Origin of the sequence: Dyadobacter sp. CECT 9275, assembly GCF_907164905.1 — a bacterium.
GTDB lineage: Bacteria > Bacteroidota > Bacteroidia > Cytophagales > Spirosomataceae > Dyadobacter > Dyadobacter helix.
On the sequence record NZ_CAJRAF010000002.1, the window covers coordinates 57,672 to 519,044 of the forward strand.

General features: G+C 45.1%; 390 protein-coding genes and 4 tRNA genes (2 of these 394 running past the window's edge). 203 read left to right on the forward strand and 191 right to left on the reverse strand.

Annotated features, from left to right (window positions below):
- Positions 1-315, reverse strand: the 5' portion of a protein-coding gene (locus tag KOE27_RS08375) for a nuclear transport factor 2 family protein (protein ID WP_215238452.1). The gene continues 30 nt to the left of window position 1, outside the view; the window shows 315 of its 345 coding nt (coding positions 1-315); its start codon is at positions 313-315; its stop codon lies off the left edge, out of view.
- Positions 316-642: 327 nt separating this feature from the next.
- On the opposite strand from KOE27_RS08375, the gene KOE27_RS08380 reads away from it, so the two are divergent.
- From KOE27_RS08380 to KOE27_RS08400, 5 genes are all read left to right on the forward strand, one after another.
- Positions 643-1,410 (forward strand): metallophosphoesterase family protein, encoded by a 768-nt coding sequence (locus KOE27_RS08380; protein ID WP_215238453.1) that lies wholly within the window; start codon positions 643-645, stop codon positions 1,408-1,410.
- 23 nt (positions 1,411-1,433) lie between these two features.
- Complete coding sequence (locus tag KOE27_RS08385) at positions 1,434-2,645, forward strand: IS256 family transposase (protein WP_215238454.1); 1,212 nt, start codon at positions 1,434-1,436, stop codon at positions 2,643-2,645.
- A gap of 278 nt (positions 2,646-2,923) precedes the next feature.
- Entirely contained in the window at positions 2,924-4,738 is a 1,815-nt protein-coding gene (locus tag KOE27_RS08390) for an ATP-binding protein (RefSeq protein WP_215238455.1), read from the forward strand.
- Between the two features lie 396 nt (positions 4,739-5,134).
- Complete coding sequence (locus tag KOE27_RS08395; RefSeq protein ID WP_215238456.1) at positions 5,135-6,175, forward strand: NAD(P)-dependent alcohol dehydrogenase; 1,041 nt, start codon at positions 5,135-5,137, stop codon at positions 6,173-6,175.
- Between the two features lie 9 nt (positions 6,176-6,184).
- Positions 6,185-7,081, forward strand: coding sequence for a helix-turn-helix domain-containing protein (locus tag KOE27_RS08400; RefSeq protein WP_215238457.1), 897 nt, complete (start codon positions 6,185-6,187; stop codon positions 7,079-7,081).
- Between the two features lie 28 nt (positions 7,082-7,109).
- Here KOE27_RS08400 and KOE27_RS08405 read toward each other — a convergent pair whose 3' ends face one another.
- Both KOE27_RS08405 and KOE27_RS08410 read right to left on the reverse strand, forming a co-directional pair.
- Positions 7,110-7,805: an SDR family NAD(P)-dependent oxidoreductase gene (locus KOE27_RS08405; RefSeq protein ID WP_215238458.1), complete on the reverse strand. Its 696-nt coding sequence runs from the start codon at positions 7,803-7,805 to the stop codon at positions 7,110-7,112.
- Positions 7,806-7,831: 26 nt separating this feature from the next.
- Complete coding sequence (locus KOE27_RS08410) at positions 7,832-8,224, reverse strand: DoxX family protein (RefSeq protein ID WP_215238459.1); 393 nt, start codon at positions 8,222-8,224, stop codon at positions 7,832-7,834.
- Between the two features lie 137 nt (positions 8,225-8,361).
- Here KOE27_RS08410 and KOE27_RS08415 point away from each other — a divergent pair, with 137 nt between their 5' ends.
- The 7 genes from KOE27_RS08415 to istB all read left to right on the forward strand — a co-directional run bounded on the left by KOE27_RS08415 (position 8,362) and on the right by istB (position 14,316).
- Positions 8,362-8,706 carry a winged helix-turn-helix transcriptional regulator gene (locus KOE27_RS08415; RefSeq protein ID WP_215238460.1) on the forward strand — a complete coding sequence of 115 codons (345 nt, stop codon included), beginning with the start codon at positions 8,362-8,364 and terminating at the stop codon, positions 8,704-8,706.
- A 161-nt stretch (positions 8,707-8,867) separates the two neighbouring features.
- Entirely contained in the window at positions 8,868-9,890 is a 1,023-nt protein-coding gene (locus tag KOE27_RS08420) for a sensor histidine kinase (RefSeq protein WP_215238461.1), read from the forward strand.
- Positions 9,887-10,663, forward strand: coding sequence for a LytR/AlgR family response regulator transcription factor (locus tag KOE27_RS08425; protein ID WP_215238462.1), 777 nt, complete (start codon positions 9,887-9,889; stop codon positions 10,661-10,663). Before KOE27_RS08420 ends, KOE27_RS08425 begins: the two co-directional genes overlap by 4 nt.
- A gap of 139 nt (positions 10,664-10,802) precedes the next feature.
- A complete protein-coding gene (locus KOE27_RS08430) occupies positions 10,803-11,189 on the forward strand; it encodes a hypothetical protein (RefSeq protein WP_215238463.1) in 387 nt (128 codons plus the stop codon).
- Positions 11,190-11,235: 46 nt separating this feature from the next.
- Positions 11,236-11,877 (forward strand): alpha/beta hydrolase family protein, encoded by a 642-nt coding sequence (locus tag KOE27_RS08435; RefSeq protein WP_215238464.1) that lies wholly within the window; start codon positions 11,236-11,238, stop codon positions 11,875-11,877.
- A gap of 117 nt (positions 11,878-11,994) precedes the next feature.
- The gene (gene istA, locus KOE27_RS08440) at positions 11,995-13,545 is read left to right on the forward strand and encodes an IS21 family transposase (protein ID WP_215236846.1); all 1,551 of its coding nucleotides are present in this window, start codon (positions 11,995-11,997) and stop codon (positions 13,543-13,545) included.
- A 21-nt stretch (positions 13,546-13,566) separates the two neighbouring features.
- Entirely contained in the window at positions 13,567-14,316 is a 750-nt protein-coding gene (istB, locus tag KOE27_RS08445; protein WP_215236847.1) for an IS21-like element helper ATPase IstB, read from the forward strand.
- A gap of 492 nt (positions 14,317-14,808) precedes the next feature.
- On the opposite strand, the gene KOE27_RS08450 is transcribed toward istB, so the two are convergent.
- The 3 genes from KOE27_RS08450 to KOE27_RS08460 form a co-directional block, all read right to left on the reverse strand.
- On the reverse strand, positions 14,809-16,041 hold the full coding sequence (locus tag KOE27_RS08450; protein ID WP_215238465.1) for a site-specific integrase: 1,233 nt from the start codon (positions 16,039-16,041) through the stop codon (positions 14,809-14,811).
- Between the two features lie 253 nt (positions 16,042-16,294).
- Positions 16,295-16,367: transfer RNA gene (locus KOE27_RS08455), tRNA-Lys, on the reverse strand.
- 105 nt (positions 16,368-16,472) lie between these two features.
- Positions 16,473-16,545 (reverse strand) — tRNA-Lys (locus KOE27_RS08460).
- A 190-nt stretch (positions 16,546-16,735) separates the two neighbouring features.
- Between KOE27_RS08460 and KOE27_RS08465 the strand changes: the two genes are divergently transcribed.
- Both KOE27_RS08465 and KOE27_RS08470 read left to right on the forward strand, forming a co-directional pair.
- Complete coding sequence (locus KOE27_RS08465) at positions 16,736-17,350, forward strand: SH3 domain-containing protein (RefSeq protein ID WP_229252707.1); 615 nt, start codon at positions 16,736-16,738, stop codon at positions 17,348-17,350.
- Between the two features lie 79 nt (positions 17,351-17,429).
- Complete coding sequence (locus tag KOE27_RS08470; RefSeq protein WP_215238467.1) at positions 17,430-17,894, forward strand: CHRD domain-containing protein; 465 nt, start codon at positions 17,430-17,432, stop codon at positions 17,892-17,894.
- Positions 17,895-17,979: 85 nt separating this feature from the next.
- On the opposite strand, the gene KOE27_RS08475 is transcribed toward KOE27_RS08470, so the two are convergent.
- From KOE27_RS08475 to KOE27_RS08510, 8 genes are all read right to left on the reverse strand, one after another.
- Entirely contained in the window at positions 17,980-19,215 is a 1,236-nt protein-coding gene (locus KOE27_RS08475; RefSeq protein WP_215241549.1) for a DEAD/DEAH box helicase, read from the reverse strand.
- A 157-nt stretch (positions 19,216-19,372) separates the two neighbouring features.
- Positions 19,373-20,281, reverse strand: coding sequence for a bestrophin family protein (locus KOE27_RS08480; RefSeq protein WP_215238468.1), 909 nt, complete (start codon positions 20,279-20,281; stop codon positions 19,373-19,375).
- A gap of 44 nt (positions 20,282-20,325) precedes the next feature.
- Positions 20,326-20,787 carry a hypothetical protein gene (locus tag KOE27_RS08485; protein ID WP_215238469.1) on the reverse strand — a complete coding sequence of 154 codons (462 nt, stop codon included), beginning with the start codon at positions 20,785-20,787 and terminating at the stop codon, positions 20,326-20,328.
- A gap of 153 nt (positions 20,788-20,940) precedes the next feature.
- Positions 20,941-22,308, reverse strand: a complete 1,368-nt coding sequence (locus tag KOE27_RS08490) for a sensor histidine kinase (protein WP_215238470.1) — start codon at positions 22,306-22,308, stop codon at positions 20,941-20,943.
- Entirely contained in the window at positions 22,292-22,990 is a 699-nt protein-coding gene (locus KOE27_RS08495; protein ID WP_215238471.1) for a response regulator transcription factor, read from the reverse strand. Before KOE27_RS08495 ends, KOE27_RS08490 begins: the two co-directional genes overlap by 17 nt.
- Positions 22,991-23,008: 18 nt before the next feature.
- A complete protein-coding gene (locus tag KOE27_RS08500; RefSeq protein ID WP_215238472.1) occupies positions 23,009-23,314 on the reverse strand; it encodes a chaperone modulator CbpM in 306 nt (101 codons plus the stop codon).
- A gap of 14 nt (positions 23,315-23,328) precedes the next feature.
- Positions 23,329-24,198, reverse strand: coding sequence for a DnaJ C-terminal domain-containing protein (locus tag KOE27_RS08505; RefSeq protein ID WP_215238473.1), 870 nt, complete (start codon positions 24,196-24,198; stop codon positions 23,329-23,331).
- 75 nt (positions 24,199-24,273) lie between these two features.
- Entirely contained in the window at positions 24,274-24,504 is a 231-nt protein-coding gene (locus KOE27_RS08510) for a VF530 family protein (RefSeq protein WP_215238474.1), read from the reverse strand.
- A gap of 83 nt (positions 24,505-24,587) precedes the next feature.
- Here KOE27_RS08510 and KOE27_RS08515 point away from each other — a divergent pair, with 83 nt between their 5' ends.
- Positions 24,588-25,565, forward strand: a complete 978-nt coding sequence (locus tag KOE27_RS08515; protein WP_215238475.1) for a Gfo/Idh/MocA family protein — start codon at positions 24,588-24,590, stop codon at positions 25,563-25,565.
- Between the two features lie 284 nt (positions 25,566-25,849).
- Here the strand turns inward: KOE27_RS08515 and KOE27_RS08520 are convergent, their stop codons facing one another.
- A complete protein-coding gene (locus KOE27_RS08520) occupies positions 25,850-26,152 on the reverse strand; it encodes a cytochrome P450 (protein ID WP_215238476.1) in 303 nt (100 codons plus the stop codon).
- A 214-nt stretch (positions 26,153-26,366) separates the two neighbouring features.
- On the opposite strand from KOE27_RS08520, the gene KOE27_RS08525 reads away from it, so the two are divergent.
- The 4 genes from KOE27_RS08525 (at position 26,367) to KOE27_RS08540 (ending at position 30,352) form a co-directional block, all read left to right on the forward strand.
- On the forward strand, positions 26,367-27,272 hold the full coding sequence (locus KOE27_RS08525) for a PDDEXK family nuclease (protein WP_215238477.1): 906 nt from the start codon (positions 26,367-26,369) through the stop codon (positions 27,270-27,272).
- Between the two features lie 29 nt (positions 27,273-27,301).
- Complete coding sequence (miaA, locus tag KOE27_RS08530; protein ID WP_229252708.1) at positions 27,302-28,258, forward strand: tRNA (adenosine(37)-N6)-dimethylallyltransferase MiaA; 957 nt, start codon at positions 27,302-27,304, stop codon at positions 28,256-28,258.
- Positions 28,259-28,299: 41 nt separating this feature from the next.
- A complete protein-coding gene (locus tag KOE27_RS08535; protein ID WP_215238478.1) occupies positions 28,300-28,728 on the forward strand; it encodes a hypothetical protein in 429 nt (142 codons plus the stop codon).
- A 346-nt stretch (positions 28,729-29,074) separates the two neighbouring features.
- On the forward strand, positions 29,075-30,352 hold the full coding sequence (locus KOE27_RS08540) for a citrate synthase (RefSeq protein WP_215238479.1): 1,278 nt from the start codon (positions 29,075-29,077) through the stop codon (positions 30,350-30,352).
- Between the two features lie 109 nt (positions 30,353-30,461).
- On the opposite strand, the gene pdxH is transcribed toward KOE27_RS08540, so the two are convergent.
- Positions 30,462-31,103 (reverse strand): pyridoxamine 5'-phosphate oxidase, encoded by a 642-nt coding sequence (gene pdxH / locus KOE27_RS08545; RefSeq protein WP_215238480.1) that lies wholly within the window; start codon positions 31,101-31,103, stop codon positions 30,462-30,464.
- A gap of 104 nt (positions 31,104-31,207) precedes the next feature.
- Here pdxH and KOE27_RS08550 point away from each other — a divergent pair, with 104 nt between their 5' ends.
- Together KOE27_RS08550 and KOE27_RS08555 are read left to right on the forward strand one after the other, a co-directional pair.
- Entirely contained in the window at positions 31,208-33,115 is a 1,908-nt protein-coding gene (locus KOE27_RS08550; protein ID WP_229252709.1) for a DUF349 domain-containing protein, read from the forward strand.
- 112 nt (positions 33,116-33,227) lie between these two features.
- A tRNA-Thr gene (locus tag KOE27_RS08555) sits at positions 33,228-33,300 on the forward strand.
- A gap of 48 nt (positions 33,301-33,348) precedes the next feature.
- On the opposite strand, the gene KOE27_RS08560 is transcribed toward KOE27_RS08555, so the two are convergent.
- Positions 33,349-33,831 (reverse strand): YfaP family protein, encoded by a 483-nt coding sequence (locus KOE27_RS08560; protein WP_215238481.1) that lies wholly within the window; start codon positions 33,829-33,831, stop codon positions 33,349-33,351.
- A 362-nt stretch (positions 33,832-34,193) separates the two neighbouring features.
- Here KOE27_RS08560 and KOE27_RS08565 point away from each other — a divergent pair, with 362 nt between their 5' ends.
- Together KOE27_RS08565 and KOE27_RS08570 are read left to right on the forward strand one after the other, a co-directional pair.
- Positions 34,194-34,535: a cupin domain-containing protein gene (locus tag KOE27_RS08565; protein WP_215238482.1), complete on the forward strand. Its 342-nt coding sequence runs from the start codon at positions 34,194-34,196 to the stop codon at positions 34,533-34,535.
- Between the two features lie 252 nt (positions 34,536-34,787).
- Positions 34,788-37,028 (forward strand): bifunctional alpha,alpha-trehalose-phosphate synthase (UDP-forming)/trehalose-phosphatase, encoded by a 2,241-nt coding sequence (locus tag KOE27_RS08570; RefSeq protein ID WP_215238483.1) that lies wholly within the window; start codon positions 34,788-34,790, stop codon positions 37,026-37,028.
- Positions 37,029-37,035: 7 nt separating this feature from the next.
- Here the strand turns inward: KOE27_RS08570 and KOE27_RS08575 are convergent, their stop codons facing one another.
- From KOE27_RS08575 to KOE27_RS08595, 5 genes are all read right to left on the reverse strand, one after another.
- Entirely contained in the window at positions 37,036-37,266 is a 231-nt protein-coding gene (locus KOE27_RS08575) for a hypothetical protein (protein WP_215238484.1), read from the reverse strand.
- 133 nt (positions 37,267-37,399) lie between these two features.
- Positions 37,400-38,470 carry a dipeptidase gene (locus tag KOE27_RS08580; protein WP_215238485.1) on the reverse strand — a complete coding sequence of 357 codons (1,071 nt, stop codon included), beginning with the start codon at positions 38,468-38,470 and terminating at the stop codon, positions 37,400-37,402.
- Positions 38,471-38,531: 61 nt separating this feature from the next.
- Positions 38,532-39,641: a D-TA family PLP-dependent enzyme gene (locus KOE27_RS08585; protein ID WP_229252710.1), complete on the reverse strand. Its 1,110-nt coding sequence runs from the start codon at positions 39,639-39,641 to the stop codon at positions 38,532-38,534.
- 90 nt (positions 39,642-39,731) lie between these two features.
- Positions 39,732-40,208, reverse strand: coding sequence for a RidA family protein (locus KOE27_RS08590; RefSeq protein WP_215238486.1), 477 nt, complete (start codon positions 40,206-40,208; stop codon positions 39,732-39,734).
- Positions 40,209-40,266: 58 nt separating this feature from the next.
- On the reverse strand, positions 40,267-41,571 hold the full coding sequence (locus KOE27_RS08595) for a gluconate:H+ symporter (protein ID WP_215238487.1): 1,305 nt from the start codon (positions 41,569-41,571) through the stop codon (positions 40,267-40,269).
- Between the two features lie 279 nt (positions 41,572-41,850).
- Between KOE27_RS08595 and gyrA the strand changes: the two genes are divergently transcribed.
- From gyrA to KOE27_RS08615, 4 genes are all read left to right on the forward strand, one after another.
- Entirely contained in the window at positions 41,851-44,478 is a 2,628-nt protein-coding gene (gyrA, locus tag KOE27_RS08600) for a DNA gyrase subunit A (protein WP_215238488.1), read from the forward strand.
- A gap of 71 nt (positions 44,479-44,549) precedes the next feature.
- Positions 44,550-46,007, forward strand: coding sequence for a tetratricopeptide repeat protein (locus KOE27_RS08605; RefSeq protein WP_215238489.1), 1,458 nt, complete (start codon positions 44,550-44,552; stop codon positions 46,005-46,007).
- 98 nt (positions 46,008-46,105) lie between these two features.
- Positions 46,106-46,216 (forward strand): LuxR C-terminal-related transcriptional regulator, encoded by a 111-nt coding sequence (locus KOE27_RS08610; protein ID WP_255573721.1) that lies wholly within the window; start codon positions 46,106-46,108, stop codon positions 46,214-46,216.
- Between the two features lie 183 nt (positions 46,217-46,399).
- On the forward strand, positions 46,400-48,205 hold the full coding sequence (locus tag KOE27_RS08615) for a S41 family peptidase (protein ID WP_215238490.1): 1,806 nt from the start codon (positions 46,400-46,402) through the stop codon (positions 48,203-48,205).
- A 408-nt stretch (positions 48,206-48,613) separates the two neighbouring features.
- Here the strand turns inward: KOE27_RS08615 and KOE27_RS08625 are convergent, their stop codons facing one another.
- On the reverse strand, positions 48,614-49,366 hold the full coding sequence (locus tag KOE27_RS08625; protein WP_215238491.1) for an ABC transporter permease: 753 nt from the start codon (positions 49,364-49,366) through the stop codon (positions 48,614-48,616).
- On the reverse strand, positions 49,363-50,295 hold the full coding sequence (locus tag KOE27_RS08630; RefSeq protein WP_215238492.1) for an ABC transporter ATP-binding protein: 933 nt from the start codon (positions 50,293-50,295) through the stop codon (positions 49,363-49,365). The genes KOE27_RS08625 and KOE27_RS08630 overlap by 4 nt, the downstream gene beginning before the upstream one ends.
- A 203-nt stretch (positions 50,296-50,498) precedes the next feature.
- Between KOE27_RS08630 and KOE27_RS08635 the strand changes: the two genes are divergently transcribed.
- Complete coding sequence (locus KOE27_RS08635) at positions 50,499-51,539, forward strand: sensor histidine kinase (RefSeq protein WP_215238493.1); 1,041 nt, start codon at positions 50,499-50,501, stop codon at positions 51,537-51,539.
- On the forward strand, positions 51,536-52,255 hold the full coding sequence (locus tag KOE27_RS08640; protein ID WP_215238494.1) for a LytR/AlgR family response regulator transcription factor: 720 nt from the start codon (positions 51,536-51,538) through the stop codon (positions 52,253-52,255). Before KOE27_RS08635 ends, KOE27_RS08640 begins: the two co-directional genes overlap by 4 nt.
- 196 nt (positions 52,256-52,451) lie before the next feature.
- Here the strand turns inward: KOE27_RS08640 and KOE27_RS08645 are convergent, their stop codons facing one another.
- The 8 genes from KOE27_RS08645 to KOE27_RS08680 all read right to left on the reverse strand — a co-directional run bounded on the left by KOE27_RS08645 (position 52,452) and on the right by KOE27_RS08680 (position 67,393).
- The gene (locus tag KOE27_RS08645) at positions 52,452-53,336 is read right to left on the reverse strand and encodes a hydroxypyruvate isomerase family protein (RefSeq protein ID WP_215238495.1); all 885 of its coding nucleotides are present in this window, start codon (positions 53,334-53,336) and stop codon (positions 52,452-52,454) included.
- Positions 53,337-53,356: 20 nt separating this feature from the next.
- Positions 53,357-54,256, reverse strand: coding sequence for a hydroxypyruvate isomerase family protein (locus KOE27_RS08650; protein ID WP_215238496.1), 900 nt, complete (start codon positions 54,254-54,256; stop codon positions 53,357-53,359).
- A 33-nt stretch (positions 54,257-54,289) separates the two neighbouring features.
- Positions 54,290-55,189 (reverse strand): ThuA domain-containing protein, encoded by a 900-nt coding sequence (locus KOE27_RS08655; RefSeq protein ID WP_215238497.1) that lies wholly within the window; start codon positions 55,187-55,189, stop codon positions 54,290-54,292.
- Positions 55,190-55,263: 74 nt separating this feature from the next.
- Positions 55,264-57,960 carry a c-type cytochrome gene (locus KOE27_RS08660; protein WP_215238498.1) on the reverse strand — a complete coding sequence of 899 codons (2,697 nt, stop codon included), beginning with the start codon at positions 57,958-57,960 and terminating at the stop codon, positions 55,264-55,266.
- Between the two features lie 367 nt (positions 57,961-58,327).
- Complete coding sequence (locus tag KOE27_RS08665; protein WP_215238499.1) at positions 58,328-59,767, reverse strand: DUF1501 domain-containing protein; 1,440 nt, start codon at positions 59,765-59,767, stop codon at positions 58,328-58,330.
- Positions 59,768-59,999: 232 nt separating this feature from the next.
- The gene (locus tag KOE27_RS08670) at positions 60,000-62,300 is read right to left on the reverse strand and encodes a PSD1 and planctomycete cytochrome C domain-containing protein (protein ID WP_229252964.1); all 2,301 of its coding nucleotides are present in this window, start codon (positions 62,298-62,300) and stop codon (positions 60,000-60,002) included.
- A gap of 348 nt (positions 62,301-62,648) precedes the next feature.
- The gene (locus KOE27_RS08675) at positions 62,649-64,157 is read right to left on the reverse strand and encodes a RagB/SusD family nutrient uptake outer membrane protein (RefSeq protein ID WP_215238500.1); all 1,509 of its coding nucleotides are present in this window, start codon (positions 64,155-64,157) and stop codon (positions 62,649-62,651) included.
- An 11-nt stretch (positions 64,158-64,168) separates the two neighbouring features.
- A complete protein-coding gene (locus KOE27_RS08680; RefSeq protein ID WP_215238501.1) occupies positions 64,169-67,393 on the reverse strand; it encodes a SusC/RagA family TonB-linked outer membrane protein in 3,225 nt (1,074 codons plus the stop codon).
- A gap of 587 nt (positions 67,394-67,980) precedes the next feature.
- Here KOE27_RS08680 and KOE27_RS08685 point away from each other — a divergent pair.
- Positions 67,981-69,861, forward strand: a complete 1,881-nt coding sequence (locus KOE27_RS08685; RefSeq protein ID WP_215238502.1) for a gliding motility-associated C-terminal domain-containing protein — start codon at positions 67,981-67,983, stop codon at positions 69,859-69,861.
- Positions 69,862-69,878: 17 nt separating this feature from the next.
- Here the strand turns inward: KOE27_RS08685 and KOE27_RS08690 are convergent, their stop codons facing one another.
- On the reverse strand, positions 69,879-70,313 hold the full coding sequence (locus KOE27_RS08690; protein ID WP_215238503.1) for a helix-turn-helix transcriptional regulator: 435 nt from the start codon (positions 70,311-70,313) through the stop codon (positions 69,879-69,881).
- Between the two features lie 185 nt (positions 70,314-70,498).
- Positions 70,499-71,314, reverse strand: coding sequence for a 2,3,4,5-tetrahydropyridine-2,6-dicarboxylate N-succinyltransferase (locus tag KOE27_RS08695; RefSeq protein WP_215238504.1), 816 nt, complete (start codon positions 71,312-71,314; stop codon positions 70,499-70,501).
- A 334-nt stretch (positions 71,315-71,648) separates the two neighbouring features.
- Here KOE27_RS08695 and gap point away from each other — a divergent pair, with 334 nt between their 5' ends.
- Entirely contained in the window at positions 71,649-72,659 is a 1,011-nt protein-coding gene (gene gap / locus KOE27_RS08700; protein ID WP_215238505.1) for a type I glyceraldehyde-3-phosphate dehydrogenase, read from the forward strand.
- Between the two features lie 50 nt (positions 72,660-72,709).
- Here gap and trmB read toward each other — a convergent pair whose 3' ends face one another.
- The 7 genes from trmB to KOE27_RS08735 form a co-directional block, all read right to left on the reverse strand.
- Complete coding sequence (trmB, locus tag KOE27_RS08705; RefSeq protein ID WP_215238506.1) at positions 72,710-73,369, reverse strand: tRNA (guanosine(46)-N7)-methyltransferase TrmB; 660 nt, start codon at positions 73,367-73,369, stop codon at positions 72,710-72,712.
- 16 nt (positions 73,370-73,385) lie between these two features.
- Complete coding sequence (locus KOE27_RS08710; protein WP_215238507.1) at positions 73,386-74,687, reverse strand: bifunctional folylpolyglutamate synthase/dihydrofolate synthase; 1,302 nt, start codon at positions 74,685-74,687, stop codon at positions 73,386-73,388.
- A 3-nt stretch (positions 74,688-74,690) separates the two neighbouring features.
- Positions 74,691-75,617, reverse strand: a complete 927-nt coding sequence (locus KOE27_RS08715) for a hypothetical protein (RefSeq protein WP_215238508.1) — start codon at positions 75,615-75,617, stop codon at positions 74,691-74,693.
- A gap of 105 nt (positions 75,618-75,722) precedes the next feature.
- Positions 75,723-76,784, reverse strand: coding sequence for an HU domain-containing protein (locus KOE27_RS08720; RefSeq protein WP_215238509.1), 1,062 nt, complete (start codon positions 76,782-76,784; stop codon positions 75,723-75,725).
- Between the two features lie 29 nt (positions 76,785-76,813).
- Entirely contained in the window at positions 76,814-78,526 is a 1,713-nt protein-coding gene (locus KOE27_RS08725) for a TonB-dependent receptor (RefSeq protein ID WP_229252711.1), read from the reverse strand.
- A gap of 6 nt (positions 78,527-78,532) precedes the next feature.
- Positions 78,533-81,541: a tetratricopeptide repeat protein gene (locus KOE27_RS08730; protein WP_215238510.1), complete on the reverse strand. Its 3,009-nt coding sequence runs from the start codon at positions 81,539-81,541 to the stop codon at positions 78,533-78,535.
- 164 nt (positions 81,542-81,705) lie between these two features.
- On the reverse strand, positions 81,706-81,957 hold the full coding sequence (locus KOE27_RS08735; RefSeq protein WP_215238511.1) for a hypothetical protein: 252 nt from the start codon (positions 81,955-81,957) through the stop codon (positions 81,706-81,708).
- Positions 81,958-81,985: 28 nt separating this feature from the next.
- Here KOE27_RS08735 and KOE27_RS08740 point away from each other — a divergent pair, with 28 nt between their 5' ends.
- Positions 81,986-83,026, forward strand: coding sequence for a tetratricopeptide repeat protein (locus KOE27_RS08740; RefSeq protein WP_229252712.1), 1,041 nt, complete (start codon positions 81,986-81,988; stop codon positions 83,024-83,026).
- A 2-nt stretch (positions 83,027-83,028) separates the two neighbouring features.
- Here KOE27_RS08740 and menD read toward each other — a convergent pair whose 3' ends face one another.
- From menD to KOE27_RS08770, 6 genes are all read right to left on the reverse strand, one after another.
- Complete coding sequence (gene menD / locus KOE27_RS08745; protein ID WP_215238513.1) at positions 83,029-84,750, reverse strand: 2-succinyl-5-enolpyruvyl-6-hydroxy-3-cyclohexene-1-carboxylic-acid synthase; 1,722 nt, start codon at positions 84,748-84,750, stop codon at positions 83,029-83,031.
- A gap of 76 nt (positions 84,751-84,826) precedes the next feature.
- Positions 84,827-85,690, reverse strand: coding sequence for a sigma-70 family RNA polymerase sigma factor (locus tag KOE27_RS08750; protein ID WP_015810559.1), 864 nt, complete (start codon positions 85,688-85,690; stop codon positions 84,827-84,829).
- Between the two features lie 69 nt (positions 85,691-85,759).
- Positions 85,760-87,895, reverse strand: coding sequence for a polyribonucleotide nucleotidyltransferase (pnp, locus tag KOE27_RS08755; RefSeq protein WP_215238514.1), 2,136 nt, complete (start codon positions 87,893-87,895; stop codon positions 85,760-85,762).
- A 115-nt stretch (positions 87,896-88,010) separates the two neighbouring features.
- Positions 88,011-88,286 carry a 30S ribosomal protein S15 gene (gene rpsO, locus KOE27_RS08760; protein WP_215238515.1) on the reverse strand — a complete coding sequence of 92 codons (276 nt, stop codon included), beginning with the start codon at positions 88,284-88,286 and terminating at the stop codon, positions 88,011-88,013.
- A 103-nt stretch (positions 88,287-88,389) separates the two neighbouring features.
- Entirely contained in the window at positions 88,390-89,883 is a 1,494-nt protein-coding gene (locus KOE27_RS08765) for an LptF/LptG family permease (protein ID WP_215238516.1), read from the reverse strand.
- Positions 89,884-90,276 (reverse strand): START-like domain-containing protein, encoded by a 393-nt coding sequence (locus KOE27_RS08770; RefSeq protein WP_215238517.1) that lies wholly within the window; start codon positions 90,274-90,276, stop codon positions 89,884-89,886.
- Between the two features lie 196 nt (positions 90,277-90,472).
- On the opposite strand from KOE27_RS08770, the gene KOE27_RS08775 reads away from it, so the two are divergent.
- The 11 genes from KOE27_RS08775 (at position 90,473) to KOE27_RS08825 (ending at position 100,464) form a co-directional block, all read left to right on the forward strand.
- A tRNA-Met gene (locus tag KOE27_RS08775) sits at positions 90,473-90,546 on the forward strand.
- A 168-nt stretch (positions 90,547-90,714) separates the two neighbouring features.
- Entirely contained in the window at positions 90,715-91,821 is a 1,107-nt protein-coding gene (locus KOE27_RS08780; protein ID WP_215238518.1) for a helix-turn-helix domain-containing protein, read from the forward strand.
- A 99-nt stretch (positions 91,822-91,920) separates the two neighbouring features.
- Positions 91,921-93,198: an amidohydrolase family protein gene (locus KOE27_RS08785; protein WP_215238519.1), complete on the forward strand. Its 1,278-nt coding sequence runs from the start codon at positions 91,921-91,923 to the stop codon at positions 93,196-93,198.
- Between the two features lie 61 nt (positions 93,199-93,259).
- Positions 93,260-94,072, forward strand: coding sequence for a helix-turn-helix transcriptional regulator (locus KOE27_RS08790; RefSeq protein ID WP_215238520.1), 813 nt, complete (start codon positions 93,260-93,262; stop codon positions 94,070-94,072).
- A 34-nt stretch (positions 94,073-94,106) separates the two neighbouring features.
- The gene (locus KOE27_RS08795) at positions 94,107-94,481 is read left to right on the forward strand and encodes an AraC family ligand binding domain-containing protein (RefSeq protein WP_215238521.1); all 375 of its coding nucleotides are present in this window, start codon (positions 94,107-94,109) and stop codon (positions 94,479-94,481) included.
- Positions 94,482-94,487: 6 nt separating this feature from the next.
- A complete protein-coding gene (locus tag KOE27_RS08800) occupies positions 94,488-94,964 on the forward strand; it encodes a helix-turn-helix domain-containing protein (RefSeq protein WP_215238522.1) in 477 nt (158 codons plus the stop codon).
- Positions 94,965-95,039: 75 nt separating this feature from the next.
- Positions 95,040-96,167: an FAD-dependent monooxygenase gene (locus KOE27_RS08805; RefSeq protein ID WP_229252713.1), complete on the forward strand. Its 1,128-nt coding sequence runs from the start codon at positions 95,040-95,042 to the stop codon at positions 96,165-96,167.
- Positions 96,168-96,344: 177 nt separating this feature from the next.
- Positions 96,345-96,854 (forward strand): VOC family protein, encoded by a 510-nt coding sequence (locus KOE27_RS08810; RefSeq protein ID WP_215238523.1) that lies wholly within the window; start codon positions 96,345-96,347, stop codon positions 96,852-96,854.
- Between the two features lie 87 nt (positions 96,855-96,941).
- Positions 96,942-97,370, forward strand: coding sequence for a VOC family protein (locus tag KOE27_RS08815; protein WP_215238524.1), 429 nt, complete (start codon positions 96,942-96,944; stop codon positions 97,368-97,370).
- A gap of 97 nt (positions 97,371-97,467) precedes the next feature.
- Positions 97,468-98,592: an FAD-dependent oxidoreductase gene (locus tag KOE27_RS08820; protein WP_215238525.1), complete on the forward strand. Its 1,125-nt coding sequence runs from the start codon at positions 97,468-97,470 to the stop codon at positions 98,590-98,592.
- Between the two features lie 96 nt (positions 98,593-98,688).
- Entirely contained in the window at positions 98,689-100,464 is a 1,776-nt protein-coding gene (locus tag KOE27_RS08825; protein WP_215238526.1) for an ABC transporter ATP-binding protein, read from the forward strand.
- 55 nt (positions 100,465-100,519) lie between these two features.
- Here the strand turns inward: KOE27_RS08825 and KOE27_RS08830 are convergent, their stop codons facing one another.
- Genes KOE27_RS08830 through KOE27_RS08840 form a run of 3 tightly spaced genes read right to left on the reverse strand, consistent with a single transcriptional unit; the run spans position 100,520 to position 103,154 of the window.
- Complete coding sequence (locus KOE27_RS08830; RefSeq protein ID WP_215238527.1) at positions 100,520-101,422, reverse strand: DNA-3-methyladenine glycosylase family protein; 903 nt, start codon at positions 101,420-101,422, stop codon at positions 100,520-100,522.
- A 52-nt stretch (positions 101,423-101,474) separates the two neighbouring features.
- On the reverse strand, positions 101,475-102,494 hold the full coding sequence (gene holA / locus KOE27_RS08835; RefSeq protein WP_215238528.1) for a DNA polymerase III subunit delta: 1,020 nt from the start codon (positions 102,492-102,494) through the stop codon (positions 101,475-101,477).
- Positions 102,495-102,551: 57 nt separating this feature from the next.
- Positions 102,552-103,154 carry an acyl carrier protein phosphodiesterase gene (locus KOE27_RS08840; protein ID WP_215238529.1) on the reverse strand — a complete coding sequence of 201 codons (603 nt, stop codon included), beginning with the start codon at positions 103,152-103,154 and terminating at the stop codon, positions 102,552-102,554.
- A 98-nt stretch (positions 103,155-103,252) separates the two neighbouring features.
- On the opposite strand from KOE27_RS08840, the gene KOE27_RS08845 reads away from it, so the two are divergent.
- A complete protein-coding gene (locus tag KOE27_RS08845; RefSeq protein ID WP_215238530.1) occupies positions 103,253-103,768 on the forward strand; it encodes an FKBP-type peptidyl-prolyl cis-trans isomerase in 516 nt (171 codons plus the stop codon).
- Positions 103,769-103,855: 87 nt separating this feature from the next.
- Here KOE27_RS08845 and KOE27_RS08850 read toward each other — a convergent pair whose 3' ends face one another.
- Positions 103,856-104,341: a deoxycytidylate deaminase gene (locus KOE27_RS08850; RefSeq protein ID WP_215238531.1), complete on the reverse strand. Its 486-nt coding sequence runs from the start codon at positions 104,339-104,341 to the stop codon at positions 103,856-103,858.
- A 39-nt stretch (positions 104,342-104,380) separates the two neighbouring features.
- Here KOE27_RS08850 and KOE27_RS08855 point away from each other — a divergent pair, with 39 nt between their 5' ends.
- Positions 104,381-105,508 carry a hypothetical protein gene (locus KOE27_RS08855; protein ID WP_215238532.1) on the forward strand — a complete coding sequence of 376 codons (1,128 nt, stop codon included), beginning with the start codon at positions 104,381-104,383 and terminating at the stop codon, positions 105,506-105,508.
- Here the strand turns inward: KOE27_RS08855 and KOE27_RS08860 are convergent.
- Genes KOE27_RS08860 through KOE27_RS08875 form a run of 4 tightly spaced genes read right to left on the reverse strand, consistent with a single transcriptional unit; the run spans position 105,485 to position 109,776 of the window.
- Positions 105,485-105,829 (reverse strand): hypothetical protein, encoded by a 345-nt coding sequence (locus KOE27_RS08860; protein ID WP_215238533.1) that lies wholly within the window; start codon positions 105,827-105,829, stop codon positions 105,485-105,487. The genes KOE27_RS08855 and KOE27_RS08860 overlap by 24 nt on opposite strands.
- On the reverse strand, positions 105,798-107,543 hold the full coding sequence (locus KOE27_RS08865; protein WP_215238534.1) for a ComEC/Rec2 family competence protein: 1,746 nt from the start codon (positions 107,541-107,543) through the stop codon (positions 105,798-105,800). Before KOE27_RS08865 ends, KOE27_RS08860 begins: the two co-directional genes overlap by 32 nt.
- Before the next feature lie 6 nt (positions 107,544-107,549).
- Positions 107,550-108,848, reverse strand: coding sequence for a M43 family zinc metalloprotease (locus KOE27_RS08870; RefSeq protein WP_215238535.1), 1,299 nt, complete (start codon positions 108,846-108,848; stop codon positions 107,550-107,552).
- Positions 108,829-109,776, reverse strand: coding sequence for a PhoH family protein (locus KOE27_RS08875; RefSeq protein WP_215238536.1), 948 nt, complete (start codon positions 109,774-109,776; stop codon positions 108,829-108,831). The genes KOE27_RS08870 and KOE27_RS08875 overlap by 20 nt, the downstream gene beginning before the upstream one ends.
- Before the next feature lie 237 nt (positions 109,777-110,013).
- Between KOE27_RS08875 and dnaB the strand changes: the two genes are divergently transcribed.
- A complete protein-coding gene (gene dnaB, locus KOE27_RS08880) occupies positions 110,014-111,621 on the forward strand; it encodes a replicative DNA helicase (protein WP_215238537.1) in 1,608 nt (535 codons plus the stop codon).
- A 51-nt stretch (positions 111,622-111,672) separates the two neighbouring features.
- On the opposite strand, the gene rlmD is transcribed toward dnaB, so the two are convergent.
- A complete protein-coding gene (gene rlmD / locus KOE27_RS08885) occupies positions 111,673-113,076 on the reverse strand; it encodes a 23S rRNA (uracil(1939)-C(5))-methyltransferase RlmD (protein WP_215238538.1) in 1,404 nt (467 codons plus the stop codon).
- 60 nt (positions 113,077-113,136) lie between these two features.
- Here rlmD and KOE27_RS08890 point away from each other — a divergent pair, with 60 nt between their 5' ends.
- The 6 genes from KOE27_RS08890 to KOE27_RS08915 all read left to right on the forward strand — a co-directional run bounded on the left by KOE27_RS08890 (position 113,137) and on the right by KOE27_RS08915 (position 119,869).
- Positions 113,137-115,341, forward strand: coding sequence for a T9SS type B sorting domain-containing protein (locus KOE27_RS08890; protein ID WP_215238539.1), 2,205 nt, complete (start codon positions 113,137-113,139; stop codon positions 115,339-115,341).
- A gap of 101 nt (positions 115,342-115,442) precedes the next feature.
- On the forward strand, positions 115,443-115,844 hold the full coding sequence (locus KOE27_RS08895; protein WP_215238540.1) for a DoxX family membrane protein: 402 nt from the start codon (positions 115,443-115,445) through the stop codon (positions 115,842-115,844).
- A 340-nt stretch (positions 115,845-116,184) separates the two neighbouring features.
- Positions 116,185-116,595, forward strand: coding sequence for an Rrf2 family transcriptional regulator (locus KOE27_RS08900; protein WP_215238541.1), 411 nt, complete (start codon positions 116,185-116,187; stop codon positions 116,593-116,595).
- 62 nt (positions 116,596-116,657) lie between these two features.
- On the forward strand, positions 116,658-117,308 hold the full coding sequence (locus KOE27_RS08905; RefSeq protein WP_215238542.1) for an NAD(P)-dependent oxidoreductase: 651 nt from the start codon (positions 116,658-116,660) through the stop codon (positions 117,306-117,308).
- Between the two features lie 220 nt (positions 117,309-117,528).
- Positions 117,529-118,359, forward strand: coding sequence for a 4,5-DOPA-extradiol-dioxygenase (gene ygiD, locus KOE27_RS08910; protein WP_215238543.1), 831 nt, complete (start codon positions 117,529-117,531; stop codon positions 118,357-118,359).
- A 184-nt stretch (positions 118,360-118,543) separates the two neighbouring features.
- Positions 118,544-119,869, forward strand: a complete 1,326-nt coding sequence (locus KOE27_RS08915) for a porin (protein WP_229252714.1) — start codon at positions 118,544-118,546, stop codon at positions 119,867-119,869.
- Positions 119,870-119,894: 25 nt separating this feature from the next.
- Here the strand turns inward: KOE27_RS08915 and KOE27_RS08920 are convergent, their stop codons facing one another.
- The 3 genes from KOE27_RS08920 to KOE27_RS08930 all read right to left on the reverse strand — a co-directional run bounded on the left by KOE27_RS08920 (position 119,895) and on the right by KOE27_RS08930 (position 123,879).
- Positions 119,895-120,254 carry an SRPBCC family protein gene (locus KOE27_RS08920; protein WP_310590063.1) on the reverse strand — a complete coding sequence of 120 codons (360 nt, stop codon included), beginning with the start codon at positions 120,252-120,254 and terminating at the stop codon, positions 119,895-119,897.
- 177 nt (positions 120,255-120,431) lie between these two features.
- Entirely contained in the window at positions 120,432-122,552 is a 2,121-nt protein-coding gene (locus KOE27_RS08925; protein ID WP_215238545.1) for a Tex family protein, read from the reverse strand.
- Between the two features lie 103 nt (positions 122,553-122,655).
- A complete protein-coding gene (locus KOE27_RS08930) occupies positions 122,656-123,879 on the reverse strand; it encodes an RsmB/NOP family class I SAM-dependent RNA methyltransferase (protein WP_215238546.1) in 1,224 nt (407 codons plus the stop codon).
- 202 nt (positions 123,880-124,081) lie between these two features.
- On the opposite strand from KOE27_RS08930, the gene KOE27_RS08935 reads away from it, so the two are divergent.
- From KOE27_RS08935 to KOE27_RS08965, 7 genes are all read left to right on the forward strand, one after another.
- A complete protein-coding gene (locus KOE27_RS08935; RefSeq protein ID WP_215238547.1) occupies positions 124,082-124,528 on the forward strand; it encodes an SRPBCC family protein in 447 nt (148 codons plus the stop codon).
- A gap of 416 nt (positions 124,529-124,944) precedes the next feature.
- Positions 124,945-125,385 carry a DUF2147 domain-containing protein gene (locus KOE27_RS08940; protein WP_215238548.1) on the forward strand — a complete coding sequence of 147 codons (441 nt, stop codon included), beginning with the start codon at positions 124,945-124,947 and terminating at the stop codon, positions 125,383-125,385.
- Between the two features lie 101 nt (positions 125,386-125,486).
- Positions 125,487-126,500: an LLM class flavin-dependent oxidoreductase gene (locus KOE27_RS08945; RefSeq protein ID WP_215238549.1), complete on the forward strand. Its 1,014-nt coding sequence runs from the start codon at positions 125,487-125,489 to the stop codon at positions 126,498-126,500.
- A 36-nt stretch (positions 126,501-126,536) separates the two neighbouring features.
- Positions 126,537-127,481 (forward strand): helix-turn-helix transcriptional regulator, encoded by a 945-nt coding sequence (locus KOE27_RS08950; protein WP_215238550.1) that lies wholly within the window; start codon positions 126,537-126,539, stop codon positions 127,479-127,481.
- Between the two features lie 76 nt (positions 127,482-127,557).
- Positions 127,558-128,076 (forward strand): DinB family protein, encoded by a 519-nt coding sequence (locus KOE27_RS08955; protein ID WP_215238551.1) that lies wholly within the window; start codon positions 127,558-127,560, stop codon positions 128,074-128,076.
- 234 nt (positions 128,077-128,310) lie between these two features.
- Positions 128,311-128,859, forward strand: coding sequence for an NADPH-dependent FMN reductase (locus KOE27_RS08960; protein WP_215238552.1), 549 nt, complete (start codon positions 128,311-128,313; stop codon positions 128,857-128,859).
- A gap of 121 nt (positions 128,860-128,980) precedes the next feature.
- Positions 128,981-130,267: an O-acetylhomoserine aminocarboxypropyltransferase/cysteine synthase family protein gene (locus KOE27_RS08965; RefSeq protein ID WP_215238553.1), complete on the forward strand. Its 1,287-nt coding sequence runs from the start codon at positions 128,981-128,983 to the stop codon at positions 130,265-130,267.
- Positions 130,268-130,401: 134 nt separating this feature from the next.
- On the opposite strand, the gene KOE27_RS08970 is transcribed toward KOE27_RS08965, so the two are convergent.
- Complete coding sequence (locus KOE27_RS08970; protein WP_215238554.1) at positions 130,402-130,794, reverse strand: hypothetical protein; 393 nt, start codon at positions 130,792-130,794, stop codon at positions 130,402-130,404.
- Positions 130,795-130,947: 153 nt separating this feature from the next.
- Positions 130,948-133,092, reverse strand: coding sequence for a S9 family peptidase (locus KOE27_RS08975; protein WP_215238555.1), 2,145 nt, complete (start codon positions 133,090-133,092; stop codon positions 130,948-130,950).
- An 811-nt stretch (positions 133,093-133,903) separates the two neighbouring features.
- Between KOE27_RS08975 and polA the strand changes: the two genes are divergently transcribed.
- From polA to KOE27_RS09040, 13 genes are all read left to right on the forward strand, one after another.
- Complete coding sequence (polA, locus tag KOE27_RS08980; RefSeq protein WP_215238556.1) at positions 133,904-136,777, forward strand: DNA polymerase I; 2,874 nt, start codon at positions 133,904-133,906, stop codon at positions 136,775-136,777.
- 669 nt (positions 136,778-137,446) lie between these two features.
- Positions 137,447-140,785: a SusC/RagA family TonB-linked outer membrane protein gene (locus KOE27_RS08985; RefSeq protein ID WP_215238557.1), complete on the forward strand. Its 3,339-nt coding sequence runs from the start codon at positions 137,447-137,449 to the stop codon at positions 140,783-140,785.
- 18 nt (positions 140,786-140,803) lie between these two features.
- Positions 140,804-142,270, forward strand: a complete 1,467-nt coding sequence (locus KOE27_RS08990; RefSeq protein WP_215238558.1) for a SusD/RagB family nutrient-binding outer membrane lipoprotein — start codon at positions 140,804-140,806, stop codon at positions 142,268-142,270.
- Between the two features lie 224 nt (positions 142,271-142,494).
- Positions 142,495-144,222, forward strand: a complete 1,728-nt coding sequence (locus KOE27_RS08995) for a family 16 glycoside hydrolase (RefSeq protein WP_229252715.1) — start codon at positions 142,495-142,497, stop codon at positions 144,220-144,222.
- A 56-nt stretch (positions 144,223-144,278) separates the two neighbouring features.
- A complete protein-coding gene (locus tag KOE27_RS09000) occupies positions 144,279-146,267 on the forward strand; it encodes a plastocyanin/azurin family copper-binding protein (protein ID WP_215238559.1) in 1,989 nt (662 codons plus the stop codon).
- 165 nt (positions 146,268-146,432) lie between these two features.
- Positions 146,433-147,035: an RNA polymerase sigma factor gene (locus tag KOE27_RS09005; protein WP_215238560.1), complete on the forward strand. Its 603-nt coding sequence runs from the start codon at positions 146,433-146,435 to the stop codon at positions 147,033-147,035.
- A 285-nt stretch (positions 147,036-147,320) separates the two neighbouring features.
- Entirely contained in the window at positions 147,321-148,427 is a 1,107-nt protein-coding gene (locus KOE27_RS09010) for a FecR family protein (RefSeq protein ID WP_215238561.1), read from the forward strand.
- A gap of 268 nt (positions 148,428-148,695) precedes the next feature.
- Positions 148,696-152,115 (forward strand): SusC/RagA family TonB-linked outer membrane protein, encoded by a 3,420-nt coding sequence (locus KOE27_RS09015; RefSeq protein ID WP_215238562.1) that lies wholly within the window; start codon positions 148,696-148,698, stop codon positions 152,113-152,115.
- 16 nt (positions 152,116-152,131) lie between these two features.
- Positions 152,132-153,664, forward strand: a complete 1,533-nt coding sequence (locus KOE27_RS09020; protein ID WP_215238563.1) for a SusD/RagB family nutrient-binding outer membrane lipoprotein — start codon at positions 152,132-152,134, stop codon at positions 153,662-153,664.
- Positions 153,665-153,747: 83 nt separating this feature from the next.
- Positions 153,748-154,680 carry an RraA family protein gene (locus KOE27_RS09025; protein ID WP_215238564.1) on the forward strand — a complete coding sequence of 311 codons (933 nt, stop codon included), beginning with the start codon at positions 153,748-153,750 and terminating at the stop codon, positions 154,678-154,680.
- A 52-nt stretch (positions 154,681-154,732) separates the two neighbouring features.
- Positions 154,733-156,217, forward strand: a complete 1,485-nt coding sequence (locus KOE27_RS09030; protein WP_215238565.1) for a mandelate racemase/muconate lactonizing enzyme family protein — start codon at positions 154,733-154,735, stop codon at positions 156,215-156,217.
- Between the two features lie 279 nt (positions 156,218-156,496).
- Positions 156,497-158,767, forward strand: a complete 2,271-nt coding sequence (locus tag KOE27_RS09035; protein ID WP_215238566.1) for a cation:proton antiporter domain-containing protein — start codon at positions 156,497-156,499, stop codon at positions 158,765-158,767.
- Between the two features lie 96 nt (positions 158,768-158,863).
- On the forward strand, positions 158,864-162,088 hold the full coding sequence (locus KOE27_RS09040; RefSeq protein ID WP_215238567.1) for a cyclic nucleotide-binding domain-containing protein: 3,225 nt from the start codon (positions 158,864-158,866) through the stop codon (positions 162,086-162,088).
- Between the two features lie 12 nt (positions 162,089-162,100).
- Here the strand turns inward: KOE27_RS09040 and KOE27_RS09045 are convergent, their stop codons facing one another.
- From KOE27_RS09045 to KOE27_RS09060, 4 genes are all read right to left on the reverse strand, one after another.
- Positions 162,101-162,694, reverse strand: a complete 594-nt coding sequence (locus KOE27_RS09045; protein ID WP_215238568.1) for an HD domain-containing protein — start codon at positions 162,692-162,694, stop codon at positions 162,101-162,103.
- A 1-nt stretch (position 162,695) separates the two neighbouring features.
- Positions 162,696-163,742: an adenylate/guanylate cyclase domain-containing protein gene (locus KOE27_RS09050; protein WP_215238569.1), complete on the reverse strand. Its 1,047-nt coding sequence runs from the start codon at positions 163,740-163,742 to the stop codon at positions 162,696-162,698.
- A 57-nt stretch (positions 163,743-163,799) separates the two neighbouring features.
- Entirely contained in the window at positions 163,800-164,174 is a 375-nt protein-coding gene (locus KOE27_RS09055; RefSeq protein ID WP_215238570.1) for a response regulator, read from the reverse strand.
- Positions 164,175-164,308: 134 nt separating this feature from the next.
- Positions 164,309-165,670, reverse strand: a complete 1,362-nt coding sequence (locus KOE27_RS09060; RefSeq protein WP_215238571.1) for a sensor histidine kinase — start codon at positions 165,668-165,670, stop codon at positions 164,309-164,311.
- A 258-nt stretch (positions 165,671-165,928) separates the two neighbouring features.
- Between KOE27_RS09060 and KOE27_RS09065 the strand changes: the two genes are divergently transcribed.
- The 5 genes from KOE27_RS09065 (at position 165,929) to KOE27_RS09085 (ending at position 172,543) form a co-directional block, all read left to right on the forward strand.
- The gene (locus KOE27_RS09065) at positions 165,929-167,188 is read left to right on the forward strand and encodes a TolC family protein (protein ID WP_215238572.1); all 1,260 of its coding nucleotides are present in this window, start codon (positions 165,929-165,931) and stop codon (positions 167,186-167,188) included.
- A 2-nt stretch (positions 167,189-167,190) separates the two neighbouring features.
- Entirely contained in the window at positions 167,191-168,201 is a 1,011-nt protein-coding gene (locus KOE27_RS09070; protein WP_215238573.1) for an efflux RND transporter periplasmic adaptor subunit, read from the forward strand.
- Between the two features lie 53 nt (positions 168,202-168,254).
- Entirely contained in the window at positions 168,255-168,554 is a 300-nt protein-coding gene (locus tag KOE27_RS09075; RefSeq protein WP_215238574.1) for a DUF190 domain-containing protein, read from the forward strand.
- Between the two features lies 1 nt (position 168,555).
- Positions 168,556-171,702, forward strand: a complete 3,147-nt coding sequence (locus KOE27_RS09080; protein ID WP_215238575.1) for an efflux RND transporter permease subunit — start codon at positions 168,556-168,558, stop codon at positions 171,700-171,702.
- Between the two features lie 196 nt (positions 171,703-171,898).
- A complete protein-coding gene (locus KOE27_RS09085; protein WP_215238576.1) occupies positions 171,899-172,543 on the forward strand; it encodes a hypothetical protein in 645 nt (214 codons plus the stop codon).
- A 114-nt stretch (positions 172,544-172,657) separates the two neighbouring features.
- On the opposite strand, the gene KOE27_RS09090 is transcribed toward KOE27_RS09085, so the two are convergent.
- From KOE27_RS09090 to hisS, 15 genes are all read right to left on the reverse strand, one after another.
- The gene (locus tag KOE27_RS09090) at positions 172,658-173,284 is read right to left on the reverse strand and encodes a dTMP kinase (RefSeq protein ID WP_215238577.1); all 627 of its coding nucleotides are present in this window, start codon (positions 173,282-173,284) and stop codon (positions 172,658-172,660) included.
- A 1,073-nt stretch (positions 173,285-174,357) separates the two neighbouring features.
- A complete protein-coding gene (locus KOE27_RS09095) occupies positions 174,358-175,395 on the reverse strand; it encodes a phosphotransferase (RefSeq protein WP_215238578.1) in 1,038 nt (345 codons plus the stop codon).
- 40 nt (positions 175,396-175,435) lie between these two features.
- Complete coding sequence (locus tag KOE27_RS09100; RefSeq protein WP_229252716.1) at positions 175,436-175,765, reverse strand: MarR family winged helix-turn-helix transcriptional regulator; 330 nt, start codon at positions 175,763-175,765, stop codon at positions 175,436-175,438.
- A gap of 1,014 nt (positions 175,766-176,779) precedes the next feature.
- Positions 176,780-177,550 (reverse strand): hypothetical protein, encoded by a 771-nt coding sequence (locus KOE27_RS09105; protein WP_215238580.1) that lies wholly within the window; start codon positions 177,548-177,550, stop codon positions 176,780-176,782.
- Between the two features lie 102 nt (positions 177,551-177,652).
- Positions 177,653-179,572: a response regulator gene (locus KOE27_RS09110; RefSeq protein WP_215238581.1), complete on the reverse strand. Its 1,920-nt coding sequence runs from the start codon at positions 179,570-179,572 to the stop codon at positions 177,653-177,655.
- A gap of 85 nt (positions 179,573-179,657) precedes the next feature.
- Entirely contained in the window at positions 179,658-180,479 is an 822-nt protein-coding gene (locus KOE27_RS09115) for a CheR family methyltransferase (RefSeq protein ID WP_215238582.1), read from the reverse strand.
- A 5-nt stretch (positions 180,480-180,484) separates the two neighbouring features.
- Entirely contained in the window at positions 180,485-183,904 is a 3,420-nt protein-coding gene (locus KOE27_RS09120; protein ID WP_229252717.1) for a response regulator, read from the reverse strand.
- Positions 183,905-184,180: 276 nt separating this feature from the next.
- Positions 184,181-187,498, reverse strand: coding sequence for a UvrD-helicase domain-containing protein (locus KOE27_RS09125; protein ID WP_215238583.1), 3,318 nt, complete (start codon positions 187,496-187,498; stop codon positions 184,181-184,183).
- 99 nt (positions 187,499-187,597) lie between these two features.
- On the reverse strand, positions 187,598-188,119 hold the full coding sequence (locus tag KOE27_RS09130) for a hypothetical protein (RefSeq protein WP_215238584.1): 522 nt from the start codon (positions 188,117-188,119) through the stop codon (positions 187,598-187,600).
- Between the two features lie 47 nt (positions 188,120-188,166).
- Complete coding sequence (hisC, locus tag KOE27_RS09135; RefSeq protein ID WP_215238585.1) at positions 188,167-189,240, reverse strand: histidinol-phosphate transaminase; 1,074 nt, start codon at positions 189,238-189,240, stop codon at positions 188,167-188,169.
- A 39-nt stretch (positions 189,241-189,279) separates the two neighbouring features.
- Entirely contained in the window at positions 189,280-189,735 is a 456-nt protein-coding gene (locus KOE27_RS09140) for an RES family NAD+ phosphorylase (protein WP_215238586.1), read from the reverse strand.
- Complete coding sequence (locus tag KOE27_RS09145; protein WP_215238587.1) at positions 189,735-190,163, reverse strand: antitoxin Xre/MbcA/ParS toxin-binding domain-containing protein; 429 nt, start codon at positions 190,161-190,163, stop codon at positions 189,735-189,737. Before KOE27_RS09145 ends, KOE27_RS09140 begins: the two co-directional genes overlap by 1 nt.
- Before the next feature lie 63 nt (positions 190,164-190,226).
- A complete protein-coding gene (hisD, locus tag KOE27_RS09150; protein WP_215238588.1) occupies positions 190,227-191,495 on the reverse strand; it encodes a histidinol dehydrogenase in 1,269 nt (422 codons plus the stop codon).
- Between the two features lie 51 nt (positions 191,496-191,546).
- Entirely contained in the window at positions 191,547-192,407 is an 861-nt protein-coding gene (gene hisG, locus KOE27_RS09155; protein ID WP_215238589.1) for an ATP phosphoribosyltransferase, read from the reverse strand.
- Between the two features lie 72 nt (positions 192,408-192,479).
- Positions 192,480-193,838, reverse strand: coding sequence for a histidine--tRNA ligase (gene hisS / locus KOE27_RS09160; RefSeq protein ID WP_215238590.1), 1,359 nt, complete (start codon positions 193,836-193,838; stop codon positions 192,480-192,482).
- 239 nt (positions 193,839-194,077) lie between these two features.
- Here hisS and KOE27_RS09165 point away from each other — a divergent pair, with 239 nt between their 5' ends.
- A complete protein-coding gene (locus KOE27_RS09165) occupies positions 194,078-194,230 on the forward strand; it encodes a hypothetical protein (RefSeq protein ID WP_215238591.1) in 153 nt (50 codons plus the stop codon).
- 45 nt (positions 194,231-194,275) lie between these two features.
- Here KOE27_RS09165 and KOE27_RS09170 read toward each other — a convergent pair whose 3' ends face one another.
- On the reverse strand, positions 194,276-194,653 hold the full coding sequence (locus tag KOE27_RS09170) for a hypothetical protein (RefSeq protein WP_215238592.1): 378 nt from the start codon (positions 194,651-194,653) through the stop codon (positions 194,276-194,278).
- 60 nt (positions 194,654-194,713) lie between these two features.
- Here KOE27_RS09170 and KOE27_RS09175 point away from each other — a divergent pair, with 60 nt between their 5' ends.
- Positions 194,714-195,487, forward strand: a complete 774-nt coding sequence (locus KOE27_RS09175) for a class I SAM-dependent methyltransferase (protein ID WP_215238593.1) — start codon at positions 194,714-194,716, stop codon at positions 195,485-195,487.
- Between the two features lie 28 nt (positions 195,488-195,515).
- Here the strand turns inward: KOE27_RS09175 and KOE27_RS09180 are convergent, their stop codons facing one another.
- The 5 genes from KOE27_RS09180 to KOE27_RS09200 all read right to left on the reverse strand — a co-directional run bounded on the left by KOE27_RS09180 (position 195,516) and on the right by KOE27_RS09200 (position 203,254).
- Positions 195,516-196,526, reverse strand: coding sequence for a glycosyltransferase (locus KOE27_RS09180; protein ID WP_215238594.1), 1,011 nt, complete (start codon positions 196,524-196,526; stop codon positions 195,516-195,518).
- Positions 196,527-196,542: 16 nt separating this feature from the next.
- Positions 196,543-197,835 carry a glutamate-1-semialdehyde 2,1-aminomutase gene (gene hemL / locus KOE27_RS09185; protein WP_215238595.1) on the reverse strand — a complete coding sequence of 431 codons (1,293 nt, stop codon included), beginning with the start codon at positions 197,833-197,835 and terminating at the stop codon, positions 196,543-196,545.
- 24 nt (positions 197,836-197,859) lie between these two features.
- Positions 197,860-199,575, reverse strand: a complete 1,716-nt coding sequence (locus KOE27_RS09190) for an ABC transporter substrate-binding protein (RefSeq protein WP_215238596.1) — start codon at positions 199,573-199,575, stop codon at positions 197,860-197,862.
- Positions 199,576-199,687: 112 nt separating this feature from the next.
- A complete protein-coding gene (gene yidC / locus KOE27_RS09195) occupies positions 199,688-201,508 on the reverse strand; it encodes a membrane protein insertase YidC (protein WP_215238597.1) in 1,821 nt (606 codons plus the stop codon).
- Positions 201,509-201,607: 99 nt separating this feature from the next.
- Positions 201,608-203,254, reverse strand: coding sequence for a CTP synthase (locus tag KOE27_RS09200; RefSeq protein WP_215238598.1), 1,647 nt, complete (start codon positions 203,252-203,254; stop codon positions 201,608-201,610).
- 489 nt (positions 203,255-203,743) lie between these two features.
- On the opposite strand from KOE27_RS09200, the gene KOE27_RS09205 reads away from it, so the two are divergent.
- Positions 203,744-204,631 carry a PIG-L deacetylase family protein gene (locus KOE27_RS09205; RefSeq protein WP_215238599.1) on the forward strand — a complete coding sequence of 296 codons (888 nt, stop codon included), beginning with the start codon at positions 203,744-203,746 and terminating at the stop codon, positions 204,629-204,631.
- A 108-nt stretch (positions 204,632-204,739) separates the two neighbouring features.
- Here KOE27_RS09205 and nspC read toward each other — a convergent pair whose 3' ends face one another.
- A complete protein-coding gene (nspC, locus tag KOE27_RS09210) occupies positions 204,740-205,897 on the reverse strand; it encodes a carboxynorspermidine decarboxylase (RefSeq protein WP_215238600.1) in 1,158 nt (385 codons plus the stop codon).
- Positions 205,898-206,022: 125 nt separating this feature from the next.
- Between nspC and KOE27_RS09215 the strand changes: the two genes are divergently transcribed.
- From KOE27_RS09215 to KOE27_RS09245, 7 genes are all read left to right on the forward strand, one after another.
- On the forward strand, positions 206,023-206,610 hold the full coding sequence (locus KOE27_RS09215) for a 3'-5' exonuclease (RefSeq protein ID WP_215238601.1): 588 nt from the start codon (positions 206,023-206,025) through the stop codon (positions 206,608-206,610).
- Entirely contained in the window at positions 206,607-207,488 is an 882-nt protein-coding gene (locus tag KOE27_RS09220; protein WP_215238602.1) for a bestrophin family protein, read from the forward strand. The genes KOE27_RS09215 and KOE27_RS09220 overlap by 4 nt, the downstream gene beginning before the upstream one ends.
- 267 nt (positions 207,489-207,755) lie before the next feature.
- Complete coding sequence (locus tag KOE27_RS09225; RefSeq protein ID WP_215238603.1) at positions 207,756-208,172, forward strand: hypothetical protein; 417 nt, start codon at positions 207,756-207,758, stop codon at positions 208,170-208,172.
- Between the two features lie 378 nt (positions 208,173-208,550).
- The gene (locus tag KOE27_RS09230) at positions 208,551-209,465 is read left to right on the forward strand and encodes a helix-turn-helix domain-containing protein (RefSeq protein WP_215238604.1); all 915 of its coding nucleotides are present in this window, start codon (positions 208,551-208,553) and stop codon (positions 209,463-209,465) included.
- Between the two features lie 158 nt (positions 209,466-209,623).
- Entirely contained in the window at positions 209,624-211,009 is a 1,386-nt protein-coding gene (locus KOE27_RS09235; RefSeq protein WP_215238605.1) for a TolC family protein, read from the forward strand.
- A gap of 125 nt (positions 211,010-211,134) precedes the next feature.
- Positions 211,135-214,389 carry an efflux RND transporter permease subunit gene (locus KOE27_RS09240; RefSeq protein WP_215238606.1) on the forward strand — a complete coding sequence of 1,085 codons (3,255 nt, stop codon included), beginning with the start codon at positions 211,135-211,137 and terminating at the stop codon, positions 214,387-214,389.
- An 82-nt stretch (positions 214,390-214,471) separates the two neighbouring features.
- Complete coding sequence (locus tag KOE27_RS09245; protein ID WP_215238607.1) at positions 214,472-215,593, forward strand: efflux RND transporter periplasmic adaptor subunit; 1,122 nt, start codon at positions 214,472-214,474, stop codon at positions 215,591-215,593.
- Here KOE27_RS09245 and KOE27_RS09250 read toward each other — a convergent pair.
- The 3 genes from KOE27_RS09250 to KOE27_RS09260 form a co-directional block, all read right to left on the reverse strand.
- Positions 215,586-216,239, reverse strand: a complete 654-nt coding sequence (locus KOE27_RS09250; RefSeq protein ID WP_229252718.1) for a DUF6134 family protein — start codon at positions 216,237-216,239, stop codon at positions 215,586-215,588. The two genes, KOE27_RS09245 and KOE27_RS09250, sit on opposite strands and share 8 nt — an antisense overlap.
- A 167-nt stretch (positions 216,240-216,406) precedes the next feature.
- Positions 216,407-217,051, reverse strand: coding sequence for a hypothetical protein (locus tag KOE27_RS09255; RefSeq protein ID WP_215238608.1), 645 nt, complete (start codon positions 217,049-217,051; stop codon positions 216,407-216,409).
- Positions 217,052-217,122: 71 nt separating this feature from the next.
- Positions 217,123-218,634 (reverse strand): serine hydrolase domain-containing protein, encoded by a 1,512-nt coding sequence (locus tag KOE27_RS09260; RefSeq protein ID WP_215238609.1) that lies wholly within the window; start codon positions 218,632-218,634, stop codon positions 217,123-217,125.
- 363 nt (positions 218,635-218,997) lie between these two features.
- On the opposite strand from KOE27_RS09260, the gene KOE27_RS09265 reads away from it, so the two are divergent.
- Together KOE27_RS09265 and KOE27_RS09270 are read left to right on the forward strand one after the other, a co-directional pair.
- Entirely contained in the window at positions 218,998-220,161 is a 1,164-nt protein-coding gene (locus tag KOE27_RS09265) for an MFS transporter (protein ID WP_215238610.1), read from the forward strand.
- Between the two features lie 74 nt (positions 220,162-220,235).
- Positions 220,236-221,240 carry an alpha/beta fold hydrolase gene (locus KOE27_RS09270; protein WP_215238611.1) on the forward strand — a complete coding sequence of 335 codons (1,005 nt, stop codon included), beginning with the start codon at positions 220,236-220,238 and terminating at the stop codon, positions 221,238-221,240.
- Between the two features lie 32 nt (positions 221,241-221,272).
- Here the strand turns inward: KOE27_RS09270 and KOE27_RS09275 are convergent, their stop codons facing one another.
- A complete protein-coding gene (locus tag KOE27_RS09275; RefSeq protein WP_215238612.1) occupies positions 221,273-222,193 on the reverse strand; it encodes a sugar phosphate isomerase/epimerase family protein in 921 nt (306 codons plus the stop codon).
- A gap of 225 nt (positions 222,194-222,418) precedes the next feature.
- Here KOE27_RS09275 and KOE27_RS09280 point away from each other — a divergent pair, with 225 nt between their 5' ends.
- The 11 genes from KOE27_RS09280 (at position 222,419) to KOE27_RS09330 (ending at position 231,892) form a co-directional block, all read left to right on the forward strand.
- Complete coding sequence (locus KOE27_RS09280) at positions 222,419-223,105, forward strand: hypothetical protein (protein WP_215238613.1); 687 nt, start codon at positions 222,419-222,421, stop codon at positions 223,103-223,105.
- Positions 223,106-223,120: 15 nt separating this feature from the next.
- On the forward strand, positions 223,121-224,134 hold the full coding sequence (locus tag KOE27_RS09285) for a hypothetical protein (RefSeq protein ID WP_215238614.1): 1,014 nt from the start codon (positions 223,121-223,123) through the stop codon (positions 224,132-224,134).
- A gap of 47 nt (positions 224,135-224,181) precedes the next feature.
- Positions 224,182-225,186 (forward strand): hypothetical protein, encoded by a 1,005-nt coding sequence (locus KOE27_RS09290; protein ID WP_215238615.1) that lies wholly within the window; start codon positions 224,182-224,184, stop codon positions 225,184-225,186.
- 84 nt (positions 225,187-225,270) lie between these two features.
- Positions 225,271-225,771, forward strand: coding sequence for a hypothetical protein (locus KOE27_RS09295; protein WP_215238616.1), 501 nt, complete (start codon positions 225,271-225,273; stop codon positions 225,769-225,771).
- A 26-nt stretch (positions 225,772-225,797) separates the two neighbouring features.
- Positions 225,798-226,415, forward strand: a complete 618-nt coding sequence (locus KOE27_RS09300; protein ID WP_229252719.1) for a hypothetical protein — start codon at positions 225,798-225,800, stop codon at positions 226,413-226,415.
- Between the two features lie 184 nt (positions 226,416-226,599).
- Positions 226,600-228,090 (forward strand): HsdM family class I SAM-dependent methyltransferase, encoded by a 1,491-nt coding sequence (locus KOE27_RS09305; protein WP_215238618.1) that lies wholly within the window; start codon positions 226,600-226,602, stop codon positions 228,088-228,090.
- Positions 228,081-228,527, forward strand: a complete 447-nt coding sequence (locus KOE27_RS09310; RefSeq protein WP_215238619.1) for a DinB family protein — start codon at positions 228,081-228,083, stop codon at positions 228,525-228,527. Before KOE27_RS09305 ends, KOE27_RS09310 begins: the two co-directional genes overlap by 10 nt.
- A gap of 84 nt (positions 228,528-228,611) precedes the next feature.
- Entirely contained in the window at positions 228,612-229,199 is a 588-nt protein-coding gene (locus tag KOE27_RS09315) for a TetR/AcrR family transcriptional regulator (protein ID WP_215238620.1), read from the forward strand.
- A gap of 84 nt (positions 229,200-229,283) precedes the next feature.
- Positions 229,284-230,537: an MFS transporter gene (locus KOE27_RS09320; protein ID WP_215238621.1), complete on the forward strand. Its 1,254-nt coding sequence runs from the start codon at positions 229,284-229,286 to the stop codon at positions 230,535-230,537.
- A 290-nt stretch (positions 230,538-230,827) separates the two neighbouring features.
- Positions 230,828-231,592, forward strand: coding sequence for a ParA family protein (locus KOE27_RS09325; protein WP_215238622.1), 765 nt, complete (start codon positions 230,828-230,830; stop codon positions 231,590-231,592).
- Between the two features lie 3 nt (positions 231,593-231,595).
- Entirely contained in the window at positions 231,596-231,892 is a 297-nt protein-coding gene (locus KOE27_RS09330; protein ID WP_215238623.1) for a hypothetical protein, read from the forward strand.
- 155 nt (positions 231,893-232,047) lie between these two features.
- Here the strand turns inward: KOE27_RS09330 and KOE27_RS09335 are convergent, their stop codons facing one another.
- The 3 genes from KOE27_RS09335 to KOE27_RS09345 all read right to left on the reverse strand — a co-directional run bounded on the left by KOE27_RS09335 (position 232,048) and on the right by KOE27_RS09345 (position 233,921).
- Positions 232,048-232,617, reverse strand: coding sequence for a Crp/Fnr family transcriptional regulator (locus KOE27_RS09335; RefSeq protein WP_215238624.1), 570 nt, complete (start codon positions 232,615-232,617; stop codon positions 232,048-232,050).
- 35 nt (positions 232,618-232,652) lie between these two features.
- A complete protein-coding gene (locus KOE27_RS09340; RefSeq protein WP_215238625.1) occupies positions 232,653-232,877 on the reverse strand; it encodes a DUF2798 domain-containing protein in 225 nt (74 codons plus the stop codon).
- A gap of 123 nt (positions 232,878-233,000) precedes the next feature.
- Positions 233,001-233,921, reverse strand: coding sequence for a DMT family transporter (locus KOE27_RS09345; protein WP_215238626.1), 921 nt, complete (start codon positions 233,919-233,921; stop codon positions 233,001-233,003).
- A gap of 104 nt (positions 233,922-234,025) precedes the next feature.
- Here KOE27_RS09345 and KOE27_RS09350 point away from each other — a divergent pair, with 104 nt between their 5' ends.
- From KOE27_RS09350 to KOE27_RS09360, 3 genes are all read left to right on the forward strand, one after another.
- Positions 234,026-235,471, forward strand: coding sequence for an aminotransferase-like domain-containing protein (locus tag KOE27_RS09350; RefSeq protein ID WP_215238627.1), 1,446 nt, complete (start codon positions 234,026-234,028; stop codon positions 235,469-235,471).
- 247 nt (positions 235,472-235,718) lie between these two features.
- Positions 235,719-237,725, forward strand: coding sequence for a heavy metal translocating P-type ATPase (locus KOE27_RS09355; protein ID WP_215238628.1), 2,007 nt, complete (start codon positions 235,719-235,721; stop codon positions 237,723-237,725).
- 73 nt (positions 237,726-237,798) lie between these two features.
- The gene (locus tag KOE27_RS09360; protein ID WP_215238629.1) at positions 237,799-238,569 is read left to right on the forward strand and encodes a 5'-methylthioadenosine/adenosylhomocysteine nucleosidase; all 771 of its coding nucleotides are present in this window, start codon (positions 237,799-237,801) and stop codon (positions 238,567-238,569) included.
- 4 nt (positions 238,570-238,573) lie between these two features.
- Here the strand turns inward: KOE27_RS09360 and KOE27_RS09365 are convergent, their stop codons facing one another.
- From KOE27_RS09365 to KOE27_RS09375, 3 genes are read right to left on the reverse strand one after another with little or no spacing between them, the layout of a single operon-like run.
- A complete protein-coding gene (locus KOE27_RS09365; protein ID WP_215238630.1) occupies positions 238,574-239,824 on the reverse strand; it encodes an RNA polymerase sigma factor in 1,251 nt (416 codons plus the stop codon).
- Positions 239,821-240,168: a YciI family protein gene (locus KOE27_RS09370; RefSeq protein WP_215238631.1), complete on the reverse strand. Its 348-nt coding sequence runs from the start codon at positions 240,166-240,168 to the stop codon at positions 239,821-239,823. Before KOE27_RS09370 ends, KOE27_RS09365 begins: the two co-directional genes overlap by 4 nt.
- A gap of 53 nt (positions 240,169-240,221) precedes the next feature.
- Positions 240,222-240,671, reverse strand: coding sequence for a hypothetical protein (locus tag KOE27_RS09375; protein WP_215238632.1), 450 nt, complete (start codon positions 240,669-240,671; stop codon positions 240,222-240,224).
- Positions 240,672-240,845: 174 nt separating this feature from the next.
- On the opposite strand from KOE27_RS09375, the gene KOE27_RS09380 reads away from it, so the two are divergent.
- Both KOE27_RS09380 and KOE27_RS09385 read left to right on the forward strand, forming a co-directional pair.
- Positions 240,846-241,388, forward strand: a complete 543-nt coding sequence (locus KOE27_RS09380; RefSeq protein ID WP_215238633.1) for a pyridoxamine 5'-phosphate oxidase family protein — start codon at positions 240,846-240,848, stop codon at positions 241,386-241,388.
- A gap of 128 nt (positions 241,389-241,516) precedes the next feature.
- Entirely contained in the window at positions 241,517-242,209 is a 693-nt protein-coding gene (locus tag KOE27_RS09385) for a 3-keto-disaccharide hydrolase (protein ID WP_215238634.1), read from the forward strand.
- A gap of 224 nt (positions 242,210-242,433) precedes the next feature.
- Here KOE27_RS09385 and KOE27_RS09390 read toward each other — a convergent pair whose 3' ends face one another.
- Positions 242,434-243,351 carry a sugar phosphate isomerase/epimerase family protein gene (locus KOE27_RS09390; RefSeq protein WP_215238635.1) on the reverse strand — a complete coding sequence of 306 codons (918 nt, stop codon included), beginning with the start codon at positions 243,349-243,351 and terminating at the stop codon, positions 242,434-242,436.
- Between the two features lie 186 nt (positions 243,352-243,537).
- On the opposite strand from KOE27_RS09390, the gene KOE27_RS09395 reads away from it, so the two are divergent.
- Both KOE27_RS09395 and KOE27_RS09400 read left to right on the forward strand, forming a co-directional pair.
- Positions 243,538-244,263: an alpha/beta hydrolase gene (locus tag KOE27_RS09395; RefSeq protein WP_215238636.1), complete on the forward strand. Its 726-nt coding sequence runs from the start codon at positions 243,538-243,540 to the stop codon at positions 244,261-244,263.
- A gap of 135 nt (positions 244,264-244,398) precedes the next feature.
- Positions 244,399-244,845: a DUF2059 domain-containing protein gene (locus tag KOE27_RS09400; protein ID WP_215238637.1), complete on the forward strand. Its 447-nt coding sequence runs from the start codon at positions 244,399-244,401 to the stop codon at positions 244,843-244,845.
- A 62-nt stretch (positions 244,846-244,907) separates the two neighbouring features.
- On the opposite strand, the gene KOE27_RS09405 is transcribed toward KOE27_RS09400, so the two are convergent.
- A complete protein-coding gene (locus tag KOE27_RS09405; protein WP_215238638.1) occupies positions 244,908-245,636 on the reverse strand; it encodes a TlpA family protein disulfide reductase in 729 nt (242 codons plus the stop codon).
- Between the two features lie 116 nt (positions 245,637-245,752).
- On the opposite strand from KOE27_RS09405, the gene KOE27_RS09410 reads away from it, so the two are divergent.
- From KOE27_RS09410 to KOE27_RS09420, 3 genes are all read left to right on the forward strand, one after another.
- Positions 245,753-246,241 carry a GNAT family N-acetyltransferase gene (locus tag KOE27_RS09410; RefSeq protein WP_215238639.1) on the forward strand — a complete coding sequence of 163 codons (489 nt, stop codon included), beginning with the start codon at positions 245,753-245,755 and terminating at the stop codon, positions 246,239-246,241.
- A complete protein-coding gene (gene lspA / locus KOE27_RS09415; RefSeq protein WP_215238640.1) occupies positions 246,238-246,747 on the forward strand; it encodes a signal peptidase II in 510 nt (169 codons plus the stop codon). Before KOE27_RS09410 ends, lspA begins: the two co-directional genes overlap by 4 nt.
- A 157-nt stretch (positions 246,748-246,904) precedes the next feature.
- Entirely contained in the window at positions 246,905-247,783 is an 879-nt protein-coding gene (locus KOE27_RS09420) for a hypothetical protein (RefSeq protein ID WP_215238641.1), read from the forward strand.
- A gap of 85 nt (positions 247,784-247,868) precedes the next feature.
- Here KOE27_RS09420 and KOE27_RS09425 read toward each other — a convergent pair whose 3' ends face one another.
- Entirely contained in the window at positions 247,869-250,136 is a 2,268-nt protein-coding gene (locus tag KOE27_RS09425) for an aconitate hydratase (RefSeq protein ID WP_215238642.1), read from the reverse strand.
- 57 nt (positions 250,137-250,193) lie between these two features.
- The gene (locus KOE27_RS09430) at positions 250,194-252,965 is read right to left on the reverse strand and encodes a bifunctional aconitate hydratase 2/2-methylisocitrate dehydratase (protein ID WP_215238643.1); all 2,772 of its coding nucleotides are present in this window, start codon (positions 252,963-252,965) and stop codon (positions 250,194-250,196) included.
- A 426-nt stretch (positions 252,966-253,391) separates the two neighbouring features.
- Here KOE27_RS09430 and topA point away from each other — a divergent pair, with 426 nt between their 5' ends.
- The 3 genes from topA to KOE27_RS09445 all read left to right on the forward strand — a co-directional run bounded on the left by topA (position 253,392) and on the right by KOE27_RS09445 (position 257,546).
- Complete coding sequence (gene topA / locus KOE27_RS09435) at positions 253,392-255,797, forward strand: type I DNA topoisomerase (RefSeq protein ID WP_215238644.1); 2,406 nt, start codon at positions 253,392-253,394, stop codon at positions 255,795-255,797.
- Positions 255,798-255,865: 68 nt separating this feature from the next.
- Positions 255,866-256,555: an SIR2 family NAD-dependent protein deacylase gene (locus tag KOE27_RS09440; protein ID WP_215238645.1), complete on the forward strand. Its 690-nt coding sequence runs from the start codon at positions 255,866-255,868 to the stop codon at positions 256,553-256,555.
- Positions 256,556-256,664: 109 nt separating this feature from the next.
- A complete protein-coding gene (locus KOE27_RS09445; RefSeq protein ID WP_215238646.1) occupies positions 256,665-257,546 on the forward strand; it encodes a bifunctional 5,10-methylenetetrahydrofolate dehydrogenase/5,10-methenyltetrahydrofolate cyclohydrolase in 882 nt (293 codons plus the stop codon).
- 116 nt (positions 257,547-257,662) lie between these two features.
- Here the strand turns inward: KOE27_RS09445 and KOE27_RS09450 are convergent, their stop codons facing one another.
- Positions 257,663-258,235 carry a 2'-5' RNA ligase family protein gene (locus KOE27_RS09450; protein WP_215238647.1) on the reverse strand — a complete coding sequence of 191 codons (573 nt, stop codon included), beginning with the start codon at positions 258,233-258,235 and terminating at the stop codon, positions 257,663-257,665.
- Between the two features lie 98 nt (positions 258,236-258,333).
- Positions 258,334-259,740, reverse strand: coding sequence for an aldehyde dehydrogenase family protein (locus KOE27_RS09455; protein ID WP_215238648.1), 1,407 nt, complete (start codon positions 259,738-259,740; stop codon positions 258,334-258,336).
- A gap of 162 nt (positions 259,741-259,902) precedes the next feature.
- Between KOE27_RS09455 and KOE27_RS09460 the strand changes: the two genes are divergently transcribed.
- Positions 259,903-260,979: a helix-turn-helix domain-containing protein gene (locus KOE27_RS09460; protein WP_215238649.1), complete on the forward strand. Its 1,077-nt coding sequence runs from the start codon at positions 259,903-259,905 to the stop codon at positions 260,977-260,979.
- A gap of 20 nt (positions 260,980-260,999) precedes the next feature.
- Here KOE27_RS09460 and KOE27_RS09465 read toward each other — a convergent pair whose 3' ends face one another.
- A complete protein-coding gene (locus tag KOE27_RS09465) occupies positions 261,000-261,770 on the reverse strand; it encodes a hypothetical protein (RefSeq protein WP_215238650.1) in 771 nt (256 codons plus the stop codon).
- On the reverse strand, positions 261,763-262,830 hold the full coding sequence (locus tag KOE27_RS09470) for an AMP-binding protein (protein WP_215238651.1): 1,068 nt from the start codon (positions 262,828-262,830) through the stop codon (positions 261,763-261,765). Before KOE27_RS09470 ends, KOE27_RS09465 begins: the two co-directional genes overlap by 8 nt.
- Before the next feature lie 116 nt (positions 262,831-262,946).
- Between KOE27_RS09470 and menB the strand changes: the two genes are divergently transcribed.
- The 14 genes from menB (at position 262,947) to KOE27_RS09540 (ending at position 278,378) form a co-directional block, all read left to right on the forward strand.
- On the forward strand, positions 262,947-263,771 hold the full coding sequence (gene menB, locus KOE27_RS09475) for a 1,4-dihydroxy-2-naphthoyl-CoA synthase (protein WP_215238652.1): 825 nt from the start codon (positions 262,947-262,949) through the stop codon (positions 263,769-263,771).
- Positions 263,772-263,847: 76 nt separating this feature from the next.
- The gene (locus tag KOE27_RS09480) at positions 263,848-264,255 is read left to right on the forward strand and encodes an EVE domain-containing protein (RefSeq protein ID WP_215238653.1); all 408 of its coding nucleotides are present in this window, start codon (positions 263,848-263,850) and stop codon (positions 264,253-264,255) included.
- The gene (locus KOE27_RS09485) at positions 264,248-265,813 is read left to right on the forward strand and encodes a hypothetical protein (RefSeq protein WP_229252720.1); all 1,566 of its coding nucleotides are present in this window, start codon (positions 264,248-264,250) and stop codon (positions 265,811-265,813) included. Before KOE27_RS09480 ends, KOE27_RS09485 begins: the two co-directional genes overlap by 8 nt.
- A gap of 67 nt (positions 265,814-265,880) precedes the next feature.
- Complete coding sequence (locus tag KOE27_RS09490; protein ID WP_215238654.1) at positions 265,881-266,768, forward strand: class I SAM-dependent methyltransferase; 888 nt, start codon at positions 265,881-265,883, stop codon at positions 266,766-266,768.
- A 67-nt stretch (positions 266,769-266,835) separates the two neighbouring features.
- A complete protein-coding gene (locus tag KOE27_RS09495; RefSeq protein WP_215238655.1) occupies positions 266,836-268,041 on the forward strand; it encodes a tetratricopeptide repeat protein in 1,206 nt (401 codons plus the stop codon).
- A 117-nt stretch (positions 268,042-268,158) separates the two neighbouring features.
- Positions 268,159-270,099, forward strand: a complete 1,941-nt coding sequence (gene thrS / locus KOE27_RS09500; RefSeq protein WP_215238656.1) for a threonine--tRNA ligase — start codon at positions 268,159-268,161, stop codon at positions 270,097-270,099.
- A 110-nt stretch (positions 270,100-270,209) separates the two neighbouring features.
- Positions 270,210-270,761 (forward strand): translation initiation factor IF-3, encoded by a 552-nt coding sequence (infC, locus tag KOE27_RS09505; protein ID WP_215238657.1) that lies wholly within the window; start codon positions 270,210-270,212, stop codon positions 270,759-270,761.
- Positions 270,762-270,905: 144 nt separating this feature from the next.
- Positions 270,906-271,100, forward strand: a complete 195-nt coding sequence (rpmI, locus tag KOE27_RS09510) for a 50S ribosomal protein L35 (RefSeq protein WP_215238658.1) — start codon at positions 270,906-270,908, stop codon at positions 271,098-271,100.
- Between the two features lie 110 nt (positions 271,101-271,210).
- Positions 271,211-271,555: a 50S ribosomal protein L20 gene (rplT, locus tag KOE27_RS09515; RefSeq protein WP_215238659.1), complete on the forward strand. Its 345-nt coding sequence runs from the start codon at positions 271,211-271,213 to the stop codon at positions 271,553-271,555.
- Between the two features lie 105 nt (positions 271,556-271,660).
- Positions 271,661-272,266 (forward strand): DUF937 domain-containing protein, encoded by a 606-nt coding sequence (locus KOE27_RS09520; protein ID WP_215238660.1) that lies wholly within the window; start codon positions 271,661-271,663, stop codon positions 272,264-272,266.
- 210 nt (positions 272,267-272,476) lie between these two features.
- Entirely contained in the window at positions 272,477-275,020 is a 2,544-nt protein-coding gene (locus KOE27_RS09525; RefSeq protein ID WP_215238661.1) for a phosphocholine-specific phospholipase C, read from the forward strand.
- A 230-nt stretch (positions 275,021-275,250) separates the two neighbouring features.
- Entirely contained in the window at positions 275,251-277,158 is a 1,908-nt protein-coding gene (dnaK, locus tag KOE27_RS09530; RefSeq protein WP_215238662.1) for a molecular chaperone DnaK, read from the forward strand.
- A gap of 183 nt (positions 277,159-277,341) precedes the next feature.
- Complete coding sequence (locus tag KOE27_RS09535) at positions 277,342-277,557, forward strand: hypothetical protein (RefSeq protein WP_229252721.1); 216 nt, start codon at positions 277,342-277,344, stop codon at positions 277,555-277,557.
- Positions 277,554-278,378, forward strand: coding sequence for an SDR family oxidoreductase (locus KOE27_RS09540; protein ID WP_215238663.1), 825 nt, complete (start codon positions 277,554-277,556; stop codon positions 278,376-278,378). Before KOE27_RS09535 ends, KOE27_RS09540 begins: the two co-directional genes overlap by 4 nt.
- 87 nt (positions 278,379-278,465) lie before the next feature.
- Here the strand turns inward: KOE27_RS09540 and KOE27_RS09545 are convergent, their stop codons facing one another.
- Positions 278,466-280,928 carry a carboxylesterase family protein gene (locus KOE27_RS09545; protein ID WP_229252722.1) on the reverse strand — a complete coding sequence of 821 codons (2,463 nt, stop codon included), beginning with the start codon at positions 280,926-280,928 and terminating at the stop codon, positions 278,466-278,468.
- Between the two features lie 621 nt (positions 280,929-281,549).
- Here KOE27_RS09545 and KOE27_RS09550 point away from each other — a divergent pair.
- The gene (locus tag KOE27_RS09550) at positions 281,550-284,549 is read left to right on the forward strand and encodes a ligand-binding sensor domain-containing protein (RefSeq protein WP_215238664.1); all 3,000 of its coding nucleotides are present in this window, start codon (positions 281,550-281,552) and stop codon (positions 284,547-284,549) included.
- On the opposite strand, the gene KOE27_RS09555 is transcribed toward KOE27_RS09550, so the two are convergent.
- Positions 284,546-285,196 carry a response regulator gene (locus KOE27_RS09555; protein ID WP_215238665.1) on the reverse strand — a complete coding sequence of 217 codons (651 nt, stop codon included), beginning with the start codon at positions 285,194-285,196 and terminating at the stop codon, positions 284,546-284,548. The genes KOE27_RS09550 and KOE27_RS09555 overlap by 4 nt on opposite strands.
- A 161-nt stretch (positions 285,197-285,357) precedes the next feature.
- On the opposite strand from KOE27_RS09555, the gene KOE27_RS09560 reads away from it, so the two are divergent.
- Complete coding sequence (locus KOE27_RS09560) at positions 285,358-285,732, forward strand: VanZ family protein (RefSeq protein WP_215238666.1); 375 nt, start codon at positions 285,358-285,360, stop codon at positions 285,730-285,732.
- On the opposite strand, the gene pgi is transcribed toward KOE27_RS09560, so the two are convergent.
- The 4 genes from pgi to KOE27_RS09580 form a co-directional block, all read right to left on the reverse strand.
- Positions 285,711-287,360: a glucose-6-phosphate isomerase gene (gene pgi, locus KOE27_RS09565; protein ID WP_215238667.1), complete on the reverse strand. Its 1,650-nt coding sequence runs from the start codon at positions 287,358-287,360 to the stop codon at positions 285,711-285,713. The genes KOE27_RS09560 and pgi overlap by 22 nt on opposite strands.
- A gap of 110 nt (positions 287,361-287,470) precedes the next feature.
- Complete coding sequence (locus tag KOE27_RS09570) at positions 287,471-288,307, reverse strand: sugar phosphate isomerase/epimerase family protein (protein WP_215238668.1); 837 nt, start codon at positions 288,305-288,307, stop codon at positions 287,471-287,473.
- A gap of 113 nt (positions 288,308-288,420) precedes the next feature.
- Entirely contained in the window at positions 288,421-289,623 is a 1,203-nt protein-coding gene (locus KOE27_RS09575; RefSeq protein WP_215238669.1) for a DUF5009 domain-containing protein, read from the reverse strand.
- Between the two features lie 135 nt (positions 289,624-289,758).
- Positions 289,759-290,586, reverse strand: coding sequence for an alpha/beta hydrolase (locus KOE27_RS09580; protein ID WP_215238670.1), 828 nt, complete (start codon positions 290,584-290,586; stop codon positions 289,759-289,761).
- Positions 290,587-290,919: 333 nt separating this feature from the next.
- Here KOE27_RS09580 and KOE27_RS09585 point away from each other — a divergent pair, with 333 nt between their 5' ends.
- Complete coding sequence (locus KOE27_RS09585; RefSeq protein WP_215238671.1) at positions 290,920-292,734, forward strand: glycosyltransferase family protein; 1,815 nt, start codon at positions 290,920-290,922, stop codon at positions 292,732-292,734.
- Positions 292,735-292,795: 61 nt separating this feature from the next.
- Here the strand turns inward: KOE27_RS09585 and KOE27_RS09590 are convergent, their stop codons facing one another.
- From KOE27_RS09590 to KOE27_RS09700, 23 genes are all read right to left on the reverse strand, one after another.
- Positions 292,796-293,977, reverse strand: coding sequence for a PP2C family protein-serine/threonine phosphatase (locus KOE27_RS09590; RefSeq protein ID WP_215238672.1), 1,182 nt, complete (start codon positions 293,975-293,977; stop codon positions 292,796-292,798).
- Positions 293,978-294,013: 36 nt separating this feature from the next.
- A complete protein-coding gene (locus tag KOE27_RS09595) occupies positions 294,014-294,910 on the reverse strand; it encodes a sensor histidine kinase (RefSeq protein ID WP_215238673.1) in 897 nt (298 codons plus the stop codon).
- Positions 294,911-294,946: 36 nt separating this feature from the next.
- Positions 294,947-298,705 carry a sensor histidine kinase gene (locus KOE27_RS09600; RefSeq protein ID WP_215238674.1) on the reverse strand — a complete coding sequence of 1,253 codons (3,759 nt, stop codon included), beginning with the start codon at positions 298,703-298,705 and terminating at the stop codon, positions 294,947-294,949.
- A gap of 75 nt (positions 298,706-298,780) precedes the next feature.
- Positions 298,781-301,627 carry an MFS transporter gene (locus KOE27_RS09605; protein ID WP_215238675.1) on the reverse strand — a complete coding sequence of 949 codons (2,847 nt, stop codon included), beginning with the start codon at positions 301,625-301,627 and terminating at the stop codon, positions 298,781-298,783.
- A 7-nt stretch (positions 301,628-301,634) separates the two neighbouring features.
- Positions 301,635-302,228 (reverse strand): GNAT family N-acetyltransferase, encoded by a 594-nt coding sequence (locus KOE27_RS09610; RefSeq protein ID WP_215238676.1) that lies wholly within the window; start codon positions 302,226-302,228, stop codon positions 301,635-301,637.
- A gap of 13 nt (positions 302,229-302,241) precedes the next feature.
- Positions 302,242-304,884 (reverse strand): TonB-dependent receptor plug domain-containing protein, encoded by a 2,643-nt coding sequence (locus tag KOE27_RS09615; RefSeq protein ID WP_215238677.1) that lies wholly within the window; start codon positions 304,882-304,884, stop codon positions 302,242-302,244.
- Positions 304,881-308,039 carry an nSTAND1 domain-containing NTPase gene (locus KOE27_RS09620; RefSeq protein WP_215238678.1) on the reverse strand — a complete coding sequence of 1,053 codons (3,159 nt, stop codon included), beginning with the start codon at positions 308,037-308,039 and terminating at the stop codon, positions 304,881-304,883. The genes KOE27_RS09615 and KOE27_RS09620 overlap by 4 nt, the downstream gene beginning before the upstream one ends.
- 86 nt (positions 308,040-308,125) lie before the next feature.
- Entirely contained in the window at positions 308,126-308,545 is a 420-nt protein-coding gene (locus KOE27_RS09625) for an ATP-binding protein (RefSeq protein ID WP_215238679.1), read from the reverse strand.
- A gap of 11 nt (positions 308,546-308,556) precedes the next feature.
- Complete coding sequence (locus tag KOE27_RS09630) at positions 308,557-308,877, reverse strand: STAS domain-containing protein (RefSeq protein WP_215238680.1); 321 nt, start codon at positions 308,875-308,877, stop codon at positions 308,557-308,559.
- A 92-nt stretch (positions 308,878-308,969) separates the two neighbouring features.
- On the reverse strand, positions 308,970-311,090 hold the full coding sequence (gene glgX, locus KOE27_RS09635; RefSeq protein ID WP_215238681.1) for a glycogen debranching protein GlgX: 2,121 nt from the start codon (positions 311,088-311,090) through the stop codon (positions 308,970-308,972).
- A 3-nt stretch (positions 311,091-311,093) separates the two neighbouring features.
- Positions 311,094-311,432 (reverse strand): STAS domain-containing protein, encoded by a 339-nt coding sequence (locus KOE27_RS09640; protein ID WP_215238682.1) that lies wholly within the window; start codon positions 311,430-311,432, stop codon positions 311,094-311,096.
- A gap of 24 nt (positions 311,433-311,456) precedes the next feature.
- Entirely contained in the window at positions 311,457-313,280 is a 1,824-nt protein-coding gene (locus tag KOE27_RS09645) for an AGE family epimerase/isomerase (RefSeq protein WP_215238683.1), read from the reverse strand.
- A 74-nt stretch (positions 313,281-313,354) separates the two neighbouring features.
- Positions 313,355-313,777 (reverse strand): VOC family protein, encoded by a 423-nt coding sequence (locus tag KOE27_RS09650; protein ID WP_215238684.1) that lies wholly within the window; start codon positions 313,775-313,777, stop codon positions 313,355-313,357.
- A gap of 2 nt (positions 313,778-313,779) precedes the next feature.
- Positions 313,780-314,352, reverse strand: a complete 573-nt coding sequence (locus tag KOE27_RS09655; RefSeq protein WP_215238685.1) for a DJ-1/PfpI family protein — start codon at positions 314,350-314,352, stop codon at positions 313,780-313,782.
- A gap of 69 nt (positions 314,353-314,421) precedes the next feature.
- Positions 314,422-315,177: a DJ-1/PfpI family protein gene (locus KOE27_RS09660; RefSeq protein ID WP_215238686.1), complete on the reverse strand. Its 756-nt coding sequence runs from the start codon at positions 315,175-315,177 to the stop codon at positions 314,422-314,424.
- Between the two features lie 52 nt (positions 315,178-315,229).
- Positions 315,230-315,571 carry a hypothetical protein gene (locus tag KOE27_RS09665; protein WP_215238687.1) on the reverse strand — a complete coding sequence of 114 codons (342 nt, stop codon included), beginning with the start codon at positions 315,569-315,571 and terminating at the stop codon, positions 315,230-315,232.
- 10 nt (positions 315,572-315,581) lie between these two features.
- Positions 315,582-316,415: an FAD binding domain-containing protein gene (locus tag KOE27_RS09670; protein ID WP_215238688.1), complete on the reverse strand. Its 834-nt coding sequence runs from the start codon at positions 316,413-316,415 to the stop codon at positions 315,582-315,584.
- A 3-nt stretch (positions 316,416-316,418) separates the two neighbouring features.
- Entirely contained in the window at positions 316,419-319,298 is a 2,880-nt protein-coding gene (locus tag KOE27_RS09675; protein ID WP_215238689.1) for a molybdopterin-dependent oxidoreductase, read from the reverse strand.
- Between the two features lie 20 nt (positions 319,299-319,318).
- Positions 319,319-319,711 carry a nuclear transport factor 2 family protein gene (locus tag KOE27_RS09680; protein ID WP_215238690.1) on the reverse strand — a complete coding sequence of 131 codons (393 nt, stop codon included), beginning with the start codon at positions 319,709-319,711 and terminating at the stop codon, positions 319,319-319,321.
- 34 nt (positions 319,712-319,745) lie between these two features.
- Positions 319,746-320,591 carry an MBL fold metallo-hydrolase gene (locus KOE27_RS09685; RefSeq protein ID WP_215238691.1) on the reverse strand — a complete coding sequence of 282 codons (846 nt, stop codon included), beginning with the start codon at positions 320,589-320,591 and terminating at the stop codon, positions 319,746-319,748.
- A 75-nt stretch (positions 320,592-320,666) separates the two neighbouring features.
- Positions 320,667-321,092 carry a hypothetical protein gene (locus KOE27_RS09690; protein WP_215238692.1) on the reverse strand — a complete coding sequence of 142 codons (426 nt, stop codon included), beginning with the start codon at positions 321,090-321,092 and terminating at the stop codon, positions 320,667-320,669.
- Positions 321,093-321,172: 80 nt separating this feature from the next.
- A complete protein-coding gene (locus KOE27_RS09695; RefSeq protein WP_215238693.1) occupies positions 321,173-322,879 on the reverse strand; it encodes a thiamine pyrophosphate-binding protein in 1,707 nt (568 codons plus the stop codon).
- Complete coding sequence (locus KOE27_RS09700) at positions 322,869-323,696, reverse strand: type 1 glutamine amidotransferase domain-containing protein (RefSeq protein ID WP_215238694.1); 828 nt, start codon at positions 323,694-323,696, stop codon at positions 322,869-322,871. Before KOE27_RS09700 ends, KOE27_RS09695 begins: the two co-directional genes overlap by 11 nt.
- A gap of 544 nt (positions 323,697-324,240) precedes the next feature.
- Here KOE27_RS09700 and KOE27_RS09705 point away from each other — a divergent pair.
- The 7 genes from KOE27_RS09705 (at position 324,241) to KOE27_RS09735 (ending at position 331,472) form a co-directional block, all read left to right on the forward strand.
- A complete protein-coding gene (locus tag KOE27_RS09705; protein ID WP_215238695.1) occupies positions 324,241-325,206 on the forward strand; it encodes a GAF domain-containing protein in 966 nt (321 codons plus the stop codon).
- Positions 325,203-326,249 (forward strand): sensor histidine kinase, encoded by a 1,047-nt coding sequence (locus KOE27_RS09710; RefSeq protein WP_215238696.1) that lies wholly within the window; start codon positions 325,203-325,205, stop codon positions 326,247-326,249. The genes KOE27_RS09705 and KOE27_RS09710 overlap by 4 nt, the downstream gene beginning before the upstream one ends.
- Entirely contained in the window at positions 326,246-327,019 is a 774-nt protein-coding gene (locus KOE27_RS09715) for a LytR/AlgR family response regulator transcription factor (RefSeq protein ID WP_215238697.1), read from the forward strand. The genes KOE27_RS09710 and KOE27_RS09715 overlap by 4 nt, the downstream gene beginning before the upstream one ends.
- A 127-nt stretch (positions 327,020-327,146) precedes the next feature.
- The gene (locus tag KOE27_RS09720; protein WP_215238698.1) at positions 327,147-328,148 is read left to right on the forward strand and encodes a bestrophin family protein; all 1,002 of its coding nucleotides are present in this window, start codon (positions 327,147-327,149) and stop codon (positions 328,146-328,148) included.
- A gap of 82 nt (positions 328,149-328,230) precedes the next feature.
- Positions 328,231-328,950: a hypothetical protein gene (locus KOE27_RS09725; RefSeq protein ID WP_215238699.1), complete on the forward strand. Its 720-nt coding sequence runs from the start codon at positions 328,231-328,233 to the stop codon at positions 328,948-328,950.
- Between the two features lie 36 nt (positions 328,951-328,986).
- Positions 328,987-329,586, forward strand: a complete 600-nt coding sequence (locus KOE27_RS09730) for an NAD(P)H-dependent oxidoreductase (protein WP_215238700.1) — start codon at positions 328,987-328,989, stop codon at positions 329,584-329,586.
- Complete coding sequence (locus KOE27_RS09735; RefSeq protein WP_215238701.1) at positions 329,583-331,472, forward strand: monovalent cation:proton antiporter-2 (CPA2) family protein; 1,890 nt, start codon at positions 329,583-329,585, stop codon at positions 331,470-331,472. Before KOE27_RS09730 ends, KOE27_RS09735 begins: the two co-directional genes overlap by 4 nt.
- A gap of 226 nt (positions 331,473-331,698) precedes the next feature.
- On the opposite strand, the gene KOE27_RS09740 is transcribed toward KOE27_RS09735, so the two are convergent.
- Entirely contained in the window at positions 331,699-333,879 is a 2,181-nt protein-coding gene (locus tag KOE27_RS09740; RefSeq protein ID WP_215238702.1) for an alpha-galactosidase, read from the reverse strand.
- Positions 333,880-334,037: 158 nt separating this feature from the next.
- Positions 334,038-334,781 carry a 23S rRNA pseudouridine(2604) synthase RluF gene (gene rluF / locus KOE27_RS09745; protein ID WP_215238703.1) on the reverse strand — a complete coding sequence of 248 codons (744 nt, stop codon included), beginning with the start codon at positions 334,779-334,781 and terminating at the stop codon, positions 334,038-334,040.
- Positions 334,782-335,052: 271 nt separating this feature from the next.
- Here rluF and KOE27_RS09750 point away from each other — a divergent pair, with 271 nt between their 5' ends.
- Together KOE27_RS09750 and KOE27_RS09755 are read left to right on the forward strand one after the other, a co-directional pair.
- Complete coding sequence (locus tag KOE27_RS09750) at positions 335,053-336,348, forward strand: acetylxylan esterase (protein ID WP_215238704.1); 1,296 nt, start codon at positions 335,053-335,055, stop codon at positions 336,346-336,348.
- A 72-nt stretch (positions 336,349-336,420) separates the two neighbouring features.
- Complete coding sequence (locus KOE27_RS09755; RefSeq protein ID WP_215238705.1) at positions 336,421-337,728, forward strand: Gfo/Idh/MocA family protein; 1,308 nt, start codon at positions 336,421-336,423, stop codon at positions 337,726-337,728.
- 68 nt (positions 337,729-337,796) lie between these two features.
- Here KOE27_RS09755 and KOE27_RS09760 read toward each other — a convergent pair whose 3' ends face one another.
- Both KOE27_RS09760 and KOE27_RS09765 read right to left on the reverse strand, forming a co-directional pair.
- Positions 337,797-338,153 (reverse strand): hypothetical protein, encoded by a 357-nt coding sequence (locus KOE27_RS09760; RefSeq protein ID WP_215238706.1) that lies wholly within the window; start codon positions 338,151-338,153, stop codon positions 337,797-337,799.
- 174 nt (positions 338,154-338,327) lie between these two features.
- Positions 338,328-338,654, reverse strand: coding sequence for a tetratricopeptide repeat protein (locus tag KOE27_RS09765; protein ID WP_215238707.1), 327 nt, complete (start codon positions 338,652-338,654; stop codon positions 338,328-338,330).
- 95 nt (positions 338,655-338,749) lie between these two features.
- Between KOE27_RS09765 and KOE27_RS09770 the strand changes: the two genes are divergently transcribed.
- The 18 genes from KOE27_RS09770 to KOE27_RS09855 all read left to right on the forward strand — a co-directional run bounded on the left by KOE27_RS09770 (position 338,750) and on the right by KOE27_RS09855 (position 356,607).
- The gene (locus KOE27_RS09770) at positions 338,750-339,487 is read left to right on the forward strand and encodes an electron transfer flavoprotein subunit beta/FixA family protein (RefSeq protein ID WP_215238708.1); all 738 of its coding nucleotides are present in this window, start codon (positions 338,750-338,752) and stop codon (positions 339,485-339,487) included.
- Positions 339,488-339,537: 50 nt separating this feature from the next.
- Entirely contained in the window at positions 339,538-340,503 is a 966-nt protein-coding gene (locus tag KOE27_RS09775) for an electron transfer flavoprotein subunit alpha/FixB family protein (RefSeq protein ID WP_215238709.1), read from the forward strand.
- Positions 340,504-340,845: 342 nt separating this feature from the next.
- Positions 340,846-341,439 (forward strand): bifunctional nuclease family protein, encoded by a 594-nt coding sequence (locus tag KOE27_RS09780; RefSeq protein ID WP_215238710.1) that lies wholly within the window; start codon positions 340,846-340,848, stop codon positions 341,437-341,439.
- A gap of 129 nt (positions 341,440-341,568) precedes the next feature.
- Complete coding sequence (locus KOE27_RS09785) at positions 341,569-342,447, forward strand: cell division protein FtsX (RefSeq protein WP_215238711.1); 879 nt, start codon at positions 341,569-341,571, stop codon at positions 342,445-342,447.
- A gap of 49 nt (positions 342,448-342,496) precedes the next feature.
- Positions 342,497-342,712, forward strand: coding sequence for a DUF3098 domain-containing protein (locus KOE27_RS09790; RefSeq protein ID WP_215238712.1), 216 nt, complete (start codon positions 342,497-342,499; stop codon positions 342,710-342,712).
- Positions 342,709-343,488, forward strand: a complete 780-nt coding sequence (locus KOE27_RS09795) for an undecaprenyl-diphosphate phosphatase (RefSeq protein ID WP_215238713.1) — start codon at positions 342,709-342,711, stop codon at positions 343,486-343,488. Before KOE27_RS09790 ends, KOE27_RS09795 begins: the two co-directional genes overlap by 4 nt.
- Positions 343,489-343,526: 38 nt before the next feature.
- Positions 343,527-344,225, forward strand: a complete 699-nt coding sequence (truB, locus tag KOE27_RS09800) for a tRNA pseudouridine(55) synthase TruB (protein ID WP_229252723.1) — start codon at positions 343,527-343,529, stop codon at positions 344,223-344,225.
- The gene (locus KOE27_RS09805) at positions 344,225-345,169 is read left to right on the forward strand and encodes a bifunctional riboflavin kinase/FAD synthetase (protein WP_215238714.1); all 945 of its coding nucleotides are present in this window, start codon (positions 344,225-344,227) and stop codon (positions 345,167-345,169) included. The genes truB and KOE27_RS09805 overlap by 1 nt, the downstream gene beginning before the upstream one ends.
- A 108-nt stretch (positions 345,170-345,277) precedes the next feature.
- On the forward strand, positions 345,278-346,612 hold the full coding sequence (locus tag KOE27_RS09810) for an amidohydrolase family protein (RefSeq protein WP_215238715.1): 1,335 nt from the start codon (positions 345,278-345,280) through the stop codon (positions 346,610-346,612).
- Positions 346,613-346,775: 163 nt separating this feature from the next.
- Positions 346,776-347,141 (forward strand): VOC family protein, encoded by a 366-nt coding sequence (locus tag KOE27_RS09815; protein ID WP_215238716.1) that lies wholly within the window; start codon positions 346,776-346,778, stop codon positions 347,139-347,141.
- A 164-nt stretch (positions 347,142-347,305) separates the two neighbouring features.
- On the forward strand, positions 347,306-348,304 hold the full coding sequence (locus KOE27_RS09820; protein ID WP_215238717.1) for a hypothetical protein: 999 nt from the start codon (positions 347,306-347,308) through the stop codon (positions 348,302-348,304).
- Positions 348,304-349,437: a glycosyltransferase family 4 protein gene (locus tag KOE27_RS09825; RefSeq protein WP_215238718.1), complete on the forward strand. Its 1,134-nt coding sequence runs from the start codon at positions 348,304-348,306 to the stop codon at positions 349,435-349,437. The genes KOE27_RS09820 and KOE27_RS09825 overlap by 1 nt, the downstream gene beginning before the upstream one ends.
- Before the next feature lie 43 nt (positions 349,438-349,480).
- Positions 349,481-350,629, forward strand: a complete 1,149-nt coding sequence (locus tag KOE27_RS09830) for a glycosyltransferase (RefSeq protein ID WP_215241564.1) — start codon at positions 349,481-349,483, stop codon at positions 350,627-350,629.
- A 62-nt stretch (positions 350,630-350,691) separates the two neighbouring features.
- Complete coding sequence (locus tag KOE27_RS09835; RefSeq protein ID WP_215238719.1) at positions 350,692-351,621, forward strand: glycosyltransferase family 2 protein; 930 nt, start codon at positions 350,692-350,694, stop codon at positions 351,619-351,621.
- Positions 351,575-352,141 carry a WcaF family extracellular polysaccharide biosynthesis acetyltransferase gene (locus KOE27_RS09840; RefSeq protein WP_215238720.1) on the forward strand — a complete coding sequence of 189 codons (567 nt, stop codon included), beginning with the start codon at positions 351,575-351,577 and terminating at the stop codon, positions 352,139-352,141. Before KOE27_RS09835 ends, KOE27_RS09840 begins: the two co-directional genes overlap by 47 nt.
- Positions 352,138-352,881 (forward strand): glycosyltransferase family 2 protein, encoded by a 744-nt coding sequence (locus KOE27_RS09845; RefSeq protein WP_215238721.1) that lies wholly within the window; start codon positions 352,138-352,140, stop codon positions 352,879-352,881. The genes KOE27_RS09840 and KOE27_RS09845 overlap by 4 nt, the downstream gene beginning before the upstream one ends.
- 141 nt (positions 352,882-353,022) lie before the next feature.
- Positions 353,023-354,231 (forward strand): MraY family glycosyltransferase, encoded by a 1,209-nt coding sequence (locus KOE27_RS09850; protein ID WP_215238722.1) that lies wholly within the window; start codon positions 353,023-353,025, stop codon positions 354,229-354,231.
- 105 nt (positions 354,232-354,336) lie between these two features.
- A complete protein-coding gene (locus tag KOE27_RS09855; protein ID WP_215238723.1) occupies positions 354,337-356,607 on the forward strand; it encodes an NADP-dependent malic enzyme in 2,271 nt (756 codons plus the stop codon).
- A gap of 82 nt (positions 356,608-356,689) precedes the next feature.
- Here the strand turns inward: KOE27_RS09855 and KOE27_RS09860 are convergent, their stop codons facing one another.
- Positions 356,690-357,559: an AraC family transcriptional regulator gene (locus KOE27_RS09860; RefSeq protein ID WP_215238724.1), complete on the reverse strand. Its 870-nt coding sequence runs from the start codon at positions 357,557-357,559 to the stop codon at positions 356,690-356,692.
- 246 nt (positions 357,560-357,805) lie between these two features.
- On the opposite strand from KOE27_RS09860, the gene KOE27_RS09865 reads away from it, so the two are divergent.
- Positions 357,806-358,915: a T9SS type A sorting domain-containing protein gene (locus KOE27_RS09865; RefSeq protein ID WP_215238725.1), complete on the forward strand. Its 1,110-nt coding sequence runs from the start codon at positions 357,806-357,808 to the stop codon at positions 358,913-358,915.
- Between the two features lie 120 nt (positions 358,916-359,035).
- Here the strand turns inward: KOE27_RS09865 and KOE27_RS09870 are convergent, their stop codons facing one another.
- A complete protein-coding gene (locus KOE27_RS09870) occupies positions 359,036-359,935 on the reverse strand; it encodes an alpha/beta fold hydrolase (protein ID WP_215238726.1) in 900 nt (299 codons plus the stop codon).
- A gap of 195 nt (positions 359,936-360,130) precedes the next feature.
- Between KOE27_RS09870 and epsC the strand changes: the two genes are divergently transcribed.
- Entirely contained in the window at positions 360,131-360,958 is an 828-nt protein-coding gene (gene epsC, locus KOE27_RS09875) for a serine O-acetyltransferase EpsC (RefSeq protein WP_215238727.1), read from the forward strand.
- Between the two features lie 5 nt (positions 360,959-360,963).
- On the opposite strand, the gene KOE27_RS09880 is transcribed toward epsC, so the two are convergent.
- From KOE27_RS09880 to KOE27_RS09895, 4 genes are all read right to left on the reverse strand, one after another.
- A complete protein-coding gene (locus tag KOE27_RS09880; protein ID WP_215238728.1) occupies positions 360,964-361,557 on the reverse strand; it encodes a TetR/AcrR family transcriptional regulator in 594 nt (197 codons plus the stop codon).
- 268 nt (positions 361,558-361,825) lie between these two features.
- Entirely contained in the window at positions 361,826-363,919 is a 2,094-nt protein-coding gene (ppk1, locus tag KOE27_RS09885; protein WP_215238729.1) for a polyphosphate kinase 1, read from the reverse strand.
- Between the two features lie 299 nt (positions 363,920-364,218).
- Complete coding sequence (pyrE, locus tag KOE27_RS09890; protein WP_215238730.1) at positions 364,219-364,860, reverse strand: orotate phosphoribosyltransferase; 642 nt, start codon at positions 364,858-364,860, stop codon at positions 364,219-364,221.
- Between the two features lies 1 nt (position 364,861).
- Positions 364,862-366,163: a hemolysin family protein gene (locus KOE27_RS09895; RefSeq protein ID WP_215238731.1), complete on the reverse strand. Its 1,302-nt coding sequence runs from the start codon at positions 366,161-366,163 to the stop codon at positions 364,862-364,864.
- A 103-nt stretch (positions 366,164-366,266) separates the two neighbouring features.
- Between KOE27_RS09895 and KOE27_RS09900 the strand changes: the two genes are divergently transcribed.
- Together KOE27_RS09900 and KOE27_RS09905 are read left to right on the forward strand one after the other, a co-directional pair.
- Complete coding sequence (locus KOE27_RS09900; RefSeq protein WP_215238732.1) at positions 366,267-366,956, forward strand: NUDIX hydrolase; 690 nt, start codon at positions 366,267-366,269, stop codon at positions 366,954-366,956.
- 9 nt (positions 366,957-366,965) lie between these two features.
- On the forward strand, positions 366,966-367,376 hold the full coding sequence (locus KOE27_RS09905; RefSeq protein WP_215238733.1) for a DUF983 domain-containing protein: 411 nt from the start codon (positions 366,966-366,968) through the stop codon (positions 367,374-367,376).
- A 21-nt stretch (positions 367,377-367,397) separates the two neighbouring features.
- On the opposite strand, the gene coaD is transcribed toward KOE27_RS09905, so the two are convergent.
- The 4 genes from coaD to KOE27_RS09925 form a co-directional block, all read right to left on the reverse strand.
- The gene (gene coaD, locus KOE27_RS09910; RefSeq protein ID WP_215238734.1) at positions 367,398-367,880 is read right to left on the reverse strand and encodes a pantetheine-phosphate adenylyltransferase; all 483 of its coding nucleotides are present in this window, start codon (positions 367,878-367,880) and stop codon (positions 367,398-367,400) included.
- A 102-nt stretch (positions 367,881-367,982) separates the two neighbouring features.
- Complete coding sequence (locus KOE27_RS09915) at positions 367,983-368,888, reverse strand: DUF3822 family protein (protein WP_229252725.1); 906 nt, start codon at positions 368,886-368,888, stop codon at positions 367,983-367,985.
- A 48-nt stretch (positions 368,889-368,936) separates the two neighbouring features.
- Positions 368,937-369,449, reverse strand: coding sequence for an NUDIX domain-containing protein (locus KOE27_RS09920; RefSeq protein ID WP_229252726.1), 513 nt, complete (start codon positions 369,447-369,449; stop codon positions 368,937-368,939).
- A 44-nt stretch (positions 369,450-369,493) separates the two neighbouring features.
- Positions 369,494-369,931 carry a CBS domain-containing protein gene (locus tag KOE27_RS09925; protein ID WP_215238735.1) on the reverse strand — a complete coding sequence of 146 codons (438 nt, stop codon included), beginning with the start codon at positions 369,929-369,931 and terminating at the stop codon, positions 369,494-369,496.
- A 141-nt stretch (positions 369,932-370,072) separates the two neighbouring features.
- Here KOE27_RS09925 and KOE27_RS09930 point away from each other — a divergent pair, with 141 nt between their 5' ends.
- The gene (locus KOE27_RS09930) at positions 370,073-371,500 is read left to right on the forward strand and encodes an ATP-dependent DNA helicase (RefSeq protein ID WP_215238736.1); all 1,428 of its coding nucleotides are present in this window, start codon (positions 370,073-370,075) and stop codon (positions 371,498-371,500) included.
- Between the two features lie 6 nt (positions 371,501-371,506).
- On the opposite strand, the gene KOE27_RS09935 is transcribed toward KOE27_RS09930, so the two are convergent.
- Positions 371,507-372,460, reverse strand: a complete 954-nt coding sequence (locus KOE27_RS09935) for an L-threonylcarbamoyladenylate synthase (protein WP_215238737.1) — start codon at positions 372,458-372,460, stop codon at positions 371,507-371,509.
- Between the two features lie 243 nt (positions 372,461-372,703).
- On the opposite strand from KOE27_RS09935, the gene KOE27_RS09940 reads away from it, so the two are divergent.
- Positions 372,704-374,443, forward strand: coding sequence for a GMC oxidoreductase (locus KOE27_RS09940; protein ID WP_215238738.1), 1,740 nt, complete (start codon positions 372,704-372,706; stop codon positions 374,441-374,443).
- A gap of 27 nt (positions 374,444-374,470) precedes the next feature.
- Positions 374,471-375,106, forward strand: a complete 636-nt coding sequence (locus KOE27_RS09945; protein ID WP_215238739.1) for a gluconate 2-dehydrogenase subunit 3 family protein — start codon at positions 374,471-374,473, stop codon at positions 375,104-375,106.
- A 63-nt stretch (positions 375,107-375,169) separates the two neighbouring features.
- On the opposite strand, the gene KOE27_RS09950 is transcribed toward KOE27_RS09945, so the two are convergent.
- Positions 375,170-376,783: an ABC-F family ATP-binding cassette domain-containing protein gene (locus KOE27_RS09950; RefSeq protein ID WP_215238740.1), complete on the reverse strand. Its 1,614-nt coding sequence runs from the start codon at positions 376,781-376,783 to the stop codon at positions 375,170-375,172.
- 90 nt (positions 376,784-376,873) lie between these two features.
- On the opposite strand from KOE27_RS09950, the gene KOE27_RS09955 reads away from it, so the two are divergent.
- Positions 376,874-377,548, forward strand: coding sequence for a lysoplasmalogenase (locus KOE27_RS09955; protein ID WP_255573947.1), 675 nt, complete (start codon positions 376,874-376,876; stop codon positions 377,546-377,548).
- A gap of 98 nt (positions 377,549-377,646) precedes the next feature.
- A complete protein-coding gene (locus KOE27_RS09960) occupies positions 377,647-377,883 on the forward strand; it encodes a helix-turn-helix domain-containing protein (RefSeq protein ID WP_215238742.1) in 237 nt (78 codons plus the stop codon).
- Between the two features lie 75 nt (positions 377,884-377,958).
- Here KOE27_RS09960 and KOE27_RS09965 read toward each other — a convergent pair whose 3' ends face one another.
- The 4 genes from KOE27_RS09965 to folP form a co-directional block, all read right to left on the reverse strand.
- Positions 377,959-379,230: a beta-propeller fold lactonase family protein gene (locus KOE27_RS09965; RefSeq protein WP_215238743.1), complete on the reverse strand. Its 1,272-nt coding sequence runs from the start codon at positions 379,228-379,230 to the stop codon at positions 377,959-377,961.
- A 280-nt stretch (positions 379,231-379,510) separates the two neighbouring features.
- Complete coding sequence (rpsT, locus tag KOE27_RS09970; protein ID WP_031527289.1) at positions 379,511-379,774, reverse strand: 30S ribosomal protein S20; 264 nt, start codon at positions 379,772-379,774, stop codon at positions 379,511-379,513.
- 98 nt (positions 379,775-379,872) lie between these two features.
- Positions 379,873-380,676 carry a diadenylate cyclase CdaA gene (cdaA, locus tag KOE27_RS09975; protein WP_215238744.1) on the reverse strand — a complete coding sequence of 268 codons (804 nt, stop codon included), beginning with the start codon at positions 380,674-380,676 and terminating at the stop codon, positions 379,873-379,875.
- Positions 380,677-380,715: 39 nt separating this feature from the next.
- Entirely contained in the window at positions 380,716-381,495 is a 780-nt protein-coding gene (gene folP, locus KOE27_RS09980) for a dihydropteroate synthase (protein ID WP_310590064.1), read from the reverse strand.
- 97 nt (positions 381,496-381,592) lie between these two features.
- On the opposite strand from folP, the gene KOE27_RS09985 reads away from it, so the two are divergent.
- The 3 genes from KOE27_RS09985 (at position 381,593) to KOE27_RS09995 (ending at position 383,847) form a co-directional block, all read left to right on the forward strand.
- Entirely contained in the window at positions 381,593-382,138 is a 546-nt protein-coding gene (locus KOE27_RS09985; RefSeq protein ID WP_215238746.1) for a DUF1599 domain-containing protein, read from the forward strand.
- A gap of 93 nt (positions 382,139-382,231) precedes the next feature.
- Positions 382,232-383,323 (forward strand): BT_3928 family protein, encoded by a 1,092-nt coding sequence (locus KOE27_RS09990; protein WP_215238747.1) that lies wholly within the window; start codon positions 382,232-382,234, stop codon positions 383,321-383,323.
- Between the two features lie 20 nt (positions 383,324-383,343).
- The gene (locus KOE27_RS09995) at positions 383,344-383,847 is read left to right on the forward strand and encodes a shikimate kinase (RefSeq protein WP_215238748.1); all 504 of its coding nucleotides are present in this window, start codon (positions 383,344-383,346) and stop codon (positions 383,845-383,847) included.
- Positions 383,848-383,920: 73 nt separating this feature from the next.
- Here the strand turns inward: KOE27_RS09995 and KOE27_RS10000 are convergent, their stop codons facing one another.
- Positions 383,921-385,495, reverse strand: a complete 1,575-nt coding sequence (locus tag KOE27_RS10000; protein WP_215238749.1) for a hypothetical protein — start codon at positions 385,493-385,495, stop codon at positions 383,921-383,923.
- A 117-nt stretch (positions 385,496-385,612) separates the two neighbouring features.
- Positions 385,613-386,902 (reverse strand): hypothetical protein, encoded by a 1,290-nt coding sequence (locus tag KOE27_RS10005; protein ID WP_215238750.1) that lies wholly within the window; start codon positions 386,900-386,902, stop codon positions 385,613-385,615.
- 184 nt (positions 386,903-387,086) lie between these two features.
- On the opposite strand from KOE27_RS10005, the gene proS reads away from it, so the two are divergent.
- On the forward strand, positions 387,087-388,562 hold the full coding sequence (gene proS / locus KOE27_RS10010) for a proline--tRNA ligase (RefSeq protein WP_215238751.1): 1,476 nt from the start codon (positions 387,087-387,089) through the stop codon (positions 388,560-388,562).
- Between the two features lie 90 nt (positions 388,563-388,652).
- On the forward strand, positions 388,653-389,084 hold the full coding sequence (locus KOE27_RS10015; protein ID WP_215238752.1) for an FKBP-type peptidyl-prolyl cis-trans isomerase: 432 nt from the start codon (positions 388,653-388,655) through the stop codon (positions 389,082-389,084).
- A 76-nt stretch (positions 389,085-389,160) separates the two neighbouring features.
- On the opposite strand, the gene KOE27_RS10020 is transcribed toward KOE27_RS10015, so the two are convergent.
- Both KOE27_RS10020 and dprA read right to left on the reverse strand, forming a co-directional pair.
- On the reverse strand, positions 389,161-389,787 hold the full coding sequence (locus tag KOE27_RS10020) for an AlbA family DNA-binding domain-containing protein (RefSeq protein ID WP_215238753.1): 627 nt from the start codon (positions 389,785-389,787) through the stop codon (positions 389,161-389,163).
- Between the two features lie 4 nt (positions 389,788-389,791).
- Complete coding sequence (gene dprA / locus KOE27_RS10025) at positions 389,792-390,925, reverse strand: DNA-processing protein DprA (RefSeq protein ID WP_215238754.1); 1,134 nt, start codon at positions 390,923-390,925, stop codon at positions 389,792-389,794.
- A 147-nt stretch (positions 390,926-391,072) separates the two neighbouring features.
- Between dprA and KOE27_RS10030 the strand changes: the two genes are divergently transcribed.
- Positions 391,073-392,896: an alpha-amylase family glycosyl hydrolase gene (locus KOE27_RS10030; RefSeq protein ID WP_215238755.1), complete on the forward strand. Its 1,824-nt coding sequence runs from the start codon at positions 391,073-391,075 to the stop codon at positions 392,894-392,896.
- A 66-nt stretch (positions 392,897-392,962) separates the two neighbouring features.
- On the opposite strand, the gene lepB (KOE27_RS10035) is transcribed toward KOE27_RS10030, so the two are convergent.
- The 8 genes from lepB (KOE27_RS10035) to KOE27_RS10070 all read right to left on the reverse strand — a co-directional run bounded on the left by lepB (KOE27_RS10035) (position 392,963) and on the right by KOE27_RS10070 (position 400,365).
- Positions 392,963-394,135, reverse strand: coding sequence for a signal peptidase I (gene lepB / locus KOE27_RS10035; protein WP_215238756.1), 1,173 nt, complete (start codon positions 394,133-394,135; stop codon positions 392,963-392,965).
- A 147-nt stretch (positions 394,136-394,282) separates the two neighbouring features.
- Complete coding sequence (lepB, locus tag KOE27_RS10040; protein ID WP_215238757.1) at positions 394,283-395,392, reverse strand: signal peptidase I; 1,110 nt, start codon at positions 395,390-395,392, stop codon at positions 394,283-394,285.
- A 49-nt stretch (positions 395,393-395,441) separates the two neighbouring features.
- Positions 395,442-396,164 (reverse strand): 4-hydroxy-tetrahydrodipicolinate reductase, encoded by a 723-nt coding sequence (dapB, locus tag KOE27_RS10045; RefSeq protein WP_215238758.1) that lies wholly within the window; start codon positions 396,162-396,164, stop codon positions 395,442-395,444.
- A 30-nt stretch (positions 396,165-396,194) separates the two neighbouring features.
- Positions 396,195-396,854 (reverse strand): DUF5683 domain-containing protein, encoded by a 660-nt coding sequence (locus KOE27_RS10050; protein WP_215238759.1) that lies wholly within the window; start codon positions 396,852-396,854, stop codon positions 396,195-396,197.
- Between the two features lie 35 nt (positions 396,855-396,889).
- Positions 396,890-397,816 carry a ParB/RepB/Spo0J family partition protein gene (locus tag KOE27_RS10055; RefSeq protein WP_215238760.1) on the reverse strand — a complete coding sequence of 309 codons (927 nt, stop codon included), beginning with the start codon at positions 397,814-397,816 and terminating at the stop codon, positions 396,890-396,892.
- Positions 397,817-397,846: 30 nt separating this feature from the next.
- Entirely contained in the window at positions 397,847-398,644 is a 798-nt protein-coding gene (locus tag KOE27_RS10060) for a ParA family protein (RefSeq protein ID WP_215238761.1), read from the reverse strand.
- A gap of 162 nt (positions 398,645-398,806) precedes the next feature.
- Positions 398,807-399,829: a radical SAM protein gene (locus KOE27_RS10065; protein WP_215238762.1), complete on the reverse strand. Its 1,023-nt coding sequence runs from the start codon at positions 399,827-399,829 to the stop codon at positions 398,807-398,809.
- A 74-nt stretch (positions 399,830-399,903) separates the two neighbouring features.
- Positions 399,904-400,365 (reverse strand): Lrp/AsnC family transcriptional regulator, encoded by a 462-nt coding sequence (locus tag KOE27_RS10070; RefSeq protein ID WP_215238763.1) that lies wholly within the window; start codon positions 400,363-400,365, stop codon positions 399,904-399,906.
- A 180-nt stretch (positions 400,366-400,545) separates the two neighbouring features.
- On the opposite strand from KOE27_RS10070, the gene ald reads away from it, so the two are divergent.
- Positions 400,546-401,658 (forward strand): alanine dehydrogenase, encoded by a 1,113-nt coding sequence (gene ald / locus KOE27_RS10075; protein ID WP_215238764.1) that lies wholly within the window; start codon positions 400,546-400,548, stop codon positions 401,656-401,658.
- 60 nt (positions 401,659-401,718) lie between these two features.
- On the opposite strand, the gene KOE27_RS10080 is transcribed toward ald, so the two are convergent.
- Positions 401,719-402,276, reverse strand: a complete 558-nt coding sequence (locus KOE27_RS10080; protein ID WP_215238765.1) for an outer membrane beta-barrel protein — start codon at positions 402,274-402,276, stop codon at positions 401,719-401,721.
- A 551-nt stretch (positions 402,277-402,827) separates the two neighbouring features.
- On the opposite strand from KOE27_RS10080, the gene KOE27_RS10085 reads away from it, so the two are divergent.
- The 3 genes from KOE27_RS10085 to KOE27_RS10095 all read left to right on the forward strand — a co-directional run bounded on the left by KOE27_RS10085 (position 402,828) and on the right by KOE27_RS10095 (position 406,231).
- A complete protein-coding gene (locus KOE27_RS10085) occupies positions 402,828-404,579 on the forward strand; it encodes a DEAD/DEAH box helicase (RefSeq protein WP_215238766.1) in 1,752 nt (583 codons plus the stop codon).
- 98 nt (positions 404,580-404,677) lie between these two features.
- Positions 404,678-405,199, forward strand: a complete 522-nt coding sequence (locus KOE27_RS10090) for a DinB family protein (protein ID WP_215238767.1) — start codon at positions 404,678-404,680, stop codon at positions 405,197-405,199.
- 123 nt (positions 405,200-405,322) lie between these two features.
- Entirely contained in the window at positions 405,323-406,231 is a 909-nt protein-coding gene (locus tag KOE27_RS10095; protein WP_215238768.1) for a sugar phosphate isomerase/epimerase family protein, read from the forward strand.
- A gap of 9 nt (positions 406,232-406,240) precedes the next feature.
- Here KOE27_RS10095 and KOE27_RS10100 read toward each other — a convergent pair whose 3' ends face one another.
- Positions 406,241-407,221: a zinc dependent phospholipase C family protein gene (locus KOE27_RS10100; protein WP_215238769.1), complete on the reverse strand. Its 981-nt coding sequence runs from the start codon at positions 407,219-407,221 to the stop codon at positions 406,241-406,243.
- A gap of 394 nt (positions 407,222-407,615) precedes the next feature.
- Between KOE27_RS10100 and KOE27_RS10105 the strand changes: the two genes are divergently transcribed.
- Positions 407,616-408,020 (forward strand): Dabb family protein, encoded by a 405-nt coding sequence (locus tag KOE27_RS10105; protein WP_229252727.1) that lies wholly within the window; start codon positions 407,616-407,618, stop codon positions 408,018-408,020.
- A gap of 71 nt (positions 408,021-408,091) precedes the next feature.
- On the opposite strand, the gene ung is transcribed toward KOE27_RS10105, so the two are convergent.
- Positions 408,092-408,757, reverse strand: coding sequence for a uracil-DNA glycosylase (ung, locus tag KOE27_RS10110; protein ID WP_215238770.1), 666 nt, complete (start codon positions 408,755-408,757; stop codon positions 408,092-408,094).
- A gap of 136 nt (positions 408,758-408,893) precedes the next feature.
- On the opposite strand from ung, the gene apaG reads away from it, so the two are divergent.
- The 11 genes from apaG (at position 408,894) to KOE27_RS10165 (ending at position 420,002) form a co-directional block, all read left to right on the forward strand.
- Positions 408,894-409,280, forward strand: coding sequence for a Co2+/Mg2+ efflux protein ApaG (gene apaG / locus KOE27_RS10115; protein ID WP_215238771.1), 387 nt, complete (start codon positions 408,894-408,896; stop codon positions 409,278-409,280).
- A 93-nt stretch (positions 409,281-409,373) separates the two neighbouring features.
- A complete protein-coding gene (locus KOE27_RS10120; protein ID WP_215238772.1) occupies positions 409,374-410,150 on the forward strand; it encodes an O-methyltransferase in 777 nt (258 codons plus the stop codon).
- Positions 410,151-410,240: 90 nt separating this feature from the next.
- Complete coding sequence (locus KOE27_RS10125; RefSeq protein ID WP_215238773.1) at positions 410,241-411,221, forward strand: DUF2157 domain-containing protein; 981 nt, start codon at positions 410,241-410,243, stop codon at positions 411,219-411,221.
- The gene (locus KOE27_RS10130; RefSeq protein ID WP_215238774.1) at positions 411,205-412,350 is read left to right on the forward strand and encodes a hypothetical protein; all 1,146 of its coding nucleotides are present in this window, start codon (positions 411,205-411,207) and stop codon (positions 412,348-412,350) included. The genes KOE27_RS10125 and KOE27_RS10130 overlap by 17 nt, the downstream gene beginning before the upstream one ends.
- A gap of 351 nt (positions 412,351-412,701) precedes the next feature.
- Positions 412,702-414,873: a T9SS type A sorting domain-containing protein gene (locus KOE27_RS10135; protein WP_215238775.1), complete on the forward strand. Its 2,172-nt coding sequence runs from the start codon at positions 412,702-412,704 to the stop codon at positions 414,871-414,873.
- Between the two features lie 50 nt (positions 414,874-414,923).
- On the forward strand, positions 414,924-415,982 hold the full coding sequence (locus KOE27_RS10140; protein WP_215238776.1) for an endonuclease/exonuclease/phosphatase family protein: 1,059 nt from the start codon (positions 414,924-414,926) through the stop codon (positions 415,980-415,982).
- Between the two features lie 181 nt (positions 415,983-416,163).
- Positions 416,164-416,934, forward strand: a complete 771-nt coding sequence (locus KOE27_RS10145) for an EcsC family protein (RefSeq protein ID WP_215238777.1) — start codon at positions 416,164-416,166, stop codon at positions 416,932-416,934.
- A gap of 55 nt (positions 416,935-416,989) precedes the next feature.
- On the forward strand, positions 416,990-417,775 hold the full coding sequence (locus tag KOE27_RS10150; RefSeq protein ID WP_215238778.1) for an MlaE family ABC transporter permease: 786 nt from the start codon (positions 416,990-416,992) through the stop codon (positions 417,773-417,775).
- A 6-nt stretch (positions 417,776-417,781) separates the two neighbouring features.
- On the forward strand, positions 417,782-418,540 hold the full coding sequence (locus KOE27_RS10155) for an ABC transporter ATP-binding protein (protein WP_215238779.1): 759 nt from the start codon (positions 417,782-417,784) through the stop codon (positions 418,538-418,540).
- Positions 418,540-419,550, forward strand: a complete 1,011-nt coding sequence (locus tag KOE27_RS10160; protein ID WP_215238780.1) for an MlaD family protein — start codon at positions 418,540-418,542, stop codon at positions 419,548-419,550. The genes KOE27_RS10155 and KOE27_RS10160 overlap by 1 nt, the downstream gene beginning before the upstream one ends.
- An 83-nt stretch (positions 419,551-419,633) precedes the next feature.
- The gene (locus KOE27_RS10165) at positions 419,634-420,002 is read left to right on the forward strand and encodes an Hpt domain-containing protein (protein WP_215238781.1); all 369 of its coding nucleotides are present in this window, start codon (positions 419,634-419,636) and stop codon (positions 420,000-420,002) included.
- 14 nt (positions 420,003-420,016) lie between these two features.
- Here the strand turns inward: KOE27_RS10165 and KOE27_RS10170 are convergent, their stop codons facing one another.
- Both KOE27_RS10170 and KOE27_RS10175 read right to left on the reverse strand, forming a co-directional pair.
- A complete protein-coding gene (locus KOE27_RS10170; RefSeq protein WP_215238782.1) occupies positions 420,017-421,195 on the reverse strand; it encodes a glycosyltransferase family 2 protein in 1,179 nt (392 codons plus the stop codon).
- Positions 421,192-422,115: a glycosyltransferase family 2 protein gene (locus KOE27_RS10175; RefSeq protein ID WP_215238783.1), complete on the reverse strand. Its 924-nt coding sequence runs from the start codon at positions 422,113-422,115 to the stop codon at positions 421,192-421,194. Before KOE27_RS10175 ends, KOE27_RS10170 begins: the two co-directional genes overlap by 4 nt.
- Positions 422,116-422,271: 156 nt before the next feature.
- On the opposite strand from KOE27_RS10175, the gene KOE27_RS10180 reads away from it, so the two are divergent.
- The 4 genes from KOE27_RS10180 to KOE27_RS10195 all read left to right on the forward strand — a co-directional run bounded on the left by KOE27_RS10180 (position 422,272) and on the right by KOE27_RS10195 (position 424,926).
- Positions 422,272-422,790 (forward strand): hypothetical protein, encoded by a 519-nt coding sequence (locus KOE27_RS10180; RefSeq protein WP_215238784.1) that lies wholly within the window; start codon positions 422,272-422,274, stop codon positions 422,788-422,790.
- The gene (locus tag KOE27_RS10185; RefSeq protein WP_215238785.1) at positions 422,787-423,944 is read left to right on the forward strand and encodes a response regulator; all 1,158 of its coding nucleotides are present in this window, start codon (positions 422,787-422,789) and stop codon (positions 423,942-423,944) included. The genes KOE27_RS10180 and KOE27_RS10185 overlap by 4 nt, the downstream gene beginning before the upstream one ends.
- A gap of 3 nt (positions 423,945-423,947) precedes the next feature.
- A complete protein-coding gene (locus tag KOE27_RS10190; protein ID WP_215238786.1) occupies positions 423,948-424,286 on the forward strand; it encodes an STAS domain-containing protein in 339 nt (112 codons plus the stop codon).
- A gap of 88 nt (positions 424,287-424,374) precedes the next feature.
- A complete protein-coding gene (locus tag KOE27_RS10195) occupies positions 424,375-424,926 on the forward strand; it encodes an anti-sigma regulatory factor (RefSeq protein WP_215238787.1) in 552 nt (183 codons plus the stop codon).
- Between the two features lie 4 nt (positions 424,927-424,930).
- On the opposite strand, the gene KOE27_RS10200 is transcribed toward KOE27_RS10195, so the two are convergent.
- A complete protein-coding gene (locus tag KOE27_RS10200) occupies positions 424,931-426,160 on the reverse strand; it encodes a glycosyltransferase (RefSeq protein ID WP_215238788.1) in 1,230 nt (409 codons plus the stop codon).
- Between the two features lie 271 nt (positions 426,161-426,431).
- Here KOE27_RS10200 and KOE27_RS10205 point away from each other — a divergent pair, with 271 nt between their 5' ends.
- Positions 426,432-427,529: a glycosyltransferase family 4 protein gene (locus KOE27_RS10205; protein ID WP_229252728.1), complete on the forward strand. Its 1,098-nt coding sequence runs from the start codon at positions 426,432-426,434 to the stop codon at positions 427,527-427,529.
- Positions 427,530-427,532: 3 nt separating this feature from the next.
- Here KOE27_RS10205 and KOE27_RS10210 read toward each other — a convergent pair whose 3' ends face one another.
- Genes KOE27_RS10210 through KOE27_RS10220 form a run of 3 tightly spaced genes read right to left on the reverse strand, consistent with a single transcriptional unit; the run spans position 427,533 to position 430,682 of the window.
- Positions 427,533-428,351 carry an alpha-1,2-fucosyltransferase gene (locus KOE27_RS10210; protein ID WP_215238789.1) on the reverse strand — a complete coding sequence of 273 codons (819 nt, stop codon included), beginning with the start codon at positions 428,349-428,351 and terminating at the stop codon, positions 427,533-427,535.
- A gap of 18 nt (positions 428,352-428,369) precedes the next feature.
- Positions 428,370-429,731, reverse strand: a complete 1,362-nt coding sequence (locus tag KOE27_RS10215) for a flippase (RefSeq protein ID WP_215238790.1) — start codon at positions 429,729-429,731, stop codon at positions 428,370-428,372.
- A gap of 6 nt (positions 429,732-429,737) precedes the next feature.
- Complete coding sequence (locus tag KOE27_RS10220) at positions 429,738-430,682, reverse strand: hypothetical protein (protein ID WP_215238791.1); 945 nt, start codon at positions 430,680-430,682, stop codon at positions 429,738-429,740.
- 251 nt (positions 430,683-430,933) lie between these two features.
- On the opposite strand from KOE27_RS10220, the gene KOE27_RS10225 reads away from it, so the two are divergent.
- Genes KOE27_RS10225 through KOE27_RS10235 form a run of 3 tightly spaced genes read left to right on the forward strand, consistent with a single transcriptional unit; the run spans position 430,934 to position 433,517 of the window.
- Positions 430,934-431,797 (forward strand): glycosyltransferase family 2 protein, encoded by an 864-nt coding sequence (locus KOE27_RS10225; protein ID WP_215238792.1) that lies wholly within the window; start codon positions 430,934-430,936, stop codon positions 431,795-431,797.
- 55 nt (positions 431,798-431,852) lie between these two features.
- Complete coding sequence (locus KOE27_RS10230) at positions 431,853-432,752, forward strand: glycosyltransferase family 8 protein (protein ID WP_215238793.1); 900 nt, start codon at positions 431,853-431,855, stop codon at positions 432,750-432,752.
- A gap of 6 nt (positions 432,753-432,758) precedes the next feature.
- The gene (locus KOE27_RS10235; RefSeq protein ID WP_215238794.1) at positions 432,759-433,517 is read left to right on the forward strand and encodes a glycosyltransferase; all 759 of its coding nucleotides are present in this window, start codon (positions 432,759-432,761) and stop codon (positions 433,515-433,517) included.
- 105 nt (positions 433,518-433,622) lie between these two features.
- Here KOE27_RS10235 and KOE27_RS10240 read toward each other — a convergent pair whose 3' ends face one another.
- From KOE27_RS10240 to KOE27_RS10295, 12 genes are all read right to left on the reverse strand, one after another.
- Positions 433,623-435,095, reverse strand: a complete 1,473-nt coding sequence (locus KOE27_RS10240) for an O-antigen ligase family protein (RefSeq protein ID WP_215238795.1) — start codon at positions 435,093-435,095, stop codon at positions 433,623-433,625.
- A gap of 18 nt (positions 435,096-435,113) precedes the next feature.
- The gene (locus tag KOE27_RS10245) at positions 435,114-435,257 is read right to left on the reverse strand and encodes a hypothetical protein (RefSeq protein WP_215238796.1); all 144 of its coding nucleotides are present in this window, start codon (positions 435,255-435,257) and stop codon (positions 435,114-435,116) included.
- A 5-nt stretch (positions 435,258-435,262) separates the two neighbouring features.
- Positions 435,263-436,435 carry a glycosyltransferase gene (locus tag KOE27_RS10250; RefSeq protein WP_215238797.1) on the reverse strand — a complete coding sequence of 391 codons (1,173 nt, stop codon included), beginning with the start codon at positions 436,433-436,435 and terminating at the stop codon, positions 435,263-435,265.
- Positions 436,432-438,618, reverse strand: coding sequence for a GumC family protein (locus KOE27_RS10255; RefSeq protein WP_215238798.1), 2,187 nt, complete (start codon positions 438,616-438,618; stop codon positions 436,432-436,434). The genes KOE27_RS10250 and KOE27_RS10255 overlap by 4 nt, the downstream gene beginning before the upstream one ends.
- Positions 438,615-439,283, reverse strand: coding sequence for a TolC family protein (locus tag KOE27_RS10260; protein WP_229252729.1), 669 nt, complete (start codon positions 439,281-439,283; stop codon positions 438,615-438,617). The genes KOE27_RS10255 and KOE27_RS10260 overlap by 4 nt, the downstream gene beginning before the upstream one ends.
- A gap of 157 nt (positions 439,284-439,440) precedes the next feature.
- Positions 439,441-440,655 (reverse strand): sugar transferase, encoded by a 1,215-nt coding sequence (locus tag KOE27_RS10265; RefSeq protein ID WP_229252730.1) that lies wholly within the window; start codon positions 440,653-440,655, stop codon positions 439,441-439,443.
- Between the two features lie 12 nt (positions 440,656-440,667).
- Complete coding sequence (locus KOE27_RS10270; protein WP_215238800.1) at positions 440,668-441,057, reverse strand: response regulator transcription factor; 390 nt, start codon at positions 441,055-441,057, stop codon at positions 440,668-440,670.
- Between the two features lie 435 nt (positions 441,058-441,492).
- Positions 441,493-442,017 carry a hypothetical protein gene (locus tag KOE27_RS10275; RefSeq protein ID WP_215238801.1) on the reverse strand — a complete coding sequence of 175 codons (525 nt, stop codon included), beginning with the start codon at positions 442,015-442,017 and terminating at the stop codon, positions 441,493-441,495.
- A 6-nt stretch (positions 442,018-442,023) separates the two neighbouring features.
- Positions 442,024-442,296, reverse strand: a complete 273-nt coding sequence (locus KOE27_RS10280; protein WP_215238802.1) for a UBP-type zinc finger domain-containing protein — start codon at positions 442,294-442,296, stop codon at positions 442,024-442,026.
- 75 nt (positions 442,297-442,371) lie between these two features.
- Positions 442,372-444,030, reverse strand: coding sequence for an FAD-dependent oxidoreductase (locus KOE27_RS10285; protein WP_215238803.1), 1,659 nt, complete (start codon positions 444,028-444,030; stop codon positions 442,372-442,374).
- Positions 444,031-444,064: 34 nt separating this feature from the next.
- The gene (locus tag KOE27_RS10290; RefSeq protein ID WP_215238804.1) at positions 444,065-445,462 is read right to left on the reverse strand and encodes an ATP-binding protein; all 1,398 of its coding nucleotides are present in this window, start codon (positions 445,460-445,462) and stop codon (positions 444,065-444,067) included.
- Between the two features lie 227 nt (positions 445,463-445,689).
- Positions 445,690-446,049, reverse strand: a complete 360-nt coding sequence (locus KOE27_RS10295) for a winged helix-turn-helix domain-containing protein (protein WP_229252731.1) — start codon at positions 446,047-446,049, stop codon at positions 445,690-445,692.
- A gap of 164 nt (positions 446,050-446,213) precedes the next feature.
- On the opposite strand from KOE27_RS10295, the gene KOE27_RS10300 reads away from it, so the two are divergent.
- Complete coding sequence (locus KOE27_RS10300) at positions 446,214-449,180, forward strand: glycosyltransferase family 117 protein (protein WP_215238805.1); 2,967 nt, start codon at positions 446,214-446,216, stop codon at positions 449,178-449,180.
- Positions 449,181-449,259: 79 nt separating this feature from the next.
- On the opposite strand, the gene KOE27_RS10305 is transcribed toward KOE27_RS10300, so the two are convergent.
- Positions 449,260-449,532 (reverse strand): DUF983 domain-containing protein, encoded by a 273-nt coding sequence (locus KOE27_RS10305; RefSeq protein ID WP_229252732.1) that lies wholly within the window; start codon positions 449,530-449,532, stop codon positions 449,260-449,262.
- Positions 449,533-449,969: 437 nt separating this feature from the next.
- Here KOE27_RS10305 and KOE27_RS10310 point away from each other — a divergent pair, with 437 nt between their 5' ends.
- The gene (locus tag KOE27_RS10310; RefSeq protein ID WP_215238807.1) at positions 449,970-450,599 is read left to right on the forward strand and encodes a response regulator; all 630 of its coding nucleotides are present in this window, start codon (positions 449,970-449,972) and stop codon (positions 450,597-450,599) included.
- Here KOE27_RS10310 and KOE27_RS10315 read toward each other — a convergent pair.
- On the reverse strand, positions 450,592-453,696 hold the full coding sequence (locus KOE27_RS10315) for a ligand-binding sensor domain-containing protein (RefSeq protein ID WP_215238808.1): 3,105 nt from the start codon (positions 453,694-453,696) through the stop codon (positions 450,592-450,594). The two genes, KOE27_RS10310 and KOE27_RS10315, sit on opposite strands and share 8 nt — an antisense overlap.
- Before the next feature lie 378 nt (positions 453,697-454,074).
- On the opposite strand from KOE27_RS10315, the gene KOE27_RS10320 reads away from it, so the two are divergent.
- From KOE27_RS10320 to KOE27_RS10330, 3 genes are all read left to right on the forward strand, one after another.
- Positions 454,075-454,605, forward strand: coding sequence for a gluconate 2-dehydrogenase subunit 3 family protein (locus tag KOE27_RS10320; RefSeq protein WP_215238809.1), 531 nt, complete (start codon positions 454,075-454,077; stop codon positions 454,603-454,605).
- 92 nt (positions 454,606-454,697) lie between these two features.
- Positions 454,698-456,413 (forward strand): GMC oxidoreductase, encoded by a 1,716-nt coding sequence (locus KOE27_RS10325; protein ID WP_215238810.1) that lies wholly within the window; start codon positions 454,698-454,700, stop codon positions 456,411-456,413.
- A gap of 139 nt (positions 456,414-456,552) precedes the next feature.
- The gene (locus KOE27_RS10330; protein ID WP_215238811.1) at positions 456,553-457,710 is read left to right on the forward strand and encodes an MFS transporter; all 1,158 of its coding nucleotides are present in this window, start codon (positions 456,553-456,555) and stop codon (positions 457,708-457,710) included.
- Between the two features lie 4 nt (positions 457,711-457,714).
- On the opposite strand, the gene KOE27_RS10335 is transcribed toward KOE27_RS10330, so the two are convergent.
- The gene (locus KOE27_RS10335; RefSeq protein WP_229252733.1) at positions 457,715-458,767 is read right to left on the reverse strand and encodes a BamA/TamA family outer membrane protein; all 1,053 of its coding nucleotides are present in this window, start codon (positions 458,765-458,767) and stop codon (positions 457,715-457,717) included.
- 268 nt (positions 458,768-459,035) lie between these two features.
- On the opposite strand from KOE27_RS10335, the gene KOE27_RS10340 reads away from it, so the two are divergent.
- The gene (locus KOE27_RS10340; RefSeq protein ID WP_215238812.1) at positions 459,036-461,144 is read left to right on the forward strand and encodes an alpha-amylase family protein; all 2,109 of its coding nucleotides are present in this window, start codon (positions 459,036-459,038) and stop codon (positions 461,142-461,144) included.
- Positions 461,145-461,285: 141 nt separating this feature from the next.
- Here the strand turns inward: KOE27_RS10340 and KOE27_RS10345 are convergent, their stop codons facing one another.
- A protein-coding gene (locus KOE27_RS10345) for a YceI family protein (protein ID WP_215238813.1) crosses the window boundary here: on the reverse strand, positions 461,286-461,373 show its end. 482 nt of this gene lie beyond the right edge of the window; only the last 88 of its 570 coding nucleotides appear in the window; its start codon lies beyond the right edge, outside the window; the stop codon is at positions 461,286-461,288.

Sequence of the window (461,373 nt, forward strand, 5' to 3'; positions counted from 1 at the left end):
TTCGGCCATGCGGCCATCCTCAAACCGCCAAACGTCGCAATACGCATAATGGGCCAGCATTCCGTCCTGATCCTTCAAATCGATCGTGCCGATGGCGGTGACATAATCGCCTTCTGCCACCAGCGTATCTACCTGAAACCGGGGCGGTTCCAGGTAGGTTTCGACCATGTACTGCCGGACAGCCTCTTTTCCCGCGAGCGTTTGTTCCCCGACAAAATGCCATACAACGTTATCGGTACAATACACCAGAAACCCTTCGTTGTCCCCCGCCATCACCGCCGCATTGGCAGCCTGCAATACTTCCTTGTTTCCCATCTTTGTAATAGCTGGTTAAATGTTCATGGCTCCAAAAACATCGAGCCAGCAAGATAAGCAGGTGGCGCTGGATTACGATGGTTTGACCGTTTAATCAGTTTTTGGGTGGGGGTGGTTAGGTTGGGGAGTTGCGGGGCTTTTGATGGAAAAACTAGTAGCTTATTGAGGTCGGATTTGGACGAGTCGATATTGAAGGAGCTGATGGATCGCTTGGAGAAGTCGCTCGGCAACCTATTATTGACGAATAATAAATACGTTCTTACAACAATTACTAATGATACCTGGCCGTCTTGATATCTACTCGATTATAACCGAAAATCCGTCGAAATGAGAATTGTCCAACTTTCCGATATTCATCTCTCCTCAAACAATATTTACGACCTAGAAAATTACTATTTGGAGGCACTGGTAAAGGATTTATTGGCATTTCATCAACACAATTCAGTTGATCTAGTAATTTTTACAGGTGACTTGGTGGATAAAGGTGGCAATTCTCTTAAAGAATCACCATATGAGACTTTCAAAAAAGTAATCATTACACCTATCGTTTCAGCACTAAAAATCACTGATTCACAAGTGCTGATGATTCCCGGAAATCACGACATTGATCGCAATCAAATCGAGCTCAAAAGCGAATTCTATCTGGCTAATACTTTGACCAGAGATGGTGCAAATAAGTTAGTGAATGAAATGAAGATGTCATTCACAGAGGATAACAATCGAATCAAAAGATTCAAAGAATTCGAAAAAGAATTTCATAAAAATACACCAAATTATGTTTACAGCAATTCAGAATCTTCTGTTATCATTAACACCATAGAAGGCGACATCGGAATTTCACTAGTGAACGACTCGTGGAGATGTTCTAGCGATCTACAACGCCAAAATCATTTTATCGGAAGCAATCAGTTATTCAATACTGCTAAGATATTTTCCGAAGCAAAGACTCAACTTAACGTTGCTGTATTTCATCATCCTCTCGAAGCCATTAATGAGGATGAAAAGGAAGAGATTGAAAATATACTAAAATCAAAAAACTTCTCATTTTCACTTTTTGGACATAGCCAAAGAGACTGTAAAATGAACTCTGTCTAAAAGTTTTAACTTTAAGACAGAACATGGAAAAGACAGAATTCGAACAGATGCGCGACAAGGCGCTGGAACAGTTGATGAAAGGACAATCGTTGACTGGTAAAGACGGGGTCTTCGCTCCGCTACTTCAACAATTTTTGGAAAGTGCTCTTGAGTCAGAAATGAATGCTCATCTCAGTGAGCAGGAGCGGGAATCCGGTAACAAACGCAATGGCAAAGGCAGCAAACGCTTAAAGACTATGTCTGGTGAAATTACTCTGACTACGCCAGAAGACCGAAAGAGCAGCTTTTCCCCACAAATTGTCAAGAAACGCGAAACGGTCCTGGCTGATAACCTCGCTCCTCAAATTATTGGATTATACAGTAAGGGCATGAGTTTTCGCGATATATCTGATCACATTCAACAGATGTATGACGTTGAAATATCTCATGCAACACTCTCCGAAATCACAGAAAGAGTAATTCCGCAAGTCAAGGAATGGCAAAGTAGGCCACTAGAAAGCCTTTACACCATTGTTTGGTTGGATGCTATGCATTATAAGGTGCGAGATGGAGGCCGGGTCGTGACACGGGCTGTCTACAATGTGCTTGGTGTGAATCGACATGGCTATAAAGACTTGATTGGCATGTATGTCTCAGAAAGCGAGGGCGCTAACTTCTGGCTTTCAGTACTTACAGATCTGAAATCCAGGGGAGTGAAAGATATTTTGATAGCTTGTACCGATAATCTTACTGGCTTTTCCGAGGCAATATTGGCGTCATTCCCGGAATCGGAAATTCAAAGTTGCATCATTCATCAGATCAGAAATTCGCTTAAATACGTCGCTTCTAAGGATCAAAAAACTTTCATGCAAGACCTAAAAACGGTCTACCAGGCGCCCACGAAAGATAAAGCAGAGTTAGAGCTGGATAAACTCAACGATAAATGGGGCCCCAAATATCCGGTTGTGATCAAATCTTGGCAGAATAATTGGCATAAACTGTCAACCTATTTTGCTTATGATGAGCAAATTAGAAGACTTATTTACACGACCAATGCCGTAGAAGGCTTTCATAGGCAAGTCAGAAAAATTACAAAAACAAAAGGTGCCTTCCCTAATGATATGGCCCTGTTAAAATTGATCTATCTGGCGGTTGAGAATATAAGTCGGAAGTGGACCTCCCCTTTACAAAATTGGGCACTTACCGCCCAACAATTGCATATCAAATTTGGCGACAGAATGCGGATGGACCTTTAATTTTGCTTCCCAATATGAAACGCAAAAATAGCCTGCTATTGAATTTATCAAGGGTATATAAACGGCTTCGTGCCTCCGCCGCCCTTGACAAACCCAATAACAAGCAAAAAAGCATTTGAAATCGAAAAGAAAAATTAAATTTGAACCAACCTAGATAGCCAGACAGAGTTCAGATTACACTCCCTAGCCATAAGTACAAGTATCAAAACGTATTAAGTGCAATTGGTGGATATGTATCGATTAACGGAAGAGCTGCCTTAGATAATCCTTCTCAGGAGTTGGCAAACTATCAACCTGGCTACAATATTCTTGACATTAACCTCAATAATGGCACATTTGACCTCTACGCGCGTAAATTTGTGCGATCGAATGGGTTCAGCTTCCAGGCGGATGTTGATTCATTACCAGATGGTAAAACCTCCGGTAACATTCCTAAGACTGAGTACTATGAGTTGGCAAAGAATTCAACAAATAAAGATAGCGATCTTCCAAACGGATACACGGCAGATGTAGATAGAATTGTAACTCTATTGATAGGAAAATCTATTTATACAAATCCATATATTTTTGTTCGAGAGTTAATTCAAAATTCCGTTGATGCCTGCAACAGATTGAGAGAGATTCTTTTTAACGTTAACCCAAAGATTATCGTAAACATTAATTCTCTTGAAAACTTTATCGAATTCACCGATCATGGGGATGGCATGTCAAAATATATATTAAAAAATCATTTTTCTGTTATCGGCAAGAGTATTAGTCAGGAATTTAATGATCACACTGGACATTTCAATCTAATCTCTCAATTTGGAATTGGTTTTATAAGTACTTTCATAGTTGCTCAAAGAGTTTGTGTTACCACAAAAAGACTTGATGATATCCTTATTAATTTTGAAGTTACAAATGTGTTTAAGGGATTTGACTATTCAAGTAAAATCCACACCCATTTGGAAAGTGAGTCCGGCACTTCCATTAGAGTGTATTTAAAACAAGGAAACTATGCACAGAACTTACTATCTCACATATTAACATATTGTAGACATATAGACAATATGGAGGTCAACTTGGATGGGGCGAAAATTGAACTCTCTAACACCTGGAATACAGAAGGGTGCTTTCGTGTCATCGAAGACATTAATGATAGATTTGTAGCGAAAATTGGTATTGGACTGGATATAAGATCAATCTACACCTCAAATAGCGGATTCATAATTAACGCTCACGGAACCAATGCATTCCCTTTTAGATTTCCTGGGATAATTGGTGGTGAAGTTAACTTTAAGCCTAAGGCCATCGACTTTGATGTATCCAGGAACAACATAATCGACAACGAAAAATCTCTTGCATTTCGAAAGCATATCTCTTCGTCGGCCCGTAAACTATTTAGAGACGTAATAGAAAGCGGGAATATTGAACTGACTGAAAGGATAATGCAATATATTAGTTATTACATTGAATACTTTGAGGCTAATAATGCAAAGATGACAGCGTCGTACAACGACTTCTATTCCAAAAGAGAGTTGTTCGATATGTTTATTAAAAATTCCAGGTTTGTTTTTGGCCACCGATCGCAGAACCTGAACGATATATTTCTAGAGCTTAGTCGACTCGGCTTGAACAGAATTTATACAATAACTGGAAGGAAATTTGAAGAACACGAAGAGATAGTCATCGAGTATTTAAGAGATAATGGAAATTTCGTCGTTGACCCACCAAACTTCAATATTCAATTTCAGGACGGAGGTCACAATGTCAATATGCTAAATGTATTTCATGCAATTGGTGGCGAATATGGGTTTTCGATTACCGATGTATTGAGCATAAAGGAACATATTTTACATGATATGAAAAAAGATAAGGCACAATATGACACCAAGCTCGTTCAGCATTTGTCGGATATTGAAACGAAACATAGTATTTCGATAGACATTGCTGATTTTAAAAATAGTCTAAAACCATCGATTCGTTATGACACTCAATTTCTACTAAATGAAAGTCATGAATCATTCAAATCGCTATTGACTCACCTAGATACTTTTTTACCGGAAACAATAGATGTGTATTTGCTAGGCCTTTTAGGGTTGCAACTATCCTAGATTAAACACACCACAGTTTGTCGGTACTTAGATTAGGTCATGATTCCGAAACGACCAAAAGACCTTTCCTCGTCCCAATCAAACAATCCAAAACCCAAATATTCAGCAACTCAACAACCTTTACCGAATTTTCAGTGGCATAATCGTCAGGACAATTCAACCCAATCTCCGGGGGGAAATTGATGTCTGTCAGAACAATCCTTGGTGCATTGCAATTAAAACCAACCAAAAAAAACCGTTACCCTGGCATTTGCTCTTGGTCCCCTGCTGCTGGAATAGGCGATTCCGGCGATGATACTCCCCCCCCCAAAAAAAAACGGATACCTTCTACCCGGATTTGGATAATCGGCGCTCTGTGCGGCCTGCCTAAGTTTGTATCACTAAATTTTTCATTTTATGATACAAGCAAAAGGATATGCGGCGCAGACGGCGGAGAGTCCGTTGGCGCCCTGGCAGTTTGAAAGACGCGACCTCGGCGCGCATGATGTACAGATCGAGATTTTGTACTGCGGGGTTTGTCATACCGACATTCACCTGATCCGTAACGAATGGTTCCCAGGTGTTTTCCCCATGGTGCCCGGCCATGAGATCGTTGGCCGCATCAGCGCCGTGGGTGCGCATGCGCGGAAGTTTGGCATCGGTGACCTGGGCGGGGTCGGTGTGATGGTCGACTCCTGCCGCGAATGTGCGGACTGCAAAAACGGACAGGAGCAATTCTGCTCCGTCGCTCCGGTACAAACCTACAACAACCTGGGCCACGACGGGCTGCCGGTGTACGGTGGCTATTCCAACACCATCGTGGTGCACGAGGATTTTGTGCACCACATCTCCGAGAAGCTCGACCTGGCTGCCGTAGCGCCCCTGCTCTGCGCGGGCATCACGACCTACTCGCCGCTGAAACGCTGGAATGTCGGCAAGGGGCACAAGCTGGCGGTTGTCGGTCTGGGCGGACTGGGGCACATGGGGGTGAAATTCGGAAAGGCGCTGGGCGCGGAGGTGACCGTGCTGAGTACTTCTCCGGGCAAACAGGAAGCCGCCAGGCAGCTTGGCGCATCGCATTTTATCATTTCCAAAGACGAAGCGCAGATGCAGGCTGCCTTCAAAACCTTCGATTTTGTGCTGGACACCGTCTCGGGCAACAGCGATGTGAACCCGTATCTGTCCATCCTGAAAACCAACGGCATTTATGTCAACGTCGGCATGCCTGCCAAACCCTGGGAAGTAAGCTCATTCACACTCGCGACGGGCAACAAGGTCATCGCAGGTTCCGGCGCGGGCGGATTGCCTGAAACACAGCAGATGCTCGACTTCTGCGCCGAACACGGCATCGTCTCCGACATCGAACTGATCGACATCAGGGACATCCACACCGCTTACGACCGCATGCAAAAAGGGGACGTCAGGTACCGTTTTGTCATTGACATGAAAACCCTGTAACTTCAACAAGTGAACAAGCCATACCTCATCAATTCCATATCCGAGCAGCACCGCCTGCTCGGATTGCCCAAGCCGAAGCACCCGCTTGTCAGCGTGTTCAGGCATGAAGATGCCACCTACGCCAATCTGACTGAATTGCAGCATTTTACATTAAACTTCTATTGCATTTCAATCAAGAAGGATTACGACGGAAAGCTGCAATACGGGCACCGGCACTATGATTTCGATGAAGGCATGATGGCCTTTATCTCTCCCCATCAGCTGCTGATGAAACTCAGTCCGGGCTCGAAGCCGCCGGGCGGGATGACGCTCATGTTCCATCCGGATTTTATCGCCCATACGCCCCTGGCCGCCAAAATCCGCAACTTCCATTTCTTCTCCTACGAGCTCCACGAGGCACTGCATTTGTCGGGGCAGGAAGAGGCGACGATCGAGGCCCTATTTGCCAGCATCGAAAGCGAATACCAGACGGGCATCGACGCATTCAGCCGGGAGGTGATGATCGCGCAGATCGAGCTGCTGCTCCAATACAGCAGCCGTTTTTACGCCCGCCAGTTTATCACCCGCAAGGTGGCCAACGACGAGATACTCATCCGGCTCGAAGCGGTGCTGGACCAGTACTGGGCTCAGCAGAAGGGATTGCCCACCGTGCAGCAGGTTGCCAGAGAACTCAACCTGTCGCCCGACTATCTCAGCGACATGCTGCGTACTGTCTCCGGCCAGACGGCCCAGCAGCACATCCAGGCCAGAGTGATCGAAAAAGCCAAAGAGCTCCTGACGACCACCAGCTTACAGGTGAGTGAAATTGCCTACCAGATGGGATTTGAATATCCGCAATCGTTTCATAAGCTGTTTAAGAACAAGACCAATATGTCGCCCATGGAGTACCGGGCGAGTTTCAACTAACAACGCCCCGGCAAAACGAACGCGGGCTTTACTTCATGCCAATGATGATCTCGGCTACCTCCCGTTTGGTATGGAGATTCCAATGCGTTTCGGCCACTTCGCTGGCAGGAATGGTGGGCGTGTCCGCGGGGAAATCACCTTTTGAACCTACACCCTCCCCGACCACAATGGCGCCGATGGACACGATACCGACATAGATATTGTCCCTGGCCAGATCCTCATTCAGCAAACGCGCATAATTGAGCAAGGCCCCGGCCGCCACGCCAAAACTGGCCGTGGCGTAGTTAGGATGCTGCGCGGCCGACGCCGTGGTGAACAGGATACTGCCCGATTGGCGCCCTACCATTTGCGGTAACACAGCTCGTACGGCCGTGATGGCCGAGAGCACCTGAAAATCCAGATGATACTGCTCATTTTCCACATCAATATTTCGCGGGATCCGCAGGGTTTCCCAGGCAGGCGAAGGGCTGAATTCCAGTACATCGATGGCCCCAAATTCATCGATCACCTCATGGAGCGCCCGGGTGATGCTATCCCGGTCGAGTATGTCCGCTTTGAAAATATTTGCCGTAATGCCGCTGGCTTGCAGTTTGCTTTGGAGCCCGGCAAGCTTCTCCGTGTTTCTGGATATCAGGGCTACGTTGTAACCTTGCAGACCAAATTTTTCCGCGATTGCCAGCCCCACACCAGGGCCGGCACCGATCATTGCGATTGTTTGTGCCATCGTTTTAAGAAGATTTTGAGAAGTAATTACTGCGAAACCCGGCTGCTGAACTCAGACTGAAACCGTTGCTGCCAGGCCCAATACGAGACCCCCGCAGCGGTCAGAATCAACAGGGTGACACCCCATTTTTCAGGGCCGCTATCGGTGGCCATCAGGGTGTAGGTTGCGCCGATGAAATAAAAGATAAAGCCGAAATAGGCCGCTTGCTGGAAGCGCCGGAGCGCGGGGACCAGGATGGCAATGGCGCCGACAACTTTTACCACCCCGAAAAAGGGCATGAAATAAGTAGGTAGTCCCAGCGCCCGGGTGGTCTGTACCAGCTCTTCAACCATCAGGATGTTGGCGATGCCCGCCAGACCAACGAAGCCAAGAAACAGCGTGGATACCCAGTAGATGATTTTTACTTGTTTGGTATTCATAATAGATCGATGTTTTAGGAATGACAATGATTTGCCGACCGTTTGTTTTCTGTACAAAAGTACCTACATTTGATTACCAAAAGTTACCAGTTACCCGTAGGTAATCGGTTACCTTTGGGTAATCAAACAAGCAAGCTATGCCGAATTACACAGATTGTTTATCCGCGCTGCTGCCGATCAGAGACGCTTTGGAAGTAGTGAACGGAAAATGGAAACTGCTGATCCTGGTTTCCATCGGGGTCGGGAATCGCCGGTTTCGGGAGATACAGCGCAGCATTCCCGATCTGAGCACGAAGGTGCTGGCCAAGGAGTTGAAAGACCTGGAAGAAAACGGATTGATCAAACGGACGGTGGACGATGGTTACCCTGTCACGATCACCTATACCACCCTGCCTTATGCGGAAACCCTGGGGACCGTGATCGAGGCTTTGAAGAACTGGGGCGTCCAGCACCGCGAGCATATCATGGGCACGGAAGTGTAAAGTCTGCCAGCGCTGTCCGTATACAGGGCGCACCCTGCAATCGGGCCGGGTGCGAACGGTGATGGTTAACTGACAGGCAAACTGATCCATTTCACCCGTCTGTTTGGTTAACTGGCCACAGTGGGCGGTCCTGGAATTTGAATTTTTCGGTAAGTTTAGCCATGGATAAGAATGAGCGCCGGATTTGCGGGTACAGTTCCCTGCTGATTGCACTGATGGTAAACGCACCCAAGCTTTTGGCCCTGCGTGAAAACGGGCTTATGGCCCGGTACTGGCAATTTAATCCGTTCGAGCTGCTGTTCCAGTTTGCATTCACCCTGTTTTTTTGCGGTCTGCTTTTCAGTGTCAACCTGCGCAGGAACAGAGGGCTTTCCTTGTACCGTGAAAGTAAACAGCATGTTCGCTACGTGGTTTCCAACTTCCTTGTCTTTTGTGTGTTATTGATCCTCGGAACGGTATTGCAGCGTTTGCTTTTCCCGGATCGCCAGTTACCCCGACTGATCTTCTCGGGGGCATTCTTTCGTCTGGGGCTTAGCGCGTTGTTGACGGGCATCATCATCAAGATCATTCTGCTCATCCGTGATGCGGGCAGCATCGCCGCCGAAAACCAGCAATTGAAGAATGCCTATCTGGCATCGGAGCTGCAACTGCTCAAAGAGCAGATGAATCCGCATCTCCTGTTCAATTCCCTGAGCAGCCTTTCGGCCGTGGTGGGCGAGAATCCGCAGCAGGCACAGAAATACATCCGGGACATGTCGGCTGTGTTTCGGTATGCATTGGCAGGTTCCCACCAGGACCTGGTCACCCTGTCCGACGAACTGACGATGCTCAGGTCTTTTGCAAAACTGATCTCCATGCGCCTGGAGGATGCTTTTGAGCTCAAAATCGACATGGCCGATACGTATCTGCCCATCAAAATCCCGCATTTGTCGTTACAGCCGCTGCTTGAAAATGCGGTCAAGCATAACGCGGCAACCCCCGAAAGGCCGTTACGGGTAACGATCGTGGTACAGGACGATCAACTTATTTTCAGCAACAGCCTTTGGGAAATGCCCACGCCGGAGGCCAGCCATGGTATGGGGCTGGCCAACCTGAACGAACGGTTCAGAATCCTGCTGCACCGTGAGATCGACATCAGCCGTTCCGATACACACTTTATCGTCAAACTCCCTTTAAAGCAATGACAAATATCCGCATCGTGGTCGTGGAAGACGAAGCGGCAACGGCCCGCAGCCTGATCCAGATTTTAAATGAAGCAGATGACCAGGTCGCTGTCGTTAAAGCGCTCAGCTCCGTATCCGGCGCGGTTGCATGGTTCAATGACAACCCGGATGGGTATGACCTGATTTTTATGGATATCCGTCTGGCCGACGGCCTTTCGTTTGCTATTTTCAAGCAGGTGGCCATTTCCAGGCCGGTTATTTTTGTTACCGCCTTCAACGACTACGCCATTACGGCCTTCAAGAACAACGGCATCGACTACATCCTCAAACCCTTTGATCCCGATGAGATCGGCACGGCGCTGGATAAATACAAAACATGGACCGGCAACGCGGAAAAGCCAGGCGCGCCGGTGCTGTCCGAATTGCTGATGCAGCTGGGCAACCTGGGCAAATCCTACAAAAAGTCGTTCCTGGTGCATTACCGCGACAAGCTGATTCCGGTCGAGTCGGCTAAAATCGCGTGGTTTTATACGGCCAACGAGCTGGTCCATCTGCACACCCTGGACGACAAACAATACGTGGTGGACGCGACCATGGAGCAGCTGGAACAACAGCTGGACCCTGCGCTATTTCTCAGGGTGAGCCGCCAGTTTATTATCAATCGACAGGCTGTCGTTGAGGCGGAGTTTTATTTCAACGGGCGCTTGCTGGTGAAAGTAAAGCCGCAGCCCGCCGAGCAGATTGTGATCAGTAAAGCCAGGACCGCCGAGTTTAAAAAGTGGATGAACAGCTAGGTCAATTCACCCCCCGGTTTCTCCATTTCACCGGATTTGCAAGCCTTTGAGACTTTCGTTTGGGTCAATTTTGTACCAGTCCACCGGGCAGGTGCGCATAATGTGAAACATCCACACAATAAACAAACCCAATATGAAAATGAACAACACACTGAGGGCGATGGCATTAAGCCTTTCATTGACGCTGGCGGGCCCGCTGGTCATGGCGCAAAATGCTTCCGGTCTGCGCGACAGGACGCCGCAGGAAAGGGCGAAGTTGCAGACGGAAATGATGAAAAGTAAGCTGGGACTGGATTCGGTGCAGGTGAAGCAAGTGGAAGCCGTCAACCTGAAATATGCATTGAAAAATGAACCGGTCATGAAAAGCAGCGACGGCAGGTTGTCTAAATTCAGGCAGCTCAAGTCGTTCCAAAACCAGAAGGAAGCAGAGCTCAAAAAGATTTTCACCCCTGCCCAATTCAAACAATACGAGGCTTTGCAGGATGAAATGAAATCACAGCTGAAAGAAAGAAGGAAAAACCAGTAAACGGATCCCGGACATCAGGGTTTAATGCTTCAATCCAAACAAAAAAATGAAAACGATAACATTCGGGGTATGCCTGCTGGTGCTGATCCTTTCAGGCTGTTCAAAAAGTACGGATACCCCATCCACCGAGCCGGTCGATGATGATCTGGCAGGGCCGATTTCCCGCCCGGCTTCCGGGTACGGTGCCGACGGCAGCTATGCGGTATCGGAGATCGACTTTCCCAATACCGAATATCCGGGCACCAAAGTGACCATATTCTATCCGTCGGGTGCCACTTCCCCCAAACCGACCATCTTCTATTCGCACCCCTATGGCGGTGAGAGCAAGGAGTACAACCGGGGCCTGTTTGAGTTCATTACCAAAAAAGGTTATGTGGTCGTGTTTGTGCCCTACCCAACGAATGACATCAGCATCGACCACCGTTACCTGACTTTATGGACAGGGTTTACAAAGGCGGCGGCTGATTACCCCGGTATCATCGACACCCGAAAAGTGGGCTTTATGGGACACTCATTCGGCGGCGGCGCGTCCATTGGCCTGGCATACAGGGCTTTCACCGAAAAGGACTGGGGAGCCGACGGACGCTTCCTGTTCACGATGGCCCCCTGGTACAGTTACCTGGAAAATTCGGTGAAACTGACCACCCCAATTCGGTTTAAACTGACCACCTGTTCCGGGCGAAATTGACCACCCCATTTCGGATCAAACTGACCACCTGATTCCGGAGTAAACTGACCACCTGAGAGATTAGAAAATGCTGTAGAATCAACCATATTTTTGGCACGAACCAATCGTGTAAAAGGTATGGCCAATTCGACAATCAGCATGAGCAAAATAAGACAGATTTTACGGATGTACAGCCAGGGCCGCAGCAAGCTCTGGATAGCGGAACAGACAGGTGTTTCCCGCAATACCGCTAAGAAGTACATGACCACTTTTGATGCGAGCGGACTTACCTTTGAACAGATCAACAGCCTGAATGATAAAGAGCTGGATGACTTTTTCGGAACGGTTAAACAGCAGCCACCGCAAGACAGATTGTTGAATCTGCAACGTTGTTTTCCGCAAATAGACAAAGAATTAAAACGGACAGGTGTTACCCGTCATATGCTTTGGGAAGCCTATAAAAAGGAATTTCCGGAAGGATTTGCTTATACCCAGTTTTGCTTTCATCTGACCAAATGGAAGGCCCGCGTTAACCCTGTGATGCATCAGGACCATAAGGCCGGCGATAAGCTGTACATCGATTTTGCAGGTGTTAAATTAAGTATTGTAGATAAAGAGACTGGTGAATTAACTGAGGTTGAAGTGTTTGTGGCTATCCTGGGAGCGAGTCAACTCACTTACGTGGAAGCAGTCAGTAGCCAGCAAAAAGAAGATCTGATCGCAGCTTGCGAGAATGCACTTCATTATATCGGTGGTGTGCCGGCAGCAATTGTTCCGGATAACCTTAAAGCTGCTGTTATAAAAAGCAATAAATACGAACCTACGCTGAACGAGGCCTTTGCCGATTTTGCTGATCATTATGGGACTACGATATTACCTGCACGCGCTTACCGGCCAAGAGATAAGGCGTTGGTGGAAGGTGCTGTCAAAATCGTTTACAGCCGTATTTATGCGCCTTTAAGAAAGCAGGTTTACAACTCACTGACAGAGTTAAACGCAGCTATATTGATTGCTCTCGAGGCTCATAATAACCAACTGCTTCGGGGCCGTAATTACAGTCGCAGACTCCAGTTTGAAGAAATTGAGCGCAGTGCTCTGGCCCCGCTTCCGATCCTGCATTATGAGTTCAAAAAACAGCTACATGCCACTGTAATGAAGAACGGACATGTCTGCCTGAGCGTTGACAAGCACTATTATAGTGTCCCATACCGGTTTATCGGCAAGAAAGTCAAGTTGTTGTATTCCAATTCTGTGGTTGAAGCATATTATCATTACGAACGTATCGCCCTTCATAAAAGGCTTAAAAGTCCCTATAATTATTCTACCGATAAAGAACATCTGGCCAGTACACACCGCTTCGTAACAGACTGGACACCAGATCGATTCTTGGAGTGGGCTTCCTCGATCCATGAAGATGTCAGGTTGTATATTCTTAAAATCCTGGATCGCAAACAGCATCCCGAACAGGCCTACCGCTCCTGTATTGGTATCCTCTCTTTTGCGAAGAAAGCTGGTGAACAACGCCTGATCAGCGCGTGCCAAAGGGCTTTAAGCTATGGTATCTACAACTATAAAACAATCCAGACTATACTGGAAAAAAATATGGATCAATATGAAGACAGCCTGTTTGCAGACGAATTACCCATGCCCAAACACGATAATATCAGAGGCGAAGACTATTATCAATAATCCTTTAAACAATTAATAAAAATGAACACAAACACTTTGGAAAAGTTACGCAAGCTAAAATTTTACGGCATGTTCCATGCCTTTAAAAGTAGCCTGGAAAGTGGAAAGACTAATGATTACACGGCGGATGAGCTTTTAGCTCATCTAGTTGACGCTGAATGGGATGACAGAAATAACCGTCGGGTCGAACGCCAGATCTTGTACGCACGGTTCCGCTATAAGGCCATGGTCGAAAATATCCACTATCATGCTGATAGAAGTATTGACCGTAATCAGATCATGCGCCTAGCAGAATGCTCCTTTATTGGCCGAAATGAAAACCTACTGATCACAGGCAGTACCGGAATCGGTAAAAGCTATGTAGCATCTGCGATTGGTCATCAGGCATGTATACTTGGCTACCGCGTAATGTATGCCAGTACTCCCAAATTGTTTGCCAAACTCAAAATGGCCAAGGCGGATGGATCCTATATCAAAGAAATTACAAAAATAGAACGGCAACAACTTCTTATCCTGGACGACTTTGGTATCCAGCCGTTCGATGCCCAGAGCCGGGCAGCACTGATGGAAATCATAGAAGACAGGCACGGAAAAACATCCCTGATAATTACTTCTCAGTTGCCTGTTAGCAAATGGCATGAAGTAATAGGAGAAAAAACCATTGCTGATGCCATTTTAGATCGTATAGTACATGATGCACACCGGGTTGAATTAAAGGGGGAATCAATGAGAAGAAAACGAAAAACGGAGCTCGAAACCAGCTACGAATAATTATAACTTTTATTTACTAATTTTGAATCGCTTCTACTAGCATTTTCTACTACCGGCCGCCAGTTAATTAGGTGGTCAATTTGCCACGGAATCAGGTGGTCAACTTCTCCGAAATACCCACGATGCAATTAGATTCTTACGATAGGCAGTATGTAGCAGTAATAAATCAGCAAAAAGAAAGAGAGGTTTGGGTCAATTGCGAATGCAGGGGGAAGTATGACACAGATAGCTATAAATACAGATTGGTAGACGCGGATGACGGAGGAGATTGTTATTTTCGTGTCAAAGTAAATTTAGACAAGCATAAATATCATAGTTTGTCAGTGAATGGCGAGGCCTAAGAAGGATAGTTTAATTAGTGCTCTCTAATGATTTAACCTGATATTTCCTGGCGGGGCGGTATGGAACTATGATGCAAAACCGTTCTTTTCACCTTCTCTCTCGCGATCCCCTCTCACAAACAGGAGGGGTCGTGAGAGAGAAGGTGCAGCGCTAACCTTCCGTACCAGATTTTCTTGAAAGCCGCCCTTTCAAAGCCTGCATGTCTTCGCTAACCTTCGTATCCAGGATCTTCGCATAGATCTGTGTCGTACGAATATTAGTATGTCCAAGCATTTTAGAGACGCTTTCAATCGGCACGCCGTTTTGCAGGGTAATGGTCGTAGCAAACGTATGCCTCGCAACGTGTGAAGTGAGAAGCTTATCGATCCCGCAGATCACGGCAATTTCTTTCAGATAGTCATTCATCTTCTGATTACTCGGCACAGGTAAGACAAGCCCGCGCGATTCGCAAAGCTGATGATCTTTATATCGATCGAGAATTTGAAGTGCTTCTGGCAACAGCGGAATGTGCGATTTAACATTTGTTTTTGACCGCTGGCTGAAAATCCACTGTTCGCCGTCGATTCCTCGAGTTATCTGGCTTCGTTGGAGCCTCTGGATGTTAGAGTAGGCTAGGCCGGTGAAACAACAAAAGAGAAAAGTATCCCGCACCTGGGCGAGCCGATCGCTGACAAATTCTTTGCTCGCCATCAAGTCCAGTTCGGCTTTGGTCAGGATCGCCTTGTCGACCTTCTTAAACTTACCCTTGAAATTCAGATATGGATCAAGGTTCATCCATCCATTACCCAGGCAGATATTGACAATCTTCCGGAACATCTTCATATGCTTCACAACCGCGTTGTTGCCCATCTTGCGAACTGAACGGAGATAGAATTCATAGTCTGCGATGAAAGCGAAATCGATGCGGCTAATGTCAAAATCGCCGGTATTGAAGTGACCTTTCAAGAATGCCAATGTATGGCGTTCGAGCACCTTATAGCGGTTGAATGTGCCGATAGCATATTCTTGTCCCACCAAAGCCTTCATCCGCTCATTGTGATCGGCAATCACCTCCATCAATAGCCGCTGCGCAGGACCGACGCCCAGAAACTTGTTTTTGATTGTCTCTGCCGTTATCAAAGCATCGTCACGCACCAACGCAGCGTGTGCGTCCAGTAATTGCTGTTCCAAGTTGCCGAGGTAAGAATTAACCGACTTCACGGCCTCCTTCGCACCAAAAACTCGCCCTGCAACTGCATTCCACCGACTAGGCTCGCATTCACGCCCGGTCGTGAATTCCGCTCTTTTACTTTCAACCGTAATCCGCAAGTAAATCGGCACCGGACCTTTTTGATAATTCTTCGGCTTCTTCAAATAGAAAAGCAGACTGATCTTTGTTTTCATACCTTTTCAGGTTAAAAAGTTGAACAAAAGTAGTCTTGCAAGCCTAATCAGCACAAGATGTTTACGTGGTAAACAGGGTGTTACACAATGAGTTGTAGCGATTTTGGTGAGTAAAATTTGCAGATCATTGAACTCACCGAATTACTCACCAAAAATTTGTGGAAAATTGAATCTTTTGGCATATCCGGAAAAGAAAAAAGCCTGCTAATCGTTTGATTTGCAGGCTTTTGATGCTTTTTGCTACTTCTTCAAGTGATCCCGCTGGGATTCGAACCCAGGACCCATACATTAAAAGTGTATTGCTCTACCAGCTGAGCTACGGAATCGCTTACCGACTTGATTTGAAACTGTTCGATTCCAGTTTTGTACTTTATTGTTTTTGGCCTGAGTCCCTAAAAGCAGGCTGAATTTTAAATCTGTTTTCAGTCTTGTGATCCCGCTGGGATTCGAACCCAGGACCCATACATTAAAAGTGTATTGCTCTACCAGCTGAGCTACGGAATCGTACAATTTGTTGGATTAGCCGGGGCGTTTTCCGTAATTGCGATGCAAAAGTAGAATTCTTAAAAGTATAATGCAAGTGTTGATAAAGAAATACCTGTTTTTTTGTAGTTTAGTAGGTTTGCTTTTAGGCTCGAATCGGGGGTTTTCTGCTAACAAACAAGAGCTGAAATCTGCTGATTCTCTGTTTGCTATGGCCAGGTATACGGAGGCGGAGATCCTGTATAAAAAAAATTTTACTGAAGACGAAAAAAATAATCAGGCGCTGCTTTTAAAGCTGGCTTTTCTGTCGGAGAAGAGCAACAACTATACCGATTGCCTGTTTTACCTGAGCGAACTAGCGCTGGTAAACCCCTCCAGGAGGCTTTTTGAAAAAATGGATAAGATAGCCGCCGAACAGAACCTAAAGGGTTATGAGTTTGACGATTACAACTATTTTATAATTTTTTACAGGCGATATGGTGATTATATCCCCATATTGCTTCTAATTTTGGGGGCTTATATTGTTTTGATCATGGTATCAAAAACCCTCAAACGTGAGGGGATATTGACAATTCATAAGATTTCAATTGTTGTGTATCTGGGGGTGCTTTTAGGAATACTCAATATTCCGTCGTTATACAGGACTTGCGTGATTGTTAATCCGAACACGTTTCTGAGGGAAGAGCCTTCATCGGCGGCTGGCATTGTGGAAAGGGTAGGCAAGGGGCACAGAATCACCGTTATAGGCGCTGTTGATAACTGGAACCGGGTGATCTGGAATAACAGGATTGTTTATATCCGTAAAAATGATCTCAGAAATATCTGAGGGTTTTTAAACTGGTACCATTTTTGTAACCAGGTAAGTTTGTATATTTAGCTTTCTGTTTTATTAAATTAATTGATGTATGAAAAAGCCAATGAATCGTTTTTTACTATTTTTAACAGCATTACTTGTGACAGGCATGATGTCTTCCTGCAAGGAGGAGGGACCGCACAAGGATAACATAATCAAATTATCCGCCACTATTAATAGTCAACAAACTGTTCCGAGGGTTACTGCAACAGGGCAGGGAGTAGGTGTATTCGAATACAATAAGACAACCATGGAGTTGAAATACAATATTACCTTCCAGAATATCCAGCCCAAATTTGTTACCCTTAACCGTGCTGAACCAGCATGGGAAGCAGGGCCGGTTCTTTCCACACTTGCCACGAATCCTACCGGTACGCAGGTGCAAGGCACTTTTAAATTAAATGCAGAACAACAAACTGCCCTGGTGATTAAACAGCTTTATATCAATATCACTACAGAGGAAAATATATATGGTGCCATCAGAGGGCAGATCGTTCCTGACGGACAAACCTTCTGATACTCCTGACAATTTTAAGGATATTTTCATAAAGAGTACTGCCCGGAAAGTTAGCTTCCCGGGCAGTACTCTTTATCAATAGCCATTATTTCTTTTTCTTCTTCTTTTTACTGGCTTCGTAGTTTTCAACTTCTTTTAAAAGGGCATTCAGATCGTTGGAGGTATCACTCGTGAAATCCAGCGTTTCGGCATATTCGCCCTGGCTTAGCCTGACGACGTCTATCGGTTTACCCAGAAATTCCTCTATGGCCAGCAGCAAAGGTTTTTCCTCCGGACTGCAAAAGCTCACAGCCTGTCCTTTTTGCGTTCCCCGGCCGGTACGCCCCACCCGGTGTACATAGTTTTCGGTTTGTTCGGGGAGGTCATAATTCACCACAAAATCCACCTGTTCAATATCAATCCCTCTTGCCGAAACATCCGTGGCAATCAGTATCCTGACATCTCCGTTACGGAATTTATCCATAGCTTCAAACCTGACCTGCTGCTCTTTGTCCCCATGGATTGCCAGTGCCTGGATCCCCATTCTCTCCAATGCCGCCAGTACCCTCTCTGCCCTTACCTTAGTGCGTACAAAAACCAGTATCTTGCTGTCTTTGTGTTCATTCACAATCCTTTCCAGAAAAAACCTTTTATCATCCATATTTACAAAAGCGACGGCATGAGAAATATTACGGGCCACTTTGTCATTAGGTGAAATCTGGATGCGGATGGCTTTATGGACCAGCGAATATGCCAGCTTTTTTATTTTTTCATCAATGGTCGCTGAAAAAAATAAGGTCTGGTGATTTTTCGGTATGTACTTAATCACATCCTCAATATCCTTGATAAATCCAAGGTCCAGCATGTGATCCGCTTCGTCCAGTACCAGCGTGTGCACGCTGGTAAGTTTTATATGCCCTTGATTTACAAGGTCGAACATGCGGCCAGGTGTTGCCACGAGTATATCAATCCCTTTTTCGAGTTTTGCAATCTGCGGATCCTGCGCCACGCCACCCACGATGCCGTAAGTCTGGACCCTGGTATGTTTTCCTATTTTCTGAAAAACCTCGGTAATCTGGAAAGCCAGTTCGCGGGTAGGTACCATTACCAGGCATTTGATACCATCCGTACGCTTGGAAACCTTTTGTTTGTGAATAATATCGATGACAGGTATGGCAAATGCGGCTGTTTTACCGGTTCCGGTCTGGGCAATTGCCAATACGTCCTCACCTTTTAATATGGGTGGTATGGCCTTGAACTGTATGTCGGTAGGCTTTTTATAACCGGCTGTCTGCAGGTTCTGTTTGATCTCGTCGGCAATCCGGTAATCGTCAAATTTCATAATGTAAAGCGCGTCAGCAGGAAGATATCCCTGGTCCGTTATGGTTGTATCCTGCAAAGATAGCGGGCTGATCGGGTTATGTAAGATTATGGGCGATGTTATACAAAAAGAGATGGGCTGACCACCCATCTCTTTTAAATTCTGCAAAAAATAAGCATCAAAGAATATAAAATTTTGAATCCTCCATAACGATCGGCACATGTTTTTCCTTCATCATTTGTTTCAGGTCACGTTCAATGTTTCTGGATATGGAGATCATCGGTGTGTCCGTAGGTTTGTTTTCAAAGGGGTCCTGTAAATGAATCGCCATTTTTTCGATCAGGAAAAAGCAGGACGTAATCACAATCAGTACCGGTACCATCAGGAAGCCAAAGAGTTGCACCAGGCCGAATGGCAACAGCAAAATAAAGAAGTGCAGCGCCAGGTGAATATACAGGCTGTATGTAGAAGGGAAAACCGTGTTCTTTATCCGTTCACATTTTCCCATTGCATCGCATAACCGGGTGAGGGTACCATCAATTTCTACCTGCTGGTAAGGATTTACCCAGCCCTGTTTGAGCGCATTGTTAAGGTCTCTGCTATGCAACTGGAGCAGGGCAAGGTGTTTGGTATCAAAATCTCTGACGAAATTAAACTCTTCGTCGGAAACAAACTTTTGTATCAGCGGCCCGGGGTCCTCCTGTCTCAGGCCCTTGCCCAATGCGTAACACCAGGCTATTTGTCGGCGTATGAAACGATGTTTGAATGCATCGATACGGCCAGGTTCGTACGGATCGTCGATCAGAGATAGGATCTGACGGGCCAGGGTGCGTGAATCATTTACAATGGAGCCCCAGATGATCCTGGCCTCCCACCATCGGTCATAGGCCTGGTTGGAACGGAAAGCCAGCAGCAGGGATATGATGGTTCCGAGCACAGTGGGCACCGTCATGGGAATTGAAATGTTGGTAATATGAAAATTCTGATAAATGATTTCAATGGCGAAACCGTAAATCGTTACGAAGAGAATTTCATATTTTATTTTCCCGAAGACGTACCGGATCGGTATATTTTTTTTTAAAAGCATAAGTTGGTCTTGTCAAAGATGCCTAATGGGTCGTAACGGACCAGTCATTTTAAATTCTCTATTTCCAGATACTCCGGTTCCATTATTTCATCCACGTTGATCAGGGGCAGGCCTGCCTTTTTGATCACGGGTAAGGCGTCGATGCTGCTTTTTGAAATCAGCGGGATACCATAAGTTTCGGAGTAGGCTATTGCGTCTGCATCGTGGTAATCCAGGAAGTTTTTAAAGGCTGCCAGTTTGCTGCCATAAAAAAACTCAATCCGGATGGTAGATACCTGCGAAGTATACAGGTCTTTGATGGTTTTACATTCCTGCCAGAATTCTTCTGGGACAAAATCATACTCCTTTTTACGGTAACTTGAGAAGAGCAGATCCTGGATGTCGTCGGCTACGTGAAAAAGATGTGTGAACACAAAGCGTACCGGTTCATGAGATTCTTTGATTACAGCTTCGGCAATTCTGATGGAAGTTAAGGTGAAGTCGCTCGGGATTATAACAGTTTTCATATACTTATCTCTTTGGTTAACAGTGCATTTGATTTGTTAAATGATAATACAATGTTACATCCGGGATATTAGTACTGGCTAAAAGGGGCGTTATAATACGGTGAGAATATTATTAAAACGGGATTAGAATATTAGAATGAAATAAGGATGCCCTCAGTTTCCAAAAGGGAAGCGGGTGATAAAGCGGGTACCTATCCCCACTTCACTGTTCACGATAACCGTTCCCTGGTGCATTTTAATAATGTTATTGGCCAGCGGAAGTCCTATGCCATAGCCTTTGTATTTTTTGGTATTGCTGGCACGGAAAAACGGTACAAAAATCTGGGATATTTCTCGGTCCGGTATGCCGATTCCCTTGTCTGTAATTTCGACGGTCACATGATGTTTATCCGTACTGATCAGTATCTCCACCTTCTGGTTGTCTGAATACTTACAGCTGTTCAGTACGATATTGGTGAATGCAGCTTTTAGGAGCATGGCATTGCCATTTATAATGAGTAGCTGCTCATCGTCAGGTAGTTTATCAAAGTTAATTACTACCTGATTATCAGGGAAAATCTTGTCGACCGCTTCTTTTACCGATATAATCAGTTCATCCATCCGCAGCTTATCCCATTGTTCTTTCTTGCCTTCAAAACCCGTTTGCGCAAGATTGAGCATACTGTTTGCCAGGTGTTCGAGTTTTTCGGATTCCTGATAAATCGCCCGGAATGAATCCCGGGCGGTGTCGGGCAGCCCGGGAAGCGAAAGTCCGAGCTGCGCTTCTCCGCTGATTACAGTCAGCGGGGTCTTAAATTCGTGAGAGGCGTTACTGACAAAGTTATTCTGCATCTCGAAAGTTATTTCAAGCCTGTCGAGCATGTCATTGAATGTTTTGGAGAGATCCGCGATTTCATCTTTACTTCCGTCGATAGCCAGCCTTTGGTGTAGATTGTGGGCGCTGATCCCTTTTACGTTCCTGATAATTCTCCGTATAGGAAAGAATATCTGTGCAGAAAAAAGCTTGCCGAAAGTGAAGACAAAAACGAGGGAGATCAGAAAACCGGTAACCAACACGCTTTTAAGGTTTTCCATTTCTTCGAGGCCGTAAAAGTCAACGGCTGAAGATATGATAATAATGTTTTCGCCTGCCTGGCGGATATTCAGGCCCACATAGGAAGTATCGTTCTGGGAAAATCTTGCGGGTTCTTTGCGGACAATATTGTCATAAAAAGAAGGAGGTACCGGTAACTGCCGGCGGATGGCTTTGGCTTTTTCCAGTTCGCCGTTTTTGATAAATCTGTGTTGCTCAAAAGGAAGGTCCCTGAGGTGTTTCTCTTTGATATCGTAATAAATGGAAGTTTTGGATTTATTTTCATCCAGGGCCGCATGTCCCACAATGTCGGCACGTACTTCGAGCCTGTGGAAGAAACTTGCAGAGATACTGTCGGAAGCGAAAATATAAATAAATACACTGAGTGCCAGAATAATGCTGGCAGTTAAAATGGTGAAAATCAGGGCAATTTTATTTTGTATTTTCATATGCCTGGCGTATCACATAACCCATCCCGAAAACGGTATGGATAAGTTTGATCCGATGATTTTTGTCGATTTTCTTGCGTAAATAATTGATATAAACGTCCACAACGTTTGTGCCAAGGTTAAAATTGATATCCCAGACATTCTCAAGAATCTCCATTCTGTTAAGTACTTTGTTCTGATTGGATAGCAGGAATTCCAGTAAGCGGAACTCGGTTGCGGTGAGTTCAATCACCTGGGAGTCGCGCTTTACAATTTTGGTGATCTTATCCAGTACCAGATCGCCAATGATCAGGAAATCGGCGTTTTTTTCTTTTTCGGGCTCCTTTCCCCGGCGTGTCAGGGTCCTTAGCCTCGCCTCAAGTTCGGCCAGCTTAAAAGGTTTGGTCATATAATCGTCGGCACCGGCATCCAGTCCGGAAACGATGTTTTCAGTAGTTCCCAGGGCAGTAAGCATCAGAATAGGCGTTGAAAAACCCGACCGGCGTAGCTTTCTGCAGACCTCCATGCCGTTTATGACAGGTAGCATAAGATCCAGTATGATCACATCAAAGGTATATTGCATGGCCATTTGCAACCCTGACTCGCCGTCCAGCGCAACCGTTATTTCGTTGCCTGAAACGGAGAGGCCTCTCTGAATGAGGGATATCACATTGGGTTCATCTTCAACAAGCAAAAGCTTCATGCAGTAATGTTAAGGGTTTTAAATGAAATTGTCTGTTTCAAAAAAGCGTAGCCTGTTTCGGAGATAGATGATTTCCTTCTGCATATTTTCAATACGGCCCAGCAGATTCTGCACCGCCTCAATACCCTCCGGGTTGATCTGCAGATCGCTGTGGAGCCGGATCATCCTTTCTATCTTTGCCAGATGATCCATTTGAATAAAAATAGTATTTTGCTGAATTACAGTTTCAATCAGACCTATTTCTGAAAAAGATTCAATCAGTGAATATTCCACCTGGTAATATTCACAGAATTCGTCTGCCGAAATCAGTTGGTTATTTTCCATCGCTTTTCTGCCTTTTAAGATTTAGAAAGTTCTGTAAATAATTCTTTCTGGCGATCGGTAAGGTTGGTTGGTAATTTTACCTCAAAAGTGACATACAGATCACCAAAGGTACCTTCCTGTTTGTAAACCGGAAAACCTTTACCTTTTAACCGCATCACCGCGCCATTCTGGGTTTCCGGCCTGACGGGTACCTTCACTTTTCCATCCAGGGTCTCAATGATTTTTTCGCCACCCAGAACAGCCGTATAAAGGTCGAGTTCTTCCTTCACGTGCAGGTCATTTCCGGCCCTGCGGAAACGAGGGTCACTACTTATGTTAAAGGTAATGTAAAGATCTCCCTGCGGTCCGCCATTGGTACCAGGCCCGCCATGTCCGCTTATTTTGATCGTCTGTCCGTTTTCAATCCCAGCCGGGATCGTTATTCTGATGTTTTTACCATTAACGGTTAAGGTTTGCTTATGGGTTGTATAGGCCTCTTTAAGGTCCAGACTGACCTGCGCCTGATAATCCTGTCCCCGGTACCTGCCTTGGCGCCCAGAACCGAAGCCACCCCCAAACATGGATTCAAAAAAATCGGAAAAGCCTTCCTGTCCCATTCCCCCAGACCAGTTTCCTTGTCCCTGGGAGCGTGCCTGCCTGGCTTTTTCGTATTCCTCTCCATGCTCCCAGTTTTCGCCATACTGGTCATATTTTTTTCGTTTTTCCGGATCACTCAGTACCTGATTGGCTTCGTTGAGCTCCTGGAATTTTTTGTGTGCCTCCTCGTCATTCGGGTTGAGGTCAGGATGATATTTGCGTGCAAGTTTGCGGTAAGCATTTTTAATATCTTTTTCTGAGGCGGTTTTTTCAACACCCAGTATCTTGTAATAATCTACAAAGGGCATATTATTCAGTGATTGGTTATTGTTGCGTAAATGAGTAATTAAAGTATAAATATTGTACCGCTTTCGCAATGAGCGCTATCGGTTATTGACCATTTTGACGTATAAATCTTCTACTTTAGTTCGCGCCCATGGCGTTTTTCGCAGAAATTTTAGGCTGCTTTTGATAGAAGGATCCTGGTTAAAACAGTTTATGTTAACGTAATAGCCCATTTGTTCCCAGCCATAGTATTCCACAAGCTCGTTCAGGATTGCTTCCAGTGTTTTGCCGTGAAGCGGGTTATTGGGTTGGTTTTGCACTGTGGTCATTTCTTTTTGATAAATGTAAAAGTTAAAAGCATTAGATTAAATAATTATTACACTTAATGAATAGTTCAATTACAAAATAAGTTATGGATCAGATCAAATGGGGAATTATCGGCTGCGGTAATGTGACGGAAGTCAAAAGCGGGCCTGCGTTTAATTTAGTTGAAAATTCCAGTTTGGTTGCCGTCATGCGGCGCGACGGGGCGCTGGCGGCCGATTATGCGCAGCGTCATAATGTACCTCGCTGGTACGACAACGTGGACGATCTCATCAATGACCCAGAGGTTAACGCGATTTATATTGCAACACCACCTGATGTGCACGAGGATTATACCGAAAGGGCGTTTCGTGCCGGCAAACCGGTATATGTTGAAAAACCGATGGCCCGTAACGCTGCCGAATGCCGCAGAATGGTGGAAGCAGGAAAGGCGGCCAATCTGCCGTTGTATGTAGCCTATTACCGGAGGGCTCTGCCGTATTTTCTGAAAATCAAAGAGATCGTTGATTCGGGAGTACTGGGAGATATTCGGTTTGTGGATATCACACTTCAGTGGCAGCCGTACGACGAGGAGGTTGGCGAAAACCCTGTGCCGCGCTGGAGAGTGTATCCCGAGATATCCGGCGGCGGCCATTTTCATGATCTTGCTTCGCATCAGTTTGATATTCTGGAGTATATCCTTGGCCCTGTTAAGCAGGCGAGGGGGTATGCGCGGAACCAGGCGGGCTTGTATCCGGCAGATGATATCGTGGTGGCTAACTTTGAGTTCGAGTCGGGTGTACTGGGTAAAGGAAGCTGGTGTTACACCATCAACAAAGAGCAAAGGGAAGATGAAGGAAGAATTATTGGCTCCAAAGGAAGATTGATATTCTCGTATTTCGAAAAATATGATATTATTCTGGAGACTGAGAATGGAGTGGAGAAATTCCACATACCGTACCCTCCGCATGTACAGCAACCGCTGATTGACCTGATCGTGAAGGATCTACGAGGAGAAGGAGTGTGCCCTAGTACGGGAGAAACGGGCTTACGGGCCAATCTGATTATGGACTGGATTACGGCCTGATGCCAATGAAAAGTTTGTCTCGCGGCATTTCTTATTTTTTTTGATACTTTCGGGCGCAAAAAAGTGAGTGGTTCTGAATACCAAAGTTGTTACAGTTGCAGTTAAATAATCGTCTAACTTTTAAATCTTACTATAGTCATGGCAAAGGGTAAAAATCTTGACAAAGGAAGCGCTAAAAAGGAACCTGAGAAAAATCTTAAAGAAAAAAGAGCCGAGAAAAAGGCAAAGAAAGATAGCAGAAAGGATTATTAAAAAACTGGCCCCGCTTTTCCGGGGCCAGTTTTTTAATATCGCTCCCCGTTGGTTTTATACCTGGCCAAGCGTTTTTTTGCACGGCTGATCTTGGCATAGATCCGGTTTTTCTCTTCCGGAGAAAAGTATCCGTCTGCTTTGTATTTACGCATGGCCTCTTTAATAACTTCTTGTTCCCGCTTCAGTTTATAGTACTCGTTGTCGGAGAGCTTGTGGCTGCGGTGCGCTGCCTCGATCTGGCTGTTCAGTTTCTTAAGATCAGCACTGAAGTTATCCTGTGCGTTAACCGCTGTAGTGCATAACAGGCCAAGGAGCAGTATTTGAATTGTTTTCATAATGTTGGCTAACAGATAAATTTTATGAAGACATTTTTTATAAAATCAGTCCTCAGTTAGATATAGGGGCGAAATAAGTATATACCTCAGGTAATATCAAATGGTTATTACTGAACGTAAAAATTTGTTCCAGGTGCCAGATGCGATTGTCGTGGGCGGCATTTGCAGTTTTGTTCTTGCGAAGAAGGTACGTTCATCCTAACTTCGTTTGTTGATGGAGCTACGGAAAGATAACGGATGGAATGACTTCGCCGGGGAAGTCAAAAGCTGGTTGCATGAAACCACCGGATATTTTATCGCGTTAGAAGGTGGTGCGCAAGACGTGTTTCCCATACTCACCATTGCGCGCGAAGAGGGCAGGGTAATTATGGAAATCAAACTGATCATGCTCGAGAATTGGCAGAAATTTCCAGGTGCGCTATTGGAATGGCAATATTATCTGGAACGGCAGACAGAGCTCAGGCAGGCCGGTGTACACAGCGTTATGCTTTGGGAGGATATCTGGACGAGCCGGAAGCTTATTGTCAAATCCAGGCTGCTGGTGTTACTCGGTCTTTCGGATAAGATACCCGGAAGGCTTACCGTACCCAGGAGGATTAGTAAAGCTGCGGCCGCAGCTTTTTTGGAAGTCAACCATCTGCAGGGGGCAACGCTATCGAAATATCAATTCGGTATTTTTCTTCCACAGCGGTATTTCAGGGTATTACCTGTTGATTTTAAGGTAGATACCACAGAAGAAGAATGTCTTGTTGCCGTGGCTACGTTTAGCCATGCACGTATTTTTTATAAGAACGGCGAGCCGCATCGTTCCGTTGAACTGATCCGGTTTGCAAGTTTATTGAATCTGACAGTCGCAGGAGGTTTGGGGAAGCTCATCAGTGCTTTTGTAAAGGACGTTGCACCCGATGATATCATGACTTATGCCGATCTGGACTGGTCGGATGGGCATAACTATACCAAAATGGGTTTTCAGTTTGTGTCCGATAAAGATCCTATGAGAATCAAACTGGATTTGCCATCCTTGAAAAGAACTGGAGCTCGACCAGGCGCTGAAACTGGTCAGCCGTTTATTTGGATCATGAACGCTGGCAGCCGTAAATTTGTCAAAACAATCCGTTAAAGTTTTTAGCTTTCGCATAACCGCCCATCTTGAAAAACAATAAGGACATACCCGGCCAACCGCTTTTGGTCATCTTAGGGCCTACTGCCTCGGGCAAGACGCATCTCGCCGTACAACTGGCCGCCAGGCTGAAGGGCGAAATCATCAGCGCGGATTCGAGGCAGGTATACCGGGGAATGGATATCGGGACGGGTAAGGATCTTGACGAATATGATTTGGGAAACCAGAAAATCTCTTTTCATCTCATTAATATACGGGATGCCGGAGAAAAGTATAACCTGAATGAATTTGTGAATGATTTCAGCATAGTTTATGAAAAGGTTACCGGAAATAATAAAGTACCCATTGTTTGCGGAGGAACCGGATTGTATATCCACGCGCTGCTGCAGGGGTATGGTTTTGTTAAAATTCCGGTTGACGAGCATTTACGGATGCAGCTGGATGTGCTGGACACCGGGGAACTTTTGATAAAATGGGAAGAGTCAGGGAAGGATTTGGGTTTTCCCGCTGACATTTCCACACGAAAAAGACTAATAAGGAACATCGAAATCGCCCAATACCTGCAACGCTATCCCGAAGAGTGGATAGAACTTAACCGGCAACGGCAGTTTAAGGCTGTTGTGTTTGGGTTAATCCCGGATGTTGCTACCCGGCGGGTGCGTATATCAATGAGGCTGGAAACGCGGTTGCAGAATGGTTTGACAGAAGAAATAGAGCGGCTATTGTCAGCAGGGATCAAGCCCGAGCAACTGATTTATTACGGCCTTGAATATAAATACGTTACCCAATACATGTTGGGGATACTGGCTTTTGATGTCATGAAAGAAAAGCTGGAAACTGAAATCCACAGGTTTGCCAAACGTCAGATGACATTTTTTCGGAAAATGGAACGGGATGGCATAAAAATCCATTGGCTGGACGATACCATGACTGAAAACGAAAAGATAATATTCGTAAGTAAAACATATAAAGCAGCCGGGCAATAACTTTGCAGATAAAATAGTAAGGGCAATAATCTTACCTCCTCATGAACAAAAAGTTGAGCAGCCTGGTGCTTCTGGCTGTGCTGAGCGTTACAGACGCCTATTTGCTTGCACATCCTAACCTGATCGGAAAAATTGGGATATGGGTATACAAACACGATTATATCAAAACCTTCCCCAAGGCTTTATTGACAGTACTGCTTGTGGTAGGTACCTCTCTGGCGATTTGCGAGTTGCTCAGGAAGTTTGTAAAACCCCGTACCGCTTCGTGGATTTATCTGGGTATGGCCGTTATGGGTTTGCTCTGGTTTGTCTATGTATATCTTACTTTTTCGTCTTTTGCTTACAGGATCACCGGCAAAGCTTTTGTGTATGGTGCTCATCTTCTGCCGGTGGTCCTTACCGGATTATTTTCGCGTTATTTAATAAAGTCATGGCTGGGTTCAGGGAGAAACCAACCCGAAGGCGTCTGACAAGAATGACTCAAGCCGAATGTCATTTAAATCCTGACAGGTATTTAATTCTATTTGAATAGGGTTAACATCCGTACGGTGAAATAATATTATTAATACTTTAAATTGTGAAATTATATTGCCAAAGTCTTGATTTTTCACAAATAAAACACAGATAATAATAGAAAGTACAGAGTTTTTTAAGATATTGCGGCTTGTGTTTCTGAGCAAATTTGTTGGGCTAACAGGCGATTTAACACAATTTTAATTTGTAATTTCAAGTAAATCCGGTTCTTAACATCACTTTGGTCTGAGTAGCTCATCAACACACAGTTGTTCTTAACCTTTTAATTTTATTTTAGTTTATATGTCTCAAGTAGCTGAATTAACCCTTGACGGTAAATCTTACCAATTTCCAGTAATAGAAGGTAGTGAAAAAGAAAAAGCGATAGATATTGCCAAGTTACGTGATCAGACTGGTTACATTACTATTGATGCCGGTTATAAAAATACCGGAGCAACAAAGAGCGCTATAACGTTTTTGGACGGTGAGGAAGGGATACTGAATTACAGAGGATACTCCATAGAAGACCTGGCCGAAAAAGCTACTTTTTTGGAAGTTGCATATCTTCTGATCTATGGTGAATTACCCACTGAAAAACAATTTGCAGACTTTGAGTACGAGATCCGCACGCATACACTGGTGAACGAGGATATGCGCAAGATCTTTGAAGGTTTCCCGGTGAATGCACATCCGATGGGTGTACTGTCGTCACTTGTGAGCGCGATGAGCTCGTTTTATACTGAAAACCAGGATACTCCCGAAGTAACAGAACTGCACATCATCAGGCTTTTGTCTAAATTGCCGACCATTGCGACCTGGTCGTTCAAGAAGTCGCAGGGGCATCCCGTTAACTACCCTCAGAACGATCTGGATTATTGTTCTAACTTCCTTAATATGATGTTTGCCCTCCCGGTGGCAAAATATGAGGTGGATCCGGTGGTTTCGGCAGCACTTAACAAGTTACTGATTTTACACGCAGATCATGAACAAAATTGTTCTACATCAACGGTCCGGCTGGTAGGTTCTTCACAGGCTAATATTTATTCATCTATTTCAGCAGGGATCAGTGCGCTGTGGGGACCCCTTCACGGAGGTGCTAACCAGGAGGTAATTGAAATGCTGGAAGCGATCAAGAACGATGGCGGTGATACGCAGAAATATATCAATATGGCCAAAGATAAAAGTAGCGGCTTCCGTTTGTTTGGCTTTGGGCACCGGGTTTACAAAAACTTTGATCCACGCGCGCGTATCATTAAAAAAGCGGCGGATGATGTATTGCATAAGTTAGGTATCAATGACCCGGTTCTGGAGATCGCCCAAAAATTGGAAAAGGCGGCGCTTGAAGACGAATATTTCGTATCAAGAAAGCTTTATCCTAATGTTGATTTCTATTCAGGGATTATCTACAGAGCGCTCGGCATACCTACCAACATGTTCACCGTGATGTTCGCCATCGGCCGTCTGCCGGGTTGGATTGCGCAATGGAAAGAAATGCGGACGAATAAAGAACCAATTGGTCGTCCACGGCAGGTATATGTAGGTGCTCCCAAAAGAGATTTTGTGCCGATGAGCGAGCGATAAAATTTTCAAATCATTCTATAAAATAAAACTGCATCCGGCCTAATCCGGATGCAGTTTTATTTTAGGCCCATTCAGGTAGCTATCCGAACGGAGTTTTAACTAGCGATCATTATGGAGCAAGCCGCTCTATCTCCCAATTACCGTCCGCCGTCTTCTGATAGGCAAGCCTGTCGTGCAGGCGGCTTGGGCGGCCTTGCCAGAATTCGATGTAATCAGGTATGACCCTATAGCCCCCCCAATGCCCGGGCCTTGGTACCGGTTTACCCTCAAAGGCAGCTTCGAAATACGAAAGTTGGTTTTCCAGATGGTGCCTGTCTTTAATGGTATGGCTCTGGTCTGACACCCAGGCACCGAGCTGGCTTCCCCGTGGCCGGGACGCAAAGTAACTGTCAGACTCTTCTGTTGCTACTTTTTCTACTGATCCCTCAATGCGTACCTGTCGTTCAAGTTCTTTCCAGAAAAAGGTAAGGGACACCTGCGGGTTGGCCTCCATTTCCTGTCCTTTTTTGCTTTTATAGTTGGTAAAAAACACAAAACCAGTCGGATCCAGGTCTTTCAGTAACACAATACGGGCCGAGGGCCGTTTGTCGGAGACTGTACTCAGCAGCATGGCGTTTGGTTCGGTAAGGCCCGAGGCTATCACTTCATCAAACCATCTTGAGAACTGAGCCATCGGGTTGGCCTCCAGATCCTCTTCGGAGAGCCCCTTTAAAGTATAATCGTAACGGATATTGGCAATGTCTTTATTCATTAGTTTTCAATATGTTTCAATGTTAGAGGGCCAAAATTAGCCAATTCATAGGAAAGATTGTTAGATTTGTATTTCAGAAGAGACGTACTTACGAAACAGGAATCATGATAGCACAAGAACAAAACGAAGGGGTCGAAAGCAATGAGCAGGAAGACCTGACAAATAAAACGATTGATACCCTTGAAATTGATCTTAACAATGATTTGACTGAGGAACACGAAGAGGAAGCTCCGGACGTTGATTATAGTCAACTTTCTAAGGAACAGTTAATTAAATTGCTTGAAAATGATCTGGAGGCACTTCGTAAAGATGATGTGAAACCGGCACTTTTCAAGAAAGCTGATGCGGTTGTCAGAGAAATACGTGCAGTGGTGGATCAGTGGAAACAGCGTGACAGGGAAACGGCGCTGAAAGCATTTATCCAGGATACAGGAGGTGAGGAAGGATTTGAATTTAAGTATGATGCTGAAATCCAAAAGATTGATGCACTGGGCAGAGAGGTTCGAGGGCTGAAAAACGGATACTACCAGAAACAGGAAAAAGATAAGGAAAAGAATTTTACGGTTAAAACCAACCTGCTTCAGCGCCTCCGTTTGTTACTGGAAGCAGAAGAAGGCCGGGAAACTGATGCTTCCGGACTGAAAAGCAGCTGGGAAGAATTTAAGAAAATTCAGGATGAGTGGAAAAACGCCGGGAATATAGCTTCGCCGCATAACGGAACTTTGTGGGCTACCTATAATGCGCTTATTGACCGGTACTTCAGCAACCGGAACATATACTTTGAACTTAAGGAGCTGGACCGCCGCAGGAATGCGGATCTTAAGGCTGAACTTTGTGAAAAAGTTGAAGAACTGGGCAAATCGCTGGCATCGCGCCCGATGACCCGGGAAATTCTCAATGAGGCCAACCATATCTTCGAAGATTACAAACATATAGGTCCTGCACCGAAAGAAGATCAGGAAAAATTATGGCAAAGGTTCAAGCTGGCGCTGGATGTACTGTACGATGCGCAGCGCGGCCAGTTTGCTGAGCAGAAGAAGTCGATGCAGGAAAACTATGAGCAGAAACTGAAGATATATGAAGAAATAGTTCCCTTTACCAGCTTCAATTCGGGAAGTATTAAAGAATGGAATGCCAAGACAAAGGAAATCATGGCATTTCAGGACCAGTGGGTGGCTTTGAAAGGGATTATGCCACGTGAAGAGGGAAAAGACCTTAGCAAGAAGTTCTGGGGAGCGCTTAAGACTTTCTTTAACAATAAAGGAGAGTTCTTCCGGCAGCTGGAATCCAAAAGAGAACAGAACCTTGAACTGAAGAACCAGCTTTGCGCAGAAGCCGAAGCGATTCTGGAAAGTGGGGAAGATAATCCTTCCAATACCCAGAAAATTATTGAACTTCAGAAGAAATGGAAGGGGATAGGGCAGGTTCCGGAAAAGTTCAAAGATACGATATACGACCGTTTCAAACAGGCTTGTGATGCTTATTTTGATCAAAAGCGTTCTAAAAACAAGGAGGTAGAAAAGGAATTTGAAGACAATCTCAGGAAAAAGACTGATCTGATCGAAAGGATTGAGCTGGCGGCAAAAGACAAGGATGAGTCTACACTCAATTTACTGAGTGCATTTAAGAGTGAATGGTCGTCGATTGGCTTTGTGCCCAAGAAGGATATGCAGGCTATTCAGAAGCGATATATCGCAGCAATAAACACGTATGTCAGTGCCATTGGCCAGCTTTCGAGTAAAGAGAAGGAAGCAGCTGTACTGGAAAGTGAAGTGGAACTGGTACGTGACGGAGAGAACAGCCGGGGCTTATACCGTAAGGAAAGCGATATTCGCCGTAAACTTACACAGCTGGAAAACGATATTGCCCTATGGCAGAATAACATCGAATTCTTTGCGAAATCGAAAACTTCGGACCGGTTGAAAGCTGAATTTGATAGAAAGATCAATAATGCGCTGGCGCAGGTGGAAGACCTGAAACATCAACTCGCTATCATTCAGGAGGCTATCTGATTTTGTTAAAAAAAGTATAAAAAAATATCGCCTGGTGCTTGCGTTGAATGCTCTTTCCTTCTACTTTTGCACCACGATAACGGAATAACAAACGGTTGTCGAAATAAAAAAGGCCTCCATAGCTCAGCTGGTAGAGCAACTGACTTGTAATCAGTAGGTCGTTGGTTCGATCCCGACTGGGGGCTCTTAAAAGGACTTAACAAAATTGTTAAGTCCTTTTTTTTATACCTCATTTATCTCTTTTCATAAGTCCATACGGTGGACCGTCCGCTTGAAAGTGTACCTTCGTAGGTATTGACAACTTTCCTGTTGTTGGTAACTCTAACCGTAAAATCAGAAGAAGTGGAACCGCCGTTACTGCAGTCGCCATAATACTGTACCCAGAACTTATATACTCCTTTGGGGGCGGAGTCGTCCTCGGGCCAGAATATGTTCTCATTGGGGCCATTGGGGCATTCGTCGCAGAGGCAGTCTACGTCCAGCTCACCTCCGCTGTTTGAAGAGGTGTTACGGTAGCTGAGGGTTTCACCGGTGGGGTCCGTTACGTATAAATCCAGATCCACGTTATCCTCGTTGTCAAATTGAAGGTTAAACCGCGGATTTCCGGGGCTTCCCACGAGTACGGGTTCAGCATCCTTCTTCTTACAGCTGTCAAGACCAACCAGCGCGGTACAGGAAAGTAAAATAACGGCAATGCTTTTTAGGGGAGTTTTCATAAATGGAAGTTGTTATTAATTGGTAAATTTTCAGAGTTTAAGGTGATTACTAAGGATTGGATGTGTTTAGCCGGATCGAGGTGTGCTTACAAGGTAAAATACTGGTTTGATTTTGTCCTGCCCCAGGTAATTCGGTTATATATAGCCCAAGAGGAAAAAAGGTAACAGGATATGTCATATTTTTTTATTCATTTCTCCCGATTTCAGGCGGTGGCTAGCGGTGCCTGGGTTTAGGATAAAAAAACTGTTTTGGGTGGGGGTGGAATTTTCTAAAAAAGTTGAATCTTACAGGCAGAAACATAAAGTACCAGTTGCCTTAAATTGTTCCGGTTTATATAATCTTAAAACATTGCAGAGACATTATGCCATTTGTAGATTTTAATTCGAAGAAAAAGGTCAAGATATGGGAGGGGATTACGGGGGCGCTGGCTCATTCTGACCAGATGACTTTCGGTCATTTTCATATTGACAGCGGAACCGTCCTGCCCGAACACAAGCATTTTCACGAGCAGTGGAGCCATGTAATTGAAGGTGAATTGCTCTTTAACATTGCCGGTGAAGAGCTATTGCTCACAGCAGGTATGACTGCCTACATACCCTCGAATGTTCCTCATTCGGCAAAAGCACTGTCGGCATGTAAAGTAATCGACTGCTTTACACCGGTACGCCAGGATTTTGCTGAACTTGAAAGGGACAACGAATAAAGTATTCACCGAAATGGGGAATATCAGATACAAAAACAGGAATTTTACCAACACATTGAATCCCTGGCCGCGTGTTAATTTTTTTGCTGGCAAATTCCGACAGGGTTAGCGGCATGTCGTTTATTGGTTTATAAACAGTAGGTTAGCGTTTGGGAAATGGGCGTTACTTGTCGTTGTACCTATGTATACGCATGATTTTTTTAACGTATGTTCATGACAATCCAGGTTCGATTAAAAGGCCTGAAGCGTATTATGAAAAATTTAAATGAAATTGAAAAAACTGGGCGGTTGATCATTGTTGCCTATAGATTACCGTTCAAGATTGTAAGGGAGGACGAGCACATAACACTTTTTCAAAATTCAGGAGGGCTGGTTTCAGCAGTGTTATCACTGGTAGGGGATGGGGGCTATGCGTCGTTTTATGCACAGGATAAAATACAATGGATAGGTTACACCGACAATAACCCTGAAGAATTAGAGGGGCAGGCGCTTGAGAATGAAAGTTTCAGGGCGCATCCTGTTTTTATACCTGACGATATTAACGAGAATTATTACGAAGGATTCTGCAATGATCTGATTTGGCCGCTTTTTCATTATTTCCCCTCGCTGGCCCATTTTCACGACAGGTATTTTCAGGCCTATAAAGAAGCAAATGAATTGTTTTTTAACAAAGTGGCCGAGGTCATACGGCCTGGTGACGTCGTGTGGGTGCAGGACTACCAGCTCATGCTGCTTCCGGGAATGCTCCGTGACAAATTTCCTCATAACAAAATAGGTTTCTTTTTTCACATCCCTTTTCCGTCTTATGAATTATTCCGGTTGTTACCGGTAACCTGGCGCACAGCCCTTATTGAAGGTATCATTGGTGCAGATGTAGTCGGATTCCATACAAATGACTATGTTGAATACTTTTTAAAAGCAGTTCGGATGGTTTCCGGATATGGCAACAAACTTCATTATATCAATCTGAGCAACAGGATCGTGAAAGTGGATTCATTTCCGATCAGTATTGATTTTAAGAAATTTGATGGAGCCTATAACGAGCCGGAAATCAAGGAGGCCAGGGAATTGGCAAGGGATACCTTAAAGGAAAAAATCATTTTTTCGGTAGACCGGCTCGACTATTCCAAAGGCATATTACACCGTCTCTCCGGTTTCGAACGCTTTTTGCAGCAGCATCAGGAATGGCACGAAAGGGTCGTTTTTGTCATGGTGGTGGTACCCTCAAGGGATAGTATCGGGCAGTATCAGCAGATGAAGTCGGAGATAGACCAAACAGTTGGGCGGATCAACTCCAATTATGGCAGCATCAATTGGCAGCCTATACTTTATCAGTACCGGTCTATGTCATACGCGGAACTGTTAGGGATGTATACGGCCAGTGATGTGGCCCTTATAACACCCGTGCGGGATGGGATGAACCTGGTATGCAAGGAGTATGTTGCCAGCCGGAACGATAACGGTGGTGTACTCATTTTGAGTGAGATGGCTGGCGCAGCGGCCGAATTGGGTGAGGCCATCATCATTAATCCGCTGGACAATCAGGGTATCGCAGACGGAATTATAAAGGCTTTGGAAATGCCGCCCGAGGAGCAGCAGAAACGCATGGAGGCGATGCGGGAGAGAATAAAAGAATACGACGTTTTTGCCTGGACAAATGACTTTTTTACTCAAATGACAATGCTGGAACAGGAACATGATAAATTACGGCAGGTTTTTCTGACTGCCGTAGGGATTGATAAAATAAAAAGAGCTTATCAGGAAGCATCCAACAGAATCTTTTTCTTCGATTACGACGGGACGCTGGCACCTATAGTGGCGGATCCGTCCAAAGCCATCGTAGCGGAGGAGTTGAAACAGCTGATTTCCGAAATCGCCGGCACCGATACCGTTGTCATTATCAGTGGGAGAGACCGGCATTTTTTGGATCACCTGTTTGCAGGCTTGCCCGTATATATAGTTGCTGAACATGGCGCCCTGAGTAAAGCCAGGGGAAGTGCAGAGTGGAAATTAAACGAAAGTTATGAGGAGAACTGGAAGGACAGTATCAGGGTCATTCTGGATATGTATGCCAAACGTTGCCCAGGCGCTTTTGTAGAAGAAAAGGAAACTTCGTTGGCATGGCATTACCGGACAGCGGATGATGAAGAATATGCCACCAGAAGGGCGCAGGAACTACTGTGGCAGCTAAAAAATTATATACAGCCTGAGCTTAGCCTTCAGATTATCGATGGAAACAAGGTTGTTGAAGTTAAAAAAACAGCCTACAACAAAGGTACTGCGGCCAAAGAACTTGTAGAGGCTGGCGATTATGATTTCATTTTCGCGATTGGTGATGATACTACCGACGAGGATATGTTTTTGGCCCTGCCGCCTTCTTCATTCACGATCAAGATCGGTGATGATTTGTCCGCCGCCAAAAATCATATCCGTAACCAGGCGGAGGTTTATCATTTTCTGAATGAATTGGTTTCCGTAAGCCGGGAGGAGTAAGTTCGGTTCAAAGTCTCAGCTCTTCAACCTTGATAAACGAGCAGCTTAATCCGGTTGTATACAATGCTTTTTGTATTTGTGTAAAATCGGGGAAGTCGGACCGGAGCACCAATAACAGGCGCTGGATATCATAAGTCCAATGGCTGATATTTAATTTCTTAAGTGCGTCGTGTATGGTTTGGAAAGCTGTGCCGCCCTTTAAACTTGTGCGGAAAGATATCTGATAGATGGTACGCATGGTATAATATCGTTAGGTTGATTGTAAATCTACGTAAATATATTATTTGTAACGAATCTAAATAGATAAAATTCCCCTATTGATGAAAAAACTTCGGCCGAGGAGCCGAAGTTTTTTTGTGAGTGATATTCAGCTATTTCCAGGCGTCTTCCAGAAACCTGATCCAGTTACGCCACATGATGTTTTCTATGTCCTGCTGAGTATATCCTCTCGCTTTCAGAATGGCCGGTATGGTTTGCAGGTCAGCTATGGATTCGAGGTCAGCGGGGGATTGTTCTTTTCCGTAGGCACCGTCCAGGTCTGAGCCGATACCTACATGAAGGGTATTTCCGGCCAGCTGGCAAATATGGTCAATGTGGTTGGCCACATGTTCAATCTTCAGGCCGCTTTCCTCTGGTTTGGTTACTCCCCTTATCCAGCCAGGTATCATCATCCACGCGTCGAACGCCATACCGATTACCGCTTTTCTGCCAAGCAGTTCTTTGATCATTTCATCTGAAAATTGCCGGTTGTGAGGTACCAGCTCTCTCACCAGGTTATGACTTGCCCATACCGGCCCGTTGTAGATAGCCATGGCATCCCAAAAGGCGAGGTCACAGAGGTGTGTAGCGTCCAGGATGATATTCAGTTTTTCCATCTCACGAATGAGATCCTTTCCTTTCTGGGATAGTGGCTGGCTGGCATCTGTTCCATAGGCATATACACCCGGGCCGTAATGCGCGGGACCCACAGCTCGAAGCCCATAGGCATAAGCTCTGTGTAAATGATCCAGGCTCAGGAGGGAGTCGGCACCTTCCAGGCTCAGGATATAACCAATAGGAAGGTTTTCAGTTGATGCTGCCTGCTGCCACAGGTTCAGGTGCGCATGCAGCGCTTGGAGATCGGTTATCTGTACCAGCTCCCCGGCTTCTTCCATGGCCTTGTACCAGGCAACCTGCCCCTGGGTCTGCGCCCAGGCCTGTGCCTGGGAATTCCAGCCGGGAATGAGGCTGTCGGGCTTGACAAATCGGGCGATCTGCGTGGCAACACAGATACCGATATTACTTTTTCGCATTTCCGGGAAGGAAACAACCCCCTTGCCCCGATCCGGCTTATCGGTCATGTTTTTCTCCCTGTCGCGTATAACTGCCAGTTCCTGGGTGTAATCACGGTTCCATTCCAGGGCATTCATGGCTATGTCCAAATGGGCATCAATAAGAAACATTATTTTAAAATTTTAGGATTAGTAGATTAGGAATATCTGGCACTGCCAACAACTATGAAGGCTAAACGGTAATTCTGCGGTTGCGGGCGACTATTTTCCACTCCTCTGTTACCTCTCCATCTTCAATGACCGAGGCATAGTCGTGCAGGGCCACAGTCGGGCAAACATGGTACGGAACAGCGTAGAAGACGTCTCCGATCTGTACTTTGTTCCAGACTTCTTCACTCACCTGCAGTACGCCGTGTTCTTCACTCTGGCTGGCAAGGGTATACTCAGCGAGGTTCAGTATTTTGAAACGGTTTTCAATGGGATTTTCGGCAGAAACTGCCTTATGGCCAAGGTCAATGGTAACAATCCCTGTGGTAGGTTTAGAAATTACCCGGGTAATTACCAGGGCGGCCTGTAGAAATGGCTGGTCCTGAAAACGGTCGCCATATCCCCAGTCCCAAAGTACATTGGTGCCCGGACTGAGGTATACGCCTTCCCTTTGTGCATGTACGTTGAAAGTGGGAGAGCCGCCAACAATGATCATGATATCGTCACCCCCATCCTGTTTGGCAAGATCCAGCAGCGGATAAACCGTTTCATAAGCCAGTTCACTCACAACCTTTCGTTCAGCAAATCCGGCGTTCCGTATATGTCCGTCATAAATATGGATACCCGTCAGTTTAAGGTTGGGCAGTGTGTTGATATGCCGGTAAAGGGAAAGTAGATCGGTATCGGTTGCATGGCCCGAGCGGTTCATGCCATTGTTTACATCGATAAAAACGGAAGAAATGATGTTTTCCGCCAGCGAGTGCGCGTTCAGGTCGTCCGCTGAAAACTGGTTGTCGATGAGGGATGAAAAACTCACATCAGGATACAAATTCTTTAGTTGAAACAGCCTGCCGATATTGGGCCCCACCATCTGGTAGGCCAGCAATATCCACTTTCCACCTGCCGAAGCCACCATCTCTGCTTCGGCAATGGTAGCGCATTTAAACCGGGTTATATTTTTTTCAAGCTGAAAACCGATGAGCTCCTTCGTTTTATGGGTTTTAACATGAGGTACCAGCCGGTCTGCATGGCCGGCCATGTTGACCATACTGCTAATGTTACTCTGAATACGATCTTTATAAAACAGGAGTGAAGGAGAAATCACCTTTTCGGGATGCTTCAGTTGATACCACATGATCATAACGGTTTATATTGTAAAAAATCACGGTTGGCCGTTCCGCAAATAATAGCGGAACGGTCAACCGTCAGAATATGGGTCGGTTTATTATTTTTCTTCGAGTTCAAACATAGCCTCTATTTCCACAGGAATGTTGTCGGGCAGGGTACCCATTCCTACGGCACTGCGCACGCCGATTCCATTTTCTTCACCCCAGACTTTTGCAAACAATTCGCTGCATCCGTTGATGATAAAAGGATGTTTTTCAAAATCCGTTGTGCAGTTGACCATCCCGAGCACCTTTATTACCCGCTTTACGCGGTTGAGGCTACCCAGATTTGCCTTTAAGGTGGCCAGAATGGCCAACCCAACCTGACGGGCCGCCAGTTTTCCCTGGTCCGCATCCATATCCTTTCCGATCCGCCCTTTGATCAGTGTACCGTCTTCCTGAACTGTTCCGTGACCGGAAACATATACCCACCGCTTATCCACGATCAGTAACGGTTTGTAAACACCAACGGGCTTAGGGGCGGGAGGTAAGGTTAGTCCTAACTGTGCAAAATTGGATTCTGGAGTTGAATTCATGATTCTATCTTAAAATTAAACAATCAATTATGTGCTTTGGCATCGCTGATCTGTCGGATCAGACAAACAAATTTAGTACTAAAACTCCCAGTAAGCCCATAATGGAGACAATTGTTTCCATTACCGACCAGGTAAGCAGGGTATCTTTAATGCTGAGATTGAAATATTCCTTGAAAAGCCAGAAGCCTCCATCGTTAAGGTGCGAGAACATCAGGCTGCCTGAGCCAATGGCCAGAACGATGAGTTCGGAGGGTACTCCTGTGTTGCTGAGCAGCGGCGCAAGGATACCTACCGTGGTTAAACCAGCAACCGTTGCTGACCCCACGCAGATCCTGATGACCGCGGCAATTCCCCAGCATAGTACCAGAGGAGATATGTCCGCATCTTTCAGGCTTTCAGCAATGAAGGTACTCACACCGCTGGCCGTCATAATTTCTTTGAAAACGCCGGCCCCTGCAATAATCAGTAATATGACCGATACGCCTTTAAAGGCTTCTTCCATTGACTTACTGATAGCCTTCATATTCATTCCCCGCCGGAGGCCGAGCGTATAGGCTGCTACCAGAACAGATATGAGCATGCCAAAGTAAGGTTCGGCCATGAGTGCTGCCAGCTGGCTATGAGGAAAATATCCCTTTAGTGCAGACATTGTCGTCAGTAAAAATACAGGAAGGAGCGCTGTAAGTGCGCTGATTCCGAGACCCGGAAGTTCGCTGGCCGGACGTGGTTTTACGTTGAAAAGATCAGGGTCGGGCTTGGGCTGGAAGCGTTTAAGCGTACTTCCGAAAATAGGGCCTGCAACAGCTATGGCAGGTATAGACACGATCAGACCGTATAACAAGGTTTGGCCAAGGTCCGCATGCAGCTGGCTGGCGATGGCAGCAGGCGAGGGGTGCGGAGGAAGGTATCCGTGCGCAACCGAAAGTGCTGACAGCATGGGTACACCGATATACAACAACGGAAGCCTCGCGGTGGCGCTGATCATAAAAATGAGCGGTATGACAATGACAAAACCTGCGTTGTAAAAAAGCGGGATTCCAATGACAAAACCAGCCAGTGCCATGCCCCATTGAATATATTTTTTTCCAAATACTCCTATCAGGGCGTCCGTGATACGCTGGGCAGCACCACTGTCCGCCACCAGTTTTCCCAGCATGGCTCCAAAGCCAACGATCAGCACCAGATCTCCCAACGTACCGCCGACACCTTTCTGAATGGCTTTACTGACCGTTGCTACATCTAACCCGCTTGCGAGTCCCAGGCCCACAGACACCAGCAGAAAGGAGATGAAAGTGTCAATTTTTAGCCAGGCAATCAGCAGAATTAAAAATAATATCGCAACGAAGGTCAATAGTAAAGGCATGGGAAATACATTTAGAGTTAACTTTTAGTAATAATAAGAAGGACCGCGATCAAAATTAATACTTGACATTAAATAAGTTTTCCGAGACGTTTTTTGGTAACTGACCAATTATCACTTACATACATATAAAGGACATAATATAGGCTCCAATATAGTTTGCTAGACTGGACGAAAATGACGAAATTTGATCTTTTAGAACGAGTAAATTTGTATTATATCCGTGTAGCTTTGTACTTAACTTGGCTCACATTAAACTTTGTGATTCTTTTCTAATACTTTATGGCAGAATCTTCTGGTGAAAACATTATCCCGATTAATATTGAGGAGGAAATGCGGGGTGCGTACATCGACTACTCGATGTCGGTTATTATTTCACGAGCCTTACCCGATGTACGGGACGGTTTGAAACCTGTGCACAGGCGGGTACTTTACGGAATGTCCGATCTGGGCGTTAATTACAACAGGGCTCATAAAAAATCTGCGCGTATAGTAGGGGAGGTGTTGGGTAAGTATCACCCGCACGGTGACTCATCGGTTTATGGTACCATGGTGCGTATGGCGCAGCCGTGGTCTTTGAGATACCCGCTTGTGGACGGGCAGGGTAACTTCGGTTCGGTCGATGGTGACAATCCGGCGGCAATGCGGTATACTGAGGCAAGGCTGAAAAGGCTTGCAGAAGAGTTGCTGAGTGACCTTGGAAAAGATACCGTTGATTTTGTGCCCAACTTTGACGACTCTCTCTCCGAACCTTCCGTATTACCTTCCAAATTTCCGAATCTGCTGGTAAATGGTTCTTCGGGGATTGCGGTAGGGATGGCCACCAACATGGCGCCGCACAATCTGTCGGAAGTGATCGACGGAACGCTGGCATATATAGACAATAACGATATCACCATACCTGAATTGATCGAATATATAAAAGCTCCCGATTTTCCCACAGGAGGCACTATATATGGTTATCAGGGAGTGAAATCCGCTTTTGAAACCGGTCGTGGCAGCATCATCATGCGAGCCAAGGCTTATTTCGACGTAACAAAAACCGGCAAGGAACAAATTATTGTCACCGAAATCCCGTACATGACCAACAAAGCGGCCATGATAGAAAGGATTGCGGGCCTTATCAATGATAAAAAGCTGGACGGAATATCGGATATCCGGGATGAGTCAGACAGGGATGGTATGCGCGTGGTATTTGACCTGAAAAAGGACGCAATTCCCAACATCGTTCTGAACCATTTGTATAAGTACACCCCGTTGCAGTCATCTTTTGGTGTAAATAATGTGGCGCTTGTAAAAGGCAGGCCGGTGTTATTGAACCTGAAAGACCTTATTAAACATTACGTTGATCACCGGGTGGTGGTGGTTACCCGCCGTACGGAGTATGAATTACGGGAAGCCGAAAAGAGGGCACATATCCTTGAAGGGTTACTGATAGCGCTGGATAACCTGGACGCTGTGATTACCCTGATCAGGAATTCGAGAGATCCGGAAGCTGCTAAGATCGGGCTGATTGAGCAGTTCAGCCTTAGTGAAATTCAGGCGAAGGCCATTCTGGATATGCGTCTGCAGAGGCTTACGGGTCTCGAGCGTGACAAGATCGTGAAGGAATATGAAGAGATTATGCTCCTGATTACGGATCTGAAAGACATTCTGGCCAATGACTGGAGGAAATTTGAGATCATCAAAAATGAGTTGATCGAAATAAAAGAGCGCTACGGAGACGAGAGACGCACCAAAATAGAATTTGCGGCAGAGGAATTCAGTGATGAGGATATGATCCCCGATGAGGAGATGCTGATCACTATTTCTCATGAAGGATACATCAAACGTACTCCGCTGGCCGAATATCGTACGCAAACCAGGGGAGGGGTAGGGTCCCGTGGTGTTAAAACCAAGGATACCGATTTCACCGAGCATTTGTTCTCTGCTACGATGCTCAACTATCTGCTGATCTTTACCGAATATGGTAAGCTATTCTGGATGAAAGTTTACGAGGTACCTGAAGGCAGTAAAACTTCCAAAGGACGCCCGATCCAAAACCTGATCAGTCTGGAAAACGGAGATTCGATCCGGTCTGTTATCAATGTAAAAACGTTGTCTAACGAAGATTACATCAATAATAATTACCTGATCATGTGTACGGAGCAGGGTACCATCAAGAAGACCTTGCTGGAAGCCTACTCGCGTCCGCGTACCAACGGTATTATCGCCATCTCGATCAATGAAGGCGACCGTTTGCTGGATGTTGCCCTCACCAACGGGGATAATGATATCGTTATTGCTTCCAGTGCCGGAAGGGCTGTAAGGTTTAACGAAAAAGGCGTGAGGCCAATGGGACGAACTGCCGCCGGTGTACGTGGTATCAATCTCAACGATCCCGATAATAAAGTAATTGGTATGGTGTGTATCAGCCGCGAAGACGCTCAGCTGCTGGTAGTATCTGAAAATGGTTTTGGAAAACGTTCTGCCATAGATAGTTACCGTGTTACCAACCGTGGAGGAAAAGGTGTTTCCACCATGAATGCAACAGATAAGGTTGGGAAGCTGGTGGCGATCAGAGAAGTAACGGAACAGGACGATCTGATGATCATTACCCGCAACGGAATTGCGATCCGGATGAGTGTCCTGGATATTCGCCAGGCTGGCCGTAATACACAGGGGGTTAAGCTCATCAGGCTGAACAGTTCAGATGAAATTACTTCTGTAACCAGGATATTGAAGGATCCAGACGAAAAAGCTGAGATTGAACTGGACGAAAACGGAGATCCTATCGTTAACGAAGCGGTAATTGTTGCAAACCTTGAAGAAGGAGATAACATTGAAGGTACAGAAGAGGATGTGGAGGATACCCTGGATGAAGAGGATGAGGGCGCCGAAGGTGAGGATTCCGAAGACGACGAGGTATGATTTTTGTAAAAAATACAATAATAAATTTATATTTACGACAGGATAACAATTCACATCAAAAGTTGAGATTTATGAAAAGAATATTTTTTGTTTCGGCGCTGGGCCTATTTAGTTTAACCGCTTTTGGCCAGGACGCTGTAAATAAGTTGGCTCTGGATGCGTATCGTAAGGAAAAAGAAAAAAGTGATAAAAACCTGACAGACCCCAAAGCAAGTGCCAAGGCAGCCTACTGGCTTGAAAGGGCACAGCTATATGAGAACATAGCACTTCAGGGGTCGGAAATTGATTCAAGCGCAGCCAAAACTTCTTATGAAGCATACAAGAAAGTAGTTGAACTGGATGTAACCAAAAAAGGGGAGCCAGGTAAATCTTCCAAGGATGCCCAAAAGGTACTGAACGGAGAGGAGGGTACCTCTTTGTTTAATGCTTTTGTGAAGCAGGGAGCAGAGAAATACCAGGCTAAAAATCTGTCGGGTGCTTTGGAAATGTTCAAATTGGCACAAGAGGTTAATAAAAAGGATACCCTCGCCTCTCTTTATGGCGGGATAGCAGCCCAGTCCCTTGATAAGAAACCGGAAGCGATCTCGCAGTTTGAAAAGTATGCCGAAAATGGGGGTAAGGATCCAAGCGTGTTCTATGGGCTTGCTCAGCTTTATCGGGCCGAAAATAATTTCGACAAAGCAGTGAGTACCCTGAATAAGGGTCTGGAACGTTCACCAGGTAACAAGGATTTGAAATCCGAAGTAGTAAACATCTATCTGGCTTCTGGTAAGGAAGATCAGGCGATCACCGAGTTGACTAACCTGACCAAGAACGATCCGAATAACATTCAGAATGTGTTGAACCTGGCTATCCTGTATGATAACATGAATTCAAAGCTGAATCAGAAAATTGTTGAGGTTCAGAATAAGCTGGGTGCAGGTTCTTCAAAAGTGGACGCACTGAATAAGAGCATAGAGTCGGAAAAAGGTAAGATTGAAGTTTACGACGGCGAGGTAAAGAGAATTGGAGCACTTATTAAAAAGCAGCCTAAAAATGCAGATCTTAAACGTCAGCTGACAGATGTGACTGCAAAGAAAAAGGAAGCTACGGAGGCAATCGCTAAAATAGAAAAGGAGATAGCCGATGCAAAAAGTGCGTCTCAGGGTAACGATGTGGCCGCACTTGAAAAGGAATTGGCTGATCTGAAGGCCAAACAGGCAACAGCAGCTAAGGAGGCGGTATCAGGTTACAAAAGAGCCATTGAAATTGACGCGAACAATTATGATGCACTTTATAATCTGGGCGCCGTATACTTCAACGAAGCGGTACAGCTTAAAAAAGAAGTAGATAATATGAACATGACCGATTACCAGGCAAAAGGTAAAGAAATTGAAGGTCGTGTTTGCGGAAGATTCAAAAAAGCAAAGCCATTCTTTGAAAAAGCTGTTCAGGCAAAAGGTGAGTCTGAAGCGAAAGATGCACTTGAAAACGCCAATAATATCATTACCCAATTGGAAGGCAAAGGTATTCCATGTGTAGCGGATTAAGGTTGGAGAATATTTTTAAACAACAGAGGGACGGCAGATACCGTCCCTCTGTTGTTTAAAAATATCTATTTAACATAATATAAATTATACAACAAATAATGGAAATTTTTGGGCTACAGCAGCAAGGCCTGTCAATGAACAAAATTTCCAAGCAATTAGGAATCGCTTATGGAACCGTGTATAACTACGTGTCGAAACTAAAAACATAGCCGGTGGCCGCTGCGGTTATCTAACGCCGTTTGCAAAACTAGAACAAATTAAACATGCACTCTTCTGCTAACCGTTAAGATTGATGCAAATATCTTAATACCAGACACTTAATATAGTTTTTTAGCAGTATAACTACAATTATAGTCGAATTTATTTCCGAACTCAGTCATAGCAAAACCCTTATGAAAAAAGTCACAACACTTTTATTACTCTTTATCGCATTTGCCTTCAGCGTATCAGCACAAACTATCAACAGACCGAAGCTGGATACTCAGCTGAACATACTTACCAAGGAAAACAAGTCCGTGGGCAACCTGGATAAATACTTAGGCATTTACAGCAGTACACAATTGCAACTCAAAATAACCATCAGCAAAAATGATACGACGCTAATGGCCCAGGCAACCGGGCAGAACGCATTTCCGCTGGAAGCTTCTGCAAAAGATCGATTCATATTTCATAAGGCCGGTATTGAGTTGTTATTTGATATTTCCAGAAGTAAAATGACGCTGAACCAAGGCGGTGAGACTTATTGGTTTACCAGAGATGGCACAACACATCAGCAGGTAATTGCGCAACAACCTATAATCTACCAGCCTGAAGCCATGCAGGCGGATCTTACGAAATTTAGAAATACACTTATCAAAGCACATCCTGGGCTCTATACAAATCAGACTCACGACGAATTTGAAAATTTAATGAATTCGTTAATTGTAGAGACCGCAAAACCCCTAGAGGCAACAGCCTTCTATAAAGTTGTACTTAAAATGATTGCTAATATTCATGACGATCATACAGGTGCCCAAGCTTTTAACGAACTAGGCAGTATTATTGCCAATCAAAAATGGCTTCCGTTTCAAATTTTAGTTAAAGAAGAACGCATTTTCATAGTAAACAACCTGAGTAATCTTCAAATTCCGGACGGTTCTGAAATCCTGGCAATAGACGGTCATTTAAGCAATGAGATTTTATCTGCAATCTCAGTACATTTTTCTTCCGATGGAACTAGCCGCCTGGGGCTATTACATTCTTTGGGCACTTCTTACTTTAAGTTATTTGGTAAACTATACCCACAGATATTTGGAGAAAAATTGTCCTACAATCTTTCCTACCGGGATTATAGATCTAAACAAATTTTAACTGTACAGGTAGAACCAGTAGCTGGACAGAACTATATCGATATTAAAACTAAGCGATATCCATCTTCGATACCATCGACTGATGCCTTCAATTTTGAGATTAATAAGCAAGATAATTATGCAATTCTCAAGATCGATCGATTTTTTAAAGACAGTTTCCGTGAACCCGAAAACACGTTTCCCGATTATTACAAGCAATGTTTTAAAGAAATTTCTTCTAACAAAATTGGAAATTTAATCATCGACTTAAGAGATAATAGTGGTGGTAAGGCAGAAAATGCAGCTTATTTGCTTCAATACTTTATTGATAAACCAATAGTTCCAGCCAAAGAAATAGTTACACTGGGGGATGATGAATACTTTTTGAAAACAACCGGCGATAGACTTAAATTGGATGAAGAATTTGCCCCTGTAAGACAGAAGGACGGGACGTTTAGGGTCACAAAATTCGATAAAGTACGTGAATTGGCGAAATTTAACCCAATTGGAGACTATCATTTTAACGGTAAACTAGTGGTACTGATTAATGGCGGAATGGTTTCTGCAGCAGGTACAGCCGCAGGACTTTTAAAAGAATATACAAACGCTATTCTGGTCGGAACCGAAACTTCTGGATATACAGGAATTAGCAATGGGGTACAAAAAATAACTATACGGGGAGACCATACTGAAACCGCCATATCCATACCGCTTTTGCATGCAGTTTATGCAATAAACCCCGCTATTCAAAAAAGAGGAGCTATTCCTGATTATGAGGTCTCAAACTCTGTCCAGGACATGTTGGAAAACAGGGATGCAGTTTTAGAATTTGTATTTAAGAACTTATTGCAGATAAAGGCTAAGCGCTAAACAGTGCGACGGTCGCCGCTATTTTTCGTCCATTTGTAAGAAGAACCTCATCTATGAACAGAATCTCAAAGCAGCTGGGTATAGCATATGGTACAGTTTATAACTATTATGCCTCAAAGCTAAAAATATAGTGAATGCTGCGGTTTCCCAACACCATTTTGTGAAAAGTAAAAACAGGCTCTTTTTCGACTAAACCAGGCTAACAGATAAATTATGCACGTAGCTACCCTACCCTTGGCTTGCGCATCGTGCACCCGGAGCACCGCCCGTAGCAGTAGGTACTTTGGACGAGCTGTCAAAAGTACCTGCAAACCCAGCAATCAACAGAAATAATGTGTTGCGTGTTTTTGTGTTTCAAAATTGGATATGTGAGTAAAAAGATAAGTAGTTGATAAGAAAAGCCCGATATCAGGCACGGAATTTCTTTGTAAAATCATTATAACTTAGGGTGATCAATAACAATGTATATAGTACAGCAATCCAGAGAAATTTTGGTAGTATGATACTGTCTGTCAAAGGATAATTCCATACCTGAAATGGCATCCCATAAGGAAAGAAAATAATATAGGGACCGTTTTTAAACAGTAATCCCAATAGCAACCCTAATAATCCAAGTCCCAGAGAAGTGACAAGATTCTCCATCCTTATTGATATCCAGTACTGAATGATAACCATAGGAATGATCGAAACAAAAAAGTCCGTGATAAATTTTAATATATACCCACTGGGAACGCCAAATTCGGAGAATTTTAATTCTGTTTTTACTATTCCTAAGAAATGACCCATGGAAATAGCGAAAACGAAGTACAGAATGATGAATACAAGAATTGTTGTAAAAATGAATGTGAGTTTGACAAAATAGAGCTTTGCCCTGGATACCGGTAACGTAAAAAGATGTTTCCAACTATGGGCTTTATGCTCGACATTCAAAATGAGCCCGATGATTAATAATATAAAACCAGTGGAAAAAAGGCAGTTTCCATTGAAGGTTCTGAGCAGATATTCATGCCACGGATTTGTACCTGACGCGGGTACAAACTCCTTTGTGCTAATGAGATAGGCGGACAGTAATAAAACCGGCATAAACAGCGCACCCAGTATTGTGAGCCAAAGGGCAAATGTATTCTTGAGCTTCATTAACTCAGTATAAAACAATTTCATGACGGCTCACTTTGGTTTATAAATGATAAAAAGATTTGTTCCAGGCTGCTTTCAATTACCTGCATCCGATAAATGTCCAGACCAGCCTTTACTAATAAATGGGTTATAAACGACAGATCCCTAATACCCAGAAATTTTACTTCCAAATATTCTTTTCCTTGTCTGACGGAATAGTTGTTTTCCATTAGCAGACTTATGGCCTGTTTATTGAGATTTGTGTCTAGTTCAATGACAGCCTTTTCTTCTCTGATTTGCTGCAACTCCTTAAATGAACCCTGAAAAAGCAGTTTGCCGTGGTTTAGTATCCCAACATGAGAAACCAGTCTTTCTATTTCGGTAAGCAGATGGCTGGAGATTAAGAGTGTTACACCCTGCTCTTTGCTGAGTGAGGACAACAGTTCTCTGATTTCGATCATACCATTCGGATCTAAGCCATTGGTCGGCTCATCGAGGATTAGCAAGTCAGGTTCAGGAAGTAGTGCAATCGCCAGTCCTAACCGTTGTTTCATTCCAAGTGAATATTTTCTGACATGTCTCTCTCCGTCCGAACTAAGACCTACCGTTTTTAATACTTGAAGTACTCTGCTCCTTGGGATATTTCTGATGTTGGCGGTTATCAATAGGTTGTCCCTGCCCGTCAGGTGCTCATAAAGTGAAGGTGTTTCTATGAGCGCCCCTATTTTAGAAAATATACTATTGGAGCTGCGTGCTACCTGTTGACCAAAAAGCCTCACCGAGCCGGTTACGGGAGTTAATAAGTTCAGAATTAACCTGATCGAGGTTGTCTTACCTGCACCATTCGGTCCTAAAAAACCGTAAATGGCGCCTTCAGCGATTTTAAGGTTTACATCGCTGAGGATGTTTTGACCTTTTGAATAACCAAACGATAAATTGCTGGTTTCAATAATATACTCCTTTTTGTTTTGCATATCAGTAGGTAAATGATGATGCAATATTTGCTGTTTTTGAAGTATGTATAAAATTGTTGGGATACAATGAGGAATCTCCATGCCATAAACGGCATTTGGTATGTCTAAGCAATTGAGCATCCAATTTCTTGAAATGAGCCTTAGAAACTAGGTGTTGAGCATTAAAACTTTCGATTGTTTGGCGAAATATACATCTTTAAGTTATGGAACAATTAGAACGGTTGATTGCTAGGTTGATTTTATCCAGGGTCTGGATACATGTGTTATTTTGTGTGGTATTTGTTCTTGTATTCGCTGTTTCGGTCGTTTTAAGTGGTAATAAAGGTGTTGCCAGCGCAGCTATGCTTACCTGTCTGTTTGTATTATCTTGTACTTACGCCGGAAGATGGTGCGGAAAATACTGGTTAAAAACGGGCGTACACGCATCGTTTCTCCAAAAACTCCTTCTAAGTATTTTGATTTTTTCCTTAACTGGCGCAGCTGGAGGTAGTTATTTATATAGAGGCGAACTTTTTCAATATTTCGTGCAGTACTTCACCGTCAGCTTTCCTATGGTTATTCTGTTTATTTTCTTTGGAATAGCTATCGCCCTGGCAAGAAATAGTCTGTATAGACAGATCAATGAAGCACAGGTACTACAGAAGCAAAAAGAGAGTGAAATGCGGTTATTATTATCCCAACTCAGCCCTCACTTCCTTTTTAACACCTTGAATAACATTTACGGAATTTCACTTACCCAGCATCAAAGAGTACCATCTTTGCTGCTCAAACTTTCGGAGCTTCTCAGATATTCCGTGTATGAAACACGCGCGCAATTTATATCGCTTCAGGACGAACTGCTGTATATTAGAAATTATATTGATTTCGAAAAAATACAAACGGGAGATAGAGTTCATTTACACATTGATATACCGGAAGTTATCGATTTGAATTTGCGAATTGCTCCGATGCTCTTGATTGTTTTTGTAGAAAACGCCTTTAAATATTCGAAGATTACGAAAGATCCAAAAAGCTTTATCTCCATTAGGCTCAATGTAAAAGGCGATTGGATTTATTTTGAGGTGGAAAATTCATACGACCCGGCGTATAGGCAGGAAACAGAACCATCGGAGTCCTCAGGTATCGGCCTGCATCATACATTGAAAAGATTGAAATTGATTTATGGGAACGACTGCCTTTATAACAACTTTGCAGAAAATGGCAAGTACCGTATTGAACTTTGTTTAAAAGCCAGCAATAAATGATTAATTGCCTTATTGTCGATGATGCACCGGTTGCACGAGATATTCTTGTGGAGTACTGCAAGCTCCTTCCCATGCTTCATGTGTCTGCGACTTGTGCAGACGCCTTTGAAGCAAGAGAAAAACTGCAGCAAGTTCCGATCGATCTTCTTTTTTTGGATATCAACATGCCAATACTCACAGGTATAGAACTGGTGAAAACATTAAAGTATCCTGTTCAGGTAATTTTCACTACTGCTTACAAAGAATTTGCCACGGATGCTTTTGATTTAGGAGCATGTGATTATCTGGTTAAGCCATTTTCTCTGGAACGTTTTATTATTGCTATAGACCGAGCGGCTGAAAGGATAGGCAAACCAAGTAGCCCCACGGAATATACCTCAAATGTGCCTGTGCTTGGGAACAATCATTTACTTTTTCGAAGTGAAGGCATAATCAATAAGTTAGGTTATGATCAGATCCTTTATTTAGAAGCATCAAGAAACAATACAAAAGTTGTAACGTCAGAAGGAACGCTTGTAAGTACCACACCGCTGTCGTCTATTGAAAAACTTTTACCTCAGAACCTGTTTTCTCGTGTACATCGGTCATTTATTGTCAACAGATCAAAGGTTACCTCTTTGCATGGCAACCGGGTACTGCTTAATAAAATTGAAATTCCTGTAGGTAGTAATTATAAAAACATTTTTTTTGAAACGCTAGGTATCAAGACCAAATAATGCCGAAGAATGCCTTCAGATTTAGCTACGACAGGTAAATATGCGGGAGGTTTTGTTTTATTAAAACCTCAGAAGCTTAAAAATGGCGTTTTAGTGTAGTAAATAACTGAATCTTAACTCATTTTAACGCAAAATCCGCAGCCAAAAATTGGTCTGCGGATTTTTAAAATGGTGCCAAAATTGCCAGGAATTACCCTTATATGTCGCAAATCATCACCCCTTGCCGTAAAGAAGTCAGCGGATCGGCTTTGGGAATAAACTCCTGGGCTACAAAACCTTTAAAACCGGTGTCGAAAATGGCTTTCATGATCGCAGGATAGTTCAGTTCCTGCGTTTCATCAATTTCATTTCTTCCTGGTACACCACCCGTATGATAATGCCCGATATACTTGTGGTATTTCCGGATCGTGGCGATCACATCCCCCTCCATAATCTGCATGTGATAAATATCATAGAGTAACTTGAATTTTTCAGAACCAACCATTTCACACAAAGCAGCGCCCCAGGCTGTATGATCACACATATAATCTTTGTGATTTACCTTGCTGTTCAGCAATTCCATGATCAGTGTCACATTATATTTTTCAGCAGACGGTATAAGTCTTTTCAAACCGGCCGCGCAGTTTCGCAGACCGTCCATGTCGGACATGCCGCGGCGGTTTCCCGAAAAACAAATGACAGTGGTGTAACCCGCGGCATTTAATTTGGGGAAAAGTTCTTCATAGCTCTTCACCAGTTCGTCATGGTTGGCCGGATCATTAAAACCTTTTTCGATGCCCATGCCTGCACCATTTGGTAAGGCACAGGTTAAGCCATACTTTTTCAGAACCGGCCATTCCTCTGGGCCTAACAGTTCAATGGAGGTAAGCCCGATTTTTTTGGCTTCCGCGGCAAATGTCTCAAGCGGAATTTTACCATAACACCATTTGCACACCGAATGATTGATGTTTCCCTTGAGCATGGTGGCGTTCCACTCCGCTGGCAGAGTTCCGCTAATGGAAATGGTCGGAGATACGGAGGCGGCGGTCAAACCGGCCAGTACTTTTTTTAAGGAAGATCTTCTGGTAATTTTATTTTTCATTTGGACGAGGTTATGAGTTATCAGGCAATATCACAGATTGTTACACCCTGTTTTAGCGAGGCTATGTCATCCTTTCTGCTGGGGATAAACTCCTGGCCTACAAAACCTTTATAACCAGTTTCAACAATAGCTTTCATAATTGCAGGGTAATAAAGTTCCTGTGTATTGTCTATTTCGTTACGGCCCGGAACACCGCCGGTGTGATAATGAGCAATGTAACGGTGGTACTTGCGAATGGTTGCAATCACATCGCCCTCCATGATCTGCATGTGGTAGATATCGTACAGCAGCTTGAATTTTTCGGAACCTACCATTTCACAAAGGGCAGCCCCCCATTCGGTCCGGTCGCACATATAGTCCTTGTGGTCAACCTTGCTGTTCAGCAGTTCCATCACCAGTGTAACATTATGTTTTTCCGCAAGCGGCATGAGCCGTCGGAGTGCCTGGGCCGCATTACGCAACCCGTCGGTATCAGACATACCTCTCCTGTTTCCGGAAAAACAAATGACCTTGTCGTAACCTGCCGCCTTCACTTTAGGAATAATATCTTCAAATCCCCTGATGAGTTCTTCGTGATTGGTAGGATCATTAAATCCTTTGTCCAAACTTCGGGTAAGTCCTTCGCCCCATGGTAGAGCACAGGTGAGACCATACTTTTTAATAATAGGCCATTCTTCGGGACCCAGTAGTTCAATGGATTTAAGTCCTATTTTTTTTGCCTCCAAGGCAAGGGTTTCCAACGGGATTTTACTGTAGCACCACCGGCAGACAGAATGATTGATCTTACCGTTCAGCTCCATTCCCAATAATTCGCTGGAGGTACTGAATGCTTCTGATATGGGTATACTTACGAGGCCGGCTCCGGCTGCAAGATTTTTAAGGGTACTACGCCTTGTCTTTTTCGGGTGTAAGTCTGACACTTTTAATGTGAAGTTGAGTGTATGAAATAGAAACTATCTGCTGGTTCCCTGAGTAGCGGTTGGGAAATTCCGGGGTACGGCCTGTGTCACTTTTCCAGTTGCCACCCACTCAGCTCCTCTTTGTAAGGTAGTGATAAATCCGATACATTTTTGCGAGTAGGTCTCATGCCCCAGGGTAGTGTGGAAAATTCGGCCTTTGCCATAAGTGAGGGCCATAAGTATAGGTTCGTTCCTCCCCGACCCGTTTTGTTCAACCGGACTATAGGCAGTTGCCAGCACATCCACATTTTCGGCCGGGCCGCGGAGACGGTCGTAAAGCTCATCTTTCTGGTGTAACCACTCAATAGGCAAACCCTTCATGATCGGATGATTTTTGTTTCTTGTTTTAACAATAAATTCGTGCTGATGCCCATGGCTGCCGCCTACACCGGGCCTGGTATCTTTTACAAATTCCTTTTTCTGGTCGTCATAGTACAGGTACGGGCCACTTTTCTCATTTCGTCCCTCCCATCCGCCGATGCCAATCATCTTATTGTAAGCCACCCAATTCGGGAAAGCATTGTCAGCAGCGTGTACCACTACTACCCCACCCCCATTTTTGACGAATTTTTCAAAAGCTTCGTTGGTCTTATCGGGCCAGGAATCTCCGTTAAAATTGGAAAGTACCACGTCATATTTGCTGAAGTCTGGCTGGAAGCTACTCATATTCTCGCCTTTTTTCGGCGTGGTGGTAACGTCTACCGTGAAAAGGCCGGTCTCTTCCAAATAGCCCTTCATCATCTGTGTACCTTCGGCCATGTTCCGGTGATTGTTCTGCCCGTCAACGATGAGTACTTTATATGGCTTTTTAGGTATTGTTGCTGAAAATGAATGGTTTATAGTCCCGATTACAGAAAGAAACAGAACAATTAATGTAATTTTGAAGCGTCCCATAGGATAGTTGCCTGGATAAAATAAAAGGGTATTTCCACAATTGGAAATACCCTTACAAAAGCTAGCAACGTCCGTTACTTACCCGCCTTCTTACCTTTTGATTCGGAATATATTGGGTTATTTTTATTGCCTCCTGACATTAGATAAGCAACCAGATCCCTTAGCTCGTCGGGGTTTAATCCGTTGATCAGGCCCGGAAGCATCATTGAAACAGTTGAAATCTTTGTAGTGGCAACGGTTTTTTTCGGAATTTTACGAATGGTTTTGGTATCAAATGGATTTTGAGAGATGTAATAAAAATTCGCATCTTCATCCGTTTGGCGTCCCACAACGGATTCTCCGTCCTTTAACTGATAAGATACCGAAGCATATTGGTCGGAAATGGTTTTATCCGGAACAATGATTGCTTCAAGCATATCCTTAGTGGAAAAGCGCGTTCCTAGTTGCGTCAAGTCTGGGCCCACATCGGCACCCTCTCCCTGGATCATATGACAGCGGCTGCACAGTACTGCCGAGAAAATCATTTTACCCTTTTCAAAATCCCGGTTTTGTAAGCTGTCCTGCACCAATTGTACCGCTTCGTCCACTTTCCATCCCCTTCCCGGACCTTTGGGTGAATATGATTTAACAATATCATTTCCGCTTCCTGTTAAAAGTTCTGCTCCTGAAAGTTTATCATAATAGCCAAGTTTTTCCTTCGGAACATTTTTAAGAGCGAGCTGACGGGATTTGTCTATAAAACCGATGTAGCTCCGCCCGCCTTGATAGCTGAAAGCTTTTTTATACCACTTGAAATATTCGTCGCGAAGTTGTGGTGTCCAGCCGGTTTTAGCCCCGCTAAGAACGAAAGCATAAAAAGTTTGCTGTTTGGCAGGCATTTTTTCAAGCATACCAGCAATGTCTAACCCATATTGAGGGTTTCGTAGAATTAAATCCGAAGATGCTGTTGCGGTTTCGTTGTCCTTATCATCAAAAGCCTCATTTTTCAACAGCAGTTGCATGGTTTTGTCCACAGCTTTGGGAGCCTCAAGGAATACCAGCAATTTGCTAAATAACCTGTTGGCAAGAGGAGATACAGATGGATAGCTGGGGTCTAGGTAGTTGATGACCTGCGTTCTAGTAGTACCTTCCAGTGGTCCGTAGCGGAAAAAAGCAACTTCAAATGTCCGCAGAAGGTCTAGCTTGGGGGTTTCGGGTAATTTTTTATAGTCAATACTGATCAGTCCTTTGAGTAATGCATCTTTTGTGGAAGCATTTCCCTGACGAGCCAGCGCAAGCAATGCGTAAACCTTGGTTTGGGGATTGGTTTCAGCCAGGGCCTTAGCTTTCCACTGGTCCAGTGGCTGATGTTCAACCGCCAGGCGTGCCGCATATCTTACCGATCTGTCAGCATGTGACAGATATGGCCAGGCACTTTCTACTGCTTTGGGATCCACTCCTACGTGGAATTTTTCCAGGGAGGTACGCAGTTTATGCTCGGGGGTTAAATTGACAGCGGCAACGTTGGTGCCAGCCTTAAAAGTTTTATAATCCTTGTGGTAAACTCTGTAAAGGTCTGATTCCAGACGGCGTCCGCCGGTGAGGAAATAAAGCGCACCGTCGGGGCCAATGACTCCATCGGTTAAAGGCAATGGAGACCCTGACAAGAATTCTTCGTGATCCGCCGTGTAGGTTCCTCCGGAAGGTTTCAGATGAAGCCCATGCATGATACCAAAGCTCCAGTCAAATGCCAGTAAGGTATTTTTATACTTTTCGGGGAAAAGAGCATCTTTCAAATAAATAAGATTGGTGGGAGACCCCTGGCCGATATTCATTACAGCAGGCATGTTGTCCGGAAACGATGGAGCCCACTTGGCGTCACCGGTTCGCCAGCCGAATTCGCTGGCACTTGTAGCGTGGCACACACGGGTGGGGCGGTACCACGGCGTTCCAAAATCCCATTCCATATCAGAGTCATAGGTAAACATGTCGCCAGCCTCATTAAAGGCAATGTCGAAAGGGTTGCGATAACCTGCACTGATAAGTTCCCATTTCTTTCCTTCGGGATCGGTATGGGCAATCCATCCTCCTGGTGCCATTCTGTCATTGGCATGGCCACGGGGATCCTTAATGAATGGGAACAGATTGTCGTTGGTCCAGTTGTTGGGAAGCCGGTATATATCCATTTCGGGTAGGTCGGTATGATTTCCTGCTACCACATAGAGCGATTTCTTATCAGGCGAAATCTGTACACTATGCGGACCGTGCTCACCTTCACCGTGCATTGACTTGAGCAAAGTTATTTTATCGTACTGATCGTTGTTATTGGTATCCTGAAGACGGTAAAGGCCACTTCCCTTTGGAAAGCGTGCATTTCTGCCATTATTGATAACCACATATAAACTATTGAAAGCATAAAGCAGCCCGTGAGCGAAGCCCATGCCGATTTTTGCCGTATCCCCTTCAATCTTTAGAGTTTCAATGACGGGTTTGTCCGAAGAGCCAATGGGCGGTAATACAACCCGGTATAACGAACCGTATTGGTCGGAGGTAATCAGGCGTCCTTTATCATCGAAAGCCATGGATACCCAGGAGCCATCTGAAGCTTCGGATGGGCTGAACAGGTGTTCTGCCTTGAATCCTTCCGGTAATTTTAATTTATCAACTTTAGAGGAGCCTGGTGGCATGTGCCTAGCTGTTCTGTTACTCAGCATGATTCCGCTGAAAGCTGCAACAGCTACCACTGCGGCCAGGCTCATAGGAATTTTAAACCATTGTTTTTTTGTGTACATTTTTTAGTAAAGAGTTTAAATACTATAACTTTTAATCGTTTAGTTTCCGGACCCAATGCCAATGTTCGGGATTTACCGGATCGTTCAGTTCTGGGATCAGATTTTGATAAAGGCTTCGTGGTTAAATGGTTTAGTGAATAATTAATCCCAAAATAATAAAATAAATACTTCAAATTATTCTGATAAGCTGCAAGTTTATGATTTAAGTTTAAGCCGCCCATCCTGTGGTATAGGGTTAGGCGGGATTTGGGATGGTTCCTCGCCGACCAAGCCTGAGCAGATTGTTTTAGAATAGCTGTTAGACTTACTGCTAATAAACAGTAATAAAAGAAAAGAGCCGCTCCGTAAGGCTGAGCGGCTTTTCATTTCAGGCAATTTTTTCAGTCAGTAATTCCTTCACCACCTGCCCTTTTCCGTCCGGCGTGGTGTAGAAGGGGCGTTTTTCCACTTCGTACTGAGTCTCGGGCGGAATACCCAGGGCATGGTAAATAGTCTGGTGCACCTGGGCAATTTTTATAGGGTTTTCGATGGTTTTACAAGGCCTTTCATCCGCTGTTTTCCCATATACAAAACCCTTTTTAATACCCCCGCCAAACATGAGCATAGAACCTCCGTCGGTAAAATGGCGGTGCATACCATAGAATTTCGGTTCCGAAAGGATGTCTGGCTGAGGTACCTGTTCCTGTACTTTAATGTCGGGCTTACCTTCTACCATCATATCCCGGCTGAACTCACTTGCCAGCACGATAAGGGTACGGTCCAGGTGGCCCGTTTTGTCAAGATCCTTAATCAATTGCGCAATAGGCCCGTCAATCTGTCTTTTCATTTCCTCCAGGCGGGTGTGTCCGTTCTCGTGGGTATCCCACCCTTTGAAAGGTTCATATTCGGTAGTGACGCTGATAAACCTCGCTCCCTGCTCCGTGAGCCTTCGTGCCAGCAGACAGCCTAAACCAAACCTGCCGGTGTTATAGATATCATAACTTTCCTTTGGCTCCGTATGCAGGTCAAATGCTTTGGACTCCGGAGAATTTAGCAACGCATAAGCCTGTTCCATGGATCTTTTCAGGGATTCTCTCTGATAGTCAGAGCCAAACTCCCCTACCGGACTGTTGTTAATCAGTTCGTTATAAAGTTGGTTACGTCTTTCAAAACGTTTGGCATCCATTCCCACGGGTGGCCTCACACTTTCCAGACCCTGGCTTGGATCCGGAATGAAAAATGGCCCAAATTCATTTCCCAGAAAACCTGCTGTATGGAAAGCTTTCAGCTCTTCGGCCTCTCCTACTGTGAACCTTTGGCCGATGTCAATAAATGCAGGGATGACCGGATTTTTTGGACCGAGTTCCTTGGCGATCCAGGAGCCCATGTGCGGAGCGGCAACCGTCTGGGGTGGTTCGTAACAGGTATGCCAGTGATACTGGTGGCGCGAGTGCAAGATATGCCCCATGTCGGCAGCGACGTAAGAACGGATTAACGTACCTTTGTCCATCACCTTCCCGATAGACTGCAGCCCGTCTGAAAAATGGATACCATCCAGCACTGTCGGTACAGATTTGAAGGTACTCAGTACACGGTTTCCTTCCATATCTTTTTCGAAGGGCGTATACTTTTTAGGATCAAAAGTCTCGGTATGCGCCATGCCGCCAGCCATCCACAGGAGTATAACCGTATCGGCGGAGGAATTGGCACCGGCTTTTCCTTTACAGCTCGAAAGTATGCCGGACAGCGGAGCACCGGCTGCCAGGGCTGCCATGGTAGCTGCGCTGGCCCGCTGCAAAAATTCTCTTCTATTCCAGTTTGAGTTCATTTACTTTCTTATAAATATTTGATAATCAATTAACTGAGGTGATATACTTTTCGTATTAAATAAATGTATTAATTAATACTCAATTTTTAGAACTTATAAATTTCTATTATACTTTTTATATATTTCAATTGTATCGATAAGTATTGTTTTACAGTCGGGATTAGCGTTTTTGAAACCAGTAATTTGCTGCCAATCAGGGGAAACCCAACGGTACGCTGAAAGGTTTCTTTCACTAATAAATTAACTGAAACTCTGGTACCAGTGCCATGGCCCACACCAGATCTTCAATACCTTCTTCGCTCGGTTTCGGCCCCAGTATTTTCTTTGCTGTTGCCAGCTCCTTGGGCTGCGGATATCTGCCGAATGCTTTCCGGTAAAGTTCTGTAACCAGGGAGTCGGAGGTTGGATACCTTGCTTTCCATTGTTTTGCGCCCTGCTTAAGGGTTTGCGTGAATTTGTTTCCATTGGTAAGTTCCAGGGCTTGCAGCAGGTTGGCTTGCGAAGTTCTGTTGGTACTTACTGTCTCCCGGTTGGGCCTTCCCAGTGAGGTCAGGAAGGGGTCATTTTTTACGAAACCGGCTCTTGCAAAAGGAAGCTGGCTTTTTATATCTTCGGGTAGCAACTTCGCAACAATGGCGGAGTCGGCGTACATCGGGTTAAAGGCCATGCTGATGGCATCGGTAAATTGTTCGGCTGTCAGGCGCCTGCGCACCATACCTGTAAATTTGTAATCATTGGCCATGATATCCCCTGCTTCCTTGACCGAAGTTGACGGCAGCTGATAGGTTTTGGAGGTAACGATGGCAAAGATCAGTTTTTTAATATCATAACCGTTGGTAGCAAAGTCCGAAGCCATCCAGTCGAGCAGATCTTCGCTCCATGGTACGTTGTCCATCATATCCACTGGTTCGATGATCCCGCGGCCCAGCAGCTGCGCCCAAATCCGGTTCACCAACGTCCGGTACAGGCGTCCATCTTTGGGCTGTACCAAAAGATCGGCAAGTTGCCGGAGACGTTTTTCAGTACTGGCATCTACACTGATTTCGCCAAGTTCGGGGAAGAGAATTCGTGTACCTGCAATTTTCCCGGTAGGTTTGTCGCAGCGGTTAATTTCGAGCAGCGTATCCGCAAAAATATTAGCAAAGGCATAGGAGTCTGCCAGTTTCCAGTCGCTGATAAAGCTATCGTGGCAGGAGGCGCATTTAAGGTTAAGGCCAAGAAAAACCTGCGAAACATTCTGCGCCGCCTGCATTTCGGTACGCTGGCTGGAGTTGATCGTCCCCCTCCATTTGATGCCTTTTATGAATCCTTCGGATTCTTTGGTAGGACTGATCAGTTGTTTTACAAATTCGTTGTAAGGCTTGTTGCTCTGCAGGGAGGAATAAAGCCATTTGGTAATATCAAAGCGGCCTCCGGTGATATATCCTGTGCCGGAATAGTCGTTTCGCAGGGCGTCGTTCCAGAACGACATCCAGTGCTGGGCGTAATCATTATTTTTATTGAGCAGTTCCTGCGCAAGGATTTCTCTCTTGTCGGGGCGGTTATCTGCCAGGAAAGCATCTATTTTTTCAGGTGTGGGAAGCAGTCCGACAATGTCAAGGTATACCCGCCTGATGTAAATCCGATCGTCAACAACAGGTTTCCATTCAATCTTGTTTTTTTGGAAATAGGCGTTTACCAGTCTGTCTATCGGTTTTACGATATCTCCGCTCGGCGCAGGCAGTGCCGGGGTGCGCGGTTCAAGTGCTGCCACACGGTATATGCTCTTTTCCTTGCCATCAGGCCAGGGAGCGCCTTTTTCAATCCAGTAAGTCAAAACATTAATTTCCTTTTCGGTCAGCCGTTTGCCTTTGGTCGGCATTGCGTCCTTATCTCCTTTGGGAAGTGATATCCTCCTGATCAGTTCACTTTTATCAGGATGCTGGGGCACCACCACCACGCCGTGCTCGCCACCCTTCATGATCATATCCTTACTGTCCAGGCGAAGTTCTCCTTTTATCTTGGATTCAGAATGGCAGCTGTAACAGTTATGCGCCAGGATCGTTCTTACTTCCACGTTGAGATCCTGGATCTGCTGAGGAGTAAGCGCTTTGCCGTCGTTTACGAATTTGAAATCGGGTTGATCAACTCCATCTGCAAGTGGTTCTTCTTTTGAAAACGGCAACACACTGGAAATATAGTCGTCGCCATGGGTAAGCATGGCACCATAATGCCCTGCAAGAGATACTCCCACAACCGTAAGAATCAGCAGAGAGCGGTAAAGCGCAATTTTCCCCCGGGTCAATGCGAAGACGGTCATACAGGATAATACCATGGTAGCAATTCCTGCCCAACGGTGAATTTCCAGGCTGTCGCCGCCGTATTCTCCCTCACCTGCCAGCAGCCATCCGAATGCCACAGCCACTACGGCACTACCGGCTCCAATCCATAATAATAAATTAATCCCGGCCCTGAGCTTGTCTGAGTTATGTTTCCAGTCAATAAGCTCCAGTAATAAAGCCACACAAAGCAAGCCAACGGGGAAGTGCACCATCAGCGGGTGCAGCCTGCCGAAAAACTGCCATAGCCAAAAGGTTTCAATCGTTTCTAGTAACACTGGTAAAGAGAAATTAGTGGTTCAGGATAAATACAGAATGATGAATTAAAATACAATATTTTGATCAATGAGTATAAAATAATTAATACAAGTATAAACGGATTGTGAGAATCTACTGTCCTGTTGTGTCTGTTTCGCCAGGATCGTGAATGGATAAATAACGGCTTCTTATTTATATCATGTGGTGTGTGTAGTATTGTTTATATAACGAAATATTGTATAATTTTAAGATAAATAAAAGGAGAATTCGCAGCAAGCGCGAATCCTCCTTCTGTAATGGCAATTTTAATAACCCGGATTTTGTACCAGCTTGGCATTGATCAAAATCTGAGGTGCCGGTAAAGGCAGTACATATTCAAAATCACTGAATATGTAATCATTTGAATTAAAAGGTACATTCCCACGGTCCACTGTTGGTTTGGCCTTTTCCATTGCACCATGTGCATTCATGAAGGCAGCCCATTGGGCAGGTGTTTTGGTTCGTTTAAGGTCAAACCATCTGTGGTTTTCAAAGGCAAGTTCCAACCTTCTCTCTTTAAGTACCGCAGTTCTGAAATCATCCTTGCCAGCGGGGGCTGCATCGGGAAGGCCGGCACGTTTACGGATCTGGTTGAGGTACCCTAGTGCTTCGGCTGTGGGGCCAGTCTGCTCATTCATAGCTTCTGACAACATGAGCAGCACGTCCGCATATCTCAGTACGGGCCAGTTGGTATTGGTCCGCTGTACAATAGTGTGCGGATAGTTGTACTTGGATACGTAGGGAACCGGATATTCTTTTCCATCCAGTATAAAGCTGGTCTTTAAAGAGATATCTTTTCTAAGATCCCCTTTTTCGTAAGCAGCAATAATGTCATTGGTTGGTACATTCCTTCCCCCGTTTGTACCAGCCGCATATCCTGTTACTGCTCCTTTGGATACCCTTGGCGCAAATACATACTGGAAGCTGCTTTGCTCACCGAGGTCGTTGTCTCCCTGATACTGAATCTCAAAGATGGATTCGATACCATTCTTTTTGGCCGGGGAAGGATCAAAATTGTCGGCATAGTTGGCATTAAGAGCATATCCGAGTGCAGTTACTTCCTTGAGCGTGGTAATCGCTTCGGCATATTTTTTCTGGATGAGATACGTTTTACCGAGCAGGCTTAACGCAGCACCTTTGGTAGCACGTCCTTTGTCACCGGCAGCTGCATATTTTGCAGGCAGCAGGGCCGCGGCTTCTTTCAGATCTTTCTCCACCTGTGCCCATACTTCTGCCTGCGGCGACCTTACCAAATCAAAGGCCGGATCAGGTGTAGAAAGCGTTGAGGTAACAATTACCACGTCCCCGAAATATTGGACCAGATTGAAGTACATGTAACCTCTGAGAAATTTCAGTTGGCCTTCGATCTCTTTTTTGGAAGCGTCCGCTATTTCAGCAACAGCCAGTTTTTCAAGGGTAAGGTTGTTGTTGTAAAGCGCTGAATAATAGCCGTTCCACAGGTTGGCAATTTCACCGTTTCCCGAGTTGATAGTCGAAAAGTCGAATGCTTCCCATCCTCCCGCTCCACCACGGTCCGACGGGTTCAAATCAATGGTCGTATTGTCGGTCTGAAACTCACCAAACAGGTAGGCAGTGTTGTTAAGCGTCTGAACCTGTCCGTATACTCCGTTCAGGGCTTGTTTGGCCTGAGCTTCGTTTTTATAGAAAACGTCAACACCTACCTTGGTAGGGTCCGTCTCGTTAAGGAAATCTTCGCTGCACGATGTATGTAACAAAGTAAGGGCGATGATTCCTATTGCGGTTATATTTTTCATGTTCATCATGGTTAGAAATTTACTTTAAGACCTGCAGAAAACGTTCTTGGCACAGGGTACGACTCATCGTCGTTGTTCAGCTCAGTTCCGCCGCGTACACCTGCATCAGGGTTGTTTCCCGGGTATTTGGTAACCAGCAACAGGTTAGCTGCATTTACAAAGATCCGGGCATCGGACAAAATTCCGTTGATTTTGGGGAGTGTATAACCTATGGTTACGTTTTTGATCCACATGTGTGTTCCATCATAAACATAACGTTCACTACTTTCACGAGACCATTTGAAGTTATCGGTTCCGCCCTGCGAGTGCTTGTCATTGGGGTTCGGGCCAGGGTTGCTTGGCGACATCCACCGGTCTTTTGCCTTTTCCAACACGTTGAAAACACCGTCCATATTCATGGTTGATGCCTCGATATTCCGGTATACATCAAATTTATAAGCCCCCATCAGCAGGACACTCACGTCAAACCTTTTGTAATCGGCACCCACGGTCCATCCCCAGTTGAACTTAGGATTAGGATTTCCAATTTCGGTCATATCCTTCGTGTCGTATGAAACGATGCCATCAGGCCCGCCGTCCGGCGCGCCGTGCAAATCAGCAAATTTCATAGAGCCCGGTATGGCACCATCCTGGAATGGGGCGGCCTGGATCTCTTCTTTTGTGTTGAAAATGCCCAGTTTCCTGTATCCGAAGATCATCCCGATCGGGCGTCCCACTTTTTGGATGTTATAACCGCCGTATTGGCTCCCTTGCAGGATAAAGTCATTTTGTCCTTTGATCGCCAATATTTTGTTACGGTTGAAGGTAATGTTGGCATTGGTTCTTAAATTAACCTGACCCAATTTAAGCCTGTAGCTTACAGCTAGTTCCACCCCTTTATTCTGAACTTTTCCTAAGTTTTTCAAAGTGGAGGTAAAACCGGAAACCGCGGGTATGTTGTAGCCGAGCAGCATGTCATCTGTAATTTTCTTGTAGTATTCAACTGTGAAAACCAATTGGTTGTTGAATGTTGCAAGATCAAGGCCTATGTCCAGCTGGTTAGATTTTTCCCAGGTAAGTTCCGAATTGGCAAAACGGGTAACCGTTTTACCGGACGCCAGTGTATTGTTGAATACATAATTGTTCAAACCCAGGAATGCAAGGCTGGCATAGTTGCCGTCGTCACCGGCATTTTGTCCCACACCAAAGTTGTTGTTGGCTGTAACGTTGTAGGTGTTGTTACCAGTCATCCCCCAGCTTCCTCGTAGTTTCAGGTCGGTCAGCCATTGAGCTTTCGGGATAAAGGCTTCTTCTGAAAGGCGCCATCCGACAGAGGCCGCCGGGAAATTTCCAAATTTATGCCCCTCACTGAATCTTGAGCTTCCTTCGCGGCGCATGGATGCCGAGAAGAGGTACTTATCTTTAAAGGAATAGTTAACCCTGGCAATGTAAGCCAGCATGGTCCACCTTCTTTCCATGGAATTGGAAGAACGTATGGTGGCATTTCCCAGAAAGGGAGCAAGGTCGTCGGGGAAGGTATTACCACTTCCGTACAACCCTTTCACGGTTTCCTGTTGTGCGCTATATCCCAGCATTGCGTCAAAGTGATGGCTTTCTCCCAAATTTGGCATATAGGTAAGTACCTGATCAGCAGCATAGTTTTTTAACTCTTCCGAATCGTCCCTTTCGGTTGCAATTCGCGGAGGCGCACCGTTGGTACCCGTCTGAACCGGAAGTCCGATGGTCGATGGAATGTACTCTTTGTAGGTATTATAGTTAATCTTGGCGTTAACAGAAGATCTGAATTTAAGGCCTTTGGCGATGTTAAGTTCGATATACCCGTTTGCCAGGACATCAGCTATGTTCCGGTTTCTCTTGATATTTTTTAACATGAACAACGGGTTGGGAAAGCCGAATATATCTCCCACTCCATTGTAGTAGGGAATCAGGTCTCCGTTTGCGTCATAAGCCGGATACCGGGGATCACTGATGAGCGTGAGCCCTACCTGGGCATTACGTCCGTCCGTACTGGCCAGGCTCGACCTGGAATAACTTCCCACCACATTCATACCCATGGAGATAACCTTGTTTACGTCCCCTGAAAGGTTGGTCCGGACAGAAGCACGGTCGTAACCGGTATATTTCAGCGCACCGTCTTCTTTGTAATAACCTACTGACACAACCGATTTGATTGGGCCCTTGCCGGATGACAAGGTCACATTGATATCCTTGTAAGGGGCATTGTTGTGAAGGATCAGGTCAAACCAGTTGGTGGAGTATTTGGTAGCCGACGGATCGCGGAAATCAATGGGTATCTCTTCCTCCGTAGGTTGTTTGGAATTCTTAAGGACATACCGCCCGATAAACACCTCTCTTTTAAACTGAGCGAAATCTTTTCCGTTCAATACCTTTGTTTTTCTCGATTCCGGAACATTTTGAAAGCCATAATCAATGGAAACATTGAGGCTTGTCTTACCTTCCTTGGCGGATTTTGTGGTGATCAGTACCACACCGTTTGATCCTCTGGCACCATAGATGGCAGTGGAAGCGGCGTCTTTAAGAACAGATATGGTTTCAATGTCATTGGGATTCAAATTTTGCCCCACCGACGTCCCTACCGGAAAACCGTCTATTACATACAATGGATCACTGCCTGCTCCAAGCGAACTGATACCCCGTACTTTAATATCAAATGATTGCCCTGGCGTACCGCTCTTTTGCTTGATGATCACTCCAGGAGCCTGGCCCTGTAACATACGGGTAACGTTGGATTTGGGAACCTCACCAATATCTTCCATGCTGATTACCGACACAGCAGACGTAATATCACGCTTGCGCTGGGTACCATATCCTACAACCACCACTTCTTCAAGCGCCTTGTTGTCAACGGCTAACGTAACATCTAACGTTGTTTGATTTCCTAACGTCACTTCTTTAGGTAGATAACCTACGAAGGAAAATACGAGCACACGGTTGCCCGACTCAGGCACACTGAGGCTATAACCACCGGACTCATCCGTTACCGTTCCTGTGCCGGTACCTTTCAGAATAATGCTTACACCTGGGAGGCCAGCTCCTGAGTCGTCGGTTACTTTTCCCTTAATAGGCTGTTCGGCCGCTAGGGTACCTGCGGGTAGTACAGTCGCACTGGCTGCGCCAGCAAAAGGAGCTAATAAAATTCCTGCCAGCAAAGGATACAGGAACGCGCTCCTGAATATCCCCCGACCGACAGATTTGGAAAGTCGAAATTTATACATATGATTTTGTTATTTAGTTGAAAGAAATTCAAACAACTGGGTGAATAGTTACCAGAAGTACTCATACTCCGTGGCAAGCCTTTTTCTTCCGTTGGGAATAAAGGCCGGGGTCAGGAACGGTTCAGGCTGAATTTTATCATAGGCGGTTAGTTAGGTTTAAAATTGAACTGGTATTAATGGAATGAAACAGGTGTCAGGAACGATGTTAGAGAGAAGCTTTTATGATGAGATCCGCAATAAAAAATAGCTGAATGACGACGGTGTAGATAGTATAATCTGATTTTAGCATTGAATAATTATATTATCGACTGGTTTATATTGTTTATATTATATTTCTAATGAAAATAATTTTGTTTTTTACAATGCTAAATTTAATTGTTTGTATCACTGTCCTGCACTGTCTGGTATAGCGGGTACGGTAACGGAAAAGTTTGAACGCGGCCGAACCCCCGGAAGAAAGATATCGGCAAACGTTATAAGTATACGTTGGTTACCTGATAATAAATTTTACACTGAATGGAATATCATTTAATTTAATACAATAACTTTATGAGTTCCAGCTTGTTCTAAAGCGGTTTTATGAGACTATGTTCAAATATATATCCGGAATAGTTCTTGTTCTCTTCTGCCTCGTGCAGGCTTCTGCAAATCATATGGTTGGCGGGGAAATACAAATGCATCGTACAGGCTCTGCAAATTTCGAAATCAAGCTGATCCAGTTTTGGGAAAGGAAGAATCTGGTTAATCCAACGCCATCCACTGCTGGTAACCGTGATGTTACGGTAGATTTATATATATATCGTAAGAGAGATAACAAATTGATGGACAAGGTTGTAGCCAGGTACAGATCAACCAAAAGCATCGAATACCAGAATAAAGCCTGTGCCACTTATCGTTCCATGGAAACATTAATTGGTGTATACACGGGTATCGTATCGCTGCCATCCGCAAGGTATAACGATACAGACGGCTACTATATAGCCTGGGAACGATGCTGCCGGAATGACGATATTAATAATATTGTGGAACCGGGGGACAACGGAATGGTTTTTTATCTGGAGTTTCCGCCTGTGTCAACGATCAATTCGTCTCCCGATTTTCTTGCACCCAATGGTGAGTATATATGTGCCGGAAGAAATTTTTCCATGAATATGTCCGCCGAAGATGCCGACGGGGACAAGCTGAGATATAGCCTGGTGACCCCGATGAAAGGGCATACTAATCCGTCATTTACGATAGGCGATGACACAGAGAAGTCGGGATATCCATTGGTGAACTGGCAGCCAGGTATTTCGGTGTCCAATATGATACCCGGCCCGTCCCCTCTGACAATTGATGAAAATACCGGAGTAATTTCCGTTAGATCCAATCAATTAGGGCTTTATGTATTTACAGTGCAGTGCGAGGAATTTCGAAATGGAAGAAAGATTGGCCTGGTAAGACGCGATTTTCAGCTACTTGTGATAGACTGCAACAGCCAAACTCCGGAGCCTCCCATAGTCACAGTAAACGGAGAACTAACAACAGCTGTTAAGTTCTGCCCGCAGAAATTAGTCGAATTAAAGACGAGTGCGGGAACCGATTGGTCGTATCAATGGCAACTCAATGGCTTTAATATTCCAGGTGCTACGGGTGCAACACTGATGGTAAAAGATACCGGTCAGTACATGGTAGTAAAAAGTTTTAAAACCAAATGTACACGGGATACATCGTCAGTTACTGTTTACGCTACTTATGGTGATCCCGTTCCGGCTAAGATTGATTACGAAAAGTCGGTACTTTGCCCGCACGATTCCATTGTTTTGCTCGCCAATGCAATCCAAAGCTTTCAGAATACCATTTGGACTAAAAACGGAGAGGATCTTGCCAGGGGAACGGCCAGCACAACAATTACCTCTGCCGGGTTATATCATCTTACCATTCAGGACAGTCATACAGGTTGTTCGGGAACGGATTCTGTACGGATCTCGGAAGATGTTTTGACTGTTGATTTACCAGAGGCTGTCACCATTCAGCTCGGCAGAAGTGTTACCCTGGTGCCGGTTATCAAGCCACTTGCAGATCTTAGTCATCTGCAGTGGTCCCCTTCTGCAATCCTTTCAGAATCTCCGGTACTGGTTGTTTCCCCGGAGGTTCCCACAGTGTATACCGTCACGGTGACTTCGGTTAACAACTGTACATCAACCGCTTCCACCTCCGTAAATGTGGTAGACCAGTTTTATGTACCCAATATCTTTTCCCCGGACGGTGACGGTAAAAACGATACTTTTCAGATCAGTAATATAAAAGATCAGATACTGAGCATCAGCATTTATGATCGGTGGGGAATGCTGATATTTCACTCCAACGGATATGAAGTTCCATGGAACGGCGACTACAACGGGCAGAAAGTCCAGCCAGGAAGTTATCCCTACATTATCAGATCAAAAACAGCCAGTTACAAAGGCGAGATTATGGTGGTTCGTTAAACAAGCATCTTCCCGGTTTATTGTTTGAATTCCTGGTAAGTACCATCTGAATAAAAAAGCATAATTCTTTCTACTTTCTTTTCCGTTTTTATTGCTCCGGGAAGAGCATTCAGATTTTCATAGACCGGTGTTGGTTCAGAATCTAATCGCCTGTTTAATTCTGGGGCGGTCTGAACCATGTTTTTTTGGGGGGATTTAGGGGCGTATCTTTCTGATGAAGAACTTGTTATTTCATCAGATTCCAACATTAATTCTTCGTCGTCCAAAATCCAATTCAGGCCAAGATCCGGAAAGCGTTTGACTATTTTTTGTACTATATCCAGACTAGGCTTATTTCTTCCTGCCAATATATGGGATATACTGGGCCTCTGTACGCCAATTTCATCTGCGAAAATAGAAGGAGACAGATTCTTGATGGCTAATATCATTTTTATTTTATCAGTCAGATCCATGTTTATTAAATTAAATTGATGCACAAATTTAAGTATATTTAATTAAATAAACTAAGTTGATAAAAATAAATACGATTATTTAAATAGGTAAACTTGGAGTCAGATTAATTTATTTACAAAAGTAAATGCCGGAACATACTGATAGACAGTTTATTCCGGCATTTGGTATATTGCACTAATCAGTTCTAGACCGCTACCTGGTTATCTCTTAGCGCATCATTTAAGGATGTTTTCAGATCCGTGCTAGGCTTTCTTTTTCCTATGATCAGTGCGCAGGGTACGTGGTAGGTTCCTGCCGCAAATTCTTTAGGTAAAGTACCTGGGATCACCACAGAGTCGGCAGGTACATATCCCTTGTATTCAACCGGAGTTTCCCCGGTTACGTCTATAATTTTAGAGCTTCCGGTAATGGTAACACCGGCTCCAAGTACAGCTCTGGCGCCAATATGAGCACCTTCCACCACGATACAGCGTGAACCTATAAAGGCTCCATCTTCAATAATTACCGGAGAAGCCTGTACCGGTTCAAGGACTCCGCCAATGCCGACCCCACCGCTTAGGTGCACATTCTTACCAATCTGTGCACAGCTTCCGACGGTTGCCCATGTGTCTACCATAGTACCTTCGTCAATATATGCACCAATATTTACATAGGAAGGCATTAGGATAACCCCTTTGGAAATGTATGCACCGTAACGAGCGACAGCTGGCGGAACCACCCGAACACCCAGTGAGGCATAGCCGCGTTTTAGTTGCATTTTATCATGATATTCAAAAATACCGGCCTCACTTACCTCCATCTGCTGAATAGGAAAGTAAAGAATGATCGCTTTTTTAATAGCTTGGTTTACGGCCCATGTACCATCAGATTTAGGCTCTGCTACACGAATTCGTCCTTTGTCTACTTCTTCAATAATGCTACGGATTAATTCGATAGAAGCAGGCTCTTTTAATTTTTCCCTGTTTGACCAGATTTCTTCAATTTGTTGGGTAAACTCCATGTTAAACTACTTATTTATTATAAACTATATAATTAATTGATTTTCAGCAACTTATTTATTTTCAAAATACAAATATACTGTTTATTACTCAACTCCTTTCAGAGCAGTTAGAAATAAGATGAAAGCGAAAGTTTAAATATACGGCAAAACATCAGTATAAAACAATCAAGTAAGCTAAAGGAGGTAAGAAATAAAACGCTATTGAAATTAGTAAAACCTAAATCGCAAATTTGTGATTTTTACTAATTTCAATAGTATTATTTATTCTACCGATTCTTCCTTTTACCTCAGTTTTTTCGTATTTTTGCGTTTGGAAACAAAATCCTATTATAATATGTCAAATGTAAAAGTTGCAATCAACGGATTTGGACGCATCGGACGCCTTGTGTACCGCCAAATCTACAACATGGAAGGTATTGAAATTGTTGCTATCAACGATTTAACAAGCCCAAAAGTACTTGCCCATCTGCTAAAATATGACACTGCACAAGGACGTTTTGATGCAGAAGTAAAATCAACTGATAATTCAATCATCGTTAACGGTGAAGACATCGTAATATATGCTCAGCGTGACCCGGCACAAATTCCCTGGGGATCACACGATGTAGATGTAGTACTGGAATGCACCGGATTTTTCACCAGCAAAGAGTCTGCCGAAGCACATATCACCGCTGGTGCTAAAAAAGTAGTGATCTCCGCTCCTGCTACAGGCGACCTAAAAACAATTGTTTTCAATGTAAATCATAACATCCTGGATGGTACCGAAACCATCATTAGCGGTGCTTCCTGTACCACCAACTGCCTTGCGCCTATGGCTCAGGTACTTGAAGAGCAATTTGGTATTGTGAACGGTTTAATGACTACCATCCACGCTTATACCAACGACCAAAATACCCAGGATGCTCCACATCCAAAAGGAGATTTGAGAAGGGCTCGCGCAGCGGCACAAAACATTGTTCCCAATAGCACAGGAGCCGCCAAGGCCATTGGACTGGTACTTCCATCATTGAAAGGCAAACTGGACGGATCTGCTCAGCGGGTTCCAACCCTTACTGGTTCATTAACGGAATTAACCGTTATTCTGGGTAAACAAACTACCGTTGAAGAGATTAATGCTGCAATGAAAGCCGCTTCCAACGAAAGCTACGGCTATACGGAAGATGAAATAGTGAGCAGTGATATCATTGGTATCAGCTATGGTTCCCTTTTTGATGCTACCCAAACCCGGGTACAAAAAGTGGGCGATACACAATTGGTAAGAACAGTGAGCTGGTACGACAATGAAATGTCGTACGTATCTCAATTGGTACGTACAGTACATTATTTTGCCAAGCTGATCAAATAGAAATAGCATTAGTTGCTTAAAAATGACCCGTTTAACACGGGTCATTTTTTTTACAGCCTTATGCATTTAATGAATTTGATACTGTACCCTTTGCTGACGAAGATCTTTTCATAATGCGTTTTGACGCCATGATGGTATTGCAGCAGCGGAGACTGATATAGGTCATCGGTATAATCCATAATCCTGAAAGAAGGATTGTCACTGATCATTTCAAGACTGTATTCGTAAAGGAAAGAACTATCCGTTTTAAGGCAAAATTCGCCCCCAGGTTTAAGATAGGAAGCATATTTTTTCAAAAAATCAGGATTAGTCAGCCGTTTTGGCTCATCTCTGTCCCTGACCTGGGGATCCGGATGAATGAGCCATATCTCGTCCAATTCCCGGGCTTGGAAAAATTCTTCTGAATACTGAATTCCAGCCCTCAAAAAAGCTACATTAGATAGTCCTGAATCCAGCGCTGCCTGGCTTCCCCTGGCAATGCGGTCGCCTTTGATATCCATTCCTATAAAATTCTTATCAGGAAAAACACTTGCAAGCCCTACGGTATACTCACCCTTTCCGCAGGCAAGCTCTAATACGATGGGGTTATGATTCTCAAAATATAACTGGTTCCATTTTCCCTTCAGCTGGTGATAAAGCGGCTTTCCCGCCTCAATTACATTTGTCGCATTACTACAATAATCGTAATGCATTAATTTTCGTCTTGCCATTAATTAAAATCTCAATCTATAAATCTGTTAACTCTGCTACCACAAATGTGCTCCCTCCAACATAAATGCAGTCAGTGCTGATACTATCCGCTTTTGCCGCTGCCAGCGCCTGATTTACATCCTTATAAACCCTGCCCTGCAAACCGGATCGTAAGGCGGCCTGCTGCAAATTTTCTGATGGTAATGCGCGTAAATTACCCGGTTCGCAAAAGTAATAAACACCTGTCGAAGGAAAAAGGTCCAGAATTCCGGAAATATCCTTATCTGCTACAAACCCCAGAACATACCGGTGGGCGGTTGCTTCAATACTTTCAAACTGGGGGATGGTAGCGCCCAGACCAGCATAATTGTGCGCCGTATCGCAATAAACCAAAGGAGACTCTCCTATTCGCTGCCAGCGGCCTTTTAAACCCGTTAAACGGCTTACATTTGGCAGCGCGCTGCTGATGTGTTCATCCCCGATTTCAAATCCGGCAGTTCTGATGACATCCACGGCAGTTAATACCCCACAGATATTCTTGGCCTGGTAATTTCCGGTAAGGTCTAAACGTAAATGATCAAACCTGACTTCCTTCTTATCAATGCACTTTGCGGTAAGCGCCATAAAACCTTCTGAATGTTCTGTTTCCATCACCCTGTAAACCTGGGATCCGTAGTACAAAGGTGCCTCGTGCTGCCGTGCCGCAGCCTCAAAAACACTGGCCACTTCTTCATTCTGGTATTCACTGATCACCACAGGTACATTATCCTTTATTATCCCCGCCTTTTCAGCGGCAATTTTGGGCAAGGTATCTCCCAGAAACTGAACATGATCAAAACTTACATTGGTGATAACGGACACTACCGGCTTGATAATATTGGTAGAATCCAGCCTGCCTCCCATTCCCACTTCGATGATAGCTACGTCAACTTGCTGGTCTGAAAAATAGGAAAAAGCCATGGCGACCGTCAGCTCAAAGAAAGATGGTGACAGGTTATCGATGTAAGATTTATTTACAGTAACAAAAGTGGCTACATAAGACTCGTTGATCGGAATTCCGTTGACACGGATACGCTCTGTGAAAGACTTAAGATGAGGAGATGTGTATAATCCTACCTTGTAACCGGCTGTCTGAAGAATGGCTGCGAGCATGTGCGACGTACTGCCCTTCCCGTTAGTCCCCCCCACATGGATGGTTGGATAATTGTTTTGGGGATTGCCCAGTATGCCGCAAATCTCCCGTGTAGTTTCAAGGCCCGGCTTATAGGCACGGGCCCCTATATTTTGAAATACCGGCAATCGGCTAAACAGGTAATCGATTGCTTCCTGATAATCCATGAATTAACGTGATCGAATTTTGAAAGTGATGGTACCGGTAGACTCATCGGGTACATTAGAAGATTTAGGGATGAATGTAAGGTCCCTAACCGCACTTTTATACTTATTCACTACGGCGTAATCGGTAACCGTTGTATTTTGAGTAATAATACTTTTTATGCGGCCATTACGGTCAACGGTTATCTTGAAAGTGATATCGCCGGTAACATCCGACCTGTCGTCTACCACCGGTTGGCGGGACATCCCCCAACCTGACAAGCTCAAACCAACGGCTGTGCCGCCACCGCCACCTTCGCCCTTGTAGGTTTTGGCGAACAGGCTTCCACTTTTCGAGCCTTTATCACCAACTCCTTCAGCATCATCTCCATTGTTGTTACCACCAATTCCTGCTTTGGTGCCGTTTGTACCGTTACTGCCACTTTTACTGCCTGATGATTTGGTAAACAAGGCGTCTTTGTTAACAGTCTTTTCAGGTGCAGGCTTTGCCACTGGCGTTGAAGAATTGGCACTCCCATTCGCTTTTTTTACATCTGTCTTTTCAGGTGCTTCAACCGGGCTCTCTGCCTTGGATGTTATGACTGGCTTCTCTGCAACCACTTTGGTTGGCTTTTCCGACTCAATTTTAGGCGGTGTGGGAGGAGTTGGCTTGGGGGTTGATACAGACTTCACCTTTTTCACTTCGTCTGCGTCAGCCTTCATATTTTCGGCTATCTTGGAATTATTGGGTTTGTTGTATGTCTGAACATCTCCTTTTCCCACTTTGCTGGTTCCATAATTGACCTCTACAAACAATTCCAGCGGCTCTACCTTAGGCAATGAGCTATTTAACCGAATGAAGAAAAAAAGCGTCAGCACGGCGGCAGTGATTCCAACGGACAAAGCCCAGGAAAGTGCGATCCTCTGACGGTCTTCTGCTTGCAATACAACCATATTGAAAGTAATGAAAGGTTATTTTGTGAGTGGAACGTAAAACTATTCTATTTTAGTATAAAAGCAAAAAAGGGCCTTACCAGCCCTTTCATACCCTTTTTCAAACTATCTTTTGTGGTAAACCCATCCCTTTTCGCCGATCACCTCTTTCAGCTGGGCCGCGGCTGCGTGGGCATCGGCCTCCGTTTCAAAACCCTGAACTGCTACCTTAACCTTCTTGCTGAATTCATCGCCGGGAATCAGGATCGCCTGGTTGTATCCTTTTTTCTTCATCTCTTCGAGCAAGATACCTGCCTGTCTGTCCCCCTTGAAAGCACCAGCGATAAGGTAGTATTTAGCATCAACAGCAGTTTCCTCACTAAGCGCTGATACAGGAGCCTCAGCCACGATCTCTTTAACCTGCTCTGTTGCGACAGAATCAGTAACTACCGAATCCCATGCTGCTGTGGTGGTTTCTTCGATGAGTGGCTCTGCAATCTTCTCTTCTGCAACAGGTACTTCTTCAACACTATTTTTAACCTTCACCTCCTTTTTACTGAAAAAATAGGTGAACGGATTCAGGTTGCTTTTGTTCAATCCCTGATTTGAGGTAACCAGAAAAAAGCTAAAATAACATAGTACACCAGCCACCATTGCCGCAGCGGCCCATGTCAGCCAGCTTTGTTTTTTTACTTCATCAACCTCCTCGGCGACATACTCTATTTCCAGTGCTTTCTGATAAACCGTTTGTTTACCATCAACAGGCCTTTCGGCCATTTTAGCTTCTATCTCATGAAATCCGAACCAGTCGTCCTTAAAGTACTTTACCGAAGTAGGTTCAAAAACAAGCTTTCCTTCTTCATTGAATACAAATGACCCAATCCCAATAATATCCGCAGTCCCATGATTATGGAGGCCTGCTTTCAGACCTTCGGTATATAGCCTGATGTAGGTTAGCGCATCACTGTGGCTTATCTTTTCGTGGCGCGAAATATAATTGGCCAGCAAGCCATCATCCAGCTTAATAAACTCATTGAAAGCCAACCGCTTAGATGGTGGAGAAAATCTGCCGGTGGTCTTATCATAATAGGCAGCCACCTGCCTTGACAGCAGTGCTCCAAATCCTGGAATGACCACAAATTCGAATTCATTAACCAACCTTTGGATTACACTTTCAACAGGTATCATGCAAGATTTTTTGAGTTGCTGCTACGAAGTTAAAAAGAAAAAGACAATCCGCCAATAAAGTTTAAACCTTGCTGAGGGTAATACTGATACCGCTGATACTGCTTACCCAGCACATTATTGATGGCGACAAAGGCCGAAAAGTTCTTGGTTAACAGATAGTCTATCTTGAAATTCAGATCTGCGATAACAGGCAATTTTGTAGTGATTCCGCTCTGAAAATTTTTCGCTTTTATTCTTTTCAACAGGTAAAAATCGGAGGTAATAAATAACTTTTTACTGATCGTTAGCGCGTTAAACCAGTTTAACGTAAGGTCCGGCCGATGCCAGGCTTCTTCCAGCGATGCAAGCGAATAATCAAAGTAATTTACCTTCAACGAAGTTTTGAACAAATCGTTCAGGTTATATCCGCCCTGTACCGAAATGGTAAGTACTTTTGTTTTTCCAGGATCATAAATCACCGAGAAACGGGAGGTATCAGCCAGTGAATTATTAAAGTTGTAAAAATTCCGGTACTGGGCAAGCGAAATCTTACCTTCAAAATTAATACCCTGCTCGGTTTCTCCTTTAACACCGGCGTTAATGTCATAGGTTTTCTCAGTATTGACTATCAGAACGTTACGACCCAGCCATTGATTTTCGTTTAACATGCTCTTTAACGTGTTGCGCACGATATCACCGTTATAACCTGCAAAAACATGAATTCCGCTGATTGGGGTTACGTCAACATTAATGACCGGAAACGCCCTGGTTTTATTGATGTTTAGTTTACTATCCGTATCACTCACGGCGTTCAGCCCCGCCGAAAGAGAGAACAGATCGGTAACATATTTGAAGGTAGGCCGCACCCTGAACAGGTTCCTGTTATAGGTAAAATGATCAACGCGCTGCGAAACAAAAGCATCCACGTCAAGCAGTGCATAAAAAGAATCATTGATCGGTACGGAAGCGTTTAATTTGGTCCCCCAGTCCAGTTCCGAAGCACTGTAATTATCACGCAACGTATGCAGACTGGTTTTTACGGCGTAATCCACGAGTACGGAGGCATCCGTATTTTCAAAGCCCAGGTCTACGCCAAAACGGTTAATCTTTTGCCGGAGGCTGTCGCGGTCTACTGTTACTCCCTCTGGCTGGGGCTTGTATCCATAAAAATAGTAGCCCTTGTGATCAAAGTCCAGGGCAGCATCCACTTTGTACTTACTCCTGATGTACTTGCCATCTACTTTAAAACCTGTGGACGAATTAGCAGAATTTTTACCATCCACGGGGCCGTTAGCAGCCGATAGATGCTTGAGCTGCGCCGAGAAGGCGAGATCATCGGATGTTCTTGCTCCTACAAAAGCCTCCCCCAAAAACCTTCCATAATTACCGGCTCCCAGTTTGATGTAATTATTAAGCGTGGCAGGTGCCTGCTGCCTCTCTTTCTCGTCGGAGGATACTCCAACGGTCGGGGTAAGCTTTGGAGACGCAATATTAATGTTAGGATCAATGAGCTCATAGGAAACCTTCTTTGCTGACTGGTCGCCTTTTGCCGGCTGTACCTTGTCGAGCAGCCGGTTAGCCGGTGCAAATTCAATGCTCTTCTCTTTTACAATCTCATAGGTCTGGCTTTCGATTTCCCCTTTCTGGGCTACGGCAAAACCGGCGGAAAAGCCCAGAAACAATAAAACAATACCAGTACGCACAACGCCTGAATTCATATTTTTAATATTAAATTTCTTATTATTCTGATCAGCTGGTGTCATGATTGTCTATTTAATCTGGCTTAATTTGGTTTTTGCCAACTCAACGGCTTCCTTATCATCCGAGTTATCAATAATGGAGCTGAGCGTGGCTTTTGCCTGACTCACCTCATTCATTCCCAAATACACATCCGCCAGCAAAATGAACGAACGTACACGCCAGAAATCAAACCCTTCGAAATTTTTTCCCATATCAATAATGGCGGTTTCCGCTTCTTTATATTTTTTGTTTTTGTAAAGAATCATAGCCGACCAGTAACTTGCCTCGGCTCCGTATTCATCCTTGGATGTTGCCGCAATTTTCTTAAACTCTTCGCTTGCCTTGACTAGGTCTCCGCGGTCATACGGTACCTTTCCAAGATATAGCTGTGCCTTTCCGACACTGCCTGGAACGATATTGCCTGCATTGATCACCTCACGGGCATAATACATGGTAGAGTCATAACCTTTAAGTGTATAATAATTGTCCATCAGTCCCGTCCATGCCTGTACCTGCTCTTTCTTATTTTCAGCATTCCGAAGTAGTATCCGGTAATTGGAAACAGCATTATTATAGTTACCACGCCCTATTTCCAGTTCCGCGGAGCGCTGTGCCGCTGCAGAAACAAAAGTAGACCGGTTTTCCTGAACAACTTTGGCGAAATACTGAAGCGCCTCATTCACTTTTCCCGTTTTGTCGTAGGACGAGCCAATAAAATATTTGGCATCATATTGATGTTTGCTGGAAGGATATCCGTTTAAAAATTCCAGAAGCGACTTGATAGCCACATCATATTTTTCGGCATAATAAAGATTGCGAACATTATCAAATTCCACTTCTTCGAGTTTCTCATTACCCGGACTATTTTTCCTGACCACACCGAGCACCTGTGTAAATTCTTCCGGACGTCCGACAGCTGTATAACTCTCCTGTATACCTTCAAGCGCGCTGCTGGCGGAGGGAGAATCAGGGAATTCGGTCAGGATTTTACGAAAATCCACAATTGCCTGCTCATATACCTGCAGGTTGTAATACGACTGCGCTCTTCTGAGGAGGGCCGCCGGAATGAGGTAACTCTTTGGTTTCTCATTGATCATCCGGGTAAATCCTTTCACCGCAGCCGAATAGCTCTGGTTTTGGAAGTCGATATCTGCAAGCTGGAAATAGGCATCGTCCAGGTATCTGGAACCGGGAAACTGGCGGATCAATAGTTCAAACTGACGCCTTGCCTCCGCTTCACGATTCATATACACATAAGCCCTTGCCTTTTGATACATGGCATAATCCTTATCCGTTTTACCCTTGGCTGCTACCTGTTCATAAGTGCGGATAGCTTCATCGTAATTTTTAGCAGCCAGATAACAGTCCCCAAGGCGCGTATAGGCATCCTCGATCACCTGACTGTCTATCCCCTCCGTATTACTCACAAATTGCTTGAAATAGGGCAGCGCCTGGCTGTACTTTTTTTGATTATAATAAACATATCCGATCGCGTACAGACTTTTTCGGCCATAAATGCCGGCCTTTGGATTTTTGGATATCTGGTTAAACTGAGCAACCGCTTCGTCCATTTTTTTCAGACCGTAATTTGACTCAGCCTTATAGTACATTGCGGAAAGCTGAAGTTCTGGGTCAACCGGGAAACGAAGTGACTTTTCAAGGTATCCGATGGCAGATTCAAAACGCTCCTGATTAAAGTCCGATACGCCCTGATTGTATGTCAGCCGCTGGTAGGTACCATTAATTTTAGCACTGCGCTTTGACAAGCCTTCTATGTACCGGATCGCAGCAATATTATTATTGGCCCCGGCATGGCCTTCCGCTACGAGTTCTGTGGCTTCCTCGGTATGTTTGCTTTGAGGATATTGAGCCATGTATTCATTCAGTTCTTTTACCGCCTCGCTATTATTGCCTAATTCCAGCTGTACCTTGGCATGGTTATATGCCGCCTCTTCTTTAATTACTTCATGAAAACTGAGCTTAGCAGCATTATCAAAATATGTTAAAGCATTGCTTAAATTACGAGTCTTTAAATAACTGATTCCCAGTATATATGAAGAGTACTGCGAAACAGAATCTTTGCCAGAACCTATCGGTTTTAGAGCAGTAATGGCACCTTCATAATTATCATTTCTGAACAGAGCATGCCCGTAATGAAGGGATACTGTAGGGGGAACAGCACCAGGTTTCATTTTCTTATAACGTTCATAAGCAACCACCGCTTTGGAATAATCACCTTTTTCGTAGTAAACCTCTGCCACATACAAAGCCACATCATCCAGTTTAGTATTTCCCTTTTGCTGTGCTAAAAGCTTTTCCCCATACTGAACCAGCCTGTCATATTCTTTCAACTGGTACAGAGAGGATATGATCCAGTTAGGTGCTTCATCCTTGTAATACGGATGACTTTCCACCCGAAGGAAATCCTGATAGGCCTCTTCGAAATTGTTCTTCTGGTAATTAATTACTCCGGCGTAAAACGAAGCATCCCCAGCATTTTTAAATTCCGATACGGTTTTAACCTGATTAAAGAGCGGAAGCGCCGCATCCGGTTGCTTGGTATTGTAATAAGCCATGGCCAGCTGATAGGTACTTTCCACCTTTTTGCCAGTATTTCCCGGAGAATCGACCGATTTCTGGAGATACGTGATAGCCTTTTCATAATCCCCGGCATTATAATAGTAGCTTCCCAGGTCGGAATAGATCTGCTGGGCCTTCGGATGCTCCGCATGATTCTTGACGAAACGATCTACCTGAATTTCCGCTTCGGGGTAATTCAGATAAAGGCCGGTGACGGCAAAGTAATATTCCGCGGTAATTTTATTATAGTCACTGGTACTGAATAACTTATCCTGCGTATTGAGAAACTCTCCAAACTCCTGCCGGGCGGCTACGTAGTTGGATTTCTCGTAATACTCCAGACCGTTTCTAAAATGGGATTCAGGTTCCGTGATACTCAACGTGCTTTGGGCTAATAGCTGCGTAGATCCCGCGCAAAGTATAACACCCAGGGAACGGGCACTGCGTTTAAGAAGCATATAAGACTTTTTCGCTTGATTTTGGGGAATTTGGTTTGGTTTAATCATATATCAATATAAGACATTCTGGGGTGCACTTTACCACCGGATTCTGTTTGCTATTTAACGAAATGCAAATTAAAAGCGTATACGCACATATTTTAAAGCTTATCCATCCCGTCGGTTTAAAAAATTATTTCATTCCGGCGGAGCGTCAGCATAAAGTCGTTGTCCATGGCGTCGAACCTGGCCGTAATACAATTCATGAAATTTTCATCAAAAACTGATTCCAATTCCGCCACTGAAGCCACCTCATATTCCTCGATTTTGTAAGTTTGTTCGTATAAGCCAGATTCAATTTTAATGATGTATTTATTATTCCACTGATAAATACCAATCTTGTAACGCTGATCCGGAATATCTTTAATGTATCGCATACTAAAATTTACTAACACTATTAAACTGATGTTCAGACATAAACTAAAATTTATACCTGTATTACTAATTATCATATCCTGTCTGATCACCTCTTGCAGCAGCCAGGATAAAAAAGATGCTTCGGATTTTTTCCTGAAAGGCAATACTGCGTTTACACAAAACAATTATGCCGAGGCCGTCAGACTCTATGACGAAGCAATTGCCAAAAATGCAGAATTTTCAGATGCTTATCTCAATAAAGGGATTTCTTTAATGAAATTAAACCGCCCTGAGGATGCCTACGAGGTTTTATCGGAAGCGATCCGGATTGACCCCACCTTCGTACAGGCTATTCTGGCAAGAGCGGAAGTTGCCTTGGTGCTGGGTGATTTAACCGCTGCCGAGGCAGGTCTGAAGGAGATTCAAAAAAAGTATCAGGACTCTACGAGATATTATCTGATCCATGGAGATCTGATGGTGGAACGCGGGCAAAATTCGATAGCACTCGCCGATTATGACAAGGCCCTGCAGCTTTCTCCGACTAATACTGAAGCTTGGGTAAACCGTGGCGCCCTTTATTACAACCAGCACCAGTTTGGTCTGGCAAGAAACGATTTTTCCGAAGCCGTAAAACTAGACCCCTACCGTGCTGAAGCTATCAACAATCTGGGCCTGATTGCTACAAAAGAACGGAACTGGACGCAGGCATTGGCCTACTTTGACAGAGTACTTGGCCGGAACCCTTCGAACGCGCTGGCCTTGAACAATAAGGCCTTTGTGCTCCTTGAAAACCGTAAGGCGGCAGAAGCCCGTGAGCTGATCGAACGGTCACTGGAACTTTTGCCAGAAAACGGTTATGCACTGCGAAACCTTGGTTTATATTACATGCAGACGGGTAGTACCGAGAAAGCCATCCAATGCTATGAAAAGGCTATTGAGCTGGCACAACCGGTTGAAAACCTATATGGCTATACCGGACAGGCATATCTGAAAAACAGCCAGAAGCAGCAAGCCTGCGCCGTCTGGTCCAAAGGAAAACTCTTGTCAGACTCTCTCGCTATCATAAACTACCAGTCGGAATGCCTCTGAAATTATAATTTTTCTGACACAAAAGCTTTTAATCCCTTCCATACCCTTTTGTTTTCTGCCGGGTCGGAGAAAACTTCCAGCAAGGCGGTCGATGAAGTATTATTAAAAATATTGAGTACCTGGCTCATCTCCGAAAACTCTTTGATACTGAAATATGCAATACCAGCATCCTCGGCAGTGCGTTTGGCATTCATCCCATGTTTGGTCTCGAAAAATGTTTCCAGTTCCGGTACGCCGGAAGGTCCTTCGATCATACGGAAAATATTCCCTCCATCATTGTTTAATACAATTATTTTCAAATTGTCAGGCAGTGGTTTAACCAGTAAACCGTTGCGGTCATAAAGGAAGGAAACATCCCCGATGAGCAGATACACCGGTATCTCACTAACCAGCGCTGCTCCAATGGCAGTGCTCAAACAACCGTCTATTCCACTGGTACCCCGGTTGCATCTCACGGTGACATTTTCAAGATTCTCCCCCAGGGCATTGACGTACCGTATCGGCATACTATTGCCTATTTGTAACTGATAGCTTCCATTTATAAGCTTAATAAATGAATCTATCATCGAAAAATCATTTAACGTCGATAATTTTGCAGTATACGTCTCTTGCCCCTGCCCAGCCAGATACTCATGATGCAGCCAGGAAGTGAGGTATGCACTGTCATTGTCTGGTTCGGAATTTTCTACAAATAACTGGTAATCAATCTTTTCAAATAAATTATCAAAAAAATAGGCGGCAGAAACAGGTATAATTCTGGTCAATGACTGAAGTGGGTCTGCTAGAAGTGTTTCCTCACCGATATGCCAATGCATAACTGCCGGATTTCTCCTGAGAAATTGTTTCAATTCCTTTGAAATAAAAGATAATCCAGTGGTAATAAGTAAATCGGGGCGCAAATTTTCCGTCTTTTCGTGAGATAGAAACAGATCATGATGACGAATAATATTTACGTTGCCGGGCAGATTGGAAATACAATCTGCCACAACAGGAATATCCAGCTCCTCGGAAATTTTATATAATGATCGCCAGCTTTCCGGCTCATTCCGGCTTTGCCCAACGGCGATTAAAATACGCCGCGCACTATCCCATTCATCCAGTAGTTCGTGCCACGTCTCCGAAGACAATACGCTACTATGCCGGGCTTTGGTAATCTTACGTACCTTTTCTGATGGTTTCAGGATTTCTCCAGGTGTGGGATAAAACGGTTCCCGTATCGGAACATTCACGTGAACCGGCCCGGAGGGCTCCGTTGAAGCGATATGAATAGCTTCATTGATGAGTCTGTTGATTGCCCATACTGAGTCTTTGTGCTGATAATCCGCCGGGAGATCCGAAAACTTCTTTACATGTCTGCCAAAAATACCGGACTGATATATAGTCTGCCCGTCGTACTGGTGTATCCATTCGGGTGGCCGGTCAGCAGTCAGAACGATCAGCGGAACCTGCTGAAAATAGGCCTCAGCAATTGCCGGGGCAAGATTATATACAGCGCTTCCGGATGTGCAGATCAGTACAACCGGAATACGCGTTTCCTGTGCGATTCCCAGGCCTATGAAGCCTCCCGAGCGCTCATCAATGGCTACATGCATCTTAAAGCCTCCATGCCTTGCAAAAGCCAGCGTTAAAGCGGCACTGCGAGAGCCGGGAGATATTACCACATGCCGGATTCCGTGCAAAAAACAGAGTTCAGCGATATCCAGGATAGGTTGTAAAACAGCCATATATTATATCATTGTATAAAAAAAGCCTCTTACGAGGCTTTTAGTAATATTTCATTATCAGAGCAAACAACTTATTTTACCCTAAATATGTTTTCAAAGCTTTGCTTCTTGAAACATGACGTAATCTCCTGATGGCTTTTTCTTTAATCTGACGAACACGTTCTCTTGTCAGGTTAAACTTCTCGCCTATCTCTTCCAAAGTCATGGCATGCTCGCCGTTCAGTCCAAAATAAAGGGCTATTACATCTGCCTCTCTTTGTGTAAGGGTACAAAGCGCCCTCTGAACTTCTTTTCGCAACGATTCATTCACAAGGCCTGAATCAGGCTTATCTTCCAGATCATTTTCAAGAACATCCAGCAAACTATTTTCTTCTCCCTGTACAAACGGTGCATCCATTGATACATGCCGGCCAGAAATTTTCATTGTGTCAACAACTTCCGAAGACGATATTTCCAGTACCTCGGCCAACTCCTCGGGAGAAGGCTCACGCTCAAAACGTTGTTCCAGCTCCGAAAATGTTTTGGATATTTTATTCAGAGATCCAACCCGGTTCAAAGGAAGACGCACAATACGCGACTGCTCCGCCAGCGCCTGAAGAATAGACTGGCGAATCCACCAAACCGCATAAGATATAAATTTAAAACCCCGTGTTTCGTCAAAGCGCTGAGCAGCTTTAATCAGACCAAGGTTTCCTTCATTGATCAAATCTCCAAGAGAAAGACCTTGATTTTGGTACTGTTTTGCAACTGAAACAACAAAACGCAAGTTAGCCTTCGTCAGTCTTTCCAGCGCCAGCTGATCTCCGTCTCTGATTTTCTGAGCTAACGTCACTTCCTCATCCGGCGTTAACAAATCTACCTTACCGATTTCCTGTAAATATTTGTCTAACGACTGACTCTCACGGTTGGTAATTTGTTTACTGATCTTTAGCTGTCTCATCCTAAATTCTTATATTAATATGTTAATGTAACGACATTATAAAATGCCCTCCGTTTGAAAAACACCATTTTACGCGTTTTTGTTCTCAGGTTTAGGTAGTAATACCTTTCTGGACAAACGGTATTTTCCTGTCTTCTTGTCTATTTCTACTAATTTAACCTGAACTTCTTCTCCAACCTCCAGAACTCCGTCCATTTTCTCCAATCTTTCCCACTTGATTTCGGATATATGCAACAGACCGTCTTTGCCTGGAAGAAACTCCACAAACGCACCAAAAGGCATAATAGACTTCACCTTTCCTGAATAAATCTCGCCGATTTCGGGAACCAGGATGATTCCTTTTATTCTGCTAACCGCTTTCTCCATCGAAGTCTTATCTGCAGAAAATATACTTACAAATCCTGCACCATCTTTTTCTTCGATTGAAACGGTAGCGCCTGATTCCTTCTGAATATCCTGCACAACCTTACCTCCGGGCCCGATTACAGCACCAATCATTTCGCGGTCAATCTTGATTACGACGGCACGAGGGGTATGAGGTTTCAGATCCGGGCGACTTTCTTTAATCGTTTTATTCATTTCACCCAAAATATGAAGCCTGCCTGCTTTTGCCTGAAGCAATGCTTCGGTCAGTACCTCAAAGGAAAGGCCGTTTACTTTCATATCCATCTGGCAAGCCGTAATACCTTTTTCGGTACCGGTTACTTTAAAATCCATATCACCGAGGTGATCTTCGTCTCCCAGGATATCGGAAAGTACCGCATATTTTCCGGTCGCTTCGTCAGAAATAAGCCCCATAGCAATGCCGGATACCGGAGCCTTAATTTTAAGACCAGAATCCATCAGTGCAAGAGAACCCGCACATACTGTTGCCATGGACGAAGAACCGTTAGATTCCAGGATATCAGAAACAATCCGGATGGTATAAGGGTTGTCCTCTGCTACCGGCAACACCTTTTTCAACGCACGTAGAGCCAGGTTTCCGTGGCCTACTTCCCTTCTGCCAGGCCCGCGGTTGGGTTTCACTTCACCTGTTGAAAATCCGGGGAAATTATAATGAAGCATAAATTTGCTATACCCGTATTTAAGCGTGGTATCTACAATTTGCTCATCATTTTTTGTTCCCAGCGTAACTGTGGTCAATGACTGAGTTTCACCTCTGGTGAAAAGAGCAGAGCCGTGTGCATGAGGCAGATAGTCCACTTCGGAAGCAATCGGCCTCACCTGGTCAAGCTGACGGCCGTCGAGACGAATCCTTTCATCCAGCACCAGGCGGCGTGATGCCTCCCAAACAAGATCATTGAAATATCTTTTGGCAAGTACTTTGTTAACTTCTTCTTCCTCTGGAATGGATGCTACAAATTCTTCCCAAACCGCCTTGAATCCGTCTTTACGAACTTGCTTGTTGGTAGAGCCCAACTGTGTTACCTTGTATATTTTGTCGTACGCAAAAGCTCTCAGACGGGCTTCCAGCTCATCATCAGACTCGTCGCCCACGTATTCTCTTTTCTCTGTTTTACCAACAGCCGCTTCAAATTCTTTCAGAGCAAGACATTGGATTTTGATAGCTTCATGCGCTACTTTAAGTGCTTCGATAATCTCATCTTCTGAAACTTCATCCATTTCGCCTTCCACCATCGCGATGTCGTCATAGGTAGCACCTACCATCAGGTCCAGTGTTGCGCGAGACAATTCCTCACTTCCAGGATTAATTACATAAGCTCCATCGATTTTAGCGACTCTTACTTCCGACACCGGACCGTTAAACGGTATATCAGATGCAGCAAGTGCAGCAGAAGCGGCAAGTGCGGCAAGTGCATCAGGCAAAGCAGCCTGATCTGCGGAAATCAGAAATATATTAACCTGCGTTTCAGCATGATAATCGTCAGGAAAAAGAGGGCGTAATACGCGGTCAACCAGGCGGCTGATCAGTACCTCGTGGTCGGAAAGCTTACCCTCACGGCGCTGAAAACTTCCTGGTATACGTCCGGCAGAGGCAAATTTTTCCTGATAATCAACGGAAAGAGGTAAAAAATCAAGTCCTTCCTTAATTTCTTTATTGGATACAACCGTAGCAAGCAGCATGGTGTTACCCATTCTTACTACCACTGATCCATCAGCTTGTTTCGCTAGTTTTCCTGTTTCAATTGTGATTTCCCTGCCATCCGGTAAGGTTATAGTCTTGGTAACTATATTAAAGAGCATAGAATATTTGATATTTGTGTAGCTAAGAAACGCCGTCCTGACGTTCCTGAATTTCCGAATAATTTCCGCAAAAAATCAGGGAACTCATCTGAATGAAAGTTCCCTGATTTTATAATTACTTACGTATGTTCAATTCGGCAATAATCGCACGGTAACGATTAATGTCGTTTTTGTAAAGATAATCCAACAATCTTCTGCGCTTTCCTACCATTTTAAGAAGCCCTAGTCTGGTATCGTTGTCTTTCTTGTGCGTTTTAAGGTGCTCGTTCAAATAATTGATACGATACGTAAATAACGCAATTTGTGATTCGGCAGATCCTGTATCTGCACCTTCTTTTTTAAAACCTTTGGTTTCGAAGATTTCTCTCTTCTTTTCCGTAGTTAAATACATGATTGTAACAACAGATTAAATTATATGAATGTTTTACAGCCCCTTGCTGTAAATAAGGTTGCAAAAGTACTATTATTATTTTTATAATAAAAATATAATTTTATTATGATTGAATAAGCCGGGATTTACCAAATCTACTCGTCCATTTATCTTTTAATCTTTTGATTTGCATCTCATATACATCCTTTTCAAACAATCTGGAATCGCTCCTGGCCTTGGCAATAAAATATAATCCTGCTATGAGCAGGGTACTGTTGGCCATCCAGGCTCCTACCGGAACGCTCAACAGGCCGTCTTTCACCAACTTATCTCCCTGATTGGTAAGCACATATAATAAAATAAAGAAGATGATCGATACCAAAACAGGCACTCCGAAGCCTCCTTTTTTGATGATCGCGCCCAATGGCGCGCCTATCAGAAACATGATCAGGCAGGAAAGTGCCTGGGTAAATTTGTGATGCATTTCCAGCTCATATTTGCTGGCATCTTTGAGCCTTGCTCCCAGATACATGTCATTTGAGTCGGCAAAATTCAGCATACTGTTACTAGCACTTTTCGCATTGGCAAGTACTTCCTTTTTAAGGCTGTCTGTCAGCGGAACGGCCAGCAGGGAGTCAACCCACTTACCTGGTTTTAGCGTTTTATCGGTGCCCTGTTTATACTGATAGGAATAATACTGCTGGCTGTTTGGTAACAGACTTTTGGTCCCTTCGTCAAATGATTTCTTCAGCGAGTCTGCAGTATGGCTCAGGTCTGCTATATTTTTCATAAACTCGTGGTACTTGAACTGCTGTTCATCTGTTCGTTTCATACCAAAAGACGCCAGGCTTTCAACGAGCTTGTAATGTTTGAATCCATTGCGCTGAAAACTTGAATTGCGCTGAACTCCTGCCGAAGGAGAGGATATGTAAACCGGCCTGGAACCTGCGCTGTTCACCATGTCGTCGTACATGGTACCATGATAAAGCTCGATCACCAGGTAGCTGTTGTTGTTTATCGAGTACATCCTGCCCGAATCCGCCAGGATAATCTGCGTATTACCTACCTCATAAGAGCGGTTATCGTGTTTGTAGATCACCATCCCAATCATTCTCCCGTTTTCCAGTTTTTTATCCACCTTGATACTGTAACCGGGCAGATCATTATAGAAAATTCCCTCCTTGATTTTCAGGGTTGCTTTGGCTGTTTTGATATCGTATAATAAACTGTACCCTTTCAGGTTGGCCCAGGGAGATACTCTGTCGTTAAAAAAGAAAGAGAAAATACTCACAAAAACAGCTACAATGAACAACGGAAGCATGGCCCGGGTAACGGAGATCCCGGCACTTTTAATAGCTGTAAGCTCGAAAAACTCGCCGAGGTTCCCGAAGGCCATGAGAGATGAAAGCAACATTGCCAGGGGCAAGGCGGTAGGGACGGTTATCAGGCTAAAATAGAAGAATAACTGAGCGTAATCCGTGATCCCCAGATCCTTAGACACAAAATCGTCGATATAAAATATCATGATCCTCATTAAAAAAATGAAAACCACAACCGACATCGTAATCACAAAAGGCCCCCAGAAGGTCTTTAAAATAAGCTTATCCAGCTTTTTCATTTAACTGCCGACAATTTCCCGTAGATTATCAATAAAACCATTCCATAACGAGTTAAGCTCATCCTCATCCTTGTTGGCCGAGTAATCTATCACGCGTAAAAAGGTAGTCTGTGTTAAATCGCTTACCTCAAGTTTTAGTTCCACATGGTTATTGTCCAGATCGTCTTCACTCGTATTTTCAAAATCAAAACGTACAGACTTATTAATTCTTATACTTGTCTGCCTGGCAATGTGGCTGTCGCCGTCCCAATAAAAATCATAGCGATGATCTGGCAAAACCGTTACCTTTTCGGCAAACCACTGTTCAAGCCCCGAAGGAGTGGAAATATAGGGAAATAGTACTTTCGGGGAGGAACGCAGCTCAAATTCGGTAACAAATTTATATTTTTCCATATCAGCAAAATGTAAAAGGGAGCCCTTTCAATAATTGGTTTACCTAGTTGATTTTAAAAGTTGTAATATAGCATAATTCAATTATAAAAATCATTATTAACGTCATTCCTTTTTTCGGGCCAAGATATTTTGCAATTAAAATACCTGTTCAGGTTGCGTAATAAATTATTTTAACATACTTTTGCACCACAATTACGGCGGGGTAGCTCAGATGGTTAGAGCGTAGGATTCATAACCCTAAGGTCGGCAGTTCGATCCTGCTCCCCGCTACCTAACCCGGTTTACGATACGTAGAGCGGGTTTTTCTTTTACGGGCAACTTAGACATTGCTGTATGATCCCGTAAATGGCCCGAAACTTCAATTTCCCTTCGACCCAAATGTTATTTTCTAGTAGTGGAGAACTTTTGGGCAAATAGTTTCTTTAGACTGCCTTTCAGATGGATAACATACTTTTTGATTTCTGGGATGCTTTGCTCCTCTGCGGCATCATTCAGGGTTTAGTATTGGCTGCATTACTGATCATCAGAAAAAGCTGGCCTCCTTATGCTTCCTATTTTCTCGTTGCTACGCTACTGATTTTCGCCTTTCACAATATTCTGATTATCAGCCGCGACAGTAACTTGTCGGATGTATATCCAGTTATAGAGAACCTCCCGATTAATTTGATACTGGGATTAGGGCCCTGCATATATTTTTATGTTTTTTTTTCTCTTCACTCAAAGTATCCGAGACCACTCCTAATGGCTCACTTTATACCGGTGACTATTCAATTCTGCTACTATCTGGCTTTAACCATCAAAGCCGACTTTCATCCGGATTATCCGTACTGGAAGTTTATCAGTCAGTCGGAGCAGATAAGCACGCTGATTTCTGTATGCGTTTACACCTACATGTCTATTCAGATGCTTCAGGTGCACCGCCAGAGTAATCTGCCATTGGTGCCCAAGGCAAAGCCCGGTATGCTGAGCTGGCTTAAAAAACTTCTGGGAGCATATATACTTCTATGGATGGTATGGCTGGTCTATACGTTCCTGGACATCTTTTATTTTAATTACAGACTATCTCTGAGGGATTACTTTCCTCTTTACTTGTTAGTTTCCGTTTTGACATATGCCATAGGGATTATGGCTTATTTGCGCCCCAGCGTTTCTTTAGCTGAAACCGGTAATAAGTCATTCACCACAAAGGACGAAAACGATACCCAAAAACATCTCAAACTTCTGAAGGATATCATGGTAGAAGAAAAACTATACCTCCATCCCGACCTGAAATTAAAGCATGTTGCGGATAAAACCGGGATTCCGGTTAATCTCATTTCTTATGTCATCAACAACAAGCTTGGCCAATCGTTTAACGACTGGATAAATTGTTTCAGGATCGAAGAGGTTAAAAAGCAGATAACGAGTTCCCGTTTGAAAGAAGTAACGCTTTTGGGTATTGCGTTTGAATGCGGTTTTAATTCAAAAGCAACCTTCAACCGAGTATTTAAACATCAGACAGGGCTGACTCCACGCGAATTTCTTCTACAGGCCACGAATAAATAAGGTCTCAAAACGCGTTATAAGACCTTCCGCTTTGAAATAAACAATTCCTTTGAGCAAAGGCTTGCACATGTAGCAACTCAAAATTATAAATAGACTCAAATGAAAAGACTAACTGGTCCCGCACAGGTAATTCGCTTTTTCTTAATGGTGATTATCCATTTTACAGCTACCTATAAATCAAATGGACAGGCTCCGGCGGCTGAACCCAACAGGCTTACGGTAATCAAAGCAAAAGCACTGATTGATGTAAGAAACGGGAAATTAATAGAGCGAGCCGTTATATATGTACTGAACGGGAAAATAGAAAAGGTTGGGACTAATCTTGAAATCCCGGCCGATGCCACAGTGATTAACCTTACTGACAAGTATGTAATGCCCGGGTTAATAGATGCTCATACACATTTATGTCATGAGTATCAGTATGAACTGGAAAAGGTACCTGGCGCCAATATAGTTGTGGAAACCGCGATTGTGGACAATGCTAACCGAGCTTTGATCGGTGTGAGGAATGCCCGTGATATGATTAATTCCGGATATACCACTGTAAGGGACCTCGGCAATTCAGGGGTCAACGCCGATATCGCTATTCGCGATGCAATCAACAAGAACTGGATTCCGGGACCCAGAATATTTGCTTCCACCCGTGCCTTATCACCCATTGGCGGTCAATTCGCCAGGATGCCAGACGATGTGCGACGAGCACTGGTACCGAAGGAATATGTTGAAATCAGTGGAGTTGAAGAAGCCCGGCGAGCCGTAAAGCAAGCCATTTATGACGGTGCCGACTGCATTAAAATTATCGTCAATAATGACAGAATGTCCTTAAATCAAGAAGAACTCAACGCCATCGTCGAAGAGGCAAAAAAAGCCCATCTTAAGGTTGCAGCCCATGCGACCAATGGTGACGGGCCTTCTCTAATGGCCATTAAGGCCGGAGTGCATTCGATCGAACATGGCTATACCTTATCAAGCGATGTACTGATGATGATGGCAGATCAAGGCGTATATCTTGTTCCGACAGACCGAACGGGAGTAGAAAGGTACCAGCAAAGAATTAAACGGGCGTTGGCTGCAAATGTCAAGATTGCCTTTGGATCGGATATGTACTTTTTGGATGCAAAGCGAAATCGAGGTCAGGTGACGGTAAGCACATACCATTCCTATATTGCAGCAGGAATGAACAACGTCCAGATCTTACAATCGGCTACCATGCATCCGGGCGTGCTGATCGCTGGCGACGGCAAAGTCGGGCTCCTCGAAAAAGGATATTTCGCCGACATTATCGCCGTGGAAAAAAATCCCTTGTTGAACATTGAAGCAATCGAAAACGTAGTGTTCGTTATGAAGGAGGGCAAGGTCATTAAAACGGCAGATTAATTCAAAAAATATCCAGTATAATTTTCAATTATTCCTCCTGGCCAATGGCTTATATTGCGATATGAACCACCAAGAATTTGATCCTCCTGAAAACCTGCGGGATACCATAAAATGTTTTTGGTATGACAAAAAAGAATTTGGCGAAGAACAATCGCTTTTCGAAGTGGTTCCTGATGGCTTCGCCGAAATTATTTTTCATTTCGGAAGCGGTTGCAGCGTTGTGCGTGAGGGAATTTTGCAGCCTCTGCCCTCACCCTTTATGATGGGGATACTCAACAAGCCCGCTCAGTTTTATACAAAAAATTCATTGGAACTCGTCGGCGTGAGATGTTACCCCTGGACCGTATTCGATTTGCTTGAACTGCCCGCGGATAAACAGGAGCTGCGGACCTTCACGCACCCCATCAGCAGGCTTCAGGGTACCCTGGCGGAATTGATCAGAGAGGGTAAGGTGGAAGAAACAGTGGCCCGCCTGGAGGCGTATTCGCTGGAATTGCGGTCGCAGATTTCTACCGACAGTATGTTGTTCAAAGCGGGCATGGCTATGCGACAGGCCAGCGGCACGCTGCCGGTCGCCCAAGTTGCTGCTGCAGCCCATACCACGGTGCGTACCCTCGAAAGGAGATTCCGGGAGTCTTCCGGGCACACTGTGAAAGACGTATCCAGCCTCTTACGCTTTGAGCAGGCCCGCAACTACTTATGGCTCCACCCGAATACCAACCTAGCCGGTCTGGCCCATGAGCTTGGCTATTCGGACCAATCTCATCTCAGCAGGGAATTCAAGCGTTATAGCGGTACTACACCGGCTGTATTTGCCAAAAATGCTGACAAACTGGCTATGAACGATTTATTGGCAACATTTGTAAATTCATAAACAGGAAGGATACCGATTTCTGGCCCAACAGATCATGCTAAAAAAAGCCAAGTCCATTCCGGTCAATTACTTTGCCGACGCCTCTAATGCAGGCATTTCCATAGAAAAAATATTGGTTGAGGAGATGGTTACCTTTAAGGAAGCCAAACAGGCTCATCGGCACGACTGTCATTCCTTCTTCCTGCTTGAAAATGGGACCGTTACTATTGAAATTGACTTTAGGCAGTTCCAAATTCAGTCTCCTTCCATCATCTATATGCATCCCGACCAGGTACATCTTATACTGGCGTTTAAAAATGTAAAGGTATGTAGTCTGGCGATCAGCAATGAAAATCTGAACCCAGCGTATCTGCAGCTGCTTGAAAGTATCAGGCCTGTAACATTGCAAGCGTCTTTCAATATGGAATGATACAGCTTGCTTTTTTGGGCTGCGCATAATTTCAGGCAAAGGGAAGCTGCTTCGGAAAGGATCGAAAAATTTTCTGCGGTGAGCGGCAGCGGTATTACGGTGGCATTGGTGGTGTCACAATATTTGGAGCAATCAGCATCCTCGGGCACCCTTGCGCGTTTTGAGTCAATCACCAAAGCGTTCAGGAAAATATTGGAACGTGATTTTATAACAGTAAAAAAACCGGCCGAGTACGCGCAAGCCCTCAACATATCTACCGCATACCTGAACGAATGCGTTAAAAACACAACCGGCCATTCTGTTTCATATCATATCCAGGAACGTATCATTCTGGAAGCTAAACGCCTGCTTTATCATTCCAACCAATCGGTAAAGGAAATTGCCGCAGAACTGGGCTACGATGATTATCCTTATTTTTCCAGGCTGTTCAGTAAGGTTACCGGACATACTGCATTGTCTTTCCGGAAAAAAAACCGCGATTAGTCCAATACCTACTTTCAATCGCCGTTTTCTTCACCTCTGCCGCGATGTTCCTTTGTACAAAAAAAAGGAAACAAAATGGAATCATTAGAAAACACAAATACCGCGCGTCGGGTACTCATTTCAGGCGCAAGTATGGCCGGACTTTCCACAGCACACTGGATGAACCGCCTGGGTTACAAGGTAACTGTCGTTGAAATTGCCAGCGCACCCCGAACTTCCGGCGGTGCGGTTGACATAAAAGGGCCTGCCGCCGACGCTGCTAAACGTATGGAAATTGATGAGCAGTTGAAAGCGCAACGGCTAAGTGTTGAACGGATAGAGTTTAAAAATGCCAGGGATATTACGGAAGGATCGATATCCATGGATACCGGAATTTCAGATGATGAAATCGAAATTGAAAGGGATCAGTTTGTACATATTTTATTAAATAGCCTGAAAAATGAAGTTGACTTTCTTTTCAATAATAACATCACGGCACTGATTGAAACCGAAGATGAAATACAGGTTACTTTTAAGAATGGTCCCCAACAGTCATTTGACCTGGTGATAGGGTGCGACGGAATACATTCGGCCGTCAGAAAAATCTGGTTTGGTCCGGAAACCGAATACACTCATTTTCTGGGAGCTTATTTTTCTATTACGATTGTAAACAAATTACTGATCAAACCCAAAACGATGCAGATGTTTGGCGTGCCGGATAAGGCCGTAATGCTGAACGCCTACAACAACAAGACTGATATCATTTTTTGTTTCAATTCAGAAGAGGAAATTCCGTATGATTACAGGGATGAAGATCAACAAAGACAAATTGTGATAGAACAATTTGCGGGACTAGGCTGGAAAACGGCTGAGCTTCTTGAAGAAGTACAGCATTCGGGCAATTTCTATTTTGATAAATTCTGTCAGATAAAAATGCCATCCTGGACCAGGGGCAGAGTAGCACTGGTGGGTGACGCGGCCTACTGTGCTTCCCCGGCAGCCGGAATGGGTGCATCACTGGGCATGGCCGGAGCTGCTGCGTTGGCCGATGCCCTGCAGAAATATGACGGTGATTTTGAATTAGCTTTCAGGGACTACAACAAAAACCTGCGCCCGTTTATCGAGGAAGTCCAGGCTACCGCAGCATTCAATGTAAAAGAGAATTTTATTCCCAGAACTGAAGAAGCGATCCGCAAAAGAAACCTGGAAACAAAAGCATTTTAACCATCACCCGGGCAACCAATCTGCCAGCTTCTGAAACAGTTTACCTTTTGTCCTTGTCAACTGGTCAGGTAAGAAAAGTAGTCACAGGCGGCCCTTATAGTTGGCGCAAATCCCCCCGTCATAATAGTTCGGTCCGTTTTAACTTTGCTTCATCAATGGTTAAAACACCCAACAAACATGAGCGATATCAACCATATCATCGAAGGACTTGAATTTGCGCAAATTGGCTGGGTGGTGCCGGACATTCGCGCTGCCGTAAAATTTCTTTCACATACCCTGGCTATCCAAGGGTTTCCCGAGCCGGTACAGGTCAGGGCGCAAGATCTGGGGATGTGCTATTACGGTGAGGTAGTAGCGGGCGAATGGCTGACCACCCAGGCCTACAACGGCGGAACTTTCGTAGAACTTGTTCAGCCGCTATCAGGCCAGAGCATGTTTCATGATTATCTTTCCCGATACCCCTCAGGCGGAACGCAACACCTTGCGTTCCGCCTGCCTGTCAGCGACTTCCAGCGGGTTACCTCTACCCTGCTTAAACAGGGTTATACCCTCATCAGCGAAGTGGATCACCCCATCGCCAGAATGGCGTTCTTCGATACTTATCAAATACTGGGCGTTGCTACGGAGATCATGGGCATCACGCCGGAAGGATGGAAAGCTATTGAACAGATGAAACAGCCCGGGTAAACCTTTGTCGTTAATCACTTTTGATGGTAATTTCCTTCACATTATATCACCCAGATGCGGCTCACAAGCGCTTAACAGAAAACTCACATGGAAGAAAACCAAAACAAAGCAGACAATCCGGGCTCCCGCAAGGATGTGGTACCCAAGGTGACAGGAATAGGAGGTATATTCTTTCTTTCAGACAATACGGAACAAACCAGAGACTGGTACGTCAAAAATTTAGGCTTTGATGTCAATGAATGGGGCTCGGTGAGTTTTGAATACAGGGATCTGCACAAACCAGAGGAAATTATCCCGCTGCAATGGCTCCCTTTCAAAAGAGGAGATGCTTATTTCGCTCCGTCCCAAAAGGATTTTATGATTAATTACCGCGTTCAGAATATAGAAGGGCTGGTGAGCAAGCTCAAAGAAAACGGTGTAACCATAGTGGATGACATTGTAGCCTACGACTTTGGCAAGTTTGTTCACATAATGGATGCCGAAGGCAACAAGATTGAACTTTGGGAACCTGTATAATCGGCTGGGCCGCAGGTACCCGATTTTTGTCGCGTTTATACAAGACTCATAAAGCTGTGTACTCCAATTTTGCATCGTACTTCAACCATGCAAAATCATGTTACTACAGAATAAAAAAGTTGCTATCATCGGGGCAGGACCCGTCGGTTTGATGATGGCCAAATTGTTACAGCAGAAAGGTACAGACGTAACTGTTTACGAAAGAGACAAAAATCCGATGGCCCGCATTTCCGGCGGAACACTGGACCTGCACAAAGGGGCGGGCCTGGATGCCATGGAAAAAGCCGGGTTACTGGAGCAGTACTACGCTATGGCCATACCCATGGGAAGGACTGTTGCTGATGATCAGGGGAAGGTACTGTTTTCAAAAAATGCCTCACCTATGGAACAGTATGATAATCCCGAAATCAACAGAACTGATCTGAGGCTGCTGTTGCTGGAAAGTCTGAAAGCGGGTACAGTTGTTTGGGACCGAAAATTTACTGCGCTTGATGCGAATAACGGCCAATGGACCCTGCATTTTGAAAATGAGACGTCTGCAGCGGCCGACCTCGTGATCGGTGCGAACGGTGGAATGTCTGGCGCCAGGAAATATGTAACAGACGCAACAATAGAATATACAGGTACACTCATCGTACAAGGTGAGGTGCCTGAACCTGAAACCAGCTGTCCCGGCTTCTTTCAACTGTGTAACGATAACATACTCATGACCGCCAGTCAAAACCATTTGCTGGTGGCAAACCCTAAAAACGGGGACCTGCTCACCTACAACGTAATGTTTAACAAACCAGAAGAATGGGACATGGAAAACGGGTCAAAAGATAATGCCAGTATTGCGGGGTATCTTTCCGGTAAGTTAGCGTCGTGGGATGAACGCTACAGACAGTTATTCGGTGTAACGTCCTCTTTTATAGTTTGGCCTACCAGGAAAATATCATTGGATATACCCTGGAAACATCACCGGCCGTTACCGATCACGCTCATTGGCGATGCGGCACATATTATGCCGCCATTTGCAGGCCAGGGCGTGAATACGGGGCTACTGGATGCTATGATACTGTCAGAAAACCTGACCGACGGAAGGCATGCCAGCCTGGAAGCGGCAATCCGGGACTATGAGCAAAAAATGATCGCTTATGCCTCAGAAGCTCAGGCTGAAACCAGCAGTAACGAATGGGCCATGCTTCAGCCCGATTTTTCATTTCTAAAGTTTTACCAATAATAAATACCATCCTCTGCCGCCTCTTTGCCGAATTAAATTGCCTTAGTTTTAGTTTACCCTGAAGAGCACGAGGCTCAGAGGAACCACCACCATGAGATGAAATTATTATTACACTACCTCAGCCGCTATAAGGGGCTGATTTTTCTTGCGCTGCTCCTGGCAGCAGTCAACCAGGTATTTTCACTGCTTAACCCCTACATTCTGGGTAATTACCTGATCGATCCTTATGCTAACAAGGCGGATTATTTCAGGACCAACGGACTCGATGATGCATTTTTCAAAGGTGTACTGATCGGCCTGCTCTTAATCATCGGAACAGCCATGGTATCCCGTATTGCGAAGGCATTTCAGGACTATGTCGTAAACGTCGTTATCCAGCGTTTTGGAGCCAACTTGTATACAGATGGCCTCAGGCATGCCTTACGCTTGCCGTTCCAGGACTTCGAGGATCAGAGAAGCGGTGAAACGCTTTCGGTACTCCAGAAAGTCAGGGCCGATTGCGAAAAATTCATTACTAACTTTGTGAATGTACTCTTTGCTACACTGGTTGGTATTGTGTTTGTGGTCATCGTTGCATTTAAGCTCAGCCCGATGCTCCCCGTTATTTATCTTGTTGGATCAGTGGTACTGTCGCTATTGATGAGTGTACTGAGCCGGAAGATAAAGACCATACAAAAAAGCATTGTCAGTGAAACCACCGCTTTGGCCGGCTCTACTACCGAATCACTCCGGAACATCGAACTTGTTAAAAGCCTGGGGCTTACCCAGCAGGAAATTCAGCGTCTGAATACCACTACTTTTAAAATTCTTAAACTGGAACTTAAAAAAGTAAAGAGCATCCGTTCCATTAGTTTTATTCAGGGTACATTTGTTAATTTCCTTCAGCAATGTATCATGTTCGCTTTATTGTTTTTTGTCTTTCGGGAAAAGATAACCGTCGGACAAATGATGATGATGCAGTTTTATTCATTCTTTATTTTCGGACCTCTCCAGGAACTTGGAAACGTGATCCTTTCCTATCGCGAAGCAGAAGCATCCCTGATCAACCTGCAGACATTGCTCAACCGTCCTGTTGAACTTAAACCGGCGGATCCTGTTTCCATTGGCCGGGTGGAATCTCTCCGCTTCGAGAACGTACGCTTCCAGCATCAGTCGGCCACAAGGCCCGCACTGGAGCAGATATCCTTCGAAGTAAAACGTGGTGAAACCATCGCATTTGTGGGGCCTTCGGGCTCTGGTAAAACGACCCTCGTGAAGTTGCTTGTCGGGCTTTATCAGCCTAACTCCGGTGAAATATTCTACAACAATCATAGTGGAAAAAGTATTGATTTTGACGAGATCAGGCACAAAATAGGTTTTGTCACACAGGATACCCAGTTATTTTCAGGTACTATCAAGGAGAATCTTCTTTTTGTAAACCCTTCCGCTACGGATGAAATGATCACCAGCGTTTTACAAAAAGCTGCATCCTACAACTTACTGGCCAGAGCCGACAACGGAATAGATACTGTGATAGGAGAAGGCGGACTCAAGCTTTCAGGCGGCGAGCGCCAGCGTCTGTCCATTGCGCGCGCGCTGCTTCGGAACCCGAATCTGATGATTTTTGACGAAGCAACCTCCGCACTTGATTCACTGACCGAGGAAGAAATTTCCAATACCATCAGGAGTATCACAGAGCAGCGGCAGCACATCACTGTGATGATCGCCCATAGGTTGTCAACCATTATGCATGCCGACAGAATATATGTTCTGGAAAAAGGCAATATAATCGAAATGGGCAGCCATCGGGATCTTCTGGAAGAAAAAGGATTATACTATGCCATGTGGCGCCAGCAGATTGGCGAAAGGAAAACAGAGAAGGTAATGTCCTGACTACCGGCCTGACTTAGAGATAAAAGAGGATTTTGACCATTGGCAGAATCCTCTTTTATTTTGGGGCTAAACTGCGCCACAGATAAAAAACCAGGTAACTCTCCCACCCCTTAAAACGGCTTAACAAAACATTGATTTTAGTACTTTCTTTCCTGTCAGCAATGAAATTATGGTGTTGCAAGGCTTTCAACAGCCCCACGTCCCCATGTGGTATCCCTGCCGAATCCCGCAAAGACTTCATGAGAGCATAATTCGCTGTCCATACGCCGATACCCTTAAAAGAAGTCAGTTTCTTTTGACGTGCTTCAAAATCAGGCTCATTAACAATCATTTCTCTGCTTAGCATACCTGTTTTAAAAACATTGGCCATTCCAATAATGTATTCAGCCTTTTTAAGTGAAAACTGCATGACACGCAATTCTGCCAGATCTGCCCCTGCCAAAACCTCCGGATCCGGAAAGATAAAATGGACTTCCCCCGCATATTCAATCTTACGGCCGTACCTTTCCACCAGCCTTCTTTTAAGTTTATAAGCAAATGTGAGGTTGATCTGCTGGCCTATAATACTCCAGCATAATACTTCAAAAAGATCCTCGATGCCCATCAATCTGAGTCCCTTATAATCCGTAGCCATATATGCCAGCTTCGGATCAGTTTCCAGCAACTGATAAAAGGGAGTAATATCGCGTTCCAGATCAAACCAGAAAGTGACATAATCGACAAGCTGGTTTTTTAAAGCGGTATCCGGCGCTCCGGAAAGCACCTCAATCCTCAGAAAGGCACCCTCCTCCCGGACCTTGAAAAGCAGGTCGTTACTTCCGAAAGCAACAGCCTTGGTAACGGTTGCATCCCGGATGGTATGGAGGCAGTCGTCATAGTTCCGGTTAAGAAACCATATACATTCCTGAAAACTGAATAGCGCAGGCCTGGGTATGAGCATAAGGTGATTCTCTTGCATAGCCAAAACAAGGGATACTTAGAATTAGTGAAAACCCGTTTCCTGCTTTCTTTCAATGGATTATTTTGAACACCAGCTCTTTCAGCAATTCCCCTTCCGAGGTCGAGACACCGTCCAGGCCTTTTAACCTGCCGTCACTCTCACGCAGGTAATGAATCACACGTACCACCTTGGGAAGCGGGTAGTTGCGCAAGGCCGTCATATAATCCTTCACGAAGTATGGATTTACACCAAGTGAAGCGGCAAGCCCCTTCTCTGACTTATCGGCACTGGCGTGTGCCAGTAACACTTTGGAAAAGAAATTGTACAGAATAATCAGGATCGGAGCCAGCGGATTATCCTTTGCGTTGGCCGAAAAATAGGAGATGATCTGATTGGCCTTCATCACGTCGCGCATGATCAGGGCCTTCTGAAATTCAAACACATTGTATTCCTTACTGATACCCACAAAACGCTCAACCACCTCGGCATCTATTCCCTGATCCACCCTCAGGTTTACCATGATCTTTCGGATTTCGTTGGAAAGCCGTTTAAGGTCATTTCCAATGTTATCCACAAGCATTTGAATGGCCTTGGGACTAATTTTCACTCCTTCATTCTGGCAAAAGGAAGTTACCCACTCCGGAAGCTTGTTGTCGTACATTTTTTTCGACTGCACCACCACACCGTGCGTATTCATGGCTTTTACAAACACCTTGCGCTCGTCAGCGTTGGCATGAAAACAAAATACAAGGACAGTACTAGGCGGAGGATTATTGGCATATTCTTCCAGCCGGGTCTGGCTCTCTTTCTGGTCAATGCCACCAAGTTTATGGGCTTCCTTTACCAGTACCAGCTGCCGTTCGGCCATAAAGGGAAACCTGCGCGCATAGCTCAGTACTCCGGCAACGTCGGTATCTTTTCCGTAGAGTACAAACTGGTTAAAACCTCTTTCTGACTCGGGGACGATCCTTGATTCAAGTTCTTCCGCTATTAAATCAATATAAAAAGGCTCGTCTCCATGAAGGAAATATAACGGCTTATATCTTTTTGCCCTGATATCTTTGAGTACGGCATCCGGCGTTTGCGCCATGGTATAACGGGTTGAAGTAGGTTATTAACAAAGCCGAAATTAATACAGATTCCCGCTTTATGAATGTCCCGTACGGATAAAATTATCGGCAGCCAGTGAGAGTTGCGGATAAAACTGAAGGAAACATTTTTCGTAAAACAGCTCATTCTCCCTCAGTTCCAGACCTGCGTACCGGATCGGTTCCAGATAACTTGCCCTTCCCGACATACGTTGAAATGTAAGATCTATACCTTCAAAAGTGGCATAACCCGCAAGCCAGTCTTGCCTGATCATACTCCGCAACATAGGTTTCATTTCTGCCGGAAGAAAATTTTCATTCCTTTCGATGACCCCGTACATCTGCTGAGCATAAAAGGTCAGGTCCTGGCCCGAGATTTCAAAAAAATGTTTTGCAAGAAAATAATCAAAATAAATATCGATGATAATCCCTGACAGCTTTCCGAAAAGTCGGGATACCATTTTCTTGGCTTCCCTCACAGCCGGGTGCGCATCCGTAAAGGAATCAATATACCGGTGCAGCCTCAGGCCCAGCAGATAATCCTGATCCCAGTTAACGGTTCTTTCCACAGTTAAACGGCCTTTGATAAAATCGCCCGCATAATTCCCCAAAATAACCCTTTCGTTATCTCCGGATAGCAATAAATGGGCTAAAAAATTCATAGGAATGGCATTGTAACAAAATTGCCGTACGTTTGTCTTATTCTATCTTTGGAGGAATAATTCTTGTACAACAACCATTATTTTAATCAAACAAGCAAATGAAAGTTGAAAAAAATAACGTGATAGCGTTAGTATATACACTTCAGATTCCGGATAGTGACGGCGAAATGGATATTGTAGAAGTAGTAACGGAAGAAGATCCGATGTATTTCATTCAGGGCATCAGCGGTTTGCCGGAGGGCTTTGAAAACCAGATCGAAGGACTTGCCGTAGGCGACCATTTTGAATTCACTGTTTCGCCTGAAGCAGGTTATGGAGAGTTTGATCCCGAAGCAATTGTAGATCTGCCCAAGTCTGTATTCCAGATGCCGGATGTTGACCAGGAAGAATTGCTTCAGATTGGCAATATCATCCCTATGACCAACGAAGAGGGAGAGCGTATGCACGGCCAGGTTGTGGAAATAAAGGAAGATGTGGTGATCATGAATTTCAATCACCCGCTCGCTGGCAAAGAGATGCACTTCGAAGGAAAGATCCTCAGTATCAGACCGGCTACTCAGGAAGAGATCAGCCATGGCCATGTTCATGGTGAAGGCGGTGTACATCATCACTGAGCATGAACCTGTTTTCCAAAAATGAATAATGTACAGCATAATTATGCTTTACATTATTCATGGATACCCGCCGATTATTTCGCTACATTAAGAACCCTCGGCCGGGGCGTACTGTTCCACTTCCACTCCGAACCTCTTAAGGAACTCAACACCTTCTTCCACCGCAATTCCCTTATAAGCTGCATACGAATGAAGAAAAATCACCCTTTTGATTTTCATCGTATAAATAACCCGCGCACACGCAATACATGGCGCCAGCGTTACGTATAAAGTGGAACCCTCGATGTTGGACCCGTTTTTAACCGCAAAAAGAATTGCATTCTGTTCGGCATGCAGTGCCAGCGAACAACTTCCTTTTGCATCCCTCGGACAGCCTACTTCCGGGAATTCTTCATCACAATTGTGTGTCCCTGCCGGTGGACCGTTATAACCAATGGAAATTATTCGGGTATCTTTGGTTAGTACAGCGCCTACCTGCGCTTTAATACAGTGGGAGCGCTTGGCCAGGTTTTTTGCCAGATCCATAAAAATCTCGGCAAATTCAGGGCGGATATCGGCAGTTAATGGAGTCATTGGCAATGTACTGAAATGAGATGCAAACTTAGATAAACCATGGGTGCTATTCAACAAAGGATGATAAGAAAGCTGAAAAAGGTACTTTGTTTATTGCTGTTGATATGTTATGCCTCGTATGCCTATGCCCAGTATACACCCGTACTGCTCACTTTAAAAAGAGAATCTCCTGCTGTCAAATCATTCGATTTTTACGTTCTGGACGTTGAAGACAGCCGAAAAATACCTGGCGCCCGCATTGGGAACGTAATCTCCCTGGGAAAAGATTCACCGCTGCTCTTACCGTCCAAAGCGGAGAAAGAATTGTATCAGTACTGGAATGGCGCTGCACCGTATAAAAACGACAAACTGCTACCAGTATACATAACCATTAAACATTTAGAGGTATCAGAAAAAAGAATCGCTTCCAACGGGGTTGCCGGTCAGGCCAAACTTTCGGTTTCGTTCAGATGGTACCGAAATATGCAGCCAGTGGAGCTGACAGCCTTTGACGTCGGGGCATCTTATACCAGGCCGGAAACCAGTTTGGTGTATACCCAAATCATTCCTCAGCTACTGGATCAGGCATTGGCCAACTTCAACAAATGGATGAAACTTAACACCGGTAAAAATCCTGCCCTATCCCGAAATATTGTATTGGTATTCAAGGAGATAACGAATTCAAAAAACACAGATACCGTTTTTTATCACCCGGCAAGGCCATTGGTCTGGGATGATTTCCGTGCCAAAAATTTCAGGCCAGGAAGCAGATATGCAGCAGCAGTATTTTCCAGCTTCGCGTATGAAGGATATTCCTACACCAAAGGAGAAGATATGATACTGGAAATCGGTTTAAAGGTTTTTATGGTCAAGGATAATTCGTGGGCGAGGCCGGAATCCCGCGACGACAGTACATTACGCCATGAACAGCTGCATTTTGACCTGACCCGTATCGTGGCAGAACGGTTTAAGGACAGGCTTCGCAAGGCAGACCTTACCATTGAAGATCATGACAGCGAAATTCAGTACCAGTTCCTGGAAACCTTTCGTGAGATAAACGAGGAGCAGCAAAAGTATGATATAGGAACGGGGCACGGACTTCAGGCAGGTGCCCAGGCAGACTGGGACCGGAAAATTTCCGCTCAGATCAAGGAGATTTACCCTTCAAAAAGCCAGCCCGCCTTTTGACAGGTCATGAAAAGGCATTTGCCTGTCCTCAAAAACACTTAACAATTTTTTAACCTGATAACTTTTAATTTCACCACTCGGAACCAGTACCGTCTTGCCGGAAGCCCTCAGATACTTAACGTCCAACTCCCTGCTGATCAGCGCCAAATCTGCGTTCTGAACAGCACGAGTATACCCGCCCAGGTACACGAGCTGATCCTGCCAGCAAACCAATACTCCGTTTCTGGTCTTTCTGTATTTTAGTCCCTCCCGGCCATTTGTGATGTATGTCGTATCCAAAATCCCTTCATTAACCGCATAGTTTTTTAAGATGAAAATCATAAGCACTTTTGTCGCTGTAAAAATCCGGATCACTTAAAATATACAATCTATCCCCCATTTTAAAACTTGCTACCGAATGCCGCGGGACCGAATGAATATAGCCTTTGGGGGTATAAAAACGCTGGACTGAAACAGACAGGGAATAAAGAACAAAAACAAAGGTGATGACCGTACCCAGCTGAAAATAACGTACAGACCGGTAGTGATAACCCAGCCATACCACACCCAGTAACCCATATAACAACAGGATCTCGACGATATCAAGCCACAGATTTTCTACGAGATAAAAGGGAAGATTTTTGGGAATAGTAACAAAAAAGTTTGTAAGACTGGCGCACAGGTCCACCAGCCAGCTAACCGCGCTTTGCAGCCAGTCGATAGAAAAAATACTGGCTAGGAGTAAAACCAAGGCACCTTGCAAAAGCAGGTCGGTCAGGAGAATAACCGCAGGGTTGATCAGCCAGAAATAAAACGGGAACTGATGAAAATAAAATATGCTCAACGGAAAAGTGGCCAGTTGGGCGGCAAAAGACAAGGCGGTAATATCCCACAGATATTGAACGGCCTTCTTTCGGGGCGAAAAACAGTTTTGAATGGGTTTGAAAAAAAGAAAAATACCGAGCATGGCCAGGTAGGAAAGCTGGAAACCGATGTCGTAGAGGGCGCCAGGGTCAAAAAGCAATATCAGGAAGGCCGAAAGGGCAAGCGTGTTTACTGGTTCACTCTTTCGGCCGAATACCTCCGCCAGCAGAAAAACGATACTCATCAGCGTGGCCCGCTGGACGGAAGGAGGCAAGCCTGTAACAAGGGCATAAAAAGTAAGAATTGCCATCAGCAGAGCCAGATAAACATATTTCCCCCCTTTCAACTTTTTCAGCCAGCCCAGCAGTTTACCGAAAACAACGAACAGCACCATGACATGCAAACCCGAAACAGACAGAATATGCACAGTACCCGAAACGGTATAATCTTCCACCTGGCCGGACCGGAGATCATCCCTTCGGCCGAGTATCATGGCTTTTACAAGACCGTAGGATCGGTCGTCAGGCATATTTTCCCTGAAAACACCATCCGCCCATTCGGATACCCGAAGGTTGAGGTATCTCCAGTTGTCGTTGAAGGATCTGCTGCTTACCAGGCGATAACTGCTTCCATACCAGTAGTCTGCGAACACAAAACCTTTGTTCCACAAATAATCGTGATAGTCGAATTCGTAAGGATTCAACGCCGCACCCGGTATTTCCAGTTGCCCTTTGACCAAAACACGGTCCCCGGGCCTGGGGACAAATTCTGCATCCAAAGGAATACTGATCATCGCTCGGGCTCGGAGGAACGTCCACGTACCCTGCGTGCTAAAACTTTCTGTTTCCGCTTCCAGTCGAAGGGACCTGGCCCTTTTTTCCGGAAGTGATTTAATAATGACCACGTAGGCGTCATGCGTGGCTATCACCGGATTTTCCAACACCTCCCGAAGCAGGCTGTTACGATAGACCTCTGAAAAAATACCTGCTGTAACCAGAAAAGAATTTACCACAATACCCGCAGTTATCCTGTTTTGGAACCGGATGAACAGAAGGCACACCCAAAAAAATAGAATAACACCAACTACCTGCCAGAGTAACGGCCAGTTAGTCAAAACCGAGAAAGCCGCCCCCAACAGAAGGCCGGCCATGTAGCAGATTACAAAACCCGCGAACGGGGCTCTTGACAACATATCCTGTTACCGGATTAAAAAGCGCTTCGTTACGCTTTCATTGTCTGTAGTTACCCGAAGGAAATACAAACCCGAAGGATAGTCCATAACGTTTATTTGTGCCCAGTTGGTGATTCCACTCACCATTTTCACACCTCTTACATTGAATACATCAACACTGAAAGACTGAAAATCAGGCGTATAGATATCTGCACTTAACACTTTATCAACCGGATTCGGATAAATATTGACCAGAATATTTTTATCCGTCCGCCTGGTATTCTCTACGAGTTTTGCCCTTCTGGGGCTTAACACAAGTACAGCATGCATTCTGGCAGTCTGATCGGCAGTAAAAATGCTCATACACCTGTCAGGAGAGTAGTCCATGTAGTTTTCAGTCATGTTCCGGCTCAAGAAACCTTCACAACGGGAAAAAACAGGCCGACAGGCCAAATCGGTAGCTTTATTCCAGGACTGAGCCACCGGAGTATCGTCACAAAAATCAGAGGCACAATTGCCATCTCCCCAGATATGTTTTAATCCCAGCCAATGGCCCACTTCGTGGGTGGTAGTCCGGCCGATGTCATAGAGACTGTTGGTTACCGAAGCCGCGTTTCTTCCGAAATATCTGTAATCAATGATGACACCGTCGGTAAGGGCATTATCTCTTTCCTGCGAGGTACTTAATCCCTGTGTTTCAGGCGTTATTTCGGTTACCAGTGGAAACTGGGATGTTCCCAGGTACCCGGCAGAAAACTGGCAAGTCCAGATGTTCAGATACCGGTCTGTCGGCCAGGGCGGGGACGCAGCAGCTACTTTGGGCCCGTCTGTAAGCGCATTAAACTCAGCGATCGGGGTATAAGCCCTCACTACTTTAACCAGCCGGAAACGGATTTTGGTGTCAACGGCCAGGGAATCAGTGTAAAATCCCTTGTAGCCTGATGCGTTCGCGTAGTCTTCATTTAATACATCTATCTGGCTCTGTATCTGCTCCAGTGGAATATTAGGGTCGTTCGCCCGGCCAGTCCCCGCCTGGTCACCGGCATTTGGGGAATTATGCAGCACATGCACCACCACCGGTATGGTAACCTCCTCAATAGTCGCCGTCCTCAGGCCAGCACCCTTGCGGTGAAGATATTCTTGAATCATCTGCTCCGACCGGATGCCGAGTTGCCGCAGGGAAGGATTTCTGACCAATTTGATGGAGTCGGAATGGGCAGCGGCACACCTGATCACAGTTGCTGTGTCTGTTTGTGCCACTGCATTCACCGTGGTTACCGATAAACAGATTAAACCAAGGAGAATATTACGACTCAGATTTTTCATAAGCTGCCAGGATATCTCGTACAAGGCGGTGCCGCACCACATCACTTCCATCCAGTTCCACAAAACTAATTCCCTTAATTCCCTTCAGAACCGACAGCGAGTCTATCAAACCCGACTTAAGATTTTTGGGAAGATCAATTTGTGACTTATCCCCGGTAATGATTGCCTTACTGCTGGGGCCCATCCTGGTCAGGAACATTTTCATCTGCATGGGAGTCGTATTCTGTGCCTCATCCAGCAAAATAAAGGCATTATTCAGCGTTCTTCCGCGCATGTAGGCCAAAGGAGCTATCTCTATCACCCTGCTTTCCAAATACAATTTCAACTTTTCCGGGGCAATCATATCGTCCAGGGCGTCATAGATCGGCCTCAGGTACGGATCAATTTTTTCTTTAAGATCCCCGGGCAAAAATCCAAGGTTTTCCCCCGCTTCCACGGCCGGACGGGTAATAATGATCTTCCTTACTTCTTTGTTTTTCAGCGCTCTTACCGCAATTGCCACGGCTGTGTACGTTTTTCCCGTTCCCGCGGGCCCCACTGCAAACACCAGATCAAACTTTGAAGCTGCCTCTACCAGTGCTTTCTGATTTTTGGTTTTGGCCTTCACCACCAGCCCCTTGTTACCGTAAATAATCACGTCGTCATCATCATCCGCACTCTTCACCGGCGACTTATCTATTCCATTCAGGTAACCTTTAACATTTTCATTGGTAACCTTGCCGTACTTCTGGTAATGTGCTACGAGAGAATCCAGTAAATCGGTGATGCGGATAATTTCAGGAGCTGTCCCCTGAATCCTGATCTCATTTCCCCTTGAAATAATTTTACTCTGAGGAAAAGCGGCGGCCACTTCTTTGATGTTCGAATTGTGAATTCCCAGAAAGTCAACCATGGATACGTCTTCGAGCGTTATAATTTTTTCTAGCAAATGAATTGATGTTTAGTGTTTATTATTTCGTCTAAAATTTAGTAATAATAACCAAGATTCCGAGGATTCCAATTCATATAAATTGAATAATCCGGGAAATTTAACGCTGAAAAATAAAATTCAGATGATCAACTATTTCATTATCAGCACCAGACAAAACCCTGAAAATCCTGATTAAAAATGTTGTTCTCCATTCCCTTTTCTGCTTGAGTTGCAATGACTAATTTTGTAATAATCATGGAGAACCAAAACACCCCCAACTTCAATAAAACCGGTAACAGGCAAAATGCCGGCAGAAAGCCAATAGGTACCCGAACACCTGGTTTGGAACAGACTTTCAGCAAATTGCCTCCACAGGCAATCGATCTGGAAGAGGCTGTCCTGGGCGCCCTGATGATCGAAAAGGATGCCCTTACGGCTGTTGCTGATATTCTCAGACCTGAGAGTTTTTACAAAGAGGCTCATCAGCGTATTTACAAGGCGATCATTACACTCTTCGCTGATTCCGAACCGATTGATATGCTGACCGTAACTTCCAAATTACGAAGTACTGCGGAGCTTGAAATCATTGGCGGTGCGGCCTATATCATGGAACTCACGTCGCGTGTGAACTCTGCCGCGAACATTGAATTCCACGCACGGATCATATCCCAGGCTTCTATCAAGCGGGAGCTGATCAAGATCTCTTCTGAAATTCAGCGGGAAGCATTTGAGGATACCACTGATGTATTCCGGCTGCTGGATAAAACTGAGCAAGCCCTTTTTCAGATCTCGGAATCAAATATTAAAAAGAACTACTCTGATATGGGTGCGCTCATGCGCCAGGCGCTTGCCGAACTTGATCAGAAAAAAAATAATAAAGACGGTCTCACAGGGGTACCCTCGGGTTTCAGTGCGCTGGACAGGCTTACCTCTGGCTGGCAGAAGACCGAACTCATGATCCTTGCCGCACGTCCGGGTATGGGAAAAACGGCTTTTGTGGTTTCCTCGCTGAGAAATGCGGCTGTGGATTTTAATATGCCCGTTGCGATATTCTCCCTTGAGATGTCGTCCGTACAGCTGGTAAATCGTCTGATATCTGCCGAAGCTGAGATTGACAGTGAGAAGATCAGGAAGGGAAGCCTTGCCCCGCACGAATGGGAGCAGCTTCATCACCGTATTCACCGGCTCACAAACGCCCCTATATTCATTGACGATACCCCTGCCCTGTCCATCCTGGAACTACGGGCCAAATGCCGCCGTCTGAAAGCACAGCATGATATCCAGATGATCGTGATTGACTACCTTCAGCTGATGACCGGGGATACCGGCGGCAAAGGGGCAGGCAACAGGGAACAGGAAATTGCAATGATTTCAAGATCGTTGAAAAACCTGGCAAAAGAGCTGGACGTACCGGTGATCGCACTTTCCCAGCTGAGCCGTGCCGTGGAAACCCGTGGAGGTGAAAAGCGCCCCCAGCTTTCCGATTTACGGGAATCCGGGTCCATTGAGCAGGATGCCGACATGGTTATCTTTCTCTATCGTCCCGAATACTACGGTATTACTGAAGATGAATCCGGGAATTCCGTAGCCGGAATTGGTGAGGTAATCCTGGCCAAAAACCGTGCGGGTTCGCTGGATACCATTCAGCTCCGGTTTATTGGCAAGTATACTAAATTTGCTGATCTGGACAGTCAGTTCGCACCTGCACCCTACTCCATGGACAGGCCAATACAAACCTCAAATCCCATCGCGTCTTTTGAAAGTAATTCTCCCGCGGCCAATAACGGTGGTACGCTTCGCAGCCGCGCCAACGATCTCAGTAACTTCGATTACAAAGGTCCCGACAGCGAGCCTCCGTTTTAATATCATTTGAGGTAAAGGGGATGGGAAAGCCAAACCCTTTACCTGGGCTTCCTACGCTTGTTTTCTTACCAGCAGGGCTACATTCTCCACATGGTGGGTATTTGGGAACATATCGACCGGCTGAACGCGTGTTACCTCATAATCATCGGCCATCAGGGCCAGGTCCCGCGCCTGAGTTGCCGTATTGCAGCTTACATACACAATTTTATCGGGTGCAGCTTTGAGGATTGTTTCGGTTACCGGCACATCCATTCCGGCGCGTGGCGGATCGGTGATGATCACGTCGGGCCGGCCGTGTTTGGCCAGGAAATCTTCGTTCATGACGGCACGCATATCTCCCGCAAAAAAAGCGGTATTGGTTATACCGTTGATATCCGAATTGATACGCGCATCCTGTACCGCTGCTTCAACGTATTCCACCCCTATTACTTTTCTGGCCTGAGATGCTACAAAATTGGCAATGGTACCGGTACCTGTATATAAATCGTACACCAGCTCATTGCCGGTCAGTCCGGCATACTCCCTTGCCACTTTAAAAAGATTATAAGCCTGTTCCGAATTAGTCTGGTAAAATGATTTTGGGCCAACCAAAAAAGTGAGATGCTCCATGGTCTCCCTGATGGTGGTGGTACCGGCGTAATGAATCACCTCCTGGTCCTGGTAACTATCATTTCCCTTCAGATTAATGATATAATTCAGTGAGGTGATTTCTGGGTGATTCTGCAGCAGATACTGCATGGTTGCCTCTACTGCTTCCTCGTTATTTTCTCCGAACTGGACAATCACCATAACATCACCGGAATTGGCGGTACGGATAATCACATTCCGCAGTACACCCACATTAAAACGGACATCATAATAAGGTATCCCGCTGGCCTCCCCAAACCGGTGCAGTGAATTTCGTATAGCATTGGAAGGATCGGCCTGAAGATGGCAGTGATCTACAGTAAAAATCTTGTCAAATCTTTTTGGAACGTGAAAGCCCAGTGCCGTTTTTGTAAAACTTTCGCCCGACTCCATTTGCTCTTTAGTCAGCCAGCGCCAGTTTGAAAAAGTAAATTCCAGCTTATTACGGTAATACTCCGTTGCCGGAGCGCCGATAATAGGATTAATCGCCACATTTTTAATATGGCCTATCCGTTCAAAATGATCCACCACCTGCTGCCGTTTAAACCGGAGCTGGTGCTCGTAAGCAATATGCTGCCATTTACACCCTCCGCAAACCCCAAAATGATCACAATAGGGATCCACACGCAATGCTGACCTGGAATGAATTTTAGTGACAATTGCTTCCTTCAGTTTCTTTTTGGTTTTGACAACCTGCAGGTCCACTATGTCACCAGGTGCTACATTTCCTTCTACAAAAACTACTCCTTCATTAGATTTATAAATACATTTACCTTCTGCAGCGAAATCAGTAATTTCAACGTAGTCATATTTTAGATTCTTTGGCATATTTTTGTTTATTTCTCAAATCAAATCCTATCGGAAAATTCCTTTACTTTCCAGCTAGCCATGAAATACAGGTTTACCTTTCTTATACTCTTACTTTTAGCATTCTGTAAGGCACAAGCAACCCATATTGTAGGCGGTCAGCTTTTTATCAAAGCCAATTCAAACGCTGGTAACATCTATACACTCGGGCTGACCATGTATTTTGACGCCCTCAACGGAAACCCCGGTGCCGAAGATGCCTATGTAAATATTTACGTATTCCGGAAACGCGACAACGCGGCTGTCGGATACGTTCAGGCCCCAAAAATAGAACGAAAATCCGTCACCTACTCCAATCCGACCTGCGGAATTTCTACTTTGCAAACATACATGATCACCTATGCCATTGATGCAAGGCTTGAAATATCGGCATTTTCTGATCCGCAAGGTTATTATATGGTGTGGGACCGGTGCTGCCGAAACGGTACAATTACCAATATCCAGGCCCCTGGCGACGCCGGAAGTATTTTTTATCTGGAATTTCCGCCGATTGTAAAAAACAATACTGCTTACCTCAATTCTTCTCCTGTTTTCCCGGCCATTCAGGGCGATTATGCCTGTGTGAATACTCCATTCAATTTTGATTTCGGTGGTACCGATGCAGATGGCGACAGCCTCACTTACACGCTCGTCACGCCGCGACAAGGCTTTTCTAACAAGGACAACCCGAGCGCGCCAGCCATTGGCTCGTCCAGTTATCCCCGGCTCACGTGGGTCAGCGGAATTTCTGAGGCCAACATTATTCCCGGTCCACGGCCTCTGACCGTCAATCCACGAACAGGTATGCTGTCTGTTACACCAGGAAACGTCGGTCTCTATGTTTTCGCGGTTCAGGTAGATGAATACAGAAACGGTAGCAAAATTGGTACGCTTACCCGCGATTTTCAGTTAAAAGTAGTGGACTGCCCCAAATCCGATCCTCCCAAACTGATGCTCAGACCAAAAGGATCCAGTACTTTCTACACTGAAAATCAGATTTTAACGGTAAAAAGTACTGATCCCAACTGTTTTGAAGTGATGGTGACCGACCCTACCGCCAATCAGCTCATCAGTATCAGCGGAGAGACCATAAACGCTAACAAAAACTATTTTTCTATTCTTCCTGCCGAACTTAAAACTACGCTTGGGAACGATACCTTAAAATTTGAAGTATGTCTGGACGATTGTTTTATCACCTACGATAACCGTCCGCTCCGTATTCAGCTGGTTGCTGAGGATGAAAGTTGCCCTATCCCCCTGAGTGATACCCTAACCATTTTCATACGGCGCGAAAACAATGCAAATAATGCTCCTGCCATTACTACTTCTCTGACCAGCGACTATGTGCATGTGTCTGCTGGCAGTCCGGTCAGTTTCATTGTCTATGGAAAAGATACCGATCAGGATAACCTTACCTTGTCCGGGAAAGGCAGGGATTTCGCTCTCACCAGTTATGCCATGGACTTTAAAAACGCCACGGGAAAGGGCTCTGTGCAGCAGAATTTTAACTGGACTCCGCCCTGTAACGCTAAAAAGGGTGATACCCTTGCCGTCGATTTTTCGGTGAACGACATGCGCTGCGAAGGCAATCCGCTTACAAAATCCAAAACGGTTTATTTTATCGTAGACCAATCGCCTAACAATCCCCCGTCTATCACTACTTCCTTACCTGAAGTATCCGTGAGTTATGCCCTGGGAACCAGCGGAGAAATAAATTTCGACGTCATCGGCAGCGATATCGATACCAATACCATATCAGTAACAGCTCAGGGACGAGGTTTTGACATGCGCAGCCTCGGAATGACCTTTTCCGGCAAAAGCGGTACCAGTAAAGTAATTGCTCCCTATTCATGGAATCCCGATTGCGCACTTCTCGAAGGCAGTGATCAGAAAACATTCACTGTCGATTTTATGGTCTCGGATAAAAGCTGTACTTCATCCACAGACACCATCAGCGTAAATCTGACCATATCCGACAGCGAAAAACAAGAAATGCCCGAAATCCCTAACGTAATTACACCCAATGGAGACGGAAAAAATGATTGTCTGGTATTGGAAGATTTACCCGCCGACAACTGCGCAGAACAGTTTAAGGACGTCACGGTATTCAACAGATGGGGAAAACAGATTTATTACTCCAAAGTAAAACAAAACTGGTGCCCCACCAACCTCTCCGGCGGTTATTACTACTATGTGATCCGCTATACCAGCCAATCCGTAAAGGGAGGGCTGACACTTCTAAAATAAGTGTTACATAAGAGGTTCTCGAACGACTGGATCTGGAGAAACTCCTTAATTCAACGAAAGAAGTGTATGCTTAAGGATCATTCATGCAAGCCAAAACAACTATGAAACATTTCAGTATCTCATTTTTCCTAGCCAGAATCGCCATTGGCATGAGTATGTTTGGCCATGGACTGGTACGAATTCCCAAACTTACCCAGTTTGCGGCCGGTATGTCCGAAAAATTCCAGAAATCCATTCTCCCGGACTTTCTCGTGGCTCCATTCGGATATATTCTGCCGGTGGCCGAATTTATCATTGGTCTGCTGATATTACTGGGCTTATTCACCCGCTTATCCCTTATTGCAGGAGCGCTGGTAATGGTGACGCTGATCTTTGGAACATCCATGATCGAAGACTGGGGAGCTATCCCATCGCAACTGATCCATACGGCTTTTTTCTGCATACTTTTAGATCAAACAGAAAAGGCCAAAACATATTCGCTGGATTCTGCTTTTGAAAAGTAAAGTATTAACCTGCCATACGAAATGCAGTCATCTTATGGAAAGTATAAACAGTGAAACAATGGTATACTTTCCATAAGGAAAATACATCTTTAAAATCCTAAAAATAAATACCTTTTAATACTTTTAATATTAATTATACGTATAATAAAAACAAAAGTATACAAAACAAAAAGCTCATTGTGAGACATTTACGGTTTATTACCTGATGATGATACCAATAGGCACTTCACTCCTTATCATTTTTTAGCCCAAACAACTTCCTTTCGGTAGCAGTAAAAAAATCCTGAAACATTGAACTTTTCACTAAGCAGGATTGTACTGTAACAAATTAAGTTACAGAATGAACAACGGTCGCTTTGCTATTTCAGTGCATATATTAACGCTTCTGGCCACGGCGGATTCGGAATGGACATCCTCCGAATATCTCGCAGGAAGCATTAATATTAATCCTGTTTTAGTCCGCAAAGAACTTACCAACCTGCGAAACCATGGCTTGGTGATCAGCAAAGAAGGCAAAGCCGGAGGAAGCAAATTAAGTAAACCGGCAGATGCCATTTCTATGGCCGATGTTTACAAGATCGTACGGCAGCAGGATTTTCTGGGTAAAGCAGTAAACGTTCCAAATCCGGACTGCCCTATTGGCCGGAAGATTAATAACCACCTGGACAGCCTATATGCGGACGCGGAAAAAGTGCTTATACAAAGTCTGGGGAATACTTCTCTGGCGCAATTCACGGATAAATTCTCGTAATTTTTTTAACCAAAACTGTAACAAATTTTATTTCAGTATATAACCATAACAGATTTAACAAAATGAAAGTAGCACTTATTGGCGCAACAGGATTTGTAGGAGGCAGCGTTTTAACCGAGCTAACCAGCCGCGGACATGAAGTAACCGCCATAGCAAGGGACATTACTACCATCCCCGCTAATCCACTGATTACTCCAAAAACCGGTAATGCTTTGGATCCCGAACAAGTAGCAAGCCTTGTTGCAGGGCACGATGCAGTCATCAGCGCGTACAACGGCGGCTGGGCCAACCCCAATATTTATGCCGATCACCTGAATGGCTCCATTGCCATACAATCCGGCGTGAAAGCGGCCGGTGTGAAAAGGTTTATCACACTGGGTGGCGCCGGAAGCCTTGAAATAGCGCCAGGGCTGCAATTGATTGATACACCTGAGTTCCCGGCAGAGTATAAACCAGGGGCCAGCGCGGCGCGTGAATACCTTAATATCATAAAACAGGAAGATGAACTCGATTGGACTTTTCTAAGTCCTTCAATTGAAATGCATCCGGGTTTACCACACCAAAGGACAGGCCAATACAGGACCGGACTGGATAATCCGGTATTTGATGAGAAAGGCCGCAGTACCATTTCAGTGGAAGACCTTGCGGTAGCAATAGTGGACGAACTGGAGAAACCTCAGTTCATCAAGAAGCGTTTTACAGTAGCATACTAATCATAGTAAATGAATAGTATGAAATATTAGAATCATACTATTCATTTAATACTTTTACATGTATATAAAATGAATATAGCTTTTAATTATTATATAAATATATATTTTAATTAATACTTTCAATATATTATTAATTAAAAGTACGTATCACATATAATAATATGTATAAATAGTATTAAAAGTTAAAAATTAAAGTCCTTATTATCAGGTATACATAAAAATGAACATCAAAGATTTTAAACAGCTTACCGATGCATACAACAAAAGTGAACGTATGCCGGTGCTGTTTCTGGGGCACGGATCACCTATGAATGGGATCGAGTCCAATATCTTTACCCAGCAATGGGCGGAACTGGGGAAGGAGACTCCGGCTCCCGCTGCTGTGCTGGTCGTATCAGCCCATTGGCTAACACGCGGTACCAAGGTAACGGCTATGGAACATCCACGCACCATACATGATTTCGGTGGTTTTCCTAAAGCTTTGTTTGACGTACAATATCCGGCGCCCGGAAGCCACGACATAGCTGCCGAAACAGCCTCCATTGTTAAGAGTACAAACGTTGGACTTGATCATGACTGGGGGTTGGATCATGGTACATGGACCATTGTCAGACACATGTACCCAAATGCGAATATTCCAATATTACAACTGAGCATTGATTATTCCCGTCCTCCTCAGTACCACTATGATCTGGCCCGTGAATTATCGGTTTTGAGAGACAAAGGCGTGCTGATTATTGGCAGCGGAAATATGGTTCATAACCTGCGAATGGTGTCCTGGGACAAAAAGCCCGAAGAAGCGTACGGATATGATTGGGCACTGGAGATCAATCAGCAATTCAAACAACTGATTGTCGACGGTAACCATAAACCACTTATCCATTACAATGATCTTGGACCAGCCGCCCGGTATGCCATCCCAACACCGGATCATTATTATCCGCTTTTATACACTTTGGGTTTGCAAAAGTCAGGGGAGCAGGCTCAGATCTTTAACGACAGGGCTGTGATGGGCTCACTCACTATGACTTCGGTTAAAATCAATGCTTAATGCAATTAACTGTTAATCAGAAAAATAACTTAAAACAACCCCCTAATTTCCAAAAATAAATTTGACGGAACAAGCCGAATTTGAAACAGTATCCCTGTTCTTTGTATCCGATTTGGTGAAGCAGGTACACGCATAGTATTGCAGCGGCCAGATTCTGACACCGGAAACAAAACAAATTTATTGAATGAAAAAGTGGATCCTTGCACTCATGCTTGCCGCATTGGTAGCAATCCCTGAAAATACCATGGCCCAAAGGTTTTTAATGGACCTTGTGGATACAACCAACCAGATGGGTAAAGGAATGCTTTCCATCTACGAACGTTACAACCGCGTCCGGATCAGCGGATATATACAGCCTCAGTTTCAACTCATCACAAAAAAAGGTGCTGAGACCTATGCAGGGCCCAATTTTTCTACATTTTCCAACAACCGGTTTATGCTGAGACGCGGCCGGCTGAGGGTCGATTACGCCCATCTGAACGACCATGGGGAGCCCACTTCCTATTTTGTTTTTCAGTTTGACGGGACTGAAAGAGGTGTTGCCATACGGGACTTTTGGGGGCGCTTTTATGAAAACAAATACAAGCTCTTCGCCCTCACTACAGGCATGTTTGCCAGACCGTTTGGCCATGAAGTAAACTTGTCATCGGCCAACCGGGAAACACCTGAGAGAGGGAGAATGTCGCAGATACTGATGCGCACGGAAAGGGATATTGGCGCCATGCTGACCGTGACAACCAGAACGATAACCTCCTCGGCACTATCACACTTAAAGCTAGACCTTGGGGTATTTAATGGCCAGGGAATGACGGGGACAATGGACTACGACAGCCACAAGGATTTGATCGGCCGAATCAGCCTTAAGCCTACTCCCCTTTCCTGGCTTTCCAACGCTGTGGTGTCAGCCGCTGTTTCGGGTTACCGTGGAGGGATAATCAGCCAGTCGGACGTGACTTATGGAGCCCGGAAAAGCGGAGATACCTTTTTAATGCAACGGGATTCATCCACACATAATTACGGCAAAATCCGCCCGAGGAACTATGCCGGTGCTGATATTCAGCTAAAATTCCCCAACCTAAAATCAGCAACCGAGTTGCGGGCGGAGTATATCCGAGGCAAACAAACCGCAACTGCTCTAACCAGCGAAACGCCTGGTACTTACCCTGTTACCAACAACCTGAAAGATCCGCTGTATACCCGCAGTTTCGATGGAGCCTACTTTTACTTTTTACAAAACTTATGGGACGAAGACCATCAACTGGTGGCCAAGTATGACTGGTATGACCCGAACACTAAAGTATCCGGTAAAAATATCAGCCAGGATAAAGGTTTTACAAAGGGAGATATCAGGTATAACACCCTGGGATTAGGATATGTGCATCATGCCAACGAATCATTGAAATTCGTTTTTTATTACGAATTTGTGAGAAATGAGGAAACTTCTCTTCCGGATTTTACCAGCGATGTCCCGGATAATGTTTTTACCTGCCGGGTTCAGTATAACTTTTAGGTACCCGACAGGTAACTAAAGGAGATCAGGGCAGTGCACCAAACCGCTCCGTTAAAACTTTCATCCGATAGTCAAATATTCCCCTGACTTGCCTACCGACAAAAAGGGCATCAGCGAGCAAGCCTAATGGCCCGTACGGTATCTTGTAATGAAGTATATCTTCCATTAAAATACCACCGTCAACCTTTCTGAAATGATGCTGATGGTGCCAGAAAGCATAAGGACCAAAGCGCTGTTCATCAACGAAATAGCGCATATTTTCGACGTGCGTAATTTCAGTACACCATTTCAAAGGGACACCCAGTACGGGCCGGATGATGTAGGTGATGATCTGCCCCGGATACATCCGCTCTCCGTGGTGGCGGGATGTTACTACAAAATCCATATAAGCCGGTGTAATCTCTTTGAGGTTCGAGGGATTAGAAAAAAAATCCCATGCCTCATCGAGAGAAATGGGAAACTTTTGTTGGAAATACAGCTCCTGCATGGGTACAATATATCATTTAGCTAAAACAATACTTACGCAGCATTCGGCAAAAAAGACTTTCACGCATTCATTTTTCTACATCCCCTTCATACTGAGCGCAATCCTTTTGCGCGACAGATCCACCTCTGTTACCCTGACGGTAACCACCTGCTGAAGTTTGACGATTTCATTGGGGTCTTTGATAAATTTATCGGCCATTTGAGAAACATGCACCAGGCCGTCCTGTTTTACGCCCACGTCCACAAATGCACCAAAGGCGGTGATATTCGTCACAATCCCCGGCAACACCATGCCCTCCCGCAGATCCTCCGGCTTTCTGACGGATTTATCAAACTCAAATTTTTGAATTTGAGCCCTTGGGTCTCTGGATGGCTTTTCCAATTCCTTCAGGATATCCTGCAGTGTTGGAAGTCCCACTTCATCAGAAATATACCTGGAGGGGTTTACCTGCTTTCGCTTTTCCGGTTTTTGAATGAGGTCAATAACAGACGCCCCCACATCTTTTGCCATTTTCTCTACAATTTCGTAACGCTCCGGATGCACAGCACTGTTATCCAACGGGTTAATGCCATTTTCAATACGTAAGAAGCCAGCTGCCTGTTCATAAGCCTTGGCACCGAGGCGGGGCACTTTTAAAAGTTGCTGCCTTGATTTAAAATTACCGTTTTTAGCCCTGAAATCTACGATATTCTGCGCCAGAGCGGGTCCCAGCCCCGATACATAGCGTAACAAGTGCTTGCTTGCCGTGTTGAGATTTACGCCTACGGAGTTTACGCAGCTTTCTACGACTACATCCAAAGCATTTCGCAATGCGGTCTGGTCTACATCGTGCTGGTACTGTCCTACCCCAATAGATTTCGGGTCAATTTTCACGAGTTCTGCCAAAGGATCCATCAGGCGCCTGCCGATGGAAACAGACCCCCGCACGGTAACATCCTTGTCCGGGAATTCCTCCCGGGCAACATCCGAAGCCGAATAAATGGAAGCGCCTTGTTCACTCACCATAAATAATCCCACTTCCTCTGACTTACCCAGGCCGGTAAGTAACTTTTTTATAAACTCCTCCGTTTCCCTACCCGCCGTTCCGTTCCCCACAGCTATGGCCTCCACTTTCCATTTTTCAACCAACATTTTTAAAGTTTCTCCCGCCTCTGTGGCCTTTTCGAATGGATAGATCACCTTGTCGGCCATCAGATTCCCCCGCTGGTCAAGTACCACCACCTTACAGCCAGTGCGGTACCCGGGATCTACGGCAAGTACTGTTTTCTGCCCCAGAGGAGAAGCTAGCAGAAGCTGACGCAGATTATCCGTGAATATCTGGATGGCGTACTGATCTGCCTTCTCCTTGGAAATATTACTGAACTCCGTTTCAATACCCGGCTTTAAAAGCCGCTTGTAACTGTCGGAAACAGCAGCAATAATCTCATCCTTCCCGGCCGGTGAGCCCTTTACAAAAATCCTGTCCAGCGTTTCGAGGGCCATATCCTCATCAGGCGAAATATCAACGCTCAAAAACCCTTCCTCCTCGCCTCTGCGGAGGGCCAGCAACCTGTGAGAGGGAATTTTAGCCAAAGGCTCGGAAAACTCAAAATAATCACGATACTTGGCTCCATCTTCTTCCTTCTTCTTTTTTACTTTGGAAGTGATAACCGCCCCTTTCTTAAAGATATCCCTGATCTTTCCGCGGGCTTCCTGATTTTCATTGATCCACTCCGCCATAATATCCCTTGCTCCCTGCAGGGCCTCTTCCAAACTACCAACAGCATCGTTCAGGAATGACTGCGCTCTGCGCGACGGATCCTGCTCTTTTCCGCTGAAAATGCTCAGCGCCAAAGGTTCAAGCCCCTTTTCGATAGCAATTACAGCGCGTGTTTTCCTTTTTTGCTTATAAGGCAGATACAAATCTTCCAGCTCGACCAAAGAGAAAACAGCCTCAATTTGTTTTTTCAGTTCTGGGGTGAGTTTCCCTTGATCCGCAATACTTTTAAGGATAAATTCGCGGCGTTTTTCCACCTCAGTCTGACGCTGGTAAGCCTCCTTAATCGCCCCGATCTGGACTTCATCCAAACCGCCTGTTGCCTCTTTCCGATACCTTGAAATAAAAGGAAGCGTTGCTCCTTCATCAAAAAGCTGAATGGTATTCCTGACCTGCTTTTCGGAAACGGACGTCTGCTGTGCTATTAACTGGTAATTCATATATATTTGATATTGTAATCGGGGAAAGTAAAATCACTTTCGCCTGATAATGCTGTTAATCATTATAAACTAAAAAGGTATACGGTTGTTTTTCGCTCCGGACTCATTGTTTTTCCAGGAGTGCCATATAAAAACCATCGAATCCATCCCGGGCTACCGACGTTCTTTGCTCGCTAACCAAACGCCACTGGTGGCCCCGTTCCAAAACAAAACGTTTAACCTGTTCCTCCGACTCAGAAGGTAGGATACTACAGGTTGCATATACCATTTTTCCCCCGGGTTTTACCATAGCCGAATACCCCGTTAAAATTTGCCATTGGGTTTTTCTGATCGCATCCAGAAACGACGGCTTCAGCTTCCACTTTGAGTCGGGATTACGACGCAGTACCCCAAGGCCCGAGCATGGCACGTCCAGCAAAAGCCTGTCTGCTGTTTCCTTTAACGCCCGAATATCCTTTTCGGAATGTATGACATCGGTTTTTATACAGGTAACGCCGTTTCTTTTTGCACGTCTTTCCAGTTCATGCAACTTTCTGAGATCCAGGTCCATTGCCACAATTTTTCCCCTGTTCTCCAGCAACGACGCAATATGCAATGTTTTTCCCCCAGCCCCTGCACAGGCATCAATAACCGTTTGCCCGGGGTGTACATCCAGATATGGGGCAATTAATTGTGAACCAGCATCCTGCACTTCAAAATACCCCATTTTAAAACTGTCGCGACTAAATACATTTTGCCGTTTTTTCAAAACTACAGCATGAGGAACGCCCGGGATCAAACCGGTTTCATCCGGACCAAAGATGCTGGACACCGTGGCGATATCTGTCTTTAAAGTGTTCACCCTCAGTACCACCGGTGCCTGTTTGTTCAGAGCCATAAGTTCCGTATCCCAGTTATCACCCAGTTCCGACGCCCCCGTTTCATCCAGCCAGTCAGGAATGGATTCCGCTATACTTCTGGTTTCAAGCCCTTCCCGGTATCTTTTCAGTATATCCTCAAGATCCATTCCCTCAAATTCTGCCCATTGGGGTAAGTCTTGATTGTTTTCCAAAGAAAAATGTAACGGCTTAATGGTAAGCCAGGTAGCGAACAAAGTCCAGTAATCCGTACTATCCAAGGGTTCACTGATCCCTGCTGAAAAATTGATAAGCCGCCACCAGCGGCACATCTCATAAATATTTTCGGCGAGAAAGGCCCTGTCCCTTGCCCCCCACTTTTTGTTCGACTTAAGAAGTTGCTCAACAACTTTATCCGCCTGCTTGTTTAGTACGAATATCTCCTGTAAGCCTGTTAGAACAGCTTCTACCAATACCTTATGTAGTTTCAATCTGATTGCGTTAATATATTTGACCTTCTTCACCAGAGGTACTCCCCCTTTCTTAACCGGCCGGAAAGTTAACCAGAAGAAATTCCGAATTCAAAACCACATTCGCCGTACCTTGTCAAAATGAATACAAAAAGTCAAAAATCAGAGTAAAATACCGCATCTGCCGCGTTTAAACTGTTATGCTCGTGTAACAGCTATTGTGATGGAACTTGAAGTAATCACCGAAATCCCTATTTACAGGCCTGCACAGGAAGTTTTTGAAGCCCTATTCGACCAAGATAAAATGGCTGATTTCTTCACTTCGCTGCTCTCTTCACTCACCAGCGAAGGAAAAACTGCTGGCTCCCTTCAAGCGGATAGTGTACCTGGCATGGAGCTGGTGCATGTCATTCCGAACGAAATGATCCAATTCAACTGGACAGTAAGTATAGTACCCACAAGCGTGCTCTTAACCTTTACGCCCATTACCCACACCAGTACATTACTGAAAGTGGTGGAAGGACATTGGAGCAAAAACTCTGAAGGCCTTCGGTCCTATGCGCAGCAAATGCAAACCTGGACTTACTTTAATGTGCGCTTGAAACTCTTTCTGGAACATGGTCTACATCTGGATTCATTCCTGAATAATCCAAACGATAAAGCTTCCTGATGAGCAGATATCTGCTATAATCGCAAGGCAAATTTTCTTGGCCGCTCCGCCCTGTTTGTTTCCGAATAATGTTTTCAACCCGTCCTGATGCACCTCTCGAAAAGTCCGGGAGTAACATCCGACAGGCAATTTTATTGAACAATTACGTTACTCTTCCTTATTCGTTGACAATACAATAGTTACATCTGTATAAAATTATATCATTAGTCATTTTACATTCGATAGTACATCAACTTTAAATAATAAAAAACTATCAATGTTAGATAAAAAACCATCGATAGATATATACAAATGAAGTTAAAAAACTCACTTTTTTATTTTGATACAAAAAATAAGTACTATTTTAGCCAAATTGTTAAAATAGTACTTAACTAATATTGTAACAATAACAAAATACCTGAGCTACGCCATTTTAGATGAAGAAAATAGTATTTTTATTAGCTATCTCATTTTTCAGTTTTGTCTCTGAAACGCAACATTCCGGAGCAGATGCCATCGTAGGCGTATGGCTTTCCGAGGAGAAGGATGGAAAGATTGAAGTGTACAGGACAGGGAATAAGTATAACGGAAAAATTATATGGGGCAAGGAACTTATGGAAGCGGACGGCAAGACTTCCAGAAAGGATATTCACAATCCTGATAAAAAGTTAAGAGCCAGAAGTCTCGAGAACATGGTCATCCTGTCAGACTTTGAATATACCGGCAGCACCTGGGAAAATGGCACCATCTACGATCCGCATAGCGGCAAAACATACAGCTGCATTATTAAGCTGAAAGGTCAGACGTTAGAGATCCGGGGCTTTGTGGGTATCTCTCTGCTGGGCCGCACAACCTACTGGAAGCGAGACACCGAGTAACCGGCACATGACGGATACTTACCCGAAAGAAAGCCATTATATGGTTTCAATACGAATTCTAAATCTATATCCTTTGTTGACCTGAAAAAAGGTATTCAACAATGAGGAAAATAAAAATTGGCATACTGGATCAATCCGTTGTGAGGAAAAACAGTACTGCAAAAGAGGCTATCGAAGAAACCATTGCAACCGCCCGATTAGCTGAAGAACTGGGTTACAGCAGATTCTGGATTTCTGAACACCATAACTCGACTTTTATCGCAGGTTCCACACCGGAAGTACTGATGGTGAAACTTGCGGATGAAACGTCTCATATTAGGATTGGCTCAGGAGGAATAATGCTTCCTAACCACAGTGCATTGAAAGTGGCCGAAAACTTCCGGATGCTGGAGACCCTCTTCCCAGGCCGCATTGACCTGGGCATGGGCCGTGCTCCGGGTACCGACAGGCTGACCTCTTCCCTACTTAATCCTTCCAACGATTTTAGTGAAAGGAGCTATTTGAGGCAACTGGAACATCTTCAGCACTTTTTTGAAGATACCGCCGGAACAGATGATGGCTTTATCTATGCCGTGCCACAGGCTGCCACTACGCCTGGCCAATGGATATTGAGTTCAAGCGGAGGAAGCAGTAGTATTGCTGCAAAATTCGGGTTGGGTTTGGTTGTGGCCAAATTTATTAATGGCTTTGCCGGCCCCGAAGTAATAGACAGCTACCGCAGGGATTTCCGGCCTTCTGCGCACTACCCAAAGCCCGAAGCTATGCTTTCCATTTTCGTACTTTGCGGTGAAACAGAAGAAAAAGCACTGCAAATGAGAAAGATACAGGATTACATACTGCTTCAGTTCGAACGTGGAAACTTTGGCCCTTTCCCCAGTTATGCCGACATCAAAAATTATCAGTTTTCACCCGGCGAACTGGAAAGAATTAAATACAACAGCGGCAGGGTAATATCGGGAACGAAGGAGTCAGTAAAAGAGCAACTCACAGCTCTTGCCGATCGTTTTGATGTGGATGAAATCATCATTTCAACCATGGGCGAGGATGCACAAACGAGAAAAAAATCTTTTGAATTGATTTCGGAGGTATTTCATTTGAGAGAAGCGGTAGTTTAAACTATTTTTGCCGGCAACATTAGCCGCCACAAAAAAATGAACCGCTTCGATAGAATTACGGCCATACTGATCCAGCTCCAGTCACGTAAAATTGTGAGGGCGCAGGATCTGGCCGATCGCTTTGAAATAAGTCTTCGGACGGTTTATCGGGACATCAGCTCCCTGGCTGAGGCAGGAGTACCCATCGTATCGGAAGCAGGGGTGGGTTATTCCATCATGGATGGCTACCGCCTTCCACCGGTTATGTTCACCCGGGAAGAAGCGCGTACATTCATTACGGCTGAAAAATTAATGGAGAAATTCACGGATCTCACGGTGAAGTCGCACTACCAGTCGGCCATGTACAAGATCCGGGCTGTTTTAAAAAGCAGCGAAAAATCCATGGTCGAAAACCTGGAAAACCATATTGAAGTAAGGCAGCATTACAGTCCTTTTGCCACCACATCCGACAACTCCCTGGATCTCCTCCTGAAGAGTATTTCCGAAAAGAAGGCCGTGAATATTCTGTACACGGCCCTTGGCTATGATCAGGCCAGTATGCGGCTCATTGAACCCGTGGGAGTTTACCACGAAAATAATTATTGGTATACCGTTGCCTACTGCCATTTAAGAAAAAATTACCGCAACTTCCGGCTTGACAGGATCGTTAAAATCGAGCTTACCGATACTTCCTTTAATCTGCAGCATGCCCCTCTTAAAGACTTTCTTCAGAAACAGGTAAGCCATGACCAAAACCTGCACCTGATCATCATCAGGCTCCAAAAACGTATACGGCCGTACATCAACGAGCAAAAGTATTACTATGGATATGTTTCGGAGGTAATAGAAGACGACATCGTTGAAATGACATTCCTGAGCAGTTATCTGGAGGGATTTGCGAGGTGGTTCATGATGCTCGCACCCGACGCTTCGATAGTGCAGCCGCAAATCCTGAAAGATCGCCTGAAAAAGCTCATAGCCGAGATTTCCGAAAAATTGTAGCGCCCGCCAATTGCTACTGACATACGTCTGTCATAGGTACCGGTTTACTTTGCTATGAACCTAAAAACAAGAAACTATGATGACGATGCCAGCAACCGAAAAAGAGGTAAACAGCATGCTTTACCTGATCAATAACTTCACCCGGTACAACCTATGGGCCAACGCTACCCTGGTACACTGGCTGAAAACCAAATCTCCGGAGCTGCTGGATAAGGAAGTAACATCCAGTTTCCCAACGATCAGACTTACCTTACTTCATATTCTGAAAACTCAGGGGTACTGGCTTTCTGTTATTTCCGGGGAAGAGTACTCCGAAAACCAGGGAGCCGATCCGGAATCAGTGCTGAGCGAGGTGATTGACCAGTCTGCCCGGATCGTTGAATTTGTAGAGTCTATGCCGGCGGAATCGATTCAGGATGAAACGATGGTGATAAACCCCTGGTTCGAATGCAATTTCCCAAACTTTGAATACATTCTTCATCTGGTCAATCATACCACTTACCACCGCGGACAGATAATTACCGTGGGCCGACAATTAGGCCTTACCGATGCACCGATAACGGATTACAACTTCTTTAATGTAAGGGGAAAGTGAAATTGCAAAAACGAACAGCAGATTATCAAAACACATAACAGCACCATAAAAATCTATTATTCAATAAGTTAAAGCAACACAATTCATAAAACCTGCCGCCGTGATTTAATTATACATCCGCTATCCGGAAACTTACCCGCTCAGTAAAAACCTCGGCGGGTATTTCCGTTTAATAAATGGCACAAACCATTCCGGATTTTCCTGCGTTCTGCTATTTCATAAAAAGAACCAGTAATGTCATCTCCCCTAAAACCAAAAATGCTGGGTATATCCGGAAGCCTGCGTAAGGACTCTACCAATTCTCTGATTCTTCAGACCATACAACTTCATCAGTCCGGCATGGCCGACATGGAGATATATTCAGGCTTGGATCAGTTGCCACATTTTAATCCCGGCATTACGGAACCGGATATTGTTAAAGAATTTAAACAAAAACTGGCAGCCGCCGATGCACTTATCATCAGCACCCCTGAGTATGCGTTTGGCGTACCAGGAGTTTTGAAAAATGCGCTGGACTGGTTAGTATCCAGTGGCGAATTGAACGAAAAACCGGTGGCAGCCATCAGTGCATCACCATTATGGTCGGGTGGCGATAAAGCAATGGCTTCCCTCCTGCTCACATTACAGGCCCTGGGTACCCACACCAGCGAAAACACGACACTTTCTATTCCTCTGATCAAGACCAGGTTTAACAGTGATATGCAATTAACTGATCCCGAAATCCTGCATCAGTTGAAAAATCTGGTTAAAAATCTTTTATGTATCCTGAACCCGAAGACTTAGAATTTTCATTCATATTTGTAAAAGCATATTTATTATATCAATAGCAAAAGACTATTATTTCTATATGCTAAATAGAAATATAACTATCTTTGAAACGTTAACCTTAAATTGTGAAGACCTTATGAAATTCGAGACCTTACAGTTGCACGCAGGACAGACGCCGGATCCGGCTACAAATTCACGGGCGGTGCCACTTTATCAAACCACTTCTTATGTTTTCAACAATGCAGAACACGCGGCTAACCTGTTCGCTCTGAAAGAGTTCGGAAATATTTATACCCGGATCATGAATCCTACGACGGATGTTTTTGAAAAACGGGTGGCTGCTCTTGAAGGTGGCGTAGCGGCTCTCGCCACCGCCTCGGGACACTCGGCGCAGTTCCTGGCCATCAACAACATCACCACCGTCGGAGATAATTTTGTAACGACTTCCTTTTTATACGGAGGCACGTATAATCAGTTCAAGAACTCCTTCAAGGCAATTGGTGTGGAAGCTCGCTTTGCCGACGGCGACAACGTGGAAAGTTTCGAAAAGCTGATTGACGAAAAAACCAAGTTACTATACCTGGAAACAATTGGAAACCCAGGTTTCAACGTGCCAGATTTCGAAGCATTTGCCGCTTTGGCTGCCAAGTATGACCTTCCATTGATCGTCGACAATACCTTTGGTGCAGCCGGGGCCATTGCCCAGCCCATCAAACACGGTGCCCACGTAGTGGTACAGTCGGCCACCAAATGGATAGGCGGCCATGGAACCTCCATTGGCGGAGTTATTGTGGATGCAGGTACCTATAATTGGGGAAATGGAAAATTCGCACAATTCACTTCCCCTTCGCCGTCCTATCACGGCCTGATTTATAACGATGTGTTTGGTATTGGCGGGCCATTTGGAAACATTCAGTTCATTATCAGAGCCCGTGTGGAAGGCCTGCGCGACTGGGGACCTTCGTTATCACCTTTTAATTCCTTTTTATTCCTTCAGGGCCTGGAAACACTCTCGCTCCGTATTGAGCGTACCTGTGAAAATGCGCTGAAACTTGCGGAATGGCTGGAAGCACATGATGAAATAGAAAGTGTAAATTATCCAGGCCTGCCTTCCAACCAGTATCACGGCCTGGCCAAAAAATACCTTACCAGAGGGTTCGGAGGAGTACTATCCTTTGTGCTGAAAGGCGATAAGAAAAGAGCCGAAGCTTTTGTTGACAACCTTCAGCTGATCAGTAACCTGGCCAACGTAGGAGACTCCAAAACACTGGTTATCCACCCGGCGTCCACCACTCACTCTCAGCTATCGGAAGCCGAACAGCTCACAGCAGGTGTTCACCCTTCAGGTATACGCATTTCGTTAGGTATCGAACATATCGATGACATTATAGCGGACATCGAAGCAGCGATAAGCAAAATTTAGTAACTGATAGGATTGATTATTGAAATAAACTAAAGAGGACAGGATGGCTCATATTGGCCTGGCGGTCCTCTTTATTATTTCTTTGCAGCATATATCCCGTTTAACGGGGCAACCGTACAGTCGTAACCGGGCTTTCAGATAACCGCTTCCTTTCCTTTAAATTTTATCTCGTTTATCTCAATCGGCTGATTGCCAATCCATAACATGGTATTAATACCGTCAGGACGCCCACAGGATCGTTTCAAATTCCCCGTAATTATAAAATCAGGTTGTTGTACATCGCCGGTTATAGCCCATGAGCTATCTACCTCACAAGCTTCAACAATTTGGTAGGTATTCCCGTTTGTCCCCTTTTCCCTGATCCCAAAGATACCCCTTCCGTAATGGACCGCCTCCACCTTCTCCACTTTACGTATCACCACATCTCCGCATCCGCATGCCGGGGTTGCCTCCTTTTTCTGACACGAAAACATTGATAAAACCGATAAAGCCAGCAGGCCGTTTACATATTTTCCTATTCTCTTCATTTGTGTCAGGGATTAAGTATATTTCAGTAGACACATATATTTTTATATCCGTTGCTGGAAATCTGAAAAAAAAACGAAAAAATAATGGGCCGACCCGAAATCCCGGACGGCCCATTACAAGATGAAAAACCGAATTATATAACAACTTAATAATCAATCCATTATTCCTTCCAAAGCGAACAAAAAGGCGTACTGTAATGCCACTTCTTTCAGAAAATCAAAGCGCCCGGAAGCACCGCCATGTCCTGCTTCCATATTGGTTTTAAGCAACAGAATATTCTGATCCGTTTTATGCGTTCTCAAACGGGCCACCCATTTGGCAGGCTCAAAATACTGCACCTGACTGTCGTGTAATCCCGTGGTTACCAACATATTGGGATATGCCTTTTTAGCCACGTTGTCATAGGGAGAGTATGATTTCATATAAAAGTACGCTTCCTTCTCTTTTGGATTCCCCCACTCGTCAAACTCATTGGTAGTCAAGGGGATACTCTCATCCAGCATGGTTGTTACCACATCCACAAACGGAACATCCGCGATAACCCCATGCCATAGGTCCGGACGAAGGTTCACGACAGCACCCATCAGCAAGCCGCCTGCACTTCCACCTTCGGCATACAAATGTTGTTTTGAGGTATACTGCTGGCTGATGAGATACTCGGCACAGGCAATAAAATCGGTAAAAGTGTTTTTCTTCTTAAACAATTTACCATCCTCATACCACTGCCTGCCCATTTCCTGCCCTCCCCTGATGTGCGCAAGAGCAAAAATAAAGCCGCGGTTCAACAGGCTCAGCCTGCCGGAACTAAAACCTGCATCCATACTATTGCCGTAAGAGCCATATCCATACAGCAGCAGCGGCGCGTTCCCATCCTTCCTGGTCCCTTTTTTGTACACAAGCGAAATGGGTACCTTCACGCCATCCGCTGCGGTGGCATACAGTCGTTCCGTGACATACTCCTCCGGCGAATAGCCGCCCACAACTTCCTGACGCTTTTTAAGCTCCTTATCCCTTGTTTCCATGTTGTAATCGTACACAGAATTCGGCGTGGTAAGCGACGTATAAATATATCTCAGGTTAGCAGTATTGAACTCCGGATTGGAGCCAGCGTAGGCGGTATATGCGGGTTCTCCGAAATCCACATAATGTTCCGTCCCGTTCTTTTCATTCCTGATGCGCAGTTGCAGCAAGCCGTTTTTTCTTTCGGTAACAACCAGAAAATCCTTAAAAACATCGATTTCCTCCAGCAGTACATCAGGCCTGTGAGGGATCACTTCCTTCCAGTTTTCCACGCCCGTCCGAGACAAAGCCGTTTCCATCAACCTGAAATTCAAGGCATCCTTGTTCGTCACAATCAAAAACCTGTCATTCTGGTGATCCACGTCGTACAATACGTCCTTCAAACGGGGTTGAAACAGCTCAAAATTTCCTTCTGGCCGATCCGCATCCAATATACGTACCTCAGAAGACATGGTGGCCGAGGAACTGATCAGAATGTACTTTTCCGACTTCGTTTTGCCTACGCCAATGTAGTTGCTCTTGTCCTTTTCATGGTAAACAACCACATCTTTTTTCGCTTCCGTACCCAGCTTGTGTCTCTTTATTTTCTCGCTGAGCAGCGTTTTCGAATTTGTAGCAGTATAAAACAGTGTTTTATTATCATTTCCCCAAACCGAACCACCGCTGGTAGGGAAAATAGCGTCTGTGAGCAGTTCGCCCGTCGCCAGATTTTTAACATAAATCGTATACTGTCTTCTGGAAACCGTATCCACACCAAATGCGAGCAGGTTATTGTCAGGACTGATATTAAACCCGGCCACCGAATAGTAGGCATGCCCAATAGCGAGTTGATCTACATCCAGCAGAATTTCCTCCGGGGCTCCCAGCGAGCCCTTTTTACGACAATATTTATAATATTGCTCCCCTTCCTCACTTCTTGTATAGTAAAAATATCCATTATGAAACACCGGCACCGACTCATCTTTCTCCTTAATGCGCACCTTCATTTCATCGAAAAGTGACTTTTGGAAAGCATCGGTACCTGCCATCATGGCATCGGTATAGGCATTTTCCTCATTCAGGTACTTTACAACCTCCGCGCTGTCGGGCCCCTGCGTGAAAAAATCGGCCATCCAGTAATATTCGTCATTGCGTTTGTCGCCATGCATTCCTGTTTCATGATCCTTTTTTTCTGCTACGGGAGGAGTCAGCCCCGGCCATTGATACGTATCCTTCACTTTATTTTTTTGGTTACACGAAAAAACAATAACAGACAAAACCACCAAAATGATTCTCATGATTCTTAAATTCAATGATAAAGAAATAAATCCTATTTAATACAAACAAAAGAAAACAACGTTACAACCTCATTCACAGATTGGACATAAAACCTCAAAAACATAATTAAAGTACTTTACTTTTAATATTTCATTTAATTATCATATATATTTTACTTTTAATATTTTCTATATGTAACCATCTCATAAACAGATCATTAAAATCTGTCCTAATCATATTAAGTTTTAAAAGAATTATATAAATTAATACATTTTAAACTATTTAAAAGAAATAAACTATTAATACATATAATTAATTCACAAACTAGTAATTTGTGCTAATAGTCAGATACTTTTGAACTGTATAGCATGAATAAAAAGTACGATCCGAATAGTACGCATCATTCATACGCTATCTAATAAACATACAACACTTATTTATCATAATATACTTTAATTACATTATTTATATATTATATTAATAAATAAATTTTAAAAATATAATATATTCAATACTTTTAATATATACTAAATATATAAATCTTTAAAAAAGCTCAATTCTATAATACTTTTACCACGGGTGAAATGATTTTTACTTATCATTAGATTAATACTTTCCTACCTGATGAGACCACCAGGTACTTTTCATACTAAATTAGCTATTCATACTTTTAGTATACTGAATTAAAATTAATCTTTTAATACTTATATAACTTTTAATACTTTAACGAATATCATGTAGAGAAGACGCCGGTACCATACCAGAAATACTAGCGGGCATCAATTCATCTCCGTCAAAATCTTATATTTGAGTTTCGTTAAATACTGACTCATGGACAAACCCGTTCACAAGCTTTTTCTTCTCGACGCCATGGCGTTGATCTACCGCGCACACTTTGCATTCATCAAGGCACCGCGCATTACCTCCAAAGGCTTAAATACCAGCGCTGTTTTCGGCTTTACCAATACATTGCTCGAGGTTTTACAAAAAGAGAAACCGACCCATATCGGCGTCGCTTTTGATACTGCCGCTCCAACTTTCCGTCATATACAATTTGAGGCTTATAAAGCACAGCGCCAGGAACAACCCGAAGATATTACGGTGGCCATTCCGCTGGTCAAAAAACTGCTGGAAGCGATGTGTATCCCGGTGCTGGTACTGGACGGCTTCGAGGCCGACGATATCATTGGTACCATTGCCAAAGAAGCCTCCAAAGAGGGATTTGAGGTATACATGATGACACCCGACAAGGACTATGGCCAGCTGGTGGAACAATACGTGCACATTTACAAGCCCGCTTTTATGGGCAAAGGGGCGGAAATTCTCGGCGTTCAGGAAGTACTTGACCGCTGGCAGATCAAGCGCATTGACCAGGTAGTGGATATCCTTGGCTTAATGGGTGACGCCGTGGACAATATTCCCGGCATCCCCGGGGTGGGCGAAAAAACCGCACAAAAGCTCATAGAGGAATACGATACCATTGAAAACCTGATTGCGCATGCTGGGGAAATCAAAGGAAAACTGGGTGAAAAAATCAGAGAAAATTTCGACAAAGCGTTGCTTAGCAAACAGCTCGCTACGATTGATATCAAAGTTCCGGTACCGTTTGACGCCGAGGATCTCACCGTATGCAGCCCGGATACGGAGAAAATCATAGCGCTCTTTGACGAACTGGAATTTAAAACCTTACGCCAGCGCGTGCTGGGAACGGCCATGCCAGCAGCGGCCGCCCTTCTTCCTACACCAAAGCAAAAAACGGCAGATAAGAAAGGGCAGTTGGATCTTTTTGGCAACCCGACGGAAGAACTTGGGAGCCAGCCGGCCGTGATCAGTGAAAACTTTGCGGACCCGGACCAGCCTGATACCGGAGAAACACAGGCATTACTCCCCAAAAGGACTATCGACAATTCGTTTCACCGTTACCATACCGTTGATACCCCCGAGCTGATGCAAAGCCTGGCCTATTACCTGAGCCAGCAGGAGTCCTTTTGTTTTGACACCGAAACCAATTCGCTGGATGCCGTCAATGCAGAGCTGGTAGGTATGTCGTTTGCTTATCTGGCGGGTGAAGCCTTTTACATCCCGGTTCCTGCAAACCAGGCTGAAGCGCAGCAAATCGTAGATGTTTTCAAAGAAGTATTCGAAAATGAAAAGATTGGGAAGATAGGTCAGAATATCAAATACGACCTGCTGGTACTGAAGAATTATGGCGTTGACGTAAGAGGTAAGCTCAGCGATACCATGCTGGCCCATTACCTGCTCGAACCGGACAAACGGCACGGAATGGATCTGCTTTCAGAAAGTTACCTGAATTACACTCCGGTTTCGATCACCGAACTGATCGGTAAAAAAGGCGTCCGCCAGGGAAATATGCGGGACGTACCCATCCCCGAAATTACCCAGTACGCCGGTGAGGACGCCGATATTACGTTCCGGCTCAATACCATTTTTACAAAGGAACTGCCCAAGTATAACGCACAAAAGCTATTTGAAACAGTAGAAATGCCGCTCGTGCAGGTACTGTCGGACATGGAAAGCACGGGGGTGAGGATCGACAGCAACGCCCTTGCAGAAATGTCCAGATTACTGGAAAATGACATGCGGGTGACCGAATCTCAGATTTTTGAGGCGGCCGGTACTTCCTTCAATATCAGTTCTCCCAAGCAGCTTGGTGAAGTTCTGTTCGATAAAATGAAACTGATTGCCAAGCCCAAAAAGACCAAAACAGGACAATACGCGACGGGTGAAGATATTCTTTCGGAACTGGAAAACGACCATGAAATTGCACGTAAAATACTGGATTTTAGAGAATTACAAAAATTAAAATCAACCTATGTAGATGCCTTGCCAACCCTGGTAAGCCCCAGAACCGGACGTATACATACCTCGTACAACCAGGCAGTTGCGGCCACCGGGCGGCTGAGCTCTACCAATCCCAATCTACAGAATATCCCCATCCGCACACCGCGCGGGAAGGAAATCAGAAGGGCTTTTATTCCCTCTTCCGACGCATTCCAAATCCTTTCGGCGGATTATTCGCAGATTGAACTTCGGATCATGGCAGCATTCAGTGAAGATACGAGTATGATTGAGGCATTTAACCAGGGACGGGATATCCATGCCACCACTGCCAGTAAGGTGTTTAAGGTAGATCTGGACGCCGTTACCTCTGACATGCGGAGGAAGGCCAAAATGGTAAATTTTGGAATTATCTATGGCATATCGGCTTTCGGGCTGGCTCAGCGGCTGGCAATACCCCGTGGTGAAGCTGCCGAAATTATCAGAGCCTATTTCGAAGAATTTCCGGCTATCAAAGCTTATATGGACCGGGTGGTCAACGATGCGCGGGAGCATCATTTTGTGGAAACCATTCTGGGCCGCAGGAGGTACCTGGCAGACATCAATTCTCGCAACCAGACCAACCGGGGATATGCGGAACGAAATGCTATAAACGCACCGATCCAGGGATCCGCAGCGGATATGATTAAAGTGGCGATGATCAATATCCATGATTTTATGAAATCGGAAAACCTCCGGTCGCGTATGATCCTGCAGGTTCATGATGAACTCGTGTTTGAGGCGCATAAAGACGAAATTCCTTTACTCCGGGAAAAAGTAGATGAATTAATGCGCACCGCCATTTCACTACCCGTCAGGATGGAAACAGGGATCGGGATAGGCGCCAACTGGCTCGAAGCACACTGATATCAACAGCATTTTTTGTACAACCTCAGTTTCCCGGAAGCTGAGGTTTTTTCATTTTATAATCACAATTTAACAATTACTTTACAAGCAAAAATGGGCCATAGTAGCGGCGATGTGTGAAATTTGCAGCTGGATTAGTGATCCGGGACAAAAAAGTCATAAAAACCGGGCGGTTTAAAAACTATATTGTTTACAGATAAAAGTGCATTTTTAATCAAAAAATTGATTTTGAAGAATTTAATAATTAATTTTCAATACAGCAATCAGTTACTTACAATAGTCCAAATAAAGTACAGGTAAGTATTCACGTGTGAGCGCATTTAACATGGCGTTTTTGTTAAGTATATATTAACACTAAATTCAGGCTTTTTCACTCAACAGATGCTTATGATAAACTCCTACTTTTTAATAAATATCCGTTACCGTCCCACCAGTATTCCCGCTGACTTAGCCGTCCGGCCAGTCACAACATGGTGCCGGTATGTGTCGGCAAAAAACAGCAGCGTGTTTTTAATATAGTCTCAGTACCCACATCAATACCCGTCAGGACATATACAGTCTCATTACCTGTTTATATGCCCCGATGTCCTTGTTAGCAAAAATAGCAGTACCCCATTACCACTTTTATTACCAAGTTAATTTTTCTTTTGATCACCTAATTCAATTATCATGTCTGAAACTGTTTTACCCAGAAAAACCTTGCGGAAGTTTTCCCGCATTATTTTCTGCCACAGTATCCTAACCTGTGCAGCCGTGAGCCTGCCCGCCGTTCATGCGATGCCTGTGGTAGTAGCTTCCAAAATTGACAAAACCATTACCGGAAAAATTTCCGATGAGAACGGGGTGGGCCTGCCCGGTGTAAGTGTGATAATGAAGGGCAGCACAACAGGAACCATTTCTGACTCAGAAGGCAAGTATACCATTTCGCTGCCCAATAACGGTGCCATACTGATATACTCCTATGTAGGTTACCTTTCCAAAGAAATCAACGTAACCACGGCGTCCAACATTGATGTAGTGATGGAACCCGATGTACGCAACCTCAACGAGGTGGTAGTTACCGCTTTGGGTATCAAAAAGGAATCAAAAAGGCTGGGTTATGCCGTTCAGGAATTGAAAGGCGGGGACCTTGACAAGGCACGCGAAACCAACTTCGTGAGCGGATTGGCTGGGAAAGCGGCTGGTGTGCAGGTGATGAGCAGCCCAAGCGGCGTCGGTGGATCTGCCCGGGTGACCATACGTGGCGATAAATCGTTGGATATCAACAAAAACCAGCCACTATTTGTGATCGACGGGGTACCTATCACCAATGAACTGACAGGATCAAGCGGAAGATCTTACCAGGAAATTGATTATGGAAACGGTGCTTCGCAGATCAACCCGGATGATGTAGAATCCATGACCATTCTGAAAGGTGCCAATGCTGCGGCACTTTATGGTTCTAGAGCTGCCAACGGGGTGATTGTAATCACCACGAAATCGGGTAAAAACAGCAAAGGACTTGGTGTAAGTGTTAATGCAGGCCTCACATTTGAAAACCCGCTTGTATTACCTGAATTCCAAAAAGTATACGGCCAGGGTAACAACGGAGTATTCAGTTTTGTGGATGGAAACGGCGGTGGTATTGCTGATGGTGTGGACGAAAGCTGGGGACCCAAAATGGACGGTACGCTGATTGCACAGCATAACTCTCCTACTTCCAAAGGCTTCCGCGGCGGGGATATCTCGCTGGTTGACGATGGTAGCCTTGGAACCGCAACAGATATGAATGCACGCGGCACCATCACCCCAACACCCTTTCGGCCAGGCAATAACCTGAAAGAATTCTACGAAACAGGGATCACCAACAATACCAACGTATCGGTTACAGGTTCCAATGAAAAAGGAGATTTCCGGCTTTCCTATACCCTGCTCGACCAGAAAGGGATTATTCCTAATACCGATCTGAAAAGGAATACCTTCGCCATCAACGCGGGTTACAACCTTTCTCCCAAACTGACTGTACGGGTGGCAGGTAACTACATCAACAGTGTCAGTGATAACCGTCCCAGCCTTACCTACGGAACGGAAAGCATCATTTACCTGCTGCATTGCTGGATGGGCCAGCACGTGGACCTGAACAGCCTGAAACAATACTGGATGCCTGGTATGGAAGATCGCCAGCAATTCAACTTCAATTATAACTATCACGATAACCCTTACTTCAACCTTTACGAAAATACCAACAGCCAGTCGGCAAACCGTATTTTTGGAAATATCTCCGTTCGTTATACTTTCAACGACTGGCTGAGCCTGCAGGTACGCGGCGGAACCGATTTCAATAACGATCTCAGAAAACGGAAAAGAGCCTTCAGTACACAGCGTTTTCCTTTTGGTAGTTACCGTGAAGAAAGGGTTCGTAATGGTGAGTCCAACTTTGACTTCCTGTTTAGTGTAAACAAGGATATCAGCGAGAAATTCTCTTTCGGTGCCAACTTCGGGGGTAACCGCCAAAGCAGCAAAATGAACAATTTTGAGGTAACTGCTCCTCAGCTTCTGATCCCTGGCATTTACAGCTTTAACAATACCAAAGTTGCCCTGGTAAGTTCTATCTACGATGGCAACAAGGTAATCAACAGCTTGTATGGTTCCGTTCAGCTTGGTTACAACAATTACCTTTTTCTTGACGTAACGGCACGTAACGACTGGTCTACCGCGCTTACTTTACCCGCAGCGGTTGATACGCTTGGTAAAACGGTAAACTCCTATTTCTACCCTTCTGCGTCTTTAAGTGCCGTGGTATCTGATATGGTCCGGATGCCAGAATGGGTATCTTTTGGTAAAGTCCGCACCAGCGTTGCCCAGGTGGGTAATGATACCGATCCTTATCGTTTTACAGCTGGCTACGGCCGTTCTGATCCTTGGGGAGAATACCCTGTTTACTCTTCTTCGGCCTCTCTTGTTAACTATAACCTGAAACCGGAGATCAGTACCTCCTTTGAAATTGGAACCGAATGGCGTTTCCTGAAAAACCGCGCAGGCCTCGACTTCACTTTTTATAACATCAATACAAGAAACCAGATTTTGCCTTCGGTACCTGTTTCGATCACATCAGGATATAGCAACCGTATCGTAAACGCAGGTGAGATCAGGAACTACGGATATGAATTAATGCTGCACGGAACACCGGTAATCGTGGGAGATTTCAAATGGGATATCAATGTGAACTGGTCTGCCAACCGCAGCAAAGTGGTGAAGTTTGACGGTGACGTTGAAAATTACCAGATGGTGGAGCGGCACGGGGTATCTATCCAGGCACGTGTAGGAGAGAGAATGGGTGATATGTATGCGATAGACCTGAAAAAGGTAGAAGACAAAAACAGCCCATACTATGGTCAGCAGATTTTCAACGAGTCGGGCAGGTTTGTCGGAACAGACAACCTGGTGAAAGTGGGAAATTACAATGCCAACTGGATGGCAGGTATCCGTAACACATTTACCTACAAAAACTTTGCGTTGAGCGGGCTACTGGATATACGTCACGGCGGACAGGTTTTCTCTGAAACATTTGTAGTCGGACTGGAAGCAGGTCAGGTGATAGAAACGTTGGAAGGCCGTGCAAACGGATATGACATTAGCCAGCCAGGTAACGGGGTGATCGGAAAAGGTGTGATCCAGAACTCAGACGGATCTTACCGTGTGAACGACGTAAAACTTACGGCACGTGAGTATCACCAGTCGAGAACTGGTAACAGGGATTATGCCGGCGGTGGAATTTTTGACGCTTCCTATGCCAAATTGCGCGAAATGAGACTTTCCTATACCGTTCCGGGCAAGTTCCTTAACAAAGCCAAAATTAAAGGTCTGAACGTATCGATTGTAGGACGTAACCTCGCTGTATGGAGCAAAGTACCACACATTGATCCTGAAACCTCTTCCCTGAGCGGCGGAACAATTGTACCGGGTATCGAATCCGTAGGTATGCCTACTACCCGCAGCTGGGGCTTTAACGTTGGTTTTAATTTCTAATTTAAATTCGAATATCTTATGAAAAAGATAAATATATATATTGGAATTCTGGCTACCGGGCTGTTCTTCCTGCCCTCTTGTACCCAGGATTATGTAGAGAAAAATACCGATCCGAATGCGATCACCGATGTTACTGCCGACTTGTTACTACCGGGTATCATCCGAACTTCTGTAAATGAAATGGTAAACCAAAGCTGGGGAATCGGTAACATTGTTATCCAACATACTGCCAAGATCCAGTTCGTTTCGGAAGACCGGTATACCTGGGGTGACAGAGATGGTCTGTGGCAGAATATGTACAATAACTTGCGTAACGTGCAGCTGCTGCTTGACTTAAGCAACAAGAACAACGCCAATAACTACAAAGGTGTAACGCTTATCATGCGTGCCTGGATGTATTCCCTGCTGACAGATGCTTACGGAGATATCCCCTATTCAGAAGCTACAAGTGGTGTTTCGGGAATTCTGCAGCCAAAATATGATACCCAGGAGGCAGTGTATACGGGCATTCTGAACGACTTAAAAACGGCGAACGACTTGCTCGGAGCAGGAGAAACCGTGGTAGGTGACCTGATTTACGGTGGAGATGTGAGCAAATGGAAAAAGCTGGCCAATTCATTGCGCCTGCGTTATCTGATGCGTATCTCGGATAAAAAAGACGTAAAAGCGGAGATGCAGGCCATTATCAGCAATACTGCTGCGACACCGATTTTTACCAGCAATGACGACAACGGAACCATGGAGTACCTTACCGGCGCTCCTAACCAGTTTCCGATGTATACTTCGCGCTCAGGTTCCTTTGATGAGTTCAGGCTCAGCAAAAACCTTGGAGACAAACTTACCGGCTTCAATGACCCGCGTATAACCGCCTTCGCCCAGCCTACAGATGCATCGGTTACCGCAGGAAAGCCCGTTTATTCAGGTGTTCCCAACGGGCTTAACGAAGTGGCAGCACTAGCCTACAACGGCGGTGCAAGTAATATTTCCCGTGTAGGCGCCTTGTACTACAAAGGTTCTATCACAGAGCGCGGCTTAAAAGTAGCCAAAGGTTATATCATGGGTTATCCCGAGCTTCAGTTCATCCTGGCCGAGGCGTCCAAAAAAGGAATGATCACTTCGGCAAAAACAACGAAGGATTATTACGAAGAGGGTGTTAAAGCGGCATTTGGATTTGTGGATACTACCATTCCGGCCGATTATCTTACCCGCACCGGCATAGCCTACGACGAAGCCAATGCACTTACACTGATCGGGACACAAAAATGGATATCCTTGTTCTTCACTGGTCTGGAAGCCTGGTTTGACTGGCGCAGAACGAACATCCCGGTGATTACCCCTGGCCTTGACAATGTCAACAGTAACAGGGTACCTGTCCGCTTTGCCTATCCGCGCAGCGAGCAAACCCTGAACCCTGCTAGCCTTGCCAACGCAGTTTCGCGCCAGGGCGCTGATAACTACAATACCAAGGTTTGGTGGGATCTGTAAAAATCCCTGCCGATTTATTCCGGCAAGGTTAAGAAAAGCCCCGGCAGATTTACATCCGCCGGGGCTTTTGGCGTTTATCTGGTCCGATTTGTCCGGAGAATTCTGCCAGTCGTGCCATACCCGCTGCACTAATTTCAAAATAAATCATAATAATTCGCGATATATTAGTAGAAAAAATCACGTAATTAGCTTTTTAAATGTAAACATTACACTTAATAGACCCAATGCATTCCTTCTTTCAAAAATTCTCCTACGTTTTTCTGGCTTACCCGCTGATGGTCATGGGCCAGGACGATAGCCAAAGTTATTCCCGCCTGCCTCTTTCAGATTTTAGTTCGTTTGAAAAACCGGCGTCCAACTGGTCATTGCAAGGCGGTATTTCCATACTCCCAAAAACAGGCACCAAGGCCAAATTACAGTCGGGAACTGGCATTCTTGTCGGGAATGCCGGCGAAACACTCGTTACCAGGTTAAAAGCCAGGGATCTGCGGCTGTCAGTGGAGTTCATGGTATCTCCCGGTGCCGAGGGTGCAATCATTCTCCCTGGCGGATCAAAAGTCCTCATCTCCGATAGTTATAAGCAACTGGAACCTAATTCCGGTACTTCTGGCTTCATAGGACAGTTTCCTTCTCAGAATGCAGCAAAAGCACCCGGCCTGTGGCAGACCCTTGAACTGGCCTACGACGCCTCCGTTCCCGGCCTCGCCGGCACCGCCCGTTTGAACACACTTGCCCTAAATAAAGTGATTGTTCTGGAAGCTGTTTACCTGCCCGTAAAAAACCAGGATAAAGATGCCCAGAGCCTTTCATTTGAGGTAACAAAAGGCACCATCGCTTTCCGAAATCCAGGGTATCAGCTGCTGGAAAGCAGGAAGCCGCTTAGCTTGTCAAATCTGACGTACAAGGTTTACAGCGACAAATGGGATGCCAAGCAATATTCACAACTGGACCACGAAGGAAAGTCGGAGGTAATAACCCAGGAAGTTACCAATGGAATGCGGGAATTTCATTTGGTTTATGAAGGGAATTTCGAAGTCAGCGAAGCCGGAAACTATATTTTTACAAGTATCTATTCCGGTCCTGTCTTAACGCTGGATATAGACGGGAAAAGTGTTTTGGCCAGCGGAGAAAGTACCTCCCAGGAATCCCATACCGGCTCGGTCAACCTCAGCCAGGGTACACACAAGTTTAAAATTCATTATTCAAGATTTCCCTGGAGACCCTCTGCCTTAGGTTTAAGGGTCGAAAAAGCAGGTATCCGGGCTTACGACCTTCATGTGCTGTCGTCCCTTCCCGAGCCAGCTCCAAAGCCTAATATCACCGATACACCCGACAAAAAGCCCGACATGATCCGTTCCTTCATCCAGCTGGAGGGAGAAAAATACAAAAGGACTCATTGCATATCCGTTGGCAGCCCCACCGGATGGAACTATACCATGGACCTGAACCGCGGGGCTTTATTACAGGCGTGGCGGGGCCATTTTGCAAATGTAACCGAAATGTGGTACGAACGCGGAGAACCCCAGCTCTTGTTCCCAAACGGACTTACGGTTCCGGTTTCAGGGAAGAGCAGTTTTGCTGTTCTGTCAGCCCCCAACTCCGCATGGCCCGATTCCTCGGATATCAATTATCTGGGTTACAAAGTTGATGCCGCAGGATATCCTGCCTACCGTTATGCGATGGGCGCTGCAACGGTGACAGATCAGCTGGTTTCAGGCACTGGCGGGATCACCAGAACGTTTGGGATAGAAGGGGCGCTCAAAGGTCCGCTATATGCTTTATTGGGCGCTGGAAAGAAGATAACTGAGGTGGAGAAAGGTTTATACCAGGTTGACGACAATTACTATCTTCAACTTGACAAAAATGCAAAAGCAGTAGTGCGCCCATCAGCCGCAGGCCAGGAGCTGATACTTCCGGTAGCCGACAAAACCAGTTACACCTTGTTTTGGTGATCGCCCGGCATTTATCATCTCAAAACCCGTCAATCCAACAAAGAATTAATTCTAAAATGAAAAAAATATTAGCAACCACGCTTATTTCATTGGGATGCCTGGCCGCACAGGCACAATCAGGCCCCAAAAGCGAAGATGATTATTACCGCATCATAACGATCCCCGTTCCTGAAAATATCAAACTGGAAATCGGAGGCCTGGCAGTGCTGCCGGACGGCCGTCTGGCAGCGTCTACCCGTCGGGGCGAGGTATGGATGATCAGCAATCCTTATCTGAAGGGAGATGGCAAGCCCAGTTTTAACAGATTTGCTTCCGGCCTGCACGAACCCCTGGGCATTCTTTACAGAGGCAAAGATTTTCTTGTCACCCAGCGTGGTGAGGTAACCCGCCTGGCAGACACCGACAACGACGGCGTTGCGGATGTGTATGATTCCTTCGTCCGGTGGCCGCTATCAGGTAACTACCACCAATACTCTTACGGTCCGGTTGCCATGCCAAACGGCGAGATGCTGATTACATTAAACCTGGACTGGGTAGGCCGTGGTGCCAGCCAGTCTAAATGGAGAGGCTGGATGCTCAAACTTGGTGAGGACGGAAAACTGACCCCCTGGGCCACAGGTCTTCGCTCACCGTCGGGTTTCGGTTCATACCAGGGTGATATTTTCTATACCGAAAACCAGGGCGACTGGGTAGGTTCTGGAAGGATGACGCACCTGGCCAAAGGAGATTTTGCCGGGAACCCCGCCGGACTGAGATGGAGCAGCGAGCCGGATTCGCCGGTAAAACTGAAACCGGAAGATATCCCCGACACTGGGGAGCCGATCTACGATGCTTCTAAAAAGGTACCTGGCATTAAACCACCGGCTGTATGGTTTCCCCATACTATTGTAGGTATCTCTACATCGGATTTTAAAGAGGACGTTACTAAAGGAGCATTCGGACCGTTTGAAGGGCAGATGTTCGTCGGAGATCAGGGGCATAGTATTATTACCCGCGCCGACATGGAGAAGGTAAATGGTGTTTGGCAAGGTGCGGTTTTTCCATTCCGTGAAGGCTTCATGTCCGGGGTATTGCGGCTTGCATGGGGCCTGGACGGCTCTCTCTTTGTAGGCCAGACCAGCCGTGGCTGGGCTGCAACCGGCAAAGAAGAATTTGGTGTACAGCGCGTGGTATGGACTGGTAAAATGCCCTTTGAAATGAAAAATATGAGATCAAGGCCAGACGGATTTGAAATCACATTTACAATGCCGGTTGATAAGAAAACCGCCGCAGATCCTGCTTCTTACAAAATGAACAGCTTTACGTACAAATACCACCATACTTACGGCAGCCCCATAGTTAACACCAGCGAAGTACCCCTGAAAGGGATCGTAGTATCGGAAGACGGGCTGAAAGTAAGACTGGTGGTGGATCCCTCGTCTCTGAAAAAGGGTTACGTTCATGAGTTGAAAACCGAAGGTATCCGTACCCCGGAGGGAGCCTCCATTCTACATCCTACTGCCTATTATACTCTAAATGAAATTGCCGGAGGTGATATGGTTAACAGCAACCAATTTACTACCACCGTTAAAAGCTCCGCTATGAGCCACCAGGACCATGCTGCGGACGTACCGGTAACCACATCGGCTTCGGCAAAGAGGGTCGTAGAAATGCCCGCCAGCTGGACCAACGGACCCGACCAGGTGATCACAATTGGTACCGTTCCGGGATTAAAATTTGATATATCCGAAATTCAGGTAAAGGCCGGAAGCAGGATTAAACTGGTGTTCAACAACAATGATGACATGCTTCATAACCTAGTAATCACCAGACCAGGTACGGCAAATGCTGTGGGTGAAGCGGGCCTGAACCTGGGACTAAAAGGTTCGGAAATGAGCTACGTTCCCAAGTCTAACGACGTCCTTTTCCACAGTAACATCGTTGAACCGGAGAAATCCGAATCGATTTATTTTGTTGCTCCGAAAACAGCAGGTACTTACCAGTACGTCTGTACCTTTCCGGGCCACTATACCCTCATGCAAGGGAAACTGAAAGTCACAAAATAATGATTAAGAGCAGGTTGCCATGAATCCAGGCAGCCTGCTCTGCTATCTTCCCTGATTGAATCGCCCAAAAAAGTTTTATCAAAAATTGCTGAGGAGATAGCAGATCAGCCCTGCTTTGAGTATCACAATTCGCTGAATTATTAAAATTATAACAATAAGCGTAAATTGGAAAAGCTACACCAAACGTCCGACATCAACATTGAGCTCTGGCGGCAGTTTAAAGCCGGAGATGCCAATGCATTGGGAAAGCTAGCGCAGGTGCATTACCGTGCACTTTACAATTACGCTAGCAAATTTTCGAATGATCCTGATTTTATACGGGATTGTCTTCAGGAAATGTATCTCGAATTGTGGGAACGCCGGGCCTTCCTTTCCGAAACGGCGTTTGTAAAATCTTATCTTTTTAAAGCGCTACGTCACAAACTTATCAAAGAAAGCGCACGTCTCAAACGCTTTCAGGAACCACAGGAACTTGCCTTTCTAGACCACGATACTGACCTCTCCATCGAATCTCACATCATCGAGGACGAAATTCTGAACCACCAGAAAAACCGTCTTAACAACATTATATCCCATCTTTCCAAACGCCAGCAGGAGATCATTTACCTGAGATTCTATCAAAATCTTGAAAATGATGATATTTCCCAGATCATGAACCTGGGCAAACAAAGCGTGGCCAATCTGCTGTACAGAACCCTCAAAGAAATCAAGGGAATATGGATACCCGCAGAATTTTTCTGGGCTCTGGTCCTGTTTCCTTTCCTCTGATCCCCTCTTCTCCACCACCACTTTCCCGTTTCTTAGGAAGCTGTCTTTTGATTTACAATCGGCTAATTTTTAAATAATTACGCCGAATAATCATAATCATTCTCAAACCGCAATTAATTAATATAACTATTTCAAAAAAATATTTTCATTTTTTTGGTTATAACCTCCCGCAAATCCGACATACATATATAAAGGCCCCAGTCTGTGTGGCAGTACAACCTACCTTGCACCGGCAAACGCCCCTAAACCTTTAAATAACGGGCAAATCTATCCCGACCAGAAACAATGAATGATTATCAATTTTACACACTCGAAGAATTTACTGCCGATGAGGTATTCCGTGAATGGGTACTTGATCCCACCGGAAGACATGCCTCTTTCTGGGAAAATTGGCTTGCTCAACATCCGGAGAAAACCGATACCGTTAACCAGGCCAAAATACTGGTGCTTACCATCCACCAAAGGTATATCCACGTGATTGACGAAGCAGAAATAGACAATGAAATAGCTTCGCTCGTAATGGCCGCAGAAGAGCGCAGCCGAAGAGCATGGACAGGCCCGGGCGTTTGGCTGAGAAATCCGATGTTCCGCGTAGCCGCGTCTTTATTACTTCTCTCAGGTATAGGCTGGTATTATTATACCGACCAGACTCCGGTATCCGTTGCAAAAAGCCAGCATGCACTGACACTTCCGGAGGAACAGATGGTGGTAAAATGCAATACTGACTCAACAGACCTAACTATTTTTTTAAGTGACAACAGTGTGGCAACACTCAAAATGGGGAGTACGATCACCTATCCAAGAAAATTTACAGGCGATACACGTGTTGTAAATCTTTCAGGAGAAGCCTTCTTTGACATTACCAGAAATCCGGCCAAACCTTTCCTGGTGTTTGCTAACGGAACCGTCACCAAGGTATTAGGTACCAGTTTTCGGGTGAAAGCATTTGCGAAAGACAACACGGTAATGGTACTTGTGAAAACCGGGAAGGTGTCGGTGTATCCTCAAAAGGAATACGAAACCCTGGTCAACGATCAACACCATGAAGTAGCCGGTGTGATACTAAACCCCAACCAGCAGGCGGTTTTCAAAAGGAAAGAAAACAGGCTTGAAAAGGGAATCGTATCGGATCCTCAGCTGCTTACTGAATTGCCTGAAAGCCCGGAAATCGTGTTTGACGATAAACCGGTTGCAGATGTGCTGCATGCACTCGAGAAGGCTTACGGCATTGTCATCCTGTTCGACAGGGACATTCTGGCAAGCTGTGCAGTAAGCACCCAGTTCAGGGAAGAGAGCCTTAAGCAGCGGATGAACGCCATTTGCCAGGCCATCGGGGCCACTTATGAGGTGATTGACGGGCAGATTATCGTCAACAGCAAAGGTTGCAGCTAGCAGACCGGCGGCAGCCGGTAAACATTGTAAAATCTAAACAGAACCCAATTTAAATAATTAAAATTCAGCTTGCCTATGATATAATTTAACGATCTGCATACAACAACAAGGCCGGTGATGATTGCGCCATCACCGGCTCATGGTTTCCCTCAAACATCTTTGGCGAGATGCAAGGGAGCTGTTTGTCCAAATTTTTCCCAAAATACAGAACCAAACAATCAAAAGTATGAAAAAACACCGACAATTACCTCGGCTACTGTGTAGTGTTATGAAAATATCATTTTACCAATTAGTGATTGCCTTTCTGTTCGCTACAGTGTCATCTGCCGGCACGGTAGGTGCCCAGGATATCCTTAACCAAAAGGTAAGCCTCCAGGTGAACAACCAGGACATGAAAACCGTCCTTACAAAACTTAACAAGCTGACACAGATTAGATTTACTTACAGCTCCTCTCTTCTTAAAACTACCAAAAAGGTATCAATTAATGTAGCCGACCAGCCTTTAAGTGATCTCCTGAATGATTTATTCAAACCGGCTAATATATCCTATAAAATAGAAGGAAAACAGGTTATCCTTCTTAAAGCAAGTACTGTACAACCCAATGTGATCAATCAGGTAATCGAGCCCGGGGCGTCTTCTACTGACCGGAACATTACCGGGAAAATTACAGACGAAAACGGCCTCGGCTTACCCGGTGTAAGTGTAGTTCTTAAGGGAACCAAGGTAGGTACTTCCACCAACATCGACGGAAATTTCGAACTGAGCATTCCGGACGACAATGCAGTTTTAACTCTTTCGTATGTGGGCTATATGGCACAGGAAGTTACGGTTGGCAAACGCTCCGTACTGGAAGTTTCCATGAAACCTGATGTGCGAAATCTCGAAATGGTAGTCGTAACTGCATTAGGTATCAAACGTGACGCCAAAAAACTCGGTTATTCCACCGCAACAGTAAACACCGAAGAAATCACCACTACGCGTACTACCAACCTCGGCAATAGCCTGCAGGGCAAAGTTGCCGGACTTAATGTATCACCTCCGGCCAGCGGACCGGGTGGTTCAACCAAGATCCGGATACGTGGCCAGTCGTCCTTTGGTGGTAACAACTCCCCGCTGATCATTGTCAACGGCATACCTATTAACAATACCAGCATTTCTGCGGGAGGTTCGGCCGGGAACGGTACAGGAAACCCAACCGGCGGCTCGTCCGACTCAGGCGATGGGCTTCAGAGTATTAACCAGGACGACATTGAAACCATGACGGTTCTCAAGGGCGCCGCTGCTGCAGCGTTGTATGGCTTTCGTGCGAAAGACGGCGCCATTATCATTACAACCAAAAGCGGAAGTAAAACCACCGGAATCGGCGTGGAAATAAACTCCAACTTTCAGGCCCAGCAGGCACTGGACTATACCGACTTCCAATACGAATACGGACAGGGCGAATTCGGAAAAAGACCTACCAGCGTTGCTGAGGCTCAGAGTTCCGGGGTATTTGCATTTGGTGAAAAAATGGACGGCAAGCTGACACCACAGTTTGACGGCAGCATGCAGCCCTACTCACCACATAAGGACCGTATCAAGAAATTTTACAGAACCGGTACCAGCTTCACAAACTCCGTTGCGTTATCGGGCGGAAACGAAAAAGGCAATTTCCGCCTGTCATTTGCCAATACCGACGCTAACGCGATCATCCCTAATTCTGATTACCACAAAAAAATCATGAACCTGGGCTTAAATTATAAGTTTACGGACAAACTATCCGTGCAGCTTAACGCAAATTACTCAAACGAGTACAACCACAATCCGCCGCAGATCGGGCTTCAGGATATGAACGCCAACACCACGATTTATACCATGGCGACGAGTATCGACAGCGATTGGCTCAAAAACCGCAAAGATGCCAATGGAAACGAAATGCCTCTTTCGCGTTTCACAAACCGTAACAATCCCTACTGGGTGGCCTACGACCGTTTTGAAAACGTGCGCCGCGACCGGATTTTCGGGAATACCTCAGTTCGTTACGATTTCACCAAATGGCTTTTTGTACAGGGACGTGTGGGGCAAGACTATTACACCCGGCCTTACAACTACAACCGGCCCACAGGAACCCGGTCCATCGGTGCGGTCACAACGGGTTTCAACGGATATTACTATCAGGATATCGCGACATTCAGAGAGCGTAATCTTGACATCCTGATCGGTGCCAACAAAACCTTCGGGGATTTTGGTATCGACATCAACGTGGGCGGTAACCAAATGCTCCAGATTAACGACAACGTCAACACGGCCGTAACCAACTTTTATGTCCGTGATCTGTATACAATCGGAAACGGCCAGGTGAAAAATCCGGGCTACAGTTACAGCAAGAAGAAAGTGAATTCCATTTACGGTTCTGCTGAATTTTCTTTCAGGAATTTTCTTTTCGTAAACGTTACCGGCAGAAACGACTGGTTCTCCACCCTGAATCCGGAATCGAACAGCTACCTGTATCCTTCGGTGTCAGGAAGCTTCGTTTTTAGCCAGGCTTTTGCAAATGTTCCAAATTGGCTGAACTATGGAAAAATTCGTGCTGCGTATGCCGAGGTGGGTGGTGATACTGACCCATATTCCAACAACCTCTATTACGCCATCAACGCAAATCCTTTTAATGGCACAGCACTTGGAAACCTTCCATCGGCGGTTAGCCCGAACGCCAATCTGAGACCATTGAAAGTGAAGGAAGTAGAGGTAGGTTTGGAATTAAAAACATTCGATAGCCGCCTGAATCTGGATATGTCGCTCTACCGTAAAAATACCGTTGATGAAATCCTCAACGTAGACATATCCAACGCCTCAGGATTCAGCCAGACCAAAGTGAATGTGGGTAAGCTTCAGAACCGGGGTATTGAGTTTCTGTTTACCATTGTGCCGGTTAAAAACGAAAATATCACCTGGGAAACGGGTATCAACGGAAGTTACAACATCAGCAAGGTGCTTGAACTGGCGGCCGGACAACAAAGATTTGATGTAGGAACGGGCGAATTCTTCGGTATCGTTTCGCACGAAGTAAATATGCCGCTGGCCTCTCTGCGGGGATTTGATTACAAAAGGGATGCACAAGGAAGGATACTGACTGCGGGCGGTTTGCCACAGCAAGGTAATCTGAAGACTTTCGGCAGCGCGATTCCAAAGTGGGTAGGCGCATGGGTGAATACGATCAACGTAAAACGTATCAAAATTTCGACCCAGGTTGATTTCAAATCAGGTAATACGATCCTTTCCAACTCCAACCTGAACTTCCTTCGCGAAGGTCTTTCCAAACCATCCCTCGTTGGCCGCGAAGGCGGAGTACTACTGGACGGCGTTAATGCTGATGGCAGCCCGAACACCACCAAAGTTGAAGCTGAACAGTTTTACACTTCTTACAGAAGCACCGGGCTCGCAACGCCATTTGTTTACAACGGCAGCTTTATCCGCTGGAGAACCTTATCCGTCGGTTATGATTTCTCAAGATTCGTAAGAGACCGGACTTTCGTGAAAGGAATCACCCTGTCGGCGATGGTCTACAATGTGCTGCTGATCAAAAAACACATTGACAACCTGGATCCCGAAGCACAGGTATCAGCATCCGACAATTTACAGGGAATTGAAACCCACACGCTTCCGACAACCAGAAGCTTTGGTCTCAATTTGAACATTAAACTCTAACCGATTTTAAGCTAAGATGAAAAAAATATTCATATATATGACCATAGCGGGGCTTATTGCCGGAAGTACGTCCTGCGATAAAGGCTTCGAAGAAGTAAACGTGAACCCGGTACTGGCCACGAGTATCGACCCTGTCTACCTGTTTTCCAATGCTCAGTTTGGCAGTGCGATCGCAACACAAATGTACCAGATGCAGATCGTTCAGCAGATCAACTCGCCATATACTGGTGTGATGGAAGGCGGTAACCACAACGTTAATTACGATCCGAATTCCAATGCCAATTATAACTCCCTGTATCTCCAGAACGGCCCGGTAAACCTGCTGACGACCGTGATCGCACAAACAAAGGATCTTCCCGCACGCAGCAATCTTTACAATATGTCGCGGATATGGAAGGCATACGTATTCATGGTTCTCGTGGATACCTATGGAGACGTCCCATACTTCGAAGCCGGGAAAGCATATCTGTCCGGTATTAACCTGCCCAAGTATGACGATCAGAAACTGATTTATGAAGACATCCTGAAAGAACTGGAAGAAGGTACAAAAGCCCTGGATGCTTCCAAGTCCATCGAAAGTGGTGATCTTTTTTACAAGGGAAATATTGCCCAATGGAAAAAGCTGGGTAATTCGCTGCTGCTTCGTGCAGGTATGCGATACACCAAACTGGACGCCGCAAAAGCCAAAACTTATGTTGCAAAGGCCGCTGACCCAGCCAACGGTGGCTTACTGAGCGACAACAAAGACAATGCGCTGATCGCCTTCAACAGCACTTTCAATCACCCGCTTGCCAACTACTTTCAGGGAACTGAGCGCGGAAACGTTTATCTTGGTAAAGCACTTGTGGACTACCTCAAAACAACCGCAGACCCTCGTCTGAGGATGATTGCGGTGAAATACGCCGTTCCGGGTAACCCTATAGCTACCGCCGGTGCAGAAGACACAACACGTGCCAACCAGGACGGAATGCCATACGGTTATAACGAATCAACTGTGGTAAATGCGCCCGGGTTTCCGGGTAAAATCGGATCTGCTTTTAAATATTCGCAGATCAACCGTCGTACCGTTGGAAAGATTGACGCTCCGGAGTTCTTTATCACGTTTTCGCAAACCCAGCTCCTGCTTGCCGAAGCCGTTCAACGGGGTTTTATCACCGGTGACGCCAAAGCGCTTTACACCACTGGCGTAAAGGCACACCTGGCACAAATGGCGCAGTACGACGTCCTTGCCACAATCCCGGAAGCCGAGCAAGCCGCCTATCTCAACGCCAATCCGTTTATGCCTGCAAACGCACTGGAACAGATCAACACGCAGTACTGGTTGTCGTCCTTCCTGAACGGATCCGAAGCCTGGGCCAATTTTCGCCGCAGCGGGTTTCCGGCGCTGACACCAAATCCTTATCCTGGTAAAGATCCTTCTGTGAAAGACTTCATCCGCCGACTGGTATATCCCGTGAGAGAGAAGTCCGTAAACACTGTCAACTACAATGAGGCAGTACAACGCATGGGCGCAGATGACCTGGGTACCCCTATTTTCTGGGATAAATAATACAAGAAGACGCAAAACCGCTCCGGTAATATTCCATTCGGCTGGACGGTTTTGCGTTTTTCATTCACCTAAATCCGATTGATATGTTAAAAAAACCAATTCTTGCCTCGGCATTCCTGTTGCTGACCCTTGCCGTACAGGCTCAGTCAATTTCCCCTACCCCGGATCAGGTCAAGGCCCTCACCGCCGGCTGGAAAGGCGAACGCTTTCCGGATGGAAGGCCTAAAGTTCCCGACGCCATTCTGTCGCGTCTGAAAAACATTTCCATGGAAGAAGCCTGGGGTGTGCTCAGGAACAAGGGTTACCAAAACCAGTATGAAGGAGAATGGCGGCTTATCCATCAGGACAGCGTTATGACGGGCCGTGTCGTGACGGCTCAATATGTTCCGCTTCGCCCCGATTACCAGGACCTTGTCAAAGAAACAGGTAAAAAGGAAGGACGGGTGCAGGCAGGGGGTACCAATTCCTGGCCCATTGATGTACTGAAGGAAGGGGATGTTTATGTAGCCGATGGTTATGGAAAGATTGCAGACGGTACACTGATCGGCGATAACCTTGGCAATTCTATCTATGCCAAATCCAAAAGAGGGGTCATCTTTTATGGTTCGGTAAGGGATGAGGAGGGATTAAGCAAAATCGATGGATTTAATGCCTGGACAAAGGGACAGGATCCTTCTTACATCCAGCAGATGATGCTTTCCACGATCAATTATCCGATCAGAATCGGACGAGCCACAGTCTTACCCGGCGATGTGGTTCTGGCTAAAAAATATGGCACCATATTCATTCCCGCCCATCTGGTTGAGGAACTGGTTCTGACGTCGGAGGTAACTGCATTGCGGGATCAGTTTGGTCACCAGCGTCTGCGCGAGGGAAAGTATACTCCTGGTGAAATTGATACCAAATGGACACCGGCTATTTCCAAGGACTTTCTGCAATGGGTGAACTCCTACCCTGGGAAACTGCCGATGACAAAAAAAGAACTGGACGATTACCTGAAAGAAAGAAATTACTGAAAGGTACCTGGTACCAGCATTCATTTTTATTTATCATCCAAAATCAGCAAAAATGAAAAGTATTCTGAATCAAATCATAGCCTCCAACAAACAAGTAGAGCAAGCTGAGAAGCAGGCGCGTATTGCAGAGATTAATAACCCGGCTACCAAGGACAGTCGGCGTAATTTTCTCCGGAAATCGGCCATAGGAGGTATTGCGCTTGGAGGTTTCATGTCTATGTCCACGGAGGATACCATTGCCCAGGCCACCTCAAAGGTAAACCGTGCATCCAAACCCTCGGAGCTGAAAATTACGGATCTGCGCTATTGTATCGTTCAGAATGTAGGCCGTACCCCGATCATCCGGATAGATACCAATCAGGGAATATATGGGCTTGGAGAGGTGCGTGACGGCGCCGACGAGCGTTACGCTCTTTTCCTTAAAAGCCACCTTCTTGGCCAAAATCCATGCAATGTTGAACAGCTCTTTAAATCTATCAAACAATTTGGTATGCATGGCCGGCAAGCCGGGGGAGTCTGTGGTGTTGAAATGGCGCTCTGGGATCTTTGCGGAAAAGCGTACGGAGTACCTTGCTGGCAGCTATTGGGAGGCCGCTATCGCGACAAAGTGAGGCTTTATGCGGACACCCCAGAATCAAATGATATCAATGAATTTAAGGAAAAAATAAAATTCCGTACGCAGGACCAGGGATATACGTGGCTTAAAATGGATGTTTCCATCGGAATGCTCCGCAACAAAGAAGGCAGTGTGGTGAACAACAAATTCTGGGGCGGAGGCTTTTCCCAATGGGCCGGGGATTACCATTCGTACGCCAATACCAAACATCCCTTTACGGCCATTCAGATAACCCCGAAAGGACTGGATGAGATGGCCAAGGTAGTAGAGGATGTCCGCAGTGTGGTAGGTTACGAAATTCCCCTGTCAACCGATCATTATGGACATTTTGACCTGAACAATGGTATCAGGCTTGGCAAAGCACTGGACAAATACAGGCTCGCGTGGCTGGAAGATATCGTTCCCTGGGAATATACCGACCAGTGGAAAACAATCTCGGACGCACTTGAAACGCCTTGCCTGACCGGAGAGGATATTTATCTGAAAGAAGGATTCAAAGCGCTGATAGACAAAAGGGCGGTTGATATTGTACATCCGGACCTTGCGTCGTCGGGAGGGTTGCTGGAAACCAAGCGGATCGGAGATTATGCAGAAGACAATGGTATTGCCATGGCCATGCACTTTGCAGGTACTCCGGTAAGTTTCATGGCGAATGTACATTGTGCCGCTGCCACGCAAAACTTCCTGGCGCTGGAACATCACTCCGTGGATGTACCCTGGTGGGAAAGCCTGGTGAAAACCACAGACGGCCGCAAGCTGATCGACAAGGGATATGCCCCGGTTCCTCTGGAAGCACCGGGCCTGGGTATTGAACTTGTGGATGAGGAGGTTAAGAAGCATCTCAATCCAAAGGATAAATCTTACTTCGCCCCTACTCCTGACTGGAATGATAAACGTTCGCATGACCGTTTGTGGAGCTGACGAACCTGGAGATTAGACTTTCCAAGTATCAAAGACTTGGAAAGTCTAATCTATCCCACCCCTCCTCCTCAATCATGAGCCCCTCAATATTCCTTAAAACCCTGCTTTCCGCATGAAATTTGATAAATTCCTCATATCGGGGTAAAGTCTTGCACCGAGTAGAAGTTTTCAGAACCGGAAGCTCTTAAAAAGTTAAAACAGTTAACCAAAGCATAAAGCCCAAAAAGGGCTCACTCATGGTTTAATTTCGTATTTTGCATGCTTACCTCCATGCATATTATGAAAAACATCCGGAATATACTCTTTTATATCACTACCATAGGTGCATTCTCTGGCCTGCTCTACTGGTTTCTGAAACAAGGGCAAATGCTGGAAACTGCCGCAACAGCAGCCAGGCTTCCAAAGCTGAATTCCTCCTCCTTAGAACAATTCATTTCCACGATATTACACGACATTAGCAGCCCTCTGGCTATCTTACTCCTGCAGATTGTTACCATTATTATTGTTGCCAGAATTTTTGGATGGTTTTGCAAACTGATCGGCCAGCCAACGGTTATCGGAGAAATTGCTGCGGGTATTTTCCTGGGCCCTTCCGTAGTGGGTATATTCTTTCCAGAATTTTCTGCATTTCTTTTCCCCAAGGTTTCATTAAGCAACCTGCAATTCCTGAGCCAGATAGGACTCATACTCTTCATGTTTATCATCGGGATGGAGCTGGATCTGAAAGTACTTAAATCAAAAGCACAAGAGGCCATCGTGATCAGCCATGCAAGTATCATACTGCCCTTTGCGCTGGGTGTCGGGCTGGCGTTATACATCTACCAGCAGTTTGCCCCTGAGGGGATCAGCTTTTTGTCTTTTTCCCTTTTTATCGGTATTGCTCTGAGTATCACAGCATTTCCCGTATTGGCCCGTATTGTACAGGAACGAGGCCTTTCCAGAACAAAACTCGGAACAATGGTGATTACCTGCGCCGCTACCGACGACATCACCGCCTGGTGTATTCTTGCTGCCGTCATTGCCATCGTGAAAGCAGGTTCTTTCCTCAGTTCGATCTACACCATATTACTTGCGGCAGCCTATGTACTGATCATGCTCCGCGTGGTAAGACCGTTCCTCCAAAGGCTCGGCAATCACTACAGCTACAAGGAAGGGCTTACAAAACCCGTAGTAGCCGTTTTTTTTCTGGTACTCTTGATCTCCGCGTACAGTACCGAAATCATTGGAATACATGCACTTTTCGGAGCTTTTATGGCAGGTGTAATCATGCCGGCCAATCAAAATTTCCGTAATCTTTTTACTGAGAAGCTGGAGGATGTCTCTATGGTACTTTTGCTGCCTTTATTTTTCGTATTCACGGGCCTGCGCACACAGATCGGCCTTTTAAATGATCCCTATCTGTGGAAGGTCACCGGAATCATTATTGCGGCAGCCGTTACCGGGAAGTTCATTGGAAGTGCATTAGCCGCCCGTTTTGTAAAACAAAGCTGGCGCGACAGCCTCATTATCGGTTCCTTGATGAATACCCGCGGTTTGATGGAACTGGTGGTACTCAATATCGGATACGACATCGGCGTGCTTGCGCCCGAAATATTTGCTATGATGGTGATTATGGCACTTGCTACAACATGCATGACCGGCCCCGCACTGGATCTGATCGACAGGTTTATGCCCATCAAAAAAGAGGAATTTCACCAGTCCCAAACCTCAAAATCGCGTTTTTCAATTCTGGTGGCCTTTGCCAGCCCCTTGGGAGGACGCAAAATGATTCGCCTGGCGCATCATTTTATTGAACCGGCAGTCCCTCAAAACGTAACGGCACTTCATCTTTCCCCGAGCAGTTATCTGAACCAGGTGAATACCGAAGAATACCAGTACGAAACGTTCAGGCCCATCAACGAGGAAGCCGACAAGCTGAACATTCCCGTCAATATGCTCTTCAAGCCCTCGCAAAATATAGAACACGACATCATCGAAACAGCCAACGACGGCGAGTATGACCTGCTCATCATGGGCATTGGTCACAGTGTTTTTGAAGGAACACTTCTTGGTAAAGTACTGGGTATCACTAACAAAATAATCAGCCCCGTACGGCTGATCGATACCATCACAGGAAAAGGTAAATTATTTAACACCGATATTTTTGACGAGCGCACCAGCCATGTGATCCAATCGGTAACCATCCCGGTAGCTATCCTGATTGAAAAGAAACTGGATAAAATGGAAGAAGTTTTTATTCCGATTTTTTCGGAAAGCGATCAGTTTTTACTTGAATTCGCCAAAAAACTGATCCTTCATCAACCCACCAGGATAACGATCATGGATCCGTCAGGCCTTGCCGCGCAGTACCTGTCCATACAAAAGATGATCACTTCCCTCCAGGCTTCTGCTCCTGAGAGGGTAAACCAGCATAATGAAAAAGCGCTTGAGAAAGACTTCCTGCAAGAGCAGGACCTGATGCTGATCAGCAACGAAAGCTGGAAAAAAGCCGTAGAATCGCACAGTATCTGGCTGTCTTACTCTCCGTCGGTACTGATTATACGCGGGTGAAAATGATGGTATTTTACCCTTATTATGTTAAAGCCTGTTTTTTAAAGGAATAATAAGTGTTTATTTTACATATATGACGCTACCATTTCTATACCTATGATACCCGCGATCAGGCAGAACCGATTCATCAGCAACATCAATCCGCAGACACTTTTATTCTTCTTTCATAACTTTTTCATCAATGCAGGAACCACCCTGGTTTATGTGTCGGCCAATGTACTGCTGCTCGAAAACCACCCGGAATCCTCCCTTCCCATCGCTTACATCGCAGCCGCGGCAGGCGTAATGGCGGCAGGTAAAATCTACGAATACTTCGAGCATCACCTGCTCCTTGAAAAACTTAGTCTGGGCACCATGGCCTCGGCACTGTTCCTGGTTCTGGTGGTGATGGGCCTGCTATGGATTGGGCATGGTACTGCCACCGCCATTGCCATTATGGTGGGGTACCGGATCGTTTACCTGCTCATCAACCTGGAATTCTGGGGTTTATCTGCACTTGTATTTAATGTAAGGCAAAGCAAAAGGCTCTTTAGTGTGATTGGATCGGGTGATATGCCTGCCAAATCTCTGGGTGCTGTTTTAGCCGTGGTTATTCATTCCCCGTCGGTACTCATGATACTGCTGGTAATATCACTCGTTTTTTTTGCCCTGGCATTTTATACGCAGACTCTGACCTTTAAGTATACCGAAATCCCTAATCCGCACCATGCCCGTGGGCGCAAGGAGCAAACGGGCACATCCAGGCTGATACAGAAGTATTTCAGCGGCAATAAGCTGCTCACCTCACTTTGCCTGGGTATGGCGGCCATCGCGGCCACGGCCACCTGGATTGAGTACCATTTTTTTGTCAATGTCAAATACAAATTTCACAACCAGCATGATGTGATCGTATTTGTGGGTTCATTGCTGACGGCCACCTATGTCATTTCAACATTTGTAAAAATGCTGCTATCAGGCAGGACGGTAGAGAAATTTGGCATCCGACTTACCCTCTATCTGTTACCGGTTGTTACACTACTTACCTCGGTGGGATTGCTTACTTCTTCCTATTTCAGAAAGGACGAGCCCTCACTGCTGGTGTATTACTGCCTTTCCTATCTCCTGTTTGAGATCGTGAGACGTACCATTTTTGACCCTGTTTTCCTGGTTCTTTTTCAACCCCTTTCAACTAAAAACCGGCTCAAAGGACATACCCTTGCCAAGGGCCTCTACGAACCATTCGGTATGCTCCTGGCAGGTGTTTTGCTTTATGTCATCTACACGATGAAATGGTCGGATATTAGCCTGACCCTCGATTTATCTCTCCTCTTTGCCCTGCTTGCACTTTTAATTTTCAGAAAAGCCTACCGGCATTATGGTGAGGAGCTCAGGAATGCAATCAGCAAACGTTTTATCCGTGGGGGGGAAATCGCTTCCCCTGTAGAAGCGCTTCCTATTATTGTTCAGAATCTGAAAAGCGATAAAAAGGAAGAAGTAATTAATGCGATCGACTGGCTTGCGAGGTATAAAATAAGCCCCTTCCTGAAAAATCTGGACTTTTTACTAACCAGTAAAGATGTTCAGGTGCGGTTTAAAACCCTGGATACTTTCGGGAAAACAAAACCTAAGGATATCTCCCAATCATTTTATCAGTACATTGAAAATGAACCTGATACTACTTGCCAAACCCTGGCCGTAAAAATTGCCTGTGCCTCAGGCACAGTGCCCGACGCCAAAGTGAAGCAGTATCTTGCCCATCCGGATTCAGATATTGTCAGAGGTGCGCTTCTAGGAGGATATGATTCAGGCTTTTCAAGATTGACGATCAGGGAAACGATCCAGCATTTGTTAAGCGGAAACGATTCCAGACGTTTGCTTGCGCTGGATTGCATTGAGGCATTGCACCTGGAGGGATATTCTTCAAAAATAACGGAATGCCTGGCAAGTCAGAACGAGGCTGTTCTGAAAAAGGCGATTGCCGTGGCCGGAAAAGTACCTGATCCCGCTCTTGTGGCCCATTTGGTACCTATGCTGGCAGGTAAATTTTCAAAGCAGGTACTGGGTGCTTTAACCGAAGCGGGCAACCTGGCGGTACCGCTCCTTGAAGAGTGGATGGCCACAAAAGCTACGGAAAAGGAGCTGATCCTTTTTGCGAAAATCAACGAGAAAAGTACACGGCATTTAACCAGTAGTATCCTTTTAAAGCATTTAAAAAGTATTTACAACCCAATAAGTATAGATAGCGCCTTAAGCCAGGTAAGTATCGCTGTCCGCAACGCTGTGTTAAAATCACTCGCGAACAGCCAAATAGTGCATCCTGATCGTGAATGGGTAATGGAGCTTGTAAACAAGGAACTGATACTAGCCAACCATATTCTCCACGGCATTACTTCCGAAGAGGCAGACCCATGGAACCGTGCCATGGCCTACGAACTGGAATCCGTCAGCCAGCGGCTGTTTTATCTTTTCTCTATTTTGTATGATAAGGAAGCCGTTCAGAACGCATGGAAGGGTATCAAACATGCTTCCCGGGAAAAGAGGGCCAATTCCCTGGAAATGATTGAAAGTCTTTTACCCAGAAACCTTTATCCATCCCTGCACGCACTGTTTGAGGATATCCCGATCCAAAGAAAACAGGAAGTACTCCGGCAGTACCTGGGTACCAGCTCAGAGGTAGTTCCTATTGTGACATATATTGTCAGTCAAAAGGATTATACTTTCAGTGCCTGGACCCTTGCGCTGGCGTTGCATAAGCTTCCGGAAACCGATTCCGGCCTGGTGCGGCAATTTACCTCCCACACCGTTACGCTGGTACGGGAAGCTGCACTGGATATTTTAGAAAAACATAACAAAGCAAATCCTGATAACAATCCCATGAAAACTGATCATACTGCCTCACAGATTTCTGAAATGGAACGGGTAATTGTACTGCAGAACACCCGGCTGTTTTCCGAAACACCTGAAAATGTACTGAGCTCCATTGCTCCGATTATGAAAGAAATTTCTTACTCGGAGGGTCAGGAAATATTTGCCAAAGGAGATCCCGGAGACAGTATGTATGTTATCTATGCAGGCGAGGTAGGAATTTATGACGGGAACAAACAGCTTGCCAGTTTTGAGAAGGGAGAAATTTTCGGCGAACTTGCCTTGCTGGATGCTGAGCCCAGATCCGCCACAACGGTAGCCGAAACGGACATTCATCTTTTCAGGATTGACCAGGACGATTTCTTTGAGCTCATGGAAGAAAGAGACGAGATACTACGGAACGTTCTCAGGATTTTGTGCCAGCGGATCAGGGTACAGAATGAAAAAATGAGGATACTTTCTTCCTCACAGGCCTGAAAAAGCCAAAATTCAATCTTTGAAAGACTCCGCGAGCCTGATGAGTTTCCGCAATTGGAATTGCTTGCCGCTGTCTCTCAGGTTATGTGCAGACTGGGTCCAGTAATGATGCTGGTTCAGAAAATTGATCTGGATCTGATTCCAATCCTTTTTATCGGTTACCATAGACCTGGCCGCCATTTCGGCATATAACGAAGAGGCGATCGGTTCAAAATCTGCACGTCCCAGGTAATCCAGATCAGCGTCGCATAATATTTTTTCCAACAGGGTCGTGGGACTTTGAGGTATCCGGGTGGCCATGATCATCCCGCAGATCACCTGTATATCTTCGGGGCTGTAATCAAAAAAAGGAAGCACGGTTTCTGCAATCACACACCCCTGTTCCTCGTGACCGCTGTAGGTATGTAAAAAACCCGTATCATGATAAAAGGCTGCCGTTTCCAATAACTCAAGAGCATGCCGGTCCGTCAGATTCTCCTCTTTTGCCAGGACCCGTGCAGCATTGGCAACATCCTTCACGTGATGAAAGCCGTGATAATAAAGATCATGCGGGAGCAGCGCCACCAGCTTATCTTCAATAAATTTGAGTGCTCCTGATTTATCCATTTTACTCAATTACCTCGTAAATATGCACTGGATTGGTTTTATTCTTGAGATTTACCTCTCCCACCGGATTGCATTTGAACGCTTCCCTGATACGCTCGTAGCCCGCTTCCGATATTACGATCTGGCCGGGCCGGGCAATTGCCTGCAAACGCTGAGCCAGGTTTACGGCATCGCCGATGACCGTATAATCCAGCCGTTTCAAAGTAGCGGAGCCTATGTTCCCAGATACCATTTCTCCGCAATTTATCCCGATCGAAACCTTGGGTGAATAATCCGACTGATCCAATACCTCTTCCTGAAGGCTGTTAATCTGGTTTCGAACCGCCAGAGAGCTTTCGACAGCTCTGTCCAGATGATATTCGCCCCGGAACACCGCCATCACGGCATCTCCCATAAATTTATCCACATGTCCTCCCTGGGCAATGATTTCCTTCACCATGATATCGAAATACTTATTGATGAGCCTCACAACCCTGTCGGCAGGTTCTTTTTCAGATATGGAAGTAAATCCGCATACATCCATAAAAACAACCGTGGCCTCTATGTTTTCACTGGCTGTTAGCGACGCCTCGAAAGCTTCCCTGTTCATGAACTGGAGAACCGACGAATCCACATACATCCGCAAAATATCGTTTTCACGCACGGCTTTCAGTGTTTCCTTCAACTGATCCACATAACGGAGGGTTTTTTCCATGGTTACCTCCAGGTCTCTGAAATCAATCGGCTTCATCAGGAAATCGAAAGCGCCATGGTTCATGGCTGTTCTGATATTGGCCATGTCCCCATACGCCGAAACAATAACAGACTTCAGTAACGGGCTCACCTCCCCCAGCCTCACCAGCAAGGTAAGTCCGTCCATTTCAGGCATATTGATATCACTCAGTACCATGTCGATATCCGGTTGCCGCTGGAGAAGATCAAGTGCCTTCTGCCCGTTTTCGGCAAAGACAAATTCATATTTTTGCTCACGGATCTGCCTCCTGAATTTTTGCTTTATGAGCAGTTCCAGGTCGGCTTCGTCGTCAACAACCAGTATCTTGGCTTTCATATAATCGCAATATTTTTAATTTCCGCGTAACAAGAGTGATCACAAAAATAAGGAAGTTCAGTGGAGGGATAAGAGTTTTTCCTTTAACTGATTAAAATCCACCGGCTTGGTGAGGAAATCGTCGGCACCCAGCTCAATGGCCAGCACCTTTGTTTCGGAATCACCATAGGCAGTGATCATCATCACCTGCGGCGGCGCAGAAGGATGTTCCGTTCGGATGGTTTTGAGTAGCTCTATCCCGCTCATACCAGGCATATTTATATCCGACAAGATCATCACAACTTCGGAAGAATGCGCAGCGAGGTAATCAAGTGCCTCTTCTCCCGAAAAACTAAATGAAAATTCAAACAGGCCACTCCGGATCTCACGCCTGAATTTTTGTTCAAACAAAGACTGCACGTCCGTTTCGTCGTCAACAACAAGTATTTTCATAATATGAGTTTGATACATTTTGAACTAATCACTTACATTACCCGGTATGCAGCCATGCTTCATCCTTAAATAATTTGGAATCAAACCATTACGGTTGACTCCTGCTATTGGCCTGCCTGAACAATCCAACAACATCAAATGGGAAGAGAGATCTTAAACACCGTTTTTTCTCCCTGGACCGTCTCTACATCCAGAGTTCCTCCATGAAGCTTGGTGATGATATCGTAACTCATGGAAAGGCCCAGCCCGGTTCCCTGGCCGGTTGGTTTGGTTGTAAAAAAAGGCTGAAAGATTTTGGCTTTCACATGTTCAGGCATTCCGGTACCATTATCTTCTACCCTGATATCCAACCTGTTGTCAAACTTTTTGGTACTTATTTTAACTTCGGGTTTGTAAATCATATCCGTTCCGCTTTGCTCAGCGAGATTTCGCTTTTTTTCCGCCACTGCGTAAAATGCATTGGTAAATAAATTGAGAAAAACCCGGCCCAGGTCCTGCGGCATTACTCCAACCTTCCCAATGGCCGGATCAAAATCAGATATCAATGCTGCGTTGAATTCCTTGTTTTTAGCACGTAAACCATGGTAGGCAAGGCGCATGTATTCATCGGCCAGTGCATTAATATCCGTCAGTTCTTTCTCGCCAGACGAGGTCCTTGAATGCTGCAGCATTCCCTTTACAATGGAGTCGGCCCGCTTTCCATGGTGCATGATTTTTTGCTGATTCTGGCTCAGGTCTCCGATAATTCCCCTGATGTAATCCTTCTCCTCCGCTGCCAGTTCAATCCTCTCCAGTTCTTCTTCCAGTTCCTGGCATAACTCTACGGAGAGTTCCGAAAAATTATTCACAAAGTTCAGAGGGTTTTGGATTTCATGGGCAATTCCGGCGGTAAGTTCCCCCAGAGAGGCCATCTTTTCGCTCTGTACCAGCTGATCCTGAGTTGCTTTAAGCTCCTCAATTGTTTTTTGCAGTTCTTCTTTCTGAATGGTAAGTTCCTGCGTCCTTTCAGTAACCAGATATTCGAGTGATAATTTCTGAGCCCTGCTTTCTTCTTCTTCTCTGGCCCGCTCCTGGCGTTCTTTGATGAGCGCGCTGCGCTGCTTTTGTGTGTAAAACCAAATCACAAAACACAAGATCAGGGCAAATGCCACAGCTGTTGAAAAGTAACTGGCGTAGTTATTGTGAAATTTTGGAAAAAAGGTCAGCACAAATACATTGATAAAACCCACTGCTGCAAAAAGAACAATCGTTTGTGCCAGCCCCCTGATCTCCGTGAACTCATCTCTTTTGTATATGGTCCATAGCATTGCTACCATAAACACCTGCCACAGCCACCGGGCAACTTCCTCACTGGCCGTATAGTAAGCTCCGGCAAGTGCTATTGAAACATAACTCGCCATCACCAGCCTTTTATCCCAAACAGGGAGCTTTTCCTTGGTATCGAGTGCAACACGAATGTGCCTGATCAGAAAAAAAATGACGAGAAAATATTCCATGAAAGTAGCTCTGGCTGAATATTAGTATGAAAACCGGTGTATTCAATTGGATCACCAAAATAAGCAATTTCAGCATTAAATTTCATTCGTATACTCTTACGGTCTCCCTGGCGGTCCAACGGTGCCTCTTGCCTTCTGAGAGAGCCTCTAATTTTTTTCTAACCATTTTTTAACCACATTATAAAAGCGTTTTAACCCCGTTTTAAGCCCGGCAAATGAATATTTGCGCACATTAAAGGTCTAAACTACTCGAAGACAATGTCATTTAAAGAAATCATAGCCGGGACTTTCATTACGGCCCTGGCGCTTGGCAGACCGGTAACGGCGCAAACCACCTACACGCTCCAGCAGGCGCTGCAGATGGCCAAAACCAATAACCCGGTTCTAAAAAACGAACAGTTTAACAGTACCATCGTTCAGTCCGATATCATCACAGCGGGCCTCAGGCCCAATCCTGTAATCAACAACCAGTCGCTTCAGCTGGTGCAACCCGGCAAGTTTCCGGAAAATTCCTCCTGGTACAGCGGCTACAACCGGCAGATATGGTGGCAGGTTACCAAGCCCTTTCAGCTCCCGGTACAGCGTCAGAACAAGATCAATTTTGCAGAGCAAAACCTGAAGCTGACACAAAAGCAGTATGCCGAAACGGAACGCAACTTATACCAGGCCGTTGCTCAGAAATGGCTGGATGTATGGGCGGCCGGCAAACAGCTGGATATCCTGTCAAATGCCAAGAATAACATTGATTCTCTGGCTACCATTAACAGACTCCGGCTGAAGAATCAGGTGATCACGACAACTGATCTGGCGCGTACCGAATTACTTGCAAACCAGTATAAAATCCAGCAGAAGTCAGCTCAGCAGGTGTACTACAATGAACTGCAAAACCTCAAATTTCTCTTGGGTACCAAAGATTCCATCCGGGTGGATACTGCTGATCATTTCCTGTTTACCTTTCCGCCCCAGCTTACCGATATCATAACGGAAGCCACAGCCAACAGGAGTGATATCCAGGCCATACGGACCAATCTGGATGTGGCGGATGCGAACATCAAACTGCAAAAATCCAGCGCATTGCCTACCCCTGAACTTGGGCTGATTTACAATCCGCAGAACAAGGCGCATTACCTTGGATTTTACGGAACTCTTGAAATTCCCATTTTTTCAAAGAATCAGGGAGAGATCAGAAAATCGCAGGTGATACGCCAGCAGGCCGAACAACAGCTGCTCACTACCGAAGCTAAAATCCAGACCGAAATACAAACCGCATACCTGGCCTATCAGACTCAAAAGCATAATTTGCAGAATTTCAGTCAGTTACTCACACAATCTCAAGCAATACTTAGCAGTGTTAAATATTCTTACCTGCGTGGAGGTACCACTATTATTGATTTTCTGGAAGCACAACGCAGCTGGCTCGACACTCAGCAGCAGTATTATGACGTGTTACAGCAATATCGCCAAAGTTATATTGACCTACTTTATGCGTCCGGCCTAATCAATCAAATCGCTCAGTAAAAATGAAAAAATTAATCATATACAGCTGGCTGCTGACATCGTTTCTGGCAGCATGTACCAAGAAAGAAACCAGCCAGGCACCACCCGACAATACCACACCGGAAGTATCAGAGAACGGTCTTAAAATTATTTTTCCGATGAAACAATCAGCTGATTTTTTTGAAACCGAAAGAATCAAAAGTTCAGCACTGATTGCCGATATTACCGCTCCGGCCAAGGTATCCGCCACGGTGGTGAAGTCCAACGAAGGTGCCTCCGGCAATATCGTACTGTTTGATAACCCCGACCTCTCCGGTAATTACACGCAGCTGTTACAACATCTGACCATGATCAATCAGATACAGAATATCAACATCCGCCAGCGGAAAACGGAACTTGCCCGAATTCAGGACCTGCAGGAACACGGGGCGGCCACGGGGAAAGATTTACTTGAATCGCAGACGGCACTCTCTATGGAAGAAACCAATCTGATAAATGAACGGTCCGCCATCATTGAACACGAAACCAAGCTGAAAGCAGGTGGTTTTGAACCGTCAGTATTGCGCCGGGCGGCGGCCGGGACCGCTTATATCATTTGTGATATACCCGAGAGCGAGATCAGCAAAGTGAAGGAAGGCAGCAAATGTACATTGCAGTTTACGGCATTTCCTGGCCGGGATTTTAACGGTAAAATCGACGACGTTGCGGATATGGTCGATCAGACCACAAGGATGATCAAACTCCGTGTGACGATCAACAATGCCAACGGTGAACTGAAGGCAGGGATGTTCGGAACGGTAGCTTTTGGCATAAGCGAAGGAAAAAATACGAGCGTAGACAAAGACGCGCTTATTACGATCCAGGGCAAAAATTACGTGTTTATCAAATCCGGAAATACAGGTTTTGAAAGGAAGGAAGTAAACGTGGGAGATCAGATCGGCGAACGTATCATTGTCTATAGCGGCCTGAAAGACGGAGATCGCGTGGTGATTAAAGGGGCCATGCAACTCAAAGGACTTTCATTCGGGTACTGAGGCAAGTTATCCGCTGCGCTCGCCCACTTAAATTCACTGTAAACGTCACCAATATGCTCCAGGCACAAATATTCATCGGCACCGACCAATGGAAGGGCGACCAGCCCCTATACGAATACATTCTGAAGTTTCTGGTCAAACAGAAAGTACAGGGTGCAACGGTTCTGCGCGCCTTATCAGGCTTTGACGGTAAACATCTGAACCGCCCCAATGATCTCTTCAGCTTCGATGAAACCCCAATGGTTATCACATTTATAGACGAAGAAGATAAAGTAAAATCTGCCCTGACACAACTCCGGCACGAGGTCAAAAGCGGATTCATAATTACCAACCATGTAGACAAGTGGAATTGAAATGATCAAGAACCTGCTTTTTTTTAGCCTGCGCAACCGATGGATCGTCATTGCCATCAGCGTAGTTCTCATGGGCGTTGGGTACTGGTGTTTTACCCAGCTCAAGATTGAGGCATATCCCGACATAGCGGATACCAATGTAATTGTAGTGGCACAGTATCCAGGCCGGGCAGCCGAGGAAGTGGAGCAACAGGTAACTGTCCCTATTGAAAGGGCTCTCCAGAACACCCCGAATGTTTTGGACAGGAGAAGCCGGACGATTTTCGGGCTGGCCGTGGTGCAGCTTACTTTTAAAGACGGCACAGACGATTATTTTGCCCGCCAACAGGTTACCGAACGGCTGGCATCGGCAGAACTGCCAGACGGTGTTGCACCCGAACTGGCTCCCCTGTCTACCGCTGTGGGTGAAATATTGCGTTACGTCGTGGAAGCACCGTCAACCTACAGCCCCACCCAGCTGCGTGATTTACAGGATTGGGTGATCAAGCCTGCACTGCTGCAGGTACCCGGCATTGCCGATGTTACCACCTTTGGTGGTCCGCTGAAGCAGTTCCATATCCTTACCTCTCCCGAAAAACTGGTCAAATACGGCTTGTCTCTCCAGAATGTGATGGACGCGATCAACGTTAATAATCAGAATACAGGCGGCAATGTGATTTCAAGAGGTGGCCAGGGCTTTGCAATCCGGGGTTTGGGGGCCATCAAAAATGAACAGGATATTCAGAATATCGTACTCAAATCCGAAAACGGTGTTCCCGTTTTTGTAAGGGATGTTGCCACGGTAGAAATTACACCGCCGCCGCCAAGTGGCGTAATGGGCTACACCATCAACAAGGAAAAGGTGGATGTGAGCAGCGGCGTAGAAGGAATCATTCTGCTCCGTCGTTATGAAAACCCAAGCGAGGTATTAAAAGCACTGAAAGAAAAAATGGCCGACCTGCAGGCCAGCGAGTTACCCGACGGGGTTCAGTTGCGCCCGCTGTACGACAGAAGTTTTCTGATAGATCATTCACTTGAAACCGTTGCGCACACGCTCTTCGAAGGTATTTCAATTGTTATTATCCTATTGATTTTCTTCCTGGGAAGTATCCGCAGCGCACTCGTGGTGGCCTTAACAATACCCTTTTCCTTGCTGTTTGCCTTTATCCTGATGCGCCTGACGGGCATCCCGGCAAACCTGCTTTCCCTTGGAGCCATAGATTTCGGGATCATTGTTGATGGCGCCTGTGTGATGGCAGAGCACCTCATACGCAAATACCGTACGGCTTCTCCCGAAGAAAAACAACAGGGTATCGTCAAGATCACCTTACTTTCTGCACAGGAGGTTGGGCGTGAAATCTTCTTTTCCGTAACCATCATTATCCTGGCTTACATGCCCATACTGCTGATGACCCGTGTGGAGGGAAAACTATTTTCTCCCATGGCCTTAACATTGGCTTTTGCGGTGATCGGTTCCATGCTGGCTGCCCTTACGTTTATTCCGGTACTGATTTCATTTGCCTACAAAAAAGCGTTGTCTGATCCGGATAAACCGATGAAGGAGCATCGCAATTTTGCACTTGATTTCATGACAAGAGGATATATCAAAACGCTGCTCATCTTCTTAAAAAACTATAAGGCTACGGTACTCGCCGGCTTTGCCATGGTAACCGTTCTCATACTGTTCGGGCTAAAACTCGGTACCGAATTTTTGCCTACGCTTGACGAAGGATCCATCTTTCTGAGAGGTAATTTTCCGTCAGGTATCACCATACAGGAGAACGCCAGTTACGCACCCAAAATCAGGAAAATCATTTCCAAATATCCTCAGATATCTTTCGTGATCACACAGACCGGCCGCAACGATGATGGCACGGATCCTTTTCCCGCCAACAGAAATGAAATACTGGTGGGGTTGAAGGATTACGATCTCTGGAGCAAAACCATTACCAAAAAGGAACTTGTTCAAAAAATCAAAAATGATCTTCAGGCACAGTTACCGGCCGTTTCATTCTCATCCGGACAACCCATTATTGACCAGGTAATGGAAATCGTAACCGGAAGTGCGGCTGATCTTGCGGTATCTATCGTTGGGGACGACCTGCACCTGATGAGGCAAAAGGCCGAAGCAATTGCAAAAATTGTAAAGGCAACTCCCGGAGCCGATAATGTGAACATAGAGCAGGAAGGTCCCCAGGAACAGCTTGCGATCAACATAAACCGGGAAGCCGCAGCGCGTTTTGGCATTAATGTAGCGGATATCCAGAACATGATCGAAGCGGCTATTGGCGGCAAAACCATATCAACGCTCTACGACGGTACCAAACGTTATGATATTGTCATCAGGTTTCTGCCCAGTTACCGCAATTCAATCGACGCCATCAAAAATGTACAGGTACCTTCCCTCTCTGGAGCGCTGATACCCATGAGTCAGTTAGCTGATATTCACTTCATTGAAGGACAGACAAACATTTACAGATATGGCAGCAAACGGATGGTAACGGTGCGTACCAACATCCGTGGCCGCGATCAGGGCGGATTTGTCTCCGAATTACAGAAAAAACTGAACGCCCAGGTGCATGTCCCAAAAGGGTATAATATCATTTACGGCGGACAATACGAAAACCTGGAACGTGCGGGAAAACAACTTGCTTTTACCATACCGCTGACCATCGTGATGGTATTCCTGTTCCTTTTCATGCTGTTTAAAAATCTGCCGGACACGCTCATTACGATGAGTTGTATTCTGTTCGCATTGGGCGGAGGGATAGCAGCCCTGTTATTACGAGGCTATTATTTTAACGTTTCAGCCGGCGTAGGCTTTGTGAGTATATTCGGGATATCCGTTATGGCAGGTGTCTTACTTGTTTCCGCACTCAACAGGACCGGATCAGACGGGGCAGATAATCTCAGAGAGAACATCCTGGAAGCTTCCGGAGAACAGCTCAGAGCGCTTCTTTCTATTCTGATTGTTGCCATTATTGGCCTCGTTCCTGCTGCAATATCAAGTGGTATCGGCTCTGATGTACAACGTCCTCTCGCGACGGTCATCATTGGCGGGCTCACCAGCACGCTGCTTTTTGCGCCCGTTTTGCTCCCTCCGCTCTACTTTTGGGCGAAAAGAAACCGGAAAAAGGTCACAACCGGTGAGAGACTTTCGAGCTCCTGACGGCCGGTCTAGACTTTCCAAGTCTTCGAGACTTGGAAAGTCTAGACCGGACCATTTAGAAAGCTTCTACAATGATCAAGCCGTTAAATAAGAGTAACTTCCAAGGGCCGGAATTTTGTTTTAAATTGAGAGAGACTTCCCAAGTCACAAGGACTTAGGAAGTCTTAATCGTTACAAACTTCAAAATTCAAAGGAAATGGTATCTATTTACAAAATAGCGTTGCTGGCAATACATGGAACTACCCTGGCAATAAAAGGTTTCTCCCAGATCCCGACCGATTCCCTCGCAGGAGAGTATTATCTGCAAGGCGTCATGGAAACCGCAACAGCCATTTTACTGAAGCCCGACAGTACTTTTGAATACTTTTATTCCTACGGAGCGGTTGACAGGCAGGGACAAGGCCTCTGGAAAGTAATTGATAACCAATTAATTCTGAACAGCAGACGAAAGCCCAAAACTGACTACGCCATGCGGACCAAAGTAGTACCCGGCGATTTTATAACCATCAAAATAATATGCGGTAACCCACAGATACTATCCCTGTTCGATGTCACGCTGTATACCGATGAGGGCGAAAAGTATGGCAGTACGAATTCTGAAGGAATGTTAAAAATGAAAAGGTCGAAAGTAAACAGCATTGATCTATTCTTCACGCTTTGCCCCGAAAGGTATTCCTCTTTTCCAATAAATTCAGCAGATAACTACTTTGAATTTAAGGTTGAGCCATGGTTCGCCGAGATATTTCTGGACAACGTAAAACTCACCATTACAGACACCGGGCTTACCGGTGAGCATCCGTTACTGAAGGGATCCGATTTTAGCTTTATCAAGGCGAACTAAACCTTGGAAGGAAATCCCATCATTTCGTCCGTGACTCCCTTAGAACGAATAAATCACCGTTCCAAACGTCAAATTAAGGATATTATCCAAGCCAAAAAGTTCGACTTCCAGAAATTAGATATCCCTTTCTATCCGTTCCATTTCCTTTATAATCTGAGCGGTAACATACTCCACAGTTCCATTACAATCAATCCTGATCCACTTTTTTTCCTTCGTCAGGTTCCGATAAAAGTTAATGGTTGTTTCAAAAAAAGCTATATCATCTGTTTTGATCATATCCCCCCTGCCATCTTCCCGTTGTTTGTATCGTTTCTGAGCGACTTCTGGAGATATATCAAAAAAGAACGTCAAATCAGCATAAAGATCCCTGAATGCCAAGTGGTCGAATACATCCAGAATAGCGGGCTCTAACGTGGATAGCTCACCGAAAAATTTATGGTACGCAAAAAAAGTATCCCTCCACCTATCAGCCAGGATGTAGTCAAACCTGTTGTAATTTTCAATCACTTCCTGATATTGAACACAATGTAGCGCCTGAAATATGAATGTTTTAGCATTATCATTCGTGTATTGTAAAGTATTAAAAAATGCCTCCGTATTCCTCCGTCGGTCATCTTCAAAAGCCTTCGTTACGAAACACGATTTTCCCCGAGAATCCAAATAGTTCCTGACATTTTCTATTTGAGTGGATTTCCCTGCCCCGGCAACTCCTTCAAATGCTATAAATTTTATCTTGCCCATCTCAATAAGTGCTGATTTATGGTGATTGGAATCCGCGTAATCATTAAAAACCATGCGTAATTTACAGGAAGTAATAATTCCTTATTCCTGCAACGTGTAATTTATTCACTTTTACTTATAAAATGGCCATGGATCCCTCCAGGTCAATGGGTGATTATTCCCCACAAATAACCAATTGATGTTACTTTGATTTTATCTGTTTTCGTCCAAATCTTCGGTGGTCTCTGTTTACTAATAAACAGTCCTAGAAATATCCTTGTGTGAAAACAGATCACCGCTGGGGTACCGGCGCCTCGGTCAGATTTTCACCATTCTACCCAGAAAAGAAACATAAAAGCGTCAGGCGTTTTGAATCCCTCCTTCCCGGAAATATTCAATAATCCCCTTTTGTAAATGGCTTATCTATACCTTAATTCTTGGCGTAAAAACGGGTGAACTGGCATAAAAATGAGTCCGATCCTTCTATATCATCCCCAGAAAACAAGCCGCCTTCCAAGCCATTTTCGTTAACTGTTTTCCAGTATGATGATACATATAATAATTATGGTAAGTTCAGATCTTATCTTACAAATTATACTTATAATAATGTATTAAAAGTATATTACTTATTTAACTTAGTTTATTTATTGAATGTATTTAACAGTACTGTCGCCGTTAACTTTTAATAAATGGATACATATAAGATGTATCTTACTTTCAATACTTAAAAATAGTCTGATACATACAGAATGGCCATTACAGCGAATAAAAACTCAAATACAATTTGTTGATTATAAGACACATAAGCAAAATACATCATTGCAAACCTCGGAGATACTAGTATGGTGGAACAGCCACTCACCCAACCTCTCCTCCAATCATTTGCCTGATTTCATGTATACCTATTGTCCAGTACGCAACGGTTATTCGTTTCTCACAACCTTCTTGTGTCCAAATTGAAGGCAGCAACATTGATCAGTTTTGTCAATAATGATCGTACCTGAGTAGTTTACAATCCAAGTGACATACCAACGACGCACACAATCCTGCCAACGAGCGTTAATCATCCTCCGTGCCTCATGCAACCCGCAAGCCTACCGGCTGGCTATACTCTCAAGTGCAGATGAAAACTTGTCCGACTTGAAATTGATCAGGGCTTCGTTCAGGCATACCTTTCCATAATACAAACGTCCTTCGTAAGTATCCAGATCCAACTCACCTGACACTATCAGCCCCGTCACTTCACTTTGCCTTACGGTTTCAAAATCTGCATTGTCCGCATATCCCAACGGCTTACATGAAGCAGCAAATTTGAGCATCAGCAACCCTTGGTATAGATGGCATACCTGCTGCATCAGAAAAAACTTTGCGCGGTTTACAGGGGTGATTGGGCCGTCAAAATAATCACTGAGCAACCATTCCGTTTCCGCTTCGGTCAATGCGAACGACTGGCCCAGCAGAGCCAGGTCTGCGTATCTGTCGCCGGTAAAAGCACATTCCCAGTCTATCAGCAGCAGTTTGCGCTGAACAGTACATAAGAAATTAGTTGGATGCAGGTCATTATGGCAGGACACCCAGTCGTCCTCCGCAACCCTATAATTCGTCTGAATCAGGTGATAGTCTTTTAAAAGAGGATGGATAACCTCCTCATCAAACATTCCAAAAGATCTGAACTGTAAAATAAGCTGTCCCACAGCTTCAACAAAGTTGAATAATCCTGGAAAAGAGGGCAAAATGTGTACTTTTGCTACCAGATCAGCCAGTTTCCTTACCAGCAATCCGCGGTCAGTAAAACTTTCAAATAAAGGATGACTTTCAACCCATTCGCAGATCACAATTCCAGTTTCCGAATCTGAATAGATCGTTTGAGGAGCCACATCACCAGCCGATGCAATCCGAAGACTTTCAAAATGACGTCTGGTATCAGCTATTTCAGCATGGCGGGACGTTATCCGCAAGAAATATGTTTTGCCCTGGTGTGAGAGTTTATACAGCAGGGCTCTGGACGTTCCTTCACCTAACAATTCACTCTGTATGGCATCTCTATCAGTGAAAACGGCGATAAGAGTACGTTCCAAAGCCCGACGGATGGTGTCAGGTAACAGCTCAAAATGGTTTGCGGAAGTCTGCATCAGATTTACTTGTATGAAAAAAACATTTAGAAATTTTGCCCTAGCCAATTGTCCCGCCCAGCTCTGCCAGTGCTTTTGTTAATTCAGACAATCTTTTATTATTTACATTTGTCAATAGCTCTCCCGCTATCTCTTCTGCGATGATGCATGCCTCCGTTAAAACACGTCGCCCAGCAACCGACAGCTTCACATAGCTAACGCGCGCGTCCCGGCTATTGGCTTCTCTGCGGACCAAACCTATCTTTTCCAGAGGGGCTAATACCCTAGTGATACCGGAAGCGGTCAAACCAATTTTATCTGCCAGATCGGTACGCCTAAGCTTTTCGTCAGGAGCCTCTCCCAACTGATACAGGATCAGAAAGTCTGTCATGCTGATTCCTTGTATACTAAGACGAGAATCAAACTTTTTTACCATAAGAGTCTGAACAATATTCAGATTCATAAACATTTTTAAAGAGGCCGAAATCTCAGGCATATCGCGTTAATTTATTTGATTAATATTTGTGTATTAATTGACTTATCAAGTATTATGCAAATATAATAAACCGTATTATACTGACAAACAATATTTTAAAAAAGCTATCCTAGTACTGTAATTGAGGTGGAGAAGTTTGATGACTAATAAAAAATGAAAAAGTTGGCTATCACAAGACGGAGCTCATTGCCGGGAGCTGTATCTTCTAACAAAGGTCGGAGCCGATAGTTATGTTTACTTTTATAAATTCTATAATTAGTGAAAGAATTTATAAAAGTAAATCAACCTATATTATCTAACCCGCCTGTTCTCGCTTCCCCTACTGATCCCCGCCTGCGTTAGACTGCTAACTGAAATATTCCAGGTCTTCTAATGGATTTAACGGTACAGGGCTACTTAGGGCGGAGCCCCCTTTCCTGCATGGCTGGTATCGGATCGTCGACCGAGCCCTACTGACTCATACAGCATCAGAAAAGATGATTTAAAATATTAAATCATCTTAATTGACATTATTAAATAACCGATATTGTCTTAGCCTGAAATCTCTAAATGAAACAGTTCGTCTTCCCTTAGAATCGAAAAACGGAGCACTACTCCCCGGCTGAACCGCTGTAGTAAAATCTTAGCGCAACCATTTTCACCATATTGCGCTCATGCAGGACATTAACTTCCTGAGCGTGAAGCATCCTGCACCTGACCTGTTGGATGGAATTGGCCTTGGTACCTGGCTTGTTCAATTTTAATTTGCTTTAAAAACTGGGCCGTTACGGACCGACGCACTGGTAAACCTGCTGAAATTGAAATTCCCGAAGGGTGGTTACGGTGGAAGCTCAGCCACAAAAAAAGGCCTGCCAGATGAGCTGGCAAGCCTAACCTAATTTTCTACAAAAGTTGAACGATCCCGTTCTGCTAATTTACCACCTGTGCAAGCTGAACGTCCAGCCGGATATCAACCGGTCTGTCGTTGGCACCATATTGAGAGTTATATCCACTTCCCGTACCGATACCAACACCCATACCTCCACCCATGCCAATTCCTCCGCCGAGCCCGATGCCGATACGCGGCGAAATCCCTGATTGGGAAGACTGCCCTTCTACCTTAATGTTAATCCCAAGCATGGGCCTGTCTCCGATTTTAAGATCCATGTGGTTAAAAGGAATGATGATCTGCTCGGTCAGTTCATTGTTTTCATCCATGGAAATGCGGGATTTGATACTTCCTTCTCCCGCCACCAGGTTGATCGAATGCTGCCCGTCTCTATCTTTCCAGAGTGCCTCTTTGTTGTAGGAATCCAGCAGAAACTTCAGGCCAAGGCTGTTCGGCATATCGGTATCTATGCGGCGTAACGCCTTTCTGTCCTCCTTCATTACAACCGGAAACTGAAGATAATAGGCATCTTTCCTTTGTCCCTCAGGACTGAAAGAGATCCGCAGGCCGTTAGCCAGTATCTTGTCAATCGTACTGGGATCTTTGGTTTTCAGCGTGATGTATAAAAATTTATCATCGTTGATAATACCATAGGAAATCCGGGAACGTGCATCCTGCTTATCTGGCTTTACTTCATCTACATATGAAAAGGGAGCATTCCATCTTGATTCGTAGGTCATTCTTTTGGACGAACTGCAAGCGGTTACCACTGCCAGAGACAGCAGCAGTACTATTGAATTTTTTGTTTTCATTGGCGTTGTCAAATACACTTTATTGTACCTCGTAATAAACGAAAATCGCTTACAAATCATTACGATGGACAATCAAAAAACGTTGCAGTCCACTCCTTTTAACTATTCCTTATTCATCAGGATACCGATTTTTTCGTGAAGCTGCATGGGTTCAAAAGGCTTGGATAAGGTGTCATTCATCCCTGATAGGATGGCTTGCTCAATTTCTTCGGGAAGTATCGTTGCCGACAGCGACAAAATGGGAGTGTCCAGCCCTATTTCATTACGGGTATAGCGGGCAGCCTGGAAGCCATCCATTTCGGGCATACGCGTATCCATCACCACCATATCATAAGTGGTGGATTGCAGCTCTCTGATCGCTTCTTTGCCGTTCAGTACCAATACGGTATCAATTTGCCAGGCAGCCAGATATTTTTCCAGCAGCAGGCCATTAATACGGTTATCCTCTGCAATGAGGATTTTTTTGCCAGGAAACGGAGGCAACTGGTGAAAAGGTATATACTGAGATTTCTTGTTGATTTCCTCCTCCACATTTTCCAGTTCCAAAGTAAAGAAAAACTGGCTTCCGCTTCCCAGTTTGCTTTGTACCTTTAACTCGCCTCCCAGCAGATGAACCAGTTTCTGAGAAATGGTAAGCCCTAGTCCTGTACCGCCATACTGATGCGAAATTTCGTCGGAAGCCTGCCCGTATTCAGAGAATATGTTCGCAACATTGGCCTCGGATATACCAATACCACTGTCCTCCACCGAAAACCGAAGGAGATATTTGCCATTTTTGGACCCCTCGTTTTTAATAATCAGATTGACATAACCCTCTGTTGTGAATTTCAAAGCATTACCTACCAGATTCAGCAGTATCTGATTCAGCCTCATACCATCCACCATCACGCAGGCCGGTACGCTTTCGTCTACCGTAAGATTTATTTTCAAATCTTTTTCGTCGGCTTTAAAACGCATCAGGTCAACGATTCCTTTGCCGATATTCCTCAGGTCAGTAGCGCTTGGAATAATGGAAAACTTGCCCTCGTCTATTTTAGATATATCAAGAATATCATTCAAAATATTCAGCAATGAGGACGACGACTGTAACAGCATCTCAAGCAGTCCTTTCTGAGATTCATCCAAAGCTGTGGTTTCAAGCAAATTACCGAGCCCTATAATGCCATTCAGGGGCGTACGGATCTCATGGCTCATATTAGCCAGAAAGGATTCCTTGGCTCTGCGGGCCTTTTCTGCCTGATTTTGCGCCTTAATCAGTTCTCTTTCATGCGCTTTCCTTTTTTCAATATCATGCAGGTTGAGAAACAACACCCTGTTTCGATACATCAAATGAAGTTCAAGCCAGACATGCTGACGGAACGTACCAAAAAACTGATCTTCCAGTACAATGGTTTCTCCCGATACATAACTACGCTCAATCAGGATTTTCTGAAGGGGGGAACCTTCAGGTGATACAAGGAGGTCAATGATGGATGTGTTCAGTAAACTTTCCGGAGTATGCCCCAGGACGATTTCTACGGATGGGTTTACGGACAGGATTTTGCCCGATTCTGGTACTACCGTCGCAATGATATCCGGTGAATTGGTGACAATGGCGGCATAATTTTCAAGCATTCTATTTTTCTCCCGGATTTCTCTCTGGCTCCTGGCCAGCTTCACAAGCGCATCCACCTTGGCACTTGTAATATAGGGATCCAGCGGTTTATACAAATAATCTATTGCTCCGGTTTTCAGTCCTTTAACTGCATACCTTGTCTCCTTGGAAATTGCCGTAACAAAAACGATCAGAATCTCCTTGGTCTTGGGATTAGACGCCAGCGTTTCGGCAAATTCGAAACCGTCCATCCCAGGCATTTGAACGTCCACAAGTGCAACACTGATATCGTTTTCCCAGACAATCCGCAGGGCATCATTGGCTGATGTGGTGGCATAAATCTGAATATCATCCCGATTTAATATCGCACGCAGAGAGATCAGATTCTCCTCTCGATCATCCAACAATAGTATTTTCGTATTTTCCATTTTTCATGAGCGTTATTAAAACGTAAGTGGGTTATCTTCTGGATTAAAGCATTGACCATCAGTTACATTTTGACATTGGCCTTACCTAACTTATTTTCTGATAGATATTTAGCTTTGAATCGATTATTTTAAAGTGTTCTTCAATCCCTGAATTCTTAAAGCTCTCTCTTTTACCAATACATAGAAAACCGAAAATGGCCAGGCTCTTGTAAAGGTTCAAAAACACCTGCCGGCGTTGTTCAAGGGTGAAGTAAATTAATACATTGCGGCAAAATATAAGATGGAACTCATTAAAAACACCATCTCCTGTAAGATCATGGATTGAAAATACAATATTTTTTCTAAGTTCAGGTATCATCACTGCTTTACCATACAGAACCCTGTAATAATCGGAAAGGGAATGAGTGCCGCCCGAGAGGAGGTAATTTTCCGAAAAACCCCTCATTTTGTTCATATTGAAAATTCCCTCCCTGCCGGTATTCAGTACCCGGTTGCTTATATCGGTTGCATAAATAAAAGACCTGTCGTACAACCCCGCTTCCTTCAATAAGATACCCACAGAATATGGCTCTTCGCCGCTGGCACACCCGGCTGTCCAGATTCTTAGCGTTGGATAGGATTCCAGGTAAGGAAAAATGGTACCTCTCACCCTTAGGAAAAAATCTACGTCCCGGAACATCTCGGTGTAATTCACAGTGAGCTCCTGTATAAAATCATAAACCACGGAACCTCCCTCACTTAAGCCTCCCAACAATTCCGTAAAGTCTACAGCATGTTTTGTCATATAACGAGATACCCTCCGTAACAGCGAAGGACGGGAATATCCTGAAAAATCAAATCCTGAAATGTGACGGATATGGCTGATCAGTACCTCAAGATCATTGGTTTCAATACCTGTAACAGTCATTTTCACTAAGCTGAATGAAGCCAAACCTTGATTAAGGAAAGCAATTTATCGATATCAATAGGTTTCGAAATATAATCACTTGCGCCCGCAGCGATACATTGCTCCCTGTCGCCGTGCATCGCTTTTGCCGTTACAGCAATAATGGGTAGCCTGGCCCATTTGCTGTGTTGCCTGATCCGCCTGGTTGCTTCGATCCCGTCCATTTCCGGCATCATAACGTCCATCAGTACCAGTTCTATGCCTTCATTCTCCTCCAGTTTTGCAAGTGCTTCTACACCATTTGTAGCAATAACGAGTGAAAAACCGGACTCCTCAAGAATGGCACTAAGCGCGAAAATATTCCTCATATCATCATCTGCCACGAGTATCTTCTTGCCTACAAAGGCACGGTCAGCATTTACCACCGGGTTACTGAATGAACCCGAATGCGTTGCCAGACTTGGCAAGGGCTCAGGTTGAATGTTTCTTAAAAACAATTTTACCTCATCCAGCAACCGCTCATTAGACTTGCGGGTTTTCATGACAATAGGGTGCGCATATTTCATGATTCTGGCTAGGTCAGCCTGAGAAAGATCCTCGGCCGTATTAATGACAACCGGAATTTTACTTAATTCGGGATTTGCCTTTATTACATCAAGGAGCTCCAGACCGTTCATATCTGTCAGATGAATGTCCAGGATAATACCGTCCACGATATTATTATTGAGAATATCCATGGCCTCCTTCCCGGTATAGGCGTATAAAACGAAAATACCGTTTGCCACCAGAAACTCTCCCAGGTACTTGCTCTGAAAAGTATCATCTTCAATTAACAATATCCGTTGTCTGGAGAGATCCTTGCCTTTCAGTTTCAAAAGATCAAAAATCTTTTCGGCCGACTCCCTGTCCACCGGTTTTTGCATAAAACCGATGATACTATCCTTCAGGTCTAAGGCCTGCTCATTGTCCCCCGCCGAAACAATATGCACCGGAATCTGCCGGGTGAACGGATCGTTTTTGATATGGTTCAAAATTTCCTTGCCTGATATGTCGGGCAGATGCATATCCAGCGTAATTGCCGTTGGTTTAAAGGTTTTGACTAACCGCAGCGCTTCTTCACCCGTACTTGCTATCACCACCTCAAATCCACTTTTACGTGCCTTTGCAGCCATATCATTGGCAAAGACCGCATCATCTTCGATCAGCAGCAACCGGTGCCCCTCCAAACCTGTGTAAGCACTGCTTTCGATTACATCTGGCGAGGGATTTTTAACAGGTTCTGTAACCACCTCTCCGGGATTCGCCAGATAAGGGATCGTGAGTGTAAAAACAGAGCCTACGCCCGGCTCACTTTTAAGCCCGATGTTTCCGCCCATCAAAATGGAAAGCTCACGGCTGATGGAAAGTCCAAGCCCGGTTCCTCCGTACTTCCGGCTGGTAGAACCATCCGCCTGCTGGAAGGCTTCGAAAACCGTATTTTGCTTGTCGATCGGAATCCCGATACCGGTATCAGATATTTCAAACTGAATGGAATCGGAGCACTTCCTGATCTTAAATGAAACGGTACCCGGAGCAGACGTAAATTTAATGGCGTTGGAAAGCAAGTTTCGCACGACCTGAAGTACCCTGACCGGATCGATCCATAGTGAATCCGGACAATCGTCCGACTTATCCAGCACCAGACTGATGCCCTTGTTGTCAGCAACTTTCTGGAAGAGGTTACGCATATCGGTCAGCAACGATTCCGTTCTGACCTGCTCAAAGTTTAATTCCACCTTCCCCGCTTCCACTTTGGCCAAATCCAGGATATCGTTGATCAGCGTCAACAGATCATTACCCGAGTTATAAATCACAGAGGCATAGTGCTGTTCCTCGCTGCTAAGCCTGGTTCCCTTGTTCTCTTCCAAAATCCTGGAAAGAATCAGAATGCTGTTCAGGGGCGTTCGGAGTTCGTGACTCATATTGGCAAGAAATTCGCTTTTGAATTTTCCTGCCCTTTCAAGTTCGTCGGCTTTCAGCTGGATCTGATCGCGCGCCTCTTCTATCATATTCTTCTGTTCTTCCAGCATAAATGCCTTTTCCTCAAGTTCCGTATTGATCTGCTTGAGTTCTTCCTGCTGCACACGAAGTTCCTCCTCCGAAACCTGAAGCATGGATGTCTGGTTGGTCAGTTCTTCATTGATAACCCGCATTTCTTCCTGCTGGCTGGACAGCTCCTCCGCCTGAAGCTGAGTTTTTTCCAACAACTCCATTGTAATCTGCCTGGCTCTGGCGGCCACAATGGCAGCAGAAATACTAATGCCAGCCATATCAAGCGGCTTTAAAAAGCGCATTCCTGGGTCAGTCAAAAAGGCTATTTCAACCAATGCAACCACTTTGTCATCAAACGTGAACGACTTAATAAAAACAGATCCCGGGCTTGTGCTGCCTACGCCAGTCCTGACTTTGAGATAACCAGGGGATATGTCGATTTTCTTCATATCTACCTGATCTGCCAGCATCTGCCCTAATATTCCCTCACCGCTTTTAACAACTTTCGGGATATCAGCAGTATTGTCCACTCCGTACGTGGCGGCCAGGTCCAGGTAATCGCCCGATTGGCTGATCTGGTACATCACTGCCACCATAGCGTTACTGGTTTCGGATATCTTTGTAAGCAACCGGTTGGCTAGTTCCGTTTTGGTAGGTTCACCTCTCAAGGCCACACCTATTTCAATAGCAGCGTTTAATACCCAGTTTCTTTCCTGATCCTCAGCCGACAATATCTCAAGCCTCGAGTTGGCTTCATTGGTAGCCCTTTCCGAAGCCACCTGCGCCTGATAGGTATTCCGGATCAAATAAGTCATTATAAACACCACCATCAGAAATATTCCATTCCCGAAAATGATGAACCGCTCGGCAGTTTGGGAGCTGTCTACCACATTTCGCTCCCTAATGGCAAGTAATTGCTGTTCGGCACGCTGTATCTCCCGGAAATTCGCTGCAATCCTGTCTGACAAATACTTCCCCTTAAGTACATTTGCTTTTAACCACGTAAGGTCCTGGGTATCATGCTTGATTCTGTCCAGTTGGGCATTCATCTGTTCCAGTCTTACCTGGACCAGGTTTTCCAGCGAATCAAGCCTGGCCAACTGTTTCGGATTATCAGAAAATAGTTCTTTGAGTTTTTCATGGTTGATCCAAACCCGGTCAACCGCCTGCCTGTATGAGTTTTCGAACAGGACGTTTCTGGATAATCCAAATCCTCTGATGTTTGTTTCTGCTAAAAGTATCAGATTTTCAGCCTCATTGGTCGTATTGAGTACTTCGCGGGTATGGTTGAGCACTGCTGAATTCTCCTGCTGCAGCCGGAGGGCCTGGTAAGAAGTGGTACCGACAGTGATAACCAGGAGAATGGAAAAGATAATCCCAAGTAAAATCTGCTTCTGAAATGATAATCGCATCATAATATTTGGCAACGGAAATCTGACAGAAATTATGGATAGATGAACCGTACCGTAATATAGTTCGCTAATTTTAGCGCAATTTTACTACATCTTACTGGAATATATCTATAAAAGTTTCTACAAAGAGCACATTTTCAGGAGAAGTTGGAAGCCTAACGTTCACCCGAATGGGAATTATTCCATAAATTCATATTTTAATAGCTAAAAAACTGATTGTACACCATACAACTCCCCGATTAACGGCCCATCTGGCTGACATGATTACCGCAAATATTACTACCGAATCCATTCAATCTCATTGTTTTCCAAAGTTATAATAACCCCTCTGGAAGCTCGGCCGATACCATTAAATGTACATACCAGTTTCCTGATGTGCCTCCTTGGCTCTTCATTCCCTTTTCCCGCAACGATCCTCATCAGCACCAGGCTTCCGTCCGTCATTTGAACCGCTCTGTCCACATGCAGCATGCCTCCACCTGGAATGAGCATCTCCTTATTGATACTTACCAAATTCCGGTCATCGTAGAGCTCCCTGAGTGAAGGCTCAGCAAGAAGTACCTGCACAGAAGCCAATAGGAGCTCGGCCTCCTGCTTGGTTACAATGCCTTCCGAAATAATTCTCTGAACCGTTTTGGGTAATTCGGACACCATTCTTAATGTCGTAAGCAGATAGGCCGTTTTCTGAAGTTTGTCATGCTTTGGCTCAAAGGTATTGATATCAAATATTCTGTCGGCCATACGTCGCAATCTTAACGACTGGCTTCTGTCATTACTGAGTATTTCATGGACAATAAAAGGTTTCGCTTCCGATTTCGAATGGGTGTGAAAACAATTTCCGAAGCCCTGGCTGAGGACAAAAGTGGTTTCTTCATCCGACCAGGCCGGATGTGCGTCGGGCCGGGACAGAAAATCGTGCAGCCAGTGACTGACCCGCTGGCCGGAAGTCCAGCTTTTTTCCTTTTTGGCAAGAATATAAAGCTGCTGTACGGATCGTGTGAACGCTACATACAGTAGGTTCAGGTTCTCCACCAGCGTACGTGTTTGATGCTCAGTATATTGCCCGGCCAGCACCGAATTTTCAAGACCTTTCCCTACAGAAACCATTGAACTCAGAAGCCGTTTTTCAATACCGGTATCACTGAACAAACGGAGTTCTTCATATTGCGCATCGTCCAGATCAGCCCAAAGGCGGTCCAGAGGGCCGGGAGTAACCTTCCAGTCGGCATAGGGGATGATGACGACCGGATACTCAAGCCCTTTGGACTTATGAATGGTGGTAATCCTTAGCGCATCGGTGTCTGCGGGGATAGTAATGGAAGTTTTGTAACGAGCAGTATCCCAGAAAGTAAGAAAATCGCCGAGGTGATTGCTTTTTCGGTTACCGTAATCCAGCACCACATCCAGGAACCTGAACAGATACTCATTGTCTGAGCCATTTTCAAACAGTCCGAATCGCTGAATCAGCATCTCTGAAAGCTCAAAAACGGATATCTGCCGCATTCGGAAAGCGGTAAGTTCAATTCCCCATCTGGAAAAATAGGCTAGAAATGCATCCAATCCCAAAGAAGCGGCTAGGGAGCGAATGGCCTCATACTCCGAAGCACTAGGATTTTCCTTCAAGATCTCATGATGAAATAAGTACGCTGCCTCATATCGGGCCAGTTTATGGTCAGCACTGTGCAGCACCTTCATAAACGATACCACAAAATGTACCGAACGGGAATAGGCCAGCGTGAGCGCATCGTCCGAAATAAGGGGATATCCGTGCTGCCTGAGCTCGTTGGCCAGGGCGGCGGCATCCTTTTTTTTTCGACACAAAATGGCAATATCCCGCCAGTTGAAACCTTCTTCCCTCAGTTGAGCTATGAGTTCGGTGGTTCGGAGCAGGATGGCGTCTGGCTCATCTCCATTTTCCCCAAACTCTGCCTCGATAGGTTCATTTTTCAAAAATTCAACTTGCACGTGCCCGCCGTGTTTTACACCGGCAGGTATCTCCTGCTGGAAATTTTCATCAAAAACATCTTGTACCAGAGGGTATTGCTCACCAAGATTATCAGCAACAAAAGAAAAAAACTGGTTGTTAAAAGCAGTGATTTCATAATAGCTGCGTCTGTTGGTTTTCAGATGATCTACCGCCAGATTACTGCTCAATGCCATCAGGCGCTCAGAAACAAAATGATTATCACCCAGTTTGTCGGTCAGGCTCATGATCTGATCTTTGGAGAGATGTAATATCAGGTCCATGTCTCCACCCCGAAACCGGTATATCGACTGTTTTGCGTCTCCCACTACCAGATTGAAGTACCCCTCGCCCAATGCATTTTCGATCAGTGGAAGTAAATTGGCAAACTGGAGCTTAGAAGTATCCTGAAATTCGTCCAGCAGTATATGGTTATACTTTTCTCCCAGTCTTTCAAAAATAAAAGGAATGGGCTCAGACGACACGATTTCTAATATACGCCTGTTAAAATCCGAAATATGGACCTGCCCATTCAGCCGTAGCAGGATATCGAATTCCTTGCGGATTTCTCCCAACAGGGAAAGGCTATAGAGATGCCGGTCCAGCAGCTTGTATAGCGACATTTTGGGAGCATCTTCGCTGCGGATGGTTTCAATTTTCTCAAATGTTTCTGTTAAAACGGGCTTGATTTCATCAATCTTATCTTTGATAAGCGTGGGAGTTTTTCCACCGTACCACATATCCTCTCCAATCGTTTTACGGACATACGCGTTAGGTTCTTCCCAAAGTTTTTGCCCCTCCTTTCTGGACCTGAAATATCCGAATATACCTCTCGCTCCCTGATAGAAGTCTTTGTCTGCCAGAAAGGTAGCAGCAATGGTACCCATGGCGTCCTTTCCCAGATCCGCAATTTCATCATCCTTTTTCCTGATATAACGGCGAATCTGCTTGCGTATCGTGTTCCAGTCTTCCATACTAAAATCCGCAACCCGCTTCATTTTCAGGTATGCCTCTTCGTTGAGCAGCATTTCGGAGGTTTCCCGGATCCGGACGGGCAGGCTTCCCCAACTGCTTCCTTCTTCTGCCTTTTCGCGGTAATAATTCTCCACGATTTCCGTCAGTACCTCTTCTCCCTCCTGCCCTATGCGAGCCAGCAGCCTGTCCACGGCATCGCCGAGGAGATCGGCCTCCAGTTGTGTTTCAAAAACGAATGGCAAGCCCAGTTCGTCGGTAAAGCTGCTTACCAGGCGTTGCGTAAATTTGTCGATGGTCATCACCGAAAAATCAGAGTAGCGATGCAGTATCTGCGTAAAGACCAGTTTTGCCCTGGCTGCTATTACCCAACGGACTTCCTCAAAAAGCTGCTGGTCTTCCTGCGTTGCCGGATATAATTCGGTGATAATATCTCTGAGCATGGGAGGTATTTCACCGGTAACACTTTGAGGCTGAGAGAATATCCTTAACATCAGCAATATCCTTTCCTTCATTTCATTGGCCGCGGCATTTGTAAATGTTACGGCCAGGATATTCCTGAAGTAAGTTTCTGAAGCAGAATGCAGCGCAAGTTTTAAATACTCTTTAGTAAGCGTATAGGTTTTACCCGAACCCGCCGAAGAACTATATACCTTAAACACGATCTGATTTTTTAGATAGAAACCTCCAAACCAATATACACAAAAAAGCAGGCCTAAGCCTGCTCTCCCGAAAATACGTTGTTGCTGAAATTGATTTTTTTACAAATTAAATCTTACTCCTCCCGAAATATTGGGGCTTAGATAAAACGGCCTTGGAAGTAATTCCAAGTAAGTCCCCGCTTCAAGAAAGACCGAGATACGGTTATCGGTAATGTAATATTCCAATCCGCCCAGGGCCGAACCACCGAGGCTGATATTTTTTTCATACTCTCCGTTAAGCCTTTTTGGATAGGATCTGCGGCTGTTGACCTGAGCGCCAAGTCCATAATAAACATGGACCGACTCCGAATTAAAAAGTGGTGTATGCCATAAATAATGGACCTGTACCGAAAGCCCGGCATTTTTATAGCGGCCGTCGTCCCCTCTGTATTTCCTGTCATTGGACAATATCCCTCCGTAGGTACCTACAGTTACGTCTATTGCGTGGATATTATTAAAGTATTTTCTGAAGTTAACGCCGGTTGGCTCGCCGAGTTTAAAGCCAACTGCCCAATTATCATATTGGGCATGGACGATACTAAAACAAAGTGTGCATATAACGGTTAGTGCTAATTTCTTCATAATCAGGTCTAAAAGTATTTGTTGATTGTTCTGTCGGGGTATTTACTTTAAGCAACAACGTTTTTGGATTGAAATTTCTTTAGGGAAGTAACCAGTATTTCGTTTTCTTCTTTTGTACCCACCGTAATGCGCAGGCAACCGTCGCACAGATGTACCCGAGAGCGATCTCTGACAATAATCGTTTCGTTAATCAAATAAGACATAACCGCTTTGGCATCTTCAAATCTTACAAGCAGGAAATTGGCATCAGAAGGAAATACCTTTATCACCAACGATAAATTTTCCAACATCGTACGCAAATGAGCTCTTTCTTTAAGAATTTCTTCCACCATGGCATTTTTCTTCTCCTCCGATTCCAGCCCTTTCAATAAGGCCTGCTGTGCCGGAAGGCTGATATTGTAGGGAGGTTTGATCTTGTTCAGTATTTTGATCAGTTCAGGAGAGGCAAAACACATCCCCGCCCGAAGGCCCGCCAGTCCCCAGGCCTTTGAAAAGGTTTGTAATACTACCAGATTAGGGTACTCTTCCAGCCTTGCCGTCCAGGATGGTGTTTCTGTGAAATCGATATAGGCTTCATCTACAACCACAAGTCCGTTAAAATTTTTCAGAATGGTTTCTATTGCCCCCGTCTCCATGACATTACCCGATGGATTATTGGGAGTGCATATCCAGATTATCTTGGTTTCGGGTCTGATATTTTCCAGGACCGACGCCGTGTCTATCTGAAAATCAGATGTTAACGAAACCTTGTCAATGAACACGTTATGGATAGAGGCGCTTACTTCATACATCCCATAGGTCGGCGGCAAGATCATTACACGGTCACTGCCGGGTGTGCATGTAGCCCTTATGAGCAGATCAATGGGTTCGTCGCTGCCGTTGCCCAGGTAGATCCTGTCAATGGAAACCCCTTTAATGGGTGCTATCTTCTTTTTGATATCAGCCTGATAAGGATCCGGATATCGGTTGTAACTTTCGTCTGTAACTGATCCGTATGGATTTTCATTGGCATCCAGAAACACGCCTACATGCCCGGTGTATTCGTCACGTGCGGAGGAATAGGGCGCCAGGGAGAGTATGTGCGGCCGGAGAATTTTATTCAGGTCAAATACAGTATTCATTCTCAATCAGATAAGTGCTTCCAAATGGCAGCACGGTAATTATTTATTTATGTTAAAAAGCCGTCCATCAAAACTAAATGGCGCTACATCAATGATCTTCACCAGCTCGGCATCCGGGTGAAGCGGGTTAATCAGCATATTATTTTCATTGGGTACTACTGCCGAAGGAACGCGTAAAAGCAACGTTTTCTTTTCCTCCAAAAATGTATCTCCCTTTTCTCTGCTCCATTGCTGGTCCTGTTCCCAGGCAGAAATCAGATTTACACTCTCAGTTATTCCCACATGATCAGGAACATAGAGTACAACAACCACGAAATCAGGAGGAGGAGAAGGTTTTTGCCAATGAACCAGAATTTCCAGCATTGCCAGTGAGCGCCGCGTAGAGGTGTAAAGCATTGCAGAACCCGGGCTGTTCCACCGGCCCCCGTAATGATATGCACCTATTCCGCTGAGATCATCCTGGTAAGCCGCTTTTGTGATCCTGAACAATTCCATCAGGCAAAAATTCCGTGTTCCATTCTGCCGAGTTCTGTTTTAACCAGATCAATCCCGGCATGCGTTCTTAGGTAATGGATAGGCTTTTCGTTACCTAAAGCCAAAATTTCACGGTGAAGCCAATCCAGAAAATATTCATTTCCCAATACCCTGGTACCTACTGCAAAAAGATCAGCCAGGGCAATCAGATGATCAGAAACTACGTTGCTCAGCAAATCTGTCTCATCGTAGCGGAGCAAATTTCTGGGTGTGACAGGCAACAGTGCGATTATTTCGCGTGCATCAATCCCGGCAGAATCTGCCAGGTGCTGGATAGCAGCCTTGGGTATACCTTTTTCGGCGAGAAGAGCCAGGTCAAAACTGTTATTAACAGCATGCTTAAGTACCCCATATCCTCCCAGCCGCTCATTCACCATCCGTACTGTCATAACTACAATCGTTATCGTGAAAAATGTCCTCAAATTTAAGACATTTTTCTTCAATATCAAATATTATTCCAAACTCTTTAACCGGATACTTACGGCATTTCTATGCGCGTCAAGGGACTCTGCCTCTGCCATAGCTTCCACCACCGGCCCCAGGTTACGCAACCCCTGAACCGTAATGGACTGAACCGTAATTTTTTTAACGAAACTATCGACCGAAACGCCGCTGTAAGCCCTGGCATGGCCATTGGTAGGCAGCGTGTGGTTGGTTCCCGAAGCGTAATCCCCACAAGACTCGGGCGTGTAATTACCCAGGAAAATGGAACCGGCATTGATGATCTTTTCTGATATTTTTTCGGCATTCGCAACGCTCAGGATCAGATGCTCTGCCGCATACTCGTTCAGTAGGTCTATAACATCTGTTTCCGATTCCACCAAAATGGCCTTGCTGTTTTCAATCGCCCTGGCGGCGAGGTCCTTGCGGGGCAGCCTATCCATTTGCCCGACCAAAGCCAGGTTAACAGCGCTTAACAGCTTTTTACTGGTAGAAACCAGCAGTACCTGGCTGTCGGCACCATGTTCGGCCTGCGACAATAAGTCAGCCGCCACAAAAGAGGGAACTGCGGTATCATCCGCATAAACAGCCACTTCTGACGGGCCCGCTGGCATGTCTATCGCCACGCCTTCCTTGCTGACCAGCATTTTTGCCGACGTAACGTATTGATTACCAGGGCCAAATATTTTGTAAACTTTGGGAACCGTTTCTGTTCCATAGGCCATGGCAGCAATTGCCTGCGCTCCCCCAATACGAAATGCTTTAGTAACGCCAACCAGCTTAGCAGCGTAAAGAATAGCCGGATGGTCCGATGGCGTACATAGGATCACTTCTCTGCAGCCTGCAAGCTGCGCTGGGACACCCAGCATGAGAACTGTACTGAAAAGTGGAGCAGTACCACCCGGGATGTAAATTCCCACCTTCTCAATGCCGACGCTTTTACGCCAGCACGTTACACCAGGCATAGTCTCAATTTTTCCAACCGCCTGCAGCTGCTTGCTGTGGAAGGTCCGTATATTGCGGTAAGCCTGCTGTATAGCGTCTTTCAGGGTATCGTCAAGCAGGTCGGCGGCTCGCTCCATAGCCTCCGCAGGAAAAGCCAGAGAATCCAGGGTAACCTTATCAAACTTGAAAGCAAGTTCACGAATCGCCTGGTCTCCCTTGTTTTTTACGTCGGCCAATATCGGCGCCACTTTTTCCTCAATCTCCCTGGAATCCTGAACGGGTCTTGCCAGCAAATTTGCCCATTGGCCACGTTCTGGAAAAGCAATAATTTTCATTGGTATCTATGTCAAAAATAAACCAAACCGGACTATGCTCCCGGCTCGCTTCTACAAAATCATTTTTTCAATTGGGATCACCAGAATCCCCTCTGCTCCTGCCTGCCTTATTTTTTCTATATTCTCCCAAAAATCATTTTCATTGATAACCGAATGCAACGAGCACCACCCTTCCTGGGCAAGCGGTAAAATCGTTGGAGAACGCATACCCGGCAGGAATTTGATGATATTGTCAACAGCATCCTGAGGACAATTCAACAGGATATACTTGTTGTTTTTGGCCACCTGAACCGATTTAATCCTGAAAAGCAGCTGATCCATCAGTTCCTTCTGTCCTTCCGACAAATGTTTGCTGGCGATCAGCACAGCTTCGGATCTGAAAATTGTCTCTACTTCTTTCAGACCATTGCTCAAAAGTGTACTTCCAGAGCTCACAATATCACAGACCGCATCGGCAAGGCCAATACTGGGCGCAATTTCCACTGATCCGCTGATCTCGTGGATATTAGCATGCACGCTATTGGCTTTCAGATATTCTCCCAGCAGACGCGGATAAGTGGTGGCAATGCTTTTGCCTTCCAGGTCCTGCACACCTTTGTAGTCATGCTCTCTCAGTACGCCTATGGAGAGACGACATTTCGAAAAACCAAGTTTATGAACCGTATCAACATCGCGGTGCGTCTCTTCTGAAACATTTTCACCTACAATACCGATATGAGCAACACCATCTTCCACGTATCCGGGAATATCATCGTCGCGCAGGAACAATATCTCGGCCGGGAAATTGGTGGCTGAGGTTTTAAGTTTGCCTGCACCGTTGTCAAAACGGATACCGCACTCTTTGATGAGCTTCAGCGAGTCTTCACTCAACCTGCCCGACTTTTGAATTGCAATTCGTAATATAGTACTCATTTATTTAAGGGCTTGTGGCTCAGCAGCTGAGCATTAAGCATTTTGATTTTAATACCTGTTATGGGGCTGGTTCTAAGCAATTCTGGCAATGATATCGTCTACTGATAACTTTTCCTGATCACCTGTCTTCATGTTTTTCAAAGTGAGTAATCCCGAACCCATTTCATCCGAACCGATCAGCACTACATAGGGAATATTCTTACGATCTGCATAATCAAGCTGCTTTTTCAGTTTTACCGAATCGGGGTATAACTCAGCGTTGATACCCGCCAGCCTTAACTTTGGCAAAACCGATAATCCGTATTCAAAAGCCTGCCGGTCAAAATTGGATAACATGACCTTGGTACTCGTTGTCTGATTCTGCGGAAAAAGATTAAGTTCTTCCAAAACATCATAAATCCTGTCGACTCCGAGTGATATACCTACACCGGAAATGCCGGGCACTCCAAAAGTCCCTGTGAGATTATCATAACGTCCTCCTCCTGAAATACTTCCGATCTGAACGCCATTTGCCTTTACTTCAAAAATGGCGCCCGTATAATAGGAAAGCCCTCTTGCCAGTGTTACATCCAGCTCGATTTTAGGATTCTTAAGGCCCAGTTTATCCACCAGATTCCATACCTCCTCCAGCTCGGCAACTCCCTGCATACCCGTTTCGGAACTACCGAGCCAGTTTTTCAGGGCAAGGAACGGATCCTTAGCCGCCGACAAATCAAATACAGGTGCCAGCAATGTAATACTGTTTTCAGAGAAACCGCGGTCGGTCAGTTCTTCTTCAACCTTCTGTTTTCCTATTTTATCCAGTTTATCAATGGCCACACACAACGGGCCTTCCATTCCCTGCGCTCCTATAAGATCCGCAATACCGGTCAGTACTTTGCGGTTATTAATTTTTACCGTGAAATCAGTAATACCAAGCTCCGGGAGAATGTCGTGCAGAAGCAGCACTATTTCAGCTTCACAAAGCAGCGAATCCGTACCAACCACATCTGCGTCACACTGGTAAAACTCCCGGTAACGACCTTTCTGCGGGCGGTCTGCACGCCAGACAGGCTGTATCTGATACCTTTTAAAAGGCATAGCCAGCGTTCCCCGGTTCATCACAACGTGACGTGCAAAGGGAACCGTGAGATCATACCTTAAACCCTTTTCTGAAATTTTAGAGGTAAGGGGTTTGTAACCTTCATTCCAGTCCTTCTCTTCAAGTTTACTACTGAAATCTCCGGAATTCAGTATCTTAAAAAGAAGCTGATCTCCTTCCTCACCATATTTTCCCATTAAAACACTCAGATTTTCGAAAGCAGGTGTTTCTAGCGGAAGAAAGCCATATCGCTGAAAATAACGGCGTATTGTGTCAAAAATAAAATTACGTTTCGCCATTTGTTCCGGACCGAAATCACGGGTTCCCCTGGCAAGAGATGGTTTACTCATTATAAAACTATATGTAAATAACAGTTTATCAGCCTCAACCCGTTGAATACGCGTCAGAAGAACCGATCATTAAAACCTCATTTTCCTATTCAATATCCGTTTTTACGGGCCTAGTGATATTGAAATACCTCTAAAAGCCCCCAAAGTTAGGTAGCTTGTGTAATATTTATGACTATCTGCTACATTATTTCTATAATAATCCTTAATTTTGCGGCTCTTTCACAAAACAATAAATTAAAATGGGAGTTACGGAATTAAAACGTAAAGGTCGCAGAAATAAAGCAGTAGCAAATAATCGTACCGCTAAAATCAAGAACCTTTTGCGCAAACCAGAAGTTCGGAACGTGGATGTTGAGGCTATTAAAGCACAATTTGAAGCAAACAAACAGTAATCATCACTGTCCGCGCAACGATAAATGTTATCCAGCAAGTCCCTGTCAATCTGTTTTGGTGGGGCTTTTTGTTTTCTTGTCGGGTTTGGATTTTCTGCGGGGGGACTTTGAGACGAGTTTCTGATGAAGCTGGCGCATGCTTCGCCTCGCTTCCTTGCGGACATCCGTCAGGATACGGAAGCGCAGGGCTTCGCCGAACAAAAAAAGCCCGCCATTGATCAGAGCAAGGCTGTAAACGCCCAACAACCCCCAAACACGGGCTGGCTCGCCAATACGACGCTGGTGTGCGGCTTCGCTGAGAACGGTGAGGCCGAAACTGAAAATGATCAGCCCTACAGGGGCCAGGATCATCCATTTGGTTCGCGCGGACATTCTTTTGATCAGCTTTTTCCCTGGCGGCTTTGGATCAATGTTTGGGATCATTTATTTACTTTGTTTCCTCATTATGATCCTAAAATTATTAATTTTTAATCAAAAGGCTTCATGAAGGCTATCATTAGTTTAGTATTGCGTTTTATACCCCGTCCTTATCTGCAGCTGGTGGGACATTGGGCAGCTCGTTTTTTAAGTATATTCTATATGGGTAATAAGGTGGAATGCCCTGTATGCAACAGCCATTACCGCAAATTCCTGCCCTACGGACGTAATACTTCCAGCCGTGAAAATGCACTTTGCCCTGGCTGCCTTTCGCTCGAACGCCATCGCCTGATGGGTATTTACCTGAAACGCAAGACCAATTTTTTTACTGCTAATCTTAAGGTACTGCATGTGGCCCCTGAGTATTGCTTCATCGACCGGTTCGAGAAAATGAAAAACCTGGATTACATTACTGCGGACATAGAGTCTCCGCTGGCAAAAGTAAAAATGGATATCCACGACATACCCTTTGAAGCCAACACTTTTGATGTTGCTTTCTGTAATCACGTGATGGAACATGTAGACGACTATATCAGAGCCATGAGTGAGCTGCACAGAGTTCTGAAACCGGGCGGATGGGCCCTGATCCAGTCACCGCAGGATATGAAGTATGAAAAGACCTATGAAGACCCAACGATCACAGATCCGCGGGAAAGAGAGATACATTTCCTGCAAAACGATCACCTGAGGCTTTTTGGCAGAAACTATGGCCAGGAATTGGAAAAAGGTGGCTTCGTAGTTACCGAAGACCGGTTTGTGATGGATGAGCTTTCACAAGCGGAAGTTTTGCGCTATGCACTGCCCTCAGAGGAGATCGTTTATTTTTGTCAGAAAGCCTAACGCTGATAGATATTGCTTTTAAAGCCTCTCAAGAAGGATATTCGATCGTCGCGCCGGTTTCCCGGTGCGATTTTTTTTCCCATAAACGTTTCCATCCCTCCTGCAAAAAACCCGTTCCGTAACCAAAAAGCTGCACAAAAGCTGCAATGACACTGAGTGCGGCCACCTTCAAACGGCTGGTTTTCAGCAAGGCATCCGTAAAAAGCAAAAAGATATATAATCCTAGAAAGAGAAGCCCTGCAAAAAAGAATGGTTTGAAAATGAAAAACCAAAATGGAATGCTGCATACCCCCAGGGTAAATAGGACGGGGAAAGTATGCACTAGTTTGAGTTCCTCCGGATAATACCTTGCGATATTAATGCGGGCTCTTCCGAAAAATTTCAGCTGCCGGAAGAATTGTGAAAAACGTGTCCGGCGCTTGTGGTATATAAAAGCCTCCGGTATCAGGCCAGATTTAAATCCAAGCTTCATGGCTGAAATACTGAAGAGGATATCCTCCCCCATCCGGCTTGTAAGGAAACCTCCTGTTCTTTCCCAAACTTGTCTGGAAAGGCCCATATTGAAGCTACGGGGATGGAAAGTTCCGCCCATATTATTCTTTTTGCCTCTGATTCCGCCAGTCGTGAAAAGCGAAGTCATTGAATAACTGATCGCCTTCTGGATTGGTGAAAATGAAGGGTGATCCGTATCCGGGCCGCCATACAGGTCCAGATAGGTACTGTTTAGTTTGTCCTCAACAATTTGCAGGTAATGATCTTCAATGAGAGCATCAGAATCAAAAAGAATGAAATAATCACCACGGGCACGTTCAAAACCGTGATTTCTGGCAAATCCCTGTCCTCCGTTTTCTTTGAAGTAATACCGGATATCCAATCTTGCAGAAAACGACTGTACCACTTTATCAGCAAGAATTCGGGAGCCGTCCTCTACGACGACAACTTCAAAGTTCTTAAATGTTTGTCGGCATAAACATTCCAGCAAATCCTGCAATTCGTCGGGACGGTTGTAAACGGGTATAATGATGGAATATTTACGCATGACATTCACCTTGATTTTACCCGAGTGCTACTATGACAGACTCCTCGTTTGCTTGTATGATCTGTTCAATATGTGTATCTGTTAATGCCGTTGACAAAAACATGCTCTCGAACTGAGACGGTCCAAGATATATCCCTCTGTCCAGCATCGCATGGAAATATTTGCCAAATAACGGAAGATCCGACGTTTTTGCAGAAGGGAAATCCGTCACCGGCTGGTCGGTAAAGAACAGGGTGTACATGGAACCGATATGGTTGATCGTATAATTAAGTCCCAGCTTAGCCAGCGACCGGGAAAAACCGCTGATCAGTTTATTCCCTGAATTTTCCAGCTGTGTATATACCTCCGGATGTTCGTTCAGATAGGTCAGCATGGTGTACCCGGCAGCCATGGCAATAGGATTACCGGACAGCGTACCTGCCTGATAAACAGGCCCCAGTGGCGACACACAATTCATAATCTCAGCTTTCCCTCCGTATGCACCCACTGGCATACCTCCACCGATTATTTTCCCAAGCGTTGTCAGGTCGGGTGTGATGCCGAATCTTTCCTGTGCACCGCCTTTTGACAGACGGAAGCCAGTCATTACCTCATCAAAAATCAGTACAATACCTTCCTGATCACATATTTTACGCAAACCGGCCAGAAACCCTTCTGCCGGAAGCACACACCCCATATTTCCAACAACGGGTTCGAGGATCAGAGCAGCTATCTGATTTTTATTGGCATCCACCAGCTGCTGAACCGCATCAAGGTTATTAAAAGGGGCCGTTAAGGTATCGTTTGCTACTCCTTTGGTAACACCCGGACTGTCCGGCGTTCCGAAGGTTACAGCTCCGCTTCCGGCTGCGATCAGGAAACTATCACCATGCCCATGATAACAGCCTTCAAACTTAATGATCTTATCCCGTCCGGTATACCCTCTGGCAACCCTTATGGCCGACATCGTGGCTTCTGTTCCAGAGTTGACCATCCTGATTTTCTCTACGGACGGAACCATGGAAACAATCAGTTCCGCAATTTCAACCTCTCTGCGCGTGGGTGCTCCGAAAGAAAAAGAATTTTGGATGGCATCGGAAACTGCCTTTTGGATCAATTCGTGCCCATGGCCCAGGATCATAGGGCCCCAGGAATTGATCAGTTCGATGTATTCATTGCCATCTTCATCGTATACATGTGCACCCCTGGCCGACTTTATGAAAACTGGAGAGCCTCCTACCGCCCTAAAGGCCCTGACCGGAGAATTTACGCCTCCTGGAATATATTGCTGTGCCCTTTGGAACAGGCTTTCACTCACTGAGATATTCATACTCATTCAAAAATTTACTCAAGATTATTTAATCTGGACCCATTTGGACCCGTTGTATTTTAACAAAGGAGATATTTGATTTTCGCGGGAAGTGGTATAATCAAAACCACCCAGCAGGTAGTCGTCCTCCATTTCGCTGTCATATTTCCTGCTCTGGATGCCGCGTGCGAACTGGTCCTTATACTTACTGAGCATTCTGCCGAAAAACAGGAGCTGGTCATACCCCTGATACGAATATACCGACGGAAAGGTATTATTGGCATTCCAGAATGCCTTTTGAAATTCTCTTACCTTATCCTTTTCACGATCGATATAATCCGTTTCGATCAGATACAACCGTGCGCCCAGCTTCCCTGGCTGAGATTGCCGGAGATTGAAACTATTGGCTGTTGCCAGTACCGGAATGTTCGTTAGCTTTCTGCCATTCAGCGTGCTGATCAGATTCGTACCAGCCCCGGGGACGGAGGAGAAAAGCGCCACATGTGAAGGTTTCTGGGTATCGAAAGCAGGAATATTTGTTTCCATAGACTCCCGTTCACCCGTAATTTTAGCCATATTCAGCACCTTTCCGCCATGCTGGCGGACCTCATTTGCATACGCAAAGGCCATGGACGAATCCTTGGAAGTATTACCATAATAAATTGCCGCAGCGAAAGACGGGCCTGCCGATTTCATCCAGCGGGCCGCTTTCTGTACCTGGGAATTAATGGAAGGGTGTGCGAGGTAAACATTCGGTCCGGCTTTCGTAAGGCTTCCATCCGTAGAAAGTGGGTTCAGCATGATCATACTGGCATTGGAAACGTACTTAGCAGTAATGTCAAAAGTGGGTGCATAAAGCGGCCCGATCACCAGATCCGATTCCTGGAAGGCAGGATTTTCAACGATACTTTTCATCAGTTTTTCGTCGGTACTGATGTCATATACAGACAGGTTGACGGTTACGCCCTCTCCCTTAAGTACCTCCCTGGCCTGTAACAGTCCCAGGTAATAGTCGTAGGCAAACTGGTTGGTCCTGCGTTTGGAAGTATTAAACTCTTCGAGCCGGAAAGGTAATAGAACTGAAACATTGAAATAACCCTTCTCCCATTGGGAATCCCGTCTGGGCTTGTTTTTGTCTTTTCCGGTATCTTCATCCTTTTCGGCAGTCGTAATTTTAAATTTCTTCTGCAACTGCTCAGCATAGAAAAAATCGGTCTTGGTGGAAGCAGGAGACTTTTCAATAAACTGCACCACCTCCATGGCCACATCTCTGTCCTCCGGAAATTGCTTCTGGATATTAATCAAAGTAGCCAAGTCCTTAACATCCGAGAGGTAATATTGTTTCATCCCCTGGATATCTTTTAAAAAAGACGTGTCCTTAACTTTATCGAAATACTGAAACCCTTCTTTCCAAAGTCCGGAAGCCAGATGATCGGCCCCAAGCAGATAATAAACTTCGTTACGTTTGTTCCAGTCGGGGTAACGCCCCAGAAGCTGAAGCAACATCTGACGGCTCTCTTTATATCTTTTGGAATGATAGGCAGCCAGCGCATAGTAATAATGGGCATATTCGGAGTAAACCGAAGCAGCACTCAGATTCGTCAGCGGGGCAAGTTTGGTCATCACGGCAGGATATCTCCCGGCTTTGTAGTCTGTGATGGCACCATTGTAAATGCTGTTGTAATGGTCCTTTTTTTGAGCAAGAACAACGCTACCGCTGAAGACGGCAGCAACAACAATTATTACAAAAGAAAATCTCATCAGTAACAGGTTAATTTGGGCGGTCAAATTACGAAAAGGACTAAAACGGAAAGCAAACGGGCAATGTTTCTTTTGGAAACATTGCCCTATTTATACGATAATCCGGTATTTATTATTTCTTTTTAGAGCGTTTCTCTAATTCTGCCTGTTTTTTCTTTGCTTCATCAGCGGCCTGAAGCGACTTTTCCAGGTATTTCTGGAACTTGGTTTGTTTCTTTTCGCCGGAGGCATTTTTCTTACGGTTCTCTTCCAGAATATTTCTGATCTTATCCTCATTTACAAAGCGTTTGATCAGTAATTGCTGGGCAATGGTAACAACATTGGAAACGAAATAATAGAATGTCAAACCAGCAGGGAACGAATTAAGAACAAACATGAACATCACCGGCATTACATAACTCAGGAATTTCATGTTAACAGGCCCCGGTTGTGTCGGTGTCATCTGGTTGTTATAATAAGCATAACCGATACTTGAAACCGTCATCATGATGGTGAACAAACTCACGTGATCGCCGTAAAAAGGAACCTTAAAGGGCAGTTTAATGAACGAATCATAAGTTGATAAGTCTCCAGCCCACAAAAAGGATTGCTGCCTCAATTCGATGAGATTCGGAAAGAGGAAAAACAGCGAAAACAGAATAGGCATGGTTGCCAGAACCGGTACGCAGCCGCTTAACGGACTCACCCCTACCTGCTGGTACAGCTTCATCTGATCCTGCTGCTGCTTGGCCATATCGTCGCCGTTTTTCTGTTTGATTTCTTCCAGTTCAGGGGCAAGCAGCTTCATTTTAGCCATGCTGATGTATGACCTGTAGGTAAGTGGTGTCAGCAGGATTTTAACGATCAGTACCAGGCAAATGATCAGAATACCATAGTTGGAGATAAACTTTTCAAGAAAATTAAACAGCGGGACCAGGAAAAACTTGTTGATCGGCTTAAGGAAAGCATATCCCAGATATACGTTCTGGTCAAAATTCTCGGCCTTCACATTATCCAGGATATGGTAATCGTTAGGCCCGAGGAAGAATTGATAATCTGCCTCTCCTTTCTGAACGGCCAGCATAGGGATAGCTGCCTTTGCACGCATGGTCTTCACGATGACGCTGTCATTAGGATTCACATCTGCCTGTACATCCAGGCTCGTAAATGGATATTTTTCCGAAATAAGACCGGCCAGGAAGTACTTATGTTTTAAGGTAAACCATTTTACAGGTTCGGTTGTCTGCGCCTGTTCGTTGGCTGTTGCACTTGTTGCCAGGCTCTGAAGATCCTGGGTGTAGTAATTAAGCGTCACTACCTCCCGGTTTTTCTGCATGTCATTTTCAAGTTTCAGCAGATCGTTTGCCCAACTGAACTCCACCGATTTGGTATCCAGTCCCACACCGTTGGATTTAATACCGTAGTCGATCACATACCCGCTGCCGTGGACAACATAGGTTTGTTCAACATACTGATTATTTTTAAGGTTAACCCTGTAAGTAATTACAGCCGAATCCTTCTCCGCCAGCGTTTTATTCTCCGCATCCGTGGTAAACATCAGCTCTGTGAGGTTCACATCACCAGTCTTGGTAGGGAATTCAATTGAAAATTTATTGTGATCCTCGGTAATCAGATAAAGCGGTTTCTGGTCATAGGTCTTGTATTTTTTCAACATCAGCTCCTTGATCACCCCGCCCTGGTTTGAAAACACAACTTTTACATCCTGCGTTTCGATCACCACATCCTTTGCTGCAACCGTCTGCCGGGTACTGTCGCCCATTGCTTGTGAGGCTGCTGTTGTATCGGACTTTATGGTATTTTTCACATTTGCTGCGGAGGTGCTCTTCACAACTTGTTCCACCTTGGCTGGTTCTTCCGGTTGAGGAACCAAAATCTGGTAGCCTATCAGCATTAGCATGATTAATACCAAGCCGATTACAAAATTTTTATCCATTCTAAACTTTAATTATTGAAATAACAGACCCTTCATCGGGAGCGCAAAGGTAATAAGTTTTTCCCGATTAGGTCTTTAAACATGATGATTGGTCAGAAATCAGGACACAACTGCCCTCTTCTCCAGTGAATAGGTAAGCGCCGCTTTCACAAAATTGACAAAAAGCGGATGCGGATTCATGACGGTACTTTTCAGTTCGGGGTGAAACTGAACGCCGATGTAGAAAGGATGATTTGGCAATTCCATCATTTCAACCAGCTGATTGTCAGGATTAATACCTGTGGCCAGCAAACCTTTTTCTTCAAAATCCTTCAGATATTTGCTGTTGAACTCATAACGGTGACGGTGACGCTCACTGATATTTACTTTTCCATAGATTTTATGGGCGAGCGAATCCTTTTTCAGCTTGCACGGATAGGCGCCAAGACGCATGGTTCCCCCTTTATTGGAAATATCTTTCTGATCTTCCATCAGGTGAATCACGGGATACTCGGTCGTACGATCCATTTCAACAGAGTGTGCACCCTCCCAGCCAATCACGTTTCTGGCGTATTCAATCACGGCCATCTGCATACCCAGACAGATACCGAAAAACGGTATATTATTCTCACGAACGTATTGAATAGCAGCAATTTTACCGTCGGTACCTCTTTCGCCAAACCCTGGAGCTACCAGCACACCATCCAGGTCAACCAGTTTTTCAACCGCGTTTTCCGGGGTAAGCGTTTCGGAGTGTATCCACTCAATATTGACTTTGCATTCATTGGCGGCGCCCGCGTGTATGAAAGATTCAATAATGGATTTATAAGCATCGTGCAGCTCCACATATTTACCCACCAGGCCAATACGGATAGAATCTACCGGATTTTTCAATCTTGACAGAAACGTTTTCCAGGTATCCAGGTCTACGTCTTTATCATTATAGATATCAAGCATATAAAGCGCCCTCTGGTCAAGACGTTCTCTGAGCATCAGGAGCGGCACGGCGTAAATGGTATCTGCGTCCATGGCCTCTATAACGGAATTGACCTGAACGTTACAAAAAAGTGCAATTTTACGGCGAAGATCGTGCGGAAGCGGATGTTCAGAGCGGCACACCAAGATATCAGGCTGAATTCCCGACTCCTGAAGCATACGTACCGAATGCTGGGTTGGTTTGGTTTTGAGCTCACCAGCCGAGTTAAGATAAGGAATCAGCGTGAGGTGAATCACCAGCGTGTCCTTTTCCTCAAGTTCAAACTTGATCTGACGCACCGCTTCCAGAAAAGGCAATGATTCGATATCCCCTACACAGCCCCCGATTTCAGTAATCACGATATCATAGTCGCCGGTCTGGCCCAACAATAGCATGTTACGTTTGAGTTCGTCCGTAATATGCGGAACGACCTGCACTGTTTTACCAAGAAAATCTCCGCGTCGTTCTGCAGTGATCACATTATGGTAAATCCTGCCGGTTGTCACATTGTTAGCCTGTGATGTCCTGACGTTGAGAAAGCGCTCGTAATGCCCAAGATCCAGGTCGGTTTCTGCACCATCATCTGTTACGTAACACTCACCGTGCTCGTAAGGATTCATGGTACCCGGATCAATATTGAGGTAGGGATCGAATTTTTGGATCGTAACTGAAAGGCCTCTGGCCTGCAGCAATTTAGCTAGTGATGAGGCAATGATTCCTTTGCCGAGTGAAGATGTAACACCGCCCGTAACGAAAATGTACTTAGCGGTCTTTAGTGCTTTGGAAGCCATGAGACGTTGCTTTTTTTCTTGGATTACGGGATACAAAGGTACAGATTAATATGGTCTTTCCTTTCACTCCCGGCCCAAAAAATTTAGCCCGTGTTGCTAACCTGTTGCTATTCTTGCAGGTTATATCTGTAAAAAAACTTTGCAGCAACGACAACCTCATTTTCACGGGAAAAACACCCCGGCCGAATAAACTTTTGGCAAAAACAATATTATACCAATAAAAGCAACGGCTATAACCGGTTATCCTTTTTTATAAAGCCTAAATTGGTATTTTCGCAATCTTCCAAATCTTAAACGAATATTTTTCATAAATCCTGACCATGAAACAAAAGTCTCCTTCCAAAACGCCTCGCCGCCTGTTTTACGGAGTATCCCAGCTTACTTTTCAGGGGACCGAAAAACAGCAGCCCGGGGTAGTGCACCGTTAATCACCCAGGCTTAAACAATGCATTATTACTATTCAATTTTACAGCTAAATCAGTATAAGCAATGAGAAATTTACTGCTTTCCTTTTACTTTACAATACTAATTTTACCCCTTTGCGCAGGTACCCGGTGCAATGAAAATACGATCAGAGTAATTGTATTTGGCGCACATCCTGACGACTGCGACCTGGGTGCGGGAGGAATTGCCTACATGTATGCACAGCTTGGCCATCAGGTTAAATTTGTCTCCCTTACCAATGGTGATATGGGGCACCAGGACATGGGCGGCGGAGAACTTGCCAGGCGCCGTTACAACGAAGCGAAAGAGGCAGGCAGACGCTGGGGTATCCAATATGAGGTACTAGACAATCATGATGGGGAACTATTGCCAACGCTCGAAAACCGGATGAAGGTGATTAAGCTTATCAGAGAATGGCATGCGGATATTGTAATAGCACCACGGACAAATGACTACCACCCCGACCACCGTAATACAGGTGTGCTTGTACAGGATGCCGCTTACCTTGTGATTGTACCCAATATTCTTAGCAGTGTTCCTCCGCTCACAAAAAACCCTGTTTTTTTGTATTTCAGAGACCGTTTCCAGCGGCCCAATCCCTTTCGTCCGGATATAGCGATTGATATAACGGAGATACTTGCTAAAAAAGTGGATGGGCTTGATGCACACGTTTCCCAATTTTATGAGTGGCTTCCCTGGACCAGCCAGGATTTGCAAAATGTTCCTAAAGACCTGGCTGAAAGAAAAAAATGGCTGCTGACGGCAATGGAAAAACGATCCGCGGTAAATCCGGAAATCAAACTTTCCCTTGAAAAATGGTATGGAAAGCAAAGAGCCGAAACGGTGAAACAGGTGGAAGTCTTTGAGATTTGCGAGTACGGCAAACAGCCTTCGGAGCAGGATGTACGCAGGCTCTTTCCGATGATCCGCTGACGGCCATATAACCCCAATTCTTTTAAACAGAACAGAGGCCCGTTCCAGGTATCTTAACCACGGAAGGGCCTCTGTTTTAGGTCAACAGCTGAAAGGCCATCAGGTTAACTACGATAACCTGTCTTTGAAAGACTCGTAGCCGAAGCTCCGTATCAGCCTGAATTTTTGGTCCTTCGTCCACAATCCAATGGAAGGCAAATTAACGCCGTTAAAAGTAGTAGTCTTCACCATAGTATAGTGAATCATGTCCTCAAATATGATTTTATCACCCACCTCAAGAGGCTTATCGAAAGAATAATCCCCCATAAAGTCTCCTGCAAGACACGTCATCCCGCCCATACGGCAGGTATATTTTCCTTCAACAGGCTCCTGATAAGCACCCTTAATTACCGGCTTGTAAGGCATTTCCAGCGTGTCGGGCATGTGTGCAGCAAAAGAAGTATCCAGCACAGCAACCTCAATCCCCTGGCTGTCCATCACGTCCAGTACGGTGGTTACAAGTTCGCCTGTCCGCCAAGCGATGGCCGAACCTGGTTCAAGTATAACTTCCAGATTGTATTTCTCACGGATCGTGCTAACTAAATCAATTAGCTTCGATGTATCGTACCCTTCTCTGGTCATCAAGTGTCCTCCACCCATATTCAGCCATCTGGCCTGATGAAGCAAATCGCCAAAACGTTCTTCCACGGCAGCCAGCGTTCTTTCCAGGGTATAAGAATCATTCTCGCACAAAGTGTGAAAGTGAATCCCCTCAATACCCTCCGGAAGCAGGTCGGGAAGTTTATCGCGGGTTACCCCCAAACGGGAACCAGGTACACAAGGATTGTACATTTCAGTACTCACTTCCGAATATTGCGGGTTAACCCTTATCCCACAGGATAATTCCTGCAGAGGGTTGCTTTTCCTGTAAATTGCCACCCGATCCTTGAAACGCTCCCATTGGCTGAGGGTATTGAATGTAATATGGCTGCTTCTGCTGAGTACCTCCTCAAACTCATTCTCCAGGTATGCCGGGATGTAGGTATGCGCCTGATACCCCATAAAATCGTTGATCAGGCGGATCTCGTTCAGCGAACTGGCCGTGGCACCATGCAGATACTCCTTTACTATAGGAAAAGCACTGTACATGGAGAAACCTTTCAAAGCCAGGATGATCTTGCAGCCTGCCGCTTTTTGCACACTATCTATCAGTTCCAGGTTCTTCCGGAGTAATTCCTCTTCCAGAACAAAACACGGGGACGGTATATCTGAATAATCTATTGGCATTTTATACGTGAAATCAGAAATTGGTAAACAGTTAAAAAGTATTGTTTTCTATTTTTGCGTGCAAAAATAGGCGATTGAAAGTCCAAAAGCCTAGCACTACATTCATTTTCCTTACAACACCAGGTATGGCCTTTTTAGTTTTAGATATAGAAATGACCGGGCCGGAACCCGGCTGGAATGAAATCATACAGATCGGTGCAGAGCTATTTGATGACAACTGGCGCAGCCTGGGTACCTATTTACAAAATGTTTACCCCGAAAACGAAGAGGCCTTTTCGGTAAAATCCGAAGAAATACACGGACTTTCACTGGATGACCTGGAAGATGCACCCATGATTTATGATGTAATTCCGGAGTTTGAAAAATGGATGAAAAAGCTGAATGCGAACCGCCCTAATCTCTCGAACATTATTCTCTGTGGGCAAAGTGTAATTAACGACATCAATTTTCTGAGGTTTGCATACCGTAACGAGAAAATGAAATGGCCCTTTTCCAATAAGATGATCGACCTGCACACGATTTCCTACCTGTTTTTCCAGATCATGGAAAAAAATGGTAAACAAGTACCGCGTTCGCTGAGCCTGGGTTCAGTGGCACAATACTTCGGTTTTGAGAGAGAAAGCGAAACCCATAACGCCCTGGAAGATGCACAGCTAACTGCCAGATGTTTCAAGGAATTCTTCAAACTTATCGACAAGGTTACACTGGTATGATCGACTATAATCCCAAAGACTGGATCAAATATATCTTCTATTTTCAGAAAGGAGATACCGTCAGAAAACTGTCGCCGCTTATTGTAGCCATAGGTATTTATACGGCGGCACTTGCTTACCTGATACTGATTTACCTTCGCATCGGTGAAAACACCGATCTGAAAAATATTTCACTGATGCATTCGCTGCTCGGTTTTGTGATATCCATGTTGCTGGTGTTCCGTACCAATACTGCCTACGACCGCTGGTGGGAAGGCCGCAAGCAATGGGGTGCGCTGATGAATACAAGCCGTAATCTGGCTATTAAAATAAACGCGCTACTGGCGGGAGAATATGAAGAAGAACGCTATTTTTTTAAGAAAATGATTCCTAATTACGCCTATGCACTTAAGAATCATCTGAGAGGCAAATACGTAGCAGAAGAATTTGAAGATTCACCGCTCTTTAAGAAAAGCGCCCTGATACCTTCGGAACACATTCCCAATCAAATCGCCAGCGCCATATATCTGCGCGCCACTGAATTACAAAAAAGAGGAATCCTTCTTCCCGAGCATCTGTTGGTATTAAACAATGACCTGGCATCCTTTACCGACATCTGCGGTGCATGCGAACGCATCAAAAATACCCCTATCCCATTGTCTTACAGTTCATTCATCAAAAAATTCATCTTCATATACTGCCTCACCCTGCCCATTGGTTATGTGTTCAGCCTGCATTTTCTGGTGATCCCGTTTGTAATGTTTGTGTTTTACATCCTGGCAAGCCTTGAAGTCATTGCGGAAGAAATTGAGGATCCTTTCGGAGAAGATTCTAACGACTTACCTATCGAAAGAATCTGTGCGGGTATCCGTTCATCAGCCAAAACGCTGATCTTATAATTTTTTTTAAAAAAATACGGACACCTGCATTTCACCTCACTTTCTAAAAATGCTGAATTTATCATTTAATCAGGATACAAAATGAATCCTGATTTTTGAAAATTTTCATTTTTACGTCATGAAACATGTAAAATTTAACCATATTTTCAATAAAATCACCTTTTTTGGGCATTTTGTACGATTAGACATCTTAAAAAAATATTTGTTTATTGCATAGTACCCCTAGGTACGCAGGTTAATTTATTAACTGATAAACGATCTAAAATCATGCATAAACGAGCATTCATATCCGCTATTCTTCTTTCTGTTGGTCTGGCTATTTCTGCCTCCGCCCAGTCAAAAGTTGATCCCGGTATTTCTACCCACAATTATAAGCACCCGAACAAAGCTGCTCAGGCAAAAGCACAGGGTGAGGGTACAACCATACGAGTATCAAGCATCAGTACAGCAGAGCGTTACAGCAAACAGCAAAATAACAGGTACGTGAGTACAACGCCCAAATACGCTCCACGTCCTAGTACGCTTGTAGTTACAAAATCGTTTGAGCCGGAACCGTTCAATATTAACCCTTTGACTTCCGTACGTAATTACAAAACGTCTCATATAGCGGAGAAAAAAGGAAATTCCGAACTGGCCACTTACAGAAGTACCACGGATTCGACTACCTATCCGACAATTGACTAGATTGTAGATGAATTCAAAAAAGCCGGCACATTTTGTACCGGCTTTTTTGATGCACTGGCTTACCCAAAGTACCCACTTCAGAAGGATATTGTCATACTGGCACGGCTCCAAACCGCCAGGTACATCCGAACAGCAAACGAAAATCGCATCTAGCTGACAAGTTGTTATGCAGCACAGCTTAAACGTCCGAGCTGTACAGTCAGTGATTACTTATTGAAAAGCAAGCCAGTACCTTCCCGGTACTGGCTTTTGCATTTTCCAATGCAAAAAGATTATTAAAGACAGAACGAGACAAAAAAATCGGTTAGGACTGGTGATTTAACCAATTTTTAATTGGTTCTGCTTGTCGTCGATATTTGAATTTCATAATTTCATAAAATGATACCCAGTGAAACGATAGAAGACTTTTACCGAACCCATCCAGCGGCCAAAGGTTTGACCGTCCCCGAGCATCCTCATAAAGATCAGGGTCATTTCAATGTGTTTTCCAGAGTCTTCTGTAATCGATACAATTCCTACAGCCGACGCGACTTCTACAAGATTTCTCTCATTCTGGGAAAAGGTAAGCTTTTCTATGGGAACCAGGAAATAGATATCAACCAGAATGCGCTGATCTTCTTCAACAAGAATGTACCCTATTCCTGGGAATCGGTTTCTAAAAATCAGGATGGTTTTTTCTGCCTTTTTACCGATGAGTTCCTCAATGGAATGGCGCGCTCCAAAACGGTGACCGACTGCCCTATACTTCGGCCTGACACCATTCCTGTTTATTTCATTAATAAGGAACAGGAAACCCATTTGCTTTCCATTTTTGCAAAAATGCACCATGAGATCGAATCCAGTTACATCCATAAATATGACCTCATGCGCAACTATGTAAATGTGGTTGCCCACGAAGCTATGAAAATGCAGCCTTCGGTTCATTATGAATCCATGACCAACGGCTCGCTGCGGATATCCAACCTGTTTCTGGAACTTTTGGAAAGGCAGTTTCCCATTGATTCCCCAGAACATAAACTCCAGCTGAAAACGGCAAGGGATTATGCTACCAGACTAGGGATTCATGTAAATCACCTGAACCGTGCATTAAAAGAAGCTACCGGTAAAACAACCACCGAGCATATCATCGACAGGGTGATTGTGCAGGCTCAGGTGATGCTTCGCCACTCCAACTGGAGTGTGTCCGAAATTGCTTTTTGTCTGGGTTTTGAGTACTCGGCATACTTCAACAACCTTTTTAAGAAGCAACTTGGAGTTACTCCGAAGTACTTCAGGCATGCGGATAGGCAATGATTGTTTGAATTTTATAATTTATTGTTTGAAAACAATAGAGTTTCAAAAATAAACGGTGTTTAACTTTGTCCTGGATTAAAACCTTTGTAGTCCGCTCATTCATCATTTGGTATAAGGTACTATCCAATTATGAATGCTTTTAAAACCGAATCATCAGTATGTCAAAAAAAGGTACTCTCCGGCTGTTGCTATTCCTAGGAATACTGACCGGCGCAAACGGAGCATCCGCACAAATTCTTCCGCTGCGAGAAGCCATAGAAACGGCTCTTGCAAATTATGGCACCATAAAAGCTAAAAACAATCTGCTCAAATCCTCACAATCCATTGTCAATCACAGCCATAAGGAGTATCTGCCTAATTTTAACTTATCCTTGCAGCAGGATTACGGAACCGTTAATGGCCAGAATGGACCCTTATATGGGCTTGGCTTGTCCGTAGCGTCCTCAGGACTGCCCTTACCCAGTCAAAACTGGAATTCGGCGTTTGGTTCGCTCTATCTTACTAATGTCAACTGGGACTTTTTTGCGTTTGGCAGGGCCAGGGAACGCATTAAGGTAGCGCAGACCGCGGTTGCAAGGGATGAAAGTGATCTGGAACAGGAATTGTTTCAGCATAAAATACGGGTGGCAGGGGCCTATCTCAATCTGATAGCCGCTCAGCGGCTCACGCATTCGTGGGAAAAAAACCTGGAGCGAGCCACTTCTCTCCGGACTGTGGTGATTACAAGGGCGAAAAACGGGCTGATCCCGGGGGTGGATTCTTCCCTTGCCAATGCCGAAGTATCCAATGCCAGAATCGCGGTTACCAGGGCGCGGGATTTTGAGCAGGAACAAAGCAACCGGCTTTCAACACTCATGGGCATTGGCGACAAAGCTTTTCAACTGGATACTTCCTTCGTCACGAAGATTCCGGATGCAATAACCCCTGCAAAAACAGCTGTAGGGCATCCCCTTTTGAATTATTATACCAATCGGGTGCATGTGAGCGATCAGCAGGCAAGGTACTTCCAAACGCTGAGTTATCCCACGCTTTCACTTTTCGGGGTATTTCAGGGACGTGGTTCCGGATTCAGTTCCAATTATGCAGTAGACCAGTCGGCCTACAATCACTCCTATCTGGATGGTATCAATCCGGTAAGGGCCAATTATTTGCTGGGCATCGGAATGGTTTGGAACATGACCTCCGTATTACGGGTGAGGGAACAGGTGCGGTCGCAAAAGTATATTTCGGCTGCTCTGCAAAACGAGTATGACCTGCTCAGCCAGCAACTGAGCAACCAGTCGGCTCTTGCTGAAAAGAAGATAAAAAATGCGCTGGATAATTATAATGAAGTACCCACGCAGATGAAAGCCGCTTCGGACGCCTATCTGCAAAAGAGCGTTTTATATAAAAACGGCTTGAGTAACATCGTGGATATTACCCAAGCCCTGTATGCGCTCAACCGCGCTGAAACAGACCGGGATATCGCTTATAGCAACGTGTGGCAGGCGCTGTTATTAAAAGCAGCAGCGGAAGGAGACTTTGGATTATTTATGAATTTATAATGAGTGCCGGCTAGGGCCCTTCAAGCGCCCGATCCCGTAATAACAGGATACTCAACACTTTGTCAACCGGCTATCTGCCCCGGCCACAGCGTGTTCTGGTGTATCATTTAAAAAACCATCTGCACATGGATTTGATTCGTTTCGCCCTACGCAAACCCATTACCATCATGGTAATCGTAGCTGGCCTTTTGTTTTTTGGTATCAACGCCATCAGGAATATCAAGGTAGATATCTTCCCCAAGCTTGACCTACCCGTGATGTACATTGCACACCCTTTTGGAGGATATACTCCCACCCAGATGGAAACCTTTTTTGGCAAACAGTACATTAACATTCTGCTGTATGTAAATGGTATTAAAAATATTGAAACCAAAAATGTACAGGGGCTTACGTTGATGAAGATCAATTTCTACCCTGGCACCAACATGGCCCAGGCTTCTGCCGAGCTGAGCTCTTTCACCAACAGGATCCAGGCCGTGTTTCCGCCAGGCTCCAACCCACCGTTTATTATCCGTTTTGATGCGTCCACGCTACCCGTTGGCCAGTTGGTACTGACAAGTGATAAAAGAACAAATAACGAACTGCTGGACCTGGCTAATGTTTATGTCCGCTCTGGATTTACGGCCATTCCGGGGCTTGTGTCAGCCCCGCCGTTTGGAGGAAACGTCAGGACGGTGGTAGTGAAGGCAGACCCGGAATTACTCCGCTCACACAATATGACCCCCGACCAGCTGGTGGAGGCGCTGCGCCTGAACAACCAGACCGCCCCGTCAGGAAACGTCCGGATTGGCGAGAAAAATTACATCACACCCACTAACACCACCATCCGGAACATCAAGGATTTTGAAAATATCCCCCTGTTCAAAGGTGGCGTTCAGAACTTGTACCTCAGGGACGTTGCCACCGTTGAGGATGGTGCCGATGTAACAGCCGGTTATGCCCTCGTAAATGGGAAAAGGTCTGTTTACCTGAGCATCGCCAAGGGTGCCGATGCATCCACCTGGGAAGTAGTTCAAAACCTGAAAAAAGCTCTTCCTAAAATACAGAGCAACTTACCCGAGGACGTGAAAGTAAGCTATGAATTTGACCAGTCCACCTATGTAATGAATTCTGTCAAAAGCCTTCTGACAGAAGGTGCGATCGGGGCCATTCTTACGGGCCTTATGGTATTACTTTTTCTGGGTGATGCCCGTGGCGCACTGATTGTTATCCTGACGATTCCGACTTCGGTCATTGCCGGAGTTTTGTTCCTCAGTCTCTTCGGCCAAACAATCAATATCATGACGCTCAGCGGATTAGCATTGGCCATTGGTATACTTGTGGATGAAAGTACTGTTACAATCGAGAACATACACCAGCATTTTGATATGGGAAAACCCAAAGCGCTGGCCATCTGGGAAGCTTGTAAGGAAATTGCCTTTCCCAAATTACTAATCCTTTTTTGCATCCTGGCAGTGTTTGCGCCTGCATTCACAATGGGTGGCATCCCTGGTTCTCTTTTCCTTCCGCTGGCCTTATCCATTGGTTTCAGCATGATCGTTTCCTACTTCCTCGCACAGACATTTGTTCCTGTGCTGGCCAACTGGCTTATGAAGGTAAAACATCATAAAAAAACGGACGGAACTGACATGACAGACTCGGAGGAGTTTGCAAATGCGCACCTGAGTCCCAATAGCAGTGTACAAAAAGCAATGCTTGCGGAACGCATGGACAGTAACGGCGACGGGAAGATCAGTGTTTTTGAACGGATTCGTGCCCGGTTTAACCGCTTTATTGAAAGAACGATGCCTTTCAGAAAACCGATCGTCGTTCTTTATCTGGTGGTTACAACGCTGCTGGCAGGGTTTATGCTTAATAAAATTGGTAAAGATGTACTTCCGAAAGTGAATGGCGGGCAATTTCAGGTCCGGCTCAGAGCAGAAGAAGGTACCCGCATAGAAATCACGGAACAAAAAACCCTGAAAACCCTGGAGGTGATCAAACAGATCCTCGGAAAAGAGCATGTATCTGTCACCTCCGCTTATGTGGGACAGCATCCGGGCCTTTTCTCAATCAGCCCCATATACCTGTGGATGTCAGGTCCTCAGGAAGCCGTTATCCAGGTGGCTCTTACCGAGGGTTATCATATTAATATGGATGAACTGAAAGAAAAAATCCGCAAAAAAATAGGTGAAGAAATACCCGATCTTGCCTTATCCTTTGAACCGATTGAACTATCCGACAAAGTATTGAGCCAGGGATCACCCACGCCGATTGAGGTGCGGATGTCCGGCAGAAATAAAAAGCTGAATGAAGAATATGCCGCAAAGATTATAGCCAAACTCAAAGAGATTTCGTACCTCCGAGACGTACAACTGGGGCAGTCTAACAAGTATCCGGCCATCAAAATTGAAGTCGACCGGATCAGGGCTGCTCAATTGGGAGTGGATATGACAGATGTCACAAGGTCTCTGATTACCTCTACTTCCTCGTCCCGCTACACCGATAAAAACATTTGGGTGGATGAAAAAGCCGGATATAGCTACGGCGTGCAGGTACAGGTACCCGAAAACAAAATGACCAGTATCAATGACATCGGGGAAATACCGCTGCTGAAAAATGCTACCAGGCCGGTACTGAGGGATGTGGCAACCATAACACCGGATACTACCTATGGCGAAAATGATAACCTTGGAGCCCTGCCGGTTTTGTCTGTAACGGCCAATCTCAATAATATAGATCTGGGAACGGCCAAAGCCGAGGTACAACAGGCGATAGCTTCTCTGGGAGAGATACCCCGCGGATTAAACGTGGAGTTAATTGGCCTTAGCCAAACGCTCACGGATACGCTGGACAGTTTACAAAACGGCTTAATTGTGGCTATTGTAGTCATATTTTTAATGCTTGCTGCTAACTTTCAGTCGTTTAAAGTTTCGGCCATAGTGCTTGCTACAGTTCCCGCTGTAATACTGGGATCACTGTCCCTGCTCATGCTGACAGGCTCCACACTCAATCTTCAGTCCTATATGGGTATTATAATGTCTGTGGGGGTATCCATTTCCAACGCCGTTTTGTTGATCACCAATGCGGAGCAGCTTCGCGTTCTGAGCGGTAATGCGGTGGTAGCTGCAAAAGAATCAGCATCACTCAGACTGCGGCCCATCGTAATGACAGCTGTGGCTATGGTGGTGGGGATGGTACCCATGGCCAGCGGATTAGGCGAGGCAGGGGATCAGTCTTCTCCGCTTGGCCGTGCCGTAATTGGCGGATTAGTTGCATCCACTTTTGCAGCCTTGTTCATTCTTCCGCTCGTATTTGCATGGGGACAGGCTAAGGCCAGTACGCAGAGTATCTCTCTCGATCCTGAGGATAAAGAAAGCAGATTTTATGTTGAGATTTGAGTTCGGCTGAAGAACTCAGATCTTTGAATGATATATAAATTGATGCGAAAGCACAAACAGCCAACCATCTAATACCTTAAAGATGAACATTATAAAAACAATAGGATTTGTAGGCCTGGTCATCACGGTCAGTGTTACGCTGCAAAATTGCGGGTCCAGCAAGGCCGAGGAGGAGGAAAAGAAAAAACCGGAAGCCTCCGTTATGGAACTGGAGACCTATACCCTTAAAAAGGGAGAAATGACTTCCGAACTGAAGATTCCTGGCGAGCTGGTTGCTTTTCAACAGGTGGACCTGTACGCCAAAGTCAATAGTTTTGTACGGAAACTTTATGTCGACGTAGGTTCGGAAGTAAGCCAGGGCCAACTGCTGGCCTCGATGGAAGCTCCCGAGCTGAATGCCCAGCTTGCCGGTACTGAATCACGTCTGAAATCTCAGGAGGCTGTTTTCCTCGCCAGTAAAGCCAATTACGAGAGGTTACTCGAAACGAGTAAAACACCGGGGACCGTATCTCAGAACGATCTGGATATGGCTTATGCCAAGCAGCAGTCTGACCTTTCCATGCTCGAAGCGGCGAAATCTGCCCGGAAAGAAGTATCCGACAACAAGAACTATCTGGAAATAAGAGCTCCTTTCAGCGGGACCATCAGTGCCCGAAATGTAAGTACCGGTGCCTACGTTGGCCCTTCCGGCAAAGGCTCCGAACTTCCACTTTTTACTTTGGTTGAACAAAAAAAACTGCGTCTGGTGGTAAGTGTACCCGAGGCATATACCGGGTATCTCAAAAATAAAAGCCAGGTAAGTTTCTCCGTGAAGTCATATCCCGACCAGAAATTCAGTGCCAGCGTATCCAGGCTCTCCGGGGCGCTTGACAACCGTTTACGCTCTCAGCGCACGGAAATGGATATTTCCAATACCGATAAAAAATTACTACCCGGCATGATTGCCGAAGTTTCCATTTCACTTGACAATGGGACTGATAAGATTGCAGTACCTCGAAAAGCCGTACTGAATTCTACCAAAGGCGTTTTTATTATCAAGATAGTGAACGGAAAAGCACAGTGGGTACCAGTAAAAACAGGGCGGAGTACTGAAGAGCAAACTGAAATTTATGGCGATGTACAGGAAGGGGACGTTATCGTTAAAACATCTGCTGAGGAAATCCGCGACGGTTCTAATGTAAAAATAAAAGCACAGGCTAATTAGCCCGGTTTTCGTTCAGCACGATTCGTAGCTTGAAGCCGGCCAGATCGGCTTCAACTTCGGTGCAACGGCCACTGCGGTAAGAATAAAGGTTCTGTTTACCGTCAGGAAGCGTAACCTGATAACGTTGCTCCGATAACTTTTTAACGCTGCACATTTGTCCGAAACGCTCAGAATATACCTCCCTCATCTCTCCGGGTTCCTGATAAAAAAGTGTAGAAACGGTGTTGTGGATTGGATAATTAAGCCTTTTCGTTTGCGTTACATGATCTTTCTTTTCCGAAAACAATACTTCATAAACATGACCCGCCTTGATATCTGTACGCGTTTTTTCCTTTAAATCCCCGTTGACATAATGGGTGGATACCGATGAAACCAGCTTCCCTCCCTCAAACGAGCTCTGACTGCTGAATTTTCCTGAGTGGAACAGAAACTTAAATTCGGACTCAACACGCTGAACCCGGATATCATTTTTAGGCTGTATCCTGTATACCCTTAAGGAACCAACAGTTTTTCCAGCCACACTGACGTTGTAAACATCGGTCTGGGCAAATCCACAATGGATCGTGGCTGTCATTCCAACCCATAAAGCAAAAGTAAACCGGCTTAACTGCCTCAAGTCAGACTTCATGTCCCGTGATTTTTTCATAACAACAATAATCAACAGTTGCTATACTGCAATTATTGTTCCCATGAAGTTATGAATTCCCTTTCAATATTTATCAGACTCAGAAAATCCAACGGGATTGTTTTTTATCTATCGGTTAAAAAAAGCCAAAGAGGCAGCTAACGCCGGTTGAAAATCAACTTTGTATGTCAGAACGCCCCAAATTTGAGGGTAACATTGTACGAAATATTGCTGAGATCTGCGTCAGACAAACCGTTACCTTTTGCACCAAATGCCCGTCGATACGATACACCAGGGCTAAACCTCATCCATTTAAAAAGATTAAACTCCACCTGTGCTCCGGGTTCCATCAGGAAGAAAAACTTAGGATCCTCCTGGTCATCCCAGTCAAAATGATCCCAATCGTCCCAGTGTTCAACATCACGGCGGTCGTACTGCATTGTAAATCCTGAACCTGTGAGCAGATTCACAGTAAAATGTACCTTTTTGGTAGAGGCAATCACGTATTCGGTCATCAAACCAAACTGTCCGTACTGGTAGGTCATCTTAGCTTCCGGGAAATTAATTGCCTGATCGGGTACCGGAATGTAGTTGGTGGTGGCAGCCGCCCCAATTCCCAGCATAAATTTGCGGTTGATAAACCAGCCTCCGTAGATGCCGGGCATGTTGGCAAACTCGCCGTTAATGGTTGTAAACTTATTGGATATGGCGGCATAACCGCCGGAATGCTGTATTCCTTTATTCACAAACAAGGTTTGGTTCTCCTGTCCGTAAGATGTAAATGCCATCAAAAGGCCGCAGCCTAAAATGAGTTTGGATAATTTAGTTTTCATGATATCTGAGTTTTTTGGTGCTCTGACAATTCAAAAACGTATCCCCCCTATTGTTGCTATTATTTTTTAAATTATTTGACCTGATAAAAATCCAGTTGCTGTATCAAAGCCGGATTCTCAGGAGAGAGCGTGAAATAGACCTCCATTTTCCCCATTTTGCCCGTCATCAAAAAGGTACCCCGCAGATTGTTTTCCGCCGTCATTTCGGAAACATCGACGATCTCACCAATGGATGCAAAAATCTTATCCGTCACATTCTTCCTGTGCTGCAATGATTTATCCGGGAAAAAGTTTTCTGCAAATATTCCGCTGTTCTCTGCCCCACGCCAGGTTGGCAGTAATTTCACCAATTCATTTTTGCGCTGATTTAGGACTGTGGAAACTGCCACAGGCCTTGGTTCGAGCCCGGCCATTGCTATAAGTGTATCCAGTACCATATTATTAATAGAAGCCATACCCGCATAGGTACGATTGGCATGGGCAATCACCCCGATCCCGTATTCGGGTAATATCTGCCACTGGCTTCCGAAACCGGGCAATCCGCCGGTATGTCCAATAGAGACCCTGTCGCGGCAGTCCTTGCTCCATCTTAAACCATATCCGTAAGCTGATACCATGGGACATACCCGGCCATCGGGAAATTTATAGTTCAGATTAAGCGTATTGAAATTCCATGGATGCTGCATTTCCCGTACGTCTGCCCTTTTAACTGGGCCCTTTTCCGCGTCAGAACTTGGAGGCCATACAGACAGATGAAATGCTACATACTTACTATAATCTTCGATGGACGTGATCAGCCCCCCCATCGCTCCATAGGTTCCGTCATGCAACAGTTCCTCTTCCTTCCATACCTCGTCCTCAAACCGGTAACCATGCGCAAGCATCGAAACAGGTGCTTTGCTGTACTCCCAGATGGTATGTGTCATGCCAAGCGGCTTAAATATTTTCTCATTGATATAGTCCTGATAAGGCCTGCCCGAAAGCTGGGTAATGATCCTGCCCAAGAGCGCAAACCCAAGGTTACTGTATTCATAAGTTGTACCGGGGGCATTGGAAAACGATATACCCTTTTTGATCAGTGCAATCAGTTCGTCGTCATGAGAATCCAGCTGACGGTCACCCCAGGGATTATCTTCCGGAAAACCGGCAGCATGGGTCAGCAAATGCCGGATGGTAATGGCAGGTGCATCCATGGTAATGCCGGGCATATCTTTAAGCTCAGGTATGTAGAGGTAAGCCGGATCATCCAGTTTCAGTTTTCCTTCATTTCTAAGCGCCAGAATCCCCATGGCCGTCACGCTTTTGGACATCGATGCTATCCTGAAAAGGCTTTTACCCGTTGCCGGCACTGCCGTTTTCAATTCGGAATAACCATAACCACCCGAATACAACAGCACGCCGTCCACCACGATACCATAAGCCAGGCCTGGAAAATGATTTTTTACCGCATACTCGTTGTAAAGCTTTTCGATGACCGGCATAGCTGCCATTATCCTTTTATTCCGTTCCGAGCCAGAGAGAGTATGCTGCGCAGGAGCCCGAAGTGCGAGGAAAACAAGCAGTGTGAAGAAACAGTATTTCATAAGGAGCGAGAAAATTGTGTGTGTGAAGATAATAAAAGCAAAGGACTTGGCCGCTTGGCCGCAGGATATTTGACCATTTTCCAAAAGTATAGGAAGAGTACCCGAAAATCTGATCTAAACCATTCTACAAAAAATAACATTTCTTCATTTTGTACAACAAGTACATTTTAATATTATTTAAAAAGTACAACGAAATGAAATTATTTGATTTCAAAAAGCGTTAATTTTGCATCAGATTAAGATATAAGAAAAAGAAGAGTGCAAAAAGTAAAACACGCGACAAACTCGATTATTAAAATAGTCATAAAAATAAAATATGAATCACAAGTTTGGATTAACTCCCGGACATAAATTTCCACTCCTATGAATTACTCAATTTTAGCCCCATCTCAATCCAGAAAGTTCCTCCGCATGGCGGTGGCCGCTTTCTTCTTTGTACAAGGACTGAGCTTTGCGGCCTGGGCTAGTCGGATACCTGACATTAAAAATATGCTTCACCTTACCGAAGGCGGACTGGGTACTGTATTACTGGCTCTCCCGTTGGGTTTAATGGCCAGCTTACCTATTTCCGGCTGGATGGTAACCCATTACGGAAGCAGAAAAATGGTGCTGATCGGAGCGGTACTGTATGCTATCACCCTCACCTGCATCGGCTTTGTAAGCCGCACCGAACAACTTGTGATCGTACTCTTTGCATTCGGGCTTTGGGGTAACCTCACAAACATTGCAGTCAACACCCAGGCTGTTGCCGTTGAACAGGTTTATGGAAAGTCGATCATGGCTTCCTTCCACGGATTGTGGAGTCTTGCTGGTTTTGTGAGTGCGATGATCGGTTCCTTGTTCATCTCTATCAGCATTCCGCCGCAAATTCACTTCATTTTCATAGCAATTGCTGCATTGGCCGTTATTACAATGGCCTACAAACACACCATGCCCGATTCCAGTAAAAGCGAGGGAGAGGAACAACCGATGTTCGTAAAACCCGACCGTGACCTGCTTACCCTTGGACTTATCGGCTTTTGTGCTATGGTTTGTGAAGGTGCCATGTTCGACTGGAGCGGTGTGTATTTTCAGGAGGCAGTTCACGTTCCATCCAACATGACCACCCTTGGTTATGTAGCGTTTATGGCTACTATGACCGGCGGGCGTTTCACCGGTGACTGGCTTGCCAACCGCATCGGAAGAAGAAAAATGCTGCAACTGAGCGGGGTATTAATGGCAACAGGACTGGCCATAGCAGTTTTCTTTCCGTACCTGGTTAGTGCAACATTCGGTTTCTTACTGGTTGGTTTCGGAGTTTCCTCTGTGGTACCATTGGTGTACAGTGCTGCGGGACGATCTACCACCATGTCGGCCGGTATGGCACTTGCAGCAGTTTCATCCATCAGTTTCATAGGGTTCCTGATTGGCCCACCGCTGATCGGTATCGTTGCTCAATTTGCTGATCTGCGCTGGTCATTTGCGATCGTCGGCATACTGGCATCCATGACCGCCGTACTTTCCTCCAAAGCCAGGTTGATCCAATAATTTTTCTGGTAAAGATTTTAGGAGTAAAAGGATAGCCTCACCGCTATCCTTTTTTCATTTATAAATAAGCTCAAATGAAACGACTGATCATTTTATCCGGAATCCTGATTTCAATGGTGTCAGGTGTGCTGGCACAACAAGACACATTGCGACGCCTGGATATCAACCTGGAAAATTATCCCTATCCGTTTCCTGTTTCCTACCTGGATATCCAGTCCCAGGGGCAAAAAATCCGTATGGCCTACATGGATGTCCAGCCCGCTGCACCTAACGACCGGATCATTTTTTTACTGCATGGCAAAAACTTCAATGGAGCCTACTGGGAAGAGACCGCAAAATACCTTTCCAAATTAGGTTTCCGGGTCGTTATACCGGATCAAATCGGTTTCGGAAAATCTTCCAAACCGGCACATTACCAATATTCCTTTCATCTGCTGGCGTCCAATACAAAGCTCATTCTGGACCACCTGAATCTGAAATCAGTGATTGTGCTGGGTCACTCCATGGGAGGAATGGTTGCTGCCAGATTTACGCTGATGTACCCGGAAATGGTATCCAGGCTGATTCTTGAAAATCCGATCGGACTGGAAGATTATAAACTGAAGGTACCCTTCCAAAGCGTCGATAAATGGTATCAGACCGAATTAAAAGCTGATTTCAACTCCATCAAAAAATACCAGCTTACCAGTTACTACGACAATAAATGGAAGCCCGAATACGACCAATGGGTTAATTTGCTTGCCGGATGGACACTGAATAAAAAAGACTACCCCAGAATTGCCTGGAATTCCGCACTGACATACGACATGATTTACACGCAGCCTGTTTGTTATGAATTTGAAAAGATAAGAACCTCTACTCTTTTGATTATCGGCCAGAGAGACAGAAGTGCGGTAGGCAAAAATCTTGCTCCCGAATCGGTCCGGTCATCTTTGGGAGACTATCCCGCTTTGGGAAAACTGACCCAAAGCAAAATCAAAAACAGCGAGCTTGCAGAACTTGACAATATAGGACACCTGCCTCATATCGAGAACTTTGAGAAATTCATCGCCCCTCTGATAAAATTTCTGGAGAAATAAAAGACCGGGCAGGAGTTACTGCCCGATCTCACTTACAACACGAACTGTTTCAGATAATTACGACTGGTAAGAATAGCAGTGGTTACATCTGTTACATTACCCTCGTAAGCTTTGTCTTCTACTTCAATCACCACCGGTCCGCGGTATCTGACGTCGGTTAAAGCCGCAAAAAATCCCCGCCAGTTCACATCACCCAGGCCTGGCAATTTTGGCGAATGATATTCCAGCGGATTTGCCATGATCCCCACCCTGTCCAGCTTTTCCCTGTACAGTTTGGCATCCTTCAAGTGGATATGATGCAGACGGTCCTTGTAGGCATAAATAGGCTTAATTTCGTCCATCATCTGCCATATCATGTGCGAAGGATCATAATTAAGACCAAAAAGAGGACTGGGTATAATCTCGAACATCCGGTCCCAGACGGCAGGGCTGATCGCCAGATTTTTTCCTCCCGGCCATTCATCTTCGGTAAAAAACATCGGGCAGTTTTCGATACCTATTTTGATGTTACACTCCTCAGCAACCTTTATAACCGCCGGCCATGTATCTGCAAAACGGGCCAGATTCTCCTTGATACTTTTAAACTGGTCACGGCCAATGAAAGTGGTAACCACAGGTATCCCCAGCTTGGCGGCCGCCCGGATCACCTGTTTGATATGTTCCAGAAAAAATTCTGATCTATTGGGATCCGGATCCAGCGGATTGGGATAATACCCCAGCGCCGAGATGGAAATATTCGCTTGCTTGAGGTTATATTTAATCTCGGCAACCTTCCGGTCGGTAAGATTATGGACATCAATATGGCTGACACCGGCATACCTGCGACTATCCGAATTATCTGCCGGCCAGCACATCACCTCGATACAGGAAAAACCGTGGTTACCCGCAAACTGAATTACATGTTCCAGGCCAAAATCAGCCAGTATAGCACTTACAAATCCTAATTTGAGCATATTTTTAAAGTTATAGACCTTCGTATCCAAGCGGAATGCTTCCTTAACGATCCGTGAAAATAATAATATGAAGACAGGGTTAAAAATTTCATCAATTATTTACCGGACTTCATCCATCCCCGCAGCCATTTGTAACTAAACCACATCAGTTAATCCTTTGAATTTTAGTAATATTGATGCGTAATCACTACAAATAAGTACCAACGAACTTAATCAAAAACTTCCATGGCAGATTCAGAACAGGGTATTGGCAAGAAGATACTGGGTTTCTTTATCAAGGAAAATGCGGAAACCGAAACTTCTCCCAGCCCGGCCCCCGCGAAACCGGATGAGAAACAGAAAACCGTTTCCCTACCGGCTCCAACCATCATTAACAAGGCCGGAACAGCGCAGATCGACAGAAAATTTGCAGAGCATTTTGCAGAACTTCTTGAAAAATCCAACCTTCCCGGTCCTGATTATTTTGAATACAAGCAGGCATTAAGAAGTATGGAAGGACTGGACCTGAGCGAAGAAAAACAGTTTCAGGCGGCATGGGCCAGCTTCAAAGCCATGGGTGGTGTAACGGAAACGGCAGTGTTGAGAACTTCTGCGGATCAGTATCTAGGGGTTCTGGACAAAGACCGCACCGCTTTCCTGAAAGACGTAGAAAAGGCGCTCAACGAGCGTGTGGGGGCCCTGAATAACGAAGTAAAAAAACTTGAAGAGAACAATAAAGCATATTTGCAGCAAATTGCCGATCTTCAGAAAAAAATGGATGAAAATAACAATCGCCTTGGACAGATTTCCGGAGAAATAGCGGAACAAAGTGCCAGGATAACGGCCAACAGGGACAACTTTGAGATTACCTATAAAAGTGTGGTAGATCAGATCCTGGCAGACCTTACTAAAATTAACTCTTACTTAAAATAACCTATTCGCTCAATCATGGCAACACCAGATTTTTCACAAATCGGCGGTTCTCAGGAAGACAATTCAAAAAGATCCTACTGGAGTAAACCCGAAGGAATTACTTCACTACTTTTCATGGGAGGCCTGGGAGCGGCCGCGTTATATTATTGGAACAAGCTGGCCGGTTTCCTCATAGAAGTTACTCAGAACACCCTTTATCTGGGAGTATTGATGGCCCTGCTGGCCCTGATGATCTTCCTTTTTACAAGCAAGGACGTTAGAACAGCCGTTTTTTTCCTTTTCAAAACGCTGATGCGCAAAATCACCGGACTGGTGATCAAGCTGGATCCGATCGCGATCATGAAAATATACGTCGACGACCTGAAAGAAAAACGTGAGAAAATGCAGGGACAGATAGATACGCTGGCCGGGCAACTGGTGAAGCTCAATAAAAAAATCACGGAAAACAACGAGCAGATCAAGCAAAAGTTTGCTGAGGCGAATAAAGCCAGCCAGATGTCCGACAGGCCAGGCATGAAGGAAACCGCTTCACTGGCTACCATTGAAGGTGCGGGGCTGCAGGAAATGAACGAGAAGCTTTTTCCATTGCAACGGAACATTAAAACGGTGCTGGAGTTTATGGAAAAAGTAAACAAAAGCGCGGATTATATTATTAAAGAAACGGAGATTAAGGTTAAACTGAAAGAGGCAGAGTACCGGATTGTAAAAGAAAGCTCCAACGCCCTGCGTACAGCGGTAAGTATCTTTAAGGGAAATCCTGACAAAAAGTTTTATTTTGACGAGTCAATGGAATATATCCAGGACGATATGAGCCAGAAACTGGGTGAAATGAAGCGTGCTATGGATCTGTCACTTGACTTTATTAATGCGGTGGACGTGCAGAATGGCTTGCTTTCGGACAAGGGACAGGCCATGCTGGAAGCTTATAACCATGGAGAGTTTAAGCTTATCCAGCTTGATGCGCCCCAATCGCAAACCCGTAGTATTGACCCTCCGGCAGACTCGCGATACAAAGGCCTGCTGGATTAATATTCAGTTTTCAATTTCAATCAATTCATTTAGCCTAAATAATCACAATGAAAAGACTTACAGTAGCCGGAAGGCTTTTAATTACGGCCCTCATCATTGGAGCCATATTTGTTGGATACAAGTATTTCGGAGGCAAACAAGCCATCGACAAACTGGCAGAAAAACAGGCTCAGACCATCGAAGCAGATTCTGTGGAGGCCGAAAGCCCCGCATCTTCGACGGAAGATGTGGCTACGGATAACCAGGGAGCAACTTTCGCATACAGTGCGCCAGAGCCCGTAGATGGTAAGCTGAAGGGTGTTGTTGAACTTGGAGCCAGCGGATTTAACTCTTTCGTTATAAAGGTTGACAAAGAAAAACGCTGGAAGCTGGAAAAATCGGAATTCGGAAATAGCTTGGTAACCGAAAACATGGCCACCGAAGAAGATGTAAGAATAGGGCTGAAAAAGTACATAGGTACCATGCTGGATTATGGTGTGGGGAGTAAGGACATTCACTTTGTGGTGAGCTCAGGAGCTGCAAAGGCTGAGGTAACCCAGAAAATCACCAAGGTACTCAAGTCTCTTGGATACGTGGTAAACCAGGTTACGCCTGAACAGGAAGGGCAGCTGGCGCTGAAATCAGTACTTCCTACTAAGTATGCGGGTAAAGCATTTGTGGTAGATATCGGATCCGGCAATACCAAAATTTCATGGCTAGAAGGAGATAAGATCATAGCACTTGAATCATTTGGTGCCAAATATTTCCAGGATGGAACAGACGACTCCAAGGTATATGAGGAAGTAAGTGCAAAGGCCAAACAAATACCTGCAGAACTCAGAAAAACCTGCTTCATCATCGGCGGAGTACCTTTTGAAATGGCAAAGGAAGTACGCAAGGGCAAGGAGCGGTTCACCCAGCTAAGTCCACCGTTGGCATATTCCAAACTGACCAATGCCAAGTCCAAAGCCGGCGTCAATATTTATAAAGCCGTTGCAGACGGCACCGAATGCAACCAGTTCGTTTTTGACTGGGACGCAAATTTTACCATCGGCTTTCTATTAGGATTGTAAACCGGAAACATTTCAGTAAAGGGAGAACGGAGCAATCCGGTTCTCCCTTTACTCTTTTCACTGAATTTTTTAAATGCAAGCAGCATGACACTTTCGCAGCTTTTCTTATCGATTTCTGAAAATCCCTGGCCACTGGTACTTTATTTTGTTGCGATACCTCTGGCAGCCTGGCTGGTAGGAATTGTTGCAACCGGGAGCCGCGACGTCAGGTTCTGGAGTTACATATATGCTGTCCTGATTTATGCCATTTCTCTGCCTGGCGTGTTTGCAGTAACCCTGAACGTCTATCTTTTCCTGTTTGAAAGGCAGAGTATCTGGCAAGCCAATATAATTTTACAGTTTCTCCCCGTTGTTTCGATGGCCATCACTCTTATGCTTATCAAAAGTAAGATTCCTTTCTCTCTGATACCCGGTTTTGGCAAAATTTCGGGTTTTCTTACGCTGATTACCGCCCTCATCGGGATCATGTGGCTACTGGACAGAATCCACTTGGTATCATTTACTTACGTCCCGTTCTCAGCGATTTTGATCGGGTTTGTGCTTACTTTACTCGCAATCAGGTTTGCGTGGAGCAAATTATTTTGAATAGGGGCCGGTATATACAAATCTCCGTGAACGACGAACAGAAGCTTTTTGCCCGTCGGCTCGTCGAGCATTCACTTTTACACCACCACATTTTCAATATTTGGGACAAATCCGGTGTAGACCTGTCGCGAACCCGGATGTTCCGTTTTACCGGTACCCTGGGAGAAGTAGTCTTTGCCGACTGCTATCATTTGCCGCGCCCTACCCTATCTTTTGGCGCACAGGACGGACAGGACCTGGGCCAGGATTTTCGGATAACATCGCCAGGCCATACTTTTTCGCTGGATATCAAGTCCATGAAACGACGTCCCGGCACTTTATCAGGCAAGTATGTTTTAAACATACCCGCATCACAATTACAGAAGAAAAATTCCCGCACCACCCATTATTTCTGCATCTCATTCCATCAGGGCATTGAAGGCACGATAGCCTCCCTGCTGGGTTTTGTGGACAAGGAGGCACTCATCAATGGCAATACAGGCAGGCTCTACCGCGCTGGTACCCCCCGCCTACGCCACGACAACACATCCTTCACGTTCCTTGAAGATACCTATGAGGTTTTGTTTTCGGATATGGCCCCACCCATCGTAACGGAATACATCCGGGGTTTGAAAGGATTTAAAGAGTGCTATTTTAAAGATTGAGGTTATATGTGTAAGTTTAAACCTCAATCAGACTCGATAGAATGGCTTTGCTCGGAAGTCTGGCTATACCAGAGTCGGTTAAGCCCAAACTTAGTGCGCTGACTTTTTTAATCCACAGCGAACCGCTCCGTATCCCAAATGTACCCGGACCGCCAACTGTTAACTAAATACTGCTTACTTTACAATGGCCTCCCATACACGTACTTACAGTAAAAAAAAGTTACTGGGCCAGATATACACACCGGGTCACATTGTCGAAAAGATACTGGTAATTACCCAATTAAAAACGGATCAACCTCAGGGAATGAAAATCCTTGATCCTGCATGCGGCGACGGACGGTTTCTGGTACCCATTGCCGAACGGATTATCAGAGATTCGGATAAAGAGCATGTGGCTGAAAATCTGTTAACAATTTATGGCTGGGATATTGACCCTCTGGCTATTGAAGCTTGCCGAAAGAACCTGGATAAACTCCTGGTACCACTGGGTATTACGGTAGCCTGGAAACTTTATTCTCAGGATGCGCTACGCCAAAACGATATAAGCGACCGTTTTGACGTGATTATTGGAAATCCACCTTACATCCGCATTCAGCATTTGCCATTAGCCCAACGCAGATATATCCGGGAAACCTATTCATTTTGCAAATCCGGCTCGACCGATGCCTACATCGCTTTCTTCGAACTGGCCACCAAACTATTGACTAACAGCGGCATATGCGCCTTTATAACACCCAATTCCTATCTCAATTCGGAAACCGGACAACCGCTTCGCTCCTATTTTGAGCAGAATCAAAATCTGCTGCACATCACCAATTATGGTACCGTCCGTGTGTTTGGAAATACCGGAACCTATGCCGCTATTACGGCATTTGGCCCTGAACCGCATGAAACGTTTACTTTCGAAACCTGTGATTCCCTTTTCCATTATCAGCAGCGCCGTATCCCTTTCAACGAAATTAAAAGCGGAAGGCCCTGGGAACTTTCTGTCAAGACCCAGGAAAAAACGGATGGTATCAGGCTGGGGGAAGTCTGCAGGATTTCCGTAGGAATTACCACCTTGGCCGATCCATATTACCTGTTCCGGATCATTGAAAACCTGGATGACATACACGTGGTTACCAACAAAAAGGGGGAAGAAGTAAGGATAGAATCAGCGCTTTTAAAACCCATTGTAAAAGGCTCAAAATTAAAGACTTCCGCTGATCCGGTGGTAGAATATATCCTTTTCCCTTATGAAAAGGACGAAACAGGTAAGCACAAAATTATCCCCGAAGAGCGGCTGAAAAATACCTTCCCAAATGCTTACAACTATTTCATAAGCATTCGTCCGCATCTTGAGAAAAGGGATAACGGCAAACCAAACGCCGTCGCGTGGTATGCCTTTGGCCGGGCACAAGGGCTTGATTCTTCTTTTGGCAAGAAAATAATCTTCTCCCCCATGAACAATACCCCCAATTTTGTGTTATATGAAAATCCCGACTGCACGGTCTATTCGGGGTATTTCATCAAATACGATGGAGATGATCAGTTTTTGCTGTCGCAACTCAACTCTGAACGTATGGCCGAATTTATTTCCATCGCCGGAAGGGATTTTCAGGGAGGCTACAAAGGGTACAATAAGAAAATCATTGAAAATTTTGTCATAACAGACCTTCAGACAACATGCCAGTGACACCTTCCATCGAAAGATTAACATCTCTGCTAAGACTGGTACCGGACCTTCTGCAGGAAATAGCAGAAGAGGAATTAACTGCCAAACCGGCTTTCAATAAATGGAGTAAAAAAGAGATACTGGGCCATCTCATCGACAGTGCCACCAATAACCATCAAAGATTCATCCGGATACAGTCCGAAAACGAACCGGTTATCTTTTACGATCAGGATCAATGGAATAGCCTGACTGGCTATAACGACCTGGAAACCAAAGATTTAATCAACTTTTGGAAAGCTTACAATCTGCATATTATCTCAATCATCAAACGTGTTCCTCCCGAAAACTTTGGCCGCGCAGGTATTGGCAGGGACGGCCAGAAACATACATTGAAATGGTATTTTGATGACTACGTCGATCACATGGAATACCATCTGCGCCAGATCATTGCCTACTAACATGAACGATCTGTGCAGAGATATGAAAATTTTTATATCTTTTAAATATAAATAAACGAACGTTCATTTATATTTACGTTTAATATGAGAACAAGAGATATCCATAAGGAATTGCTCATCAGGGAGAAAGCGATCGAAATGATTGTAAAGCAGGGTTTTGACGGGCTCAGTATGCATAAGCTCGCCAAAGCTGCAGGGGTTTCGGCCGCCACCATCTATATCTATTTCAAAGACAGGGAAGATTTAATTCAAAAATTGTATACTGAGGAAACAAAAAAAATGGCTGAAGCCACCTTAAAAAATTTTGACCCCGGCAGCCATTTCGATGAAGGCCTTAAAATTCAATGGATCAACCGGATGAATTACTGCCTTGAAAATCCGTATAGCATGCAGTTCACCGAGCAGCTTCGCAACTCCCCGCTGGTTCACCGGTCTCAGATGGATATGCGGTTTCTGGAAGCCATGTCCACCTTTGTCCATAATGCCATCCAACGGAAAGAATTGATCCCTTTACCTGTGGAAATTTATTGGTCCGTGGCGTTTGCGCCGTTATACCAATTGGTTAAATTTCACGTTTCCAAAACCAGTATGCCCGGAAGGCCTCCGTTTATATTCGACGAAGAAAAGATTAACCTGACACTGCAACTGGTGATCAAGGCCTTAAAGCCCTGATAACGGAATGGGATAATTTTGCCGTCGGACAGTGTACAAGGATAGAGATACTCTGCGAAAATTAAAAGATTAAACCTTTCATATATGTCAACAGAAACACAAAAAACTTTCACCGGTTACCAGATCTTCATCATCAGCATTTTAGCCTTCCTGCAATTTACGGTAGTGCTGGATTTTATGGTACTGTCTCCCTTGGGCGCTATTCTGCTCAAAGAGCTTTCCATCTCCACAGTCCAGTTTGGGCTGGTAGTTTCCGCCTATGCATTCAGTGCCGGAGCCGCAGGGTTACTTGCTGCCGGATTTGCCGACAAATTCGACCGTAAAAAACTGCTGATCTTCTTCTATACCGGCTTTGTGTTCGGTACACTACTCTGCGCTCTGGCACCGGATTACAACTTTTTACTGATGGCCCGAATCGTTACGGGCATTTTCGGAGGGGTGATCGGCTCCATCAGTTATGCCATCGTGACGGATCTTTTCCCGATCGAAAAGCGGGGAAGAGTAATGGGATTTGTACAGATGGCGTTTGCATTAAGCCAGGTGATTGGCATACCCATAGGGCTGTACCTTGCCAATATCTGGGGCTGGCATTCTCCGTTCCAGATGATCGTTGGGCTAAGCACCATTGTAGGAATAATTATATTTTTCAAAATGAAGCCGATCACCGCGCACCTGCTGATACAGAAGGAAGGAAGTGCCTTTCAGCACCTCCGGGCAATTATCGCGACACCTGCGTATCTGCGAGGGTTTGCCGCTACTACCCTACTGGCAACGGGAGGTTTTATGCTTATGCCGTTCGGAAGCGCTTACGGTGTCCATAATCTCGGAATTCCGCTGGAGAAGCTCCCCCTTCTTTATATGATCACCGGGATTTGCATGCTGATATTCAGTCCGTTAATCGGATCACTGAGCGACAAAATCGGTAAATATAAAATGTTTATCGCCGGGTCAGCGGTTACCTGCCTCATGACGCTGATATACTGTAACCTCGGCATTACGCCTTTATGGATTATCATCATTCTTAATATTTTACTTTTTGTAGGCATTACAGGCCGAATGATCTCCGCATCGGCACTGATGACAGCTGTTCCGGACCCACGGGATCGGGGTGGATTTATGGGTGTAAACGCTTCGGTGCAGCAAATTGCAGGAGGAATTGCGTCCTTGATCGCAGGAATGATCGTAACGGAAACCGCCACAGGTTCACTTGACAATTATCCATTGCTGGGGAATGTAGTAGTTGGAGCTGTCGTCGTCACGGTTCTGCTGATGTATCAGATTCATCGGTATGTGGATGCAAAGACACGGGCTTCCAATCCTTCGGCGGCCTCGGTGTAAACTGCCCTTTTCGGATAAACCGTATTTAAATCGTCAAAAAGCGGGTTCTTTCCTCAGGAGCCCGCTTTTTATTTTAGAACCTAAAGTATTAACTATCAACCGGCTAAAAGAAAACAGCAAATTTTAAATTTAAATACTTTTATTTATTATTATATGTTCCTTACTTTTACACCTAACAAAAACTTTTGACACTTTTCATTTAAATAGATTAGTGATAAAAATATTTTACGTTTATTTACATATCAGACATGTGATAAACTATCAACTTTTTATACATATAATACTTTTACATGAAGATCTTAAGTATTGTTAACAACAAAGGAGGTGTTGGTAAAACCACTTCCGCGCAAAATATAGCAGCCGGTCTGACCAAATTTGCCAACGCACGCGTGCTGGTAATTGATCTGGATGCACAGGCGAGTTTAACCAAAAGTTTTGGAATTACGCATGCAGGTCTGAAAAAAGATAGCGGCTCATTTATCACAGGCGAATACGAATTTGATGAAATCGTACAGAAAGTAGGAGACATTGACATACTCCCGGGCTCTGCGGAAATGATTCACCGGGAAGACACGATCAAATCAGCACCTATTTTCCCGTTTAATCTTAAGATTGCGCTGGAGAAAGTAAAGGATCGTTATGATTTTGTTGTGATAGATTGCCCACCGGCTTTATACGGAAATACAAGGCTTGCGCTGGTATCCTGCCATCAGTATTATGTTCCTTTACAAGCAGAATTTTTGAGCTATGAAGGTTTAAGAAATTTCCTTGTTTACTCGGCTGAAATAAAAAAAATAAGCCCGAGTACAAACCTCGGAGGGGTATTTGCAACACGGTATAATCCAAAAATAAGAAAGAAGATAAGTCATGAATTGATCAGCGCAACACGCGAACAACTGAGCGACGTATTCATGGAGGCATACATCCGGGATAACATCGCGCTCTCTGAGGCGCAGGCAAGCGGGATGACTATTTTTGACTATGCTCCCAGCAGTAATGGGGCGGAAGACTATTACAAACTCACTAAAGAAATTTTAGAACGAATTAACAACTGACAAATGGCTAAAGAAAGGAAATTTGATTTTGCGCCTCTTCCCTTGGTAGTGGACACCAAAGATGAGTTGGAAACAAATGCGCCTGCAGAGGTATTGGATGGCCCACCCACTAAAGTAACGTTTGATTGCGAATTTATCCTGATGGAAAATATGAAGGATTATGGTTATTGGGAAGGCCTCACGCAAAAAGATATCATTCTGGAATCTTTAAGGCTATATTTTGAAGACAAAGAGATCAGGCCGAGACCTGACAAAATACGGCAGCGCCCGAAAGTAGGCCGCAAACCCAAAAATGCCTGATTACAACCCTATGGCAAACTTAATTCAATAAATGGAATGCATTTATCCGGTTCCATTTATTGAATTCCCCATTCAGTCTGCTCTTAACCAAATCCGAGAGCCTATTTCCATGCCGGTATAGGCTGCCTTCCTTTTTTGATAAAAGTTTCCTCCATCTACACCTTTGATTTCAACCTGCTTAGCGTTTCCTGCGAAACATTGAGATAGGAAGCAACCAGTTTGTTTGGCAAACGCCTCACTATAATCGGATTGTCAGCCAACAGCTGTCGGTATTTTTCTGTTGCATCCAGCGTAAGAAGAGACATCAGCCTTTTGGTATTGTTGACATACGCTTTCTCTAAGTAGTACCGGTAAAACTTTTCCCAGGGAGGGATTACGTCAAGTAAATGATAGAAATCCGTGTGAGTAATGGATAACAATTCGGTGGGCTCTGCCGCTTGTATAAACTCTTCGGAAGGCTCGTCTGTAATAAAACTGACCAGTGCAGTAGCGAACTGGTTTTCGAAAGCAAAATAACGGGTAGCCTCCTGCCCTTCTTCATTGATGAAAAATATCCGCAAACAACCTTTGCCAACGAAGAATGTCCGCTGGCTGGTTTGTCCGGAAGTAACCAAAAATTCATTTTTTCTAAGCTTCATCGGTTTAAAGTAAGAGAGGATAACTTTCAGCTCCTCCTCACTGACCTTCAACTGCTGGTTGATATAATGCGATAATTGTTGGTTCATAACGAATACTCTCCTATTGTTCTGCGGCCACAAAATTACGGTTTTGCCGAGACTCTTTCTGCCAGCTTCCGTGCGTTAGGTATGATGATAAAAGCTGCGGCATAGGCAACAGGCAACATCACACTCCAGGCTTTCAGGAACTTCAGAAACCAGTCTTCGCCAAAACCATAGTTACGCATCAGTCCGACAAAAGCCATAATCAAGGTCATTGGTAAAACAACAAACAGCGTGTTGACATACTTAAAATATTTCTTTTTCATTTTTGAAAGTTTTAAAAATTAATGATACTGCAAAGGTGCAGCTGTCACCTGCCTAAAACTTTGATGTAAGTCAAAAAAAGAAAAATATCTCAGCAGACCGATACACGAACGCTCCTCCAAGTGTCAGTCAGTTGCCAGGCGCAGCGCTTGTGCCTTTTTGAGCTTGTATCCCACATTCACCATGTATACCCCGCTCATTGTGATTATAAAAGATAACATCGTGAGCCAGGTGATTTTCTCATTCAGAATGATATAACCCAATACAATGGCTACCAGAGGGTTGATATAGGCATAGATGGAAACCAGACCGGCCGGAAGCCTGGACATGGCATAGAGATAAGAACAAAAGGCAAGGATAGATCCAAAAACGATCAGATAGAGCAGTGCGAACAGCGATGAAGTAGTGGGCACAGGCAATTGCCGCCAGTCTTCACTCAACCCACTTAATACCAGCAGGCCCAGTCCGCCTGCCAGCATTTGAACGCCCGCATTAAAAAAAGGGCCCGAGCCAGATTTGAATTTCTGCGTATACAATCCTCCCAAAGCCCAGAAGAGGCAGGAAACCATGGTCACCAGGATACCCAGTAAGGAATTGGTATTGCTGATAAAAGCGAGGTTATCTCTGAAAACCAGAAGCACACCACACATACCGAGCATAATTCCTGTCGCTATCTGCCAGTTAATACGTTCAGCTTTGTTAAAAAGAAGATTAACGATCATGGTAAAAATAGGGATCATGGAACAGATCAAAGCTGCAAGGCCGCTGGGAATGTACTTTACGGACCACCCCACAATGCCTATTCCAAAAGTGATCATACAGAGCCCTGGAATGATCTGTAATTTTATGTTATCCCAGCTCCATGTTTTCTCCTTTCGCAAAACAGCAAGCACAGTCAGCAGTAAGGTACCCGCTATCAGATTTCGGACAGACATAAACAGCAGTGCCGGAAAACCCGCCACTCCGATACGAACGGCGAGATAGGTTGTTCCCCATACCAAACATACCATCCCAAGTGCCACATAGGCTTTTGTTTTTGACTCCATATTGCTGCATCATTTGCTTTTGATCATGCAAAACTCCTAACTTTCGGAAAATCAAAACAGATTCACTTTTTTATTTTACAAGCATAACAGATTTGTTTTACCATATGCAGCCCGCCGAATTAATTTCAGAAGATGAATTTCTTTACTCCCGGATTGCCGAGCGTTTCGAAAAACAAATGCATGCCGGTATTCTGAAAGCAGGTGATAAGCTGATCTCCCTGCGAGCGCTTAGCAAAGAACAGGGAGTAAGTCTGAGTACCGCCTTTAAAGCCTATATCGAACTTGAAAATAAGGGATACATAGAGGCCCGGCCAAAATCCGGGTATTTTGTGAAATTCAGCAAAGGGCAGGCACCTATGGAGCCGGTAACGCCAAAGCTGGTATCCCGCGCCCAGAAAACCGATGTCGAAGAAATGATCAGCATCGTTTATAAAACACTCAAGGCCGAAGGTGTTGTAAGGCTTTCACTCGCCTCCCCCTCGGCGGAGCTTATCCCGGAAGCCAAACTTAACAAGGCCATGATGGAAGCGCTCCGGCAAGACATGGCCAGCTGTACACAGTATGAGGAAATACAAGGCAATGTAAAACTGCGGAAACAGATTGCTAAACATGCATTTAACTGGAACGGAAATATAACCGAGGACGAAGTGGTCACCACACAGGGATGCATGGAGGCGCTCGTTTTCTGCCTCAGGGCGGTAACAGAGCCGGGAGATACCGTTGCCATTGAAAGCCCGGCCTACTTCGGAATTTTTACCATCATGAAAAGCCTTGGCCTGAAGGTGATCGAGATCCCGGTGCACTCCACCAACGGTACCGACCTGGAATACCTGGAACAGGTGCTGCAGACCGAACCGGTTAAAGCTTGCCTTTTTGTACCCACCTTTTGCAATCCGGCAGGAGCACTTCTTTCGGATGAACGTAAAAAACAATTGGTGGAGTTACTTGCCGAAAAAAATATTCCGTTGATCGAGGATGATATCTATGGTGAAATGTATTTTGGAAAAAAACGCCCGCGTACCTGCAAAAGTTATGATAAAAAGGGCCTGGTGATGTTATGCTCTTCGGTTTCCAAAACCCTTGCACCCGGCTACCGGGTTGGCTGGTGTATTCCGGGCAGGTTCATTGAGAAAGTGATTCATTTAAAACTGAGTCACACTGTTTCAGCTGCAACACCCACCCAAGCTGCTATTGCCAATTTTTTTGAAACCGGAAGGTATGATCTGCACACGCGCAAACTGCGGAAAGCACTGCATACCCAGTCTCTGCGTTATATCCAGGCCATCTCCGAACATTTCCCGGAAGACACCAAAATAAGCCGCCCGCAGGGAGGTTATGTCTTGTGGATAGAACTGAACATGAAAGTCAATGCTTTCGAATTGTTTGAAAAAGCCATTCTAGAAAAAGTCACCTTTGCCCCTGGCCAGATTTTCAGTACTGACGGCCGTTTTTCCAACTATGCACGAATCAGCTTTGGCGCTCCTTTTACCAGTAAAATTGATGACAGTCTGAAAAAACTGGGCCGTCTGGTCAGAGAGATGTCGGTATAAGAACAGCGTACTTCTTCGCCACTAACAATCAGCAGTTTGCACAAACCGGGGCTTCGGTTTCCCATGGATAAAACCACCTTTTTACGGTCATATTTTCCTGCAACAATATTGCAACTCATTGATTTTCAAGACATGAAACCCTGTTGCACGCCTTAATGTCTTACATTTGCCACCAGCTCAGAAGCATGTTTTCTGAGATGTTTCAGATACAGGTAGGAAAGCCTTCCAGGCAATAAGTATAAAGATTATGAAAAATGAAATTCAAGAGGGGCATCACAAGGAGTGTTGCGCACATGACGAAGTTACCGCTCCTCCCGGCCATCAAACCAATCATTCGGGACACAGCCACGAAGGGCATGATCATGACGGACATCAACATGACGGACACGATCATGAAGGTGATGAAAGTCTGTTTCTCTCCCGCTGGCCCCTTTGGCTGAGCCTTGTCATATTAGCTATATTCCTGATTTTTAGTTTTTTACCGCATGTTAAAATTAACATTGCTGTTGAAATCGGTGCAATGGTTACCGCCTATTTGCTGGCTGGATATAAAACGATCGGTATTGCATGGAGAAGAATCAAGAGGGGTGATCTTTTTAATGAATTTACGCTGATGACGATTGCCACGCTTGGTGCATTTTACATTGGAGAGTTTAGCGAGGGCGTAGCCGTCATGATATTTTACGAAATTGGAGAGTTATTTCAGGACCTCGCCGTCAGTAAGTCCAAACGGTCTATCAAGGCACTGCTGGATATACGCCCAGAAAATGTAATCATTCTTAAGAACGCTCAACAGCTGCAGATGCTTCCCGACAAGGTGGCAGTCGGTGATGTGATGCTTGTAAAAGCAGGGGAACGTGTGGCATTGGACGGTGTGCTGCTCTCTCCTGCGGGCACGTTTAATACTTCTGCTCTTACAGGCGAGTCAAGACGCGACGTCAAAACTACGAATGAACCGGTACTGGCCGGAATGATTAATACCGACAAAACGGTGGAGATCGAGGTAAAAGCACTTTTCAAAGATTCCAAGCTTTCAAGGATACTGGAAATGGTACAGCAGGCTACTGCCCGCAAAGCACCTACACAGCTGCTTATCAGCCGATTGGCAAAAATATATACCCCCATTGTATTTGGCCTCGCCCTGCTGATCATAATAGTACCTTCTCTTTTCGTACCTGTCTATGATTTTAATCAGTGGTTATACAGAGGCATGGTGTTTCTTGTAATCGCCTGCCCTTGTGCGCTTACCATTTCTATTCCGCTTGGCTATTTTGGCGGCATTGGCCTTGCTTCCAGAAACGGCATACTGGTAAAGGGCGCCGGTTTCCTGGATGTTATTACTAAAATAAACACGCTGGTATCAGACAAAACGGGAACACTTACAAAGGGCGTTTTCAAAGTACAAGAGGTAAAAACCTTATTAAACCCGGATGAATTTATCCGGCTCACCGCCTCGCTGGAAAGCTATTCTACACACCCCGTTGCCAAAGCGGTTGTTGCCTATGCCAAAGAAGAAAACCTTACCGCACCAGTCGAGGTAGAGGAAATTTCGGGACATGGCTTAAAGGGCAAGGTAGGTAACAAGGAGGTGTTAGCAGGAAATCTGAAGCTCATGCAGAAATACGGGATCGACTATCCTTCGGAACTTGAGAACATAGCAGAAACGATCGTTGTCGTTGCTATTGACGCCATTTATCGGGGATACCTTACCATTGCTGACGAGGTGAAGGAGGATGCCGCAGGTACCGTCCGAGAGCTTAAAGCAATGGGTATTGAAACGATAATGCTGTCGGGAGACAAGCAGGCGGTGGTGAGTGCCGTTGCTGATCAGCTTGCTATCGCCAAAAGTTATGGCGATCTGCTTCCGGAAGGAAAGGTAAAACTGGTGGAAGAATTAAAAGAGCATGGCAAAAAAATCGCGTTTGTGGGTGATGGCATAAATGATGCCCCTGTCATTGCTTTGTCGGATGTGGGTATTGCCATGGGCGGGCTGGGCTCAGACGCTGCCATTGAAACGGCGGATATCGTCATACAGAATGATCAGCCATCAAAAATTGTATCCGCTATTAAAGTCGGCAGAATTACAAAAGGCATTGTTTTTCAGAACATATCGCTGGCTATGGGCGTCAAAATCCTGGTGATGATACTGGGCGCAGGAGGGATAGCTACCTTATGGGAAGCGGTTTTTGCGGATGTTGGTGTAGCTTTGCTGGCAATTTTAAACGCGTACCGAATTCAGGGCAGGAAAATATAAAGTAATCTGATCCTGTTACGATTCGGTCACCTTGCCTCAGAAGTACCTGAGGGCTGGATGTAAAATACTTTAGATGATGTCGGAAAAAATTATAGGGATTATGAGCGCCATGCAGGAGGAAATCCTGGGCCTGGAAATGCTCATGGATGATCTGGAAGAGGTGACACTGGGCATGCGGACCTATTTCAGCGGAAGGATCAGCGGTATACGGACGATACTTGTATTTTCGAGATGGGGGAAAGTAGCCGCTGCAACAACCGTAACCACGCTGATCCTGAAATTTGGCATTACCGACCTCATTTTCACAGGTGTAGCAGGCGGAATTAGCCCGGATTTAAGAATCGGAGATATTGTCCTGGGAACCCGGTTTATACAGCATGATATGGACGCCCGCCCGATCATTGCCCAGTATGAACTCCCCTTACATGGACTGACATATCTGGAAGCACCTGCCTACAAAATTGAAGAAGGAATATCTGCCATCCGTTCACTACTGGAAACCCGCCAGCTCCATGAGGCAATCAGCCAGGACGAACTACATCATTTTGGGATAGAACATCCCCGATTGTTTATGGGTGATATTGCCAGCGGAGATAAGTTTTTTTCCACGGAATATGATAAGCAGTCGTTGTCCCGAAACCTTCCGGCAATTTTATGCGTGGAAATGGAAGGAGCCGCGGTGGCACAGGTTTGCTATGAACATTTGATTCCCTACACCATCCTAAGAACAATTTCTGATACTGCCGACGAAAATTCCGTATCCGACTTCCCCGCCTTTATCAAAAATGTTTCCAGCAAATATTCTCTTGAAATAATTAAGAACTTCTATCGGCTGATGCTGTGATCCGTCAGCTCGAAATCAGCGCAATACGGGACAGTAATCTTTGGACATAATCCTTTTCCACCTGGAAGTCGGTTTGGCGGATGGTTTTCTCAAAATAATCTTTTGCCGCGGCCAGGTTGCCATCCATCAGGCTTATTTTCCCCAGGGTTGCATTCAACAGATAATATTGATTCAGGAAAGGCTGCTGCTTCAGGTCGTGCAGGATCCGGCGTGCTTTTCCCTTTTGTCCTGCATAATATAGCGAAATGGCATAACTCAGTTCCACAAACGGATTGGGGTACAATTGCAGCAACTGCTTGTAAATATCACTGATAGCCGACCAGTCCGTTGTCTGAAAATCCTTCGCTATGCAGTGCAAATAGGCAATCGTTGCCTCATACTGATATTGTGAAATCCTACCTCCCCGGGATTGGGCCATAAATTTTGCACCATACATGATCAGGTCGCGGTTCCAAAGTGACCGATCCTGCTCTTCCAGGTCCAGCAGTTCGCCCCTAGACCCGAACCTGGCTTTAAAACGGGCCGCATTAAACAACATCAGTGAATGAAGCGCCGCAGTTTCCTTGTTTCCAATGCCACTGTCCAGCAACGATTTGTTGAGTATCAGGGCTTCTTCACAAAGTTCTTCCCGCAAAATCTCCTTCCCCCACGACGACTTATATCCTTCATTAAAAAGGAGATATATCATTTTATGGACGATGGGCAAGCGCCCGGCTAGTGTGGAAGGGTCTGGTTCGGTGAGCAGTATTTTTTCATTTCTGATCTTTTGCCGGGCCCTCAGCAGCAGTTTGTCCACTCCGTCGATACTCATTCCCAGAATTTTTGAAATCGCTTCCACCTTCAGATTAACGACATACTTAAGCGTAATCACCACCTGCACTTTGGGCGCAAGTTCGTCATTGGCGCAGGCAAAAAGCATCTTCAGCTGCTGGTCCTCCAGTACCGATTCCGACAGTACCCTGGCCTCCGTTTCAAAATCTTCATGATCATAAAAGCCCCTGGTTCTCCGGCTGGCTTTAATCTTGTTGATCGCCTTGTTCCGGCATACGGTAAAAATCCAGCCTCCCGGATTCGTCGGGATACCGTCGTTCTGCCAGGCATAAAAGGCCGTAGCAAAGGAATCCTGTACCAGATCTTCGGCGGTTTCCAGGTCAATGTCTTTACTGAAATACATGAGAGAAGCGACCATCTTACCGAAACTGTGACGATAAAGATGATCCACTTCACGCTCAATGTTTTCAACTGCGTCGGTCATTCTCCTGTTTCCATAATTGGTCTTACCTCAATAAAACATTTGTTTGCAATGATCTGCGGACAACTCTGCGCTATGGACGCGGCCTGGTCCAGGTTTTCGGCCCTGATGATAAAATATCCGCTTATCGCTTCTTTTGCTTCAATAAATGGCCCGTCCGAGATAATGTTATCCCTGCTTACGTATCTTCCTTCCGTCATCAGTGGCTCAGCGGCAACATAGTTATCCGTTTGTGCGAGTTCTTCCACCCAAATGGTCATCACACGGATGCATTCATCAAACTCCTGCTGAGGCATCTGCTTCAGTTGCTCCATGTCTTCACGGATCAACAATAAAAACTTTTCCATAGTAAAAAAAATAGGTAACGGTTATATTAATAAAAATAAGCGCTTAGCCAGTATCAACCCTGCCGAACCATCAGTAATACTTCCTCAGGGCTCTTGTAGTATTCTACACAAATACCCACAGTTTTGCTTGCTTCCGGTGAGGCAAACAGCTGATCAAAGATAGCAGCGATACTCGCCTTTTTCTCCTGCCAATTCAGCAGCGAAACACAGAGATACTTTCCAGCGGGTATCACATCCATGGGTAGTCGAGTACTTTGCCCTTCTCCCGGGAAACGCTCTCCTGCACAGGCCTTATATACCATTTTGCCCTGCTCCATCTTTGCCATACCGTATACCTCGTATGCCTCCAGATGCTCCCTCCAGCCGTCTGCCGGGAGTGACATCTTTCCTGTCAGAACTTTCTCCAGCCCGCTGTAAGCATCTGCAATACCACCCGGAAACGAATCTGCCGAAACACACATTACCCGGATATCTTCGCGTATTTCAAACTCCTGTGTTTTCATTATTCCTTAATGTTAAACCACTACTTTCTTATAAAGGCAAGCGACATCGGGAAATCCGGACATCAAAGATATTTTTTTAATGTCAACAGCAATAAATCTTTTCCAATTGATTGACACGGCATCTTATGTTCAATCCATTAAATTTGTAATGAGTGAAATAAACAATCGCATGCCATGGGAAAAAGACTAGACCTCATTACTCCTGAATTAACCGCTTTTATTGAAAAACAAAAGATATACTTCGTTGCTACGGCCATGAGCCATGGTACTGTAAATCTGTCACCGAAAGGTATGGACAGTTTCCGTATCCTAACCCCCAACCGGGTGATGTGGCTTAATGTCACCGGCAGCGGAAACGAAACAGCCGCACATTTACTTGAAAACGAACGGATTACAATTATGTTCTGCGCCTTTGATGGGAAGCCTCTTATCCTTCGCTTATACGGGCGTGGCAAAGCATATCACCACTACGACCCGGAATGGGATACATACTTCCCATTATTTCAGCCCCTTCCCGGAGCAAGGCAGATTTTTGACATAGCGGTGGAGACAGTACAGACTTCCTGCGGAATGGCAGTACCGTTTATGGATTATAATCACGAAAGAGAAGAGCTTACGAGATGGGCCGAGAAGAAAGGCGATGAGGGTATCCAGCGCTATTGGGAAGAAAAAAATACCAGAAGTTTTGATGGCACAGAAACCAGGATACTTGGCTAAGGATATCGAAGTGAGTTTGCTCCGATAAGGTGGTGAAGTATATTGGTTTCCGGTAATCACCATGCATCTGAGTATAGGATAATGCCGTCTGCCTTTTCTATAAAAAACAACCTGGCTTTTTTAGGAATATGTTCAAAAAACAATTTTTACCTGTTTTATTAGCTGCATTATTGTTTTGCCAATCTGGCTTCGGACAAAAAACAATCTCTCTTTTTAACGGAAAAGACCTCAAAGGCTGGCATGCCGATGTTCCTGAAATGGATAAGAATCCGGATCTAAAAAGTCCGTTCCTGGTTAGAAATGGGTTGCTGGTAAGTATGGGAACACCTGGCGGCCATCTGATCACCGATAAACAGTATGAAAATTTCAGGCTTACTTTCCAGTACCGTTTTGCTGGCAAACCTGGGAATTGCGGCGTGCTGGTCTTTGCATCAACGCCGAGGGCGCTCTATGATATGTTCCCCAAATCCATCGAAGTACAGATGATGCATGAAAATGCAGGAGATTTCTGGTGTATACAGGAAGATATTACTGTGCCGGACATGGAAAAAAGGCGCGGCCCCAAAGAAAAATGGGGCGTAAACGGAGATAAACTACGACGAATTCCCAACCTGACCGACGGTACCGAGAAACCGCTGGGAGAGTGGAATACCTACCGTATTGAATGTATAAAAAATACGATCCGGGTTTGGCTTAACGGCGTGATGGTCAATTATGGCTATAACTGTACCGCCTCCAAAGGCCAAATAGCACTGCAAGCCGAAGGCTCCGAAGTAGAATTCAAAGATATTGCACTGACGCCTATTGGCGGTGGGCGGTAGGTGGTGGGCGGTGGAGTTAACAGTTTTTAGTAAGCAGTTCACAGCGTCGGCACAGCCCAGTATGAACTGCTTAGCTACTAGGCAAGAGCCATCAACACTGAATATCGCCCACTGCAAACTGCTTACTGCAAACTGCTTTCTTTGAACTGCTTACTTAAAATCGACTCTGTTTCAAAGCGCTACCAACTCGGTAAAACCGCCCCCTGTGAACTGCTTACTTGAAACTAAAAACTCTCTAAAGCTACCTTTTTCATTTTCTCCAAACCTGTTTTGGCAACAAGCAGGGGATCTTGCTCGTAATATCCTTTATTAAATACCTCAAACGAAAGTATGACCGGTCTTTCAGGATTTCTGAGTGTTTTCAGCAAGCCTGCCAACGGAGCAATTCCGTCTCCGGCATAAATACGATCCGCATCCGTAATGGTCTCGCGCCGAGGAGTTTCGGGATAATCGTTCATGTGGAAAATCTCAATAAGCGGCTTCCCTACCAGCTTAACGCTGTCCATTCCCGAACCACCCTTGTGAAGATGATAAACGTCCATCAAGAGACGTGCAGAGGGGTGTGAAGCCTCGGCTGCGACATACAGGATCTCCCCTACCCGACTAAGATTTTTGGAAAATCCCCACAGTTCAAGGTGGGGTACCACTCCCGTTTTATCCCCAAGTTCCAGAATTGTTCTATATCGCTCTGCCACCCTTTTCAAATCCAGCGAGGCACCTGTAGTTGCCCCCATGGGTGGAGCCGCTACCCTCGGACATCCTATGCCTGCCAATTGGTCCATTTCGCCTTTCAGTTGTTCCAGGGCTTTGCTTCGGGTGGTTTCATCATCTACAATCCAGGCTGCGAAACCAATGGCGTCTTCAATTTTAATCCCCAGATCATCGATCATCCTCTTTGTTTCCGACAACGAATGACCTTCCTTTAAATAGTCCTGCAGACTATTAATCCATATCTCCACTGATTTATACCCAGCCTTTGAAGCTACCTCCAGCTCCTTTCTAAATCCCAGCTTATGGCCTCTTAATGTACTCATATTGAGAGAGTAAATAAAAGGATCCATTTTTTTTGTTGTGACTTCTGGCAAAAAAGCGGTGGTTCCTGTTACAGCCAGGACCGAAGAAACTGCTTCGCGACGGTTCATTTAATATCAATGTTTATTGGTAATTACTGACCAAAGGCACTTCATCGGATTTTTTACCACCTAATCAGTACACCATTTTTTAAATGTTTATGTTCACGATACCGCCTATCTTTGCAAAAACCGGATTTGACTTCAAATACAAAAGATGTATTTTGTCACCAAAACGAATCCGTTTTTAAAATAGCCATGAAAAAACATATTCTAATCCGGTACCTGCGGTTTGCCTGGGTATCCGCTGGGCTGCTATTCATCTGCTGGCTTGTATACAGCATGCAAGTCCATGACGTTGACAGCAAGCTCCTGAATTCAGATTCGGGAATAAAGGTGGAACAGTCTAAAAACCTCCTATCTTTCAGCCCGAAAACCTCTTTTAAAAAAGTTTTTATTTTCTACCCGGGAGCCCTGGTCGATCCCTATGCCTACGTTCCGCTTTGCAGGAAAATAGCTGAGACAGGTATCCAGAGTATCATTGTTAAAATGCCCTTACGACTCGCAAACCGGGGTTATCTCTTGCCAAAAGAGCTCGGCCTCCTAGCCGACCCGGAGAAGGAATATATCTTGTCGGGACATTCGCAGGGAGCAAAAATGGCCGCCCGCTTTGTTTACGAAAATCCGGGAATGGTGGATAAACTGGTACTGATGGGCACTACCCATCCCAAAGAAACGGATATGTCCGCTATTGCTATTCCAGTGATGAAAATTTATGGCCTTAACGATGGTGTTGCCAGCCCGGAAGATGTAGTCACCAATAAAACGTTATTGCCGGCAACTACGCGTTATGTCCCTATTCCCGGAGCAAATCACTCACAATTTGGCTATTATGGGTTTCAGCTGGGTGACCATGCGGCTATGATCTCCAGAGACAAACAACAGCAGATCATTTTACAGAACATCCTGGATTTTATTCAATAAAGACCTAAATATACCAATATCTCAGGTGGTAAGCGCTCCCCAGCTTCTGCGAAGGACCAGAGGTGATAAATGGCTGACCTGATTTGCGTGAAACCCATTACTTTTGAAAATCAAGAAACTAAACAATTGTTCCTTATGCAAAAATTCATTGTCACCGTTCTTATTTGTTTATTAACAAGTTCAATCAGTTTCGGGCAGTCTGACCCGGCATATCAGAAAAAACTACAAAAAATGTTTGAAGTATCCGGTTCTGAACAAACTTACAAAGTTGCTATTCAACAAATGTTCCAGATGTTTAAACAGCAGAAAGCCAATGTCCCGGAAAACGTCTGGACCGAGTTTGAAGGGGAATTCCTGAAAACTTCTATAAAAGACCTTGTGACAATGCTGGAACCCGTGTATCAGAAACACCTGACTATAGATGAACTTCAGAAGATAATTGAGTTTTATGACACACCGACCGGTAAAAAGTTTGCAGAAAAAACTCCTTTCATCATGCAAGAGTCCATGCAGATAGGCCAGCAATGGGGTATGAAAATTGGGCAGGAATTTCAGGAAAAGATGAAGGCAAAAGGATATTAAGAACAGCTGCATAATTCAAGGTCAGCCGGAAAAGAAAATCATGACTTTTCCGGCTGGCCTTTTTATCTCAACAGCAGGTCCCCTATCAGGGAGAATTCGGTATGAGGTGCCATGGCCATCACGTTGCCCTGCTTGTCGAGCAGAATAAAAAAAGGAGTTTCCGCAATGTGATAGCGATGATTAAAACCAAAACTTTCAGGAATCGGTACAAACCCGCAGTTACGTTTTGGAATATTCACCAGGCACTCTTCCCGGGTATCCAGTGTGGTACCTAGCGATACGATTTCAATTCCCCGCCGACGGTGTGCGTCTACAAAAGCGGATATTACCTTTGTACTGGCCAGGGTATACAAAGGTTTTTCATATCGGATCCAGAAGCCAAGCAACACATAACTACCTTTCAGTTTCTCAGAGTCATAAGTGACGCCATCCAACCCCTGCATGACAAAAGGCGGCAACGGCTCACCCACTTCGGGCCTCAGGTCCTCATCGAAACCGATCACCTGAGGAGCCTCGGCCGATGTCCTTCTGGTGAGCATGAAGGAAGACGCCTTGCCATATTTATCGAAGACAGGTTCCAGCTTGTATTTCCCAGGAGCCGATTGAATGAGTTGTTCATAAGAACGATAACTGATCTGCTTTCGTGTGGAGCGGTCTATGATAACAGTACTGCTGTTCACTGTCAGCTGCTGGCTCACTTTCCCTTCATAACGCTTCACTTGGGCCATAGCGGCCTGAACAAGAAAAGCAGAAAAAACAAGAAAAAACATCCTGTTTTTGATAATTTTCATTCGAAATGAGTTGATAGTATTATATTTAGCAGAGCTTCCGGCGCCTTAAACGTCAGCCAATCGGAAAACCGATAGTATAACTCATTTCCAAGGATAATATTTTAATTGGCTCAACCGTGTTTATCAGAAAATTCACAAATCCAGATATTGATACCCTCATGACGTGGGTTGATAATCCTGAACTGCTGTTTCAGTTTGCCGGACTTTCCTGGACGTTTCCTCTCAAGAGACAGGATCTGGTTGACTATTTTGAATATTCGGATCGCCAGTCCTACATGGCCATTGGAGAAGATGGCCATCCGGTTGGTTTTGGGGAAATCATAAATGACAGCAACCCCTCGCCCCGGCTGGGCAGGCTCCTGATAGGCCCGGGAACAAACCGGGGCAAAGGCTTGGGCGTGCAGCTCATCAAATTGCTTGTTGCGGAATGTGAACAGGTTTATAATCCTGACACCGTTTATTTGTTCGTACTGGAAAATAATATGGCAGCCTTGCGTTGTTACTTTAAATCGGGTTTCAAGGTCAGCCGCGACGGCCATATCAAAATAGGCGGCCAACCTTTTTCGCCCACAGCCCTATTGATGTCTTTAACATTAAAACCATGACAACCGACCGGATTATCAGAAACATATTGATCGTATTCATTCTCATTGCCAATATCGGATGCGACCAGATCTCTAAAAGGATCGTGCGGGACGAAATCGGAGAATATGAAACGATCAGCCTGGTGAAAGATCATCTTACCCTGACCAAAGTAGAAAACACCGGAGCGTTTCTCAGCGTAGGAAGTACCCTGCCCGATTCCATTAAGTTTTTCCTGTTATCCATCGTGCCGCTGCTTGCACTGAGCTTCGGCATTGTCTACTTATTGCGCCGGAAAAATCTTACCTGGGTGAGTTCACTGGCACTAAGCTTTGCCATTGGCGGCGGGATCGGGAATATCTATGACCGTGTGGTGCACGGTTCGGTTACTGATTTTCTGCATATCAACCTTGGGCCTTTACAGACAGGCATCTTTAACATGGCAGACGTGTCCATCATGGTTGGTATGTTATTGTTTTTCGTTCAATCGCTGATCAACAAAAAAGTTATAACATCCCGGTTACGTTAAGCATATCCAGTTGGAAATTTTAAATCATTGGCACAATTTATTGACTTACAAAACCCTGACGTACAATACCATCCTGATTTCAGGATGGAGGTGATTTTCCGTACCGTTTGAAAATATGTTATCATCCTTCGCTATGATTTATTAAACCCGACGAACCATGACCTACATCAAAATCGTCCTGCTTGTAATCCTGATGATGATGGAGAAGTGCCACCTCATTTCCAGGACCACGGAGCCTCTTTACGTTGAGTCCAAGCCTATGGTGAAAGGAATGAATGGAACCTGGCAGCTTACGGGAGTCATTCAGGGTGATTCACTTGCGGATGACAATACAGTAAACAGTTTCATGAACATGGCTCTTGAAAACCAGGCAGCTCGCGGTTTACTATTATCCTTCTTTCCTGACAGCACATTTGCAGAATTTAAAAAAAACGGAGACTACCAAACCGGAAAATGGGAATACGATGATGTTTCTGACTCTCTTACTATATTTTATCCCGACAAAACTGAAAAGGTAAAAGTAGTATATGATTACGCCGGAAACGGAGCCAGACTCCTTACCCTGAAATTAACCGAAAACAATGCCGTATCCGTGATCGAAACAGGCAAAAACCTGCAAAACTATCAAGAGGATCCATTTTATGCCAGGAACAATTTATGGCGCAAAAAACCTTTGAAACCGGAGAATGAGCAGGAACGCCTCAACAGGCTTACCAACTACATCGCACATAATCTGTATGTATTAAAGTCAGCTGAAATCAGAAAACAGGAAACCATTTCATGGGAATTTTCTCAGGGAATAATCAAAATTTACAACAGTGGCATTGGGGTGGTAAAGCATGATGAAATCCCCCTGTCCTGGGCCAATACCTACTTTTCCCAGGAAGAAGCGCAGCAAACCCGTAAGCTATTTGAGGATTATCTGTTCACCAGGCCTTATAAAGGTAATGCCACAGGCAACTGGGTCAGAGATGATTATAATATCCTGAGTACCATTTACCAGGATGCGAGGAGCGGTAAACTGCTGCATTTGTGAAGGAACCGGCCCAATAAAAGCAATTATTAAAAAAGCCCCTGCGTTTGGGGCTTTTTTAATAACATAATGTATCAGTATCTATACCTCAGGCACCAACAGATTTTCGGATGATGTTCAAAGCAGAGCCTGCCTTAAACCATTCAATTTGCTGCGCATTGTAGGTATGGTTTACAGGAAATGTATCTGTTGTCCCGTCATTGTGATTCAGAACCACAGTGAGAGGTACCCCTTCTGTAAAAGTTTCCAGACCTGTGATATCGATGGAATCATCTTCCTGAATTTTATCGTAATCACCAGGATTAGAAAAGGTAAGTGCAAGCATGCCCTGCTTTTTCAAGTTCGTTTCGTGAATCCGGGCAAACGATTTCACCAGAATAGCCCGGACGCCCAGGAAACGTGGCTCCATTGCTGCATGCTCACGGGAAGAACCCTCACCGTAATTTTCATCTCCCACCACAATGGTTCCTATCCCATGCGCCTTATAGTCACGCTGCACCGCAGGAACTTCGGCATATTGATTTGTCAGCTGATTCTTTACTGAATTTGTTTTTTCATTATAGAAGTTCAGCGCCCCAATCAGCATGTTGTTAGAAATGTTGTCCAGATGGCCACGATATTTTAGCCAGGGACCCGCCATGGAAATATGGTCAGTTGTACACTTTCCTTTTGCTTTGATCAGTAATTTGAGGCCCTTCAGGTCAGTACCCTCCCACTCTGCAAACGGCTCAAGAAGCTGAAGACGGTCAGAGGTAGGACTTACCAGTACCTGCACCTTGCTTCCATCTTCCGCGGGAGCCTGATAACCCGCATCTTCCACAGCAAAACCTCTGGTCGGCAGTTCCATACCGGTTGGTTCATCCAGCATGACTTCTACGCCATCCGTATTAACCAGCTTGTCTACCCGGGGATCAAAAGTAAGGCGTCCGGCAATAGCAAGAGCCGTTACAATTTCGGGAGAGGCAACAAAGGAATGGGTATTGGGATTACCATCGGCCCGTTTGGAAAAGTTACGGTTGAAGGAGGTAATGATGGAGTTCTTCTCTCCTTTTTCCGCACCATGCCTTGCCCATTGACCAATACAGGGCCCACAGGCATTGGCAAGTACCACTCCGCCAATTTGGGCAAAAGTATCCAGGAACCCATCGCGCTCAACCGTATAACGTACCTGCTCAGAACCCGGCGTGATGGTATATTCCGATGTCACTTTTAATTTTTTATCAACCGCCTGTTTTGCCAGAGAAGCCGCACGGCTCACATCTTCGTAAGAGGAGTTCGTACAGGATCCAATCAGACCAACGGATAGTACTTCGGGCCATCCGTTTTCTTTCACTGCGGTAGCGAACTTGGACAGCGGCCATGCCAGATCCGGTGTAAAAGGACCGTTTACATGAGGTTCCAGCGTCGAAAGATCAAGTTCGATTACCTGGTCGTAATACGTAGACGGGTCAGCATAAACCTCATCATCCGCACGAAGATAACCTGCAACTGCATCTGCAGCATCTGCAACGTCTTTACGATCCGTCGCCCGCAGGTAAGCAGCACTTTTAGCATCATAAGCGAAGATGGAGGTTGTTGCCCCTATTTCAGCACCCATGTTGCAAATAGTACCTTTCCCGGTTGCGGATAGACTTTCAGCTCCTTCACCAAAATATTCAACTACATAACCGGTACCACCTTTAACGGTAAGCTGCCCAGCTACCCAGAGGATAACATCTTTTGCGGCTGTCCATCCGCTTAGTTTACCTGTAAGTTTTACACCGATCAAACGCGGCATTTTCAGCTCCCAGGCCAGGCCCGACATCACATCACTGGCGTCGGCTCCGCCTACACCAATCGCAATCATCCCCAAACCACCCGCATTGGGAGTATGGGAGTCGGTACCGATCATCATCCCACCCGGGAAGGCATAATTTTCCAGTACAACCTGATGAATGATCCCGGCTCCGGCTTTCCAGAAACCTAAACCATATTTATCGGATACGGAAGAAAGAAAATCATAAACCTCTTTATTCTTATCCTCTGCATTTTTCAAATCCTGAACCGCACCGACCTCCGCCTGGATCAAGTGATCGCAATGCACCGTGGAGGGAACTGCAACCTGAGGCCTTCCAGCCTGCATAAATTGCAGAAGGGCCATTTGTGCAGTTGCATCCTGCATCGCTACGCGGTCAGGAGCAAAATCCACATAAGACTTCCCACGCTCAAACACCTGGCTTGGGGTGCCTTCCCACAAATGGGAATACAGAATTTTTTCCGACAGGGTTAATGGGCGACCCACTACTTTACGGGCCACTTCCACTCGCTCTTGCATACGGGTATAAACACCCTTAATCATATCTAAGTCAAATGCCATATCGTCTAAATTATATGCTTATACATTCACACTTGTCAACAACAGAAACGCCAGTCACTATCTGCTTAACAATTTAACAGGAGGCGCGAACTTGGTCAGGTCGATACCTACCACCGCGGCTTTATATTCATCCATATCCGGAATCCGGCCAAGAATTGCCGACAGCACCACAACAGGTGTGGACGCCAGCAGTGATTCCCCTTTTTTACGTTCCGAATCTTCAACAACCCTTCCCTGGAAAAGACGTGTAGAAGTGGCCAGAACGGTATCACCCTTGGCAGCCTTTTCCTGATTACCCATACAAAGGTTACAACCCGGGCGTTCCAGGTACATCATATTTTCGTATTCGGTACGTGCTGCTACTTTCGGAGCCTTGTCATCGAACTCGAAACCGGAGTATTTCTGCAGTACATCCCAGTCTCCCTCTTTCTTGAGTTCTTCAATGATGTTGTAAGTAGGTGCAGCTACCACGAGCGGTGCCTGAAACTCTACCTTACCTTGCTGCTCTTCCAGATTTTTAAGCATCTGAGAAACAATTTTCAGGTCTCCCTTATGCACCATACAGGAACCCACAAAGCCAAGATCTACTTTTTTATCTCCTCCGTAATACGAGAGCGTCCGGATGGCGTCATGGGTATAACGCTTGGATACATCTTTGTTATTGACATCAGGATCGGCAATCATCGGTTCCACAATTGCGTCAAGGTCAATCACAACTTCCGCATAGTACTTCGCATTTGCATCCGGTACCAGTGCGGGTTTCTCTCCTGATTTGATTTCTGCAATTCTCTTATCTGCTTTGTTGATCAACCCCTGAAGAACCTGCTTGTGGTTATCCATGCCTTTGTCGATCATTATCTGGATTCTGCTTTTGGCTATTTCCAGTGATTTGATCAGCGTGTCATCTTCAGAGATACAGATGGAGGCCTTCGCCTTCATTTCTGCGGTCCAGTCTGTAAATGTGAAAGCCTGGTCAGCAGGGAGTGTACCTATGTGTACTTCAATAATCCTTCCCTGAAATACATTCTCACCGCCAAACTGCTGAAGCATCTGCGCCTGTGTGGCATGTACCACATCACGGAAATCCATGTGATCCTTCATATCTCCCTTGAAAGTTACCTTCACAGACTCAGGAATAGGCATGGAAGCCTCACCTGTGGCCAGTGCAAGCGCAACCGTTCCGGAATCCGCTCCGAAGGCAACCCCTTTGGACATTCTGGTATGGGAGTCTCCACCAATGATGATCGCCCACTCGTCCACCGTGATATCGTTCAGCACCTTATGAATAACGTCCGTCATGGAGTGATACTCGCCTTTGGGGTCACGCGCCGTGATCAGACCGAAATCGTTCATGAATTTCATGAGTTTCGGAATGTTTGCCTGGGCTTTTTTATCCCAAACCGACGCCGTATGACAGCCCGACTGGTAGGCGCCATCGACAATCGGTGAAATCACCGTAGCAGCCATTGATTCCAACTCCTGGGCTGTCATCAAACCCGTTGTATCCTGGGATCCTACAATATTGACTTCAACACGAACATCCGAGCCGGCGTGTAACACTTTACCGGGAGTAGTTCCCACAGCATTTCTGTTAAAAATTTTCTCGACCGCTGTGAGTCCTTGTCCCTCGTTGGAAATCTCCTTGGACGGTGCAAACACAGGCGTGGGTTCAATTCCTAAAATTTTTGCTGCAACAGTCTGTATTTTTTTACCGAATACGATCGCATACGATCCACCGGCTCTCATAAATTCCTTTTTCTGAGGGGTGAGCGCTTTTGAAATGTCTATCAGTTCCTGCTCACCATTATACAGCTTTTTTGTCTTTGTATTAATGGTAAGAACAGTACCTGTTGCCACAGAATATACTTCTTCAAGCACGGGATCACCATTTTCATTGCGGACGACGTTACCATCGGCGTCCACCTTCTTCACCCAGTTTTTCAGGTCAATACCAATACCACCCGTAACATCTACAGTGGTAAGGAAAATCGGAGAGATACCGTTCGTTCCACCTACAATCGGCGCGATGTTCACAAAGGGAACATACTGGCTGGCTGGCCTTCCTGTCCAAAGCGCCACATTATTTACCCCAGACATCCTTGATGATCCAACCCCCATGGTACCTTTTTCTGCAATGAGCATTACGCTTTTACCGGGGTGCTCCGCCTGCAACGCTTTGATCTGCTGCTGCGCCTGGGGAGTGATCATGCATTGCCCATGCAATTCGCGGTCTGAACGTGAGTGTGCCTGGTTTCCAGGAGACAATAGATCCGTAGATATGTCGCCCTCACCGGCAATGAATGTAACAATATCAATTTCTTCGGGTACCTCGGGTAACTTCGTGAAGAATTCGGCCCGTGCATAACTTTCAAGAATATCTCTGGCGATCGGGTTATTGCTTTTAAACGCCTCCCTCAGACGATCAATATCAGCATCATAGAGAAAAACCTGCGTTTTAAGTACCTCTGCTGCCTGCTCAGCAATGGAGCTATTCTCACCCAGGGCCAGATCAAGCAATACCTCAATGGAAGGCCCGCCTTTCATGTGCGACAACAGTTCAAGGGCATATACAGGTGTTATTTCTGCAACAACCGACTCGCCCAACACGATCTCTTTCAAAAACCTTGCTTTTACCCCCGCCGCACTGGTAGTACCCGGTAATGTATTGTAAATAAAGAATTTAAGAGAATCGTCCCGATGCTCATTGGCAGGATCTTTAATCTGCGCAATGATCTCACTTGTTAATTCAGCCCCATCAATGGGTTTTGGATGCAGTCCAAGGGCTTTTCTTTCTTCAATCTCCTGAAGGTAATCCTTATAAATATTCATAATAAAAATCTTTTCAATGTTAAAGGTTTGCCAACTACTTTACGAGCAACTTGCTCCTGCATGCGGGCACATACACCCCTAATCATGTCTAAGTCAAAAGCCATAGTAATTAATCAATATTGGGATTATCTGTTGTCATTAAACACGCGAAAGTACGAATTTACCCGATACCAAGGGAGTTCTTCCCTCATTTCGATGCTATTTAGCATCATTATATACTAATGTATCATTTTAACAACCATGCACCTTGTTTTTTTGTTCTTAAAAGGCGTTATAAATTGCTTTTTTATTGACAAAAGGTGATTAAAAAATGACCTTCACAAATACTTTTATCAAACTCCTTTTGACAAGTACTTTGATTTTTTGAACGTTTCTAACCTATATTTGAGCATCCAAAGTGCCACCCAGAATATTAAATTCAAAATTATGTCAAAAAATCTGGTGATCGTGGAGTCACCGGCGAAGGCCAAAACCATTGAAAATTATTTAGGAGATGACTTCACCGTCAAGTCGAGTTTCGGGCACGTACGTGACCTCCCCGAGCATGATATGGGTGTGGATGTTGAAAATGGTTTTCAGCCATCGTATGAAATTTCAGCAGATAAAGTAAAGGTCATCAGTGAGCTTAAAAAACTTGCCAAGGATGCAGAAGTGTGGCTGGCAACGGATGATGACCGCGAAGGAGAAGCCATTTCCTGGCATTTAAAAGAGGCTCTGGGCCTACCGGATGCGACCAAAAGGATCGTGTTCAGGGAGATTACCAAAACGGCACTTCAGAACGCTATCCAAAAGCCCCGTACCATTGATGTGGACCTCGTGGATGCCCAGCAAGCCAGGCGTATACTGGACCGGCTCGTTGGATACGAACTATCTCCGGTACTTTGGAAAAAGATAAGAATTGGAAAAACCAACCTTTCTGCAGGCAGGGTACAGTCGGTAGCGGTGCGGATTGTGGTGGAACGTGAGCGGGAAATTGAAGCTTTTAACAGTAAAGGAAGTTTCAAAGTAACCGCCCGTTTTGACTTGGGCAACGGAAAAGTTCTCAATGCTGAACTACCCAAAAACTTTGCGGCGGAAGCGGATGCATTAAAATTCCTGGAAAAATGCATTGGCGCGGCTTTTACTATTAAAAATCTTGAAACAAAACCTGCAAAAAAAACACCTGCCCCCCCTTTCACAACTTCTACTTTACAACAGGAGGCTTCCCGGAAATTGAGTTTTTCGGTAGCCCAGACTATGACCATTGCACAACGGTTGTATGAAGCCGGGAAAATTTCCTATATGCGTACCGACTCCACCAATCTGTCGGAAGAGGCACTGGAAAAAGCTCGTCAGCAGATCACCACGGAATATGGTCAGGAATATTTCAACAGAAGGGTTTTTAAGACCAAATCGGAATCTGCTCAGGAAGCACACGAAGCCATACGGCCCACCGATTTCTCCACAACCCAGGGAAGCAGCGACCGAAACGAGCAGCGTTTGTACGAGCTGATATGGAAAAGAGCCATTGCTTCTCAGATGTCAGATGCGCAGCTGGAAAGGACAACCGCAACGATTGGTATCTCCACGACTTCCGAAGAACTGGTGGCGCAGGGTGAGGTGATCAAATTTGAAGGTTTCCTGAAGGTATATCTCGAATCGAGCGACGATGAGGATGAGGAACAGAAAGGCATGCTTCCACCATTGAATATCAATCAGTTATTAAAACTTTCTGATTTAAAGGCAACTGAAAGATTTACAAGGTATCCGCCAAGATATACAGAGGCCAGCCTGGTCAAGAAACTGGAAGAAATGGGTATCGGCCGACCGTCGACCTATGCGCCAACGATCTCTACCATCATCAGAAGAGAATACGTGGTGAAAGAAGACCGGGCCGGAACCGAACGGGAATTTAAGGAAATGACCCTGGCCAATGACCAGATCCGAACTCGCGTTGCCAAGGAAACATACGGAACCGAAAAAGCCAAACTGTTCCCGACCAGCGCCGGGATGATCGTTAACGACTATCTGGTAAGTCATTTTGAGGATATTGTTGACTATTCCTTTACTGCAAGCGTAGAAAAAGACTTTGACCACATTGCCGAAGGGTCACTTCCCTGGCAGCAAATGATCAAAAACTTTTACACGCCTTTCCATAAAAAACTGAATGAGGTAAAGGAGGAAGCGATTGACCGGAGCCTTACGTCCAGAGACATCGGAGAGGATCCTGTGTCGGGCAAAAAAGTATCCGTCCGGATCGGGAAGTACGGTCCCTATGTGCAGATCGGAGATGCGGAAGATGAAGAGAAACCGAAATTCGCCAGCTTACTGAAAGGCCAGCTGATGGAAACGATCAAACTGGAAGAGGCCCTGGAACTATTCAAGCTGCCCCGAACGGTCGGTCTTTTTGAGGACAGTGAGCTGGTCGTGAACATAGGCAAATTCGGGCCCTACGTCAAACACGATGGAAAGTATTACTCTCTCGCCAAAACAGATGACCCCATGGCCGTTACCGAAGAGCGGCTGGCCGAGATCATCACTGAAAAACGCATCGCAGAAAGTAACCGTACCATCAAGGAATTCAGCGAAGATGCGGACGTCAAAGTGCTTAATGGGAGATATGGTCCTTACATCGCTTTTGGTAAGAAGAATGTGAAAATCCCGAAAGGAACCGATCCTGCAGGGCTTACCTACGAGGAGGTTGTAAAACTGGCTGCCGAAACCCCGGACAAACCTGCCGGAAGAGGATTTAAGAAGCCAGCAGCCAAAGCAGCGGCCGTAAAAAAAGAAACAGCGCCGAAAAAGGAAGCAGCGAAAAAACCGGCGGCGAAAAAGGCTTCCAAAAAGAGCTGAGCCATCAGAATTTTTTAAACGATATGACCTACATGCATAACTTCCACTGCTAACAGCCAATAGCCCAAATGAAAAAACTTGTTGTCCTTTCCGGAGCAGGAATAAGTGCCGAAAGCGGTGTAAGTACCTTTCGGGATAATGGTGGATTGTGGGATAATTATCGGATAGAAGATGTGGCAACTCCCGAAGCCTGGCGTAAAAATCAGGAACTGGTGCTTGACTTTTATAATCAGCGCAGGAAGCAGGCACTGAACGTATCTCCGAATGCAGCACATCTGGCGCTGGCGGAACTGGAAAAAGACTACGACGTCACTATCATTACCCAAAATGTAGATAATCTGCATGAACGCGCCGGCTCCTCCCGTGTGATACATCTGCATGGCGAGTTGTTTAAAGTAAGAAGTACTAAAAATGCGGACCTTGTGTATGACCTGGACGGCTGGGAACTGAAAACCGGTGACCTTTGTGAACTGGGCAGCCAGCTGCGTCCGCACATCGTGTGGTTTGGCGAAGGAGTACCTCTTATGGACGAGGCGATTGATATCACTGCCGGGGCCGACATCTTTCTGGTGATCGGAACATCACTTGCCGTGTATCCCGCAGCAGGACTTGTTCATTATGTCGACGCCGGAAAACCTATTTATATTGTGGATCCTGCCAGGCCGGATATTATTCTGAAACCAAATATGACTTTCATTCAGGAAAAAGCGACCATAGGGATAACACTCTTTACAAAGGAGCTGGAAAAACTGGAATAAATTCCCTTGCGCAGGAACAGAGATACCCTCCTGCCCCTGACCAGTTTCTGACTATTTCCCGGCCTTTAAGGCCTACGAAAATTCATCAAACTTTTAACAGAACATCACAATGCAGTTACTTGATGGGAAGGCGATATCCTCCCAGATAAAATCAGAGATCAAAACAGAGGTAGAAAACTGGGTTGCTTCAGGTGGAAAAAAACCCCATTTAGCAGCTATACTGGTGGGTGAAGATGGCGCCAGCCAAACTTACGTCGCTTCAAAAATAAGGAGCTGCGAGGAAATTGGTTTTACCTCTACCCTGCTCCGATTTGCATCTGATATTTCGGAACAAACGCTGCTCGATGCTGTGGCATCGTTGAACAATGATCCTGAGATCGACGGGTTCATCGTGCAGCTGCCACTTCCAAATCATATATCGGAAAATACGATCATGGAAGCTGTTGATCCCAAAAAAGATGTGGATGGCTTCCACCCGATCAACGTAGGAAGAATGTGCAAAGGGTTACCGGCCTACATTTCCGCAACACCGTTTGGGATTCTGGAAATGCTGATCCGAGCTGGAATTGAAACTGCGGGCAAACATTGTGTGGTGATCGGCCGCAGCCAGATCGTGGGCCTGCCTATGAGCATTCTTATGCAACGGAACGAATATCCTGGCAATTGTACCGTAACCATTACCCATAGCAAAACACGCAATCTAAAGGAGATCTGCCAGACAGCCGACATACTCATTGTAGCGCTGGGCCGTCCGGAATTTGTGACCGCCGATTACGTAAAAGAGGGAGCTGTGGTAATTGATGTGGGTATCAGCCGGGTGGAGGATGCAACCAAAAAGAGCGGCTTTGCCATCAAAGGAGATGTGAACTTTGCTGATGTAGCCCCAAAAAGTAGTTATATCACGCCTGTACCCGGTGGAGTGGGCCTTATGACAATCTGCGGTTTGCTAACCAACACCCTGAAAGCAGCAAGGAAAGAGATTTATTCGTAGAATATTATTGAAGCAATGATCTGGTATTGAAAGAAAAGACTATACCGATTATAGGTAACTCTAGGATACCAGATCAACTTTGATGTCCCTTATATCCGCATCGTTTGCCCGACCTGCTACAAACCAAAATCAACCGTCCCGATATTTACATAAGGTCCTTTTTCTTTATCCCTTTTTTTTAAAATAGCCACGCTCCGGCAGATACAGCTTTTAGGATAGATAATGTTGTGTTGGTTCATCAGATCAAAAAGCTCGCGATTGACATACCTTGCCAGAGTCAGGTGAAGGTTTAATTTTGTGATTTTACCCTGAACAGCTGTCATAAACTGCCGGTTAAATGCCAGAATAGGGTCAGGATTCCGGATACCCAGTTTAACCGTAACGCCACCTCTTCCAGGGAAGTATCCTACCTCCGAGAACGATACGGATAACGGTGATTGCTGCAACAGAAATTCAGTGATGGAAGCTGTCACTTTCAAGTCATTTTCAGGACAAATAATTCCGTCTATCGAAATATGCGGCATTTTCACCAGCTGGGAAGGTTTAAGTCCAAGTTGTGTTACCAAAACCTCGTTCAGCGCGTGAATTTCCCTAAGCGTTCCTTCATCGGGTATCAGTACGGGATAGTATTCACAACGCGCCGCAGTGCCACCAAATAAATCAATCTGCCCTTCTTGTATTGATGCCATATAAATAAAGTCAAATTCAAGTTCGTCCCCCATCCTCCTTTTCTCCCAATGCTCCCTCCTCCCCTTCCTCCCTCCTCCCAATATACCCTCCTCCCCCTTTACAAATACCTTAATCCCTTTTTCAGCCACCCCACAAGTTTCTCAGAATAAGGAGGGTACAGAAATTTCAGTGTACCGAAACGCCTTTTCATAATTCCCTTTGCATTGCTGAACTCACGAAAACCGTACACGCCGTTGGCCTTCCCCGATCCGCTGTTACCTACCCCACCAAAAGGCAGTTCGGGATTACCAAACTGCGTTAACAACTCGTTGACCAGTGCATTACCCGAACTGGTATTTTGCAGCACATAATCAGTATTTGCCCTATTCCGGGAATGTAAGTATAAAGCCAGAGGTTTTGGTTTGGAATTAATGCAGGTAATCGCCTCGTCCAACTTCCGGTACGACATCACTGGCAGTACCGGCCCGAATATCTCTTCCTGCATCACCTTCATCTGATCGGATACTCCGGTAAGTAAGGTGGGTGAAATAAAACGGCTTTCTTCGCTCCGGCTTCCACCCGACACGATTTGCGCACCCAGAGAAACCGCTTCGTCCAGGTATCCTGCAATCCTGTTAAAGTGTTTCAGGTTCACGATACGCGCATAGGATGATGACCGTTCCGTCCCCTGCCCGTCCGGATCATACATTTTTTGAATACTTGCTTTCATCGCTTTCATAAAATCCTCCCTGACAGATTCCTGCACCAGCACATAATCCGGCGCTATGCAGGTTTGCCCGTTGTTGAAAAACTTAGCCCAGACAATGCTTTCCGCAGTTTTGGCAACGTCTGCAGTTTCATCCACCACCGAAGGAGATTTTCCCCCAAGCTCCAGCGTTACGGATGTCAGATGCTCGGCGGCTGCTTTCATCACTTCCTTTGCAGTAGCAGGACTGCCCGTGAAAAATATATGATCAAAAGGCAGTTTTAATAGCTCCCGGGCTACCTCCGCATCTCCCTCCACCACCATTACTTCATCCGCAGGAAAAATACGCTCCACCATTTTTCTGACAAACCTTGCCGATTTTGGTGTCATTTCTGACGGCTTAACGATCGCCACACAGCCTGCTGCAATGGCAGATATCAAAGGTTTTACGGCCAGGCCTACCGGATAATTCCAAGGCGCCATAATTAAAACATTGCCTTTGGCCTCATACTGAATAAATGACGAAGTACCCATTGCAGCAAGCGGCGTCACCAGCCGCTGCGGTTTCATCCAGCGTTTCAGATTTTTGCAGGTATAACTTATTTCATTTACCAGGACCAACAGTTCCCCGATAACCGTTTCAGCCATGGGTTTACTAAAATCCTCCATGGTGGCTTCGCAAATTTCGTCGGTGTGAGTGAGCAGGTACTGCTTTAAACGAAGCAGTTTTTCCTTGCGCTGCTCGGTGGTGGACCTCGCAATAACCATTTTGTTAGCCTTTTGCTTCTGGAAAATCTGTACTAATTCAGATGGAGACATATCGAGGTTCGTTATTAATAAATGAATGCGGGTTCCGCTCTTTCCCGCCTAAACCCTGAAATCCATACGAATAATGATAAAAAAACTGAAATAATATTGCGCATCTTAATTTTTACTAAAAAATTTGCCTTTTAGTATTTATCTTTCCCAAAAGGTTTTCCCATGAGTATCGTAAGCAATAATATCAAATACCTCCGCAGGCTTAACGGCTTGACACAGGAGCAGTTTGCGAGAAAAATAGCCATTAAAAGGTCACTTTTAGGGGCTTATGAAGAAGCACGCGCCAATCCCAACCTTACTAATCTGAAGAATATGGCAGCTGCTTTTGGCATCAGCGTGGACAATTTACTAAAAAACGATCTTCGGAAATTAAGAGAAACGCCAGATCTTTCACTGCCTCTGAGTGCTTCCCGGCAAATGACTGTTTCGCACTCTGGGCAGACCCCTGCTGCTCCTCCGGTGCAACGGGTTCCGGCGATGTCCGAGCCACAGCCTTTGTCCAAAATAATCGACAAATTTCAGGCCATACCACCAGAGATCAGAACGGTTTCGCGGCAGGTAAACCTAAAACCAGTGAACGGAGGTACCTATCAGCCAGCAGAGCACCCTCGGACTGCAACACCTCAGCCGGTTCCTCAGGTACCTGCTGATAGTCGTCGCCCGGCGGCATCTCCCTCGGCTGAAAGTCATCAAATGAATCAGTTGCCGGTTTTTAATAACCAGTATACTGCTCATGAACAAGTACCAGCAAAGGAAAAAGAGCAGGAGTATCCTGTGATTCAATGGGTTGCCCGCAAGTACCAGAGTGAGTACTTAGCCAACTACCAAAATCCCGCTTACCTTACCCAGCTGCCTGCTTTTCAGTTACCGAATCTCCCTGCGGGCTATTACCGTGCTTTTGAAAGCGGTGAGGATTTCCCACTGCCGGGATCCTTACTGGTAGGTACCTTTGTAAGGAACTGGTTTGATATTCGGGATGGCATACAGTATATTTTTGTACTTCGCCATCACGGCTTTGTATTCCGCCGCGCCTACAACCAGGTGAAAGAGCGGGGTATCCTGTTATTATCATCTGAGAATCCAGCCATTGCCCCTTCCGAAATTCCGCTGCATGAGGTACTTGAGGTATGGGATATCAAGGCATTCGTAAGCATGCAACTGCCTGCACCTCAGCCGTCACTGGGCCGGATTTCGGAACTATTGGATGAAATGCAGAAAGAGATCGGTCAGCTTTATTAATACCTTCTACCCCCGTATTATCATTTGGCCAGGTTATTAAAAAGTGATTCAATTTTAGGCAGGTCTTTACTCTTTCCGGATACTTCCACCACAGCCACACCCAGCTGATACCACAGCCCGTCACCCGCGGAAATATACTTCCCGTCTTTTTTGGGCTTCGAAGTGGCTGCTTCATCTGGAATAAATTCCGCCTTGTAAACCGTATCAAGTATTTTCTGCAATTGCTGCCAATCCAGCTGAGCCGGCCTGCCGCTATTCTTAGAAATAACGAAGGATTTGTCTGCAAAAGACGCCTTAAGGTCCAGTTGTACAGGATTGTCACCAATCTGGAGGTAGGTCAGTTCAAAAGGCTTTTCTCTACCGGCAATTTCCAGTATTGCCTGCATAAATTCCTGGATAAAATACGCCCAGCGTTCTCTGTCTACCGGATAAACGGTGACCCGCTTTTCTTCTTCTTGCAGCTCAATTTCTACAAAATCCTCGTATTCCTTTTCTTCTCTCTGCCTGATGATTTTGGATGAAGTAAAAATCTTCTCAAATTCCTTAATCCAGATGGGAGAAAAAGCGCCCTTCCATTTAAAATCATCATCCATGGTGAAACCTTCATCCAGAATTTCTTCTTCAGTCAGCTCATCCCTATCCAGATATGAAATGGCAAAGTCCACATGCAGTTCCGTAGCAGAAGTGATATCCAGCTTCAGGGTATCGTAATGCGAAAACGGCGCCGGAATGGCCGGTGCTGTCTGGAAACGGATGATATAATATCCTGGAATGAGAATTTCTTTATTCATTTGGCAATTTCAGTATGGTTTGTGCTGTCCGGCGCTTATCGATTTTATCCGTTGCAGTTCTAAAAAACTGTTCTGCAAAGTAAACATGTTTTGGTGTTTCATAGGCTGAAACCTGCTTTCTTATTTCTACCAGCACCTGTTCCGAGGCCATTTGATCCGGTCGGGCTTCCACCATCAGTATGAGTTTCTGCCCCAAAAGATTGTCTTCTTCAAACCATGTAAAAAAAACATGTGTATAATTTAACCTGAAAAACACATCCGAAACGATTTCATCTATCCTGTCAAGCACAATTTTTACCCCTCCCGAATTAATGATATTGTCTGCCCGGCCAATCCATTTAAATGTATTTTTTGAAGTAATTTCTACCAGATCGTTTGTTTGAACTATCTGAGAATTTGTTACTGCTCCACTGATATACAAACATCCGCGTTCGTCCACCCCAAAACGTATACCTGGGAGAACATTATAATCGTCTTCTTTCATTGGCGACAGCTGTTTCAAAGCGACATGCGAAACGGTTTCCGTCATGCCATAGCTGTGGTATACCTGGTTTGTGAGTAATGAAATTTCATGCTGTAAAACCGGAGACACCGGTGCCCCGCCCAGCAATATTTTATCAAAACGTGTTACGGCCTCCCTGGTGGCGGTATCATGCAGACATGCCGCCAGTTGCATCGGAACCATGGATGTGAAATCAAAACGCAGCGCATGGTTCAGATGTAATAACGGATTAGCCGATGGTTCCGTAATGGTCAGCTCCCACCCCAGCTCCATGCCGCGGATGAGCATCATCATGCCGGCAATGTAATTCACATTCAGACAAACCAGCGCACGAGAGCCCGCGCTCAGTTTCAGAGCCTCCCCGGTCATGAGCGCGCTGCTTATCAACTGATTCCTGTAAAGATCTATCGGTTTGGGAGTTCCGGTCGAGCCGGAGGTAAACAGTGTAATTACTTCGGTTCCGTTGATCCACTCTTTCAGGAAATCATAACATTTCAGTTCATATGGATTTTCGGGAGGAGGCTGACTTAACAATGTTTCCCGGCTGGTTTGCCACATGTGATTTATGAATTAGTTGGACATTTGTTTTTGATGGTACGACAAACAATCTTTAATTTCGCAAATCTGATTAAGGAGTGCTTTTCATTCCGTTACTTAAAATTATAATTGCTTTTATGGCTGCTTCAGTTCAATGGGAAACCATTAAGGAATATCAGGATATACTTTTCCTTCTTCACGAAGGTATTGCTAAAATTAGTATCAATCGTCCGCACAAACATAATGCCTTTACACCTCAGACCGTCACTGAGATGATCGATGCAATGCATATTTGCCGCGAAGATCCTCGTATAGAGGTCATTATTCTTTCGGGCGAAGGCGGGAAAGCATTTTGCTCCGGCGGAGATCAGTCTGTAAGAGGACATGGCGGGTATGTAGGCGATGACCACGTTCCGCGTTTGAACGTCCTTGATCTTCAGCGGATGATCCGGTCCATCCCCAAGGTGGTGATTGCGATGGTTGCGGGCTGGGCTATCGGCGGAGGCCACGTGCTGCATGTGATATGTGATATGTCCATTGCAGCAGAAAATGCACGTTTCGGACAAACCGGCCCGAAGGTCGGCAGTTTTGATGGTGGTTTCGGGGCTTCTTACCTGGCACGTGTGGTGGGCCAGAAAAAGGCGAGGGAAATCTGGTTTCTCTGCGACCAGTATGACGCCGCAGAAGCGTTGAATATGGGCTTGGTCAACAAGGTGGTTCCGCTGGAAGACCTGGAAAGTACTACCATTGAATGGTGTAAGAAAATTCAGCAGAAGAGCCCGCTTTCCATCCGGATGCTCAAAAGTGCTTTCAATGCGGAATTGGACGGACAGGCAGGAATTCAAGAACTTGCGGGAAATGCAACCTTGCTTTATTATCTTAGTGATGAAGCAAAAGAAGGTTTTAATTCGTTCCTGGAAAAACGAACCCCTGATTTTAGTAAATTCCCCAAGTTTCCCTGATTCGGCATTTCATCCTTTGTTTTGGTGTCATGAACCGTCCACGGTAAGCTAACTGTATAATAAGAATTTTAGAAAAATGAATTACTGGCTGGTAAAATCCGAACCATTTAAATATTCCTGGGATCATTTTGTAGCGGAAGGGAAATCGATGTGGGATGGCGTCCGTAACTATCAGGCGCGTAATAACATGATGGCCATGAAAGCAGGCGACCTGGTGTTGTTCTATCACAGCAACGAAGGCAAAGAGGTAGTGGGCCTTGCAAAAGTGGCTAAAGAACATTATCCCGATCCTACCACGGACGATCCGCGCTGGGTAGTGGTGAACCTGGTACCGGTAGAAAAATTCCCCAAAACGGTAACGCTGGCTTATATGAAAAGTGATGAAAGGCTTAAAGATATGGCCCTGATCAAACAATCCAGGTTATCTGTAATTCCGTTAAAAGCAGAAGAATTCGACCTAATTGTTGCACTCGCACATGAATAAACAGAAGTGGTTTCCGTTGCTTATCACGCTATGCCTGATAGCCCGGTTAACGCATGCACAAGGGGTGAAGCGGATTGAACTGCCGCTTTCCGGTAGCGATGTGGCTTATCAGACCATCCTCCTCGGCGAAAAAGGAGTACTGCTGGTTTCAAAGCCAGACAGAGGATCCTTTAATGTCCAGAAGTTTGATACAAATCTCGAAAAACTTTGGTCGATTGATGGGCCGGTAGAATCAAACCTGGACTATATTGCTTCTTCCTACGACGGGCAGGCTGTATTTCTGCTTTTCAGTAAGTACCGGAGTTCGTTGTACCAGATCGTTAAGGTGAACGTTGGCCCCGGCTTCGTGGAAACTTTTACAATCAATACCATCGACCGTTTTGAAATTACTGATTTTAAAACGCTGGGGTATTCTGTTTATATGGCTGGTACTGTCCGGAATGAACCGGTCCTTATTCATACCGACCTGACGAGTTCACAGACAAAAATCCTTCCCTCAGCTATCAAAGGCTCCAATGCGATCCAGACCGTAGAGGTAGATACCCTGCATCGGCTGGTTAATGTGTGTTTTGCTGTAAAAAAAGGACGGCAGACCAAGATCGTGGCGCGGTCTTATCAGGAAAACGGAGAGTTGTACACCGAGGTGGGTGTCGAGCCTGAAGATGACTTCTCCCTGCTGAACGGCCGTCTTCAGATCCTGAACGATTCCGTAAGGCTCGTGATTGGTACCTATGGCTATCGCAACATGCAAAGCAGTACCAATGCCGCCTCGCAGGGTCTGTATATTTCCAAAATTGTCAACGACGAACTGGTTTTTACCCGTTATCACAGCTTCACCGATTTTGAAAACTTCTTCGATTACATGAGCGACCGCCAGCAGGAAAAAATGGAGCGGAAGATCAGGAAAAAGAAAGAAGCAGGTGACGATCTGAAACTTAATTACCGTTTGCTGGTACATGATCTTGTCCCTAAAAATGAAAATTTCCTTTTGGTAGCAGAAGTATTTTACCCCGAATACCGTTACCAGAATCCCGGCATGATGGGTGGTTTGGGATATGGCTATATGATGGGATACCCCTTCGGAATGGGGCTTTACAATCCCTATCTTTGGAATCCGATGTATGGAGGCCGCGGTTATAATCAACAAATTTTTGACGGATTTACGTATACCCATGCAATCGTTGCGGACATTGATCAGAATGGAAAACTGGTGTGGGACAACAGTATCAGTTTTGACAACGTGAAAAGTATGGAACTGCGGGAAAAAATAAGATTGCAACCCGAAGCCAACGGCAACACCAAGCTGATATACAGCCACAACGGGGCAATCCGAAGTAAAATCATCAAAGAAGGAAAGGTAGTCGATGCCGACCGTGTCATACCTAATGGAACAAATATTGAAGGTGATAAAGTCCGCAAAACCAGTACAGATGATATTGACTACTGGTATGGCAACTTTTACCTGGCCTGGGGCGAACAAAGGATCGTAAATGCAGCTGGCGACCCGCAGACGCGTGGCCGGCGAAACGTTTACTATCTGAACAAAATATCATTCTGAGCCATAACCAATCATTTGCAAAAAGAGCTGTCTGCCAGCAGCGCACCAACAATTTTAAACCAACTACATGCTTTTACTTTCACCTGAACAGCAAACCGATTACCAACTGATAGATACCGGAGGTTTTGAAAAACTGGAAAGATTCGGCCCGTATATCCTTTCACGCCCCGAACCGCAGGCCATCTGGGACAAATCCCTCTCCGATGCTGAATGGGAGCAAAGGAGTAACGCGGTTTTCAAGCGAGACAAAAATTCTCAGGAAAAAGGCCAATGGGTTGCTAAAGGTGATATGCCCGAAAGGTGGATTACCCAATACAGATCGGGCAGCCTTCATCTTAGGGCCAAACTGGCGCTTTCATCTTTCAAGCACGTAGGTATCTTCCCTGAACAAGCGACCAACTGGGATTTTATTTCGAAAAAGCTTTCAGGTATTAAATCTGAAAAGCCCTCTGTTCTGAATCTTTTCGCTTACACCGGACTGGCTTCGCTTGCGGCCAAGGCCGCCGGTGCAGACGTTACCCATGTGGATGCCGTAAAGCAGGTTATCAGCTGGTCGCGTGAGAACATGGAACTTAGCGGGCTTCAGAACATCCGCTGGGTGGTGGAAGATGCGCTGAAATTTGTACAAAGAGAAGTTCGCCGGGGAAACCAGTATAACGGTATCATATTGGATCCGCCGGCCTATGGCCGCGGGCCGGATGGCGAAAAATGGCTGCTGGAAGAAAACCTCAACGAGATACTGCGCCTGTGCGCGCTGCTGCTAAAAAAGGAAAACTATTTTTTCATTATCAATCTCTATTCGCTTGGCTTCTCCGCACTGATCGTCGATAACCTGATCAAGGCACATTTCGGACAGGATATCCATCATGAGTATGGCGAACTGTTCATAGCAGATACCTTCGGGAAAAGACTTCCGCTCGGTGTATTTTCCCGTTTTTCAGATATTGTTAATTAAAATACGGGAAGTTTGTACAACTTTGTCAAACGTTATACCTGCTGACAGGTACAACCGCCGCGAAGGTATGCCGAAAACGAATTTTCTATCCTGTGGTTCATTTCTTTTACCCGCCATTTTTATGGTGGTGGTGATGGCTTCGTGCCAGAACGACGCGCGGCATAATACCCGTATTCCCCCCGTGGTCAAAAAATCAAAAACCCAGTGGCAAAACGACGCCCTCGAATCACTTACCGACCTCATCAGCCGAAGTATTGATACCGACGTAAATTATTACAAAAGAGCAAGGATTTTTCTGGATCAGGAACAATATCAGGAGGCACTCAGTGATATTAATGAAGCTATTTATGAACAGGCTAATGCAGGGGAGTACTTTTTACTTCGGAGCAAAATCAATCTAGAGCTGGACCAGATAGACAATGCACTGGAAGATGCCGAACGTGCCGAGGCATTACAGCAAACCAGTCCAGAGCTCTATATACTCCTGGCGGACATATACCAGACCCGCAAGAGCTTTAACAAAGCGACGGCATATCTTAATCAGGCACAAAAAATGGCTCCCTATGATGGCTCTGTTTATTATGTGAAGGGTATGCTTCTGGCTCACCAAGGAGACAGCCTGGGAAGCCTGGCTAGTCTGAACGAGGCCATTAATATGAATCCGAGACTTTTAAGAGCATACGAACAAAGCACCATCATCCACGGCAAGCTCAACAACTATGGGCAGGCATTGGCTTACAATAACAGAGCCATTGCCCGTTTTCCTGCGCGGTCGGAGCTCTATTTTGAAAGGGCGGAGATTTACCGGTATTTATCCAAACCCGATACGGCCATCATTTTCTATAAAAAGGCTATTTCCATCAATCCAAAGTATACGGAGGCATTGAAACTTTTGGCCGAAACCGGCATTAGCATACAGGCTTATCATGAATCACTACCGGCCTTGGAACAGTTGCAGAGACTTTCCCCGGGTGACAAACGAACTATTACGATGCTCGGTTATTGTTTTGAAAAACTTGGAAACTTTGAAAAGGCCAAGGAGTATTACGGTATCATTCTTGCCAAAACACCCACCGATCAGGATGCCAGATATGGCATGTGGCGCATCAGGCAAAAGGAAAACGCCTATCTGACTGATTCCTACTTTCCTGCCGAAGACGACCAGTCGGGATATAAGGACCTGGATACAACCAGGGTAAAAATTAATTTGCTTCAGCCACGGGGAACCACAAATATAAAAGTAGATTCTTCGCGAAAGGCTAAAATTGAATAGATTTGTAAAGTAGTGGCTATCCGAAAAAGATTTAACTGAACGCAATCGATCGGAAATCATGTTACAAACATGCGGATCAGCCGTTAAAGTGAACGATTAAATAGAATCCCTTTTTTAATGAAAGACGAGTCCCAAGTAAAAATTACCCTGCCCGACGGAAGTGAACGTAACTATCCCAAAGGTGTAACCGCCCTGGCTATTGCACTGAGTATCAGTGAAGGCCTGGCCAGAAATGTAATTGCCGCCAAGGTAAATGACGAAGTGTGGGATCCCACGCGCGAGATCACTGAAGATGCTCACGTGAAACTTCTGACGTGGAATGACGAAGATGGGAAATCGACATTCTGGCACTCTTCTGCCCACTTGCTGGCAGAAGCACTGGAGGCTTTATATCCGGGTATTAAGTTTGGTACGGGGCCTTCTATTGAAAGAGGCTTTTACTACGACGTGGATTTGGGAGAAAATACCCTCTCACAGGACGACTTTCCCAAGATCGAAGCTAAAATGCTGGAGCTGGCCCGCCAGAAAAACGAATATGTCAGGATACCGGTGAGCAAGGCTGAAGCTTTGGATTTCTTTACAAAAAAAGGAGATCAGTATAAACTGGAACTCATAGACGGCCTGTCTGACGGTTCTATCACGCTCTATGAACAAGGCGGTTTCACTGACCTTTGCCGCGGGCCTCATATCCCGAATACCAGTTTTATAAAAGCCGTAAAACTTACCAATATTGCAGGTGCCTACTGGCGTAACAACCAGGAGAATAAAATGCTCACCCGCATTTATGGTATTACGTTTCCCAAACAAAAGGAGCTGGAGGAGTACGTGACCCTGATTGAGGAAGCAAAAAAACGGGACCACCGCCGTCTGGGAAAAGAACTGGAACTTTTTGCGTTTTCTGAAAAAGTAGGTCAGGGATTACCGCTGTGGTTGCCCAAGGGAGCCATGCTAAGGGAACGTCTGCAGGCTTTTCTAAGCAAGGCACAATCCAGGGCCGGCTATCTTCCGGTTGTGACACCACACATAGGAAGCAAGGACCTTTATGTTACCTCGGGGCACTGGGAGAAGTATGGCAAAGATTCATTTCAGCCTATCACAACCCCGAATCCCGGAGAAGAGTACCTCCTAAAACCAATGAACTGTCCGCATCACTGCGAGATCTATAAGACCTCTCCCCGTTCTTATAAGGATCTTCCATTGCGTTTTTCGGAATTCGGTACTGTATACCGTTATGAGCAAAGCGGAGAATTACATGGTTTGACCCGCGTACGTGGCTTTACGCAGGACGACGCACACATATTCTGCCGCCCCGACCAGGTGAAAGAGGAATTTGTCAGGGTTATAGAGCTGGTGCTTTATGTGTTCCGCTCACTCGGTTTCACAGATTACAGCGCTCAGGTATCTTTGCCCGATCCTGCCAATAAACAGAAATATCTTGGAAAAGATGAAGAGTGGGAAAAAGCTGGAAACGCAATCATAGAAGCCGCGGCTGAAACCGGACTTGAAACAGTAACGGAATTAGGTGAGGCCGCATTCTACGGCCCGAAACTGGATTTCATGGTGCGGGATGCCCTGGGCAGGAAATGGCAGCTAGGGACCATTCAGGTTGACTATCAGCTGCCGCAGCGTTTTAACCTTGAGTATACAGGATCCGACAACCAGAAACATACTCCGGTGATGATCCACCGTGCTCCGTTTGGCTCCATGGAAAGGTTTATTGCTATCCTGATTGAGAACTCTGCGGGCCAGTTTCCATTGTGGCTTTCGCCAGATCAGATTGCGATACTTCCAATATCAGAGAAATTTGCGGATTACGCCGAAGAAGTGTTCTTCCAGTTACAGGACAGCGACATCCGGGGTTTTGTGGATCATCGGGATGAAAAAATTGGCAGAAAGATCAGGGATGCGGAAGTAACCAAAGTACCATTTATGCTGATTGTGGGAGAGAAAGAAATGGCCGAAGGAAAAATTTCTGTCAGAAGGAAAGGTGAAGGTGATTTGGGTAGCATGACTGCTGAAGAATTTGCAAGTTTTTTCAAAAAAGAAGCTAAAATTTGATCTATTTAGAAATTCTTGCTATAAATCAGCTAATAAGGCACTATTTTTGTGTCGGTAATGTTAAAATTTTGATTTTCACTTAAACCAAAAATCACCCAATCCCAATACATATGGCATTAAGACCCCCTAGTGGCCGGTTCAGAGTTCCCGAAGAACCCTATAAAATTAATGAACGAATTACAGCTAAAGAAGTCCGTCTGGTCGGCGAAAATATAGAACCAGGTATTGTGGATATCAATACCGCAAGAGCGATGGCAAAAGCTCAAAGCCTTGATTTAGTTGAAATTGCGCCCACTGCAGTACCTCCGGTATGTAAAGTGGTGGATTATTCAAAATTCAAGTACGAGCAGAAAAAGAAGCAAAAGGAGATTAAGGCTAAAGCGCAAAAGGTCGTAATTAAAGAAATCAGATTTGGTCCTAATACGGATGATCATGATTTTGACTTTAAACTTAAGCACGCTATCAATTTCCTTAAGGAAGGATCAAAGGTAAAAGCCTATGTTCATTTTGTAGGCAGGACCATTGTATTTAAGGAAAGAGGTACCAATCTCTTGAAGAAGTTTTCCGAAGCACTCGCAGATTATGGCAAACTTGAAATGGAACCGAAACTGGAAGGGAAAAGGATGACGATCATTCTGGCTCCTGCCCCGGCGAAAAAATAAGAGTTTGCCTTCAATATATTACACTGCATTTCATAAAAAATCGGGTTGATGACGATCTGTTGTCAACCCGATTTTTTGTTTAAGAACAATTTTCTTAATTTTGCGCGCTGTTTTATATTTTATCAACTATTATTTAATTGTATTATGCCTAAAATGAAAACCATTTCTGGTGCCAAAAAGCGTTTTGCGCTTACCGGAACCGGGAAAATCAAACGCAAACATGCTTTTCACAGCCACATTTTGACAAAAAAATCCACGAAGCGCAAGCGCAACCTGGTGAAGTCAACTTTGATTGATGAAAGCAACCACAAGCAGGTGCTAGCTATGCTGGGAAAATAATCTCCCAATTGCCAGTACCCATTTCAAATACCATTTCGGTTTTTTGTTCAACCCGATAGAAGGCTTTAAAGACTCCATGTGAGCGCCGACCGTCAAAAACAGTTAAAATTATGCCACGTTCAGTGAACCACGTTGCGTCGCGTGCAAGACGTAAAAAAGTAATGAAATTAGCGAAAGGCTATTATGGCCGTCGCAAAAATGTTTGGACCGTAGCAAAAAATGCCGTAGATCGTGCATTGGCTTACGCTTACGAAGGTCGTAAACAAAAGAAACGTCACTTCCGTGCTCTGTGGATTCAGCGTATCAACGCGGGTGCACGTCTTCACGGACTTTCATATTCTGCTCTGATGGGCAAGCTTGGTGCAAAAGGCATCGAGCTCAACAGGAAAGTACTTGCCGACCTGGCAATGAATCATCCGGATGCATTTAAAGCAATCGTTGATCAGGTAAAATAAAACAGCATCCCGCCAAACGGCGGGATTTTTTTTGCCTTTTACTTAAACACTGTTACCTCCTGCGCTTCATCTCGTCTAAAGGCTCTAAAACTAAATAAAACTTCCATGTTAGAGCAAATACTAGGCCTCATTCAACAGAATTCTCAGGCAGCAATTGTCCAGAACCCCGCCATACCAAACGAAAATAATAATGATGTAATGCAAACACTGCTGGGCGCCATTACCGGAGGCCTGCAGGATCATGCGCAGAACGGAAATATGCAGGGGGTCATGGGGCTTTTGTCAGGCCATGGTTCTGGAAACGGTATGATGAACAACCCCATTGTTGCTTCCATTGCTGGCAATGCGATCAGTTCCATGATGCAGCGTTTCGGATTGAGCAACGATGCAGCTTCGGGTATTGTGGGTTCGGTACTTCCTGGGGTACTGAGCGGGCTGGTGAGCAAAGTCAGTAACCCCAATGATTCCAGCCTTGATTTTAATGATTTGTTGGGTGGGCTAACCGGCGGAAACTCCGCCCAGTCGCAAGGTTCTGGACTGGATTTCAACCAGATCGGCTATGCCCTTGCAGACGGGAAACTGGATATGAGTGATCTGATGCGGGTAGGCGGTAGTATGATGGGCGGAGGAAACAACACCTCACCTGCTCCTCAGCAAGGCGGAGGAATGGACTTGGGTGGGCTGTTGGGAGGTTTATTAGGAGGAAAGTAACAGGACATTACGTTTTTTTATAGTCCGCCGGTATCTGGGAAATCAGGTATCGGCGGATTTCTTTTTTATGAACTGTACCTTTCGTACAAATTGTAAACATTTACGATTTAGTAACACTTATTGAAAAACATCGTGTGAAAGACATGGTACTTTTGCAAAAAAATACGTAATTCATTTATGCAAATGATGCCGAACCCATATTAACTCACCATGGACTCAAGAAGAGAATTTATTAAAAAAGCAACCTTCCTATCGGGCGCAGCCGGTTTTCTGGGAGTTCTGCCCGACTCGATTCAGAAAGCGCTCGCGATTGACCCCGCTCCGGGGACTACCTATCTTGATGCCGAACATGTAGTGATCCTGATGCAGGAAAACCGTTCCTTCGATCACTCCTACGGAATGCTTCGCGGAGTGCGTGGTTTCAATGACCCCAGAGCTATAAAGCTACCCAACGACAATGTGGTCTGGCTGCAAACCAATGCTTTTGGAGAGACCTATGTTCCCTTCCGGCTGAACATGAAGGAGTCAAAAGCTACCTGGATGGGATCCCTTCCACATTCCTGGCCAAACCAGGTAGATGCGCGCAACAAAGGAATGTATGATAAATGGCTAATTGCGAAACAACCCGGCCATAAAGATTACCAGAAAATGCCGTTGACACAGGGATATTATAACAGGGACGATATTCCGTTCTATTATGCCCTTGCGGACGCATTCACCGTTTGCGACCAGAATTTCTGCTCTTCTCTGACAGGTACCACACCCAACCGACTGTACCTCTGGACCGGGACGGTAAGAGAAAAGCCTGAACCTGAGTCCTATGCCAACATTCGTAATGAAAACGTCACCGATGACAATGAAGCATCATGGACAACCTTCCCTGAGCGTCTGGAAGACCATGGGGTATCCTGGAAAATCTACCAGAATGAGCTAAGTATCAATACAGGATTTACCGGTGAAGAAGATTCATGGCTTGCCAACTTTACTGATAACCCCATTGAATGGTTTAAACAATACAACATCAGGTTTCATACCGGATATCAAAAATATCTTGCAAAAAAATTAGAAGCAATACCAAAAGAAGCCCGTGAGTTGCAGGCCAAATTGCGCAGCCTTCCGGCGGGTTCAGAGGAAATTAAGAATCTACAGAATCTGCTTGACGAAAAAGGATTGCTCTACGAATTTCTGAAAGCCGAACTAAAAGAATGGAGCCCTGAAAACTTCAGCAAGCTATCCCAACGCCAGAAAAACATCCATCAGAAAGCATATACCATCAATTCCAACGATCCCGATTACCGGTCGATCACAACAGTGAAATACCTGGATGGGGATATTGAACACGAAGCCAAAGCACCACAGGGAGATGTACTGCACCAGTTCAGGTCGGATGTAAAAGGTGGTCAGTTGCCCACTGTCTCCTGGCTTGTGGCCCCCGAGAACTTCTCAGATCACCCAGGTGCACCCTGGTTTGGAGCCTGGTACGTGTCTGAGGTACTGGATATATTAACGCAGAACCCGGAAGTATGGAAGAAAACGGTTTTCATTCTTTGCTATGACGAAAATGACGGTTATTTTGATCATGTCCCTCCTTTCGTAGTACCCCATCCCTACAAAGAAAATACAGGCAAGGTATCACAGGGAATAGATACTAAAGAAGAATTTGTGAAGCTGGAGCACGATATGATTAAAAAGGAGAGGAAGGAAAGCCGGGAAAGCCCCATTGGGCTGGGTTTCAGAGTTCCGCTGGTACTTGCTTCACCGTGGAACCGGGGAGGAAACGTTTGTTCAGAGGTTTTTGACCATACCTCCATTCTTCAGTTTCTCGAGAAATTTGTCAGCCATAAAACAGGCAAAGAAATTAAGGAAACGAACATCAGCGAATGGCGCAGAACAATATGCGGTGATCTTACCTCTACTTTCAAACCTTACGATGGCGGTACTTTCCCGCTTCCCAAGTTTCTGGAAAGAAAAGAGTTCATGGAAAGCATACATAACGCGCAGTACAGAAAACTGCCGTCAGGCTTTAAAGTGCTTTCCAAAGAAGAAATTGAGCAGGTGAACCGCAACCCTTTGCTTGCCCCGCTTATGCCCAAACAGGAAAAAGGAACGCGCCCTTCCCTTCCCCTGCCCTATGAACTGTACGCCGAAGGCAGCCTGAATACTGACAAAAAAGCATTTGAAATAAAATTCAATGCCGGAAATGACATATTTGGCAAACAGTCGGCAGGCTCGCCATTTGTAGTTTACAGTAACGGGAAATATGACGATGCCGATGTGCGTATCCGGAATTATGCGGTAAAAGCAGGTGATCAACTGGAAGACTCCTGGCCGTTAAACGACTTTGATAACCAGCAGTATCACCTGAAAGTATATGGGCCTAACGGCTTTTTCCGGGAATTTTCAGGAGATGGCAATACAACGGTACCGGTTATTTCCTGCAGATACCAGCTGGATAAAAACAAGAAACCAACCGGTAAAATAGAATTACATATTTCATTGCCCGCTGTGGCCGGCAAGGCTACCGTTACCATTAAAGACAATGCCTATAAAGCTAAAAATCAGAGCAGAACGATACAAGGCGGCACAGGCACATCCAATGGGGAAACGGTGATCCTTACCTTGGACAAGAGTCATAACTGGTACGACTTCACGGTGCGTATGGAAGGCAACACACGGTTTTTCCAGCGGTATGCCGGACACGTTGAAACCGGGCGGGAAAGCCAGAGCGATCCTTTGATGGGACAAGTGATCTGAAGTTTCTGATCGCTCTTATAAAAAGGTTTGAATACAGCGCTTTGAACTGTATTCAAACCTTTTTTTATTCCCCCATACCTGAAATTTAAACTGACACTTTGTCACCATCTCTGATAACGATACCTGCTGGTACGGGCTTTTTAGCAAGCTTGTTATTCGAATGAAAAAAGCCCGGTTTTCTGGGAAGCAAGAAAAGACTAAAATCAATATATAACTTATAATCAATAAAAATGGGAAAAATAATTGGCATAGACTTAGGAACTACTAACTCCTGTGTGGCTGTCATGGAAGGTAATGAGCCAGTCGTCATAGCAAATAGCGAAGGTGCTCGCACAACCCCGTCTGTGGTTGCATTCATGGATAATGGTGAGCGTAAGATCGGTGCGCCTGCCAAGCGTCAGGCAATCACTAATCCCAAACATACCGTTAGTTCGATCAAACGTTTCATGGGTAAAAAATATGACGATGTTGCCGGAGAGATAAAGACCGTCGCATACAGCGTTGATAAAGGCCCTAATAATACACCGCGCGTTCCTATCGGAGACAGGTTGTATACCCCGCAGGAAGTGTCGGCATTTATCCTTCAGAAAATGAAGCAAACTGCCGAGGATTATCTTGGACAGGAAGTTACTGAGGCAGTTATTACCGTCCCTGCTTATTTTAATGATGCAGAACGCCAGGCAACCAAAGAAGCCGGACAAATCGCAGGTCTTGATGTGAAACGTATCATCAATGAACCAACCGCTGCTGCTCTAGCTTATGGCCTTGACAAACAACATCATGACATGAGTATCGCGGTGTTTGACCTTGGTGGTGGTACTTTTGACGTATCTATCCTTGAGTTGGGTGGTGGTGTATTTGAAGTAAAATCAACTGACGGAGATACACACCTGGGTGGTGATGACTTTGACCAGGTGATCATCAACTGGCTTGCAGAAGAATTCCTTAAAGATGAAAACGTAGACCTGCGGAGAGATCCCATGGCGCTGCAACGTTTGAAGGAAGCAGCGGAGAAAGCGAAGGTTGAATTGTCAAGCTCTTCACAGACTGAAATCAATTTGCCTTACATATTCCCCGTTGACGGAATTCCAAAGCACCTTGTTCGTACGCTTACGAAAGCGAAGTTTGAGCAGCTTGCTGACTCATTATTCCAGAGAATGATGGAGCCTTGCAAAAGGGCGATGAAAAACGCTGGTTACACCAATAGTGACATCAATGAGGTAATTTTGGTGGGTGGTTCAACACGTATTCCTCGTGTTCAGGAAGAAGTGGAAAAGTTCTTTGGCAGAAAACCATCTAAAAATGTTAACCCCGACGAAGCTGTTGCCTTGGGCGCTGCTATTCAGGGTGGTGTGTTGAGTGGAGATGTAACGGATGTGCTTTTACTTGACGTAATTCCTCTTTCTTTGGGTATCGAAACATTGGGTGGAGTTTCAACCAGGCTGATCGAAGCAAACACGACCATACCGACCACAAAAACTGAAACTTTCTCAACTGCTGCTGACAACCAGCCATCTGTTGAAATCCATGTATTGCAGGGTGAGCGCCCCATGGCTGCTCAGAACCGGACACTTGGCCGCTTCCACCTGTCGGACATACCGCCAGCACAACGTGGTACGCCGCAGATAGCAGTAACGTTTGACGTTGACGCCAACGGTATTCTGAGCGTGTCGGCAAAAGATAAAGGAACAGGTAAAGAGCAGAAAATACGTATTGAAGCTTCCAGTGGATTAACTGATGCCGAAATTACCCGTATGCGTGAGGAAGCAAAAGCTAACGAGGCAGCTGATAAGGTAGAACGTGAGAAAGTGGATAAGATCAATGAAGCTGACAGCCTGATTTTCTCTACCGAAAAACAGCTGAAAGAATTTGGAGATAAGCTTTCTGCTGGTAACAAATCTGCGATTGATGGTGCTTTATCTGAACTGAAAACAGCGCACGGAAGCCAGAACATAGAAGGTATCAATGCCGCAATGGAAAAGTTGAATACTGCGTGGCAGGCTGCTTCTCAGGAAATGTATGCACAAAGCGGTGACCCCGGACAACCTGACGCCAGCGGCGCACAAGGTAACCCAGGTGCGGGTGCCAATGCAGGAACCGAAGATGTGACTGATGTTAATTTCGAAGAAGTTAAATAAGAATGACTTCCTCAAAAATCCCCATCCCACAGATGGGGATTTTTTTTACTCGATCTGAATCGAACTGTGTAATTTATGCGTATTTGAAATTAGAAAATTGTTACTAAATACTTTGGCATCGGATTTTAGAGACAACCGTACACTTTCATGATTCTCAAACCCAACAAAAACCAAGCGTCGATTATGGACACTACAATGGCACTACCAGAACTTATGTACCTCTCTCCCACCACAAGAGAAAAAGCCGTTATGATTGCTCAGGACTTATTGCGCGCCGGAAATATTTCTCCCAAAGAGGCCATTTCAAAAGCCGTACTGATTGCTAAAAACTGGGCTGTAAAAAATGTAAACCGGCGGGTTTGGAAGAAACTGAAATCAAATGATAAGGAATCGATATGAGCGATCGGAAATTTGAAGGTCAGGTTGCCATTGTCACCGGTTCCAGCTCCGGTATCGGACGTGCATGTGCCATTTATCTGGCAGGCCTGGGTGTGAGTGTGGTAGTCAATTACAGTTCTAACGAAGAAGAGGGCCGGAAAACACTGGACGAAATCCTGAGCAAGGGTGGAAAAGGCATACTGGTAAAAGCGGATGTCAGTAAGGAAGCCGATATCATCAGCATGTTTGATGAAACCATAGCAACCTATGGCAAACTGGATATTCTGGTGAGCAATGCTGGTCTGCAGAAAGATGCTTCATTTCTGGATATGTCCCTGGAGCAATGGCAGAGAGTCATTGATGTAAACCTTACGGGTCAGTTTCTGGCTTGCCGTCAGGCGGCCCGCCAGTTTGTGAAACAGCAGAGCCAGCAAGCCTCTGATAACAAAGAAGAAAGCCAGTATGCCATTGGTAAAATCATTCTGATGAGTTCCGTTCATGATATTATTCCATGGGCAGGGCATGTGAACTATGCTGCTTCCAAGGGCGGTATCATGATGTTCATGAAATCTATCTCCCAGGAATTGGCTCCTCATAAAATCCGTGTAAACTCTGTAAGCCCGGGCGCCATTAAAACCACCATCAATAAGGAAGTCTGGTCGGATCCTGATAAATATGAAAGCCTGCTGACATTGATCCCTTACCGGAGAATAGGAACACCTGAGGATGTTGCCAAAGCCGTTGCCTGGCTGGCATCTGACGAATCTGATTACGTAAATGGTGAAACACTGTATATCGACGGTGGGATGACCCTATATCCCGAATTTGCGGATAACGGGTAACGAGTACAATAGAAACTAAAATCCAATTATAAAAAATGCGTCGGGGTTATCCCAACGCATTTTTTATAATCTCCATATCAATACAAATCATTTATTGATTACAAATTCACCTTTTTCCAGTGACCAGTCGTTCCCGAAAAACCCGGCCATTTTGACTCCTTTAAAACCTTCCTGAAGCATATCCGCCGAAAATATCATCAGATCCGGAAATCCACTTCCCCCACTAAAATACTGATTGGCATTGGCAATCTGCATGCCCAGCATACCGGTCCCGCTGATAACGGCAACAGACGCCGTTTTACTGTCGTCTCGAGGCCACACAAAGTAAGCCGCCAGGTCATCTCCGGAAAATTCATTCTGTCCGGCAACAATCTTTCCTTTCAAAACCTTAACCGGACATTTTGCCAATAACTTATTCCAGGCTGTATTACCCGAAGCATTTCCATATAACACAATACCTCTGTCCTTAAAAGAAGCAGGGTCAAAATCTTTATCCGAAACAATATCAACAGAACCATTTCCCCTGTAATACCACGTTTCTGCATCGTAACGCGCTTTCTCAAAAGCCCAGATATTCTCCTCCTGGGTACCTTGGGTAGCATAAACAAGTACCATCCGGTTACGGAAAGGTTCTTTTAGCGTACCACTGCGGTTGGGGTTTTTCTGGGTTGCAACCGGCTCCGATGCGAGAGCCCAGCGGTCGGTTTTAGCCAGGAAAATAGTCTCGTTGGTATCTTTTACCGAATATTCCATTTCCGATAAACTGTCCAAAACGATCTTTACGGCGGCCCCTTTGGGAAAAGCATTCAGATTTAAAGACAGCAAGGCCACATTTTCAGTATTACCTGAGATGATGTTCTTTGATTTATCAAGATCCAAAATCATGCGACTGTATTTGAGCGGGACCAACTGCTGCTGAATAGTAGCCCACCGCATTTTTCCCGAAACACCAGGATTTGCCGTCGTGAAATCGATATGAGCCGTTGCCGTGTCTTTTGCAATACTGTGCCAGCTGAAAAAGTTGAAGATTGGAGGCCAGTCCACGCTGATATCACCATACCAGTGTCCGCCTCCAGGATATTCGTAATAGCTAAAATCGGTATGAAAACCAGACAGCAGCTTTTTCATTTGCCGGGCATATTCTACCGAAACCGTCTTATCCGCGTCTCCATGCGCGATATATACACCCACCGCCTTATAGTTTTGTGACAACGCTATTACATTACTTGGGTTACTTGCCCGCAACAGTATTGTCTCTATCGGTGAGCCTGCGCCATTAGGAATCATACCGTCATGCGAACCATAGGACGACAGTGTTGGATAACCGGCAGAAGGTGCAATGGCAGCCCATTTATCAGGATAAGTTGCACCGAGAAACCAGGTTCCGTGACCGCCCATAGAGTGGCCGGTAAGATAAATACGGCGTGGGTCAGGATTAAATTCTTTTTTAGCAATATCCAACACTTCCAGCGCATCCAGTCTTCCCCAATCTTCCCAGTTAAAACCACGTGGACGGCGGTTAGTAGGCGCTACCAGTACACCCCAATCTTTAGGCTTATAGGCACGAGCCTGGCTGATAGCTTGTACTTCCGCACCATGAACCGAGAAAAACAAAGCAGGAGCAACTCCCGGTTGCGGGTTGAGCTGCGGCGAAACGGCATAATACTGTATGCTTCCGTCAATTTCGCTCACAAAAGTTCTGCTGTATTGCTTATCCGCACCAACTGTTTCCAGCTCCACGGATTTTGTATCAACATTTTTATTATTCTGGATTAGCACCAGAGAAACGGTAGATTTTCCCGGAGTGACTGCCTTTTCACCATTGACCAGCACACCAACTTTTCTTGTACTTAACGCGGGGATAGATGGAACAGCAGTACTTACTGAATTTCCGTTTATTACAGACTTGAGACTAAGACCTGTCAGCGGTTTTGTAGAAGTATTCACGACTACCAAACCAAGCCACAGCGAATCATTTCTCAAACCTGGTACTGCATTAGGAGCAGTGAGATCATCCGTACTCAGATATACAGGCTTTTCGGGGAACACAAGTTTTGCAGCTATCCCACCAAATCGTCCAAAACGTGCCACACGTATATAAAATTCGTTTTTGCCCTTTTTCAAACGAACCGGCAAGTTCATCCATCCATACCGGTAAATATCTCCTCCACGTGGCGTACCGTTAACAAAAACCATATCATTGCCTGTTACATTCAGCAGAGCGGTTCGTTCCTTTTTACAGTCATAAGTGATATAAATATAACCGTTAGAAAAAGCGTCACCCCTGAAACGTCCGGAGGTATCTGCCTTCACGGCATTCCATCTGATATCGTTTCCCTTTGGGTCCTTTTTGATAACGGCTCCGGCCTGCGGGGAAACCATTTTTCCCTTGTATAACATCAAAGCAAGCTCATCTTTGTAGATTGCCTCCCTCCCATACTGATGGAAAGAGCCGGCCGCAAGCCCTTCCGAAAAGATATAAGTGGATTGCCCGACCGCAAAATAATGAACCACACAGGCCATCAGAATTGTAAGAACAAAATTCTTCATAATTCAAGTTTAGTAATAGAATCATTTACTTTCCCTCCGCAAAGTTTTCGGATAATTCCGAAATACGGCATAACCAGGAATACAACGAAAATAGCTTAAAACCCTCACTTTCAGAAATGACATTAATATTCCCACGATAACATACCTATATAAATTACTGTAAATCAATAACTTATATTTATAAAATATTTTAATATAAAGACCGATAATTTACATTTTATTAAAAAATACTCCGCTGTCTAAAATTCAGGTCATAGCTGCGACAACAACGCAATACTTTATTGGGATCAAAAACCGGAATTTATGGGTCGAAGGACGTAGCTGGTGCTATGTGCAGCCTGAAGTAACACCAGACCTGTGGCACTGAACACCCGGCCCCCTCATTTGAATATTTCACAAATAAGGGAGCGAGTGAGAGGAGGGTTGAAAAGGTTTTGCTTAGTATCTGAAGTGGGTGTGCATAATGTCGTTTCGTAGTGTGCTTTGGCACTTCAAAGTTCCGAAAATAAATTCTCCGAGCCAATCATGGAAAACCATGATATATGACTAAGGATAACCATGATTTTAGTGTAGAAATTTGGAAGAAAACAATCTGTCCGGGATATTTATACCAGACATACTATGTTTTACACACATTCCTGCCTCCTGGCAAGGGCACTTATGCAAATAACCTTCCTCTCCATATTGTCATTTATGATTCTGATCGCAACACCTGCGAGAAGCCAAAGTTCCTATTTGTTCAGGCATATCGGAGTAGAAGATGGTTTGTCCCAGGGATCGGTAAACCATATGTATCAGGATTCAAGAGGATTCATGTGGCTGGGGACGCAGGATGGTGTGAATCGTTTCGACGGAAAAAATATTATTACTTATCTGTCTGGTGCCACGGGCGAGTCTACCCATATCCAGGGAATTGCCGAAGACAACCAGGGAAATCTCTGGGCCGGTTCGCGCGAGGGCCTGTTTAAGTACAACAGGAAAACCAACAGGTTTATACGACCGGCTATTAAAATCCCGACTGGCACCAACGCATGTATTGAGAACGGATCAGTATATGCATTCAATTACCGAAAACAGATATACCTGCTGTCTGACAAAGGGTTATACACCATCGTGGATAATGAAGCACGGCTGATTACTCCGGAGCTCCGATACAATAATTTACTTAACAATAACTTCCTGGCCGAATCTCCGGAAGGGGACCTTTGGTTCATCCATGTTTCAGGAGGGCTCATCCGCTATTCGGTATCAGCCGGAAAGGTTTATCATTACTTTAGTAATGATAAAAATAATCTGTTCGGAAATCCCCGGAAATTTAAGTGCATCGCATTTGACCGCATCGGTTTCTTATGGCTTGGCGGCCCCGATGGCCTGACCAGATTTGACTATGAGCAAAAACGGAAAGATGATTTTAAAGGTAATTACAATTTCACCCGGCATAACCCGGTCGCGATTATCGAAGACCGTTATGCAAAGTTATGGCTCGCAACAGAAGGAAATGGTATCCTCATTTTTGATCGCATCAGAATGAAGTTCAGCCAGCAGATTCAACACCGGGACGATGTCCCTAACAGCCTTAAGTATGATGAGGTCGGGAATCTGTTCATAGACCAGAACAATGACGTTTTTGCGAATATCGGTACCCAGGGATTGGACATAATCTCGCCAGTTTCCAACGCGTTCAAATTTTATAGTTATGGCAAAAACCCGATGGATAATCTGGGTGATTACTCCGTTAGAGGGCTTGCAGAGGATGCGCAGGGAGACATCTGGATTGGAACGGAATTGGGAGGAATTAACCGGCTGACTCCTTCCAAAGGCTCCATTAAACATTATACCAGTGCTGATGGCCTGCCAGGCAATACCATCCGGCACATTCTGTACGACCGGCAAAACAATATCTGGGTCGGTACTTCCTCCGGTATTGCTCTTTTTATGCCGGTGCAGAATACCTTTCGGGCCATTCCGCTGCCTGTCAGTTGCGAAGTTCTGACGCTACTGCAAATTACGGATAACCTTGTTTTAATTACCACCAGCGCAGGCTTAATGGCGCTTGATACTAAAACAAAGTCGGTTGTTAGCTTCTCCAACCGGCAAATAGCGAGCGGTTATGCGAGTTATCAAGATACCCTGACGGAACAGATATATGTTGCAGAAAGATACCAGGGTGTCAGCATTTTCGGGCTTCGAGGCATTCATCTGGTTTTGAAAAGCCGGGTTTTAAAAGATTTCCATGTTTTACAGTTCTATCAGGAACCGGGTACCCCATTCCTCTGGATGTGTACCGACAGAGGCCTGGTAAAATGGAACATGGAGAAAAAGGAAATTGAAAAGAACTACCGGATCCGCGATGGTCTTCACCACGAATACTTATACGCGCTGCTGCCAGACGCCAAAGGGGACTTCTGGTTGAGTACCAACCGGGGCCTTACCCGCTTTGAGCCTGTGAACGAGAGATTTGAACTGGTAATAGAAATACCTCTGCGCGAGTATAATTCACGTGCTGCCCTGGTTACACGCAAGGGTATGCTCTATTTTGGCAGTACCACTGGCCTGGATCAGATTTCACCCGACCAGTTGACCAGCGAAAATCAGGAAATCGGGATCAGTTTAACCGAACTCTCCGTTGATACCAAAGGTCCGAAAGATACGGATACATACATAGGGGAAGTTTCATCTCTGGAATTGCCCTACGAGCAAAATACTATATCTCTGAAATTTACTGCTACCGACTACCGAAACCGGGGATTAAACCGTTTTCGGTATTTTCTGAAAAATTATGACACGGATACAATCTATGCCGGCACAATGGATCAGGTAAGATATGCCAATTTGCCGGCGGGGATCTATACATTCAATGTCCAGGCATCGGATCTGGGAGGTAACTGGATTTCGCCGGTTAAAAAGCTGAATATTCATATTTTACCTCCATTCTGGCTAACATGGTGGTTCATACTTTTAATTCTCACCTTGCTGGCTATACTGGTTTGGGGCGGCATCCGCTACCTTCTTCATTCCCGGCTCCTTAACCAAAAAACCAACGCCGACAAAAAGATTTCCATGGAGAAGGAAAGGTCACGTATTGCCAGGGATATGAACGACAGCCTTGGTTCCGAGCTTTTCGGGCTTAAATTATTGGGACAGGTAGCGCTGTCTAGGCCAAACCGGACGGACTCAGACACCTACCTGCAGAAGATCGTTGACACTTCCAGGAATATTTCCGAAAAGATCAGTGAGGTCATCTGGCTTACTGATGCAAGCCAGGATACGCTGGAAAGCTTATGGACTTACATACAAAAAAATGCGGCCATGCTGCTCAAACCGGCCAACATTCCCTACTGGTTTCAGACCCTGAACGGCCATTCGTCAGATCTTGTGTCAGGAGAAAGAAGACATGAAATACTTGATTTTCACAAGCTGCTCTTTATGAAAATGATTGCGGCCAGCAGCCAGGCGTATGTACTGGAGCTCAGGACATACCGGACAAATCTGTTAATCATCATTAAAAATCCCGGCCCCGACATACTGGACTGTGATTTATCTGCCTCGCTGAGTAAGCTGAACGGCAGCGTCAGTCAGCATGAAAGCGCCGCCATTCTGGAAATTCCGTTTGCGGATTAGTCCAGGAGCTCATTTCTGACGGCAAACAGCACCAATCCGACTACACTTTTTGCGCCTACCTTCTGCATGAGATTCCTCCTGTGCGTTTCCACAGTAGCCACACTGATACATAGCAACTCTGCTATTTCATTGGTAGAGAGCTCTTTCCCAACCAGTCGGAGGATTTCCAGCTCCCTCAAAGTAAGTTTGGCAAAGGTACCGGGCTTAGTGGTGACCGTCTCGTCCTTACCCACCGCCAGTTCTACCACCACTTCGTCACTAAAATACTTTCTTCCATCCAGTATAGTCCTGATAGCCAGCAGCAGTTCGTCTGCATCTGCCATTTTAAGAACATAACCATTCACGCCAATTTTCACCGCCGCTTTGATCTGCCTGGCATCTTCTACCATGGTCAGCATCAGCACTTTGATATCCGGAACAATTTTTCTGGCTTCTACACACAACTCCACCCCGTTCATTACCGGCATCCGCAGGTCAGTAACCATCAGATCCACCTCGTTGTTCTGCAGAAAGGTAACGGCGTCACCGCCATTGGTAAAAGTACCGGCAATTTCAATATGCTCAAATGATGACAGCAGTAATGACAGGCTGTCCAGCACGATCTGATGGTCATCAACTAATGCTATTCGTGCTTTGCTTAAATTCATAATCAGTGGGCAAACGGTTCAAAATCCTTATCTGGCAATATTAGATTATTTTCTGTATTCTCAATTCATTCAAAAATAAATTGATTTAACGGTTAGGAAAGTCAATTATCTCGTCACAGTTCTAACTTTGCAGCGAAAAAACAACTATTCATTACCTACCGATGCTCCCGACAATCCTTCGTTTCTTCACACAGTCCCCAATCGCATCCTGGTTCTGGACATTCCTGATTTTACTGGCCTGTACCTGGCCCGGAAAAGATATTCCTGCCGCACCTGTAGTTGGTTTTGACAAACTGGTACATGCCGGATTATTTATAGTGTGGATTAATTTATGGCTTTTACAAAGCAAAGGAAATGCCAACAGGCTCATCGTTATCGGGATGGGCTATGGCCTGGCTTTGGAATTTTACCAACAGCTCCTGCCTTTTGACCGCACCTTCGACTGGTGGGACGCCGTGGCAGACGCTGTTGGTGTACTTACAGGTTATCTCTTTTTTAAATTTATCATGAGCCCCTATCTCCAGCGCTTATACTGATTGATGAGCCCGTTGGTGGAACTGTCATGATTGTTAACCGGCCAGTCGCTTTGCAATTCGGGATATATTTTATTGGCAAGTTGTTTACCCAATTCTACACCCCATTGGTCAAAGCTGTAAATGTTCCAGATAATTCCCTGAACAAATATTTTGTGTTCGTACATGGCAATCAAACTGCCCAGTACCTTGGGGGTTATTTTCTTTACGAGTATTGAGTTGGTAGGCCGGTTGCCTGTAAAAGCCTTGTACGGCGCAAGCGCCGCTATCTCTTCCTGGTTCTTACCCGCAGCCACTAGTTCGGCCGCCGCTTCGTCGTAAGTTTTGCCATTCATTAATGCTTCTGTCTGGGCAAAAAAGTTGGAAAGCAGCATTTTGTGATGATCCCCAAGCGGATTATGGCTCACGGCCGGGGCAATAAAGTCGCAGGGGATCAGCTTGGTGCCCTGGTGAATGAGCTGATAAAAAGCATGCTGACCGTTTGTTCCGGGCTCTCCCCATATCACCGGCCCCGTCTGATAGTCAACAGGCTGGCCGTCTCTTCCCACATATTTGCCGTTGCTCTCCATATCACCCTGCTGAAAATACGCAGCAAAACGATGCATATACTGATCGTACGGCAAAATAGCCTGTGATTGGGCATCGAAAAAGTTATTGTACCAGATTCCCAAAAGCGCCAGAATTACCGGAATATTTTTATCAAACCTGGTATTTCTGAAATGGTTATCCATATCATGGGCTCCGGAAAGCAACTGTTCAAAATTCTGGAAACCGATAAAACATGCTATGGAAAGACCAATGGCAGACCACAACGAATAACGGCCTCCCACCCAATCCCAGAAACCAAACATATTGGCAGGATCAATACCGAATTTTTCAACCTCGCTCCGGTTTGTGGATATTGCTACGAAATGTTTTTTAACATGCTCCTGATCCGTTGCCGTCTCCAGAAACCAATCCCGCGCGCTGTGTGCGTTGGCCATGGTCTCCTGGGTGGTAAAGGTTTTGGAGGCAATCATGAAAAGGGTTGTTTCGGAGTTGAGCCCCCTGAGCGTCTCCGCAATATGCGTTCCATCAACATTAGACACAAAATGAACCTTGAGGCCCTTTTTGCCATAAGCTTTAAGCGCCTCGGTTACCATCACAGGACCCAGGTCGCTGCCGCCTATCCCAATGTTTACAATGTCCGTAATTTCCTTGTTAGTATACCCCTTCCAGGCACCTGACCTGACCTGCCCCGAAAATTCTTTCATTTTGGCCAGCACTTCGTTCACGTCTGGCATCACATCTTTCCCGTCCACCAAAACAGGAGTATTCGCCCGGTTTCTGAGTGCAATATGTAACACCGAGCGTCCCTCCGTGCTATTGATCTTTTCGCCGGTAAACATTTTTTCAATGGCATCTTTCAGCCCCGACTCCTCCGCCAGCTGGACCAGATATGCCCGTGTGCGGGTTGTAATCCGGTTTTTGGAATAATCGAGCAGGATATCTCCCAGTCGTATCGAAAATTTCCGGTGACGTTCGGGATCTTCCTCAAATAATTCCCTGAGATGTTTCTGGCTTATAGTCTTATGGTGAGTCTTCAGCTTTTTGTAAGCAGCAGTCTTATCAAACGGGGTAGATGCTAGCATAAGTGATATGGTGTTAAGTAAGGAAAATCAAACGAACAGCAAATTAAAAATGCAATTGCCGCTTCTATTATGCAAAAATAGAATTTTGGATCACTTAACACCATATTATCTTATTTACTTGCCTCACAAACTCCTCTGAAATACCCCACAGACTCTGCAATTCCGGCGAGCGGGTCTTTCATATCCTTCTCGTATTCAAGACTGCAGCTGCCTGAATACTTTACTTTACGCAGCATGTTCACAAAAGCGGGTATATCAATTATTCCCCGGCCCAGTTCGCAGGTTTTACCATCTTTGGTTGCCGCAGTCACGTTTTTGAGGTGTATATCAAAAATCCGTTTACCGTATTTTCCCAGATCTGCAACAGAATCCTGGTTGTCACGCCGGTTGTGTCCCATGTCAAAGCAAAGGCCTATTCTGCTATCAAGGTCTTTAATTTTTTCATATACCGAAGCGGCATTCGGGTATAATTTATCCTCGGGGCCATGGTTATGTATGGCATAGCGGATATCATACTCTTTTACCTTTGTTGCCAGATATTCCAAATCTTCATGGTTCGGTATACCCACAATCAGATTCACCCCTACCCTTTTGGCATAGTCAAAGGCATTGTCAATGTCCTCATGGGTTTTGGTATAAATTGGTCCCACGGCATAGCCAGTCACACCGGATTCCTTGAGCTTGGCATGAAAAGCAGCAATTTCCTCAGCAGTGCTTTTATAGGGAAGGTGGAAGTCCTTGATGCATAAATAATGAACGTCGGTCTTACGCATCATTGCCAGGGATTCATCCAGTTTGAAATTAACAAAACTGTAACCTGCAATCCCTAACTTGAAAGTATCCTCCCTGGGCGGCTGGGGTACTGCCACCGGTTGATCTTTAAAGGAAACGGTACCGAATGCCAGACTGGCTATTCCGCTTTTTACGAAATTTCTTCTTGAATTCATGATTGGAAATTTACATTTAGTATCATTGATTCTAACAAGACGATTTGTTTCAGATTTACCCTATTCCCATCCCGGTCCTCTGACGCTGATCACATAAACCAAGCCTGTGGATATCAAATTTTAAGCCTGATGCCCAGCCTGTTAACGAAGCCTGTAAGGACGATGATCAGTATGGAAAACAGCATGGATTTCACAAGACCCGTCATGCCGGTCCTCAAAAACAGCGGAAGTCCTATGCCCAGCAGCGCACCGGCTGCATACCAGAGGTAAGGTATCAGATAACAGGTGAGGGTGGCGGTGCCAGCGGGCCTGATGATAGCCGCCCACTGCTTTTTCTTTTGGATATCTACCAGCCAGAAGAAAAATGCAAAAGCCGCAAAGCTGATCCCGCTGCAGATTCCAACCCAGGCAGGTGTGGCGCGGATCTTGGAAATTCCCCAGAACGGCCGTGTACCAAAACCATAAACAAGAGATAAGAAACTCAGCAACAACAGAATGGCAACAAACCAGGATGCTTTGAAATTCCCTGAACGGCTCCTGTAAATTACCGAAGCTACCACGCCACCCATCGTAAACGCCGGCATAGATCCACCGCCCACAATCCAGACATATCGCCTGACATCATCCAAAAACGACAGTACTCCCGAAAACTGCGCCAGATTGAAAAGGACAAAGAACAACCAGACTCCAATGACACCTACCACGCGGTCGCCTGCTAAAAGATACCCAAGGGCACATAAAAGGTACGACCAGCCGATCAGCCCGAGTATCCCATACCAGTGCGTACCCATCCACGACGGATTGGACGCGTCGCCTCCTTTGTAGATCACCGCCAGGACGACCAGAATGGTGTAACCAAAGAGTTTTAAGATAATGTATAAGGTTTTTCCCGAATCTTTTTTGGGGTATACGTTCCAAATAAGCAGAAAGGCAATCACCATCAGAATTTCCCACACATATTTACTCACCACCATGCCCTCGCTTACTGCGTTTTCCAGATTTACGATGTAGATACCCATCAGCAACAAGGCAAACGTTCGTTCCAGTATATGCCACAGAATTGTTTTCAGGTGATCTCCTTTGGTTTTTCTGTTAGCAATGGCAAAGGGTATGGACAAACCAACTATAAAAAGAAACCCGGGAAAAACCACATCCGACAAACCCATGGCGTCGTCAGCAGCAGCGCTGTGTTTCAGCCATTCGGGTATCTGCTCTAGTGTCCAAAGGTCATTCACAAAAATCATCAGAAACATAGTAAACGCCCTGAAAATATCAATGGAATCAAGGCGTGAGGCGAGCGGAGAAGTATTTGTCATAGCTGAGGTTAAGGATTCTGTTCACAGTTGAAAGAGGTTTACCGTAACCTGTTTCAATAAATACAGGACAACAAAAGCATCATTAAACCCTCATGCACATACGTAGAGCAGTTGTTAAAGTTGATATCCAGCAAGTTACTTTCCTGTTCCCATTGCAATTCTATCGATAAAATTCATGAGCAGCGGATATCCGGGTATGGTCATATCGTGCCCGTATCCGTCCATTTCATAAAGTGTCGTTTGGGTATGTCCCGTTAGCTTCATCATACGCAGGAGGTATGCATTTTCTTCATACCTGCCCAGCATCTCCAATTCACGATCGCCGGTGATCAGCAGCAAAGGAGGCGCATCGGCCCTTGCCCAGAAAATTGGAGCAAATTCATCGATCACCGCCTGTGTCTTTGGTATCCCTCTTTCCTCCCTTACAGTCATGTGCGTGATGCCATGACCGCTGAAAGGAGCGAGGCCCGCAATTTTATTGGCGTCAATCTGGTGTTTTGAGAGCCATTTTTTATCCAGCCCAATCATACTGGCCAGGTACCCTCCGGCCGAATGTCCTGAAATAAATATAAGTGACGGATTACCTCCGTACTTTTTGATATTGTTAAATACCCAGGCGGTGGCAGCAGCGGCATCTTCAATATACGCAGGGCATTTTACTTTTGGATAAAACCTATAGTTGGCGGCAACCACCACATACTTCCCGTTTTTAAGTTGCTCCGGGATAAATTTCTCTCCGCCTGTTAAACCACCTCCATGAAACCAGATAATTACCGGCAGGTTACCTCCATTGGGAGGATAAAAAACATCCAGCACTCCCCTTTCCTTCTTGTAGGGGTCTGCCTTGTTTTCAGCATCGGAATAATAATGGATACTGGTTTCGGTTTTAAAATTCGCTGGCTGCCCATACACCGAAAACCGTAACATCAAAATGAATAAAAGTACTGATACTGACCTGTTCATACCTGACTTTTGATAAAATTTAGAAGTTGATCCTAAAAGTAAATAAATAAACGGGCCCTTCCGTGTAAAAATGATTTTACAATTTTTCTCCCTCCTCCTGGCACCTTCCCCTGGCATTCCGCCCGTTCGGAAGCGAGACCGAAAATGGTTAATAATTCAACCCGGTTTTAAGACGCTTCAAAGTTCATTTTTCCGGCTTAATGTAAAAATGGATGAAGCATAATTACCAGTGTAATTAATTTAAACATAAATATAACATTCTCAATATCAACTGAGGTGTTATAAGATGATCAACGATATGAAACTTTTCCTTTCCTCCCGTCACCCAGAACCTTGAAACCAGATACCATTCTGATTGAAATTGCATGGGAAGTTTGCAATCCAATCGGAGGAATTTTTACGTCATTGAAAACCAAGGCGCCCGAAATGGTGGATACCTGGGCGGATAATTATGTCCTGATAGGCCCTTACTTCCGCGAAATTTCTGCTTTACATTTCCGCCCTTCTGCGGAGCGGGACAATACACCGCTCAACGGAACAGTGGCTTATCTGCGAAGCCTGGGTTTTGAGGTAATGCAGGGTCACTGGCTCATGGAAGGTGCCCGCCCCAAAGTAATACTGATTAATCCCGTTTTATCCACTGATCACCTGAACGAAATTAAGGCCCGGTTATGGCAGCAGCGCGGCATATCTTGCCTCAATACGGATGAACTGACCGATCAGGTAATCGGTTTCGGCGAGTTGGTCAGAATATTTCTGACAGAATTTGCACACCGAATCCCAGCCGAAAAGGATATTGTCGGGCATTTCCATGAATGGATGTCCGCATCCGGTTTACCAGACGTTTCTTCTGACCAGACCAGGATCGCAACCGTTTTTTCAACCAATGCCACTATTCCTGGCCGGTACATGGCTTCCAATGAGGCCGATTACTATTCCGACTTTACACGTTATGACTGGGGCCAGCGTATCCGGCAGTACAATATAGAAGCTCCGGCAGGCATTGAACGCGCCGCTGCTCAAAAGGCGCAAGTGCTTACGACAAACAACGTCCAGACGGCACGGGAATGCGAGATTTTCTTCGAACGTTCACCGGATAACGTCATTCCCGGGTCTCTTAACCTCAGGACCCGCACGCATCATGAAACTTTTGAGCTCCATAAAAAAAACAAAACGGTAATTGATGCATTTATCAAAGGGCATTTTTCACCTTCCTATCAGCTTAATACCGACAGGACACTTTATCTCTTTACGGCCGGGCGCTATGAATATAAAAACAAGGGGTTTGATGTAACCCTGGAAGCAGCTGCCCGCCTGAACCAGCAGCTCCGGGAACGCAGACTTGACATTAACATCGTACTCTTTGTGATTTCCAAACGGCCGTTTCATTATATCAAACCGGAGGTACTGGAGGCAAAGGCACGTTTTCTGGAACTGCAAAAAATTTGTCAGAAGATCAGCAAAGGACTGGGTCCTCAGCTCTATACCAGCGTTGCCAGCCACAGAAATGGCCTCCTGCCCAACCTGAACGAAATGCTCGACGCAGAACTACTGCTCACCTGGCGCCAGGCACTTCTCAATTTCAGGACCCATAAACTTCCGGCAGTAACCACGCATGAACTGGTGTGGAACGATGAGATAACCGATTTTCTTCAACGAGAAGGACTGGACAACCGGGAGGATAATCCGGTAAAGGTTGTTTACCATCCTGATTTTTTGGAGCGCACCCGTTCTCCGCTGGGTATGGATTTTAAGGAATTTGTGGCCGGATGTCACCTGGGGATTTTCCCGGATCTTTATCAGCCCTGGGGATATACGCCCATGGAAACGGTGATGTCGGGCACGCCTGCCATACTTAGTGACGCTTCCGGGTTTGGCCATTTCATTAAAGAAACCATTAAAGAGCCCTGGAAACGTGAAGTTCATTTCATGCAAAGAAAACATACCAAACACGCACAGGCCGTGGATGAGCTGACGGAAAAACTGCTGGGATTTGTGATGCAGTATGCCCACGACCAGTTCGTTCCTCGTACCGACGTATCGTCGACCCTGCAGGGAAGTTTCAGCAGCCTGTTTATGAATAAACGTTATAACGACAGCTTTCGTCAGGCGCTCCTCCGGCGACAGCCCGAAACACACCTCTATTAAAAGCAAAATGCCATTCCCGTAAAGAAATGGCATTTTGCTTTTAATCCGATATTTCCCGTTATCAATTCGCCTTATATCTCAAAGACAACATGGTGATATCATCAAACTGGCTGGCTGCACCGATGAATGTGACCAGCGCATCGAGTGTTGCATCGTTCATTTCTTTGGCAGTTTCCTTTTTTGCCCCCTCGCCCGTTGTAAAGAAATCCTGAAGACCGTGCAGCCCGAAACGCTGTCCGGTGAGGTTGTCTGCATCAGTTACACCATCTGTATATAGTACAAATTTATCTCCCGGATTTAACTGCAGGGTATGTGATTCAAATTCGAAGGTAGCATCGAAGCACAATGCCATCCCTCCCTGCTTTTTGACCAGCTCCGTTTCTCCGTTGGCACGGATAATCAGCGGTGGTTCATGACCTGCATCCACGTACTCCACTTCCCCTGTTTTAACATTCAATATGCAGACAAAGGCCGTAACAAACATAAATGAAGAGTTATCTTCACTCAAAAATTCATTCACGATTTTGACCTTTTCCACTATACTATCTCCATTCCGGTTGGAAAACTGGCTTTTGAAAATCGCCTTAGTGATGGCCATGAAAAGCGACGCCGGGATACCTTTGTCCGAAACATCGCCGATCATAAAGAAAAGTCTTTCGGAGTCCATCATGAAATAATCATACAAATCACCTCCCACCATTTTGGCTGGTTTAATGAATGCATGCAAGTCTACACCCGCCTGACCTATGTTGGCAGGCACTATTTTTGGAAGCATGGAAAGCTGTATTTCCTTCGCCACACTCAGGTCGTTCTGGATCGCAATGAGCTGTTCTCTGCCTTTTTCCAGGTTGGCAAGCATTTCGATATGCTCAACCGTTTTGGAAATCGTAATTTCAAGATCCTCAAAATTTACTGGTTTTGTCACAAAATCAAATGCTCCCCGGTTCATAGCTGTACGGATGTTGTCCATATCACCGTAAGCCGACACCATAATCGCTTTCAGCAGAGGATTTTGCTTCTCATTAATTTTGGCAAGAAACGTCAGACCATCCATGCCCGGCATATTTATATCCGACAAAATAAGGGCAATGTCCTTGGTCTCCTCCAACTTTTCCAGCGCTTCGTTGCCATTATTCGCAAATACAAATTCATATTTTTTCTCGCGGATCTGTTTTCTGAATAGTTGTAGGATCAACATTTCCATATCCTGTTCATCGTCCACGCTTAATATCCTGATAGCCATTATTTTGAAGTTTTTACAAAAGTTTGAGTTTTCTGATTATTTATTAATTGCCGGGATCACAATCACAAATTCTGTGACCTCCCCTAATGTAGAGCTTACCTGAATAGTTCCTTTGTGGGTATCCACAATGCTGCTGTACGTAAGAGCCAGTCCAAGGCCAGTTCCCTTTCCCTGAGGTTTGGTGGTAAAAAAAGGTTCAAACAACTTGGATACCACCTCCTCCCGGATACCAATGCCATTGTCGCGTATCCGTATTTCGAAGCTGTCACCCACTTTTTTGCTGAATATCTCAATCAGCGGGTCATAACCGGCTATGTCCTGTTTTCTTTTTTCGTTCACTGCATAACAGGCGTTATTCACCAGGTTCAGAATCACACGACTAAATTCGCCACGGGACAAAACCACATCCTTTACCTCAGGATCCAAGTGGTAGCGCAGGCTCACGTTGAACTCCTTGTCGTCACCACGCACACCCTGGTATGCGAGCTTGCTGAATTCTTCCAGCATCTGGTTCAGGTCCGTTGGCTCAAAATAGGGTCCGTCATTCCGGGTTTGCGCCAGCATTCCCTGGATGATACGCTCAATTCTCTTTCCGTTATCGTTGATCTTTTTCAGATTTTCAGAGATCATTTTCACGAGATCCTTGCCGTCGGCCATGTCGTCCTCAGTGAGTTCTGCCGTTGGTTTTTCCATGATTTCCTCCAATTCTTCTATCAGCCCCTGCGACAGCCTAGAAAAATTATTGACAAAACTAACCGGGTTCTTAATTTCATGCAGAATTCCGGCACTCAACTGCCCTATGTCGGCAAGCTTGCTGAGGCCCTGTACTTTCTGCTGGTAGGCATCCAATTCATCGTGGAGCTGTTCCATACTCCTTTGGACGGGAACACCGTCGTCCTGGGCATCGGGTTGTGTATGTATTTCTAAATCCATGTGTTTATTAAGGTTCCGTTTGTTCGTGAGTTATATCTATTGACTAATAGTTGGCAGGAAAATCTCAATTTCGGTATATTCATTTTCCTTTGAATTAGCGGTCATCCTTCCTTTGTGATATTCAATTATATCCTTGCTCATAAAAAGCCCCAGGCCTGTCCCTTTGGAAGTTGGCTTGGTCGTAAAAAACGGATTGAACAATTGCTCAGTTTCTTTCAGAGGTATCCCCTTTCCGTTGTCGCGCACGGTTATTTTTATTCCACCGTCTACCATTTCCGTACCTATTTTTATTTCCGGTACGAAATCTTTTATTAATTTTTTCTTTTCAAGCACCGTGTAACAAGCGTTGCTGATCAGGTTGGTAATCACCTGAGAAAATTCGTAGGGCAGCAAATTTACCTTAACAGAATCGCCTATTTCAAACTTCAGCCGGATGGTTTCGGTGCTTTTATTTTCTGCCTGCACCTCTTGTAATGCCGACTTTACCTTGCTCTCCAGGAATGGATTCAGATCGGTCGCAAAAAATTCGGTCGATTTACCTTTCAGCAATTTCTGCATATCTTTTACGATACGCGTGGTACTGTTTCCATGTTCAAAAATCTTCTCAAGATTTTTCTTGAGCATACTCATCCCGCTTTCTACATCGTCCCGGTCGTCCTCACTGTATCCTTCTATATTCTTCTGGGTAACTTCGTCAATTTCGTCCACCAGCGATACCGACGACTGAGAGAAATTATTGATATAGTTCAGCGGATTAAGTATCCGGTCCACAATACCCTTGGTAAGCTGGCCCACGGAGGCCAGACGTTCCTGCCGGATGAGTTCTTCCTGTGTTGACTTAAGGTTAGTGAGTGTAAATTCCAGGTTTTCAAGAATGTTTGTCTTGATGTAAGCCCCGATGAGGTGCTCCTTAAGGTTTTTTACAATGTTAAAATCACGTTGCCCAAATGCATTTTCATGATCGGCATTTTCCAGTGTGATAAAACTTTTCACACTTCCTTCTACCCTGATCAGAATGGTTATCAGGGATTTGGGTGCAAAAAAATCATCGATCAGATTGTTTATGTTTTCATGCCTGAACTTGTTTTTCAGAAAGATATCTTCATACACCTCGCGGCCTCCATCCATATAACGCTGTTCGGCTTGTTCGTACGTGAAGCTTACATGTTCTACATCTTCAATACTAACACGGCCCGACAAAGCAATGAACTGATAATTATCCGTGGCCTTATTGTACGTCAGAGCAGAGGCACTGTCCACATTCTGAAACTGACATAACCGGTCCAGTACCAGCTGAAACAGTCGTTTGGTATTGACCTCGCTATTGATCGACTTCACAAATTCATCAATTCTCTCCAGCTGGTCGTTCGTGGAGGCAAGCTCCTCAGACTGCTTTTCAAGCTCCTCTTTCTGGCTCACCACCTCCTCCGTACGCTCCCGGATCATTCTTTCAAGGCCCTGTTTTTCTTTTAAGATCACACCCAGCCTCCACTTTACCGAATAATAAACGGCTAACGCCAACACCACGGCATAAAGCACATACATGTACCATTTCAGATACCAGGGCGTCAGGATCGTGAAGCTCAGGTTGGCCTCTTTGGAAAGTTGGTTGTAAACGTCTTTTGCCCTTACCCTGAAATTATAATTACCAGGTGGTAAGCCGCTGTAATCCCTTCTGGTAACACTGGACCAATCGGACCATTTTTTGTCATAATTCTCAAGATATACCTGATACTGAATTTCCTGATTCAGAAAAAAACTGGGTAGCGCATACACAACGGAAATACTGTTTTCATCGGGCCGGAGCATGATCTTCCCATAGCCATTAAACGTTGTGTCAGAAGCGGCACTGTTGGTTTCAGAAATTTTGCCGCTTGTAGTACTCACCTCTCGCAACAGAACTGGATATTGGCTCGAGATCTGGCTGCTAACCTTTAGGTCAATCCGGTAGAGCCCCTGCTCCCCCCCCACCCAGGTAACCTGATCATTTTCAGGAAGGATGGTTTCAAAGGAAAGCTGCGAAATGGGCATCAACGGCGTTTCAATTTTATCAAAACCATTTTTATCCGTACCATTTTTGCGGTAGAAAGTCAGCATTTTTTTATCCCCCCGCGTGGCCCATATATCCCCCCGGCTGTCGGGCATGATCCTGTCAAACCATACCTTCTCTTTCACCAGAAAGTTATAGGGCTCAAACCTGTCCTGCGCGCTCCGGTATGTAAACAATCCATCTTTGTTGGTTACCAGCAAATTACCATTATAAAAACTCAGTTTGTTATAGTAAGGATTGGCCAACCCCTCTTTCCTGCTATACTGGCGATAGGACGTGAAGCTTTTATCAACCCGCAAGATCCCGTTAGAAAATGTTTCCAGCCACACATATCCGTCCTCATTTTCCTCGATACCTACAATCGGTATCGGGCGCTCATCCGCTGGTTCAATGGTATGCAACTTGGAAATAGACCAGCCGCCGCCGTTTCTTTTGACAATGCCGAGGCCATCCTGCAAACCTACATAGATGGTACCCGGACTGATCCTGGATGATTTTATACTCAGTGCAAAGTCGGAAGTAATCTGCTGTGGACTGCCTTTTCCAGTCCAATAGAAAACCCCGCTGTTGGTTGCTGCCACAAGTGCGTCTCCGGAAGTATCAAGCCCGAGGCATCCTCCTACAAATTCCTTCACCTGTGTTACACGGTTGTTCTCCACGTAAAAAAGGCCGTAAAGGGTTCCTACGTAAAGTTTTCCCTGAAACCGCTCTATAGAAGTGACTTCACCCTTGAGGCCGTTTGCATTGTCATAACGGGAAATTGGTGACGGGATACTTATTTTTCCGATGCCGTCATTAAGCGCCATCCATAAATTTCCCTCCCGGTCGGTAAATAGAAAACTCGCCTGGCTGTCGCGGATTGCCCCACCTGACACTATAGGATACAGTAAATTCCCGGTGTTGGATATCACAATAATACCTCCGTCCGAGATACCTACTGCTATAGAGTTGTCCCTCAACGAAGTGGCGTAGGTAGCCTTTTGAGCCATGAATACCTGGCTTGCATTACCGCCGGCCCTGGTAATCCGCTCATTCTCGATCCAAAACAGTCCCTGAAAACTGGTTACGATCAGCGAGCGACTTTCATTCACCTTTACAACAGAAACCACATTCGTCAGGTCTGGAACGTCTGGCCCTCGCTGAACGGGCTTTGAAGTTTTGCCGTCCCAAAGCGTAACCGACTTTTCCCTCATTATCAGCAACTTATCTTTATAGGCAAATGCCGACTGCGTGGTTGATTTATTCCGGATCACTTTTACAGTTCGACCGTCCCAATGAAAATAGGCCGTATTGGAAATAAAATATACCCCTTGGCTGGTTTCAATGATCTGAATGATCGGACTTATCTCTTCCTTGATCTTCGCCGACAAGCTAATGAATTCCCTTGCTCCCAAGGTGTCTTTAAGATACCCGAATTCTCCGTTGGCCCCCACGAGAATACGTCCCTTTTTATCAAGCAGAAGAGAAGAAACGTACCTGATATTTTTGGTAGGTATGGTCTTCCAATCTACTCCGTCATACTCCAACACTCCTTTAAAATTGGCAAAATACATCAGCCCGGATTTGTCCTGGGCCACAGAAAAATTCTGTCCGTGCCCATGATATTCCGATGGTTCATACACGCGGGAAAGTGGGTGTCCAACTTCGGGGTAGGGATAAACGATAGCCTGTGACATGGCTGTCAGGCTTGGCAGCAACCACTGCAAAAGCATGAAGTACCCTATCCTTCGGCCGTACTTTTTCATTTCATTCATTGTATTTATACTATCAATCATCACAGCAGCTTTGCCATTCAATTACTTAAAAAGTCGACACCCTTCTTATTGCTGGCTCAGAACCAGTTCTTTTCCTGACATTTCGATGCCCAGGTCGTCAAGAATATAGGATTCAAGAATATAAAATTCAGTGTCCTGTATTACATTGGGTATCAGCACCACGCCCAGGCTCACATGCTCTGTCACATTCCAGATCTGCCCTTCATTTACCTCAATATTCTTAGAGAAAGCCAGTTTGCCATAGGTAACAAGCATCGACACATTTTCTCCCGAACAAGATTTTCTCAGATCAATGACATCATCCTGTTCCACTTTAAAGTACCTGGAGTTGAGCAAAATCCGCTGGAGGTCCTCATTGGACAAGTCTTGCAGCTGCGGCATGGTTCTCAACCTTCGTAATTTGCAGATCAACAAATCTTCTTCACTTGAGAGCCAGTCGAGCGGCTCCATTATTTTTTTGTGAAAAGTATCCTTCTGGTTCTCAATTACTTTATATAAAGAACTAAAGCGTTCATAGTTCACTATCCTGAGCACATAAAATGATGTTTCGGATATTACTTTGGACGACGACATTGCATTGGCAACCAGAATGGGAGTGGTGCTGGTAGCGTCATATTGCTTAAGTTCCTTAATAGCAACAGATTTGGTCCACCTGGATATCCGGGTGTAATCTTTGTTCACCACATCTTTCAGACGCTCCTCTACGGAAAGTGTATCCTGCGGATATATCTCCTGAAAACTTTCGAGCATCTCTCCTGGGTTATCACTTTCCAGAACGGGCAGAAGCTTGTTCTTCACATCCTCCGGCAGCATCAGGCCGCAGATCTCGATCAGATAGTCCCTTACATCATCCTCTTCATCATCATTCAGCAATGTGATGACTTTAAATTTAGGACTGAAAACGACTTCGAGAATGGTGAACGCTTTCAGCACGATCCTCTTTTTCTCCCTTTCTATGTTAATAATCAGCTGGCTATCGTAGTCATACTCCGCCGACAAATCCTCCTGAGCTGCCAACAGCCAGGCCAGGGTACGGAGGTGGTCGTCAAGCTCCTGTACCAGATAAGTCTGCTCCGATAGGGTACACATATAGCCAAGATTCCGCAAACTGTCGACCACTTTTTCACGGATAAAACGGTCGGGATTAAATATGTTTCTGCGCAGAAAGCGGATGGCCTCCTCTCCTCCGATCCCTTCAACAATGTTCAGCAGCCGTATCTGCCTGAGCTTACTTTCCGTACCACTCAGGAAAAATTTTTCGATCTGTTTGATGAGAGGTGCTCCTGATTTTTCCAATGCGCTGGCCGCTATTGACGAATACCTGTCAAAATCAAGCTGTTCAAAGAGATATGGCCACAATTCAGGCCGCTTCATTTCACCGGCAGCGTGGATGGCCGCTTCCCGCACCTGAGGTTTGGGATCCTGCATCAGCGGGATGAGATACCTGAAAGACAAAAACCTGAGTGAGCTGCCCAAGCCGGTAGCGGCTTCTAACCGATCCGAATCCTTTGACGACACAGCCAGCGCGATCAGCTCATCGTATGTTTTTACACTGGGCAAATACTTGGTAATACCCGACGTAATAGTCTTGTTTTTTTTATCCGGAAAAATCTTATCCCGGATCACCTGCCGGTACGATACCTGACCATTAAAAGCAATTACGGTCCACACCAGTGCCGTAAACAAAAATATCAGGGAGAGCCAGAGGACGTCCAGCTTCACCCAGTAGGTAAATATCATCAGAATGATTCCGGCCGCCAATCCACCTATGGATTTGGCACGGCCTTCTATCCTGCCCTGAATCTGCAGCCTGATGGAAGAATGAATGGGCTGATACAAAACCTGATACACCGGGTCACTGATGGCTTTCCGGATGGCACTCATGAAAAACCGCGACAGAGCTATACAGGCAAAGAATATGGCAGCGGTGTCATACGTTAGCCCATAAACAGCTGCCAGCCCAAAACCAAAGACCAGACTGACGGGGAGTATCAGGATACCAGCCGTAAGACCGTACTTCCGTACAATATAATTGTAAAGGAATGTCTTGATCAGTAGCTCGAAAATGGCACATATCCCAAAAAACAAACCAAGGAAACTGGCCAGTAACTGTTTGTCGGGAAAGATAAGCCTCGATTCCGTAAAGAAGATATATTCTACATAAAATAAGGCAAAAACCGGCAGCAGTGCTAGCAGAAATATATTCCGGTAATAGGAAGGATTGAGCTGCTGATCGGTTCTGATAGGCTTTATCTCTTCCACCTGAACTTCTTCATTTTCTCCTTTGACAATATACCGGTTATGTATCCTGCGGATAATGGCTCCGCATACCATCAGAAAACCAACGGTTACAACAAGCAATGCTTCCGTGCCGATCAGGTGAATGGCGATTGGAATGGCCAGGTAAGCTATCACCGAAGAAATTACGTCGCCGCTGTTGATAAGCCCCGAAAGCCTCTTAGACTGCTGCATATTGAACAACTTTGCAACAACCGCCCAGAAAGTCACCCCGTTTACCAGTACAAAAACACGGTTCCAGATAAAAAGCACATAAAATACCCAGATACTGCCCGTGAGGTGATACACCCCCAGCATCAGCAGAATGGTAATTACCAGGAAAGCCAGCATGTACTCAGCGAGGCGGTCGTAAGGAACCACTTTTTGCAATCTGCCCACGGACATCCCCAGTGCATACAGGAAAACCCCGCCGACTATGTATACGTTGGGGAGTACACTGCGATCAAAGCTGACCAGAAATGAGGAGGCAACCACTGTATAGAAAATAGCCGTTGCACCACCCATAAAAAACGAGTAGGCAATGAGCAGAAAAACGAGTTCCCGTTCTTCGTGCTTTACATTAAGCCATTTCCATATCTTTTCCAGCCTCTCCATGGGTCTATTACCTGAGTTCCATTATCATAAAATAAATTTGCCTGTCGGGCATCTGATACAATGGCCTGATTTTACCTATGTAACTGAAACCCAACTTTTCCAGTGGTTCGATACGGGAGGCGATGGGTTGCGCAATGATGACCTTGATACCACTTTCCTTCGCAAAAGCAATCCTGGCGTTGTCCAGTAAACCTGAAAACCCCTTACCTCTATGTTCAGGCGCTACCACCAGGCGGTTCAAAGATGCAAAAGGAGGCGTGTTGTGAGCGCCAAGCTCAGCTTCATCGAAAAGATCGGAGTGGGGTACCGTGGCATAACAATCATGGAAGCTCATGCGGGCAGCCGCCACAATCATTCCGTCCAGCGTAATAATCCAGTGATGCGCTCTCACATCGTCGTCGTCAATCCAGGTAGCATTTGCAAAGAACGATTTGCTGATACCGTTTTCTTCTTTCCAGGCCTGCACGCGCAAAGCGCCCATTTCATCAATCCTTTCAGGATGATCTAATTTTGTGAGTAAGAACTCCTGATTGTTAATAATAATACGTTGATCCATTTCTCCATTCTTGATTCCCGAAGGGTTTTTAAAAGTCTTGATCATAACTGATGTATGCCTAATTTGTATCGATGAGGATTCCGAAGGAAAAAACTCTTCTTTCCTGAGGATAACGGGAGGCAGAGGTAACCCCCTCGGCCGCCCTGATGCCGGGTACAAAATATTCCTTGTTCAGTAAGTTGGATACCTGAAGTTGCAGACTAAACTTGTTCCAGATGTTTTGATAGGTTATCGCCGAATTCAGAAGGTATACTGGTGCAAAACTGGTTATAGGATTGCTGCTGCCGGAAGTTCCCGCACCCGACTTTCTCTTGCTTATGTAATTATTGGTAACACTGATCGAAAGGTTTTTGACAACCTCGTAAATAGCACCAAGATTGGCAGAGTACCGGGCAATGTCACTCACCGGAACCTTTTCTCCTTCCACCTTACTGAGATCGCGCGGGTTGGAATAGGTAAAATTACCCCAAACATCCAGTTTTTTAATATTATATTTCCCCTCCGCCTGCAAACCGATAATCCGCTGTTTGCCAAGTGCCTGGAACTGTGTGGTGGTTACATTATTGGGCGTGACCGCAGTAGCAAGTCCTACCGCATTATTGTAATTGGCTATATACCCAGCAACGTTAAAAGACAAACTTTTTGAGAGCTTCACATATACGCTTCCCTCCAGGTTTTTCACGCGCTCAGGCTGTAAATTGGGATTATTGAGTAACCTCTCACGGGTGGTGGCATATTTCTGCAGGTAGGATGCATCCTTGAACGCCTCCGCATAAATACCTTTAAAAACAAACTTCCCTTTGGAATAAACAAGGCTGAGCCGGGGATTGAATACAAATCCATAACCTCCGTGCGTACGAATCTGGTTGTAATCGAGCCTCGACGCCAGTACCATTTTAAGGCTTTCCGTCCAGTTGTAAGTTCCCTGGCTGAAAATACCGAGGTCGAACACCCGGAAATTATCTCCGCCTGCGAGTGTTGAATCGGGACGGCCAAATTCATCTGCATCTTCTACCCCAGCCGTGATGTAATTGGCCTGGATAATACTGTTCCTGATCTCCACACCGCTGTTGATATCCATTTTAGGGAGCGGCGTCCACAGTACCCTGAATTCGTTGCGAAGCTGATTGGAAACCCTGTACCAGTAAGGTACCGAATAAGTTGGTTTTCGCTGGTTAAGCAGATCGATAATCCCATAGCTTCCGTTGTAATACCCCCGGTACGTGGGCAGATTGGTAGCACCTTTCAGCTCATGGAGGCGGTAGGATGTCAGATTCACGATCTGCACCTTTTCACCCAGAAATTTATTGTAGGTAAACGAGAAGGCCTTGTTATTGGCGACCCAGCGGGAAAGATCCTCGGTCACAATTCTTGACTTATTGGTATACCAGGGCGTGGCTCCCTCGTCGGTTTTCCAGTTCATGAGAGAAATCGTAAAATCCTTGAATTCTATCTTTACCCGAAACATGTTATTTTTGGACACATCATTATATCCCACCTTCTGGCCATTGATCTCAGCGTCAAAAAGATACTGGTTGTCCAGCTCCGCAGCCTTTTGTTTTCCGGCATCGGTGAGGCTGATACCTGTTGCGGCACCATTGGCATCGGTTTGGATCTGATACAGGCTGCTGTTGGGAAACAAGGTGGTAAGCTTGTTGGTGTTGATATAATTTTGCGCGTTGGTTGCCCCCGTAACGTTCTGCTGGTTGGGATAATCGGCCACGGTTCTCGAGTCAAAGTTCAGGGAGCTGTATTTTGAAAGATCCATTTCATCTGACTTAAACCAGCGGGTGGATAAGGTGACCGCCACGTCTTTAGACCGGACCGTCAGCGCGCCATCCAGGATTTTGGTATTCAGCGAACCGTATTTCAGCTGGCCCGTTCCAGAAACCGCTATCTTTTTACCCTCCGGCATATCCTTTTCCATATGCTTTTTAGTAATGACGTTAATAACCCCCATGAAGGCATTAGCACCATACATGGTGGAAGCCGGACCATAGATCACCTCCACACGGTCAATATCCGAAAGCGAGTACTGGCGGGAAATCGGGATGTTATCTGAGTTAAGGTCATTTTCTTCCACTCCGTCCACCAGCAGGATCGTCCTGTCGTTGGAAGTAGACCGGTATCCGCGCTGGTAAAAGGTAACATAGGAAGGTCCGTTTCCCCTGATCACGTCAAATCCCGGCAAGTCGCTCAGCATTTGGGTTAAATCCTTGTATCCTCTTTTAACGATGTCGCTATGGGTCAGAATGGTCACCGTTGCAGGAACCTGCAACAGGTTTTCAGCCTTTTTAGATACCGATGTGATTTGAATGATACGGTCCATGAGATCCTTTTGCTGCGCTACCAGATCTTTAAACTGAGGAAGAGTCGAAAATTCGGGTTCGTAATTCTGGTTGGCCGACAGCAGACTTCTTACCGCCTTTGCAGCCTGCGGAAGGGAATCCATGGCAAGGTAAGTCTGGGCAATAATTCGGTAAGCCTGCACCTGGTTATTCACCGAAAACCTTGTTTTAAGGCAAGGGGTGAGTATTTCGAATACCTCATCAAAATTACCTGACCGATACCTGCGGTCAGCCTCCGGTATGATTACCGCCGGATCACAATCGTTTTGGCTAAATGCCGGAACATAAAAAAAGGTAAGTAAAGAGCCTAATACGAAGAACATCCAGCCCCTGCTTTTTCCTGTATTTTTCATCGTACTGTTATTGATAATTTATCATGAGGAATATCCTTTCCTATGTATTTGTCCCACTCCTCGCTGGTCAGGTCACGATTCACTTTTTTAGAGATCTCATCAAACAATGCCCTGGAATTAATATCCCATATCCGCACTGTTTTATCCGCCCCGCAGGCAAACAATTTTTTTCCATCGTTACTGAACCGAACGTCCATGACCCAGTTATCAAAGTCGTTCAGTACCACAGGCTGCTGTTTGGAAAGGTCTTCCGTATTATTCCATATCCTGATCTTCCAGTCGTAACAAGAAGTGGCCATCCGGCTGCCATCGGGGGTAAAAGCGATTTTGGTGATACCCGATGTATGGCCTCCCTGAATCCCGGAAAGCCCGTTTATTACAATTTCGGAGTTATCCTTTATCCCCGTAAAATAGAGGGTACCAGAGCTTGTACCCATGTAAATCTTTTTGCCGTCCGGTGAGATAGCCAGCGCTGAAAGCCTTCCACGGAGCCGGTTGAAGTCATATTCTTTTGCTTTTCCTGTAAGTTTATCCAGTTCAAGGCCTACAATTTTCCCTGCTCCTGACCCCAGGTAGATAAATTTAAGATCGGGTGAAATCGCTGACGCCACCACATCAATTCCCAGATCAATGTTATGCAGCACCTGCATACGGTTGTCGGAAATATCCCAAATCCTGATCTGTCCCACAGAGCTTATGGATATCAGCCTCGGACCCGCCGGGTCCATTCTTACGTGCAGCCGCAGCACCATACCGTCATGCGCAATCAGCGTTTTGGTGGGCAAGCTTCCCATGGAAGGTTTATCCCAGCGAATAATCTGCCCATTGGAAGTACCTACAAACAACGTATTGTTATTGGGCATGAACGTCAGAGACCTGATACTCTTGAAGGTTTGTTTTGGGTATCGTAACGGAGTTGCCCTGGACCCCGGCACCAGATAATTCCATAAATTAACAACACCGTCGTCCCCTGCAGTAGCTAGAATATTGGCATTATCCTTTGTCTCGGTTATAATACGGACAATGTCATTGTGTCCGATGTAGGTAGACTTGGCACCCGCTGCTTTGGAAAGTGCGTTAAACACATCGGGATTCTCGGCTTCTCCCCCATTATTTACATTAAACTGATAAGCGCGTAACGCCAGCAGTGAGGCGAGTTCCTCGGTGGCAGGCATCTGAAACGACTGGATTGCGATAAAACGTGCTACCGCTTTTGCACGCTGCCTGAAAGCATCGTTTCGCGAAATTTCAGCCTCAGTACGTGCCTTGTTAGCCTCATTTTTTTGAACAATGGCGTCATTCCTGGCCGCAAGTGCAGATGCAGCCGCCTGGTTGGCCAGTATAGTTGCCGTGTCTGCCTTAAGTTTCTGCCTTTCCGCAATTCCTTTGGCAATGTCAGCCTGTGCTTTCTGAAGCAGCGCATCCTTTTCAGCCAGCTCTGCCTTTTCCCGTTGCCTGTCCGTTAGTACCCTCTGGAGCATAGCAATCACACCCTGCTGCTCCGCTATCTTCTGCTGAGAAATTGCTTCTTTAGTCTGGTCTTCCGCCCGTCCTCTTTGCTCAAGAGCCTGGTTGGCTTTTTCCTGGGCATTTTTTTCACTCTGCTGTGCCTGTGTCCGCAGCACCAGTGCCACAATCAGAAACAGCAGCGAAATTAAAGAACTGGCTCCCAGGATGGTAGCAAAGGTACGTGCTTTCCTGAGTTCTCTTTTCTGGCGGTCCTCCTTCTGCCTTACTTCTAGGTCGTATTGTTTTTTGCTATAGTCAAGGAAATTAAGTGCTCTTTCAAAATAAGGGTCATAACGTTGCGCCCACTCCAGGGTAGGTTCATTTTCCTTAAGCCATTTAAGGCCCATCTGAAGCTCGGGGTTGACCCATAAACCGGTACGGCCATCCTGATACAGAAAGGCCGAATAGCTTAATTGTTTGTAAAGTTTTGCCGATTCCAATTCCTGCTCAATCCACAAACGGCAACGGCTCCACAGCGTTAGTATCTTTTCAACAGATACATCAATGATGGATTCAGGTTCAATCTTAATGCCCGGCCTCGGTGTGAGAAAGGATACGCCGTTTTCACGGAAAACGAGTACCACGTCAATCAGCAAATAATCCGGGATACCGGTAATTTTTACAATTTCTCTTAATGTTGTCGGATGAAGCGCCGGGGTATCATTGGCCCCCAGAACAATTAATGTTTTGAATAATTTCTCGGCTCCCTGCCTTCTTTTTTCATCAAGCTTTTGTGTGAATATTTCCTCAGCATGTACTGTAATGGAGTTATCCATGGTACCCACCGCCTCATATTCCACCAGACTGATGGGTGTGGCCAATGATTTAGTCGTTTTCCACCGCTCCCACATCCGCATCAGGACATGCTGAAGAATGGGTAAGAAATCGGGGTTGTCCACAATTTTCCGCTGCAGCATACTCACCACATCCGGGGCAATAGTGGCACCAAGGGTTTCAACAGGCCTGGTGATCACCTCCATGATTTCCTCCTGGTTCATTTTGGGAAGCAGGTAGTATCCTTTGTTGATGGCCTCGGTGAGTCCTTTAAACTCGGTGCAGTGATCGAGGTAGTCGGACCGCATCGTGATCACCGCATGAACCGGCATGTTGCGCTGGTTGATCAGGCTCAGCAGCAAATTGATAAAGGCAGGATTCTCTGTATTACGTTTAAAATCAAAGCTTTTCGAAAAATCATATCTGAATATTTCTTCAAACTGGTCTATTACCAAAAGTATATTTTTGTCCTTCACCACTGAAAAAAGCTCAAAAATGTACTCGGGATTGGCTATAATATCCCTTTCCACAGCAGCCAGGTCTTTTGATTCCCAGCTATGATCTTCTCTTCTCAGATAAGCCTTCATGGCCGCAACAAAATTCCGGACAGGACTTGCTCCTGGCCGGAAAACCATCACAGCCCACCGCTCTAAATCCTCCCCGCTTCGCTCCAGAGAGGGTATCAACCCTGCTTTAATTAGTGATGACTTCCCACTTCCGGAAGACCCTATCAATGCCAGAAACCGTCCATCCAGCAGCTTGTTTTTCAGCTCTGTGATGTGCGAATCTCTACCAAAAAATAAAGAATGGTCTTCGTACTCATAGCTCCTCAGGCCCGGAAAGGGATTAGAAAATGTAGTTGTATCGACCATATATTACGTAAAACTTTCGGAGTTCCTGTTTTCCAACTCCCACCCACACATACAATAAGAAAAAGAGCAAATCCTGATGATCAGGATTATGCTCTTTTCATTTTAAAAATATTCCGGTTCTTTCCATTCACATACTCGTAAGAGAATTCGTCAACCCCGTTGACAGTCAGGTAAATACCTAACCCTCCGATTTCCCTTTCTTCCAGCGGACGGGATAAGTCGTCCATGTCCGGAAGTTCTCTGGATAAAGGATCAAACTGAGGAGCCTCGTCTTCCAGAATCACCGTCAGCGCTTCATCGGTGATCTCACTGTGCAGGAGATAGTCGGCTTTGATACCGGCCCGCTGATACCCATATAAAATTATATTCGTCGCGATTTCATCAATAGCCAGCTTCAGACTGTACGTAGCTTTCTTTGCCAGGCCTGCCTTTTCAGCCAACTCACCGATGTAATCCCGAAGAGGATCCAAAGAATCGACCTCCCCGGGATAACTTCTTGTTTCCATTCTGGAACAAATTAAGCTGGATACTGATCAACTATGGTAACACTGTGGTGAAGACCGGTTTTTTCCAGTGTATCCACAATCAGTTCCTGCGGCTTAACGATATAGATCGAAAGTTGCGGACCAATTTTTTGCTTTGAAAAAATAAGTACCCGTAGTCCGGCTGAAGACATAAAGTTAAGGTTCTCCATGTCAAGTACCAAAGTATCGATTGACTGGTTTGCTATTTTTTCAATTTCTGTCTGAAAAACCCGTGCTGATAATGAATCCAACTCCCCCGTTAAGGTAAGGGTGGCAAGCGGACTGCTGATAACTGAATCAATTGTAAAAGCCATGATCTGATATTTTTAAAGATTTTAAACCTTATTTCTTTTATTACAGGTCAACGGAGGATACCTGCGGCATTCCGCCGTTGACCTGCATTTTATTATTTGCCAATCAAAATGACGGTTGAACGGCCTCCCACGAGAAACCTGGTCTGGTCTGCCAGCCGGTGTTCCTTACCAATATCAAAGATGTCCTCTCCTTCCGGCATGTCCGTATTGGCTGCAATATACCACTCTCGGCCGACCGGCAGGGCTGGCAGTTCATAATAAAGTGCGTCCCAATAGCTGTTCATGGCCACATATACCATATCATCCTTGATGGTTCCGCCTTTGGCATGAGAGCCATCGAGCATAAATGCCAGACAGCGGCTGGTACTTGAGAAATCTGCATGCCATGCCTGTGTGCCATGGAAGCTGATGTCAGGATATCCGCTGTTCACGTAGTCGCGGTGCTGGAAATGCGTACGGCTTCTGAGTACCGGGTGTGCCTTTCTGAACCTGAAAATGTGTTTGGCAAAATTATGAAGGTCCGAGTTCTTTTCAAGTAACCCCCAGTCCACCCAGTTCAGTTCGTTGTCGTGGCAATAAGTGTTATTGTTACCGTTTTTGGTAACACCCATTTCATCGCCCGAAAGGATCATGGGCACACCCTGGCTCACCATCAGTATCGCCAGAGCATTCTTAATCTGCTTGTGGCGAAGTCTGTTGATATTTTCATCATCGGTTTCGCCTTCTACACCGCAGTTCCATGAGTGGTTGTCGTTTCCGCCGTCATTGTTATTTTCCCCGTTCGCATCATTGTGCTTGTGGTTATATGCAAAAAGATCATACAGGGTAAACCCATCGTGGCAGGAAATGAAATTGATACTGGCGGTAGGGCCACGGTAATAGTAAAGATCCGGCCAGCCCTGCACACACTGAGCGATTTCGCCGATCATCCCCTCATCCCCCTTCAGGAATTTACGGATGGAGTCGCGGTACTTACCGTTCCATTCAGCCCAGCGTCCGTAGGCAGGGAAAGACCCTACCTGATACAATCCACCTGCATCCCATGCTTCGGCAACCAACTTACATTTAGCCAGGATGGGGTCATAGGCAAGCGATTCTAACAGAGGCGGATTGCTCAACGGTGCTCCGTTCTGGTCACGGCCCAAGATAGCCGCAAGGTCAAATCGAAAACCATCGATATGGTAATCGGCAGCCCAGTAACGAAGGCAATCCAAAACCATGTTCCTCACCACCGGGTTGTTACAGTTTAGTGTATTACCCGTTCCCGAAAAGTTAAAATAGTAACCTTCCGGCGTCAGCATATAATAGGTTTTGTTATCAATTCCTCTGAAAGAAATGGTATGACCGCGGTGATCGCCTTCGGCAGTATGGTTAAATACTACATCCAGCATTACCTCGATACCATTTTTGTGAAGTTCTTTCACGAGGGTTTTGAGCTCATCCACCTGCATCCCGAATTTACCCGTGGCAGCATAACCCGCCTTGGGTGAGAAGAAGTTAACAGTGCTATATCCCCAGAAATTAACAATGAGCCCACCAGTAACAGGGTTTTCCCTGCTGTTTTCCCATTCATCAAATTCGTAGATCGGCATCAACTCCACGCAATTAATCCCCAGCTCTTTCAGGTACGCTATCTTACTTTTGATCGCTGCGAAGGTTCCCGGATTTTTTACATTGGCAGAAGGATGCTGCGTGAAACCGCGCACGTGCATTTCGTAGATCAGCAGATCTTCGATGGGTGTTTCCAGCGGGTGATCATTTTCCCAGTCGAAATCCTCAAAAACCAGGCGCGACCGGTACGGGTAGATATTATCCCAGTTCGGTTTGGCGAGCCAGGTATCGCGTCCGCCGATGGCCTTGGCATAAGGGTCGCTGAGGATGATACTTTTGTCGAAACGATGCCCCTGTTCCGGTTGGAAAGGTCCGTCCATGCGGTATCCATATTCCAGCCTTTCATAGTCCAGGTCAAAAACGATCATGGAGTACACGTTCCCTGTCCGAAACTCCTCCGGGAAACGGATTTCAACAAAGGGTTCTGCTTCCCCCCGTTCAAAAAGAACGAGGGTACAATCGATAGCTTCGCTGGAATATATGCTGAAATTGATACCATTGGGTACCATAGTGGCACCAAACGGCAGCACATGTCCTCTTCTGAATTTTATCCCCTGCTGCTCATGGGTGGGATAATAATCGATACGTATGTCTGTTGCCATGGGCTATCCCTGTTTTAGAATGGCCACCCCTTCATCCAGTGTCGGAACGATACTGAAAAAGTTTATAAAGCCGGTTGTTGACATTACATCCTGAATATCCTCAGAAACACCCACCAGCACCACTTTGCCGTTTTGCGATTTAATGTTTCTATAAACCATCAGCAATACCCGCAATCCTGCACTTGACATATATTCTACCGCTGTTAGATCTATGGCAATTTTGGTACTCTGAGCAGCCGCCTCCTTGGCGCTTTTCTCAAATTCCGGTGCAGTTTTACTATCGATATCTCCTGATACTTCGATGATAGAAATATCATCCTGCGCAGTTATTGATACTTTCATGTGAAGTTTTCTTAACGTGACTGATTACTTAGTCGAACTGATCTGCACTTTTACCCGCACTCGCTCCTCCGTTTCAGGAAGTGTTACAGTTAAGGCTGCTGCGTCAAAATTGCTATACGGCTCATCGTTGATAAATACTTCGCTGATGTAAATGCTGCCCTGAGGAAGGATATCAGGTGAAACCCTCAGGATATTATCCTTAAATCCGTTCGGATAAGGTTTGAAGTAAAAATACGTTGGCTGCTTGGTAATCAACAGGTTGATGTATACCGCAGACAGGTAACATAACTCTGTGCTGTGATATGCACTCATGGAGTGGCTGCCTTTAAAGCGCTCAGTACCTAACAGATACGGCATCCCGTTGGACAATACGTTGAAGTACACACCACCATCGTCATTATCCAGGAAGAATGCGTTATAGAATGCAGCTGCTTCGCGTGCCTGTTTTTCGTACTCTTCGTCACCCAGAATACCGTAAAGGATGAGGTAAGCAAGGATGGCCTGCTCCTGTTGCCACCATGCTTTGCGGTCGTGCCATACAAACTGGTGTTTTCCTCCGGTTTTAACCACACGTTCCACCACGTCATACCAGCCGCCACGTTGCTGGTCAGAGCCGGCTGCCGGCATCAGTTCAGCGATTTTTTTAGCAAACTCAAGATACTCATCCTTTGGTGTAAGGGATTGCTGACGCATCAGGTTCCATGCGATTTTCAGGTTGTGGCCCACTACCGCACGGTTTTGCTGCCAGCCCCAGGTTTGATCTTTGCTCCAGTCTTCAAAGAATTTCTCCTGAACAAACGGGCTGTTTTCGTAGTCAGGGAAATATTTTGTGATTGTATCAAATGTATACTCAAGGAAGTCTGCGTGTGCCTTCTCACCGGTAGCAAGCCACAGGTTGATCAGGTATGCAGGCGCGTGGTCACCCACTGAGTTCCAGTTTTTGCGGGCACGGTTGTGCGCCAGCGATTCTTCACGTCCGTCGAGTGAAATCGGGTCAATGTGTGACCAGTAGCCACCGCCTTCGTTGTCCTTGTAGTATTTCTCGAAAAGATCCATGGTCTTGTCGATATCACTGCGGATACGTTGGTCACCTGTGATCCGGTATGTCTGAGTAGGTCCTGCCAAAGCATAGATCTGCTCGTACATCGGGATTGAGTCCAGGTCGTCACCAAATTCAGAAGTAAGCAATTTGGTTTCTTTCTGTCCTTCTACTTTAAGACCGTGATACCAGTAAACCAGGTCATCGTCCTGATCGAAGAAACGCATGTGGTCGCGCAGGTATTCAGTTCCCAGCTCAGCACCTTCCAGGAATTCGTCTTTTCCGGTCAACAGGTAAGCCGAGGCAAATCCGTAAACCATACGGGATATCGTATCTGTTTCCTGAAGATAGTCTCCTTTTTTGGAACCACCCAGGTGAAGCATGGTACGGTAGTTCTTGTAATTGATCTCTTCCTTGGGATAATCAAACTGCCATTTCAGATAGCTGGTCGCGATGGAGTCGATCTGGTTAATCCACCAGTTTTGTTCTTCGTGACGGTAAGCTTTGGGAGCCTTTCCCGGAAAAATCAGCTGCTGCGCCTCAAATGTTGCAGTTTCAGCGCCATCATTTGGATAAAACGTTCCGTATGCAAAAACAAACTGTCCGTTGGTCGACAGGAAAGTACCGATGTTACCCGGATCCTGCCAGCCCTCGGTAAGATTCCGCACGCTTCTGGCATAAGAAGAAGGTATCAGGTTTATTTTGAAACTTCTTTTATCGGAAGTCTCTACGGTAAACCATTGTTCATCAGGATTATAACCCGTTACATAACCGGCTATGGTATCTGAGAAAGTGAAGTTTATATTCATACTTTGAGTATTAAAAAGGGTTTTTAAATGAACCTAATGAAACGCTTCTGAAACAGATTAATATTTAAAACAGGTTACCCCAGGCCTTCCTGATCTTTGTATCCCTGCGTAATCTCAATAATGTTGCCTTCCGGATCTTTGAGCCATACCGTTTTCCAACCTTCGATCACTTCATCAAAATGCAGCGGACCCAGCGTAATCACTGCGTCCTCTCCCATTTCCTGCACTTTGGCATCCACATCGTCAACAGAAAAAGCCATGTGCCTCAACCCGGCATAATGCGGGCCGTCAGCTTCTGCCATCGGATAGGGTCTTTCTTCTTCAACGGGAAATACCTCGAAATAAAAATTGTCATCATTTTTCAAAAAAACCAGCTTGGCATCATCGCCAAGGTCAATGACGCGAGCACGTCTGAACCCGAAATACTTTGCATAGAAAGATTCGAATTTTTCCAGGTTTTTAACCGTAAGAGCGAGGTGAAAAAAAGTTGCCTTCATAGCTATTCCGCGGATGACAGAGTTTCAATAATCTTTTTAGCAAACAAGTGAGCGTGTCCGCCTGAACGCCCCGTGATCAGGTCTCCATCCACAACCACATCCTCGTTGGTATAAATTGCACCATACGCCTTGGCGTCGTGGATGAGGTTGTTGTGACATACCAGCTTACGTCCCCTCACGAGTTCGGTTGCCGGAGCAACCAGCCAGAGGCCGTGGCAGATAATACCTTTTAAAATACCTGGTTCTGCAAATACACGCTTAAGAAATTCAGTAGCCGGCGGAATTTTTTCCACATCTTCTGTATATCTCAGACGGTCGGATACCATTCCTGAGGGCACTATGATCGCATCATAGGTACGGAGTTCCTCGTCGCTCATGTTTTCGAAAGATTCCCAGCAATCCATGGGGACTTTATATTCATGACCGGTAAAGGTGATCTTATCCTGCCCCCATAATCTTGACAAAAAATGGATTTCTGCGCCTTCTTCCGGAAAGCGGTATTTGTAATAAAATATTTCGTTTTCGTAATAGTCGGCTTCAAAAAGAATACCGATTTTTTTGCCCTTTAACTTCATTATTCGGGAAGTAGATAGAAGATGGAACGATGAGTACTCCGTAATTCAAATGGTGCAGCACTGTTGTTATCAGCTTAACACTTCAACCAGTTTTTCACCAAATGCAATGGACGATTCAACCGAAAGTGCCGTCACAAACGGGAAATCAAACAAAGCCTGCGGCTTGTTACGGTTGGCAGTAGGATCAGAATAAACCCGTCCATTAGGACCAACGGCATCTTCAACGATCACCAGCAGCGGGAAAGCAAAACCCTGGCTTACCAGGTTGGTTCCCGGGTTTTCAGGTGTAGCTCTCACCAGTGTATAGGCCATCGGGCCAGTAAAATCCCATTCGCGCGGGTGAGCAATTACCTTTTTGCCATAAATGATACTTCTGTGAAGCGTGTCACTCTCTCTTGCCCAAACAAAGGCACCCACTGCATAACACAGTGCGCCCAATATTTTACCTTGTTCATAAGCCTTCACACAAAGCTGATGAACGAACGGATTTCCAACAATATCCAATGCCGAGCCAGGACCGCCAACCAGTACCAATGCCTCGTAGTCGGACATGTCAGCGTCTTCTATCTTGATCGGAGAGTCCCATTCACCTGAATCAAGGATTTCATTGATACGATCCACCACAAAACCAGGGTTAACGTTGTAGTTCTGCATCGGATCAATGAAATCTTTGTCCATACTGAGCTCCATCGGAAGCGGCGTAATACCTTTTGGCGTAGCAAGGGTAAGGTCGAAACCTGCATTTTTCAAAGCATCCCAGGGTGCCTGTAATTCTTCACCCCACAAGCCAACATTAGATGCCAGTATTAAAACTTTTTTGCCCATAATTTTTTAAGAAAAATAGTACGTTAACATTTTAGGATAGGAAAGGGTATTTTCAGCCTTTGAGGCCCGAATAGTGGCGGAATATTTTACCGTCTTTCATAAAGAGTGCATCATAAACACGTGATGGCCCCCAGGCGGTGTTGATCGTAGCTTCCAGGTGGATACTGTCTTCGGTGATCGCCAGTTTCTCTGTCGATACAAAACCACGGTAGATATTGGTGAGGTAATCTCCCAACTGTACTTTCAGCGCTTCTTTGCCTACCACATAAATGGGTTCCTCTGCAACCAGGAGAATCATTACAGCATCGTCATGATAGTCGTGTTCAACGAGCTCATTGACGTCATTTTTCTCCAGCAGGAGAAGGTGATTTTCGTAAAATTCTTGATTTGTCATGATTTGGATATTAGCTTTTTAGGATAGCTCTTTTGATAAGTACTTTCGTCAGATGAAGCAGATAACCTGCATTCGAAATATTGGGATTTGAAACAGGCAGTACCTCTGGCGTAAGGCTCAGCAGTGCATCGCTCACGGTGGCAGCCGAAATTTCTTTCCCTGTTAAATATTTTTCCAGCTCCAAAAGACGCACCGGAACGGACATACAACCCGAAACAGCAATACGGATATCGGATATCCGGTTATTTTCTGTTTGATAAACAACAGCCGCCCCACTCACTATTTTTCCTGATTTCAGGTAATCGGTATAACGAAAAGTTCCGGATGCCGACTCGTCAGACTTGAAAGTAATGCTCTTTACCACCTTGCCTTTGGCAGTATCATCTCTGGACAAGAAATCAGCCAAGGATAGTGATGCCTCTCCTTCATTACCCACCAGTGTTACAGTGGCATCCAATGCCAGCAACGCGGCCAGTACCGGAGCATGAACGGCGGCCTGCTGGTACAAGGCTCCGCCAATGGTACTATGGTTACGCAGATGGGGATCGGATACGGCCCGTAGTGCCTCAGATAACACCGCACTGGATGTTACGGATTTATCCGCAAGCAATGTAGCAAATGAAACCCCGGAGCCCAGTTCGATGTCAGCGCCTTTCACCGAAATCAGTTTGAGATCAGCTATTTTACTGAGACTTATCACTGCCGCCGGTTTACAAATACCTTTGTTCACATTTGCCACAAACGCCTGGTCGCCGGTCATTACTTCGGAATCAGAATCGCTTAGCAAGGATATCGCATCTGCCAAAGTCGAGGGTGCGGAATAAGTAAAATTATTTCTGATCATGGCTTAGGCGGTTACAGTTTCTGTACGAAGTATTTCCCAAATCTTTTCAGGTGTTACAGGCATGTCGATGTGCGTCACACCAAAGTCTGAGAGCGCATCGCAGATCGCGTTTACCATCGCAGGTGCAACGGGCGGGTTACTTACGTCTCCTGCACCTTTTACGCCAAGCGGATTGGAAGGTGACGGTGTTTCGGTGCGATACAATTCGATTTTAGGGAGCCAGTCGGCGCGGGGTATGGTGTAAGTATCAAGATCGTCACTTAATACCTGGCCCGTTTCGGGTGAATACTTCGCTTCTTCCGCCAAAGCCTGACCGATACCTAAAACGATGTTACCGTACGTTTGGCCTTTCACCACCTCGGGGTTAATCACCACACCAAAGTCATCAACAGCAATGTATTTTACCAGATCCACCTCACAGGTTTCCTCGTCTATCTCTACAATAGCGACGTGGGTTCCAAATGGGAAATTAAAGTTTTTGGGGTCAAAGTAGGCAGAACCCTCCAGGCCCGGATCCATACCTTCCGGCAGATCCCAGCCAAACCAAAGCATTAACGCTACCTGTTGGAGAGTCATAACGGCCTGATCGGGAGCGGGAATACCAATTACCTTCCCCTCTTTGTACTCAATCATTTCGATCGGCATTTTGAACAGATAGGCAGCAAATTCCTTTGCTTTTTTGATAACCATCTGACAGGCCTTCTGCACAGCAACACCTTCCACGCTCAACGACCGGCTACCGTAGCTGGCCTGACCGTAGTATAACGGGTTGGCAGTATCGGAATGTTTGATGATTACATAGTCCATCGGGATCTGTAATTCCTGAGCCGCTATCTGCGCAAAGGTTGTCTGCTGCGACTGTCCGTGTGGCTGGGCCCCCGTGGTAATGGCCACTTCACCGGATGGTGCAACGTGAATATAGGCACTTCCCCAGGTACCGCTCATGAGTCCCTCGCCTCCCATTTTACCGGAATTTCCTACCCCTGCAACAGCAACATAGGAACCTATACCAAGGCCCAGTAATTTGCCACGGCTTCGGGCTTCCTGTTTTTGGGCTTCAAGAGTGGCATAACCAGCCTTATCCAAAGCCATGTCCAGCGCAGTGGCGTATTCGCCGGAATCATAGGTCCAGCCGAGTCCGTTTTCGAATGGAAACTGGTCAGGCTGTACCATGTTCATACGCCGCACCTCCGCAGGATCTTTTCCGATTTTCCGGGCAAACATTTCTATTGCCCTTTCAATGAGGAAGATCGCCTCCGCCCTGCCGGAGCCACGCATCGGCGCAGTAGGTACTTTGTTGGTATACACCACATTCACCTCATAGGAGGAATGTGGAATGACGTAAGCACCTGTAATGCTACGGCCAATCAGCGCCAGCGGCTGCCCAGGAGCGTTGATCACCGGATAGGCTCCTACATTACTATATGCCAGGCAACTCAGGGCGGTGAGTTTGCCTTCTGCGGTACCGGCAATTTTAATATGTTGTATCTGGTCTCTGGACTGGGCGGTATTTCTGGCAAAACCCGCACGGGTATCTACCCATTTCACAGGCCTTCCAAGCTCTTTTGCCATCCAAAGCACCAGTGGGGTATCAGGATATAAATTCCCCTTGCAACCGTTACTTTCACCCATAAAAGGCACAATCACCCGCAGCTTGTTATACGGTATGCCCAGTACATAAAGGGATATCAGCAAACGGTGCGGGAAAGGTATCTGTGTATTTGCCCAAAGGGTATAATCCTGGGTTGCCGCATCATACCTTCCTATTACCCCTCTCACTTCCAGGGTGTTGTGCATCATGCGCTGGTTGTATATCCGCTGCTCTACTACCACCTCCGACTCGTCTATAGCCTGATCCGTAGCGTCTTTGTCACCAAAAATGGTATGGATCATGATGTTGTTGGGAGCTGTTTCGTGCAGCTGCGGAGCACCGGGAAGCGTTGCTTCTTCCGCATCCAGAATTAATGGCAATGCTTCGTAGTCTACTTTTATTTTTGCCAAAGCATCGTAAGCCTGCTGGCGGGTCTCCGCCACAACGGCAGCCAGCTGATCACCGGCAAAACGAACCCTGTCCGTTGCAAAAACGGTGTGAGAGCCCGGTACGATCCCCGAAGGGTGCGGTAAGAAGTGGCTTTCTGTAAAAGGCGGAATCCAGATGACCGGCATCGGCATCACGTTTCCGGTATCTTTGGCTGTAAATACTCTGACGACACCCGGCATAGCCTCCGCTTCGGAGGTATCTATCCCATGGATAACGGCATGCGCTACCGGACTTTGCAGAATGGCTGCATGCAGCATACCAGGCAATTCCATGTCGGCGATGAACTCGCCCTCCCCCGTTACCAGCTTACCGGTATCTCTGGTTTTTACCGAACTGCCAATATAACTTCCGTTAGATTGCTGTGTGCCCTCTGCTTCTTTCCCAGCCATTTTGGAAGCGGCAGAAAGTACAGAGGCCACTACCTGCTCATAACCTGTTTCGCGGGTAAGGTTCCCCCTCAGCCAATCTTTAATTTCTATCTCAGAGGGCTCCGGGTTGTTATTCAGCAGTTCTGTGAGGGCGATGATGGTGCCCGGTGTTGAGAAACCGTTCTGAACCGCGAAATTTTCCCAGAACGAACTTTGTAAAGGATGAAGTTCTCCCGACGAAACCAAGCCTTCAATGGTTGTGATTTTCTGTCCTTCAGTTTCCACCGCCAGTATCTGACAACTTTTAGTGGTTTTACCGTCAACCAAAACAGAACATACCCCACAGGCGCCAGAATTACAGCCGACTTTGGTACCGGTAAGTCCCAGTTCTTCCCGAAGGAAATCCACAAGTAAAGTACGCGGTTCAACTTCGGAGCTGCACGTCTTTCCGTTTACGCTATTGGTTACTATCATTGTCAGAGGAGGTTATCGGTTTAAGCAAGTGTTCCGTCAGGATGCTGTACCATGCCGGCAAAGTGAATAGCAATCTTGCCATCCTTCAGAACCCAGCTGTCAGCAAAGCGCATTTCGCTCTTTTCACCACCCACCGTCATGGTGATTTGTTCGGTAATCATCAATGTTTCCGGGTTTTCAGTTTCCGCCCAGAACACAATGTCCGTTTCAAGACCATCAATTCCAAGGATTCCCTGCATGTGCTCTTTCACCTGCTCACGGCCCTGATAAACCACCGGTTGTTTGGAAAAACTGCTGATCAGCAATGCATCGTCTGTATATTGATCAAGAAGTGCTTCTATATTTTTATCCAGAATATGCTGAATATGCTCTTTGTACATTTGACCAAGCTTGGTATCGGGTACATTTTTCATAATTTCGAAATAGGATTTAATGAATAGCTTTTATTTATTGAACCTGGAACACGAACAGCATGTAATTGGACATGCTCAGCGTGAGCAAAAGCCGGTAGTCCGGATACTGGGCAATGATTTTGCCTATCAATTCTTCGCCCTGCAAACCATCGTATACCAGTTTCCTGACATACTTAAGATATCCGATCTGCTCGTCGAAAACAGTACTGTCCGTAGGATCACCGTGTCCGGGAAATACATGCAGATAGCCTTTGGTCTTCAGATCTTCCAGAGCAGCTATCCAGTTATCAAAGCTATACTGTCCGTCCGATGTCCTGTCTCCAAAATAACCGTAAACCTTATGGTAAATCAGATCCTGGGCCAGCAAAACCTTTTCTTCGGGCAGTTCAATTAAAAGATTAACCGGACATTCGGTATCAACCACCTTTACCAGGTTAAGTTTAACACCGTCAATCTCAAGAATACCTTCCTCAAGTGGTTCGGTTGGCAGATATTTGGTCTGATGGATAACCTCCGCTGCATTTTCAGGATGCAGGCTGGTGTGGTAACCGATAAAATAATCGGCCATTCCTCCAATTGCACCAATCACTTCGGGTAGTGCGTAAACCGGATAGCCCGTAAAAGAAGCAGACCCCATCCAATGATCAGGATGGTAATGGGTTATAATTACGCGGTCCAGAGGCTTGCCCAGGGAATCGATGTAAGTTTTGAGCTCGTCGGCATGCGTTTTTAACTGGAGCGTATCCACCAGAATCAGTTTTCCTGGTGTCTCGATGATCTGGGCATTGGTCAGCTCACCATCTTCGGGCGCCTGCACACAATGGACTGTAACAGTATCCAGTTCAACTCTTTTGACACTTATGTATTTAAAGGTAGACATAACGAGGGCTAAGGGAAAGCGTTAAGAGTTTACACAATTCTTGGTTTCTTACTCGTTTTCTGCAATCGGCAGATCTTAGAGGGTGGCTGAGCCTTCGTGGTATTCGATACCGTCTACCACATATTTGGTGATCAATGCTCCTCCGTTTCCGTCAGATTTCACCTCCCAGGTTTGAAAAGCGTCGCAAGAGATACGCTTGCTGTACGCTTCCGGCGCATTCCATACGCTGGCTTCCCATTGCACAACCACTTTTACAGTAGCAGTATCGCCCGTGATGGTGGATTCAACCGTTTTAACGGTGTGTACTTCGTCAAAGAAAATGCGGATTACCCGTTGAAACCACCCTTCAAAGCCTGCCCAGCCATATACCGTAGCTTCGGGAAAAACCATTTCAAGGCCTTCGTCGATGATTAAAGGCAGTAATTCAACCTGTGGTGCATGCACATCCAGCTTCCTGTACCATACAGCTGCCAGTTTTTCAATTGATTCCTGAGTAAGCATTGTTTTATTTTTTTAAAATTTTAGATATCTGTTTTTTGAAAGTCTTAGGGCTCCGGATTTTATTCGTTGAACCACCCAGATTACTGAGAGCAGTTGGTCTTCACCCAGTCGGCCTTGTGATCACCCTGCAAAACGAGGTCGATCAGAAATGGCTTGTCATCGGCCAGCATTCTTTCAATGGCCGGAGCGATGTCCTCCTCCTTCTCCACCCGCACGGCATCTACACCCATAGACTGGGCCAGAATGTCAAACCGAATGGCAGGATATGAAAGATCAAAAGAAAGCGGGTGATCGTGTTTTGCGATTTCACGTTCTGTCCAGTACACATCTATATTAAGCTGGAGAAGCTTATAGGATCCGTTGTTGCAAACGACAAACTTGGCACCTGCGTTATGCCTCACCGCCGACCACAGCGCCTGGATGGTGTACATGCTGCCCCCATCACCCGAAAATCCGATGACGGTTTTGTCTGGCCTGAAAAGCTTCGCTCCTATTGCTCCGGGAAATCCTACCCCCAGAGATCCGCCGCGCGTAACGAAGTAATTACCCGCCGTAGTGGGTGGGATATACCGGGTTACTGCAGGTGAGCTGGTTAAGGCTTCATCGAAAATAATGGCATCGGCCGGCAATTTTTCAGCCAGGACACTTGCAAACTGCGACATCTGAAGCGGGCTTTTGCCCTTCTGTTGTTCATCCGCCGCCAGTTCATTGGCATGTTTTTCGCTTTTGGCATTACCGATTTCAGCTACCCGCCGGGCAGCCTTTTCCTTCTGCTCCGCTGAAATCCTGGCATTAAGCTCTTTCAGAAGGGCTTCCAGTGAAGACTTGGGGTCACTCACCACACCGATATCCACCCTATGGTTTTTACCGATTTCATAAGCGTTCAGGTCTATGTGAATTACCTTTGCACCGGGAGCGTAAATATCATCCAGGTTTGGAAAAACCTCAGGAACCATGTAGGTGCCCACCACCAGGTTCACATCACCTTTGGAAGTAATCGGCTTGCTGTAAGTACCAAACATGTGTCCGGTAGTTCCCTGGTAAAGCGGATGGCTATTGTCCATTACCACATCTCCAAATTCCACTCCATATACCTCTGCACCCAGAAGTTCGGCCACTTGGGTCAGTTCCGGAATGGCATCAGAATATGCTACGCCGTCACCCACGAAGATCATGGGCTTTTCCGCAGCCAGCAGATTATCTGCAATTTCTGAGATCACCTCAGGTACAGGAAGCACCCGGGTGGAAGGGATGAGCGTGGGCATCACTTCCTCTTCATTGATCTCATCCAGTACGTCCATTGGCAGACACACATAAACAGGACCCATCGGTGGAGTGGCTGCGATCTTAATGGCACGTCTGATAGTCCTCAGCAGGGATTTGGACGAAAGTACTACAGTAGAAAACTTCGTAACGGGTTCCATCATGCCGACCAGATCATTGGCCATCTGCGAATCCATGTTCATGTACTGCGTACCAGCGTCTGAACCAATCACCACCAGAGGGGCATGCCCGCGCTTCGCCTGATACAACGCTCCAACCGCATTACCAATACCCGGCGAACTATGCAGCTGCACCAGGGTTGGTTTTTGGGTGGCCCTGGCATAGCCATCGGCCGTCATTACAGCTATACTTTCCTGCAAGGTAAGGATGTACTTCATGTCAGGATACTCCTCAACGGCGTCCAGGAAACCCTGTTCCACCGTTCCCGGATTACCAAACATGTGATCCATCCCATCGGCCAGGAACTGCTCAATTATTTTCTGATTCCCGGTTTTACCAGCCATAGCGCTTGAGGCCTTTATCTAATACGTTGACAAATTGCTCTCCAAACTCAAAAGAACACTGCAGTGAGCGGGCAGTAATGAACGGGTAATCAACGATTACGGAAGTTTCCTTACCGAAGTTTCCGTGATATTGCCCCTCAGGACCTACAGCATCGGAAAGAATATATTCCAGCACATACGGTGGGGGTCCCATGTTCAGGTCGGTGTGCAGGAAGCCGGTACCGTCGTGGTAATCGTATTCAATACAGTGGCCGGTTACATGTTTACCTTTCAGGATTGATTTTCTTTCGTTGAAATCACGTGCAAAAACCAGTGGTGCCACACCGTAGCAAATTCCGGCAACCGGCATGTTCTTTTTGTAGAAAGCCAGGATAAGATCATGAACACGCTGATTATTGACCATGTCAATAATAGGTCCGCTGCCCCCTACCAGAAGCAGGGCCGCATATTCTTCGGTCACTTTTTCAGAAGCAATTTTAAGATCGCTGAAATATTTCTCAAAAACCCTAAGAAAATCAGGAGTTGAAAAATAAGGTCTTTCAGGAATTAATTCAGACAGGTTCTGCCGGGTTTCCAGACGGTTGGTAGCCTCAAACGCTTTCACCTTTTCGGCTGCAAGCGGAGTGGTAACACAGGTTCCCAGCGGAGGATCTACATAGGTGGTATCGTAACTAGGAGGAAGGGCCTCAGCTTTTTTGCCGGTGGGTGTTATAAATTCAACTTCATAACCTGCTTCTTCGAGTTTTTCAAGAGGGCCTACAAGCTCGATTCCCCAATAGCCGTATTCGGAGAGAACCGCTAAGATTTTCTTTGACATTTGATAGGAAGTTTTATAACGTTAAAATCAGAAAAGGTTGAGGAAAATTTCATCCTCCGCCCAATTTGCTGCAATAAATTTCGTAAAGCAATATTTGGTCAACACGCATTTCATTACCGAACCTGAAAAATAGCGGGCTGAACCCGTTGATTCCGTACTTCAAACCGAAGTCATAGAAACCAAGCCTTACAAAGTGCATTTGAGTTTCCCTGTGCAAACGGACAAAATACAATAAAACCACCGTTTTTCGATTAATAATGGCAATTTAATACTGTTTTCGGGAAATCTTGCTACATTCGTGTATCTGGACCAGGAAAGATTCCGGAGACTCGCAAATTACTACGAAATCGTAAATAACGGATATTATTTAGCTAATAAAATTCGAGTTTCTCGTAGTACTAATTCCAATTTTTCGAGTAGTATGTATTGAAAAAACCCTTTTATCAGAACCTCAGAAGCATGCAAGCTTTCAAAAATACCTTCCCAAAGGATTTTGTCTGTGTGTTCATCAAAATTCAGTCTGCTCAACTTAAAAATTACTTCAATGGAACCGTTAAATTTACTTATCGTAGCTATTCGTACAGAGTGGAAGTTTCTTATCTCGGATTCCCTCCAAAAGGCTGGCTACACTTTTACCGAAACCCATGTAAGCTCCAAACAAGAAGCTTTGGAAGCATGTAATTACTCAAGGTATGACCTCGTTATTTCCAATTGCCGGCTACCAGACGGTGACGTTGCAGACTTGGTATCGGTCATAGGTAAGCTCTTTCCATGCCTGGTAATGGCAGAAGGAAAGTGTCCGGTTAACTCGGAAAAAGCACTGTCTCTGCTGGCCACAGACTTTTATATTACAAGCTCTGAACAGAGTTCCTGGATTTCAGCGGTGGAAAATGCGTTGTCGCAGTGGAAAAAGAATGCCCAGCAAAACCTGCGGGAACAACGTCTGAAACACTCCACTTTGCATAAAAAAGTGCTCACCCGCGTGGAGGAGGAACTATCTTCGGAAGAAGAATACGAACATTCGGACTCCAAAATTTCATCCGTACTTACCCTTCTTCTGGAGGTACTGGATCTGAGTCGGATATACCTTTGTGCCAAACAATCTCCCTCGGAAGGAGAACCAACACTGCTAGGCAAAACTGAAATAGTGGCGCCGGGTGTAAAAAAAGTAACCTATAAAGATGCCTCGGTTTCGGTTCCCTACTTCAACCGCTGGAACACCATTTTCAGTGCCAAACAGCCGGTAACAGGTACTTTAACAACCCTTCCCCCAGGTGAGCAGCAATGGCTCAACTATCGCGACAGCCAGTCGTTATTGGCGGTACCTATTTTATCAGATGACAACTGGGAAGGATTTATCGGTCTTGAGGATTCATTCAACGCGCGCGAATGGTCCACGGAAGAGATCAATCTGATTGAATCAGTAGCAGAACTCATTAAAGACAAACATTTCCAACAAACTCCAACGCCTTATTTTTTTGAAGGCAACATGGTGAGCGCTCAGGTATGACCGTAGACTCCCGCTACCAGAAAGGGATGTCCTTAGGCTGGCGGCTGTGTCTGATCGTTAGCCTTTTTGCATCCATACCCCGTCTGATATTTGTATGGAGTCCTTATTATTCCGGTTCCATCCTTGGAACCGGAATACGGGATATGCTGATCCAGTTCGTTTTTAGTTTTTTGTTTGCCTGGGTCTTCCTGCATATCTGTCTTAACTATACGTACCAGAGAATCAACTGGTTTAACCGTCAAAAGAACTGGGTTAAATTGATTTCTCTCACGGGAATTTTCGTAAGCCTCAACGAAATTCTGGTTGGTCTTAAAATATTACTGGACCAGGACGATTCTGACGTCATTCTTTTTCGGCTGGTCTATTATCTATACCATTTTTTGGTAGTGCTCACGATTATCGCGTTCAGGTACTTTCTGCTGACCACCCAGGCCAACTATAAGATAGGCCTTGAAAACGAACAGCTGAAACGGGAACAGCTAAAAGCCCAGCTTGAAGCACTCAGAAACCAGCTTAATCCTCATTTTTTGTTTAACGCACTGAACATACTGAATATATCCATTGTTACCAATCCTGATCTGGCGCAGCGCATTGTACTGGATCTGTCCGATATACTTCGCTACAACCTGAAGGTACAGAATCAGAACCTGGTGCTCCTTCAGGATGAACTGGACGCGGCAAGGTCATATCTGGACCTTTATAAGGCTCGTTTCGGAGAAAAACTGGTTTTCTATTTCGCCAACATCGAGATGACCAAGCAGTGGTATATCATTCCGCTATCGTTGCAGATACTAATTGAAAACGCCATAAAGCATAATGTGATTACCTCGCATCAGGTTCTTTCTATTGAGGTAAAACTTTCTGAAACAGATAAAAAACTGACGGTTATCAATTCGGTAAATAAAAAACAGCAGGTTCCGGGAACAGGAATTGGCCTGAAAAACCTTGATAAAAGATATAAAATCCAAACAGGCGAAAAGCCTCTTTTGCTCGAAGACGAGCAGTTATTTACCGTACAAGTACCCTTGATTGAAGTTCCATGACTAAAATTCTAATTATTGAAGACGAGCAACCCGCAGGCGAATACCTCACCCAGCTGATCCGGAAAATAGACACAAAGGCTGAAATCCTGGACGTTCTGGAAAGTGTGGAAATGGCCGTCAACTGGCTTGGCCACAACAAAATGCCTGATCTTATTTTCCTCGATGTGCAGCTGGGAGACGGAACTTGTTTTCAGATTTTTGAGCAGATATCGATCACTTGCCCGGTCATATTCACCACCGCCCACGATGAATACGCAATAAGGGCTTTCAAACTTAACAGTGTTGATTACCTCCTTAAACCGATCCGGCTGGAGGCCCTCAGGTTCAGTCTTGAAAAATATTACCAGCTGAATTCCGAAAATGCCATCAGTAAAGTAAGGCACCTTGAAGAAATGATGCACAGCCAGATACTGAACAGGAAAAGTCCGCGCCGCAGCTTTCTGGTCCCCTATCGTGATAAGCTGATACCCATCAAAGATGTGGATTTTGCGTGGCTCACCATCCGGAACAGTGTGGTGGTTGCCATGCTGCATGACGAACGGAACCTGGTGGTAGACAAATCCCTTGAAGAGCTGGAAAACCAGCTGGACCCATCCAATTTTTTCCGTGCCAACCGCCAGTTTATCATTGCCAGGGACTGTATCCGTGAAATTGAGCTTTATTTTAATGGCAGGCTGCTGGTACGTACATTCCCGATTTCCCCCATTCAGATACTTATCAGCAAGGAAAGGGTACCCGTTTTTAAAAAATGGTTTGAAGAAACGGACTAAGTACTTTAACCGATCAATTTTTCAGTTTAGTCTCCGATATTTTCCGGTTCACTGTCTGAGACCCGTATTTTTTAGCTAAAATCAGGAAATTAGATTTCGAAAACTCTTAACCCCATTTTGTCAGGAAATGTATACAGCCCGGGAAATCAAAGCAGGTATTATTCTTTCATTCGCCTGGCGAGCCATTTTGGCCAATTTCATTTATGCCACGGTATTGTGCAGCATCAGTTTTATTGGTAAGGTTCCCATAGGCATATCCTTCGTTCCGATCGGCCTCATTGGTACAGCAGTGGCCTTTTACGTAGGTTTCAAAAATAACTCGTCCTACGAAAGGCTCTGGGAAGCCCGCAGAATCTGGGGTAGTGTTGTCAATGCCAGCCGTACCTGGGGGGCTTTTGTAATCGCCAATGTAAAATCTACGGGCCTTGTAGCGGATGAAGCAAGCAAGGAACAGCAGTCAAAGCTCATCCACAGGCACATTGCCTACGTGAATGCCATGCGGATACAGCTACGCCAAAAAGCCGTTTGGAACGAGGACAGTAATATTGCGCGCGAAGTGGTGAAGCAGCACAATCCCAGTGATAATTCACCGCTTAAAGACGACCTGCTTCATTTCATGCCGGAAGTGGAAGTCAACTACGTTTTAGCAAGAAAAAACCCTGCCACCCAGATTATGAAAATGCAGGCCAAACATCTGGACGAACTTTACAAAAATAACGCCATCCACGAGCTTTTCTATTTTCAGCTCATGAATCTGGTTCAGGAGTTTTATAACCAGCAGGGAGCGGCCGAACGTATCAAGAATTTCCCTTTCCCCAGACAGTATGCCTATTTCAGCAAGGTTTTTGTTCAGTTACTGATTCTGGTATTACCCTTTGGGCTGATCAACGAATTCGCCAAACTGGGAGGAAATCTGGTGTGGCTTGCAATCCCCTGTCACATTGTTATTTCCTGGGTATTCACAACCATGGAAGTGGTGGGAGATACAAGTGAAAACCCGTTTGAAAATGCCATCAACGATGTTCCGATGACCGCCATCTGTCGTACAATTGAGATTGATCTGCGCGAAATGCTGGAAGAAGAGAATATACCGGCACCTATTCAGGCGGTCAACAATATTTTGATGTAACAATCCAATACGGTCCGTTGTCTCTATAAGAGAGGCTGTTCTGTTAAACAAAAAAGATCACTACTCAACTTTTTCAATTGATATGTTAGAAAAAATTCGTCAGCACTACCCCCAGGCCATCCGTTCGAATGATTTTATACTCGGTACTTACAGCGCCGTGTCCCAGTATAATCTCCCGCCCGAAAAAATAATGCTGGCCCATTCCATCTGTTCCGATGACGTCAATGCGATCGAGTATCCGGAGGAAGGTCGCCAGATGCTGGGCCCTTTTAACCTGGGAGGCCTGAACGGATTTCCCTTCACCGGACTGACCGGGATGGCGGCGTTTTCGCATCATATACCTAACGACGGTGCCGCGATGATTTTTTATGCGCCGCATATCGGCATCAGCGACAGCGGGGCACCGGGTAAAATCCTCAGGGTCGGCCAGGAATCGGAGTCCAGCTGCTGCGGCGCCGCTATACTTGCCCTCGGCAGATTACAAAATGACGAGATTGATCCCGGACAAAAGCCATTTGACGACTACCAGCAGCACGCCTTACAGGAATTCCTCTACAACGAGAAAGAACGTGTACTCACAGCAGAGTCGCCCATTAAGGAAGCAACAGAAATCATCTTCGAACAATCGGGTAAAATGATCGATAATCTGATCCAAAAAACAAGCTTTACGGGAAGGTATCTCTTTGTAATTGGGGCAATTATCATCAATACGGACTGGCGGCATGGCTCATTTCTGGAACTACGCCGGTTTGAAGAATGGGATATTGTGAGCAAAAAAAAGATAAAAGATCTGTATTTTTAGCTATCTTAGATTATTTGTCAGCGATAACCCTGATACATGCAAAACCGAATACTCGTATTGTTTGCTCATCCTATCTATGAAAAATCAAGGATTCACCGCAAACTGGTCAGCCAGATTCCTGGCAATGTAACTTTTCGTGACCTGTACGAAATATACCCCGAATTCAATATTGACATAGAAGCAGAAAAACAGCTGCTGCTTGATCACGATATCATCATCTGGCAACATCCGATATACTGGTACAGTTGCCCGGCGATCCTCAAGCAGTGGATTGACCTGGTGCTGGAAGCCGGCTGGGCTTACGGCCCCGGTGGTGATGCACTTACCGGCAAGGCCGTATTTCAGGTGATTTCCGCCGGAGGGCCGTCGGTAGCCTATCAGCACGAAGGTTATAACCGCTATACAATCGGTGAATTCCTCGCACCCTTCGACCGCACGGTGGAATTGTGCAGGATGTTGTATCTGCCTCCTTTCGTGGTACATGGCACACACCGCCTGGCCAAAGACGACATTGGAGCACTGGCCCGGGATTATGGTTATCTGCTGGATTATATGAGCAATAACAAGCTTGATTATCGGGCCTTGGGGCAATATAAATATCTGAACGATTGGGTCACTGAAATAATAAATTCATGAGCAGCGGTTTTCTTGCACAAGCATTGGTTTATCTGTCGGCAGCGGTTCTCTGCGTGCCGATAGCCAAAAGAATAGGAATGAGTTCGGTGCTGGGTTATCTGATTTCAGGTATTGTCATCGGACCTTTCGTGCTGGGTTTTATCGGGCATGAGGGTGAAGGAATTATGCACGTAGCAGAATTCGGTGTGGTGATGATGCTCTTTCTCATTGGTCTTGAACTGGAGCCACAGGCCTTCTGGCAAATGCGCAAAGCCATCGCTGGTTTTGGGTTATCCCAGCTGCTGGGTACAACTGCATTGCTTTTTCTGCTATTCCTGTCCATGGGCTGGGGCTGGACCATGGCGGTTTCCATCGGCCTGGCACTGACTATGTCGTCCACAGCCATTGTTCTTCAGACGCTGAAAGAAAAAGGACTATCTAAAACACAGGCGGGAGAGGCATCTTTTTCTGTATTGTTGTTTCAGGATATTGCTGTTATTCCAATCCTCGCTATTTTACCCCTGCTGGCTACAACAGACATTGCCCCAGACGCTGCCCATCCTTCCCTGCTGGGTTCATTGCCTGCCTGGTTACAAACCATTATAGTCATTGGCGCGGTAGCATCCATTTATGGATTGGGAAGATACGTTGTCGTACCGCTGCTGCGGGTGATAGCCAAAACAGGTCTGCGTGAAATGTTCACAGCTTCCTCTCTCCTCCTCGTGGTTGCCGTAGCTTATCTGATGGAGATGGTAGGACTAAGCCCTGCGCTCGGCACATTTGTAGCCGGTGTGGTACTGGCAAACAGTGAATTCAGGCATGAGCTGGAAAGTGATATTGAACCCTTCAAAGGACTTTTGCTGGGCTTATTTTTTATGGGTGTGGGAGCATCTATCAATTTCCAGCTGCTAATGGACGCGCCTGCACAGATAGCAACCATGGTTTTCGCTGTGATCATCATCAAATTTGCGGTGCTGTTTGCCATTGGAAGAAAATTCAAACTGGCGAATGACCAGAATTTTATGTTTGCATTTGGCCTTAGTCAGGTAGGTGAATTTGCATTTGTGCTGCTGTCTTTCAGCGGGCTGCTTCAGATTATCGATGAAGAATGGCTTGGAAAGCTGACTGCCGTAACGGCCATCAGCATGATGACGACTCCCCTGCTTCTGTTGTTCAACGAAAAAGTGATTGAACCTCGTTTTGGTATCAAACAAAACCCGGATGAAAAACCTGCCGACACGATTGAAGAACAGCACAGTGTGATCATTGCCGGATTCGGACATTTCGGAAGTACCATCGGGCGACTGTTACGTGCAAATGGCATTGAAGCTACCATTCTTGATAACAATTCTGACCAGGTGGAACTGCTTCGCCGTATGGGTTTCAAGGTATACTACGGAGATGCTACGCGGCTGGATCTGCTTAAATCGGCCGGAATTGAAACTGCAACGTTGTTAATCGCCGCCATTGACTCCCCTGAAACAAATAATGACCTGGCACATACCGTTCGAAAGCATTTTCCGCATATCAAAATATTCGCCCGGGCACGCAACCGCTTCGACGCCTATGAATTAATGGAAATGGGTGTTAAGAATATTTACCGGGAAACACTCTATACCGCTGTGCATCTGGCTGTTGAAGCCTTGAACGAAGTGGGATTCAGAAAACATACTGCCACGCGCCAGGGGCAAAAATTTATCCAGTACGATGAAAACGCCATGGCAAAATTGCTGGCTTCCAGGCACGATAAGCGTGAACACGCCATCAATGTACGCCACGAGATTGAGATACAGGAAAAACTTTTGCAGAATGACCTGGTTACGCAATTCTCAGTGGAAGACCATTCGTGGGATAGCAACTTCCTCCGTGAGGTATTATTCGGTAAAGACGCTAAAGTTGAGGATTAGTTTTTAGTCTTGAGTAGTAGGCAGTTCACAGTGGGCGGTAGGCAGCGTCGGTAGTATTGTGAGCCGTGGCACGGTTGTAACGGCTGGCACATGTGGGCCGGGTGAATCAGCCGTGCCACGGCTCTTGCTTGCAGGTATTCAGTTTTAAGTAAGCAGTTCACAGTGGGCAGTGGGCCTAATCCGTAGCGCTGTGAACTGAAAACTTTTAACTAAAGACTGGAAACTCCTATTCCACCACCAGCCAGGTGTAACTCTGTGCGGGAATTTCTGCTTGTACTGAAACCGTAAAATCACGATCTACTTTATAAACCTTGGGGCTTCCCGTCTTTTCCCTGATCGCTACCGAGGTATGTTTGCCTGTGTAATAGACCGGCAGTTTTATGGTACGGGTAATGTTTTGGTTCAAAGGATTGTAGAGCATTACCAGTCCTTTTTCCTTCAAAGCCGGATTAACATGCATGATACCGTCCCAGTCACGACCGTCTGCGCGGCGAAGGTGTAAGATATCAGAATTCAGGATATACCGGTACTGTTTATACCAGTTGATCACTTCTGTGACTTTCTGTTTCGTAACATCAGTATCATATAACCTCGGCCCACGGTAGCAGGCCTGGATACCGGCACCGTAATACTGCATCATCAATTGTTCGTAGGCGTCAAGGTGCTCGGAAAGAGGTTCCAGAATTGCCTCCGGCCCACCGCCCTGGTATTTTGTAAGCGGTACAAACCCCCAGACCATCGAAGGGAGTTCGTTCCACATGGCGTCATAAATATTTTGCCTGTTCAGGATTTTCTGCTGCTCCCTGGACAATGAAAAGTTAACTTCACGATATCCAAGGGCAATTTTATGGGTACCATCCAGAAAATACCAGTCGGGAGCATTTACATACACGCCGTTCTGGTTACACCATTGGTAAAGTCCTTTCTGTAGTTGCATCTGCCTCCATTGCGAATCGTGGAGCCCCGAATGACCCGGGTGCGTTGTGGAAGCGCAAACGTCTCCAGGGTACGGTCCGTCGTTTTCGAAAATATTAAATCCGGTAGCGGTCATAAATGTTTTGAGCGTTTCCAGGTAAGCAAGGCCCCACTTACTTCCCAGACAAGGCGCATTCCCGAACAACGCACCACCCGGTTTGCCTGTTTTCGGGTCGATCACATCATCTTCCGGGCTGATTTTCCTTGAACTGAATAAGGAATAACTGCCGATCTGTATGTTTTTGCTATGTGCATAATCCGCTAGTGCCTTCCATTTTTTGAGGTTATCCGGGCTGGTATCCTCCATGTTACAATGGCTGCCAAAACTAAGGATCAGCGCTTCATAACCCGTTGCCGCACACTGGTCCACAGCCGTTTTCACCTCTTCATCGTTTTTACTGACCAGGTGCATAAAAATAGGGTTGCTGGTAGTCCATGGTGCAATGGTACGGTACATTTTCCTGATGGCCAGCCCCTTGCGTTCACGGTCATAACTATCCTGTAGTAACTCGTATGTTCGGATAGATTCCAGCGTCTCACCCTTTTTTAAGGTAATGCCCATCTCCTTTTCAGGATAAATTTCAAGCAAACACGGTGTCTGATAATCATAATTGACCTGTGAAGTATAGGGTGGATCAACATTCCAGTGCGTCGTCTGATCGCTCAGATTATAGCGCATCGAATTATTAAAAGCATAATTGCTCTCGAGATACAAACCGTTGAGTTTGGCCATTTTCTGAGGACTTCCTACTACCGCACTTTCTTCCTCAACAACTGCAAGTACCTCATTGACAACCTGATCAATCAGAACAGTACCTTCTTTTCCATTTTCAATTGTTACCCATTTGCTGATCAGTGGTAAACCGTCGTAAAGGGAATAATGCACGGTGACGGATATACTTTTTAAAGCAGCCAGGCTCGAACTATACTTAAAACTGATCGTTTTTCCTTTTGCCTGTTCCTTATTTGCTGCCCACATCTTTGTTTTCCAGTTCAAATAAGGCTTGATTTCCGAGATACTGTAACCAGTATAATGGAAAGCACTGTCGGAAGTTATGAAGTTATCCAACCATTCCGGAACCAGATAAGCGTTCTCTTTTTGGCCATATAACCCGCCCACATTGTAATAAATACCATTTATTTTGATTTTAGCTTCCGGTTTTACAGCCCTTAGTAACTGCTGCCCATTAGACATATTTTTAAATTCGGTACAGACCAGATCCGGATTGAGCCGAAAAGTCCTCTTCACCAGCCCGTTGTACAGGATCAGATCTTTCCCATTATTGGCTTGATAAAAATTGGCCTTGGTAATAACAGGCTTTACGAGCCAGTCTGCCGGGGTTACTTTATCAAAATCACTTTGCCATACCGGCAGGTTTTGAGCAAAAACAGTTTGACAGTAAAAAAATGCGAACAGTAAACGAAATTTCATCAGCAGCTAAGATTTAGGAATACCCAAATTACCTGATAAAATCTGTATTTTAAAAGATTTTACAAACAAACCGATTTTTAGCTAATATTTTTAGGATATTGATTACCCTACGTTTAACGGTCGATTGTATTCTGATAGGTCAAGCAGATGATTCCAGATCACTCTTCGTCAGCAAAATCAATATAGGAAGCTTCTTCTGTTTTGGTTGAGTTGGCAACGGATTCATTAATCACGGCCATTTCAGCAGGGGTCAGTTCCCTCCATTTTCCAACCGGAAGATTTTCCAATGTAACATTCATGATCCTGACCCTCCTAAGTTTGGTGACGTTATATCCCAGATACTCACACATCCGCCGTATCTGACGGTTCAGGCCTTGAGTAAGAATAATCGTAAATACATAACTGCTTTCTTTCCTAACAAAACACTTTTTCGTGATGGTATCCAGGATAGGTATCCCCTCCGACATCCTTTTTACAAATAATTCATTTACAGGCTTATCTACGGTAACTACGTATTCCTTTTCATGATTATTTCCCGCTCTGAGGATCTTGTTTACTATATCTCCGTCGTTGGTCAGGAAAATCAGCCCTTCCGAAGGTTTGTCCAACCTTCCTATCGGAAAAATCCTTTCCCGATAATGGATGAAATCGATAATGTTCCCTTTGATGTGCCTTTCAGTGGTACAGGTAATACCCACAGGCTTGTTAAAGGCCAGATAAACAGCTGGTTTTTTGGCTTTCAGGGGTTTACCGTCAATTCTTACATCATCTTCGTCGGAGGCTTTGTCGCCCAGTACAGCCTTTCTTCCGTTCAGCATTACCCTGCCGGCTTCAACAAGTTTGTCCGCTTCCCTTCGCGAACAAAAACCCGTTTCGCTGATGAATTTATTGATCCTGATCAAAACGTATGAATAATAGGAAATTAAATATGTTACAATATTAATTGGCTTTTGATAAATAAACCCTCTTTTTCATTCAGATTATTAAACTGACAAAAATACGGGAGCCATATTCGGCCAAACCATCGGTTACAATGTCACAAATAATTCGGTGACTTCCCAGTCAAGAAATAGTAAATCCGGCGTTTTCCGGGCTTCTTAAACCGGAACACAAATTCAGGCGCGAAGTGCTTAAACCTGATCAAACACTACCTTTTTCACTTAATCTTATTTTATGCAGTTACGTAGATATCTGTTAGCATTAGTATGCTCACTTTCATTGCTTTCCCTTTATGCACAGCCAGTCCGCAGGCCGGTTGATGTATTTGTTGGCCCCGATAAAGAGGACTGGACCTACAAAACCGGTGACAAGGTAAAATTCACCATTGCGGTCTACAGGTATGGCAATCTGGTGAAGAATGTTCCGGTAAGGTATGAGATCGGACTGGAAAAACTGGATCCTACCATTAAGGAAACCAAAACCGCGGCAGACGGAAAACTTACCGTTGAAGGAGGCACCCTAAAAACGCCTGGTTTTCTGCGCTGTATAGCTTACGCAACTGTTGACGGCGTGGAATACCGTGGACTGGCAACGGCTGGTTTTGAGCCGGAGAAAATTCAGCCTACCGTAAACAATCCTTCTGATTTTGACACCTTCTGGAATACGGCCAAAACCGAGCTTGCAGCTATACCGATGGATGCAAAAATGACACTGCTGCCCGAACGCTGCACTGAAAAGGTAAATGTGTATCATCTTAATTTACAGAACTTTAAAATAGGTGCCCGCTTATACGGTATCCTGTGTGTACCCAAAAAAGAAGGTAAATATCCGGCGCTGTTGCGGGTACCTGGCGCTGGTGTGAGAGGTTATTATGGCGATGTGGCCACGGCGGAGAAAGGCATCATTACGCTGGAAATCGGGATACATGGTATTCCCGTAACCATGGAACCCTCGGTTTATACTGACTTGGGTATGGGGGTACTAAACGGATACAATGCGTTCAATCTGGACAATAAGGACAGGTTTATCTACAAAAGAGTATACCTGGGTTGTGTCCGCGCCAACGATTTTCTGGTAAGCATGCCTCAGTTCGACGGACAGAACCTGGCAGTTACCGGCGGAAGCCAGGGTGGTGCCTTGTCCATCGTTACGGCTGGTCTGGATCCCCGTGTAAAATGGCTGGGGGCCTTTTATCCCGCACTGAGTGATGTAACGGGTTATCTGCACGGGAGAGCAGGCGGATGGCCGCATTACTTTGACAAAACAAATATCGCCGCTAACAATTACAAGGAAAAACTGGCAACCGTGGGTTATTATGACGTCGTGAACTTTGCCAGGCGTGTAAAGGTACCAGGATATTACATGTGGGGTTTCAACGATGAAACCTGCCCTCCTACGTCCATGTATGCTTCCTATAATGTAATTACAGCTCCAAAGGACCTGAAACTCTACCAGGATACCGGACACTGGACCTATGCCGAAGAAAGAGAAATGATGAATGCCTGGCTGCTGGGAAAGCTGGGAAAATAATGGCAGATCCGCAACCAGCACAACCCTTTGCCTGTTGTGCTGGTTGCCTTTTAACCACCTAATTTATTTTTTATGAACAGAAGACGTTTTCTGGAAACCTCCGCTCTTGCAGGCGCTTCGTTTTCAGCACTTCCTTTACTTTCCGCCATTAGCAGGGCCGCTCCTTACCGCACAGCCCTGGTGGGTGCAGGCTGGTGGGGTACCAACATCTTGCGGTGCGCCCTGCAGGCAGGAGAATCCAAACTCGTTGCACTTTGTGACGTGGACGACAACCAGATCAGCAAATGTTTGGCAGAAGTCTCCAAACTTACTTCAGACAAACCCAAAGTTTATCGCGATTACCGCGAAATGCTTCTAAAGGAAAAGCCCGAGATCGTCATTGTGGCCACGCCGGATCATTGGCATCCGCTCTGTTGCATAGCGGCTGTGGAAGCCGGAGCGCATGTGTATGTTGAGAAACCAATTTCGCATACCATACAGGAAGGACGTGCCATGGTGAATGCTACCCGAAAGCATGGGAAAATAGTGCAGGTAGGAACGCACAGGCGTGTTTCCCCTCACAATGTCTCCGGTATGGAGTTTCTAAAATCGGGAAAGGCAGGAAAAATAGGGATGGCAAGAGCTTTTGTCCACTACGGCGGAGGCCCTGGGCAAAAAACTCCGGACGAAGAAGTTCCCAAAGGCATTGACTGGGATATGTACTGCGGCCCTGCCCCTTTGGTACCCTATAACAAAACGATCCACCCAAGAGGGTTCAGAGGTTATCTTGACTTTGCCAACGGCACGCTGGGCGACTGGGGTATCCATTGGCTGGATCAGGTACTGTGGTGGTCAGAACAGAAATACCCCAAAAAAGTTTACTCCACCGGGGGCAGGGCCATCCGGCAGGATAATACCAATGCACCAGATCACCAGGTGGCCGTTTACGATTTTGACGGGTTTACACTGGAATGGGAGCACCGGAATTTTGCAGCCAATAATGCCGAAAAAACGCATCCTCAGCAGGCCGTAGGGGTATATTTTTACGGAACAGAAGGTACCTTCCACATGGGATGGCTGGACGGTTGGACATTTTATCCGGCTAATCCCAACAAGCCCATTATTCATCAGGACGCACAGCTTAACAAGCCGGATGATCAGAATATCCAGCAGCTGTGGGCCAACTTTCTTGAATCCATAAAGACCAACAAGCCCCCGATCTGTGAGATTGAAGTAGGCCAGAAGTCAACAAACGTTGCATTGCTGGGCATGCTTTCCTACAAGCTTGGGAGAAGTATTGTATGGGATGGAGAAAAAGAACTTGTCGTTGGAGACGACGATGCCAATAAACTGCTGAAGCGGGATTATCGGGGAGAATGGCAGTATCCTAAAATAGGATAACGGCTATGCAGATCAAAACAAAAGTCAGGAAAAAGCCCGTCACCATGAGCAATTTCCTGACTTTTCTATTAGTCTATTTTTACAACTTCTGCAGGAATGTTATACTGATCCACCAATTCCTTGGTAAACCTCACATGCCCTTTCGGCGCCAGAAGATATAATTTAGCCCCTTTCATACCCGCCAACTCACTGAGAAGCTTCCACTTTGATATACTTCCCCGCAGTTGGTCCGTCTTTACCGAAACTTCAAGATAGTGCCGGTTAAACATATTTACTCCCGTAATATCAGGCGTAAATTTGGTATTATCCGCAGATCTCGCGTACGACTTTGGCGTTTCGTACCCTTCCATATTGGCCTGAATCTCCTTGAAGCCATGTGCCTGTGCCCACTTTACCGCAAGTGGTATAAAACTTTCTTTTTCCATAAACATCAAAAAAAAACGATCCCCGTTCACCAGGAATGTTGGTATAGTACTAAAAGCTGATAAAAAAACGGAGGAAATTATAATTCAGCTCACGAGGAGCTGTATGGAGTGCTCGCCGATAATCGCCATAAAGTTACGGCTTTTTACCAAATCTACCAAATATAATCCCATCCACTAATCTTCCTGTTCATCTAAAAAGTTGCGGAATGCCCTGGTAAGCTCCTGGTGGGCCTTTACATTTTTTTGCTCAAGAGCCAAAGTGATTCCCTTTTTATAAATTTCTTCCGCAAGTGCAGTGTGGTGTTGTTCCGAATAAAAAGACGCAGCGTGATAATAAGTGGGCAGATATTCCGGAAAGTCCTTGAGTAAACGGGAAAAAAGCGCTTCACTCCTCGATAAGTCAAACTTCAAATACTCCAATGCCAGCGCATAAATATTAAACGGGTCACCAGGATCTTCCTCATAAAAGGTGAGCAGGTTTTCCAGAAGGTTGTTTTTCATAACAAAATTATTATGCTTGCATACCAATTATGTTTTTCTGTATATTGCAGTGCAAAGATATTCTCAGAAAAGTTAAATAATCTTCATCTAGGACAATGAAAATATTAGTTTGTATTACCAGCGTGCCGGACACCACGGCCAAAATTACCTTTGCCGATCATAACACCAAACTTAATAAATCAGGAGTTCCTTTTATAATAGGTCCGTATGATGACTACGCTCTTGCCAGAGGCGTGGAGCTAAAAGAGCAGCTGGGCGGCAGCCTCACAGTGCTTCATGTGGGAGAAGCCGATGCCGATCCCCAGATCAGAAAAGCACTTGCCATTGGCGCGGATGATGCCATACGCGTCAATGCCGATCCGGTGGATTCGTATTTTACGGCCGCGCAAATCGCTCATATTGCCGCCCAAAATCAATATGACCTGATCCTGATGGGACGGGAATCAATTGATTTTAACAGTGGAGTTGTACACGGGCTGGTAGGAGAAATGCTGGGTATCCCCTCCTACTCACCGGTAATGAAACTGGATATTCAGGGAAATACGGCCTCCATTACCCGTGAAATTGACGGAGGGAAGGAAGTACTAACGGCACCGCTACCCCTCGTACTCGGTTGTCAGGAGCCCATCGCTGAATGGAAAATCGCCAATATGCGCGGTATCATGACGGCAAAATCCAAGCCTTTGAACGTGTTGGAGCCGGTTGACACTGAGCAAATGACACTTCCGGGCCAATACAGCCTTCCGGCACCCAAAGGGGCGTGTAAAATGATCCCTGCCTCGGAAGCAGAAACATTAATAAAACTTTTACAAACCGAAGCAAAAGTGCTTTAACTGATACCATTGGTCAGTTGTAGTATTGCTGTCACATTAAACAAACCAAAATGTCAGTACTCGTATTTATAGAAACGGATAATGGCGCTGTAAAGAAAACGTCACAGGAAGCCATAGCGTACGGCGCAGGTGTGGCCGAAAAGCTGGCTACCACTGTAACGGTACTGGCCCTGGGCCAGATCACACAGGATGCGCTGGAACAAACAGGTAATTTCGGAGCCAGCAAAGTGTTCCATGTCACCGATGAAAGGCTCAATCAGGAAAACGGTATGGCTTACGCCGATGCGCTGGTTCAAGCAGCACAAAAAGAAGGAAGCAAGGTAATTATCCTGTCAAAATCAGGACTTGGAGATGCCATGGCCGCACGTGCAGCCGCAAAGCTTAAAGCCGGAGTTGTGTCGGGTATTACTGAATTACCCGACATTGAGGGAGGATTTACTGTAAAAAGAAGTATTTACACCGGAAAAGCTTTTGCCACAACGGCTATTCAATCGGATATTAAAATTCTGGTGATCAGGAAAAATGCCGTTGAAGCAGTTGCTGGTAATCACATAGCCACAGTCGAAAACTTTGTACCTGAACTGAAAGATTCGGACTTCGCGGCAACCATTGAGAAAATAGATAAAATGGGCTCGGAGGTTTCTCTTACAGAAGCAGATATCATCGTTTCGGGAGGGCGGGGGATGAAAGGTGCAGAGCATTGGCAACCATTGCTGGACCTGGCCGAAGCGCTGGGTGCGGCCACAGGCTGTTCCAAACCGGTTTCTGATCTGGATTGGAGGCCGCATCACGAACACATCGGGCAAACCGGCATAAAAGTATCCCCCAACCTGTACATCGCCTGCGGCATATCCGGGGCCATACAACATCTGGCGGGTGTAAACGGCTCCAAGTGTATCGTGGTTATTAATAAAGATCCAGAAGCTCCGTTTTTCAAGGCGGCTGATTACGGAATTGTTGGAGATGTATTTGAAATATTACCCAAACTGACCGAAGCAGCAAAAAAACTCAAATAAAGGTAAAAGGCCGAATAGAATAACTTTTATTGTTTTCTTGGCTATCCTAATACTTAGTTATCAGTCCGTTACGCTTCTGTCAGCAGAATATGTAACCTTTAAATGCCAGGCAAACCCTTCCTCCATTTTTTTATGCAGGAAGGGTTATTTATTTTTGCATCTTTATTGCCTGGATCATTTGTTTGTTTGTATTGTAATTTTAAGCTGTTTTGTTTTTATTTAGCTGATAAACAGACTTATTAGAACGTAAACGGCCAGTGATCCTGAACCGGCCAAAAGCTGAACAGCAATTATCATCACAACTGTTAACATAAATCTTGCGTTAGCATATTAAGCACAAACGTGAAAAAAATAAAGCTAGAAATTCTTGGGCTCAGCCCCAGCCAGTCCCAGGCGGGTTCCTTTGCGTTGGTTCTAGGCGAAGAGCTTGGAAACCGCAGGCTGCCTATTATTATCGGTGTTTTTGAGGCACAGGCGATTGCTGTTCAAATCGAAAACATTGTTCCTAACCGGCCGATGACCCACGATCTGTTTAAGTCGTTTGCGGAAGGTATGAATTACACCCTCAAGGAAATTATTATCTCAGATTTAAAGGAAGGTATTTTCTATGCAAAAATTGTGTGCACCGACGGGCTCAGAGAAGTAGAAATTGACGCTCGCCCTTCCGATGCCATCGCGATTGGTTTACGTTTCGGAATACCTATCTACACTAACGAAGCGATTCTATCGGAAGCGGGGATCATTTCCAGTTCCGATACTGAGGAAGATGATGAAGACGACGATACCATTAAAGAAACCATAGAGCCAAAAGCAGGGAAAGATCAGCTCAGGGATGTTTCTTTTGATGAACTTCAGCGTTTGCTGGAAGATGCACTGGCAAGAGAGGATTATGAAAAAGCAGCCAAAATCAGAGATGAAATGGGCCGCAGAAACTGATACCAGCTTCGCTGAAAGTTAAAAATAGTTAAGGCTTTCCCATTCTGAAAACCCTGTAACCGATTAATTAGTACTTTTGCTCACATCGGTTCCGCTGTTAATCTACAATACCCGGAAACATCATTTGATATGCCTAAAAAAAAGAAGATCGGTAGTTACCCCAATGTGATGATCATAATGAGCCTGACGGCGGCATTATTTCTGATCGGATTTTGCGGTCTTCTGGTGATCCAGTCGAAAAAGCTGGTGTCAATAATTAAGCAAAATATTGAGGTGAGAGTATTCCTGAACAAAGAATTGTCCAAAGCAGGCCAGGACTCCGTCCTGAATATCATCAAACCTATGCCCTATGTGCTAAGCTCCACAGAGGTGGCTCCTATCACGTTTGTTTCCAAAGAAGAGGCGGCGAAAGAATTCATAGATGGTACCAAGGAAGATTTCACCACGTTTCTGGGCGAGAACCCTCTAAGAGACAGTTACCGGGTGAAAATTGGTGAAGACTTTTTCGAAGAAGCAAAATTGCAGCAGATCAAAAAAGATCTTGAAAAGATAAAAGGAGTTTATGAGGTGGTTTATCAGGAAGACCTTGCCGATAACATCAACCGGAATGTTACCAAAATTTACACCGTTCTGGCAAGTTTTGCGCTTATCATGCTGGTAATCATAGTATTACTCGTAAACAACACCATCAAACTGGCCATCTATTCCCAGCGCTTCCTGATCCGCAGTATGCAGCTGGTAGGCGCCACAAACGGTTTCATCCAGCGTCCGTATATCATGCGTGGTGCTGTTCAGGGGCTGATTGGCGGTGCCCTGGCGGGATGCTTGCTGATCGGGCTCCAGCAAATTGCGATCAGAAATGTGGAAGGTCTTGCCTCGCTTCAGGAATACGACAAGCTTATTGTCCTGGTGGGCGTGGTGCTCCTCCTAGGTATGGTCGTAGGGATAGCCAGTACTTACCAATCCTTGTCAAGGTACCTGCGTATGGCGCTTGATGACCTCTATTAGCAGTTCTCAGCACTTTCAAAAACTAAGAAACGATTAAAGTCAGAACATAATGAACAATTCAAAAAACAATCTACCGTTTGCTGCGACAAACTACACGACCATGCTGATTGGCCTTGCTGTAATTTTAGGCGGATTCCTGATCATGACCTTTGATTCAGAGGAGTTTGGATTTGGTATACTGGGGCTTACAATCGGGCCTGTTGTGACCGTTCTGGGCTTTATTATTGAGTTTTGGGCTATTCTACGCAAACCAACTGATTCATGAGTATTTGGCAGGCTATCATCTTAGCTATTATTGAAGGTATTACCGAATTCCTGCCTGTATCGTCAACAGGGCACATGATTATAGCATCATCCTTCATGGGGATCAGTCATCTGGAATTCACCAAAATGTTTACCGTTAATATTCAGTTTGGCGCTATCCTTTCTGTGATCATTCTCTACTGGAAACGTTTTTTTCAGAGTACCGATTTTTACTTCAAATTATTCGTTGCATTTCTTCCGGCGGCCGTTTTAGGCTTTCTGCTGAATGATATCATTGATTCGCTTCTTGAAAATGTTACTGTGGTGGCGATCTCTCTCCTGGTCGGGGGTATCATCCTGATCTTTATCGACCGCATTGCGAATGATGAGGACAGCAACAAAGAAATTTCGTACTTCGACGCGCTAAAAATCGGTTTCTTTCAATGTATTGCCATGATACCGGGTGTATCACGGTCGGCATCAACGATTATCGGCGGGATGCTGCAGGGGTTTTCCCGAAAGCAGGCTGCTGAGTTTTCATTCTTTCTGGCCGTCCCCACCATGGCCGCTGCCGGGGGGTATAAGCTTTTGAAAACCTACGACACCATCCAGGCTTCTGACATTAAGGTACTCCTCATTGGGAACCTTGTTGCCTTTGTGGTAGCTATGTTAGCCATTAAATTTTTCATCAGCTTTCTTACCAAATACGGTTTTAAGATATTCGGCTGGTACCGCATTATTTTGGGATTGATTCTGTTAGGACTTCTGGCATCGGGTTATAAACTTGATGTCATCTAAAGATTCCCGGCAGTTTTATCTTTACAAAGTTTCAGATTTTGAATAACGAAATTCCAATACCGGACGAAGGAGAGGTTATCCTGATTCACAAGCCACTGCGCTGGACTTCCTTTGATGTTGCCAATAAACTTAAGCGTGCCTGCAAGTTCAAAAAAATAGGCCATGCCGGTACCCTTGACCCGCTCGCCACAGGTTTACTGATCCTCTGTACGGGAAAGAAAACCAAGCAGATAGATACCTACCAGGCACAGGAAAAGGAGTATACAGGGACATTTGTACTGGGGAAAACCACACCCTCAGTTGACCTGGAAACGGATTTTGATGCCGAATACCCAACCAGCCACATCACAACGGAAGTTCTGGAAAAAGCCAGGCTAATGCTCACAGGGACTATCGAACAGATCCCCCCTATCTATTCGGCGGTACGTGTGGATGGCGAAAGACTTTATAAAAAAGCCCGGCGCGGAGAAACTGCCGAGATTAAAAAGCGTACGGTTACGGTTTCATTATTTGAAATAAACTCTTCTGAATTCCCCATCCTGTCTTTTCGAATCGTTTGTTCCAAGGGCACCTATATCCGCAGTATGGTTCGGGATTTTGGTGAGCTGGCCGGGAGCGGAGCGTATCTCAATTCGCTTTGCAGAACAAGAATAGGCTCTTTCCAGTTGAAAGATGCTTGCGAGCTGACTGAGTTTATTAATAAAAAAAGAATTGAGCTGAACCTACCTGTTGACTGATGCAAATATATCATAGCCTGGATTCCATTGAAAAATTAAAAAATGCTGTTGTCACCAGCGGCACTTTCGATGGTGTGCACATTGGGCATAAAAAGATTCTGACCCGCCTGAATGAAATCAGTGAGCAGTCGGGAGGAGAGTCCGTAGTACTTACGTTCTGGCCGCATCCGCGCATGGTGGTTTCAGACAGCAGCCAGGATTTGCAGCTTCTTTCTACGATTGAAGAAAAAATAACACTGTTTTCAGCACTAAATATCAAACACCTGGCGATTATCCCTTTTACCAGGTCCTTTTCCGAATTGTCGTCTCTGGAATTTATCCAAAAAATATTGGTTGAAAAAATCGGCACCAAAAAACTGGTGATTGGATATGACCACCGTTTTGGAAAAAACCGCGAGGGAAGTTTTGAATTTTTACAAAAAAATTGCGCACTCTTCGGTTTCGAAGTAGAAGAAATCTCCAGACAAGACATAGAAGCTACGGCGATAAGTTCCTCCCGTATCCGCAAGGCGCTGCTGGACGGGCACGTACAGGAAGCCAATGAGCTGTTGGGCCGCCCCTATTCCATCAGCGGAACAATCGTAAAGGGGAAACAGCTTGGACGAACCATTGGATTTCCCACAGCAAACCTGCTGGTTCAGGAAGCGCACAAGCTGATACCCGCCAATGGTGTTTATGTGATCAGTGCGGAATATCAGAATCATATTTATGCTGGTATGCTGAATATCGGCGTGAGACCCACCGTGGATGGCGTGAACCGTACCATTGAAGCCAATCTTTTTGAATTTGACAAAGAGATTTATGGTGAAGAGCTCACTGTAAATCTGCTGGCATACTTAAGGCCGGAGCAAAAATTCAGCGGTCTCGATGCACTCATGAAGCAGATTGAAGCAGATAAGCTCAGCGCGCTTAACTATTTCACCAATCACCCCCTGTCCGGTTAAATACAGGCTCATTTCTGCTTCTTTCAGCAACTACCGGTTTACGGATAGAAGTGATTAACTTTACTATCCGTTCAAGTATTTTGATATAGCCTATCCGAAGCCCGTAATATGAAAAATACGCTCCTGCTGGCAATACTGTTTTGTTTGCCCCAACTCAGCCATGCACAAACTCCTTCTAAAACACTGCTAAAAGGATGCACCCTCATAGACGGGACAGGCGCTTCTGCAAAACCTAACACTGATATATTATTGATAGGTGACAGAATCGCCGGCATTGGCAAAAACCTGGCTGCTCGTGGCGCGACTGTGGTGGATCTCCAAGGCAAAACCGTTATGCCTGCGCTCATTAGCGCCCATGTTCACGTGGGAACACTGAAGGGTACCGGCTCCAGTGCCGAAAACTATACCCGGGAAAATATCATCAATCAGTTGGTCCGATACCAGGATTACGGCATTACGCACGTCCTTGTAATGGGTACGGACAGACCTTTGATTTTCAATGGATTACGAGACTCTACCGTTGCCGGTCTCCTTCCCGGAGCCCGTCTTTATTCTGCCGGATACGGGTTTAATACACCGGATAAAAATCCCGGCTCATGGATGAATCTGTTGCTCAGACCCGAAAGCGCGGAAGAGGTACCAGCGCTCATTGACTCCGTAGCGAAGGTAAAACCTACCGTTTTAAAAATGTGGGTGGACGACCATGGCGGAAAGGCTCAGAAAATGAAAACCGAGGTTTATACCGCCATTATCAGCGAAGCGCACAAGAGAGGTATCCGCGTAGCAGCACATCTTTTTAATGTAGCCGATGCTGATGCCTTGGTGGATGCCGGCCTGGATATTATTGCACACAGCATTCGGGATGCAGTTGTCGGGCCAAGTTTACTGGCCAAATTAAAAGCCAAAGGAGTGATATATATTCCAACGTTGTCCCTGGACGAATATGCCGTAATTTATACCGAAAACCCGGAATGGATCAACGAACCCTTTTTCAAAGCATCTCTGGAACCGGGGGTATATGAAATGCTGACCAGTAAAAGCTACCAGGAATCTGTAAGGAATTCTCCGGATTTTAAAAGAAACAGCGAAGCTGCTCAAACGGCTCTGGTGAACCTGAAAAAAATACACGATGCTGGCATCACTGTGGCCCTTGGAACGGATTCGGGCGCGTTCGCTGTCAGGACCCAGGGTTTTACCGAACATCACGAACTGGAATTGATGGTCAGGGCAGGCCTGACACCGTTGCGGGCCCTCACGGCTGCTACACAAAACGCTGCCAAAGCTCTCAAGATTGAGCAGGACTATGGTACAATAGCCATTGGTAAAAAGGCAGATATAGTCATTCTTGGAAAAAACCCTGAGAACAATATCCGCAACACCCGCACCATAGAGGCTATCTGGAAAGACGGCAAGCCAGTGAGCAAGGGGCCATTGGCAAGATGATGGCATAGAGTCCGATATGTTCGAAGATGCTGACGGAACCTCTGAAGGTACTCAGGTATATCGGCGCTGTTCATAAACCAGAATATGACCCATATTTCAGTTGGCAGGACGCGTTGACCAAATTATAGAGTAAATTTGCCGCCAGTTATATTATTGTTAACGTATGAAAATTGATTTTAAGAGGCTTGATCATATCATGCTTTGCATTCCCTTCGGAAAAGAAAATGAAGCCAGAGCATTTTACTCAGGCATACTGGGTCTTGAGGAATTAACGGATCTTGGATACCCCTTGCCCAACGGGGCTATTTGGTTTCAAATGGGAGATATTCAGCTGCATGTACGTGCTGAGGAGTCCTCTGAAATATCTCAGCGCCATCCGGCATTTATTGTAGAAAACCTGGAAACCGCCCGTAAAGTACTGGAAGACAACGGTATCATTATAAAAAATGACAGCCTCATTCCGGACCGTAAGCGTTTTTCATTCAGAGATCCCTTCGGAAACCGGATAGAACTTATTGAAATGTTGTAGGTACCCGCCCCGGATCATTCTTTCAAACAGTTCGCTGTCAGTTTGTTACCTATTCACTTTATTTTAGCCTTAATCCAAATAATAAACCGCAACGAAGAGGTCTGACTTAAATCAAAAAGTAATTCTAAATTTGCAGCCGGATAAGGCCGGGAGGCCTGTGTACTATGCTAAAAATCACCATCAGATTTCTATTCTTCATTCTCATAATTGCCGGAATCACAGAGGTGGTACTGAGGGTTAAGTTTGGCTTTTGCAATTCTCCTCTGTATGTTTCGGATCCCGACTTTGAATATATCTATGCCCCCAATCAGGAAGTGGAGCGTTTCGGGAACGTAGTCCGCACCAACAGTTTATCGATGCGTAATCCCGAACTCACAGATTCCGATACCGTGAATGTCCTGTTAACAGGTGACTCCGTCGTAAACGGTGGAAGCCTGACAGACCAGGACAGTACTGCTTCTGCAATGCTGGAAATAAAACTTAAAAAGTCGTTCGATAAGCGTATCCGCGTGCTCAATATTTCGGCAGGCTCCTGGGGGCCCGACAACGTTGCGGGTTATTTGAAAAAACATGGTGTGTTTAACGCAAAACTGATTTGTCTGGTTACGAGCAGCCATGATGCACACGATATTATGTCACATCAAAGTCCGGTGGGCCTGGACCCCGGCTTTCCCAGCAAGCAGTACTCACTGGCGCTGATTGAGCTATGGGACCGCTATCGTTATCTGTTACTCTTTCATTTACAAGCCCTATTCTTTGCTCCGCAGGATAAAGAGCCGGAGCAAAGTGAAAAAGGTACTCTGAAAAAAGATGCCGTCAAAGAAGCTAAATTGAACGAAGCGGGAATAAGAAAACCGGGTATCGGCTTTAATCCGGGTTATGCGCAGATCGACTCCATTGCACGTGCCAACAACATACCCTTCTTTATTTATCTTCACCCTGAAATTTCTGAAATAGAAATGGGGCATTTCAATGACCAGGGCCAGGAAATCATTGACTTTGCGCAACAGCACAACGTCCGTCTGATCAACGAGTTTGACCTGGGAATCACCAAGCACTATTACAGGGACATGGATGTCGTCCATTTTAATAACCAAGGGCAGAAATTCCTGGCGGCAAACCTCTACCCGTTATTTCTGGAATATCTCAAAAACACTAACTGATGCGTGTACTTGTCATTCACAATCAGCTATGGGCGCATTACAAGTCGAAGCTGTTTGCTGAGATTCATAAAGTCTTTGAAGAAAAATTTCCCGACAGTTCGTTTTTCGTAACGCATATAGCCGACCATGAAGCAAGCCGGGGGGCGATGAAAAATGATGACAGTATCTCTTTCTATCACTATCCTTACCAGGTACTTTTCCATACAAATCTGGAAGCGGTAGGATTCAAAAATCGCCTGGTAGCCCTATTCAGAGCGTTTCACCGGTACAATCCTACGGTTCTTAACGTTACAGGATATTTCGACTGGGCCCAGGTTCTGCTCATGTGTTATGCTCGACTAAAAGGGGTAAAAATTGTCCTTTCAACGGAATCGTCCACTGCTGATCATAACCGGTCCGTCATTAAGGAGATGATTAAAAGCAGGATTGTTGGCCTGGCCCATGCTTGTTTTTGTTTTGGCAGCAGCTCCGCTCAGTACCTGAAAACGCTGGGTGTACCTGACGACCGGATTGCAGTAAAAAATGCAGCGGTTATTGATGAAAGTATCATCAGGACCAGGTTTGACAAAGCTCGGGAGGCAGGAGGCAAGACTGGTAATTCCTTTATATTTGTTGGAAGACTGGCCCTGGAAAAAAATCTTGAAATGCTGATCAATGCTTTCAAAAAGGTGAACCAATCAGCCAAACACTCCTGGAAATTATTGCTGGTAGGCAACGGGCCTGAGGAGGAAAAACTGAGGACTCTGGCGGCGGGAGATCCTCTGATTGAATTTGCCGGAAGCCATGCATGGTATACCGTGCCCGAATTTCTGGCCAAAAGTGATGTACTGATATTACCCAGCAAATCGGAACCATGGGGACTGGTGGTAAACGAAGCAATGGTATGCAGCATGCCGGTGATCGTATCAGAAAAATGCGGCTGCGCACCGGACCTCGTCCGTCAGGGCCAGAACGGCTATCTCTTCCATCCAGATCAGATCGCAGAACTGGAAACTGCCCTGGCCAGTTTCATAAACAATCCAGAGCAAATCGTTGATATGGGTGCAAAGTCAATGGAAATTATAAAGCCATTCTCATCAACAAACGTAGCAGCCGAAATGGTGGCATGCTACGAAAAACTTAATGACAGGTAATTCCCGGGAAACGAGTACCGGCTTATACTATAACCAGATTGCAATGCGGATTTTAAACATATGCGCCTATACCTGGGCTATCGGCGGACCGGCACGTATTATTTATGACCATACACTGGAAGTACTCCGGCAGGGACATGAGGTGGATATTCTGAGCCCTATGACGCCGGGCGAAAAAATGTATACTGTACCCGAAGGTGCCCGCCTCATTGCATGTGCCCGCACAACACCACTCAGCAACTATTACAGAGAGTTTTCAATTCCTATGTACCGGTATCTGAAAGAACATATCAACGAATATGACGTCATTCACATGCATGGGATATGGCATTTTGGTAGCCTGGCCCCCTTTCTCATACCTAATAAGGCAGTTAAAGTAATCACGATCCATGGTTTGCTGGATAAATGGGCCATAGCACACAGCAAGTGGAAAAAGAAACTGGTAACGGTGCTTTACCAAAAAAGGCTGCTGGGAAAGGCCGATCTCATACAGATCAACAATACGGATGAAGAACAGGATGTGATCAGATACCTGGGTTACAGGCCTAAAAATATGGCGATCATACCGAATGGCATGAAGTTATCAGAGTATACCAATCTTCCTGAGAAGGGCTTGTTCAGATCAAAAAATGGTATTGCAGCCAGCAAGCAGATCATCCTTTTCATGGGACGGCTTAATATCAAAAAAGGGCTTGATCTTTTGCTCCCTGCTTTCATGCAGGTACATGCGCAGTTGCCCGACGCACTACTCATACTTGCAGGCCCCGATGATGGCTATCAGGCTGAAACGGAAGAATTTATAAACCGTCATAATCTTGGAGACAGGGTCCGACTGGTCGGGATGCTGACAGATACACTAAAAAAAGAAGCATTGTCGGATGCCGATCTTTTCGTTCTTCCATCCTATTCCGAAGGATTTTCCATAGCCGTACTCGAAGCAATGACAGCCGGAGTACCGGCCTTGGTTTCGGATAGAGTGGGTTTTGGTGATTACATCAAAAAATACCAGGCGGCCTATCTCACCCCGCTTACGGGAGAGGGAGTTGCAGAAGGACTTCTTAAAATATTACAAGACGAAGCATATCGGTCATCTATTTCAAAAAAAGCTTTTGAGATGGTTAAACAAAACTTTGATATTCGTGTCGTTGCAAATCAATTGTTGGAAGAATACAAGAAAGTTAATAAATTGTAACTACATTTGCCTATAACTTTCACTAAAGATCTAAGCATCAATTTCCGATTCTCGCCTCCTGTATGGTTGATTTGTCCGTGATTATATTAACACATAATGAATCGAAGCATATCGAGCGGTGCATACAAAGCCTGAAACTTATCACTGATAAAATTTTTATCGTTGACTCATTTTCATCGGATAACACCGTCCAGTTGGCAGAAGGGCTTGGGGCTGTTGTGATCCAGAATCCATGGGTTTCCTACGCCTTTCAGTTTAATTACGGCATTTCCCACAATCCTTTCCCCACCCAATGGCTGATGCGAATGGATGCGGACGAGTATATCACTCCGGAACTGGCTAACGAACTGAACCAGGTACTTGAATCCACTGCGAGTGATGTTTCCGGCTTTTATGTTAAAAGGCGTGTCATGTTCATGGAAAAATGGATTCGCCGCGGAGGATACTACCCCATCTGGCTGCTCCGAATCTGGCGCAACGGCATGGGCATCTGTGAGGAATTGTGGATGGACGAGCACATTAAACTATCAGGAGGGCACACGGTAAATCTCCTGAATGACATCGTAGATCATAATTTAAACAACCTCACCTGGTGGACCCAAAAGCATAACAATTACGCAATAAGGGAAGTTATTGATTTATTGAATATTAAATATAATTTTGACAATAAGGAAACTGTCAAACCCGCTTTCTGGGGAACACAGGAACAACGAACCAGGTACCTGAAAACTAAATATGCAAGCCTCCCGCTCTTCACACGACCTTTTCTGTATTTTCTGTTCAGGTATTTTATAAAACTTGGATTTCTGGACGGAAAGAAAGGATTGATCTGGCACTTTTTACAGGGGTTCTGGTACCGGTTCCTGGTTGACGCCAAAATCTTCGAAGTATACCTGCGTGCAGGAAAAGAGAAAAACGATATAATTGAGCATTTTAGGACAGAATATGGAAAAAACCTCCAAAGCCCAAACAGATCTGTCCCTGTACAATAACAGCTGGTACAAACCGGGAAGCAAAATAAAAATTTTTTTTTGGTATTTGTTTTCCCGAATTTTCATCAACACCTATCTGCCTGTACCCATGTTTATAAAACGTTGGTTACTAGTACTTTTTGGAGCAAAAATATCGAATAGTGCAGTCATCAAACCTAAGGTTAACATCAAATATCCCTGGTTGCTGGAAGTGGCAGAACATGTGTGGATTGGTGAAAATGTGTGGATTGATAACCTCACTATGGTGACTTTGGAGGCAAATTCGTGTCTATCTCAAGGTTGTCTTTTACTGACGGGGAATCATGATTTTACCAAAATATCTTTTGATCTGATCACCAAGCCGATTGTAGTTAAAACGGGCGCCTGGATAGGAGCCAAAGCCACGGTTTGTCCGGGCGTAACGGTAGGTTCACATGCGGTCCTGACGGTCGGTTCAGTTGCTACGAAAGATTTGTTGCCTTTTGGGATTTATCAGGGAAATCCTGCAGTAATGGTCAAAAACAGAACCCTAACAAGTTGAAAATTAGCATAATTACAGTTGTATACAACGGAGCCAAAACAATCAGAACATGCATTGATTCTGTCCTTAAACAGGATTACCATGACCTGGAATATATCATTATTGATGGAGGTTCCACAGACGGCACGCAGGAAGTAATCAGGAGCTACGGAAGCCGTATTCAAAAATTCGTGAGTGAAAAGGATCATGGCATCTACGATGCCATGAATAAAGGAATAAAAATTGCAACTGGTGAACTGATTGGTATTATTAATGCTGACGATTTTTACGTAACAGAAACCGTACTGACCGAAGCTGCAAATGCCGTGGAGCAATTGAATGCCGATGCCTGTTATGCAGACCTTGAATATGTTGATTCGGAAAACACCGGGCTGGTAAAACGCAAATGGAAATCTGGCTCGTATCAAAAGGGTGCGTTTCTCAATGGCTGGATGCCTCCGCATCCCACCTTTTTTATAAAGAAAAGTTTATACGAAAGATATGGTGTTTTCAGGCTTGATCTCGGAAGTGCCGCCGATTACGAACTGATGCTGAGGATGATCCATAAATATAAAGCCAGCATGGCCTATGTTCCCAAGGTCTGGATCAGGATGAGAACCGGGGGGGTAAGTAACAGTAACTTTAAAAATCGGCTGAAAGCCAACAAAAATGACCGTAAAGCGTGGATTATTAATGATTTAAATCCAAAATTTTATACCTTGTTACTGAAACCGTTAAGAAAGATTTTCCAGTTTTTTTAACCGCAGAAGTAAACGACATACCGTTTAATAATTTTTCACACTATAGCATTTAACATTTCTAAAAAGTTCGGAAAATTCGCCAATTTTGAATGCCGAGCTGTTCCGGAATCCAAACAGATAGATAACAGCTTCATCCCGCACATGAAAACAATACTACCTCTCCAGATTCTTAGTGAAGGCAACTTCAGCACCATCATTCATCACGATATATATCAAAGTATCCTGTCATTTCTCATAGCCTGTTTCCTTTCCATTATATCGATTCCGGTTATTATTAATTTATCCAATCTTCTGAATCTGACCGCAAAACCGGGTTTCAGAAGTTCGCATGAGGCAGAAACACCTACGTTGGGAGGTATCGCTCTGTTTGCAGCTACCTTGATCGCCTATTTTCTCTGGCCTCATTCAGAAAACACACTTGATTCAAATCTGATCAGTTTATCTGTTACGGGGATGATCATTTTGTTCTTCTTGGGAATCAAGGACGACATTCTGGCTGTGGATCCCGCCAAAAAACTGATTATCCAGATCTTTGCATCAATGATACTGGTTGCAATGGGAAATTTCAGAGTGGATAATTTTTACGGCATTTTCGGTATCCACTACGTGCCCGAGTATATCAGCATTCCGCTGACGGTCTTCATTTTTATTGCTATCATCAACGCCATTAACCTTATCGACGGGATTGACGGCCTTGCAGGGGGGATCAGCCTCATCGCAGGGCTTGGGTTCGGTATCTGGTTTCTGCTGAACGACCACTTTTCCTTCGGTTGCCTTGCCTTCTCCATGTCGGGTTCGCTGCTCGGTTTTTTGCGGTTTAACTTTTCTAAAACCAGTAAAATTTTCATGGGAGATACCGGCTCACTGATAGTTGGTTACCTTTTATCTATTTTTGCTGTTGAATTCCTGAATTTAAACGTAGGGTATCTGCACGATTCCAACGCCTACTTCAACGCTCCTATTATTGTGATGGTGCTGTTAATTGTACCCATTTTTGATACACTGAGAGTATTTATCGTTCGTATTATCAAAGGTGGCTCACCATTTGTAGCAGACAGGAACCACATGCATCACATCCTGATCGACAATGGCCTTAATCACTTCTGGGCTTCATTTACCCTCTGGATGGTTACCATCCTGAACACAGGCTTGTTTTTTGTCTTTCACGGCGATATCACCAATACTGCTTCACTCTACATATACATCGCGATGTTTGGCATGTATATGGTTTTTGCTTATTTCATGAAAAAAAGAGTACTGACAGTAAAAAAGAAAAAAAAGATGGTGAAAAGTCCCTCTTTCAAAGACGGGGAAATCAGCTCTACCAAAAAGATTTTTAGGGACTTATAAAAGCCTATTCTCGCCTTATTTTAAAATCAGAGGGAATATAAATTTGATTTTATTTGCGTTGTAATGAATGTTTGTACCTTAGCATGAAATAATTCCTAAGCAGGTATGAACAAGAAAATCAGAAAAGAAGACGCTCTATACTATCACTCAAAAGGCCGGCCCGGGAAAATCCAGGTTCTCCCAACCAAAGAAACCAATACCCAGCGCGACCTTTCCTTAGCCTATTCTCCAGGCGTTGCAGAACCTTGCCTCGAAATTGCTGAAAATGTTGAAAATGCCTATCTGTATACCGCTAAGGGCAATCTGGTGGCGGTAATCAGCAATGGTACTGCTGTGCTTGGATTAGGCGATATAGGGCCAGAAGCGGGTAAACCTGTGATGGAAGGCAAAGGGTTGTTATTTAAGATTTATTCGGATATAGATGTTTTTGATCTTGAACTAAACACCAAGGATGTAGATGAGTTTGTAAGGACCGTCAAGATTCTTGAACCCACCTTCGGCGGTGTTAACCTGGAAGACATCAAGGCACCCGAATGCTTTGAGATTGAGGCCAGGCTGAAAAAAGAGCTAAGCATTCCCGTCATGCATGACGATCAGCATGGTACAGCCATTATCAGTGCAGCCGCTATGCTCAATGCTTTGGTTTTGGTAAAAAAGGATATCAAAGATATCCGGGTGGTTGTTTCCGGCGCAGGTGCCTCCGCTGTTTCCTGCACCAAACTCTATATGTCTCTGGGTGTGGATCCTCAGAAAGTGGCTATGTTTGATACCAAAGGCCATATTCATAACGGTCGTACAGACCTTAATGATATGAAACGGCAGTTTGCCACAGACCAGGCATATGCATCACTGGAGGAAGCCATGGTAGGGGCGGATATTTTCCTGGGGCTTTCCACAGCAGATATCGTGTCCAGGGAAATGGTAAAATCCATGGCAAAGGACCCTATCGTACTGGCCATGGCCAACCCAAATCCTGAGATCCCCTATCCGGATGCCGTGGAAGCCCGTGCAGATGTCATCATGGCAACAGGGCGTTCGGACTATCCCAATCAGGTGAACAACGTATTGGGTTTTCCCTACATCTTCCGTGGCGCATTGGACGTGAGGGCTACTGAAATCAATGAGGAAATGAAACTGGCGGCTGTTTTTGCCCTGGCCGAACTTGCCCAAAAACCGGTTCCTGACATCGTTAACCTGGCTTACAACGAGACCAACATTGTTTTTGGGAAAAATTATATTATCCCCAAGCCTGTTGATCCCCGCCTGCTTACCACCGTTGCACCTGCCGTTGCCAAAGCAGCTATTGCTACAGGCGTAGCCCGTAAGATTATTACGGATTGGGAAGCCTACGAGCAGGAACTTTCTACACGCCTGGGCCGCAATGAGCAGCTAACCAAAGTTATTCTCAATAAAGCTAAGCTGGCTCCAAAACGCGTTGTGTTTGCGGATGCTGAAAATCTTCAGGTACTTAAAGCCGCCCAGCAAGTAAGGGACGAGGGGATCGCCTACCCAATACTACTTGGCAACCGGGATACGATACAATCCCTGATACGGGAAAGCAATCTTGATCTGGGTGATGTGGCGATCGTGGATCCACGCGCCGAGGAAAACGAAGCGATGATTGAACTTTATGCTTCCAAACTTTACGAAAAGAGAAAACGTAAAGGGCTTACACCAATAGAAGCCAGAAGGACTGTATATTTCAAAAGCTATTTTGGCTCCATGATGGTCGACAATGGTGAGGCTGATGCATTTATCTCAGGGCTTACACGTACTTATCCGGACACCATCCGTCCTGCACTTCATGTGATTGGGAAGCAGGACGATGTTAATAAGGTGGCGGGGATGTATATCTTACTTACCCCTAAAGGACCTCTTTTCTTCTCAGATACGACAGTCAACCTGGATCCCACTGTTGAAGAAATTGTCGAAATCACAGAATTGACAGCGCGGACCATTGAGCGTTTTAATATTCAGCCACGCATAGCGCTGGTAACTTACGCCAACTATGGCAGTGCCGATGGAAAAGATGCCGAAAAGATGAGGCAAGCCACCTTGATCTTGAAAAGAAGGAATCCAGGAATGATCGTCGAGGGCGAAATGCAGGCCCACCTCGCATTTAATACTGAATTGCTGAAACAGAACCATCCGTTCAGCGATTTGGTAGAGGGTGGTGCCAATACACTGATTTTCCCCAACTTATCGGCCAGCAACATTGCCTATAACCTGCTTAAACAGGTAGCTGAACTGGAAACCGTCGGCCCCATACTACTGGGAATGAAAAAACCAGTGCACGTATTACAGCTGGGAAGTTCGGTGCGTGAAATTGTAAATATGGTAGCCATTGCGGTGGTGGAAGCGCAGCTGAAAGGTTAGTCAAACCGAATGATACCTCTTCAATATGCTTTGGGGAGGTATCTTTTTCACATACTTGACGTTATACTCTTTCCAGAATCAGTCATCGGACAGCTAATGTTTTCTGACGAAATTCCTGCGGAGTATCGGAAGTATGTTTCCTGAAAAACTTCACGAAATATGATGGATCTTCAAAACCAAGGCGGTACCCTATCTCCTTCACATTGAGGTCTGTATGAATCAAAAGACGACGTGCCTCAGTCACCCGTCGTTCGTACAGGAGCTGGCTTGCCGTTTTCCCCAGCACAATCTTGCAGATATGATTCAGATGATTCGGGCTGATATGTAACATGGAGGCGTAAACTCCCAGATCTCTGATGTCAAGAAAATGTTTTTCAATTAATTCTTCGAATAAACGGATCCGTTCATAATAATGCTTGTCTTCGACGGTCAGCTTGTCGGTATAAAGCCGGTTTGCCGATTCAAGAATGATGTGCAGATAAGATAGAAAAACTTCCAGCCGGTTTATTTTCCCCGATTTATATTCCTGATAAGCATTGTAAAAAAGATTGGTGAAAAGACTTTTTTCAAAATCCGTTTCCAATATAGGCTTATGCTGGTGGGAGTGAAAAAAAGGATACTGATATAACCTCCCCGGGAAACGCGACTGAAAAAAGTCAGCCTCAAAGTATAAATTAAAGCCCTCCATATCTGCCGAAAGCTCCCAGCTATGTACCTGTCCGGGTGTTAAAAAATAGAGCTGATGCGGTTTGACATCGTATGATTTAAAATCGATCGTGTGGGTACCGGTACCTTTTGTGATCCACATCACCAGATAAAATGAATGAGAATGTGAATTGTTAATACCTTTAAAATCTTTCACTAGCCTTTCCAGCCTTGTCATGTAAAACAACGCCCTTGGTTCGTCCCGGGAGAAAGCTTTCAGATCGTATCTGGGGAAATCTTTTTTCATATTATGTGTTCAACTGATTAGGAGCGGCCAGTTTATAGGGTAGTCAATGAAAGTAAAAAGTGCCGCCAACCTTGTTTCGGCGGCTAATCCGCGCGGATACCAAGGATAATTTTAAGCGTTACCACTGATTTTTAACGGCTAAAATATTTCTTACCTCAGATCCCGTCACAATGATACAAAATAAGGTATCAAACTCGTTTAATTACTAAGTAATACCCAAGTAACCTTACCGTAGCACTTTTCTGTATGAGAGTTTTATATACATTCTTTGTTTTCCTTTTCCTTTCGTCATCTGTTTCCCTGGCTACCCACCTGATGGGCGGAGAAATAAGGGCTACGCATATTTCCGGCCAGACTTACAAGATTTCTGTCCAGCTCTATCTTGACGCCGCAAATGCCACATCTGCAACCAACGCGCAAAACAGTGTTACGGTTTGCTTCGGAGATGGTACCGTCAGTGACTTGGGTATGGTGTCAAGCAATATGGTACCCGAAAACAATGATATTGTGGCCAAAGTATATGAAGGTAACCATACTTACGCATCATCTGGTACGTTTCAGATTTCGGTCTCGGAAAATAACCGCAGCGCCAATATCCTGAATTTCCCCAATAGCGTGTTAACGCCGATGTTTATCTGGACCGTTATCAATACCCAGCAAGCCAATTCCACTCCCGACTTCCCAAATCTCAGCTTCACAGCCGGTATTCGCCAGGTTTTTACGGTTAACCTTAAACCAAAATCAACCGATTCTGACAGCATTTCCTATAAAATAGTAAAGGTTAGCATTCCCTCGCCTGGTACCTGTGGCGTCCGAATGACTTCGCATGACTACCTGTACCCCAACGATGTATCCAAAAGCGGGACCTTCAAAATTGACCAAATCAATAAAACACTCTCGTGGAATGCCCCTGAATTGGCCGGAAATTATCTGTTTGCTGTCCTGGCTTACGAATGGCGGGACGGTGTCACTATTTCTGAAACCTATCGGGAGGGGGTAATCAGGGTAACTGATAAGCCGGGTGAAACAGTAACTGTTCCTCCCTACCAGCCGGCAGAAAATCCTGGTGTGATTACCGGCGCCCCTGATTTTGATCATTCAGGAATTGCCATTGCCGTGGAAGCGTATCCCATTCCTACCCAGGACTATCTGACCGTGACGGTTTATAACAAGATAAAATCGAAGGTGAATATTCAGATCATTGACATTAATGGCAGGGTAATTAACGAGCTGCAGACCTCTTCTCCTGAAATTACAGTTCAGCAACAGTTTGATTTACGCAAGTATGTCCCTGGCCTGTACATTGTTAGAGCATCCAACGGAAACCAGTCGGCCACAAAAAAAATAGTCCGGTAGTATCTGGGGATTTCCCGAGCCAGATATTTTTAAACAAACCTTATGGATTTGGAAGAAGTGACCACTTCCAGAAAAGAAATGTGTCCGGATATCAGAAGACCAGCCAGGTACTACACACAACTAGTTTCCGCCACCCAGCACATCACTATTCACCGAGCTAATCCTGTCCTGAAACAAGGCATTCTTCATCAGCATTTCTTTAATCATGCCCAAATGAGAAAAAGTGATCATGTGCCCAGCTTTATCAAGAAAAATATATTGAGCGCGTTTGCTTCCAATATGCTTTTTGGCAAACTCGATATTCGATGGATCAGCAATCCAGTCGTTCCCACCCTGGATTACCGTGGTCCTTACTTTCAGATTATGCCATATCGGCAGTAGCTTTTTGAGTTCTTCGGAATGACTGTATTTTTCTGCTGTAGCTGCATTAAACTCCTCTGGAAGAAACCATTGGACTATTGACATCCTCCCCCATCTTGAAAACCAGTAGAACTTTTCGGTATCAGGGTCTATCACAGGAGATACCATGATCAGCTCTTTCACTTTATCAGGGACGAGCGAAACCAGACGGGCCGCAATAGGAGCGCCGTAAGATCTGCCCAGAACGGTGACCTTCTCCGAAGAATGGTTCAGAGATAAAACAGGAAGCAGCGAATGGGCATGGGTATCTATTGACGTAACGTAACGCCTTTTTTTCAGCCTTGATTTTCCATACCCAATCCGGTCAACAGAAACAATATGAAAACGATGACTGAGTTCCGGATCATCCATCATATTCATGTATCCCCATCTGGAACCCGGTGCACCATGGATAAGTAACAGCATCGGGAGAGTATCCGCGCCAACACTTGCCACGCAAAGAGTCAATGTATCATTTTTGATCATTCTCATTTCCGGCTTTCTGTCACGGTGCGCATAGTGCCTCCTCACCTCCTTTTCGGTAACAATGTACCTTCCAAAACAGGACGAAAGCATTAGCGGCAATACGACGGTTATCAAAACGATCTTAATCCTGCTCATGTCAACAACATCTATTTTGTGATCAGTTAATTCTCAGCCAATAACCTTATAACCTCAATTTACAATATATTATTATGGTTTTGACCGCAAGGAAAAGTATTTTTGACAATAATTACAAAAAGTTAACATTTCCGTACGTTAATTTGTTAGCTTATTAAGTGCCTGTAAATACCTACGAAAAATTATCGATATTCGATGACAGCCAACCACCAGGAAGTTTTTCTGCAGAACCTTGCTTTACAAAACGAAACTTACAAATACCGGTTACCGTCCCGACATGACGCCGGGAAGTTTATCCAGAGCCTGATAAATTTCTTATTTCCTATAAGCCAGGACTGCACGCAAAGTGATACGCGAACGGACATTAAAGCTGCGTATGAAGGCATCCGTATGAAACTGGATTGCCTCATTACTCCCCTGGCACCTCAATTAGAAAGAAGTAAGGAAGAAATACTCGACGATATTTTTAATGAAATTCCCGGTATCTATTACAAATTACTGGGAGATGCCAAATCCATTACGGACAATGATCCTGCCTCGGTAAGTATTGAGGAGGTGATATCAGTATATCCTGGATTCATGGCAATTGCCACTTATCGGTTTGCACATTGTTTCGCAAAAAAAGGTATCCCTTTGATACCCAGAATGCTAACAGAATTTGCACACAGCCAGACGGGTATCGACATTCACCCCAATGCGGTTATAGGTGATGCTTTTTTTATCGACCATGGCACCGGAATCGTGATCGGCGAAACCACCAACATAGGCAATAATGTAAAGGTATATCAGGGTGTAACCCTGGGTGCAACGCATGTTTCAAAATCGATGGCCCTGAAAAAAAGGCATCCCACGATAGAGGACAATGTGGTTATATATGCCAACTCAACAATCCTAGGTGGAGAAACGGTCATTGGCCACGACTCTATTATCGGTGGTAATGCCTGGATTGTCAGAAGTGTACCTCCCTATTCCATGGTTTATCACCAAAGCAAAGTGGAGGTACGGCCACATACTGTAGTGTAGTTTTCTTACATAATACTTCTGATAAAGCGCCTCACGCCCTCCATGTAAACAGGTTCGGCCTGAGCAAAAGCATGCAATGGCTGTGTGGTCATGGTAATGGAGATAAACCCATAGGTAAGGCACCACCACTCATAATAAGTTTTGGTAACCGCTTCGCCAGATTTAGGACGAAGCATGGCAATCATTTCCCAAACTGGATTTCCCTTGATACTCATTACCTGTGAGTAAACCTTTTTTGAATCACAAAAAGCACCCTCCAGGTTAAACATAACCTGGAATACTTCGGGATTGGTAACCGAAAAGTTCCAAATACACTGAGCAACCTCAACAAGCTGCTTCTGTGGATTACTGAAATGCGTTTTTATCTTTAAAAATTCCGCCTGCAGAAAATCAAATCCTTCCATGCGGATCGCTTCCAGTAATTTATCTTTGCTCTCGAAATATTCATACAGAATCGGGGGGCTGTATTCGATCACCTCCGCAATTTTCCTAATAGAAACAGCTGTCCAACCATCCTCACGCGCAATCTCCTTAGCTGTTTTCACGATATCAGAGCGTACCTGAATTCTCAGCCGCTCTCTTCGCTCTACTATTCCCATACTTAGTTTTTTCTTTATTGGGTGAGATACAGTTATATACTTCAAATATAATCAGATACTTCCGACATCTCAAGGCCAAATACGGCTCTGAGTAAAAAATTTAGCGCTTTCTTGCCTCATAAGCCCCTAAGGCCAAAAAATATCCTTTTTTTTAACAGCGGCAAGGCGGATGGTTTTTATATATTTTTTTAATCATCGCTACCGAATTCCTTTTACATTAACTTCGTACATATCACGACCCACACTCATTTGTATTTGTAGAAGTATTTTAATCATTTTTCTTTGCAAGCACCCCTCGCTCCCATTTTTCCACCAAGCGATAATTCGCATCCTGCGCACGTAATTTTGGGCGGCCGTCGTCAGATATCCGCAGATTATTCTGGTAAAGATCCAGCCGAACGGACTTCTGGTTATCGTTCATATAATTCCGCAATACCTGTTTCATCTGATTCCTCAGGTTCTCGTCCAGTATAGGGAAACAGATGTCAATCCGGCGATGCAGGTTGCGGAAAGTCCAGTCACAGGAAGACAGATAAATTTCGTCATTTCCCCGATTACAGAAGTGGAAAATTCTCGTATTCTCAATGTATCTGTCGATGTGGCGACTTACAATAATGTTGTCACTGATCGACGGCAGACCTGAAATAATACTACTACTTTCGCTGACGATCACATGAACGGGAACACCCGCCTGCCCGGCCTGATATAATTTATCGATCAGGATGCGGTCCTGAAGCTGGTTTATTTTGATAGTAATAAATGATTTGAGCCCGGCGTTACAATTCACGATCTCCCGGTCTATCAGATCCAGCAACCTTTTCTGTAAATTGAATTGCGTAACACTCAAGGTATTGAATGGCAGATACTTGTATTTTTTTGGTTCATCCTGGGTAAACAGGTATCCGAATAAAAGTTCAATCTCATTGGTCAGGTCCCGGTTAGAGGTCAACAGCGCATGGTCCACAATCTCACGGGTTGTAAGGCGGTGAAATCCGCCAGTCCCCATAAAAGCATATCTTTCCCACCCCTTCTGCCCTCGCCTTTTTACCAAAGCCATTTTTGCATGTACCTTTAATCCCGGCGTGTTTAGAATAATCTTTACACCGGCATCCCTCATCTTGCGTGACCAATGCAAATTTTCCTGAATGTCCAGCTTAGTGTTGAGTTCTACGTAAGTTAATACGCGTTTCCCGTTTCTTGCCGCACTGATGAGGGAATTGAGAATGAAAGAGCCCGGACTTATTTTATACAGGGAAACATGAATTTCCCGGACCAAGGGGTCCACTGCCGCTTCATTAAAAAAACGTATGATCGGCTCATAACTATGATATGGCAGATGTAACAGTTGGTCGTTTTGCTGAATAACATCAAAAATCGAGACCCTGTCTTCAAAACCGGAGGTTGGCACAGGCCGTTGCACAGGATACTCCATTTTCCTGAAAAGGGATGGAAATTTGATGAGATCCTGCATTAAAATATAGTTCCCCTGTTCATGGAATTCATTCAGGAAAATCCCGGCTTTTGATACCAGGTATTCCCGCATCTGAAGGGGCATACCACTTTCAAAAAAATACTGAAACGGCTGTATAAAATTGCGTTTATCAAGCTGTTTCACAATCCGTTGCGCCATTGATGCCGGGTATTCATCTTCAAAATTCAGCTCTGTTTCTTTCTCGGCAATCAGCGCGTAACAGTCAAGTATTTCGTAACCGGGAAATAAAAGGTTCAGATTTTCTCGGAGCAGATCTTCCAGAAAAATCAACTGTCTTCTACCATCCAGTTCAGGTAATTCTATAAATCTTCCGAAAACATCTGTTGGAGTATTGACAGTTGCGTACAAATCGTCCTGCTCCATGGCTCTCCGCAGCCTAAGCACAAGATACAACCTCCTCGGCTCGAACACTGTTGTTTTGGAACTTCTGCGGGTATCCAGAAATACCGGCTGCAGGAACCTGAACAGCTTTTCAATGAAAAAAGTCCGGCAAAAATCGAGATGTTCATTGGCAATGGATTCCTGATAGTATAAATGAACGCCTTGCCCAAGCAATGCCGGTAAGATGTTTGCTGTCAGTATCTCGTTAAATTCACGCTGCTGGTTTTCAACCGTCTCATGGACGTGCTCCAGCAGGGACTGGGGAAAAATATTCAGCTTGGACCTGATGTCATTACTTACCTCGCACATGCCCAGCAGGCTGGGAATGCGTACCCTGAAAAACTCCTTTGTCTGATAAGAATAGTGGCCAAGAAAACGCAGCCTCTCCCGTACCGGCACGTTTTCATCCCTGGCTTCCAGTAACAATCGGTAATTGTTGGAAAGCCAGCTTAAATTTATGTCAAAATAGGGATAAGCAACATCAATCATTCAAAGTAGTGAGTCTGGATCAATTTTAACACAATATATATACAATTGACGGCTAGAAACATAAATCTGTTCCAAAAAAAATGCAACCTGCTTTTGCTGTTACCACATGCCGGATAAAAGCACAAAAGCAACGTAACTATATCACCAAAAGGCACATAGCGTATACTATCGAAAGTAGGAAGGGTCGGGTATACTGTACGAAGAAGAGTGTGCCCATCCTGGTTCCAGGATGAGCTTTTTTAGTAAAATAACATCTGCCCGATAATGGTGAGATGCCTATGGGTAAAGTTTCAAAGGCGCTATTTCCCCCACTTGTCAGGAGCAAGCCGCCACTCTGAAAGGCTCTTTACCTGATTTTCTGTAACGTAGTTATGCTCAACCGCTGCCTGAATAAGCGCGTTATAATGGCTTATGGTTTGCAGTTTCACTCCTTTCTCAGCGAAATTCTGCGAAGCGGTTTCAAAGCCATAAGTAAAAATAGCTACCATTCCGGCAACTTCGATGCCCGCGGCTCTCAACACATCCACTACTTTTAAGGAACTTCCGCCCGTAGAAATAAGATCTTCCAGAATCACTACTGACTGTCCTTTCTCAAGGCGCCCCTCAATTTGGTTACCCATGCCATGTTTTTTTGGCTCAGGCCTTACATAGGCGAAAGGCAACTCAAGACAATCCGCCACCAGGGCCCCCTGGGCTATCCCTCCAGTAGCTACGCCCACAACGGCGTTAACATCCGGATACTCGTCCCGGATCAGATCTGCCAGTGTTTTCTTTATAAAAGTTCGGGTATCAGGATAGGATAAGGCCACTCGGTTATCACAATAAATGGGTGAAAGCCATCCCGAGCTCCATTGGAAAGGTTTGTCGGGGCTAAGTTTGATAGCCTCAGCCTCAAGTAGCAGTTCCGCAATTCTCTTTGAAATATTGGTGTCGTTTGACATACTAATCTTCGGAATCTTCTTTTTTATTATTTGTGATTAATAATTTATCAATTCTGCTTCGGTCCATATCTACTACTTCAAAATCAAAATACTTCCAGGTGAACTTCTCTCCCACCCTGGGAATATTCTCCAGAATATGCAGAACAAACCCACCTAGAGTATTAAAACCCACCAGCTCGCGGCGTTCTGCCTCCTGCATATTGATATGGAAATGCTGCATAAAATCATCAAAAGGTAGCTGAGCATCTATCAGATAGGTTCCATCCTCCCTTTTCACGATTTCGGTACCGTCTTCCTGGTCCTCCGAAATATCGCCTACCAGGGCATCCATAATATCATGCATGGTTACTACCCCAAGCAGGCCACCGTATTCGTCCACAATGATACCAAAATAAACCCGCTGCTCCTTGAATTTTTCGAGTGCCTGATAAGCTCTGTTGCTTTCCGGTAAAAATACAGGGTCACGTACAATACCCTCCAGATCCGCCAGTTGCTCTTCTATATCAGTGGCAATAAGGTCTTTAACATACACAAGGCCCACAATTTCATCAACGGAACCTTTACAAACGGGATAAATGGAGTGTTTCGACTCAAAAATCTTTTCCTTATTTTCCTGGACCGAATCCTCAGTGTCAAGCCATACAATCTCCTGACGGTTGGTCATCAGGGAAGTCACCTTCCGGTCGCCGAGCTGAAAAACGTTGTGCACAATTTCTTGCTCAATCTCTTCGAAAACCCCGCCTGTGGTTCCCTCCTGTATCAGGCTTTTGATTTCTTCTTCGGTAACCGAGCTTTCCGTATGCCGGATATTTAACAAACGGATGATCACATCGCTTGAAAAACTCAGTAATGCGATAAAAGGAGCCGTAAGGAGGGATAACAAATTCATAGGCCTGGCCATGAATTTGGAAATAGCCTCAGGATTTGCCATGCCAATACGCTTCGGAACGAGTTCTCCCAAAACAAGCGACAGATAGGTAATCAGTACCAGTACGGACCCTACCGCTATGGTATGGCTATACGGTCTGACCAGATCAACGCGGGCAATGAAGGCTTCAAAATCAGCAGTAATGTTGTCACCGCTGTACATACCGGTCAGAAGGCCAATCAAAGTAATACCGATCTGTACAGTAGAAAGAAACCGGTTAGGTGAATTGGCGAGGTGAAGAGCTGCCTTTGCCGACGAGTCACCATTTTTCGCGGCAGCTTCCAGTCGTGATTTCCGGGAGGATACCAGTGCGATCTCAGACATGGAAAATATACCATTGAGAAGCACTAAAAATAGAATAATAAGGAGTTCCAAGAATGTTTAATTTATTCCAGGCACAAATTTATCAATAATAATCGCTGTCTTAACTAAACTCTTTACTTAATTTTGCTGCCAAGTTAACCGTACCATCTTTACAATGATCATTTTTTTTGACGACCGGCCCTTTAAAATTGTACGGACTAGCCGCATTGCAGCGGAAGAAACTTCACATTTTGACCATATCGTTGATCTCAGGCTTGCCAAACTTACCAAAAGTATGTTTGAGGGGCACGTGCTGTTTTTAAATGCTACCGGAGCATCAGCCGTGCAGGCTATCCAGATACTTGAGAAGGAAATTCCGTTGGGCCTGCTGTCTGTGACGCTGGCTACAAAGGTGAAGCCGGAAGTTGAAGAGAAAGTGAAAAATATTTACAAAGTTATCAAAGCTTCCGGTGGTGTGGTGATCAAGGATGGTAAGTGGCTGTTTATGCTGAGGCGGAAAAAGTGGGATTTGCCCAAAGGTAAGCTGGATAAAGGTGAAAACTCACGGGATGCCGCTATTCGGGAAATAGAGGAAGAGACGGGGGTAAAAGCCACCATCCGGGAGAAAATCTGTACCACCTGGCATACTTATACGCTGAATAACAGCCGCATACTCAAAAGAACCAAATGGTATGTACTGGATTGTCTGGACGACTCAGGTATGAAACCACAGGCTGAGGAGCAGATAGAAAAACTGGAATGGTATTCTCAAACAGATGCCAAATCCATTCTGATCAACTCATACAGCTCCATCAGATATGTGGTAGATACCCTTGCGAACATGAAGGATTTCCAGAAAAAGTAAGTTTGCAATATGTTCAAAGGAAGCAAAATATACAGCATTTTAGCCAATCGCTGTCCGAAATGCCATCAGGGAAGTTTCTTCAAAACAAATAATCCTTATGATCTGAAAAATTTTGACAAGGTTCACGACAAATGTGAATTTTGTCAGGAATCATTTACGCGTGAGCCCGGTTTTTACATAGGCTCCATGTATGTTAGTTATGCGCTGTCTGTAGCGTTGATGGTTGTCTTCTTCCTGGGTTTCGTTATTATTCTTGATTTTAATATGGAAACCGTCCTGATATCCCTCCTGATTTCCTATGTGCTGCTGATTCCGGTATGGTTCAGGCTGGCTCGCCTGATCTGGATCAATATCTTCGTAAAGTACGACAGGCAAAAAGCATCAGACGCATCTGCCAGAAAAAGAAGTATGCAGGGGTAAGCTCCTGCAACACATCAGGTATTATTCCTCCTGAAAAAGTCTGTTCAGTTCTTTCAGAGAGTAAGGAAGAAAGTCGTCAACTCCTTGCCCGTAACGGTGCAAATCTCTGATGATACTGGAACTGATGGGGGCCAGATGTGGCGAAGTAATCAAAAATACTGTTTCTATTTCTTCGTAGATGTACCTGTTGACTTGGGAAATACCATTTTCATACTCAAAATCAGTCGTATTTCTCAGTCCCCTGAGCAAAAATCTAGCTCCAAGCTCTCGGGCCGTATGAGCTGTCAAATCATCATAGGTAACTACCTTCAGATTCGGCTGATCAGCAAAGGTTCTTTCGATCAGCTCCTTCATCACATCCAGAGGAAAGTACCGCTTCTTTGTTGCATTATTTCCGATACCAATCACCACTTCATCAAATAACCTGAGGCCACGCAGCACAATGTCCTCGTGCCCCTTGGTGAAAGGATCAAAAGACCCGGGAAATAATGCTATTCTTTTCATAAGCGATGGTCAGTGTGGCCAGGACATACGCCCTGTTTTTACAAAATTACATTCCCTGAAAGTCGTATTAATGATGTATTTGTTAATTCTGACACGCTACCATCAGGAAGAGACCAGGTAGGTATTGAACAAGCCAAAATATCGGTGCCCCGGAATATCTCCGCAGTGTTTATTGTATTTAAGAGTTGTGGGTCCATTACCAATCAGCAGATTGGGAAAAAACCTTGAAAGTTCCTCAAAGGTATCAGCCCCTGCAGATACCTCCCCATAACATAAAACTTTGATCTCTTCCGCAAGAAAATTGAGCTGGCTAAGGGCAAACAGGATAATATAGGCCAGCTCCGAAGGCTGAGAAAACCGGAACCGGTTACATAACACCAGTTGCTCGCTTTCGGTGATGATCAGAGTAAAAAAGTCTTTTTCAAAATAAACGGAGGCAATCCTGAGTTCTTGCTGTTCGGCATGGCTCACCAAGGCTCCTATTATGAGCGGACTTGTAATATGGTAAAATGTAATGTGAGAAGAACCAAAATGATTGATCATCCATTCATACCAAAGCACTGGAATACTGAAAACATTACTCGCATGTACAAGCGGCACTTCATGGTACAGCACTTTTTCATCGGCCGGAACGGCATTCCCCATAGCAAACGACAGATAGCTGCCGATCACCTTTTCGTCAAAAACTAGGGTAGGAATCAGGCTGAATGCATGAGAATTAATTGAAATTCGAACGTTCTTCCAGGAATTAGAAGACCATAACAGATGCCCTGTGAATATTTTTTTTAGCCTGTCAAAAACATCATCCTTGCTCAGCACGGTGTCAAAACCGTAATCTTCCAGCCACACGCATTCCATATTTTCATCACGAACAATACAGAACCGGATCCTTCGCTCGTCTACCTCCACACACAAAGTACAAAACGGGATCGCCTCCGTATCAAAGGAAGTGTCTCCCGCCAGCAGGCTGGGGATAATTTCGATTACCTGGTTTTCGGAGTGTGCCACGGAATATGCTCTGTTTTCTCTAATTTATTAACTTAAAATTTCAGTCGGCTATTGCCTTCCCGTCACACCATACAACTCGTATATATCAGCCACTGCATGCAATCTGGACATAACCTCATGGGCGGAACCTGCCGGAAGCGCATGTAGTTCGTCCAGCGACAGAAAAGCTACCTGATCAATCAGCTGCTGATGTACAGCATGTTCGGGGTCCGAGCCTTTCACTAAGGTACCATCAAATGCTTTAATCTCAAAAAAGATCTCAACCGCATGAAGGGGAAGTTCTATAAACTCGTGGAGAAACAACATTCTCCCAACCACTACGGATAAGCCGGTTTCTTCCCGGAATTCCCTCACCAGCGCATCTTCCAGGTGCTCACCAAAATTCACACCACCGCCTGGAGGCGCCCAAAAAAACTTTTCAGGGCCTGCCATCGCATGCCCAACCATCAGAAACCGGTCATCCTTAACCAAAAAACCGCACACACGGACGCGCGTACGATTCCCGTAGGTTGTATGAATATGGTTCTCTTCCTTGTCCAATCCTGTATTTTTGGTGGGCAAAGATAACTATACCATTAAAATTGACAAGGTTATTCCCGAAATTCTCAGTAAGGATTGCCGGAGATATAACTTTCCAGCGATTTGATATGTGCCTTTTGTTCACGGATAATGGCAGAAACGATATCGTTGATAGATATAATCCCGATGAGTTTCCCTTTCCGGTTTACAGGTAGGTGACGGATATGCTTATCAGACATGATCTGCATACAATCTTCAATTTTTTGATCTGTCTCGACCGTAATTACCTTGGAAGTCATTACATCAGCTACCAGGGTTTCTCTGGAAGCCCTGCCCAGAAGGATTACTTTCCGGGCATAGTCCCTTTCGGAAAATATGCCAATTAACGCTCCGTCCTCGATTACCAAAACTGCTCCTATATTTTTCTCAGCCATTAACTCAAGTGCCTGAAAAACAGTTTTGTCTTTACTGATGGACCAAATTGCGTCAAAAGATTTGCCGGCCAGTACCTGGTAAACTTGCATAAGTGAGTAGTTTTTGGGTTTAAGATCAATTTTAATCCTAATATATCATTTTACTTTAAAAAAGTCCAACAAAATCATAGTATATTTTTGTAGAGAAATCCCGGTTTTGATATTATTTTCTGATGGAGTAGATTCGCCACCATGGAATCACCAGACCTGTTACCTTCCCAACGCCTTCAAAAGCGATTTCCTTTTAAACCCACAGCTGGGCAGCTTCGTTTTTTTTCTCAAATGAATGATTTCCTGGTCGAGGAAAAAGGCCTAGAACGCTACCGTGATTGTTTTATACTGAAAGGATATGCAGGAACAGGAAAAACGACCATTATCAGTACCCTGATCAAAGTACTTAAAAATTACGATTATAAATCGATTTTGCTTGCTCCCACAGGCCGGGCGGCAAAAGTAATGTCCAGCTATTCGGACAAAGTTGCTTTAACAATTCATAAAAAAATATATAAGCAAACAGCAGATTCCTTCTCCGGTAACCTGGTATTTCAAAGGCAGAAGAATTATCATGACAACACACTTTTTATTGTGGATGAAGCTTCTATGATCACCGATGAGGCCGATTTCGGCAGCAGGAGTTTGCTGGCCGACCTCATCGAATTCGTGTTTGAAAATCCGGGCAATAAACTGATGCTTGTGGGCGATGTGGCTCAGCTTCCTCCTGTAGGCCGCACTTTAAGTCCTGCATTGGAAAGGGACTATCTTGAAAAAACATTTTACATGTCTGTTTTTCAGGAAGAACTGACAGAGGTAATGCGGCAGGATGAATTATCCGGAATATTATCGAATGCCACGGCGCTCCGAAATGAGCTTCGTGCTGAAAGCCCGGTGATCAAACTCAGGACAAAATCTTTCCGCGATGTTTTCAGGATGACAGGCGAAAAGCTGGAAGAAGGGCTGAGATATGCATACGACAAGTACGGCCAGGAAAACGTCATCATTTTAACGCGCTCCAACAAAACTGCGGTTCAGTACAACGAATATATCAGACGGATGATTAATTTTTCCGAAGATGAGCTCGATGCCGGCGATCGGCTGATGGTGGTGCGCAACAACTATAATATACTGGACGATGACTCTCCTGCCGGTTTCATTGCTAATGGCGATTTCGTGGAGTTATTAAAGATCCGTAAAACCCAGGATATCCACGGTTTCAGGTTTGCGGATGTAACACTACGATTAACGGATTATGACAAACAGCCGGAATTCGATGCCAAGATCATCCTGGATACCCTTCATTCCTCTTCTCCATCCCTCTCCTCGGAGGATAATCGTAAATTATATGAAAGTGTAATGGAAGATTACATAGATATCAAATCCCGAAAAGAGCGGATGGAAGCACTTCGGAAAGATCCCTATCTTAACGCTTTGCAAGTCAAGTTTGCTTATGCTTTAACCTGCCACAAATCGCAGGGCGGCCAGTGGAGTGCTGTATTTGTGGACCAGGGGTATTTACCCGAAGAACAGATTAATGAAGAATTTATCCGCTGGTTATATACCGCCGTGACAAGGGCGACTGATGAAGTATTTCTCATGAATTTTCATCCGCATTTTTTTGCCTGAAATATTTCAGACTGCCGCAGCTCTTTTCAGCCTGTCGTTAATGGCTCTGCCCAAGCCTTCATCTGGTACGAATTCCGCTTCAATTTTAGTCACAGGAAGTGTATCCAATTCTCTCAGGTAGGCAAACAAATGCCGTGCTGCCTCCTGCATGTTACCACCTGGACTTAATAGTCGCTGATACTGCTGATCAACCCCATCCAGGTATTCCTTATATAATAGGTACCCCGTTTCACTATTTTCTCCTGACGAAAATGTATGCCGGTCTTTCAGAACAAATGGTTTTCTCGGAGCATAGTGGCTTTTTAACATACCCGGTGCCTGAGGATTGGAGGTAGAATGAGACAGTCTTCCAACCTTCCCTATCACCTTTTCGATATCTTCGAGTGCCAGGCCGCCCAGCCTGAAAACAGTGGGGATATCTTCGGAAAAGCCAATAATGGTTGATTCCACTCCCACCGTACACAAGCCTCCGTCTAAAATATAAGGAATCTTGTCTCCCAATTGCTGCTGAACGTGCGAGGCACACGTTGGACTGATGTACCCGAAAGGATTGGCACTCGGCGCCGCGAGCGGGAAATCCAGTGTTGCCAGTAAACTCAATGTAAGCGGGTGGTCCGGAATCCTGACAGCCACGGTGTTCAGGCCAGATGTTACCAGGTCAGGCACAATCGTTTTTTTGGGCAACAGTAAGGTAAGCGGGCCTGGCCAGTACCTCCTGGCCAGGAGCAGTGCCTTTTCTGGCAAAAACGAAACCAGATCCCCTATTTTTTCAAGCGAGTCGGTATGAATAATCAACGGATCAAAAGCAGGCCTGTTTTTTGTTTCAAAAATTGATAAAACAGCCTTCTCATTTAAAGCATTTCCCGCCAGCCCATAAACTGTTTCAGTTGGTATCCCAACAAGGAAACCTTCTTCCAAAATTTCTTTTGCCCTTTTTATGTCGGTACCAATCTCAGCCAAAATCCCAGGTTTTAATAAAATGCAAAGTTAAGTAAAAGCATTTTATCATCCACAGAGGTACAAAAGGAGTTAAAGCGCGTATTATATAGCCGGACCGTTCGTTAATAAAGGCGATACAGCCGCTCAACTCCGATCATTTAGAATTATTTTAAATAGAACCTAAATTGATCGTGAAAACACAACGTTATATTTTCCGTGTTTATATTTATTGATTAAATAGTATTTTTAAAACTAACCCTTGCTATGTTTCAAATCAAAGAACAACCTGCTGTTTTTGATGTCTGCATTGTAGGCTCAGGAGCGGGAGGTGGAATGGCAGCTTACCAGCTTGCCAAAGCTGGCGCAAAAGTGGCTCTTCTGGAAGCCGGAGGCTATTTTGATCCTGCTGATCCAAAATACATTACGCAATTAAAATGGCCATGGGAGTCGCCACGGCGCGGAGCAAACACGCACCGCCCATTTGGAGATTTCGATGCAGCCTGGGGCGGATGGGAAATCGATGGCGAACCATACACACGCAAGAACAACACGCAGTTTGACTGGTTCCGTTCACGTATGCTTGGCGGGCGCACCAACCACTGGGGAAGAATTTCCCTGCGGTTTGGCCCGAAGGATTTTAAACGTAAAAGCATTGATGGCCTTGGAGACGACTGGCCGATCGGCTACGACGACGTGAAACCATACTATGACCAGGTAGATAAACTGATCGGGGTATTCGGGACGGTTGAAAACATGGACAACGAGCCGGATGGTATTTTCCTCCCTCCGCCCAAGCCTCGCTTGCATGAACTTTTCATCAAGAAAGCTGGGAAAAAAGTCAATATCCCGGTCATACCTTCCCGGTTATCTATCCTTACAAAACCCATTAATGACCAGCGCGGGGTTTGTTTCTATTGCAGCCAGTGCGGCAGAGCCTGTCAGGCATACGCGGATTTCTCCTCGTCCTCGGTACTGGTAATTCCTGCGGTTAAAACGGGAAATGTTACGCTGATCAATAACGCTATGGCGCGTGAAGTGCTCACCGACCCTGTGACAGGATTGGCAACGGGTGTTTCTTACGTAGACAGAGAGAAACTTACGGAACATACCATCAAAGCAAAAGTAGTGGTTCTGGCTGCGAGTGCTGGAGAATCTGCCAGGCTACTTCTGAACTCAAAATCGGACAGACATCCCGGCGGACTTGCCAATTCAAGTGGTGTAGTGGGTCATTACCTGCACGATTCTACCGGCGCTTCCCGTGGTGCGTTCCTTCCGCACCTGATGGACCGCAAACGTTACAATGAAGACGGTGTAGGCGGTATGCACGTGTACACGCCATGGTGGCTGGACAACAAAAAACTTGATTTCCCAAGAGGTTACCACATCGAATATGGTGGAGGTATGGGTATGCCAAGCTACGGATTTGGTTCAGGTATCGAAAATATGAACGGAAAATACCCGACTGCAAGTGGTGCTATGAAATCTGCCGGTGGATATGGCGCTTCTCTGAAGGAAGATTACCGCAGGTTCTACGGAGCTTATGTTGGTATGGCAGGCCGCGGTGAAGCTGTCCCCGATTTCAATAACTATTGCGAAATTGATCCCAACGTGGTGGATAAATTCGGAATTCCTGTACTTCGTTTCCACTACAAATGGTCGGATTACGAAATCAAGCAGGCCAAACACATGCATGAAACTTTTGAAGAAATAATTCATGCATTAGGAGGTGTACCAAACGGTACCAAACCGGGTGCTGATACCAACTACGGCATTGCTGCACCAGGCAGGATCATCCACGAGGTAGGAACGGTAAGAATGGGTAATGACCAGAAAACTTCCGCCCTGAACAAATACTCGCAGGCACATGACGCCAAAAACGTTTTTGTGGTAGATGGAGGTTCGTTTGTTTCACAGGCTGATAAAAACCCTACCTGGACAATACTTGCACTTTCCATGAGAGCTTCCGAGTTTATCATCGATCAGGTAAAACAGAAAAACATTTAATCATCCCGTCGTTGACTCAATTATAAAATGAAACGCAGAGATACATTAAAAGCATTAACATTAAGCTCACTTGGGATTGCCTCGCTTAATCCTCAGGTAGCGCTGGCAGAGCAACGTGACCTGGACATGGCAACTCCGCCGGAAACCCCGGTTAAAGTGCCAGGTGGAAGACTTAAAGAAGAAGCAATAAGGGATGCCAAGCTGATGAAGGAGAAATTCTTTACCGCAGCTGAGCTCGCGACGATAACTGTACTTACAGATATTATTATCCCTGCCGACGAAAAGTCTGGCAGTGCTTCTCAGGCTGGCGTTCCGGCATTTATCGAGTTCATAGCCAAGGATATGCCCCAAAATCAGGTTCCTCTGCGGGGTGGACTTCAATGGCTGGACCGTGAGTCCAACAAGCGTTTTAAGAAGAATTTTACGCTTTGCTCCAAAACGCAACAGTTGCAGATCGTGGACGACATAGCTTATCCCGAAAAAGCCAAACCGGTTTACAGTCAGGGAGTTGCCTTTTTCAATCTGATGCGTAACCTGACTGCGTCAGGCTTCTATACCACTAAAATGGGTATTGACGACATCGGCTATAAAGGTAATACACCCAATGTATGGGAAGGCCCGCCGGAAGATGTTATTCGGCAATATGCCAAATACATTAGCTGATATAAAATGAAAAGAGGAACGATTTAACCCGTTCCTCTTTTCATTTTATAAAGAATTTTTAACTTAATATAATTTCTGGCGCTGCGCTTTTACGTTTTCGTCTTTCAGGAATTCGTCGTAACTCATCAGTTTATCCAGTATACCTTTAGGACCGATTTCGATAATTCTGTTCGCAATGGTATGCACAAACTGGTGATCATGGGAGTAGAACAACAGGCAGCCCGAAAAGTCTATCAAGCCGTTGTTGAGCGCCGTAATGGATTCCAGGTCAAGGTGGTTGGTAGGATCATCCAGTACCAGAGCATTTGCTCCGGAGAGCATGGTCCTGGATAACATACAACGCACTTTTTCTCCCCCGGAGAGTACTCTTGCTTTCTTTAACGACTCTTCTCCGGAGAAAAGCATCCGTCCCAGAAATCCACGAATAAAACTCTCATCCTTTTCTTCCGAATACTGACGAAGCCAGTCAACCAGATTCAGGTCTACATCAAAAAAGCTGGTCGGATCTTTGGTAAAATACGACTTGGTAATGGTCACACCCCAATTGTAGGAACCTTTGTCTGCTTTCTGCTCTTCATTGATTATATCAAAAAAAGAACTGATGGCAAGTACATTACGACTTACGAAGGCTATTTTATCCCCTTTATTGACCGAAAAGCTCAGATTATTAAAGAGTACTGTACCATCGTCCGCCTTTTTGGAAAGACCGTCCACTGTCAGAAGTTGATCCCCAACTTCCCGTTCCGATTTGAAGGCGATGTACGGATACTTACGGGACGAAGGTTTGATATCATCAATCGTAATTTTTTCAAGAAGTTTCTGACGGGACGTTGCCTGTTTGGACTTGGATGCATTGGCACTGAACCGCCTGATAAATTCTTCCAGCTCCTTCCGCTTGTCCTCAGATTTCTTATTGGCGTCCTGGCGCTGTTTCAAAGCCAGTTGGCTCGACTCATACCAGAAGGAATAATTTCCGGAAAACATCTGGACCTTACTGAAATCAATGTCCACCACATGCGTACAAACTTCATCCAGAAAATGCCTGTCGTGGCTGACAACGATTACGGTATTCTTAAAATCGGCAAGGAAGTTTTCCAGCCATAATACCGTTTCAACATCGAGGTTGTTTGTCGGTTCATCGAGTAATAGCACATCCGGGTTACCAAACAAAGCCTGAGCCAGCAGTACCCTCACTTTATCGTTTGAGTTAAGATCTGACATCAGGGCATGGTGCAATTCTTCACCCAGGCCCAGGCCGCTCAAAAGCTGTGCAGCTTCCGTCTCAGCTTCCCATCCGTTCAAATCCGCAAATTCTGCTTCCAATTCCGCAGCCTTTTCTCCGTCTGCATCGGTAAAATCTTCCTTCTCATATATTGCTTCCCGCTCTTTCATGATTTTATAAAGCCTTTCGTGGCCCAAAATCACAGCATCCATTACGGGATAAGCATCAAATTCAAACTGGTCCTGCTTCAGAAAGGCCAAACGTTCACCAGGATTAAGGCTAACGTTACCCGTTTGTGCTTCCAGTTCACCGGAAAGTATTTTCAAAAAAGTAGATTTCCCCGCTCCGTTCGCACCAATCACACCATAACAGTTACCCGGAACAAATTTTATATTAACTTCATCAAATAACACTCTTTTACCATATCTTAAAGATACGTTCGAAACCGTAAGCATTGTAAAATCTATTTTTATGAATGAAAGTGCAAAATTACGAAATTCACCTCGATTTAACATATCTGAATACGGCAAATGCGCTTCTCAATGATGAAAGAGATATGTTTCTTTACAACCTTCTTTTTTGGAATCTGCCTCATTAACATCACTGCGGAGTTATATGATATAAAGTGGCTTGTTTACTGCAGCAAGCCCTGTATAATGATGTCATTATTTTTTTTCCTGATTTACAACAGCAGCAGTACTGAACGGCACACACAAAACCTCTTCATTGCAGGTATGGTCTTCGCTCTGCTTGGAGATATATTTCTAATGATCAGAGCATCTGGCCTGTTCCTGCCTGGTTTGGCCGCCTTTCTCGTCATGCAATGGATTTATACCTCCGTATTTCTGAGACAATCTGTTTCTCTTTTTAAAGAGAAATTCATGCTTTGGTATTACATTCCTTTTATCGGCTATGCCACCCTTTTAGTGTATTTATTGTTCCCTGCCCTGCCTGATCAAATTCTCAAAACCGGAGTTGCGGTTTATGCTGCGAGCATAGCCACCATGGCTTATGCGGCCCTTCTCCGTAGACACGGGGTCTCTACCAAATCATTTCAAATGGTTTTTACCGGCGCCATTTTATTTGTCCTTTCCGACTCCCTCATTGCCATTAACAGGTTCCTTACGCCGGTACCACTGGTATCCATTTGGGTAATGGGAACCTATGCCACGGCCCAGTATCTCATTGTAACAGGAATACGCAAAGAAAAAATGGCCTGATTACTGGCTTGCGGTAGTGTCAAAGTGACCAGCCATTTCGAAATAAGTCTAATCGTTAATACTTTCTGGAAACATCATCATCCTTACATCACACATCTATGTCTATAAAAAATCCAGAAAACATTGGATCCAAAATCAAAAGACTGAGAGTACTCTATGGTTATAAACAGGAATATGTGGCAGGGCAAATGGGCCTGAGCCAAACCGGTTACAGTAAAATTGAAACCGGTTACAGTAAGATGACCTTGGAAAAAGCAACCCTGATTGCGCGAATCTATGATATGTCACTGGTGGAATTACTGGAATGGAAGGAAGCCAACACAGCTGGCCAGTAAATTCCCGGCTATTGCTCATAAAAAAGGCCGGACAAGCCGGCCTTCAAATTATCTCCATTAATTTCCGCTAACATGTCAGGGAACAATTCTTACGGTATGTGCTCCTTTACCCACACTTACCTTTGCTCCTTGTTTCTTCAAAGCTGGGGTATCTCCCTTTGTGACAGAGTAGAACTCTACACCGCCCGTTCCTGCTCCGAATTCCAGATATTCAAATACAGAAACCGCAAGGTTGGACCCGTCTTTATCAAAAACGACGCCTCTTGGATAAATTCCTTCAAAAGGATAATCAGCTACTTTGGCCAACGCACCATCCGCGCCTACCTTATAAAGGGTAAGAGATGCTCCGGTACCAGCTCCGGCTTCGGACCATGGTGAACCGCTTTTACCTGCATTTACCGCTACCAGCAAGCTCCCATCGGGACTAGTTGCAAATGAGCCGGTATTAACGCCCACAGCCGCTTTGCTTACAACCTTATGTTCAGCAGATCCGTCCATGGAGAAGTCCACTACATGAATTTCGCCGGGCTCAGATGCACCTCCTTGTTTTGCCTTGGAATCCAGTACAAAGTAATGCTTTCCATCTGTTGAAAATTTACCCATGGATGGATCGGCGCCCACTTTTATCGGTTTACCCAGCAGTTCTACATTTTTTAATTTTCCTGCTTCACGAATTACCTTGTAAATACCCACCTCGTTGGAATTGTCCAGTGTGAAAGCAATGAAATCACCAGATGGGTGCCAGGTAAGATCCGTTATTTTACTTGTAGTATCCAGCGCGGCAGGCAGGTTCAGAAAACGGGCTGGTTTTCCGTCCGGTGCTGCTTCTATAAAAACAAGCTCCTTACCAGCGTCTCTGGTGGAAATGATAAGTTCATTTTTGTTAATATCAATCGAAGTCGGGTTTTTGCCGACTGAAAAGCCAAATTTAGCCTTAGGTGCTGCCAGATTCATAATATCAACCACATAAAGCTTTTCTCCAGCCGGGAATTCCGCAGCTGCATCTTTATATTGAGTTACCCCGTCAGCTGGGCGTAATTTGTTTTCAAGCACATAGGCAAGCCCTCCATTAACCGGTACTGCAATTGTTTTTGAATTCCCAAAAACCGAATTAGAGATCAGGGCACTTCCGATACCCTTTCCTCTTTCAATCGGAAACTTGATTGATGTCAGTTGATCTTTCGCTGTGTTGTCTGTCAATAGCTTTCCATCCACCAAGGCCGAAGCGGCAAGATCCGCATCTGATATCACGATGAGACCTTTGGCATTGAAATTAATGGTGGACTGGGCAACAACAGGAACTGCTCCCAAAGCTATCAAACCGGCAAATAATGCGACTTTTTTCATAGAAAGAAGTTTAGTTAAAGTTGAATACTGTGTTTTAAAATGGTACCTATTACAAGCCAAAAGAAACCCTGAGAGATCCATTTGACCTTTCAAAGTTTCTTTTATGATTTTGCAATATAAAACAAAAAAGTCCTTATACGGTAAAATTTTACTCTTATTTCAACCACTAAGTTTCTTTCTGATCTGTTTTTCAAGCTAAAGGGAAATAACCCAAAGAGTTCTGGAAACGAAAAAACCCTGATAGTTGAACTACCAGGGCCAAGACCAGTAAGTAAAAAACTTAAGCTGCTACAGCTAACGAGTTAACCAATTTAGCCAGTTTAGACTTTTGGTTAGATGCTTTTTTCTTATGGATGATATTTTTCTTTGCCAAACGATCCAGCATAGAAGATACAGTTTTGTAAACTTCTACCGCAACTGTTTTGTCAGTCGTTTCACGCAATTTTTTGATATACGAACGAGTTGTTTTGTGCTGGTAACGGTTACGCAAACGTTTAGTTTCGTTGGCGCGGATTCTTTTTAATGCTGATTTATGATTTGCCATTTTATAATGATAATATTTGTCTCTTTCTCAAACGGTGTGCAAAAATATAAAAACCCTTTTAAAATGCCAAATTCCTTTTGAAATAATCTTCTAAAAAGTTATTTCACCAAATGGTTAACCTCCGAAGACAGGTACTCTTCCAGCCGTCCCAACAATTCGGAAGGATGTATGTTACTATATAACTCTCCCTCCACGGCCAGGGAAATTTTCCCCGTCTGTTCAGAAATCACGATCACAACGGCGTCCGTGGCTTCGCTCATCCCCATTGCGGCCCTGTGCCTGAAACCCAGGGAAGACGGCACATCCACGCCATCCGCTACGGGCAGTACACAACGAGCCGCTTTCAAACGGCCGTCAATGATAACCACAGCACCATCGTGTAGCTCACTATACTGGTTGAACAACGACACCAAAAGAGGTTTGGATAGTTTGGCATCCAGCATTTCTCCCGTTTCAATAAATTTACCGAGATCGTCCTTTTTGTTGATAACAATGAGAGCTCCGGTAAAATTAGCAGCAATGCTTTTGCTTGCTTCTACAATTTCCTTGAGGTTTTTGGATTTCACATCCACCACCGAACTTCCCAGTATCCTTTTTAAAAGTCCGTTATTGGTATAAATTGTGGACTTACCGATGATCAGCAGGAAACGGCGAATTTCCTGCTGAAAGATCACGATGAGTGCAACAGCCCCCACTCCCATAAAATACTGCAGAATGGCCGTCAATAACCCCAAACCCAGCCCCCGAACCACCAGATAAAAAACATATACAAAGAGGTATCCCAAAAAAACCCGGCTGGCAATACTACCTCTGACAAGGGTATATATCTGATACAACAGAACAGCTACCAGAAAAACATCAAGAACATCAGTCCAGTTGATATTCAAAAAACCAACACGCATAAAAAAATCAATAATATTTCGCGCCTAAATTACCATTTTTTAATGGATCGCCCTAGTAGCCATCCATAGTTTTACCGCCTCCATCGCAGGTTTCACATCATGAACCCGCAGGACCGACGCCCCCCGGTCCAAAGCCAGGGTGTTCAGTACCGTAGTACCGTTAAGAGCATGGTCCGCATCGGAATCCAGTGTTTTGTAAATCATACCTTTTCTCGAAATACCAATCAACAAGGGATATCCCAATGCATGGAAAGCCTGAAGGTGGTTCATCAACTGAAAATTCTGTTCCCTTGTTTTGGCAAAACCGAAGCCCGGATCAATCAGAATGTCGGACATCCCACCCTCTTTCAATTTCAGTAACTTGGGCAATAACTCGTTTATAATATCCACTGTTAAATGATTGTAAGCCGTCAGCTTGTTCATCGTGCCTGGCGTTCCGCGCATGTGCATCAGAACATAGGGTACCTGTAATGTCCCGACGGTATCCAGCATTGCGGCATCCAAAGTACCGCCAGAAACGTCGTTAATGATATGGGCGCCGCCATTTACAGCACACCTGGCTACCTCAGAACGAAAGGTATCTACCGATATGATCAGATCAGGAAAATATTTACTTAACGGTTCTATTATCGAAAGAATACGTTCACTTTCTTCGGATAAACTGATATCCGCCGCCCCGGGCCTGGTAGAATACCCTCCGATATCTACGAATGTGGCACCTTCAGCAAGCATTTTGCCAGCTTTGTCTGTGGCCTCCTGCAATGAGCCCGCCCGGCTGCCACCAAAAAAAGAATCAGGGGTGATATTGAGTATACCCATAACCCTCGGGATGGACAGATCTATCAACCGTCCCCCGATTTTGAGCGTTTTTTTACTAACTTGCGTGCTATAATTCATATACTCATAATCACATCCGGTGAAATCGACAGAAGCGGAATATCAGGAAATCATTCAGTATTGCCAAGATCTTTTTACAAAAAAAAATAAAGACTACGGTACCTCATGGCGCATTTTAAGGCTGCCGTCCATCACCGATCAGATATTTATTAAAGCACAGCGGATCCGTACCATTCAGGACAAAGGCTTTCAAAAAGTGGAGGATGATGTTGCCGGAGAATTTATCGGTATCATTAATTACTGTGTGATGGCCCTTATACAGATCCGCCTCAGGGATACCCAAAAAGAAATTGAGCCCAATGACCTGACCGGCCTCTATAATGACGAGGTGATTGCCGTGCAGGAACTGCTCTTCAACAAAAACCATGATTACGGGGAAGCATGGCGGGAAATGCGCGTTAGTTCCATGACCGACATCATTCTTATGAAACTTTTGCGTATTAAACAGATTGAGGACAATCAGGGGTTTACCCTTGTATCTGAGGGAGTTAAGGCAGGTTATCAGGACATTATCAATTACGCAGTCTTTTGTCTTATCAAATCCAATGCACTGCAAACGAATTAACCCGAGTACTCAAAACGCTTGGGCTTTCAGCAGCTCTAAAATTCCTAACGCTAAAAATCCTCCCAAGCGATTTTTAAAACCAGTTGATCAGAAATGAAGATCCTTGCTCAAATATCTCGTGTCGTTGTTGGCCTGTTATTTATTTTTTCAGGACTTATCAAATTGAACGATCCCGTAGGTACCCAGTACAAGCTGGAAGAATACTTTGAAGTTTTCGCTACGGATCTCCCGGCGTTTCATGATTTTTTCATGTCGCTGGTACCACTCGCCCTTTATTTCTCCGTTTTCCTGTGCACTGCAGAAGTAGTGCTGGGCATTGCCCTGCTGGTCGGATACAAGCCAAGAACCACCTCCTGGTTTTTACTGGCAATCATCATTTTCTTTACGTTCCTTACGTTTTATTCGGCCTATTTCAACAAAGTAACCGACTGCGGCTGTTTTGGGGCCGCCATTAAACTAACTCCCTGGACCTCTTTCGGAAAAGATATTTTCCTTTTGATACTCATCCTGATCATCGTTTATTATCGTAAGAATTTCAACCCGATGCCTACCGGAATAATCGTAATGCTGTCTACAGTTGCCTCACTCGGCATCGCATTTTATGCACTACGGCACCTTCCGGTCCTGGATCTGCTGCCTTATCGTGTAGGAGCCAGTATTCCCGCCCAACTGAAACCGTCGGAACCGCTGCGATACAAGTACATCTTTGAAAAAGATGGAAAAACACAGGAGTTTGAGCAGTACCCTTCTGATACGACACTGGTTTTCAAAGACATGGTGGTACTCAATGAAGAGGCCAAACCCAAAATCACCGATTTTAAAGTCTGGAACGATGAGGGTGATTTCACTGAAGAAACTTTCAAAGGCAGCAAGTTGTTCCTAATCCTCAAGAATTTTACGGATATCAACACAGCAGCACTGCCCGGCATCAGCAAGCTTATTAACAGCGTTAAATCCAAAGGTATTCAGCCATTGATCCTTACCTCCGGAAGCAGTGAAGAAATAAAGGGCTTTCTGACCGAACACCAGTTAACTGTACCGTTCTATTATGTAGATGCCACCGTACTGAAAACAATCTCACGTTCCAATCCTGGATTATGGCTGCTCAAAGATGGCGTTGTGAAAGGAAAATGGCATTATAACGACACGCCTTCGGCTGAAGTTGTAACGGATCTGGTTAAGTAAACTGCGTCTATAAACAGAAAATGAAGAATATAATTTTGGTCGGCATGATGTCGTCCGGCAAAACAACACTTGGAAAAAAACTGGCCCGATCTCTAGGGTATCGTTTCAAGGACCTCGACAAACTTATCGAACAGGATCAGAACACAGATATTCCTTCGATCTTTGCTGAGAAGGGAGAAGCCTACTTTCGCGACGTGGAAAGCCGGTTGCTGAAAAGCATTCCGGTTAACGGTAGTATCGTTCTAGCGTCGGGAGGAGGAACCCCTTGTTTTTTCGACAACATGGAATTTATTAAAAAACTGGGTATAAGTATATTCCTGGATGTACCTGCGCATTCACTTGCTAAACGCATTGAAAACCATGGCAAAGATGACCGCCCGATACTGTCTGGGGCACAGTCACTGGCAGAAACTCTTCAGAATAAAATTGATGAGCGCAGGCCTTATTATGCTCAGGCCGATTTTTCTTTGCACGGGGAGCTGGATGTAACGCATCTGCTCGAAAAGTTAAAACCACTGCTTTAATATTATAAAAGGGCACGTGAAAATTGAAGTTGTTTTCACATGCCCTTAGCCATTCCTGCAAAACCTGTCAGCACTACCTGCCGAAGAACGTACCTACGGTTAGCATCACGTTCACTGTTTTGTTGCTCACCTCGGCCGTTGAATAATCCTCAGGATTGTTCAGAATATATGGTGAATAAAGTGATTTATAGGTGGAGAAAGTTGCTCCCAGATCAGCAAAGAATCGGCTGTTTCTCACCCCCACACCCGCAGACATCAGATATTTATCACGTTTGGTACCATCGCTTCGAGCCATGTAAGGATCTGCGATATAGGCAAAGCCAAGCCGTCCCCGGAATACGCCTGCCCTGAGTTCCCCACCTATCCTGGCATTAACGGTATTACGGAAGGTATCCTTTATCTCCGCTTTGGTATCGGTCCTGAAATTGTTATTATCTGTACTGCTAAGATAAGTGGTCCTGCCGCCCATCCCCGAATATCCTACATATTCCACTGTACCCGTAATGAATCCCTTATTCTGAAAAAACAATGTACCTCCCAGCGATCCCTTGAAAGGGCTTATAGCAGAATAGACGAATTCGTTGGTTGCAATATTGAGATTGGTATACGGTGGGGTAATCAAACCTCCCTGTCCATCAGACACAAGCCCATCCACATACTCAGCCGCTACATTTTGATTAAATGTTTCCTTAATAGCGGTCCAAGTCGGTGTGGTAAGCACACCTCCCAGCTGAAACACAGGATTAAATTTATAAATGATTCCCAGTGACAAATTGGCTCCGTTACCTGTGACACTGAGCTCTTCAGACTGATTCGTAGAAATGAGCTCCGGACTGTTCACATAGTTATCCTCATTATATCTTGTGTACTTATACCTTAGCCGGCTGAAGCCTACCGAGCCTCCGACATATAACTTATCGTCGTAATTCCCTCCATACGAAATGTTCCATTGGGTGTTGGCGCCGGTTGCGTCGTAATTTCCATATTGATTCACAACACTATTTCTGTCCAAAGGCTCCCAATCGGGAATTGTTGCTGTGGGCGAAGAGTAAGTGGGGTTAATCAGGTACATCTGGTAATATGCGGCAGGCAAGGAAAAAGCCAGAGGGCCTCCATTGCTGGGGTCACTTTCAAAATCGGCGTTCATGTCCGCCACGGTAAGGTTACGGCCATTCGCATCCTGCACGATTTTATCCACCATTGCACTTTTGTTGTTCAGCCCTCCGTAACTGTAACGGTCTTGAAACGACTGCTGCCGTGAAAAGGATATACCCAAAGAAGTTCTCTTCCATTTTCGTTGAAAACTGGGCTGGCTGGTGATTACAAGCGAAGCCTGGGCAATGTTAAAATTGCTCTTGGCATCGGTCATGATCCCATCGGTATATTTACTGCTGGTATTAAAACTTGTAACGGCCGGACTGATGGAAATCTCCGACCGGTTATAGAAGCCCAGCCCTGCCGGGTTTCCAAAAATAGTACTGGCATCTCCACCCAAAGCGGCGTGATTACCACCCAATCCTTGAAACCGGGCCGTCCCGGTTTGATTGGATTCCGAGTATCTGAAAATATCCGCGGCATACTGCGCCTTCAGGGGAAGCGCAACAACCGCAGTAAACATCAGGTAAATATAAGGTGCAACTTTTGACATGGCTATTAAGCGAATTGAATGTAAACCGTACTTCTACTTAAACGAAAACCCTGCAAAATTATGACATTTTGCAGGGTTTAATCGTGTATATCCTTTCAGCACATAAGCTTATGGGAATTATCTTGGACCTCTTGAAGGTGATGCAGACCGTGATCCGCCTCCACCCGAAGAAGGTGCACTGTAACTTCTGGACGGCGCACTGTAACTTGGTGCACTGTAAGTTCTGGCAGGCGCATTGTACGTTTCCCGTGATGGTGACGAATAATTGCTGTTACTTCTGGACGGAGCCGAGTAATTGGACTGCGACCTGCTGGGAGCGCTATAAGACTCTGAGCTGTAACTCCTTGACGAACGGGAACTATTACCCGAACTGTACTGACCTGATGAATATCCCGAGGTATTGGTTCTGGGTCTTGAATAATAGGTATTCCCGTCAGCCGGAGCATTGTCTCTTGAGTAACTTCTAGAAGAAGAGTTAGCATTAGCGGCCGATCTTCCACCTGTATACCCACTGGACACCCTGCCATCTCCGCGAGAAGACCTTGAATTGTAGTTATCCGAAGCATTCACTGAATTGGCTACTGCCCGCCTTCCACTTCTGCTGCTCTCATTCACAGTTGAAGATGAACGGGGAGTGTTCACGAAGCTTGAGTTGTACCTGCTGCTATTATTTCTGACGGTACTTCCACTTGCAGTACGTGGCCCGTAAGTTCTGGTCAGTCCTTGTCTCTCATAATTATTGACAATCACAACAGGCCTGCTGTATGCCCAGGGATTATACCCATAGCCATATCCAAAGGCATCATACATTCCGTAACCACCATAACTGTACATGCTGTAAGGAGAATAACCCCATGGTGAATATCCAAAGGAAGAATATCCCCAAGGATCGTAGTAACCCATCATCATGTTGTTGTAACCCCATGGTGAATATCCCATCATGGAACCCATTCCATAACCAATGTAGGGACTGAACCCAAAACGGCTTCCCAATCCGAAGCTTAAACCCAAGCTCAGACCTGATCCGAAACCTCCGAACCCATTGTAGGCATAAAAGGGATTTGAAAACCGGGTAGCCTGATTGTAACCGTCTACAAAACCAGCATTATAACCTACATTATCGTTCAGTGCACGATTTACACTCCTTGAAGACAGATAGTTTTCGTCATAATAGTCAGTAGTACCCGTATATTGGTGATCTTCTGCAGGAAGGTAATCCGGATTACCCGAACGGGAAAATTCTTCACTTTGAACCCGGTTGCCGGAAACCGCTACTGCACCGGAGCCTCCCCCGTAAAGATCGTCATATTCAGCACCTGAACGTGAAGTATACTGATTGCTTGCACATCCCCAGGCCCCGAACAGCGCTACGACAGATAAATATTTAATTTTATTTTTAATCATCATGGCCTTAGAAGGATTAAAGTTATGTTGCTAATATACAAAAAAATCACACCTAATCAATACGTCAACATCTATAACAGAACATTAATTCCAAAGTTAACATAAAAAACTATCTTTGCAACTTATTGAAAAATCAAAAAAACTGAACCGGAATACTCCTTATAAAATCAATAAAAAGCATCACAGAATGAGTAAAGCCTTGCCAAAGCGTAGTGAAAACTACTCCGAATGGTACAATGAATTAGTAAAGCGGGCCGACCTGGCCGAGAATTCCGCAGTGAGGGGATGTATGGTGATCAAACCTTACGGGTATTCGATATGGGAGAAAATGCAGCGGGCACTGGATGATATGTTCAAAGAAACCGGCCATACCAATGCTTATTTCCCTTTGTTTATTCCTAAATCATACCTGAGCAAAGAGGCGTCGCATGTGGAAGGTTTTGCCAAAGAATGTGCCGTGGTTACACACTACCGCCTGAAAAACGACCCTAACGGCAAGGGTGTTATTGTAGATCCGGACGCCCGGCTGGAAGAAGAACTGATTGTGCGGCCCACATCCGAAACGGTGATCTGGAGTACCTATAAAAACTGGATACAATCCTACCGCGACCTTCCCCTGCTTATTAATCAATGGGCCAATGTGGTGCGCTGGGAAATGCGCACACGGCTTTTTCTGAGGACCGCGGAATTTCTGTGGCAGGAAGGCCATACCGCCCACTCTACAGCTACAGAGGCCGTAGCCGAGGCCAGGCAGATGCTGGACGTTTACACAACTTTTGCGGAAGAATGGATGGCATTGCCCGTATTAAGGGGTGTTAAAACGGCTAACGAACGATTTGCAGGAGCCGTAGATACGTACTGCATCGAGGCCCTGATGCAGGATGGAAAAGCCTTACAGGCTGGAACCTCCCATTTTCTAGGCCAGAATTTTGCTGCCGCCTTTGACGTAAAGTTCCAGGATAAGGATGGTAAGCTGGAATATGTATGGGGTACCTCATGGGGTGTAAGTACCCGTTTGATGGGTGCACTGATCATGGCACATTCCGATGACAATGGTCTGGTTTTACCTCCCAAGCTGGCACCAATCCAGGTGGTTATTGTTCCGATCTACAAGAACGAGGAGCAGCTGGATGCGATCTCGGACAAGGCGGCTGAAATTATGAAAGAGCTTAAAAAGCGTGGTATATCGGTTAAGTACGACAATAACGATGCGTATAAACCCGGTTATAAATTTGCAGAATATGAACTGAAGGGTGTTCCCGTTCGCCTGGCCATGGGTGCGCGTGACCTTGAAAACAATACAGTTGAGGTTGCCCGCCGGGATACAAAGACGAAAGAAACCGTTTCTCTGGAAGGTATTACGGAGTATATCAGCGATCTGCTGGACAATATCCAGGAGGCTGTTTACAATAAGGCGCTGGCATTCAGAGAAGAAAACACGGTGAAAGTTGATACCATGGAAGAATTCACGAAGATACTCGACGACAGAGGTGGGTTTATACTCGCACACTGGGATGGCACCTCCGAAACCGAGGAGAAGATCAAAGAAGAAACAAAAGCGACTATCCGCTGCATCCCTTTGAACCAGGAAGCAGAAGACGGTGTTTGCATTTACTCTGGTAAACCTTCAAAGGGAAGAGTGGTTTTTGCCAGGGCGTACTAATACTTTTAATCAGAAACACAGCTGGCTGACCGACGGTACGTGTTTTAATATAGGGTGGTCAGAAATGTTTTCTTAAAAATCAATTTAATTATGAGACAAGCGCAAGCAGGAGACACTGTTCATGTTCACTACAAGGGAACACTTACAGACGGACAACTTTTTGATTCATCGGAAGGCCGTGAGCCCCTGAGCTTCCAGCTGGGAAGTGGTATGGTGATCAAAGGCTTTGACGACGGGGTTACCGGAATGGAAGTTGGCGATAAAAAAACAGTACATATACCTAATGTTGAGGCCTACGGACCGGTGAATGAGGAAATGGTTATCCAATTCCCAATAACTCAGATTCCCGCAGATATCCCCCTGGAAATAGGCGGAACCCTGAACATGCACCAGGATGGAAACGGCCAGGTTATTCAGGTGGTTATCAAAGAAGTAACAGACGAATTTGTGATTCTGGATGCCAACCACCCGCTGGCTGGGCAGGATCTTATATTTGAACTGGAATTAGTAGATATCAAGTAGTAATTCCCGGTTCTCAAAGGAAAAGACAGGTTCTTTTAAATGAAACCTGTCTTTTTCCCTTAAATTAATCATACCGCTATTCTGCCCATTTAAGGCTGTAAGCTTCTGGTTTTACCCGTGAAATTTTAAGCAAAATTTGCTTATCCGCCAGGTCATTGAGCATCCGCTGCGCTCTTTTTTCCGATATATTGATAATTCTGGAAAAGGCTTTTGCGGTCACATAATCCGTTTCTCTGAGATATGTGATCAAAGTTTTGACATGCCGCGATGCCAGCATTTTTTCTGTATCGTTATCTCCCTCACCCTGAATTAGGAGCCTTGGAATGGGAAGGCTCTTATCCTTCATTCGGATATAAATGATACGGTCCCCTTTTTCATTTAAAGCGTAATGCGGCTTGTCCGTACTTTCGTCTATTTCAATTCTCAGTATCTGTTTTCCATCAAGAGCTTCACTTTTGAAACGTAGGATCAGTTTTTCTTCAATGAGCTCCGATGTCGCTTTTTCCAGTTTCTGTAACTCCCTCAGTTCTGATTTCACCCCCAGAATTTCCCCGTTATCACCAATGCCCACCAGCAAAGTCCCCCCCGAAGTGTTGGCAAATGAAGTAATGGTTTTGGCAATTTTATAAGAACTGTCAATCTTTCTTTTAAACTCGACTGTAAGGCCCTCACCTTGTTTTATTATCTGAAGAGTACTTCGCATGTAGTCAGATCAAACCGTATTTTTTACCAGGTAACGATTTTATCATACCCTGAAATTCCAGATTTAGTAAAAGATTCGCTAATTTATTCAGATGAATGCTGCTTTGCCAGGAAAGCTCGTCCAGTTGCATTACTCCTTTTTGTTTTAACAAAGAAAGTACCTGCCCTTCCTCCTGGGTAAAACCATCAAATATCAAAGGTGCCGGACTACCTGTGTCAAACGTAACTTCCCGGGTTTTGGACAAATTGGTATGCCAGCCAATCGCTTCGGCCATTTCCTCCACTGACGTAAAAATGGATGCTTTATTCTCTCTGATCAACTGATTACATCCCTCAGATTGCGGCTGATTTAAATTACCGGGAACGGCGAAAACATCCCTGTGATAGTTTTGAGCAAATTCGACGGTAATCAGGCTCCCTCCTGTCCGGCCCGACTCCACAACGAGCGTGGCGTCACTTAACCCGGCGATAATACGGTTCCTGGCGGGGAAACGCATAAAATCTGGCTTGGTCGCCAGCGCGTTTTCTGTTACCAAGCCCCCATCCTCCATCATGTCCCTAGCAGTTTTACCATGGGCAGCAGGATAAACCATGTTTAGACCACTCGCCATCACCCCTAAAGTAGGAAGACCATTTTTTAAGCATGCCCGGTGCGCAGTAATATCAACCCCATAAGCCAGTCCGCTAATGACCAGCGCATGATACGGAACAAGTTCACGGATAATAGATTCTGTCACAGCTTTACCATATTCGCTCACCTGCCTGGTCCCCACTATCCCTATGGTCCTGTTCACATTGAAGTCAAATTTGCCGCGGCTGTATAGTACAACCGGGGAGTCGTATAAAGATTTCAGCCTGATGGGATACGTATCATCCGTATAAAAGTGTAATTGTGTATCCGTTTTCCGGCAATCCTGGTATTCCTTTTCCCCAACTGCCACCGCCTCCTTTTTGAGAATGGTGCGCGCAGCCTTCTCTCCAATTCCAGGTATTTTGATAAGCTTTTTAAAGTCAGACCGGAATACCTCCGTTGCATTTCCGCAGTAACTAATTAACTGCCTGACAGATACAGAACCTACGCCAGGCGTGTGAATAAGCGCAAGGGTATAAATTTTCTCTTCTTCTGTTGTATACAACATAGCAGAATGAACCGATTTTAGTGATTGATGAAGAAGTTATGTTCCCGATGTAACCTATCCATTCCACACATTGGGCGGGCATGGTTTTGATATATACGTTACGTAAGACCTTTGTCATCAAAAATAACAATAATCTTTTAAGCAGATATGGAAAATTTACAGGCAGAAGATGCAACAGCCACCGCCCAGTATACCGGGATGGGTGCCACTTGTTTCAATGAAGGTGTTTTTTACCGCGTATGGGCCCCTCATGCCGAAAATGTTTCCGTAATCGGAAATTTTAACAACTGGGATGAAAACGCGAATCCTCTACATCCCGAAGAAAACGGTATGTGGGGTGCGTTAATAGAAAACTCCGCAGAAGGTGATGAATACAAATTCCTTCTTCAAACGCCTTACGGAACATTTATGCGCAACGATCCCTACGCATTAAAAATGACCAACTCTGCCGGGAATTGTATTGTTTACAACCACAATAGTTTCGACTGGCAGGAAACAGGATACACTATTCCAGCCTGGAATGAAATCATTGTTTATGAAATGCATGTGGGTACCTTCAATGTTACCAAAGAAAATGACCCCGGGACGTTTTATACGGCAATTGAACGGTTGCCTTACCTGAAAGAAATGGGATTCAACGCCGTTGAACTGATGCCGTGTTCCGAATTCCCAGGTTCCAGGTCCTGGGGGTATAACCCTTCTAATCCATACGCGATCGAGTCTGATTATGGTGGCCCAGACGGATTAAAGGCATTTGTAAAAGCAGCTCACGAAGCAGGGATTGCCGTGATACTGGACGTGGTATACAATCATTTCGGCCCCTCGGACCTTGACCTGTGGCAGTTTGATGGCTGGCAGGAAAACGATGGAGGTGGCATTTACTTTTACAACGACTGGAAAGCAGAAACGCCATGGGGTAAAACCAGACCTGACTATGGCCGCAATGAGGTGAGGCAATACATCCACGACAATGCCCTGATGTGGCTCAGAGACTACCGGGTGGATGGCTTGCGGATGGACATGGTACCTTACATCCGTAATGTTAAAGCGGACGGAAACCCGGATAATGATATCCCGGAGGGTATGAGCCTCATGCAATGGATCAATGAGGACATCCGCCAGCAGTTCCCCAACAGGATCACCATTGCGGAAGATATGCACTCACTTGATTTCATAACCCATCCTGCCAGTGAAGGCGGCCTGGGATATGGCTCGCAGTGGGATGCCAAATTTGTCCATACGATCAGGGAGGCCATTATTACTCCCAACGATGCCGACAGAGATATCCACAAAGTGGTTGAAGCGATCACCTTCTGTTATAACATGGATTCTTTTCAGAGGATTGTTTACACGGAATCACATGACGAAGTGGCCAATGGCCAGGCCCGTGTTGCAGAAGAAATAGCTGCGGATGATGTCAACAACTGGTACTCCAAGAAAAGGGCTGCACTGGGCGTGGTGCTGGTACTTACTTCACCGGGTATTCCGATGATCTTCCAGGGGCAGCCTTTGCTGGAGGACAAGTGGTTTTCGGACAACGATCCGATCGACTGGAGCCGGCTCGAAAAATTCAGTGGTTATGCCACTTTGCATAACGAAATCATTCACCTGCGCAGAAACTGGTTTGGCGTAACAGCCGGTCTCCAGGGCCAGCATGTGGAGATTATCCGTGCCGATAATGAACGAAAGGTGATTGTCATGCACCGGTGGCAGAACGGAGGCCCCAAAGACAGCGTTGTTGTTGCTTTTAACTTATCACACGAAAAGTACGACGATTATAAAGTGGGCTTTCCGGCGAAGGGCCTCTGGAACCTTCGTTTCAATAGTGATGATCAGAAGTACGATCCTGAGTTTTCGCATATCGCAACGCATGACGTTGATGCGCACGAGGGCGAATATGACAGCTTGCCTGCCTATGCTTCACTCACGTTGCCTGCTTACACAGCTTTAATATTCTCACAAGAAGGCTGAGCATCCACTTTTATCTGACAGGAGACATAAATGACAGGTCCGGCACCAATCCCGATAACCTGTCATTTATTTTATCACCCTGAATAGCCGTTCCCACCGAATCTTGTTCATAAAGCTGGTAGGATCCGGATCAATAGACATCCACACAAATATGGCCTTACCGACGATATGGTCCTTAGGGACAAAACCCCAGTATCTTGAATCCGCAGAGTCATGGCGGTTGTCACCCATCATGAAATAATAGTCCTGGCCGAAGGTGTATGCTTCAAGTTTTTTCCCTGCTTTCTTTATTTCCTGATTTTCGATGACGATGTCGTCATTGCCTTCATGGTTTTGAATGATCTCTCCGTATAGCGCTACATTTATGGGTGTTAGTGATATCTTCATGCCTTGTTTGGGTATCATCACCGGCCCATAATTATCCTTATTCCAGTCGATCAGGTCAGTTACCGGAAACAGGTAAGGCTCTTTATATCCTTTGGGAAGTATCACCGGCGAAATCCTTTTGACAAAATCATACGATTTTAGTTTCTCTATATTTGCTTCCGTTGTTTTCACGATGTAACCTGGTTCATCATTTTCCGGCAGGGTATCATTGTAGGTTTCGGTGTATTGAGAGAACGCAGTTATACCATTTTTCCTGAATACATTAACTTCGTTCACCGTTGTGGACGTTGCTACAAAGTATTCATTCTGCATTCCCACAGGAATTTCAGAAGCCGTTCCGTTCACAACCACACGTCCGTCACGTATTTCCAGCCGGTCACCGGCTATTGCTACACATCTTTTAATGTAATTACTCCTGAGATCCAGCGGATGCGGCTTCAGATTGGGAAGTACGGTACTGTATTTCTGATAAAGATCAGGATGTTCCACCGGCAGGTTGAATACTACAACATCTCCTCGTTTCACATCCGAAAACCCGGGCAACCGAAATTGCGGAAGTTTGATCCAGTCCAGATAGGAAGGTATCTCTGTTCCCCACACCGTTTGATGGCTTAACGGAATCTGAAGAGGTGTAACCGGCGTAGTGGTACCGTAATGGAGCCTGCTCGTGAAAAGATATTCCCCTACCAGCAGGCTGTTTTCCATTGAGGGTGTGGGGATCACAAAGGCACTGAAGAGCAGCCACCTGATGATCACTGCGGCTATTACAGCAAACAGAATGGAATCAAACCACTCCCTTACCACGGATTTCTTTTGTTTTTCTGATTTTGCGGTTAGTTCAGTTACCGGCATTGCTCGTTTGGATTAAGACCCGTGCAATATATAGCAATTAACTATAACACACAAACAATTATATATAATTTTATTTAATATATATACAAATCCAAAAAAAGGCTGCCGAATAGGCAGCCTTCCATCCATTTTCAAAATTACTACCTTTTAGTTGATCACCCTGAACAGACGGTTCCATCTGATCTTGTTGAAGAAACTGGTCGGTTTAGGATCAATAGACATCCAGACAAAAACTGCTTTCCCAACGATATGGTCCTTAGGTACAAAACCCCAGTACCGCGAGTCGGCCGAGTTGTGGCGGTTGTCACCCATCATAAAATAATAATCCTGTTTGAAGGTATAGGTCGTGATCGCCTTTCCTCCTACCTTGATCGCGTTATCTTCCAGTACCACATCCTCATTTTCTTCATAATTTTTAATCACCGGGCCATACATAGCAATATTCTCCGGAGTAAGATTCACCGTAACACCTTCCTTAGGTACAGTAACCGGCCCGTAATTATCCCGGTTCCATTTGAATAACGAGGAGTTAGGATACAGCATAGGCTCACTGATATCTTTGGAGGCTTTAACGATGGTTATATTCTTAACGAAATCATATTCCTTAAGTTTGCCAGCGATCTCGACCGTAGTCCACACCAGATAGCCCATCTGATCATTCGCGGGAATGGTGTCATTAAAAGTTTCCGTGTAAGCATTGAATTCCGAAATACCATTTTCCTTAAATACTTTTTCCTCGTTTACGGCTGTGGTGGTGGCTACAAAATATTCGTTTTCCATTCTTACCGGGTTAGGCTCTGCTTTTCCATTGGCAAACACCTGCAAATCCCTTACCTCTAGCTTATCACCGGGCAGCGCCACACATCTTTTAATATAGTTGGTCTTGAGATCAACCGGGTGCTGCAATTCTGGCGGGTAATTAAAAACGACTACATCTCCCCGTTTCACTTCACTAAAACCGGGTAATCTGTACTGCGGCAACTGAATGGCATCCGTATAGGAGGGTATGTTGGTACCCCAGATCGTCTGGTGCGTCAGCGGAACCTGCAGCGGTGTTTTTGGCGTACGGGTACCATAATGCAGCTTGCTGACAAACAAAAAATCTCCCACCAGCAAACTGTTTTCCATGGAAGGTGTAGGAATTGTAAACGCTTCAAAAAACAACCAGCGGATCAGCGTCGCTGCTACAACTGCAAAAAGGATGGAATCAAACCATTCCCTAACCGGGGATTTTTTATTTTTGGAAGATGTTGTCATGGAGGAAGTACTCTTTTCTATTGCGATTAAAAACTGATACTAAATAATTCTACTGGTCAAGGTCCTTCAACAGATCATCCATCCCGAAGACGCCCGATTTCCCTTTCAGCCATTCCGCCGACACCACCGCGCCCAATGCAAAACCAGTCCTGTTATGTGCTATATGTGAAATTTCGATGGTATCCACATCGGAGTCATACCGCACGATGTGTGTTCCGGGAACCTCTCCCTCACGCAAGGCCTTGATAGGCAAAAAACCTTCCTGACCATCGGGTTCAAGTTTCCATCCGCTAAGGTTCCCTGCTTCTGCAATAACTCCCTCAGCGAGGGTAATAGCCGTTCCGCTGGGTGCATCCAGCTTATGAATGTGGTGAACTTCCGTCATCGAGGTTTGGTAATGCTGTCCGTTCATTAACTTTGCCAGCAGACGATTAAGGCGGAAGAAAATGTTAACACCGATACTATAATTGGAGGCATAAAAGAATGCGCCGCCTTTTTCTTTGCAGAGTGCCTCCACTTCGGAGCGGTGTTCCAGCCAGCCGGTGGTACCACTCACGACCGGCCATCCTCTTTTGAGGCAGTAGGATATATTTCCAAAAGCTGCTTCGGGTGAGCTGAACTCAATGGCAACATCTACATCACCGGCCTGGAGGCCGTCCATATCAGATTTGTTTTGAACGTCAATTCTTCCTGCTATTGTATGGCCTCTTTCTACGGCTATTTTTTCAATCGTTTTACCCATTTTGCCATAGCCGAGCAATAATATATTCATTTAAAATCGTTTATAAATTAGAAATTTCATTTACTTAAAATTAAAAACCAGCTTTAATCCGGGCGCCGGCTGCCTCATCATAGGCTGCTGGATCTTTGGCTCCACGTGCATACTGATGTCGTCTGTGAGATCAAAGGTTTTCAAATGCGCCGCTACATTTGTTTCTATAATTGTAAGGCCGTAAATCAGTACAGCTACCACGATAGAAAGATTTTTATTTCTCCGCCAGTAATTCTTCCCTCTTTTTACCTGATCCAGATTTCCCTGTTTATATTCACTGCTGGTAGCAAACAGATTCCTGATTCTTACCGTCCTGGTTGAGTCCGAGGTAATTCCCGGAAGTACCTGACCGTAAGTAGGGCTGTCTTTGTTCAGATCGTAAAAGCTCTTATAGGCCGAGAGATAGTCGTTATACTTGATACTATTCAAATGAAAGGCATATAACCCTCCCCCTATACCCAGATAAATAATGGGTAGCTTCCAGTAATCCCTGTTATAGATCTGCCCGCCTCCGGGTATCAGCGCCAAAAGTGTAGCGGTCCTGGGAACCGGTACAAACTTCTTTGCCTTATTGAGGTTCACCACCGAGTCCGGAACAAGTCCTGCCAAACTATCCGCTGTGATAACCCGAACCGGTTTTCCTTTTACCGAATCACTACTGATCACCTGCGCACGGCTAACATGAGCCAACAGGATTACACAACAACCTAACCAAAACCAAGTTTTCAAGTCTTTACTTCAAATTTCAATGTTTCCAAAATCCTTTTCAGTTCGTCCTGGGAAGCGAACGGGATTTTTATCTCCCCTTTGTGTTCTGTATCGCTTTTAACCGAGACCTTAGCCCCGAAATACGAGGATAATTGGAACTGTAACGACTTTATTTCCTGATTAATTGTTGGTTTCTTGACAGTCTCAGAAGGCTGATTGGACATCATTCCCAGCTTTCTGACCTCCTCTTCCACTTTTCGGACCGACCAGCCCTCTTCAATTATTTTGTTAAAAATCTTTAATTGGCTCTGATCGCTGTTAATTGTAATGATCGCACGGGCATGTCCCATGCTTATTTTATTGTCCCGAAGCGCTGCCTGGATAACCGGCGGAAGCTTCAACAGACGGATATAGTTGTTAACCGTTGTTCTGTTTTTACCTACGCGTACTCCCAGCTCTTCCTGTTTCAGATTACATTCCAGGATCAGCCGCTGATAACTCAAGGCTATTTCAATAGAGTTAAGATTTTCGCGCTGAATATTTTCGATGAGCGCCATTTCCAGCATCTGCTGGTCATTGGCCGTTCTGATATAGGCCGGAATCCGCGCCATTCCTATGGACCGGGAGGCCTGGAGCCTTCTTTCTCCTGATATCAGCTGATACTGATCTACTGCCAACTGCCTTACCGTAATGGGCTGGATAATCCCCTGTACCCGGATAGAATCCGCAAGTTCCATCAGTGCCTCCTGATCAAACTTGGTTCTGGGCTGATAGGGATTCGCCTCTATCCTGTCCAGCTCAATTTCATTCATGGTACCAATTCCTTCCTGCGACGACTGCCTGGCATTGGCGCGTGGTGTATTTACTTTTTCCGAATCCTGCAAAAGGGCTCCTAACCCTCTGCCCAAGCCGGTCATTCTTTTGTTTTTGTTGATATTATCCATCAGGTGAGTCTTGCAATCCAGTAATCAGTGTCAGTTCACGCCCATTTGCTTATCAGACGATAATAGTCCGTTCTTTTCCAGAATTTCTCTGGCAAGATTCAAGTAACTCACAGCTCCCTTGCTTTCCGCATCCTGCGCCATCACCGGTATGCCATAACTCGGTGCTTCGCTGATCCTTACATTCCGCGGAATGATGGTGTTAAAAACCAGTGACTGAAAATGATTGGTCACCTCGGTTACTACCTGGTTGGACAACCTCAGGCGCAGGTCGTACATCGTCAGCAAAATCCCCTCAATGATGAGTTCAGTATTAAGCCTCGACTGGATAATGGTGATTGTATTCAACAGCTTGCCTAAGCCTTCCAAAGCGAAATATTCACATTGTACCGGAATAATGACCGAATCTGCCGCAGTAAGGCTGTTAATAGTGATAAGCCCCAGGGAAGGTGAGCAGTCAATCACAATGAAGTCGTACTGCTGCCTGACTTCCGTAATAGCAGCTTTCATCCTGTGCTCTCTGTCTTTCAGGTTGATCATCTCTATTTCCGCGCCAACCAGGTCTATATGAGACGGAATCAGATGGAGATTGGGAAAATCCGTTTCAAGGATAATATCACCAGTTTCCACCTCTTCGATCATACATTCGTAAATGCTGTTCTGCATTTCCTGGGGATTAAATCCAAGGCCTGACGTAGAATTTGCCTGAGGGTCGGCATCAATAATAAGCGTGCGGAATTCGAGTGCAGCCAAACTCGCCGCAAGGTTAATAGCGGTTGTTGTTTTACCAACTCCCCCTTTTTGGTTTGCAATTGCAATTACTTTGCCCATGTATTGTTTGAGTTACCAATGCCAAATTTCAGCTATTCATCCCAATTCACCAAAAAATGTTCCACGCTCTTTGGTATTATCTCTATAATACACTGTATAACAATATATTAAACTATATTATTATTTGTTAAAATTTGGATAGCGTATAAAAATGTGCATGTTTCACGCCCACACTTCCGTACCTTCCGTACAATTTTTGCACATTTCAATTTCGGAACGTGACCGGATAAGCGATGCCCGGAAATCGGTATATTTCTTTCCCTTCCAGAGTTTGGTGAAAGTTTCCTGCTTCATATCTCCGAGTTTATATTCCGCATCCTTATCAAAACAGCAGGGTACCACTGCCCCATCCCAGGTAATAACACAGGAATGCCACATTTTCCAGCAATGGTCAACAAACTTATTTTTTATGGCAAACCTTCCGTCTTCAGCCTTTTTGTAGCGCGAATATTTGTCAATGGTCGGGATCAGTTCCGAACCGTCTTCGTAGTCATAAATCTGGGCGGTCTTTAAACCTACCTCATCCACACCCAGTTCCTCTGCCAACCGCTTTACGTCCTCAATCTGATGTTCGTTAGGCTTCACTACCAGAAACTGAAAGATAACATGAGGCGTACTGGATTTGAGCTCCTTTTTCCACTTTACAATATTGCGGGTTCCTTCCAGTACCTTTTCCAGATTTCCACCAATCCGGTACTGCTGGTAGACGTCCTGCGTGGTACCATCAATGGAAATAATGAGCCTGTCCAGCCCCGACTCCACTGTTTTCCGTGCTTTTTCATCCGTAAGATAATGGCCATTGGTGGATGTGGCGGTATAAATACCCTTCTGACTGGCATATTTTACCAGTTCAAAAAATTTGGGGTGCAGGTATGGTTCTCCCTGAAAATAAAAGATAAGATACAACAAGGTATCTGCTAGTTCGTCAATGGTCCGCTTGTAAAGCTTCTCCTCCATCATACCCGTCGGGCGGGTGAACGACCGTAAACCACTAGGACACTCCGGACAACGCAGATTACAGGAAGTTGTTGGTTCAAATGAAATGGCCAGCGGCATTCCCCAATGCACCGGCCTTTTCGTTATTTTGGAATAAAAGTAACTCCCAAGTATCTGAATGGCGTTTAAGGCACGTTTTGGAGTAACCTTTGACATCAGGTTCAGACCATCCTTAAAATTTTTATTCATCGGTTCTGGCTATTAGCTATCTGCCATTGGTTGAGCTGCAAATAGCTGGTTTACAACAGTTACCCTATCAAAAATCAGCCTACTGAAATAGCAGTGCTGTACTTAATTTCTGATATCACAAAGTAACTGCTAATGTGTAACACACTTTTGAGTGCAGAAAGTTTATGCTGGTAAAATTGATTATACGCCTCCCCATCCTCCACAATCACCTTCAGCATGTAGTCAAAATTACCGGAAACAACCGAACATTCAAGTACCTCCTCCATTTCACCTATCGCCTGATTGAAATCTTCGAAACTCTCTTTCCGCTGTTTATCCAAAGTTACGTTACAATACACCACCAACGATTTACCTAATTTCCGGCGATTCAGCAGGCCCACATACTTCTCTATAAAACCTTCCCGTTCCAGCTTCCTGATCCGCTCATGAACAGGCGTTACTGAAAGGTTGATTTTTCCGGCTATCTCCTTTATTGTCAGATGCGCATTCTGCTGAATCAAATTCAAAATCTGTTTGTCCGTTGTATCGGGCTGCATAAAGTTTTTTTTATTATCCGTCACTGAATTTCAGTTAACAAAAAGGATATTTTTCTTTCAAAGAAATCAAAAATAGTTTTGTTTTCCATTAATTAGGTATCTGTCAGTATATTTTTTTAGGCCCGTGTAATTTCGCAGATAATAAGCTTTAAAATTCCATCACCTTAATATTCCAAACCTATGATCATCGGCGTACCGAAGGAAATCAAAAACAATGAAAACCGGGTGGCTGTTACCCCGGCCGGAATCACAGAATTCCGTAAGCATGGACATACCGTGTATGTGCAGACAGATGCAGGCAAAGGCAGCGGTTTCACCGACAGCCAATATACTGAGGCCGGCGCAATCATACTCTCGAGCATTGAAGAGGTGTACGCCATTGCTGAAATGATCATCAAAGTAAAAGAGCCTATTGCCAGCGAATACAACCTCATCAAAGAAAACCAGCTCCTTTTCACATATTTCCACTTCGCTTCTTCCGAACCGCTTACCCAAGCCATGATCGCACGGAAGGCCATTTGCCTGGCCTACGAAACCGTTGAAAAATCAGACCGAAGCCTTCCCCTTTTAATTCCGATGAGCGAAGTAGCGGGCAGGATGGCCGTACAGGAAGGTGCCAAATACCTTGAAAAACCGATGGGCGGATTTGGTATATTACTGGGTGGTGTGGCTGGTGTGAAACCCGCCAATGTGCTGGTGCTGGGAGGTGGGATTGTGGGTACCCAGGCTGCAAAAATGGCCGCGGGACTGGGCGCCAATGTGACCATTGCCGACATCAATTTACAAAGGCTGCGTTACCTGGAAGACATCATGCCAGCCAATGTTGATACCGTCATTTCCAATGAATATAACATCCGTGATCTCATCAAAAGTACCAACCTCATCATTGGCGGGGTACTGATTCCCGGCGCAAAAGCTCCTTCCCTGATCACCAGAGATATGCTCAAACTCATGAAACCCGGAACCGTAATGGTGGATGTAGCCATTGACCAGGGCGGATGTTTTGAGACTTCCCACGCAACCACACACGAAGATCCTATCTATGAAGTGGACGGAGTAGTGCACTACTGCGTTGCCAACATGCCCGGTGCCGTTCCATATACTTCCACACTGGCACTCACAAACGCAACCTTACCTTACGCACTTCTTTTAGCAGATAAAGGCTGGCAGGCTGCTTGCCAGAGCAATGAAGAACTAAAAAAAGGGTTGAACATCGTAAAGGGAAACATCGTATTCAAAGGTGTTTCAGACGCTTGGAAACTACCCTATACCGACGTCAACAGTATCTTTTGAAGTCAAGAAAAGGAAAGCCTGAGCGATTCGTGCACGAAATGCTCAGGCTTTCCCGCTTCATTATTTCATTCCAAAATTCTTCGACATTCCAAAACCTGCTCCGCTCCCAAAGTTCAGCCCGAAAGTGGAACTATTATCTGCTCCTTTCATTTTATTGGTGACAATGCTGAGGCTTCCAAAGTTAAAGTTCAGGGCGAATCCATTTTTGAGATTCACACCAATGGCAGGAAACAAGGTTCCTTCAAAACCATTGCCTTTGACACCAGCGGTTTTTGAAGAGAGGAAATTGGTATTCAGCTGGCCGTACACGGCAAAAATATCCGAAAGCGGGTGTGCATAACGGATAAATGGCCCTGCACCGAAGGCCGACGATTTGATGTCGGCGGAAGAGGTACCTGTTGTTTTCCAGTTCTCGGTCTTCAGATTCACTCCGGCAGTCCAGTGATCCGTGAACTGGTATCCCACTGCGGGTGAAAACGTGAAACTGTTTACCTTGGAATCGTCCGGATTTTTGGTTGAATTAATGCCCAGGTTTCCATAAATAAGTATGGTATTGTTCTGTGCCTGAACAGCCGCAAAACCAAGTGTTAAAATAAAACTAAAAATAATCCTTTTCATGGTTTTTTGTATAGTGTGATTGAATGAGTAGCGTCATCAAACCTAATGACCTGCTTTTATACGTCACCAGGTTCAGAAGGTAACGGTTACGGCATACAAGAAAGCTACCATAGTGGCCCTTCGGCAGCTTCCCGTCTTCGCCCCGGTTCCCGCCCTTCTAGAAATATTACAATTTATTTTTTTCATATATTGCATATTTCAATATTATCCTTACTTTTGCATAAAATTTGAACGAACATCCGTTCGCTTCTCTGCTTCATATCCGGTACAGGGCCACAGACAGGCCACCCAACCTTTAAAATCGCCGGTTGGATTTTACCGCTTCCATCATGCAGAGCCCCACGGATCGTTTGTGGTGGGCTTTGCGCAATCCCTGTTAAGTTAAAGTTTGTTCCGGCACGGTCAGAATGTCATTTCCAGACCTTCTGTAATTCAGCCCGGCTGAACTTCTGATCATTGTGCTGATCATAGTACTTCTGCGTCATTTTTGTGCGCAGGAAATGACTGTGCAGACTGTATTTACTCTAGAATTTTATAATAACAAAAATAGAATGACAACTGAAATAATTGAAACCTTCTCAGAGCTTGGACTCTCAGAAAACATCCTTAAAGCCTTAACAGAAATGGGTTTTGAAAAACCCTCCCCTATCCAGGCACAAGGAATTCCGGCAGTTATGCAAGGCTCTGACGTAATTGGCCAGGCGCAAACAGGTACCGGAAAAACTGCCGCTTTTGGTATACCCGTTTTAGAAAGAATTGACACATCCAGCAATGCCGTGCAGGCATTGGTACTTTGCCCTACGCGTGAACTTGCAGTTCAGGTTTCTGAGGAAATCGGACGCCTCGCCAAATTCACGAGAGGTATTAAAATTGAAGCTATATATGGCGGTGATTCAATCGAACGCCAGATCCGGTCACTCAAAAAAGGGGTTCATATTGTAGTAGGTACCCCTGGCCGTGTAATGGATCACATGGAACGCAAAACACTGAAGTTCGATGAGGTACGCATGATGGTACTCGATGAGGCTGACGAAATGCTTGACATGGGTTTCCGCGAAGATATCGAAAGCATTCTTGCCGACATGCCTGCTGACCGCCAGACGATCTTGTTCTCTGCAACGATGTCGAAACCGATCATGTCTATCACGAAACGCTTCCTGAACGACCCTATTCTGATCAAAGTGGTACGCAATGAGCTTACCAACGTGAATATTGAGCAGGTTTGTTACGAAGTGAAGCCACAGGCCAAAGTGGAGGTGATGACCCGTCTGATTGATATGTATCACCTCAAATCTCTCCTTGTTTTTTGTAATACCAAACGGAAAGTGGATGAGATAGTTGAAGAACTTCAGCTTCGCGGTTACGCCTCGGAAGGTATACATGGTGACTTGCGCCAGCAGCAGAGAAGTAATGTAATGAGCAAGTTCAAGGCGGGCGTGACGACTATTCTGGTCGCAACTGATGTGGCTGCACGTGGTATTGACGTGAGCGGCCTGGATGGGGTGATCAACTACGATATCCCTCTGGATGAAGAATATTACGTTCACCGTATCGGCCGTACAGGTCGTGCCGGGATGTCGGGTAAGGCATTTTCACTGGTTGCCCGTGACGAAAAATTCCGCCTGAAAAGTATAGAAAACTATACCAAGGTAAAAATAGAAAAAGGTGTTATCCCTTCTTATGAAGACATCGTAGGAGTTCGTAAGGCTCGTTTCGTTGAAAGTATTTCAGCCACTATCCAATCCGGAGATATTGATCTGTACCAGGACGTACTTGAAATGCTTCATCACAGTGGTTTTTCTACGGAACAAATCGTAGGTGCCATGGCGAAACAGATTATGGGTGTTCAGAAAAACGAATATGCTGACAGCAATCTGGCATGGGAAGAAAGACGCAGCGATCGTTTCGAGCGCCGTGGTGGAGATGACCGCCGCTCGGGCGGAAGGTTTGACCGGGGCAATGAACGCCGCGGGAACGACCGCTTCTCGGGTGGCAGCGAACGCAGAAGTGATTCCCGTTCAGAAGGAGCCCGCTTTGGCGAACCAAAACGTAATGCAGCGCCGGAAGCCGGCATGACCCGTCTTTTCCTGAGCCTCGGACGTAAGGACCATATTCTGCCAAAAGATATCGTTGGAGCTATTGCAGGAGAAGCTAATATCCCCGGTAAAACCATCGGTGCGATTGACATTTATGACAAATTCACTTTTGTGGATGTCCCTGAACGTGACGCACGCGCAGTATTGCGTGCCATGGATGGCAATACCATCAAGGGAAAACCTGTTCAGATAGATATCGCCAAATAAACGCTTTCTTATAAAAGCAGTACAGATATTAATTCTGCACCAATTATCATGATGAGGGGGAGCTTGTAAAAGAGCTCCCTTTTTTATTACTTTCCGGCATGCAAAACAATCCTAAGCCGGAAGTATGGCTAAGAGGTCCGCTTCCGGAAATCCCAGCCTTGTTACAACCCGTCGCCCATGCATTACTGCAGGCACAGGAAGAGATTTCCTTACTTTCAGGTACATTTTCCCGTAAATTACTTTGGGAAAAGCCGGTAGGAGTGGCCTCCGTTGGCTTTCATTTGCAACATCTGTCCGGTGTGCTCGACAGGTTATTTACTTATGCCAGAGGAGAGTCATTGACAGAAGCCCAGCTGGAATATCTCCGAAGCGAAGGGCACGAGCCCTTTCCAGGCTGCACTTTTGGCTACTTGCTGGAGGCATTTAACCAACAACTTACCAGGGCAATTGCACAGCTCAGGGAAACCAATGAACATACCCTCACAGAAGTACGATATGTAGGCCGGGCCATGATACCTTCCACGCACCTGGGCCTGCTTTTCCATGCTGCGGAACACACCCAGAGACATGTTGGTCAACTTATTGTTACTGCTCATATACTTACATCAAGAACTGAGTAGAACCACTTACGCCACCCGCTTTTGATATGCACCATCAAATAGTTGTATTATCGCTAAGCCGACGCCAAAGCGGGCTTAACTTAAATCTAAAATAAATCGTCAAACAAAAATCTGCATTCAACTATGGCTTATGATCGCCGTCTTTTTTTGAAATCCGCCGGAGCCGCAGCAGCAGGCTCGTTGATCTGGTCCGTTTCATCTTGTGGCGGGGCGGGACAAAAAACCGGTTCTGCCGACTCCACCGTCACTGCGGAAAGTATCTCCACTCCTCCATCCATTCCTGAATTTGGCCTGCAACTGTATAGTGTGCGTGACATCATTGGTTCCGATCCTAAGGGTGTTCTGAAACAGATTGCAGATCTGGGATATAAAAAAGTAGAGAGTTACCAGGGAGACAAGGGAATTTTTTGGGGACTATCTCCAAAGGACTTCAAAACCTACATGGATGAACTGGGAATGACGATTGTTTCGAGCCATGCAGATACCACCAAAGATATGGAGAAAATGGCTGCCGAAGCCGCTGAAGCCGGCCTTACCTACCTGTTGCAACCGTATATAGGCCCGCAGAAAACGATTGATGAATGGAAAAAACGTGCAGACGAGTTTAACAAACGGGGGGAGATCTGTAAAAAAGCGGGCGTAAAATTCGGGTATCACAACCATGACTACTCCTTTAAACCGCTGGACGGGCAAATTCCGCAGGAAATTTTACTCGACAACACCGATAAGTCTCTTGTTGTTTTCGAACTGGACCTGATGTGGATTGAAGTACCAAAGGTGGATACTTCCGCACACATCAAAAAGTACGCAGGCCGTTACGAATTATGCCATATCAAGGATTTTGTACGTGAACCCAAAATAGAATCCACCGACCTGGGAAAGGGGCTGGTAGATTATGCCAGCCTGTTAAAAATTGCTTCTGACAATGGCATCACACAATTTATTGTCGAACAGGAGGATTATCCCGGACCTGTCATGCAGAGCATTTCCAATGATGCCGATTATATGAAAAAGTTTGTTTTTAAGGGATAAGTATTGTCGTTAATCGTCCGCCTCAGGCCTTACTTTGAAGAGCCGTTGAAGCCAGCTTTGTGGCTCAGCGGCTTTTTCGTTTTTATCTTCTGCCGCATCCACAGGCATTTCAGAATTTTTCAAATCGGGCTGTCCCGCATTTACCCAGCAGGTATACCACAAATTCCCCACCATTCGGACAGAAGATTTCATCCGCCTTTCGACCTGGCCACTTAATAGCCTGTGATACGCATCCGAAAATTCCCGTGAATAGGACCTTGTCAGAATGTTATTTCTGAGCTCATAACTATATTTCTTTTCCGGACTGATCGTTGTGCTTAATTTTCGCTCAAATTGAAACACAGAGTCCAAAGCACTGTGGGATTCATGGACAACTCTCCAGACTTCCGCAGAGATACTGTTAATATAAACCGGCTCGCCTATCCAGAGCTGGTAATGGTCCGCATATAATTCCGGCAGGCGTGACTCCCAAAAAGCGTGGATGCCTTCCTGCCCTGTGAGCTGTCCGTTGTAATTTCGGGTAGTGTGAAGCGGGACGTGAATATCCGCAACGTAATGTCCCAAATCCGCCGAAATCCTTAATATCCTTCTTGCATCCTTCACCTTGAAAGCCTCGGTCAGCTGATACGCGGCGGTTTGGATATACCAGGGGGCAATTCCGTGCCTCCGGAGGCTATCTTCTCCATATTTGGCCACGGCCTCTTTCCAGAAGACGGGTAGTGTGTAGGCCGCACTGTCACCATACACTTCTAGATCAATAAAGTGGCGCTCCGCCTCTCCTACCACCGCATAACGACGCCGATCCGGATTCACGGCATTCTCGGTTATAAAATCAATATTTTTCTTATAAAAAACCTGAAGCTCCGCGGGTAACCTAAAAACAGCCAGGCGGTTAATTCTTTTATGTGCCCAAAAGCCCCAGTGGACTGTTACACCACAGAAAAAGAGAAAAAAGACCACAGAACTGAGGATGGAAACCCGTTTTCTCAATTTTTTTTCGAATTTTTTAAAAAAATTTTAAAGAACTCCGAATGGCCGTTCCATATAATATTTTGAACTTCCATGTAGGGCTCAATCACCTATTATACGCTCTTTCCCAAAAAAAGTCACGCAAGTTTCCGTAAAACGAACCCAATCTGTAGCAATTCGCATTTTTCACCCAAAAACAAAGGAATTTGTACGCAGGGTATTCCCAAAGTACCCAAAACGCTGAAAATCAATACTGCAAAATATTATTTCGTTTTCTAAAAGAATATAAAATTATATTTTTAAAAACAGCATATTTTCAAAATTCATTATATTTTTTATAGAAATAATGCAATATTGATTTTATGTTATACATTTGTAGCAGATAATTAAAACGGAGTTCTGTCTCCCAATCAAAATGAGAACAAAAAATAAAACAATAGGATATTTAGTGCCTGTATTTGCACTTTGCTGCTTTATGCTGGTAATCTATGGAGCATATGTTCCTCACAAGGCCGCTGAAACCCAGCGTGTGGTTTGTATCAAATTTAAACCAGGCACCTCGTCAGAAGTAATTGAAAAACACTTCCGCGATTTTGCAGCCATGAAAAATCATGTAAAAGATGTGGTTGCCTATTCTGCCGGTCATGTGCAGGAATCAGAAGGAACGAACAATCAGTTTGATGTTGTACACTACCTCACTTTCCGCACGAACGAAAGTGCTCAGGCATACGCTAACAACATTGATAGAAAAGAATTTGTTGAGAACAACCAATCGAAATGGGATAATGTCCTTGAGATGAATTCCAATATCGAAAAATAACAACAAATAGTAATAGGAGTGAAAATTTGGAAAAAGAGCAGGGCTTCCCTGCTCTTTTTTTATTTTAGTACCTACCAGTCTATTTCCTGAAGCCTTTTGGTAGCCAGGTACTCATTTGCCTTGCTGAAATGTTTGGTTCCAAACCACCCTCCGCCATTTGCCGACATGGGCGAAGGGTGCCGTGCCTTAAGGACGAGATGTTTCCTGGCATCAATAACCGCACCTTTATCTTGTGCATATTTCCCCCACAACATAAAAACCACATTTTCCTTTTCATCCGACACGCATTTGATCACGGCATCCGTAAACCGCTCCCAACCTTTATTCTGATGCGAACCGGCTGCACCGCTCTGGACGGTAAGGGTTGCATTCAGCAGAAGTACGCCCCGGTCAGCCCAGCGCATCAAATTTCCGCTTTGCGGGAAAGGTTTTCCCAAGTCTTCTTTTATTTCTTTAAAAATGTTGATCAGCGAAGGAGGCATTCTCACTCCGTCATTTACTGAAAAACAAAGTCCATTGGCCTGCCCAGGTCCGTGGTAAGGATCCTGTCCCAGAATAACCACCTTGCAATGATCAAAACTGCAATGATTAAAAGCATTGAAAATTTGCTTTGCAGGAGGAAATATCTGTTTCGAAGCATACTCACTTCTTACGAAAGCAGTAAGCGTTTCAAAATATTCCTGTTCAAACTCCCGCATCAGTTTAGCCTTCCAGGACTCTTCAATTTTTACATCCATAGTAATACAATCAATTATATCTCAAATTAAAATCATTTTGATTTGGTTTTATTGGTAAATGCGTACTATTTTCGTCATAACAGTAAATTCGCACGTACCTGAACAAGGGCAGTTTTCACCAAATCCCTCATTCTGTATGGTTTCCAAGATAACCGATGGCGTAAAAGTCACAGTACTGACTGAATACCAACCTGATTATTCGAACCCGGGACAGGATCATTATGTATTTACCTATAAAATTCTGATCGAAAACCATAGTGAACATACCGTTAAACTGCTCCGGCGCCATTGGCTGATATATGACGCCAACGGAACGGTAAGAGAGGTGGAAGGAGAAGGAATTGTGGGTCTGCAGCCCACGCTTGAGCCGGGTGACGTACACGATTATGTTTCGGGATGTAACTTAAAAACAGATGTTGGTAAAATGGCGGGAACTTATCTGATGGAACGGGTATTGGACGGGCGGCAGTTTCGTGTGGTGATCCCTGCATTTTCCCTGATAGCACCCTACCGTTTGAATTGACACCTGTCTGGTCATTATTTAGCTTTAATACGACATCAGTTCTAAAGGAGTGTCAACCGTCCGGAAAACTGATTTTCCATAACAAATTATTCATTGATTACTTCCTATCTTAAGTTTCTGCTACGCTCAGGTAACGCGCATTCCATACATTCCCCTTTTTTATTTGAATTGTATACCAAAGTCATTTCGCCTGGAAAAGACCAAAAGCCAGTGTATGAACTGATCAGACAGTTGCGAAAAGCAATGCTTTCCAACAATGACACCATTGCAGTACTGGATCTGGGGGCCGGATCCCGTGTGAATAGATCGAATATCCGGAAAATAAAATCAATCGCTAAAAATGCGGAAAAACCTGAGAAATTCGGAAGGTTATTTTATAGGCTCATTCAGCATTTTCAACCTAAAACCATTCTGGAACTAGGTACTTCCCTCGGTATTACAACCTTATACCTTGCCAAAGCCAAACCCGACTCCCAGGTGGTTAGTTTTGAAGGATGCCCCGAAACCGCAAAAATTGCAAAAGAGAATTTCGTAAAAGCGGGCAGTGAAAATATCAGTGTTATTTTGGGGAATATTGACGAGACCCTTCCGGCTGAATTGAAGCGCCTGAACAGCAAAATTGATTTTGCTTATTTCGATGCTAACCATCGTTATGAACCCACAATGCGGTACTTTGAAACCTGCCTGCCCTATGCCACCGGGGAGTCTCTTTTTATTTTTGATGACATCTATTGGTCAGAAGAAATGAAAAAAGCATGGGAAGATATAAAATCTCATCCTGAGGTTACACTTACGGTGGATCTGTTCTGGATAGGGTTGGTATTTTTCAGAAAAACCCAGGCCAGGGAGCATTTTGTCCTAAGGTTTTGATACACAATAACCGAGTCCTGCCGGTGGGTAATTGCGCTTACAAATAACGGGAGAAAGCATCTACATTTGCTGAACAATATTTCTATCCCAATGACTACCAAAGACATCCTGAACCAGCTGGTATCAGACAATATTATCGCTCCGGAACAATCTTCCGCTATTTCGGAGTATGAATCGGGCAAGGCTTTTTCCGTTCATTGGGAATTGCGGTCCATATTATACCTTGGTATCGTAATTTTCGGCTCGGGCCTCGGTGTCATCATCTATCAGAATATAGATACCATTGGCCATCAGGTCATCATTGCGCTGATCGCCCTGCTGATGACGGCCTGTTTTGCCTACACCATCAAAAAGCGTGTTCCGTTTAGCTGGGCCCTGGTGGAAAGCCCGGAAAAATTTTCACCGCATTCGCTTTTACTGGGCTGTACCCTGCTATTAATTCTGGAAGGTTACCTGCAGTACCAGTATACTATCTTCGGAACCCGATACGGTCTGGCGGTTCTTATACCTACCATTGTGTTCTTCTTTTGTGCCTACCGATTTGACCATCGGGGTATCCTGTCTATGGCTATTACAGGGCTGGCTTCCTGGCTAGGACTGACCATCGCCCCGCTTTCCGTACTGTCCGACAATGATTTTACCGATATCAAACTTCTTGCAACGGCCATATCGCTCGGCCTGGTGCTGATGGCCATTTCCAGGCTGTCGCAGGATAAAGGTCTAAAATCCCATTTTGCTTTTACTTATCTGCTCCTGGGAGGAAATCTGGCGGCACTTGCTTCTCTTACGGCTATGTTCAGCACCGAGCCCAAAATCCTGTTTATGATCAGTGCCGCGGCTGTTTCTTTTTATTATATCAGATACTCGAGGCAGGCACAGTCGCTTCTGTTTTTGCTGCTCGGCGTAATTTACGGTTACATTGTGGTTACCTATGGGCTGTTCATCATTACGCCTGACGAAGCACTCGCCGCGCTTGCAATTTACTATTTTCTGTTCAGCAGTATCGGAGTAATATTTTTCCTCCTAAACGTCAAAAAAATACTCGGTACAACAAATGAAAAAAGCATATAACATTACCTGGATCCGCAACCTTTATATCCAGGAAATTTCAGATAACTGGCACGCATCCAAATTACTGACAGACGACCAGTTGAAGGCAGTGAAGGAAAGTTTTCCCGAAGAATTTTACCGTCCCGGAATTTTCGTAAAAATAGGACTATTTATCTTTACCATTGTTGCGTGTTCGTTTTTCACGGGATTCCTGTCTATCTTTTTTCTAAGCGTCGAAAGTCAAACCGCCTGGTCTTTCCTCAGCCTTTTTTCTGCGGGATGCTTCATTGTTGCAATGGAATACCTGATACGGGAACGTAAGCTGTACCACTCAGGAACCGACAATGCCTTGCTGTACTCTGCTTTCGGCGGTTTCCTGATACCCTTCTTCGTTTTTTTTGATCAACTGGATATCTCAGCCTATGCAGCCATCATCCTGGTTATCCTCACGATATTGGTCCGCCGCTATGCCGATTTTCTCATGACCATCGGTGCAGTAATTACCTTATTTGTGCTGGTAGCAACTCTGATGTTTAAAACTCCGCTGGGGAAAACCTTTCTTCCCTTTGGGTTCATGATCGTTTCTGCGGCACTTTATTTTTGCAATGTGAAATTCAATAAGGATATCTATTATGCACATGGAAAAATGGCCATAGACGTGATCGCCCTCTCGGTATTCTATCTGGGAGGAAACTATTATATAGTGCGTGAAGGTAACGCGCTGATCAATGAGCTCCATTTACCGGTATCTCCTCAAATCGCTTTTGCACCCGCGTTTTACGCGTTTACCTTTTTGATACCACTGGCCTATATATTGGGCGGGCTTAAAACACACAACAGATCTTTGCTCATTGTAGGGCTCATTTCTCTTGGTTTTTCTGTTTTTACCTACCGTTATTATTTTGATTTTATGCCTGTTGAACACTGGATCACCCTGTTAGGCGCAGGCATGATCCTGTTGGCAGTTCTGTTTATATCGCTTCTTAAAAAAGACAGGTTCCGTATTACGGATCTGCCGCATCGCAAGAGAAAATATCCAAACCTGGAAGCAATCCTCATCGCACAGCAAGCACAGCACGTATCCACAACCGATCAGGTGGAATTTGGGGAGGGGGATTTTGGCGGAGGAGGCGCCGAAACCAGCTATTGATTTTGAATCCTGCCGAACGAGCCTTCAGCAGGATTTTATTTTTATGTTGTAAACTGAGCCGTTTGGTGATAACTTTATCGATCTTGTATCATTTCGGATACAATCCAGGCCGGTAATCACTGTTCAGCTTATGAAAAAAAAGGTTTTACTCATCGTTCTATTTTTAACAAAACAGTTCAGTTTCGCTCAGATACAAAAAAAATTCCCCCTAAAACCTGCTTTCTCCAGCTGGCCTTCTGAGTCTGAAAAAATTATCCCAAAACAGCAGTACCTGATCTACCCTATCCCCAAGGTGCCTTATCCCCAGCAGTTGTTTCCTGACACATTTCTCAGGAAAAAGCCGGGATCGGTATGGTTTTTACAGATCGTCCTGCGTGGTCCGTTGATAAAAACGGTGTGATCAATCCGCTAAAACCATCTATGAAGGCACAAACTCCTCAAATTAATTTCCGAACCTGCTACCATCAGTTACGCATGAACCTTTCTCTTAACCGGTCCGCAACCGTACACCAAGTCAAAACAGGGTATATCCGAAGCCTGCTGATCATCCTGCTCTCGACAAGCCTCTGCACCTCAGGATTCAGCCAGCGTTTTTTTTCTGTGGTATTCAATAAGCTACCCCAGGATTATCAGCTCTATCCGCGGGATGAAAAGAACGAAGCCAAAGTACCCATCTCCGGAATTGTAGAAACGCTAGGTTATAACTACGTTTCCGTACAGGTTTTACGGAACAACACCTTGCTGAAATATGTAAAATCGGAACTGAAATATGATGGGAAAGGCATTGGATCATTTGCTCTTGAAACCACGATCAAAGCCGAACTGGCAGAATACACCTTTAAGGTATATGCCTGTAAAACAGGAGACTCTACACTGGTTGTGACCAGAAACAATGTGGTCAGCGGTGATACCTACATCATTATGGGACAATCCAATTCAACCGGTTTTTTTGGTGAATCGGAAACGGATGAGTACTGCCGGACCTTCGGCCGGATAACAGATAATCTTAATACAGATCCTTACAAAGCGGCCGATACACTTTGGTCTATTTCCAATAAGGAGGGTTATTATAACAATGTAGGCACCATGGGTTTTGAGATACAGAAGCAACTGTCTCAAAAATATGGTATCCCCAACTGCCTCATTTCGGCAGGCTTTCACTGGTCGTCGGCCTATTCCCATGCCATTAGAAACGAGCAGAATCCGACAGACTTCAGCACGGGCTATGGACGAATGTTGTATAGGGTACAAAAAGCTGGCCTTGCTTCTTCGGCCAAAACATTCATCTACCGACAAGGAGAAACCGAAACCTATCATGAGGGTTCGGGATGGGAAGAAAATTTTGGAAAGCTTCGTGAGCATTTGAAAATGGATCTACCCTCGCTGACCAAACTGTATGTTTTTCAGATCGATATCATCTACTATCCCTCACCTGTGGGTGCGCTCATCCGAGATTATCAGAGAAGGCTACCGGAAATCTATTCCGATGTACAGTCGCTGGCCACAGTGGGCACGCAGGATTTTGATGGCCTGCATTATGGCAAAGGAGGAAACAAACAAAGCGGTGTAGAATTGTCACGTATTATTGGCAAAGACTTTTACGGCTCACAGGACACAGCAAATATCTATTCTCCCGCTGTAAAGAAAATATTCTATAAAACAGCGGAGAAAAAAGAGATCGTTCTGGTATTTGACGAAGGCCAGGAACTGGTATATCCGGATGCCTACAAACCAAACGGGAACACTACCCTCGACATGAAGGATTTCTTTTACCTGGATGGTTCGGCAGGCGCGGTGGCATCTGGTACTGTTGATCAGAACCGGATTATTCTGTCACTAAAAAGTAGCCAGAATGCGTCCAGGCTCAATTATCTTCCTTCCTATGTAACAGAAGGAGGCGCGTTTTATCCTTACACCGGGCCGTATATCAAAAACAAACTGGGTATGCGTGCCTTTAGCTTTTTCGAGGTGAGCATTGGAAAGGCATTGGAAGTTCCGGTGCTTCGTGCCGAGATTCAAACGCCTTTGGCAGTTGCGTTAAGCTGGAACAGCGTTGCGGATGCTGGTTCCTATCTACTGGAGAGGAAGTCGGAAGGCGAAAGCACGTATCATACCATTGCCAGGATGGGTGCCACTGTCACAACTTATACCGATGCGCAGGCACCACTGAGCGGGAAAATCACTTACAGGATAAAAGCCATAAATACGATCTCAGAATCAGGCGACTATGGCATTGCCAATGTGGAGGTGCCCGTCGTCACCGGGATTCAGGAGCCTGGCCTGAACTTTCTCGTTTTCCCTAATCCGGTGATTAAAAGCGAAAATCTCACGATCCAGTTCTCAGAGCCGGTTACCGGGACGATATCCCTCCTGGATCAAACGGGTCAGCAGCTGGAAGGTATCCAGATCCGCCGCTCATCCGAGGGTAACATCCATTTAAAAAACCTCATGCCAGGCTTTTATATTGTTTCATTTGTTTCTGAAAAAAAGCAGCTTTACAAAAAAATCGTCGTCACACCGTAGGCCCACAGACCGAGTTGCGACTGCACTCTATCCTGTTCAACCCATTTTACATGAATTCTGTAAAAATTATCCTGGAAATTATCGGGGCGTGTATGATTATTTTTACACTGGTTCCACTCATCCGGCACGACTACTGGATTTTCAGGGTCTTTGAGTATCCCCGGCTTCAAAAACTGTTTGTTACCCTGGTAATCCTCATCCTGTTTATATGCTTATTTCCAGTATTTTCGGGTTTCGGCCTGTTGTTTATCAGTTTGCTCACTGCCAATGCGCTCTACCTTTTTTATCAGATTTATCCATTTACTTTCATTGCAAAAAAGGTATTGCTCAATGCTCGGGAAAACCGGCCCCACAGCAGAGTAAAAATACTATCGGCCAATGTATTTCAGGACAACCGAAATACAACGGGTTGCCTGGCAGTAATAAAAAAATACGATCCCGATATTGTGCTTCTTCTGGAAACGGATCAATTCTGGTACGAGGAAACCTCCTCTCTACAAAATGATTATGCGTTCCAGGTAACTGTTCCTCTGGAAAATACCTATGGCATGTTATTGTATTCAAAACTGGAACTGACTGACACCAGTGTGCACTACCTGGTTGATAAAGAAATACCGTCCATAGAAGCAACAGTACACCTGAAGTCGGGTGAGAAGATATCTTTGCATTGTGTACACCCCACCCCACCGGTACCCGGAGAAAATCTTTACTCTACTGAAAGAGACAAGGAATTGCTGATTGTGGCGAAAAAGGTGAAAGAATACAAGAAGCCGGTTGTGGTGGTCGGAGACCTCAACGATGTGGCCTGGTCTTACACGACCGAACTTTTTGTGAAGATAAGCGGGTTACTGGATCCCCGAATCGGCAGAGGATTTTACAATACCTTTCACGCCAAATATCCATTTTTAAGATTCCCGCTCGACCATGTTTTTTGCTCGACCGACTTCAAACTCGTTCGTTTAGAGCGACTACCGAATTTTTCTTCCGACCACTACCCTATCCTGATCGAACTACAATACGAACCGCAGGCTGAGCTGGAACAGGATGAACCGGTGGCAGATTCGGACGAGAAGCAACTGGCCGAGGAAAAAATCAATAAACCCACCTAAATAGATAACGTCTGTGGTAACGTTCCTGATTTTCGGCTTCAGGAACTTGATTATGCAATTTAATTTGGCGTATTTACCAAAGCCTGCCACAACAAGCGAAGTTCTGGAATGATTTTTGATGGAATGGTAAGCAATCTAATCAGGAATAAATACTGTACATTTCTGAACCGCCGGAATCCACATGACAAACTACGAGGAACAAGCCTATAAGGAACTTTTGCTTTGGGAGAAAAAAATGCTGCGAAAACCATCGGCAGCTGGAAAACTTTCCAAAAATATCCAGGACAAAATTAATGGCTGGATTCCCGATAAAGTTCACAAAACAGTTACGACGGCCATTAAACAAATGACCCGGGGCGTACTGTTCGGGGCGGAGTTCATAAATTCGGAACCGAGCCTTTCCACTTCATTGGAAGAAATGGAACAGGAGGTTCTCAAAAAGATATCCTTTTACCGCAAAGCGGGTGCAGCAGAGGGCGGTATTACCGGCGCAGGCGGGTTCTGGTTTTCTCTTGCCGATTTCCCGCTGCTGCTCGCACTGAAAATGAAGTTACTTTTCGAGATTGCTTCGTCCTATGGCTTTTCGGTGCTTGACTATCGTGAACGAATATTTATCATGCACATATTTCAGCTGGCCTTTTCCAGTCAGCAGAATAGGCAGAAGGTTTTCTCGCAGATAACCAACTGGGAACAGAACAGTAAATACCTGCCGGATGATATACACCAGTTTGACTGGAAGACCTTCCAGCAAGAATACCGAGATTACATTGACCTGGCAAAACTTGCCCAGCTGATCCCAGGTATAGGAGCGGCCGTTGGCCTGGTTGTAAATTATCGGCTGATAGACCACCTTGGAAAAACGGCTATGAATGCCTACCGGATGAGACTGGCCGAAAAAGGAAAGTTTCGGCTGGACCAAACTCCAGCAATGGCTTTATTCGGCACCCTCTAATCCAGAAGTATATGAACAAGAGTTATATATCAAATACAATACTCCTCCGTTTCCGATGATGCAAAAGAGAAAGTATGTTTTTACAAAAAATCTGGATTTTGCCTTCCTGTCCGTTTACAATGGTTACAAATTTTTCATCCGTTTCTTTCGTGAAGTATTCAAAGGCCGGATGGAGTTTAGTGAAATGGTTAAACAATGTTATGCCATTGGAAACCGGTCTCTCCTGCTGATCAGCCTCACTGGCTTCATTACCGGAATGGTCTTCACCAAACAGTCGCGCCCTTCCCTGGCTGAATTCGGTGCAACTTCCTGGCTTCCTTCGTTGGTTTCCATCGCAATCATCAGGGCATTGGCTGCTTTGGTAACGGCACTCATCAGTGCAGGAAAGGTTGGTTCCAGTATCGGAGCAGAACTGGGTTCTATGCGGGTAACCGAGCAGATAGACGCCATGGAAGTTTCAGCAGTGAACCCGTTTAAATTTCTGGTAGTGACCAGGGTACTGGCTTCCACCATTACCATACCCATCTTAATGTGTTACTGCGGGATTGTGGCGTTACTTGGTGCATTTCTTAACGTAACCCTTAACGAAGGTACCAGCCTGATCACTTTTATTCAAACCGCTTTTGAGCAGATCACTTTTCTGGATATTGGTACGTCGCTGGTCAAGGGAATTTTTTACGGATTTACGATTGGCATTGTAGGCTGCTATCAGGGATATAACGCCAGTAAAGGCACAGAAGGTGTAGGTAAAGCAGCCAACTCGGCCGTGGTAATTTCCATGTTCCTGATCTTTATTGAAGAGGTGATCATTGTTCAGGTTTCAAATTATTTCAGAGTTTAAAAGTATATGGAAAATACCCAAAGAGAACCGGTTATTACCATAAGAGGGCTTTATAAATCCTTCGGTGACCTGCACGTTCTGCAGGGAGTGGATCTGGATGTTTTCAAAGGTGAAAATGTGGTGGTACTGGGCAGGTCCGGAACCGGGAAGTCTGTACTTATCAAGATCATAGCCGGATTGCTGACGCAGGATAAAGGCACTGTTAATGTTCTAGGGCACGAAGTATCGTCCCTGAATGAAAAGGAATTACGCAACCTCAGGCTGAAAATCGGGTTCTCCTTTCAGAACAGCGCACTGTACGACAGTATGACGGTAAGGGAAAATCTGGAATTTCCTTTGGTGAGGAACGTGGCAAATCTGAAACGTTCGGAAATAAATGAAGCCGTTGAGTCCGTACTGGATGCCGTGGGGTTGCTGCAGACGATCAATCAGGTACCTTCTGAGCTTTCCGGAGGCCAGCGCAAACGCATCGGCATTGCCCGGACCCTGATTCTGAAACCGGAAATTATGCTTTACGACGAACCCACAGCAGGACTTGATCCCATTACGTGCCTGGAAATCAATCAGCTGATCAATGAAGTCAAAGAAAAATACCAGACCAGCGCAATCATTATTACCCACGATCTTACCTGTGCTAAAGAAACCGGTGACCGCGTTGCGATGCTGCTCGACGGCCACTTCATAAAAACCGGAACCTTTGAAGAAGTATTTGATACCCAGGAAGAAAGAATTAAAAGCTTTTACGATTACAACTTTATTCAATAATGGAAAATACAGAAAAACGCTCAATAAAAGTTGGCCTTTTTGTCGTGCTTGGTGTACTAATCTTTGTGGCAGGTGTACTGACCATAGGAAGTATGAAAAAACTGTTCGGTTCACACATCATTGTCAAAACGATATTTGATGATGTGAATGGCCTCAAACCAGGTAACAACATCTGGTATTCCGGTGTAAAAATCGGAACGGTCAAAACGATCCGATTTCTGGGCGACTCACGTGTGGAAGTAATGCTGAATATCGAAGAAAAGTCAAAACAGTTTATCCGCAAAAATGCAAAAGCCAAAGTGAGTACCGACGGTCTCATAGGTAATAAAATCATCGTCATATATGGCGGAACCCAGAAAGTCGAATCCATCGAAGACGGTGATGAACTGGTGGTAGAGAAAATTGAAAGTACAGAAGAAATGCTCAGCGTACTGTCAGAGAACAATAAAAATCTTTTGGGTATCACCAGCGCCTTTAAAACGATCAGCAAAAATATTTTGGAAGGAAAAGGTACCGTGGGTATGCTGCTCAACGACGAAAGGTTATACAATGATGTGGACCAGACTCTTGCCGCATTGAAAAAAGCCTCTTCGAATGCTCAGACACTCACCGCATCCCTGTCAACCTTTACGGCACAATTGAACAAAAAGGGTGGTCTGGCCAATGATTTTGTAACGGATACCGTCATCATGAGGGATATCAGAACCACATTGGGAAAACTGGACGAAACGGTGAGCTCTGCCAATATCATGGTGGGAAACTTAAAACAAGCCAGTGAAGGAATCAATACCAACAAAAACAGCCCGATAGGCGTGATGCTCCATGATGAGCAAACGGCAGCGAACCTCAAAAACACGATCCATAACCTGGAAACCACTACGGAAAAACTCGATGAAAATATGCTGGCGCTGAGATCTAATTTTCTTTTTCGGAGATATTTTAGGCGTAAAGCAAAGGACGAGGAAAAACAGAAATCAATTTCAGACAGCAGCGCCCAGGGTTCGAAATAATTTCATAATTTTGTAGTACAAATGAAGATGTTGCCATAAAACTAAAATTTTCTGGTAACCGCACCCGATCAAAGTAAATTATAATGACCCTAAACATTAACTCTTCGCTTGACGTTACCTATCTGTCCCAGGTTTATGGGGATGATGCAAGCATAATCAGCATGATCTTTGAAGCATTTGTTTCTGATTCCTATCCCCGGTGGATGGGCTTAAAGCAGACACTGGATGCGGGCAATCTGGCCGAAGCAGCCAGTGTAGTACACGGTATCAAGCCATCGTTTACGATGACAGGTATTACTTGGCTCCGCCCGAAAGTGGAGGAGATGGAACGTGCCATAAAGGCCAACGCGGATGCAGATACCCTTTTCAATTTCTATGCCGAAATATCTGCAGAACTAGGCCCCCTGATCCCAATTCTGGAAGAAGAGTCCAAACGCCTCGCATCGCTTTAAGCCTTGTGCGACATTCAGTTAAGGGCTTGCTTTCGTACTGATTTTTCCCAGGCGGCACTCTGCTTTCCTTTAAAATAGCGGACCATACCGGCCAGGACTGCGTAATTCATCACACAAAAGTAATAGGGAACAAAGAATCCCTTGATCTTGATCTTGCGCTTTTCCAACAGCCAGCCAAAAGCGGCAAAAAGGTAAAAAAGAAATTGTGCCACAAGCAGCGATGTATATACCACTCCTGCCTTGTGATATACCAATATCACGTTCAGGATCAGTACCAGCATCATCAGAAACGGTGTGACGGTCCAGCGCAGTACTCTGTGGCTGATGTACTGAAATGACAAAAGAGGATATCTGACAGGATTTAAAAGTGGTTTCAAACGCAAAATGGACTGAATTCCGCCCGCTGCTATCCTTATTTTCCGTTTCAGCTCTTCCTGAATATTATCTGACGACAACTCTGTAGCATATGCTTCGGGTTCATAGATAATCCGGTAACCCTGTTCGGCAATGAGCATGGATATCATAAAATCGTCCAGAATGGTATCTGCCTCCACATCTTTGTAAAGAGACCTTCGGACGCTGAATAACTCACCCGCTGCACCCACAACCGAATACAGCTCTGAGTCCCATTTTTTCAAAGTGGACTCATATTTCCAGTAAATCCCCTCTCCTGCCGTCGCATCTGCTTCTTCGCCCTGGAGTACACGCTTTTCACCTGACACCGCGCCCACAAAAGGGTCTGAGTAATGCCTGGCAATCAGCGGAAGAGCGTCCTGATTCAGAAAAGTATTAGCGTCGGTAAAAACAACAACTTCCGAAGTAACCGTTTTCATAGCCCGGTGTATCGCATGAATTTTGCCACTTCTGGCAGCCGTGTGCAGTAAGTCGATTCGGGGATAGTCACTGATCAAAGCAGGAGTATTGTCGGAAGAACCATCCGTTATAAAAACAATCCTGAGCTTTTCCTTGGGATAATCCAGTCCGAGGGTATTGGCAATCTTATCCAGAATGATACCCTCCTCGTTATACGCAGCAACCACCAGCGTGAGCGACGGCATATTCTGATCCAACCCGGGTACCATCCGCTTTCCTTTCAAAATCCTTCTGATTTTAACCAACACGAAAAGGACAATACCATATCCCAGGAAGGCATAAAATACAATGAAGAGGCTAATCCAAAAAATCGCTATCATATCTGGCCGGGTATAACGTATCCTAAATGCTTACTATCTGTTTTATTGGTAAAATGCCACGCAACAGCTCTTAACAAAACCGGGATGAAACTGAATTCTCTTTTTACCACGTAGGACAAGAGGTTACGCGGAACCACTGTGGCCAGAAAATACAGAAAAAAGACACAGAAGGTACCCAAACCGGTGTTTTTGCGGATGAAGAGAATGCGGTTTCGGTTCATGAAATACTCTTTCAGAGCAGACCGCTTTCCTACCGACACCGATTCCTTATGATAGATGAGTACAGAAAGATCGGTATGGATCTCATAACCTGCGCGCCTGATGCGCTCACACCAGTCCAGCTCTTCATAATACAAAAAGTAGTTCTCGGCCATTCCGCCGACCTTTTCCAACGCTTCTCTGCGGATCATCATCGCCGCTCCATGTATGTACCCAGTCACTCCCGAAAGAGAATCATACTGTCCTTCATCTTTTTCAAACTGACCGATACAGCTGTTTCGCGCAGTAAAGTAATTCATGGGAGTATAACCCGCATACTGCAACATACCGGGCTGGTCGAAATAATGGATTTTAGGAGAGATAATGCCGATAGCCGAATTACCTTCCATGGTACTTACCAGCCCGCCGATCAGACCCGCCGTTACCTCCGTATCATTATTGATCAGGAATAAGTAATCTCCCGTTGCGCTTGCTATCCCCAGGTCGTTCCCTCCTGCGAATCCGGTATTGACCTCCGAGCGAATGAAAGTTATTCCCGGATAGGTAGCCTTCCAGGTTGGCACGGGATTATTTCTGCTGCCATTATCCACCACAATTATTTCCAGCGGCTTGTAGGTATTCACTTCCCGTAAAGATTTCAGCAGTTCCTCCGTGACTTCTGGTTGATTATAATTAACTGTAATGATAGAAACCTGTTTCATTCAGGAGTTATTTGAATATAATAATTTTAAATATGTAAATTTAAATGGAAGGATAAGTAGAATCATTTCAAAATTACCAATAAAAACTTAGTTTTAAGAAAAATCCAACCCTACATTTAGTAACGAAAAAAAAAGACTTCATCCTAAACTTGAACAATGGCAAAGCCACGGCATTATAATTTCGACAAACCCGAGATCGAAGCAGAACTGGTTGAAATTAAGATCCAGGAACTGATAGATATCCTCCAGAATGCCAGGCTGGATGCGCAGCGATCCGTTGTATATCAGCAGAGAATTTCCGATGCATTTCAAAAATCTGCAAACTTGCAGGGCAAGATCAAACCGTTTCAGGAACTGGACAAGGAGAATAATCTGTCCAGGGAAGAGTTATTGGAAGGTCTGGAAAAGTTGCTGAACGAGAACCCGATCGATACCGAGATCAGCCGGAGTTATCTGCGAAAGCAAACGCTTCAGAAAGTAATCATCTGCCTGTTCTCAGTAGTACTGGTAGCCACTGGTTTTGCCATGATTATTATGCCGGCACCCGTAAGTTTTGAATTATTCACTGTCTTTTACTTTAACAATAACGACGGTGTGACCATCATGGATCTGGTCTCTCTTCTTATTATACTAGGAGGTGTATTTCTTTTTGTAATAAATTTTAACAAAAAATGATACCTTTTACTGATTCTCCCCAAAAGGTAAAAAAGATACTTTTTGTTGAGGACAACCTTTTTTTTCGGAAAGTTGTGTCAGCTTCTCTGGCCAAAGCATCCTACGACGTATTTACAGCTGCCTCTGCCAGCGAAGCACTGCGGATCTTAAAGGAAGATGAGCCCGACCTTATTCTTTCAGATTACGATATGCCCGAAATGAACGGTTTCGGTTTCCGTCAGGAAGTACTGCGCCATTCCAATCTGAAAGATATCCCATTTGTGTTTCTGACCTCCTTCACAGACAGTACCCTCGTACTGGAAGGTCTCAACATGAATGCGATTGATTTCATTAATAAAGAAACGCCTATTCCGGTAATCGTATCCAAGCTCAGTAACATCATTCGATCATTGGAAACGGAACATTTGCGGTCCGTTAAGGAACTCAGAATTGCGGCCGAGGCCATTAATGTAAAATCCGTTCCTGCACTTTCACCTCAGCTCAACGGATTCAGGATATTTTTCTGGCATAAGGGTTTCAGGGGATATCCCGGAGGAGATTTTATTGATTTTGTAAAAGTCAATGATCGGTACTGCTTTGCACTTCTGGGTGATATTATGGGAAAAAAATGGAAGGCATGGTTCTTTACATTCGGATTCCTGAGTTACATCCGTGCTGCGATCCGTTTCTGCGTACTTGACGACGACTTTTCGCTCAGCAATATTGTACACAAAATCAATAAGCTGATTTGCCTGGACGAAAGTCTTCAGAATATCCTGTCCAGCCTGTCCCTGTTACTCATAGACTGTGAAAAAAATACCATTAAATACACCGGAGCAGGAGATTTGCCACTTGTTAATTATAAGGAAGAAGGTGGTACAACATCCACGGTAATTTCCCAAGGATTGCTCCTGGGGCTCCTGGAAGATGGTTTTTATGACGAACAGACGGTCACCATGCAAAGCGGAGACAAGCTCGCCATATTTACGGACGGGATGATAGATATCCCGTCTAATGGTACAAAAAAAAGCGACTATCCATTTTTTGTTTCCAAAATAAGGCCCTTTCTTTCAGAAAAAGAAAGCTTTAACCTGATCCGATCCAATATTCTGGCACAGATCAATGATGGTAATCAAATGGATGACGCCAGCATCATATTTATCGAAAAACTATAAAAAATGATACTCCAAACACAAGAAATTCAAGGGATAACACAGGCTACGATCCTTCCCTTTGAAGCAAGCCTTTCCAACGCTGAACAGTTTAAAGAAGAGATGATAACCTTACTGGCCAACGGGGCAAAGCTTATTATGGTCAGTTTCGAAAACGTCAGTTACATCGACAGCTCCTTTCTGGGCGCTCTGGTGGTAGCTCTGAAATATGCCATGCCGCGTAATGTGGACATTTATCTGGTTTCTCTTAAGCCCGATGTACATGACCTTCTGAAACTCATCAGGATGGACAAAGTATTTAAGATTTATAAGGATTACGACCAGGCTATGTCGGCTATTAGCTGACCTGCCCTAAGAGTACTCAACGAAACGATTTGGCCAGATTTTGGCTATCATATTATTAATACGTCAGCACCAAACATGACGTGAATTCATGAAAGAAGATATAAAACTGTTATCCATCCAGTTTCCCAACCAGGCCAAGGCTATTCCGGAAACCATCAGGACCTGCCTTGAAGTTATTGAGAAGGCACTGCCGCCCCATCCGGGAAACTTACTATCCCGGATGAAGTGGGTATTGGCCGAATTACTCACCAATGCCACGAAACATTCAGGGAAAGCTGAAAGTTATGTCGGTATTTACAAAAAAGATAACTGGATTATCATTGAGAAAATGGATTCCGGAAAAACACTGACTTTTGATAGTTCTGTTATCTCCTGGCCACCTTTGAATAATCAGATAGGGCATACTTATGAAATATATCACAACGGGATGGATGTGCTAAAATTACAAATTCAACAGAAGAACCAGGCATTGTTCTATGTTGAGGAGGCACCCGAAACTTACATGCCAAAGTTGCTGTGCGAAACGAGCGAGCATTTTGGCTTACTGATCATTACAAAGTCATGCGACGAATTTACCTATGAATTTGAAGAAGATATTCATCTGAATATTTTCACCTGCGCTTTCAACCTGTCTGATTAACTCCCTAATTCCGGAATACCTCGGCCATTTCTTTTTCGAGAAGTCCTTTAAATATGATTTCAGCTATCTCGTCAACCCGCTTTTCCCAGGTGTTGGCGGAGGCAACTGCAATCCTTCGTTCGCGCTGTGGAGTGCCGTCGCTGGCTAATGCCTCGTGAATTGCCTCCGAAAATTCGGCCGCATCACTACAGTAAGCGACGGTATCTTCAGTAAAATCGGCGAGGTCAGGATTGAAGTCCGTACATACTACAGGTTTGCCGGCACCGAGGTATTCAAAAAGTTTCAACGGAAAAATGGTGCGGCTGAATTCATCCTTTTTGAAAGGAATCAACGCTACGTCAAAACCCTTTACCATGGCAGGCATCTGATGGTAGGGTACCGGCCCGGTGAAGGTTACATTTTTCATTTCCGTGAATCCCGCAGGTACAAACTCCTCGGCAACAGGCCCTACAAACACGAAATTCAACGAAGGGTTCCCGTATATGACCTCCGTAAGCAGGTTATAGTCAATCCTTCTTTCGATAGCACCAAAATACCCGATAACTGGTTTGGAAACTCCTGCCAGCAAGCTGTTCACCTGCAGTAAAGGGTCTAAAACCTTTATACTATGACTCAGATCCGCAGCATTGGGCACAAAATAAGTAGCGGGATTAATTTTCTGTTTTTCGCTGAATAGCTGCTTACTGCTGCACAGTACAATGTCACTCTTTGCTATCACGATATCCTCCGACCGGCAACCATGTTTTCTTTCAAAAGCCAGTACGAGCGGGTCGAGGCAATGGTATACCTGCAACCTGGCCTTGAGCCGATCAGCCAGTAGGGGATAGTGAAAATTAAATGAATTGATATAGAGATACTTATCTATCCCGTATTTTCTAATAAATCGCTTTAACTTAAAAGCGATCAGGTACTCATTAAAGCTTAACAACGCCCTGAAAAAGCGGCCTTCGGGCAGGAAATTGATCGAAAGCAGCACGGGAGGAATAATGACCGACAACCCGGGTGTGTCCGTTTCTACCAGTTCCGTATTGAAAAGGGAAAAGTATTTTTTACGGAGATTGTACCTGGCAGTTCCCTTGGAACTCCAGTAATCCTTTATGGTATAGGGATTTTCTACATAATAAACCCGGTTGTATTTCGCCAAAAGCCTGGCCGTGGTGTAGTTGGTTGATTCGATCTCCGCATCAAGCCTGGGCAAGCCAAAAATAATGATCTGATGTCCGTTAAGTTTCATTCCGGTACTTTTCTGAAAAATTTGGGAGTGACAGAAATAGAATAATCAGCTCTCAACCAACCACCAAATAAAATTCCTACATTTATATTCCAACTGATATTAAGTAAAAAAAATCAAGGCTTGCAGATCCTACCAACTTGCTTTCCGCAATTTAAATCCCGTTTAGGAGCGCCTCATTTTAACGTCATGCGGGTTAGTATTTGTAGTATTCATTTGTATTGGTAAAGATCATAAAATATATTTAACAATAGATAAAACACCTCAGTATTCTATGATCAAAGTGCTTTTTGACCATCAGAAGTTTACCACCCAGCGTTATGGTGGCATCAGCAGATATTTTGCCAATATTATCCAGCAGATCAACCACTCTCCCGAATTTTCCTGCGAAGTGGGTTTTCTGTACTCCCGCAATCATTACCTTAAAAATGAGCAAACCGCAACAGACCGTGTGATGGAACGCTTGCTCAAATCACAGTTCATCGACCGAAAACTGTTCCAGTTGAATGAATCCTATTGCAAATATCTTGTTGGTAAAAACAACTTTGATATTTTTCACCCCACCTACTACGACCCATATTTTCTAGGTTCTCTCAAAAAGCCGCTGGTAACCACCATACACGACATGACGTATGAGAAGTTACCGGAATATTTCTGGGTACATGACTATCTTACGCACAACAAAAGGTTACATATAGAAAGAGCTGACGCCATCATTGCTATTTCGGAAACGACAAAAAGTGATCTGCTCAAATACCACGATGTGGATGAATCCAAGGTATCGGTCATTTATCACGGGATAGACTCCGCACCTTTGATTTTCAAACCGGTGGATGGCCTTCCCAAAAACTACCTTTTGTACGTGGGCGACAGGAGTGGTTATAAAAACTTTTACCTTTTCATGGATGCCTTCAAAAAGCTTTCGGCCAGGTATCCTGACCTCAACGTGGTGTTAACAGGGGGAGGCCCCCTGGGAATTGCCGACAGAGAATTGCTCTATCGCCTTAAACTAACGGATCGCGTGAAACATGTAAACGTTACAGACGAGCAGCTGAACTATCTTTACCAGAACACTATTCTTTTCGTGTACCCATCTCTGCATGAAGGTTTTGGCCTGCCCATTCTTGAAGCTTTCAAGGCACAGTGCCCGATACTCCTCAGTAATACACCCTGTTTTAAGGAAATTGCGAGAGACGCGGTCGCCTATTTTGAAGCACACCTTATGGAAGATCTGGCTGATAAAATTGAGATGTTCCTGACCGATTCGACCAAACGCGAAACTTTCATTGCCAAAGGGAGCAAAAGGCTTGCAGATTTCCCGCTTGACGTTTCCATACACCAGACGCTGGATCTTTATAAATCGCTGGTCTGAACCTCAGGGCGATTGCAGCACCTCCCGCCAGATGAAGCGGTCGGTCATGATTCCTTTGGGATGCTCGCGGCCAATCCGGAAACCAAACCAGTTTTTGGGGGCAATCACCATATTCTTCTTAGGACTGAGATAGGCAGCCCACCAGGCAAAAGTACTGTTGGAAATGATGGCAACGTCGGCATGATGGATCAGCTGAAAATCGATGATCTCGGAGTTGCTCGAAAAAATGTAGTTATCCTTGTGCGGAAATTCTGCTTTGACAAACGCCATGTCGTCACTCACAAAAAACACCTTGTAACTATCCAAATCTTCAATAGAATTCAGTTGCCTCTTAAAATAGTCGATGGGTAACGATATATCTCTTTTCCCGTAGGACAGGTAATCGGTGCGGCGGATATGTACCACAACCGTTTTGTGATTTTTAAAAATGGCTCCGAACTCCCGCTCAAACTGATCCCGGAACTTTTTCCGAATAGGCGACCGTGCACTTTCAGGAAGATGTCTGATGTAAAAATCGGATTGGAAAAACCCATTATAAATCGTGAAATTAACCGGTTTGTGTTCTTTGGGTCCAAAAAAATTATGGACATAAATATCCCTGAAACTTAAAATCTTAGGAAGCATCCTTGCAAGCACCGAATAGGCCTTAGAACGCAGTGTAAGGTTATGATACCAGCCAAAATCAAAATACCTGGCCAGATAGGCATGGTGAGGGTTTGTAAAAAAGTAAATTTTACCGTTATCTCTAGATTTGAGATACAACATGAAAAAATACTGAAACAGCTGGTTTCCCAAACGCCCGTTGAATTTGATACCGACCATAAAATCCTATTTCTGTGATTAATCTGGCTGCCCCAGTTTACGCTTTAACACCGGTTTGATATACTTTTCAAAAAATTCGGGGTAAAATCTGAACAGATAAATAATTGTGTTCCAAAGACTAACACCGATTTCCCTTCTGAGAATAATCTGAGCGACCGCAAATCCCACGATATTGGAAACCAGCGTGGCATAAGCCGCCCCCATTACTCCTATCCTGAGAATAAAAATATAGTTAAGACCAAGGTTGACAATGGTGGTGCCGAGTACTACCAGGAAAGTGGTCCTGGTTTTTCCGATAGAATCAAGAATAGTACCAAACTGGCGACCATAGGGAATGAGCAGGCAATACAGTAACGTCACGTGAAGCAGCGGAATGGAGTCGGTATACTTTTCACCTGCGATAAAATGTATGACATAATCAGAGAAAAAATACAAAAACAATACACCCGGAAGCACCAAAGCCAGCGTGGTACCCACAGATTTTTCATACAGGTATTTGATGGCCCCGCCCCCCTCTTCTTCCATCCTGCGGGAACTTTGCGGAAACACCACCACCGCTATGGCGTTGCCGGGGATATCAATGAGATTGGTGATCCTGACGGCAATGTTGAAAGCGCCTGAGGCAGCAGGTGAAAGCATCCCACCAAGCATCATTTGGTCCACAGTTCCGGACAAAAGTGAGCTGACCGAGGTCCCAAACGCATACTTACCATATCCGAAAAGTTTTCCCAGCCAGTCTCGGCCTACCACCGACCGGGAAATCTTGAAATTATTCCTCACAAATCGGTAAGCGACTATGACGCTCAAAAAAGCGCTGAAAGTCTGCACCCAGACCAGATGTACCAGTTTAATCTGAAAACCAATCAAATAGGTGATCAGGATAAAAGAAAAAAAAGACGCCTGCCGTATGAAATTGGTAATGAAAATCCCGTTGAATTTAAGGTTGGCCTGTTCGACCGCGTTGAACTGCGTGAGAGCTCCTGAAAAAAGAAACACCAGTACATACACATATAAAAGGCTTATCAGCTGCGGCGAAGACCATACCGTGCTAAGATAAGGCGCAAAGGCAAGCAGTAATACAACGCTTGTGATGGTAATGATCCCGCTTATGAAGGTTGAAGCCGTGATGATGGCCGAATGCTCTTCGGGCCGGGACGAGGACAAGTATTTGACAAGTGCATTTTGAATAAGCCCCCCGCGAATCGCTTCCAGAATGGTAGTAACCGACATAAAAAGGGTCCAAACACCAAAATCCTGCTTGCTCAGGACGCGCACCAGAATATAAAAGCCCGCGAAGCCAAAAAAAACTCCAGAGAAATTCTGAAGTACATTCAGTATCCCCGATTTAATCCAGTAATGATCCTTGGCTTTGGATTCCATTCTTTATCAAGCGTTTACGAAATAACTGTCAACGTAAGCTTTTACATCCTCATCGGATTTTGCATGAAGAATGCGGGCACCTGAAAACTTGGGGTATAATTTTTCAAAACATTTGAAATGATGCTCCGGACCCTTTTTTGAAAGAATCAGATTGATGCCACCAAAATAACTGGCCAAAGTTGCCGTACCGCCATGAATAGAAATAAAATGTGAGGCATTTGCATATACCATCAGCTGAAGATGGTTAAAGTTTCTGGCATTACCCTCATTCCTTGCAAAAAGGTCCTCCATCAGGATCACCTCAGGATACTCACTTGCCAGCCAGCTGAATTCGTCCATATCATAAATGTCGCTGTTGTCCATCGTGATATTCTGAGGTCTTGGCCTGTTATAGATGATAGTAAAACGGTCTTTCAGCTTATCCAGCATAAACTTAAGCATTTCGATACTGTAAAAGCTGACAGGCGGGCCGTCCCATTCCATATTATAACGGTTGGCAATGATCAGAATGGGCTTGTCATACTGATAAACATTATTCTTGTAAACCTCCTTCAATGGCACCGGCAGCCATTTTTTCATATCATAGTTCTGGCTGTACAACACCCTGGGCATCTCGTAATTGTAGTTGCCCTCATTGGATCTGGTGTCAAAACGCTCCTCATGGTTTTCAGAAAAGAAATACAGTTCCTTGGTATACCTGGAAGAATGTGTCCCTTTCAGCGTTCCGTTTTTGAAGTGCCAGTAGGCAAACGGCAGGACAAACTGGAGCTCCGGCGCAAACTCTCCCTGGAAAGACAGTTCCTTATATTTGGGCTTGAAAAAATAATCCTTAAGAAGGTATTTGAGCTGGACAACCTGACAATAATAAGTATCCCGGTAGTAATATCTGACATCTATTGGTAGCCGTCCATACCTTATCCATACAATTAAGCTTAGTATTTTATTTAACATACCAAAATTTCGTTGAGCGCGTCAACCATCCGGAATGACGGCGATTTTCAGGCTTGTTTCGTACAATAATGAGAACTTGGACCTTAGGCTTCCTGGCCCAAAAGTAGAATTATTTTATCAAAATAAAATTAATGTTCCAGAATTATCTTAGGCAATTAAATAGAAACTTTTTTTCAAGTTATATCAATTAAAATTTAACTTTGAAATAAAATCAGTACATCCCTTGCTCAATAACCTGCTCAGTTTATAATATGTCTCTTTTCAGCCTCCCGGGATGGGTAAAGTCTCATTTATATCCACAAAAAAAATTCAGTGATCTTACTGATAATGAGATAAATGAACTAAAAAGAAGAATCAGTTTATTCCATAGTGACCAACCAGATGTATCCGTTGTAATACCTGTCTGGAATGAGCAGGACAATATTTTCCGCACATTGTCATCGCTTTCGGCCAATGTTACCCGGTATAAAGTCGAAATCATTGTCATCAATAATAACTCGTCCGACAGATCACAGCAGGTACTGGATCAACTCGGGGTTATCAGCTATTTCGAACCCCGGCAGGGCATACCTTATGCCCGCCAGCACGGCCTGGAAAAAGCAAAGGGAAAGTACCACCTCTGCGCCGATGCCGACACCCTCTACCCTCCTCAGTGGATAGACCTGATGGTGGAACCGATGGTTAAAGATACCCATGTTAAAGGTGTCTATGGCAGGTATTCCTTCATTCCCCCCGAAGGCAGCGGAAGATTCGGGCTTTGGTTTTATGAACTGATCACATCGGTTATCATCAGAATCAGAAAACGCAAACGCGAGTATCTCAATGTTTACGGGTTTAATATGGGCCTCGTAACCCAAACAGGACTGGAAACCGGCGGCTTCAATACCGTTACCAACCGTAAGTACGGGGGTTCTGTGGGGAGTGATTTTGAAAATGATTCAGAAGACGGGCGAATGGCCAGAAACCTCCGTACCAAAGGCATTCTCGAACTTGTAACCCATCCCAAAGCGCGGGTTTTCACCTCTTCCCGCAGGCTCATGGATGACGGCAGTATCTGGAACGCTTTCAAAAACAGAGTGAAAGTACAGTTGCGTCTCGCTAAGGAATTCGCCTGAAAGCAGTCAGGCGCTCTAATATATCAATAACCTAAACAAGTTCCCGCCAATCCATATGACTACCACGGAGCCCATTAATATTGTTGTAGCAAGTAACAACTTCTACGCCATTCTGCTCGGAGCACTCGTTAAATCAATTGAACTTACGCATAAAACAGCTGAAAAAATTGATCTGTATATCATAGACGACGGGATTTCAAAAGAGAGCCGGGAGAATATCCGCGCGTCGGCCAGTGAAGAGGTAATCAGGATGAAGTGGTTTAAATCAGCCAGTGTTATTCCCGACAATCTTGTTAAGGTACCGTCGGATAAATCGGCCATGCCCATGACCACCTATCTGAGGATATTTGCACCCTACATCCTACCGGAGGGCACCAAGAGATATATTTATCTGGACGTGGACATGATTCTTCAGGAAGATATTTCAAAACTTTGGAATTCGGATTTGGGTGATAATATGGTGGGTGCTGTCCAGGATATTTCCAAAACCGTGAGCAACAGCTGGGCAGGTATCCCCAATTATAAGGAACTTGGCATGCCGCCAGAAACCAAATATTTCAATGCGGGCTTGCTGGTGGTGGATCAGGAAAAGTGGCTGAAGGAGGATATGACCAACCAGGTAATCCAATGTTTATACGACAACGGCCCCTACGTGAACCTGGCGGATCAGTATGGACTCAATGTGGTGTTGTACCAAAAATGGAAAGAGCTCGACCCCAGATGGAATACCTTCGCTAACGATGTTATTGAGGTCCCAGATCCATTTCTGATACATTTTCTCGATATAAAACCCATATACCGCGCATATAACGGCAACAAGCGTTTTGGGGACGAATTTTATAAATGTCTGAAACTGACCCCCTGGAAAAACCACAAGCCGATTCCAGAATACGTGCGGATTTCACGTAAGACATTTAGCAAAATGAAGAAAATTTTCTTTTCCTATCTCAAATAATACTGCATGTATAATTTTCCTGACGTTACCCTGCTCATTACCCATTACAACCGCAGCAGCTCGCTGGAAAGGCTCCTCAGGGCGTTTCAAAAACTGGAATGCAATTTTGGAGGCATCGTGGTGTCTGACGACGGAAGTAAGCCGGAGCACCTGGACTATATCCAGAATCTGACAAAAAGTTATGACTTTACCTTGGTTACAACTCCAGTAAATAAAGGATTAGGCAACAATATCAACAAAGGTCAGGACGCTGTAAAAACCGATTTCACGCTTTATGTGCAGGAGGATTTTGTACCGGAACCCATTTTCCCGCCGAATTTTGAGCGGGCATTGAAGTTTATGCATGAAAGGCCTGACCTGGATATGGTAAGATTTTATGCCTATTTCAACTATCCCTATTTAAAGCCTGTTGGTGACGGGTTTTCCGAAATGCTGTTCAAAATCACCTATCCAGGTTACCGGAAGTTTTATTATTACAGTGATCATCCCCACCTTCGGAGAAGTACTTTCTTTCAGAAATTCGGCAGATACGTAGAAGGAATAAAAGTAGAAGCGACAGAGTATGAGATGATGATGTCGGTACTACGAAAAAAGGGTAAGTCACTGTTCTTTAACGAGTATACGTCCCTTTTTGAGCAAAAGAATTCGGAAGATGAGCCCAGTACGGTTCGACGGAATATGTGGCGCGACAACCAGAATCTGCTGATCGTTGCCATGAGGAACCTGTACCGTCACCTGAGATTCAATTATAATTATCTGAAATAGGCCTTTCTGTAATGGTTATTCGTAATGGACGGGTTTGCTTATAGCTTTTGAGCCGCCCGCCATGCCGTATGAGGAGATGAAGGCAACAGAAACACGGGTAACTGATCAGCTTTCAGTTTCTTCCTGAAGGCTGATTTTCCTATCCAGCTTGTACGTAACCTGAATGATAGCAATGGCCAGGTAAAACAGGATATTGTTGGGATATTGTACCAGTGCCTCCTGCGGAAAATTACCAATGTGCAGGGTAAAAAGAACCATGGTCATCGCCAGGCAGTACATTTTTAGTTCGGGGTTCCGGATGAGGTAAAAATTCTCAATACCAGATTTGAGCACAATGAACATCAGGCAACAGAAAATGAATAATCCGATCCAACCCATTTCAACAGCCACCCGGACATAGCCGCTGTCGGGCGGGAAAGACGCCAGAAAGGAATACGGCGCAAACCTCACGCCCCACATCCCCGTTGCTCCAAGGCCTCCACCCATCGGATGTGTAAGGATATAGGGCTGAATACGTTTCTGGTTATTTTTTCTGACACTGTATGAGGCATCCTCAGAAGGCCGGAACGCACTCTGGAAACGCACCAGAGAGGGATTACCCGTCGGGATGTATATCATTACGATGATGACAAAAGCCGCAATGGTAGAAAAAAGCATGATCCTACGGCTGAAATGCAGGATGGCAAACAGGATGAGCGCGGCAGGTACCAGTACATACGCTCCTCTTGTCCCTGAAAAGAGCATGGCGTTCAACATCAGAAAGGTAAAAATCACTAAAACCGTCTTTTTCCAGTTAGCCAGCGGGCCCGAGACAAGCGAAATACATAATACAGCGCTGATCACCATGTTATAGGAAAACTCAACCGGGTCCGAAAAAATGGAGTACTTTCGCCAGTGCCCGTCTATGAACATCAGACTGACGGCCAGCGGGTCACTTTCCATGCCGGCCAGTTCGGACGCTGCAATTCCGATGAGCTCCTGCTTATAAGCATACACCGTAGCTATAAAAGCCAGTATCAGCCATAGTTTTAAGAGGATTCTGATGGATTTTATCGAATTGATCTGATAAACAAATACAAAATACATCAAGGTAAGAATGGCTATTGTACGTACGGTATATACCCACGCAAGCCGTGACTCCGCCCATGGATTAATGACTTCAAGAATATTATAGCCGATCCAGATCAGTATGATCGTAGCCACAGGGCCCTGAAAGATCTTCCAGTTGGGTTTACTTCTCTGCTGTATAAAAAAGCCAAGCAATAATAAGCCCTGCATACCATCCAGCACGGTCCCCAAGGGAAAAGCCACACCCAGCCTGAAAATAAAGAAAAGCATGAACGCCATGATCATGATACAGGAAATTCCGAATATCGGGTAGGCTATCATACCATATACAACCGGAATTCCGATCATTGCAATCAGGATCAGCAGGCCAGCCACGATCCCCCCCTTGGCAGTAACAACACCCAGCCCAACGGCGATCACCACGATAAGACCTGCCCCCACAAGCGTCTGCGGAAGTGAGCTCAGCGACCTATACTTTAACGGCATGCCTATGTTTCCTGGATCCTTCAATAAAATGACTGGATTGAATTAGAAGAACAATATTTTAAAAAAGAAGAAAAAAACACTGATCAGCGCCACAAGCAAAGCAACCACCCGGGTGACGATCTGCACCTTCGTCAGCTCCGGTTCCGTATTTGCCTTACGTGTTTTATTTGTGGGCAGGATCCTCATAAGTACTAGTTTTCAAATTCCTTTTTCACATTATGCCTGGTTGCAACGGATATCTTGTTAGCCCTTTTCGCTTTCAACAATGATACAATCTGCAGGTACATGAATTGAGGGATTCCTTTCAGTGACTGATAAATACGCGGATCGGTATCACTGCTGATTAAGGAGAAAAGAAAACCCGACACAAAAATACACAAGCCTGTAAACCAAGCCAATACCATCCAGGGAGATATCAGCAGGTTAACCAGCATAAACAAAACAGAGAGTATCAGAAATATAAAAAGTGGTGGACGCAGAAGTACCAGGCCAAAAATGAACCGGTTCCAGTCCAACCCGAGGATACCCTTCCCTACCAGGCCGAAACCAAGCGAAAAGTATTTAAACCAGGTGTTGATCCATCTTGCCCGCTGGTTGACGAGTTGCTCCGAACCTGTAGTTTTTTCATCATATACCAGCGCTTTGTCGGCGAAGGCAATACGATATCCACGGCTTACGATCGCATGCTGAAGCACTTTGTCGAACCCGGCGCCGGAAATATCCAGATGTTCCAGACATTGGCGGAATAAAGAGGTGGTAAACGCCATTCCAGACCCTGCCAGCGTGGCGGAAGATCCTGCGCCAAAAAGCACCTTGCCATCATAATAATGGTAATAAATATCCCTGGCAGCATCCAGACGGGCGTACATAGTGTCCAGATTCTTAGCGCTTCTCACGCCCTGAACAGCCTCAAAACCCGATTGAAAGAAATGATTGAGGACCGTAAGGTAATCTCTCGAAACCAGATTGTCGCTGTCGATAATGGTAAGATGTGAATGCGCCCTGACAAAGTTCCTTATCGCGTAAAAATGTGAACGTACATTCCCAGCCAGTACAGTTTCGGGCCTGAGCAGTATCACTTTCTCAGTGTCAAAATGGAGGCCGGAGATATCACAGTTATCTGCCACTAGATATATCATGTAATTGGGATAGTCCAGTGCAAGCACCGAATTCACTACATCCGGCAACTGATCTGTTTGTTCATAGGCGGTGATGATCACGGCATAATCAGGCAGGTCAGCAGACAATATCTTCTCCTGAATCGTCCCCCGCACTGCCCGGATAACCGCCAGTAAAACCGGAAATACGAGTTGGAAACCAATAAATGCCTGGATCAAAATCCATAAATAGCTAATCAGTATCATACTTCTACCTTCCTGTTTGTTTTTCCAGCCTGCTCCGCAATATCCCTGGTACCGGTAAGTACCCACCCCGTAAATTTGGAGCCAAGGCTTTTGAAGTAATCGATTTTGGATTTGTCTTCCGCCCGGATGGTTTTTCCCGAAGCAAAAACGGACACAACCAAATCGGCAAACGATATCCACTCCTTTGCTTTGTTCATGGCAACCAGGGAATCTGTTTCTATCAGGATCACATCAAATCTGGTTTTGAGCATTTCCAGCGTTTGCCCGATCTGCACTTCATTCGCTATTTCATTCAGAGAGGTATCTCCTCCATGATTACCCAGGATACTGATTCCATCGTTCTCCGGTTTGGTGATCAGATGATCGTTTCCACGTAGTACACCTTCCAGAAAAACCGTTCCGCGGTTCAGTTTCGTAATATGTTGATTATTAAAATTACCATCAATGATCAGTACACTTTTATTCATCTTTGAAAAAGCCCAGGCAAGACTAATGGTCAGCAGCGTTTCTCCCTCTCCCTCACCTAGGCTTGTGATCACGATGATTTTCCGACCAGGACGTTCCGCATCGAGCTCGTATCTTACAGAGCGTACCAGGTTCCTGAAAAGCAAAATTGACTTTTCAGTTGTAGATTCATTCTGAATTTTCCGGAGATCCAGCCCGCCCGAAACATAGTTGAGATACCCCACTACGGGTATGTCAGTTTCGTTGGCCAGCTGTAAGGGGTATCTGATCGAATTATCAAAATAAAAGAGTATGAAAAAGACGAAAAGGCAAAATGTAAAACTGATAATACCGGACAAAATCAGCAGTACCATTTTCTTGGACGGCTGGACGGTCCCGGGCATGGCCTTTTCTGCAGGCTTAAGGTAAACCGGGAAGCTCGATTGCATCGTAATATTATTATACCGCTGCAAAGCTTCCATGTATTCTTTACTGGCAATGTCAATACTGGCTTCAAATTCCTGAATCTGAGCTTCATTAGGTACCAGGGCATCAAATTTCTGGTTCAGCCTGATGAGTTCTTCCTGGATAGAGGATACGCTGTTGACCGCAAGTTCAAGCTCAATCTCCAGTGTCAGTTTTTGGGTGACCAGATTTTCCTTGGCCACCATTGGATTATACACGTAACGGTCAGAGGCTTCGTTAATCTGCCTGGCGAGCTTACCTTGTAATGAATCCAGCATGGGCTGGTATTTTACGTCAAAATTATTCCGGACATAGGTTTCATTCAGTGACCTCAGTTGCTGTTTGGTGGTGAGAATTTCCTGGTTAACGTCTGTGAGTGCGCTTTCCAGATAACGTCTGTCGGCGGGGTTAAACTTATTGTCTATATTTTTGATGGCCGCGCCGTACGCTTTAATATCCTTTTCGGCTATTTCCCTTTTAGACTCATACTCCGCAATTTGCCCATACAAACTTCTGGCTTGTTCATTGAGGTTCAAAACCCTGTTTCTGATCTTAAAATTACGCAGATTGTTCATTTTGTCTGCAAGTGCGACCCTTTTCTGCCCCAGGAATTCAGTTAAAAATGAAATAGCACGATTGTTGTTATCGATCAGGCGGGACGAATAGTAAGAAATAAACTCTGAGGATAAGGTATTGATCAGAAATGCCGAAAGCTGCGGGTTTTCTGCCTCCGCATCTATGCTGATATAGTCACTGCTTTTTACCCTGTAAATATTAATCTTGGATTGGATGGACCGGTGATCATAGCCTAGCTCCTCCAGCATGGCAATGATCTTATCATTATCCTTGTTGCCCTGCAAAAGTTCGTCCCTGGCCTTCAGTTTTTTATCAATCAAAGCAATGTACCTGGCCTTTTCACCATTACTCATCGCTTCGGTTATTTTACCTGGTTTACGGAACCTAGTAGCGGGGGCAGCGCGCAGATCGTGTAACAAAAGCTGGTAAGAAACCTGATCAAGGACTTTTTTCAGCGTCATCATCTGAATGATGTTATCAAATTTCCGGTTTATCTCGGAATCCTGATCCTTTTCCGCAGTGGAAAGTACCTGCTCCGTTTTATCAACGAGCCCGGTAGCAATGCTTCCATGCGATTTAAAGGTATCGGGTAGCTCCCGCACCAGAAAATAACACAGCACCAGCGTAACCAGGGGTACAGCAATTAGTATAATCCGGTTACGGTTCAGCAGCCTCAGGAATTGTATTAATTCTGTCATTTTATATTCTCAAGTTTTTCTCCTAAAAGTTCTTCCAGCGAACTCTTTGCAATAAGTACATCCGTTTCAGCGGTAATTTTAACCTGCTGCTGGCCGGTTACCATGTTCAATACATTATTGTAGTTCTCGAACGTCGTCTCTCCCTTTTCAAACTTATGTCTGATACTGGAGAGGGCAGCTTCGCCATCCAGCAGCGCATTGGCTCTGATCCTTAACAAAACAAGACTCTGGACATACGTGAAATATCTTTTCTTGACATCCGCCTCCAGGTTCAGGTCATAGGCCTCCTTTTCATACTGGAGTGCCTGCTGTTCCATCTTGGCCTGCTTGATCATTGAAGGCTTCTGAAGCAACGAACCAATATTGAAGAAAAAGCCAAACTGGTATCCGTTCAGGAAATTGGGATTAATTGCGTTGGCATACTGTGAAGGGCTGTACACGTAGGAAAAAGACAGGACTTCAAAATAAGAAAGCTTGGCCCTTTTGATACCAAAATTCCCCATTTCGACCCTGGCGCTATACATCCTGGCCTTGGGGTAATTTTTTTGAGCTACTGCCAGAAGTTTATCCAGATATTCGTAGGAAACCTCCGTGTGAAGAGATTCCTGGGCGTGGGATACAATGGATAAGGAAAGAAAAAAAAGCAGTAAAATGATACATCTCATATACATTCAATAGCGTACTGTACAACAAATTAAAATGACCTTGGTTTACAGGACAGTTAAATAAGCCAAAAAATCATTTATCGAGGTGGGGGGGTAGTATCCGGATCAAGTACTCTGGCAATATATACGATATTGATCACAATATTATCAAAACAAATCAAACATTCTCGGACTGCAGCAGGGCGGGGAATGTCTTAAGGATGATTTTCAGATCCATCATAAATGAAAATTCCTTGGCATAAGTCACATCCAGCTGCGCACGTTCTTCTTCGGACATATCTGCCTTGCCTTTCCCTCTCTTGGTAACCTGCCATAATCCTGTGAGCCCTGCCGGACCTGCAAAACGCATGATTTTATCGTCGGTAGTCATTTTTTCTGCTTCGTACAATGGCAGCGGCCTATTTCCTACCAGAGACATATCTCCACGGAAAATATTCCAGAGCTGGGGAAGCTCATCCAAACTTGAATTTCTAAGGAACTGCCCGATGCGCGTGATACGCGGATCATTCTGAAACTTCATAAAGGCAGCTTTTTTGTCCTTCTGTGCCTGGAAAACCTTTTCGCAAATTTCCTTTCCGTCCAGAAAAAGCCTTCTGTTACAATTATTGCCTGCACGGCATTCCTCGCAAAGTTGGCTACCATCTTCCGATTCCAGCGGTTCGGAGGTTTTGTTATACATATTAAATGCAGCCATCTTCCGCATCATCTGATCGGCATCAGTCCGCATAGTCCTGAATTTCAATAGATTAAAGATACGATACCCGCTCCCCACGCGCTTGGACCTGTAAATAACAGGACCTTTACTGTCCAGCCTGATCAGCAAAGCAACCAGCAGCAGCAACGGAGCCAGCAGGATGAGCGCTGCACCGGTGGAAGCAATATCAATACCCCGTTTCCATAACGGAATCCCTGCACTTTGAAATTTGATTTTCTGCGAAGCACGTTCAGCAATATACCACTGCCGCTTATTGAAGTAGTGTAACCTGGTCAGCAGATCTCCATTCTTGAATTTTGCATCAAAAATATCGTCAGCCCGTAACAGTCTTGCCCTCTGTACCGCGCTTCTGGTGAGCTTATCCACCAGAATAACAAACGGGATATTACCTAACTTACCACTGTTTCTGATTTGCTCCAGCAGTTCCCATCCCAGCGCGTTCTCGTGGCCTATCACCACATCCGCAGGGAAATACTGCTCCAGAGCATCCATGGCGCCTTGCTTCGTATCAAAATACTCCACCTGCATGGATTCTCCGAATTTTTGAAGAAAATACATATACTGTTCAAAATCCCGGTTCAGGTATACAACCCTGAACAATACTGCTGGCACTCTTGTCTCGCGGACAGGAGTAGTCGGGTGAATCGCCAAATCCATTGTCTCAATCATTTATGAGTAACGTGCATTTCGTCGTAACACAGCATTGATCTTCGCATGTACTTCCATTGGGTTAAAGGGTTTCAGCATAAAATCATCAGCGCCCAGGTTAAGGCACTGAATACGCTCGCTGCTGTCATCGGAGCCTGAAAGTATGATCACCGGTATATCAGCATAGATATTACTGGCTTTTGCTATTTTAAGAAATTCCTTACCATTGAGGTTAGGCATCTGAAGGTCGGCAATAATCAGATCAGGGGAATTGCCCTGTTCAAGCCAAATCATTCCTTCCGAGCCGTCGTTTTTTACAACAACATTAAAATCATTTTTAAGAAAATGCTCTAGTATTTTACAGATGCTTGGTTCATCATCAATTACCAAAATGCTCTTTTTTAAATCCATAAGCGGGCAAATATTCTGAATAGTTGTAGGAAGATTAGACGCAGTTTTTAACTCCCAATCTGATTATCGTAATAAATTTGGAATTATCAAAGAGTAAAGTTAATGCAAAAAAATTGTAGAATTAATGAGAAGATAGCAATAATAAAACTTGGAGAGGGTAAAGGGAAATAAATCTTAAAAAGTTAACTGATTACCAATTAGTTAACGGTCGTTCAATCCACATTCACTTAACGAAATAATGCGACAAGGGTGGGAATATATTTCCTTGGTCGGAGTATTTATAATTTATCTTATTATAAATAAAGTCACTAATAGTACGAAATAGTTGGAAAATATCTCAGCCGGATGCATTATACATATTACCGGACTTTTATCCATTGCACACGCTGTGTGCTGCCAATAAATGAATTAGCTTAGGATCAATAAAAAAGTACTTTATTTTGCTTTGAAATAAAGCCCCACCGTTGTTGAATTTGGATAACTGTAAGCGGTTGTGGTGGTTTGCATGACAAACCTGTTTTTGAAGACATCTCTCGCCAGGATGGTCCATTGTCCGCGTTTGTCGGCAGCATCAGCGGCGGCTACCACGATTTGATCGTCCTCCTGCCTCCATACCAGCCGGGATCCTTCTCCGCCTTCATTGAACTTTCCTTCAAAAGTCCCGTTTTTGTGAAGACTAACCTCCACCATATACCTGTTGAACTCAACGCCCCCAAATTGCTGAATCATTTTTCCATCCTTGAAAATGGGAGCATCATTTGCCCGGATTTCATAAATCTCCCAGGATTTGACGCTGGTCAACATGCCCGCAGCTTCCTTTCCATTGCCCGCCGGCTGGTTACATGATACATATCCTGCTGCCGTAAAAAGCAGCAGGATATGTATCTTTTTCAGGAATATTTTTTTGGCTACTCCATTAAAAGCTGAGCAATCCGCTAATCTGTTAAATATTACTTTCACAATATACTATTCATATTCAACAAAGGCCTTATCCGGATAACACCATAACCAGTTTTCTCCGGGCTCTGCAGAAATTACCACCGGATGGTTGGTTTGAATGTAATGGCGCGTCATGTGTTTTGCGGGGGAGCTGTCACAGCATAAAGTAGCTCCGCACGACTGGCAGGTCCTTAAATGCAGCCATTCACCTCCTACTTTAGTACATTCCTCACAAACGAGCTCCTTGGGCTGCACGATCTCCGTAATGCCAGAGATATGTTTACAAATCGGGTCTTTCATAATTTCAATCTGATGTTTTGAGGTAACGGATTGCTTCCGGATTATTGCGAAAATAGCATAAAATCATGAACGCGATTATATCTCACTCAGGTACTGATGCACAAAGCTGATCGCCATGGACCCCTCTCCCACTGCGGAAGTTACCCTGTTCATAGCACCGGCACGTACATCTCCCGCGGCAAAAATCCCTGGACAACTGGTTTCCAACAAGTACGGATCTCGGTTATTTTTCCATACCTGTTTGAAATCGTCGTATCCTTTCAGTTCCCTGCCGGTTTCAATAAAACCCTTGTCATTTTTGATGATCTCAAGTCCCACCCAATCCGTGTATGGCCGTGCACCGATAAAGATAAAAAGTGCATCAGCTTTTACCCAGCGCTCCTCCGAAGTATTCAGGTCAACCAGTTGCAGCCCCTGCAAATGTTCCTCACCTCTGGCTTCCAGAATCTCGGTACAGCCAAGTATGGTTATATTATTTGTATTGTCGATCTGATCAATCAGATATGCCGACATAGATGAAACGAGGTCAGGCTTCCGGATAATGATATAGACATTTCTGGCAAATTTGGATAAGTACATGGCTGCCTGCCCCGCAGAGTTCCCTCCCCCGAGAATGTAAACATCCTTTTCGCCACAGGAAACGGCTTCGGTACTTGCGGCTCCATAATAAATACCGCTTCCGGTAAAATCAGGGATTCCTTTGGTTTCGAGCTTCCGGTAATCAACCCCCGTAGTGATCACCACCGCTTTGGCCGTGATCTCCCGGTCGTCTTCCAGCACAAGCGTTTTGTAATTATCTTTCAGCTTTATTTCCTTAACAGACTGAGGCGAAAGGAATTCGGTCCCGAAACGCGTGGCCTGAGTAATGGCTCTCCTGGCCAGCTCCGACCCGCTTAATCCGGCAGGAAATCCCAGGTAGTTTTCAATCCTGGAACTTGTTCCAGCCTGCCCTCCCGGCGCTTTTCTTTCTATCAGCAAGGTACTTAAGCCCTCCGATGCGCCATACACCGAAGCCGCCAGTCCGGCGGGGCCTGCACCAATGATAACCACGTCGTAGACCGACTGCTTCATATCTGCGTTCAGACCAATCTTGCCGGCAATATCTAAAATTCCAGGTGTTTTCAGTAAAGCCCCATCCTCAAAAATAACCACAGGTAAATCCTTCGGTTCAAGGTTATTGGTGGAAATGAACTGTGCTGATTCATGAGCGGCTGCGTCGAGCCAGAGGTAAGGTACCAGGTTGCCCGCCAGAAAGTCCTTGATTTCATGAGATTTGGGAGAAAACTGATACCCAATTACCTTAATACCCTTAAAATCAGGACGATAATTCATCTGCCAGTCGCTCAGCAGATCATCGATGGCCGGATAAAGCTTTTCTTCCGGAGGATCCCACGGTTTCATGAGATAATAATCCAGCCCCACTTCGTTAATGGCTTTAATAGCTGCCTCCGTATCGGAATAAGCTGTCAGTAACACGCGCTTAGCCTCTGGAAAAAGCAGCATGGCCTTTTCCAGAAAATCAACGCCCTGCATTTCGGGCATACGCTGGTCCGAAATAAAGATGGCTACTTCCTCACCCTTATTCTGGAGATCCAGCAAGCTTTCCATAGCCTCTTTCACGGAAATCGTGCTGAGTACTCTGTACTTATCCCGGTAGTGCGCTTTCAAATCACGATTGATCGCACGCAATACCTGAGCATCATCGTCTATTGAGAAAATAATCGGCAATCCCATAAAAATCTTCCTTCAAAAAGTTATTTCAGTTTTATTAATTTATTGGAAAACAAACCAGAAACTCTGTATGCCCTGGTTCGGACGACAACGTTACGCTTCCCTGGTGCTGCTTCACGATCCGGTTTACAACGTCCAGGCCCAGACCAGTTCCCTTGCCTATCTGTTTAGTGGTAAAAAAAGGATCGAATATTTTGGATTTAATGTCTTTTGGTACCCCGGCGCCGTTATCAATCACAGCTATTTTAACAAATTCATTCTCCTTCCAGGTTTTAATGGTAAGCTTTGGGTTGGGCTGGCCCTCAAGCGCATCGGAAGCGTTATCGATCAGGTTGGTCCAAACCTGGTTGAGTTCCCCTTCTTTTCCTGTAATATGCGGCAGGTTTTCTTCGAACTCCTCGGATAACTCAATGCCAGCTTTTTTAATTTTATGATTCAGCATTACGAGGGTATTTCTGATCCCGGTATGAATATCTACAAGATCCTTATCTCCACCCCTGTCCATGTGAGTAAATGTTTTCACCGAGCCGATCAGTTCCGCAATGCGCCTGGATGCTTCCTGGATTTCAGATACCATCCTTTCGGTTGTGAAATTGGTGTTAATCCAGTTCAGTACCGGTTCCAGGGCGTTATCAGGCAGGCAGCTTTTGAATTCCTCCAGGTCTTTGGTTTCAAATCCAAACTCAACAAAATTTTCGGCAATATCCATCCCGTCCTGGATATTCTGATCATACAGCCAGTCAGATATCTCGTCTTCCTTTTCGGAACGCTGCATCATCGTCAGCACGGGACGCTCCTTGCGGCCCAGTGCCTCAAACATTTTATTACTCAGCGTATCTATTGATTCCGAACTCAACTGAATGGATATCAATTTTTTAAACCCCTCAGGTTCCAGCTGCAAGTGTTTTTTGAGCGAAGCTGAGCCACGTACAATAGCTGCAGCAGGGTTATTGAGTTCGTGCGCAAGCCCGGCGGATAGTTTGCCCAGCGCCATCATTTTTTCGTTTTGCTGTTCAAGCTCTGTAAACTCCCTGACCCGCGATGTCATCACCACCACCAGTGCCTGGGTGAGCTCGTAGTAATGTATTATAAGCTCTTTCAGCTTTTCTTTCGGGAAAGTCATAATCTGGGAATCCACCATACATTGGGTAAATGCTATGGAAATCTTCCCCCTCGAAAAAGGGAGAATACCCGTAATGGTTCCTGCTGGTAACTCTGAAATACTCAGCTTGTTATTGGCTTGTATCCGGTAAAGTTCAATTTTACCGCTAATGATGATATGCGTTCCCGTAAGCGGCTCATCGGGTTTGGCAAGGAATTCTCCGGCTTTCAGTACATAGTGGCTGCTGTTGTCGATCAGCCACTGCAACTGTGTTTCCGGCACTTCCTTGAAGAAACTTATCTGTTGTAAATCGTTTATCTGAACATCCTTCATAGAGCTGGGTTCCCTTTAAAATACACCAAGGTTTTACCTGGCCAAGTTAGTCAAAAAAAATCTACACCAGCTATAAATTAACTCGTCATCCTGCCAAGAATGCGGTTGGAGCATCTGCATTCACAGATCAAACCTTCATCAATACTTCTCCGGATTTTAAGCACACCCCGGACTTTTATGCGTGCATTCTGCATTTTTAAGGCCCATTATCTGCCGGGTATACAGCATCATATCAGCTGCAGCAATTCACTTTCGGCTTCCACTACTTTCATCAGTTTTCGGTTGAGCTCTTTGTACGCTTCTATTACCTTACGTCCCGTCTCGGTCAGCTCGGTTCCTCCACCCTTCTGGCCGCCTTTGCGGGCCACAACATAAGGATTTTGACCCAACGCGTTCATTTCATCTACCATGGCCCATGCCTTTTTATAGGACATACCCATGTCCTTGGCCGCTTTCGCCATGGAACCTGTTTCTGCTATACGTACGAGGAGCTCCAGCCGGCCAGGGCCGAAAAATTTGACGCCATCCACATACACCCAGTGGCGCATCCGTATTTCTACATTTCTGTTCATAGGTGTTTCCTGCATCTGTTAAATAGAGTTAAAATCAAGGTTTTACTACCATTCCTTAACCTTTTTTAAGACTATGCCCCTCCGCTACCCGATTTGGCCTCAGTAGTTTTGGTCTATCAAATATGATGAAAATTTCCGGGAATCGCCTGTTCCGTTTTCTTATTAACCAAAACTACCGTATGAAGAGATTTAACAATTTAAACAACCTGACCGGCTGGCTGGTATTTACCGTTGCCTTCGCCACTTACAGCATCACTGTTGAAAGGACTGCCAGTTTCTGGGATTGTGCCGAGTTCATTGCTGCTGCCTTTAAACTCGAGGTACCTCACCCGCCTGGCGCACCATTTTTTCTGCTGATCGGGCGTATTTTTTCACTGTTAGCACTCGGTGATCTGTCACAGGTGGCCTACTGGATTAATATGGTCTCGGTACTCAGCAGTGCATTTACCATTCTTTTCCTTTTTTGGACCATTACCCTGCTGACAAAAAAAATAGTTGCAGGACCAGACTCTATCCCGTCGCCTGCTGATACCTTCCTGATCATGGGTGCAGGAGTAGTGGGAGCGTTGGCCTATACCTGGTCCGATTCGTTCTGGTTTTCGGCCGTGGAGGCAGAGGTATATGCCATGTCCTCCTTTTTTACCGCGATTGTGATATGGGCAGTTTTCAAATGGGAACAAATGGAAGACCCCGCAGCAGCCAACCGCTGGCTGGTTTTCATCTCCTATCTGATCGGACTTTCTATTGGAGTGCATTTGCTCAATCTGGTTACCATTCCAGCTCTGGCATTGGTATTCTATTTAAAAAAATACCCTAAACCGGGAGTTGTGGGTGGTTTAATTGCCCTCGGCACAGGCATGGTCATTCTGACAGTCATCAATACCGGTATCATTCCCGGTTTGCCCGAGATGGCCGGGAAGTTCGAGATCTTTTTTGTCAACACCCTCGATCTTCCTTACAACTCAGGTGTACTATTTTTTATCATCCTTTTTCTGGGATCCCTCGTTTGGGGGATACGGTTCTCACATCTGAGGGGTATGCCGGGCCTGAATACAACCCTGCTTTGCCTCGCATTTATTCTAACGGGTTACACTTCTTACCTCATGGTACTGGTACGGTCGGGATACAATCCGCCGATCAACGAAAACAGCCCGGACGATGTACTCAGTTTTGTATATTATCTCAAAAGAGAACAGTATGGTAACCGTCCCCTTCTTTACGGCCCCTCCTATGTAGCCCGGCCAACAGGGCTAAAGAAACTGTCTCCGGTTTACCGGAAAAAAGACGGCAAATATGCCATTATTGATTACCGGCAAGAATACGAATATGCACCGGGGAGCAGCATGCTTTTGCCCAGGATGTACAGCTCGCAGCCGGGACATCCGGAGTTATACCAATCTATGACTGGATTGGCAGACGGGCAAAAACCTACAATGGTGCAAAATCTTTCGTTCCTGTTTTCTTACCAGATGGGTACCATGTACTGGCGTTATTTTCTGTGGAATTTTTCGGGAAGAATGGGTGACGCCCAGGGCGCCGGAACTTTGTTGCCATGGGACGCTTTTAAGGCATTCCCGACGTCCATCTCAGCAGGCAAAGCGCACGACAATTATTTTATGCTCCCGCTTTTACTAGGTATTGCAGGCCTGTTGCTGCTTTATTTCCATCAGAAAAAGGACCTGATCGTACTCGCGATGTTATTTGTGCTTACGGGTATCGGGCTTGTTGTATATCTGAACTCGCCCCCAACGGAGCCGCGCGAGAGAGATTATATCTACGTGGGCTCTTTTTATGTCTTTTGCATCTGGATCGGGATGGGCGTAGTTGCTTGTACACAGGCGTTCAGCCGCGTCCTTAAGCAAAAGGGCATCAGGGCTATTACGGCCACTGCCTTGTGTCTCGGTGTTCCCATGCTCATGGGGATCAAAGGCTGGGACAACCACGACCGCCGAAACCGCTTCCATTCTGTCGATTTTGCCAGAAACCTGCTTAGCTCATGCGCTCCCAATGCGATCCTATTTACCGGAGCCGATACCGACACCTTTCCGCTCTGGTACGTGCAGGAGGTGGAAGGCTTCCGTACCGACGTCCGTGTTTGCGTACAAACCTTTATGGGAGCCGACTGGTATATCCGTCAGCTGCGACGAAAAATTAACCGGTCGGATGCTCTACCCATGACACTGGAAATGGCTAATTACATTACCGGGAAAAATGACATCGTTCCTTTTTATGAAATACCTGGTGTGAAGTCCGGCATTAATCTTAACGAATATCTGCAACTGATCAAACAGGATAACAAGGCGCTGCAGGTTCCGCTTACAAGTGGCGACATGACATCCGTTTTACCTTCTTCGGTACTTTTCCTGCCGGTGAATACCGCTGAGGTAGATAGCATGAAAATTGTAAAGAAAGACCTGCAGCCCTTTATAGGGAACGCCATGTACTGGACCATCGGGAACAAAGACCTTTACAAGGGGGATCTGGTGATGCTGGATATCATCGCTACCAACAATTGGAAGCGGCCTATCTATTTTTCTTCTACCATGGGAAAATCCAATCATCTTGGCCTGACAGAGTACATGCAGCTGGAAGGGTATGCCTACCGCCTGCTTCCGGCGCGGGTAGAGGGGGCACAGGATGGTTATGTAAATACCGATATCATGTTTAACAACATGATGAACAAAATGGCCTGGCGCGAACTCAATAATAAAGATACCTACTATGATGATACCTACCGGGGCGCGCCCATTGTGACAGCCAGAATGTCATTTCTGCGCCTTGCCGAACAACTGGTAAACGAAAAAAGGATAGCCGAAGCCAGGCAGGTTGCCGAAAGGGCTATTGCCGTAATGCCGGATGACACCATACCGTACGACCAGGCTTCGGCAGGTTTTACAGGGATCTTTTTTGATATCAACGAACGTAAGAAGGCTTTACAACTGGCAGATACCATGGCCAGGCGGTCAGACGAGAACCTGCGCTGGGCCAGGCAAAATCCGGACTCTTCCATCATCGATGTGAATGCGGACCTGTTTATCCTACAATCCATCGTGCGCTCCTGCAGACATGCCGGGGAGGATGCCGCCGCCGAAGAATATGAACGTATTTTCAAAAAGCACCTGGTAGCTTTCAACTACATTCGGTAAGGAAAAAATAAAAGAAGTTTGATCTCCCCCCTCAGATCAAACTTCTTTGCAAAAAAGTTCTGAATTCTATTTTTGCATCCTATTCTTCCACAACCTTTTCATGTGTCGGTTTGATGAATATTGCCAGCCACGAACGCCTCGCCATCCGGTAAAACAAGGGCGTGAGCAGGATGAGGACCGGAATAATACTGACCAGGAAATAGTTGAGATAGGCTTCAAAAAAATTAACAAAAATCAAAAAATAAACCAGCATAAAAGCCACGTAAAACGCGTAGCTCATATACAGCGCCCCCTGATAAAACCCCGGCTCCGGCACAAAATTCTGACCGCAGTGGGGGCAACTTTTATGCATTTTATCAAAATTCCGGGTATAAGCACTTCTGGTAACAAAAAAATCCCCCTCCCCGCATCTAGGGCATTTGTTAAGAACCAGACTTGAAAAACGATTATGGCTGCTCACGATTTCTCCTGTTAAAGTTAAAAATCAACCCGTGTACGGGTAACTCTCCTATCCGCAAATATCGTAGAACAAACCGGCACTACGGTAAGACATTCTACGCATTGTATGGTACAAATCAACGATTCCGGCGGACACAACACACAGAGGTAACGCAGGAATACAAAGTACTATTCAATTAAAATTACTTCTCTATAATTTGTAGTATTAATTTAATTTTGAGTAATCAGGGTGCTAAGTCCAATTTGTACTATCAGACTAGTTACTTTATTAGGGATTTCATTAAATTTGTACTATTATTCGTATAATTGATATTCTACCCCCACTGATTTATGCTTAACGTTTTGCTAGTAGACGATCATTCAATTGTAAGATCGGGCCTAAAACTTTTACTAAGAGATTCCTTTCCTTCAGTTAAAACAGACGAGGCATCTAATGGTAATATTGCACTGAAGAAAATTACAGCCGACCATTATGATCTCATTGTGTTGGATATAACGCTTCCCAATACCGATGCCCTGGGGCTGATCAGCAGAATTATCACACAACGACCTGACGCTAAGATACTTCTGTTCTCCATGGTCTCGGATTATGCCTCTATAAAACGTTACATTAAACTGGGTGTGAAGGGGTATGTAAACAAAAACAGCGAAGATGATGATATTCTTTATGCTATTAAGGCGGTACTGAACGGCAAAAGGTATGTTAGCCAGGAGATCATGGAAGCCATTCTGGACGACAAATATTTCTCTGGTTCCGATAATCCATTCGACCTGCTGACAGAAAGAGAGTTTGAAATAGCACGTCGTATATTAGCCGGTGACAACCTTACTACCATTGCTCAAACGCTAAATATCCATACTTCTACCGTTGGAACCCATAAATCCAAGGTTTTTGACAAACTTAAGGTCTCCAATATCATTGAGCTTATGGAGCTTGCCAAAGCACATCAGCTTATTTAGTTCCTCCCTCATCTTTCAAACGAATATTGGCATTCAGCGTGGTGGAAGTTTTGGAGTATTCCAACGTTCCCTCCAAGGCACGAAGTGCATCCTTCATGATGATGTGCCCGAACTGTGAATTAACTTTAGACGACTCAGCATCGCCCTGTAGGTAGGTATTCATATTGAGGATCATCTCATCGGACATACCCGTCCCGTCATCCGAAACTGTAATGACGACACAATTGCCCTCCCGAACAGCCAAAATTGAAATATTCCCATATTCCGTATTTTTATTGGCATTGTCGATCAAATTCCTTAATACGGTTTTGAGTAAAAACCGGTTGGTGAAAATCTTCAGGTCCGGAGAAATGCCATTGTTCAACGTATTGTTGTTCTGATTCAGTATCTCTTTATAAAGAAGGGAAAGTTCGTCCACCACTTCTGCTACCGAAAGTTCCTCCTTTTCAACAGGCTGATTTTTGTCCAGCGCGGCCATCCAGTTCATAAGCTCTTCGGTAAAATAATGAATTTCCTTAGTGGAGCAGTCCAGCTGAACAATCACCTCCCTAAGTTCCTGGCGTGTATAGTGGGTCCAGTTTTTTGCCAGATGCGCCGAATTTTTATGCAGATATCGTAACGGTGAGCGCAGATCATGGACCAATATTGAAAAAACATTCTCCTTGTCTGAAAGAAGGTTCTGCAGCTTGTTCTCCGATGCCTGTAAGTTCTTGTAACTGAGCTCCAGACTTTCTATAAGTAATTGCTGGCTCTTTGATCTTTCGGCAATTTTCTCCTCCAATATGGCATTTTGTCTGATTATGTAACGGTATCTGAACTGAAACCCCAGCCAGATCAGCACACAGACCAGTATCGTACAGATTACCCTGAAAATGGTGGTTTCATACCAATATGGCAAAACCGTAAACCGAACATCATGATAGATATATGCTGGTCTGGCATTGATGAAAGAAAGTTTTCTTAACCTTAAGATGTAATCCCCGGGTAACAGTAGTTTTAATTCAATTTTCCCATCTACAATCGGCGCCCAGACATTCTGCACCTGGCTGACGAAATATTCGATTTTCAGATTATCAGCTTTACCATAATAAGGAGTAGATACATAGATAAGCAGCTGTGAAAACCCCCTCGGAACCAGCAGGTTTTCGTCCAGATCATGAAACGTAGAGTCGTCGATCTGTATGCGGTCTATGTATATTTTTTTGTCAGGATACATGAGTGAGACCTTTTTCGGATCTACGGAAATCATACCTTTCAGTGATGGAAAAAACAAAAGTCCCGCATCATTTTTGGCTGCACAGGGCGAACACCCGCCGTTAAACTCATAACCGGGCAGCCCCTGTATTTTGTCAAATGAATGATAATAGGCCATCTTGTTTTTATCGATGGCACTTTCCAGCAAATTTTTCCGGGATACCACAAACAAACCGTCATTGCTGGTGACCCACATACGTCCCTCACCATCCTCCATAAAACAATGTGTGTATTTGAGGCTTTTATTCAGGTCAAGGGGAAGTTCAATTGTCTTGTCTCCACTGAGCAGAAACAATCCTTTTCCGTAAGTTCCCACAAAAATATTGTTCCCTGAATCTCTGTAAATGGACCTGACCTGTAATTTGGAGCTGGAACCTATCGGTGAGAAACTCCCCGATGCAAGGTCATAACCAAAAATCCCCCGATTTGTCCCAATCAGGATCCTGCCCTTTTCAACAAGCATACACTGCATGATCATATCTCCGGGTTGCTCAATTGTGCCGGGCGTCAAGTCCAGCAATATTTTGATTTGGTTATTTTCAAGATATCCCAGCTGGCTCCTGGTCACAAAATACAGCCGATTTCTGTTTGCCAAACTACTCTGCATCGCACACAACTCGTCCTGAAACCAGCCTAGTTTTTCTGATGTAACAAAATCCTTCGTTTTAAATAAAAACGCAGACGCATTCTGAGCCCTTTTAGAATAATAGATCCATCCATCGGCATCCCTAAATAAAAAGAAAGGCACAACATCCGCATGCTGCTGGAATTTCCTGCTGTTTAAGTGATAGGTATAATCCGTATTGATGACCTCATCACCCTTTGTTGTTATCGCGTAAGTATTGGTGTAGGCAAGCGTTGCGTCAGGACTATACGTGATGGCCTCGAACAGCTTGGGATAAAAAAGATAAAGCCCGTCTGTTGAACTTCCAATAGCATAAATACCAGTTCCCGGTATCTTGTGTATGATCTCTATATTATGGCAGGGCAGATCTTTTATGACCATTTTAAGACCAAGCCCGAGCCGGGGAATAAGGTATATCTCATATAAATTGTTATCCCTCACCAGATAGTTATTGGCCAAAGCCAGGTATAAAATCCTGCTTTTCTGGTCAAAACTGATGCCGGTTTCGATCGGTCCCGCGTGGAGATATTTGCCATTCTTCATAAATGAGGCCTGCCCCGAACGGTTTAAAAAACAAAGTGTATCAGAAAACTGCAGCATTAAAGAGTTCTGAATCCTTTCTGAAGACACGTACCCGGCTTTTGAAGCGGAAAAAAAATTGAGAACACCTTTATCGGTTTTCGGATCATGAAAGTAAGTCCAGCTTGTGCCGTCGGAGGTCTGAGCATTCGTCACAGGATTCGTGACCTGCGGATAAATGGGGTTTCTTTTCAAAAACTCGCTTTTCCTGATCTCGGTCACATGGGCATTGTAAAATCCTATTATATGAACAGAGCTACTGTCATCAACCGGTTCAAACTGCAGCCCATCCCCTTTCTGCCTGAAAAGTTTGTCTCCCTCATCCTTAAAATAGACTCTGTGATGATTGTCAACTCCAATCCAACCGATCCGGTCCGAAAACATGGAGGGAATTTGTGTCGCATTTAATACAACAAATTCGCGTCCATCGAAGCGCGTAATACCTGCCTGCGTGGAAAACCACAGATACCCCTTACTATCTGTTACGATTCCATCGATCGAATTCTGAGGCAATGAGTTTTCACTGTTATAATGCTTGAAGGAATATTCCTGGCCATACAAAGAAGCAGGATAGGTAAAACAAAATCCAACGAAGAGGATCCGGAAATAAAACCCGGCAAGAGAAAGAAGATGTCTCACAAACAATTAATCAGCTTAAAGAAAATTCTGATGCAACTTAGTACTTATCCCACGTCTCATTGATGATTACGTAAGTTAGAAATTTTATTATCCAATCAAGCAAATCCGGAGAAAGTAAACCGGGCAGCTGTACATTCAGCAGGATTCTGCCCCGATTTACTTGTTTTATATTCAGTTTAAAACTTTTATATTCGACATTTTATAGACCTTGAAATTTATTTCAATGCAATGTCCTGATCTATCATCTTCGCAATGGGAACAGTTTGTCAACCCATACCCTCACCGGATTATTGCATTTGTATCTGCATTCCGGACGTACACGTTAACGATCAGAACAAAACACTAAGCATCTTAACCACTAACCATAAATCATTGAAAATGAATCGTAGAGAAGCCGTTCAAAGGATTACGTTTCTGCTGGGAGGGGCCATATCGGCGCCGCTCATAGCAGGTGTAATGGGCGAAAAACTGAACTTCGGACCATCCCTCCTGATATCTCCCGATCAGGAAATTTTGCTGGCCGAGGTGGCCGAGGTCATCATACCGGCAACAGGGACCCCGGGAGCAAAAGCGGCAGGAGTCGAAAAATTTATAACACGTGTGATGCGCGATTGTTACATCCGGGAAGACCAGCAAAAATTTTACGACGGACTGGAAAAAGTTAATAAGACCAGCCTCGATGCGTACGGCAAAGCTTTTACGGCACTGGATACCACTCAAAAAAATGAGGTCCTGAAAAAGACAACGGTATCCGACAAACCGTTTTTCCTCCTGATGAAAAGCCTGACCGTGACCGGCTTCTTCACGTCAGAAGCCGGTGCCACACAGGCGCTTGACTACTTACCTATACCCGGCCGCTTTCAGGGATCGTGGCCGATGCCAAAAGGACAAAAAACCTGGGCACTGTAAGTTTCAGAAACCGGGCTTATGAAATGAACACAATCCCGTAAGGATGTGCCCGATCAGTGATGTGAAAAATAGTTTTAATTGACAAAAAACAAATGGCGAATTTAAATATTGATGCGCAAAAAGAATTAACCTACGATGCCATTGTGATCGGCTCGGGGGTATCTGGCGGCTGGGCAGCTAAAGAACTCACCGAAAAGGGTTTAAAGGTACTGATGCTGGAAAAAGGCAAAAACCTGGAACATGTAACTGGCTACGAAAACGCTTTAAAAGCACCCTGGGAATCGCAATACAACGGCAGGCTGACGATAAAACAAAAGGAAACACACCCCTTCCTTTCCAGGGATTATCCTTACAATGAGATGACGGAGAAGTACTGGATGAACGACTCCGATTCCATGTACGAAGAAAAGAAGAGATTTGACTGGTTCAGGCCTAATATCGTAGGAGGAAAATCAATCATGTGGGGCAGGCAGTCGTACCGCTGGAGTGACCTGGATTTTGAAGCTAACCTGAAAGACGGGATCGCCGTTGACTGGCCCATACGTTATAAAGATATAGCTCCCTGGTACTCCTATGTAGAAAAACACGTGGGTATTTCAGGAGAAAAACTCGGGCTCCCCCAATTGCCGGACAGCGACTTCCTCCCGCCAATGGATATGTACTTCGTTGAAAAGGAGGTACGCAAAAGACTGGAAAAAGAGTTTCCGGGCCGACACATGACCATAGGACGGGTTGCGAATCTTTCAAAGCCTACCAAAATACAACTGGAAGGAGGCCGCTCCCCATGCCAGTACCGCAACCGTTGCTCGCTTGGCTGCCCTTACGGCGCCTATTTCAGTACACAGTCCAGTACGCTGCCACCAGCCGTAAAAACCGGCCTTCTTACCCTCCGTCCCGATTCCGTAGTGAGGGAAATTGTTTATGACGACAAGAAAAAAAGAGCAACAGGAGTGCGGGTAACGGACTCGGTTACTCTGGAGGAGAAGGAATATTTCGCCAAACTGATCTTTGTATGTGCCAGTGCAATTGGCTCTACGGTAGTATTGCTGAACTCTACCTCGGACCGTTTTCCCAACGGAATGGGAAATGATTCTGGTGAACTGGGCCATAACCTGATGGACCACCATTTCCGTACCGGGGCCAGCGGGGTCTGGGAAGGCGACCTCGACAAATATTACTTTGGAAGAAGGGCAAATGGTATCTATATCCCCAGATATCGTAACATAGGAAACGACAAGCGCGAGTACCTCCGTGGCTTTGGTTATCAGGGAAGCGGCGGACGCCAGGGCTGGCAGCGCAATGTTGCTGAGCTTGCCTTTGGCGCCGATTTCAAAGAGGAACTCACTACACCGGGACCATGGACGATGGGCTTAGGTGGATTTGGCGAAACATTGCCGTACCATGAGAACCACATGTACCTGAGCAAAGACAAGAAAGACAAATGGGGCATGCCAGTGGTTGTTTTTGACGCAGACCTGCGTGAAAATGAACATAAAATGCGTAAGGATATGATGGCTGACGCTGCTGAAATGCTGGAAAGGTCAGGGGTGAAAAATGTAAAAACTTACGACAACGGCTCTTATCTGGGTATGGCCATCCACGAAATGGGAACTGCCAGAATGGGGCGCGACCCGAAAACTTCCGTACTTAATGGCAACAATCAGCTACATGCTGTTAAAAATGTTTTTGTCACCGATGGGGCCAGTATGACTTCGGCATCCTGCGTAAATCCATCCCTTACTTACATGGCCCTAACGGCCAGAGCGGTTGATTTTGCCGTAAAGGAAACGAAGAAAAAAAATCTGTAATCCGGTTTGAAACAAAATGGCGCGGAGAAATCCGCGTCATTTTTATTTCGTTATACAGGATATGCTTTGCCCAAAACTCATAGAGGGAGTAATTAATGCAAAATTGTATTAATTCTTAGTCCTCCCATTTTTTCCTGACATGCCTGCCAACAATTCCATTTCTGCTTCTCCGGTAATCAAATCTGCCCGTACGGCTACTCTGTTAATATTCCTGGTCTGCGGAATTGGAATTTCCAGTTGGGCTCCCATGGTACCTTTTGTTAAAACCAACCTTGGGCTCAGCGAGGCAAATCTGGGTATTGTACTCTTATCCCTCGGGGCAGGAGCCATTCTTACCATGCCCTTTACCAGTCTTTTCATCAACCAGTATGGCAGCCGTAAAGTATCCCTGGTCGCTGCTGTGGTGATCGCTCTCATGTTACCCTTGCTTCTTATTGCTGGTTCAGCGTTTTCTCTTGCCACTGCGTTGTTCGTTTTTGGAGCAGCCATCGGCACAATCGACGTAGCCATGAATGCACATGCCATTGTAGTACAAAACAGCTATGGCAGGCCCATTATGTCGGCATTCCATGGAATGTTCAGTCTGGGAGGACTTGTTGGTTCCATTGGCCTGGGATTTCTGATCAAATATGGTTTATCTCCTACCGTTGCCGCAATCAGTATTTCTGTCCTGCTGCTCCTGATTGCGATTACCCAATATTCCCGCTTGCTGCCGCATACAAAGGAAAGCCGGGTGGATACATTCAAGTTTACCTTACCCACCGGGCCCGTACTACGGCTTGGGCTGATGTGTTTTGTGTTATTTCTGGCCGAAGGCGCATTGCTCGACTGGAGCGCTGTATTTCTCCAGTTCTCCCGTGGATTTGATCCATCCCTATCCGGTATTGGCTTTGCTTCGTTTTCTGTTGCTATGGCAGCGATGCGCCTTACCGGTGATAAAATCGTTCACAGACTCGGAACCCGAAAAGTGGTAGTACTAGGTACTCTGATGGCTGCTGCGGGTTACTTTATGGCCGTCTTGCTCCCATATTCGTACGCCGCACTAATTGGTTTTACTTTCATAGGACTGGGTGCGGCCAATGCCGTTCCGGTATTCTTCACCGCTGCCGGGCGTATTTCCGGCATACCAGCAGCTGTGGCTCTTCCCGCCGTTACAACGCTGGGTTATGCCGGCCAGCTGGCAGGTCCGGCGCTTATTGGTTTTATTGCTGAATTCTCCTCATTACCTGTCGCTTTGGGTTTTGTGGGCATACTCCTGCTTCTGGTAAGTATTTCGTATTCCGCCCAGCCGGAATAATACCCTAAAAAGCTTCACCCGTAAATAAATAAAAACCTGGGCCATCCTTCGTAAAACCAACATCAAGTCTCAGGTAAATATCCTTTTGAGGAAACAACAAATACCGCAGGCCCACTCCTCCTGCAACCCGGATATGCCTGAAAGCAAACTGACCAACCCTGGGAGCCACCACTGCGGCGGAAGCAAAGGCAGCTCCTCCGAAACGCCTGCTAAACCTGAACGGAAGCCAGCGATACTCCGTTTGTACCGCCAGCATGTTTTTATCCCGGTATCTGCCGGAGTAATATCCCCGCATTATCATTTCACCACCCATGAGGGCCAGTTGGTTAAATGGAATATTACCAGAGAAAAAATTACCGTACACCTGCCACGCCAGTACGTTACGCGTGCCCATCGGATGCGCAGAGCGAACATCCAGGTTCCAGCCCGAGAACTGATATTTACTTCCAAGACTTCTATTGTAGTTCAGATACGAAATTTCACCGAAAAATCCTTTCCGGACATTGAGTACATTATGACGGTTGTCGTACACCAGCGCTGCTCCCAAGCCCAGGTTCCGCCCGCCTGAACTTCCCAAAGGCAACGGATATGAATGGTTTTCAGGTTGTTCAAAATGCGTATTGTATAATTGCTGATAGTCAATCTCCGGTCCCGCGAAGAAGTTCGGAATTATCTTACGCAGTACACGTTGTTTGAGCAGCAGGTAATTGGCGTCTATCAGTGCAGGATCGTGCCCGGAGGTTTCGGGACCTATGCCATAATACAGTAGAGGAAATCGCTGAAAACGTGTTTTTCCCAGAAAAAACCATTTATCCTTATCCCCGTATATTGCATTGTCCAGCCAGATCCCATACTGGCCTTCCAATGTAACAAAAGTAAATGCGTTCAGCTCGCTCAGCCGGTTAAGGGAATCATTTTTCGCCTGAAACAACAGAAGTGAAGAAAATCCAAATTCAAAACTGGTTTCCGGGGAATAGGCCAGTGTCGGATAGATCCTGAAACTGGGCCGTCCGGGCGCCGTGGTATCGCTCAAGGCCTTCCGGATAATCTTTTTCACCCAGTTGTTTTGGCCATGAGCAAAAGGAATATCGTCCAGAAAAAACGATAGGATTAAAAAGCAGAATCTTCTGATTTGGACCACTGAAAAGTAAATTATCGTCCGCTTGTTTTGTTTACAGAAAACAGAAAAAAAAATCAGGCCAGACCGAGTGAGTCATCTTCAAATAAGCACCTTTATTACAGTAGAAGCACTTGTTTTACCGCTCTTTCAGGAACATTAACCGGCGTTATGGCCGATTTTAAGCCGCATTACATCACTGATATTCATGAAAAATTACCTGCTGATTTTATTTGGGATACTGCAAACGGCAACGCTACTTGCCCAGGAAAAGGGAACGAAAAAAGGCTGGTGGCAGCAAAACAACCTGCGCATGATCCAGATGAACCTTCCCGATTATGAAGCTGCAACGCTAGATGCCGATTCCGTTGTAGCGGACCTGATCAGTGTTTCAGCCAATACCCTGCTGATAAACGCGGGAGGTATTATGGCATTTTATCCGACAAAACTGGATTTTCATTACACCAATCCGTACATGAAACCGGGTGTATTGGGAGCTATTATTAAAAAGTGCCACGAAAATCAGATACGGGTTATGGTGCGTTTTGACTTCAGCCGGGTCCACGAAAGTATCTTCAAAGCCCACCCCGACTGGTGTTATATTTCCCCCAAAGGGGAGCGCATGATCAATACGGACATGTATGTGGTTTCGATCAACGCTCCGTACGTACAGGAAAAGGCTTTTCAGATTATTGAGGAAGTGATTGACCTGTTTCCGATTGACGGAATTTTTCTCAACATGCCGGGCTACCAGGTACGAAATCCCTATGAAGATAAATATCATGGTATCGACCAGAACGAATCGGATCAAAAACGGTTTGCTGCGTTCAGTAACGGGCTCACACTTCCGAAGGAGGAAAACAAGGCCGACCCGCTGTTTCAGCGCTACCTGGATTTCAAGAAAGAAACCGTAGAGGAATGGTCGGAAAAACTGCATAGGCTGGTCAAATCAAAAAACCCTCAAATTGCGATTTGTACCTATTCGGACAAGTTTGTGGACATCATCCGGCACGAGTCACAAAGTATGACCAGCCTTCCCTATTGGCCCTATACGGCGTCGGATAATGTGAGTAATGCGGTTAATTCCTTCCCGCATCATATAATCAGCAATGCCAGCATACAACAAATTTCCTTTCAGTCGCGGTACAACGCCATTGAACCTGCGGAAGTGCGGATACGGCTTTATGAAAATATTGCAAACGGTTCGGGGCTGGATATGAGCATGATGGGCGACATGCGGGGATACGAAGACGAGCGCAACTATCCGGTTTTCAGAGAGGTGTACAGCTTTCACAAAAAACATGAGGCTTATTTCGGCCAATACAAATCCAGGGCGAAAGTAGCCATTATCGCACCTGGCGCCTGGCCCAGCGGTGATCCCATGCAGGAATACCGCGGGATACAACTGATGCTCAGAGAAGCCCATATCCCTTTTGATATCATCGAAGACGGGCAAATTGGCAACTTGGAAGAAAAGATCAAGCACTATAAACTGATCCTGTTACCCGAAATCACTTACCTGAAACCCGACGCCATAAAGATACTCAAAGAAGCGAACCTGGCAGGAACCCAGCTGATTGCCACCAACCGTAGCCTGTTTGATACCCCGGCGGACTTGTACAAAATTTTCGGTGTTAAAATTGTCAAAAAAGACAATGATGGAGCAGGTAACTACCTGGTGCCTGACGATCGCTCGGTGTTCAAAAACTTCAAAGGTCAAAATATGATGTTCTGGAAGTACAATCTGGGCCTTTACGATATGACAGCGACGGATAAGCAATACCTGCCTATTTTATCCAAAGGCCGCCCGGGCCCTCCCGAAATTATAGGTGGACATACCCCCACAGGTTACCATGCCATGAGTATAAAGAGAAACGGAAATGGCCAGGCAGTTATCCTGCCTGTAAACATAGGAAAACTTTACTATATACATGGTTATCAGGAGCATAAGCGAATCATACTGGACGTAATCAAACACCTTTTGCCAGACGCGGACTCCGATATTCGCACCAACGCTCCCGCCCGTGTGGAAACGATTCTGACAGAATACCGTAAAAACATAAAGGGATTGTCAACTTCCAAAGCTACTGACGGCCAGATTCTTCATCTGATCAACCTCACGGGATTCAGCGGCAATACTTACTTCGATCCTTATGTGCAGCACAACCTGACATTCAAAATCAGATCACCGAAAAAACCTTCAAATGTTTTTACACTTTCCAATGAGAAACCCCTGTCGTTCAGCTGGAAGGATGATTACCTATCTTTTGAAATAGCGAAATTCCACGCTTATGAAGCGGTGGTGATGGATTGGTAACATACCTTACCAAAGGGTTTGTCAAGTAACCTTATGGTCAGGCGGAACGTTCCGGTTGGGGACCAATTTATTTTGAGTATAAAAAGAAGAAGTCAGGCCCGCATAGCCTGACTTCTTCTTTTATCTTGATTTCTTATCAATCTACTGAGGACCAAATTCGCCGTCAGCGATGATCAGTACTTCTTCGCTGATCATTGGTGGTTGAAATTTAGGCCCAATACCGAAATCA

What these genes read in the sequence shown, in the direction of transcription:
- KOE27_RS08380 (WP_215238453.1), top strand. Translation starts at nt 643, where the DNA reads ATGAGAATTGTCCAACTTTCCGATATTCATCTCTCCTCAAACAATATT.
- KOE27_RS08385 (WP_215238454.1), top strand. Translation starts at nt 1,434, where the DNA reads ATGGAAAAGACAGAATTCGAACAGATGCGCGACAAGGCGCTGGAACAG.
- KOE27_RS08395 (WP_215238456.1), top strand. Translation starts at nt 5,135, where the DNA reads ATGATACAAGCAAAAGGATATGCGGCGCAGACGGCGGAGAGTCCGTTG.
- KOE27_RS08405 (WP_215238458.1), bottom strand. Translation starts at nt 7,805, where the DNA reads ATGGCACAAACAATCGCAATGATCGGTGCCGGCCCTGGTGTGGGGCTG.
- KOE27_RS08410 (WP_215238459.1), bottom strand. Translation starts at nt 8,224, where the DNA reads ATGAATACCAAACAAGTAAAAATCATCTACTGGGTATCCACGCTGTTT.
- KOE27_RS08415 (WP_215238460.1), top strand. Translation starts at nt 8,362, where the DNA reads ATGCCGAATTACACAGATTGTTTATCCGCGCTGCTGCCGATCAGAGAC.
- KOE27_RS08420 (WP_215238461.1), top strand. Translation starts at nt 8,868, where the DNA reads ATGGATAAGAATGAGCGCCGGATTTGCGGGTACAGTTCCCTGCTGATT.
- KOE27_RS08425 (WP_215238462.1), top strand. Translation starts at nt 9,887, where the DNA reads ATGACAAATATCCGCATCGTGGTCGTGGAAGACGAAGCGGCAACGGCC.
- KOE27_RS08430 (WP_215238463.1), top strand. Translation starts at nt 10,803, where the DNA reads ATGAACAACACACTGAGGGCGATGGCATTAAGCCTTTCATTGACGCTG.
- KOE27_RS08435 (WP_215238464.1), top strand. Translation starts at nt 11,236, where the DNA reads ATGAAAACGATAACATTCGGGGTATGCCTGCTGGTGCTGATCCTTTCA.
- istA (WP_215236846.1), top strand. Translation starts at nt 11,995, where the DNA reads ATGGCCAATTCGACAATCAGCATGAGCAAAATAAGACAGATTTTACGG.
- istB (WP_215236847.1), top strand. Translation starts at nt 13,567, where the DNA reads ATGAACACAAACACTTTGGAAAAGTTACGCAAGCTAAAATTTTACGGC.
- KOE27_RS08450 (WP_215238465.1), bottom strand. Translation starts at nt 16,041, where the DNA reads ATGAAAACAAAGATCAGTCTGCTTTTCTATTTGAAGAAGCCGAAGAAT.
- KOE27_RS08465 (WP_229252707.1), top strand. Translation starts at nt 16,736, where the DNA reads ATGGCCAGGTATACGGAGGCGGAGATCCTGTATAAAAAAAATTTTACT.
- KOE27_RS08470 (WP_215238467.1), top strand. Translation starts at nt 17,430, where the DNA reads ATGAAAAAGCCAATGAATCGTTTTTTACTATTTTTAACAGCATTACTT.
- KOE27_RS08475 (WP_215241549.1), bottom strand. Translation starts at nt 19,215, where the DNA reads ATGAAATTTGACGATTACCGGATTGCCGACGAGATCAAACAGAACCTG.
- KOE27_RS08480 (WP_215238468.1), bottom strand. Translation starts at nt 20,281, where the DNA reads ATGCTTTTAAAAAAAAATATACCGATCCGGTACGTCTTCGGGAAAATA.
- KOE27_RS08485 (WP_215238469.1), bottom strand. Translation starts at nt 20,787, where the DNA reads ATGAAAACTGTTATAATCCCGAGCGACTTCACCTTAACTTCCATCAGA.
- KOE27_RS08490 (WP_215238470.1), bottom strand. Translation starts at nt 22,308, where the DNA reads ATGAAAATACAAAATAAAATTGCCCTGATTTTCACCATTTTAACTGCC.
- KOE27_RS08495 (WP_215238471.1), bottom strand. Translation starts at nt 22,990, where the DNA reads ATGAAGCTTTTGCTTGTTGAAGATGAACCCAATGTGATATCCCTCATT.
- KOE27_RS08500 (WP_215238472.1), bottom strand. Translation starts at nt 23,314, where the DNA reads ATGGAAAATAACCAACTGATTTCGGCAGACGAATTCTGTGAATATTAC.
- KOE27_RS08505 (WP_215238473.1), bottom strand. Translation starts at nt 24,198, where the DNA reads ATGCCCTTTGTAGATTATTACAAGATACTGGGTGTTGAAAAAACCGCC.
- KOE27_RS08510 (WP_215238474.1), bottom strand. Translation starts at nt 24,504, where the DNA reads ATGACCACAGTGCAAAACCAACCCAATAACCCGCTTCACGGCAAAACA.
- KOE27_RS08515 (WP_215238475.1), top strand. Translation starts at nt 24,588, where the DNA reads ATGGATCAGATCAAATGGGGAATTATCGGCTGCGGTAATGTGACGGAA.
- KOE27_RS08520 (WP_215238476.1), bottom strand. Translation starts at nt 26,152, where the DNA reads ATGAAAACAATTCAAATACTGCTCCTTGGCCTGTTATGCACTACAGCG.
- KOE27_RS08525 (WP_215238477.1), top strand. Translation starts at nt 26,367, where the DNA reads ATGGAGCTACGGAAAGATAACGGATGGAATGACTTCGCCGGGGAAGTC.
- KOE27_RS08535 (WP_215238478.1), top strand. Translation starts at nt 28,300, where the DNA reads ATGAACAAAAAGTTGAGCAGCCTGGTGCTTCTGGCTGTGCTGAGCGTT.
- KOE27_RS08540 (WP_215238479.1), top strand. Translation starts at nt 29,075, where the DNA reads ATGTCTCAAGTAGCTGAATTAACCCTTGACGGTAAATCTTACCAATTT.
- pdxH (WP_215238480.1), bottom strand. Translation starts at nt 31,103, where the DNA reads ATGAATAAAGACATTGCCAATATCCGTTACGATTATACTTTAAAGGGG.
- KOE27_RS08550 (WP_229252709.1), top strand. Translation starts at nt 31,208, where the DNA reads ATGATAGCACAAGAACAAAACGAAGGGGTCGAAAGCAATGAGCAGGAA.
- KOE27_RS08560 (WP_215238481.1), bottom strand. Translation starts at nt 33,831, where the DNA reads ATGAAAACTCCCCTAAAAAGCATTGCCGTTATTTTACTTTCCTGTACC.
- KOE27_RS08565 (WP_215238482.1), top strand. Translation starts at nt 34,194, where the DNA reads ATGCCATTTGTAGATTTTAATTCGAAGAAAAAGGTCAAGATATGGGAG.
- KOE27_RS08570 (WP_215238483.1), top strand. Translation starts at nt 34,788, where the DNA reads ATGAAAAATTTAAATGAAATTGAAAAAACTGGGCGGTTGATCATTGTT.
- KOE27_RS08575 (WP_215238484.1), bottom strand. Translation starts at nt 37,266, where the DNA reads ATGCGTACCATCTATCAGATATCTTTCCGCACAAGTTTAAAGGGCGGC.
- KOE27_RS08580 (WP_215238485.1), bottom strand. Translation starts at nt 38,470, where the DNA reads ATGTTTCTTATTGATGCCCATTTGGACATAGCCATGAATGCCCTGGAA.
- KOE27_RS08585 (WP_229252710.1), bottom strand. Translation starts at nt 39,641, where the DNA reads ATGTGGTATCAACTGAAGCATCCCGAAAAGGTGATTTCTCCTTCACTC.
- KOE27_RS08590 (WP_215238486.1), bottom strand. Translation starts at nt 40,208, where the DNA reads ATGAATTCAACTCCAGAATCCAATTTTGCACAGTTAGGACTAACCTTA.
- KOE27_RS08595 (WP_215238487.1), bottom strand. Translation starts at nt 41,571, where the DNA reads ATGCCTTTACTATTGACCTTCGTTGCGATATTATTTTTAATTCTGCTG.
- gyrA (WP_215238488.1), top strand. Translation starts at nt 41,851, where the DNA reads ATGGCAGAATCTTCTGGTGAAAACATTATCCCGATTAATATTGAGGAG.
- KOE27_RS08605 (WP_215238489.1), top strand. Translation starts at nt 44,550, where the DNA reads ATGAAAAGAATATTTTTTGTTTCGGCGCTGGGCCTATTTAGTTTAACC.
- KOE27_RS08610 (WP_255573721.1), top strand. Translation starts at nt 46,106, where the DNA reads ATGGAAATTTTTGGGCTACAGCAGCAAGGCCTGTCAATGAACAAAATT.
- KOE27_RS08615 (WP_215238490.1), top strand. Translation starts at nt 46,400, where the DNA reads ATGAAAAAAGTCACAACACTTTTATTACTCTTTATCGCATTTGCCTTC.
- KOE27_RS08625 (WP_215238491.1), bottom strand. Translation starts at nt 49,366, where the DNA reads ATGAAATTGTTTTATACTGAGTTAATGAAGCTCAAGAATACATTTGCC.
- KOE27_RS08630 (WP_215238492.1), bottom strand. Translation starts at nt 50,295, where the DNA reads ATGCAAAACAAAAAGGAGTATATTATTGAAACCAGCAATTTATCGTTT.
- KOE27_RS08635 (WP_215238493.1), top strand. Translation starts at nt 50,499, where the DNA reads ATGGAACAATTAGAACGGTTGATTGCTAGGTTGATTTTATCCAGGGTC.
- KOE27_RS08640 (WP_215238494.1), top strand. Translation starts at nt 51,536, where the DNA reads ATGATTAATTGCCTTATTGTCGATGATGCACCGGTTGCACGAGATATT.
- KOE27_RS08645 (WP_215238495.1), bottom strand. Translation starts at nt 53,336, where the DNA reads ATGAAAAATAAAATTACCAGAAGATCTTCCTTAAAAAAAGTACTGGCC.
- KOE27_RS08655 (WP_215238497.1), bottom strand. Translation starts at nt 55,189, where the DNA reads ATGGGACGCTTCAAAATTACATTAATTGTTCTGTTTCTTTCTGTAATC.
- KOE27_RS08660 (WP_215238498.1), bottom strand. Translation starts at nt 57,960, where the DNA reads ATGTACACAAAAAAACAATGGTTTAAAATTCCTATGAGCCTGGCCGCA.
- KOE27_RS08665 (WP_215238499.1), bottom strand. Translation starts at nt 59,767, where the DNA reads ATGAACTCAAACTGGAATAGAAGAGAATTTTTGCAGCGGGCCAGCGCA.
- KOE27_RS08670 (WP_229252964.1), bottom strand. Translation starts at nt 62,300, where the DNA reads ATGGTGCACTTCCCCGTTGGCTTGCTTTGTGTGGCTTTATTACTGGAG.
- KOE27_RS08675 (WP_215238500.1), bottom strand. Translation starts at nt 64,157, where the DNA reads ATGAAAAATATAACCGCAATAGGAATCATCGCCCTTACTTTGTTACAT.
- KOE27_RS08680 (WP_215238501.1), bottom strand. Translation starts at nt 67,393, where the DNA reads ATGTATAAATTTCGACTTTCCAAATCTGTCGGTCGGGGGATATTCAGG.
- KOE27_RS08685 (WP_215238502.1), top strand. Translation starts at nt 67,981, where the DNA reads ATGTTCAAATATATATCCGGAATAGTTCTTGTTCTCTTCTGCCTCGTG.
- KOE27_RS08690 (WP_215238503.1), bottom strand. Translation starts at nt 70,313, where the DNA reads ATGGATCTGACTGATAAAATAAAAATGATATTAGCCATCAAGAATCTG.
- KOE27_RS08695 (WP_215238504.1), bottom strand. Translation starts at nt 71,314, where the DNA reads ATGGAGTTTACCCAACAAATTGAAGAAATCTGGTCAAACAGGGAAAAA.
- gap (WP_215238505.1), top strand. Translation starts at nt 71,649, where the DNA reads ATGTCAAATGTAAAAGTTGCAATCAACGGATTTGGACGCATCGGACGC.
- trmB (WP_215238506.1), bottom strand. Translation starts at nt 73,369, where the DNA reads ATGGCAAGACGAAAATTAATGCATTACGATTATTGTAGTAATGCGACA.
- KOE27_RS08710 (WP_215238507.1), bottom strand. Translation starts at nt 74,687, where the DNA reads ATGGATTATCAGGAAGCAATCGATTACCTGTTTAGCCGATTGCCGGTA.
- KOE27_RS08715 (WP_215238508.1), bottom strand. Translation starts at nt 75,617, where the DNA reads ATGGTTGTATTGCAAGCAGAAGACCGTCAGAGGATCGCACTTTCCTGG.
- KOE27_RS08720 (WP_215238509.1), bottom strand. Translation starts at nt 76,784, where the DNA reads ATGATACCTGTTGAAAGTGTAATCCAAAGGTTGGTTAATGAATTCGAA.
- KOE27_RS08725 (WP_229252711.1), bottom strand. Translation starts at nt 78,526, where the DNA reads ATGACACCAGCTGATCAGAATAATAAGAAATTTAATATTAAAAATATG.
- KOE27_RS08730 (WP_215238510.1), bottom strand. Translation starts at nt 81,541, where the DNA reads ATGCTTCTTAAACGCAGTGCCCGTTCCCTGGGTGTTATACTTTGCGCG.
- KOE27_RS08735 (WP_215238511.1), bottom strand. Translation starts at nt 81,957, where the DNA reads ATGCGATACATTAAAGATATTCCGGATCAGCGTTACAAGATTGGTATT.
- KOE27_RS08740 (WP_229252712.1), top strand. Translation starts at nt 81,986, where the DNA reads ATGTTCAGACATAAACTAAAATTTATACCTGTATTACTAATTATCATA.
- menD (WP_215238513.1), bottom strand. Translation starts at nt 84,750, where the DNA reads ATGGCTGTTTTACAACCTATCCTGGATATCGCTGAACTCTGTTTTTTG.
- KOE27_RS08750 (WP_015810559.1), bottom strand. Translation starts at nt 85,690, where the DNA reads ATGAGACAGCTAAAGATCAGTAAACAAATTACCAACCGTGAGAGTCAG.
- pnp (WP_215238514.1), bottom strand. Translation starts at nt 87,895, where the DNA reads ATGCTCTTTAATATAGTTACCAAGACTATAACCTTACCGGATGGCAGG.
- rpsO (WP_215238515.1), bottom strand. Translation starts at nt 88,286, where the DNA reads ATGTATTTAACTACGGAAAAGAAGAGAGAAATCTTCGAAACCAAAGGT.
- KOE27_RS08765 (WP_215238516.1), bottom strand. Translation starts at nt 89,883, where the DNA reads ATGAAAAAGCTGGATAAGCTTATTTTAAAGACCTTCTGGGGGCCTTTT.
- KOE27_RS08770 (WP_215238517.1), bottom strand. Translation starts at nt 90,276, where the DNA reads ATGGAAAAATATAAATTTGTTACCGAATTTGAGCTGCGTTCCTCCCCG.
- KOE27_RS08780 (WP_215238518.1), top strand. Translation starts at nt 90,715, where the DNA reads ATGGATAACATACTTTTTGATTTCTGGGATGCTTTGCTCCTCTGCGGC.
- KOE27_RS08785 (WP_215238519.1), top strand. Translation starts at nt 91,921, where the DNA reads ATGAAAAGACTAACTGGTCCCGCACAGGTAATTCGCTTTTTCTTAATG.
- KOE27_RS08790 (WP_215238520.1), top strand. Translation starts at nt 93,260, where the DNA reads ATGAACCACCAAGAATTTGATCCTCCTGAAAACCTGCGGGATACCATA.
- KOE27_RS08795 (WP_215238521.1), top strand. Translation starts at nt 94,107, where the DNA reads ATGCTAAAAAAAGCCAAGTCCATTCCGGTCAATTACTTTGCCGACGCC.
- KOE27_RS08805 (WP_229252713.1), top strand. Translation starts at nt 95,040, where the DNA reads ATGGAATCATTAGAAAACACAAATACCGCGCGTCGGGTACTCATTTCA.
- KOE27_RS08810 (WP_215238523.1), top strand. Translation starts at nt 96,345, where the DNA reads ATGAGCGATATCAACCATATCATCGAAGGACTTGAATTTGCGCAAATT.
- KOE27_RS08815 (WP_215238524.1), top strand. Translation starts at nt 96,942, where the DNA reads ATGGAAGAAAACCAAAACAAAGCAGACAATCCGGGCTCCCGCAAGGAT.
- KOE27_RS08820 (WP_215238525.1), top strand. Translation starts at nt 97,468, where the DNA reads ATGTTACTACAGAATAAAAAAGTTGCTATCATCGGGGCAGGACCCGTC.
- KOE27_RS08825 (WP_215238526.1), top strand. Translation starts at nt 98,689, where the DNA reads ATGAAATTATTATTACACTACCTCAGCCGCTATAAGGGGCTGATTTTT.
- KOE27_RS08830 (WP_215238527.1), bottom strand. Translation starts at nt 101,422, where the DNA reads ATGCAAGAGAATCACCTTATGCTCATACCCAGGCCTGCGCTATTCAGT.
- holA (WP_215238528.1), bottom strand. Translation starts at nt 102,494, where the DNA reads ATGGCGCAAACGCCGGATGCCGTACTCAAAGATATCAGGGCAAAAAGA.
- KOE27_RS08840 (WP_215238529.1), bottom strand. Translation starts at nt 103,154, where the DNA reads ATGAATTTTTTAGCCCATTTATTGCTATCCGGAGATAACGAAAGGGTT.
- KOE27_RS08845 (WP_215238530.1), top strand. Translation starts at nt 103,253, where the DNA reads ATGAAAGTTGAAAAAAATAACGTGATAGCGTTAGTATATACACTTCAG.
- KOE27_RS08850 (WP_215238531.1), bottom strand. Translation starts at nt 104,341, where the DNA reads ATGACTCCATTAACTGCCGATATCCGCCCTGAATTTGCCGAGATTTTT.
- KOE27_RS08855 (WP_215238532.1), top strand. Translation starts at nt 104,381, where the DNA reads ATGGGTGCTATTCAACAAAGGATGATAAGAAAGCTGAAAAAGGTACTT.
- KOE27_RS08860 (WP_215238533.1), bottom strand. Translation starts at nt 105,829, where the DNA reads ATGATTTTCATCTTAAAAAACTATGCGGTTAATGAAGGGATTTTGGAT.
- KOE27_RS08865 (WP_215238534.1), bottom strand. Translation starts at nt 107,543, where the DNA reads ATGTTGTCAAGAGCCCCGTTCGCGGGTTTTGTAATCTGCTACATGGCC.
- KOE27_RS08870 (WP_215238535.1), bottom strand. Translation starts at nt 108,848, where the DNA reads ATGAAAAATCTGAGTCGTAATATTCTCCTTGGTTTAATCTGTTTATCG.
- dnaB (WP_215238537.1), top strand. Translation starts at nt 110,014, where the DNA reads ATGGAGAACCAAAACACCCCCAACTTCAATAAAACCGGTAACAGGCAA.
- rlmD (WP_215238538.1), bottom strand. Translation starts at nt 113,076, where the DNA reads ATGCCAAAGAATCTAAAATATGACTACGTTGAAATTACTGATTTCGCT.
- KOE27_RS08890 (WP_215238539.1), top strand. Translation starts at nt 113,137, where the DNA reads ATGAAATACAGGTTTACCTTTCTTATACTCTTACTTTTAGCATTCTGT.
- KOE27_RS08895 (WP_215238540.1), top strand. Translation starts at nt 115,443, where the DNA reads ATGAAACATTTCAGTATCTCATTTTTCCTAGCCAGAATCGCCATTGGC.
- KOE27_RS08900 (WP_215238541.1), top strand. Translation starts at nt 116,185, where the DNA reads ATGAACAACGGTCGCTTTGCTATTTCAGTGCATATATTAACGCTTCTG.
- KOE27_RS08905 (WP_215238542.1), top strand. Translation starts at nt 116,658, where the DNA reads ATGAAAGTAGCACTTATTGGCGCAACAGGATTTGTAGGAGGCAGCGTT.
- ygiD (WP_215238543.1), top strand. Translation starts at nt 117,529, where the DNA reads ATGAACATCAAAGATTTTAAACAGCTTACCGATGCATACAACAAAAGT.
- KOE27_RS08915 (WP_229252714.1), top strand. Translation starts at nt 118,544, where the DNA reads ATGAAAAAGTGGATCCTTGCACTCATGCTTGCCGCATTGGTAGCAATC.
- KOE27_RS08920 (WP_310590063.1), bottom strand. Translation starts at nt 120,254, where the DNA reads ATGGATTTTGTAGTAACATCCCGCCACCACGGAGAGCGGATGTATCCG.
- KOE27_RS08925 (WP_215238545.1), bottom strand. Translation starts at nt 122,552, where the DNA reads ATGAATTACCAGTTAATAGCACAGCAGACGTCCGTTTCCGAAAAGCAG.
- KOE27_RS08935 (WP_215238547.1), top strand. Translation starts at nt 124,082, where the DNA reads ATGGAACTTGAAGTAATCACCGAAATCCCTATTTACAGGCCTGCACAG.
- KOE27_RS08940 (WP_215238548.1), top strand. Translation starts at nt 124,945, where the DNA reads ATGAAGAAAATAGTATTTTTATTAGCTATCTCATTTTTCAGTTTTGTC.
- KOE27_RS08945 (WP_215238549.1), top strand. Translation starts at nt 125,487, where the DNA reads ATGAGGAAAATAAAAATTGGCATACTGGATCAATCCGTTGTGAGGAAA.
- KOE27_RS08950 (WP_215238550.1), top strand. Translation starts at nt 126,537, where the DNA reads ATGAACCGCTTCGATAGAATTACGGCCATACTGATCCAGCTCCAGTCA.
- KOE27_RS08955 (WP_215238551.1), top strand. Translation starts at nt 127,558, where the DNA reads ATGATGACGATGCCAGCAACCGAAAAAGAGGTAAACAGCATGCTTTAC.
- KOE27_RS08960 (WP_215238552.1), top strand. Translation starts at nt 128,311, where the DNA reads ATGTCATCTCCCCTAAAACCAAAAATGCTGGGTATATCCGGAAGCCTG.
- KOE27_RS08965 (WP_215238553.1), top strand. Translation starts at nt 128,981, where the DNA reads ATGAAATTCGAGACCTTACAGTTGCACGCAGGACAGACGCCGGATCCG.
- KOE27_RS08970 (WP_215238554.1), bottom strand. Translation starts at nt 130,794, where the DNA reads ATGAAGAGAATAGGAAAATATGTAAACGGCCTGCTGGCTTTATCGGTT.
- KOE27_RS08975 (WP_215238555.1), bottom strand. Translation starts at nt 133,092, where the DNA reads ATGAGAATCATTTTGGTGGTTTTGTCTGTTATTGTTTTTTCGTGTAAC.
- polA (WP_215238556.1), top strand. Translation starts at nt 133,904, where the DNA reads ATGGACAAACCCGTTCACAAGCTTTTTCTTCTCGACGCCATGGCGTTG.
- KOE27_RS08985 (WP_215238557.1), top strand. Translation starts at nt 137,447, where the DNA reads ATGTCTGAAACTGTTTTACCCAGAAAAACCTTGCGGAAGTTTTCCCGC.
- KOE27_RS08990 (WP_215238558.1), top strand. Translation starts at nt 140,804, where the DNA reads ATGAAAAAGATAAATATATATATTGGAATTCTGGCTACCGGGCTGTTC.
- KOE27_RS08995 (WP_229252715.1), top strand. Translation starts at nt 142,495, where the DNA reads ATGCATTCCTTCTTTCAAAAATTCTCCTACGTTTTTCTGGCTTACCCG.
- KOE27_RS09000 (WP_215238559.1), top strand. Translation starts at nt 144,279, where the DNA reads ATGAAAAAAATATTAGCAACCACGCTTATTTCATTGGGATGCCTGGCC.
- KOE27_RS09010 (WP_215238561.1), top strand. Translation starts at nt 147,321, where the DNA reads ATGAATGATTATCAATTTTACACACTCGAAGAATTTACTGCCGATGAG.
- KOE27_RS09015 (WP_215238562.1), top strand. Translation starts at nt 148,696, where the DNA reads ATGAAAATATCATTTTACCAATTAGTGATTGCCTTTCTGTTCGCTACA.
- KOE27_RS09020 (WP_215238563.1), top strand. Translation starts at nt 152,132, where the DNA reads ATGAAAAAAATATTCATATATATGACCATAGCGGGGCTTATTGCCGGA.
- KOE27_RS09025 (WP_215238564.1), top strand. Translation starts at nt 153,748, where the DNA reads ATGTTAAAAAAACCAATTCTTGCCTCGGCATTCCTGTTGCTGACCCTT.
- KOE27_RS09030 (WP_215238565.1), top strand. Translation starts at nt 154,733, where the DNA reads ATGAAAAGTATTCTGAATCAAATCATAGCCTCCAACAAACAAGTAGAG.
- KOE27_RS09035 (WP_215238566.1), top strand. Translation starts at nt 156,497, where the DNA reads ATGAAAAACATCCGGAATATACTCTTTTATATCACTACCATAGGTGCA.
- KOE27_RS09040 (WP_215238567.1), top strand. Translation starts at nt 158,864, where the DNA reads ATGATACCCGCGATCAGGCAGAACCGATTCATCAGCAACATCAATCCG.
- KOE27_RS09045 (WP_215238568.1), bottom strand. Translation starts at nt 162,694, where the DNA reads ATGGATAAATCAGGAGCACTCAAATTTATTGAAGATAAGCTGGTGGCG.
- KOE27_RS09050 (WP_215238569.1), bottom strand. Translation starts at nt 163,742, where the DNA reads ATGAAAGCCAAGATACTGGTTGTTGACGACGAAGCCGACCTGGAACTG.
- KOE27_RS09055 (WP_215238570.1), bottom strand. Translation starts at nt 164,174, where the DNA reads ATGAAAATACTTGTTGTTGACGACGAAACGGACGTGCAGTCTTTGTTT.
- KOE27_RS09060 (WP_215238571.1), bottom strand. Translation starts at nt 165,670, where the DNA reads ATGGAATATTTTCTCGTCATTTTTTTTCTGATCAGGCACATTCGTGTT.
- KOE27_RS09065 (WP_215238572.1), top strand. Translation starts at nt 165,929, where the DNA reads ATGTCATTTAAAGAAATCATAGCCGGGACTTTCATTACGGCCCTGGCG.
- KOE27_RS09070 (WP_215238573.1), top strand. Translation starts at nt 167,191, where the DNA reads ATGAAAAAATTAATCATATACAGCTGGCTGCTGACATCGTTTCTGGCA.
- KOE27_RS09075 (WP_215238574.1), top strand. Translation starts at nt 168,255, where the DNA reads ATGCTCCAGGCACAAATATTCATCGGCACCGACCAATGGAAGGGCGAC.
- KOE27_RS09080 (WP_215238575.1), top strand. Translation starts at nt 168,556, where the DNA reads ATGATCAAGAACCTGCTTTTTTTTAGCCTGCGCAACCGATGGATCGTC.
- KOE27_RS09085 (WP_215238576.1), top strand. Translation starts at nt 171,899, where the DNA reads ATGGTATCTATTTACAAAATAGCGTTGCTGGCAATACATGGAACTACC.
- KOE27_RS09090 (WP_215238577.1), bottom strand. Translation starts at nt 173,284, where the DNA reads ATGGGCAAGATAAAATTTATAGCATTTGAAGGAGTTGCCGGGGCAGGG.
- KOE27_RS09095 (WP_215238578.1), bottom strand. Translation starts at nt 175,395, where the DNA reads ATGCAGACTTCCGCAAACCATTTTGAGCTGTTACCTGACACCATCCGT.
- KOE27_RS09100 (WP_229252716.1), bottom strand. Translation starts at nt 175,765, where the DNA reads ATGACAGACTTTCTGATCCTGTATCAGTTGGGAGAGGCTCCTGACGAA.
- KOE27_RS09105 (WP_215238580.1), bottom strand. Translation starts at nt 177,550, where the DNA reads ATGAAAACAAAAAATTCAATAGTACTGCTGCTGTCTCTGGCAGTGGTA.
- KOE27_RS09110 (WP_215238581.1), bottom strand. Translation starts at nt 179,572, where the DNA reads ATGGAAAATACGAAAATACTATTGTTGGATGATCGAGAGGAGAATCTG.
- KOE27_RS09115 (WP_215238582.1), bottom strand. Translation starts at nt 180,479, where the DNA reads ATGACTGTTACAGGTATTGAAACCAATGATCTTGAGGTACTGATCAGC.
- KOE27_RS09120 (WP_229252717.1), bottom strand. Translation starts at nt 183,904, where the DNA reads ATGATGCGATTATCATTTCAGAAGCAGATTTTACTTGGGATTATCTTT.
- KOE27_RS09130 (WP_215238584.1), bottom strand. Translation starts at nt 188,119, where the DNA reads ATGAAGAAATTAGCACTAACCGTTATATGCACACTTTGTTTTAGTATC.
- hisC (WP_215238585.1), bottom strand. Translation starts at nt 189,240, where the DNA reads ATGAATACTGTATTTGACCTGAATAAAATTCTCCGGCCGCACATACTC.
- KOE27_RS09140 (WP_215238586.1), bottom strand. Translation starts at nt 189,735, where the DNA reads ATGGAATTGTTCAGGATCACAAAAGCGGCTTACCAGGATGATCTCAGC.
- KOE27_RS09145 (WP_215238587.1), bottom strand. Translation starts at nt 190,163, where the DNA reads ATGACAGTACGGATGGTGAATGAGCGGCTGGGAGGATATGGGGTACTT.
- hisD (WP_215238588.1), bottom strand. Translation starts at nt 191,495, where the DNA reads ATGAAAATTATTGCTTTTCCAGAACGTGGCCAATGGGCAAATTTGCTG.
- hisG (WP_215238589.1), bottom strand. Translation starts at nt 192,407, where the DNA reads ATGAGTACTATATTACGAATTGCAATTCAAAAGTCGGGCAGGTTGAGT.
- hisS (WP_215238590.1), bottom strand. Translation starts at nt 193,838, where the DNA reads ATGAGTAAACCATCTCTTGCCAGGGGAACCCGTGATTTCGGTCCGGAA.
- KOE27_RS09165 (WP_215238591.1), top strand. Translation starts at nt 194,078, where the DNA reads ATGGGAGTTACGGAATTAAAACGTAAAGGTCGCAGAAATAAAGCAGTA.
- KOE27_RS09170 (WP_215238592.1), bottom strand. Translation starts at nt 194,653, where the DNA reads ATGATCCCAAACATTGATCCAAAGCCGCCAGGGAAAAAGCTGATCAAA.
- KOE27_RS09175 (WP_215238593.1), top strand. Translation starts at nt 194,714, where the DNA reads ATGAAGGCTATCATTAGTTTAGTATTGCGTTTTATACCCCGTCCTTAT.
- KOE27_RS09180 (WP_215238594.1), bottom strand. Translation starts at nt 196,526, where the DNA reads ATGCGTAAATATTCCATCATTATACCCGTTTACAACCGTCCCGACGAA.
- hemL (WP_215238595.1), bottom strand. Translation starts at nt 197,835, where the DNA reads ATGAATATCTCAGTGAGTGAAAGCCTGTTCCAAAGGGCACAGCAATAT.
- KOE27_RS09190 (WP_215238596.1), bottom strand. Translation starts at nt 199,575, where the DNA reads ATGAGATTTTCTTTTGTAATAATTGTTGTTGCTGCCGTCTTCAGCGGT.
- yidC (WP_215238597.1), bottom strand. Translation starts at nt 201,508, where the DNA reads ATGGATAAAAATTTTGTAATCGGCTTGGTATTAATCATGCTAATGCTG.
- KOE27_RS09200 (WP_215238598.1), bottom strand. Translation starts at nt 203,254, where the DNA reads ATGGCTTCCAAAGCACTAAAGACCGCTAAGTACATTTTCGTTACGGGC.
- KOE27_RS09205 (WP_215238599.1), top strand. Translation starts at nt 203,744, where the DNA reads ATGAGAAATTTACTGCTTTCCTTTTACTTTACAATACTAATTTTACCC.
- nspC (WP_215238600.1), bottom strand. Translation starts at nt 205,897, where the DNA reads ATGCCAATAGATTATTCAGATATACCGTCCCCGTGTTTTGTTCTGGAA.
- KOE27_RS09215 (WP_215238601.1), top strand. Translation starts at nt 206,023, where the DNA reads ATGGCCTTTTTAGTTTTAGATATAGAAATGACCGGGCCGGAACCCGGC.
- KOE27_RS09220 (WP_215238602.1), top strand. Translation starts at nt 206,607, where the DNA reads ATGATCGACTATAATCCCAAAGACTGGATCAAATATATCTTCTATTTT.
- KOE27_RS09225 (WP_215238603.1), top strand. Translation starts at nt 207,756, where the DNA reads ATGCATAAACGAGCATTCATATCCGCTATTCTTCTTTCTGTTGGTCTG.
- KOE27_RS09230 (WP_215238604.1), top strand. Translation starts at nt 208,551, where the DNA reads ATGATACCCAGTGAAACGATAGAAGACTTTTACCGAACCCATCCAGCG.
- KOE27_RS09235 (WP_215238605.1), top strand. Translation starts at nt 209,624, where the DNA reads ATGTCAAAAAAAGGTACTCTCCGGCTGTTGCTATTCCTAGGAATACTG.
- KOE27_RS09240 (WP_215238606.1), top strand. Translation starts at nt 211,135, where the DNA reads ATGGATTTGATTCGTTTCGCCCTACGCAAACCCATTACCATCATGGTA.
- KOE27_RS09245 (WP_215238607.1), top strand. Translation starts at nt 214,472, where the DNA reads ATGAACATTATAAAAACAATAGGATTTGTAGGCCTGGTCATCACGGTC.
- KOE27_RS09250 (WP_229252718.1), bottom strand. Translation starts at nt 216,239, where the DNA reads ATGAAAAAATCACGGGACATGAAGTCTGACTTGAGGCAGTTAAGCCGG.
- KOE27_RS09255 (WP_215238608.1), bottom strand. Translation starts at nt 217,051, where the DNA reads ATGAAAACTAAATTATCCAAACTCATTTTAGGCTGCGGCCTTTTGATG.
- KOE27_RS09260 (WP_215238609.1), bottom strand. Translation starts at nt 218,634, where the DNA reads ATGAAATACTGTTTCTTCACACTGCTTGTTTTCCTCGCACTTCGGGCT.
- KOE27_RS09265 (WP_215238610.1), top strand. Translation starts at nt 218,998, where the DNA reads ATGAATTACTCAATTTTAGCCCCATCTCAATCCAGAAAGTTCCTCCGC.
- KOE27_RS09270 (WP_215238611.1), top strand. Translation starts at nt 220,236, where the DNA reads ATGAAACGACTGATCATTTTATCCGGAATCCTGATTTCAATGGTGTCA.
- KOE27_RS09275 (WP_215238612.1), bottom strand. Translation starts at nt 222,193, where the DNA reads ATGCTCAAATTAGGATTTGTAAGTGCTATACTGGCTGATTTTGGCCTG.
- KOE27_RS09280 (WP_215238613.1), top strand. Translation starts at nt 222,419, where the DNA reads ATGGCAGATTCAGAACAGGGTATTGGCAAGAAGATACTGGGTTTCTTT.
- KOE27_RS09285 (WP_215238614.1), top strand. Translation starts at nt 223,121, where the DNA reads ATGGCAACACCAGATTTTTCACAAATCGGCGGTTCTCAGGAAGACAAT.
- KOE27_RS09290 (WP_215238615.1), top strand. Translation starts at nt 224,182, where the DNA reads ATGAAAAGACTTACAGTAGCCGGAAGGCTTTTAATTACGGCCCTCATC.
- KOE27_RS09295 (WP_215238616.1), top strand. Translation starts at nt 225,271, where the DNA reads ATGACACTTTCGCAGCTTTTCTTATCGATTTCTGAAAATCCCTGGCCA.
- KOE27_RS09305 (WP_215238618.1), top strand. Translation starts at nt 226,600, where the DNA reads ATGGCCTCCCATACACGTACTTACAGTAAAAAAAAGTTACTGGGCCAG.
- KOE27_RS09310 (WP_215238619.1), top strand. Translation starts at nt 228,081, where the DNA reads ATGCCAGTGACACCTTCCATCGAAAGATTAACATCTCTGCTAAGACTG.
- KOE27_RS09315 (WP_215238620.1), top strand. Translation starts at nt 228,612, where the DNA reads ATGAGAACAAGAGATATCCATAAGGAATTGCTCATCAGGGAGAAAGCG.
- KOE27_RS09320 (WP_215238621.1), top strand. Translation starts at nt 229,284, where the DNA reads ATGTCAACAGAAACACAAAAAACTTTCACCGGTTACCAGATCTTCATC.
- KOE27_RS09325 (WP_215238622.1), top strand. Translation starts at nt 230,828, where the DNA reads ATGAAGATCTTAAGTATTGTTAACAACAAAGGAGGTGTTGGTAAAACC.
- KOE27_RS09330 (WP_215238623.1), top strand. Translation starts at nt 231,596, where the DNA reads ATGGCTAAAGAAAGGAAATTTGATTTTGCGCCTCTTCCCTTGGTAGTG.
- KOE27_RS09335 (WP_215238624.1), bottom strand. Translation starts at nt 232,617, where the DNA reads ATGAACCAACAATTATCGCATTATATCAACCAGCAGTTGAAGGTCAGT.
- KOE27_RS09340 (WP_215238625.1), bottom strand. Translation starts at nt 232,877, where the DNA reads ATGAAAAAGAAATATTTTAAGTATGTCAACACGCTGTTTGTTGTTTTA.
- KOE27_RS09345 (WP_215238626.1), bottom strand. Translation starts at nt 233,921, where the DNA reads ATGGAGTCAAAAACAAAAGCCTATGTGGCACTTGGGATGGTATGTTTG.
- KOE27_RS09350 (WP_215238627.1), top strand. Translation starts at nt 234,026, where the DNA reads ATGCAGCCCGCCGAATTAATTTCAGAAGATGAATTTCTTTACTCCCGG.
- KOE27_RS09355 (WP_215238628.1), top strand. Translation starts at nt 235,719, where the DNA reads ATGAAAAATGAAATTCAAGAGGGGCATCACAAGGAGTGTTGCGCACAT.
- KOE27_RS09360 (WP_215238629.1), top strand. Translation starts at nt 237,799, where the DNA reads ATGATGTCGGAAAAAATTATAGGGATTATGAGCGCCATGCAGGAGGAA.
- KOE27_RS09365 (WP_215238630.1), bottom strand. Translation starts at nt 239,824, where the DNA reads ATGACCGACGCAGTTGAAAACATTGAGCGTGAAGTGGATCATCTTTAT.
- KOE27_RS09370 (WP_215238631.1), bottom strand. Translation starts at nt 240,168, where the DNA reads ATGGAAAAGTTTTTATTGTTGATCCGTGAAGACATGGAGCAACTGAAG.
- KOE27_RS09375 (WP_215238632.1), bottom strand. Translation starts at nt 240,671, where the DNA reads ATGAAAACACAGGAGTTTGAAATACGCGAAGATATCCGGGTAATGTGT.
- KOE27_RS09380 (WP_215238633.1), top strand. Translation starts at nt 240,846, where the DNA reads ATGGGAAAAAGACTAGACCTCATTACTCCTGAATTAACCGCTTTTATT.
- KOE27_RS09385 (WP_215238634.1), top strand. Translation starts at nt 241,517, where the DNA reads ATGTTCAAAAAACAATTTTTACCTGTTTTATTAGCTGCATTATTGTTT.
- KOE27_RS09390 (WP_215238635.1), bottom strand. Translation starts at nt 243,351, where the DNA reads ATGAACCGTCGCGAAGCAGTTTCTTCGGTCCTGGCTGTAACAGGAACC.
- KOE27_RS09395 (WP_215238636.1), top strand. Translation starts at nt 243,538, where the DNA reads ATGAAAAAACATATTCTAATCCGGTACCTGCGGTTTGCCTGGGTATCC.
- KOE27_RS09400 (WP_215238637.1), top strand. Translation starts at nt 244,399, where the DNA reads ATGCAAAAATTCATTGTCACCGTTCTTATTTGTTTATTAACAAGTTCA.
- KOE27_RS09405 (WP_215238638.1), bottom strand. Translation starts at nt 245,636, where the DNA reads ATGAAAATTATCAAAAACAGGATGTTTTTTCTTGTTTTTTCTGCTTTT.
- lspA (WP_215238640.1), top strand. Translation starts at nt 246,238, where the DNA reads ATGACAACCGACCGGATTATCAGAAACATATTGATCGTATTCATTCTC.
- KOE27_RS09420 (WP_215238641.1), top strand. Translation starts at nt 246,905, where the DNA reads ATGACCTACATCAAAATCGTCCTGCTTGTAATCCTGATGATGATGGAG.
- KOE27_RS09425 (WP_215238642.1), bottom strand. Translation starts at nt 250,136, where the DNA reads ATGGCATTTGACTTAGATATGATTAAGGGTGTTTATACCCGTATGCAA.
- KOE27_RS09430 (WP_215238643.1), bottom strand. Translation starts at nt 252,965, where the DNA reads ATGAATATTTATAAGGATTACCTTCAGGAGATTGAAGAAAGAAAAGCC.
- topA (WP_215238644.1), top strand. Translation starts at nt 253,392, where the DNA reads ATGTCAAAAAATCTGGTGATCGTGGAGTCACCGGCGAAGGCCAAAACC.
- KOE27_RS09440 (WP_215238645.1), top strand. Translation starts at nt 255,866, where the DNA reads ATGAAAAAACTTGTTGTCCTTTCCGGAGCAGGAATAAGTGCCGAAAGC.
- KOE27_RS09445 (WP_215238646.1), top strand. Translation starts at nt 256,665, where the DNA reads ATGCAGTTACTTGATGGGAAGGCGATATCCTCCCAGATAAAATCAGAG.
- KOE27_RS09450 (WP_215238647.1), bottom strand. Translation starts at nt 258,235, where the DNA reads ATGGCATCAATACAAGAAGGGCAGATTGATTTATTTGGTGGCACTGCG.
- KOE27_RS09455 (WP_215238648.1), bottom strand. Translation starts at nt 259,740, where the DNA reads ATGTCTCCATCTGAATTAGTACAGATTTTCCAGAAGCAAAAGGCTAAC.
- KOE27_RS09460 (WP_215238649.1), top strand. Translation starts at nt 259,903, where the DNA reads ATGAGTATCGTAAGCAATAATATCAAATACCTCCGCAGGCTTAACGGC.
- KOE27_RS09465 (WP_215238650.1), bottom strand. Translation starts at nt 261,770, where the DNA reads ATGAATAAAGAAATTCTCATTCCAGGATATTATATCATCCGTTTCCAG.
- KOE27_RS09470 (WP_215238651.1), bottom strand. Translation starts at nt 262,830, where the DNA reads ATGTGGCAAACCAGCCGGGAAACATTGTTAAGTCAGCCTCCTCCCGAA.
- menB (WP_215238652.1), top strand. Translation starts at nt 262,947, where the DNA reads ATGGCTGCTTCAGTTCAATGGGAAACCATTAAGGAATATCAGGATATA.
- KOE27_RS09480 (WP_215238653.1), top strand. Translation starts at nt 263,848, where the DNA reads ATGAATTACTGGCTGGTAAAATCCGAACCATTTAAATATTCCTGGGAT.
- KOE27_RS09485 (WP_229252720.1), top strand. Translation starts at nt 264,248, where the DNA reads ATGAATAAACAGAAGTGGTTTCCGTTGCTTATCACGCTATGCCTGATA.
- KOE27_RS09490 (WP_215238654.1), top strand. Translation starts at nt 265,881, where the DNA reads ATGCTTTTACTTTCACCTGAACAGCAAACCGATTACCAACTGATAGAT.
- KOE27_RS09495 (WP_215238655.1), top strand. Translation starts at nt 266,836, where the DNA reads ATGCCGAAAACGAATTTTCTATCCTGTGGTTCATTTCTTTTACCCGCC.
- thrS (WP_215238656.1), top strand. Translation starts at nt 268,159, where the DNA reads ATGAAAGACGAGTCCCAAGTAAAAATTACCCTGCCCGACGGAAGTGAA.
- infC (WP_215238657.1), top strand. Translation starts at nt 270,210, where the DNA reads ATGGCATTAAGACCCCCTAGTGGCCGGTTCAGAGTTCCCGAAGAACCC.
- rpmI (WP_215238658.1), top strand. Translation starts at nt 270,906, where the DNA reads ATGCCTAAAATGAAAACCATTTCTGGTGCCAAAAAGCGTTTTGCGCTT.
- rplT (WP_215238659.1), top strand. Translation starts at nt 271,211, where the DNA reads ATGCCACGTTCAGTGAACCACGTTGCGTCGCGTGCAAGACGTAAAAAA.
- KOE27_RS09520 (WP_215238660.1), top strand. Translation starts at nt 271,661, where the DNA reads ATGTTAGAGCAAATACTAGGCCTCATTCAACAGAATTCTCAGGCAGCA.
- KOE27_RS09525 (WP_215238661.1), top strand. Translation starts at nt 272,477, where the DNA reads ATGGACTCAAGAAGAGAATTTATTAAAAAAGCAACCTTCCTATCGGGC.
- dnaK (WP_215238662.1), top strand. Translation starts at nt 275,251, where the DNA reads ATGGGAAAAATAATTGGCATAGACTTAGGAACTACTAACTCCTGTGTG.
- KOE27_RS09535 (WP_229252721.1), top strand. Translation starts at nt 277,342, where the DNA reads ATGGACACTACAATGGCACTACCAGAACTTATGTACCTCTCTCCCACC.
- KOE27_RS09540 (WP_215238663.1), top strand. Translation starts at nt 277,554, where the DNA reads ATGAGCGATCGGAAATTTGAAGGTCAGGTTGCCATTGTCACCGGTTCC.
- KOE27_RS09545 (WP_229252722.1), bottom strand. Translation starts at nt 280,928, where the DNA reads ATGAAGAATTTTGTTCTTACAATTCTGATGGCCTGTGTGGTTCATTAT.
- KOE27_RS09550 (WP_215238664.1), top strand. Translation starts at nt 281,550, where the DNA reads ATGTTTTACACACATTCCTGCCTCCTGGCAAGGGCACTTATGCAAATA.
- KOE27_RS09555 (WP_215238665.1), bottom strand. Translation starts at nt 285,196, where the DNA reads ATGAATTTAAGCAAAGCACGAATAGCATTAGTTGATGACCATCAGATC.
- KOE27_RS09560 (WP_215238666.1), top strand. Translation starts at nt 285,358, where the DNA reads ATGCTCCCGACAATCCTTCGTTTCTTCACACAGTCCCCAATCGCATCC.
- pgi (WP_215238667.1), bottom strand. Translation starts at nt 287,360, where the DNA reads ATGCTAGCATCTACCCCGTTTGATAAGACTGCTGCTTACAAAAAGCTG.
- KOE27_RS09570 (WP_215238668.1), bottom strand. Translation starts at nt 288,307, where the DNA reads ATGAATTCAAGAAGAAATTTCGTAAAAAGCGGAATAGCCAGTCTGGCA.
- KOE27_RS09575 (WP_215238669.1), bottom strand. Translation starts at nt 289,623, where the DNA reads ATGACAAATACTTCTCCGCTCGCCTCACGCCTTGATTCCATTGATATT.
- KOE27_RS09580 (WP_215238670.1), bottom strand. Translation starts at nt 290,586, where the DNA reads ATGAACAGGTCAGTATCAGTACTTTTATTCATTTTGATGTTACGGTTT.
- KOE27_RS09590 (WP_215238672.1), bottom strand. Translation starts at nt 293,977, where the DNA reads ATGGCTATCAGGATATTAAGCGTGGACGATGAACAGGATATGGAAATG.
- KOE27_RS09595 (WP_215238673.1), bottom strand. Translation starts at nt 294,910, where the DNA reads ATGGATTTAGAAATACATACACAACCCGATGCCCAGGACGACGGTGTT.
- KOE27_RS09600 (WP_215238674.1), bottom strand. Translation starts at nt 298,705, where the DNA reads ATGAAAAAGTACGGCCGAAGGATAGGGTACTTCATGCTTTTGCAGTGG.
- KOE27_RS09605 (WP_215238675.1), bottom strand. Translation starts at nt 301,627, where the DNA reads ATGGAGAGGCTGGAAAAGATATGGAAATGGCTTAATGTAAAGCACGAA.
- KOE27_RS09610 (WP_215238676.1), bottom strand. Translation starts at nt 302,228, where the DNA reads ATGATCAAGACTTTTAAAAACCCTTCGGGAATCAAGAATGGAGAAATG.
- KOE27_RS09615 (WP_215238677.1), bottom strand. Translation starts at nt 304,884, where the DNA reads ATGAAAAATACAGGAAAAAGCAGGGGCTGGATGTTCTTCGTATTAGGC.
- KOE27_RS09620 (WP_215238678.1), bottom strand. Translation starts at nt 308,039, where the DNA reads ATGGTCGATACAACTACATTTTCTAATCCCTTTCCGGGCCTGAGGAGC.
- KOE27_RS09625 (WP_215238679.1), bottom strand. Translation starts at nt 308,545, where the DNA reads ATGGAAACAAGAAGTTATCCCGGGGAGGTCGATTCTTTGGATCCTCTT.
- KOE27_RS09630 (WP_215238680.1), bottom strand. Translation starts at nt 308,877, where the DNA reads ATGGCTTTTACAATTGATTCAGTTATCAGCAGTCCGCTTGCCACCCTT.
- glgX (WP_215238681.1), bottom strand. Translation starts at nt 311,090, where the DNA reads ATGGCAACAGACATACGTATCGATTATTATCCCACCCATGAGCAGCAG.
- KOE27_RS09640 (WP_215238682.1), bottom strand. Translation starts at nt 311,432, where the DNA reads ATGAAAGTATCAATAACTGCGCAGGATGATATTTCTATCATCGAAGTA.
- KOE27_RS09645 (WP_215238683.1), bottom strand. Translation starts at nt 313,280, where the DNA reads ATGAATATAAACTTCACTTTCTCAGATACCATAGCCGGTTATGTAACG.
- KOE27_RS09650 (WP_215238684.1), bottom strand. Translation starts at nt 313,777, where the DNA reads ATGAAGGCAACTTTTTTTCACCTCGCTCTTACGGTTAAAAACCTGGAA.
- KOE27_RS09655 (WP_215238685.1), bottom strand. Translation starts at nt 314,352, where the DNA reads ATGAAGTTAAAGGGCAAAAAAATCGGTATTCTTTTTGAAGCCGACTAT.
- KOE27_RS09660 (WP_215238686.1), bottom strand. Translation starts at nt 315,177, where the DNA reads ATGGGCAAAAAAGTTTTAATACTGGCATCTAATGTTGGCTTGTGGGGT.
- KOE27_RS09665 (WP_215238687.1), bottom strand. Translation starts at nt 315,571, where the DNA reads ATGACAAATCAAGAATTTTACGAAAATCACCTTCTCCTGCTGGAGAAA.
- KOE27_RS09670 (WP_215238688.1), bottom strand. Translation starts at nt 316,415, where the DNA reads ATGATCAGAAATAATTTTACTTATTCCGCACCCTCGACTTTGGCAGAT.
- KOE27_RS09675 (WP_215238689.1), bottom strand. Translation starts at nt 319,298, where the DNA reads ATGATAGTAACCAATAGCGTAAACGGAAAGACGTGCAGCTCCGAAGTT.
- KOE27_RS09680 (WP_215238690.1), bottom strand. Translation starts at nt 319,711, where the DNA reads ATGAAAAATGTACCCGATACCAAGCTTGGTCAAATGTACAAAGAGCAT.
- KOE27_RS09685 (WP_215238691.1), bottom strand. Translation starts at nt 320,591, where the DNA reads ATGTCTACCTTTAAATACATAAGTGTCAAAAGAGTTGAACTGGATACT.
- KOE27_RS09690 (WP_215238692.1), bottom strand. Translation starts at nt 321,092, where the DNA reads ATGCTTACTCAGGAATCAATTGAAAAACTGGCAGCTGTATGGTACAGG.
- KOE27_RS09695 (WP_215238693.1), bottom strand. Translation starts at nt 322,879, where the DNA reads ATGGCTGGTAAAACCGGGAATCAGAAAATAATTGAGCAGTTCCTGGCC.
- KOE27_RS09700 (WP_215238694.1), bottom strand. Translation starts at nt 323,696, where the DNA reads ATGTCAAAGAAAATCTTAGCGGTTCTCTCCGAATACGGCTATTGGGGA.
- KOE27_RS09705 (WP_215238695.1), top strand. Translation starts at nt 324,241, where the DNA reads ATGGAACCGTTAAATTTACTTATCGTAGCTATTCGTACAGAGTGGAAG.
- KOE27_RS09710 (WP_215238696.1), top strand. Translation starts at nt 325,203, where the DNA reads ATGACCGTAGACTCCCGCTACCAGAAAGGGATGTCCTTAGGCTGGCGG.
- KOE27_RS09715 (WP_215238697.1), top strand. Translation starts at nt 326,246, where the DNA reads ATGACTAAAATTCTAATTATTGAAGACGAGCAACCCGCAGGCGAATAC.
- KOE27_RS09720 (WP_215238698.1), top strand. Translation starts at nt 327,147, where the DNA reads ATGTATACAGCCCGGGAAATCAAAGCAGGTATTATTCTTTCATTCGCC.
- KOE27_RS09725 (WP_215238699.1), top strand. Translation starts at nt 328,231, where the DNA reads ATGTTAGAAAAAATTCGTCAGCACTACCCCCAGGCCATCCGTTCGAAT.
- KOE27_RS09730 (WP_215238700.1), top strand. Translation starts at nt 328,987, where the DNA reads ATGCAAAACCGAATACTCGTATTGTTTGCTCATCCTATCTATGAAAAA.
- KOE27_RS09735 (WP_215238701.1), top strand. Translation starts at nt 329,583, where the DNA reads ATGAGCAGCGGTTTTCTTGCACAAGCATTGGTTTATCTGTCGGCAGCG.
- KOE27_RS09740 (WP_215238702.1), bottom strand. Translation starts at nt 333,879, where the DNA reads ATGAAATTTCGTTTACTGTTCGCATTTTTTTACTGTCAAACTGTTTTT.
- KOE27_RS09750 (WP_215238704.1), top strand. Translation starts at nt 335,053, where the DNA reads ATGCAGTTACGTAGATATCTGTTAGCATTAGTATGCTCACTTTCATTG.
- KOE27_RS09755 (WP_215238705.1), top strand. Translation starts at nt 336,421, where the DNA reads ATGAACAGAAGACGTTTTCTGGAAACCTCCGCTCTTGCAGGCGCTTCG.
- KOE27_RS09760 (WP_215238706.1), bottom strand. Translation starts at nt 338,153, where the DNA reads ATGGAAAAAGAAAGTTTTATACCACTTGCGGTAAAGTGGGCACAGGCA.
- KOE27_RS09765 (WP_215238707.1), bottom strand. Translation starts at nt 338,654, where the DNA reads ATGAAAAACAACCTTCTGGAAAACCTGCTCACCTTTTATGAGGAAGAT.
- KOE27_RS09770 (WP_215238708.1), top strand. Translation starts at nt 338,750, where the DNA reads ATGAAAATATTAGTTTGTATTACCAGCGTGCCGGACACCACGGCCAAA.
- KOE27_RS09775 (WP_215238709.1), top strand. Translation starts at nt 339,538, where the DNA reads ATGTCAGTACTCGTATTTATAGAAACGGATAATGGCGCTGTAAAGAAA.
- KOE27_RS09785 (WP_215238711.1), top strand. Translation starts at nt 341,569, where the DNA reads ATGCCTAAAAAAAAGAAGATCGGTAGTTACCCCAATGTGATGATCATA.
- KOE27_RS09790 (WP_215238712.1), top strand. Translation starts at nt 342,497, where the DNA reads ATGAACAATTCAAAAAACAATCTACCGTTTGCTGCGACAAACTACACG.
- KOE27_RS09795 (WP_215238713.1), top strand. Translation starts at nt 342,709, where the DNA reads ATGAGTATTTGGCAGGCTATCATCTTAGCTATTATTGAAGGTATTACC.
- KOE27_RS09805 (WP_215238714.1), top strand. Translation starts at nt 344,225, where the DNA reads ATGCAAATATATCATAGCCTGGATTCCATTGAAAAATTAAAAAATGCT.
- KOE27_RS09810 (WP_215238715.1), top strand. Translation starts at nt 345,278, where the DNA reads ATGAAAAATACGCTCCTGCTGGCAATACTGTTTTGTTTGCCCCAACTC.
- KOE27_RS09815 (WP_215238716.1), top strand. Translation starts at nt 346,776, where the DNA reads ATGAAAATTGATTTTAAGAGGCTTGATCATATCATGCTTTGCATTCCC.
- KOE27_RS09820 (WP_215238717.1), top strand. Translation starts at nt 347,306, where the DNA reads ATGCTAAAAATCACCATCAGATTTCTATTCTTCATTCTCATAATTGCC.
- KOE27_RS09825 (WP_215238718.1), top strand. Translation starts at nt 348,304, where the DNA reads ATGCGTGTACTTGTCATTCACAATCAGCTATGGGCGCATTACAAGTCG.
- KOE27_RS09830 (WP_215241564.1), top strand. Translation starts at nt 349,481, where the DNA reads ATGCGGATTTTAAACATATGCGCCTATACCTGGGCTATCGGCGGACCG.
- KOE27_RS09835 (WP_215238719.1), top strand. Translation starts at nt 350,692, where the DNA reads ATGGTTGATTTGTCCGTGATTATATTAACACATAATGAATCGAAGCAT.
- KOE27_RS09840 (WP_215238720.1), top strand. Translation starts at nt 351,575, where the DNA reads ATGGAAAAAACCTCCAAAGCCCAAACAGATCTGTCCCTGTACAATAAC.
- KOE27_RS09850 (WP_215238722.1), top strand. Translation starts at nt 353,023, where the DNA reads ATGAAAACAATACTACCTCTCCAGATTCTTAGTGAAGGCAACTTCAGC.
- KOE27_RS09855 (WP_215238723.1), top strand. Translation starts at nt 354,337, where the DNA reads ATGAACAAGAAAATCAGAAAAGAAGACGCTCTATACTATCACTCAAAA.
- KOE27_RS09860 (WP_215238724.1), bottom strand. Translation starts at nt 357,559, where the DNA reads ATGAAAAAAGATTTCCCCAGATACGATCTGAAAGCTTTCTCCCGGGAC.
- KOE27_RS09865 (WP_215238725.1), top strand. Translation starts at nt 357,806, where the DNA reads ATGAGAGTTTTATATACATTCTTTGTTTTCCTTTTCCTTTCGTCATCT.
- KOE27_RS09870 (WP_215238726.1), bottom strand. Translation starts at nt 359,935, where the DNA reads ATGAGCAGGATTAAGATCGTTTTGATAACCGTCGTATTGCCGCTAATG.
- epsC (WP_215238727.1), top strand. Translation starts at nt 360,131, where the DNA reads ATGACAGCCAACCACCAGGAAGTTTTTCTGCAGAACCTTGCTTTACAA.
- KOE27_RS09880 (WP_215238728.1), bottom strand. Translation starts at nt 361,557, where the DNA reads ATGGGAATAGTAGAGCGAAGAGAGCGGCTGAGAATTCAGGTACGCTCT.
- ppk1 (WP_215238729.1), bottom strand. Translation starts at nt 363,919, where the DNA reads ATGATTGATGTTGCTTATCCCTATTTTGACATAAATTTAAGCTGGCTT.
- pyrE (WP_215238730.1), bottom strand. Translation starts at nt 364,860, where the DNA reads ATGTCAAACGACACCAATATTTCAAAGAGAATTGCGGAACTGCTACTT.
- KOE27_RS09900 (WP_215238732.1), top strand. Translation starts at nt 366,267, where the DNA reads ATGATCATTTTTTTTGACGACCGGCCCTTTAAAATTGTACGGACTAGC.
- KOE27_RS09905 (WP_215238733.1), top strand. Translation starts at nt 366,966, where the DNA reads ATGTTCAAAGGAAGCAAAATATACAGCATTTTAGCCAATCGCTGTCCG.
- coaD (WP_215238734.1), bottom strand. Translation starts at nt 367,880, where the DNA reads ATGAAAAGAATAGCATTATTTCCCGGGTCTTTTGATCCTTTCACCAAG.
- KOE27_RS09925 (WP_215238735.1), bottom strand. Translation starts at nt 369,931, where the DNA reads ATGCAAGTTTACCAGGTACTGGCCGGCAAATCTTTTGACGCAATTTGG.
- KOE27_RS09930 (WP_215238736.1), top strand. Translation starts at nt 370,073, where the DNA reads ATGGAATCACCAGACCTGTTACCTTCCCAACGCCTTCAAAAGCGATTT.
- KOE27_RS09940 (WP_215238738.1), top strand. Translation starts at nt 372,704, where the DNA reads ATGTTTCAAATCAAAGAACAACCTGCTGTTTTTGATGTCTGCATTGTA.
- KOE27_RS09945 (WP_215238739.1), top strand. Translation starts at nt 374,471, where the DNA reads ATGAAACGCAGAGATACATTAAAAGCATTAACATTAAGCTCACTTGGG.
- KOE27_RS09950 (WP_215238740.1), bottom strand. Translation starts at nt 376,783, where the DNA reads ATGCTTACGGTTTCGAACGTATCTTTAAGATATGGTAAAAGAGTGTTA.
- KOE27_RS09955 (WP_255573947.1), top strand. Translation starts at nt 376,874, where the DNA reads ATGAAAGAGATATGTTTCTTTACAACCTTCTTTTTTGGAATCTGCCTC.
- KOE27_RS09960 (WP_215238742.1), top strand. Translation starts at nt 377,647, where the DNA reads ATGTCTATAAAAAATCCAGAAAACATTGGATCCAAAATCAAAAGACTG.
- KOE27_RS09965 (WP_215238743.1), bottom strand. Translation starts at nt 379,230, where the DNA reads ATGAAAAAAGTCGCATTATTTGCCGGTTTGATAGCTTTGGGAGCAGTT.
- rpsT (WP_031527289.1), bottom strand. Translation starts at nt 379,774, where the DNA reads ATGGCAAATCATAAATCAGCATTAAAAAGAATCCGCGCCAACGAAACT.
- cdaA (WP_215238744.1), bottom strand. Translation starts at nt 380,676, where the DNA reads ATGCGTGTTGGTTTTTTGAATATCAACTGGACTGATGTTCTTGATGTT.
- folP (WP_310590064.1), bottom strand. Translation starts at nt 381,495, where the DNA reads ATGGGTATACTCAATATCACCCCTGATTCTTTTTTTGGTGGCAGCCGG.
- KOE27_RS09990 (WP_215238747.1), top strand. Translation starts at nt 382,232, where the DNA reads ATGAAGATCCTTGCTCAAATATCTCGTGTCGTTGTTGGCCTGTTATTT.
- KOE27_RS09995 (WP_215238748.1), top strand. Translation starts at nt 383,344, where the DNA reads ATGAAGAATATAATTTTGGTCGGCATGATGTCGTCCGGCAAAACAACA.
- KOE27_RS10000 (WP_215238749.1), bottom strand. Translation starts at nt 385,495, where the DNA reads ATGTCAAAAGTTGCACCTTATATTTACCTGATGTTTACTGCGGTTGTT.
- KOE27_RS10005 (WP_215238750.1), bottom strand. Translation starts at nt 386,902, where the DNA reads ATGATGATTAAAAATAAAATTAAATATTTATCTGTCGTAGCGCTGTTC.
- proS (WP_215238751.1), top strand. Translation starts at nt 387,087, where the DNA reads ATGAGTAAAGCCTTGCCAAAGCGTAGTGAAAACTACTCCGAATGGTAC.
- KOE27_RS10015 (WP_215238752.1), top strand. Translation starts at nt 388,653, where the DNA reads ATGAGACAAGCGCAAGCAGGAGACACTGTTCATGTTCACTACAAGGGA.
- KOE27_RS10020 (WP_215238753.1), bottom strand. Translation starts at nt 389,787, where the DNA reads ATGCGAAGTACTCTTCAGATAATAAAACAAGGTGAGGGCCTTACAGTC.
- dprA (WP_215238754.1), bottom strand. Translation starts at nt 390,925, where the DNA reads ATGTTGTATACAACAGAAGAAGAGAAAATTTATACCCTTGCGCTTATT.
- KOE27_RS10030 (WP_215238755.1), top strand. Translation starts at nt 391,073, where the DNA reads ATGGAAAATTTACAGGCAGAAGATGCAACAGCCACCGCCCAGTATACC.
- lepB (WP_215238756.1), bottom strand. Translation starts at nt 394,135, where the DNA reads ATGCCGGTAACTGAACTAACCGCAAAATCAGAAAAACAAAAGAAATCC.
- lepB (WP_215238757.1), bottom strand. Translation starts at nt 395,392, where the DNA reads ATGACAACATCTTCCAAAAATAAAAAATCCCCGGTTAGGGAATGGTTT.
- dapB (WP_215238758.1), bottom strand. Translation starts at nt 396,164, where the DNA reads ATGAATATATTATTGCTCGGCTATGGCAAAATGGGTAAAACGATTGAA.
- KOE27_RS10055 (WP_215238760.1), bottom strand. Translation starts at nt 397,816, where the DNA reads ATGGATAATATCAACAAAAACAAAAGAATGACCGGCTTGGGCAGAGGG.
- KOE27_RS10060 (WP_215238761.1), bottom strand. Translation starts at nt 398,644, where the DNA reads ATGGGCAAAGTAATTGCAATTGCAAACCAAAAAGGGGGAGTTGGTAAA.
- KOE27_RS10065 (WP_215238762.1), bottom strand. Translation starts at nt 399,829, where the DNA reads ATGAATAAAAATTTTAAGGATGGTCTGAACCTGATGTCAAAGGTTACT.
- KOE27_RS10070 (WP_215238763.1), bottom strand. Translation starts at nt 400,365, where the DNA reads ATGCAGCCCGATACAACGGACAAACAGATTTTGAATTTGATTCAGCAG.
- ald (WP_215238764.1), top strand. Translation starts at nt 400,546, where the DNA reads ATGATCATCGGCGTACCGAAGGAAATCAAAAACAATGAAAACCGGGTG.
- KOE27_RS10080 (WP_215238765.1), bottom strand. Translation starts at nt 402,276, where the DNA reads ATGAAAAGGATTATTTTTAGTTTTATTTTAACACTTGGTTTTGCGGCT.
- KOE27_RS10085 (WP_215238766.1), top strand. Translation starts at nt 402,828, where the DNA reads ATGACAACTGAAATAATTGAAACCTTCTCAGAGCTTGGACTCTCAGAA.
- KOE27_RS10090 (WP_215238767.1), top strand. Translation starts at nt 404,678, where the DNA reads ATGCAAAACAATCCTAAGCCGGAAGTATGGCTAAGAGGTCCGCTTCCG.
- KOE27_RS10095 (WP_215238768.1), top strand. Translation starts at nt 405,323, where the DNA reads ATGGCTTATGATCGCCGTCTTTTTTTGAAATCCGCCGGAGCCGCAGCA.
- KOE27_RS10105 (WP_229252727.1), top strand. Translation starts at nt 407,616, where the DNA reads ATGAGAACAAAAAATAAAACAATAGGATATTTAGTGCCTGTATTTGCA.
- ung (WP_215238770.1), bottom strand. Translation starts at nt 408,757, where the DNA reads ATGGATGTAAAAATTGAAGAGTCCTGGAAGGCTAAACTGATGCGGGAG.
- apaG (WP_215238771.1), top strand. Translation starts at nt 408,894, where the DNA reads ATGGTTTCCAAGATAACCGATGGCGTAAAAGTCACAGTACTGACTGAA.
- KOE27_RS10125 (WP_215238773.1), top strand. Translation starts at nt 410,241, where the DNA reads ATGACTACCAAAGACATCCTGAACCAGCTGGTATCAGACAATATTATC.
- KOE27_RS10130 (WP_215238774.1), top strand. Translation starts at nt 411,205, where the DNA reads ATGAAAAAAGCATATAACATTACCTGGATCCGCAACCTTTATATCCAG.
- KOE27_RS10135 (WP_215238775.1), top strand. Translation starts at nt 412,702, where the DNA reads ATGGTTTTTACAGATCGTCCTGCGTGGTCCGTTGATAAAAACGGTGTG.
- KOE27_RS10140 (WP_215238776.1), top strand. Translation starts at nt 414,924, where the DNA reads ATGAATTCTGTAAAAATTATCCTGGAAATTATCGGGGCGTGTATGATT.
- KOE27_RS10145 (WP_215238777.1), top strand. Translation starts at nt 416,164, where the DNA reads ATGACAAACTACGAGGAACAAGCCTATAAGGAACTTTTGCTTTGGGAG.
- KOE27_RS10150 (WP_215238778.1), top strand. Translation starts at nt 416,990, where the DNA reads ATGATGCAAAAGAGAAAGTATGTTTTTACAAAAAATCTGGATTTTGCC.
- KOE27_RS10155 (WP_215238779.1), top strand. Translation starts at nt 417,782, where the DNA reads ATGGAAAATACCCAAAGAGAACCGGTTATTACCATAAGAGGGCTTTAT.
- KOE27_RS10160 (WP_215238780.1), top strand. Translation starts at nt 418,540, where the DNA reads ATGGAAAATACAGAAAAACGCTCAATAAAAGTTGGCCTTTTTGTCGTG.
- KOE27_RS10165 (WP_215238781.1), top strand. Translation starts at nt 419,634, where the DNA reads ATGACCCTAAACATTAACTCTTCGCTTGACGTTACCTATCTGTCCCAG.
- KOE27_RS10170 (WP_215238782.1), bottom strand. Translation starts at nt 421,195, where the DNA reads ATGATAGCGATTTTTTGGATTAGCCTCTTCATTGTATTTTATGCCTTC.
- KOE27_RS10175 (WP_215238783.1), bottom strand. Translation starts at nt 422,115, where the DNA reads ATGAAACAGGTTTCTATCATTACAGTTAATTATAATCAACCAGAAGTC.
- KOE27_RS10180 (WP_215238784.1), top strand. Translation starts at nt 422,272, where the DNA reads ATGGCAAAGCCACGGCATTATAATTTCGACAAACCCGAGATCGAAGCA.
- KOE27_RS10185 (WP_215238785.1), top strand. Translation starts at nt 422,787, where the DNA reads ATGATACCTTTTACTGATTCTCCCCAAAAGGTAAAAAAGATACTTTTT.
- KOE27_RS10190 (WP_215238786.1), top strand. Translation starts at nt 423,948, where the DNA reads ATGATACTCCAAACACAAGAAATTCAAGGGATAACACAGGCTACGATC.
- KOE27_RS10195 (WP_215238787.1), top strand. Translation starts at nt 424,375, where the DNA reads ATGAAAGAAGATATAAAACTGTTATCCATCCAGTTTCCCAACCAGGCC.
- KOE27_RS10200 (WP_215238788.1), bottom strand. Translation starts at nt 426,160, where the DNA reads ATGAAACTTAACGGACATCAGATCATTATTTTTGGCTTGCCCAGGCTT.
- KOE27_RS10205 (WP_229252728.1), top strand. Translation starts at nt 426,432, where the DNA reads ATGATCAAAGTGCTTTTTGACCATCAGAAGTTTACCACCCAGCGTTAT.
- KOE27_RS10210 (WP_215238789.1), bottom strand. Translation starts at nt 428,351, where the DNA reads ATGGTCGGTATCAAATTCAACGGGCGTTTGGGAAACCAGCTGTTTCAG.
- KOE27_RS10215 (WP_215238790.1), bottom strand. Translation starts at nt 429,731, where the DNA reads ATGGAATCCAAAGCCAAGGATCATTACTGGATTAAATCGGGGATACTG.
- KOE27_RS10220 (WP_215238791.1), bottom strand. Translation starts at nt 430,682, where the DNA reads ATGTTAAATAAAATACTAAGCTTAATTGTATGGATAAGGTATGGACGG.
- KOE27_RS10225 (WP_215238792.1), top strand. Translation starts at nt 430,934, where the DNA reads ATGTCTCTTTTCAGCCTCCCGGGATGGGTAAAGTCTCATTTATATCCA.
- KOE27_RS10230 (WP_215238793.1), top strand. Translation starts at nt 431,853, where the DNA reads ATGACTACCACGGAGCCCATTAATATTGTTGTAGCAAGTAACAACTTC.
- KOE27_RS10235 (WP_215238794.1), top strand. Translation starts at nt 432,759, where the DNA reads ATGTATAATTTTCCTGACGTTACCCTGCTCATTACCCATTACAACCGC.
- KOE27_RS10245 (WP_215238796.1), bottom strand. Translation starts at nt 435,257, where the DNA reads ATGAGGATCCTGCCCACAAATAAAACACGTAAGGCAAATACGGAACCG.
- KOE27_RS10250 (WP_215238797.1), bottom strand. Translation starts at nt 436,435, where the DNA reads ATGATACTGATTAGCTATTTATGGATTTTGATCCAGGCATTTATTGGT.
- KOE27_RS10255 (WP_215238798.1), bottom strand. Translation starts at nt 438,618, where the DNA reads ATGACAGAATTAATACAATTCCTGAGGCTGCTGAACCGTAACCGGATT.
- KOE27_RS10260 (WP_229252729.1), bottom strand. Translation starts at nt 439,283, where the DNA reads ATGAGATGTATCATTTTACTGCTTTTTTTTCTTTCCTTATCCATTGTA.
- KOE27_RS10265 (WP_229252730.1), bottom strand. Translation starts at nt 440,655, where the DNA reads ATGGATTTGGCGATTCACCCGACTACTCCTGTCCGCGAGACAAGAGTG.
- KOE27_RS10270 (WP_215238800.1), bottom strand. Translation starts at nt 441,057, where the DNA reads ATGGATTTAAAAAAGAGCATTTTGGTAATTGATGATGAACCAAGCATC.
- KOE27_RS10280 (WP_215238802.1), bottom strand. Translation starts at nt 442,296, where the DNA reads ATGAAAGACCCGATTTGTAAACATATCTCTGGCATTACGGAGATCGTG.
- KOE27_RS10285 (WP_215238803.1), bottom strand. Translation starts at nt 444,030, where the DNA reads ATGGGATTGCCGATTATTTTCTCAATAGACGATGATGCTCAGGTATTG.
- KOE27_RS10290 (WP_215238804.1), bottom strand. Translation starts at nt 445,462, where the DNA reads ATGAAGGATGTTCAGATAAACGATTTACAACAGATAAGTTTCTTCAAG.
- KOE27_RS10295 (WP_229252731.1), bottom strand. Translation starts at nt 446,049, where the DNA reads ATGCAGGAAACACCTATGAACAGAAATGTAGAAATACGGATGCGCCAC.
- KOE27_RS10300 (WP_215238805.1), top strand. Translation starts at nt 446,214, where the DNA reads ATGAAGAGATTTAACAATTTAAACAACCTGACCGGCTGGCTGGTATTT.
- KOE27_RS10305 (WP_229252732.1), bottom strand. Translation starts at nt 449,532, where the DNA reads ATGCATAAAAGTTGCCCCCACTGCGGTCAGAATTTTGTGCCGGAGCCG.
- KOE27_RS10310 (WP_215238807.1), top strand. Translation starts at nt 449,970, where the DNA reads ATGCTTAACGTTTTGCTAGTAGACGATCATTCAATTGTAAGATCGGGC.
- KOE27_RS10320 (WP_215238809.1), top strand. Translation starts at nt 454,075, where the DNA reads ATGAATCGTAGAGAAGCCGTTCAAAGGATTACGTTTCTGCTGGGAGGG.
- KOE27_RS10325 (WP_215238810.1), top strand. Translation starts at nt 454,698, where the DNA reads ATGGCGAATTTAAATATTGATGCGCAAAAAGAATTAACCTACGATGCC.
- KOE27_RS10330 (WP_215238811.1), top strand. Translation starts at nt 456,553, where the DNA reads ATGCCTGCCAACAATTCCATTTCTGCTTCTCCGGTAATCAAATCTGCC.
- KOE27_RS10340 (WP_215238812.1), top strand. Translation starts at nt 459,036, where the DNA reads ATGAAAAATTACCTGCTGATTTTATTTGGGATACTGCAAACGGCAACG.